This window comes from Paracoccus cavernae (assembly GCF_042430175.1).
Lineage (GTDB): Bacteria > Pseudomonadota > Alphaproteobacteria > Rhodobacterales > Rhodobacteraceae > Paracoccus > Paracoccus cavernae.
In genome coordinates this window covers 1-443543 of sequence record NZ_JBHMDZ010000001.1, presented here as the reverse complement: position 1 = coordinate 443543, position 443543 = coordinate 1, and the positions used below count along the sequence as shown (strand labels likewise).

The following is a 443543-nucleotide window of genomic DNA, read 5'->3' as shown; positions in this document are numbered from 1 at the left end:
GGGTGCGGGCAAGATCATCAATATCGCCAGCGTCATGACCAGCCTCGCACGGCCCGGCGTTGCGCCCTATACCGCGACCAAGGGCGCGGTCGGCAATCTGACCAAAGGCATGGCCGCCGATTGGGCGGGCAAGGGCCTGCAATGCAATGCCATCGCGCCGGGTTACTTCCGCACGCCGCTGAACAAGGCGCTGACCGAAAGCGCCGAGTTCAACGACTGGCTGACCCGTCGCACCCCTGCCGGTCGCTGGGGCGAAGTCGACGAATTGGCGGGGGCTTGCGTCTTCCTTGCCTCCGAGGCTTCGTCTTTCGTGAACGGCACCACCATTTACGTCGACGGTGGAATCACCGCGACTGTCTGACCGCTTTGAAAGGCCCCAATTCCATGACCAAGGTTCTCGCCATCGGGCAATATACCGACAACGACAGCGCTGCACTGACGGCAGAATTCGATGCCGTGGCGCTGGCCGGACCCGATGCGATTGCGGCCCTGCCCGAGGAGCAGCGCGCGGGCTTTACCGCTTTGGCCTATAAGGGCCATCCGCCGCTGACCGGCGCGCATATGGACCTGCTGCCCGCCTTGCGCGTGATCGCGAATTTTGGTGTGGGCTATGATGCGATCGAGGTTCCGGCGGCAACCGCGCGCGGGATTGTCGTGACCAATACGCCCGATGTGCTGAACGACGATGTGGCCGATCTCGCCGTCGCCATGCTGATCGCGCAGGCCCGCCAGATGCCGCGCGCGGAAAACTGGCTGCGCGAGGGCAATTGGCTGCACGGCAAGGACCTGCCGCTTGCCCGCAAAATGTCGGGCCGCCGCGTCGGCATTCTCGGCATGGGGCGCATCGGGCGCGAGATCGCCGACCGTCTGGCGGCCTTCAAATGCGAGATCCACTACCAGTCGCGCAGCGAGAAGCAGACCCCCGCCGGCTGGACCTATCACGCCGATCCCGTCAGCCTTGCCCAAGCGGTCGACGATATCGTCATCGCGATTGTCGGCGGGCCGGAAACCGAGGGTTTCGTCTCGGCCGAGGTGATCGCGGCGCTTGGCGCGGACGGGGTGATCGTGAACATCTCTCGCGGTTCGGTCATCGACGAGGATGCGCTGATCCAGGCGCTGGAAAAGGGCGTGATCCGAGGCGCGGCGCTGGATGTTTTCCGCAAGGAACCCGACCTCGACCGCCGCTTCCTTGCGCTGGAGAACGCGCTTTTGCTGCCCCATGTCGGCTCGGCCACGGTCGAGACCCGCGCCGAAATGGGCGCGCTCCAGCGGCGCAATCTTGCGGCGGTTCTGTCGGGCGCGGCTGCCGTGACCCCCGTGAACAAGGTTTGACGACATGGCCCCGCAGGACGATACGCTGGCCGAAAGCATAGCCTACGAGCTTCGCCGCGAGATCCTGCGCGGGAGCTTGCCGCCGGGCGCGCCGATCAAGGAGCGCGACAATGCCGAACGTCAGGGCGTCTCGCGCACGCCCATGCGCGAGGCGATCCGCATTCTCGCCAAAGAGGGGCTGGTGCAGCTGCGGCCGCTGCGCAGTCCGGTGGTGGCCGATCCCTCGCTGGACGAAATCGTGGACCAGATTCGCGTGCTCCATACGCTCGAACTTCTGTCGGGAGAACTTGCCTGCGAAAAGGCAACCGATCAGGATCTGGTGCGGATCTCCGCGCTCAAGGACCGGATCGAGCTGATCTACGGCGAGGCCGATACGCTCGATGTCTTCGAGCTCGACATGCAGTTTCACGCGGCCATCGTCGCCGCCTCGCATAACGGCGCTTTGGCCGAGACCCACGGCGCCTATATGGCGCGGCTGTGGCGCGCGCGGTACCTTTCGGCGCGGCGCAAGAAGTCGCGTGATCGCGTGATCCGCCAGCACGAGGCCATTCTGGACGCCCTGCGCGCCCGCGATCCCGTCCGCGTCAAGGCCGAGATCGACGCCCATCTCGCCGATATGGTGCTCAATATCCGCGACCATTTCCGCGAAGTCGGCGAGATGGGCGTGCCCTCGGACGATGATGCCGCAAACCCGTAAACCGCCACACCAGCAACTTGTGAAGCCAGACCGATGAACGACACGATCCGCCTCGACCCTTCCGACAATGTCGAAACCGCGCTCCGCGCCCTCGAGGCGGGCGAAAGCGGGGCGACCACACCCATCCCGCGCGGCCACAAGCTGGCTGTGCGCGATATCGCCAAAGGCGAGGCGGTGCTGAAATATGCGCAGATCATCGGCTGGGCTTCGCAGGACATTCCGGCGGGGGCACATGTCCACACCGACAACCTCGAATTCCGCAACATCAGCCATGATTACGACTTCGGCACCAATCTGCGCGAGGTTCCCGAACCGGCCCTGCGCGACACGTTCCGCGGTTATCGCCGTGCGAACGGCAAGGTCGGCACGCGCAATTTCATCGCGATCCTGACTTCGGTGAACTGCTCGGCCACCGCCGCGCGCAAGATCGCGGCGTATTTCACCGAGGAAAAGCTGGCCGCCTATCCCAATGTCGACGGCGTGGTGGCTTTTGTCCACGGCACCGGCTGCGGCATGGCCAGCAATGGCGAGGGGTTCGAGACGCTCCAGCGCGTGATGTGGGGCTATGCGCGCAACCCCAATGTCGGCGGCGTGCTGATGGCGGGGCTGGGCTGCGAGGCCAACCAGATCGACTGGCTGATCGAGGCTTTCGGCCTGACCCCCGGCCCGCTGTTCCAGACCATGAATATCCAGGATGTCGGCGGCCTGCGCAAAACCGTCGAGGCGGGTATCGCCAAGGTCGAGGCGATGCTGCCTCTCGTGAACGCTTTCGAGCGCAGCGAATGTCCGGTTTCCGAGCTGATGGTGGGTCTGCAATGCGGCGGCTCGGATGCGTGGTCGGGGATCACCGCGAACCCCGCTTTGGGCTATGCCTCGGACCTTCTGGTCCAGCAGGGCGGCACCAGCGTTCTGGCCGAAACCCCCGAGATCTACGGCGCCGAACATCTGCTGACCCGTCGCGCGATCAACGAGAAAGTCGGCACCAAACTGGTCGATCTGATCAGCTGGTGGGAGGATTACACCGCCCGCAACAACGGCAGCATGGACAACAACCCCAGCCCCGGCAACAAAAAGGGCGGGCTGACGACCATCCTTGAAAAGTCGCTGGGTGCGGCGGCCAAGGGCGGCACCTCGCCGCTGACCGGCGTCTACAAATACGCCGAGCCGGTGACCGCGCGCGGCTTCGTCTTCATGGACAGCCCCGGCTATGATCCGGCCAGCGTCACCGGCCAGATCGCTTCGGGCTGCAACCTGATCGCCTTTACCACGGGGCGCGGCTCTGCCTTTGGCGCCAAACCTTCGCCCTCGATCAAGATCGCGACCAACTCCGAGATGTACGGCCGCCTGACCGAGGACATGGATGTCAACGCTGGCTCGATCCTGACCGAAGGCAAGTCCGTCGAGGATGTCGGCCGCGAGATCTATGAGTTGCTGCTGCGTGTCGCCTCGGGCGAGCAGTCGAAATCCGAGGCGCAGGGCCTTGGCGATTACGAATTCGTGCCGTGGCAAATCGGCGCGGTGATGTAATCAGCTTCAAGAAATCCGCAGGCTGACGAGGCGGGACTTCTGCCCCCATTGATGCCAGATTGACACTATTGATGAGGAGAAACATATGAAATTGCTGCGTTACGGCCCCGTGGGTCAGGAAAAGCCGGGTCTTCTGGACGCCGAGGGCAAAATCCGCGACCTCTCGGCCCATGTCGCCGATATCGCCGATGATGCGCTGACCCCCGCCGGTCTGGCCAAACTCGCCGCGCTTGATCCCGCGAGCCTGCCGGAAGTCACCGGCAATCCGCGTCTGGGCGCCTGCGTCGGCAATGTGCGCAAGTTCATCGCGATCGGGTTGAACTATGCCGACCACGCCGCCGAAAGCGGCATGGCGGTTCCTGCCGAGCCGGTCGTTTTCAACAAATGGACCAGCTGCATCGTCGGCCCGAACGATGATGTGAAGATCCCGCAGGGCTCGACCAAGACCGACTGGGAAGTCGAGCTGGGCGTTGTCATCGGCAAGGGCGGCAGCAACCTGTCCGAAGCCGAGGCGATGGATGCCGTCGCGGGCTATTGCGTCGTCAACGACGTCTCCGAGCGCGAATGGCAGCTGGAGCGCGGCGCGACCTGGGACAAGGGCAAGGGTTTCGACACCTTCGGTCCGATCGGCCCCTGGGTTGTGACCAAGGACGAGATCACCGATCCGGGCAATCTGAAAATGTGGCTCGAGGTGGACGGCAAGCGCTATCAGGACGGCTCGACCAAGACGATGGTGTTCAACGTCGCGACCTTGGTGGCCTATTGCTCCAAGCTGATGACGCTGATGCCGGGTGACGTGATCACCACCGGCACGCCTCCGGGTGTGGGCATGGGCCAGAAGCCCGCGCCTGTTTACCTGAAAGGCGGCGAGGTCATGACGCTCGGGATCGAAGGCCTGGGCGACCAGACCCAGAAGGTCACCCGCGCCTGATGAGCGAGGAAGCGCGCCTGCGCGAGCAGATCTGTCTTTTGGCGCGGTCGATGTTCGACCGCGGCCTGACGGCGGGATCGACGGGGAACATCTCGGCCCGAACGCCGGACGGGGGGCTTCTGGTCTCGCCGACCGGCACCAGTTTCGGGCGGCTGGACCCCGCGCGGCTGGCGCGCTTCGACCCAAGCGGTCGCCAGATTGATGGCGACCGCCCGACCAAGGAAATGCCGCTTCACAGCGCGTTTTACGACACGCGGGCGCGGGCGGGGGCGGTGGTCCATCTCCATTCCTGTCATGCGGTCGCGCTTTCGGTTCTGCCCGATGCGGTGGCCGAAGATTTTCTGCCGCCGATCACGCCCTACGCTTTCATGCAGCTCGGGCGCGTGCGGCTGTTGCCCTATTTCCGCCCCGGCGATCCCGCGATCGGCGATGCGGTGCGCGGCCTTGCGGGCAAACGCTCGGCGGTGATGCTGGCCAATCACGGGCCGGTGGTCGCGGGCCGCGATGTCGAGGCCGCCTGCAACGCCATCGAGGAGCTCGAGGCGACCGCGCGGCTGGCGCTTTTGCTGCGCGGCCAGACGCCCAATATGCTGACGCCCGCTCAGGTCGACGAGCTGGTCAAGATCCACGACATCGCCTGGGGTGACGAATGACGACTTTTTCCGCCAATCTCGGCTTTCTCTGGGCCGATCTGCCGCTTCCCGATGCGATCCGCGCCGCCAAAGCCGCCGGTTTCGACGCGGTCGAATGCCATTGGCCCTATGACACCCCCGCCGAGCATGTCGCAGCCGCTTTGGCCGAGACCGGCCTGACCATGCTGGGCCTGAACACCCTGCGCGGCAAAGCGGGCGAGAACGGCTTGGCAGCCCTTCCCGACCGTGAGCCCGAGGCCCGTGCCGAGATCGACCGCGCTGTCGATTACGCCCGCCGCATCGGCTGCGGTTCGGTCCATGTCATGGCCGGTTTCGCCGAAGGAGATCAGGCGCATCAGACCTTTCTCGGCAATCTCGATTACGCCTGCCGCGCCGCGCGTCCGCACGGGATCACCATCCTGATCGAGCCGCTCAACCGCTATGACGCGCCCGGCTATTTCCTGAGGACCTCGGATCAGGCCGCATCAATCATTGCCGCGATCCCGCACGACAATCTGGCACTGATGTTCGATTGCTACCATCTCCAGATCATGGAGGGCGATCTGTCCCGCCGCCTTGCCGCCCATCGCGAGATCATCGGCCATGTCCAGATCGCCTCGGTCCCCGATCGCGGCACGCCCGATCACGGAGAGCTGGATTACCGCCATATCATGGCCGTGCTGCGCGATCTGGGTTGGGAGCGGCCCTTGGGGGCGGAATACAAACCCCAGCAACCGACGGATCAGACGCTGGGGTGGTTGCCGGTTCTGCGCAGCGTCTAAGCGGGGGGCAATGCCGCCAAAGCGTCGGCGAAAAAGCTTTCCGCGCCGAAATTGCCGGATTTGAGGGCAAGGGCCAGCGCGCCTTGGCTATCCTCGGCATAGGTCCAAGGCACGCCCGGCGCGATTTCCTTGCCGATCATCAGCCGCGTCACGCCAAGGGCGCGCGCGACCGCGCCCGAGGTCTCGCCGCCTGCCACGACAAAGCGCGCTCGCCCCGATGCGCGGGCATCGCGGGCGATTTGGGCCAAGGCTTCCTCGACGATGTCACCGGCGCGAGCGACCCCAAGCTCGGCCTGTGCGCGGCGCACCTCGTCGGGCTCGGCACTGGCATAGATCAGGACCGCCGCATCGGGGTCTTGGGCGGCGAACCAGTCCCGCGCGGCGGCAAAGCCGTCTTTGGCCAAGGCCAGCGGATCAAGCCGGTAATTGGGCGCCAACGGCTTGTAATGCGCGACCTGCGCCCGCGTCATGGCCGAACAGCTTCCCGACAGAACGACCGCGCCCTTCGGCAGGACCGGCGGCTGGAAGCCCGTGGCGGCACCGTCCAAAAGCCCCGCCTCGCGCCAGATCGCGGGCAGGGGACGCGCAAGCGCCGAGCCGCCGGTCAAAAGCGGCAGGTCGCTTGTCGCCCGCGCAATCACCTCGAGATCGGCATCCGAAACCGCATCGGTCACGACATGGCGGACGCCCTGCGCGGAAAGGTCCGCCAAGGCCTCGCGCACCGCATCCGCGCCTTTGGCCACCGTCGGCCAGTCGATCAGCCCGACCGGCGCGCCGCCAAGTTGCGGCGCAAGCAGCCGCGTCAGATCGCTGTCCTGCATCGGCGTCAGCGGGTGGTCCTTCATCGGGCTTTCCGCCAAGGGCTGGCGGCCCACGAAGAGATTGCCCATGAAGACCCGCCGCCCGTTTTCGGGGAATGCGGGGCAATAGATCGTCTGCGCGCCGCCAAGATCGGCCAAAAGCGCCTCGGCGACGGGGCCGATATTGCCGGTCGCGGTGCTGTCGAAGGTCGAGCAGTATTTCCAGTAGAACTGCCGCGCGCCCGAGGCCTGCAGCCAGTCCAGCGCCGCGCGGGTCTCGGTCACGGCGTCATCCACGGGGCTCATGCGCGATTTCAGCGCGACGACCTCGACATCGGCGATCCCGTCCGGCGCGCTTTCGGGCAGGCCGAGCCGCAACGAGACCGAGACGCCGCTCCGCGCCAAAAGTCCCGCCAGATCGGTCGCGCCGGTGAAATCATCCGCGATGCAGCCCAGTATCGTCATTCGCCCCTCCGGTCATGTCGCGGCGGAGGTTAGCTTCCGCCGCGGAATCGGCAAGCAGGTTAACGGCTTAGCTGCGACGGAAGTCGAGCAGGGTTTCCTGATGGTATTCCGTATCGGGCATCAGAAGCGCCGAGGGGAAGTCCGCATGGTTCGGCGCATCCGGCCACAGCTGCGATTCCAGCGCGATCCCCGCATTGGGCCCATAGGCGAAGCCGCCAAGCCCCGTGGCGCGCTCGTGCAGTTTCGCGCCGGCATAGGCCTGAAGACCCGGTTCGGTCGAGCGGATCTCCATCGTGATGCCCCCGCCGGAAAGCCGCGCGGCCAGCACCGGATGGGCGAGGCGGGCATCGGCGATGACGAAATTGTGGTCGAGCGTTTCGAGGACCTCGGGGTCGTCAAGCCGCACCGGATTGCGGAAATCGAAGATCGAGCCTGCCACGGGGGCGGTCTCGCCGGTCGGGATCGCATCCGCATCAACGACGGTATAGCCGCGCGCCAGAATCGTCAGCTCGTGGTTGCGGATATCGCCCGAGCCGTCGAGGTTGAAATAGCTGTGCTGGGCCAGATTGCACAATGTCGGCTTGTCGGTCTTGCCCGCGAAAACCATCTGCAGGCTGGGACCCGCAAGGATGCGGTAGGTCAGCGACAGATCGAGATTGCCGGGAAAGCCCATTTCTCCGTCGGGCAGGGACAGGGTTAGGGTCACGCTGTCGGGCGTGGTCGCCGAGACGGTCCAGTTCTTGGTCGCCGTGCCTTTGGCCCCGCCATGCAGCAGGTGTTTGCCCATGAAATTGCGGTCGAGCTGCACGGTCTCGCCGTTGATCGGGGCACGGCCCTGATTGATGCGGTTGGCAAAACGTCCGGCAATCGCGCCGAAATGCTTGCCCTCGGTCAGATAGGGCTCGAATTCGGGGAAACCCAGCACCAGCGAATGGGGCACGCCGTCAAGGCGCAGATCCTGCACCCGCGCGCCGAAGCTCACGATCGAGGCGGTCAGCCCGTGGCCCGAGATCACGGTTCTGGTGACGGTTTCGCCGTCGGGCATCGTGCCGAAGGTGCTGCTGCTCATCATGCGATCCTTACGCGAGGGGCGGGAAGGCCGCGCAATCCGGCCTGATCCACGGCCCATGTTTTGCCGTTCTCGGGGTTGTTGTCGCCGTGCAGGCCGACGGCGGCGCTGGTGACCATCAGCCGGTCGAGCGCCGCGCCGGTAAAGACGGGGCAGGTCGGTTGTTTGGCGGGCAGGGCGACCGATTGGATGCGCGCGCCGGTCGGGTCGAAACAGACAATCTGCGCCGATCCCCAAAGCGCGCACCACAGGTTTCCGGCGGCGTCAATGACGGCTCCGTCGGGATGAAGGCCTTCGGCAGACAGGTCCGCGAAAACCGCAGCCTCGCCCTTGGGCCATCCCTCGGCGTCAAGCGCTTGGCTCCAGATCAGGTGCCGCGCGGTATCGGCGTAATAGGCAAGGCTGCCGTCGGGCGCGAAACAGATCGCGTTCGGGATCGAGACCTTGTCCACGATTTTGCGCAGCGTGCCGTTGAAATAGCGGTAGATCGCGCCCGCGCCCTCGCTTGCATCCAGCGCCATCGTCCCGATCCAGAACCCGCCCTGCGGATCGGCGCGCCCGTCGTTGGAACGGTTGCCCGCCACATCCGCCTCGAGCGGGAGCAGATCCTGACGCGTGCCGGTCGCGAGATCAAAGACGAACAGCGCGTTTTGCGAGGCGATCAGCAGGCGGTCATGGTCGATCCAGCCCGCAGCCGAGACGAATTCGTTGAACTGCCATGTCCGCGGCTGGTCGCCATCAAGGCTGTGGAGGCGTCGGCCGAGGATGTCGAACCAGAAGGGCTGATTGCGCTCGGGGTGCCAAAAGGCCCCTTCGCCCAAGGTGCAGATCCGTTGATCGAAAACCGAGACCGACGCCGCCATGTTGTTAGCCCTTCAATGCCGCAACCAGCGCCGCCGCGCGTGTGCCGACGGTTTCGGCGCTGTCGCCGGGTTTATAAAGCGCCGAGCCGATGCCGAAACCATCCGCACCCGCCGCGAGCCATTGCCCGAAATTGCCGGCATCCGCGCCGCCGACCGCATAGAACGGCATGTCGCGGGGCAGGACGGCGCGCAGCGCTTTGACCGTGCCCGGACCGGCCTGATCGGCGGGGAAGAGCTTGAGCCCCGTCGCCCCCGCCTTGATCGCGGCAAAGCATTCGGTGGCGGTAAAGACCCCCGGCCAGCTCTCCATGCCGAGGCGGCGGGTTTCGGCGATGACCTCGGGGTCGGCATTGGGCGAGACGATCAGCTTGCCGCCGACCGCATGGACCGCATTCACATCCGCGACTGTCAGCACCGTGCCTGCGCCGATCAGGGCCGCGTCGCCATAGGCCTCGACCATCGCGCGGATGCTGTCGAGCGGTTGCGGCGAGTTCAGCGGCACCTCGATCTTGGTGATGCCGGCCTCGATCAGGGCTTTGGCGACGGGCAGGGCTTCGGGCGGGGTGATGCCGCGAAGAATGGCGATGAGAGGCAGGCTCATTGGGCGTCCTGTAGTTGACGGTAGGCGGAGGTGAGACCGGCAAGGACAAGTGCCCCGCCATCGGTCACGGCAGGCGTGCATCCGGCAAAGCCGAGGGCACGGGCATAAAGCGCGGTCAGCGCGGGGGCGGCGATCAGGGTGACGGGGCCGCTCTCCCAGAATTCGCGCGCGGCGGCGATTTCGGCGCCGATCAGCAGCCCCGAAAGGCGGCCCGCGATCTGTGATCCGGTCGCGCCTTCGAGCAGGGCCGAGGCGCGCAATCCGAACAGGCCTCGCATCGCCAGATGGGGGTCGGCGAGCACGGCTTCGGCGGCGGCGTCGAAAGCCTCGGCCGAGGGCTCGACCGCACCGATCGAGAGGCGCAGCACCGATTGCTGCGACATCAGCGCGAATTGCTCGCCGGTCATGAAGGTCTGGAAAGAAGTCACCGCACCGTCTTTGATGCGGACCCATTTGGAATGGGTGCCGGGCAGGCAAAGCGCGCCCTCATAGCCCGGATTTTCAGCGAGAAAGCCCGCGATCTGGGTTTCCTCGCCGCGCATGACGTCGGGCGGATTGGCTTGGGACAGGCCCGGCAGGATGCGTACCGACAGGCGCGGGTCGCGGACCTTGGGGCGGATGGCGCGATGCGGATCAAGCGGCGGGCAGGGGATGGCGCGGTAATCGGCCTCGATCCAGCCGGTGCGGGCACCGACCATGCCGCAGGCGATGATCTCGATCGCTTCGCTTTCGGGCAGCCAGTCCTCGATCAGGTTGAAGAGCGCGGGCTCGAATTCTTCGGGCGAAAGACCCGCCATGCCGCGATCCGCCGAACGGGCAGCGCGGGCACCCGTGTCGCCCATCGCCCAGACCCGCAGTCTTGTGGTGCCCCAATCGACCGCAATCCAATCGGGGCTCGTTTTTTCGTCAGTCACTATCTTACCATTCGAATGCGTCAGTTTTCCGGTGCCGGCCCAGCATCATCGCATCGGCAACATGGCGGAAGGGCGCAAGATCGACGTCGCTTTCCCCCTTGGCGATCAATTGGGCGAAGCGCGCATAGATGCGGTCGTATTCGCCGGCCAGCGCCCCTTCATCCGACAAAAGCGAGCCGCCTGCAACGATCTTGGCGCCGCCCTGCGACAGTTCCATATCGCCGTCGTCGGTGCGGATCAGCATGTCCCAGGTCTGGACGCCGGTCTCGCGGAAGTCGAAGTCGAGATCGACCGGCGCGCCCTCTTCGGTGAGCATTTTCAGCTGCGCGGCGATCGGCGTTTCGCGGTTTGCGGGAAACTCCAGCGTGCCCTCGGTGGTGTAAAGCGCAACGGGCAGGATCTCGGTCAGGACGGAATAGGCATTGATGCCGGGGTCGAAAACGCCGGTGCCGCCGGGCTGGAAGATCCAGTCCTGACCGGGATGCCAGCGCCGCACATCCTCGCGCCATGTCACGGTGATCGCGGTGACGCGGCGCGTGGACAGCCAGTCCTTCGCGCCCGGAATGCCCGGTGCGAACTGGCTGTGCCATGCGGTGAAGAGTGTGCGGCCTTGCTGGCGCGCGATCCGCTCCAGCGTCATGACCTCGCTGACTGTCGTGCCGGGGGGCTTTTCCAAAAGGACGTGGCGGCCTGCCAAAAGCGCCTCTCGGGCGACGGCGAAACGGACCTGCGGCGGGGTGCAAAGCGCGACCGCGCCGACATCGGGCATCTGGCGCAGGAAGGTGCCGATATCGGTGAAAGCGGGTGTATCCTCGCGCGACGAGACGGGATCCACCGTCGCCGCCAGATGGAAGGCGGGGCTGGCGGCCAGCGCGGGGACATGCTGTTCGCGCGCGATTTTGCCCAGCCCGATGATGGCGAGGCCGGAAGTATCAGTATCGGACATGGTTTCCCCTCAGCCCTTGCTTTTGTTCGAGACGTCGAAGATCACCGCGGCGAGAAGCACGAGACCCTTGATGATCTGCTGGGTGTCGATGCCGATCCCGAGGATCGACATGCCGTTGTTCATCACACCCATGATGAAGGCGCCGACGACCGCACCGATCACGGTACCGATCCCGCCCGCCATCGAGGCGCCGCCGATAAAGACGGCCGCGATCACGTCGAGCTCGAAGCCGACGCCCGCTTTGGGTGTTGCCGCGTTCAGACGCGCGGCGACGACGACACCGGCCAGCGCCGCCAGCATCCCCATGTTCACGAAGGTGAGGAAGACCACGCGCTCGGCGTTGATGCCCGAGAGCTTGGCGGCCTTGGCGTTGCCGCCGATCGCATAGATGCGGCGGCCGATCGTCGTGCGCTCGGAGATGAAGGCATAGACTGCGACCAGAACCGCCATGACGATGAAGACGTTGGGCAGGCCGCGGAAATTGGCCATCGTCCAGGTCATCCACGACAAAGCGAGAAAGATCAGCGCGTTCTTCACCGCGAAAAAGGCGAAGGGCTCGTCGACGGTGCCGGTGGCCTCTTCGCGTTTGCGGTTGCGGATCTGCAAAAGCAGGATCGCGATGGCCGCGCCCCAGCCCAGAACCAGCGACAGCACGTTGGGTTTGCCGACGCCGAAGATATCGGGAATGAAACCCGAAGAGATCAGCTGGAAATCCGCGCCGAGCGGGCTGATGTTCTGGCCCTGCAGCAAAAGCATGGTCAGGCCGCGAAACACCAGCATCCCCGCCAAAGTCACGATGAAGGAGGGGATCTTCCAATAGGCGATCCAATAGCCCTGAAGCCCGCCGATGATCGCGCCCGCCACAAGGCTGAGCAGGATAACCAGCGGGATCGGCAGGCCCATTTTGACCACCATATAGGCGGCAAGTGCTCCGACGAAAGCCGCGACGGAGCCGACCGAAAGGTCGATATGGCCTGCGACAATCACCAGAAGCATGCCGACGGCCATGATGACGATATGGCTGTTTTGCAGGAAAAGGTTGGTCAGGTTGACCGGCCGGAACAGGATGCCGCCGGTCAGGACCTGAAACAGCGCCATGATGATGACAAGCGCGAAGAGGATGCCGTATTCGCGGATATTGCGGCGGATGAAGCCGAATGTGCTGGCGCTTTTCGGGGTGGTGTCAGACATGCGGATTCTCTGCCTTCTGTTCTGCGACGGGCGTCTGGGCGGCCGTGATTGAGGGCGTGCCGGAGGCGGTGTTGGCAGCGCCATTGCCGGCCGAGCGGATGATCATCGCCATGATCTTTTCCTGGCTGGCTTCCTCGGAGGGAAGCTCGCCGACGAGACGGCCTTCGTTCATCACGAGGATGCGGTCGGTGACGCCCAGAAGCTCGGGCATTTCCGACGAGATCACGATCACCGATTTGCCGCTTTCCGCGAGATCGCGGATGATCGTGTAGATTTCGTATTTCGCGCCGACATCAATGCCGCGCGTCGGCTCGTCGAGGATCAGGATCTCGGGATTGGTGAACAGCCATTTCGACAGCACGACCTTTTGCTGGTTGCCGCCCGAAAGGTTCACGGTTTCCTGCTCGATCGAGGAAGAGCGGATGTTCAGCCTCTTGCGGAAATCGCGGCCGATATCGCCTTCCTGATGGCGGTCGATCACGCTGCGTTTGGCAATGCCGTCGAGATTGGCGAGCGGGATGTTGCGCCGGATCGTGTCGATCAGCACGAGGCCGAGCGATTTGCGGTCCTCGGTAACATAGGCCAGACCGGCCTCGATCGCCTTGGGCACGGTCGAGAGATCGCGGCGCTCGCCGTGGATCGTGACCTCGCCCGAGCGGAATTTGCCCATCGAGCGGCCGAAGAGGCTCATGGCAAGCTCGGTCCGGCCCGCGCCCATCAGGCCCGCAATCCCCAGAACCTCGCCCTGACGAAGCTCGAAATTCGCGCCTTTGACCAGCAGGCGCTGGCTGTTGACGGGATCTTCGATGGTCCAGTCGCGCACGGTCATGACCGTGCCGCCGATTTTGGGATCGCGCGGCGGGTAGCGGTCGTCCATCGAACGCCCGACCATATCCTTGATGATCTGCTCTTCGCTGACCAGCCGGTCGTGGTGGGCGACGGTCGCGCCGTCGCGCAGGACGGTGATGCTGTCGGCAACCTGCGAGATCTCGTTGAGTTTGTGCGAGATCAGGATCGCGGTCATGCCGTCTTCGCGGAAACCGGCGAGCAGCTCCAAAAGCGCGGCGCTGTCGTTCTCGTTGAGCGAGGAGGTCGGCTCGTCGAGGATCAGAAGCTCGACCTTCTTCGACAAGGCTTTGGCGATTTCGATCAGCTGCTGCTTGCCCATGCCCAGCTCGCCCACCTTTGTGGCGGGGTTCTCGTTGAGCCCGACCTTGGCCAGAAGCTCGACGGTGCGGCGGTTGGTCTCGCGGCGGTCGATGACGCCGTTTTTCGCGATCTCGTTGCCCAGAAAGATATTCTCGGCGATCGACATCTGGGGCACCAGGGCAAGCTCCTGATGGATGATGACGATGCCCTGCGCTTCGCTGTCGGGGATGCCGCGGAAGGCCATGGGTTTGCCGTGGTAAAGGATCTCGCCCTCGTAGCTGCCGTGGGGATAGACCCCCGACAGAACCTTCATCAGGGTGGATTTGCCTGCGCCGTTTTCGCCGACCAAAGCGCGGATTTCGCCGCGGCGGACCGAAAGATTGACGTTGTTCAGGGCTTTGACACCGGGGAATTCCTTGGTGATCCCCCGCATTTCAAGGATGCTGTCCATCGCTTGCCTCATGCTGTCGCCGGGGCAGGGCCATGCCCCGCCCCGGCCTGATTGGGTTCGCGATTATTTCAGCTGGTCTTCGGTGTAATAGCCCGATTTCACCAGAACATCCTCGATATTGGCGGCGGTGACCGGAACCGGCTGGAGCAGGTAGGACGGCACGACTTTGACACCGTTGTTGTAGGTGGTGGTGTCGTTGACCTCGGGCTCTTTGCCTTCGAGCATGGCGTTGACCATGCCGACGGTGACTTTCGCCAGCTCGCGGGTGTCCTTGAAGACGGTCGAATACTGCTCGCCGCCGCGGATCGATTTCACCGAGGGGATCTCGGCGTCCTGACCGGTCACGACCGGCATTTTCAGATCGCCCGAACCATAGGCCAGACCCTTGAGCGAGGAGATGATCCCGATCGAGAGCCCGTCATAGGGCGAGAGCACGCCGTTGACCTGCTTGTCGGTGTAATTGGCCGACAGAAGGTTATCCATGCGCGCCTGTGCGGTCGCCGGATCCCAGCGCAGCGTGCCGACCTTGTCCATGCCCATCTGGCCCGAGGGGATCACGATCGAGCCGTCGTCGATCAGCGGCTGGATCACCGACATCGCGCCGTCATAGAAGAAATAGGCGTTGTTGTCGTCCGGCGAGCCGCCGAAGAGCTCGACATTCCACGGCTTCACATCGGGGAAATTGGCCTTGAGGCCGTCAACCAGCGTGGTGGCCTGCTCGACGCCGACCTTGAAGTTGTCGAAGGTCGCGTAATAGTCGATATCGGGCGTGTCGCGGATCAGGCGGTCATAGGCGATGACCTTGATGTCGGCGGCTTTGGCATTGGCGAGCGCGCTCGACAGGGTGGTGCCGTCGATGGCCGCGATCACCAGAACGTTCACGCCCTTGGTGATCATGTTTTCGATCTGGGCCAGCTGGTTCGGGATATCGTCATCGGCATATTGCAGATCGGTCTGATAGCCGGCGTCCTGGAACTGCTTGACCATGTTGTTGCCGTCGTCGATCCAGCGCGCCGAGCTTTTCGTCGGCATCGAGATCCCGACAAGACCGTCGGCCGATGCAATGCCGGGCAGCGCGAAAGTCGCGACCGAGGCCAAGGCAATGGCGATTTTCTTGAAGCTTTTCATGTGTTCTCCCTGTCGATACACAAGCAGAGGATCCGGTGCCGCAGGCTTTTTTGCCCGCCCGACCCGTTCCTCTGTCCTCCCCCTTGTTGCAGACGCTTGCGCGTTGCCGGCGGACTGTGCCGCACAGGCGAAAGCTAGACAGGTTGCAACATAACCGTCAATTGTCGTTTTCTCAAAATGGTATGCCATTTTTGATAGAAGACGGAAATTCTATGGCCGAAAGGGATTTTGGACGGATATTCCGGAGGCAGAAACCGTTAGCGTTAGCACCCGCAACCAACTGGCAAAGCTAACGATTTTTTCGCAAAATTCCGGAAAAATCATGCTTCACCAAGGGATTCCGCCGTCGCAGGGTGGGCAGGGTCGGGCGTGAAACAACCGTTTCGGACAGCCCGTTTCGGCCGGTTTGGCGTCTTGCCGCAGCGTCCAGCGACCTCGGGCGCTCCGGCCGGACCAAGCTCTGATTTCGCGACCCCGCCGGAGCTTTTCGGGCGCGTCGCGTCGCCGGTCAAAGGTCTTTGCGCACATCCTCCCATTCGGGATGGCGCGCGAACTGGGCTTGGACATAGGTGCAAAGCGGCAAAATCCGGATCGATTCGTTGTGCGCATCCGAGACGAGTTGATGCACCATCGCCTCGGCGACGCCCTGGCCGCGCATCGTTTCGGGGACGAAAGTATGGTTGGCGGCGATGAGCGAGGGGCCGATGTCGAGCCAGGTCAGCTCTGCGGCCTCCTGATGACCGGGGAGGGTGACGAAATAGCGGCCCCCTTCGTCGTTCTTTTCCCGCTGCACTTTGAACTCGACCATGGCCAACCCTTTCCTGTGACAATGGTTAACGCCGAAAGCCGCGTTTTGGTGCCAAGGTGCCTGCGGCAAGGCGCAAAGCAAAAGGCCCGGAGCGCATCCGGGCCTTTCGATCTGTCGGGTCGGGGCGGGCCGCGATCAGGCGCGCTCGGAATATTCGAAGAGCTCGGTATTCACGACGATCTTTTCGTCGACGCTGACGAAAGGCGGGATCATGACGCGTACGCCGTTGTCGAGAATGGCCGGTTTGAAGCTTTTCGCGGCGGTCTGGCCGTTCAGGACCGGCTCGGTCTCGGCGACGGTGCAGATCACTTTTTGCGGGATGCGGACCAGAAGGGCCTCGTCGCCGTAATACTGGATCGTCGCGGTCATGCCGTCCTGCAGGAAGGGGCGGCGGTCGCCAAGAAGGTCGGCGTCCAGCTCCATCTGCTCGAAGGTCTCGTTGTCCATGAACACCAGTTTCCCGTCGGTTTCGTACAGGAATTGCTGGTCCTTGGTCTCGAGCGTGACGTTCTCGACCTTGTCTTCCGAGCGGAAACGCTCGTTCAGCTTGCGGCCGTCGCGCAGGTTCTTCAGCTCGACCTGGGCGAAAGCGCCGCCTTTGCCCGGTTTGACGTGGTTCACTTTGACGGCAGCCCAAAGCCCGCCGTCATGTTCGAGGACCGCGCCGGGCTTGATTTCATTGCCGTTGATTTTGGGCATGGTGTAAGGCCTTGATGATATTTAATGATTTTGGCCGGTTCAAAAGGTTGAACCCGGATTGCGCGAAGCTATATCTATTATGGTTAATTCTGGCAACCGAAACGCGTTTCGGGCGTTGTCAAGCGCGGGAATGGTTAAAAGACTGTCATAAAACTCTTGTGATAGCCCCATATTGCTTAACTTTGGCTCGGGTTGCGCGGGCTGCATGGCGGTCATGCGGCGGCGGGCGTACCGAATCAGCTCCACAAGGGCTATGCCCCGACTACCGCCTGAAAGGCTTTGATAAATACGGGGCAATTTATGCCCGCATCCGGCGCATGGCCGCCGGCAATGAACAGGATGAAAAAATGCGCGACTTCGTTGATGGTTCGGCTTTCAATTTCGAACAAGGGCAGCGTGCCCGCAAACTGTTTGCCGCCGTGGTGCTGGCAGCTTTGGATGATGCGATCGCCGACGACAAGAAATACGGCAATGGTCCTGACCAGATCGCCCGCTGGGCGCGTTCGCGCGACGGCCGCGAGGTCCTGTCCTGCGCGGGGATCGACCCCAACGAGCGCGTGGTGAAGGGCCTGATGGAATTTGTGGCGAAAGGTGTGCGCACCTCTGTCGCGCTGTCGCGCGAGGAAAGCGAGCGTCGCCACGCAGCTGAAGAGGCCGAGGCCGCATAAGCGACCGCGATCAATGGCGTTGCCGGGCCGTCCTTCGGGGCGGCCTTTTTTGTTGTGTTATCGACGCCTTACTGGAAAAGCCGCAGCACGAGCGGCGCGACGATCGCGGTCAGCACAGCGTTCAGTCCCATGCCCATACCGGCGAATGCGCCTGCGGTCTCGTTGACCTGAAGCGCGCGGGCGGTGCCGATCCCGTGGGCGGCAACGCCGACCGAAAAGCCGCGCGCGCGCCAGTCGCGGATGCGCAGCAGGTTCAAAAGCGGCGTCACCACGATCGCCCCGATGATCCCCGTGAGAATGACCAGAACCGCCGTGATCGTGGGCTCGCCGCCGAGGCTCTCCGAGATCCCGATCGCGACCGGAGCCGTCGTCGATTTCGGCGCGAGCGAGGCCATCATCACCGGCCCGAGATCGAAGAATTTCGCCAGCGCCAGCACCGAAACGATGGCCGTCAGCGATCCGGCGAGCAGCGCCGCAACCAGAGGCAGGACCGCATGTTTGAGCCGGTCGAGGTTGTCGTAAAGCGGCAGTCCAAGGCAGACCGTCGCCGGCCCGAGCATGAAATGGACGAATTGCGCGCCCTCGAAATAGGTTTTGTAGTCGGTCTTCGTCGCGCCAAGCAGCAAGGCGAGGATGGTGACCGCGATCAGAACCGGGTTCGCGACGCTGCGTCGTCCCGATTTGCGGAAGACGAAATCGCCGGTCGCATAGGCAAAAAGCGTCGCGCAGAGCCACAGCAGCGGCTCTTGCGAGAGATAGGTCCAGATTTGAGCGGCGTTGTTCATGCCCCGTCCCCTCCGGTATCGATCTGGTCGACCTCGGACTGGCCGGTCAGCTTGGCGACGCCGACAAAGGCCAGAGCCCCCACCGCGATAGCGAGCACCGTCGAGACGACGAGCGCCACCGAAATCCCCAAAGCGTTTTCGCGAAACTGCGCGAGATGGGTGATGATGCCGACGCCTGCGGGCACGAAAAACAGCGAAAGCTGGCTCAACAAGCCATTCGCGGCCGTGCGCAGGAAAGTGATCAGCTGCGGGCGAATGATCCCCGACAGCACCAGAAGCATCAGGCCGATCACCGGCCCCGGCAAAGGCAGCCCCAACCCGCGCGAGATTGTCTCGCCGATGAGCTGGAAACAAAGAATGGTCGCGAGCGCAAGTATCATGGTGCCATCCTAGCAGTCGGTCCGGACCGAGTTTATCCCTCAAATGTTGTGGAAACCTTAATACACTTCCCCCAGATTTAGCGCTATTGGTTGACGTGCCTGCGGGGGTGAAAGATTATCCGCCGATCATAACCTGATTCTATGGATAAGTTTTTGCGCTTCGACCGGCTGCGTCTCAATGGGTTCAAAAGTTTCGTGGACCCGACCGATCTGGTCATCCGCGAAGGTCTGACCGGTGTGGTCGGGCCGAATGGCTGTGGAAAATCCAACCTGCTCGAGGCCCTGCGCTGGGTCATGGGCGAAAACCGCCCGACCGCGATGCGCGGCGACGGGATGGAGGATGTGATTTTCGCGGGCACCACCCGCCGCGGAGCGCGCGCCCATGCCGAAGTCACGCTGACCATCGACAATAGCGACCACCTCGCGCCGGCGGCGCTCAACGAGGCGTCGACGCTCGATATTTCGCGCCGCATTACCCGCGATGCCGGCTCCGCCTACCGTATCAACGGCAAGGAAGTGCGGGCGCGCGATGTGCAGATGCTGTTCGCGGATGCCTCGACCGGCGCGCATTCGCCTGCGCTGGTGCGTCAGGGCCAGATTGCCGAGCTGATCAATGCCAAGCCGAAGGCTCGCCGCCGCATTCTCGAAGAAGCTGCCGGGATTTCAGGGCTTTACCAGCGCCGTCACGAGGCGGAGCTCAAGCTCAACGGCGCCGAGGCCAATCTGACGCGCGTGGACGATACGCTTGACCAGCTGACCTCGCAGGCGGCCTCTTTGGCGCGTCAGGCGCGTGCTGCCGCGAAATATCGCGAGATCGGCGCGGCTTTGCGCGTGGCCGAAGGCGTGCTGCTTTACCGGCGCTGGTCCGAGGCCGATGCCGCCCGCGCCAGTGCGGCGGGTGCCTTGCAGGAGGCGATCAAAGCGGCCTCTTTGGCGGAAACCGTCGCCCGTATCGCGATTGAAAACCGAGAGACCGCCGAAGCTGCTTTGCCGCCCCTGCGCGAAGAAGAGCAGATCGCGACCGCGATCCTGTCCCGCGCGACGGTCGAGCGCGAGGCCCTCGACGAAGCGGAAAACCGCGCCCGTCAGGCGATCGACACGCTGCTGTCGCGCATCGCCCAGCTTGAGCATGACCTCGAACGCGAAGGCGCGCTCAACCGCGATGCGGGCGAGGTGGTCGAGCGTCTGGTCTGGGAGCGCACCGAGATCGGCAAGGCGGCCGAAGGCCATGACGAGCGTCTCGAGGCGGCGGCGGATACCGCTTCGCAAGCCACCGAGGCCCTGCGCGAGGTCGAGGCGAGCCTTGCCGAATTGACCGACGAATCCGCGCGCCTTGCGGCGCGCTACCAATCGGCGGAACGTCTCGCCGCCGATCTGCGCGCCATGCTGGAACGTGCCGAGAAGGCGGCGACCGCCGCCGCCGAGGCGGTCGAACGCGCCGCTGCTTCCGGTCAGGAGGCCGAGGCCGCTTTGGCTGTGGCCGAAGAAGGTCAGGCGCAAGCGCGCGACGGGGCGGAGGCTGCCGAAGAGGCGTTGATCGACGCCGAGGCTGCCCGCGCCGAACTGGAAATCCGCGAAAGCGCCGCGCGCGCCCTTCGGGCCGAGGCCGAGGGCGAGTCTTCGGCGCTCGCCTCCGAAATGGCGGCGCTGCGCCGTTTGGTCGAACGCGGCGAGACCGGCGGCAAGGCGATCCTTGATGCGGTGCGCGTGGCCAAAGGCTTCGAAGCCGCTTTCGGCGCGGCTTTGGGCGATGATTTGAACGCGGGTCTGGCCGAGGATGGTCGATCGGGCTGGTATCTTCTGACCGGCTACGGTGCGGATGATGCGCTGCCGCAAGGCGCGTCGCCGCTCGCGCCCCATGTCGAGGGCCCCGAGGCTTTGGCGCGGCGGCTCTCGCAGGTCGGTCTGGTGGCCGATGCGCAAACCGGCGCGGCTTTGCAGCCCGCTCTGCGCCCCGGCCAGCGGCTGGTCACGCGCGAGGGCGATCTTTTCCGTTGGGACGGAATGCGGGTCAATGCGGGCGATGCCTCTTCGGCGGCGGCGCTGCATCTGCAAAAGGTCAACCAGCTCTCCGAAGTCTCCGAACAGGCCGAAGCCGCGCGCGAACGGGCCTCGGTTGCCGCCGAAAGCCATGCCGAGGCGCGCGCCGAACTCGATACCGCGACCAACGCCGAAAAGCGTGCGCGTGAATCGCGCCGCGAGGCCGAACGTGCCCTGTCCGAGGCCGTGCGTGCCGCGACCCGCGCCGAATCCGAGCTGGCTTTGGCCAACAGCCGCGCCGAATCCGCGCGCGCCGAACTTGCCCGCCACCGCGCTGATGCGGGTGACGCGGGCTCGCGTCTGGCGCAGGCGGAGCGGACATTGGCCGAGCTGCCCGACCGCGCGGCAGCAGCCGATGCGCTCGATTACGCCCGCACCGGCGTCGAGGCCGCGCGCATTGCCACCATGTCGCGCCGCTCCGCGCTGGAGGAAATCCGCCGCGACGGGTTGGCGCGCACCAAGCGCTTGCAGGAAATCACCAAAGAGGAATCGGGTTGGCGCCTGCGGCTCGAGCAGGCCGATGCCCGCGCCCGCGAACTGGCCGAACGTCGGGACGCCACGATGGAGGATCTCGAGGAGGCGCGCGCCCAGCCCGAGCTTCTCGCCGAGCGTCGCGTGATCCTGACCGAAGCCGAGGCTGCGGCCCGCGACCGTCTGGATCGCGCCCGCGCCGTTCTGACCGAAGCCGATGCCGATCTGCGCGCCAAAAGCGATGCCGAACGCGACAGCGCCCGCGCCGCATCCGATGCGCGCGAGCTCCGCGCCACCCGCGAGGCCCGCTCGGAGGCCGCCCGCGAAGGCGAGGAGGCAGCCCGCGCGCGCATCCTCGAAGAGACGGAAGGGTCGCCCGAGGCCCTGCTGGAAACGCTGGATCTCGATCCCGCCGTCATGGCCGATGCGGCCAAGCTTGAAGCCGAAATCGCGCGTTTGCGTCAGGCCCGCGATTCGCTTGGCGCGGTCAACCTGCGCGCCGATGACGACAAGCAGGCGCTGGAAACCGAACGCGACCGTTTGGCGGGCGAAAAGAACGATCTGACCGAGGCGATCCGCAAGCTGCGCGCCGGTATCGGCAGCCTCAACCGCGAGGGGCGAGAGCGCCTCTTGTCGGCTTTCGATACGGTCAACGCCAATTTCGTGACGCTTTTCACCCATCTTTTCGGTGGCGGAGAGGCGCGACTGGTTCTGGTCGAATCCGATGATCCGCTGGATGCCGGACTGGAGATCATGTGCCAGCCGCCGGGCAAGAAGCTGTCGACGCTCAGCCTTCTGTCGGGCGGCGAGCAGACGCTGACGGCAATGGCGCTGATCTTCGCGGTGTTTTTGGCCAATCCGGCCCCGATTTGCGTGCTCGACGAGGTTGACGCTCCGCTTGACGACGCGAACGTCACGCGGTTCTGCGATCTCATGGACGAGATGACGCGCCGGACGAGTACGCGGTTCCTGGTCATCACCCACCATGCCGTCACCATGGCGCGGATGGACCGGCTGTTCGGCGTCACCATGGTCGAGCAGGGCGTGAGCCAGCTGGTGAGCGTCGATCTCAAACGCGCCGAGGCTCTGGTCGCGTAAAGCGGCGGGCGGCCGGTGGCTGCCTGTCGCGGCCGGTGCGCCGCGGCACAATCGCGCCACTAGACCCCTTGCGCTGGGGCGGGCTGGCGGCGACAATCCCGTGAAATCTTTATCTGAGCCGAGGGACAGGCATGAGCATCGACAGCAAACTCGCAGAATTGGGCATCACGCTTCCGGCAGCGCCGGCACCTGCGGCGAATTATGTGCCCTATGTGCAGACCGGCAACCTGCTGTTCGTGTCGGGCCAGATCAGCTCGGGTCCGGGCGGTCTGATCACCGGCCGTCTGGGCGCGGATATGGCTGCCGAAGCCGGTGCTGAAGCCGCGCGGGCCTGCGGTCTGGCGCTTCTGGCGCAGGCGCGTGCGGCGCTGGGTTCGCTCGACCGCATCACCCGCGTCGTCAAGCTGAACGGCTTTGTGAACTCGACGCCGGAATTCACCGACCAGCCCGAAGTCATCAACGGCTGCTCGGATCTCATGGTCGAAGTCTTTGGCGACAAGGGCCGCCACGCCCGCGCAGCCGTCTCGGCCCCCGCGCTGCCGCGCGGCGTTGCTGTTGAAATCGAAGCGATTTTCGAGGTTGCATGATGGCTGCATTGCCCGCTGACTTCCTGACCATGCCGATCGCCCATCGCGGTTTGCATGGGCCGGGCGTGCCGGAGAACAGCCTCGCCGCTTTCCGTGCCGCGATCGAGGCGGGCTATGCCATCGAATGTGATATCCAGCGGTGCGTCGATGGCGCGCCGGTGGTTTTCCACGATTACGACCTGAGCCGGATGGCCGGCGACGAATCCTTTGTCGCCGATCTGACGCTCGAGGATCTGGCGGATTTCCGTCTGCTCAAGACCAACGAGGGCATCCCGACCCTGGGCGAAATGCTGCGCCTTGTCGCGGGGCAGGTGCCTTTGCTCATCGAGATCAAGGATCAGGACGGGCGTCTGGGCAGCAATATCGGCGATCTGCAAAAGCGCGTCGCCGACGAGCTCAAGACCTATGACGGGCCGGTGGCCGTCATGTCCTTCAACCCCGAAACCGTCGCGGCCTTCCATGCGGAGGCCCCCGAGATCGCGGTCGGGCTGACGACCTGCGCCTATGACGGGGAAGAATGGCCGATGCTGGATGCGGCAGAGCGCGCGCATCTGGGCGCGATTGCCGATTACGAGCGCACCGGCTCGGGCTTCATCTCGCATGACCATGTCGACCTCGCCAATCCGGCGGTGGGCAAGCTCAAAGCGGCGGGCGTGCCGGTCCTGTGCTGGACCATCCGCAACGAGACCGAAGAGGGCGCGGCCCGTCAGGTCGCCGACAACATCACCTTCGAGGATTACCGCGCCGCGAAGTAACCCCGCGCGGGTTGTGTATGCGCGGGATGGTTGGGGCGGGCGGTTCGGCCGCCTTGCCGCGCCAACCCTCAACCGCCCCTTGTGCTTGCGCGAATTCGGCCTAGCTTGCCTGATATGAGCGAATTGACTGTTTCCGTCCTCTCAGCGATTTCCGGTATTTCCGCGGCCGAATGGGACGGCTGCGGCGATGGCGGCAATCCTTTTGTCACCCACCGCTTTCTGGCCGCGCTCGAGGATTCGGGTTCGGTCGGCGAGGCTAACGGCTGGTTCCCGAGCCATCTGGTTGCGCGGCTCGACGGCGTTGTTGTCGGGGTAGCACCTTGTTATCTAAAGAATAACTCTCAGGGCGAATATATCTTCGATCACGGATGGGCCGAAGCCTATATGCGTGCGGGCGGGGATTATTACCCCAAGATGCAATGCGCCGTGCCCTTTACGCCGGTCACCGGCCCTCGTCTGCTCGCGCGCGATCCGCAGGTGCAGGCCGCGCTTTTGCAGGCCATGGCCGAGGTTGCGGGCCGCTCGGGCATGTCGAGCGCCCATGTCACCTTCTGCACCGAGGCCGAGGCGGCACTTGGCGAAAAGGTGGGCTTCTTGCCCCGCGTGACCCAGCAATATCACTGGCTCAACCACGGCTACGGCTCTTTCGAGGATTTTCTGGGCGAACTGTCCTCGCGCAAACGCAAGGCCATCCGCAAGGAGCGCGAGCGGGCGCAGGCTTTCGGCGGCGAGATCCGGCTTCTGACCGGCGAGGATCTGCGCCCCGAACATTGGGATGCCTTCTGGTCTTTTTATCAGGACACCGGCTCGCGCAAATGGGGCAGGCCCTATCTGACGCGGGCGTTTTTCGACCGGCTTCAAGAGACGATGCGCGACGACTGCTTGCTGGTTCTGGCCGAAATCGACGGCGAACCCATTGCGGGCGCGCTGAATTTTCTGGGCGGCGATACGATCTACGGGCGCTATTGGGGTTGCCTCGAGGATCACCGCTTCCTCCATTTCGAGCTGTGCTACCATCAGGCGATCAATTGGGCGATCGACCATGATCTCGCCCGCGTCGAGGCGGGTGCGCAGGGCGAGCACAAGCTTGCGCGCGGCTATCTTCCGGTCGAGACCCATTCACTCCACTGGATCGCCGACCCCGGTTTCCGAAATGCGGTCGCCGATTATCTGCGTCGCGAACGCGATGCGGTCGAAAACGATATCGAGATCCTGACCGAACTCGGCCCCTTCCGGCGCGGCGAGGTCACGGGGCATTAGGCCGGACGGCCAGGAGGCGGCGCATCTACTGGCGCTTGAAGCTGCGGAAGGCCGCAGAGGCCGCCCAGCCCGCGCCGACCGCGATCAGGAGCGACATCATCCCGTAAAGCAGCGGCTGTTCGAGCGAGAGACGATAGAGCCAACGCTCCAGCCCGACCTTCTGGACGATGATCGGCGCGCGATAGGTGTCGATCACCACGCCGTTGCGCAGCAGGAAGATGCGGGTCGAATAGGTGCCTTCGACGATGCTCGAGGGCAGTCGGACATCGGCACGAAACAGGGTTTGCTCGACCAGCCGCACCGCATGTTCGTCGAGGCGGTACTGGTCGCTTTCCTGCCGCAGCCGCACGAAGGCCTCGGTGAAGGGGACGGTATTCTCGACCGTGACCGGCCCTGCGAAAGCGCGGATCGCCTGCGGGATCGAGATGCGGTGGCTCGCATCCTGTTCGGGCAGAAGAATGCGGTCGAGCGGGCCCGTGGTCGCGATGACGTAAAAATCCGGTGCCGAGCCGATGCGCAGGCTTTCGGTGTTCATCCAGACGCCGAGATTGCGCTCTTTCTTGCGGATGGTGACCGATTGCGGCGGTCCCTCGACGGTGACGATCACATCGAGCGGCGGCCCGGGCGGGATTGCGCTTTCGCGTTTGATCGCGCCGTAGATGATGATCTCGGAGCCGTCGAAATTTGTCGTGATATCGACGTCGTTATGCGAAAGCCCCGCCACGACCTGTTCGGCCGGAACATGGGGGAAAGTCGCGACTCCGCGCGGCGGGCTTTGGGGGTCGCCGAAATTGGGATAGGTCGTATCCTGCGCCGTCGCGGCCCATGCGGTCGCGCAAAGCGCCAGAGCGGCCCAGAATCCGCCCCTCATCCGATCAGCCCCGGCGTGATCGAGTAAAGCTCTTCGGGGCGCAGAAAGAGATCGAGCGCCAGCCGCCCGCAGACCGCAAGCACCAAAAGCGCCATGAGGATGCGCAGCTGCTCGGCCCTGAGTTTCGCTCCGAGATTGGCGCCGATCTGTGCGCCGATCACCCCGCCCACGATCAGCAGGATCGCCAGCATGACATCGACGGTATTCGAGAAAACCGCATGCATCAGCGTAGTGTAGGCGGACAGGAAGGTGATCTGGAAAAGCGAGGTCCCGATCACGACTTTCGTCGGCATTCCAAGCAGATAGATCATGGCGGGCACCATGATGAAGCCGCCGCCGACCCCCATGATCGCGCCCAGAACCCCGACTGCGGCCCCGACCATCAGGGGCGGCCAGATGCTGATGTACAGCCCCGAGGCGCGGAATTTCACCTTCCACGGCCAGCGGTGGACCCAGACATGCTGGTTGCGGCGCGCGGGTTTGATCGGTCCGGCCTTGGCGCGGCGCAGCGCTCCGAGGCTTTCCTTGAACATCATCGTCCCGATCAGCCCGAGAAAGACGACGTAGCAAAGCTGCACCACCAGATCGACCTGCCCGAGTCTTTCGAGCATGTTGAAGATGATGACCCCCACGGACGATCCGACAAGCCCGCCTGCAAGTAGCACCCAGCCCATGCGGAAATCGACGGTCTTGCGTTTGAGGTGGGCGAGCACGCCGGAAAAGGACGAGGCCACCACCTGATTGGCGCCGGTCGCCACCGCAATCGCGGGGGGGATGCCGATGAAAAACAGCAGGGGCGTGATCAGGAAACCTCCGCCGACGCCGAACAGCCCGCTCATGACGCCCACGACGCCCCCCAGACCGATCAGGGTCAGCGCGTTGACCACGACCTCTGCGATGGGAAGATAGATCTGCATTTCGGTTCCGCAACAAAGGCCTGCGGCAATAGTGCCTGCGCGGCTCGGTAAGGTCAAATGAACAGGGCGGCATCTTTGTCAATTGGTGCTGGCCTTATCGGCTGCTTGTCGCCGACTCTCGTGACGGTTAATTGTATTGCCAAGCGGCGCAAAGCAGGAAGCGGGACAGAAGATGCGGATTCTCATCACCAATGACGACGGGATCAACGCCCCGGGCCTCGAGGCTTTGACCGAGATCGCTCAGGAGATCGCCGGGCCCTCTGGCGAGGTCTGGACCGTCGCCCCCGCTTTCGAGCAATCGGGCGTTGCCCATTGCATCAGCTATACCCACCCCACGATGATCGCGAAGCTCGGCGAGCGCCGCTATGCCGCCGAAGGCAGCCCCGCCGATTGCGTTCTGGCCGCGATCTCGGACGTGATGAAGGATTGTCCGCCCGATCTGGTGCTCTCGGGCGTGAACCGCGGCAACAACTCCGGCGAGAACGCGATGTACTCCGGCACGATCGGCGGCGCGATGGAGGCGGCGCTCCAGAACCTGCCCGCGATCGCCTTGTCGCAATATCTGGGCGCGGGCACGGCCGGTCTGGCCGACCCCTTCGAGGCGGCGCGCAAACATGCCCCCCGCATCATCCGCCAGCTTCTCGATCACGGAGATTGGCAATCGGATGTCGATTTCCGCCTGTTCTACAACGTGAACTTCCCCGCCTGTCCGGCCGCCGAGGTCAAAGGCACACGCGCCGCGCCGCAAGGCCGCCGCCGGGGCACCCGCTTCGAGGTCGAACCCTATATTTCGCCCACCGGACGGCGTTTTCTGTGGGTGGTCGGAGGGTCGCAAAATGTTGACGCGACGCCGGGCAGTGATGTTGATTTGAACATGGCGGGCTATATTTCGGTGACGCCGATGCGGCCGGATCTGACCTGCTACGACAGCCTGTCGCAATTGCGCGGAGTATTTGACCAGGGATGAGTGACCCCGATGACATCCCGGAACGCAAGATGCGCTTCCTCTTCCAGCTCCGCTCGCGCGGGGTGACGGATCCGCGTGTGCTCGAGGCGATGGAGCGGATCGACCGCGGCCCCTTCGTGCGCGGCCATTTCGAGGATCGCGCCTACGAGGATACGCCGCTGCCGATCCCTTGCGGCCAGACGATCAGCCAGCCCTCGGTTGTCGGGCTGATGACGCAGGCGCTCGAGGTCGGTCCGCGCGACAAGGTGCTCGAGGTCGGGACGGGATCGGGCTATCAGGCCGCGATCCTCGCGCTGCTGTGCCGGCGGGTCTATACCGTCGACCGCCACCGCAGGCTGGTGGTCGAGGCCGAAGAGATCTTCCAGCAATTCGGGCTGACGAATATCACCACCCGCGTGGCCGACGGCTCTTTCGGGTTGCCGGAACAGGCGCCCTTCGACCGCATTATTGTGACCGCCGCGGCCGAAGATCCGCCTGGCCCGCTCTTGGCGCAGTTGAAGATCGGCGGTATCATGGTGGTTCCGGTCGGCCAGTCCGATGCGGTGCAGACGCTGATCCGCGTGCGCCGCTCCGAGACGGGTTTCGACTATGACGAATTGCGGCAGGTGCGTTTCGTGCCGCTGGTCGAGGGGTTGGGACAGACATGACCCCCGACGCAAGCCGAGGCAAATAAGGACGGGCAAATGACGGGTTTCAGACTTTCCGCAGCGGGCGCATTGACCCTGTTGGCCTTGGCGTCATGCGGGCCGAATGGCGAATATACCGGCTTCGATCTCCGGAATTTCGATCCCGATCTGCGGACCGGCGGGCTGAAGACCAGCGATGCCGCCGCTGCCGCGCAACCGCGGCCGCAACCCGACCAGCGCGGCGTGATTTCTTATCCCGGCTATCAGGTCGCGGTTGCCCGCCAGGGCGATACGATCGCCTCGATCGCTTCGCGGTTGGGGCTGAATGCGGGGCAGGTCGCACAATATAACGCGCTTGACGCGAGCAGTGTGCTGAATGCCGGTGCGGTTGTGGCGCTGCCGACCCGCGTGGCGGGAGCCGCGCCGGCAATGGTGACGGTGCCGGTTTCCTCGACCGGTCAGGTCAGCGATCCCTTTGCCGGCCAAGGCGTGCGCAAGCCCAATGTGCCGACGCAAGAGGCGGCAGTCACCTCGAAAACCCTGTCGGGCAGCACCGCGAAAACCGTGCAGCAACCGGCGCCGCAGCCCAAACAGCATGTGGTTGTTTCGGGCGAAACCGGTTGGTCGATTGCCCGCAAATACGGCGTGACGGTCAATGATCTGGCAAGCTGGAACGGCTTGACCCCCGATATGGCGGTGCGTCCGGGCCAACGTCTGCTGATACCGGTGGCGGGTCAGGCTCCGGCGAAAACCGCAGAGGTGGTGAATGCGCCGGGGACCGCGAGCCCGACGCCGCGCCCGCCTTCGGCAGCCGAGCCGCTGCCAAACGAGAAAACCATCCCTGCCGCCACCAAGGTGGCCGCGCCGAACGCGCCCGATCTGGGCAAGACGCGGACGGCGGCCTCGGGTTCGGGCAAGTTCCGGATGCCCGCCAACGGCGCTATCGCGCGGACCTATAAAAAGGGCACGAACGAGGGTATCGACATCTCCGCTGCGCCCGGCTCGGCAGTGACGGCGGCAGGCAGCGGGACGGTCGCGGCGATCACGCGCGATGTCGACAACGTTCCGATCATCGTGGTGCGCCATGACGGCAATCTGATGACCGTTTACGCGGGGCTCGACAATGTCGCGGTGAACAAGGGCGACAAGGTCAGCACCGGCACCACGCTGGGTCGGGCCCGTAATCAGGGTATCGTCCACTTCGAAGTCCGCGACGGCTTTGAAAGCGTCGATCCCGAGAAATACCTCAACTGAGCGACGGGTTCGGCGCGCGCCGGGCCTCCTGCATCACATCTGTCGAGAACGGGGCACCAGCGTGCCCCGTTTTCTTTTGGGCGGTGGTCAGGCGCTTTTGCGGATCCGGCGCAGGGCGAGATCGATTTCCGAACGCACGAGGCGGCGGAGGTTGCGGCTGAACTGGCTGCCGAGCTCGCCCTGAAGCTCTTCGCGCACGGCGTCCCGGATCAGGTTGCGCAAAAGCCGGTCGGTCGTCATCTCGTCTTCGGGGGCGGCGAAAAGGTGCAGCTCCTCTTCGACGGAGGCGGGTGCGGGGGCAGTCTCCTCGACGCTCACGAAGGACAGTCCCTCGTCATCCCGCATGTCCCGATCCGGCTGCGGCAGTGCTGGGGGGGTTGCGGCAAAACCCTCGGGTTCAGGAAGGCGCGTCTCGTCGTACAGGGGCGCGGCTGCCTCGACAGACGCATCATCGCGCGGCGCCGTCGCATCACCAGCGAACCCGGCCATGTCGCCGGTGAGCGCGCGAGGGGCCGCCGGCGCGGTTTGTGCTCCGAGATCGGGCCGCATCTCGCGTTGCTGGAAGGGGCGCGGCTCCGGCATGGTCAGGTGCTCGGGGCGCAGCGTGGCCGGTTGCATCGGGGGCGGCGCGGGAAAGCGCCGCTCGGTCATGCGGTGGGGCGTTGCCGCCTGTTGGCCGTGCGAAAGCGGCGGTGGGGCGGTCGGGCCGCCCTCGGGCGCGATGCGGAGCGGTCGGGATTCATTCGCGGGACGCGGGCGCATCGGCGGCTTCGCATTGCCTTGCGGGGGGACCATATCCGGATCGCCGAGCATCAAGGGTGGCGATTGGGGCGCGTGGCGCGGCGCGGCCTGTGACGCTTGCACGGGCTGGTTCCGCGCGACCTCCGCCTGATCGATCGCGACCTGACGGAGGCGTTGGCCGGGGTCCGTCACGCTGCGGTTGGCCTCGTCCTGCGCGATCAGGCGACGGATCGAGGCAAGAACATCACCAATATTTTCGGAGATTTCGCTGGCGGAGGCGTTTTCACCAAGATCAGCCATGACGGGCACCCCGCCAGGCCGATTTGGCAGAAAGACATCCGGTCGGGTTATTCGCCCCGGCCGATTGCGCGCAGCACGCGGTCAAGGCTTTGGCCCTGGCTGCTGGTCGAAGGCGCGTTGCGCACCGCATTGTAATAGGCTGATGGGTCATAGGTCGGGATCCCGAGCTTCAGGTTTTCTACCGTCAGCAAACCCATAGCAGCCAAAAGTTGATAATGTGCTAACTGGAGATCGGCCTCGGCCGAAATCTTGCTTGCACGCGCCTCGAGGAGGCTTTGTTCGGCATCGAGCACGTCCAGGGTGGTCCGCGCCCCCAAAGTGGCCTCTTCGCGCACGCCGTCATAGGCCTGTTGCGCCGCGACGATCTGCTCGTCGATGGCGCGGATCTGGGCGCGGGCCACGTCGATCCCTGCCCAAGCGGTCCCGACCGCCTGGCTGACCTGACGCGAGGTGCCCAAAAGCTGCGCCCGCGCGGAATCGCGCTGCGCCATGGCCTTGCGGTGCTGCGCCGAGAGGCGGCCGCCCGAGTAAATCGTCTGCGACATCGACAAGGAGGCCGAGCCGGTATCGCGGGTATCGGCGTCGCGAATGCCCAGGGAGTTGCCGCGCTGGCTGGCGATGCCGACGCTGCCGGTGATGGTCGGACGACGTTCCGCCGCGGCAGCGGCCACACCGAGCTCGGATGCGGCTGCGGAATGTTGTGCCTGATGGATGCCCGGATGGGTGCGCTGCGCAATGCCGCGTGCCTGATCCAGCGAGGGGGGCAGCGTCGGCGTCGGCGGCGGGGCCGAAAGGTTGTTGGGCATGCGGCCGGTCACGGCGAGATAGGCTTCGCGCGCGACTTCGAGGCTGCCTTCGGCGGCGGCGTGGTTGGCGCGGGCCGCGGCAAGGGCGGCATCGGCCAGCGACACGTCGGTCAAAGTGATCTCGCCAACCTCGTAGCGGTCGGTTGCCGCCTGCTGTTCCTGCGACAGAACGCGCACCGAGTTTTGTTGGAGGTCAACCTGTTCGAGGGCCGAACGCACGTTCAGATAGGCCTCGACCGCGGACAAAAGCACGTCCTGTTCGACGCCGACCAGCGCCGAGCGCGTGGCAAGAACCGTTTCCTTGGCACCGTCGATGGCGACCTGGCTCCGGCCGAAATCATAGATCGTCATCTGCGCCTGCAGCGACAGGGCGGTCTGGCGGACGTCGAAACCTTCGATGTTTTGGTAGTTCTGCTCGAGGATCCAGCTCACGACCGGACGCAGCGCCGACATTGCCGTGGCGACATCTTCGTCGGCAGCACGCAAAACCGCGCGGTTCTGTTCGAGAAGCGACGAATGACGATAGGCCGCGACCATCGTATCGGCCAAGGTTTCGGCCATCGCGGGCAGGGCCGAGGCCCCTGCGATCAGCGCGGCGAAAAGCGGGCGACGCAGGGCCTTGAATGTACGTCCAATCATTAACGAGCCTTTCTGATGCAGTCAGAGCGCAAAGCTCGAAACACGTTTGAAACCTGGCAGGATCGGGGCAAAAGCGTTGAAGACGTTACGCCAGTTGATCTGGCCGTCGAGTTTGTGGCCCAGACGCACCGTGCCAAGCTGGCCTTCGACAAACAAGGCGACAATGCGGCCGCCCTCGCGAAGTTGATCGGCGATGGCTTGGGGCAGGGCCTCGATCGCGCCGCCGACCAGCATGGCGTCATAGGGCGCCTGACCGGGCCAGCCGGCGGTCAGATCGGCCTGCGTGACGGCGACGTTATAGATGTCTTGCGCGGCAAGGCGGCTTTGCGCCTCGGCAGCCATATCGGGGTTTTCCTCGGTCGCGACGACGGCCTCGGCAATGCGGGCCATCAGGGCGGTGGCATAGCCGTAGCCGCAGCCGACATGCAGCACGAGGTCGGAGGATTGCAGGTCGAGCGCCTCGAGCATGCGGCCGATGGTGCGCGGCTCCAGCTCGACGCGGTTGCGCGCGAGTTCGATGTTCTCGCCGGCATAGGCGACATTGCGCAGGGCGTCGGGGACGAATTGCTCACGCGGAACGGTCAGCATGGCGTCGATGACAGGGTAGCTTGTCACCTCGTTGGGTCGCACCTGAGTGTCGACCATCATGGTGCGGCGTTGCGCGAAATCGGTCATTTCCGGACCCTGCCCTCGGTTGCTTTCGCCATCTAATGCCACGAAAATTGGGCGCGGGCAACGGCGCTGGTTGCGTGAAATTCGTTAGCATAAGGCTAATTTGCCGGAGTTCGCCTATCCCCGCCCCCAACAGGAGACCACTGTGACCGATTATCTCTTCGCGCCGGCCGCGCCCCGATCAATCCCCGTGCTGGCCGAGACCGCCCGCTATCCGGTCAACCGCATCTTTTGCGTGGGGCGCAACTATGCCGCCCATGCCGCCGAAATGGGCAATGAGGTCGACCGCGAGGCGCCCTTCTATTTCACCAAGGCTCCGCATGCCGTGACCCAAAGCGGTGCGGTTCTGCCCTATCCGCCCGGCACCGAGGACTTCCACTACGAAATGGAGCTGGTCATCGCGATCGGTGCGCCCGCTTTCCGCATCGCCCCCGATCAGGTCGAGGGGGTGATCTTCGGCTATGGTTCGGGGCTCGACATGACGCGGCGCGACCTTCAGGCGCGCTCCAAGTCCAAGCGCCAGCCTTGGGACACATCCAAAGACGTCGAGGGCTCGGCGGTTCTCGGCGCGCTGACGCGGCGCGAGGCTTTAGGCGCGGTCGGCGCGCAGCGCATCCACTTGGCGCAGAACGGCACGGTCCGGCAGGATGCGCTGCTGTCCGACATGGTCTGGAGCGTCGCCGAGATCGTCTCGGATCTCTCGCATCTCTATCACCTCTCGCCGGGCGATCTGATCATGACCGGCACGCCTGCGGGCGTGGGCGCGGTGACGGCGGGCGACCGGCTGGAGGGCGGGATCGACGGGCTGGCCGGAGTGGTCCTCGAGGTCGGGCCCGCCGAATAGGCGCGGCAAGCGGGCAGGCGGGCGGAGGCGGGGCGCTTAGCCCCTGCCTTCTTCCCAGACCATGACCAGCTGGGTCTGGGTCACCACCGCCGCCAGTTTGCCGTCGCCGCGCGTGATCGAGGTCTGCCAGACCATCATCGTGCGCCCCTTGTGGAGCGGGATCGAGGTGGCGCGGGCGGTATCGCCGATGCGGATCGGGCGCAGGAAATTCGTCTTGCTTTCCACCGTCGTCGTTGTGGTGCCTTCGGGCAGGTTCATCATGGTCGCGGTGCCGCCGACATTGTCGGCAAAGCTCATGATCGCGCCGCCGTGCAGGACGCCGTTGCGGTTGCTCAGATCAAGGGTGACCGGCATTTCCGCGACCACCTCGTCGGGGCTGACCGAGAGGATCCTGATCCCCAGCAGCACCGAGAAAGGCGGCTGGTCCATGGCGATGTCTTCCATCCGTTCGCGCGCGTCCGTCATGGTCTCTCCTGTGCTCGTTCGGCCAAGAAGTGGCATGGCGCGCTTGCGGGGGCAATCACGCCGCTTGCGCGGGGCGGATGCGCGGGGCAGGATCGGAGCATGAAACCCACAGTCACCTTTCCATCCGGCGACAGCGTTCCGGCCCTCGGGCAGGGAACGTGGAAAATGGCCGAGAGCCCCTCGCTCCGCGCGGCCCAGATTGCGGCGCTGCGGTACGGGATCGAGCTGGGCATGACCCTGATCGACACCGCGGAAATGTATGCCGACGGCGAAGCGGAGACCCTTGTCGGCGAAGCGATATCGGGCCGTCGCGACGGGCTGTTTCTGGTCTCCAAGGCCTATCCGTGGAACGCCTCGGCCAGCGCGTTGCCCCGCGCCTGCGAGGCCAGCCTGCGCCGCCTCGGGACCGACCGGCTTGATCTCTACCTGCTGCATTGGCGCGGCGAGATCCCCTTGGCCGAGACGGTTTCCGCGATGGAGGCGCTTTGCGATCGCGGGCTGATCCGCAATTGGGGCGTGAGCAATTTCGATGCCGAAGACATGGAGGATCTGATCGCGGCGGGCGGTACGCGCTGCGCCACGAACCAGGTCCTCTACAATCTGACGCGGCGCGGTCCCGAATATGATCTGCTGCCGTGGATGGGCGGGCGCGCGATTCCGGCGATGGCCTATAGTCCGGTCGAGCAGGGGCGTTTGGCGGGCGATCGCCGCCTTGCCGGTCTGGCGGCGGGGCTTGGCGTGACGGCGGCGCAGCTGGCGCTGGCCTGGGTTCTCAACCGCGCCGGAACCATCGCCATTCCCAAAGCCGCGACCTTGGATCACGTCGCGCAAAACCATGCCGCCGCCGCGCTGGATCTGGTCGTGCACGAGGATGTCTTGCTCGCGCTCGACCGCATTTTCCCCGCGCCGGACGGGCCGCGCCCGCTCGAGATGATCTAGAACCGCCACCGCCCGCGCGCGTGCCCTTTGCCGCGCGCCGGCAAACAGGATGACGACCCGATGCTGAAACAGATTGATCCGCTGATCTCGCCCTCGCTTCTGCATGTGCTGGCCATGATGGGCCATGGCGACGAATTGGCGATCGTGGATACGAATTTCCCCGCTTATTCCATGGCCGAACACACCAGCTACGGGAGTGTCCTGACCATCGGCGCCAATCTCACGCGCTCGGTTCAGGCGGTGCTGACCTTGCTGCCGCTCGATACATTCGTGACTGCGGCCGCGACCACGATGCAGGTCGTGGGCGATGCCGCCATGATCCCCGATACCGTGGCCGAAATCACGCCGCTGATCGCCGCCGAAGGGGTCGGCCAGGATACGGTCGAGCGGTTCGCCTTTTACGAGCGCGCCCGCAACGCCTTTGCGATCCTGCACTGCCAGGAGGCGCGGATTTACGGCAATGTTCTGTTGCGCAAGGGAATTATCCCCGGCTGAGGCCCGCTTCTATTTCACAGCCAGATCGCGCGACAAAGCCTGAAGCCGCGCCAGAGTCGGGGCGACGGCATCCTCGGGGCCGCCCTCCGGATGGGCGATGAAGGCGCAGGTGATGACGGCAATCGCCTCGTTGAGGGGCGACAGGATCGGCACCGAAATGTCCTGAACCCCGACCAATTGCCGCGAATCGCCGATGCGGTGACCGGCGGCGCGGATGCGTGCCAGCTCGGGGGCCATTGCGGCCAGTCGGGCGTCGCGGGCAGGCTCGTCCCAAAGCGCACGGGTCGCCGCAAGCGATTCCGCGTCGCGAAAGGCCAGAAGCGTGATCCCCGAGCCGGTATCGAGCAAATCGAGCCGCGCACCGACACGCACGCGGAACTCCCATGTCGTGCCGGGGCTTGATTGCGCAGCCACCACCGCGGCCTCGTGGTCGGGCATCACCAGATGCAGCGATTGGCGGGTCTCGCGTGCGAAACGGTCCATCAGCGGCAGGGCCTGATGCACCAGACGGCGCAAAGGCGGATGGGCATTCGCCAGCACGAACAGCTTGAGCGAGAGCATGTAGCGATCGCCCGAGGCCAGCCGCGAGACATAGCCGCGCGCCACCAGACGTTCGAGCATCCGGTAGATTTCCGAGGGGCTGCGTCCCATGTCGCGCTGGATCTCGGCGCGGGTCAGCCCGTCGGGCTGCTTGGCCAGAAGCTCAATGATATCAAGGCCCTTGTCGAGGGCAGGGGCGCGGTAGCGCGCGGCGCCCGCGTCGCTTTCGGGCGGCTGATCGGTGGTTTCGGACATGGCGAAATCTCTGCTTGCCAGAAAAATTCATATGTGAATAGACTGTCCATATATGAACCACACGTCAAGGGAGGGACAGATGGCTCGGACGGGAAGGCTTGCGGGAAAACGGATCCTGATCACCGCCGCGGGGCAGGGGATCGGACGCGCCACGGCGATCGCCTGCGCGGCAGAGGGAGCCCATGTCATCGCAACCGACGTCAATCCCGCGCTGCTGGCCGGTCTGGACGGGATGGAGACGCGCGCTTTCGACGTTACCAGCCAGGAGGCGATCGACGCCCTTGCCGCAGAGGTCGGCGCGCTTGACGGTTTGTTCAACTGCGCGGGCGTGGTCCACAACGGCAATGTGCTCGAAATCGCGGACAAGGATTGGGATTTCGCTTTCGACCTGAACGTCAAGGCGATGATGCGCACCATCCGCGCGCTTTTGCCCGGGATGCTGGAACGCGCCAAGGAAACCGGCGCGGTTTCGGTGGTGAACATGGCCTCGATGGCCTCGTCGATCAAAGGTTTCGCCAACCGCACCGCTTACGGCGCGAGCAAGGCCGCGGTGATCGGCCTGACCAAGGCGATTGCCGCCGATTTCGTGAAACAGGGCCTGCGCTGCAATGCGGTTTGCCCGGGCACCGTCGATACGCCCAGCCTGCGCGGCCGCATCGCCTCGGCCGCCGACCCGGTTCAGGCGGAAAAGGACTTCATCGCGCGCCAGCCTATGGGGCGTCTCGCCACGGTCGAGGATATCGCGCCGATGGTCGTCTATCTGCTGTCCGACGACAGCCGCTTCGTTTCGGGGCAGGCTTTGTCGGTGGATGGCGGCGTCACGATCTGAGGGCGCAAACCGAACGATAAGGGCTGACAAGCGGTTGGGGAGGGCCGCGCGACATGACCGAGATCGACGCTCACTGCCACTTCTGGTCGCTCGCACGCGGCGATTACGGCTGGCTCGAGGGCGAGGGTGGCCCCCTTGCCCCGATCCGCCGCGATTTTGCCCCCTCCGACATGCCGGGGACGGCGCCGGTCATTGCGGTTTCGGCCGCGCCGAGCTCGGCCGAAACCGACTATCTCCTGCGCCTCAAACATCCGCGCCTTGCGGGTGTGGTGGGCTGGGTCGATCTGGCCGCGCCAAGCACCTGCGGCCAGATCTCGGATCTGGCGATCAATCCGCGCTTTCGCGGCATCCGCCCGATGCTGCAGGACATCCCCGAGACGGATTGGCTTTTGACCGCGCCGCGTGCCGATACTTTGGCGACTATGGCGCGGATGAACCTGACCTTCGACGCTTTGGTCACGCCGCGCCATCTGGGCGTGCTTGCGACATTCGCGGCCCAAAACCCCGACCTCGCCATTGTCATCGACCATGCCGCCAAGCCGCGTCTTGCGGTGGGGGGAGAGGACGAGGAATGGCTGGCGGGCATGGCCGCGCTGGCTGCTGATCCGCGCATCCATTGCAAGCTTTCCGGCCTTCTGACCGAGGTGTCGCCCGCCCAGCTTGCCGATCCTCTGGCGGTGTTGGGGCCGGTTGTCGGGCGCTTGCTCGACTGGTTCGGGCCGGAGCGGCTGATCTGGGGCAGCGATTGGCCGGTGCTGAACCTTGCCGGCGATTACGCGCTTTGGCGCAGCCTGACCGACCAGCTTCTCGCCGAGCTGACCGATGACGAGCGCGCCGCAATCATGGGCGGCAATGCCGCGCGATTTTACGGGATATCCCTATGAGCGATCTGGTCCGGATGAAGGCGATTTCGAAGAGCTTCCCGGGCGTCAAGGCGCTGGACGGGGTGTCCTTCGATCTGCACGGCGGCGAGGTTCATGCGCTGATGGGTGAAAACGGCGCGGGGAAATCCACGCTGATGAAGATCCTCTCGGGCGTTTATACCCCCGACAGCGGCACGATCGAGGTGGGCGGCGCGGCCGTGACCATCGACGGGCCGCGTCAGGCGCAGGCTTTGGGCATCGGGATCATCCATCAGGAGCTTGCCCTGATGAACGACCTCACGGCGGCGCAAAACATCATGATCGGCCACGAGCCGCGCCTGTCGTTCGGGCGGATCGACGAAAAGGCGCTGAATGCCCGCGCGGCCGAGCTGTTCAAGCGCATGAATATCGACATCGACCCCAAGGCGCGGGTCGGCGGGTTGACCATCGCGCGCCAGCAGATGATCGAGATCGCCAAGGCGCTGAACCTCAATTCGCGCGTCCTGATCATGGACGAGCCGACCGCCGCGCTCAATGATGCCGAGATTGCCGAGCTGTTCACCATCATCCGCCAGCTTCGTTCAGAAGGCGTGGGCATCGTCTATATCAGCCACAAGATGGACGAGATCCGCCGGATTTCCGACCGCGTGACGGTGATGCGCGACGGCAAGTATGTCGGCACGGTTCAGGCTGCCGAAACCCCGATCGAGACGATCATTTCGATGATGGTCGGGCGCGAACTGGGCGAGGACAGTACCGATTTTCCCGACACCTCCGCCAATCCGGTGATGCTGTCGGTGCGCGGCCTGTCGCGCGGCCGCGAGATCCGCGACGTGTCCTTTGATCTGCGCGCGGGCGAGATTTTGGGCTTTGCCGGTCTCATGGGCGCAGGCCGTACCGAGGTCGCGCGTGCGATCTTTGGCGCCGATCCGCTGGAGGCCGGAGAGATCGCGGTGAAGGGCGCCAAGCTGGCGATCCGCTCGCCCAAAGATGCCGTGCGCGCGGGGATCGGCTATCTGTCCGAGGACCGCAAACATTACGGCCTCGCGCTCGGGATGGATGTGCGTGCCAATATCGCGATGGCAAGCCTTGACGGCCATTCCGACCGGCTGGGCCGCATCGACGAAAAGGCCTTGGGCACCATCGCGCAGGATTACATCAAGCGTCTGGGCATCCGCACGCCGGGCGACCGCCAAGAGGTCCGGCTGCTTTCGGGCGGCAACCAGCAGAAGGTCGTCATCGCGAAATGGCTGCTGCGTGATTGCGACATCCTGATCTTCGACGAGCCGACGCGCGGCATCGACATCGGGGCGAAATCCGAAATCTACGCGCTTTTGAACCGGCTGGCCGCCGCCGGAAAAGCCATCATCGTCATCTCGAGCGAGCTGCCCGAGGTCCTGCGCCTGTCGCACCGCATCGCCGTGATGTGCGAGGGCCGTCTGACCGGCATTCTGCCCGCCCATTCCACCCAAGAGGCGATCATGGCCCTTGCCACCCGCCGCGACAGCATGACCAAAGAGGATGCCGCATGACCAGCAGCCCCCGCGCGTTTTTCACAGGCGGTGCACAGCAAAAGCTGCTGGCCTTCGCCAGCCTGATCGTCCTTCTGGTCGTCTTCAGCCTTGCCTCGCCGCAGTTCCTGCAAGTCACGAACATGATGTCGATCCTGCAGGCGACCTCGGTCAACGGGGTCTTGGCGGTGGCGGCGACCCTGGTGATCATCACAGGCGGCATCGACCTTTCGGTCGGCACTTTGATGACCTTTTGCGCGGTCATGACCGGCGTGGTGCTGACCTGGCTGGGGATGCCTTTGCTGGTCGGTGTTCTGGCCGCGATCCTGACGGGGGCGTTCTGCGGGCTTTGCTCGGGGACGTTCGTGGCCAAGATGAAGATCCCGCCCTTCATCGCGACTTTGGGCATGATGCTGATCCTCAAGGGCCTGTCCTTGGTGATTTCGGGCACGAAACCGATCTATTTCAACGACACGCCGGGCTTCACGCAGATCTCGCAGGGCTCGCTGATCGGAGCCGTCGTTCCGGGCCTGCCGGTCCCCAACGGCGTGCTGATCCTGTTCGTGGTCGCAGGCCTCGCGGCATGGATCCTGTCGCGCACGCTTTTGGGCCGCTACGCTTTCGCGCTGGGTTCCAACGAAGAGGCCGTGCGCCTGTCGGGCGTCAATACCGATGGTTGGAAAATGGCGATCTATGCGCTTGCCGGCGCGATCTGCGGCATCGCGGGTCTGCTGATTTCCAGCCGCCTGAACTCTGCCCAGCCCGCTTTGGGGCAGGGCTACGAGCTCGACGCGATTGCCGCGGTGGTCATCGGGGGAACCTCGCTTGCGGGGGGACGCGGGACGATCCTCGGGACGCTGATCGGGGCGCTGATCATGTCGGTGCTGACCAACGGCCTGCGCATCCTGTCGGTCGCGCCCGAATGGCAGACCGTCGTCACCGGCGCGATCATCATTATCGCCGTTTACGCGGACCAACTGCGACGCGGCAAACTCAAGTGAACCAGACCAGGGAGGCAATGATGTTCACAAAACGCATGCTGATGGGGGCCGCTGCTGCTGCCCTGATGCTCTCGACCGGCTTTGCTGCCGCGCAGGACAAGCCCTATGTGGCGCTGATCTCCAAGGGGTTCCAGCACCAGTTCTGGCAGGCCGTGAAGGCCGGAGCCGACAAGGCGGGCGAAGAATTCGGCGCGACCGTGACCTTCGAGGGGCCGGACAATGAGACACAGGTCGACCGCCAGATCGACATGCTGGCCGCCGCGCTTGCCAAGAAACCGACCGCGATCGGCTTTGCCGCGCTCGATAGCCAAGCGGCGATTCCGCTGCTGAAACAGGCGCAAGAGGCCAATATTCCGGTCGTGGCCTTCGACTCGGGCGTCGACAGCGACATTCCGGTGGCGACCGCCTCGACCGACAACCTCGCGGCCTCGGCGCTTGCGGCCGACAAGATGGCCGAGCTGATCGGCGGTTCGGGCAAGGTCGCGCTGGTCGTTCATGACCAGACCTCGCGCACGGGGATCGACCGTCGTGACGGCTTCCTCAACCAGATGAAGGAAAAGCACCCCGAGATCGAGATCGTCGCCACCGAATACGGCGACGGCGACCAGCTGAAATCGACCGAGATCACCAAAGCGATCCTTCAGGCCAACCCCGACCTCAAGGGGATTTTCGGCGCGAACGAAGGCTCGGCCATCGGTGTCGTCAACGGCGTGCGCGAGATGAACGCGAAAGTCGTCATCGTCGGCTACGATTCGGGCGCGGCGCAGAAACAGGCGATCCGCGACGGCTTGATGGCGGGCGCGATCACCCAGAACCCCGTCGGCATCGGCTATGAAACCGTCAAGGCGGCTCTGGCTGCAGCCAAGGGCGAGGCGGTCGAGAAGAACATCGATACCGGCTTCTTCTGGTACGACAAAACCAACATCGACAGCCCCGAAATCTCGGCTGTTCTCTACGATTGATCCAATCGGGGCCGGGGCGCGTTCGCCTCGGCCCGCTTTTCCTGCGGAGCCCCCCAATGACCACCCGTATTACCGGCCTGCGCACGGTTGATGTGCGATTCCCGACCTCGAAAGCGCTTGATGGGTCGGATGCGATGAACCCCGATCCCGATTACTCGGCGGCCTATGTCATCCTCGAGACCGACGGGCCGCATCAGGGCCACGGGCTGACCTTTACCATCGGGCGCGGCAACGAGATCTGCATCGCGGCGATCGAGGCTTTGCGCAATCTGGTCGTCGGCCTCGAGATGGATTGGGTCGCCGCCGATATGGGCCGCTTCTGGCGCTATGTGACCGGCGACAGCCAGCTGCGCTGGATCGGGCCGGACAAGGGCGCGATGCATCTGGCAGTGGGCGCGGTCGTCAACGCCGTCTGGGATCTTTGGGCCAAGATCGAGGGCAAGCCGGTCTGGCGTCTCGTCGCCGACATGACCCCCGAGGAATTCGTGCGCTGCATCGATTTCCGCTATCTCACCGATGTCATGACGCCCGAATGGGCGCTGGCGCATCTGACCAAGCAGGCCGCCGGCAAGTCCGCGCGGATCGAGACTTTGCTCCGTGAGGGCTATCCCTGCTACACGACCTCGGCCGGTTGGCTGGGCTATGACGACGCGAAACTGCGCCGCCTGTGCCGCGAGGCTGTCGATGCCGGTTTCAAATTCATCAAGATGAAGGTCGGCCGCGATCTGGATGACGACATCCGCCGCCTGACCATCGCCCGCGACGAGGTTGGTCCCGACATCAACCTGATGATCGACGCCAATCAGGTCTGGGAGGTCGATCAGGCGATTGATTGGGTCAAGAAATTGTCCTTCGTGAACCCGTGGTTCATCGAGGAACCGACCTCGCCCGACGATATCGCGGGGCACAAGAAAATCCGCGCGGGCGTCGCGCCGGTGCAGGTTGCGACCGGCGAGATGTGCCAGAACCGGATCATGTGGAAACAGTTCATCGCCGAGGGCGCGATCGACATCGTCCAGATCGACAGCTGCCGCATCGGCGGCGTGAACGAGATCATGGCCGTGCTGCTTCTGGCCGCGAAATACGATCTGAAAGTCTGCCCGCATGCCGGCGGCGTCGGGCTGTGCGAATATGTCCAGCATCTCTCGATGATCGACTACGTTTGTGTAGCGGGTACCCGCGAGGGCCGCGTGATCGAATATGTCGACCACCTGCACGAGCATTTCCTTGACCCCTGCGTGATCGAGAATGCCGCCTATATGCCGCCGACGGCGCCCGGCTATTCGATCCAGATGAAGCCCGAAAGCCTTGAAACCTACCGGATTCCCGACTGATGGACCTGCATCTCAAGGACAAGGTTGTCGTGGTCACGGGCGGAGGCTCGGGGATCGGGGCGGGGATCGTCGAGGTTCTCGCCGAAGAGGGCGCGGTTCCCGTGATCTTCGGCCGCACGCCGCCCGATCCCGACTGGCTGGCGCGCACCGGTGCCGATTTCATTCAGGTCGAACTGAGCAATGACGAGGCCTGCCGCCGCGCGGTCCAGACCCTGCGCGACCGCCATATCGTGGTTCACGGGCTGGTCAACAATGCCGGTGCGAATGACGGGGTCGGGCTGGATGCGGGGCCGGATGCCTTCCGCGCCAGCCTCGACCAGAATCTCGTACATTATTACACGATGGTTCATTTGCTGGCGGATGATCTGCGCGCGAGCCGTGGCGCGATCGTCAATATCAGCTCGAAAACGGCGGTGACGGGGCAGGGGGGAACCTCGGCCTATGTCGCGGCGAAAGCGGCAGAGCTGGGGCTGACGCGCGAATGGGCGGTCGAGTTTCTGCCCGACGGCGTGCGCGTCAATGCCATCGTCGTGGCCGAGGTGATGACGCCGCTTTACCGCCGCTGGCTGGATACGATGCCAGACCCCGAGGGCGCCTTGGCCGAGATCACGCGCCGCATTCCGATGGGCCAGCGCATGACCACGGCCCGAGAGATTGCCGATAGCTGCGCCTTCCTTTTGTCGGACCGCGCGAGCCATACGACGGGGCAATGGATCTTCCCCGACGGCGGTTACACGCATCTTGATCGCTCGATCGGGCGCTGAACGGGCTAGACGCGGGGGATATTGCTGGTCGCGGTTGCTTCCCCCGCCCAGTCCGCCTCGTCCGGAGTGATCGCGGCAGAGCCGAAAGCCTGATCCGCCTCGTCGAAGGGCGAGCGGGTGCTTTGCGCTTTGCGGATGATCTCGTAGACGCGGCGCGCGCCGTCGATGTCGCGAAACTCCGGCAGGCCGTTCACGAAAGCGGTAAAGCTCGGGCGGCCTGTGGCTTGCGATTCATGGCTGAAGCTGATGGTGCCGCTGCCTTTGCCGTCTTCGTCGAGGATCAGCGCAGGCAGGTTTTTCACGTCCAGACTTTTGACCGAGGATCCCATCCCCGTCGCGATCATGACGCGCTGGTTGGTGACGGCGTAACGGGTGCGGGCACGCTGCCGGCTGTCCCACCAAAGACGGCCGACCGTGATATAGGCCGCGATCACCAGAAACGGCAGGCCCCAAAGCCGGAAGAGAAGCGGCGCATCCGCGACCCAGACCCCGACATTCCACAAAACCGCGAATCCGGCCCAGAAGATGCTGAATGGCACGAAAAGCTTGTCTCTTTTGGTCAGGCGGATGCCGGTCGGCGGGCGGCCTTCCCACAAAAGGCGCTCGCCTTTGCCCAAGATGTTGCGGAAGTTGAACATGCGGACCCGATGTAGAGGAAAGGGAGCGGCCCCGCAGCGGGACCGCCGTTCGTGAGTGGCGGGGTCAGGAAACGGTGATGCCTGCCGCGCCTTCGCGGACCTCGCCGATGATCGCAGCCAAAGGATAGCCCGCCTCGCGGATCATTGCCAAGGTCGTTTCGGCGGCATCGGCCGCGACGGAAACCAGCAGACCGCCCGAGGTTTGCGGATCGGTCAGAAGATTGCGCTGCCACAGCGGCAGGCCCTCGGGCAGGGTCACGTCATGGCCGTAAGCCGCCCAGTTGCGCGTCGAGGCCCCCGTCAGCAGCCCGCTTTCGGCAAGCTCCGATGCCCGCGTCAACAGCGGCAGATCGAAGAGGTTCAGATCCAGATGGAGGCCCGCACCGCGTGCAAGCTCCAACCCGTGGCCAAGGATGCCGAAGCCCGTGACATCGGTGATCGCATGGACCTCGGGGCGTTTCGCGAGATCCGTGCCGATCTTGTTCAAAAGCGTGGTCGAGGCGACCATTTCCGCCTGACCCGCCTCATCGAGCAGGCCCTTTTTGATCGCTGCCGAATAGATGCCGACGCCGATCCCCTTGGTCAGGATCAGCTTGTCGCCCGCTTTCGCGCTGGCGTTGCGGCGCAGTTCGGAGGGATGGCACAAGCCGATGACGGCGAGGCCGTAGATCGGTTCCGGCGCGTCGATCGAATGGCCGCCCGCGACGGGAATACCTGCTTCGGCGCAGATCTCGCGGCCGCCGGCCAGAATGGCGCGGATATCGGCGGGGTCCATCTTGTCGATCGGCATGCCCAGAATGGCCAAAGCCATGATCGGCCGTCCGCCCATCGCATAGACGTCGGAGATGGCGTTGGTCGCGGCGATTCGCCCGAAATCGCGCGGATCATCGACCATCGGCATGAAGAAATCCGTGGTCGCGATCACGCAGGTATTGTCGTCGATCTGCCAGACGGCGGCGTCGTCGGCGGTCTCGGTCCCGACCAGAAGCTGCGGAAACATCTGGGCAATCGGTTGATCCGACAGAAGATCGCGCAACACCGAGGGTGCAAGCTTGCAACCGCAACCGCCGCCATGCGCCAGCGAGGTCAAACGCGGAGAGAGGTCGTTCATGCCGTCTTTTCCTTTTTCCTGCGCCACATCGTTACCTGACGGACGACGACATAAAAACCCGGGACCATGAAAATGCCAAGGAATGTCGCGGCGAGCATGCCTCCCATCACCCCGATCCCGATCGAGTTCTGCGCCGCAGCCCCCGCGCCGGTCGCAATCGCCAAAGGCAGAACGCCGAGGATGAAGGCGAGCGAGGTCATCAGGATCGGGCGCAGGCGCAGCTTGGCGGCCTCGATCGCCGAGGTGATCAGGGGCTTGCCGGATTCCTGCTCAAGCTCGCGCGCGAATTCGACGATGAGAATGGCGTTTTTCGCGGCGAGGCCGATTGTCGTCAGCAGCGCCACCTTGAAGTAGACGTCGTTCGACTGGCCGGTAACCAGAGCCGCGATGATCGCGCCCAGAACCCCTACCGGCACGGCCAGCATGACCGAGAAGGGGATCGACCAGCTCTCGTAAAGCGCGGCGAGCGAGAGGAAGACCACCAGCACCGCCAGCGCGTAGAGATAGGGGGCCTGACTGCCCGATTGACGCTCCTGATAGGCAAGGCCGGTCCATGCGGTGCCGTAGCCGCCGGGTACTTCGGCCACCAGCTCCTCCATCGCGATCATGGCGGTGCCGGAGCTCGCGATATCGCTTTCCTGACCCGTGACTTCGATGGCGTTGATGCCGTCGATACGGGCGAGGCTCGGCTCGACCGGCTCCCATTCGGTGGTCATGAAGGCTGTGAAGGGTACCATTTCGCCGGCGGTGTTGCGGGCGTACCATTTGTCGACATCGTCGGGCTGCATGCGGTTCGCGGCACTGCCTTGCACGATGACGGGGCGCAGCTGCGCACCGAGCGCGAAGTCGTTGACCTCGGTCCCCGCGAAGATCGTCGAGAGCATCGAGTTCACATCCGCGACCCTCACCCCGAAGCTTTCGGCCTTTTGCTGGTCGATATCGATGCGCAAGGCGGCCTCGTCATCGGTGCCGCGTCCCTCGACGTTTTGCAGGCGCGGATCGGCGGCCGCCAGCGTTTCCAGCGTATCCGAGGCTTGCCCCAAAGCATCGACGCCCGAGCTGGGCAGGTCGAGCAGATACATGCTGAAGCCCGAAGAGTTGCCCATGCCGGGAATGGCGGGCGGCTGCATGAAGGTGATGCGTCCCGCGCGGTTGTTGCCGAATTTGGCGGTCGCGCGCGAGGCAAGCGCCCGGGCGGTCTGCTCCTCGGTGGTGCGGTCGGCGAAATCGTGCAGGCGCACGAACATCATAGCGCGCGCCTGCGACGTGCCCGAAAAGCCGAAGCCCAGCACCGCGAAGACCGAGGCGACCGTGTCTTTTTCGTCCTCGAGCATGTAGTTTTCGATCTGCTCGACGACGGCGGCGGTCTGCTGCGAGGTGGTGCCCTCCGACAGGCTGATCTGGACCTGCAACACGCCTTGATCCTCGGTCGGAATGAAGCCAGAGGTCATGCGGCCAAGCAGGTCGACCACGCCGTAAGCCATTGCTCCCAGCACGAGCATGACGATGAGAGGGCGGCGCAAAGTGGCGCGGATGGTCGCGCCGTAGCCCTCGGTCATGCGGTCGAAGCAGCGGTTGAACCAGCGCGCGGGGGCAAAGCGGACCGGCCCGTGAGCGGGTTTGAGGATCGTCGCGCACATGGCGGGCGTCAGGATCAGCGCCACCGCCAGCGACAGGACCATCGCCGTGATGATCGTGACCGAGAATTGCCGGTAGATCACCCCGGTCGAGCCGGCCATGAAAGCCATCGGCAGAAACACCGCCGATAGAACGACCACGATGCCGACCAGCGCGCCAGAAATCTGCGACATGCTTTTCTCGGTGGCTTGCAGCGGGTCGAGTTTGTCCTCGACCATGACGCGTTCGACGTTCTCGACCACGACGATGGCGTCGTCGACCAGAAGGCCGATCGCCAGCACCATCGCGAACATCGTCAGCGTGTTGATCGAATAGCCCAGCACCGCGAGCACCCCGAATGTGCCCAGCAAGACGACCGGCACCGCGATGATCGGAATGAGCGTCGCGCGCCAATTCTGCAGGAACAGCAAGATCACGAGGAAGACCAGAACCACGGCCTCGATCAGCGTGTGGTAGACCTTCTCGATCGACATTTCGACGAAAGGCGCGGTGTCGTAGGCGGTGCGGAATTCGATGCCCTGCGGGAGCGCGGATTTGAGGTTTTCCAGCTCGGCGCGCACGGCCTCGGCGGTCGAAACGGCATTGGCGCCATTGGCAAGGTTCACGCCGAAACCGGATGCGCTCATGCGGTTGAACTGCGAATCCGAGCCGTAGCGTTCCTGCCCGATCTCGATATCGGCGACATCGCCAAGCGTGACCGTTGCCCCGTCCGACCCGGTTTTCAGCAAGATGTTGCGGAAATCATCGGTCGAGGTCAGCTGGCTTTGCGCGGTGATCGTCGCGGTGAACTGCTGGCCCGTCATGACCGGCTGCGTACCGAGCGAGCCGACCGAGACGGTCATGTTCTGCGCCCGCACCGCCGAGGTGATGTCCTCTGGCGTCAGCTGGAATTGCGCCAGTCGCAAGGGGTCGAGCCAGACCCGCATCGCATAGCCCGAGCCGAAGATATTGACCCCGCCCACGCCTTCGACGCGGCGGATCGGGCCTTCGACGACCTCTTCGAGCAGGTTGCCGAGCTCGATCCGGCTGGCCTGGTTGGTGGTGTCGACAATCGCGCCGACCATCAGGATCGACGAGGTCGAGCGCGTGACCGTGATCCCCGAGGTCTGCACCGGCGTCGGCATCCGGCTTTCGACCGAACGCACGTTCGATTGCACCTCGTTGAGCGCATCGATCGGGTCGACGGTATCGTCGAAGGTTAGGGTGATCGTCGCGCGTCCGGTCGAGGATGACGAAACGGTATAAAGCAGCCCCTCGATCCCCGTCAGCGCATCCTCGATCGGCGTGGTGACGGAGTTCTGGACGGCCTCGGCGGTGGCGCCGGAGTAGTTGGCGCTAATGCGCACCGTGGTCGGCGCGATATCGGGATATTGCGAGACCGGCAGCGTGAAGATCGAGAAACCGCCGGCAAGCATGGTCACGATTGCCAGAACCCATGCAAATACGGGGCGATGGATGAAGAAATGGGCCATGCGCGGTTACTCCGCCTGACTTGCGGGCGGGGTGGCGGGCGGGGTGGCGGGCGGAGTGGCGGGCTGTGCGGCGGTCGAGGGGCGCGCGGCAGGACGGGTTGCCGGTTCCGTTGTGGTTGCGCTTGTTTCTTCTGTGGGCGTGCCTTCTGCAGGTGCTGCACCGGCTGCGGTTGCGGCGGGGGCAGTTTCGGCTGGTGTCGCCTCGGCGGGAGCTTGGTGCTCTGCGACGGGTGCCGTCGCGGGAGCTTGCGCGGCGCCGCCTGCCGATGCGGCAGGGGTGGCGGCATTCGCGCTTTGATCCGAGGCAGGCAGGTTGCGCACGACGCCATTGGCGTCAAGCTCGACGGGAACCGGCTTGATCTCGGCCCCGGCGCGCAGGTTCTCGAGCCCGTCGAGAATGACCAGCTCGCCCTCGGTAATGCCCTGCGTCACGATCCACGAATTCTTGTAGCTTCCGGCCTCGGCCAAGGTCACCTGCTGGGCGGTGCCGTCACGCGCCACGAAAGCCGTCAGCGTGCCGTCCGAGGCACGCCGCGTCGCGCGTTGCGGGATCAGCACGGCGCGGGTGGTGCCGATGGTCATGTCGACGCGCAGGAACTGGCCCGGAAGGATGAGGCGCTGCGGATTGGGGAACTCCAGACGGATCGGCACGGTGCCGGTCGTCGGCGAGACGGTAACGCCCGGGCTGACCATGCGGCCGGTCCCGTTGAAGGGCTCGCCGGTTTCGAGGATCAGCCGCGCCGAGGTCTCGCCTCCGGCATTGGTCAACAGATTGCCCGCCTCGATTTTCTCGCGGTTGCGCAGGATGCGGGCGCTGGATTCGTTCACGTCGATATAGATCGGGTCGAGCTGCGTGATCGTGGTCATCGCTTCGCTCTGGTTCGCGGTCACCAGATCGCCGATCGAGACGGCGGCAACATCGGGCACGCCGTCGATCGGGCTGAGGATGGTGGTGCGGCGCAGGGCAAGCTCGGCGGTGTCGCGCGCGGCTTCGGCCGCCTTGAGATCGGCCTGCGCCTGCGCCAGAGCCACCTGTGCATCCGACAGATCGACCGAGCTGACGCTGGAGCGCTCCAGCTTGCGGTAGCGCTCGACCATGGCGGTGGCCGATGTCAGGCTGGCTTCGGCGCCCGCAACACCGGCCTCGGCTGCGGCGAGGGCCGCGGCAAGGGTCTCGGGGTCGAGGCGGAACAGCGTGTCGCCGGTTTTGATCGGCTGGCCCGGATTATAGACGATCTCGCGGACCTCGCCGCCGACCTGAGGCCGGATGGCGGTTTCCTGAACCGCGACGGCGCGACCGGGCAGGGTGACGACATAGGGTACGCTTTCCTGCGTGACGGGCATGACCCCGACCTCGCGCGGGCCCTGTGGCTGGCCGCGCCCGCCCGCTGCGCCCTGCGCGATGGTCTGGCCGGCGGAAAGCAGAACGACAAGCGCCGCACCAAGAGCCCAAGAAGTTGATTTGGTGCGTAGCATACTGCCTCGTTCCTCGTGTCTGCCGCCCTTTGGGGACGCGCGCATTTTCAATGCAATGTTCTACCGAGATACCCAATGGCAAGTAAACGAGCGTGACGGGCGCGGTCACGCTTTTGCGAGATTGTCGGGAAAAGCTGAAAAAACCGTTAGCGGGCGGGGCACGCCGCCTGTGTGCGCTGGCGAGGCGCGAGAGAAAGGGCACACGCAGAGAAAAGGCCCGCCGAAGCGGGCCTGTGTCTTGCGGCTTCCCGCCATTTGGCGGCAGCGGCGGCCTTTAGAAATCGACGGCGATTCCGCGGCGCTCGTAATCGCCGAAACGGATCGGTTCCGGCCCGTCGCGGCCGCCCAGCTCGACCGGCAGGTCCAGCGGCTTGGCGTTGCGGCGGCGCTCTTCGGCTTCGGCCAAGGCGCGCTGGGCGGCGGGGGGGATGTCTTTGGGGATCTCGCGGGGGGCGTCAGCGGCCATTTCGGCGGCGATTTCGCTCGCGGCAGCCTCGGGCGATGCCGCCGCCGTCACCTTGTCCGAATCTTCGGGCAGATCGGTTGCGGGCTTTGTATGGTCGGTCATGGCGGTTTCTTCCGCTTGGGGCTAGATACGCCCAATCTAGGCAAGGGGTGCGCTTTGGACAAGCAGCAGAAGGGCGGCGCCGAAGGCGGTCGCAATCAGGGACGTCATCACGCGGGCGGTCGCGGCAAAGGGCCGCGCGGCGGCAATCGCGACAACCGCGACAACCGTGCAGGCAAGCCGGCAGAGAGCCGCCCCGACAACCGGCCCGACCGTGCCCGCCTTGGTGCCTTGCGCCTGCTCGAAGCGGTCGAGGCAGGGGCGACGCTGGACGAGGCCGCCGTCCGGATCGAGCGTCTCGCGCCCGCCGATCGCGCCCGCGCCCGCCGCCTCGCTCTCGAGACGCTGCGCCGCGTGGCCCGCCTCGAGCCCATTCTCGACAAACATCTCGCCCGCCGTCCGCGCCCCGATGTGCTGATGCTCTTGCGGCTCGCCACCGTCGAGCTGCTGGCGTTGGACGAGGCCCCCCACGGTGTCGTCAACGCCGCCGTCGTCCTCTCGCGCAGCCTCGGGCCCAAGGGGGTTGCGGCTGCCGGTATGGTCAATGCGGTCCTGCGCAAGGTCGCGGGCGACCGCGAGGCATGGGAGGCGCTCGCGCCGCAGGAAATGCCCGACTGGCTGCGCGAACCCGTCGTCGCCGCATGGGGCGAAGAGGTCGCCCGCAAGATCGAGGCCGCCCATGAGGCCGGAGCCCCGCTGGATCTGACCGCGAAGCCCGCGCTTGTCGCACCCGGCGAGGCGCTGCCCACCGGCTCTTTCCGCCAGCCTTCCGGCACGCGCGTCACCACTTTGCCCGGCTTTGCCGAGGGCGATTGGTGGGTGCAGGACGCCGCCGCCGCGATTGCCGCCAAGGTGCTCGCGCCGAAAGCGGGCGAACGCATCGCCGATCTTTGCGCCGCGCCGGGGGGCAAGACCATGCAGCTTGCCGCGGCAGGGGCAAAGGTCACGGCGCTCGATATTTCCGAGGCACGTCTGGAGCGGATGGAGGAAAACCTCGCGCGCTGCGGTCTCACAGCCAAGATCGTCGCGGGTGATGCCTTGGCCTTCGCGCCCGACGAAGGCTTCGACGCGATCCTGCTCGACGCCCCCTGTTCGGCGACCGGAACGATCCGCCGCCATCCCGACCTGCCGCTGATCCGCGACGGCAGCGGCCTCGACGAGATCACCGCGCTTCAGGCGGCGATGATCGACCATGCGCTCGGCCTGCTCAAACCCGGCGGGCGGCTGGTTTACGCGACCTGCTCGCTTTTGCCGGCCGAGGGCGAGGAGCAGATTGCCGCGCTTTTGGCACGCAATCCGCGGATCCGCGTCGAGCCTCCGCAGGTCGCGGGGATCGAGGCCGGCTGGATCACCCCCGAGGGCGGTTTGCGTCTGCGGCCCGATTACTGGCCCGAAACCGGCGGGATGGACGGATTTTTCATTGCGTGCTTGCGGAATTCCGCTGACGCGACCTAAGCTTAGCGCATCTTACTCGACCGGGCGGCCATGAGCGAAATGCCTCCGAACCAGACAGCGGCACGCGGTTTTCTGCGCAGGCCGGACCCCAAGGCGATCGGCAATGTCGATCGCGGCGCCCAGATTTTGGGCGGTGAATTGCAGCTGGCCGGCCATGTGCTCAAGGGCGATCCCTTTGCAGGCGGGCCGCAGCCCGATGCGGTTGCGGCCGAGCTGCACGGCTTCGGCTGGCTCGACGATCTGGCTGCGCTCGGGACCCATCCGGCGCGCGGACTGGCGCAAAAGCGCGTCTTCGACTGGATCGCCGATCATCCGCATGCCGATGAAGGTGCGGTCGAATGGGCACCCGAGGTCACCGGCAAGCGGCTTTTGCGCTGGATCTTCCATTCGGGCCAGATCCTGCCCGGTTTGGACCGCGAGGGCAGCGCGCCCTATTTCGCGGCGCTGCAAACCCATGTGAACCACCTTGCCGCGCATTGGCACACCAGCCCCGACGGGCAGGCGCGGCTGGAAACGCTTGTCGGGCTGGCGGTGGCCGCGATGTCCTTGGCGGGGGCCGAGGGGCTGGTGATGCCCTCGCTCATCGCTTTGGCCGAAGAGGCCGAGGCCATGGGAACCGAACTGCTCTCGCGCCCGCGCTCGCCCGAATCGCTGCTGGAATCCTGCGCGCTTCTGGTCTGGACCGTCGAGGTCGCGACCGAGGCGGGGATCGAGGCGCCGCCGCAGCTGATGGCGATCGTCGGCGAGATCGCCCCAATGCTGCGCGCGATGCGTCATGCCGACGGGGCCTTGCCGCAGTTTCACGGTGGCGGCCGCGGCGCGCCGGGGCGGCTCGACCACTGCCTGCGCGCGACACCCGGTCCCGCGACCACCGCGCGCGGCATGGCCTTGGGCTTTGCGCGCATGGTGCGGGGGCGCACGACGGTGATCGTCGATGCCGCGCCGCCGCCCGCGCCCGATGTCGCGCCCGAGGCCGTGGCCAATGCCCATGCCTCGACCTTGGCCTTCGAGATGACGGTGGCACGCCAGCCGCTGATCGTCTCTTGCGGACCGGGGCAGGGCTTCGGGCCGATCTGGGCCCGCGCCAGCCGTGCCACGCCCTGCCATTCGGCGCTTTGCCTTGCAGGGCTGTCGTCTTCGCGGCTTGCACCCGGTGCGGGCGCGCCCGGAGATGCGCCCGATATCCTGACCGAGCGGCCCGAAAATGTCTGGGCCGGCGATTACGACGGCCACGGCCAGCTGGTCGCGCCCGATTTCGGCCTTCCCCATTCCGGCACCACCGCCCATATGCTTGCCGGCCACGACGGCTGGCTGCACAGCCACGGCCTGACCCATCTGCGCGAATTGTGGCTGGATCCCGACGGCTTCACGTTGGACGGCGAGGATTCGCTGGCGGCGCTCGACGAGGGTGCGCAGGACCGTCTGGCCGATGTGATCGGGCCGCCGGACGGGGGCGGGGGGATCGGTTTCGACATCCGCTTCCATCTCCATCCCGATGTTACCCCCTCGGTCGAGGCGGGTCAGGTCACGCTTTCGCTGCCCAATGGCGAGCGCTGGCTTTTCAGCCATGACGGCACTGCCGAGCTGCGAATCGAGCCCTCCTGTTGGCTGGATCCCGCCCAAGCAGGGCCGCTTCCGACGCGTCAGATCGTTTTGACGGCGGTTCTGGGCGGTCGGGCGATACAGATCGGCTGGACCTTGGCGCGTCTGGCGGTTAGGTGAACGCAACACAAATTGGAGGCCTGCCGATGAGTGACCGCGTCCCGATGCGCCGCGCGTTGATTTCCGTTTCTGACAAGACCGGTCTGGTCGAGTTTGCCCGAGACCTTTCGGCGCGGGGGATCGAGATCCTCTCGACCGGCGGCACCGCCAAGGCGCTGCGCGAGGCGGGTCTGACCGTGGTCGATGTCGCCGATGTCACCGGCTTCCCCGAGATGATGGACGGACGCGTCAAGACGCTCCATCCCGTCGTCCACGGCGGCCTTCTGGCCTTGCGCGACAATGACGCGCATATGGCCGCGGCCTCCGAGCATGATATCGGCATGATCGACCTGCTGGTCGTGAACCTCTATCCGTTCGAGGAAACCGTCGCCAAGGGCGCGCCCTATGACGAATGTATCGAAAACATCGATATCGGCGGTCCGGCGATGATCCGTGCCGCGTCCAAGAACCACGCTTTCGTCAGCGTCATCACCGATGTTCAGGACTACGCCGCGCTTCTGGCGGAACTGAATGCCAATGACGGTGCGACCTCTTACCCCTTCCGCCAGAAGCTTGCGCAGAACGCCTATGCCCGCACTGCGGCCTATGATGCGGCGGTCTCGGGCTGGATGGCCAAGGCGATCGGCGAGGAAACCCCGCGCCGCCGCAGCTTTGCCGGCACTTTGGCGCAGAGCCTGCGTTACGGCGAGAACCCGCATCAGGCGGCGGCCTTCTACACCGACGGCACCAACCGTCCGGGCGTGGCCACGGCCAAGCAGTGGCAGGGCAAAGAGCTGTCCTACAACAACATCAACGACACGGATGCCGCCTTTGAACTGGTGGCCGAATTCGGCGCGGACAAAGGTCCGGCGGTTGCGATCATCAAACATGCCAACCCCTGCGGCGTGGCGACCGGTGCCTCGGCCGAGGAAGCCTACCGCCGCGCCTTCGACTGCGACCGCACTTCGGCTTTCGGCGGCATCATCGCGCTGAACACGACGCTGGACGGCCAGACCGCGAAAGCGATCACCGAGATCTTCACCGAAGTCGTCATCGCCCCCGATGCGACCGACGAGGCGCGCGAAATCTTTGCCGCCAAAAAGAACCTCCGCCTTCTCACCACCGGCGGTCTTCCCGATCCGGCGGCTGCGGGCGACACCTTCCGTCAGGTTGCAGGCGGTTTTCTGGTGCAGGGCCGCGATAACGGCGTGATCCTTCCGGCCGATCTCAAGGTCGTGACCAAACGCCAGCCGACCGAGGCCGAGCTGCGCGATCTGCTCTTTGCCTGGACCGTGGCCAAACACGTCAAGTCGAATGCGATCGTTTACGCCAAGGATTTGGCGACCGTCGGTATCGGCGCAGGCCAGATGAGCCGGATCGATTCGACCCGCATCGGTCAGCGCAAGGCGCAGGACATGGCCGACGCTCTGGGTCTCGCCCAGCCGCTGACGACGGGTTCAGTCGTTGCCTCGGATGCGTTCTTCCCCTTCGCCGACGGCGTTCTGGCGCTGGCGGATGCGGGCGCGGTCGCGGTGATCCAGCCGGGCGGCTCGATGCGCGACGACGAGGTGATCGCGGCCGCCGATGAGCGCGGTCTGGCGATGGTCTTCACTGGTCAAAGGCATTTCAGGCACTGAATGAGCGACGAAGAGCCCAAACCCCGCAAGCCGCGTGCGAAAAAGGCCACCCTCCCCGCTGACGGGACGGTGGCCGAGGCCAATTCTGCCGCGACGCCCAAACCGCGCGCCCGCAAGGCGAGCCAAAGCGGTGCTCCGGTCGCGGGGGGCAAGACGCCCGCCGCCGCTGCCGTTGTCGCGGACGGTGCGCCGCGCGATTTGTCGATGCGGCTGGTGGTTTACGTCTCGCTCGCCATCATCTTGCTCGATCAGGCGCTGAAATATGTCGTGGTCCATGTCATGCGGCTCGACCGCGTGCGCGAGATCGACCTTCTCGACCCTTGGCTCAATCTGCGCATGGCGTGGAATCAGGGGGTGAATTTCGGACTGTTCTCCAGCGATGTGAACCTGATGCGTTGGGTGCTGATCGCGGTGGCGGCAGCGGTCTGCATCTGGGTATGGGTCTGGCTGCGCCGCACCGAGCATTCCAAATTCGCGCAGGTCGCTGCGGGTTTCCTGATCGGCGGCGCTTTGGGCAATGTCATTGACCGCATCGCTTACGGCGCGGTCGCCGACTTTCTCAACATGTCGCTGCCGAACTGGCAAAACCCTTATAGTTTCAACGTGGCCGATATCGCGATTTTCATCGGGGCCTTCGGTCTTTTCCTGCAACCGCCCGCCAAAAAAGAGGCGGTGGCAGAGCTTCGCACAGAGCCGGTCCGTCGCAAGAAGCCAAGCGACAAGACCCGTGACGAGGCGAACAAATGACGCTAGAAGGGCTCAAACGGGCGTAAGGGGATGAAAATGCGGCTGCGGGCAACTGTGCTGACAATGACCGTGCTGACGCTGGCTGCGTGCAGCACCGATCCGCATTTGATGAATATCGACAGTGGACAGAGAAGCCCTGACGAATTCGCCATTGTCCCGACCAAGGCGCTGCAGATGCCGCCGGATCTGAACATGCTTCCGACGCCCACACCGGGCGGCAGCAACATCACCGATCCGACGCCGAATGCCGATGCGATCGCCGCGCTTGGCGGCAACCCCGGCCATTTGGCGCAGCAAGGCGTCGGCGCGGCCGATGGCGCGCTGCTGGCCTATACCGCCCGACTGGGCCGCGACGGCAACATCCGTCAGGTCACCGCCAAGGAAGACGTCGAGTGGCGCAGCCGCCACTCGCGCCGCTTCCTCGAGATTCTGGCGGAAACGAACGTCTATTATCGCGCCTACGAGCCGATGACGCTGGACAGCTGGACCGAGGTCGAGCGCTGGCGCGCCACAGGCGCCCAGACGCCGGCCTCGCCGCCGCGCGGCTATAGCCCGACGGGCGTCTACAAACCGTCCAAGGCCAAAGAGCAGCCGGACCGGATGCACAATTAACCACGATTTCGGGCAAAGGGGCGCATCACCGCGCCCCTTTCCTTTTGCCACCGGTTTGTCTGCCGCCGCTTTGGCGTGCTGCACCCTTCGGTTCACGCTTTCATGACAGCCTATCCCCTTGCCCTGCCAGCACGGGCGCGGCAGGGTCGGGGAGCTTGTCCGAACCGGAGCCTCTTCATGCGTTATGCCGCTCTTGCCCTGATGCTCTCTGCCGCGCCCGTGCTGGCCGAGATGCCCAAAGGGATCAGCCACTTCACCCTCTCCAACGGCCTCGAAGCCGTCGTGATCGAGGATCACCGCGCGCCGGTTGTGGTCCAGATGGTGTGGTACAAGGTCGGTTCCGCCGACGAGGCGCCGGGCAAATCGGGGATCGCGCATTACCTCGAACATCTCATGTTCAAGGGCACCGAAAAGATGGCGCCGGGCGAGCTGTCCAAGACCGTCACGGCGAATGGCGGGATGGATAACGCCTTCACCAGCTATGACTACACCGCCTATTTCCAGCGCATCGCCAGCGACCGCCTGCCTTTGGTCATGGAGATGGAGGCCGACCGCATGGAAAACCTGCGCATCGGTCCCGACGACTGGCAGGCCGAGCGTCAGGTCGTTTTGGCCGAGCGCGCGCAGCGCACCGACAGCGACCCCTCGGCGCTCTTCGGCGAAGAGGTCAATGCGACCCAATATTACAACCATCCCTACGGCCGTCCGGTGATCGGCTGGCGTCAGGAGATGGAGGGGCTGACCCGCGACGACGCTTTGGCGTGGTACAGCAGCCATTACGCGCCCAATAACGCGGTTCTGATCGTCGCGGGGGATGTCACCGCCGACAAGGTCCGTCAGCTGGCCGAGAAATACTACGGCCCCATCCCCGCCCGCGAAGGCGCTTTGCGCAAGCCGCGCCCGCAAGAGCCCGAGCAGCATTCGCCGCGCTGGATGGAGCGCAGCGATGCGCGCGTGCCGCAGCCGGTCCTGAGCCGCTCGATCCTCTCGCCCGAACGCAATGCGGGCGAGCAGACCAAGGCCGCCGCGCTGACGGTTCTGGCCGAATTGCTCGGCGGCTCGGCCCAGACCTCGGTTCTCGGCAAAAAGCTCGTGCTGACCAACAAGGCGCTTTACGTCTATGCGGGCTATGACGGGCTTTCGGTCGATGCCACGACCTTCAACCTCTCGCTGATCCCCGCGCCGGGTGTCGCCAACGAGGATGCCGAAGCCGCTTTGGATCAGGCTTTGGCCGAATTCCTGACCGAAGGGCCGGATCCCGCGCAGCTCGAGCGTGTCAAAAGCCAGATCCATGCCGCGACAGTCTATAAACAGGATTCCGCCCATGGCCGGTCCTATGAATATGGGCAGGGGCTCTCGGTCGGGCTGACGGTCGAGGACGTGAACGCCTGGCCCGAGATCCTGTCGGCGGTGACGATCGACGATGTGAAGACCGCCGCCCAAGAGGTGCTGACCAGCAAGGCCAGCGTCACCGGCTGGCTTCTCCCCGAGGCTGCCGCCGCTGCCGCACCCGTGGCCGATCCGGCCGCCGCGACCGCTGAAGGCCTGCCCGAAACCGCACCCGAGGTCGTTCCGGATACGGCTTCCGCACCCGCCGAAGCCGCAACCGAAGCCTCAGAACCTGCTGCGGCGGATGCCAGTGCCGTTGGTGTCGCCGATCCTGCGGCCGAAGAAGGTGTCCTGACCGAATCGCCCCGTCCGCCGGTGGCCCCGAAACCCGCATCCGAAGAGGTCACCCAATGATCCGCCGCGCTTTTGCTTCCGTCGTCTTCGTGCTGCTCGCGGCTTTGCCCGCCCGTGCCATCGATATCCAGCAGATCACTTCACCGGGCGGGATCAATGCCTGGCTGGTCGAGGATCACTCGATCCCCTTCACCGCCGTCACCATGATGTTCAAGGGCGGCGCAAGTCTGGATCTGCCGGGCAAACGCGGCGCGATCAATCTGATGACGGCCACGCTCGAAGAGGGCGCGGGCGAGATGGACCAGACCCAATTCGCCGAGGCGCTCGAATCGCTCGGTGCCGCGCTCAGCTTCGACGTCAGCGATGATGCGCTGGTCGTCTCGACGCGGGCGCTGACCGAGAACCGCGACCAGCTGGCCGATCTGGCCAAGCTTTCCCTGACCGAGCCTCTCTTCCAGCAGGAAGCGCTGGACCGCGTGCGCGCGCAGGTGCTTTCGAACATCCGCGCGGGCGAAAGCGATCCGCAGACCATTGCCTCGAAAGAGATGGCCAAGCTGATGTGGGGGGACCACCCCTACGGCACTTCGACCAGCGGTACGGTCGAATCGGTCACTGCGCTGACGCGCGAGGATATGATCGATGCGAAAAATCTGGTGCTGGCGCGTGACCGCGTCGTGGTTGCCGCCTCTGGCGACATCACGGCGCAGGATCTCGGTCTGTTCCTTGACCGCGTGCTCGGCGATCTGCCCTCGGTGGGCTCCGCCCCGCTACCGCAACCCGCGATCTTCCAGCTGACCGGCGGCGATACCGTCATCGACTGGGACAGCCCGCAAACCGTCGTTTCCTTCGCGCAGGCCGGTCTGCCGATCGACGATCCCGATTTCTTCGCCGCTTTCGTCGCCAACCATATCCTCGGCGGCGGCGGTTTCTCGGCCCGTCTGATGGAGGAAATCCGCGAAAAGCGCGGCCTGACATATGGTGTGGGCACGGGGCTGTCCAACGGGCTTTACGGCGACAGCTGGATCGGCGGGATGGCTTCGGGCAACGACAAGGTTGCCGAAGCCGTGGGCCTCGTGCGCGAGCAATGGGCGCTGATGGCCCAAAGCGGCGTCACCGATCAGGAGCTGGCCAATGCCAAGACCTATCTGACGGGCGAATATCCGCTCCGCTTCGACGGCAACGGCCGCATCGCGAATATCCTCGCGGGGATGCAGCTCGCCGGATTCCCCGCCGATTACGTCAATACCCGCAACGCGAAGATCGAGGCCGTGACCGCGGCGGATGTCAAACGCGTCACCGCGCGGCTGCTTCATCCCGACCAGCTGCGCTTCGTCATGGTCGGCCGCCCCGAGGGGCTGGGGCCGGATGCCGAGACCGTCGCGGCCCCCGAATAAGGCAGGCCGGACCGTCCGGAAATGCAGAACGCCCGCAGGTTTCCTTGCGGGCGTTTTTCGTGATGCTGCAGGGGCTGCGGCTCAGGGCGTGTTCACCCGCACCGCGCCGGTGCCGCCAAGCGCCGCGCCGGCAACCGCGCCGACAGGGCCGGCCACAACCGCGCCCGTTGCCGCGCCGGTCGTGGCGCGGGTCGCGGTGTTGGGGCCGCAAGCGGCCAAAGTCAAAGTGAGACCGCAGATCAATGCGGTGACAGTACGGGCCATGGAATTTCTCCTTGAATAAGAACTGCCTGAAGCCTCAACCGCAAAGCCTCGGACATGGTTTCCCTCTTGGTGAAAATCAGCATGAAATCTTTTCCGCGGGCTGATCGGCTGCTATATCTGGGGGTATGATGACAGATCCCCTCAATATGCGCTCGGCCGGGATGCGTCCCGAGATCCGCCAGCTTGACGAAACCGCCGCCAACCGCATCGCGGCGGGCGAGGTCGTGGAGCGTCCCGCCTCGGCGGTCAAGGAACTGGTCGAGAATGCGCTGGATGCCGGTGCAAGCCGCATCGATGTCGCGATCGCGCAGGGCGGCAAAGCGTTGATCCGTGTCAGCGACGACGGCTGGGGCATGACGGCCCAAGACCTGCCGCTGGCGCTTTCGCGACATGCGACCTCGAAAATCGACGGATCGGATCTGCTCGACATCCGCAGCTTCGGCTTTCGCGGCGAGGCCCTGCCCAGTCTCGGTGCGGTCGGCCGCCTGACCATCACCAGCCGTGCCGAGGGTCACGAGGCCGCCTCGATCACCGTCTCGGCCGGACGCGCATCGCCGGTGAAACCGGCGGCGGGCAATCGCGGCACGGTGGTCGAATTGCGCGACCTGTTCTTCGCCACGCCCGCTCGGCTCAAATTCATGCGCAGCGAGCGCGCCGAGACCCAAGCCGTGGCCGAGGTCATCCGCCGCCTTGCGATGGCCGAGCCCTATGTCGGCTTTACCCTGACCGACGAGGACGAGGGCCGCGTTCTGTTTCGCGCCGATGCCGAACAGGGAGAACTGTTCGGCGCGCTGCAGACCCGTTTGTCGCGGGTGATGGGGCGCGAATTCATCGAGAACACCATCCCGATCGACGCGACCCGCGAGGGGATCACGCTGACCGGCTTTGCCGCGCTCCCGACCTATTCACGCGGAACGGCGGTTGCGCAGCATCTTTTCGTGAACGGCCGTCCGGTGCGCGACAAGCTTCTGACCGGCGCCTTGCGGGCGGGCTATATGGATGTGCTCGCGGGCGGGCGTCATCCGGCGGCGGTCCTGTTCATCACCTGCGATCCGCATCAGGTCGATGTGAACGTCCATCCCGCGAAAGCGGAGGTGCGTTTCCGCGAGCCCGACATCGCGCGCGGGCTGGTGGTCTCGACGTTGCGGCACGCTTTGGCGGGGGCGGGGCATCGTGCCTCGACCACGGGCGGCGCGGCGGTTCTGAATGCCGCGCGGGTCGAGCCTGCCGCATATCAACCGCTTCTGCGCCCCGCCTATCAGGCCGATTACGGCAGCGCGGGCCGGTCATGGACCCGGCCCCCGAGTCCCTCGGCCGAGGCTTTGGGCGCGGCGCATGACTGGCAGTCCCCGCTGGCGGATCCCGCCGGTTTCAGCGAATCCCCCCGCGACATCGGCCCGATGGGCATGACCAGCGCGCGGATCGAGGCCGAGCCCGCGATCCCCGTCCCCGAGGATGCGCCTTTGGGTGCGGCGCGCGCCCAGCTTCACGAGAACTGGATCATCGCCCAGACCAAGGACGGCTTCATCATCGTCGACCAGCATGCCGCGCACGAGCGTCTGGTCTACGAGCGTCTGAAGGCGCAGGCCGAGACCCGCAGCATCGCCTCGCAGGCGCTGCTGATCCCCGAAATCGTCGCGCTTTCCGAAGGCGATGCCGCGAGGCTCATGGCGATTGCCGATGATCTGGCCGCGCTCGGCCTCGTGATCGAGCCTTTCGGCGGCGGCGCGGTTGCCGTGCGCGAAGTGCCCGCGCTTTTGCGCAATGTCGATGCCAAGGGGCTATTGCGCGACATTGTTGACGACCTGAGCGACGAGGGCAGCTCCGACCGGCTCAAATCGCGGGTCGATGCGGTTCTGTCCTCGATGGCCTGCCACGGATCGGTCCGCTCGGGGCGGCGGATGAACGGCGACGAGATGAACGCGCTCTTGCGCGAGATGGAGCGCACACCGCGCTCCGGCCAATGCAACCACGGCCGCCCGACCTGGGTCGAGCTGAAGCTTGCGGATATCGAAAGGCTCTTCGGGCGTTGAGGCCCCGCCGTCACGCCGCTTGACGATTCGCCCCCGTGGCGCATCATATCGGCTGGGGGGATGGCGATGGACGAGATTACGACCGACAAAATTGCCTATGTCATTTTGCTCGCGCGCGAGATGGGGGCGGACCAGCCCTTGCGTTCGGCCCGCAGCGAGCTGCGCGAATTTCTCGAAGGGCTGGACGAGGACGAAAAGGCGGGGCTGATCGCGCTGATGTGGATCGGCCGCGAGACCTTTGCCCCCGAAGAGCTGCCCGAGGCCGTCCGGACGGCCCGCGCCGAACGCGGCGAGCGCCCCGACGATTATCTGATCGCGGAGCCCCAGCTGGCCGATTTCCTCGAAAGCGGGATGGAGGCTTTGGGCTTTTCCCCCGAGGACGAGACCGAGGCGATCCTGCGTCCGGTCTAAGCCGCAAATCCTGTCGCAGGCATGGAAAAACCGGCCCGAGGGGGCCGGTTTTCTTGTTGCGGACAGGCGGATTTACTTGCGCGTGACCTGATACAGGCCGCCGTTGTCTTCATCCGTCAGCAGATAGATCGAGCCGTCCGGCGCGACTTCGAGATCGCGGATCCGGCCGATTTCGTCCTGCAGATAGCGCTGCTCGCCCACGACTTTGTCGCCGTCCAGACGCAGTTGCACCAAGGCTTGACCGCGCAGGCCGCCGATCAGCAAGTCGCCCTTCATCTCGGGGAACATCGCGCCGTCATAGAAGCTCATGCCCGAAGGTGCGATGACCGGATCCCAGTAATAGAGCGGCTGCTCCATGCCGTCCTGCTGGGTCAGCCCTTCGCCGATCGGCGTGCCGGCATATTCCTCGCCATAGGTGATGGTGGGCCAGCCGTAGTTCTTGCCTGCTTCGGGGCGGTTCAGCTCGTCGCCGCCCTGCGGGCCGTGCTCGACCGTCCAGAGCCGGCCCTGCGCGTCAAGCGTCGCGCCCTGCAGGCTGCGATGGCCGTATGACCAGATCTCGGGCTTGGCCTCGACGCCGGTGAAGGTCGGGTTGCCGGGGGCCGCCGCGCCGGTCTGCGGGTCGATGCGAAGAAGTTTCCCCAGATGGGTGGTCAGATCCTGCGCCAGCGGGCGGGCCTCGACCTCCGAGCGCTCGCCGGTCGTCACAAACAGCATGCCGTCGCGGTCGAAGACCAGACGCGAGCCGAAATGCTTGGTCGAATCCCAGCTCGGCTGCTGGCTGAAGATGGTGCGGACGTTTTCGACGGCGCTGTTGTCGGCCGAGAGCGTGCCGGTTGCGACGGCGGTATTGTTGGTGCCGTCGGCCTGGGGTTCGGCAAAGCTCCACCAGATCTGGCGGTCGCTCGCGAAATTCGGGCCGATCGCCACGTCGAGAAGGCCGCCTTGTTCGCGGGCATCGACGGGCGGCAGGCCGGTAATCGGCGCGCCGAGCGTGCCGTCGGTGCCGATCAGGCGCAGCTGGCCGGGGCGTTCGGTGACAAGAACCGCACCATCGGGCAGGATCGCCATGCCCCAGGGGTGGCTCAGCCCGTCGACGCGTTTGGTGGCGGTCAGCTCGAATGCGGCCGGCAGGACCGGCGCGCGGGTCTGCCCTTCAAAAGCGGGTTTCTGCGAAGGCACGTTCGGGGGCGCATCGTTGAAATCGGCAAGGGCGGGCGTGGCAATCAAAGCTGCCAGTGCAAGACCGGTTGCGAGTTTCATCCTTTGATCCTCCTCGGGGAAAATGGGCTGAAAAAGAGAGATGAGCAGATATAACAGACAAAAGCCAGCCGCGATTTCCGAGGCAGATTGTCGCGGCTTGCGCGCCGGGGGCGAAATGCAAAAGACCCGGCGCGAACCGGGTCTTTTCATGATTGGCATCAATGCCTTGTTCTTACGGGAAGGCGGCGTGATCGGTGCGGTCGGGGCGGCGCGCGCCGAGAAAGGGGCCGTCGCCGCCCGCATCGATCCGCGCAATCGCCGTCTCGATATCCTCGATGATGACGCCCATGACGAAGGCCGTCGCATGGATCATCCGCCCGGCATCAAGCGCCATGGCGACGTGGCCCGGCCAGAACAGCAGATCGCCGCGCTGATAGGGGCCCTCGACCACGGGGAAGGTGTCGCGCTGCATGTCGCTGTCGCCGGGGCAGGCGATGCCCGCGCCGATCAGCGAGGCCTGCGCCAGCCCCGAGCAATCAATCCCCCAGCGGCTGTTTCCGCCCCAAAGATAGGGCGTCCCCATCAGGCTTTCGGCCAAAGCGCCAGGATCGCTTGCCGCATGGGTCGCAAGATGCATCGAGGGCACCCAGCCGCCGCTCGCGAGCCGCGAGAATTTGCCCTGCGTTTCCGTGACCGAGACCCGCGCCCCCATCGACAGCGAGCCGATCTCGCGCAGTTTCAGATTCGCTTCGGGGTAGATATGCGTCGCGGGGGTGCTGACGCGGTGGGTGATCGCGGGCAGGTCGCGGCCGAGAAAGCGGGACTCGATCCAGCCGCAATAGCCGTCGAGCGCGGCCTGCACAAAGGACCAGTCGCCACGCTCCTCGATCACGGTCAGATCGGCGCCGAAATTGGTCTGGCGGTCGCGTGCGCCGCCGATTTCGCGGCAAAGATCGGCCACGGCAACGCCCAGTCGTGCGGGCGTGCCCGCAGTATAGGCGGGTCGTTCGAGCAGGCCGCGCAGGCTTTCGAGCGCCACGCGATCTGTCGCGGGGGTCAGGCGGCGGTCGGTGGTGTTCACGGCAGGCGCAGTCATTTCAGCACCTCGGGCAGGGCCTCGAGCAGGGTACGCATCGCTTGGCCGGTGCCGCCTTTGGGACGTGCGGGCGCGCCTGCGGGCTGCCAGCCGTAGATGTCGAAATGCGCGTAATGGCGTGCCTTGCCTGCAAAGCGGCGCAGGAAAAGCGCGGCGGTGATCGCGCCCGCGAAGCCACCCGAAGGCGCATTGTCGAGATCGGCGATCTGCGGCTCGATCAGGTTTTCGTAGGGCTCCCAGAAGGGCATGCGCCACACAGGGTCATAGGCGCGCGCGCCGGCCGCCTGGATCGCGGCGGCAATGGCGTCGTCATCGCAGAAAAACGGCGGAAGATCGGGGCCGAGCGCCACACGCGCCGCGCCCGTCAGCGTTGCCATCGAGACGAGGAAATCGGGCGCCTCCTCTTCGGCGAGGGCGAGCGCATCGGCGAGGATCAGTCGGCCTTCGGCATCGGTATTGTTGATCTCGACCGTGAGGCCCTTGCGGCTGGTCAGGACGTCGCCCGGACGGAAGGCATTGCCGGCAATCGCGTTTTCCACCACCGGCAGCAGCACGCGCAGGCTGATGTTCGCGGTCAGGCCAAGGCGGGCCAGCATCTCGCTTAGTCCCATGGCCGAGGCCGCGCCGCCCATATCCTTCTTCATCAGCAACATCGACGAGGGCGGCTTGATATCCAGCCCGCCGGTGTCGAAACACACGCCCTTGCCGACCAGAGTGACCTTGGGGCCGGTGCCGGGGAAGCGCAGATCGAGCAGGCGCGGCGCTTGCGCACCGGCGCGGCCGACCGCATGGATCATCGGGAAATTCTGCGCCAGCAGATCATCGCCCGCGATGACCGAGATGCTCGCGCCGTGACGCATCGCCAAAGCGCGGGCGGCTGCCTCGAGATCGTCGGGCCCCATATCCGAGGTCGGCGTATTGATGAGATCGCGCGCCAGATATTCGCCGGCGATCATGGCAAGGACGCGCCCGGCATCCACGCCCTCGGGGCAAACGAGACGGGCGCGCGCGGGCGCAGCCGATTTGTAGCGGTCGAAACGATAGGCCGACAAAAGCCATGAAAATGCCGCCAGCGACAGATCGACGCCTTCGGGGGCATCGGCGATATGCCAATCGCCTGCGGGCAGACCATCGGCGGCACGGGCCAGAGGATAGCGTTCGCGCGCGGGGCGGGCCTGATCAATCGGACCAAGGCCGAAAAACGCGCCCTTGATGCTGCCATCCGCCGCAGGAAGAACCAGAATCTGGCCGGCTTTGGCCGTAAACCCGTTGGCTTTGCCCCAGATTGCGGCCTCGGCGGGGGTGGCCTGCGGGTAGAGCGGCCCGTCGCTGTCGCTGTGCACCAGCCAAAGCGGCAGGCTGGACGAAGAGGCGGGGGCAAATTCGGGTGTCATGGCAGACCTCGGTCAGATTTTTTCGAGAGCGACAGGGTAGCGCCACCATATCCGGCTGCAAGGGCAGAGAAGGGGCTGCCCGCGCATGTCCGGTCCCCGCCTGCTGCAAGGGCGGGCCTCAGACAGCCCTTGCGGCACCGGTTTGGCGGCAGCATGCCTTGCGGCCGGACCACTGCGGGACCCGCTCCTCCGCTTGCGCCGTCATGGTTCGAGATCGCTGTCCCATATCTCGGTCAGGGAACGGTTCGCCACGCGTTCGAGCCGCGCCAGAGTTGCCGAAAGTGCCTGCATGTCGCCGCTTTCCGAGCAACGCCCGACATCCACCGCCACCCCCGCCAAGGTCACCAATCCGATCTGCCAGGCGAGTTTGGAGAGCCGGTCGGCATGGGCCGCGATCTGCGCCTTGTCGTTTTGCGCCGCCGCCCGCAAGGCTTGCCGCAGGGCCAGCGAAAGCTGCTCCATCGCGGCGACGATCAGGTTGGATGCGGCCATTTCCCCCAGCTCGGCGACGATCTCTTTGACGCGCTGCTGATCAACCTGGATTTCCTCTTCGACTGCAAGATTTGCCACATGCGTAGTCAACTCATCACCGTTTTTCGTTCGCATTCACGGGCCAGAGATGACAGCAGAGCGTCAAGAAAACGTTATGTCTGCCCCAATAAAAGGCTCGAACTTTATCCATCCGGGGGCTATCAACATGGCAAAAGAAAGCGAGTCTGCCATGAAAGACGCACATCTGCTGCCGCATTACCTTGTCCAGCGCTACCACGGCTGGAAGGCGACCAGCTTCATGGAGAACAAGGCCTGGTTCCGACGTTTGGCAGAAGACGGACAGCGTCCGCGGGCCATGGTGATCGCCTGCTGCGACTCGCGCGTGCATGTGACCTCGATCTTCGGCGCTGAATCGGGCGAGTTTTTCATCCACCGCAATATCGCCAACCTCGTGCCTTCCTATGCGCCCGACGGGCTGCAGCACGGGACCTCGGCTGCGGTGGAATATGCGGTGACGGCGCTGAAGGTTGCGCATCTCGTGATCGTCGGCCACACCAATTGCGGCGGCGTCCAGGGCTGTCACGACATGTGCTCGGGTCGCGCGCCGGAGCTTGAGGAAAAGACCAGCTTCGTCGGCCGCTGGATGGATGTTCTGCGCCCCGGTTACGACCGCGTGGTCGATCTGCCCGAGGAACAGCAGATCCGCGCGCTCGAGCGTCAGGCGGTTCTGATCTCGCTGGAAAACCTGATGACCTTCCCCTTCGTGAAAGCGGCGGTCGAGGCGGGCGAGCTGTCGCTCCACGGCGTCCTGCACGAGATCGGCGATGGCGGTCTGTGGCAATATGACGGCGAAAAGGACGATTTCACCCTCGTCTGAAGGGGGCTGTCAAACAATACCCCAGGCAATCGGGGCCGCGCGGGAAAGCGCGGCCCTTTTGCGTTCAGCCCATCACCGAAAAGCTCGATTCCGTATTGATCGCGCGTTTGCGGCTATAGGTGCCGAGGCTGATCTCGCGGTCGATATGCTCGAGATGGAAGCGGACCGGATCGGCGTCGTGATCGTGGCCCGCCTCGCATTCGCCGATGATCTTGGCCATGATCTTGCCTGCAACCGGCGCGTTCTTGAACTGGTTCCCCGAGGATCCACAGGCCATGTAAAAGCCCGGCAGATCGGATTTGTCGTAGATCGGCAGCCAGTCGTCCGAGACGTCGTACATCGCGACCACACCGCTCGCCTGACCGGGGATGCGCAGTTCGGGAAGACGTTGCGCGGCGCGCATCACGATCGTGGTCCATTCGTCGGTGAAGCGCGTATCGACCTGATCGGGGTCGTCGACCCAGATGCGCTCGTCGCATTGCGGATCGGTCGAGCCGATGCAGATGCCGACGGGATCGGGGCGCAGATAGATCTCGGTATCGGCATCGGCGACGATGATGCCGTCCTTGCGGTAGTCCATATTCACCGGACCGGCGATATAGGCGACCTCCTGGCGGTTGGCGCGGGTATGGACGGTCATGCCTTCGGTGACGCCCGCCATGCGGTTCAGCCCCGCCGACCACGGCCCGCCGACGTTCACCACGACATCGCCCGCCAGAACCGTGCCGTCGTCCAGCCGCAGACCGCTGACGCGGCCGTTCGCGGTCTCGATCGCTTCGACCTTGGTGCGGAAACGGAAGGTTGCGCCATGGGCCTCGGCCGCCCATTGCAGGTTCTGCGCGGCAAGCTTGGGATCGTTGACATAGCCCGCCTGCGCGAAATGCACCGCGCCAGCGATCTCGCCGCCGGTCGGCTCGCAAAAACCGTCGTCTTCGGGGCGTTTGGCGGGGGCGTAGCGCTGGGGATCGGCGCCGGGCAGATAGGTCCCGAGATCGGCGGTCGCGACCTGCGTATAGGCGCAGCCGATCTGGTCCATCATCGCCATGACGTTTTCGAGATAGCCGTTGGAATCTGATTTGATCACCAGATTGCCGGTCTCGTGATAGATCGCGAGCGGGCGGCCCTCGTCGAGTTTGACGTAATCGGCCCAGTTGCTCCAGTAATTCCAGCCCTCATAGGCCAAAGCGCAGGATTCGTAGACCGAATAGTTGATGCGGATCACGGCCGAAGAGTTCGAGGTCGAGCCGTAGCCTGCCTCGGGCGCCTTGTCGACGACGGTGACCTGCCAGCCCGATTTCGCCAATTCATAGGCGGTTGCGCAGCCTATTACGCCCGCGCCGATAATGAGTGCATGTGCCATCAGTTGCTCTGGATAGGAAGGGCCCGGCCCCTTGCGCCGAAGCGTTTGCAGGGCGAACCGGATCGTTTGAATTTGAATATCACTAGACATATTCTCGCGAAGCTTTGCGCCGACGGCAAGCGGAGATTGCGGCCCGCCGCCCGAATTGCGACTGAAGGCTGAGGGCCCTGCGGCCCCTTGTCACAGGGTTTGGCCTGCTTTGCCCCTCAGAGGGCCGCTTCGATCTCGGCGGTGGGGCCCGCCGCGGAGCGGCCGGAGCGGGGCGGCGGGAAAGAGGAACCCGCAGCGGGGCGCGGGGAGGCCGGCGCCTCCGCCAGCATGGCCGAGAGCATGGCCGCCAGCATGGCACGGCATGGCGCGGTCATCGCGGCTTCCGAAAGGGCAAGGGCGGCGGGATTGGTGATTTCGGCCAGACAGTCGTGCGGCAGATCGATCGGGCGCGGCGCGATACGGCGGGTGGCGAACCAGTCTTCGACCGCGCGCCAGATCGCGTGGCGGTCGGCTCTGCGGCGGGGGCTGTCGTAACCCGTTTCGGGCGAGAGGGTCAGCGAGCCCGCGGTTTCGATTTTGGTGAGCAGCGGCTCTTCGATCACCCGCAGGATCTGGCCCGACATCAGCAGGCGGTTCCGCAGGTCACGGTCCTCTTCGACGCTGTCGGCATAGCCGCCCAGCTCGCGAAAGACTGCCGGCGCGAAAAGCCCCGAGTTGATATGGAGCCAATCGCCCGCCGCCGGTTCGGGCTGGGCATTGGGAAAGAGGTCGTCGACCATCGAGATCTCGCGCCGGATGGTACGCCGCGAGCCGTCGGGCAGGATGAGGTCGTGGTGGCAAAAGACCGCGCCGATTTGCAGCTCCGCTCCCGCCGCGCGACCGATCACCCCCCAATTCAGCCCCGCATCGCCGCGCAATCCGCGCAGGGCGAGCACGCGCGACTGGCGCAGCAGCTTGTCGGTGTGGGGGCGGTCGTCGGAATCGTGAAAGCTGATCGCGCGCCGCCCCGCCAAAGCAATCGCCACATTCTTGGCCCGACCTGTTCCGAGATTGCGGGCAAGCCGGATCAGCGCCACGCGGGGATGGGGGGCAAAGCGCCGCATCGCGGCCCAGGTCGCGCCCGCCGCACCGCCTTTTGATCCGTCATCGATGGCGATCACAAGACAATCGGGATGGGATTGCGCCAAGGCGGCCTCGATCGCGGGGCCGATCTGGGCGGGACGGTCGAGCACGGGAATCGCGATTGCGACGGGGGTGTCGTGGCTCATGATCTGTTCCGGATGCGGTGGGGCCGCAAAGGCGTGCCGGTTGCGGATGATGCGGCGTCCTGCCGCAGCAAATCACCGAGGCCCACGGTGGCCCCCGCCGGTTAAGGCATCGTTAACATGCGCAATCCGGTTAAACTGCGGTGAATTTCTCGCGAAATATGTTGCGGAAATGCCGCAGGTGGGGCCGCCTGACAGGGCGTTTGGAACCGGATCCAAGCGGCTGCAACGGCGAGGGAACTGCCCTAAGGCAGGGCGCGCGCTTGACCTTGCGCCTTGATTTGCCGCATGGGCTGGCGCAGTCTTACCCCTGCACCACAAGCGAAAGATCAGCCGTGACTGCTCCTGCTCCCCTCGCCAGCGAACGTTTCCTGATCGAGGGACGTGTGGATTCCGACAGGTTTCCCCCGTGGATTGAACGACATGCGCAGAAATTGGGCCTTTTGTGCCGGATCGAGGCACAGCGGGGCGACCGTCTCGAAGCGGTGATTTCCGGCCCGCCAGAGCTGCTTGACGCGATGGAAATGGCCTGCCTGTTGGGGCCGATTCAGGTCTGGGTCGACCAGATCGACCGCCTGCCGCTCAATAGCCGGCCCGAGGTTTAGGCCCTGTGCGCGCTCCGCTACGGGCGCGGGCGGCGCAAAAGGCCCGCGCCCTTTCTCTCGGGCAGTTTTTTCGGCGGGATGCTGATATACGAAACTGTCATCTTCAAATTCTCGCCCTTTCGACGTAGGGCAGAGCCTGAATAAGCTGGACGGAATTGAAATGCCTTCTACGGTCTGGACGCCCATCGCGCTCGCTTGCGATTTGCCACCTCGACTGGTGATCCCGGTCACCTGCAACGATCAGGATCTCGCCCTTTGGCGCAGTGAATCCGGCAAGGTGCAGGCATGGATCGACCGCTGCCCGCATCGCGGCATGCGCCTGTCGCACGGCTTCGTGCGCGGCGAATTGCTCAGCTGCATCTATCACGGCTGGCGCTATGACGGCGCGGGTATCTGCCGCAAGATCCCCGCCCATCCCGATCTCGAACCGCCTGCGACGATCCGCGCGACCGCCTGGCGCGCCATCGAGCAGGACGGCGTGATCTGGGTCGCGACGCAGGACGATGCCGAAGGCGCGGCCCTGCCGCCGGCTTTGGACGGACTTTCCGCGCTGCGCTCGGTGCCGGTTTCGGCGGCCCCTGCATGGATCGCCACGACCTGCGATCAGCCCGAGGCACAAATCCTGCGCCACAACGATCTGACCCTGCTGGTCCAGCCCGCGAAGGATCTGACCATGATCCACGCGCTGATCGCACAGGGCGCTACGGCCGCAGAGCGCATCCGCGCATCGCGCGATCTGGAAATCCTGCGCCTGCGTATCGAGGCCAATCCCGCAAGGAGTGCCGCATGATCACCGATCCCGTCATCCGCAACGAATGGTATCCGGTCGCGATCGCCGCCATGGTCGAGAAGGGCCAGGAGCGTCTGACGATGCTTCTGGGCGAGGACATCCGCGTTTTTCTTGGCCCCAACGGTTCGGCCGTCGAAAAGACCGACGGCACGGCTTTGGCGGTCAAGATCGCCTACGGCCATGTCTGGGCCTGCCTCGGCACGCCGGGCGAGCTGTTCGCGATTCCCGAGGCGGTTCAGGAAGGCCGTCGTCTGGTCGATGTCGGCTCGGTTCGGGTGAAGTGCTCGCCGCTGCGCGCGGTCGAGAATTTCCTTGATATTGCGCATTTCCCCTTCGTCCATACCGATATTTTGGGGGCCGAGCCCCATACCGAGGTCTATCGCTATCAGGTCGAGATCCGCGAGGATGTCGACGAGGTCTGGGCGACCAAGATCAGCTTCTACCAGCCGCAGGCCGCGAAATCGGCCGAGGGCGGGATCGATACCGATTACCAATACCGTGTGCCCGCGCCGACCTGCGCGGTGCTTTACAAGACCTGCCCGCCGCGTCCTTCCGAGATGGATGTGATCGGGATTTTCGTCCAGCCGCTGACCGAAGAGCTGTGCGACGCATGGCCGTGGATGGCTTTGTTCGACGATGAATCCTCGATGGCGGATATGATCCAGTTCCAGCAGATGATCTTCCTGCAGGACCGCTCGATTCTGGAAAACCAGCTGCCGCGCAAACTGCCGCTGGACCCCGGCCTCGAAATTCCGACCCGCGCCGACATGACCTCGATCGCCTATCGGCGCTGGCTCAAGAAACGCGGCTTTACCTATGGCGCGCAATTGGTGGCGGCATGATCCTTTATGACTACGTCCTGAGCCCGAACTGCTACAAAGCCCACCTGATGGCGGCGCTGAGCGGGCAGAAACTGCAATCGCAAGCGCTGGATATCTATCCGGGCGATGCGCATCGCCAGCCTGCGTTCCTTGCAATCAACCCCGCCGGAACCTTGCCGGTTCTGGTCGATGACGCGCTGACCCTGACCGATTCCGCCGCGATCCTCGTCTATCTCGCGAAACGCGCGGGCGGGGATTGGCTGGGCGACGAGACTGCGGCCGGCGCGGCGCGTCTGCAAAACTGGCTGGCCTTTGCCGCGCGGCTTTCCGAGAGCCTCGGGAAGGCGCGTCTGCACGACATGCTCAACGTGCCCCTCGATATCGAGGCGGCGCGCGCTGCGGGCATCATCTGCCTGCGCGAACTTGAGGCCGCGCTTTACGAGGCACGCCTTGCCGGCCACGCCTTCTTGCTGGGCGACAAGCCGAGCATCGCCGATATCGCCTGCTTCCCGCATGTCGCCCTCGCGGGGGACGGCGGAGTTCTGATCGACGCTTACCCCGCGATCCGGTTGTGGATGCGGGCCGTGCGCGCGCTGCCGGGCTTTGTCGAAATGCCCGGCATCCACCGTCTGCACGACCTGCATGCCGAGCCGGAGCCCAGCCACCACGGCGCGACATGACACGCTCCTGAAGTGATGTCCGGCCCCGCAAACCGCCGGACCGGACATCCCGCAAGGAAACTGCGACCCCATACAAAACCACCCGCTTCCCCCAGCCGAAAGCCGAGGACGGGTCCGACAGGAGAGACCGAAATGAACCTGAACCGCCGCGATTTTCTGGGCGCAGCTTCTGCCGTAGCGGCATTGGCTGGTCTGGGGCTAAGCCGCGCAAGCGCAGCCGAGCCGCTCAATGTCGCGCTGATCACGCCTTCGCCCATCGCCGATGTCGGCTGGTCGCGCTCGCTGGCGGCCTCGCTCGAAGAGCTCAATACCGAGCTGGGCGGGATCATGAAGATCACGATGGTCGACAAGATCAACGAAGGCCCCGATGCCGACCGCATCATGGAAAAGGCGGTCGCGGACGGCAACAAAGTCGTCATCGCGGGTTCGTTCGGCTATATGAACGGGGCGATGCAGCTTGCCCGCCGTCACCCCGATGTTTCGGTCCTGCATGCCTCGGGCTTCAAGACCATGCCGAATTTCTCGAACTTCACGGCGCGCAACTATGAGGGCACCTACCTCATGGGTATGGCTGCGGCGGCTGTCACGAAATCGAAGAAACTGGGCGTCGTCGGCGCTTTCCCGATCCCCGAATTGCTCGCCTCGAACAGCGCCTTCGCGCTGGGTGCGCGCGCGGTCGATCCCTCGATCGAGGTTTCGGTGATCTGGGTGAACTCGTGGTTCGATCCGGCCAAGGAACAAGACAGCGCGAAAGCGCTGATCTCGCAGGGCTGCGACGTGATCTTCTCGAATGCGCAGGACACCCCTTCGGTCGTCGCTTTGTGCGAAAAGGAAGGCGTCTATAGCTGCAACCTGAACTCGACGATGGTCAGCTACGCGCCGACGAAGTATCTGGGCAATGTCGGCACCGACTGGACCCCCTATTTCAAATCCGAGATCGAGGCCCATATCGCAGGCACCTTTACCGGCGCTTCGCATTGGCTGGGCATCAAGGACGGCGTCATCAAATGCTCGGATTGGAGCAAGGACATTCCGGCCGAGGCCATGGACAAGATCAAGGCCGCCGAAGCCGCGATGGCCGACGGCAGCCTCGCGCCTTTCGCGGGTCCGGTGGTCAAGGATGACGGCACCGAGCTGGCCGCCGCCGGCACCAATCTGACCGACGAGCAGATCTGGTCGATGGATTGGCAGGTTCAGGGCATCGTCACGCCGCTGCCGAAGTAATCCGCCATGACCACGCTGCTTCGCCTGCACGGCGTCTCGAAAAGTTACGGGACGGTCGCCGCCAACAAAGCCATCGACCTGACGGTCGGCGAGGCGTCGATCCATGCCGTGCTGGGCGAAAACGGCGCGGGAAAATCGACGCTGATGAAGCTGATCTACGGGGTCGAGCAACCCGATGCGGGGCGGATCGAATGGCAGGGCCAAGAGGTCCGCATCGACAGCCCCGCCGCGGCACGCCGCCTTGGAATCGGCATGGTATTCCAGCATTTCTCGCTGTTCGAGACGCTGAATGTCGTTGAAAACATTGCGCTTGTCGTCCCCGGCAAGCGCAGCGACCTCGCGCGCCGCATCCGTGAATTCGGCGCGCGCTTCGGGCTCGAGGTCGATCCTCTCGCATTGGTCCACTCGCTGTCGATGGGCGAGCGCCAGCGCGTCGAGATCATCCGTTGCCTGATGCTCAATCCCAAGCTTTTGATCCTCGACGAGCCGACCTCGGTCCTGCCGCCGCAAAGCGTGCTGCGCTTGTTCGAGACGCTGAAACTGCTGCGCGACGAGGGGGTCTCGATCCTTTTCATCTCGCATAAACTCGACGAGATCCGCGCGATCTGCGATGCGGCGACGGTGCTGCGTGCCGGACAGGTTGTGGGCGGGATCGACCCGCGCACGGCAAGTTCGGCCGATCTCGCGCGGATGATGATCGGGCGCGACATGATTGCGGCGACGCCCGGCGCGCCGCATGATCTGGGCGAGGAACGTCTGGTCATCGACGCGCTCGACCATGCGCCCGACGATCCTTACGGCGTGACGCTGAAAGGCGTCGGCCTGAACCTGCGTGCGGGCGAAATCCTCGGCATCGCGGGCATTTCCGGCAACGGCCAGAAAGAACTGGTGCGGCTGATTTCCGGCGAGACCCGCCTTTCGGGCACGGCCCGCGACAAGGTCCGCATGATGGGCCGGCCAGTCGGCCATCTCGGCGCGGCGGCGCGGCGGGCCTTGGGCTTTGCCTTCGTCCCCGAGGAACGTCTGGGCCGTGGTGCCGTGTCCGACATGTCCTTGGCCGACAATACGCTGCTGACCGCCCATTCGCGCGGCATGGTCCGCGGCGGGCTGATCAACCGCGCCCGAGAGCGCGACTATACCCGCCGCTGCATCGCGGATTTCGATGTCCGCACCGCCGGTCCCGATGTCGAGGCCGCCAATCTGTCGGGCGGGAACCTGCAGAAATTCATCATGGCGCGCGAGATCCTTTTGGGGCCGAAGCTTCTGGTCTGCTCGCAGCCGACCTGGGGCGTCGATATCGGTGCCGCGCTGGAGATCCGCCGCCGTCTGGTCGCGCTTCGCGATGCGGGGACCGCGATCCTGATCCTCTCGGACGAGCTGTCCGAGCTGTTCGAGATCTGCGACCGCCTTCAGGTGCTTTATCACGGCGAGCTGTCGCCCTCGCTGGAGACGGCGCGCACCAACTCGGCCGAAATCGGTGAATATATGCTGGGCCGCGCGTCCAAAGAGGCAGAGAATGTGGCTTGAACTGATCCGGCGAGAGCGCCCTTCGACGGCGCTGATGCTTTTGGTGCCGGTGATCGCGGTGGCTTTGGCCGCCATCGCCAGTGCGGGGCTTTTCGCGCTGACCGGCAAACCCGTAGGCGCGGCGCTTTACGCGCTGCTGGTCGAGCCCTTCACCTCGCGCTCGGCGATTTCCGAGGTCCTGCTGAAGATGGGCCCGCTGCTTTTGATCGCGCAGGGTCTGGCCATCGGGTTTCGCGCACAGATCTTCAACATCGGGGCAGAGGGGCAGTTCATTCTGGGCGCGATTTTCGCCTCGGCCTTGCCGGTCTACTTCCCCGAGAGCACCTCGATCTGGCTCTGGCCTGCGATGATGGTCATGGGCGCTGTCGGCGGCGGGCTATGGGCGGGGCTTGCGGCCTTCTGGCGCGTGCGCACCAATGCCAATGAAATCCTTGTCACGCTGATGCTCGGTTTCGTTGCGGTGCAGCTTTTGAACTATCTGCTGCTCGGGCCGTGGAAGGACCCGATGGGCTTCAATTTCCCGCAAAGCGTGATGTTCCAATACGAGGCGATGCTGCCGACGCTGATTTCGGGCACGCGGGTCAATGTCTCGTTCCTCTTCGCGATTGCCGCGACGCTGCTGGCTTGGGTCTATGTCAAACGCAGCTTCTCGGGTTATCAGCTGATGGTCGGCGGGCTGGCCCCCGATGCGGCGGGCTATGCCGGTTTCCGCGAGAGCCGCGCGGTCTGGATCTCGCTTGTCGTGGGTGGTCTGGCTGCCGGTCTGGCGGGCGCGGCCGAAGTCGCGGGGCCGGTCGGGCAGCTGCAACGCTCGATCTCGACGGGTTACGGCTTTGCCGCGATCATCGTGGCCTATCTGGGCGCGCTTCATCCGCTTGGCATGGTGTTCTCGGCCTTCCTGCTCGCGGTGATTTATATCGGCGGCGATAACGCCATGGTCTCGGCCGAGTTGCCGGTGGCCTCGGTGCGGGTGTTCCAGGGGTTGGTGCTCATCGCCTATCTCGCGGCGCTGACCTGGATCCGCTACCGCGTCGTCTGGCGCAAACGCGCGAAAGGGGCCAAGGCATGAGCGGCATCGAATTCATCCTGACGGGGATGCTGGCCGCCGCCACACCCTTCCTGCTCGCCGCTTTGGGAGAGCTGGTGGTCGAGAAATCGGGCGTCATGAACCTCGGGATCGAGGGGATCATGTCGCTGGCGGCGGTGGTGTCCTTCATCATCGTCTACCACGGCGCATCGCACGGTCTGGCTTTTGTCGGCGCTGGCTTTGCCGGAGTGGCGATTGCGCTGGTCTTCGGCGTGCTCGCGCTGGAGTTTCGCGCCGATCAGGTCGCGACGGGGCTTGCGATCGGGATCTTCGGGCAGGGATTGGCCGCGCTGATCGGCAAGCCCTACGAAAGCCTGATCACCACCGGCATCGACAAGATCCGCCTGCCTTTCCTGTCCGATCTGCCGATGGTCGGCGGGTTGTTCACCCAGGATATCGTGGTCTGGCTTACGCTGGCGGCGACCCTCGCGATTGCGCTGGTTCTGCGCCATTCGCGGCTGGGTCTGGTCATTCGCGCGGTGGGCGAGAACCCCCATGCCGCGCGCGCCATCGGTTATCCGGTGATCGCGATCCGCTATGGCGCGATTGCCTTTGGCGGCGCGATGGCGGGTTTCGCGGGGGCCTATGCCGCGACGGTCTATACGCCGATGTGGGCCGACGGCATGATCGCCGGTCGCGGCTGGATCGCGCTGGCGCTGGTCGTCTTCGGCACTTGGGTCACGGGTCGCGTTTTCGCGGGCGCGATCCTGTTCGGGGCGCTGTCCTTGGCAGAGCTTGCCGCACAGGCCAAGGGCGTCCATCTGCCCTCGCAGCTTTTGGCGGCGATGCCTTATCTGGTGACGATCATCATCCTCGGGATCATCTCGTCGAACAAGCTGCGGATGAAGCGCAACTCGGTCGCCTCGCTGGCCAAACCCTTCTGAGCAGGCGCGATCAGATGGCTCCGCCCATCCGGTCGCGCATCCACAGATCCACGGCCTCTGCCTCGGCGGCCGAGAGCTTCAGTCCCAGTTTCGAGCGACGCCAGAGCACGTCCTCGCTCGAGCGGGCGAATTCGTGTTCGATCATCCATTCCAGCTCGGCCTCGGTCAGGCCCGCGCCGAATTCGCGGCCCTGCGGTCGCGCGATGATATGGGCGGCATCGGTTCCATAGGCGCGGACGAGACGCAGTGCCCGATCGGTTGCAACGCCGAGTTTGCGTAGCGCCTTGATCTGGGCCTCGACCCCGTCCACCGGAAAGTCCCCGCCCGGCAGCGGCACGCCTGCCGTCCATGCCGCGCGCGCATCGGGAAAGAAGGGCGCGAGCTTTTCCAGCGCGTGTTCGGCCAGACGGCGATAGGTCGTGATCTTGCCGCCGAAGATATTGAGGCAGGGCGCGCCCTTGTCGTCGAGCGAGAGCACATAGTCCCGTGTCGCCGCCGTCGCCGATTTCGCGCCGTCGTCGTAAAGCGGGCGCACGCCGGAATAGGTCCAGACGATCTGCTCGCGCGTTACAGGCTTCGCGAAATAGCGGCTGGCGAAGGTACAGAGGTACTCTTCTTCCTCGGGGGTGCAGACCGGATTGTCGGGCGCTTCCTGATGGTCGATATCGGTGGTGCCCAGCACCGTGAAATCGCGCTGGTAGGGGATCGCGAAGATGATCCGCCCGTCGGGTCCCTGAAAGAAATAGGCCTTGTTGTGGTCGTAGAGCTTGGGCACGACGATATGGCTGCCGCGCACCAGCCGCACCGATTGTTTGGTATCCAGATGGATCACGTCATGGATCAGATGTCCGACCCAAGGCCCCGCCGCATTGACCAGCGCGCGGGCGTGATGGACCGAACCATCGGCCAGCGTCACGCGCCATAGATTTCCTTCCCGCCGTGCCTCGGTCACGGGCGCGCGGGTCATGATCACCGCGCCACGCTCGGCCGCATCGCGTGCGTTCAGCGCCACCAGCCGCGCATCGTCGACCCAGACATCGCTGTATTCATAGGCGCGCGTCAAACGGTTCTGCAACGGCTCGCCCTCGGGGGCGCGGGTCAGATCGAGCGCGCGGGTGCCGGGCAGGATCTTGCGCCCGCCGAGATGGTCGTAAAGAAACAGCCCCGCGCGGATCAGCAAGGCGGGGCGGCGGCCCTTTTCCCAAGGCATCAGCCGCGACAGCATCCGCGAGACCGGCGTGTCGGAATCAAAGCGCATCGCCGGATCGAGCGGCAGCACGAAGCGCATCGGCCGCGCGATATGGGGCATGGCGCGCAACAGGACCTCGCGCTCCTGCAAGGATTCGCGCACCAGCCGGATTTCCAGAAATTCGAGGTAACGCAGCCCGCCATGAAACAGCTTGGTCGATTTCGACGAGGTCGCCTGCGCCAGATCGCCCTGTTCGGCAAGGGTCACGGACAGGCCGCGTCCGACCGCGTCGCGGGCAATGCCGCAGCCGTTGATGCCGCCGCCGATGATGAAGAGATCCGAGGTCACGATCAGAACTTTCCCTATCCGGCAAAGATTTGCACCAGATCAGCACAGCGCGGGGCGAAACAAAACCCCGCCCGGAAGATTTCCGGACGGGGTGTGATTTCGGATCATGCGGCCCAAGCCGCCGAGGGCGCGATCAGACGATGGCCGGATCGGGGTCGGGGATCACGATCGTGGGCTTGTAGCGCCCCTCGGCCTTGATCTTGTCCCAGGCGCGGCGCACGCCCGAGCCGTAATCGGGGTGAACCTTGGTGAATTCCGAGATCGCGCGCTCGCAGATGACTTCGGGCACGGTTTCCCACATGCCTGCGATATTGCCGAACATGCGCTCTTTCTCGTCATCCTCGAGAACGCGGGTGAAGAGCTCGCGCACCTGCGTGTAATCGTCATAGCCGTTGCGGTGGTCATAGCGCGACACATCGCCCGAGACCTTGAGCGGCGGCTCTTGCGCACCCGCATCGGCCAGCGGCCCGCCGAAGGAGTTCGGCTCGTAATAGGCATCGGGATTGCCCGATTGCAGGCCGCCCATGACGTTCATCTGCCCGTCGCGGTGATAGTGGTGCACGGGGCATTTCGGCTGGTTGACGGGGATCTGCTCGTAATGCGTGCCCAGACGGTGGCGATGCGCATCGGCATAGCTGAAGAGGCGCGCCTGCAGCATGCGGTCGGGCGAATAAGAGATCCCCGGCACGATGTTCGAGGGCGAAAAGGCGGCCGTCTCGATCTCGGCAAAGTAGTTGTCGGGGTTCCGGTTCAGCTCGAAATAGCCGACCTCGATCGGCGGATAATCGGCATGCGGCCAGACCTTGGTCAGATCGAACGGGTTGTAGGGCGTCTTTTCGGCGTCCATCTCGGGCATGATCTGGACCTGAACCGTCCAGCGCGGGAAGCGGCCTTCCTCGATCGCGCCGAACAGGGCTTCCTGGAAGCCCTCGCGGGTGCGGGCGATGACCTGATCACCCTCGGCATTGGTGTAATGGGCATGGCCCTGCTGGGTCTTGAAGTGGAACTTGACCCAATAGCGCTCGCCGGCATCGTTCCAGAAGCTATAGGTGTGGCTGCCGTAGCCGTTCATATGCATCGGATCGATCGGCAGGCCGCGGTCGGACATCAGGATCGTGACCTGATGCAGCGACTCGGGCGAGAGCGACCAGAAATCCCACATCGCGGTGGTCGAGCGCATATGCGTGCGCGGGTGGCGCTTTTGCGTATGGATGAAATCGGGGAATTTCAGCGGGTCGCGGACGAAGAACACCGGCGTGTTGTTGCCCACGAGGTCCCAGTTGCCCTCGGAAGTGTAGAATTTCAGCGCGAAGCCGCGCACGTCGCGTTCATGGTCCGCCGCACCCATTTCGCCCGCAACGGTCGAGAAGCGCGCCAGCATCGGGGTCTCGGCACCTTGCTGCAAAGCGGCGGCCTTGGTGTATTTCGACAGATCGCCCGTGATCTTGAGCGAGCCATGCGCGCCCCAGCCTTTGGCGTGGACGGTGCGCTCGGGGATGCGCTCGCGGTTCTGGTGGGCGAGCTTTTCAAGCAGCTGGTAGTCCTGCAGCAGGACGGGGCCGCGCGGGCCGACGGTGACGCTGTCCTGATTGTTCGGCCAGGGGGCGCCTGCGGTGGTAGTCAGTTTCGGCCGGTCAGTCATATTCGGATCCTTCTGGGAAATTCCTGGAAGCTGTGCAGCAAGACTGGCCCTTAATTTTCCAAATGAAAAGTTGTTATTTATTCATGGGGTGATAAGTAGATGTTATGAGCTTTACCCTGCGCCAGATCACCTACTTCCTTGCCGTGAGCCGTTTCGGCAATTTCCGCCTTGCCGCCGAAAGCGTGAATGTCTCGCAGCCGGGCCTGTCGAGCCAGATCGCCCAGCTCGAGGACCGTTTGGGCGGGCAGCTGTTCCTGCGCTCGGCCGGAGCGGGCGGGGTGGTGCTGACCCAGCTCGGCCGCCAGCTTTTGCCCTTGGCGCAAGAGCTGATGGCTGCGGCGGGGCGGCTTGATCAGGCCGCGCGTGCGCCGCGCCTGCCGCTTTCGGGGCCGATCCGCCTCGGGATCATCCCGACCGTCGCGCCCTATCTGATTCCCGCCTTGATCCCCGCCTTGCGCCGCGCCCATCCCGATGCCGCGCTGGAGCTGCACGAGGCCACGACCGATGCGCTCATCGACGAGATCGAGATGCGCAGGCTGGATGCCGGTATCGTGGCCCTGCCGGTCGCGGCCCCCTGGCTGCGCGCCGAGCCGGTCCTGCGCGACGCTTTCCTGATTGCTCTGGCCGAGGACGACACGACCTATCTGGCCGGCCCCGCCCAGCCCGATGCGATCGAGGTCGAGCGGCTATTGCTGCTCGCCGACGGCCATTGCCTGCGCGATCAGGCGCTGGCGGTCTGCGGTCGCGGCGAGGCGCGGCGCAAGTTGAACCTCGAGGCGACCTCGATGGCGACCTTGATGCGGATGGTGGCGGCCGGCATGGGGATGACGCTGATCCCCAAGCTGGCGCTGGCCGATGAAAACCGCGACGGACGGCTGCGCATCGTGCCCTTTGCCGCGCCCGCGCCCGCCCGTGATCTGGCGATCATCTGGCGCAAGGACGGGGCTTCGGGCGCGGATGCGCAGGCCTTGGCGCGGATCCTGCGCGGCCTTGCCGATGTGCTGGGCGTCGAGGCTTTGGGCCCCGATGCCCGCGTCGTCGACGGCATTGCGGATGGCGTCGAGGTCGCGGCGGTTTCGCCGGATTGAGGCCGCGACTTAGCGCGAGGCCCTAGTCCTGTGCCCCCGTGACCTGATGCGCGGCGCGGCTGTCGGGCGGGGCCTGATCGCGGTCGGTCTTGCCGTAATCGCGCGCGACCTCGGCGATGCGCAGGCGGTAATCGGCAAAGACATGATCGCGCCCCGCCGCCTGCACGCGGCGATGTTCGGGCAGGTTGCGCCAAGCGGCAACCGCCGCCTCGTCGCGCCAGAACGACAGCGACAGGACCTTGCCAGGCTCCGAGAGGCTCTGGAACCGCTCGATCGAAAGGAAGCCGTCGATCTGCGCAAGCAGCGGCCGCAGCTCTGCCGCAAAGTCGAGATAATCGGCCTGCGCCTCGCCGGGGACCCAGGCCTCGAAAATGACCGCGATCATGCCCGTCCTCCGGAAAGTGTCGATGCCGGTTTGACGACGTGCCGGCTTGTGTTGCGGATCAATGCGCCGCTTCGGGCGGGGGTGCTGGTTTCAAGGCGGTCGCGCCGGTTCGGGGCGGTGTTTGGGGTTGTCACGCAGGTCCTCGTCGTCTTGGGCTTTTCCTCTGCCCGAAAGACTACATGATTGGAGGAGGCTTATGGTTCGGTTAGGATCGAACCATGACAGAGGGTCCGGACATCGCCCGCGTGGCCGCGCTTGTGGCCGATCCGGCGCGCAGCATGATGCTGATCGCGCTGATGGACGGGCGCGCCCTGACCGCGACCGAGCTGGCCGGAGCGGGCGGGATCACCAGACAAACCGCGAGCACGCATCTGGCCAAGCTGGTCGATGGCGGCATTCTGTCGCTCGAGGCGCAGGGGCGTCACCGCTATTTCCGTTTGGCGGGCAGCCATGTCGCGGGCCTGCTCGAGGCGATGATGGTCTTTTCCGCCGGTGCGGCGCCCGACCTGCGCGGGCGGCCAGGTCTGCGGACGGGGCCGCGCGATCCGGCTTTGCGCAAGGCGCGCATCTGCTACGACCATCTGGCCGGTGAAATGGGGGTCGCCCTTTTCGAGCGGATGCAGGCCGGCCAATGGCTGACCGAGGATCTGAGCGTCTCGGATCACGGCAAAGGCAAGCTTGCCGAGATCGGCCTGAGCCTCGACGCCTTGCCGCCCAGCAACCGCCCGCTGTGCCGTGCCTGCCTTGACTGGAGCCAGCGCCGCCAGCATCTCGCCGGTCGTCTGGGAAAAGCCGTGCTGGAGCGGGTTCTGGCGCAGAACTGGGCGCGGCGGATGCCCGATTCCCGCGTCATCAGCTTCACCCCCGAAGGCGAGCGGCGCTTCGAGATCTGGTTGGACTGAACCGTCGTTCGGGCCTTCGCACCGCTTGGACGGACTCAGGTCAGGTTCAGGCCGCCATCCGACAAAAGCACCTCGCCGGTGATGTAATCCGAGGCCAAAAGCGCCATGACCGCTTGCGCGATATCCTCGGGGCGCGCACCGCGTCTCATGGGCGATTGCGTTTGCCACAGGGCCTGCGCCTCGGTCCAATCCGCGGTGAGTGGCGTGTCGACAAGGCCGGGCGCTACCGCATTCACGCGGATCTCGGGGCCGAGCGTGCGGGCCAGCAGGCGGGTGACATGGTTCAGCGCGGCCTTGGTCGCCGCATAGGGGATCGAGCCGCCCTTGGGACGCACGCCGGCATGCGAGCTGATATTGATCACGCAAGCCCGCCCGCCGCGACCGGCCGAGGCGCGCAGGGCCTCTTCGGCCAAGCCGACAAGCTGGAAGGGGGCGATGACATTGACCTCGTAGAGGCTGCGCCAGATCTCGGGACTTGCCGCAGCAAGATCGCCGTGGGGGATCAGCCCGCTGATGCCGGCATTGTTGACCAGAACGTCCAGTCTGCCGGTCAGTGCCAGCGCATCGGCGATTAGCCGGAGCCGGTCGGCCTCGCAGGAAAGATCGGCCTGAAGATAGGCGGCATGGCCCAGCTTTTCCGCAAGCGCCGCACCGTCTTCCGTCGAGCCGCGCGAATGGAGGATCACGAAATAGCCCTCGTCGGCCAAACGGTGCGCGATTGCGGCCCCGATCCCCGAGGTCGATCCCGTCACCAAAGCAACCTCGCGTCCGGTCGCGGCATGGGTGTGCGGATGTGTCATGAGCCCTCCCGTCAGGCGGACAGCCAAACCCAAGCGCCCCGCCTTGTCAAACGGCGGCTTGGCTGGCGGCGCAGAAGAAAGCCGCCTTGCGCGGGGCAGGGCGGCTTCGTTCGTGTGTTCGGGTATGCGGCCGCTTAGTTGATCAGGACCGGCAGCACCAAGGTCTGCGACGTACCGGACGGGTGGGCCGGAAGGCGCGGCATCCGTCCGGCCTGCCGGTCGATCGCGCTGTCCATCGCGGGATTGCCGGTCGAGCTGGTCACGCGCATCCCCGTCACCTGTCCGCCGCCCGAGATGGTGAATTGCAGCGTGGCCTGAATCGCGCCGTGGCGGCCGTTCGGCAGGCGCGTGCGTTTCATGTGGCGCGCGACCGCGCCATTGACCTTGCTTTGCCAGCTCGCGACCTGACGCGGGCTGCTGGGCGAGCCCTGCTGCGCCCGAGGCGCGGCGGTCCGCTGGCCCTGCTGCGCATCCAGACGCGTGGTCCGGTTCGAGGCGGCAGCCGAAGCGGCGGGCTTCTTGCGCTCTTTGGGCTCTTCCTTTTTCGGCTCTTCGCGCTTGGCGATTTCGCGCTCGGGCTGCTTTTCCTTGACCTCGGGGCGTTCCGGCGGGCGCTCGGAGCGGTTGAGCACGACCGCGTCGTTCACGGCGACATTGGTGCTCAAATCGGGCAGCGGCTCGAGTTGGGGCAGCTCGGGCAGGGGAATCTCGGCCAACTCTTCAGGCTCGGATTCCGGCTCCGGCTCCGGCTCGGCTGCGGCCCCCGAAGCTTCCTTCTGGTCGATGGCCTCTTCTTCGGCCAGCGGGGCCGCGGCCTCGGGCATGGGGGCGAGTTCGACATAAACCGGATCGGGCAGCCCCGAAATCTGCGAGGCCTCCGCTTTCTGCATCAACCAGACGGCGCCGGTGACATGGGCCGCCAGAACCACGGCTCCTGCCGTGCCCCAGGCGAAGCTGTCGCGCAGCCAGCCGGCTTTGACGGTTGCGCTCTGCAGTCCAGCGGATTTCAGGCTCATGGCGTGGTTCCCTGTGCTGTTGGTGCGGCTACCGGCGCTGCTGCGGGAGCATCGGCGGGGGCGGCAGCGGCGGCAGCCGATTCAAGGCCGATCAGCGCGATCTTGAGATAGCCCGCGCGGCGCAGTTCGTTCATGGTTTCCATCAGGTCGCCGTAAGCCACGACCTTGTCGGCGCGTAGGAAGATGCGCTGCTCGCGGTCGCCGCCGGTCTGGGCATCAAGCGCCTGCTGCAACTGGTCGCGCGCGACCGGATCATTGCCGAGATTGACGGTCAGATCGGGCTGGATCGTCAGATAGATCGGCTGGTCGGGCCGCTGCACCGGCGTCGCATTCGAGACCGGCAGATCGACATTCACATCCACCGTGGCCAGCGGCGCGGCCACCATGAAGATGATGAGCAGGACCAGCATGACGTCGATGAAGGGCGTGACGTTGATCTCGTGGTTCTCGACCAGATCGTCGCCGCCGCTGCCATGCGATTCGCGGATGCCGCCAGCCATGTTCAGGCCTCCTTGCGGAAGTCGAGGTCGCGGCTCACCAGCCGCTGGACGCCGGCCGAAGCATTGGCGAGGCGCAGGCGGTAGCCGGTGATGGCGCGGGCGAAGACGTTGTAGATCACCACCGCGGGAATGGCCGCGACAAGGCCGATCGCAGTTGCTAGCAGCGCCTCGGCGATGCCCGGCGCCACGACCGCAAGGTTCGTCGTCTGCGATTCCGAGATCGAGATGAAGCTGTTCATGATGCCCCAGACCGTGCCGAACAGGCCGACGAAAGGCGCGGTCGAGCCGATGGTCGCCAGAACGCCGGTGCCGCGGCTGATGTTGCGGCTGGCATTGGCCTCGATCTGCGACAGCAGAGAGCCGACGCGGTCCTTGGTGCCCTCGTCTCCGGCGCGGTCGAGCGCGGGGGTCGAGCGCTCGACCTCGGCCATCGCCGATTTGATCATGCGCGACGCGGGATCGTTGCGCCGTCCGGTGGCTTCGACGGCTGCGGCGAGCGAGGCGGCATTTTCGATGCGGCGCGCGGCGGAACGGGCATTGCCCGAGGCGCGGCCGAGTTCGAGAAGCTTCATCACCAGCACCGTCCATGTCACGACCGAGGCGATCGCAAGGCCGATCATTACGGCTTTGACCACGATATCGGCGGCCATGAACATGCCGACGGGCGAGAGATCATGGGGCAGGTTCGGATCGCGCTGCCCGCTTTCCAGAACCGGCGCGATCATGCGCTGGATCGATTCGGGCAGCATGGAATCTGCATCGGGCTCGAAGGGAACCGGGGCGGGTGCTGGTTCGGTCGCGGAGACCTCGGCGGGCGTACCGTTCGCGGGTGCGGCGGGGGCTTGTGCGGTGTTCGGTGCAGGTGCCGGCGTGTCGGTCGAGGCTGCTGCCGGCGCTGCCGCTGCCGGCGCGGTGCCGTTTACGGCTTCTGCGGGGGCAGGCGCTTGCGTTGCAGGCGCGGTTTGTGCATCGCTGGCGGAGGGGGCTGCTGCCGCGGGGGCGGTCTCTGCCGGAGTTGCAGGGGCCGTTGCCGCCGGAGCCGTCGTTCCCGCAGCGGGTGCGGCAGGAGCATCCACGACAGGCGCATCCACGACTGGGGCAGGCGTCGCGGGAACAGGCGTAGCGGGGGCAGGGGTCGCCGGTGCAGTCTCTTGCGTTTCGATTTGGGCAGGGGCCGGAGTTTGCGTCGTGCTATCCTGGGCGAATGCCGGCGACATCATCAGACAGGCCAGGCTGAGGCTCGCAAGAGTCGGTGCGAGAACCTTGGCGCGTACAGGTGATTTCGGCAGGTCAGGCATGGTCTTCCTTTTCCTTGTGGCAGTCCCGAGACCCGAAAGCCCGGTGTCACCCCATTTTTCTGCAACGGGATTCGACCCGCGAAGGCGGCTTTTTGGTTCTATCGGCTGTCAGTGTAAAATTGTCAACTATTCTGGGTGACGGTTTTAGTCTGGAATTATTATCCCGTGGAAGATGGTGCTTTTCGGGCAATCAGCCGCCGGTCCGGTCGTCTCCGGTCGCGAGGGCGGCGGATCGAGGGCTCGGGTTGGCGCTCTGGTCGGGGCGGGAAACGCGGCCGCCACTGCGGCGGGCAGGGCGTTCGGCAGGGCTGTGGGGATCGCTCCAATAGGCCGAAAGATGCGTGGCCTTGCTGTCGATCCCCAACTCGTCGAGCAAGAGCCCGCGCAGCTGCGAGACCGCACCGCGCTCGGCCGCCATCCAGAAGAAACTGTCGTCGAACGGCCCTTGCGTCGCGGCGATAAGGCGCAGTGCCTGCAGCAAGGCGGGTGTGTCTTGCGGCAGGTGGCTCGTGGTGATTCCCTCGGCCTGCGGCATCGGATAATCGGCGCTTTTGCCCAATAGCCACAGATGGCCGCGCGCATCGGGGCGGGCCTCGATCATGCGGGCAAGGGCGGGGTAGGCGGTCTCGTCTCCGGCGAGAAAGAGGCGCGTGGCCTCGGGGATGCCGCTGCCGCCGGGTCCGGCTAGGCCGATGCGCTCGCCCGCTTTGGCGGCCAGAACCCAGTCGGTGATCCGTCCGCCTTCATGGAGGAAAATATCCGTATCGACCCAACCCGCCGCGAGATCGACCGCACGGGTCGTATAGGGCGGACGGTGGAGCGCCTGCCCGCCCGAGGGCCATTGCGTCTGCCCGTTCTCACCGATGCTGGGCCAGACGGGTTCGCTGGTGCCCGAAGGTTGCAGCACGAGCCGGAAATGGATCGAATCGTCGTGGGAGAGCCGCTCCAGCCCTTCGCTTTCCAGCCGTAGCCGGACGAAACTCTCGCCGATCCGCGTGACCGAATGCACGCGTGCCAGACTGAAGTTGGGCGGAAAGCGCCCCGCATCCAAACCCGAGGACCAAGCGGGCGCTTCTGCGCTCAGGGCCGCGATTTCGGATTGAAGCGCAGCCAGATCCTGCGCTCGATGGGCGCGGGCAAAAAGAAGCGTTCCCTCGCCGCGCTTTTTCGCGCCGAATTCGCCGACCGGCAGTTCGCACCAGATCGAGCGGCCATGACCTTCGTGCAGATCGAGCCCGCGCCGCGCCGCGAGATCGCGCAAGGCGGCCTCGATCGGGGGGAAAGGCGTGTCGGTCAGGGTGGCCTCGGCCTGGAATTCGGGTAGGGGGCTGGTGCGCATGGTCGGCTCCGCTGGAACAGGGGCTGTGCGGATGGTCCTGGAAAACGCGGCCGGTTCGGCGAAGGCGCCGTGGGCCGGTTCGGGTTCCAGAATAAATCCGCGCGTCCGGAAAAGAAAAGCGGGTAGCGGTGCGGATGCGGCTGCCGGATGAAAAGACCGCCCCGATGACGGGGCGGCCCGTGGATGGCAAGGGTGCCTCAGAAGTTGCGCGAGAGCGCCAGCTTGAAGTTGCGCCCCGGTGCCGGACCGGTCACCCAGGTCGCGGGCACATATTCGCGGTTCGTGACGTTATCGACGCCGAAATGCACCTCGATGCCTTTGGCGAAGCCCTCTTGCGGGGCGTAGGTCGCGAAGATGTCGTGGGTGCCGTAGCCGCCGCGACGCGATCCGTTGAGCTTGTCGCGGCCGACGGCCAGCGTCGAGCGGACGCCCAGTTTGAGCTCGTCCGTGGCGCGCCAGTTGGCCGACAGCGTGGCGCGGTTGTTGGGCAGCGAATCGAGGATGACGCCGTCCTGATCCTCGCCGTTCACCACCGAGAAGGCCGCGCCGAGTTCCCAAGCGCCGATCAGGTAATTGGCCTCGAGCTCGCCGCCGCGCAGATAGGCGCGGGCGATATTGATGAAGGGATCGTTCGGACCGCCGCCCGAGCGCGTGATCATGTCGTCGATATGGTTGCGGAAATAGGTGACCTTCGCGACTAGTTCGTCGCCATCCGCAATCAGCGATTCCGCGCGGTACGAGGCGCCGAATTCGACGTTCTTGCCCTTCTCGCTCTTGAGGTTCGGGTTGGCCGCACCGGCCATCGAACCGTCATAAAGCTCGTCGGCCGAAGGCATGCGGCTCACGAAGGCGACCGAACCGAAGACGGCCCATTGGTCGTTGAGGCGGTAGATCGCGGCAACCTGGGGCTCGGTCGCCTCGAAGCGGCGCTCGTTGGTCTGGAAGCCGAGCGAGTCCTTGGGCTGGCTGCGCTGCTTTTCGTAACGCAGGCCAGAATTGACCGTCAGGTTGCCCCAGGTGACTTCGGAAAGCGCATAGGCCGACCACGAGCGGGTCTTGGCTTCGGGATGCGAGGCCGAGGGGGCGGTCGAGGTGCGGTCCTGCTCGAAGACTTCGATGCCGGCGGTCAGGAAGTGGTCGTAACCCTCGCCCGACAGATCGGCGACGTTGTTGACCTTGAATTTCCACATGCCGTAGTCGCGCTTGCCCAAAAGCGAGGTCATGATCGGCTCGGACGGATCGTCGCCCTGACGGATGTCCTTGATGGTATTGGTATAAGACAGGGTCGCGGTCAGGTCGATGTAGCGGTTGTCGGCCGGCTTCCAGCCCCAGACCAGACGCGCGGTCTGGTCGCGCGTGGTGATGTCGCCGACGCCCCAGCCCGGGAAGCCCGGATAGAAGACGCCGACTTGCGCGCCCTCGATCTGGTTGAAGTCCTGATCGTCGCCCTTGGCTTCGAGATGCTGGTACGAGAAAGCGACATATTGGTCGCCAAAGGTCTTTTTCGCCTTGAGCAGCAGGTTCGGCGTATCGGTGTTCGAGCGCACGATGACATCGCCGTCGGCATCCTTGCTGTCACCAAGTTTGCGATAGGCGAAAGCGGCGAGGGCCTCGAAATCATCGGTCGGACGCCAGCCGTAGGCGATGCTGCCGAAAAGCGATTTCGCATTCGAGGCATAGCCGAGCTTCACCCGCCCGCCCGAGGTCGCGCCATCGGCCAGCAGGTCGTCGACTTCGATCGTCTCCATCGCGATCACGCCGCCGAGCGCGCCAGAGCCGTAAAGCGTGGACGAGCCGGGGCCGCGCAGGACTTCGACCTGACGCAGGAAGTCGGGTTCGACGAAAAGCGAGCCCTGACGGTAGGATTCGTAGTATTTCTTTTCGCCGTCGATCAGTTGGACAATGCCCGCTTCCGCACCGGCGGTCCCTGCGGCGGAAGCGCCGAAGCCGCGGATGTTGAAGCCCTGACCGAAGAAACTGCCCGAACCCGAGCCGGCAACGCCGGGCACCGTGGCCAGCACTTCGCCGATATGGGTCGGGTCGATGTCGTCGAGCTGTTCGCCGCCCACGACCGTGACCGATTGCGGCACATCCGAGGCGACTTTGGGTTTGCCCGCGCGGATCACGACCGGATCGAGGACGAAGGCGCCATGCGGCGCGGCCGGCGATGCAGTCTGTGGCGCGGTCTGATTGGCTGGGTCGAGAGCGTCTTGCGCAAGGGCGGGGCTCAGCGCCATGCCCGCAACGCTGGCCAGCAATGCCGTGCGTATCGTGGTGTGAATCATCATTCCCTGCTTGGCGAAAATTCGTGTTTCTGGCTGGCAAGGATGCTGGCGATCTTGCGTCGCATAAGAAACCTTAGTAAATCTGTCAAGCACAGCGCATCAGCCACAATCCCAGCCAGCGCCTGAAAAATGCCAATTGAGGGAATGACATGACGCGATATTCTGCAGCCGAACTTCGCCAGCTAAAAGCAGAAGACACTGGCCGCCCGTTTGATTTGGCGGGGAAACTTGATGTGCCCGAGGCGGCACTCGTTGCGGCCGAAGTGGGTCATGGCACCATCCGAATCGAGGCGGCTCCGGGGCGTTTGATCCCCGCGGTCCAGGCGCTTGGCGAAGTCATGGCACTGACGCGCAACCGTTCCTGCGTCATCGAAAAAGTCGGCACCTACAACAATTTCCACGACGGCGATCATGCCGCGATGACGCTGGATCCCGAAATCGACCTGCGCTTTTTCCCGAGCCAGATGGTCCATGCTTTCGCGGTCGAAGTGGCCGGCGACAAAGGCGTGCGCCGCTCGGTTCAGGTTTTCGACGCGGCGGGCGATGCCGTCCACAAGATCCACCTGCGCGAGACCTCCGATCTCGGCGCATGGGAGGCTCTCAAGCGTGATCTGGCGCTTGCCGATCAGGGCGACGAGATCGAATTTGCGGCCCGCAAGCCGGTCGAACCCGCGAAAGCCGCAGCCGACCAGGCCGCTGCCCTGCGCGAGGAATGGGCTGCGATGACCGATACGCACCAGTTCAACGGGTTGATGCGCCGCCTCAAGATGAACCGCCTCGGCGCATACCGCATTGCGGGCGCGCCCTGGGCCCAGCCTCTGGCCGTCGAGGCCGTTCCGCAGCTGTTCGAGCGCCTTCTGGCCGAGGGCGTGCAGGTCATGTTCTTCGTCGGCAATATGGGCTGCATCGAGATCCATTCCGGCCCGATCCATTCGGTCAAGCCGATGGGACCGTGGATCAACGTCATGGACCCGCGCTTCAACCTGCATCTGCGCGGTGACCACGTCGCCGAAGTCTGGCTGGTCGAAAAGCCCACCAAACGCGGCGCGGCCCTCTCGGTCGAGGCTTTCGACGCCGAAGGCATGCTGATCTTCCAATGCTTCGGCATGCGCGAGGAAAAAGGCGGCGATGCGGCGGCATGGGACGCGCTGGCGCGCAGCCTGCCGCAGTTGGTCGAGGTCGCGGCATGATCCGCGCGGCGCTCGCGGCCATGCTCATGGCCGCGCCCGCCGCGGTCATGGCTGAAAGCTATCCCGATGCGGGCAAAGTCCTGTCGATCGGCGGCTCGATCACCGAGATCATCTATGCTCTCGGCGAAGAGGGCCGTCTGGTCGGTCGCGACACCACCTCGAGCTTTCCGCCCGAGGCGACGGCTCTGCCCGATGTCGGCTATGTCCGCGCCCTCTCCCCCGAAGGCGTGCTTTCGGTCGGCCCCGATCTGATCATCGCCGACGAAGGCGCCGGACCGCCCGAGGCGATCTCGGTGCTGCAAGGCGCGAAGATCCCCTTCGTCGAGGTCCCCGAAGCCTATACCGCCGAAGGGATCGCAACCAAGATCACCACCGTCGCCGAAGCGCTTGGCGTGGCGGAAAAAGGGGCCGCGCTCTCCGAGAAGGTCAAGGCCGATCTCGCCGAAGTTTCGGGCTTTTCCGCCGGGGTCGAGACCCCCAAGAAAGTCCTGTTCATCCTGTCGCTGCAGGGCGGCCGGATCATGGCGGGCGGCGCGGGCACCTCGGCCGATGCGATCATCACGCTTGCCGGCGGCCAGAACGCGGTTTCCGGGATCGAGGGCTACAAACCCGTCACCGACGAGGCGATCATTGCCGCCCAGCCCGATGTCATCTTGATGATGGACCGCGGCGAGGCCTCGGCCGATGCGACCGCCAACGGCAGCGCCGATCACGGTGCCGCCAAAGAGGGCGCGCTGGCGATGCCGGTCATCCAGACCACGCCCGCAGGCAAGAACGGCGCGATCGTCTTTATGGACGGCCTGCTGCTTCTGGGCTTCGGCCCGCGCACGGGCGAGGCCGCCCGCCAGCTGCATGACGCGCTTTATGCGGTGAACTGATGGTGGCCATCAGTCCGGAGACGATCACGCGCCTCGAGGGCGACCGCACGCATCGCGCGCGGCTCGTCTGTTTCGTGCTGGTCGCGGTGCTTTGCGCTTCTTCGCTCCTTTCGCTCGGCTGGGGCGCGGCGGGGACATCGCTGTCGCGCTTTCTCGGCGATCTTCTGGCTGGGCGAGAGATTGCCCTGCAGGACCGGATCGTCATCCTCGATATCCGCCTGCCGCGGCTGATCATGGGCATTCTGGTCGGGGCTGCGCTCGCGGTGTCGGGCGCGGTGATGCAGGGGCTTTTCCGCAACCCGCTGGCCGATCCCGGTCTGGTGGGGGTCAGCGCGGGAGCTTCGCTCGGGGCGATCTCGGCGATCGTTCTGGCGGGGATGCTGCCTGCGGCGGTCTCGGGGTTTTTCGGCTGGTATCTGGTGCCGGTCGCGGCCTTTGTCGGCGGCTGGGTCTCGATGATGGTGCTTTACCGGATCGCGACGCGCAGCGGGCGGACCTCGATTGCGACCATGCTTCTGGCGGGGATCGTGCTCGGCGCGCTGACCGGCGCGATTTCGGGCGTGCTCGTTTATATCGCCGACGACAGCCAATTGCGCGATCTGACCTTCTGGGGTCTGGGCTCGCTGGCGGGGTCGAACTGGCTCAAGGTCATGGCGGCCGCGCCGGTGATCTGCGCGGCTTTGGCCTTTGCGCCGCTGCTGGCGCGCGGGCTCAACGGTCTGGCTTTGGGCGAGGCTGCCGCGGGCCATATCGGCATCCGCGTCCAGAAGGTCAAAAACCTGTCGATCCTGACGGTTGCCGCCTCGACGGGGGCGGCGGTTGCGGCCTCGGGCGGGATCGGTTTCGTGGGCATCGTCGTGCCGCATCTTCTGCGGCTTGCAACGGGGCCGGATCACCGCTGGCTGCTGATCAACTCGGGCCTTCTGGGCGCGACCATGCTGATCCTTGCCGATATCGTCAGCCGCACGATCATCGCGCCGGCCGAACTGCCGATCGGGATCATCACCGCGATTCTGGGCGGGCCGGTCTTCTTGTGGATCCTTCTGCACAACCGCGGGATTGTCGACCTATGAGCCTGATCGCCCAAACCATCCACCTCAGCCTCGGGCGCAAGGAAATCCTGCACGGTGCCGATTTCCGCGCCGAGGCGGGCCAGTTCACCGCCATCGTCGGGCCGAACGGCTCGGGCAAGACCACCTTGATGCGCGCGCTGACCGGCGAGCTGCCCTGCCGCGGCGAGGTCACGCTGAACGGCCACAAGATCGCCAAGACCCCGCCCGAAACCCTCGCGCGGATCAGGGGCGTTCTGCCGCAGGCGACGGCTTTGTCTTTTCCCTTCACCGTGGCCGAGGTCGTGCGTCTGGGCTCGCAGGCGCGCGGTCCCGAGGCGGATACGCTGATCCTTCGCGCGCTGGAGCGGGTCGATCTAGGCGGTTTCGCCGGTCGCTATTACCAGCAGCTTTCGGGCGGAGAGCAGCAGCGCGTCCAGCTTGCCCGCGTTCTGGTGCAGGTCTGGCAGCCTCTGGGCGAAGAGGGGCCGCGCTGGCTGTTTCTCGACGAGCCGGTCAGCAGCCTCGATATCGCGCATCAGCTTACGGTGATGCGGCTGGCCGCCGATTACGCCAGACGCGGCGGCGGGGTGGTCGCGGTCATGCATGACCTGAACCTGACCGCCATGTTTGCCGACCGTATCGCTTTGGTCACAGCGGGGCTGGTCGTAGCTCAGGGCACTCCCGCCGAAGTGCTGACCAACCAGCGCCTTTCCGAGGCCTACGGCTGCGCGCTGGCGGTCAATACCGTGCCGGCCGAGGGGATCTGGATCCTGCCCCACGCCGCCGCCTGAAGGCTTTGCTTCACGTGAAAACCGCAACGGGTCGCACCGCAAGGCGCGACCCGTCCGCATTTGCTTAATCGGCGAATGGGCTCAGGCGCGTTCGGCGATGACCCGCGCCGCGGCCTCGATCGCGCCCGCGCCATGCGGGATGGCAAGCGCGGTCATGCCCGCCTCCATCACGGCCAGCGTGCCGAGGATCTGGTGGGCGTTGGCATGGCCCATATGGGCGACGCGCAGCGCATTGGCGGCATCCTCCGCGCCCAGACCGAGGCCCAGCACCAGCCCCGCCTTCTGGTCGCACCATGCCCGTAGCTCATCGGCGCGCGGCAGGGTCGCCGCCGTGACCGAACGCGCCCGCTCGGACGGTTCCGCCACGGTCAAAGTGATCCCCGATCCGTCCTTGCCCCATGCCTCGAAAGCGGCCCAGACCGCGCGGGCGAGGCCCTCGTGGCGCGCCCAGACGGCGGGGAGGCTTTCCTCGTCGAGGATCATCGTCAGCGCCTCGTTCGCGGCATAGATCATCTGGACCGGCGCGGTGCCGTCCCAGAATTGCCACAACTCGGTCGCTTCGGCGCGGGCGTGCCAGTTCCAGTAAGGCGTGGCCATATCGCTTGGACCCATGGCTTTCGCGCGTTCCGAGAACCACACGAATGCCGCGCCGGGCGGAGACATCAGCCCTTTCTGGCTGGCCGAGACCAGCACATCGATTCCCCAATCATCCATACAGAGCTCTGCACATCCGAGCGAGGCGATCGCATCCACCGCAAACAGCGCGGGATGATCCCCGATCGCGGCTTTCAGCGCCATCAGATCGGCCTGAACCGAGGTTGCCGTGTCGATATGGCAGACCAGCACGGCCTTGATGAGATGGTCCTTGTCGGCAGCCAGCCTTTCCGCCAGTTGCGCGGGATCGGCGGCGCGGGCGGCGAAATCCATGATCTCGACCTCGACCCCCATCGCCTGCGCCGCGCGCGCCCAACCGTGGCCGAAATGGCCCGAGGTCAGGACCAGCGCTCGTTCGCCGCGGTGGAAGAGATTGGCAATCGCGGCCTCCCATCCGGCATGGCCGTTGCCGATATAGGCGGCGAGATGCGCCCGCGTGCCCGCCAAACGCTTGAGCCCCGCCATGAGCCGGAGGTTGAGCGCGGGCAATTCGCCCGAATAGATATCGGGCGAGGGCCGCGCCATCGCGCGCAAAACGCGGTCGGGCAGGGGCGAGGGGCCGGGAATGGCAAGCGTGGTTCGGCCGTTGGCAAAGGTCATCTGGGAGTCCCGAAGCGGAAAGGAGACAGGCGCGTGATCTCTGCGCCGCCCATCGATAGGGCGGCCCGAAAGCAGGGTCAATTCCCGCCTTCGGGTCGGCCCCCTTCGGGTTTGTTCTCGGCCTAGCCCTCCGGCCCTCTCTGCGGTCAGCTTTCGCGGTTTTGCGGCGCGGTCTCTTCGTCGGGCCAACGCTCGTGCAGGATGAGATCGTCCAGAACGCGGCGTTCGGCCCAGCCGCGCGCCTGCAACTCGGGCTGCTCGTACAACTCGGCGACATGGCCGAGGCAGAGATAGGCCACCGGCACGACATGGTGAGGCAGGTTCAGGATGCGGCGCAGATCGGCATCGTGAAAGATGCTGACCCAGCCGACGCCGATCCCCTCGGCCCGCGCTGCCAGCCACAGATTCTGGACCGCGCAGACCGTCGAATAAAGATCGGTGTCGCGGTTGTGGGTGCGCCCGAGAACGACCTTGCCGCCGCGATCGCGGTCGCAGGTGATGCACAGATTGACTGGCGCATCGGTGATGCCTTGCAGTTTCAGCTCGGAATAAAGCTGCCGTTTCCGGCCGTCGAACATGTCTTCGGCTTCGTGATTGGCGGTCTCGAAAGCGGCGCGGATCTGCTGGCGGACGGCGGTGCTTTCGATGATGAGGAAGTTCCACGGCTGCATCAGCCCGACCGAGGGCGCGGCATGGGCGGCTTCGAGCAGGCGGCGCAGGACCTCGGGGGCGATGGGGTCGGGCAGAAACTGGCTGCGCACGTCGCGCCGCTCGTTGATGGCGCGGTAGATCGCCGCGCGCTCGGCCTGCGAAAAGGGCCGCGCGGGTTCGGGATGGTCCGACGGGCTATGTGCCGTTTGGTCGGAATTCGCCGTGTTGTGACCCGAAGGGGGGCGGTTTGGTTGCATGACGTCCCTCGTCTGACAGACCTGCGAGCGCGCCATCGTCCGCATGGCGCAGTCTATGCCGTCTGGCCGGTCTTCTGACTTGGTTTCATCCGGTCGCGGCGCCTTCCCGGCTTGCGCCAGTGACCATGCCGCCCGTCCACCTTACAGCGTTGGGCACGTTGCGGATGTTCGCCGCATTCCCGATTCTCCCGGCCGATCGCGCGGGCACCAGACCCGCGAAACATAGCCCGAACGGCGCCTTTGGGTAAATCCCTTGCGCGGCCTCAGGAGAGGGGGCGTTGCCAATCGCGCGAGGGCGGGTTGCGGATGGCCGCCTGATGGGCCGGCTGCCAAACTGGCGTCATGGCCTTGTCCTGAGCGTAGTAATCGCGAAACCAGCCGACATAACGCGCCGCACCCTCGCGGATATCGGTGCGGTTCACCGTGCCGGTCAGATGCCCGAGCAAGGTGGTGTCGGCCCATGTCGCCTCGACGTCGCCGGGCTGCATCGGCAGCATCTCGAACAGGGCCTCGCGCCCCGAGGCCGCCTCGAGCGCGCGCACAAAGCCCATCAGCGGGACGGGCTGGCCGTTGCCGATATTGACCACGCGCCAGGGCGCGCAGGGCGAGAGGCTGTCGAATTCCGCGGCAGGCCCGCGGCTGGCCGCATTCGGCGCAGGCGGGACCGCATCCATCAGCGCGCGGATCGAGGCAACCAGATCGTCGACGAAGGTGAAATCGCGCATCATGTGACCGTGGTTGAACAGCTTGATCGCGCGCCCCTCGAACAGCGCCGAGGTAAAGAGATGCGGCGCCATATCCGGCCGCCCCCAAGGGCCGTAAACCGTGAAGAAGCGGAACATCGTGATCGGCAGCGCAAAGAGGCCGGCGTAGGAATGCGCCATCATCTCGTTGGACTTCTTGGTCGCGGCATAGAAGGACAGGGGCAGATCGGTCTTGTCGGTCTCGCGGTAGGGCATTTGGGCATTGCCGCCATAGACCGAGCTGCTTGATGCCATCAGCATATGGCGCGGGGGATGGGCGCGGGCCGCTTCAAGCAGCTCGTAGCTGCCTTGCAGGTTCGAGGCGAGATAGGTCTCGGGATGGGTGATCGAATGGCGCACGCCGGCCTGAGCCGCGAGATGGACGACCACATCGGGCTTGTTGGCCGCGAAAAGGTCGCGCAGCAGGCCGGGGGTTTCGATCTTGGCGCGGATCGAGAGATAATTCGGGCTGGCCAGAAGCTGCGCCTCGCGCGCGGCCTTGAGGGCGGGGTCGTAATAGGCGTTGTGATCGTCGACCCCGACCACTTCGCAGCCCTCGCGCAGCAAAAGCCGTGCGAGCGTCGCGCCGATGAAACCTGCCGCTCCGGTGATCAGAACTCTCACAGCGCGGCCTCCACGGTTGTGGATTGCCCGAAGGCGGGGTTGTGGCCGCTGGAGGCGGTGCTGCGCGCCGGCGCGTCTAGCCCCGCGGACATCGGCAGATCGCGCACGACCGGCAAGCGGCGGCGGCGCATCAGCCATGCCACGCCCAAAAGATCGACCGCACCCACCCGCGCGCGCTGGAAATTGTTGTAGTTCGAGCGCCCCGAGGCCCGTTCGGCATGGGTGACGGGTACGGTCACGACCGTCCACCCCTCGCGTTTGATCATGGCGGGCATGAAGCGGTGGATATGGTCGAAGAAGGCGAGATTCAGATAGACCTCGCGCGGGAATGCCTTGAGCCCGCAGCCGCTGTCGCTGACCCCGTCGCCCAAAAGCCCGCCGCGAATGCGGTTCGCGAGCTTCGAGGCCCATCGTTTCGAACGTGTATCCTTGCGCCCGACCCGCTGGCCCTGCACAAGCCCGATACGGTCGCCCGCGGGGGCATCGAGCAGGGGGCGCAGCAGGTCCGGCAGGTTCTCGGGCGGGTTTTGTCCGTCGGCATCCAAGGTTGCGATGATGCGGCCTTTGGCGGCCAGAATGCCGCTGCGGATCGCCGCCGATTGCCCGCAGGAGCTTTGGTGGCAGACCACCCGTAGCTGCGGCATCCGCCGTCTGAGCCGCGCAAGAACATCACGGGTCTGGTCGGTCGATGCATCATCCACGACGATGATTTCGTGATCGGCATCGGCCATGACGCGCGAGATGTCGAGAAGCAGGGCCTCGATATTGCCGGCCTCGTTTTTGGCGGGCAGGACGATGGAGATGTCGAAAGTCATGGTGTGACCTCGTTGGGTTGGAAGAGGGTGTAGGTGTCGCTGCGGTAGGGAAGGCGCGCGACCGGATGCAGGCCCGCGATCTGTGCGCCCGAAAGGTCGAGCAGGACGCCGCCGGGGTGGCTCGCGGCCCAGTCGGCGACGGCCTCGGGCGTGGTCGGACGGGCGACGGGATGGTCGAGCCGCGCGGCGAAGTTGAGCTGGGCGTGATAGGTGCCGTCGGTGATGGCGATGCCTGCATCACGGTAGGGCGCAAGCGCTGCGCCGAGCGGGGTCAGGTCGTAGCGCGCAAAGAGCAACGGGCTGGCCGCGAGATGCAGCGCGATCACGAAAGAAAGCGCCAATGCCCCCAGCCCGATCAGCCCAGAGCGCAGGCGCAAAAAGCCCCAGATGCCCGCTCCGAGGCACAAGAGCCCCAAGGCGGCCGCCCAGAGCGGCTGGCGGAAATCGAGCGCCTCGAGCGCAGGCACCAGACGCAGGCCCGCCGCCACCAGCCCGAGGGCAAGGCCCGCAAGCGGCAGTGCCAGCCACAGATCGCGGCTTGTCCATTGTCTTTGGGCGGGGCCGCGCGCGAGCAGCAGGGCCAGAGCGGGTATTTCGGGCAGCAGGTAATGGGTTTGTTTGCCGCTGATTGCCGAAAAGGCGATGAGCGCGCCGAGAAACCAGATGGTCAGGAAACGGGTCTCGGGTCGGGCGGCAAGGGCGCGCGGCGCCAGTGCGCCCAGCCCCGAGCGGGTCCAGCCGAAGGGCCAGATCAGCATCGGCAGCAAGGCCAGATAGAACCAGACCGGCCGTTGATGCGCAAAGCTCGACGCCATGCGCCCCGCACTTTGCCGCCAGAGGACCTCGATCTGGTAGGGCTCGCCGCCGATGACCAGCGCCGGAAGAAGCCACAGCGCGACCAGCACGATCGCCACGCCAAGGGCGAGCGCCAGCCCGCGAAACCATTTGCTCACAGGCGCTCTCGGCGCGGGGGCCCAAAGCGGCATGGTCAGCGCGACAGGCAGCACATGGAGAAAGATCACCGGCCCCTTGCCGTAGACGCCCAAAGCGATCGCCGCCCCCAGAAGCAGCCAGCTCCGGCGGCCCGACGCCGTGCCGCCCGCGAGGTCGGGCTCTTGCGCCGCTTGCCATAGCGCCAGCATCGCAAGCAGGGTCGAGACCGCCAGAATGGTGTCGAACATCGTGGTCGAGCCGAAGAACAAAAACACCGGCGAGCAGGCGAGGATCAGTGCCGCAATGCCCGCGCGCTCCGGCTCGCCCGGCCAGAGCCTGCGCGCCAGCAGCCCTGTCAGGGCGACGCCGCCGACGGCGAAAGCGGGCGCGACAAGGCGTGCGGCCAGACCGCTCGGGCCGGTGAAAAGCCAGACCAGATTGATCAGCCAGAACAGCAGGGGCGGTTTGTGCCCGTAAAGCTCGCCGTTGAGATGGGGCACGAAAAGCGAGCCGCCCTGATGCATCTCCCATGCGGCGGCGACATAGCGGGTCTCGTCGATGGGCATCAGCGGGCGCAGCAGCACCAGAACCAGCAGGCCGAGCGCGAACAGCAGCGTGGCGGAAAGAACGGACAGCCTCATGCGGCGCTTCCGTCGCCTGCCGCAAGCGCAGTGGTGCGGCCGGTTTGGCGGATCAGCATCAGATTGCGGATATAGACGAGCAGCCCGCTTGCTTGCCCGATGATGAAGACCGGATCGCGCCGCCAGACCGCATAGGCCAGAAGCGTCGCGCCACCCGCCAGCGACAGCCACCAGAAGGCGGTCGGCACAATGCTTTGGCGCACCCGTTCGCTGGCCAGCCATTGCACCAGAAAGCGGGCGCTGAACAGGGTCTGGCCCAAAAGGCCGATGCTGAGCCAGAAGGTCTGGTCGGACATGGGTGAACTTCCCTCGATCGGTGTCGTTGCCCCCCTCTTGATCACCCGATTCTTTCGCTAACCTTACAAAGGCCTTGTCCGCGTCACGCCGATGCCTCCGGCGCGTCCGCTACGGCGAAGGCCAGCCGGTAACGCCACAGTTGTCTCCGCCGGCCGGTGCGTGCATGAAGGAGGCGGACCAAACGGAGCCGAGCCATGCGCGTTCTGGTGATCGAGGACGAGGCCGATATTGCGGATGCGGTGCAGCGTTTCCTGCAGGCGCAGGGTCATGCGGTCGATCTCGCGCCGACTTTGGCCGATGCCGATGCCATCCTTGCCGTTGCCGAATTCGATGCGGTTCTGCTCGATCTCGCTTTGCCCGACGGGCTGGGGCTCGAGCTTTTGCGGCGCGAGCGGCGGCGCGGCAATCGCGTACCGGTGATCATCGCCACGGCGCGCGACCAGATCGCCGACCGTATCGCGGGGCTGGATGCGGGGGCCGATGACTACGTCGTCAAACCCTTTGATCTGGGCGAGCTCGAGGCCCGTCTGCGCGCTCACGGCCGCCGCGCGGGCGGCGATCCTTCGGCCGAGACCACTTTGGGCGAGTTGCGCATCGACCGCGCCGGCGCGCGGCTGTTTCGCGAGGATGCGGAGATCCGGCTGACCTCGCGCGAATGGGCGGTTTTCGATGCGCTTCTGGCGGCGCGGGGGCGGGTTTTGTCGCGACGCGTTCTCGAGGAACGGCTCTATGCTTTCGAGGATGAAATCGCGGGGAATGCGGTCGAGGTCTATATCTCGCGCCTGCGCGGAAAGCTGGGCGCGGATGTCATCCAGACCCGCCGCGGCTTGGGCTATCTCGTCGAATGAGCAGCACCTGGTCCCTGCGCAAACGTCTGCTGCGGCGCGTGCTTTTGGGGATCGCCCTGAGCTGGGCGATCGGGCTGGGGCTCGCGATCGGCGCGCTCAACCATGAAATGGGCGAGCTGGTCGATGAAAGCCTCAAGGGCTCGGCTCAGTTCGTTTTGTCGGCCTATCGCGAGAGCGGCGGGCTGAACCTGCCCGCGGAACTGGGCGATGTCCGCATCCGCATCATTGCGGACGGGCAGGAGGTTCTGCCCGCCGTCTGGCCCGTGCAAAGCACGAACGGCGGCCATGATCTGGCCGGATGGCGGGTGTATCGCCTTTCCGATCCGGACGGCTCGCTTAGCGTCGAGGTCGGTCAAAGCGATAAGTGGCGGCGCGAAGAGCTGGCCGAAAGCGTGGCATGGCTGGTCGCGATCATGCTGCCGGTGCTGCTGGTCGCGCTGTGGTCGGTAAGCCGCGTGGTCACCGCAACCCTGCGGCCTGCAAACCGCTTTGCGCAGGATCTGCAAAAGCGCAAGGCCAGCGATCTCAGCCCAAGCGGGCAGATGGATCTGCCGCAGGAACTTGCCCCTATCCGGGATGCGATGAATTTCTATCTCGAGCGCATCCGCGCCCATATCGAGGCCGAGGGCCAATTCGCCGTGCAGGCCGCCCACGAGCTGCGCACGCCGGTCGCGGCGGCCTCGGCGCAGGCGCAGGCGTTGATGGCGGGGGTGGCCGATCCCGCCGCGCCGCAACGGATTGCCGATTCCCTGCTGCGTCTGGGCGCGCTGGTCGACCGGCTCCTGCATCTGTCGCGCGCCGATGCGGCGGGGGCGGCGGGCGCGCAAAGCGATCTGGTGCAGGTCACGCGCATGGTGATCGCCGAGATGCGTGGCGATATCGTCTTTGACGACGGCGATGTCGAAAGCGCCTTTGTCGCGATCCATCCCGAGGCTTTGGCCCTGATCCTTGAAAACCTGCTCCGCAACGCGCGCGATCACGGCACCGGACGGGTGCGGGTCCTCCTCGAGGCGGGTCCCGTCCTGAGCATCCTCAACCCCGTCGCCGAGGGCGCCGCGTTCCGCCACGGCACATTCGAAAAATCGGCCCGCAGCGCAGGGACGGGACTGGGCCTCGGCATCGTGCAGAAAATCACGGGCAAAGAGGGAATCGGCCTGAGCTTCTCGATGGAAAACGGTTTGGCCAAGGTGGTGATGACCTTCACGGCCTGAGCGGCGATCTGCGCGCAAACGGCCGTATGCGGGGCAGGCGGTCCGCACAATCCGCCATCTTCAGGCAGGCGAAAATCCAGGTCCGAAGCAGGGCGAAAGCGCCTGTCGGTCTCGTCTTGCGTCAGTGTATTTGATTGTTTTTGCTGATTTTTCAGCGTTTGCTTGCAATCTGCCAAGCGGATAAAGATGGTGAGCCCAACAGGATTCGAACCTGTGACCCACTGATTAAAAGTCAGTTGCTCTACCAACTGAGCTATGGGCCCACATCTTGTGGCGGTGATTAGGTTTAGCGGCGGGCAGGGTCAAGCGCAAAACGACACTCTGGCGGAATCTTTTTCGCGGGATTATATCGCGGACATGGAAAACACGGAAAAAACGCGCCTCCCCTTCATGAAAATGCACGGGCTTGGCAATGATTTTGTGGTCATCGACCTGCGCGACGGGGGCGAGATGCCGTCGGCCGAGGTGGTGACGCGCATTGCCGACCGTCATCGCGGTGTCGGATTCGACCAGTTGGCGGTGATCCGCAAGGACGGCAATGCCGATGCGCGGCTGACCTTTTTCAACGCAGACGGCTCGCTTTCGGCGGCTTGCGGCAATGCCACGCGCTGCATCGCGCGCTATCTGATGGACGAGTCGGGCGCGACCGAGTTGCGGCTGGAAACCGATCATGCCGTGCTTTTGGCCGAGGATGCGGGGGGCGGGCTCACGCGGGTCAATATGGGACATCCGGTGCTCGATTGGCGCGCGATCCCGATTGCCGAGGATCTCGACACGCTGCACCTGCCGGTCGAGGGCGATCCGGTCGCGACCGGCATGGGCAATCCGCATATCACTTTCTTCGTGGACGACGCCGATGCCGTCGATCTCGAGAGCTTCGGTCCCCGTTTCGAACATCACCCGCTTTACCCGCAGCGCACCAATGTCGAGGTCGTGCAGGTTCTCTCGGACAGCGAGATCAAGCTGCGGATCTGGGAACGCGGGACGGGGCCGACCTTGGCTTCGGGCTCGTGCTCTTGTGCGGCGGCGGTGGCTGCGGCGCGGCGCGGTCTGACCGGACGGCGCGTCAAGGTGAACGTCCCCGAGGGCGGCTTTTTGGAAATCGACTGGCGCGAGGACGGGGTCTGGATGACCGGCCCGACCGCCCATGTCTTTGACGGAGTGTGGCGCGGATGAGCGCAAATCCCCCCATATTCGCGACGCTTGGCTGCCGGCTGAACGCCTATGAGACCGAAGCCATGCGCGAAATGGCGGAAGCGGCCGGCCTGCAAGGGGCGGTCGTGGTGAACACCTGCGCCGTTACGGCCGAGGCCGTGCGGAAAGCGCGGCAGGAAATCCGGCGTCTGGCACGGGAAAACCCCGGCGCTCCGGTGATCGTCACGGGTTGCGCGGCCCAAACCGAGCCCGAGACCTTCGCGGCCATGCCCGAAGTGACGAAAGTCATCGGCAATCACGAGAAAATGCAGCCCGCCATGTGGGAGCAGCTTCGCGCCCCGAACATGGCCCCCGACCTGATCGGCGAGACCGAGAAAATCCGCGTCGACGACATCATGTCGGTCAAGGAAACCGCCGGCCATCTGATCGACGGTTTTGGCCGTCACCGTGCCTATGTGCAGGTCCAGAACGGCTGTGACCACCGCTGCACCTTCTGCATCATCCCCTTTGGTCGCGGCAATTCGCGCTCGGTTCCGGCGGGCGTCGTGGTCGAGCAGATCAAGCGCCTGCGCGATCGCGGCTTCAACGAGGTCGTGCTGACCGGCGTCGATCTGACCTCCTGGGGGGCCGATCTGCCGGGCACGCCGCGTCTGGGCGATCTGGTCATGCGCATCCTGCGCCTGATCCCCGACCTGCCGCGCCTGCGCATCAGCTCGATCGATTCGATTGAGGCCGACGACAACCTGATGCTGGCGATTGCGACCGAGCCGCGCCTGATGCCGCATTTGCATCTGAGCTTGCAGGCGGGCGACGACATGATCCTCAAGCGGATGAAGCGCCGCCATCTGCGCGATGATGCGATCCGCTTTTGCGAAGATGCGCGCAAGCTGCGCCCCGATCTGGTTTTCGGTGCCGATATCATTGCCGGTTTCCCGACCGAGACCGAAGAGATGTTCGAAAACAGCCTCAAGCTGGTCGATGATTGCGGCCTGACCTTCCTGCATGTCTTCCCCTATTCCGCGCGCAAGGGCACGCCCGCCGCACGGATGCCCAAAGTGCAGGGCGCGGCGATCAAGGACCGCGCCGCGCGTCTGCGCGCCAAGGGCGATGCCGCGCTTCTGGCGCATCTGCAAAGCCAGACCGGCCGGACCCGCCTGATCCTGACCGAAGGCCCGCGCCTTGGCCGGACCGAGCAATTCACCGAGGTCTCCTTTGATCGCGACATGCCCGAGGGCACGCTGATGGAAGTCACCATCACAGGCCATGACGGGCACCGCCTGACCGCCTGACCGGCCCGTTGAGGGGCATTACCCTCAGCCCATCTGCGCGCTTGCCCAAAGGCGATCCGCCGGCCTAGCCTTTCGCGGCATATGGGCGGGCGGCTTGCCCTGCTTTGGGGCAAGGAGGGATGGGTGATGGGTGCATTCGTTGCGACGGGCTTTGGTCAAGGGGGCGGGCGATGACGCTGCTTTACACCCATGCTTCCGCCTTCGACCATGTCACCCCTGCGGGCCATCCCGAACAGATCGCGCGGATGAAAGCGGTGCTTGATGCGCTCGACGGCGTGCCGGTCACGCGGCTGACCGCGCCCGCCGCGACCGACGGCGATCTGTTGCGCTGTCATCCGCAAGCCTATCTCGACCGCATCCGTGCCGCGCTCCCCGATGAAGGCATCACCATGCTCGACGGCGATACCTATAGCTCGCATGGCGGTTTCGCGGCGGCCTCGCATGCGGTCGGCGGGGTCTGTGCGGCGGTCGATGCGGTGCTGGCGGGGCGGGCGCCCAATGCTTTCGTCGCCATGCGGCCCCCCGGCCATCATGCCGAACGCGAGACGCCGATGGGTTTTTGCATCCTCGGCTCTGTCGCGATTGCCGCGAAACGCGCGCTTGACCATCACGGGCTCGACCGTGTGGCGGTGCTCGATTTCGATGTCCATCACGGCAACGGCACGCAGGATCTCTTGTGGGACGACAAACGTGCCTTTTTCGCCTCGACCCAGCAGATGCCGCTGTTTCCGGGAACGGGGAAGGCGTCGGAAACGGGGGCGTTCGGGCAGGTGACGAACCTGCCGCTTGCGCCGCAAACCGGCGGGGTGGAGGCACGCGCGGCATGGCAAGCGATCTGCGCGCGTCTGGAAAACTGGCGTCCGCAACTGGTGATCGTATCGGCCGGTTTCGATTCCCATCGCGCCGACCCTCTGGCCAGTCTGGCTTGGGACGAAAGCGATTTTACCGCGATCACGCGGATGATTTGCGACACGGCGGCGGCCTGTTCGGCTCCGGTGGTATCCGCGCTCGAAGGCGGCTATGATCTGGACGCGCTGGGGCGCTCGGTACGCGCCCATGTCGATGTCCTGACCGAGGTAGCCTGATGACCGAAATCGAAACCATGTCCTTCGAAGAAGCGATGAAAGAGCTGGAGGCGACCGTGGGCAAGCTGGAACACGGCGATGCCACGCTCGAGGATTCGATCAAGCTTTACGAACGCGGCGCGAAGCTGCGGGCGCATTGCGAAAAGCGTCTGCGCGAGGCCGAGGAGCGGGTCGAAAAGATCACCCTCGCGGCCAACGGCCAGCCCGACGGTACGGTTCCGGTCGAGGGTCTCTGAATGCAACAGCGGATCGATGCGGTGAAGGCGCAGGTCGCGACTGCGCTGGACGGGGCTATCGCTGCCCATCCCGCCGGAGAGCTGCGCGACGCCATGCATTACGCCTGCAACGGCGGCAAGCGGCTGCGCGCCTATCTGGTGATGGAAAGCGCGCGGCTGCATGGCGTCGACGAAAGCGCCGCCCTGCCGGTCGCCTGCGCGGTCGAGGCGCTCCATGCCTATAGCCTCGTTCATGACGATCTGCCCGCGATGGACGACGACGATCTGCGCCGCGGCCAGCCCACGACCCATATCCGCTTCAACGAGGCCACCGCGATTCTTGCCGGTGACGCGCTGCAGAGCATGGCCTTCGGGCTGCTCTCCGATGCGGCGATCGGCTCTCCAGAGGTGCGCGTTTCTTTGATCGCGGCCTTTGCCGATGCGGTCGGTGCGCGCGGCATGGTCTATGGGCAGATGCTTGATATTGCTGCGGAAAGTGCGGATGTTCCGCTGACTTTGGCCGAAATCACCCGGCTGCAGGAGGGCAAGACCGGCGCGCTGATCGAGTTTTCCGCCAAGGCGGGCGCGATCCTTGCCAGGGCCGATACCGCGCCGATGGCGGATTATGCGCGCAATCTGGGTCTTGCCTTCCAGATCGCAGACGACATTCTGGATGTGACCGGCGACGAGGCCGAAACCGGCAAGCGCGTCGGCAAGGATGATGCGGCGGGCAAGGCGACCTTCGTGTCGCTTTTGGGTCTCGATGGTGCGCGCGCCATGACCCGCGAGCTTGTCGCCGCCAGCGATGCGGCGCTGACACGCTATGGTGATCGCGCGGGAAACTTGCGGGACCTTGCGCGTTTCGTTATCGAACGACACGCCTGAGCGGCGCCTCGACGCGCCAGATTTGCCACCCGGATGGGGAAGCCAATGACTGACGAAAGCCATCAGGACCGGCCCAAGACGCCGCTTCTTGACCGGGTGAACCTGCCCTCGGACCTCAAAGGGCTCGGCGATGCGCAATTGCGCCAGCTCGCCGACGAGCTGCGCGCCGAGACCATCAGCGCCGTCTCGGTAACGGGCGGCCATCTGGGCGCGGGGCTTGGCGTGGTCGAACTGACGGTGGCGCTGCATGCCGTGTTCGACACGCCGCGCGACAAGGTGATCTGGGACGTCGGCCACCAGTGCTATCCCCACAAGATCCTGACCGGCCGCCGCGACCGCATCCGCACCCTGCGGATGGAGGACGGGCTGTCGGGCTTCACCAAACGGTCGGAAAGCCCGTTCGACCCCTTCGGCGCGGGCCATAGCTCGACCTCGATCAGCGCGGGCATGGGCTTTGCCATGGCGCGCGAGCTGGGCGGGGATGCCGGCGATGCGGTGGCGGTGATCGGCGACGGCGCGATGTCGGCCGGCATGGCCTTCGAGGCGCTCAACCATGCGGGCGGCGTCGGGAAACGGCTGTTCGTGGTCCTCAACGACAACGAGATGTCGATTGCCCCGCCGGTCGGTGCATTGTCGCGCCATCTCACCAAACTTTACGCCGACGGGCCTTTTCACGAGCTGAAATCGGTCGCCAAGGGCGCGGTGGGCTTGCTGCCCTCGCCGCTGCAGGAGGGTGCGCGCCGTGCCAAGGAAATGCTCAAGGGCATGGCTGTCGGCGGGACCTTGTTCGAGGCTTTGGGCTTTTCCTATATCGGGCCGGTCGACGGCCATGATCTCGACCAGCTTCTGCCGCTGCTGCGCACGCTCAAGGCGCGCGCGACGGGGCCGGTGCTGATCCATGTCGTGACGAAAAAGGGCAAGGGCTACGCGCCTGCCGAAACCGCCGCCGACCGTGGCCATGCGACCGCGCGTTTCAACGTGCTGACCGGCGCGCAGGCCAAGGCGAAATCCAATGCGCCCAGCTATACGGCGGTTTTCGCGAAGGCACTGGTCGACGAGGCGAGCCGAGACGACAAGATCGTGGCCGTGACCGCCGCCATGCCCGACGGCACCGGCCTGAACCTTTTCGCCGAGCGTTTCCCGCGCCGCACCTTTGATGTCGGCATTGCCGAACAGCATGCCGTGACCTTCGCGGCGGGCATGGCTGCGGGCGGGATGCGGCCCTTCTGCGCGCTTTATTCGACCTTCCTGCAGCGCGGCTACGACCAGATCGTCCATGATGTCGCGATCCAGCGCCTGCCGGTCCGCTTCGCCATCGACCGCGCCGGTCTGGTCGGTGCCGACGGGGCTACCCATGCGGGCGCCTTCGACATCGCCTTCATGGCGAACCTTCCCGGCATGGTCGTCATGGCCGCCGCCGACGAGGCCGATCTGGTCCATATGGTCGCAACCGCTGCCGCCCATGACGACGGCCCGATCGCTTTCCGCTATCCGCGCGGCGAGGGCACGGGCGTCGACCTGCCCGAGCGCGGCATCCCGCTGGAAATCGGCAAGGGCCGCATGATCGCGCAAGGCGCACGCGTCGCGATCCTGTCCTTCGGCACCCGCCTCTCCGAGGTGATGAAGGCCCGCGAGGCGCTGATCGCCCGCGGGATCGAGCCGACGGTTGCCGATGCGCGTTTCGCCAAGCCTTTGGACCGCGACCTGATCCTGCGCCTCGCCCGCGACCACGAGGCTTTGATCACCATCGAAGAAGGCGCATTGGGCGGTTTCGGCAGCCATGTCGCGAACCTTCTGCTGGAGGAGGGTGCCTTGGACGGCGGCCTCAAATTCCGCCAGATGGTCCTGCCCGACACGTTCATCGACCATGCCGATGCCAAGGCGATGTACCGCGACGCCGGCATGAACGCCGCCGATATCGAGACCAAGGTTCTCGAGGTTCTCGGCGTGGCGCGGATCGGGGAAAAGCGGGCGTGAGCGGGGCGGATTTGCCCAGCTATCAAGATATGATGCTGCCGATCCTGACGTTGACTGCGGAGGGGAACACGACGATTGCGGACTGTTTGCCCGGACTGCAGCGGTACTTCTCGTTGAGCGAGGAGCAGATGGATCGCTTAGTGCCAAGCGGATCGAAAACCTACATCGCCAATCGTGCTCACTGGGCTCGAAGCTATATGAAGCATGCCGGGTTGGTTGCGTCGTTTGCGCGTGGCCGTTACAGGGTAACGGAGTTGGGGCAGGCTCTACTCCACAGGAAACCGGAGCGGATCAACAAGCATTTGCTCGAGACCTATCCTCTCTATCAAGCATGGCGATCCTTGGAAGCGCGCGAGACCTCCGTCGAGATTGACGGGGGGAGGGCGATGGTCGAGGTCGAAACTCCCGAGGAGCGGATCGAAACCGCGTATATGCAGCTCGATGGCGAGTTGGCCGATGATCTCCTCGAACTTATCCTTTCGCTCACCCCTGCTCGTTTCGAACAGCTCATCGTCGAGCTGCTGCTGGCGATGGGCTATGGCGACGGCCGCTCTGAGATGGGGCAGGCGATCGGCAAGTCGGGTGATGGCGGCATTGATGGGGTCGTGAACGAGGATAAGCTCGGGTTGGATGCGGTTTACATTCAGGCCAAGCGTTATGCCTTGGACAACACGGTTGGCCGTCCCGCGCTTCAGGCGTTTATCGGCTCCATGACTGGAGAAAGCGCCACTAAGGGCGTTTTCGTAACGACCTCGACCTTTTCGAAGGAGGCGCGCGAATACATCCGCCGCGTCCAACAGCGCGTTGTCCTGATCGACGGGAAGCGTCTTGCACGGCTGATGATTGATCACGGGGTCGGGGTAAAGGCCGACAAGACCTATGTGCTGCGTTCGATCGACGCGAACTTCTTCGACGTGGTTTAACTCCATGACCTTCACCCATCCCGAAGCCCATCCCCATGACCCCCATTACGTCAGCCGCTCGGGGTGGCTTCGGGCTGCGGTTTTGGGGGCGAATGACGGGATCGTTTCGGTCGGCTCTCTAATCGTCGGGGTGGCTTCGGTCGCGGCGGACCCCGAGGCGGTGCTGATGGCGGGGGTTGCGGGGCTGGTTGCCGGCGCGATGTCGATGGCGGCGGGGGAATATGTCTCGGTCAGTTCGCAGGCCGATATCGAACATGCCGACATCCGGCGCGAGCGACGTGCGCTCCATGCCGATCCCGAGATCGAACTGCAGGAGCTGACCGAAATCTATCTCGCGCGAGGGCTTGCCCCGGAAACCGCGCGGATCGTCGCGGTCGAACTGACCGAGCACGACGCTTTGGGCGCGCATCTGCGCGACGAGCTGGGCCTCTCGGAGATCCATTCGGTCAATCCCGTGGCGGCGGCGCTGGCCTCGGGCGTGACCTTTTCGGTCGCGGGGGCCGTGCCGTTGCTGGGCGCGGTGTTCGCGCCCGCCCAGCATGTCATTCCGGTCGTGCTGGTCATGACGCTTCTGGCTTTGGCGGCGCTTGGCGCGACCGGCGCGAAGGCCGGCGGTGCGCCGGTACGGCGCGCGCTGGTTCGTGTTCTCTTTTGGGGCGTGGCGGCCATGGCCATCACCGCTTTCATCAGCCGGATTTTCGGCGTTTCTGTCTGACAGGATTGGAGTTTCCATGTTGCGTTCCCTGCTCGTCGCTTCGGCGCTTATGATCGCCGCTCCGGCTTTTGCCACGCCCGAGGCGCTGCTGCCCGGCCTTGCCGATGTCGTGGATGTCGCGGCCAACGACACGCTGAACGTGCGCGCCGAGCCCAATGCCTCGGCCGCGGTCCGCGGCACTTTGGCCCCCGATGCCAAGGGGATCGAGATCATCGGTTTCGACAAGACCGGCGCTTGGGCAGAGATCAGCCGTGGCGAGACGACCGGCTGGGCCTCGGGGAAATTCCTGCGTTTGCGCAGCGATACCTGGAAAGCGGGCGAGCTGCCGGCGACGGTTTCGTGCTATGGCACCGAGCCGTTCTGGAACCTCAAGCGCACCCCCGAGGGGATGGAGTTTTCGACCCCCGACGGCGCGCCGCGCAAGCTGGAGCTGCGCCGCGTCATGGATCGCGGCCTGTCCGAGGATGCGACCCGCGCGCTGATCGCGGGCGACGGGGCGGGCCGCGTGACGGCGGTGATCCAGCCCGAGATCTGCTCGGACGGGATGTCGGACCGCAGCTTCGGCCTTTCGACGATCGTCATTCTGGACGGCGCGAACAGCCCGTCGCGGATGCTGTCGGGCTGCTGCTCGGTCGCGCAGCGATAAGGCCGGTTCGGGAGGCTGCTAAAGGCGTCCCTCGGCGCGGGCCAAGGCTTCCAGGCCCGCGCGATAGTCGCGATAGCGCAGGTTCACGCCCAGCTCCCCGTGCAGCCGCGCATTCGAGACACGCTTGCTTTCGGCATAGAAGGACCGCGCCATCGGCGTCATCTCGGCAGTGGCGAAATCCTCGGCCGGAGGCAGCTCCAGACCGAGAAGTCCGGCGGCATAGCCGATGACATCCTCGGGGGGCGCGGGCTCGTCGTCGCACAGATTATAGACCGCATGGGCGCGCGGGGCCTTGATCGATGCCAGCAACACCTGTGCGATATCCTCGACATGGATGCGCGAAAAGATCTGGTCCGGCTTGATGATGCGGCGGGCTGTCCCGTTGGCGAGCTTCGCGAACGGGCCGCGATCGGGTCCGTAGATCCCCGCCAGACGGAAGATGTGGAGCGGCAGGTCATGGGCGCGGGCCAAAGCCTGCCAATCGGCCTCTGCCTTGACGCGTTCGCGCCCGCGCTTGGTGCTGGGTACGAGCGTGCTGTCCTCGTCGACCCATCCGCCGCCGCGATCGCCGTAAACGCCGGTGGTCGAGAGATAGCCGATCCAGCGCGCTTTGGATGCCGCGATCCGATCGGCGAAAGCCGCAAGAACCGGATCGCCTTCGGCATCGGGCGCGGCCGAGATCAGGATCGCATCGGCCTGCGCGATGGCTGAGGCGAGGGCGTCATCCTCGCCCGGCCACAACAGCGCAATCGCGCCCGCCGCCGCGACCCGCCCGCGATCCGAACGGGTGGTCCCGATGACCTGCCAGCCCTCGGCCAGCAGGAGCGGGGTCAGATAACCCGCCGAATAGCCGTGGCCAAAGACCAGCATCCGGCCTTTGGGCGCGGCGGCCGGGGCCGCGCTCATGCCAGATCCTTCACGATTTCCGCGGCCATTTCAAACGAGCGGATGCGGGCCTCGGGGTCGTGGATGTTGCCGACAAGGATCAGCTCGTCGGGCTCGTAGATCTGGACGAGCTCGGCGAGTTTCTCGCGCACGCTGTCGCGCGAACCGATGGCGCTGACCGAGAGCGCCTGATCGACATTGCGCATGATCTGGGGCGGGATTTCGGTCGAAGCATCGGCGACCGGACGCGGCAGCAGGCCGGGATTGCCCAGACGGAGCCGCGCGAATTGCAGCTGTTGGCTGGTGCGCAGGTGATGGGCCTCGGCATCGGTCTCGGCAGCGATGACATTGACCGCAAGCATGAATTTCGGCTTGCTGCCGAATTCGGTCGGCTGGAAGCGCATGCGGTAGATGCGGATCGCCTCGTTCAGATCGCCCGGCGCGAAATGGCTTGCGAAGGAGTAGGGCAGACCAAGTGCCGCTGCGAGGCTCGCGCCGTAAAGCGAGGATCCGAGGATCCAGACGTCGATCTCGCTGCCTTGGCCGGGCCAGGCATTGACCGCGGCGCCGACGCGTTCGGGGCCGAAATAATGCAGCAGCTCGACCACATCATCGGGGAAGCTGTCGTTGCGGGCCATGCCGCGGCGGAGGGCCTGCATCACCGCGCCGTCACCGCCCGGCGCACGGCCCAGCCCGAGATCGATCCTCGGGCCGTGGATTGCGTAAAGCGTGCCGAATTGCTCGGCAATCGCCAAAGGCGCGTGGTTGGGCAGCATGATGCCGCCCGCGCCGACGCGGATCGATTTGGTCTGCGAGGCGACATGGCCGATCATCACCGAGGTCGCCGCCGAGGCGATGCCGCACATGTTGTGATGCTCGGCAAGCCAGTAGCGGTGGTATCCTGCGGCCTCGGCGGCCTGCGCCAGCCTGACGGCATTGCCCATCGCCTGACGGACATCGGAGCCCTCGCCGACGGGGGCGAGATCGAGAAGCGAAAATTTCATCTGTCACTTTCCTGTCTTTGACCAACAGATAAGGTGCGTGACCCCGGCTTGCCAGTTCCCCGAGCGGCTGGCACTGTCCGTGGAAAGCGAAGGAGCGAAAAATGCCCAATGATAGCCGTGTCCTGCCGATTGTGACACCCGAGCCCGCCAAGCGCGAGCTGTTCCATGATCCCGTTGCGGCCGTCGACCGTTTGACCGCGCTTTACGATCTCTCGACGAATTTCCTGCTCGACAATTTCATGGCCACGCTCAAGGGCGGCCGGCCGGTGGCGCGCTACCGCGCCTTCTACCCCGAGCTGCGCCTGACCACGACGCGCCACTCGGTCACGGATTCGCGCCTCGCTTTCGGCCATGTCGCGCTTCCGGGCAGCTATTCGACCTCGATCACGCGGCCCGACCTGTTTCGCGATTACCTGATCGAGCAGATCGGCCTTTTGATCAAGAACCACGGCGGCCCTGTCGCAGTCGAATTCAGCGACACGCCGATGCCGGTGCATTTCGCGGTGGCGATGAAGAGCGATCTGAATGTGCCGCAAGAAGGCGTGCTCGATTATTCGCTGCGCGATGTCTTCGACGTGCCGGACCTTGCCACGACCAATGACGATATCGTCAACGGCACGGCGACGACCTATCCCGACGGCAGCCATCCTCTGGCGCCCTTCACGGCGCAGCGCATCGACTATTCGCTGGCGCGGCTGTCGCATTACACCGCGACGCTGCCCGAGCATTTCCAGAATTTCGTGCTGTTCACGAACTACCAGTTCTATGTCGATGAATTCGAGGCCTTCGCGCGCAAGGCGCTGGCCGATCCGGATTCGGGCTATACCGCCTTTGTCGCGCCGGGCAACCAGGTGCTGGAACGTCCCGAGGATCTGATCGCGACCGGTGCCAAGACCCCGCAAATGCCGGCCTATCACCTCAAGCGGGCCGACCGCGGCGGGATCACCTTGGTCAATATCGGGGTGGGGCCGTCGAATGCCAAAACCGCGACCGACCATATCGCGGTGCTGCGTCCCCATTCCTGGCTGATGGTCGGCCATTGCGCGGGTCTGCGCAACAGCCAGCAACTCGGCGATTTCGTTCTCGCCCATGCCTATCTGCGCGAAGACCATGTTCTCGACGACGACCTGCCGGTCTGGGTCCCGATCCCGCCGCTGGCCGAAGTTCAGGTCGCGCTGCAGGAGGCCGTTGCCGAAGTCACCAAGCTCGAGGGCTACGAGCTCAAGCGCATCATGCGTACCGGCACCGTCGCCACGATCGACAACCGCAACTGGGAGTTGCGCGACAACTCCGGCCCCGTCCAACGGTTGTCGCAATCGCGTGCCGTCGCGCTGGATATGGAAAGCGCCACGATCGCCGCGAACGGCTTCCGCTTCCGCGTGCCTTACGGGACTTTGCTCTGTGTTTCGGACAAGCCGCTCCATGGCGAGCTGAAGCTTCCCGGCATGGCGACGGAGTTCTACCGCACCCAGGTTTCCAACCACTTGATGATCGGAATCAGGGCAATGGAGAAGCTGCGCGAGATGCCTTTAGACCGGATTCACTCGCGCAAGCTCCGTTCTTTCAACGAAACGGCATTCTTGTGAACATATCCGTGCGGGAAGCAGCGTAAAACCGCGCTTTTGCGCGCAATTCACTTGAAAAACCATTTAAAAACTTGTGTAGCGATAGGAGTGCCGCCAAGGTGGCGCCCGGAATTTCCCAACAGGGAACAACGAGGAGACAGAGAATGGCTCAGGCCACTACGAAACCGATGACGAAAACTCAGCTCGTCGCCACTCTGGCCGAGGAAATGGGTAGCGACAAGAAAACCGCGACCGCAGCTCTGGATGCGATTTCGGCCGTTGTTGCGCGCGTTGTCGCTGAAGGCGGTGCCGTGACCCTGCCGGGGATCGGTAAAGTTGCTTGCCGCGCACGCCCCGAGCGTCAGGTCCGCAACCCGCAGACCCAGGAAATGATGACGAAACCGGCAGATAAAGTCGTGAAAGTCACCATCGCGAAAGCGCTCAAAGACAGCGTCAACGCCTGATCGTTTCGTTTCGAGATGCGTGAGGGGCCGTGCAGCGATGCGCGGCCCTTTCGTTTTTGTCGCTTCCGCGCGGCGCTTCACGCCTTGACCTTTCCGCCCCGTGACGCGACCACATGTCGCACAAGAGACATTGGGGGAGTGACCGGATGGATATCCGCGCGATCGGTATGGGCGTGGCTTTCGCCTTTCTTTGGGCATCGGCCTTCACCACCACGCGGATGATCGTGACCGTCTCGCCGCCCTTGACGGCTTTGGTGATCCGCTTCGCCCTCTCCGCCGTAATCGCCATTCCGATCGCGCTGGCGCTTGGCCAGAGCTTCCGGCTGAGCCGCGCCGAATGGCGTACGGTGATCCTGTTCGGGATCTGCCAGAACGCGCTCTACCTCGGGTTGAACTGGATCGCGATGCAATGGGTCGAGGCTTCTGCCGCCGCGATCATCGCCTCGATGATGCCGCTGATCGTGGCCGTGATGGGCTGGGCCTTTCTCGGCGACCGGCTGAGGCCGATGGCCATTGTCGGGCTGGTCACGGGGATCGTAGGCGTCGCGATCATCATGGGCGTGCGGCTTCAGCACGGGCTCAACATTCCCGGTACGGTCCTGTGCCTGATCGCTGCCGTGGCGCTTGCCGCCGCGACGCTGAGCGCGCGCGGGGCGGGGGGAAGTTCGAACATGTTCATGATTGTCGGCCTGCAAATGGCGGTGGGGGCGGTCACGCTTCTGCCGGTCGCGCTGTTTCTCGAATGGGGCCAGCCGATCCATCTGAGCGGCAAGCTGGCCTTTGCCTTCATCTATACGGTGATCGCGCCGGGGATTCTCGCAACCTGGCTGTGGTTCATGCTGGTCCACCGCATCGGCGCGGTGCGTGCCGCGACCTATCACTTCCTGTCGCCCTTCTTTGGTGTGGCCATCGCCGCGATCATTCTGGGCGAGCGTTTCGGCGTGACCGATGTCGCAGGCGCGCTGATCGTCGCGGCAGGGATCCTGATGGTCCAGCGCAGCAAGCTGCCGGCCAGCGGAGCGTAAGGAGGGCCGAGGAGGGGCTTTGGCTGTCCCGCCCTGAGGCCATAGCGGGCAGAGGGCGGTTTGACGGCTGTGACGCGACCGTGCGGTGCGGCTCACGCGCTGGCGGCCAATGTCGCGGACTTTGCGCGTTCGCGGCGGGATCTTGCGGCAATCGTCTCGGCGAAACGGCGTTCGGCCAAAAGAAAAGGGCCGCCCCAAGGGCGGCCCGATTGTCGTCAACGCAGTCGCGATCAGAAGCGGAAGTTCAGACCGACTTTGACGTTGTTGTATTTCGCGGTTGCTTCGGTATCGAGACCGGTCGAGCTGGTCAGGGTCTCTTTGCCGAAGTTGGCATATTCGTACTGGCCGGTCAGCGAGACGCGGTCGGTCAGCTTTTTCTCGACGCCGAGACCGACGATATAGCCGGTACGGTTGAAGGTGTCTTCGATATCCGACGGGCCGTTGGCGCCGTCACCGGTGACCGAGTATTCGACTTTGCCGCGTGCAACACCGGCAACACCGTAAACCAGCATGTCGGGGCGAACCGAGTAACCGGTCACGAAGCGCAGAGCGACAACGTCTTTGATTTTCGAATGCGATTCGTAGCCGCCTTCGCTGACCGAATCTTCGATGTTGCCGGCTTCATAGCCGAGCTCGGGACCGAAGACCCATTTGTCTTTCTGCCAGCGGTAGCCGACGCGGACGCCTGCATTCGCGCCGCTCAGGTCGAGCTTGCCGTAGTTGTGCTGGTCGCCCGCAATGGTCGGGTTTTCCAGGCCGACGCGGTCTTCGCCGCTGAAGGCATAGCCCAGGGTCACACCGGCATAAGCACCAGCCCAATCACCGGCAGGGGTCACTTCGACGATCGGAGCAACCTCTGCTTCGACGATCGGTGCGATATAGCCACCTGCATTCGCAGCAAAGCCGCCAGCCAGCGCCAGCGGAGCCGAGAGAGCGAGCGTTTTGAGAATTTGGCCACGATTGGACATCGGTTGCCTCCGTTATTTCTGTTGAAGCATAAATAGGAGGGGTGCGGAAACGCATCAAGTTTTTCCGCACCCCGAACCGCTTTATACCGAACGGTCGCGGCATATGGGCAACATTACACCGCGAAACCATCACAATGCGGCGAGAAAGCGCCGCAGACAAAACGATTAAATATCGAGATTTTCGACACTTAGCGCGTTCTGCTGGATGAACTCGCGCCGCGGTTCAACGACATCGCCCATAAGTTTAGTAAAGATGTCGTCGGCATCGCTGAGGTCCTCGATCCGGACCTGAAGCAGGGTGCGCGCCTCGGGGTCGAGCGTGGTTTCCCACAGCTGTTCGGGGTTCATTTCGCCCAGACCCTTGTAGCGCTGGAGCGACAGACCCTTTTCCCCTTCGAGGAAAATCGCCTGCAACAGGCCGAGCGGGCCGTTGATCACCACATCGCGGTCCTTGCGGATGAGATGGGCGGTCTTGCCGTAAACCTCGAGCAGCTGCTCGGACATGGCACCAAGGCGGCGGCTTTCGCCGCTGCGCAGCATCGGCCCGTCGAGCAGGCGCGATTCCTCGACGCCGCGCAACATGCGGGTCAGCCGGATGCCGCCGTCCTGCGTCGGACGACCCTGCCAGCCGCGCTCGAATTCCTCGGCGATCATGTCGAGGCGAGCGGAGACGGCATCGGCCACGCCCTGCGCGTCGGCATCGACGCGACCCGGCAGAAGCGCTTGTGCGATGGCGGCCTGTTCGGTGATGCTGATCGGGTAGTTCGTCGGATAGGCGCGCAGGATGCGCCGCGCCAGACGGGCTTCGTCGACCACGCGGGCCAGATCGGCACCGCTGATTTCCTCGCCCGAGCCAAGGCGCAGGGTCGCGCCTTCGGTACCCTGCTGGATCAGGTAATCCTCGAGGGCGGCCTCGTCCTTGAGATAGACCTCGGAGCGGCCGCGCGCGACTTTGTACAGCGGCGGCTGGGCGATATAGAGATGTCCCGCCTCGATCAGCTGCGGCATTTGACGGAAGAAGAAGGTCAAAAGCAGCGTCCGGATATGGGCGCCGTCGACGTCCGCATCGGTCATGATGATGATCTTGTGGTAACGCAGCTTGTCGAGGTTGAACTCGTCGCGACCAATGCCGGTGCCAAGCGCGGTGATCAGCGTGCCGATCATTTCCGAGCTGAGCATCCGGTCGAAACGCGCGCGCTCGACGTTGAGGATTTTACCGCGAAGCGGCAGAACCGCTTGGTTCTTGCGCGAACGACCCTGTTTGGCCGAACCACCTGCGGAGTCACCCTCGACGATGAAGAGTTCGGAGAGCGCGGGGTCTTTTTCCTGACAATCGGCCAGTTTGCCCGGCAGCGAGGCGATATCCATCGCGGTCTTGCGGCGGGTCAGTTCGCGCGCTTTGCGGGCGGCTTCGCGGGCCAGAGCGGCCTCGATGATCTTGCCGACGATCTGCTTGGCCTGGCTCGGGTTTTCCTCGAACCATTCCGACAGCTTTTCGTTGACCAGCCCCTCGACCGCCGGACGCACCTCGGAGGAGACCAGCTTGTCCTTGGTCTGCGACGAGAACTTCGGGTCCGGCACCTTGACCGACAGCACGCAGGTCAGGCCTTCGCGGGCGTCGTCACCGGTAAATTCGACCTTTTCCTTCTTCGCGATCCCCGAGCTTTGCGCATAGGCGTTGATCACGCGCGTCAGCGCCCCTCGGAAACCCGCAAGGTGCGTGCCGCCGTCGCGCTGGGGGATGTTGTTGGTGAAGGGCAGGACGGTTTCGTGGTAGCTGTCGTTCCACCACAGGGCCACTTCGACGGTGATCCCGCCTTTTTCGCCGATGATGAAGATCGGATCGGCCATGACCGGCGTTTTCGAGCGGTCGATATAGCGCACGAATTCGCGCACGCCGCCGTCGTAATGCAGCTCGGTGCGCAGAGGCTCTGCGGGGCGTTCGTCCTCGAGGTAGATGCGCACGCCCGAGTTCAGGAAAGCGAGTTCGCGCAGGCGGTTTTCGAGGGTCTTGAAGACGTAGTCGCGGTTCGAGAAGGTCCCCTCGGCGCCGTCTTCCTTGCTGGAGGCAAGAAAGCGCACTTCGGTGCCGGTCTCGCCCTCGGGGGCGTCGCCGACCACGCGCAGGTGCTCGACCGTGTCGCCGTGTTCGAAGCGGACGTAATGCTCTTTGCCGTTGCGCCAGATGCGCAGCTCGAGCCAGTCGGAAAGCGCGTTCACGACCGAAACGCCGACGCCGTGCAGGCCGCCGGAAACCTTGTAGCTGTTCTGGTCGAATTTGCCGCCGGCATGGAGCTGGGTCATGATGACCTCGGCCGCCGAAACGCCTTCGCTGGCATGGATGTCGACCGGAATGCCGCGGCCGTTGTCGCGGACCGAAACACTGCCGTCGGCGTGGATTTTGACCTTCACATAATCCGCATGGCCGGCCAGAACCTCGTCGATGCCGTTATCAACGACCTCGTAGACCATGTGATGCAGGCCCGAGCCGTCATCGGTATCACCGATATACATGCCGGGCCGTTTGCGGACCGCCTCTAGGCCTTTGAGAACCTTGATGGAATCGGCGCCGTATTCGTTCGGCTGCTGCTCGTCTGCGCTCATGCGTATATCATCCTGTCTTGGACCCTCATCTTATAGGGGCTCGGGGCGGGAATGTCACGGGAAAGACCCAAGATATGGGGATTTAGCCCAGAAAATTCAATGTGTCGGCGGGGGGCGGGGGCGGTCGTGAAAGACGTCCTGCAAGGCGTCCCGAAAGAGGTTTCGAAGGGGGTGCCGAAAGCCGCGCCGAAACATGCGGAAGGTGGGGGCCAAACGCGGGCGGAGGGCGCCGCAAAGCGGCTAGGCCAGCCCCTCTTGGTCCAGAAGCGTGCGGCCCTCGCGGCTCTCGATCTCGATCACCCAGAGGTCGGGGTCATAGCCCGCCTGCTTTCGGATTGCCGCGTCGATTTCGGCCTCGGGACCGCTCTGCTGCAAAACCCAGGGGCGGCTGTCGCTGTCGAAATCCCATTCGCGCGACCAGAGTGCGGCCTGCCCGTCCAGGGTCGCACATTTGACCATGACAGCACCGGCGGTGGCGTCACCGCGCCGCGCGATATAGGCGGGGATATTGGCCAGCCCGAGGCGGGCGAGATAGGCCGAAACCCAGATCCCCGAGGCCAGACGCGCCTCGGTCAAGGCCGCGCCCGCTCGGTTCGGGGAAAGGGGGAGCGGCAGAGGTGCATGCCGCCTGCGTCAGGCATTGCCGTCTTTGAAGTCGAGGCCCATTTCGTTGTAGCGCTCGGCCTCGTCCTGCCAGTTCTCGCGGACCTTGACGGTCAGGAACAGATGCACGGGGCGACCCATGAATTCGGTCAGCTCCTGACGCGCGGCCTGACCCACGGCTTTGATCGTCTCGCCGCCTTTGCCCAGAACGATGCCTTTGTGACCGTCACGCGAGACATAGACGATCTGGTCGACGCGGGCCGAGCCGTCCTTTTTCTCTTCCCATTTCTCGGTCTCGACCGTGAGCTGGTAGGGGATTTCCTCGTGCAGGCGCAGCGTCAGCTTTTCACGGGTAATTTCGGCGGCGATCATGCGCATCGGCAGATCGGCGACCTGATCCTCGGGGTAAAGCCATTCGCTCTCGGGCAGGCTTTCGGCGAGCCAGCCCAGAAGATCGTCGCAGCCATAGCCCTTCTCGGCCGAGATCAGGAAGGTTCGCACGAAGGGGAAGGCTTCGTTCATCTTTTGCGTCAGCGCGAGCAGGGTCTCGGCCTTCACGCGGTCGATCTTGTTGATCGCCAGCGCGACCGGACGGCCGTCGCTGCGTTCCTTCAGCGCGTCGAGAATGGCCTGAGCGCCCTCGGTCAGGCCGCGATGGGCCTCGATCAGCATGACGACGATATCGGCATCGGCGGCCCCGCCCCAGGCGGCTGCGACCATCGAGCGGTCAAGGCGGCGGCGCGGGCGGAAAATGCCGGGCGTGTCGACGAAGACGATCTGGCTTTGATCCTTCATCGCGATGCCGCGGATGCGGGCGCGGGTCGTCTGGACCTTATGCGTCACGATCGAGACTTTCGCCCCGACCATCTGGTTCAGAAGCGTCGATTTGCCGGCATTCGGCTCGCCGATCAGGGCGACGAAACCGGCGCGTGTGGTGGTTTCTTCGGTCATGCTTTCGCCTCGATCTGTTCCAGCAAAGCCGCTGCGGCGGCCTGTTCGATGCTGCGTTTGGTTCCGGCGCCCTGCGCCTTGGCGGTGCGGCCGTCATCCAGCCGGACCGTGATTTCGAATTGCGGCGCGTGGTCGGGACCCGAGCGGCCGGTCTGAATGTATTGCGGCGGCTTCATGCCATGGGCCTGCGCCCATTCCTGAAGCGCGGTTTTGGCATCGCGGCTGTCGGCATCGACCGAGGCCAGACGGCTGGCCCAAAGGCGCAGGATCACGGCGCGGGCGGTCTCGAAACCGGCATCAAGGTAAACGGCGGCCAGCACGGCCTCCATCGCGTCGGCGAGAAGCGCCTCTTTGCGGCGACCGCCCGAAAGCATCTCCGACCGCCCGAGTTTGAGCACCGCGCCCAGCCCGATTTCCCGCGCGACATCGGCGCAGGTTTCGCCGCGCACCAGCGCGTTGTAGCGCGGCGCAAGCTGGCCTTCCGAGGCCTCGCGATCGGCGAAAACCAGTGCCTCGGCCACGGTCAGGCCAAGCACGCGGTCGCCCAGAAATTCCAGCCGCTGGTTGTCGGGCCGCGTCGGGCTGCCGACCGAACCATGGGTCAATGCACGAATGAGAAGCTCGGGCCGTGAAAAATCATGCCCGAGCTTGGCCGAGAAAGCGCGAATGTCTTCAGAGAGCTTCAATGTACCGCCTTGAGGAAGCGATCAGGCCGCCAGGTCCAGAAATAGAGCAGCGATTTGCCTGCCGCAGAGAACATGATCAGATCCGCGCGCCCGATGAGGTTCTCGGCGGGGACAAAGCCCAGACCGCCGGTTGCGGGCGAGAAACGCGAATCCTCGGAATTGTCGCGGTTGTCGCCCATGAAGAAATACTGTCCTTCGGGCACCGTGAATTCGGGGGTGTTGTCGACGATCCAGCCATCGGTGAGGTTGAGCACATCATGGCTGCGACCGTTGGGGAGGGTCTCGGTATAACGGTCGACGAGGCAATCGCCGCCCGGCGCAACCGGATCGTTCGAGCAGGTCGGCACAAGACCCTGCGGGCCCTGCGGTTCCTTTTTCTCGACGAATTGCGGCGCGGGCTGCTGGGGTGCCTCGACGCCGTTGATCCACAGAATGCCTTCCTTCATCTGGATGCGGTCACCCGGCAGGCCGATCAGCCGCTTGATGAAATCCACATCCTTGCTGGGGTGGCGAAAGACCACGACATCGCCGCGCTCGGGGTCGGAACCCAGAATGCGGCCCGAGATCGGGCAGGCCGAGAAGGGGCAGGAGACTGCGGAATAGCCATAGGCCATTTTGTTGACGAAGAGGAAGTCGCCGATCAGCAGCGTGTCCTTCATCGACCCCGACGGGATCCAGAAGGGCTGGAAAAACAGCGTGCGGAAAATTCCGGCAATGAGCAGCGCCCAGAAGATCGTCTTGACGGTTTCCCAGATCCCGCCTTCTTTGCGCGCTGTCTTGTCGGCCATGTTCCGCCATTCCTGTGTCGGGGTTGCTGGCTGTTCATGGTCCCCCGCGGGGGAAAAAGTCAAGCGCGGCGCAGCCTGCGCAAGAAGGCGTTACCGCGAAAGCGCAGGCGGGCCGGCCTCCGGCAGGGCCTCGATCACCACGAAAGCCTGTGCCCAGGGGTGGTCGTCGGTCAAAGTGACATGGACCACCGCGCGGTGACCTTCGGGGGTCATTTCGGCCAGACGCTCTGCCGCCCAGCCGGTCAGACCCATGGTCGGCTGGCCGCTGCGCAGGTTTGTTACCGCCATATCCTTCCACGAGATGCCCATGGCAAGGCCTGTGCCGAGCGCCTTGGAGCAGGCCTCCTTTGCGGCCCAACGCTTGGCGAGCGTGCCCGCCTCGTCCTTGCGCCGCGCGGCTTTGGCAAGTTCCGTCGGAGTGAAAACGCGGTTGCGGAAGCGGTCGCCGTGGCGTTCGAGAACGCCGGCGATCCGCTCGATATTGCAAAGATCGGTCCCGATCCCGAGGATCATTCCACAAGGCCCCGCGCGATATCCATGCGGCGGCGCATTTCGGCAATCGCATCGCCGAGCCCGAGGAAAAGCGCCTCGGAGATCAGGAAATGCCCGATGTTGAGCTCGGCAATTTGCGGCATCATCGCGATCGGGCCGACGGTGTCGAAGGTCAGGCCGTGACCGGCATGGACTTCGAGGCCCAGCTCGTGCGCCAGTTCCGCCCCGCGTTGGAGACCGACAAGCTCGGCGTCGCGTTCCTGAATGCGGCCTTCGGTGTCGAAGTCGCAATAGGCGCCGGTGTGCAACTCGACCACCGCGGCACCGATGCGGGCCGAGGCCTCGATTTGGCGCGGCTCGTGGCCGATGAACATGGAAACGCGGCAACCCGCTTCGCGCAAGGGCACGATGAAATCGGCCAGACGCGCTTCGTCGCGGGCGACATCAAGACCGCCCTCGGTCGTGCGCTCCTCGCGCTTTTCGGGGACGATGCAGACGGCATGCGGACGGTGGCGCAGCGCGATCGCCTGCATTTCGGCCGTCGCGGCCATCTCGAAATTGAGCGGTTTGCGCAAAGTTGCCATCAGCGCCTCGATATCGGCATCCGAGATGTGGCGGCGGTCTTCGCGCAGATGGGCGGTGATCCCGTCCGCGCCGGCATCCTCGGCGATTTTCGCGGCGCGCAGCGGGTCGGGCCAAGGCGTGCCCCGCGCGTTGCGGACGGTTGCGACGTGATCGATATTGACGCCAAGGCGAAGCATGATTTCCTCCGGAGATGTAAAGGACAGGCTAGCCCAAGGGGCGCGCGGGGGCGAGTCCCGACGCCACCACCCACCACTGCGGTCGGGCAAGGGCTTGTGCAGCCGCGCGGGCCGCTGCGGGATCCGCGAAAATCCCGAAGCAGGTCGCGCCCGAGCCCGACATCCGCGCCAAAAGCGCGCCGCTGTCGCGCAGCGCGTCAAGGCAGGTCGCGATCTCGGGCAGGAGCGAGATTGCGGGCGCCTCGAGATCGTTGCGGCAGGTTTGCAGGAAATCGACCAACGCCGCGGTATCGCGAAATTCGGGCAGATCCGGCATCGCGGGATTGTCGCGCCTGGTCATGGCACGAAAAACCGCGGGCGTCGAAAGCCCTTTGCCCGGATTGACCAGCACCAGCGCCAAGGGCGGCAGGGTCGGGACGGGATCGAGGATCTCGCCAAGACCGCGCATCCGCACCGGCCGGCCCGCGAGGCAGACCGGCACATCGGCCCCAAGGCTTTCGGGACGGGCGGGATTGGCTCCCAAGGCCCGCAAAACCGCGGCCGCATCGGCAGAGCCTCCGCCGATCCCCGAGGCGACGGGCAGGTTCTTTTCCAGCGCAATCGCGACCTCGACCCCCGCGAGACGGGCGGCGCGCAGGCACAAATTGTCCGCATCGGCCGCGAGGCCGGCCGCGAAAGGCCCGCTGATCGACAGCGACAGGGGGCCTTCGGAGAGGTGGACGACATCGCCCACATCGGCAAAAACCACCAGAGAATCAAGGAGGTGATAGCCGTCGTCGCGCCGTCCGGTCACATGGAGCGTCAGGTTGATCTTGGCGGGCGCGGCTTGGGTGACGGGCAGGGCTTTGCCCGTCGCCTGCAGCAGGTCGTCAGTCGGCATCGGTGTCGGCACCGGCTCCGTTATCGGCGGGGGCCGAGGGCGCGGGTGCGGGCGTGGCACCGGGCGTGGCACCGGGCGCAATGCCGCGCGCAGCCTCGTCGGTCAGAACCGCATCAAGGCCGCGTTCCAGCTTGGCACGGATGCGGGTCTCTTCTTCTGGGGTTTCCGGATCGAGGCTCAGCGCGCGGTTCCACTGGATTTCCGCTTCGCGATGGCGTCCGACCATCCAGTAAATGTCGCCCATATGGTCATTGACCAGCGGATCGTCCGACATCGAGGCGATCGAGCGTTCCATCGGCGCGACGGCCTCGTTGTAGCGGCCAAGGCGGTAATAGGCCCAAGCCAGCGAATCGAGGATGTAGCCGTCGTCGGGGCTCAGCTCGACCGCGCGCTGGATCATCTTGAGCGCCTCGTCGAGCTGGATGTTGCGGTCGACCAGCGAATAGCCGAGGTAGTTCAGCACAGGCGCGGAATCGGGCTGGATCTCCAGCGCGGCGCGCATATCGGCCTCGGCCTTGTCGAACTGGCCCGAGCGTTCCAGCGCAATGCCGCGTGCGTAAAGCGGGAACCAGCGGGCGCGGCCCGCGCCGTCGAGCAGGCTGAGCGCCTTGTCGTAAGCAGGCACGGCCTGCGCGAATTTCTCCTGTTGGCGCAGAAGGTCACCCAAGGCGATCCAGCTTTGCGCCAGTTCGGGATGGGCCGAGGTCAGCGCGAGCGCCGCCTTTTCGGCATCATCGAGACGTTCCGCACGGGCCAGTGCATCGATACGGGCAAGCTCGGCGATCGGGCGCATCTCGCCTTGCTCGCGCAGGGCGTCGAATTCCTGTTCTGCCAGATCGAATTGCCCGACCGATTGCAAAAGCTGCGCGGTCAGAAGACGCGCCTCGCCGAGATCGGGCGCGAGATATTCCGCGAAACGGGCCTGAATGAGCGAGAGCGGATCGGGCTCTTCGGTCGAGGCAAGGGCGGTGGCGAAGGTCAGGAAAACCTGCGCGATCCCGTCTGCCGAGGTCTTGATGGAATCGAAGGGCAGGGTCTCGCCGGCCGCCAGCCTGTCGCGCAGCGCCAGAAGCGTCGGCTCGTCGGCCAAACGCGGCAGCGCGTCGAGCATGGCCACGGCCTCGTCATTGCGTTCGAGCTGCGAGAGAACCTGCGCGCGGGCGATGATCCCGAGGATATGCCCGCCCGCCGCATCATCGGCGAGCAGGGTATTGGCGGCCTCGAAATCGCCGACCTTCGCTTTGGCCAGCGCGAGGTGATATTGTACGATCCCCTGCGCACCGGGAATGCGCGCGAGACGCTCGAATGCGGCGATCGCATCGCCGGCCTTGCCCGCGCCGAGCAGCGCCCAGGCGTGGATCATCCCGTCGAGAAGACGGCCCTCGCCGGTCGCATCGTCGTTGGGGCTGCCCTGCATCGCGGCTTCGCTGCGCGCCAGAAGGCCGTCCCAATCGCCGGTCCTTGCCATTTCGACTCGCAAAACCAGCTGCGACAGCTCGGTGCCGGTATCGGGATTTCCGTCCACGGTCGCCTGCTGCGCCAGATGGACCGCCTTGGCGATCTCGCCCGCCGAAATCATAGAGACAAGCGTGCTGTCGAGCAGGTAGGGATCGGTGCCGTTCTGGCCCAAAGCCAGCGCATAATAGCGCGAGGCCGCGACGAAATCGCTGTCCAGCGCCGCCTGACGCGCCGCGAGATAGGGGCCGGCATTGCTGAGGGTCAGCTCCACCTCGGGGTGATTCGCATCGGCTTCGGCCGTGGCTTCCGCCCCGCCGGTGCCGCTTTCGGGCACGTCGGGCTTGGGCGCAGGCGGTTCCTGCGCGTTCAGCGGCGAGGCAGCAAGCAGCGCCATCAGCGCCAGCGGGATCAGTCTTTTGGTCACGAAATCCAGCCCGATCAATCATGTCATTGCGCCGACCCTAACGAGCAGGCGGGTAATCGGCAACGGCGGGCGGCCGATCAGCCGCCCCTCCAAGTGCATAAAGTCGTGATCACATATTCGGGTAGTTCGGCCCGTCACCACCCTGCGGCGTCGTCCAGTTGATGTTCTGCGAGGGATCCTTGATGTCGCAGGTCTTGCAGTGGACGCAGTTCTGGAAGTTGATCTGGAAGCGCGGACCCTCGGGACCGTCGAGCACCTCGTAGACGCCGGCGGGGCAGTAACGCTGTGCCGGTTCGTCATATTCGGGCAGGTTGACCGCGATCGGGATGCTTGCATCCTTCAGCTTCAGGTGGCTCGGCTGGCTTTCCTCGTGGTTGGTAAAGGAAAACGCGACGTTGGTGAGCCGGTCGAAGGACAGTTTGCCGTCGGGGCGCGGATAGTCGATTTTCTTGTAATCCTTGGCCTTGCCGGTCGCTGCCGCATCGGTTTTGCCGTGTTTCCACGTCCCGAGCGGGTTCCAGCCGGTGATATTGGCCACCCACATGTCGAACCCGCCCAGCACGAGGCTGGAGGTCAGGCCGAGCTTGGACCAAAGCGGTTTGACGTTGCGCACCGGCTTGAGGTCGCGCGCGATCGGGCCCGAGCGGACCTCGGCCTCGTAGCTCACTAGCTCGTCGCCCTTGCGGCCTGCGGCGATTGCTTCGGCTGCGGCTTCGGCTGCGGCAATACCCGAAAGCATGGCGTTATGGTTGCCCTTGATGCGCGGCACGTTCACCAGTCCCGCCGAACAGCCCAGAAGCGCGCCGCCGGGGAAGGTCATTTTCGGGATCGACTGCCAGCCGCCCTCGGAAATCGCGCGCGCGCCGTAAGCGACGCGTTTGCCGCCTTCCAGCAGTTCGGCGACCAGCGGGTGATGCTTGAAACGCTGGAATTCCATATAGGGATAAAGATGCGGGTTGGCGTAGTTGAGGTGGACGACGAAGCCCACCAGCACCTGATTGCCCTCGAGGTGATAGACGAAAGAGCCGCCGCCCGCATTCTTGCCCAAGGGCCAGCCCATCGTATGGGTCACGGTGCCGGGTTTGGCTTTGGCGGGGTCGATCTCCCAGATCTCTTTCATGCCGAGGCCGAATTTTTGCGGCTCGTGCCCTTTGGAAAGGTCGTATTTCGCGATGACTTCTTTCGACAGCGATCCGCGTACGCCTTCGGCCAGCAGGACATATTTGCCGCGCAGCTCCATGCCGGGTTCGTATTGCGGACCCGGCGTTCCGTCGGCATTCAGGCCCATCTCGCCCGCGATGACGCCCGCAACGCGGTCGCCGTCCATGACGAGCGCCGAGCAGGACATGCCGGGGAAGATCTCGACCTCAAGCGCCTCGGCCTGTTCGGCCATCCAGCGGCAGACATTGCCCATCGAGACGATATACTTGCCGTGGTTCGACATCAGCGGCGGCATCGGCCAGTTCGGGACGCGGATCTGGCCTGCGGGGCCGAGCAGGTAGAAGTTGTCCTCGATCACCGGCGTATGGATCGGCGCGCCCTTGTCCTTCCAGTCGGGGATCAGCTGATCGAGACCCGAGGTGTCCAGCACCGCGCCCGACAGGATATGCGCCCCGATTTCGGAGCCCTTTTCCAGCACGACGACCGAAAGCTCGGGATTGATCTGTTTGAGGCGAATCGCGGCGGAAAGACCCGCAGGACCCCCGCCGACGATCACGACGTCATATTCCATCGACTCGCGGCTCACTTGATCCATGCTTGGTATCCCCCCTGGCGAATGTTTCGTGCGCGTGACTTTCGCGACAACACCTAGCGCGTATTATTATTGCTCGCAATCTTCACGCAGCGCAGCAATGCAACTGCGGCGTTGCGTTTCTTTCATCGGCCCTATGATCCGCCCTGCACGGGGTTCGGCCGCGCTATCGGGGGCGTCAATCCATCGGCAATGAAGCGCGCGGACAGGGCTTTGTCCTGCCATGCAGTCTTGCATGCGGCCTCAGAACGAGCCACGATACTGCTTGGTTTTACAGAGCGCCCCCAGCCTTCCGGTCGGGGGCGTTCGAATAGTATTCGCGCAAGGGCCGCGGAAAGGACTGGAATGGAGAAGATTCTGATTACCCGTGCGGGTTTCGATCAACTCGATGAAGAGTTGCGCGTGCTCCGCACCCAAGACCGCCCTGCCGTTATCCGCGAGATTGCGGAAGCCCGCGAACATGGCGACCTGTCCGAAAACGCCGAATACCACGCCGCCCGCGAAAAGCAGAGCCTTCTGGAGGGCCGCATCAAGGAACTCGAAGGCCTGATCTCGCGCGCCGATGTCATCGATTGCGCCAAGCTTTCCGGAAGCATCAAATTTGGTGCGACCGTGAAACTCGTGGACGAGGACACCGAGGAAGAGCGTACCTTCCAGATCGTCGGCGAGGCCGAAGCCGATCTCGAGCGCGGTCTTCTCAATATCCGCTCGCCGCTTGCCCGTGCCCTGATCGGCAAGGACGAAGGTGACAGCGTCGAAGTTGTGACCCCCGGCGGCGGCAAATCCTACGAGATCCTCTCGGTCGTATTCCAATAACTACCCCAATAAAAACAACAACGAGCCCGGGTCACATGAACGACATCCGCGAAAACCTTCGCCGCATCGCAGCCGAGCAATCTCGTGACCGGCTGGTGCTGATAGGGGGCGCGGCGACGGTCGTCTGGCTCGTGCTCGTTGTGCTGCTCAAGCTGTTCGGCGCGAGTGGCGATGCCGATGTCGAAACCAGCGCCGTCAGCAAATTGCTGTCTTTCGCGGGCCTCGTCACGCCGCTGGCGCTGATCTGGCTTGCGGTCGGGTTGGGCCGCGCGATCGCGGGCCTTCAGGCCGAAGCGATCGAACTGCGCGCCAGCCTTGCGCTGATCGGGCGCGATGACGTGCCGCAGGCCCCTGCGATCCGTCATGTCCCTGCAGCGCCCGCCCCGCGCGCGCAGGCGCAGGGCGCGCAAGCAGCCTCAGGGCAGGCGGGGGCACAGGCCGGGCAACAGGCCGCGCCCGAGGATGAAGGCGCGTTGGCGCTCGACGAATACGAGCTGATCGCCGCGATCAACTTTCCCGACGGGCCGGACGATCAGGAGGCGATCTCGGCTTTGCGCAAGGCCCTTGCCGATCCCGAGCTGGCCCGGCTGATCCGCGCCGCACAGGATGTGGTCACGCTTTTGTCCAAGCGCGGCGTCTATATGGAAGAGCTCTACACCCGCGAGCCCGATGCCGCCGGCTGGCGGCGCTTTGCCGAAGGGACGCGCGGGGCCTCGCTGCAGGGGCTGACGCTCGATGTGGATGCACAGTTTCTTGATACCGCATCCGACATGATGCGCTTCGACGAGGTTTTCCGCGACGTTGCCCAGCATTTTCTGCGCCGCTACGACAAGCTGATCGGCCGCGCCGCGCCCGAGCTGGACGACCGCCTGCTTTTGGCGATGACCTATACCCGTTCGGGCCGCGCCTTTACCTTGCTGGCGCAGGCGACGGGGATGATCGGGAACTACCAGCCGCAGGGCGAGCAAAACGCATGATCTCGGCCGGCCCGCTCCAGGGCCAGCCGATGCGCGCGCGGCCGACCGGCGCGAAGCCGAGCATCTTGTAAAGCGCGCGCGCCGCCTCGTTCGTGGCCGACAGCTCGACCCGCAAACCGGCATAGCCGCGCTCTTGCGCAAGCTCTGCCGCCGCTGCGACCAATGCCTGACCATAGCCGCGCCCGCGCAGTTCCGGCCGCACGATCAGCCCGTCGAGCACCATGTCGCTGGTGGCCGGCCCGCTGCGGTGGAGCCGGTTCGCCCAGAGCGCCATACGCCCGCGCAAAGGCCCGCAATGTTGGATCACTGCGGCGCGATCGGGCGCGAGAAAACCGCCCCCCGCATCGCGGATCCCCGCCATCGCCGCCAGCCCGCCATCGGGCGACAGCGCGACCAGCGCCATCGCGGGGCGCAGGCTGGCCGCGACCAGCGCCGCGCCGCGTGCATCGTCCAGTGCAAAGGGCAGGATCTCGCGGCCGAAGCCCTGCCAGTAAAGCCGCGCGGCCTCGGGGCGGTGTTCGGGGCGAAGCCCCAGCCCGACGGCGAAACGGGGCTGGAATGAGCCAGTCGTCAACATGGGGCGATCCCTTGTCTTGCCCGAGCGAAAGCGTCAAGCTGGGACATATCCCCCAGCCGAAAAGACCTTTCCCGCCTTGTCCCCGATTTCCCCCCTCTCTGCAAATGGTGCAGAGCCCGCCTTGACGCCTGCACAAGCGCGCGCGCTGGCCCGCACACCGGCGCAATGTTTCTGGCATGCGGTGGTGCAGTCGCTGCCCTTTCTGCTGGTTCTGGTGCCTTTCGGCCTGCTGTTCGGTGTCGTCTCGGTCGAGGCGGGTCTGGATCTGGTGCAGGTCGCGGGCTTTTCGGTCTTCGTGCTGGCGGGGGCTTCGCAATTCACCGCGGTGCAGCTGATGCTGGATCAGGCACCGATGATCGTGATCATCATCTCGGCTTTGGCGGTCAATCTGCGGCTCGCGATGTATTCCGCGGCGCTGGTGCCTTGGCTCGGAGGGGCCTCGGCGCGGCAAAGGGGCTGGATCGCCTATCTGCTGGTCGACCAGACCTACGGGCTTGCGGTCCAGCATTACGAGCGCAATCCGCGGCTGAGGCTGGACCAGAGGCTCGGCTATTTCCTCGGGGCATCGGTGGCGATGGGCGCGCCCTGGGTCGTGGTCAGCCTGATCGGCGCGCGGATCGGCAAGGCCATTCCCGAAAGCTGGGCGCTGGATTTCGCGGTGCCGATCACCTTTCTGGCGATGATCGCCCCGATGCTGCGCACGCCCGCCCATATTGCTGCGGTGCTGGTCTCGATCCTTGCCTCTCTGGTCTTTTCCTTCCTGCCCTCGGGGCTGGGACTGCTGATCGCCGCGCCTTTGGCGATGGCGACCGGCGCTTGGGTCGAGGTTTTGACCGAACGGCGCCGCGCGCGCCTTGGCGGAGTGTGAGCCATGGCGGATTGGCAGATCTGGACGATCATTCTGGCTTTGGGTCTGGGCACCTATGCCCTGCGCTGGTCGTTTCTGGGCGCGATCGGAGACCGTCCGATTCCGGTCTGGGCCGAGCGGCTCCTGCGCTACACCGCCGTGGGCGTCCTGCCCGCGCTGGTCGCGCCGATGGTCGCATGGCCGCCCGCGACCGGCGGTCAGACCGATCCGGCGCGGCTGACGGCAGCGATCGCAACGCTTGCGGTCGGGCTTTTGACCCGCAACACCCTCGCCGCGATTCTGGCCGGCGGTTTCACCATGTTCGGGATGCTCCAGATCCTCGGCTAGGGCGGCGCAAAGCGAAACGGCCCCGAACCAAGGTCCGGAGCCGTTTGCGGTCTTGTAATGTCCATGACGCCTTTGGCGCGCTTACTGGGCGTTCGCGTGAAGCTGGCCGTCCTTGCCGTAACCCGCGACGACGCCGTTCTTCTGGCGCAGCAGCACGTCATGGTTGTTGGCCGGATCGCCGTCCATATGCTTTCTCGAGGTCACGCCCGGCAGGGTGACGAACCAGTTGCGCAGCTTGAGCGGCGAGAAGCCCGAGGGGGCGCCTTCGAAACCGGGAATGCGACGCAGCACCTGTCCGGTCGAGACCGCGCAGAAGCTCTTGTTGGTCGCACCCTGCTGCTCGGCCGAGCGGATCGCGAGATCGGCGATTTCACGCGACACGAGCTTGGTGTCATCGGCGACCCAATAGGTCTCGCGCGCGTGGTAGTCGATGTAGAAGTTCTTGAAGTTCGGCGTGATCCCGTAAAGCACGTCGTGGCGCTCGGGGATCGAGGGATGTTCCCAGCTGCCGGCGGGGTCGAAGATGACGCGCTGGCTGCCGTTGATCATCAGGGCCGAATGCGCACCCTCGCCGCGCGGGATCCCCATCACGGTCAGAAGGGTGATCGCAGTCGGCTCGTTGGGATCGGAGTAACGCACGCGGCGCAGGCTCTCGTCGCTGGCCCATTTGTTATCGGCTCCACAAGCCGCCAGCACGGCCGGCAGCGTCAGCGCAAGAAAGGTCCGCCGTTGCATCAATCAGATCCCCCGCAGGTCGGCTCAGGCGTTGGTCAGCGCCATGAAAACAAGCGTGGCGATCGACAGGCCGCTGACCCAGATCGCGCCGCGGATGAAGCCCGCAAAGGTCTTTTCCTGCTCGCGGATATCCATTTTGCCCACAACATAGGGGGTGTTATCGTTCTGGTTGGCCATGTCCTGTCCCTCGGCGGTAGAGAATTTCAGCCCAAGCGTTACCCTATGACGGCGGGGCTGTCACGCCCCCCAAAGCACCGCGCCGGACCCTGTTGTGCCCACAGGCCACACTTTTGCGGCTTGCGAGAGGTGATTGATGTGGCCGACAGCCTCGGCGAGGGCCAGCCCGTAATTGCCGGCATCGATCTTGCGCCGGTAGAGAATGTCGAAACATCCCGCGACGGTGCGCGGCTCTTGCTGCAGGGCCGCGACGATTCGCCTCAGCGCGGACTGGTGGTTCTCGATCAGCTGGCCGAGCCGGTCGGGCAGGCCGGTGAAGGGCATGTTGTGGCCCGGCAGCACGAGCTGGTCGTCATGCGCATGAACCCGCATCGCGGCGCAGCTGTCGATCCAGTCGCCGACCGTATCGGCGAGGGGCTCGGTCGGATAGACCCCGAGATTGGGCGAGATCGAGGGCAAAAGCTGGTCGCCCCCGATCACGAGGTGGTCGTCTTGCGACCACAGGGTGACATGTTCGGGGGCATGGCCGTTGCCCATGCGGGCCGTCCAGTTGCGCCCGCCCGCGCGGATCACCGCGCCTTCGCTGATGCGGGTGAAACCCGGCGGCAGGGGATGGCACATGTCGGCCATGTTGAAGGGTCGCTCGGCCTCGCGCTGCCGGTAGGTTTCGGCGTCCATGCCCGCCTTGCGCCAGAAGGCCAGAGCCTCGGGGGTGGGGCGTTCCTGCACGTCCAAAAGCTGCATCCGCGCCATGAGCCAGGCGGTGCGGCTGGTCCAGAGCGCAGCGCCTCTGGACTGGAACCATCCCGCAAGCCCGATATGGTCGGCGTGGTGGTGGGTGGCGATGATGCGGCCGACGGGCTTTGCGGCCAGCGGGCCCTCCAGCAGCTCCTGCCAATGGGCGCGGCTTTTGCGGCTGTCGAAACCCGTGTCGACCACGGTCCAGCTGTCGCCTTCGTCGAGGATATAGACATTGACGTGGTCAAGCTTCATCGGCAGCGGCATGCGCGCCCAGAAAATCCCCTCGGCCACGGGCAGAACCGCCCCGGGTAGGGGCGGCTCCGGGTAGGGATATTCGATCATCAGGCGAAATGGCCCGAGAAGGCGGCATCGCCAAGCTGGGCCAGATCGGCGAAACCGGCCTGCGCCTCGGCCAGATCGGCGGCGAAATGCGGCAGGACACGCGTGATGTAGATGCGCGCCAAAGTGACCTGATCGGCCCCGCCCGCCATTGCGGCGCGCAGATGGTAATGCGCGCCCAGAACGCGGGCAAAAGCCGCAAGGAAGGGGACGGCGCCGGCAAAACGGTCGGTCATCTCCTGGGCCAGCACCTCGTGGAGCGCCTCGCGCAGGGTCTCGGCGGCCTGCCAGACCTGATTGGCGAGCTCGGCATGGGCCGCCTGCGCGGCTTTGGCATTGTCGAGGATCTCGTCGAGCAGCACCACGGCAACCGCGCCGTCATCGGCCATTTTGCGGCCGACGAGGTCCATCGCCTGAATGCCGTTGGTGCCTTCGTAGATGGGCGTGATGCGGACATCGCGCAGATATTGCGCCGCGCCGGTTTCCTCGATGAAGCCCATGCCGCCGTGGATCTGGACACCCGCATCGGCGACGCGGCAGCCGACATCGGTGCCGTGCGCTTTGGCGATGGGCGTCAGGAACGCGCCGCGCGCGGCCCAATCGGCGCTGCCGGTGGCGCGTGCCAGATCAAGCGCCGTGCTGCAGGCCAGACAGATCGCGCGGGCGGCAAAGATCTCGGCGCGGCTGGTGGCGAGCATGCGGCGCACGTCGGGGTGGTTGATGATTGCGCCCATCTGGTTGCGCTCCGCGGCATAGGCCGCCGCCTGCTGAAGCGCGGCCTCGGCAATGCCGACGCCCTGTGCGCCGACTGCAAGGCGGGCGCTGTTCATCATGGTGAACATCGCCGCCATGCCTTTATGCTCGGTGCCGACCAGCCAGCCCTTGGCCCCCTCGAAGCTCATGACGCAGGTCGGGCTGCCGTGGATGCCGAGCTTGTGCTCGAGGCTCACGACGCGCAGGCTGTTGGCCTCGCCAAGGTTGCCATCGGCATCGGGCAGGTATTTCGGCACCATGAAAAGGCTGATGCCGCGCGTTCCCGCACCGCCGTCGGGCAAGCGTGCCAGCACCAGATGGCAGACGTTTTGCGTGACGTCGCTGTCGCCCCAGGTGATGAAGATCTTCTGGCCGGTGATGCGGTAGGTGCCGTCCTCGGCGCGCTCCGCCCGCGAGGTCAGCGCGCCGACATCGGAGCCGGCCTGCGGTTCGGTCAGGTTCATCGTGCCCGACCATTCGCCGGAATTGAGCTTGGGCAGGTAGAGCGCCTTGATCGCGTCGCTGGCGTGATGCTCGAGCGCATCGATTTGGCCCTGCGTCAAAAGCGAGTTGAGCTGAAGCGCGAGGCAACCCGCAGACAGCATCTCGTTCACGGCGATATTGAGCGTGATCGGCAAGCCCATCCCGCCGTATTCGGGATCCGAGGCCAGACCGATCCAGCCGCCCTCAGCCAAGGCCGTGAACCCTTCGCCATAACCGGGCGAGGAGCGCAGGACGCCGTTCTCGAGCCGCGCGGGCTGAAGGTCGCCACCGCGGTTCAGGGGGGCATAGACCTCGGCGGCGATGCGCCCGCCCTCGGTCAGGACGGCGTTCACGGTCTCTTCGGTGGCCTCGGAGAAAAGCTCGGTGCGGCCGACTTCGGCAAAGTCCACGACCTCGTTCAGAATGAAACGGATCTGTTCGACCGGGGACTGATATGCCATAGTAGCTCTCTTTCTCTGGGTCACCGCCCGAAATAGGGCGGTCTGGGGAGTGAATTAGCAAAGTTTATCCGCATTCTGCAGAGCAGCAACACAGACCCGACGTCAAGAATGGATACGCAAATTCTGTCCGCAGATGCCGCCGGCATCAAGACCGCATGTGACTGGCTCGCGCAGGGCATGCCCGTCGCAGTGCCGACCGAAACCGTCTATGGCCTTGCCGCCGACGCGCGCAACAGCAAAGCGGTGGCGCGCATCTACGAAGCCAAGGGTCGGCCCTCCTTCAATCCGCTGATCGTCCACCTGCCCGATCTGGCCGAAGTCGCGAAGATCGCGACGCTCGGGCCGCAGGCGCGCGCATTGGCCGAGGCGTTCTGGCCGGGTCCGCTGACGATGGTTCTGCCGTTGCGCGCGCAATCGGGGATCGCCTCGATCACCACGGCGGGGCTGGATACGGTCGGGATCCGCGTGCCATCCCATGCGGGGATGCAACGGCTGATGCGGGCCTTCGGCGGGCCGCTGGCCGCGCCTTCGGCCAATCCGTCGGGGCGTGTGAGCGCGACTTCGGCCCAGCATGTCGCCGATATCGAAAGCGGGCTTGGCGGCCGCATTCCCGCCGTGCTCGACGACGGGGCCTCGCCGGTCGGGGTCGAATCGACGATCATCGGCTGGAGCGACGACGGCCAGCCCGCGCTGTTGCGTCCGGGCGGTCTGCCTGCCGAGGCGATCGAGGCGCTTTTGGGTGTCCGGCTTTTGCATCCCGAGAGCAATCACGATGCGCCGACCTCTCCGGGGCAATTGCTGAGCCATTACGCGCCAAGTGTCGGGCTGCGGATGGAGGTGCGCGATCCCGCGCCCCACGAGACCTATCTGGCCTTCGGGCCGAGCGATCATTCCCATGCGCTCAATCTGAGCGAAAGCGGGGATCTGACCGAGGCGGCGGCGCAGCTCTTCGATCTTTTGCGCCGCGCCGATCTGTTGGGTCGCGCGATTGCGGTCGCGCCGATCCCCGAGACGGGTCTGGGTGCCGCGATCAACGACCGGCTGCGCCGCGCCGCCGCGCCCCGTTAGGGCGGGGCGGCTTCGGCCCGCGCCTCCGGTCGTCCTCGCCTTGGTCCGACGATCTCAGGCGTGGCCCGCAGAGGGCGAAAGCAGCAGCGGATCGACCCCCATGCCGCGCAGGGCCGCGACCCATTTCTTGTCGTTGTCGGTGCCGAAGATGATCTCGTCGCGCGGCGCGGTCGAGCGGTCGGAGGTCAGCCAGCCATTGGCCAGAATTTCGTTGTCGAGCTGCCCCGGCCCCCAGCCGGCATAGCCCAGTGCCAGCATTGCGGGGCGCGGACCGCGGCCCATCGCGAAATCTTCAAGAATGTCGCGCGTGGTGGTCATCGCCAGATCCTCGCCGATCCGCATCGAGCCCTCGGCCGCGCTTTCGCCCTGCGCGACATGGTGGAGCACGAAGCCGCGGCCGGGCTCTACGGGACCGCCGAAACGCACCGGAATCTCGGTGGTGTCGAAATCGGTATCGATGCCGAGTTGGTTCAGCAATTGCCCGAAATCCACCTCGGGCAGGGCGCGGTTGACCACCAGCCCCATCGCCCCGTCATCGGAATGGGCACAGACCAGAATCACCGTGCGCTCGAAGCGGTGATCCTGCATGCCGGGCATAGCGATCAGGAATTTGCCCGTAAGGTTGCTGGACGGCTCCATGCTGCTCTCCTTTTTCTTCCCTTGAAGATCGACACTTTCACGAAGTTCCGCAAGGGATTGGCGAATTTTTGATTTCCCGCGAGCCGGAGAAGGGGGGTAGGAGGGGGTATGAAAAATCTTGTCCCCCTGTTTGCGATCTGCACCCTTGCCCTGCCTGCCTTCGCGCATGGCGAAACCCCGTTGCCGAGCGGCCTTTCCGCCGTCTCGGGGGCAATGTCCGGCAGCGCGGCCCCCTCAACCGAGCCCCCCTCACCCGAGACCCCGTCACCTGCGGCGCGCTTTTCGCTGGGCATCGGGGCCGAGCATCAGCCTGCGCTGGCCGGTGCCCTGCCGCCCGGTGTGGTGTCGGCGCGGTTGCTGGCGGGGTGGGAGCTGCCGAACGGCAGCCGGATGACGGCGCTCGATCTCGAATTGCAGCCCGGCTGGAAGACCTATTGGCGCAATCCCGGCGACGGCGGCATTCCGGCCGATTTCGACTGGGAGGGCTCGGAAAACCTTGAGGCGGTCCAGATCCATTGGCCCATGCCCGAGGTGATCGATTCCGGCGGGTTGCGCAGTCTGGGCTATCACGAGCGGCTGGTCCTGCCGCTGGAAATCACGCCACATGATCCCGATGCGCCGATCGCGGTGAATTTGCGCATGGATCTGGGCCTGTGCGAGACGATCTGCGTGCCCGGCCATCTGGTCCTGAGCGCGCCGCCGATCGGACAGGAGCCCGATCCGCTGATCGAGGCCGCGCTGGCTGCCGCGCCGCTCCCGGAAGGCGCGATCGGCGAATGCCGCGTCGACGAGATCCGCGACGGTTTGCGCCTGAGCGCGCAGGTGCCGGTCGCAAGCGAGCAGGAGGCCAGCGCCGCCGCTCTGGAATTCGACGGCGGCGGGGACAGCGGGGGGATCTGGGTCTCGGAGCCGGTCGTCCAGGTCGAGGGAGGCCGCCTGACCGCCTCGGCCGATTTCATCGACGAAAGCGGCAAGCCCTTCGCGCTGGACATGTCGCGCGTGCGGCTGACCCTGATCGGGACCAGCGAGGCATGGGAATTCGAGGGCTGTCCCTGACCGGCGGCAGGGGAGGTCCGGCGGGGCGCGGGTCCGAAGGGCGCGCGGGTTATGCCCCCGCTTTCGCCGCCATCCGCGCCTGAAGGGACAGAAGATCCGCCCAAGCCTCGCGCTTGGCCAGGGGCGTGCGCAGCAAATAGGCGGGATGGGTCATCGGCAGGGCGGGCTTGCCGAAGGCGGTTTGCCATTGGCCCCGCAGCCGCATGATGCCGGGGACCGCGCCGTCGCCCTGATCCAGAGCCGCCTGACTGGGCGTATTGCCCATCAGCACGATGAAATCGGGATCGACCAGCTCGACATGACGCTCGAGGAAGGGGCGCATCATGGCGATTTCCTCGGGCTGGGGCGTGCGGTTGCCGGTCGGATGCCACGGCAGCACATTGGTGATATAGATCGATTTTTCCGCATCGGGCGCGCTGCGCGTCAGCCCGATCGCTGCAAACATCTGGTCAAGCAGCTGGCCCGCGCGCCCGACAAAGGGTGTGCCCGCCAGATCTTCTTCATGGCCGGGCGCCTCGCCGATCACCATGACCCGTGCCTTGGGATTGCCGTCCGCAAAGCAGAAATTGCGCGCGCCCTTTTTCAGATCCATCCCGTCGAAGGCCTGCAATGCCTCGGAAAGATCGGCGAGCGATTGCGCGCCATGCGCGGCGCGGGCGGCGATTTCGGTGTAATCGGGGCCGGAGGGCGCGGCCGCAGGGCGCGGCGCGGTCGAGGTTGCGCCGGGAAAGCCGCCGGCCGCGCCGATATTGGCCTTGTTGGCCTTTTGCGCCTCGGCCAGCATCTGCGCGCGTGCGGCCTGTTCGGCGGCGCGGTTGGCGGCCTCGGCAATCGCTTCTTCGCAGCGGTCGATGGGATCGTCGAGACATGCCTCGTCCGCGCCCATCTCCGCTTGCCATTGCAGCAGAGCCAGCGCCGTTTCCGCGTCGAGCGCGAATCCCCGATAGCTAAGGTCGTTCATTCCCGCAAGCTAAGGCCGCGCAGGGTTGCGGGCAAGGCCGCGCGTTGCCCGAGGGCGGACATCGGGCGCTATTGCGACTGGGTCAAAGGCGTGGTGCCGCCGCCCATGCCCACCAGCTTTTCAATCAACGGCTTGGCTTTGGGGCCGACCCTGTCGCAGGCCTCGGGATCGTCGAGCAGCTTGAAGGCCGGCCCGTAATAGTTGCGGTCATAGGCCGAGGGATCAAGCTGCAGCCGGTCGGCCAGCCGGTCTCCGGTGCCGGTCAGTAGCGTCCATTCGCCGTTCGAGATCTCGTAGCCCGGACAATTGGCGGTGATGACATTGACCTCGGCCAGATCGGCGATCAGGGCTTTGGCCTCGTCTTCCGAGAGGCCCGCGACATCGGGCAGTTTCACGGTCATGCCGCCATCGGCTGCGGCCAGTCCTGCAATCACGCTTATGGCGAATGCGCCTGTTGCGACCCTCCAGCTTTGCATTCCGGGGCTCCTTCAATTTCGGCTGTGGCCCCCAAACGGCCTCATGGGCGGCACGGAAGCAACCAAAATAGCCGTGAGAAGGAGTGAGCGAGAAGTGAGCGGGCGCGCGTCAGGTCCCGATTTCCGTACCGGAATCATCGGCTTGTCGGGGTCTGCCTGCCGGCGGGCGCGCTTTGCCGCGTGACCCCCGTGCATGGCGCATATGCGAATTTGCGGCAGAAGGTGCGCGACCAATTGAACAAATGGGTGCGGCATGTCACCAAGCGCGAACATAATGATTTATTGAAAGAGGGATTAATCATGCGGGAATTCTTCATCCTCTGGATGGAACGCGCGGTGAACGTGATCATCGTATTGGGTGCGGTTGCGGTGCTTGCCGGTGCGGTCGTCATGCTGTTTGCGCCTCAGGGCGGGCTGCTTGCCGCGATAGGCGTGCTGCTCTTCGGCGCGCTCTATCTCGTGCTGCTGGGCGGTTCGATCTATCTCGGCCTCGGCATCTACAACAACACGCGGCGCACCGCGGAAGCGGTCGAGCAGCTGGCGCGCCGCTGATCCCCGCCCTTTTGCATCATGCGTGAAGCCCCGCCGCTTTGGGCGGGGTTTGACCCGATATGCCTGCCGCCCGCGCAGCTCTGCGGCCCCGTCGGGATGCAGGAAAAGCGCGGTTTCCTTTCCGATTTGAGAGCATGGTATGCCAGATAGGGGGCTCCACTTGACGATGCCGGATCGCGGCGATACGCGGGTTGCGACATATGCATGCGGAGGAAAATTGCGATGACGACCTATTCCTTGCTGATCCTGCCGGGCGACGGTATTGGCCCCGAGGTCATGACCGAGGTCCGCAAAGTCATCGGCTGGTTCGAGGCCAACAAGGGCCTGAAATTCGACGTCAGCGAAGATCTGGTCGGCGGTGCGGCCTATGACGTCCACGGCATCCCGCTGTCGGATGCGACCATGCAGAAGGCGCAAGAAGTCGATGCCGTCCTTCTCGGCGCGGTCGGCGGCCCGAAATACGACAATCTCGATTTCAGCGTGAAGCCCGAGCGCGGCCTGCTGCGTCTGCGCAAAGAGATGGACCTGTTCGCCAACCTGCGCCCCGCGCAGTGCTTTGACGCTTTGGCCGATTTCAGCTCGCTCAAGCGCGATGTGGTCGCGGGCCTTGATATCCTGATCGTGCGCGAGCTGACCTCGGGCGTTTACTTCGGCCAGCCGCGCGGCATTTCCGAAGACAACACCCCCGGCAACGAAGGTGGCCGCGTCGGCGTCAACACCCAGCGCTACACCAGCGGCGAGATCCGCCGCGTCGCGCGCGCCGCGTTCGAGCTGGCCCGCAAGCGCAACAACCGCGTCTGCTCGATGGAAAAAGCCAACGTTATGGAATCGGGCATTCTGTGGCGCGAGGAAGTCCAGTGGGTCCACGACAATGAATATGCCGATGTCGAGCTGACCCATATGTATGCCGATAACGGCGCGATGCAGCTGGTGCGCAACCCGCGCCAGTTCGACGTGATCGTGACCGACAACCTCTTCGGCGACATCCTGTCGGATGCGGCGGCGATGCTGACCGGCTCGCTCGGGATGCTGCCCTCGGCCAGCCTTGGCGCGCCGATGGCGAACGGCCGTCCGAAAGCCATGTACGAGCCCGTCCACGGTTCGGCTCCCGATATCGCGGGGCAGGGCAAGGCGAACCCGATCGCCTGTATCCTCAGCTTCGCGATGGCTCTGCGCTATTCCTACAACGAGGGCGACAATGCCGCCCTTTTGGAAAGCGCGATCGAGAAAGTGCTCGCCGACGGCGTGCGCACCGGCGACCTGATGGGCCCCGAAGGCGGCGTGCCGGTTTCGACCTCGGGCATGGGCGATGCGATCGTCGCGGCCCTCGCGGCGCTGAAATAAGCCATGCGGCAGGGCGGCAACCTTCGCGGAGCGTTGGTCGCCCTGGCCTCCATGGGCATTTATGCGACCCATGACGTGATCATCAAAATTCTGGGGGCGGATTATCCCGCCCTTCAGATCCTCTTCTTCTCCTCGCTTTTGTCCTTCCCCTTCATCGCCGCGCTTTTGCTGCGCGATCCGACGCACGGGACATTGAGACCCGCCAATCCGTTCTGGGTCGGCTTCCGCTCCGCCGCGATCGTGATCTCGGGCATGTGCGGCTTTTACGCCTTTTCCGTACTGCCGCTGGCGCAGGTCTATGCGATCCTCTTTGCCGCGCCTTTGTTCATCACCGTGCTCTCGATCCCCTTTCTGGGCGAAAAGGTCGGGCGGCATCGCTGGCTGGCCGTTCTGGTCGGGCTGGCGGGCGTGCTTGTCGTCCTGCGCCCCGGCCAGACCGAGCTCGCGCTTGGCCATCTCGCCGCGCTTGGCGGTGCGGTCTGTAGCGCGCTTGCGGCGATCTCCGTGCGCAAACTGGGCCGGTCCGAGCGCACGGTCATCCTGATCCTCTGGCCGATGCTGGGGAATTTCGTGCTGACGGGGGCCTCTCTGGGGCTCGACTACCAGCCGATGGCGCTGGGTGATCTGGCGTTGGCGGGGGTGATCGCCGTGCTGGGCCTTCTGGGCGGTTTTTTGTTGATCGTCGCCTATCAGACCGGCGAAGCGGCGGTCGTTGCACCGATGCAGTATTCCCAGATGCTTTGGGCCACCGCCTATGGCTGGTTTCTCTTTGGCGAAAAGCTGGATCTGGCGATGGGACTGGGTTCGGCTCTGATCATCGGCTCGGGACTTTACATTCTCGCACGCGAACGGCGCGGCCCTTCGGTCAACCAACCCGCCTCCGAGGCGCGTCTGCGTGCCGAAAGCGTGACGGCGCCGCGCTCGATCCTCTTGCGGCGCCTGCTGCGCGGCAAGGGCTGAAGACCGCGACGGCGGTCCCGGCCTCGATCAAGATCCAGCCAATGAAAATGCCCCCCACCGGCAAACCAATGGGGGGCGATCCTTTGAGTCATCGAGGACCGGCGATAAACAACCGGTCATATCGTTTCTGCTTCCTTGTCCGCGCGGATGGCGCAGCGGGCAAGATCTTACGCTTGATATCGGGCCGAAGCGCGCACCTGTCCAAAGCGTAACAGCCAGACACCGTAGATTTGGTTTGAACCTCCGGTCGGGAATGTTCCGGAGCTTCGAAATCTTGCAAAATTACTTAACGTGTGCCGAACCAGTTCCGGAACCAGATGCTCCGGCGGATCGGAAAAAATTCCTCACGCGCCGGCACATCCGAACCCGAAGGGCAAAGCCCTTACTCATTAACCCAAAGGAACAACCGCCGCCCGTCCCCAGGTAAAAGCCGGACGGTAGTTGGTAACATCTTGTTAACGGGTTATTTCACAAATGTTCTCATCGGTAAATTCGCAGCATTGCCTAGGCAGTTTTACCTATGCCCTGCGCTCAATCCGCCACATCCCTGCGGCAGAGCTGCAACAGCCCGTGCGATCTCACAGAAATTGCTGTGTCTTCCGCCCCAAGCTGTGTAAGGAGGCGTCGCAATCAACTGCCCCTTAAGAATGATGTCGTATCGTTGCGCCGGCGCATGCCGTGTGTCGCAACCGGAGAACGAACAGGATGAAGAAGTCGCTCGGCGTACTCCTGGCCTTCGGCCTTGCCGGACTGCAATTCGTTGCGGTTCTGGCGGTCGTGTTCTCGTCCTATGTCACCTCCGAACGTGCCTTGATCGAACATGCGCGCGACCTTTTGCGCGATGTCGGCATCAATACGATCGAGCATTCCAAAGGCTTCCTGAGCCCCGCGCAGGGCGCGGCGGAGCTGGCGGCGCGGCTCGCGCAGAACGAGGTCATCTCGAGCGACGATTCACAGCTGCTTGAAAAGCTTCTGTTCCAGCAGCTCCAGATCACGCCGCAATTCGCCGGCGTCTATTACGGCAACGAGGCCGGCAATTTCGTCATGGTGATGCGCAACATCGACGGCATCGCGAAGTTCCGCACCAAGATCATCACCAACGACGGTCTGGGCCGCACCACCGAGCTGATCTGGCGCAACGACGATTTCTCGGTCGCCAAACATGTCTTCGATCCCGCCGACAGCTACGATCCGCGCAACCGGCCGTGGTATCTCAAGGCCAAGGCCGAGCTGACGACGATCTGGACCGACCCCTATATCTTCTACTCCTCGAAGCAGCCGGGAATCACGCTTTCGGCGCCTGTCGCCAGCGGCGCCGACGGCTTTCGCGGCGCGGTCGGGGTGGATATCGAGATCAGCATGATCTCGGATTTCCTGTCGCGCCTCAATATCGGGGCGAACGGCAAGGCGCTGATCATCCACAGCAACGGCGACGTGATCGCGCACCCCAATGCCGCGCTGATCAAGACCCAAAGCGACGACGGCACCTTGCGCTTTGCCAATATCCGCGAGATCGACGATCCGATCGCGCGCGTGGCCTTTGGCGAGCTCGGCTACGAGGGCAAAGAGCGGATCACCAAGGAAACCCCTTCGGACTTCATCCATGCCGGTTCGCGCTATGTCTCGACCGTGATGCCGGTCATCAGCGAGCAGTTGCCCTGGACGATCGCAGTCTACGCCCCCGAGGATGACTTCACCGCGGTGATCAAGCGCAACCGCACCATGAACATCTGGCTGGCGGCTTTGGTGGCAATGGCGACCGGCGCGGTCGGGCTGGCTTTGGCCGATTACATCTACCGCCCCGTGCGCGCCTTTGCCGTGCGGACCGCGCTGGTCTCTCAGGGCGAACTTGATCCCGACGAGCCTCTGCCCAAAACCTATAAAGAGCTCGAAAGGGCCAATGCCGCGCTGGTCCAGCAGATCGTCGCTCGCCGCGAGGCCGAACACGAATACGGCCAGACCTTCAACATGGCCTCGCGCGGCATGGCCCAGACCTCGGCCGATACCGGCCTGATCATCCGCGCCAATGCCCGTTTCCGCGAGATCGCGGGCTATGACGCGGCGGATCTCGAGGGCAAGACCTTTGCGGATCTGCTCTGCCCCGAAGATGTGGCGCTGTGGCACAAGACCAGCGCGCCCGATTCCAGCGATTTCGGGCGCGTGCAGGAGCTGCGTCTGGTGCGCAAGGACGGGGTGATTCTCTGGATCAACGTCAACGCCTTCGTCATCCGCGATTCCCGCGGCAAGCCGCTCCATGCGGTGCTGACGGTCGACGACATCACCCAAAGCAAAAGCAGCGAAAGCCAGATCGAGCGTCTCAACAAGGACCTTTCGCATCTCGCGCGCGGCAATACGATGGGCCAGATGGCGGCGGGGCTTGCCCACGAGCTGAACCAGCCGCTGACCGCCATTGCCCAGAATGCCGATACCGCGCTTCTGGTGCTGGACCAGAACGCCCAGGACGACCGCGAATTGCGCGACATTCTGGCCGAGATCGAGCAGCAATCCCTGCGCGCCGGCGGGATCATCCGCGCCCTGCGCAGCTTTATCAAAAAGGACGAAGGCGCGCGTGTCGCCTTTGATTTCCCCGTGCTCCTGTCGCAGACCCTCCAGCTCTTGCAGGCCGAGGCGACCGATGCCCGCGTGACCATCGAAACCGAGATCGCGGGCGAGATTCCGAAGGTTCTGGGCAACCGCGTCCAGATCGCGCAGGTCATCGTCAATCTCTTGCGCAATGCCATCGAGGCGATTGCCGGTGCCGAGGCCGAAGAGCGCGATATCCGCATCCTCGTCCGTCGCGAGGGCGACAAGCTGCGCGTCTCGGTCGAGGATACCGGCCCGGGCGTCGATCCTTCGATCAACCTCTTTTCGCAATTCGAGACAACCAAACCGGCGGGCATGGGTCTCGGCCTTTCGATCTGCCGTTCGATCATCGAGGCCAATGGCGGCGAGCTCGGGAACGAGCCTCCGCAGGGCCGCGGCGCGGTCTTTTGGTTCACCCTTCCTGTTTACCAGTTTGCATGAGGTGGGGAACAAGATGACGTTTCGCGCACTTATTTGCGACAGCTTCGTTCCTGCGCACCGATGCAACCCGTGACCGTGACCTGCCAAATTGTTGAAGCAAGCCTGATGCCCAATTCACCGACAGATCCCTCCCTGACCGTTTTCGTGGTCGATGATGATGCCGATATCCGCACATCGCTCGTCCGCGGATTGAGCAAGAGGGGATATCTCGTCGAGGCATACGAATCCGCTACCGCCTTCCTCGCGGCCTATAGCGCCGAAAGGCTGGGGTGTCTGGTTCTGGATTACGGCATGCCGGATATGAACGGGCTCGAGCTCCAGCGCCATCTCAACGCCGAGAACCTTCCGATCCCGATCATCTTCATCACCGGCCACGGCGGGGTGCGGGAATCGGTGCAGGCGATCAAGGGCGGCGCGATCGACTTTCTCGAAAAGCCCTTCCGCCAGGCCGATCTGATCGAGCGGATCGAGATCGCCTTTGAAATGGCGCGGGCCCGCAATTCGCTCGATGCGCGATCCCAGCAGCAGCGCGCGCGTTTCGACCGTCTGACCGCGCGCGAACAAGAAATCGTCAACCGCATCATCGCGGCCCCCTCGGCCAGCTCCAGCAAGGAAATCGCGGCCTTTCTGGGGATCAGCCACCGCACGGTCGACCACCACCGCGCGCGCATCCTCGAAAAGCTCGGGGTCAAATCTCTGGCCGAACTGATCGCTCTCGCCAACGGCTGAGGGCGGGAGGAGAGACTCAGCCGCAGGCCGCGTGCATCGGCGGGCGGGCGGAAGGGAAGCGGCGTCAAGGTCACGCGGCGAGCGGTTGTCGTGGGGGCACGCAGGCTTGGCGGCTCTGGTTCCCCGCCTTACGCAGGATCCACACACTGCCGCAGCCTTTGCGGGAACACCTTGCCAAGGGAGGCCATCGTCGTGGTTGCGCCTGGGTTGCAAAGAATTTCCGCATCATCCCGAAGATTACCAAGTTTCACCACTTTTCCCCCTTGCATTCCCCCCCTCGCAAGCGGTATCTGCCCCTCACGGTCGGAGCGTAGCGCAGCCTGGTAGCGCACCTGCTTCGGGAGCAGGGGGTCGGAGGTTCGAATCCTCTCGCTCCGACCAATTTCCCGATGTGGCGTTTCAGAGAGTCTTGCCTTTTGTGTCAAAAGGCGACCCTCTGGTGAGGTCAAGAGCTTCGCGGCTGAGTTCGCCTGCCCGGCCCGCTTGCATGCAACTTTGCCGTGTAACCCCAGAGCCGATCGTCGGTCACGACCCATAGCCGACGTTCGCCTAGCTGGCCGCGCTGCGGCGCAGCTCCCCCTTTCCGGACATTCACCAGGCTGGCCATCGGTGCTCGCGTTTCCCAAGCAAGTCATCCGTAGCTTTGTGCTGCGATATAACCGAGCTGTTACCTCGGAACCCCGAGATGAATGTCTCAGAACAGCTGGGCGACAAGGCGGCTCAGCTATAGAATCTTCTGAAAATCCATAACATTACTGTTGCAACAAGGCCCTATATGCCTCGGAGTTTAGAGAAGCGTGCATGGGCCCTTGCCTCAAACAGCATTTCTCCCATTAATCGCACAGTTAGAGCAAAGGAGCATGGGGTTTACGCTTGACGATCTTAAGTGTTAGCGCATCGGAATATCTCGGAAGGACTGAGACCGGCAGGTCGCATCCGATGAAATGCATGTGCGAATGCGAAGACGGAAGCGAGAAGGAGGTCTATGTCAAATACAAGGACTTTCACGAAGACCTCGTCTTCGACCACCTTGTGGGCGAACTGGTCGCAAATCAGTTCGCACTAGATCTGGGCCTACCCGCAGCCACGCCTTGTCTCGTGTGCGTCGATCAAGATTTTCTGGCTGCTCTTCCACGTGACGAGGAGGGCGACGCACTCCGAGCAGCGTTCGACGCAATCGGCGGCATCGCGTTCGGCTCAGTAGCCTTTAGCGCGAACAGAAGATGGGCCCCCACCAACATCGTCCATAGGGGGCAGCTTCGCCAAGCGACCCAGCTCTACCTGTTCGATACCATCGTTGAGAACTCGGACAGGGGCGTTGGGAATACGAACCTTCTAGCCTTGGGCCACGATTTCAAGGTGATAGACTTCGGACACAGCTTTCAGCGCTGCCACGGTGGTTCGGACTACAATGCTGGGGCATTCCCCTGGCAGCATGGAGGTATCTTCAACCACTTCCCCGGAAACATGCAGCACGTGCTGCTGAGTGGCCTTAAAGATGTGACCGAGGAGATGATAGACGACTTCACGACGAACCTGTCAGGGCTGTCAGACAACGTTATCGAGGACTATGTTACCATAGTGCCTCCTGCGTGGGGGGATGAATGCGCGTGCAAGATCGTGGACTATCTGTTAGACGCGCGCGACAACGCGGATGGATTCTCAACTCGAGCGAAGGAGGTGCTACTGTGAAACGTAATTTCAAGTTCGACTACTGCCTCCTGCAGTACGAACATAACCCGTGGCTTAAGGAACGCCTCAATATCGGCGTGCTACTGTATAGCGAAGCAGCTAACTTTCTTCAGCTTGAAACTCGAAGCTGGGACGGTCGCATCCTGCAGTCCTACCCAAATATTGAAAAGGCGTCTTTCACAGAAGACCTTAATCAGATTGCGCGGAGCATTAAGATATTTCTGCGCACAGATTTCAAGCAGCCAAGTCTGCTCCCAAGCCTCAAGTCACTACCTTCAATCGATCAGAGCGAATATGGCGCATTGCGGATAGCTCAACTGCTGTCTCCCGATATGGATACTAGCTACCGATGGGAGGCTGGTGGAGTTGGAGTTTGCAGTTCGCCCTCAGAGAAGCTTGATCAGCTTTTCCATCGTTTCGTCACTTCTTATGACAAGCCTAGGAATGATACGAATCGCAGTGATAGCCAAGTCTGGTCAACTTTCAGCTCCAAATTATCAGAGCGCAAGTTGGATCGATTTATTGAAGTGGACAAGACCGTTACCACAGATCTAGGTCCTGTAAAGTTTCACGCGGGATATAGGAACGGAGCACTTCACGTTATTCAGCCCCTTTCCTTTGACCTTAAAGATGAGGAACAAATTGGATCAAAGGCTGCTAGGTGGGCAGGTTACGCACAAGCGGTGAAGAGCTACAGCCAAGGCAGCGTGCAATCTCATTTTGTACTTGGGCATCCCCGCAAACCTAATCTTGAAGATTCGTTCGATAGGGCGAAGAAATATTTGGAGAAGATCACCGGGGCCAGAAACGTTGTAACTGAAGAGAATTCGAGCGACTTTGCCGATATTATTGAAGGTCAGATGCAGGGGCACTGACCCATCTCACTGCAAGTCTTGCGCTTCATTGCCAAGCCATGCTCAGGATCCTCCCTGCCAAGAATCTTGCGAACGAAGGTCCGTTTCTGCGCGTGATAAAGACTGCCCATTTAGGTCCCGTCCCACCGTGCAGCTGCTTGGCGTGATGCTGCGGCGGGCACGGAGGTCAGCCTGGAAAACGTCTCTACCATTTCAGGCGCAGTTAGCAGATATCGCACGTTTCGCTTTATTCGAGGGACGCTACCGCCTCTCGGCGCTTGAGCTCCATATTATTTATAGCGGCTTCGAGGTCCGGCGATATAGGATTCTCTGGTCCTGGCAGCGGCAGGTCGGCCAGGAACCGCCAGCGGCGATCGAGCGCAGCAAGCGATACCTCATCGGTATGACCGCGCCGCGTTTGCCGATGGAATAAGCTTCTCAGCTCATTTGACACGGGCTTACCCTCGCGCATCCTCTTCGCTGTCCAAAGCGTAATATCGACAAGCTCGAGCCCAGCACTTTCATCGCCAGGTTTGTATTCAGGTGGAATTTCCGGGAGCTTCGAATAATCATACTCGGGCATGCCAGGTCCGAGACAAGAGTCATGGCCGCGAAGCTTCTGGTAAATTTCTGCCAACTCGGCTTGTGCTTTATTGAACTCAGTCTGACGGTCGACAGTAATTTTATGAACCTTCTGCCCCATGGCCGTTGCCTGCGTTCCGATTCCGTAAAGCACCGATTGGAAGCCGACCAAATTTGGAGAGATCTGCAACGAGGTATCGTAGTTGCCCACGCCGTAGCTTATCTCGTCGGGATTTGCACCTGCCCAGCGGATAGCACCATCAATGAGTTCCCGAGAACGGACATCAGGCAGCCTGTCGATGTTGGCAAGTAGCCGCCCGTGGACATCCTGGAGCATCTTGGCGCAGCGTGCAGGGTTTTTCTCCAGCCTCGCCTTCCACGCAGCTTTGGCGATGTCCTCATCGAAAAGGTGCGCAACTTTGAACAGCAAGGGGTAACGCAGTGGAGTCCAGTAATGATTCCACGCGACTGCGTCATTCAAGCCCGCATCGAAGACTTGGTCGAAATAGCTAATGATCGCATGATCTCTCTTGTCGACCGTGAAAATCGAAAACCGAAGGTCGTTTTTCTTGCTAAACTTCTCGATCCGCTCAGCTATTGTCGTCAACTTTGCAACGCCAAGCTCATTGGCGTGAATTCGCTTCACACCAAGCTCTTTTCAAGCGTCCGTAATAGTGGAGCGGAAATCACGTCCAGATTGGCGCGGGCTCCGAGAACCCCATAATAGAGTAGTGGTTGGGCAGGGTCGAATAGATGCAGCCCTGTGTTTCCGCTTTCATCGACATAATAATACATAATTTCCCCCGGCGAACCGAACACACTATGTGCCGGAGCATCTCACCGTCAACGCCCCGACAGCTGAGACCACATTGCACCCTTTGTGTAGATCACGCACGGCTCGACGGGATGATCCTTGCGGAATGTCCGCTTCGGTGGTGTGGAAAAGTTGCGTTAGCACGCGCCGCGAACTGCAGCTTTCCGCCCCTTACGTCATAGTTGGTCGAATGACCTCGAACTGCTCTGTTAGGAAATCCACTGTCGCTTCATCCCGTAGCTTGCAGACAATGTTCTGGTTCGCAAATGCTCCTTTGAAGCGCTTGGCCTGGGCAGGATCAACCGTTTTGCGCCATTCGATGCCGACGGCGTGCTCTGCGTTTTCTTGCGGTTCGCCAAGGCGCTTCATTCGGGGTTCGGACAGCGGTTGCTCGAAGAGTGGACCGTCAGGCGTCATAAACTCGGCCGCAGGACGGGCCTCGGCTGTCACGATACCATAACCGATGTAGCCGTTGCCCTTGTCATAGACGAAAACCTCATCACCCACGCTCAGTTGATATAGCCGTTTCGAGTAGAATTCGCCGCCTCCAGCCGAGATGAACCCATATCGCTTCATGTCTGCCCAGGAACGATGCTCGCCCAGACCCGCATTGACGAAGTAATACCCCGACCACGGCGCGCGGACCTTGCGTTCCGACCGCTCTTCCACCGCTTCCTGGTCCAGCAGAAAGTCGGTCGTCAGCCATTCTTGGCCATCGACCTCGAAGACGTTGAAGAAGACGGTATTGATCGCGACGCCATGTTCTTCAGACAGGTACTCAACGATCCGGCGAGAGGCTGGGTCGAGTTCGCTGGCGACGATCAGCATGGAGTGACTGGCGTTAAGCCGTTCGGGGATCGCCTCGCCAAAACGGTCTAGGAAAGCAGTGGCCAGGCGTGTTCCCAGGTATTTCTCGGCCCGGTCATAGATTTCGGGCGTCGTCAGGGTTCTGACCCATGAGGCGTAATCAAGCACCTGCGCGACGATTTCGCGCGGAGTTCGGTCTTTCTTCAACTCGATAATGACCAGCCCGCCGGTAGCGTCCATGGCCAGAAGGTCGATGAACTTGCCGTGGTCGGTCGGCACCTGTCGACCAATGATCATGGCGTCGATGCCGACAAGGCCAGGATTCGCGGCGACCCAGCCCTCGATCATCTCTTCCTTCGACAGCGCGCGGCGAATGGCGGGGCGCAATTGCCCATCGCGGATTTGATACAGTGAGGTCATGTGCGGGCCTTTCTGCCGCGTTTGGGTTTGGGCGTGGCGGCACGAGCTTCGCGGATGCGGGCGAGGAGGGCTTCGGCGGGTTCGTCGGTGGGGTCCTGCGGAACAAGCTCGCCTGCGAAGGCTTTCGCCAGAATGCGCTGGTCGAGGTGGCCGAGCAGTTTCAGGGCCTTTGCGGCTTCGGCGGCGAGGCGGTCGATCTTGGCGAAGGCGGTTTCGATTCGGTGGACGATTTCGCGTTGTTCGTCGACTGCGGGCAGTGGAAGCTCGATCTCTTTTAACTGGGTGGAGTTAACGTTGTTTACGCCGCTGGTCGATTTGGATGCCGCTTCGATGATGGCCCGCACTTCATCGCTTTCGAAGCAAAGGCGAACATACTCGGGCAGCGCCTCGGTTGCGGACAGGCGCAGCCGGATAAGGTATCCTGCGAAAAGGCAATCTGTCTCGTGCTCTGTCACAAGCGCGACGCGGCCAACGAGATCAGGACTGCCGTTTGATCGGATTACCAGTATGTCGCCAGCCCTCAATGCAAGTTGCTCGATTTCTTTCTTAGCGAAATGCGCGGTCTTAAGGTCAGACCGATCGATCCTCCGTGACTGAATGTTAGGAATGCGTAGAACCGGTGTGCCGGTTGGGTCATAACTACATTTGGCCGCTGTCCCATATCGGATGTCCGTCAGCACGTCCCTGAGCCGCTTCACCGGCATTTCATTTCGGAAAAGAGTTCGAGAAAGGACGGCCAGCTTGTACCGCTGCACCAGTTTTTCGATGGCGGTAAGGTGGGTGCGGGCGGTGGTGCTGCGGGCGCTGAGGGTGTCGAACTTGCGCACGATCCGCCGCTGTTCGGGGAGTGGCGGAAGGGGGATTTCGGCACCACTCATTCCGGCTTGCGTAAGCTTCAGGCGGGTCGATCCGGAAACGTACTGCATCCAATCGAGGCTGTTCAGCCACGATTTCAGAAAACTTGTTTCAATATCCCCACGCCCTGAAAGAATATGGGCGTGGTTGTTCACCCAGAACTGACCTTTTGCCTCATAAGCTACGCCGCGTGCTGGGTTGTCAAAGAAGCCGCCATCCTCGGCCAACAGAACGAATTCACCGTCGAACAGATAGTCATCAACGCTGTCCACCTGTCCATTGGCCCCGTAGTAAGGGTAAGGGCCCTTGCGCGACGCTCGTTCGGTTGCATTAAGAGGAATCCTGCGCGCGTCGTGCAACTCGATGATATCCATGAGTGGTGCCCTGACCCACCCCTGCGGCAGCCCCGTCATTCCGCCGCCTCGACCATCGGCGCTGCGTCCAATTCCTCGGCCAGCCCCTCGATCTCCTCCAGCGCGGCGCGCAGGTGTCCGATGATCGCGGCGGCGATCTCGTCCGGCTCGGTCATCTGGTCCTCGGGGTCACCGCTTTCATCGCGCAGCCAGGTCCAGTCAAGGTTGTCACCGCGCGCGGCGATCTGCTCGCGCGTCAACTTGTGCCAGCGGTTGGTCTCGCCACCCTCTTCCCGCGCGGAACCGCCAAGGGGATCGGGGCCGAACAGCGCATCGAACTCCTTGAAATGCGCGGCGGTCAGGGCGTTGGTCTTGCCGAAGGACGGCATGTTGGTGCGCAGGTCGTAGAACCAAACCGCCTCGGTCGCCTGTGTCGCGTGATCGGGCGGATAGATGCGGTCGGTGACACGGGTGAAGAACAGCACGTTGGTCTTGACACCCTGAGCATAGAAGATGCCGGTCGGCAGGCGCAGGATGGTATGCAGGTTGCAGTTCACCATCAGGAAGCGGCGCAGCGCGGTGCCGCTGCCGTCGCCGAACAGGATGTTGTCGGGCATGACGATCGCGCAGCGCCCGCCCGGCTTCAGCATACGGATCGCGTGTTCCAGGAAGGGCATCGGGCCGACCCGCTCACCCGCTGTCAGCGTGAAGTCCGGACGGTTGACGTTCGATGGCATCTTGTTGAAGGGCGGGTTTGTCAGGATCACATCAGCTCGGCCAAGGGCCTCACCCGCAGGTGCGCAGCTATCCTCGCAGCCGACAAGGCTTTCGATGCCGTGCAGCAGCATGTTCATCACGCAAAGGCGGTGGGTGTCGGGCACCCATTCGTGCCCCCGGAAAGCCTGCCGACGCTGAAAGTTGCCCTGGTCTTCGGAAAGCGTGAACAGGTCGTCGGTCGCGTCCTTGATGTAGCGGTCGGCGGCGATCAGGAAGCCGGCGGTGCCGGCGGCAGGGTCCTGGACGATCTCGCCCGGCTGTGGCTGGATCAGGCGGATGATGCTGTCGATCAGGGCACGCGGCGTGAAATACTGGCCCGCCTTGGACTTGCTGTCCGACATGACCTTTTGCATCAGGCCTTCATACATGTCGCCAAGGCCGTCCTCGCGCGCGCTGAACCAGTCGATCTTGTCGATATTGGTGGTCAGCGTTTTGAGGTCCTTGGGTTCACGTAGATGGGTGACGGCATCGGTGAAGATCGCCAGAACCATCACATTGTGGACAATTTCGGGGTCACCAAGATCAAGCAGCAGCTTCTTGTAATAACGAAGCTGGTCGCCACCCTCGGCCTTTGACAGCTCGGACCAGCTATAGGCGGCGGGGATGAGCGTGGTTTGCCCGGTTTCCTCCAGCATCTTGAGGAAGAGAAGGTAGGTCAGTTCGTTGACATAGTGCAGGATCGAGATGCCCGCGCCTTGCAGCGTCTTGGCCTCGCGCCATAGCTTGGCGACGATGTCATTGGTGTTCGGGCTCATGCGACTTTCCAGAGTTCTTCGTTGAAATCGTGCAAGATGGATTCCAACTGACCGTTAAAGACCTTGTTGAGGCGATTGAAGCCCCCATGGGCGGCGAAGTTGCCCTGGTCGATGCTGTCGCGATCAAGCACTATTTCCCGCGTGATCTGCTCAGCGATCCGGCGCAGCCACTGCTTTTGCGGTTCCGTCCATTTGCCCTTGGCAAGGATCGCGCGGGTCGCGGTCTGGACGCGGGTTTCGAACGGGATCAGCGGGTCGCCAAGTGCGGCCTGCCGGACATAGCCGATGATCGAGGCGGCAATGTCCTCATTCGAGGCGTCATTCCAAGCCCGGCGTAGGCTGGTTTCCGAAAAGCCCATCCTGTCGAGTTCGAGGCGCAAGCTGCGCAACTCGGCGCGCGTCAGATCGCGCGGGCGCTGAACGACGACCGAGAGCGCGGCAATCCGGTTCTGGTTGTTCTTCACGAAGGAGGTGAAGGTATCGAGGAAATCTTCGGGCTTCTCGTATTCGCCATAGCCCGTGGTAACGGCGTGCATGCTGTCTTCGTGATGCGATATCGGAATCCATATCGGCCCTTTGCCATCCGGGTTCCAGTCGAGAACCTTGCCAAGTTCGGGGAACTTCCGGACATGGGCGGCGGCCTCTGCCGGGGAGCCTTGCTTGAGGCGGTCGCGGAGGTGCTCGACCGTCTCGCCGGTCAGATCCTCGACGGCCTGTGCGACTTTGCTGGGCAACTTTCGCAGCCTGCGGTGCAGTTTGGCCAGCGCCTGATCGCGAACAAGTTCGCGCTGGTCATCCTCAGTTACGGTCGCCAACTCGTCGAAAAGCTGTTCGAAGGTCAGTTTCGGATTGCTGGCGACAGGTTTCATCTGCGTCAGGTCCTGCAACGTGGCATAAAGATCCACCGCGTCGAAGATCCGGAATACCTCCTTGCCGATCTCATCGCAGAGGCGCGTCGCCCGGCCCAGCATCTGTTCGTAGAGGATGCGACTGTTCACGCGGCGAATGAACACGAGATTTGTGATCTTGGGCACGTCGATGCCCGTGGTCAGCAGGTCAACTGTCACGGCAATCTGCGGAAAGGCATCGTTGCGAAACGACCGGATTAGTGTGCCGACCTTGTCCACGCTGCCGGTAATTTTGCGGATTGCGGCATCCTCGATTGAGCCATATTGCGCGGCAAACGCCTTCTTCAGTTCGTTCACGATGATATCGGCATGGGCATCCGTTGCCGCAAAGACCAGCGTCTTGCCTTCGAGACTCGGGTCAATATGCTTTGCCAGCTCTTCGGCGACGACCTGGTTGAAAGGCTGGGTAATCACCTTTCGATTGAAATCCTCTACCTTGAAGTTCAATTCGTCAGGGGCAACTGTATTCTGTACCTCGCCCGTATGGCTGTCCAACACCTCGACAGTATCGCCTACGTCGAAGGTGATTCCGGCCTTGGACAGCGCGGTTTGGAAGCGGATCGGTGGCTCGTGATCAATCAGCCAGCCGTCCACCACTGCCTCACGGTAGGTATAGGTATAGATCGGGTCACCAAAAATCTGCGCGGTATGCAACGCGGGCGTGGCCGTCAAGCCGATCTTGACCGCGTCGAAATACTCCAGAACCCGGCGGTATTTGGAGATATAGTCATCTTGCCCCCGAAAGCTCAGCTCGGCGTCCGACATTTCTCGGTCGAGCAGATAGCCGCGGTGGCATTCATCGATCACCATCAGATCATACTGGCCGATCGGAGGCACATCGGCAGGATCATTGTTGTAGAGAACCCGTTTTACCAGTCCTTGAATCGTGCAGATATGCACGCGAGTCTCGGGATCGGGTTTGATGTCCTCGAGCCCCTTGATGCCGAAAAGCTGGCCAAAGGTCTTCGGCCCCTCGATGGCCGTGCTCATGAATTCGTCGGTGGTTTGCGTCCCGAGGGCAGAACGGTCAACCACAAAACAGATGCGGCGGAACCGCTTGGTCGCCAGTAGTCGATAAAGCATGGCGATGGCGAGCTTGGTCTTGCCGGTGCCCGTCGCCATGGCCACCAGCATCTCGCGCTTTTCGGTCGCAAGCGTGTTCTCGACGGCCTCGATTGCAGCCTTCTGATATGGGCGCAGCTGGAAGCCAAAATCGAAAGAGCGCGCGGCCAGAGAGGCCTGTGCCTTTTCCTTGTCGACCTCCAGCATTGACAGCAGTTCGTCCGGACGGAACCAGCCCATCAGTGCGCGTCGCAAGTTACTGGGAAGTCGGGCATCACGAAACCAGATGCCGCTTTCGGTCTCCACCTGCTTCAAGTAGGGACGCCCGTTGGTGGCGAACACGAACGGAACGACAAACCCGTCATCCCATTGGTCGGCATTTGCGGCCGAGACAAAACCCTTTGAATACCGCTCTGCCTGATCGACAGCCGCAGAAACATTCTTGCGGTACCGTTTGGCCTCGACAATTCCGAGGCAGGTTTCCCCTACGAACAGGGCGTAATCGGCCGGGCCTGACGCTGTGGGCCACTCGGCGATCGCCATGTTCCGCCCTTTGACGGGCCGGGTTCCCTTACCATAGCGCAGATCGACGCTGTCCGTCTCCCAGCCACGGTCCCGCAATTGTTGATCAATCAGCGCGCGGGTCGCTTGCTCATCAAGGTCGATCGCACCTGCGGCATCATTGGCAGCCTGCACAAAGAGCGCCATGGTCGCCGGCACCTGCTTCTTCGCCTCGGTGATGAACTCCTGAAGCTGGCGATCGGCATCCTGCGCCAATGCTTCCCAGATTTGCCGTTCCTCGACCTCGCGCTGATGGCGCTCTTTCGCGCTCTCGGCATCCCGCATGGCCTGCCGTCGCGCTTCCTCTGCCTTCTGCGCAACTGTCAGCGCTGCGTCCCTGTCCGATCGCAGTCTTGACAGCTCATCTTGCAGTTCTTGGGTGGGGTTCGCCGGCGACCGTGGCGGAATGAAGGAGCCTACAGAGAAATTCCGATCGGCCGTGCTTGTCCGAATGTGCCAAACCCCCAACTGCACTGACATCTTGAGGCAGGCAAGCGCCTCACGATGATCACCACCGCTCTCGTGAACCGCCGTATTCCCGAGCTTGCGGATATGGTGGAGGACATCGAGTACGCGTTCCGGCACTGCACGCTCATACTTCAGGCGCCGCAAAATGTCGGATTGCGTGTCGTCAGGTTGAAATTCCACGCCAACGAGCGCAGCGTGACGACGCGTCAGGCGCTCGGCAAACTGCCTCAGCTTTATCAGGCTGGTGCTTGGGTCGTCCTGAAAATAGCTCTCGGCCAATCGCCCCAGATTGGCCAGCTCACCGTCCACGCGCTCCAGAAAATCAAAATTGCTTATCGACTGTCCCATGACCATGTTTTGGTAGCATCGTCTTGCAAAAGCAACGGAATATCCATCCAGTCCGATTGATGAAGCCATGACGGTAAGAGCCCGAAGCAGGCCATATCAGCAACTCTTCCCGACAAACTGCGGTTTACTCGGCCTTCAGTAGCGTCCAGCTTTCTACCCCAAACCCCTGAGCGACTCTATACAGATTGTCGATAGAGATGTTCTGCTCCGACCGTTCGACCGCACTCAGATAGGTCCGGTTCAACCCGCACTCATTCGCCAGATACTCTTGCGACCAGCCGCGTTCGGCACGAAGCCTGCGCATGTTGCGCGCTACGATGTCTCGCAGGGGGCTTCTGGGGGTCGTTTTCATGCACAATGCTATTGTGCGCCGACGTTTTTAACTCTACCTGTTTTAACATTCATTCGACATTCAGGAGCCTGATATGCCCCAACAATGTCCGCATTGCATGAGTGAGATTCACGCTGAAGCGACAACCTGCCCGAGCTGCGGCGCACAACGCGGCATCCTGAAGCCGGGCTGGTCGGCTGAACGATGGCGAGGTGCGGCGCAGATCATGTTCATCGGCGCAGGCCTCGCCGCGCTGATCGGCCTCGCTCTGGGCTATTCAGCGGCCACGAGCTCGTGGCAGGTAAACTGGGGCGTGGGCTTTTTCATGTTCATGCTGCTCAGCCCGTTCATGCTGCTTTTCGGCATTGCAGGGCTGGTGATGCACCGCTTCATTCCCCGGATGCAGGAAAGCTGGTTCCGATGAGCAGCCTGCGACGCAAACGGCAGATGGGCGGCCCCAAACGCACCTCGATCAGCCTCAGCCCTGAGGCGCATAAGTCTTTGCGTATCGAGGCCCTGCGGCGCGACATGACCATGAGCCAGCTGATCGCGCAGGCGCTGGCCGATGCAGGCGTCGATATCCCGGCCGAGGATCTGGAAGAATGAAGGCACATCTCGCCGCCCTCATGATGGCGCTCGCCAGCCCGGCTCTGGCCGATGGCTGGTATTTCGAGGCCTCGCTGGAGGGTGGGACCGAGTTCTGGACTTTCACCAACGAGACCGGCGATGTCAGCCCGCGCCGCCAGCGCGGCAACGAAATCTGGATCACCCGTACCGATGAGGTGAATGGGCTGGACGAAAATGGCACCTGCGATTCCAACAACTGCACGGTGACTGTCACGCTGGCTGGGCGCGGGCCTGCGGCCGGGGAGCAGGTCAGCATCCTGTTCTCGAACGGCGAGCGGCTGGATTTCGCGGCCAGCGGCAGCCAGGCGCTGATGAGTAATTACAGCACCGCCGGAATGGGGGCGACCAACCTGTTCGTCCACAATCTGCGCCGGGCAGCATGGGTCAAGATCGGGTTTGGCGGCATGCAGCACCGCTTCGATCTGGCAGGATCGGCGGCGGCACTGGATGCGATCAAGCCGTATCTGACGGGGAACGCGCAATAGCGGTCGGGCCCGAGCGCGAATTGCAAAAATCACCGGATTTCGGCACGCCACTCTATCTAAATACAATTCGTTTTCAATGACATAGCAATAATTACTGCTCGCCTAGTGATTCGTTGTGTGCAATGGTGATTCGCGAATCACCTGCAAAAAGGCTTCGCCATGAACGATTGCTGCCATGAGATGTTACGAGCTCGCCTGAGACTCGCAGGCTCAAGCTTCAGCGCAATCGCTCGTGAGTTGGGTATCACGCCTTCATCGGTCAGCCTTGTATCGCAAGGCCACAGGCGGTCTGAGAAAGTAGAAAGGGCCATAGCTAGTAAGCTTCAGACACAGCCTGAAATCATTTGGCCCGCCCGCTATACGAAGGAGAGAAAAGTGAAGCCTTAGAAAGCAAAAGGCCCCAGAGGCCGAGCCCCGGGACCTTGCTTAGGTTTGTCGATTTGGAATCCCGACACCCTGAGCATCCCAAACCTCGCATACGAAGTCAAGGATCGGCGCAGCCTGCGTCGACCAAAGTCTTCGTATTGCCTGCATCTATCGTGTTCGCCCGAATCCGCGGGCGGACACCTGTCAAAACTTTGCCAGGGATGTGACATGAACCCCTTCTTCCGTTTTCCCGTGCTGGCCGAGGCCAGCCGTATCGTTCCGGCGCGCTCAAAGGCGAGTGCGCGCGTACAGGTCGTTGATGTGCGATATTTTTTGCCCCGACCTGTCATCAGCAGGCTTGAATCTGGACTGGAAGCCCATTGCTGGGATCAGCTGGTTGCGAACCCCGACATTCGTGAGGTGCAGGCGCAACCCCCTGCCATCAGCTACGTCGACACGCGGGGCAAGCGCGTCAGTCATCATTTCGACTTCTTGGCGAAACATATCGATGGCACAGCGAGTGCCGTGGCCGTTCGTCCGTTGACCCGTGTCTGCAAGTACCGGTTCGAAGACACGCTGAGGCTCATCGCCGCGCAACTGCCCAGATCATTCGCGACACGGGTGCTGCTGTTCACCGATGCGGACGTGCCCCGACAGACAATCGTTCCGCACGCTCCGACGACACGTCTGATTGAGCGCGCCAAAGAGCTGGGCGCGCCCGCTGTTCCCCCTTTCTCCCACATGATGTTCGCTTGAGGGGGCCGCGATGAAACACAGCGATTTTAACCGCCTCGATCTTATCATCCTTGATGGTGCCGAATATCGAGTTTCTTCACATGATACTGACGGTATCGTCTTGGTCGGCATATCGGCACCGCAAATCACCCGCAGCATCACACACGGTGAATTAGAAGAGCTGCTCCGAAGTCCCCGCTTCCGTTATGTCGCAAAAGGAGCGTCACGCGCTGTCGCTGAGCGGGCGCTGATCGGGTTTCCAGAACATTTCCGTGACCTCCCGGAAGCCAAGCGCGACACAGCGCTGTGGAGGCAACTGTATGTGGAAGAACTGCTGCGATACGTCCACGCTGGTCTGAGCAAGCGCAGCGAACCATCCGTAAATGCCATTCTGCCCGCCATAATCGGGGCTGTGGAGATGGCGATCCGCAAACGCCGGCGTGGGCTTGTAAAGCGCGCGGGGCGCAAAGAGGCCCTGAACACACCGCCCTGCGCCAAAACGTTACTCACCTGGACACGAGACTACGTGAACAGCGATTTTAACATCATGGCTTTGGTTCCCAAAACGCATCGCTGCGGCAACAAACGTCACATGCTGCCCGGCGAACGCGGCGCCTTCGATGCGCTGATCGCTGAATATGCTTCTCCGCTTCGTCCGAGCATCGACGGCATCCACGAGAGGGCGACAAACCTTTATGCGGATTTCAATCGAGGACGTGCGGAACATCACCTTCCCAAACTGCAACCGCCATCCCGCTCCTCGGTCTATCGTGCGATCAGACGGATGGACCCCTACGAGATCTACCTTCAACGCCACGGCGTGGATGCCGCCAACAAGAAATTCGCCATCATCGAATACGGCGTTCAAGTGCTTCGGCCGATGGAGCGGGTCGAGATCGATGAGTGGGAGGTCGATCTCATGACTTTGATCTCTGATGCAGGTCTGCTTGACCAGCTGACGGCGCAGCAGGCCACCGCTCTCGAAGTGACGCGCCTGATCGTCTGCGTTGCCATCGACTGTGCAACGCGCTGCGTTGTTGGGCTCACCTTGTCCAGATCGACCAGTTCGCAAGCGGCTATCCGGACGCTGGAAATGGCGACGTCCGACAAAACTGCCATCGCGCTTAGCTTAGGCTGTCGGGCTGGCTGGCATCAGGGTGGACGCCCGGAGTCCATCGCCGCCGACATGGGCCCCGCATTCGTTAGCGATGATTTCAAGGTCACCACCGCTGGATTGCATGCCCGATTGATCAATCCGCCCGGAGGTGTCGCTAAACTCCGGCCTCGCATTGAGCGCTTGTTCAGCACGTTTTCGTCGCATTTCGTCAGCCGTTTTCGCGGGCGGACATTCTCAAACCCCGTGCAGCGGAGCGATTACAACGCAGAAGCCGAAGTGTCCCTCACCGATCAGGACCTGCTGGCGGCACTCGTGACCTATGTTGTCGACGTCTATCACCAACGCCCTCACGCCGGTCTTCAGGGCGAAACGCCGGCAGCTTGTTGGGACCGACTGGTCGACAAATATGGCCTGTCTATCCCGGTAGATGCGATGGATCGCCGGGCCATCTTCGGTGTGGAGCTTGAACGCACAATTTCTGGTCGCGGGGTTCGCGTGTTCGGTGCCGACTTCACCTGCGACGAGCTGCGCGATGCTTATAAGCATCGTCACCAGCGGAAAGTGCGCCTCCGGTTCGACCAAATGGATCTCGGCTGGATCGCCGTCGAAATCGACGGAACCTGGTATCCGGCTCATGATCTGTCCGGGGCGCTGGCGGGAATATCATTCTACCAATGGTCGGCTTTTGCCCAAACCGTCATGGAGCATAATCGTGAACGCGCTGCCGTTTCGGCGGAAATTTTACACGACGGATTGCGCCGTCTCGATCAGCTCTCGACCGATGCCGCCAACGCCGCGCAGCTTGGGCGGATGAAGTACTCCGCTGAGGAAATCGACAGGGCAGAGGAAAAGCTCGGCCTTGGACTGCACCTGTTACCCGCAGTCTCCACGGATCAACAGCCAAGCGGCTCGGGGTGGTTGCAAGGTGGGTTTGAGGTTGGAAGTGCCGATGCCGACAGTGCCGATGCACCTCCAGCACTGAAAGATCCTCCTGCTGATGGCCCCCCACCGTCGCGTAAGGGCTGGAGGTTCGAAGATGACGAGTGACCTACGAACAGCTCCAGAGCATATCGCGCGCGTCGCCGTATCCCTGCGCAAAAACTTCGTGGCCCATCCGGGCTACGAAACCGTCAGGCGGATTTTTGGTGAGGTCATGGATAAGCGACAGGCCGAACTGGACCTTGGCCTGACGGCTGAAGGTCGTGGAATCGCTGTGATCGGGGAATCCGGTAGCGGCAAAACCACGGCTATCCAGAGAATTCTGAGTCGGATTGACACCTCGGGCACCGAGCCCGGCGAATTTCGCTGGATCTCCATCCGGGTTCCAACGCCCGCCACCCAGAAGGACCTGGCTCGCGCGATCCTGCATGCGCTGGATTTCCAGCTGCTTCGCGACACCACAGCGTCGCGTATGTGGGAATTGGTCAATTTTCACCTGCAACTGAGGAAATGCTGGCTGATCCACCTTGATGAGGGGCAAGAGCTTGGAGGCCGGGGTTCAGACGCGGAGAAGGCGGGGGTGATCAACGCCCTGAAAAGCCTCATGCAGATTCCTTCTTGGCCGACCAATCTGGTTGTCAGCGGAACGCCAGAGCTCCATGAGCTGCTGACCCAAGACCCGCAGCTGTCACGCCGCTTTTTCATCACCCGCTTTCTTCCTGTGACCGAATTCGACGCCCGCGATGATGTTGCCGAGTTGGTAGCCGGGTATGCAGGACTTGCGGACCTGCCAATGGCGTCAGATCTCGCGGACGTGGAGTTCGTACCCCGTCTGCTCCATGCGGGGCGCGAACAGTTCGGCATCGTGGTCGAACTGATCATCGGTGCGATTACTTGCGCCCTGGCTGACGGACACCCAGCGGTCGGCATTCAGGATTTCGCACGGTTCTACGCCGAGCGCAGCGGTGAAGGTGCTCTCCGAAACCCCTTTCTTGTGTCGGACTTCCGGAGTGTAAACACCGGACGCGCACCGCTTGAACCCGCTGTTTCAGCAGGCTTGCAAGGGCGTCCACGAAAGCCAAGGGGGAAGCGGTGAGATGATCTTTCCTGCCCCGCACACCCGAGAAACCGTCGCTTCCTATGGATATCGCATCGCTCGCCTGTCAGGCCTCTCATCCCTTCCCGAGATGGCCTACTTATTCGATCTGGACCTCCGCGCCTTGCTGATGGGGGACAGGCACAGCGTCGAGCGTCTGGCCAGATACACGGGCTGTGACCCTGCCGCTCTCGGCAATGGGGCGCTCGACGCTAGCAATCCCCGACGGCTGCAACTCGGCGCCGATCCCCGGAACAAGGTCATGTGCGCCAAGGATCGCTTCCGATTTTGCCCGGCTTGTCTGGGTAACTTAGCAGATGGAAATCTAAGATCAGCTTGCCTTGCTCGCACGGATTGGCTGATCGATGCGAACCACGTTTGCGCTGAGCACGAGATCCGTCTGATGACGATAACCCCCCGCAAAGCTTCGCGCATCCAGCCGGATCTGTCGTCCTTGGTCTTGCAGTTGACGGCAGCACAGAAGGCGATGTGGCAACCTGATCGCCCAACCTCGATGGAGTGCTATATAGCAGAGCGGTTGGGCGGGATGCATGCAGGCCGATGGATCGACGATCTTCAGCTCGATGTCATCATCCACACGGCCGAGGTGTTTGGCGCGATGGCCTCGCGTGGCGCCAACGCAAGCTGGCAAGATATTTCCCCTGACGAGCGACGGCAACATGGATGTGTTGGAGCAGACGTTCTGACTAAGGGGCCAGCGGCCGTGAAGGATTTTCTGCACGATCAGATTGGTCGGGGCCGGCATGGCAACGATTATCGTAAGGCATTCGGAAAGGCATTTGATCAGTTTTATTTTCGAAAAGACCAGTCCGCTTACCGGCCGATATGCGAAGTCATGGCCGAATATGTCGGCGAGAATTTTCGTTTTACCGGGCAAGAGAAGGTTTTCGGCATTCTGACGCGTGGCATTCAACCGACAACGCTGCGCTCTCTCTGCAAGCAGCACGGCATTGGAACGAAGATCACGTCACTTGTGCTAAAAGCACAATACGACATTCGGGCCGGGGAAAGCCACGTTGTCGATCCAGCGCTGATCGCTGAGCTTGCACCAAAGCTCAAAGACCTCCTCAACGCTCAAGATGCCGGGCGTCACTTGGGCATATGTGTCGAGGTCTTGCGGACACTCATTGCGGACCAGCTTTTGCTGCCAGATTTCCGGTTCAACAATAGAATGATGGGGTTCAGGCCAGAGACTTTGGATGCATTCCTGGGCACCTGGATGGCTCCAACAAAAATTCGAAAGACACGGCGGAAAGTAGCTTGCAAACCGTTGACAATCTTCGCTCGCGCACACCGGACGCGAACATCGCATGTCCTGCTGGCGGCTGATGCCGCTGAGGTTAACTTCACATATGATCGCAGGAAACAGGGACTCGGCGCGTTGGGCATCGCGGAGAAGGACTCAGCTGCGGTATTGGAAAGGTTGCGCATTTTCCCCAGAAATAGGGCTGCGCTGGCGTCAACAGCCTCAACAGGACTGAAAAACCATGGCAAGATTCAGTAAAGGTCGCAGGTCCCAGCTTCCGTTTGGCGAGCTTTCCCGCCGCCGGCAGCGCGACGCCTTCGTTCAATTGCGGTGGCGGATCCTGTGCGATACGCCGCGCTATGGCGGTATATTCACCAGTCATCAAACGCTGGATGAGCCCGGACGACCCGATATCTATAATCAGTGGTTCGATTTCCTGTTTCTTAGCATGGATGGCCATACGATTTGGAATGCTGAGATCATCACGGGCCAGATGGCATTCTGGGACCAGATCAGCGAGCTGGCTTGGGAGCAAACCCAGTCCCTGCTGACAGAGGACGAATTTAGCGCAGAATTTGCTTGGAAAACCGTACCGGTGCCGTCGGTGCGTGGTCAGAAAATGCATCGGGTTATTTTTCCCGAACCGCGTCGCTATGTCTCCCTCGACGGCCTGACGGTACGAGAGCACCAGGAACGCACAGCATCGCAGATTCTGAAAGATTCCCCGCCAGATATCTATGAGTCCTTTGAAATTGATCGTTCGTACAGCTATGGGGTAGGACTGCATATGGTAGTGGATGCGCCGGTCATCGACCAAGGTATCATTGAGCGTGCTGTCCATACATTCCGAGAGCGTGGCGAGAACGAATGGGTCAGTACCGTCCCGATTCCGCGCAACCATCTGCCGAAGCAGACCGAAGCTAAGGCAATTGCTTCATACCGAGAGTAACACGTTGCCCTGTCAGCAGGTTGGACCGGTGGCATGCGGGCAATGACGAAGCGTTGCAATCGCATGGGCGACAAGCACTTGGGCGTGCCGGGATCCATCAGTGCTTTCTCGGCACGCCCACATCATATCGTGACTGACCACAAGCCGGTCACGCGGCCGGCGAAAACTCGAACCAGCCCGGTGGGCTCCGAACGGGTTCGCCGCCATCCCCACCACCGCACTCGATCCGCCCCACAGTGCGGCGTCTCCTGCGGTCCCCGCGCTTAATATGGGTCCGGGTCCCCGTCGGTCGTCGTGGCGTGGTCAGGCGGCGGCCTCGGGCGGAAGCGTGGATGTCATATCTGCAATTGTTTGAAACTCGGCCAGGAACTCGGGACGATTTTGCATCAGATAGCGCACCACCCGTGCGTTTCCGAGCAACTTTGCAAGGTAGCCCTTGATGATGGTCAGATGCAGGTGATCCTGACCGTAAGTCGCCTGGCTAGAGGTGATCGCCTCCTGAAGGCGCGCCAGTTCGTTTTCCATCCGGACCATTGCCTCGGGCGAAATGCCCTTTAGGCGCTTGGGCCTCGCGCCTTCCATCAGCTGTGCCTGAGGGGTTCCGGCTAGAATCGCAGAGGCATAAGCGGCCGAGTAATTATTGGCATTAACGAGCAGTTCGGCAGCTTCGACTTGGCGCAGTGGTTTCATCTTCCTGAGGGTTTCGAACACCACCATAGGACAGGCCTTGTTCTTCAGGATGGCAACCGCCTCGTCACAGATTCCGTTCAGCATGCGGAACTTGCGGCGGACGGTCTGGGGATTGACGTCCAGCGCTCTGGCGATTTTTTCTTCAGGAACCCCGCGCTCAATGGCGCGCCGGATCATTCTGTGTTCCTGGATCGACGATAACCGACTGATCCGCTTGTTATAGGTGAAGGCTTCGTCATCGGTGGAAATCAAGCATTCAACCGTTTCAATACCAAGGTCCTTCAGCACTTCGATACGAACATGCCCATCCAGCAGAAGGAAGGTGCCCGGATTTGACGGGGCGCGAGCGACCACAGGCGGTTCCACAAGACCGACCTCGCGGATCGAAGCGGCGATCTGTTGATATTTTCTGCTGGATTTTGTTGCGTTCCTGAGCGTCCGAACCGGCAAAAGCGCGTTGACGGGCAGCATCACGCAGGTATCCTCAAAGCTGTGGAGGACGGCGTCGCGGTTGGAGCGATCCTTTCGCGTCATGGGTTCGTCCTCGATTGCTCTGCCAGATATGTGGGCATAGCTTCGAGATTTTCCGCGCGCAGCAGCGTCAGGAAGTTCTCATCGCTCCGCAACGCACGGAACGCTTCCGCAACAAAGAGGATCCGGCTCTGGGCCAGTTCGGACTTCTTGATCATCACCTTTTGGCGGTCAGCTTCCTGCCGGTAGGCTCGCACGAGGGCATCACTGGTTAAAGGACGCTCGCTACGGTTAACCTTGCGGCCGAAAGGCGTTTCATCGATGCGCCGACCTTGCCGCTGGCGTCTCTCAAGCAGGCGCCGCACAGCCGTCAGCTTTTTCCCACGCAGCTTCTTCTCGGTATAGGCATCCATGAGGGCACGCTGAGCCCCTTCGTCATCAGTTTTGGAAATCTCGATCGCGAGATTTAATGGCATGATTCCGGTTTCGACTGCTGATACGAGGCGCTGCTCGCCGCGCTCCAGCAGTCCGGCGATCATGTTAACGTATTCGGAACTGACCCCGATTTTGTTGGCAATCTCGCGATCGCTATAGCCGCGTTGCCGAAGGGTGCCGATTTCCTGCATCAGATCGATCGCGCGATGCTGGCGCCTGGCGCAATTCTCGACGAGGCTCATGACTAAGCAATCGCTCTCGTCAGCATCGATCACGATGGCGGGGATGGCGTCCTGCTTCAGTTCAATGAAAGCTTCGAGCCGCCCCTGACCGCAGACAAGATCGTATTCTGCTGGCTCCGTGTCCGCGCGCCGGGTGACCGTGATCGGCCGCTTGAGGCCGATCCGCGCGATGCTCTCGACCATTTCCTCGAATGTTCGCCGGTTGCGCACACGCGGATTGAGGATCCGTATCATGTCGGTCGGTATGAGCGTCACATGCTTGTGGGCATCGGTTGGGATGTCGTCGGGCATCAGGCCACCTCCGCAAATCTGGCCCTACCGGCCATTGATAAGAAGAAATCGAGCGTGTCGAAACGATAGGCATCGAGAGACAGGCCGTTTTGCTCGGCCAATCGAAGTCGATCCGCGGTCATGTCGATGCTTGGGAGCAGGTAATAGTCGCGCGGCTCCGCGTTCAGCTCGTCCATGCGTATGGCGATGGTGATGTCAGGCAGGAGCCCCGTGTCGAGGCGGATCCGCCAGCGCAGCGAGCCAGCCGCAGTCTCGAAGCATCGCGATAGCACGACCGATACCGTGAACTCGCCGTTGACGGTCAGCAACTCGGTCAGGGGATCCTGAACGGCACTGCCACCGACGTTTTCGATGCCGGCAATGATTTCCGCGAGGATCTGGGGATGGGCCTCGCGGAGCTTGCGGTTGATCTCGATGTATCGGTAGTCACGGTCGGGCTGATATCCGACCATCTCATAGGCGCGCAGCAAGCTGCCGAACCGGGACCGGAACGCGCTCGATGATGGCGTGTCCTCGTGTTCGTCGATGACCAGTCCGGAAAGGAAGCCCTTGCTGGCAAGCAAGGCCCGTAGTCCGTCCAGCAGGTCTTGGTCGGAAAGATGGCGGCTACGCGCATCGACGATTTCCCGGGCGCGCAGGAACAGCGCCTCATCGACGATAGCGGGATAGGCGCCCTCGGCGCGGATCCACATCTCGCGGGGGTTCACCATCCGGCGTTGCTTCAGCTTGAAGGAGATCTTGTTGAAGACGTTGTTGCCGATGTATTTCTCACTGGTCAGAACATGATGGACCGTCGCCCGCGTCCAAGGCCGGCCGAGATCGGTGTGAAGTTCGCTGGCGTTCAGGATATCCGCGATTTCCCGCTCGGATCGGCCGTCTTCGACGAACATTCGATAGATGCGTCGAACAACCTGCTGTTCGTTCTCGGGACCGGGAACCAGAATGACCCTGTCGGTCTGGAGGCTCTTCTGCTCACCGCGCGACAGCTCGCCCTTAGGAACGCCATTCTCGTCGATCAGCACCCGGCGCAATCCGTATCCGGGCGCGCCGCCCTGGCGAAAACCGAGTTCGACGAGGCGGCACTGGCCCGCGAAGACCTTTACCGAGAGTTCGCGGCTGTATTCGCCCGCCATCACACGTTTTACGGTCTTCAGCAGGTTTGAGCCGATGCTGCCATCATTCTCGAACTGCTCGCCGCAGTAGTGGACGCGGATCCCGGCGCGCGAGCAGACATGCTCGTGATACGCGCCTTCGTCGGCATCCTGAAACCGGCCCCAGCGGCTGACGTCGTAGACGAGGATCGCCTTGAAATCGGCATGGCCCGTTTGAACCTCGGCCATAAGATTTTGCAGCGCCTCGCGACCGTCAAGGCGAAGGCCGCTCCGACCGGAATCCTCGAATACGCGCAGAATCTGTAGCCCGCGATCTGACGCATATTTGCGAATGACGTCGAGTTGATTTTCAGTCGAGTACTTCTGATGATCGGTCGACATCCGGACATAGGCAACCGCAGGCACATCCGTATCCGGAGGCGCGTCGCTCTTCGCGGAATTGATCGACGATCGACTGCTCAAGCGCCTGTTCCTCACTATTTCAAGCAAATTCATCCAATTCGCGCGAAACTTCGGTTGGATTCCCTCATCCATGTAACGCGAGGGAGGTCGGAATGTCGTTTCCGAAAAAGGGCAAGTTCTTTCCAAACGAAAACGGGTATGCTGAGGACGGCCAGGATTTGGCCGACAATTGGTTCGCAGATGAAATCGCATCAGCCTTGAAGCGATCTCTCGGAAGCAGTCGGGCGGGGGCAAAGGTCGTCGCCTCTTGGACGGGAGCAAATGAAAAGACAGTGAAAAACTGGTTCGCCGGCAGATACGGTCCCAGCGGAGAGCATCTGGTCGCCTTGGCAAGGCATTCAGATGAGGTGCTGGGAATGTTCCTCGTGATGGCCGGACGGCAGGGATTAATGGTGGGTTTGAAGCTCGCTGCCGCGGAACAGGCAATCGAGGAACTCCTCACGGCAGTTCGCCGGCTGCAGACCGGAGATCATATCAATCCATCGCATGACGAGACGGACTTTACAGCCCGCAAATAATGTTGAGAACCTCGGCGCCTGAGTGAGACAAACATGAAGCGATCCCACGCGAATGAAAACGCTGGGAGGTCGCAACTTTAAGGCGGTCTGAAAGATGCGCCAGCCAGACGCGTGCGGCGCGCTTAAAATGAAACAGAAGGTAGCCGGTAAAAAACATACTGGCCAAAGACGTTGGATTCGTACAAGATTCTTAGGAGAACAGAGCAAGACTTGGCGAAATTCCATACCCGATTTGGCGTTTCAGAAAGGTTTGCCTTTTGTTTCACTAGGCAGCCTGTCTCGTCAAGAAATCGCCCGGTTCGTTGCATGCTCATTTACAATGGCGCGCACCAAGCCAGAAGGCGATCAACCCTCCCGGAAACCCATAGACCACAGTCGTGATCGGCTGAGGTTGTGTCAAAACTGGCTGGCGAGGTCCGCCTGATCGCGGTTTTCCGAGGCGGTGGATCGCTTCAGCGTCAAGTTGGCCTGTTGCGCGCGCGGTTGTCAGGGCCGGATCTGGAGGCCCTGTAAAGCGAAGTGGAACGCAGGAGGTTGGGCTGAAAAGGCCTGATCAGACCGGAATGGCCTGCATCAGGCGCCGGATGCCGATCAAGGCGACCACCCTCTTGATATTGTAGGCCAGCACGTTGAGCGCACATCTCTGTGCGGACATTTTTCAGCCTTCGCGTCAGGAAGTGGGTATGCCCCATCCAAGCCTTGATCGTGCTGAAAGGGTGTTCGACCGTGCAGCGGCGCTGTGTCATGGGATCCGTGTCCCGGCTCAGCCTTTCGCGCATCGCGTCGATCAGATGCTCATGCTCCCATCGGGGGATCCGGCGCTCCGTACCGGTGGTGCATCGGCTTTTCAATGGGCAGCTCTGGCAGGCGTTGATCCAGTATCGCCTGACCTGAACACCGCGCTCCTCGGTGGTGTAGCGATAGATCAGCTCTTCCCCTGCCGGGCAGACATAGATGTCGCGCTCCGGATCAAAGGCGAAATCGGCCTTCACATACATGCCCTTGGCCGCATTGCCCGCGGTGGCCGGGCGCGGCATGGTCGTGGTGATCCCCACATCATGGCAGGCGAGGATCTCGGGGCCACTGAAATAGCCCTTGTCGGCAATGGCGTGGAGGTCATCGCGCTGCAGGGCGTCTTTGGCCGCAATCGCCATCGGGCTGAGCTGGTCGCGATCAAAGCCCTGGTTCGTGACCTCGTGGGTGACGATCAAATGGGTCTCGGTATCGACGACGGTCTGGACATTGTAGCCGACCAAACCGCTGTGGCGGGCGCTGGTCGCCATGGCGCGGGCGTCCGGATCGGTCAAGGAAATCTGTCCGTCGGGAACCTCGACCAGGGCTTTGTCCATTGCCTTCAGCCGATCAATCTCCTGTCGGATACGACCATAACGCCGAGCCAGATGCTGGACCTTCCGAGTATGTGCCTCGCCTTCCTCCTGCCGATCGATGCGCACCATCTCGTCGATATAGCGCTCCACATCAGCTTCGAGATGGGCAAGACGGCTGGCGATCTTGTTCTTCGTGAAGTTGCGGTCACGGTTGTTCACCGCCTTGAAATTGCTGCCGTCGATCGCAACGCAGTCGCCCTTCAGCACGCCAATCCGGCGGCACAGTTCGACGAACTGCGCGCAGGTCTTGCGGATGGCCAGGCCATTCGCGCGGCGGAACTCGGCGATGGTCTTGTGGTCCGGCACCAACCTGCCAATCAGCCACATCACCTCGACATTGCGCCCGGCCTCGCGTTCCAGCCTCCGGCTCGATGGGGTCCGGTTCAGATAGCCATAGATGAACAGCTTCAGCAGCACAGCGGGATGGTAGCAGGGACGACCAGTGCGGGCCGAGGTCGAGCGCACGAAACCAAGCTCTGCCAGATCAAGCTCATCGACGAACAGATCGACAACGCGAACAAGATCATCCTCGTCGATCCAGTCCTCCAGCCGATCCGGGAAAAGCACCGTCTGACTTCGCTGAACTCCTTCGATGAAACCCGCCATGCCACTCTCCCGCCATCGCGGAATCGTAGCATAGCAGCAGGTTTTGACACACCCTCGGCCCATAGCCGACGGTCGGGCTCGACCCATGCTGCGTTGCCGCAACTCCCNGCCTTCGCCCGTGCGTGGCGGGCAGACCGCCAGCGTGAACAACAAACGACGGGGCGCGGCAGTTTCGTGCCACTGAGCTTCCGAGCGGGTGAAGCCTTCCAGTTCGACTGGAGCGAAGACTACGCGGTTTTTGGCGGTGAGCGCACAAAGTTGCAGGTTGCGCATATCAAGCTGTCTCACAGCCGGGCGTTCCTCGTGCGGGCATATCTGCTTCAGACCCACGAGATGCTGTTCGATGCCCACTGGCACGGTTTCCGTGTTCTGGGCGGTGTGCCGGAACGTGGCATCTACGATAGTGAGGCGTGAGCCGCCACCGGTCCGAGGCCATGCCGAACGAAGACAGCGGTGGATCGGATCGGGCGCGGCAAGGAGCGACAGGTCAACATGCGCTTCCTCGCCATGGCCAACCATTATGTCTTCGAGCCGGAATTCTGCAATCCGGCCGCAGGTTGGGAGAAGGGTCAGGTCGAGAAGAACGTCCAGGATGCACGACCGCGGCTTTGGCAGCCGATGCCGGACTTTCCCGATCTCGCGGCGCTGAATGATTGGCTGGAACAGCGCTGCAAGGCGCTCTGGCAGGAGATCCCGCATGGCCGTCTGGCTGGGACTGTGGCCGATGCCTGGGCTGAGGAACAGGCCGCGTTGATGCCGGTGCCGCCGGCCTTCGATGGCTTCATCGAATGGAGCAAGCGCGTCTCTCCCACCTGTCTGATCAGCTTCGAGCGCACTCGCTACAGCGTGCCGGCGTCGTTCGCGAACCGCCCTGTCAGCCTCCGCGTCTATCCTGACCGGCTCGTCATCGCCGCAGAGGGCCAGATCCTATGCGAGCATGCACGGCGGATTGACCGCTCCCACCAACTACCGCCGCAAACGGTCTACGACTGGCGGCATTATTTGGCGGTCATCCAGCGCAAACCTGGCGCGCTCAGGAATGGCGCTCCGTTTGCCGAGCTGCCGCCAGGATTCAAGCAGTTGCAGGAACAGATGCTGCGACGTCCTGGTGGAGACCGTNTCATCGAATGGAGCAAGCGCGTCTCTCCCACCTGTCTGATCAGCTTCGAGCGCACTCGCTACAGCGTGCCGGCGTCGTTCGCGAGGCTTTGGTTTTGGCGCGGAGATAAGCCGAAGGTTGAAACATGTAGGTATCCGGTCCATGAAATGCCTTCGGCACTCCATCCCGGAGCACGGAAATCGAGATCGAGCATAGGCATGTCCCTGACAATCAAAGAAAAGATCATCCATTGGCTGGCTGTTGCCGGAGGGGCGGCTTTGGTGGCCTTTGCGGCGAAGACGCCGGTCACGATGCTCTTTTTCACGATTTTGCAGGTGACCGGAATGGCCGAGGCGACCGCGCTGCCGGTTCTTCTCGGGGCAATGGCTCTCTTGCTGATCGGGTTCGCGTTTTGGATGAACAAGCAAAGCGGGCCGCGCATGATCGCCGAATATTCCACGCTGACCGCCGGTCTGCTTTTCTGCTTTGCGGTCCTTTGCATCATCGGGGTCATGGCTTACGAATTCGCCCTCGACCAGCAAGCGACCGATCCGGGCGGTCCTGCGATGGCGGTCCTGTTGGTTGCCCTCTTTTCGGCTGTCTATCTCGTGCTGGCCGCAATCTGCTTCGGCATTGGCCTGACTTTGCGCCGACGCCGCCTTTCGGCGTGATCCGTCACCCAGCCGCCCCGAGCCTGCGGGGCTGCCAGCTAAATGGTCGCGGCCGCCGGTGAGGGCGGCACCCGTACCTACCCGCCGGCNGGTCGATATCCTTGCATTGGTCCTGCACCATGACGAGCAAGCTGTTCTGACCGCTGTGGAACTGGCTTTGGCCGAAGGGGTCGCGACCAAGACACATGTGCTGAATATTCTCCATCGCCTGATTGATGGCAAAACCAACGATGGGCCGCTCATCGATACGCCCCAAGCGCTCGCGCTGCGCCGCGAGCCTAAGGCAAATGTCGGGCGCTACGACGATCTGCGGGCCCATAACACCGGAGGCCGCCATGCGTCATGATCCCGCCAGCGGCGCCGTCATTATCATGCTTCGCAGCCTCAAGATGCATGGCATGGCGCAGGCCGTGACCGATTTGATTGAGCAAGGCGCGCCTGCATTCGAAGCGGCAGTTCCGATCCTAACCCAGCTGTTGAAGGCGGAGATGGCCGAACGAGAGGTCCGGTCGATTGCCTATCATATGAAAGCGGCACGCTTTCCGGCCTACAAAGACCTGTCGGGTNCTGCTCGAACAGCTTGAGGAGGGTCATGGTATCGCGATCGGCGGGGCACTCGTCGCTATGGAAAGCCTCGACCTCGGAAATGGTGACCGCAGGTAGATCAAGATCGATTTTGCCGTTCCAGCTATGAGCGCAAGGGGTGTCGCCTCCCACGTCACGCTCCGCGACTTCAAAGATGCCGAAGGTTGGAGGAGTCACGTATTCGATGTCACTCCGACCCTCGAAATCGGCAATCACCCAAGGCAGGGTGAAAAGCTCTTCGGTGAGCGGGACCGCCTCTTGCGCGAAGGCGGCGCTGCCAAGCAAAAATGCACAAGCGCCAGAGGCGGCCAGGTTCATGAGCCGGATCATTTTCTACCTATTCAATATCTTGCCGCGGGCAAACTAGACCGTGACGTCGACCGGGGCCAATGAAAAAGCGTGCCGCAATCGGGGCCGAGGTCGCTGGCGGGTCCGGTGGCATCAGGCCCGCCCAAACCGGAGTTGGCTGCCTGACGCCTCCTGCTGCGCCCCGTTAAACTGCAAAAAGTCACCCGCGGATCGGCTTGAGGGCAGATCCGCGGGTGTTGCTTTTAAGGGGCAGGGCTATGGCGCGGGCTTATTGTGCCGCTGCCGGAGCTTCCGCCGTTTCCTCGGTGATCTCGGCCGCGCGACGCGGGTCATAAACCCCTGCAACCTCGTTCCCGGGGGCTTCGCGGGCCGCGAGACTGTCCCGCACCGCCTTGACCTCTGCCGTCGTGATCGCTGGCGCGTTGTTGCCCCAGCTCGAGCGCATGAAGGTCATGAGATCGGCGATCTCGGCATCCGAATAGCGCCAGGCGAATCCCGGCATGCCGATCGGCGCGGGGCGGGTCGGCACCGAAGGGGCCGCCGCGCCCGCAAGCACCGCCCTGATCGCGGGAGTCGGTTCGGGCACGAGCAGGCTCGCATTGCCGGCAAGACGCGGGAAAGCATCCTTGGCTCCCTGACCGTTCGTCATATGGCAGGCCGCGCAGCTATCCATATAGATCTCTGCGCCGCGCCCCGTGATCGAGCCGTCGAGGAACGCATTCGCCGTCGTCTCGTTGGCGGCAAAGCTGGTCGAGGGGTTCGCCGAGGACGCGCCGAGCGACTTGAGGTAGGCCCCCATCGCCAGCAAATCCTCGTCGGTCATATGCTGCGTGCTGTGAAGGACAACCTCGGACATACCGCCCGGCAGGACAGCCGCATGTGGGTTGCGTGCGGTTTTCAGCGTCTCGGCGATGTCTTCCTTGCTCCAAAGCGCGAGCCCGTCGGCATCGCCGCGCAAGCTCGGCGCGGCCCCGCCGTTACCGGCAAGGAACAGGTCGCTTTGTTCGTTGAGCGCGACTTCGGCCATTGTGGTCTCGCTGCGCGGCGTGTGGCACGCCCCGCAATGCCCCGCGCCCTGCACGAGATAGGCGCCACGGGCGATTTCGGGGTCGCCATAGGCAGCCGCATCAAAGGTGACCTCGCCCGGCCCGAAGACCTTGCGCCAGATCGCGACCGGCCAGCGCATCGACATCGGGAAAGCGATGTCGGCGGCTTTGTTGGCCTGATCGACGGGCGCGATGCCCTTCATGAAGTAGACATACATGTCCGCAATGTCCTGATCGGACATGATCGCATAGGACGGATAGGTCATCGCCGGATAAAGCGAAGTCCCGTTCGGCGCGATCCCGTGACGCACGGCACGATCGAAGTCGTTCAGGCTGAAATTGCCGATGCCGGTAGCCTTGTCGGGTGTGATGTTGGTCGAATACATTGTCCCCACCGGCGAAGCGATGGGGAGCCCGCCCGCGAATGGCGTACCCTCCGGCGCGGTGTGGCAGGCCACACAATCGCTGGCGGTCGCGATGTAGCGGCCGCGTTCCAGCGCGGCAGGATCGTCGAGATCGACCTCAAGCGTGATCTCGCGCGTCGAGGTCGGCCAGAGCGCGAAGCCCAGGACCCCCGCTCCGCCGACAACGCCCAGACCAACGACGCCGAGAATGATTTTACCGATTTTCATAGCTCACCTCACGCATCGACCATCGGTTGACCCGGGTTCTTCAGGTAGATCTCGCGGATGGCATTGGCCGTCCAATAGGCGAGACCGCCGACAAGGCCCGTCGGGTTGTAGCCGTTGTTTTGCGGGAAGGCGTTCGCGCCCACCGCAAAGACGTTGGGCACGTCCCACGACTGGAGATAGCGGTTGATGGCAGAGGTCTCGGGGCTGTCGCCCATGATCGCGCCGCCCACCGCATGGGTGCTTTGGTATTGGGTGGTATTATACTGCGCACCCGGCTGCTTCGCCGAACCCGTGGTCGAAAGCGGGTTCAGGACGGATGCCAGCTGCTCGCCCTTTTCGAAGTAGAATTGCGAGCCGCGGATTTCGTTGTCGTGCCAGTTGAAGGTCATCCGCAGAAGCGGACGGCCGAAGGAGTCCTTATAGGTCGGGTCCAGATCGAGATAGGTGTCGCGATAGGACATGCAGGCGCCCTGAACTTCGAAATAGAAGTTGTGGCGGAAGCTGTCGGTAATCGCCTGTTTCCACTCGCTGCCCCAACCCGGCGTGCCCGAGGGAACCGGAATGCCGCGGATCGGACCCGCACCCGGCTGGCGTGCCCAGACGATACCGCCTCCGATGAAGCCCGTCTGCGAGGCATCGACCTGCTTGCCGTTGAAGTCGTCCATGGTCTGGCCGCTGCCGCCCGTCCCGACAAAGCCGTTCGCCTGAACATCCTTGCCGAAGAACATCGTGATGCGGCTGAGGTTCTGGTAGGAGTAGTTCTTGCCCACCACGCCCTGTCCCGTGCGCGGATCGTAAGGGCGGCCGATCCCCGACAGCAGCATCAGATGGACGTTGTAGAACGAGAAGGCGCAGAGCAGGACGATCCCCGCCGGCTGCACGGTCTCGCGGCCCTGCGCATCCATATAGGTGACGCCCGTGGCCTTCTTGCCGGTGTCGTCGAGATTGACCTTGAGCACCTGCGAATTCACCCGCAGCTCGAAATTCGGATCGATCCGCAGCGCCGGAATGATACAGGCACCGGGCGTCGATTTCGAATAGTTCAAGCAACCGTAATCGCTACAGAAACCGCAGAAGTTGCACGGCCCCATCTGCATCCCGTAGGGGTTCACATAGGAGGCCGAAAGGTTCGCCGAGGGGATCGGATAGGGGTTCCAGCCAAGCTCCTGCGCGCCTTTGCGGAACATTTCCGAGCCGAGGAATTCGCGCTGCGGACCCAAGGCGTAATCGCGCGACCGCGGCCCCTCGAAGGGGTTGCCGCCCTCCTGGATGACGCCGTTGATGTTGCCGGCCTTGCCCGAGATCCCCGCGACATATTCGAATTTGTCGAAATGGGGCTCCAGATCCTCGTAGGTGACGGGGAAATCCGCGATCGTCATGTCTTCGGGGATAAAGTTCTCGCCGAAACGGTCGGTCAGCATCGAGCGCAGTTTCAGGTCTTCCGGCAAGGGGCGGAAGTTGCAGCCCGACCAATGCTCGCCCGCGCCGCCGACACCCGTGCCCGGCTTGAACGAGCCCATCTGGCGGTAAGGCATCGCCAGATCGCCGACGCCGTGCCTGATTGTCAGCGTCTCTTGCGAGAGGCTTTGCAGATAGCGGCGGTGGACCGAGCCTTCCAGCTCGTCGACCACGCGCGGATAGGAAAAGTCGCGTTGCGCGTTGCGGTCGGCCCCGCGCTCGAGGGCGACGACCTTCAGCCCCGCCTCGAGCATTTCCTTGGCCATAATCGATCCGGTCCAGCCCATGCCGACGATGACGACATCGACTTCATCTTTCATGATCGCCATGATCTCAGCCCCTTCTGCCCATCAGATCGACAGGCCCGAACGGGTAGGGCTTGTCACGAACACCGACCCAGTCGGTGAAATCGGCACGCATGCCGGGGTAGCCGATCATCTTCCACGACCCCATGCCCTTGTTGCCGCCGTGGATAGGGTCGCTGAAATAGCCGTAGCGCGTCTCGGCCAGCAGATGCTGCCAGAAATAGCGCACCGGCACGTTGGGCAGCTCGATCTTGCGTTCCTGCAGCTCGGTCAGGATCGCTTCCTGTTCTTCGTGGCTCAGCTCGGCAAAGGTTTTTCCGTCGCGGTTGGCGCGGCACCAAGCATCGGTGTCGCCGATACCGGCGCGCAGGATTTCCTTGACGGTCAGGCGGCCCTGATAGCCGAAATTGGGGTCGTCGCTGTCCTGAAACGGCCCCGCCATGTACCAGATCGCACCACTGGCATAGGGCGTCTGCATATGGCGGTCGATGAATTCGACCGTACCCAGCTCGACCGCACCGGGGCCGACCTCGTCCGATGGGATCAGCCGGTCACAGGCCGCCGTCAGAAAGGCCCATTCGTCAGCGGTGAAAAAGACCGGCTGATAGGCCGGTTGGGCCTCTTGGGCGGGCGCCGGACCCGCATCGAGGGCAAGCGCACCCGATGCCGCCGCAAGCGGAAGCAGCGAGACCCCCTTCAGCAAACCTCTGCGGGAAGTGTCGGGCACATCCCTCTCGGGGCCCCCGCGGCCCTTGTCCCTACCTTGCATCTGCGTCTCCGTTAGCTTTCAAAGTCTTGGCTTGGATGATCTCGGGTCTGCCACTCGGAGCACACCTTTGACCGGAGCAAGCGCCACGGGCTGTGGAACTGCTGGGTATGTGGTTCGACTGATTGGGCAAGTCGCGCAGACCAAATAGACATATAAGGCATTTGGTCGTCAAGAGCCGGGCGGGGCGCAGCGACGTGACAAGCATGGCCGATTCCGCCGCCAGGTCGCTTGAGCGGCGGCCGGATCTTCGGCGCGGGGAAACGGGGGCGCGGCCCGCGATTCCCGCCGGCGGGAGCCATGCAGGGAAAGGCGCAAGCCGCGACCTCGGGCCGCTGGTCGCTAAATGTGGAAAAACTCGGGGATCAACGCGGAAAGCGCGGGATATCAGCCCAAAGGCTGCAATGCCTCTGCCGAAAGCCTCCGGTGGTCTTGCCCCCATTCCGCGAGCATGAACACCACTTGCTCCAGTTTCGCGCCCGATGGGGTCAGCATGTATTTTGCGCCATTGCCGCGCGATCCGGATCCGGTTCGCGTAATGGCGCCGTTGATCTCCAGCTCGCGCAAGTCGCGCGCAAGCATGCGCGGAGAGATCGTCGCCAGCAGCCGCTCTATGTCGGCGAATCCCTTGGGACCGCTGAGCAGGGTGCAGACGATCGCCAGCTTCCACTTGCCGCTGACCACGTTAAGCGCATCGCGAATGGCGAGCACGAAGGCCTTTTTGCAAAGGTCGTGCTCTTCGGGTTCCAGCTCCATCTGATGCACTATTCCGTCCCTCCTGCGGCGCCTGAAACAGGCGAGAAAACGCTATACAAGTTGATAGTTCCTAAACCATTCGTCGACACTATAGCGGGGCCATAGCATGTGGAGTGTGTCATGATCCTGATCGGCGGTTCAACCGGACAACTTGGTAAAGAGGTCATCGCCCAGTTGCTGCGCCGCAATGCGAAGGGACTGTTTGCCGTCCTCGCCCGCGATCCGGAAAAGGCCAAACCATACGCGGATCAGGGGATCGAGGTTCGCTACGGCGATTACGACCGTCCGTCGGAACTCGGTCCTGCCTTTGCCGGAATAGACCGCTTTTTGTTCATTTCTACCATGTCGCAAAACCGCGGCGAGCAGCAGCGCCATGTGGTGGATGCGGCAAGGGCGTCCGGTGTGAGGCATGTCGCCTATACCGGTCTCGCCATCCGCGACATCGCGACCTCGGGCGTTCGCGAGCTGATGGAGAGCCATTTCGAGACCGAAGACAGGATCCGCGCCTCCGGCATGAGATGGACCTTCCTGCGCAACACCATGTACGCCGAGGCGATTGCCCAGATCGCGGGGCCGAAAGCGCCGGCAGAGGGGGTCTTTCTGCCGGGAGGGACGGGCCGCGTCCCCTACGCCCTGCGACGCGAGATGGGCGAAGCCGCAGCCAACATGCTGTTGCAGGAGGGGCATGAGGGCAAGACCTACACCCTTACGGGCCCCAGCTCCTGGAGCTATGCCGATATCGTGGCGGCCCTTTCGCGGAGAGCCGGCCGTCCGCTTGTCTATCAGGACATTCCCGAGGCGGCGCTGGCAGATGGCCTGCGCGCCGCAGGGCTGCCGGAATTCGTGATCTGGCTGACGCTCGGCACGATCCGCGACATCCGCGATGGCCAGTATGACCTGCCCTCGCGTGATCTTGCGACGCTTCTCGGCAAAGAGCCGCAATCGCTCGACGAGATGCTCGGTGCAGTCTTCGCCTGAGCCGTTTCGCATAGTCCGAATTGTCAACGAGTATCGTGGTTTCCGGGTGGGAAACGTCGCTTTCCCACCCGTTTTTTCATCTGTTAAGCGTAAGAGGATATCATGACCCAGACCACCGCCCGGAAAATCGTCGACCAGATGTTCGCCGCCTTCAACGCGAAAGACCTGCCGGGGGCACTTGCCACGGTCTCGCAGGACACGCTCTGGATCCATCACGGTTCACAGAAAATGCCCTCGGTCCGGTTTGAAGGGAAAAGCGGCGCCGAGAAGTTCTTCGGCACCAGCTTTTCCGCGATGAAGATCGACTACTTCCGCCCGCTGACCTTTATCGAACAAGGCGACACGGTCGTGGTTCTGGGCGAGGAAAGCTATGTGATGGACGGAATTGACGGGAAGCTCTCCAACAAATGGGTTCAGGTCTATACCGTTACCAACGGCCTGATCAGCAAGATGGAAGAGTTTGCAACCTCGGCCGATCCGTCATCCTACATGGTCGTCGCCTGATCATTTCGGGCGCGCCGCGCTGTTGGCCATGCGCATCACTTGTGATCGCGTTCGGCAGATCCGGCGCGCCCGCCGTCCAGAATCGATGCTTGCACGACCGGCATCCCGCAACCGGCGCTTCATTCCGCCCTTGGGGCGCAGGCCTCTACGATGGGATCTTCATCATACGGGCCGCCGACGCCACGGTGTCGCTTGGGTCAATGAACCAAGAAAGCCGGCCAAGCGCCGGCCTTTTCATGGGCACGGGACTGGGTGGATCTTTGCGGTTTCCCCGCGCCGATGCAGGGCGGTTTCCGGCGTTGAAAGCGGTTGGTCCGCTTGTTGCAGGTACAGGTGCCGTCCGGCGTGCCGAAGAGGCATTCGACTTCGGTTATGCCCGGCCGGTCGGGCGCTTGGCGACGGAGATGACCGTCAGGAAAGGGAGTACCTTCCTAGACTCGCTTCTCCGCAAGGATCAAGGGTTCCATTCCGGCATGCGCAGGGTCTGCATGCGCAGGTCGAGCATTCCCGGAACGCCAGCCAGTTTTTCCCTCGCAGAGCGCCCGTCCTTCAAGGGGCTGCGACGGGCGATGGTTTTCAACGGCAGGCGGTTCGCGGTTCGCCAAACGACGCCATTCCTGATCGGGCGGCAGACCAATGCACGCGGCGAAGGCGCGGCCCTGCTACCGATGAATGAATCATCGGCATGTCGGCCGGAAAACCGCGCTGCGCCATTCGTCGACTGCCGTTAATCACGCCCCATCAGATAGTCCGCCACTGCCATATAGGCAGGCAGAGAGGTCGGATCGATCGCGCCGTTTGCCGCGGTCGGGAAGGATGCGAAACGCACGATGACCATCTCGGCGAGCGGGTCGACATAGATCGTCTGCCCGTGCACGCCGCGCGCGGCATAGGCGCCATGCGCGTTGTTGAAATTCCACCATTGGCTCGTATAGCTGCCGCCCGGGATAGTCGGATAGCCGCCGAATTTGGCCGGATCGCCACCTGCCGCGATCTTCTCGACCACGCTGGCGGGGAAGATCTGCCGGCCGTCGACCGCACCCTTGTCGATCATCAGCTGCCCGAGCCGCGCCAGATCGCGCAGGCCGAGGCTCAGCCCTCCGCCCGCGAAGGGCACGCCTTTGCCGTCGACGGTCTGATAGGCGTCCTGTTCGGCCCCCATCGGCTGCCAAAGGCGCTCGGAGGCAAGATCGGCGACAGATTTTTGCGCGACGCGGCTGATGATCCAGCCGAGCATGTCGGAGTTTACGGTCTTGTAATGAAAGGCCTCGCCGTGGCTGCCCTCGGGCTGGACCTGCGCGAGATATTCCCAATAGCCGTCCGGACCATCATAGCCTTCGGGCTTGGGGAGCGGGCTGGCAGCGGCCGAATAGGTCCAGATATCGGCCTCCGGATCCGCGTAATCCTCGGAAAACTTGATGCCCGTGGTCATATCCATGACCTGCCGGACCGTGGCGCTGCCGAAGGCGCCCGCTTCGACCTCGGGGATGATCTCGGCGACGCGGAGCGTATCATCCAGCTTTCCCTCGGCAACGAGGATCTCGGCCAGAAGCCCTGTCACCGATTTGGTCATCGACATGGCCGCATGCTTGCCCGTCTCGTCGAGGCAGCCGAAATAGCGTTCGTAGACGACCTGGCCTTTGTGCAGGATCAGGATGCCGTCGGTATAATTGGCGTAAAGCGAGGCCTCCCAGCTCATCTGTTCCGCGCCGCCCAGAGGCGTGAAGGTCAAGCCGTCGATCTCGTCGCGCAGATCCGCGAAAGCGGCCGGTTCGGGATAGACAAGCGGGACCGGCGCGCCAAGGCCGCGGCTGATGCCGGTAGTCGGCAGGAATTCCCGCAGATGGCAGACCGACCAGCGCAGCTTGGGAAAGCTGAAATAAACCGAATCCGGCTGGGTTATGATCTTGTCCGGCGGCGGCGGAAAGCCCTGCATCCAGCCCATGACGCGCGGGTCGGATTCCCGCGCCGAAAGCGGGGGCGTGTCAGCCATGGCCGGACCTCCGATGAATGCCAAAAGCAAGCTTGCGGCGACAAGCTTTGCGCGAACCGCTGGTGTTGCCAAAACGGATCCTCCCCAACGGATAAAGCAATATATTATCCCCGAATTGTGCGGGAAACCGGCCCGATTGGTCAATGGCCGCAATCAGGGCGAGCGTCGTCGCCGGAGGAAATTACCTATCGAATGCGGTCTTTGCCTGCGCCGACGTGTGCCGTTAGGGAAAGATCGACACCCCGCGCATATCATCTTCAGGTTGTGTCGCGAAGGGCACGGTTTGAAACCAGCCCCGCGCAGGGTTCTTGTCAAACCATTTGGGAACAACAGATTGACCAAGAGTTTTCCCCGTGCGGATTGCCTGAACGGCCCGGTTTTGTTTTTCCGCAAAGCTGCAATCTTTCTCGCCATTCAATTGCAAGCTGTGTAGCCTCAATTGCACGTCATTCAATCAACCTGAAAAACGGCGGGAGAAGATGAAGTCGACAGCGGTTCTCTGCGCCATTGACCTTGCGGGAATGGCGGCCGGTAGGGATGCCGGCGCCCAAGAGGCCGATAACGGAACGGACCCCACCAAATTGCGCCGTAGCGCATGGGCCAGTTGCGAGCATATGGACTTGGACAATGGTGTGAAGCGCGCCACGCTCAGGGCGGGCGCGAATTACGCGCTCTTTCTGGAAGAGGGGCGCATTTTCGTTCCCGCCATCAACCACAGCCAATCGATCGGCGACGACAACCAGATCCGCGAGACGGTTCCGCATTTCTACTATGTGCCGAAGCTGCCCGACCCCGCACAGAACATGACGAACGATCCGGCCGCGGTGAAAAGCTGGGAAGGCGATCGCCTTTACGGCAGCCTCGCCGTCACGGCGGGCACACCGGTGGGCAAGGCCGGCGACCGCTTGGCGCAGGTCTATGTCAAGTCCGGCATTTTGCCGGCAATGAACGGCCCGCGGATTGGGCCGCGGCGGTCGGATACCACGTCATCGGCTTTTGAGCCGTTGACCTTTTAGCATTAACATAATCAGTTACAGCAAATCTCGGGTCAGGAGCTACCATGAACCACCTCGCCAGACTTTCCTTTCAGGCCTTTTTGCTCGGCGCCTCGTCCCTCGGGCTCGCTGCGACCGCAATGGCCGAGCCGATCACGGTCAATGCGCAGAACTTCTCCCGCGCCGAAAGCGATCTGTATTTCTCGGCAGTGGTTGCGGCTCGCGGCATTGGTGTTCTTGGCCACGAGCGCGCGATGACGCCGATCGATGATCAGGCGATCATCCGGATGAACCGCGACACGCTGTATTCCTCGGCGGTCTATGATCTGGATGCGGGTCCGGTGACGATCACCCTTCCCGAAACCAACGGCCGCTTCATGTCGATGCAGATCATCGACGAGGATCAATATACTCATGGCGTCCAATACGAGCCGGGCGAGTATACCCTGACGCGCGAAGAAATCGGCACGCGCTATGTGCTGGTCGCCCTGCGCACGCTCGTGAACCCCGAAGATCCCGCCGATATGGATGCGGTCCACAAGCTGCAGGATCAGCTCAAATCCGAACAGCCGGGCGGACCGGGCGTGTTCGAGATCCCGGATTGGGATGCCGAAAGCCGCACCAAGACCCGCGCCAAGATCAACGCTCTGGCCGAGGATGTGCCGAACCCGACGCGGATGTTCGGCTCCAAAGCCGAGGTTGATCCGATCATGTTCCTCATCGGCTCGGCGATGGGCTGGGGCGGCAACCCCGACCGCGACGCCTTGTATCTGAACCGTTTTCCGGAAAACAACGACGGCAAGCAGGTCTACCGCCTGACCGTCAAGGACGTGCCGGTTCAGGCTTTCTGGTCGATCACGATCTATAATGCCGACGGCTTCATCGCGCCCAACGACCGCAATGTCTATACGCTGAACAACCTGACGGCCAAACCCGCCGAGGACGGCTCCTATCACCTGCAATTCGGCGGCTGCACCGACGAGACGGTGAACTGCCTACCGGTGCCGGAAAACTGGAACTGGATGGTCCGCCTGTATCGTCCCGAAGCCGCGATCCTCGACGGCAGCTGGACCTTCCCCGAGCTGGAGGCTGTCCAATGAACCGCCGCACCCTTTTGACGCTTTCGGCCGCAGCACTGGTTCTGCCCGCGCTGCCCTTGGCCGCCCAGACCGCAACCGCGACCGATGGTGCCGCCGCGATCCGCGAAGCCTATATCTACACCTATCCGATGGTGAAGAATTACCTCACCATGTATCAATATGCGGTGGAAAAGGACGGCTCCCAATACAAGGGGCCGTTCAACGAGATGGTCAGCATCGCGCGGGTCTATACGCCTGAAGATACCGCGATCATCACGCCGAACTCGGACACGCCCTATTCCTTCGTGGTCTTCGACCTGCGCGCCGAGCCGGTCGTCGTCACGCTGCCCGAGATCGAAAAAGAGCGCTATTATTCGCTTCAGCTGATCGATCTTTACACCAACAACGTCGACTACCCCGGCACGCGGGTTGACGGCAATGGCGGCGGCGATTTCCTGATCACCGGACCGGGCTGGAAAGGCGAGGTGCCGGAAGGCATCAAGCGCGTCATCGAAATGCCGACATGGCTGGCCATGGGCATCATGCGCACCCAGCTTTTCGCACCCGACGATCTGGACAAGGTCAAAGAGATTCAGGCGAAATACAAGGCCAGCCCGCTTTCCGCCTGGGCCGGCACGCCCGCGCCGGAGGCCGCTCCGGCCGTGGACTGGATGCCGATCTCGGACGAGCTGATGGTGTCGAATTTCTGGCAGCTGGCCGCGTTCCTGCTGCCCTTCGCTCCGGCATGGCCGGGTGACGAGGCGCAGCGCGAGGGGCTTGCGAAACTTGGCGTCGAAAGCGGCAAGGTCGTAAGCGCGACCCCCGAGATGGTTGCCGGAGCCGAGGCGACCTACAAGGAAATCTGGGACACCGCAGGCGCGCTGACCGATTCCTCGAAATATTTCGGCACGCCCGAGCAGATGCAGGGCCAATACATGTCCCGCGCTGCTGCGGCGCAGGGCGGGATTTACGGCAATAGCGCGCAAGAGGCGCTTTATGTGATCGAGGCGGTCGACGGCGACAAGCAGCCGCTGGACGGCAGCAAGGCGAATTACCGTCTGACCTTCGCGGCGGACAGCCTGCCGCCGGTCGATGCCTTCTGGTCGATCACCATGTATGACCGCCAAAGCCAGCTGCTGATCGACAACCCGATCAACCGCTATCTGATCAACTCGCCGATGCTGGACAGCCTCAAGCGCGACGAGGCGGGTAATGTCACGCTGTATATCCAGAAAGACAGCCCCGGCGCGGATCTGGAATCGAACTGGCTGCCGGCACCTGCCGCGACCTTCTACACGGTCATGCGGCTTTACCTGCCCAAGGCCGAGGCTTTGGAAGGCCGCTGGGTTTCGCCATCGGCAAAGATCGAAGAATGACGATGCCTGCAGGCAGCATGGCCTGTCCTTCGCGCTTCCCCGCCAAATCGGCGGGGGGGCGTTTCGCTTTGCGGCATGCCTTGGCCCTCGGCCTTGCGGGGTTGCTGCTTCAGGGCTGCAGCCCCCGTCCGAGCGCACTGAGCCTCGAGCCGGTGCCCTCGGCCGCGGCACGGGTGCAGACCCCCGACGGTGCGCAGTCCAAAGAGCAGCGTGTCTTTGTCGCGACGACGCGCGGGCTGATGCTGACCGAAGACGGCCGTCAGGCTTACGGCGATGCGCGCTCGATGGCGGGCAGCTATATGATCTATGATTTTTCGGTCCCGCCGGGCCATAAAGCCTCCGAGATCGAATGGCCCAAAGAGGGCAAGACCCCCGATCCCGCAACGGAATTCCTCGTGACCAAAGCGCAGGCCGCCGACAAGGCCGGTTTCCTGCGGGCGGTGCGGGGAGACGGGCGGCGGGGCCGTGATGTCAGCCTGTTTATCCACGGTTACAACACCTCGATGCCCGAAGCGGTCTTCCGCGCGGCGCAGATTGCGACCGATGCCAATGCCGGCGCGGCGTCGGTTTTGTTCGCATGGCCTTCTTCGGCCAAAGTCACCGCCTATGTCGCCGACCGCGATGCCGCGGATTTCTCGCGTCCGGCGCTGGCCAATCTGATCGCCGATCTCGAACAGGCCTCGGGCAACGGCCGCATCTTCGTCATCGGCCATTCCATGGGCGGCCGCCTGACGATGGAATCCCTGCTGCAACTGCGCCTGCAGGGGCGCAACGATATCCTCAACCGCGTCGAGGTGGTGCTCGCCGATCCCGATATCGATGTCGATCTCTTCTGGCAGCAGATGGCGCAGATCGGCAAACTGCCGGTCCCGATCACCGTGATGACCGCGACCGACGACAAGGCGCTTCTGGTCTCGCAGACACTTGCGGGCGGGCGCACGCGGATCGGCGCGATCAATGTCGCTGATCCTGCGGTCAAGGCCAGGGCCGAGGCCTACGGCGTGCGTCTGGTCGACGTCTCGGAGATGGAGACCGACATGATGGCCCATGGCCGCCTCATGCAGGTCGCGGCGCTTTACGACCATACTCCGGCCAGCCGACCGGGCGAGGGGCTGCGTCGTGCCGGCGCATTCATGATCGGAAGCTTTGGTCAGGGTATTATCGAAGTGGGCGACAGCTTTGCCCGCTGATCCTGCCGGCCCATCAATTCAGACAAGGACATTCAAGGAGAGATGGCTATGAAAACCACAAAACTGTGTCTGACCGCCGTCGGTCTTCTGGCGCTCGGCGCCTTGCCGGGCTTTGCGCAGGATGCGGCCCCTGCGGATGGCGGCCTGAGCTTTGGCCAAAGCGGCTGGGAATTCGAAGCCGCCGCCTATCTCTGGCTGCCCGAAAGCAAGACCGGCGTCTCGACGCCCTACGGCCGCGCGGTCACCTCGCTTTCGGCCGGCGATGCGGTCGACGCGCTGGATGTCGGGGTGATGTTCGCGGTCAATGCCCGTCAAGGCGACTGGGCTTTGGTCGGCGATGTCTTCTACCTCGACCTCACGCTCCAGGATTCCTCGCCTTTGGGGCTTTTCTATTCCGGTGGCGAGGCGCGCACCCGCCTGACCTCGATCGCGGGCTACGGGCTTTACAACTTCTACGAGGACGACAAGCTCCGCGTCGAGGCCGGCGGCGGTCTGCGCTATATGTCGAGCGAGATCGACGTCACCTTGCACGGCAATCTTGCTGCGGACCGCAAGACGTCGATCTCGGACGACTGGATTGATCCGGTCATCGCCTTCCGCACCACTGCAAAGCTGGGCGAGCGCTTGGACGGCGTGCTGTGGCTCGATGGCGGCGGCTTCGACCTCGGCGGTTCGACCTCGGACCGCAGCTGGCAGGTCTCGGCGATGCTGCACTGGAAAGCCAACGAGAAATGGACGATCGGCGGGGGCTACCGCACCCTTTACGTCGACCGCGAGAACGACGGCACGTCCTATGACCTGCGTATGTCGGGCCCGATTTTGGGTGCCTCGATGCGGTTCTGAGGCCGCAGAAAAGGCCCCGCAACCCGTCTGCCAGACGGCAACATCCGGAGACGGTTGTTGCCGTTTTGCGTTCTGGGGCGGGCCCCTTTGGAGGGCCGGATGCTTGGGTGGGGCGGGGAGACGCCGCACTTGCCTGAACTGACCTCATGCACGGTGATATTCTGGGGCGGAGCCGGAAGTCCGGTGCCAAGCGGCTCTGACCTTTCCCGTCGTTCGCGCGACGGTGCCCTGCTAAAAGGAGGGCCGTCGGTGGTCGCATTTATCCCGCGCGATATTTGCAATAAACACCACTCCCGCCTGCAATCACGCCGCCCCCACGGACGTCTTATGAGCGCTCCAACAGCCGCTCTCTTGACACTGGCACGGGGCATTGTTAGCTAACTAACGAATAAATTAGCAAGCTAACGATCATGCCGACCTCCCAGCATTCCGTATTCGAAAACTTCCTCACTTTGTCGCGTGTCATGCGCGGATTGTTTGACCAGCGCGCGCAAGAAATGGGGCTGACCTATGCGCGGGCGAGGCTGCTCGCGACGATTTCGCGCAATGAGGGCGCGACCCAGACCGAACTGGCGGCACTGCTGCAGATCGAGACGCCGACCCTCAAGCGCCAGCTCGATGCGCTCGAGGCGATGAAACTGGCCGAGCGGCGGCCCTCTCCGGTCGATGCGCGCAAATATACCATCTTTCTGACCGGCCCCGCGCGGCTCGTCAGCATTGTGCGTTTCCGCGAGGAGATCGAGGCGGAGATGTTTGAAGGCATCGACACCGCCGATATCGAGGCGACCCGCCGCGTTCTCGCCCGCATGGCCGAGAATGCCGAAAAGATCGCACGGCAATGACCGATACTGGCGCAGCAAAACCGCAAAGGGTTGCGCCGGAGGAGGGGCAAGGAACGGGCGCGGCAGTCCCGCCGCGGGCCGCGCGTGACGCTGGCGCGGCGCCTGCGGATCACGCGAGCGAGGCGGAAACCGGGGACGCTTCTTTGACCGACGGGCCCGAAGAATCCCGCGACCCGCAAGAGGATGCTGCGCGCGGAGCAGAGGCCGAGAAGGCGGGTGCCTCCCGACCCGAAACCGATGCTCCTCCGGCTGCAACCTCTGACCCCACTCCCCAAACCGCCGCGCCACCCGCTTTCGTCGCGCCGCCCTTGCCGGTGACGCTGGCCTATATGGGCGCGGCTGCGGTGATCTCGGTCACGCAAGGACTGGGGCAGGGGTTCGTCACCGCCAATATCCAGCAGATCGCCGGCGAGTTGGGCGCGACCACGACCGAGGCGAGCTGGCTCATGGCCGCTTACCTCATTCCGCGCGCCTCGCTGCCCCTGATGCTGACCAAGATGCGCATGCAGTATGGCCTGCGCCGCTTTGCCGAAATCGCGATCATCATCTATCTGGTGCTGGCTTTCGTCTCGTTGTGGATCGTCGATCTGCGCTCGGCGGTGATCGTGCAATTCTTCAACGGCATGGCGTCCGCGCCTTTGTCGACGCTGGCCTTCCTCTACATGATCGAGCCGCTCGCGCCGCAGTGGAAGCTGCGGATGGGCATGCCGATGGTCATGGCCTGTACGATGATGGGGCCATCCCTCGCGCGCGTGCTTTCGCCCAGCCTCTTCGGAGACGGCGGCTGGACGGATGTGCACCTGATGGGGCTCGGCCTCGCGGCGATCTCGCTCGCGCTGGTCTTTCTGCTCAAGCTCAAACCCGCGCCTAAGGCGAGGGTGCTGGCGCTGATGGATGTTGTCAGCTGGCTGTTCATCGCGGCGGGTTTCGGCGGGCTGACGGTGGCCTCGGTCATGGGCTCGATCCACTGGTGGACCGATACCGCCTGGATCGGCTGGGTGCTGGCGCTCGGCGTGGCCTGCCTCGCCATCGCGGTGATGATCGAGCTGAACCGCGCCTCGCCGCTGCTCGATATCCGCTGGCTCGCGAGCCCAGCCATCGTCCATCTGACGATCACGCTGCTGATCTTCCGGCTGATCCTGTCCGAGCAAAGCGCGGGCGCGCCGCGGATGTTTCAGGTCTTGGGCGTCACGCAAAACCAGCTCGTGCCTTTGTTCACCGTGATTGCGGCGGCGGGGATTTTGGGCGGTTTGGCCTGTATCCCGTTCATGACGCTCAAGCGCGTGCCGCTTTACCATCTGGTCGCGCTGGTCCTGATCGCGACGGGGGCATGGCTCGACAGCCATTCGACCGTCGATACCCGCCCCGAGCAGATGATGTTGAGCCAGGCGATGATCGCTTTCGCGGGCACGATCTTCATCGGACCGGCCCTGCTGCGCGGCCTGATGGCGGCTTTGTCGCGCGGGCCGAACTATATCCTGTCTTTCTTCGTGGTGTTTTTGTCGACGCAAAGCGTGGGCGGTTCGATCGGCTCGGGGATGTTCACGACGCTGATCAACCACCGACAGGCCTTTCACATGCAGGTCCTGCAAGAGGAGCTGCAGGCCACCAGCCCGATCACCACCGCAGCCATCGCCCAGGCGGGCCGCGCGCTTGCCCCGCAAGTCGCCGACCCCGCGATGCGCCAGCTTCAGGCCGTGTCGCGCATTGCGACCGAGACCAGCAACCAGGCCTATGTCATGGCCTATAACGACGCTTATTTCCTGACGTTCCTTCTGGCGATCGTGGCGCTTGCGGCACTGCTTCTGCACCTGCTGCGTGATTGGCTGGCCGAGAAGGGCGGGGGCCTGTGGCGCGGGCTTTTGCATCTTGGCCCGACAGGCACAAACCTCGCCGGAAATCCCGAAACCTCCCCTGCATCCACTCCCGCACCAACCCTCGTCGCGAAGCCACAATCATGAGCAAGAACCATCTGATCCCCACATTGATCGCTGCCGCCATCGGACTTGGCGGCGTGCTGCTGATCCTTTTCGCCTGGCATCTGCCGCCTTTCAAACCCTCGCAGCCGGTGACCGAAAACGCCTATATCCGCGCCCGCGTCACTGCGCTCGCGCCCCAGCTTTCGGGCTATCTTGCCGAGGTTTCGGTTGGCGATTTCGCGCGGGTGGAAAAGGGCCAGATCATTGCGCGTCTCGATGACCGCCAGTACCGCCAGAAGCTCGCGCAGGCCCAGGCCGCCGAGCAGGAGGCCGAGGCCGCGCTCAAGATCGCCGAGCAGAATGTGCGCACCGCCGAGGCGGGTGTAACCTCTGCCGAGGCCGCCCAAGGCGCGGCAGAGGCGACGCGCGACACCGCCAAACAGGATTGGGATCGCGCCCGCCAGCTGCAATCGCGCGGCGTGACGGCGCAAAGCTCGGCCGACCAGACCGCGCTCAGCCTGCGGCAAGCCGAGGCGGCCGTGACCCAAGCCCAAAGCCGGATCGCGGTTGCACGCGAGGCGGTCAATGGCGCGAAGGTCGGCCTCGGCGCGAAAGAGGCCGATATCGCGGCCGCCAAGGCGGCGGTCGAGCTGGCGGGGCTGGATCTCGAGAATACCGTGGTGCGCGCGCCGGTCGACGGCCAGCTCGGGCAGGTCGGGGCGCGGGTCGGGCAATATGTCACTGCGGGAACCGCGCTTGTCAGTCTGGTTGGCGACGAGATCTGGGTCATCGCGAATTTCAAGGAAACCGAGCTGCACGGCATGCGCATCGGCGATCCCGTCCGCTTCACGGTCGATGCGCTGCAAGGCCGCAGCTATCGCGGCCATGTCGAGGCTTTCTCGCCGGCGACGGCCTCGGAGTTCAGCCTGCTGGCCGGAACCAATGCGACCGGCAATTTCACCAAGGTCACCCAGCGTCTGCCGGTGCGGATCTCGATCGATGCCGGACAAGAGGCGGCGGATGATCTGGCGGCAGGCCTTTCCGTCGTGGCCCATGTCGAGACGAAACGCGCCTCCGGTGCGGATGCAAAGCCCGCGGGCTGAGAGCCGCAGGCACCGCCCCGAAGAGGGGAGGGGGGCCTTCAGGGTTCACGGCGCTTGGCGCAAAAGAAAAACGCCCGCAGCAAGTGCGGGCGTTTTCAACCAGCCTGAGTTGAACGGAGCAGGCTTGGAAACTCGGTGAAAGCGGCCGTGGCGGCCGGCTTTCGAAATTAGACTTCGGGGATCAGGACTTCGCGTTTGCCGACATGGTTTGCCGGGCTGACGACGCCTTGTTCTTCCATTTGTTCGACCAGACGCGCGGCCTTGTTGTAGCCGATCGCCAGTTTGCGCTGGATATAGCTGGTCGAGCATTTGCGGTCTTTGGCCACGATCGCGACAGCCATGTCGTAAAGCTCGGCATCGCCACCCTCGCCGGTCGACAGCCCCAGCACCATATCGATACCGTCGGCTTTGTCTTCGTCGGGGCCATCCACCACGCCCGACATATAGGTCGGAGGGCCGAAGCTTTTCAAGTGGCGGACGATCTCTTCGACCTCCTCGTCGCTGACGAAGGGGCCGTGAACGCGGGTGATTTTGGAGCCGCCCGCCATATAGAGCATGTCGCCCTGACCCAGCAGCTGCTCGGCACCCTGTTCGCCCAGAATGGTGCGGCTGTCGATCTTCGAGGTGACCTGGAACGAGATCCGCGTCGGGAAGTTCGCCTTGATCGTGCCGGTGATGACATCGACCGAGGGGCGCTGCGTCGCCATGATCAGGTGGATGCCGCTGGCGCGGGCCATCTGGGCCAGACGCTGGATGCAGGCCTCGATTTCCTTGCCCGCGACCATCATCAGGTCGGCCATCTCGTCCACGACGACGACGATATAGGGGAAGGCCTCGGGCTTGAACTCTTCGGTCTCGAAGACGGGTTCGCCGGTTTCCTCGTCAAAGCCGGTCTGGACGGTGCGTTTGAACAGCTCGTTCTTGGACAGGGCCTCGCGGACGCGGCCGTTGTAGCCCTCGATATTGCGCACGCCCATTTTCGACATGCGGCGGTAGCGCTCTTCCATTTCGCCGACGACCCATTTCAGCGCGACGACGGCCTTCTTGGGGTTGGTCACAACCGGCGAGAGCAGATGCGGAATGCCGTCATAGACGGAAAGCTCCAGCATCTTGGGGTCGATCATGATGACGCGGCATTCCTCGGGGGTGAGCTTGTAGAGCAGCGACAGGATCATCGTGTTGATCGCCACCGATTTCCCCGAGCCGGTGGTCCCCGCGATCAGCAGGTGCGGCATTTTCGCGAGGTTGGCGATGACCGGCCCGCCGCCGATATCCTTGCCGAGCGCCAGCGGCAGCGGTTGGCTGCCGTCGGTGAAGGCTTTGGCCGACAGGATTTCGCGCAGCACGACTTTCTCGCGGCGCACGTTCGGCAATTCGATCCCGATCACCGTGCGGCCCGGCACGGTCGAGACGCGGGCCGAGAGCGCCGACATCGAGCGCGCGATATCATCGGCCAGACCGATGACGCGGCTTGCCTTGAGGCCCGGCGCGGGCTCGAGTTCGTAAAGCGTGACGACGGGGCCGGGCCGGACCTCGGTGATCTGGCCCTTCACGCCGTAATCATCCAATACCGCCTCGAGGGTACGCGCGTTTTCCAACAGCTGCTCCGAGGAGAGCTGGTGGCGTTCGATCGTGTCCGGTGCGGACAGCAGCTCGAGCGGGGGATGCTCGTAGGGCGGACGCGCGGTCTCGTCGAAGTCATGGATGACGGGAGCGGCGCGGGGAGCTTTGGGCAGGGCGCTGCGCTCGGCCGGACGGGGCGCGAAAAGCGGTGCGCTTTGCGCGGCGGGCTCTTCGTGATCGTAAGCGTCGCTTTGGTCGAAACCATGCGGCGCATCGGTGAAATCGTCATCCTCTTCGGCGTCATCATCCGCCGCGAGGTCATAGCCCTCGTCGTTGCGCGCGCCGAAATTGATATGGGGCACGCCCTGTTCAAGCGGCGGCTCGATCCGCGCGGCGGGGGTGGCCGCCTTGCCCGTCAGGCGGGCGGTGACCGAAGCGATGACCGAAGGCTTCGCCTCGGGCTCGGGCTTTTCCGAGCGCTGGCGGATCGCATCGGTGATGCGCGCGCTGATTTGCGCGTTCGAGGGGGCCTCGGTTTCGTCCCAATTGCCCTGACGGTCGTAAAGCTCGGATTCTGGCAGTTGCTCGGCGGTCTCGGCAGGGGCACGGCGCAGGCGCGCCATCATGCCGCGCGGTGCGGGATCCTCGGCCAGAGCAGCGCCGAGATTGGTCGAACCGGCTTGCGCCACGCGCTCGCGGCGCGCGGCCGAGCGGTCGCGGATCTCGGAGGCGGCTTTGCCCGACAGGACCGCGAAACGGCCCGCGATGCGCAGGCCGATCACGCGCGCGGTCGCCAGACCTTCGCGCAGGAAGCCGGCAATGCGCAGGACTTCGGCCTTGCTGAAGCCGAAAACGAAGGCCGAAAAGGCCAGCGAACCCGCTGCCGCCAGAAGTGCGAGGAATTTGATCCCGATCGAGGCTTTGACCGGCATTGCCGAGAGCATCGCGCCCATCAGCATATCGCCCAGATGGCCGCCCAGACCGAAGCTTTGCCGCCAGCCCGCAGGCGGTGCCATCGAGGTCGCATAGACCGACACCAGCACCATTGCGAGCGGAAGGAAGATCCCCCGCATCAGCCGCTCTTCGCCGCGATGCAACAAAAGCCGCAGCCCCCAGACGATCGCGCCGATCGAGAGCATATAGGAGCCGTAGCCCGCGATCATGAAAAGCGCCGAGGCGACATAGGCCCCGAACCGTCCCAGAAGGTTGGTCGCGGGCTGGTCGGTCGCCGACATGATGCTGGGATCGTCGGGAGAATAGCTGACAAGCATCATGGCGATCAGGATGCCGAGGACGACGAGCCCCGCCCCCAGAAGCTCTTTGCCGCGCCGCTCGAGCGCGGCCTGCGTGCCTTGGTCAAACAACGGGTCGCGGTGTTTTGCCTGCCAGCTCGCCATGTTCAACCCCCTTGATACAAACAGTTTTTCAGGCGGTTCAGCGCCGCCTCGGTCTTTTGCGCATCATCGACCAGCGCGACGCGGATGAAATTCTTTCCCGGATTGCCGGCCTCGGTGTCGCGGGCCAGATAGCCGCCCGGCAGGACCTGAATGCCCGCCTCGGACCAGAGCTTCTTGGCGGCAGCCTCGCCGTCGCCGACTGCGGGAGGCACGGGCAGCCACAGAAAGAATCCGCCCTGCGGCGCGAAATAGCCTTCGATATTGCCGAAGATGCGGTCGGCGATGGCGTATTTCGCGAGGTAAAGCCTGCGGTTGTCCTCGGCATGGGAATCGTCGGACCAGGCCCGCGTCGAGACGCGCTGGACCGGAAGCGGCAAAGGCGCGCCGGAGTAGCTGCGCAGCAGACGGATCCGGCGGATGTTTTCGGCCCCGCCCGCGGCAAAGCCCGACCGCAACCCCGGCAGGTTCGAGCGTTTGGACAGCGAGTTGAACATCACCACGCGGTCGATCAGACCCATACGGCTCGCCACGGCCAAGGCGCTTGGCGGAGGGGTGTCGCGGTAGATCTCGGAATAGCACTCATCCGAGAAGATCAGGAAATCGTGGCGCTCGGCCAGCTCGATCAGATGTTCGAGGTAATCGACATCGGCCACCGCGCCCTGCGGATTGGCGGGCGAGCACAGATAGGCGATGGCGGTGCGGTCGAGCAATTCGGGCGCAAGGCCCGCGAAATCGGGCAAATGGCCGGTCGCGGCAGTGGCGGGCACGAAGACCGCATCGGCGTCGACGGCTGCGGCGGCGACGGCATAGACCTGATAGAAGGGGTTCGGCACCAGAATGGCGGGGCGCGCGCCGTTTTTGTCTTGCGGGCAAAGCGCCAGCGCCGCGTTGAACAGCCCTTCGCGGGAGCCGTTAAGCGTCGAGATCTGGGCGGGCGGCACAGCGATCGCATGGCGGCGTCCGATCCAGTCCGAGATCGCCTGAAGCAGCTCTGGCGCGCCTTCGTTCGGCGGATATTTCCCGAATTCGGCAATGCTTTGCGCCATGACGGGGGCGACGAAATCCGGCAGCGCGTGACGCGGCTCTCCGATGGTCATGACGACGGGATCACCGCCGGGCTCAAGGCCGGACAGGAGATTCCGCAGACGCGGGAATGCGTATTCGGGCAGGTTCGAGAACCGCTCGCTCTGTGCCATATCTGCCTCTCAGATCGGGGTCGTTGCGCCCCGTTTGCTTGCAGACTACTGACAAAGGCTGGTTTCGTCCAGTCACTCGGCGGGGCAATGGCGGGATTTGCCTAAGCTTTTCGCCTGCGGATCGGCGGTGTCTGCGGGCTGGCGGGAACCCTTCGGGGCGTCCGGGGGCGGGCCCTAGGGCCTCGCTCCCGAATTCCCGCCCCCGTAAATCTTGCGCGGGCCTCAGGCGGCCAGCGCGGCTTCGGCCTCGGCGGCGGTGACCAGCAGCGCGCGGTCGCCACCCGCACGGCCCATCAGCATGATGCCGCAGGCCGGCTGTCCGGTCGGCAGCGTGATCGCGGGCAGACCCATGAAGTTGCCGATGCGGGTATTGCGCAAAGCCAGCAGGTTCTCGGTTACGAAGAAATCCTCGTCGGCCAGCAGCTTTTCGGCATCGGGGGGCAGCAGCGGCGCGGTCGGCACGATCACCGCATCATAGCCCGCCACCGCCACCGCCCAATCGCGGCGCAGCTGTTCGAGCCGGATCCACGCCTGCACATAATCGGTCGCAAGCGTATCGCGGCCGCCGCGGAAGCGTTCGAGGATGAGCGGATACATCAGCTCGGGCGAGGCTTCGATCTGTTCGCGCCAGATGCCGTAGGCCTCGGGGGCAAAGACCGTGCCGGCGAGTTTGAAAACCTCGGCCACGGCCGGAACGGTGGCGCGGCTGATATGGGCCCCCGCTTTCTCCAGCCGTTTGACCGCATCCTCGAAAGCCGCGACGGGGGCTTCGCGCGCGCCGTCGAAGGGGATGCCCTCGAGCACCAGCAGGCGCAGCTTTCGGTTGGGGGTTTCCGAAAGATCGATTTCGGGGCCGCGGGTCAGCGCGGAAAAGAGCAGGGCGCAATCCTCGACCGTGCGCGCGATCGGGCCGGCAGTGTCGAAACGCAGGCACAAGGGCACGACGCCCTCGCCCGAGATCGCGCCATGGGTCGGTTTGAAGCCGACCAGCCCGTTCCACGCGGCGGGCAGGCGGATCGAGCCGCCGGTATCGGTGCCGATTGCCGCCGCAGCAAGGCCGAGCGCGACCGAAACCGCCGCCCCCGAGGACGAGCCGCCCGGTGCCAGCGCCGGATCATAGGCGTTGGGCGGCGTCGCGGTCATCGGGTTCAGCCCGAGGCCGGAAAAGGCGAGCTCGGTCATATGGGTCTTGCCCAGACAGACCAGCCCCGCGCCGGTGGCATGGGACAGGATCTCGGCATCGGCATCCGGCGTGCGGCCCTTGAGCAGTTGCGAGCCCGCCTCGGTGGGCGTGCCGGCGCTGTCGACATTGTCCTTCCAGCTGATCGCCACACCGTCGAGCAGGCTGCGGCGCAGACCGGATTTGACGCGGTCATGGGCGGCGACGGCCTCTTTGCGGGCGCGTTCGGGCGTCATGCGGGCATAGATGCGGCTGCCATAGGGATGTTTGGCGGCAGCATCGAGATAGGCCTCGGCCTGATCGATCGGGCTGATCAGCCCTGCCATAATGGCGCGCCCTTGTTCGGCAAGCGGTGCCCGCAACCAATCCATGTCTGTCTCCGTCGGAATTTGCGCCCTCAGGCTAACTTGGGGCGGGGTGCGCTTCAATGGCGCATGGCGGGGCGCAGGGCGGAAATCGCGGGCTTGGCGGGAGGCGTCCTGTCCTTCGGTCCGCGCGCCAAGGCGCATGGACAATCGCCGCGTCAAAGCGATACTGCGCGGCATGGAACATGAATTCGATGTCGTGATTGCAGGCGGAGGCCTGAACGGTCCCGCCCTTGCCCTTGCGCTGGCGGATGCCGGTCTGGGCGTGGCCGTGGTCGATGCGCGCCCTGCCGATCTGCGCGCAAGCGATGCTTTCGACGGGCGGGCCTATGCGCTGGCTTTGGCCTCGCAGCGGCTGCTGGCCGCGCTTGGTCTTTGGGGCGGGCTTGCCGCGCAGGCGCAGCCGATCAATCAGGTCCGCGCGAGCCAAGGCCATGCCGGCGAGGGCGCGGGGCATTTCCACCTCCATTTCGACAGCGCTGAGATCGAGGAGGGGCGTCTGGGCTATATGCTCGAGGACCGCTTTCTCTATCGCGCGCTTCTGGGCGCGATGGCCCTGCCGCGCGCGGGGCGCATTCTGCATCGTGCGGGAACCGTCGTCGTTTCCCAGACGACCGATGCGCGCGGCGTGAGCGTCGGGCTGAACGACGGCACGGTATTGCGCGCGCGGCTGCTGGTCGGCGCGGATGGTCGCGGCTCGGGCGTGGCGACCCGTGCGGGGATCAAACGGCGCGGCCACAGCTACGGCCAGATTGCGCTGGTGGCGGCGCTCGATCACGAACTGCCCCATAACGGCATCGCCCAGCAGTTGTTCCTGCCGAGCGGTCCTTTGGCCATCCTGCCCTTGCCGGGCAACCGCTCCTCGATCGTCTGGTCCGAGACCGAGGACCACGCCCGCGCCATCCTCGCTTTGCCCGACGAGGCGTTTCTGGATGTGCTGCGGCCGCGTTTCGGCGATTTTCTGGGCGCGATTTCACTGGCGGGGCCGCGATTCTCCTATCCTCTGGGGATGACGCTGGCCGATCACTATGCGGCCGAGAGGGTCGCGCTGATCGGCGATGCGGCGCATGGCGTCCATCCGATTGCGGGGCAGGGGCTCAACCTCGGACTGCGCGATGTGGCGTCTTTGGCCGAGGTGCTGGTTCTGGCCCATCGTCGCGGCGAGGATTTCGGCACGCTGGCGGTCCTGCGCCGATACGAGCAATGGCGGCGCGGCGATGCGACGCTGCTCGCTTACGGCATGGATACGGTGAATGCGGTCTTTTCCAACGACAATCCGCTGTTGCGGGCGGGGCGCGCGCTCGGCATGGGCCTCGTCGATGCGGTGCCGGCGCTGCGGCGCGGTTTCATGCGGCAGGCGGCGGGCTTGAGCCTTGATCCGATGCCGCGCCTGCTCACGGGGCGTTCACTGTGACGACAGCGGGGGAACGCTCACCAACCCGCGAGAGTTACGCCTGTGCACATCCGGCGAACGTGATGTGCAAGCCTTTGCAAAAACGGTCATAATCGGCTCATGAAAAAGCTTCTGTCTCTCGCGCTTGCGCCCGTCCTCGCCCTTGGTCTTGCCCTTCCGGCGATGGCCGAGAAAATCCCGTTGAACGAGATTTCGCGTTATCTCAACAGCATCCAGACCGCTCAGGCCGATTTCACTCAGGTGAACGGCGACGGCACGATGTCGACGGGGACGCTTTTCATGCACCGCCCGAACCGCGTGCGCTTCGAATACAAGGGCGACCGCACGCTGGTGCTGGCCTCGGCCGGTCAGGTTGCGGTGTTCGACGGCAAATCGAACGGCGGTCCGCAGCAATATCCGCTCTCGAAAACCCCGCTGTCGATCATCCTCGCGCCGAATGTGAACCTGTCGACCGCGCGGATGGTGACGGGTTATACCGAAAGCAAGAATGCGACCGTCGTGACCGCGCAGGATCCCCAGCATCCCGAATACGGCAATATCCAGATGGTGTTCACCGCCAATCCGACGCAGCTGCGCCAATGGGTCGTGACCAATGATGCCGGCGTCAAGACCACCGTCATTCTGGGCGAGATGAAGATGGGTGTGGGCATCCCCCCCTCGCGATTCGCCATCCAGAGCGAGATGGAGCGTCGCGGCCGTTAAGCCGCGCGTGATCGCGTGCGAGGGTTTGGGCGCCGGCTTCGGGCAAAAGCCTTGGGTCACGTGAAACAATAGGTCCGAATGGAACAAGGCCCCGCTGTTCGGCGGGGCCTTCGCATTGGTTCCGGTATGCTGCCTAGCGGCAGGAGGCCAGCTGCGCGCGATAGGTCTCGCCGCGCTGTGCGACATTGGCCGAGACATTCATCAGCCACGGCTTGCTGCGGTGCGAGCCGCGCGCAAAGCCCGAGCGGCCTTCGTGATAGGCCAGATATTGCGATTGCGTATCCCATTTCGAGATGCCGAGCCGCTTGGAGGTCCCGTCCATGTACCAACCCATGAAATCGGTCGCATCCTTGATATTGTCGCGGCGCGCGCGGCGGTTGCCGGTCTCTTTCTGGTATTCTTCCCAGGTCCCGTCGAGCGCCTGGCTATAGCCGTAGGCCGAGCTTTGGCGGCCGACCGGAATGATGCCCAGAACATATTGGTGCGGCGTGCGCGCATCGCCGATGAATTTCGATTCCTGATGGATCGAGGCCATCTGGACATGGATCGGAACACCCCAGCGGCGCTGGGTCGTCTGCATGGCCTTGAAATAGGCGGGACGCTCGGCCTTGATGGCGCAAGCATTGTCCAGATTGCGGGGAGCCTTGTAGTTTCCGCCGCCGCCACAGGATGCGACCAGCCCGACAATGGCCAGTTTGAGATACCTGTTCATTCTGCCCTCATGGTCTTTTTGCATGGACCATAATGAAAAACCGCGCTTTCGCCAATCATAAACCCGAGATCGGGCCTAGGATCGGACCATTGCCGCCGATTTGATGATCGCATGGCAGCTGCGGCCGGCGGAAAGCCCCAGCGTCGCCACCGAGCGGGGCGTGATCTGGGCAAGGATTTTCGCCGTGCCGAGGCGCAGCTCGACATAGCCGCCCTCGATCCGTTCGACCACGGCGGGCAGCACGTTGAGCGCGGAAATCCCCTGCGGCGCATCGAGCGAGAGGATCACCTCATGGGCAAGGATGCGCAGGCGGATTTCGGCGCCCAAAGCCTCGCCCTGATCGGGCAGAAGAAGGGGTCCGGCGGGGGTGGAAACGCGGCACATGCCGTCCGCCTCGCGGCTTTCGATGCGGCCCTGAAGCAATGCTCCGGCCTCGCGTGCGCCGAAGGCCGGACCAAGCCGCGCATCCGAAATCGCCTCGGCCAAGGGACCGGCATAGGTGACGCGGCCCGCATCCAGCATGACGAGGGTGGTGGCGAGACGCAGCACCTCGGCGGTCGAATGGCTGACATAGAGGATCGGCAGGTTCACCTCGTCGCGCAGCCGTTCGAGCCAGGGCATGATCTCGGATTTGCGCGCCTCGTCCAGCGCGGCCAAAGGCTCGTCCATGACCAGCAGCGCGGGGTCCGACAGCAGCGCGCGGCCGATGGCGGTGCGCTGCTTCTCCCCGCCCGAGAGGTGGCGCGGGTAGCGTTTGAGCAGCGGGCCGAGCGCGAGCATCTCGACGATCCGGTCGAAATCGCGGGCCGCGCCGCGCCGCCAGCGCCAGCTGTAGCGCAGGTTCGCGGCAACGCTGAGATGCGGGAAAAGCCGCGCATCCTGAAACACATAGCCGATGCGGCGCTTTTGCGTCGGCAGGTCGATGCCTTTCGCGCTGTCGTATAGCGGTTGCCCGTCCAGCGCGATATGCCCGCGATCGGGCCGCAACAACCCTGCCACCGCATTCACGGTCGAGGTCTTGCCGCAGCCCGAAGGCCCGAAAACCGCCGTGACGCCGGACGGGGCCTCGAAGGCGACATCGAGCTCCATGGCGGGAAAGCGTTTGTGGATCGAGAGCGACAAAACCATGAAAGCGGCCCTAATCGCGGATCTTGGCGCGGCGGGCGAGCGCCTCGGAAAGGATCACCGCCGCCATCGCGATCGCGACCGAGATGATGACCAGCCGCATGGCGCGGGCTTCGCCGCCCGGGGCCTGCAAAAGCGCATAGATCGCCGAAGGGATGGTCTGGGTCTGGCCGGGGATGTTCGAGACAAAGGTGATCGTCGCGCCGAACTCTCCCATCGCCTTGGCGAAACCGAGCGCGAGCCCCGCCAGAAGCGCGGGCCAGATGAGCGGCAGGGTGACGGTCAGGAAAACCGCGTAGCGCGGCGCGCCAAGCGTGGCCGCCGCCTGTTCAAGCCGCGGATCGACCGCCTCGAAACCCAGCCGGATCGCGCGCACCATCAGCGGGAACGCCATGACGGCCGCCGCAATCGCCGCGCCGGTCCAGCGGAAGGCAAAGACAATGCCGAACTCCTTGAGCACCGAGCCGATCGTGCCCTGCGTGCCGAAGGTCAGAAGCAGAAGATAGCCGGTCACCACCGGCGGCAGGATCAGCGGCAAATGGACGATGCCGCTGACGATGGAATGGCCCGCAAAGCGCTTGCGGGCCAAAAGCCAGGCCACTGCCACCGCGACCGGCAGGCTGCAGATCATCGCCACGACGGAGACCCGCAGCGACAAGAGAACCGCCTGCCATTCCTCGGGGCTCAGCCAGTCCATCGATCAGGGCAGAACCGTGAAACCCTGTCCCTCGAGGACCGATTTCGCAGGCTCTTGTTGCAGGCTCTCGAAGAAGGCGCCGACCTGGGTCGAGGTCGAACCGGCGACGAGTGCTGCGGGATAGATGATCGGATCATGGCTGTCGGCGGGGAAGGTCGCGGCAACGCTGACGCCTTTTTCGGCGACCGCATCGCTGCCGTAGACGATGCCGAAGGGCGCCTCGCCGGTCGCAACCAGAGTCAGCGCGGCGCGGACGTTATCGGCCTGCGCGACATGGCTTTCGACCCTGTCCCAAAGACCGAGCTTTTCCAGCGCCTGCTTGCCGTATTGGCCGGCCGGAACCGATTCCAGCAGGCCCATCGCCAGCTTTCCGTCGCCGAGCGCCTCGGGCAGCGTCGCGAGATCCAGCGTCTTGCCCTCGCCGTGGCCGACGAGAACCAGCGTATTGCCGAGCAGATCCTTGCGCGAGGAGGCGTCGATATGGCCCGATTTCTCGACCTCGTCCATCCAGTTGACCGCCGCCGAGATGAAGAGATCGGCCGGCGCGCCCTGCTGGATCTGCTTGGCCAGCTGGCCGCTGCCCGCATAGGAGATCGTCACCTTGTCGCCCGTGGTCTTCTCCCACTCGCCCGCAACCTCGTCGAGCGCGGTCTTCAGGCTGGCGGCGGCGAAGATGGTGAAATCTTCGGCGAAAGCGGGGCTCGCAATCGGGGTCGCGATCATTGCCGAAAGGGCAAGGGCGATAAAGGAAGAACGCATGGGGGTCTCCGCTCGTTGTGTCTGACCGGACATAACCAGACAGGTATCGGACGGGCAAGCGTTATTTCCCGCCGGACCGGACGCTTGGGCCTATCCTTTCGGCGGTTCGGGTTCCACGGTTGCGCGCAAGGCGCCGCAGAGCGCATCGAGATGGTCGGCACCTGCCTCGCGCAAAAGCGCCTCGAGCGCGCGGTAATGCGCCAGCACCTCGCGGCCCTTGTCGGTCAACGCGGCCCCGCCGCCGCCCGAGCCGCCGCGCGCGCTATCGACCAGAGGCTCGGCGAAGGTCGTGTTCATCTCCTCGACCAAGGCCCAGGCGCGGCGATAGCTCATGCGCATGCGCCGCCCCGCTGCCGAGATCGAGCCGTCGTCGCAGATCGCCTGCAGCAGATCGGCCTTGCCGCGACCAAAGGTCAGCCCCTGATCGAAATGGAGCCTCAGACTGAGGCGGGGGTTGGCAAGCGGATCGCCGGACGTGCTGAGTCGGATGTCTTGGGTCATGGCGCCAGCTTTGGCGGGATTTGCCACAGGCGCAACCCGCGATTGTAGCCCCATTGCGGCAAGTGGCACGCCGAGGTGACGGGCCTTGCGGAAATGCTTCCCTGCCGCAGCGCAGCAAGTTAAGCTCGCAGCGATTTCCAGGGGAGAGAACCAATGTCCGACAATGAAATCGTCATCCTGTCCGGCGCGCGCACCGCGATCGGCGGCTTTGGCGGCAGTCTCGCGGCTTTCGCGCCGATCGATCTGGCCACGACCGTGACCCGCGTCGCGCTTGAACGTGCGGGCGTCGCACCCGAGCAGATCGGCAATGTCGTCTTCGGCCATGTCCTCAATACCGAGCCGCGCGACATGTATCTCGGCCGCGTCGCCATGCTCGATGCGGGGATTCCGGACAAAGTGCCGGCGATGAACGTGAACCGCCTTTGCGGCTCGGGCGCGCAGGCCATCGTCTCGGCCGCGCAGGCTCTGGCATTGGGCGATGCCGATTTCGCCGTCGCGGGTGGTGCGGAATCAATGAGCCGTGCCCCCTATGCGGTGCCTGCCGCGCGTTTCGGCGCGAAAATGGGCGATATCAAGATGATCGACATGATGGTCGGTGCGCTGACCGATCCGATGGGCAATGGCTATATGGGCGTGACCGCCGAGAATGTCTCGGACGAGTTCAACATCTCGCGCGCCGAACAGGATGCTTTCGCGCTGGAAAGCCAGACCCGCGCCGCCAAAGCGATCGCCGAGGGCCGCTTCAAGGAGCAGATCGTTCCGGTCGAGATCAAGACCCGCAAGGGCACGGTCATGTTCGACACCGACGAGCATCCCAAGGCGACCGATCTCGACAAGCTGGCCGGTCTCAAGCCTGCCTTCAAGAAAGACGGCACGGTGACCGCGGGCAATGCCTCGGGCCTCAATGACGGCGCGGGCGCGATCGTTCTGGCGCGGGCGGATGCGGCGAAAGCGGCAGGACTCACCCCGAAGTTCCGCCTGCTCGGCTATGCGGTCGCGGGCGTGCGCCCCGAGGTCATGGGCATCGGCCCGATTCCCGCAGTCGAGCAATTGCTCGAGAAAACCGGCCTCAAAGCCTCGGATTTCGACGTGATCGAATCGAACGAGGCTTTCGCTGCGCAGGCTTTGGCGGTGAACAAGGGCCTCGGCCTTGATCCTGCCAAGGTCAACCCGAACGGCGGCGCGATCGCGCTTGGCCACCCGATCGGCGCGACCGGCGCGATCATCACCATCAAGGCGATGTACGAACTCGAGCGGATCTCGGGCGACAAGGCGCTGGTGACGATGTGCATCGGCGGCGGTCAGGGCATCGCTCTGGCGATCCAGCGCATCTGAGGCCACAGGTCAACCGGACGACAAAGGGCGGGGATTTCCCCGCCCTTTTCATGTCTTCGCGCTATTCGCCGCGCGGGAACCTTTTGGATTCCTCGAGGATATTGAGGTCCATATGGTTGCGCATATAGCGCTCCGAGGCATTCATCACCGGCTGGAAATCCCAGGATTGGTAATTGCCTTTGCGCAGCGCCTCGTAGGCGATCCAGCGTCGCGCCTGACTGTCGCGGACCTCGCGGTCATAGGCGGCCAGATCCCAACGCTCCGCCGCAAGGGCGCGCATCTTTTCGAGCTGCCCCGCCGCTGCAGGATCGGCGGCCAGATTGTGCCGCTCCTGCGGATCGTCGGCCAGATTGAACAGCATTTCGGGATCGGCGGGGCAGGCAATATATTTCCACGCCCCGTCGACCAGCCCGACCAGAGGCGTGATCGACCCCTCGGCGGCATATTCCATCGCGACCGGACCGCGATCCGCCGCTCCTTGGGCCAGTGATTTCCCGTCTGTCCAAGGGGTGATCTCCGTCACGGAAATACCCGCAAGCTCCGTCACCGTCGGCAAGACGTCGATGGTCGAGACCGGCTCCTCCACCAGACCCGGCGCCATCGAGGGAGCCGCGATCATCAGGGGCACCCGTGCCGATTGTTCGAAGAAGTTCATCTTGAACCACAACCCGCGCTCGCCCAGCATTTCGCCGTGATCGGACAGGAAGACGATGATCGCCTCCTGCCGCGTCCGCTCGAGCACGTCGAGGATCTCGCCGATCTTGTCGTCGACATAAGAGATATTGGCGAAATAGGCCTGACGCGAGCGGCGGATATCCTCGTCCGTCGCCTCGAGCGCGGTATAGTCGCAAGCATCCATCAGGCGCTGCGCATGGGGGTCCTGATCGGCATAGGCGATCGGGGCAGGCGGATCGAGCTCGGGGATGCCCTCGTACAGATCCCAGTATTTGCGCCGCGCCACGAAAGGATCGTGGGGATGGGTGAAGCTGACGGTCAGGCACCACGGCCGCTCGTCCGCACCGCGCGACAGGTCGTAGAGCTTGCGGCAGGCGTTATAGGCGACCTCGTCGTCATATTCGTATTGGTTGGTGATCTCGGCCACGCCCGCGCCGGTGACCGAGCCGAGGTTGTGATACCACCAATCGATGCGCTCGCCCGGTTTGCGGTAATCGGGGGTCCAGCCGAAATCGGCGGGATAGATGTCGGTGGTCAGGCGCTCTTCAAAGCCGTGCAGCTGGTCGGGGCCGACGAAATGCATCTTGCCCGAAAGCGCCGTCTGATAGCCCGCGCGACGCAAATGATGCGCATAGGTCGGAATGTCGGAGGCGAATTCGGCGGCATTGTCGTAAACACGGGTGCGGCGCGGCAATTGCCCCGCCATGAAGGCCGCTCGGCCCGGCGCACAAAGCGGGCTGGCGGTATAGGCATTCTGGTAGCGCGTCGAGCGCTCCGCCAGACGGCGCAGGTTCGGCACTTTCAGAAAATCGGCCGGGCCGTCGGGGAAAAGCACCCCCGACAGCTGGTCGACCATGAGGATCAGGATATTGGGACGCTCGGACACGACCATTTTCCGCTTACTGGACCGAAGCCATGACGGCCTCGAGGCCGGGCTGGCCGTCAAGCGTGGTCACGCCGTCGAGCCATTTCGCGGCAACCTCGGGATGGGCCGCGATCCAGCCCGATGCGGCCTTCGCCGGCTCCATCCCGTCGTCGAGGATATTGCCCATCAGGACGTTCTCCATATCGACGTCGAAAGTCAGCTGGGTGAAAAGCTTGGCAAGGTTCGGGCATTCGGCGACCCATGCCTTGCGTGCGATGGTATGGACCGAAGCACCGCCGAAATCGGGGCCGAATTCCGCATCGCCGCCCGCGAGATAGGTCACATCCAGCGCGACGTTCATCGGATGGGGCGCCCAGGCGAGGAAGACCGAAGGGGTCGAGGCCGCCTCGTTGCGCTGGACCTGTGCCAGCATGCCTTGCTCGCTCGATTCCACCAGTTCCCAATCGCCAAGGCCGAATTTGTCCTCGGCGATCATCTTGGCGATCGACTGGTTGGCGGGCGCGCCCGGCTCGATCCCGTAGATTTTCCCGCCGAAGGCATCGCGATGCGCGTCGAGATCCTTGAAGTCGGCGATGCCGAGATCCTTGGCGGCAGCCGTCACCGCAAGGGTGAATTTCGCGCCTTCGAGGTTCTGGACCAGCTCTTCGGTCTGGCCCGAAGCGTCGAGATCGTCGCGGAAGGATTTCTGCGCCGGCATCCAGTTGCCGAGGAACACATCGGTTTCGCCGGTCTTGAGCGCCTCGTAGCCGATCGGCACCGAAAGCGTGCGGATATCGGGCTTGTAGCCCAGACCCTTGAGCAGAGCCGTCGCCACGCCGTTGGTCGCGGTAATATCGGTCCAGCCGGGATCGGAGGAGCGCACGGTGGCGCAGCTTGCCGGATCATTGGCAAAGGCGGGGGCCGCCGCGCAAAAGGCGGCAAGCAGGGCGACAGAGAGGGGAGCGGTTCTCGACATGAGGTCCTCGCATCATTGGGGCCTTGGCCGCGCGACAAAGCGCATCAGGCTTTCGGCTGATGGCGTATCAAGACCCTTTGGGCCCGCAATTTTCAAGCCCTGATCGCTGGGGCGGCGACGCGGGGCGGCTGGCCGACGTTGTAATTGTCGATCATTTTCAAGGTGATGTCCCGTCCGACGCAGGAGGCGACAAGCGGCTCGAGCCTGCATGACGGCTCGTTTCGCGACAGTCGGGCGGATCAAGGAGCCCAATTGCTGCGCGACGACACGTTTACCGCTGCGGCCTGATTTCGGCGGCAGGCCATGCGTCGAAGCCTTCGGGCCATGATGGCGGGGCTGAAAATGCGGCTTGCCGAAACCCTGCCACGCCGAAAGGCCGCGCCTTGCCGAACGGCTTTGCCAAAGCCAAACCGGACGGACTTGCAAAATAGAACGGGTCGTCCTTTCGAACGACCCGCGAGATCTAAGGAAATGGTCCGGTTAGGGCTTGGAAAGCCTCCGCTCCCAGACAAGGATTGACAACCTAAGGGTTTGCCCTCAGGCCACGGCCTCCTTACCTGTCCCGACACCTCTCTCCACTATCACTCTCGACACTGGACCACCTCCTTTCAAAATGTTGCCGTTATAAGGAAGCGTGCCACAATAAATTGTTCTGTCAATTAGATTTCTGCGCGGCGGTCGATCAAATTGCCTACAATGATACGGAACGGGATCAGTGCGAAAATCGCCATTGCCATTTTCACCGACCAATCGGCGACCGCCAAGGACACCCAAAGCGGCAGGTTCGGGCCCTGACCCAGAAGCGGCACCAGCTCGTTGGCCCAGCTGATGTCGTCATGGGGAAAGACGCCGCTCAGGCCGGTCCAAAAGGCGATGCCGAAGAAGATCACCGTATCGAGGATGGAACCCGCGACCGTCGCGGCCAGAGGCGGCAGCCACCAGTTGCGTTGGCGCAGGCGGTTGAAGATCGCGATATCAAGCAGTTGCGCCGACAGGAAAGCCGCGCCCGAAGCGATGGCGATGCGAAGCGTTGTCTTGTCCAGACCGGCCGCCACGACCGAGCAGAGAACGCCGGTGAGAAAGCCCGCGAAGACCACTTTGCGCGCGGCTTGCGGCCCGTAGATGCGGTTCATGATATCGGTGACAAGGAAGGCTACCGGATAGGTCAGTGCCCCCCAGGTCAGCCAGTCGCCCAGAAGGTGCTGGACAAGGATGTTCGAGGCCACAACAACGATGGCCATGGCAAGAATGCCGGGAAGAATGCGGGACATGTCAGGTTCCGTTTTGACAAGGTAGCGGAGAACTCGGCCCGCCGATGCAGGCAAACGGGCGCATAAGCCTTCGGCCCGAGCGAGTCAATCCTGACGTGGCGCGGGCGAGGCGGGACCGGTCCGCCGCGCCTGCCTGCCTCAGAGCGCGGTCGCGTCGCGGATGTCGAGCGAGAACTGCCCCGACATGCCCTCGACTGCGGTATTGGTCAAAGCGAGGACGCTGCGTTTGCGCTCGGGATCGATGAACCAGCTATGGCCATAGATCCCGCCCCATGCCAGGCTGCCTTTCGACAGGCCCGCGCCCGATTGCTCGGGGTCGAGGTGGACCGCCCCCGCCCAGGCGTGGCCGTAGCCCGGACCACGCAGCGGATGGCCCTCGGCGCCGAAATGCGCGCGATCGGTCGCGGCTGCGGCGCGCAGCTCGGGGCCGAGGAAGGGGCCTGTGCGCAGGGTCTCGAGCAGGGTTATCGCGGCTTCTGCCGTGCCCGCCATCCCGCCGCCGCCCGAAGGGAAGGCCGCGAGATCGGTGATGCGTTCGGGGTCGAAGGCAAAAGCCTGACCCTCGGGCAAAAGCCCCTGAACGCGGGTCACGCCCTCCATCAGGCGCGGCTCGGGCAGGGCATCGGCATAGGCGGCGGCAAGGTTGTGTTTGCTCGGCAGCGAAAAGGCCGCATCGAGCGCCAGCGGGCCGGTCACGAGATCGGCCATCGCGAAGGGCAAAGCGCTGTCGGTCACGGCCTCGATCACCGCGCCCAGAACATCGGTGCCCATCGAATAACGCCAATCCTTGCCCGGCGTGATGTCGATCGGCACGCTGGCGATGCGGCGGAGGTTCTCGGCCAGGGAAATCTCGCGCTCCGAGATGCCGTCCGAGACGCCGGCAGCCGCATAGCTGCCGTCCGCCCTCTGGTTGAAGCCGTAATCCAGCCCCGCCATATGCGCCATGAGATCGCCGACCGTGATCGCGGCCGGACTGCCGTCAACGAGGTTCGGGGTGAATTCGGGCAGCCATTCCGCAACCGGATCATCGGGCGAGAGGCGTCCTTGCGCGATCAGGCGCAAGGCGGCGACGGTGGTGAAGGCTTTGGTGACCGAGGCATAGCGGAACCATGTCGCGGGCTGCATCGCGGCACCGGCTTCGCGATCGGCGAAACCGGCGGCACGGTGATAGGTGATCACGCCGTCCTCGGCCATGATGACGACGGTGCCGACGATGCGCTTTTCGGCCAAAGCACGGTCGATGGCGGCATCGAGCGCGGTGGTCACCGGACGGGGCGGCGCGGGCGCGGCGCGCTTGCCTTTGGCGGAGCTTTTGGCGGCTTTGCTCATGACGGTCATCCTTTTCTGCCCTTTTGTTCGCATGGAACGGCCTTGAGGCGGGCATGTAAAGCCGACTGTCCGGTTGAGGGGCGTTTTCGGCGGGATCGGGCCGCTTGCGTGCGCGCTTCAGTCCTGAACGCGGTATTCGACCAGTTCGGTGCGCTGGAAGAGGTTGAAATTGTCGTCCGAGATCATCGTCAGCCGGATGCCGAAATCGTCGCGCCAGACCGAGATCCCCTCGAGATTGTCGTATTGCAGCGGGCGGCTTTGCAGCAGGATCTGTTCGTTCACCAAGCCTTCGGGCGTCAGATCGAAACGGCGCACCCGCGACAGAAAGCCCAAGAGCCCCTTGAAGTCGCGCTCGAGCAGGTAGAACCGCCCGTCCGGCCCCATATCCGATCCGACCGGCAGCCAGTTTCCGCTGCGCGGCACGGCGAAGGGCTGGTCCCAAGTGCCGTCGCGGTAGCGCCAGACCGGAAAGGGCCGCTCGAGCGCGCCCGAGCGCTCGGGCATGGTCAAAAGCGTGCCGTCCTGCAGGATCGCCAGCGATTCCAGCGCGGAATTCTTCTGCATCTTGCGAAATTCCGGCGGGCCCTTGAGCACTTTTGCCGGACTGTCGGGCGTGTCGTAGCGCACGACGCGCACAAGGCCTTCGAAACTGACATAGATCTTGCCGTCCGCCCCGACCGCGAGCCCTTCGGAATCGCCCAGCAGCCCGGGTTTGAGCGGCTTGCCGTCGCTGTCGCGCAGCCGCGCATTGCCAGCCGATTCCATCGCGCGGATCCGGCCCGAGGCGTCACGCTCGATCCGGCCCCAGCGGATGGTGGCGCGGTCCGAAAGCGCGGTAAAGCCCAGACCGTCCTCCGAAACCTCGATGCCCGAATAGCCGCCGAAATCATCGGCGGATTCGCTCCAGACATAGGTCGCGATGTAATCGACCTTGGGTGCGGAGGCCTCTGCTGCGGTCTCCAGATCGTCGCCGGCGCGCGGATCGGCGGTCACGCCATGAGTCACCATTGCCGCCAGCACGAAGGCGGCGGCAACGGACGTCAGTACGGGACTGGGCAGAAGGCGTTTTACCGAGCGGTGGCTACGGTCTGGCATTGCGCGGGCATCTCGCTCAGGCGGAAACTACGGGGATGGCGATAGTTGGGATCAGGCGGCGTCGGTTTCACGCGGCTCGGATTGACGCGGTTCTCGATCCATTCCGCGGCCTCGGCGCAGCCGTCGCCTGCGGGCGGCGCGTCCTGCTGCTGGCAGACCGAACCGGCCGGACAGGCGAGGCGGACGTGGAAGTGGTAGTCGTGATTGTTGATCGGGCGGACCTTGCGCAGCCAGTTGCGGTTGCCGGTCTCCATATTGCACATCGCGACCTTGACCACCGGATCGACAAAGACCCGCTCGACGCGGCGGTCGCTGGCGGCGGCGCGGATGATCGACATATGGCCGGGGTTCCAGTAATTCGTCAGCTGCGTTCCGGCCTTGTTGACCACCGAAACCGACGAGAGGTTCTCGCGCTGTTGGCGCGAAAGCGTCAGGCTCGAGGGCGGCAGCATCCAGATATCGGCATCAAGCCCCATCTGGTGGCTGGCATGGCCCGTGACCATCGGCCCGCCGCGCGATTGCGAGATGTCGCCGATATAGAGCCCGCGCCAACCGGCCTTTTGCGCCGCGCCCGAAAGCCCGACGAGGAAATCGATCATCTGGGGATGGCCCCAGTTGCGGTTGCGCGAAAGGCGCATCGCCTGCCAGCTCGGGCCGGTTTCGGGCAGTTGCACCGCGCCCGAAACGCAGCCCTTGGAGTAAAATCCGATAGCGGCGGGGGCGCCTCCGGTCGGGCCGGGGGCCGCGCCGAAGACGTCTTTGGCCAGCGGATCGGCCTGTGCGGGGGCCAGCGAAAGCGGCAGCGCCAGCGCGGCGATCGCGCAGGCTGCGGACAGGAAACGGCGGATCACTGCTCGTGTTCTCCTTGTGGTTTGACCCAGATTAGCAGGATCAGCGCCAGAAGGAACATCATGATCAAGGGGGAAATCCCCAAGCGCTGATCCCCGCTGATCTGCGTCATCACCGCGATGGCAAGCGGTGCGAGGAATGCGGTGGCTTTGCCGGAAAGTGCATAAAGGCCAAAGGCTTCCGTCGCGCGCTCGGGTGTGGTGTGCAGCACCATCATGGTGCGGCTTGCCGATTGCAAAGCCCCGCCCGCGCCGCCGATCGCCACGCCGCAGGCGAAAAAGACCATATCCGGCAGGCGCGAATCCGCGGCCAGAGCGATGCCGAAAAAGCTGGTCCGGCTCATGCCGATCACGATCGCGCAGACCCCGATCAGCACCAACGTGGCTCCCCAGATCACCGGACGCGGCCCCCAGGCGCGGTCGGCGTGACCGCCGATCCAGGTGATCAGCGCTGCCGAGAGTGCCGAAACGACGCCGAAGACCCCCGCCAGAAAGACCGGCCAGCCCAGCACCGCTGCCGCATAGACCCCGCCGAACGAATAAAGCGCGTTCAGCGCATCGCGCGCGAACATCGACGACAACAGCCACGAGGCCAGTGAGCGGCGATGCCGCAGCCCCGCGATCAGCGTCCCGAGCCCTTTCAGCGCCGTTTTGACGCTTTGCGCGGGAGGGCCATAACGCGGCTCTTTCACCCAGAGCAGGAAGGGGATCATGAACACCGCATACCAGATCGCGACGAAAGGCCCCGCGGCGCGGGTACCTTGGCGGCTCTCGGGATCAAGGCCGAAGATCGGGCTGATGCCCAGCAGGGTGCGGCCGGTTTCGGTATTCTCGGCCAGCAGGAGCAGCATGAACGCCAAAGCGACGACGCCTCCGAGATAGCCGAAAGCATAGCCCGTACCCGAGATCCGGCCGATTTCTTCGCGTGCGGCAAGGCCGGGCAGCAGCGCATTGGTGAAGATCGTGGTGAATTCCATGCCCAAAAGGCCGAGGCCGAAACAGGCGATCGCGAAGACGAGATTGCTGCCGTCGGGCATAAGGAACCACAGCCCTGCCGCGCCCAGCATGTAGAACAGCGAAAAGATCCAGACCCAGACCAGTCTTTGCCCGCGCCCGTCGGCAATCGCGCCGAGGATCGGGGCAAGGCCCGCGATGATGATCCCCGTGATGGCGAGACCGTAGCCCCAAAGCGCTTGCGCGCTTGCGCCGGCCTCGGCCCCGCTTTGGCCAAGCGCCATGTAATGCGCGCGCGCCGCCTGCGTGTAATAGATCGGGAAGATGAAGGTCAGCAGCAAGGTGGCATAGGGCTGGCTGGCCCAATCGAAAAACCACCAGCCCCAGAGGCGTTTTTTATCGAGCAAAATGGTCTCCGTGGTCCCTGTCCGCCTCCGCGCGCCGGTTGCCGTCGCGAAATGCGCGCGCATTCGGGTCGCGAAACACGCGCCTGTTCGGGTCGCGCAAATCGCGGGCAGTAGGCCAGAATTCGGTCACCGAGGCAAATCGACTTTTGTGTCGCTGGCGGCAAGGGGCGGCAATTCGGGCGGCCAGGGTTTGAGCGCGTCGGCCTCGATCCAGGCATTGACCCATTCGGGCAGTTCGGGACTGTGTTCGCTGACGCCTGCGGCCTGCATCATCCGTGCGGGCGTCACGATGCCTTCGCTCGAGGTAATGGCGGCGCGCAACAACATGTGGTTGGCGCATTCGCCTTTGGACCACATCATCTGCTCCATATAGACGAAGCGGTTGTCCCAGCCCAGAACGTGGCTGACCATGGTGAAGCGCTGGAACGGCTTGATGCGGCGGCGGTAGCGCACCGAATTGCCGGCCACCGCAATGCCCCAGTTGTTGGCGCGCAGGGTCGAGATCATGCCGGTACGCACCGCCAGCGGCAGTCGCCCGAGATCGTAAAGCGTGAGCGTGCGGCCGTTGTTCAGCTCGATCCAGGGATCGATGTCCCAAGGCCAGCAGCGATGCACCGAGACATGGCTGCCGGTCGGGGGCAGGGGCGACATGCTGCGCGATTTCCACAGATCCTTGGCATAGCGCACGAGGGGATACATCGGCCTGCTCCTTGTTGTCTCGTGCCACGGGCTAACGGCGGCGGCAGCCAGCGTCAACGGGAGACCCGACGGCAAGCGCGCCCGTCATGCCGAGGATGCAGGCGGGAGGGGGAAAGCGCGACCCGAAGACACATCCGTCACGCGTGCCTTGCGTGGCGGCCCGTCGTGGCTTACCTGTCGCCTAGTCTTTCCCGAAAGGTTGCCATGACGACGCTGTTCCAAGCCCTGATGCTGATCCTCGACGTGATCTGGTTCATCATGATCGCGCATATCATCATGTCCTGGCTGATCAATTTTCAGGTGCTGAACCTGCGCCAGCCGATGGTCTGGCAGATCTGGAACGGTCTGTCGCGCCTGCTCGAGCCGATCTATGCGCCGGTGCGCCGCATTCTGCCCAATACCGGCGGGCTCGATCTCGCGCCGTTGGTCGTCTTCATCGCCATCATCATTCTCCAGCGGCTGCTGATCAATAACGCCGGCTGGTTCTACAGCTTCTGAGATGACGGCCGCGCCCCTTCTGCGGCAGGTCTTCGGCTTTGACGGTTTCCGCCCCGGTCAGCAGGAAATCGTCGACGCTGTTGCGGCTGGTCGCGACGTTCTGGCGATCATGCCGACGGGTGGCGGAAAATCACTGTGTTATCAATTGCCTGCGCTGATGCGCGAGGGTGTGACCGTGGTGATCTCGCCGCTGATCGCGCTGATCCGCGATCAGGTCAGGGCCCTGCGCGAGGCGGGCGTTGCGGCGGGCGCGCTGACCTCGGGCAATACAGAGGAAGAAACCGCGGCCGTCTATGACGCCCTGCGTGCGGGCGAGCTGAAGCTTTTGTACATGGCCCCCGAGCGTCTGGCATCGGGCGGAACGATCGCCATGCTGCGCCGTGCCAATGTCACCGCGATCGCCGTCGACGAGGCGCATTGCGTCAGCCAATGGGGCCATGACTTCCGCCCCGATTACCTGCGTATCGGCGAGTTGCGGGCGACGCTCGACGTGCCTTTGGCCGCCTTCACCGCGACAGCGGATGCCGAAACCCGCGAGGAAATCAACCGCAGGCTCTTTGCGGATGCGGCGCCTTTGGCCTTTCTGCGCGGCTTCGACCGCCCGAACATCCATCTCGCCTTCGCGCCCAAGGACGGGCCGCGTCGCCAGATCCTCGATTTCGCGCGTGCCCGCGACGGCCAGTCGGGCATCGTCTATTGCGGCACGCGCGCCAAAACCGAGACTCTGGCCCATGCCCTGACCGAAGCGGGTCTGCCCGCCGTCGCCTATCACGGCGGCATGGAGGCCGAGGCGCGCCGCGATGTCGAGGGCCGCTTCCAGCGCGAGGACGGGCTGATCGTGGTCGCGACCATCGCCTTCGGCATGGGGATCGACAAACCCGACATCCGCTGGGTGGCCCATGCCGACCTGCCGCGTTCGATCGAGGCCTATTATCAGGAAATCGGCCGCGCGGGTCGCGACGGCGGTCCTGCCGAGACGATGACGCTTTACGGTCCCGAGGACATCCGTCTGCGCCGCAGCCAGATCGACGAGGGGCTTGCCCCCAACGAACGCAAATCCGCCGATCACGCCCGCCTCAACGCGCTTTTGGGTCTGGCCGAGGCCGCGACCTGCCGCCGCCAGTATCTTCTGGCCTATTTCGGCGAGGAATCCGGCCCCTGCGGCCATTGCGATATCTGCGACAACCCGCCCGAAACCTTTGACGGCACCGAACCCGTGCGCAAGGCGCTGTCGGCGATCCTGCGCACCGGAGAGATGTTCGGCGCGGGCCATATCATCGATGTTCTGACCGGCAATGCGACCGACAAGGTGACCCAGCGCGGCCACGACAACCTGCCGACTTTCGGCTGCGGGCGCGATATCGGCAAAATTGCCTGGCAGGCGATCATCCGGCAGATGCTCGGCCGCGATCTGGTGCGCCCCGATCCCGAGCGCCACGGCGGCCTCGTGATCACCGAGACCGCCCATCCGGTGCTGCGCGGCGAAGTGCCGGTGATCCTGCGCCGCGATCTCATTGCGCGGGCGCGTGTGCAGCCCGTCGTGCGCGAGCAGGTCTCGGAGGAGGACGCGCCGCTCTTTGCCGCGCTCAAGGCCAAGCGCCGCGAGCTGGCCGAGGCGCAGCGCGTGCCGGCCTATGTGATTTTCCCCGACAAGACGTTGATCGAAATGGTCTCGATCCGGCCGATGACGCTGGACCAGATGGCGCGGGTCAGCGGGATCGGCGCGAAGAAGCTCGAAAGCTACGGCCGCCAGTTCCTCGAAGTGATCGCGGGCGAGGTCGCGCCAATGCATCCCGCGCGCCGCGCTTTGGCGGGGCGTGACGCGGGGGGCTTGTTCGACCGGCTTTTTGCGGCCCAGCAACGCTTGGGTCGCGGCGAAGAGGGCACGGAGAAGCCTTTGTCGGTGCCGACCTCGGCGCTCAAACGCATCGCCGAGGACCGCCCGCGCGATCTTGCGCGCTACCTCGATCCCGCGCGGCTCGACCGGTTCGGCGCGGCATTTCTGGCCGAAATCGACCGCCCCTCCGACTAGCACCGATCAGGCTGCAACGGGCCCGGATGGGTCTTTGGCGGGCGGCTTGACCCCGAAGACCGCGCAGTAAAGCGCGGGTACGAAGACCAGCGTGACCAGCGTTCCCGCAACGATACCGCCCATCATCGCAAAGGCCATCGGCCCCCAGAACACCTGCCGCGAAATCGGGATCAGCGCGAAAGAGGCCGCCGCCGCCGTCAGCAGGATCGGGCGCGCGCGGCTGTCCGAGGCGTGAAAGACCGCCTCCCAGCGCGTTTGTCCGGCAGCGAGAAGCACCTCGATTTCATGCACGAGGATGATCGAGTTGCGGATCAGAATGCCGATCAGCGCCAAGATCCCCAAGATCGCGACAAAACCCATCGGCACGCCGAAAGGCACCAGCGTCGCCACCACGCCGATCAGTCCGAGCGGAGCCGCCGCAAAGACGATGAGGCTGAGGCGGAAGCTCTGCATCTGGATCATCACGAGCGTCGCCATGACCAGAAGCATCACCGGAACCACGGCCGCGATCGGGGCTTGGCTATCGGCCGAGCTTTCGACCGAGCCGCCGACCGCGATCGAGACATCGGCGGGCAGACCGGCCTGATAGGCGGCGACGCGTCCGGCCAGCGCGGCGACCAGGGTCGCGGGCTGGTCGCTGCCTGCGACCCCCGCCATGACCGTGACCGTCGGCCGCCCGTCGCGCTGCATGATCAGCGGCTGCTCGGTCCCGTATTCCAGCGTGACCAGCGCCGCCAGCGGAATGGGCGAGCCGCTGGGCGTGGAAAGCTGGAGGTCGCGGATCGATTCCAGCGCGTGGCGATCGGTATCTTGCCCTCGCGCGGTGACATTGACGAGGAAGGTCCCGTCGCGGATCTGCGTGATCGTCACCCCCGAAAATACGGCGGCAAGCGCGCTCGAAATATCCTCGTTGGTGATGCCGAGCTGGCGTGCCTTGTCCATGTTCACGACCAGCCGGATCATGCGCGCGGGCTCGTTCCAATCCATCGCGACGCTGTCGAGTTTGGGCTCCGCGGCCAGAATCGCGGCGAGGCCGCGCGCGGCATCGCGCGCCTCGGGCACCGATTTCGCCGAGACGCGATATTGCACCGGACGCCCGACCGGCGGACCGAGCTCGAGGGTTTTGACATAGATGTCGGTCCCGATCATCTCGGTCTCGGCAAAGCCGCGCAACTTGGCCTGAAGCCGGTCGCGGGCGGCAAGGTCGCTGGTCTGGATCAGGATCTGGCCCATATGCGGCCCCGGCGTCGGCAGATCCAGCGCCAGAACAAAGCGCGGCGCGCCGCGTCCGATATAGCTCGTCCAGAAAACCGCCTCGTCATTGGCGGCGATGAAGGCCTCGAGCCGGTCGATATCGGCGGTTGTCTTGCCGATCGAGGCATTGGCGCGCTCGGTCACATCGACCAGAAGCTCGGTGCGGTCGGAGCTGGGGAAAAACTGCTGCTCGACAAAGCGCAGCCCCCAGACCGAGGTCGCGAACAATGCCATGGTCACGATGATCGTCGCCCATTTGAAGCGCATCGCATGCAGCAAAAGCCATTGGAACCCGCGCCGCAGCCGGCCGGGCGTTTCGCTGTGGCGCGCGATTTTCGTGGTCAGGAAGGTCACGCCCAGAAGCGGTGCAAACAGAACCGCCACCACCCAGCTGACCAAAAGCGAGACCGCGATGACGACGAAAAGCGAAAAGGTGAACTCGCCCGCCATCGAGGAGTTGAGTCCGATCGGAATGAAGCCCGCGACCGTCACCAACGTCCCCGAGAGCATCGGGAAAGCGATCGAGGACCAGGCGTAGCTGGCCGCGCGGCCAAGGCTGTCGCCCGCTTCAAGCCGGGCAATCATGGTCTCGATCGCGATCATGGCGTCGTCGACCAAGAGCCCCAGCGCGATGATCAGCGCCCCGAGCGAGATCCGCTGCAGCGTGATCCCGAGGTAATCCATGATGACGAAGGTGATCGCCAGCACGAGCGGAATGGTCAGCGTCACGACAAAGCCCGCGCGCAGGCCGAGGCTGACGAAGCTGACCAGAAGCACGATCGCCACCGCCTCGGCGAGGGCCTGCACGAAATGGCCGACCGCCTCTTTGACGACATGGGGCTGGTCGGCGAATTTGACCATGGTGATGCCGACCGGCAGATCGCGCGTGATCTTGTCCATCAGCGCGTCGACCTCTTGCCCGAAGGCCAGAATGTTGCCGCCCTGACGCATCCCGATCTGGAGCCCGATCGCCTCTTGTCCCTTGTAGCGGAAGACCTGCTCGGGCGGGTCCTGATAGCCGCGCCTTACACGCGCCACATCGGCGAGGTTGAAGAAGCGGTCTCCGACCCGCAGATTGACATCGGCAATGGCGGAGGCGTTGTAGAATTGCCCGCTGACCCGCACCAGCACCTGCTCGGCGCCGGTTTGGATGACGCCCGAGGGCGCGATGGCGTTCTGGGTGGCCAGCGACTGGATGACCTGGTTCTGGTTCAACCCGAGCGAGGCCAGCCGCGCGGTTGAAAACTCGAGATGGATTTCCTCTTTCTGGACCCCCAGAAGTACGGTTTTTCCGGCATCGGGCAGGGCCTGGACCTGCTTGCGGATATCCTCGACGCGGTCGTGCATCTCGCGTTTCGAAAAGCCGTCGGAAGTGAAGGCATAGATATTGCCGTAGACGTCGCCGAAATCGTCGTTGAAGGCGAAGCCTTGGAATTCGCGGGGAAATTCCGGACGGATGTCATTCATCATGAAGCGGAGGCGTTGCCATGTCTCGCCGACATCGTCGCCGCGCACGCTGTCTTCCAGCTCGACATAGACCACCGCGATCCCCGGCATGGTGACGGAGCGGGTGAATTTCAGCCGGTCGAGTTCCTCGAGCTTGGTCTCGACGCGTTTGGTGACCTGATTGAGCGTATCCTCGATCGTGGCGCCGGGCAGGGAGGCCGAGATCACCATGACCTTGATCGCGAAATTCGGATCCTCCTCGCGCCCGAGGCGCATATAGCTGAGCGTGCCGGCAATCATCGAAATGATCAGCAGGAACCAGACCAGAGAGCGGTGATGAAGCGCCCAATCGGAGAGATTGAAGCCGGAGGGAGTCTTGGGGGTCATGGGGCGACACTTCTTCCGACAGGCTGGCCTTCGGCAAGCGAATGGATGCCGCGGGTGACGATTTCTTCGCCCGCCTCGAGCCCCGAGGTGACGATGACGGGCTGGTTGGTGACGGGCTCCGCGGGGAACGGTTCGGTGATCAAGGGGTCGGCGACGGTGGATTCCCCGGTTCGGATGGCACGCAGCGAGACGAAGGCCTCCGCGGCTTCTGGTCGCGACACCACCCAGACATGGGGGACCGCGTCGCGCATCACGATCGCCTGTTCGGGAACGGTGAGGACCGGCGCGCGCGTGACTGCCGGGCGGGCGCGGATCAACGTGCCGATGCGAAGATCGTCCGAATGCGCCAGCGTGAGCCGGATGCGGCGGGTGCGGGTTACGGGATCGGCCACCGGCTCGATCACGCGGATCTCGGCCGTGAGCGTTTCTGCCGTCATGCCGTCCACCCAGACCTCGTAGGCATCGCCGACCTTCGCGGTTGCGCTCGAGGCTCCGGGCAGATCGATCATCGCCTCGAGCTCGGAATCGGCCGAGATCTTGAGAACCGGCGCACCGGGGGCGACGATGGCGCCGGTGTCTTCGTAGACGTCGCTGATCACGCCTGCAAAAGGCGCGTTGATTGTCGCGAAACTGCGGGCGTCGCGGGCGCGGACCAGCTCGGATCCGGCCTGTTCATAGGCGGCTTCGGCGGCGGTCAGCGCGGTTTCGGCCTGTTCGAGCACCGCGACCGAGGCGACATTGCGGCGCGCGAGCTCCCGCGTGCGGTCGGCGGTGGCGCGTGCGGTGCGAAGCTGCACCTCGGCCGCATCGAGCGCGGCGCGGGCGGCATCGACATTGCCCTGCAAATCCTCGGGGTTGAGCGCGGCGAGACTTTGCCCCGCGCTGACGACATCGCCGATATCGACGGGACGATCGACCAGACGGCCGAGGGTTTGAAAGCCGAGATCGACCTCGTAGCGCGCCGCAACCACACCGGGAACCGAACGCGCCTCGGGCGGCTGGTCACCGGTGATAATGCTGACGACGGGGTGGGGCGGCATGGCAACCTCGGGGCGGGATGCGCTTTGCCACGGCCAGTGGAATGCGAGAGCAGGCGTTGCAAAGACCAGCGCGACAAGCAGAAAGGCAGGTGCGGTGCGGCTTGGGCAGGGGCGAGTTTTCATGGCGCGACCTCCTCTGGGGCGACCTTGAGGCCGGGATAGACGAGATGCGAGCCGGTGCCGATTACGCGATCGCCCACGTTGACGCCCGAGGCGACGATGACGGAATCGGTGGTGAAGCGCGCAATGGTGATCGGCACCAGCCGCGCGGTCATATCCTCGCCGATGAGCCAGACCGCCGGCCCCGCGCTATCCGAGGTCAAAGCGGTCCAGGGCAAAGCGATGCCGCGTCCGACGGGAAAATGGACCGTCCCGCTCACCGCAGCGCCCAGCAAGGCCACGTCGGCGGGTGCGTTCTTGATCGTGGCGCGCACCGTGACCGCGCCGGTATGGGGATCGACGAGGGGCGAGATCTCGCGGATCGTGGCCTCCATCGCGGGCAGGCGGGTATCAAGGCCGCGCAGGGAGATCCTGAGCCCGATCGCATCCTTGAGATGGGGCAGATCGGGGGTCTGGAACACGGCCTCGATCCCTTCGGTGCGGGCAATCGCGATGACCGGCTGGGCCGCGCCGACAATTTGCCCGACTTCGCCCTTTCTGGATATGACGATGGCATCGGCCGGAGAGATCAGGGTCGTATCCGCCACGGCGCGCTCGGCCTGATCAAGCGCGGTGCGGGCTTGGGTCACCGCGCCTTCGGCGGCGGAAACCTGTTGGAGCGCGTTATCAAGGCTCGCGCGCGTGCCGACACCGGCTTCGAGCAGCCCCTCGGCCCGAGTCTGCGTCTGGCGCGCCTGATCGCGCTGGGCCGCAGCGGTGGCCAGCTTGGCGCGCGCCACCATCAGCGACTGCTCTTGCTGGGTGGGATCGGTGCGGGCAAGCTCTTGCCCCCGGGCGACCTTGTCGCCCTCTTTGACCGCGACCTCGATAATGCGGCCGCCCTGTTTGAAGCCGATATTGATCGTGTCGCGCGCTGCAATCGAGCCGGTCAGCGCCGTGTCGAAGGTCAGAACGGTTTCGGCAGCGGTGACGTATTCGACGGGCAAAGGCGTCTGGGCCAAGGCCGGTGCAGCCGCAAGGAAAGTAGAGAAAGCCAGGGGCAGCTTTTTTGACAAATGCATTCTGCCTTTCCTTGGCTGACGGCTTCGGGCCGGACGTTCGGACGGCCGATGCCGATTGTTCGCGCAGGGCCAGCGCGCGTTTCAGGGCGGACCGGAGGGGTTTGCCCTCACGGCACGAGCGAGTGCGTCAACCACCCGTTCGACCTCCGCGAGATTATTGTAAAGTGGGGCAAAGGCAATGCGCAGGATATTGGGCGGACAAAGACCGACAATGATATTCTCTGCCGCCAGCGCTTGGGCGATCGCGGCGGCGGAGGGATGGTTGAGGCTCACATGCGCGCCCCGTCGGCCCGCCTCGCGCGGGGTGGCGATCATCAGCTCGGGGCAATGTCGGGCCACCCCTTCGATCAGCGCGCCGGTCAGCGCCCCTCCCGCGCGGAAAAGCGTCGCCGGTTCAACCTCCTCCCAGACCGCCATTGCCGTATCAAGCGCGACCAGCCCGAGGAGCGAGGTCGCCCCGATACGCAGCCGCTCGATCCCTTTGTCGCGGTCCTGATGCTCCGGCGGGCCACAAGAGCCGTGCCGACCCATGCCGCCCTGCAACGCCGGAGTGATCCGCTCGGCGAAACGCGGCGCGACCCAGATGAAGGCGGGAGCGCCCGGCCCGCCGTTGAGGTATTTATGCGTGCCGCCGACGGCGAAATCCGCGCAGGCCGAGGTCAGATCGATCGGGCTTGCCCCTACGGAATGAGACAGATCCCAGACCGTCAGGGCCCCCGCGTCATGCGCGAGTCGCGTCAGGCAGGGCAGGTCGCGCCTTTTGCCGGTGCGGCGGTCGACTTCGGCCATTAAAAGCACCGCGACATCTTCGCCCAGAGCATAGCAAATCTGCTCGGGCTCGACCACGCGCAGGCTGCAGCCGAGCGTTCGGGCGTGTGCCTGAAGCACATGGAGGTCGGATTGCGCGATGCTGTTGTCGGTCAAAATGATCCTGCGCGGTGCCCCCGAACAGAGCGACAGCGCGGAAGACAGCGCCTGAAATACCTGAATCGACAGGGTTTCCCCGATCAGAACCTCTGATGGCGCGCCACCGATCAGCCGCGCGATCCTTGCGCTGATCCGGTCGGGCAGGGCGTGCCAGACCGTGTCGCAACGCAGATGGTTGGCGGCCCCCGACCACAGTTGCACCATCGCGGCCTGTACCTGTTCGGGCGCGTTCTTCGGCATCAGGCCGAAGGTGGCACCGTCGAGGTAGCATTGCCCGGGCGGTATCAGAAAGGCCGCGCGGGTCGAAGGAAATTCAGTCATCGTCAGGCTCTTGACCAAAGCGGCTTCTCTCTGAACCTTAGAGGCAAAAGGTGAAGAATGTCGGAATTGGACGAGGATTACGAAAATACGAGATATATTCCGCGTGGCGGGGAATATCCTGCCCTCTGGTCGCAAGCGGCCACGGCGTTTCGGCTGAAACACCCGCCGCTTGATGTGGACGGCAGCGATGTCTTTTTGCCCCCGGCACCGGCGAAAGGCTTGATGGTCTTCATTCACGGCGGCTACTGGATGGAGACGGGTCGAGCGGATTGGTCCCATCTCGCGCAGGGGGCGATTGCGCAGGGGTGGGCGGTGGCGGTGCCGTCCTATCGTCTCGCGCCAGCGGTCAGGATTTCGGAGATCACCGCAGAAGTCGGTCGCGCGATTTCACGGGTCGCGGCGCAGGTCGCGGGGCCGATTGCGCTCAGCGGGCATTCGGCGGGCGGGCATCTGGCAGTGCGGATGATCTGTCAGGACAGCCCCTTGCCGGCGCAGGTCCATGAGAGGATCACTGCCTGCGTGCCGATCTCGGGAATATTCGATCTGAGACCGCTCTTGCGCACCTCCATGCGCGAGGTGCTTCGCCTCGACGAGGCAGAGGCGCGGGCGGAATCCCCGATTCTTTCGCGGCCACGTCCGGATGTCGCGACAACCGTCTGGGTCGGAGCCGAAGAACGGCCCGAGTTCATTCGCCAAAGCCGTGCTTTTGTCGCGGCATGGCAGGAAACCGGCGCAAGGATCGCCCTTGAGCAAGAAGACGCGCGCCATCATTTCGACGTCATCGAGGCGCTGACCAATCCCCACCACCCCATCTGGCATCATCTGATCGGCGCATAGCCAAACGCGGGTCCGCTCGCGTGTCTGATCCGCGTCCGGTCACTGATAGCTGCGCACCAAAGCGCCCGCGATCATCTCCCAGCCGTCGACGACTACGAAAAAGGCCAGCTTGAACGGCAGCGACACGACCGCTGGCGGAACCATCATCATGCCCATCGACATCAGCACCGCCGACACAACGAGGTCGATGATGAGAAAGGGCAGGGCGATCAGAAAGCCGATCTCGAAAGCGCGCTGGATTTCGCTGATCATGAAGGACGGGATCAGGATCGACAGGCTGTCGGGATTGTCGATCCGAGCAGGCGCGATCTCGGAGAAATGCGCCAGAGTTTCGGGATTGGTCCGCAGCTCCATGAAGTGGCGGAAGGGCGGGATGCCGCGGGCAATGGCCTCCTCGAGGGTGATCTGCCCGTCGCGCAGGGGGACGGCAGCAACACGCCAGGCCTCGCTCAGGACCGGATCCATGATGAACCATGTCAGGAAGATCGACAGGCTGACGATGAGCATGTTTGGCGGCGATTGCTGCAGTCCGATCGATTGGCGCAGGATCGACAGAACCGTCACGATAAAGGGAAAGCAGGTCACGGTGATGGCAATGCCGGGGGCGAGTGATAGGGCCGTCAACAGCACCATCATCCCGATGGCGTTGCGGCCGATTCCGTTGGTGACCGCGTCCAGATCGGCCATATCCTGAGCGAAGCCCGAAGCGGGCAAAAGACTCAGGGCCGCGATTGCAAGGAGAATGCGGGTTTTCACGTTTCTTGCGCCGCCCCGAGGATGCGCACCGAGAGGCGGTCATCCTCGCCTTCGACCGCAGTCAGTTCGCCGCGCGCGATGACCTTGTCGCCGATGCAAAGCTCGACCCCCTCGGTCATGCTTTGGTTCAGCGTGACGATGTCGTCGGGCCGCAGCCGCGCGATTTCTGCGACGGACATTTTCGTTCCGCCGAGCCGGATGGTCACCTCGACCTGAATATGGTCCGTAGCGATAAGGCTTGCGTGGTCGTTCATGGCTCTGCTCCGCACAGTAGGTTTTCGATCATCGATTTGATCTTGTTGGTGGCGAAACGCGGGTCGAAGACGATGATGCCGCCGTCGACCGAGAGTTCGACGCCCTCGAAGTCGGGGCCGGATTCGATGCGCAGCATTTTTCCGTCGTAGCTTTCGGCATGGGCCTGGACGGTGTCTTCGAATTCGCTGTGGCACCGGATCGTACAGCGTTTGAGCGGCGCCGATTCCACCAGCCGTGCGAGCTCGGTCGTCAGCATCGCGCCAAGCTGGTCACGCGCACCGGCCGGTCCGAGCACGTCGATGATGCCGCCCAGAAGCGGGGTGATCGCGCCAAGGATATCGCGACGCCTGCGCAGATCGTCCTGCCGCTCCTGCTCAAGCTGCTCGCCCAACTGCCCGAGTTGGCGGGCAAGATTTTCTGCGATCAGGCTTTGGGCGGCCTCGAACCCTGTCGCGTAGCCCCGCTCGAATGCGGCCGCGCTATCGTCCGGCTCAGGCGGTTGGAGCTCGGGTTCGGGACGGGAGAAGCAATCCAGTTTCAGTGCGGCCGCGCTCAAAGGGCGTCCTCCTTCTTCTCGATCCAGCTCGAGAGGATTTTTAGGCTTTCTTCCTGTCGTGATTTCATCAGCTCACGCAGCCTCGCGACCGGATCCGGCGGAGGGCCTTCGATCGGGACGAAGTCGAATTCCGGGATCGCCATCGAGATGTCGGGCACGGAATCATCATCGAAACTCGTGGTGAATCCCACGCCTTCTGGCTCGGACGATGCAAGGGCAGCCGGCAGTGGAAGGCTGCTGTCCAGCGTTGCCGCGCCCCCCGCCAACCTTGCCTTGAGGATCGGGCGGAAAATGAAGAGGACCAGCGCCAGAGCGAAGATCCCGATCAAGGCGATCCGCGCGAGGGCGTTCACCTCAAGCCTTTCCACGAGGGTCGGGGCGACGGCGGTACCTTCGGAGCCGAAGCCTACGAAGTTAAGGGATTTGACCGTAATCTGGTCGCCCCTCGCTTCGTCGAAGCCGACCGCCGAGGCGACAAGCTCACGGATGGTGGCGAGCTCTGCCTCCGGACGCGGGACGATGGTGGTTTCGCCCGCTTCGCTGGTCTGGGTCGTGCCGTTAACCAGAACGGCAACGCTGAGGCGACGGATGTCTCCGGGCTGTTTGCGGACCTCGCGCGTAACGCGGCTGACCTCGAAATTCGAGCGCTGGCGGGTCTCGGCGCGTGAGGAACGGTTCTGGCTGTCGCTGTTGTTCTGGCCCTCGGGGAGGTTCGACGCGGCAGTTACCGGACCGGCCGCAGCATTCGAGCTTTCGTCCGTGCTCTCTTCGTTTTCTTCCGAGATGAGGGCGCGCTCTTGCGGATCAAAGCGCTGCTCGGTCAAAAGCTCCGCCTCGGTCACTGTATCGAGATGCAGCTCGACCACCGCATTTCCGGAACCGACATGCGCTTCGAGAATGCGTTCGACATTGCGCTTCATGTCGGTTTCCCGATTTTCGCTTGCCATTTCATCGCTCGAGGCGATCACGCCGCGCTCGCTGTCGATCACCGTGACCTGTTCATTCGACATGCCGGGGACGCCCGACGACACAAGGTAGCGTAGCGCACGCGCCTGCGTGGGCGTAATGGCGGCCCCATTCGTGGTTAACGTGACAGAGGCCGAGGCCTTTGCTTCCTGGCGATAGCCACGCCCGCCGGGTACCGCGAGATGGACGCGCGCCGTTTTCACATTCGGCAGGGCCAGAATGGTGCGCGACAGCTCGCCCTCTTTGGCGCGCCAATAGGCGGCGTCGAACATCTGGGAGGTGGTGCCGAAACCGGACATGCCGTCCAGAAGCTCGTAGCCGCTGCTGCCCGTCGAAGGCAGCCCTTGACCCGCAAGCGTCATCCTGAGCTCGTCGCGCCGCGGCTGTTCCACCCAGATCGAATCGCCGCGTATCTCGTAGATGGCGCCCGATTGCGAAATGGCATCGATCACCCCGCCGGACTGCGAAGGGTCCAGACCCGAATAAAGCAGTGCCATATTCGGGCGATTCGCGAACCAGGCGAATGCGAGTATGCCCATGAAGGTGACCAGGAATGCTCCGGCCATCGTAGCCTTTTGCCTCAAGGTCTGAGTACGCAAAAATTCCTGCAATTTTAGCAAACCGGGGCCTCTCGAATCGGTCGATTGTTCGTCGTTTAAGCAAGAATGCCCGATCGCGATTAATAATCGGTTAGCCGATCCCTGCTAAGCATGGCCCATCAAAAGGAGAATCATGATGAGCGATGTTGCGGATATGGATGGGGCCGGAGATGCGCCAAAGAAACGCGGGCGCCTTCTGATTCTCGTGGTGCCTCTTCTGGCCCTTTTTGCCGGAGTCTCGTTGGGTTTCTTCGGAGTGTTCTCGCCGCTTTCTCTAATGGAAAAAAAAGATCCCAAAGAAATCGCTTTCGTTTCCGACTATGTGTTCGTCGACCTTCCTCAAATAGCTCTGACCCTGTCGGGTCCGAAATCGCGCACTTTGGCTTTGGCGGTGAAAGTCGCGGCAAAGCCGGAAAATGTGGCGCAGATCGAATTTCTTCAGCCGCGTATTCTGGATGCGTTCAACGGGTTCTTGTCGGAGATTGACCCTTTGGCCTTCGAAAAGAAGGGGATCATCGATGTCGTGCGCAACGAACTCTCGACACGCCTGACCTTCATTTTGGGGGAGGGCGCATTCAATGACATTCTTATCACGGAGTTTCGAATTCAATGATGACCCTTCATTTTGTCGAGATTCTTCTTTTCGTCGCCTGCTTTCTGCTTTCCGGATTTTGCTTTTCCCTTACCCGAAAGCTTCGACGTCTGAACAACCTTGAAAGCGGAATTGGCGGTGCAATTGCGGTTTTGATCGGCGAGATCGCGCGCTTGGAGAAATCCATTCTCTCCGCGCGAAGCGAGGCCTTGAAGGCGACAGCCGGACTTTCCGAGGAAATCGAGCGCGCCAAGCAGGAAAAAGCCTATTGGGTGCTCCAACAGAAATTTGCTCCGCTACGCGAAGGCAAGCTTCTGACGACCAAGCGGCGCCGCATGCGGCAGACGGAGGGCAATGATGCGTAAACATATCCTTCCGGCGCTGGGTGGAAGCTTGCTTTTGCTTGCAGGCGCGCAGGCCGCAATCCTGGCTCTGGGCTCCGGCCGCCTGACTGCTTTCGCCGCTCCGGCCGAGCTGCTTAAAGGCTGCGATGATGTACCCGAGGCGGTGGTTCTTGCTCAGACATTGCAAGAGCGTTCGCTCCGGATCGAGCGCTATTTGCAAGATATCGAGAGCAAAAAAGCTGAAGTCGCGGCAGCAGAGGCAGAGCTGACCCAGCGTTTGGCCGAGATAAAGAAGTCCAAAGAGTTTTCGAAAAACAATGCGACCGACGCTTCGAAGGGCGTGACGGAAGATGTTGATCGTTTGATAGCGGTTTACGATCAAATGAAGCCGGATCAGGCGGCAACGGTTCTCTCGAATTTGCCGCCCGAGTTTGCGGCGGAAATCCTGATGCGCGTCCAACCTGAAAACGGGGCAAGAATAATCGCCTCTGTCGACCCGGCTCAGGCGGCGGTTTTAACGACATATATGGGTGCCCGACGTGCCCGAGAGAAATAGGATCCCGCAATGATTGGCGTCATCGGCATCGCTTTGACTTTTATTATGGTTTTTGGCGGATATATTCTGGCGGGCGGGAAGATGGGCGTCATCCTGCATTCGCTTCCCTTTGAAATGATGATGATTGGTGGAGCCGCCGCAGGGGCTTATGCATTGTCGAATGATGGCGGCACGATCAAACATACCGTTTCCGGTATCGGGCGGGTTTTCAAAGGCGGAAAGTGGACCGAGGCCGATTATCAGGATATTCTTTGCCTGCTGTTTCAACTTCTCCGGTTGGCGCGAAACAGTCCAGTCGAACTCGAAGAGCATATCGAGAACCCCGAAAGTTCCCCGATTTTTCAAGCCTATCCGCGCATCCTCGCCGATCACGAAGCGGTCGAGCTGGTCACGGATACCCTGCGCTCGGCCAGCCTGAATTACGACGACCCCTATCAGGTCGAAGAGATGCTTTCGCGCCGCATCGGTCTCATGAAGGAGGAGGCTTTGCACGTTCCCCACGCGCTGCAAAACCTCGCGGATGCCTTGCCGGCATTGGGCATTGTCGCCGCGGTTCTGGGGGTCGTGAAGACCATGGCTTCGATCGACCAGCCTCCGGAGGTTTTGGGCAAGATGATTGGCGGGGCGTTGGTCGGTACTTTTCTGGGCGTGTTTCTGGCTTACGGCCTGGTCGCGCCTTTGGCGCAGCGTTTGACCAGCGTGGTCAAACAGGACCAGTCCTTTCTTGATGTGATCAAGGCCGCCCTGATTGCGGCTCTTCATCAGCATGCCACCAACCTGTGTGTCGAAGTTGGTCGCCAAGCCACGCCGAGCCACCTCCGGCCTTCTTTCGTCAGCGTTGAAACCGCACTTCGCGAGATCAAGAGGGTGGGATGATCGCACTCATTTTCGCGCCGCTACTGGCCGCATCAACGGTGCAGGCCGAGGCGCCGTCCGCAAAGGAGGCCATTGTCCGCGATGCGCTCGACCGTTTGCGCGATGGCGCAGAGCTTGCGGCCGAAACCGAGCAGCGGATCAGGGATTTGCCGCCCGCCGACCGTTTGGAGGTGCTCATCATCCTGCGCCGTTCGGGGATGATGCGGGGCCCCGTCTGGCAGGCGGACCGAATTCTTGGACCTGCGACGGAGACTCAGGGAGCCCGCGATGAGTAGTGCCATGAGCGCCTTTGCCGGAATGCGGCCCCTGATCATCACCGCAGTGCTGGTGATGATCGTGATGTCCATGGTCGTACCGATGCCTGCTATTCTGCTCGATGCCGGTTTCGCCTTTTCAATCGCGACCGCGATGCTGATCCTCGTGGTGGCCTCGTTGGTGGAAAAGCCTACCGACTTTCAGGCCTTTCCCGTGCTTCTGCTCGTGTCCCTGCTCATCCGTCTGTCGCTGACCGTTTCTTCGACGCGGCTGATCCTGACCGAGGGCGACAAGGGCAAGGATGCGGCCGGCCATGTCATCAGCGGCTTTGCGCAATTCGTGGCGGGCGGGTCCTTGCTCATCGGCTTGACGGTTTTCGCCGTGATCTCCGTGGTGAACTTCATGGTGATCACCAAGGGTTCGGGCCGGATGGCCGAGGTTTCTGCGCGTTTTGCTCTGGATTCGCTGCCGGGCAAGCAGCTGGCGATTGACGGGGATCTCAACTCGGGCGCGATCGATCACGAGGAGGCCAAGCGGCGGCGTGTCAACGAGCAACGCGAGATCAGCTTTTACGGCTCGCTGGATGGTGCGTCGAAATTCGTCAAAGGCGATGCGATTGCCGGTCTGGTGATCACGATGATCAACCTGATTGTCGGTTTGGCCGTCGGGATTTTGGTACATGGCATGCCCGCCTCGGATGCTTTGTCGACCTATTCGCATCTGACGATTGGTGACGGGCTGGTCGCGCAGATTCCGGCGCTGATCACCTCGATGGCCGCGGCTTTGTTGCTGTCGCGCGGTGGTGCGGCCGGCAATACCGCCGATATGTTGTCGCAACAGGTCGGGCGAAACTGGCAGGCCTTGGCGATTGTGGGCCTCGGGCTTGCGGTCATGGCTCTTATCCCCGGCATGCCGGGCATGATTTTTCTGTTCCTTGCGGCGGTTCTGGGGGGGCGTTGCCTATTACGCACATGGAAAGTCGGGCGAATCCGAGCTCCAGTCCGGCGACGACGAGATCGAGCCGGAGTTGCCAAGTCGCGAAACCCATATCGGCGATGTGCTGGACATGGACGAAATCAGCGTCGAGATCAGCCCGCTTCTTGTTGCGAGTGCGCTCAGTGAAACGCGGGGGCTGGGGAGCAGGATTACCAATCTGCGGCTCCATATCGCGCGCAGTTTCGGGGTCATTCTGCCGGAGGTCCGCATCACCGACAGCAAGGAGTTTCTCGGCGGGGATTACGTTATTCGGGTGCATGGCGTGATCCGCGGGCGCGGCAGTTTGGTTGCGCAGGATGTGCTGGCCTTGGGCAGCGACGAGGTTCTGGCCGATTTGCCAGGCACCCAGATCACCGAGCCGGTTTACGGCACGCCCGCGAAATGGATCGATGAGGAGCTTCAGGACGAAGCCGCCGTGCTTGGTGCGACCGTTGTCACGCCGATGGAGGTGCTTTCGACCCATCTTCTCGAGATCGTCAAGAACAGCCTGCCCAATCTGTTGACGCTTTCCGGCCTGCAGCGCCTGATGCAGGAGCTGCGTCAGGTCTCGGACGAAAAGCGGGCGATGGTCAACCAGCGCTTTTTCGACAGCATGATCCCCGACAAGGTCTCGCCCGAGCTGCTGCTTTCGGTTTTGCGCGCCCTGCTCGCGGAGAAACACTCGATCCGCAACCTCATGTTGATCGTCGATGCGATCCAGGAGACGAAGGGGGCGGAAAACCCGACGATGATCTACGAAATGGTCCGCCGCAGGCTGCGCGGCCAGATCACCGAACAATATGCCAATTCAGAGGGGCAGCTCGACATCATCCAGCTGCATCCGCAATGGGAGGCTGAGTTCCTGCGCACCGAATCCGAGGCTGGCCGGCAGAGCCAATTGCCCGTCCTGCAGATGCAGCGCAGGCTCTCGGATGCGGTCAAGCTTGCGCTCGGCAGTGCCGGCTCGACTGCGGCGCCGGTTCTCGCTGTGGCCGATCACAGGCGGCGGTTGGTGCGCTCGATGCTGGAGACCTCGGATGTAACGGTGCCGGTGATGGGGCTCGACGAGATCGACCCGAGCGCCAATATCCGCGTTTTGGGAACCGTCGCCGCATGATCGACCTCACGGGGGCCCCCATAGTCACGGTTATTGCGGCGGCTCTGGTTTATTGCCGTGTGCAGGCCTGTCTGCTTGCCATGCCGGTTTTTGCCGAAAGGCTGATGCCGGCACGGCTGAAGATCGCCTTGGCGATGGGGCTCACCCCCTTGTTTCTGCCCGAGGTGCCGCCCGCCGGCTTGATCGGGGCGGAACCGGTCACATTGGCCCTTGCGGCGGGCGCCGAGGCGGTGACCGGCCTTGCCCTCGGGATGATTGTGCGGCTTGCGGCCTTGTCCCTGGACGTGGCCGCTTCGACAATTGCGACGACGGCATGCTTGTCGCAAATCATGGGGGTGACGAATGAATTCGCGCCCCATCCGATCGGAAACCTGCTGCATTTGGCGGGCGCCGCCTTGCTGATGGCTCTGGGCTTTCCGCTGCTGGTTTGCGACATTCTGGGCGACAGCTTTACTCTGCGCGGTCTGGGGGCATGGGCCGATAGTGCGGTCCTTCTTCCCGCGGTCGTCGCGATCATTCTTAAAAGCTTCGGGCTGGCGATGGTTCTGGCGGCGCCCTTCATCCTGGGCGGCCTACTCTTTCAGGCGCTCTCCGGCGTCATCAGCAAGGTCATGCCGGCCCTGCCGGTTGTCTTCATCGGTGCGCCGGCGGCCATCCTCATGGCGCTTGTTGCGTTGAGCCTGCTGGTTCCCGCGATCCTCTCGGTCTGGTCCGAGCATCTCATGAGCCTCATTCTGCCGGGGCTGTGATGGAGGAGGATAACGACGACAAGCAGTTCGACGCCACCGAGCAAAAGCTGCGCCAAGCGCGGGACGAGGGCGACGTTCCCCGATCGCTCGAGTTGAACTCCGCCTTGATGTATCTCGGCCTTTGGGGGGCGTTTGCCGCTCTGGGTGCGATTGCCGTTCCCTCTTGGGTGACCAAGGCCGCGCGGCTTTTAGGTGACGAGCCTTGGCCCGAGCAGGCGGGGCAGGATGTGCTGGATCAGGGGCGGGCGATTTTCCTGCATGCGACTTTGGCAACCTGCGCCGCGATTGCCTTGATGGGGCTTTGCGTTTTGCTGGGCCAGATCGCGCAGCGCTCGTTTACCTTTACACCGAAAAAAGTCGCCTTTGATTTCAAACGGCTCAACCCGATCAAGAATGCGGGGCAGAAGTTCTGGAAAAGCGGCCTCGTGAACTTTGCGATCTCTTTGGGCAAGGTCGCACTGGTGAGCGTCGGAGGCGTGCTTTTGTTCCGGTCGCTGATGGCAATGCTGCTCAATGCAAATTTCATGGCCGACTGGCAATGGGTCGAGGGCATGACCCTGATCCTGCAGCGCACCATCTATCTCGCTTTGGGGGTTTCCGTGGTTTTTGCGGGGGTCGATCTGTTCTGGAAGCACCTCGATTACCGCAAGCGCAACCGGATGTCGCGCAAGGAGATGGTGGACGAGCACAAGCACAGCGAGGGCGATCCCCATTTCAAAGCGGCGCGACGGCAGCGCGGCGTCGACATGATCATGAACCGGATGCTCGACGACGTACAAAAGGCCGATGTGGTGATCGTCAACCCGACCCATTACGCGGTCGCGCTGCAGTGGAAACGTGGATCGGGCGTGGCGCCGGTCTGTCTGGCCAAGGGGGTGGACGAGATCGCGCGACGCATCCGCGAGCGCGCGGCCGAACACAACGTCCCGCTTTGGTCGGACCCACCGGCGGCGCGCGCGCTGCATGCCACGGTCAAGATCGGCGAGGAGATCAACGTCGATCATTTTGCCGCCGTGGCCGCGGCGATCCGCTATTCCGAGCATGTCCGCCGCAAGGTGCGCGAGGGCTGGGGCAATGCGCCCCCGCCGAAGGGACGGAAGAAACCATGAGGCAGGATCGCGGGACGCTTGGAAAGCTCGGCCGTTTGGCGCAGCTGAAATCCGATCTCGAAATGCGGCGCTTTTCGGCATTCCGCGCCCATGTCGAGGCGAGCCGCAGCCGGATCGCCGTGATGGAGGAGCGCTTGCAGGCGCTTTATGACAACCCCGAGGCCTTTACCGTGGCTCAGGCGCGGCTGACCAATGCGATGACGGTGGCCCAGGTCGGAGCGCTCGATCAGGAAAAGGCGAGCCTGACGCAGATCCTGCCGCGGTTCGAGCAGGCGCGGCAGGCCGCCATACGCGAATTCGGGCGGGCCGAGGTGATCCGCCAGATCGGGCGCAACCAGCAACAAGAGGAGCGCCTCGAAGAATCGCGCCGTTCTTAGATCGGCAGGGCGGTCCGGCGGGAAAGCCAAGCGGTAGGGAGGCCGATGGCGCGGAGAAGCAAGGTGTATGTCCCTCCGGAAACGCTCTCTCGTGGATCAAGCGCCCTTAGCGACGCAGCGCGCGCCGTGAAAACGATGTGGCATGCTCGCCGAACGAGGTGACTTCTCTCTTGGGCCTTGGGCCGGATCGCCGGGTTCACCCGGCAGGGCATCGCTTGCCCGATCGACTCCCCGCTTTTCCCGATTTCCGGTGAGCGATTCGCGGATGGTTCGTTGAAACGGCGAAAATCGGGGTGAAACGGGGTGGCGTTGGTCTCTCTCCGCGCGCAATTTCCGTAGCGTCACCCCGAAGATGAGCGGCTTTACGCTCAAATTTTGCTGGTTTGGCGGACTTGCGGACGGGGGGTCGGCTTTGCCTCTCGAATACCGGACCGGAAGGAACCAAAAGGGGGCATTGTTTTATATGTCCATTTTATCTTCTTGCGCGGCTTTGTCCCGAACCAGCGTCCGCCGTGCTGCGGCGAGGCGGAGGATGCCCGTCCGAATTGGGGGATACGCATCCAATATGTCGATTTGTATGACTGCGGATCAGGGCAGATGGATTGTTTGAGTTTTTATTGAGCGGAGGTTGTTTTCGATGCCAAAGGTACTGCCGGTGACGCGCGGACGGAAATTTACGCAGGTTCTCAAAGGGGCGCGGACCGTGTTTTTACGCGATGGTTTCGAGGGGGCGAGCGTGGACGAGATCGCGCGCGAGGCGGGGGTCTCGAAGGCGACGCTCTATAGCTATTTCCCCGACAAACGCCTGATGTTCATCGAGGTCTTTCGCGCCGAGCTGGTTCATGACGCGACCGATACCAGCGCATTTCTTGAAGTTGATCTGCCGGTCGGGCAGGTCCTTCCGTTCATCGTCCAGAAGATCTCGGCCTATGTCGTCTCGGAGCTGGGCATCCGCGTCTACCGAGTCAGTATCGGCGAGGCGGAGCGCTTTCCGGCTCTGGCGCAGGAATATTACGAAGCGGGGCCGGGCCAGCTGCGCGCCCAGTTGAGCAGCTATTTCCGGCGCTGCGTCGCGCGCGGAGAGCTCGATATCACCGATTTCGAACTGGCTGCCGACCAGCTGATCGAACTGTCATGCGCCTCGATTCAGGACCGCGCCGCTTTGCTCGGGCCCGAGGCGGTCGACAAGGAGCATCTCCGGCGCGTCAATCAGGGCGCGGTGCAGATGTTTTTGTCGCGCTACGCCCCGCAGGGCACGCGCGAGATCGCCTGAAACGGGGAAGAACGGGCCTGCGCGGCCGGCGCTCGGGTCGCAGGCGCGCCTTGCCGGTTTTCGCGGAAATGCTGCGGTTATCCGGTCACAATGACGGGGCGTTGAAGGTCGGCAATGCATTGCGGGTTCTCAGCCCGATTGCGACATTCTATAAAAGGCGCAACTCACCCGTTCGCGAAATGGACAGTCCAGAATGAACAAATTTCTCATTGCATTGATGGCGGTTGCGCCGCTGGCAGCCTGCGCACCGGCTCCGCAGCAAATTGCCCCCGAAGTGATGGCGCCGACCCCGGTCCTCACGCCTGTCGCGGGGATCAGCGGCCTCGAATCGCGCGAGCCCGATGCCTGCCACGCCAAAGACTACACCTCGGCGCTGGGTCAGCCCGGCAGCGTCATTCCGACCCTCGGCGTGACCCGCAGCTTCCGCGTCGTCGAATATCGCGGCATCGAGCCGCAGGAATATGATCCGTTGCGCATCGTGTTCCGCCTCGATCAGGCCGGCAATATCTACAATATCGACTGCGGTTGATCGGGAGTGCGCGCGATGAAGCCTTGGATGGTTCTGGCCCCTGCTTTGGCGCTTGCCGCCTGCGTCCAGACGGATGTGCCTGCGGTAACGCCGCCTGCCGCTTCGGATGCATGCGGTGCGGCGAAGCTGCAGGGGCTGATCGGTCAGCCTGCCGCCGCGGTCGAGCGCATGAGCTTTGCCTCGGGCACGCGCATTCTGCGTCCGAACATGCCGGTGACGGCCGATTACCGCGTCGATCGCCTCAATATCGAGATCAACGCAAGCGGCAAGGTCGAGAAGGTCGCCTGCTACTGAGGCACGCGGCCTTCGCACGGGACGGATGGTTTGGGGCGGCTTAGGCCGCCCTTTCCTGTTGATTAGCTGCGTCGGGGCTGTCACCATTTGGTCATGTCGACCATGCAGAACCCCTCGTCCGATTTCGACCGCGTGGTTTTTGACCGCGGCGAATTGGGTGTGATCCTGTCGGTTTACGGCCGCATGGTCGCGGCGGGCGAGTGGCGCGATTACGGCATGTCGTTCCTGCGCGATGTCGCGATTTTCTCGATTTTCCGGCGGGCGACCGAACATCCGCTTTACCGCATCGAAAAGCGCCCCAAGCTTCGGGCGGCGCAGGGGATTTATGCGGTGATCGGGATGGATGGCCGCATCCTCAAACGCGGCCATGATTTGCGCGCGGTGCTTCGCGTGCTGGAACGCAAGCTGATCCGCGCGGTCGAATAGCGCCGCCTAGTCGGGCTTGACCTTGGCAGCGGTGCCTTTGGCGAAGGCGGCCAGACGCTCGCGCGCGGCCTCTTGCGTGTTCACCACCCCTGCGACCACCGATTCCGCATAGGATGCGTCAAGCGCCGACATGTTCTGCATATGCGAGATCGCCGAGCAGATCGCGAAATTCGACAGGGGCGGGTTCCGGGCCGCCGCGCGCGCCAGTTCGTAGGCTTTGGCCTCGGCATCCTTGACGCGGTATTGCGCCAGCCCGACCGAGACCGCCTCGTCTCCGCTATAAAGCCGCCCCGTCAGCATCATGTCGATCATCCGCGCCTTGCCGATCAGACCGGCCACGCGGATCGTCGCGCCGCCGCCGGTGAACAGGCCGCGCTGGCCTTCGGGCAGGCCGAAATAGGTGTCCTCGTCCATGATGCGGACATGGGCGGAGGAGGCGAGCTCGAGCCCGCCGCCCACGACCGCGCCCTTGAGCGCTGCGAAAATCGGGACGCCGCCATATTCCATTTTATTGAACGCCTCGTGCCAGCGCAGGCAGAGATGCATGAAATCGGCAGCGCTGCGGCCCTCGTTGTAATGCTCGACCAGATCGAGGCCGGCGCAGAAATGATCGCCGTTCGCGCGCAGCACGACGGCGCGGGCACCGGCGCGGGGGAGCAGCGAAAAGACCTCGATCAGCTCTTCGATCGTCGTGGAATCCAGCGCATTGCGCTTGGCGGGACGGTTGAGCGTGACGGTGGCAATGCCGTCGGCATCGACTTCGAGCAAAAGGTTCTCGAGCGCCAGATCCGAAAGTTTCTTCATGCTTTATCCTTGGGTGATCCAATGAATGACGGCGGGGATCGAGGCGATGCTGATCGCGGTCGAGATCAGGATCGCGGTCGAGACCCTCTGCACAGCGATCCCGAAATGCTGCGCCAGAATATAGACATTTCCGGCCACAGGCAGCGCGGCGGCCGAAATCATCACGCCTGCCGAAAAGGGATCGACCTTGAAGATCGCCAAGGCCGCGATGCCCACAGCCAGCGGATGCAGCACCAGTTTGGCGAAGCTCAGCCAGATCGCGGGGCCAAGCCGTTCGGCCGATTTTCCGGCAAGGCTCGCGCCGATGGCGAAAAGCGCGCCCGGGGTGGCGGCGGCACCCAACATGGCAAGAAATTCGTCGAGGGGGGCCGCGAAGGTCAGGCCGAATGCCGACCAGAGCAGCCCCGCAATCATTGCCGCGATCATCGGGTTGCGGATGATGCCCAGCAGCAGTTGCGGCACGATCGCCAGCGTTACCCGCCCGTGTTTGGCCGCCGTCACGATCAGGGTGACCAGCGTCGAATAGACGATCATGTCGATGGTCAGCAGCAGCATGATCGGCCCGATGGCGCGCTCGCCGAACAGGACCAGCAGCATCGGAATGCCGAGAAATCCGGTATTGCCGGTCATGCCCGCATGGGCCTCCATCGCGCATTCGGCGAGCGGGAGTTTGCGTGCGCGCGCGACGAAAAAGCCCGCCGCCCAAACCAGCGTCGAGCCCAGAAGATAGGCCAGAACGAGGCGCAAATCGAAGAGTTCGGCGATATGGAGCGAGCCTGCAAAGCGGAAAAGCATCGCGGGCAAAGCGAAGTAGAAGACGAATTTCGTGAGCCAGGCGGTGGCGTCCTGCGGGAAAAACCTGATCCGTCCGGCGAACCAGCCCAGCCCGATCAGCGCGAAGAACGGCAAGGTTTTGAGAAAAATCGCAAGCATCAGGCGGTCGGTTCTTTGCCGGCATCAGGATGGATCGGGGGTAATGCCGCGCTAGGTCGCGGCGCCGTTTCGGGGCCGCGCGCGACGGTATATTCGGTTGTGCCCCCCTCGAGCGGGCGGCTGCCGAGCAGCTGGTGGCCGCCTTCGCTGCAAAAATGCGGGACATCGATCACCGCGACGGGATCGGTCGCCAAAAGCCGCACCACGCCGCCTTCGGGCTGGGCGAGCAGCACTTTGCGCAACCGCAACACGGGCAGTGGGCATAGCAGGCCGCGTGCGTCGATCTCGATGCTCATGCCTGCGTGCTCATGCGGCTTTGCCGTCGAGCACCGCGGCGCACCAGGCACCGGCACCGGCATGATCGAGCTTTTCGGCGAAATCGCCGGCGAATTCGGTAAAGGCGGCCTCGTAGCCCTCGGGGACATAGGTCAGGACCGGCACGCCCTGTTCAAGCGCCGCGGCAATGACATCGCGAAAACCGCGCCCGAAGGCCTCTTGTTTGGCGAATTTGTTGAGGATGACCAGATCGGCCCCTGCGGCCAGCACGGATTGCACCCGCGCCACCGCCGTCTCCAGCGCGCCCGCATCGAGGCGGCAGCCTTCGGAACCCGATCCGAGATTTTGCGAGATCCGCACGGTCGGGCCGTGATCGCCCAGAATGCGCAGCTCCATCTCGCAGCTGCAATCGGGGCCGAGGTCGATATTGCTCTGCACCGCCCCCGCCAGCCGCACGCCGCGTTGGCCGAGATCCGCGGCAAGAGCGGTCAGCAGCATGTCGGCCTCGCCGGGGCTGCCGTTCATCGAGATGTAACCGAGCATATCCGGCCCCTTTTGCTGCTGTCGCCTCTGCGGCGGAATTCTTGTGCTGTCGTGTGGCGACAGAATAGGCCCTAGAGGGGCGAGTGCAACCGCGCGCCCTGCGGGGGAAGCTCGGCCAAAGGTCCGTAAAAGATCAGCGCGGGATGAGGGCTCGGCCCTTCGCGTTCCAAAAGTGCGGCCAGTTCCTCGACCGAGGTGCGGATCATGCGCTGATGGGGGTGGCCCACGGCCTCGGCCAGAAGGGCGGGGGTGGCGGCGCACAGGCCGCGCGCGACCAGTTCGCGGGCAAGGGCGGGGAAGTTGCGCTGGCCCATGAAGACCACCGTGGTCGCATGGGGATCGGTGAGCGCGGCCCAGTTCTGATCCTCGGGCAGGCCGCCGGTCACATCCGCGCCGGTGATGAACTGCAGGCGCCGCGCGGTCAGACGGCGCGTCAGCGGAATGCCCGCCGCCGCCGCCGCCGCCAGCGCCGAAGGCACGCCCGGCACGATCTCGAAGGGGATGCCGGCCTCCAAAAGCGCCGCGATTTCCTCTTCGAGGCGGCCGAAGATCCCCGCATCGCCCGATTTCAGCCGCACCACGCGCCGGCCGTTGCGGGCGTGTTCGACCAGAAGGGCGTTGACCTCCTCCTGCCTCGTCGAGGGACGTCCGGCGCGCTTGCCGACGCTGATCTGTTCGGCATTCGCGCCCGCGAGCTCAAGGATCGGACCGGCGGCCAAAGCGTCGTAGAGAACGACCTCGGCTGCTTCGAGGCGTTTGACGGCGCGCACGGTCAGAAGCTCGGGATCCGCCGGACCCGAGGATACGAACGAAACGAACCCCGTCGCGGGGGCGGATGCGGGCGCAGAAGTGGGCGCAGAGGGGGGCGTTGTGCTCATGCCAAATCCGTGATCGAAATGGCGCGGTGATGCAAGGCCCCTCGCGCCGGTACCCGATCAAGCGCGGGGGCAAGGGGCGGGACAAGGACGGGACCAGACGCGCGGCCCGCCTTGCAATGCGGGCAAGGAAGGCTTGCAGAACCGTCAGGACATGCCCGCCTGCCGCTTGCCCGCTCCGGCTGCATTTGCGATAGAGGAATGAACCGCACCGAGGGACCATTGCCATGTTTCGCGCCCGTCATCTTCTGGGGATCGAACCCCTCGCACCCGCAGAAATCACCACTTTGCTCGATCTGGCCGAGACTTATGTCGAGCTGAACCGGCGCACCATCAAACGCTCGGACGCGCTTGAGGGGATGACGCAGATCAACCTGTTCTTCGAGAACTCGACCCGCACCCAGTCCAGCTTCGAGCTGGCGGGCAAGCGTTTGGGCGCGGATGTGATGAATATGGATGTCGCCCATTCCAGCGTGAAAAAAGGCGAAACCCTGATCGACACCGCTTTGACCCTGAACGCGATGCATCCCGATCTGCTGGTCGTGCGCCATCCGCAATCGGGCGCGGTCGATCTTCTGGCTCAAAAGGTCAATTGCGCGGTCCTGAACGCGGGCGACGGGCGGCACGAGCACCCGACGCAGGCGCTTCTGGATGCGCTGACGATCCGCCGCGCCAAGGGCCGTCTGCACCGCCTGACCGTCGCGATTTGCGGCGACATCGCCCATAGCCGCGTCGCGCGTTCGAACATGCTGCTTCTGGGCAAGATGGAGGCGCGTCTGCGCCTTGTCGGCCCCGCCACCCTGATCCCTTCGGGCGCCCGCGAGCTGGGCGTCGAAGTCTACGAGGATATGCGCGAGGGGCTCAAGGGCGCCGATGTCGTGATGATGCTGCGCCTCCAGAAGGAACGGATGGACGGCGGATTCATCCCGTCGGAGCGTGAATACTACCACCGCTGGGGGCTGGATGCCGAAAAGCTGGCGCTGGCCGCGCCGGATGCGATCGTCATGCACCCCGGCCCGATGAACCGCGGTGTCGAGATCGACGGCACCATCGCCGACGACATCAACCATTCGGTCATCCGCGATCAGGTCGAAATGGGCGTTGCCGTCCGCATGGCCGCGATGGATCTTCTGGCCCGCAACCTGCGCGCCGAGCGCGGCCGCGCCGCCTCGGGCGGGGTCATGGTATGAGCCTGACGGCCGATCCCGAGACGATGGCCGCGCCGTCCCTTGCCGTGGGGGAGCGCATCCTCTGGCAGGGCCGGCCCGCCGCCGGTTTCGCGTTTCGGCGGGGCGATCTGCTGTCTTTCGCGATCGCGGGCTATTTTCTCTATACCGGCTTCGGCGGTGCCGAGCGTTCGGGCGGCATGGCGCGGGGGATCGGCCTTCTGGTCAGCCTTGCGCTTTTGGCCGAGGTTTTCCTGCTCCGGCCCTATCTGGCGCGCCGCACGCAATACGTCCTGACCGACCGGCGCGCGATCATTCTGCGCCCTTCGCTTTCGGGCCTGAGCCAGCAGGATTATCCTCTGGCGACGATGAAGCTCGTTTCGCTGACGAAGGGCGTGGGGCAGGGCACGGGCTCGATCGGCTTTGCCGAAACCGCGGGCTGGAGCAGCACCCGCCTCGTCCGCGTGATCGGTTTCGAGCATCTGCCCGATGCGGAGGCGGTCCATGCAAAGATGCTCGCCGCCAAGGAGGCGCTGGAGGCCGCCCCGACCCGCGAGGTGCATCATGGCTGATCTCTCCGGCTGGCAGGGCCTTCTGGACGAGGGCGAGACAATTCTCTGGCAGGGGCGCCCCGACAAGGGCATCCGCTGGTTCGACGGCGATTTCACCAGCACGATCATGGGCGTCGTCATGGTCTGTTTCGCGTTGTTCTGGATGTTCAAAGCCGCGCAGGCCGATACGCTGATGTGGGTCTTCGGCTTTCTGTTCCTGATCGTCGGTGCGCGCCAGACCATCGCGGGCAATATCGTACCCGCCTATATCCGCTCGCGCACCTGGTACACGCTGACCGATCGCCGCGCGATCATCGCCACCGATATTCCGGTGCGCGGCCGTCGCCTGACCACCGTGCCGATTACCCCCGAGACCGAGATCACCCTCGAGGCCGGGACCCCCGGCTCCATCCTCTTCGGCCCGCCGACCCGCGCCCTGCGTCGCGGCGAGGCCTTTCTGCTTATCCCCGAGGCGCAACAGGTCATGCGGCTGATCCGCCAGATCCAGACCGCTCCCTTGCCCCCAAAAGCAGCCTTCGGGGCTGCGACCCAACCGCTTGCGAAAGACGCGCCATGATCCAGCATTTCATCAATGCCCGCCTGATCGATCCTGAAAACCAGACTGATGAAACCGGCAGCCTGACGATCGAAAACGGCGTCATCACCGCCCGCGATGCCGAGGCCCCCGAGGGTGCGGACATCATCGACGCAGGCGGCAAATGCCTCGCTCCGGGGCTGGTCGATTGGGGCGTCAAGATCGGCGAGCCGGGCGAGCGCCACAAGGAAAGCTTCCGCTCGGCAGGGCTGGCGGCTGCGGCGGGTGGCGTCACCACCGTGATCGCGCGCCCCGATACCTTGCCGCCGATCGACGCGCCGGAATCGCTTGAATTCGCCGCCCGCCGCGCGGCCGATGCGCCGGTCAACATCCGCCATATGGCCAGCCTGACGCGCGGTCGTGCGGGCCGCGAGATGGTCGAGATGGGCTTTTTGCTCGATGGTGGCGCGGTGGCCTTTACCGATGGCGTGCGTGTTGTCGGCGATACGCGGCTTCTGTCGCGCTGCATGACCTATGCGCGTGGCCTCAAGGCGCTGATCATCGGCCATCCGCAAGAGCCTGGCCTGTCGCAGGGGGCTGTCGCGACCTCGGGCAAATTCGCCTCGCTCTACGGGCTTTCGGCGGTTTCGCCGCAGGCGGAGGTCATGGGGCTCGACCGCGACCTCGGCCTCGTGCGCATGACCGGCTGCCGCTGGCATGCCGACCAGATCACGGTGGCGGGCAGCCTGCCGGTGCTGCGCCGTGCCAAGGAAGAGGGGCTGGATGTGACGGCGGGCGTCTCGATCCACCACCTGACGCTGAACGAATACGACATCGGCGGCTACCGCAGCTTCTTCCGCTTCACCCCGCCGCTGCGCTCCGAAGATGACCGTCTGGCGATGATCGAGGCGGTGGGCGAGGGGCTGATCGACGTGATCGCGAGCTTCCACACCCCGCAGGACGAGGAATCCAAGCGCCTGCCCTTTGCCGAGGCCGCACCCGGCGCGGTCGGCCTGCAGACCCTGCTGCCGGCAGCAATGCGGCTTTACCATCAGGGCGGGCTCAGCCTACCGCAGCTGTGGCGGGCGATGTCGCTCAATCCGGCCAAGCGTCTGGGCCTGGATGCGGGTCGCCTTTCGGTCGGGGCGCCGGCGGATCTGGTGCTCTTCGATCCCGATGCACCTTTCATCCTCGACCGCTTCAAACTTTTGTCCAAGTCGAAGAATACCCCCTTTGACGGCGCGCGGATGGAGGGCAAGGTGCTCGGAACATGGGTCGCTGGCACCCGCGTATTCGGAGAGGCCGCATGACTGTGATCCTTTGGGCGCTGATCGGCTATCTGCTCGGCTCCGTCCCTTTCGGCATCGTGATCACCCGCGCTTTGGGTCTGGGCGATCTGCGCCAGATCGGCTCGGGCAATATCGGCGCGACCAATGTGCTGCGCACCGGCCATAAGGGCGCGGCACTGGCAACCTTGCTGCTCGACAGCGGCAAGGGCGCGATTGCGGTCCTGCTGGCGCGTTGGCTCGGCGGCGAGGATGCTGCCCTGATCGCGGGCGCGGCGGCCTTTCTCGGCCACCTCTATCCGGTCTGGCTGGGCTTCAAGGGCGGCAAAGGGGTCGCGACCTTTCTCGGCACGCTGCTCGCGCTTGATTGGCGGCTCGGTCTGACGGCTTGCGCGATCTGGCTGGTCATGGCGCTGGTCATGCGGATCTCGTCGCTCTCGGCACTGGTCGCCGCTGCGCTGAGCCCGTTCATCGCGCTCTGGCTCGACGGCTGGCCGCTCGCGCTGACCGCAGGCTTCATGGCGGTCCTGATCTTCATCCGCCACCGCGCCAATATCGAACGCATCATGGCGGGAACCGAACCGAAGATCGGCAAGAAGGGCTGAGCCTTCTTCATCACCCAAAAACCCCAAAAGAAAGGCGCGCCACTTGGGCGCGCCTTTTCCGTTTCGGGCGGTTTCGATTTCGGGCAGCTGGCGATCAGCGGGTCGGAACCGGCACTTCGCCTGCGTAATCGTAAAAGCCGCGGCCGGTCTTGCGGCCAAGCCAGCCGGCCTCGACATATTTCGTCAGAAGCGGGCAGGGACGGTATTTCGTATCGGCCAAACCCTCGTGCAGCACGTTCATGATCGCGAGGCAGGTGTCGAGGCCGATGAAATCGGCAAGCTCCAGCGGGCCCATCGGGTGGTTCGCGCCAAGCTTCATCGATTCGTCGATGGATTTGACCGAGCCCACGCCTTCGTAAAGCGTATAGACCGCCTCGTTGATCATCGGCATCAGGATCCGGTTGACGATGAAGGCGGGGAAATCCTCGGCGCTGGCGGCGGTCTTGCCGATCTTCTCGACGACGGCCAGCAGCTGCTGATAGGTGTCCTCGTCGGTGGCGATGCCGCGGATCAACTCGACCAGCTGCATGATCGGAACGGGGTTCATGAAGTGGAAGCCCATGAACTTGCCCGGACGGTCGGTGCGGCTCGCGAGGCGCGTGATCGAGATCGACGAGGTGTTCGAGGTCAGGATGGTTTCCGGCTTCAGATGCGGCACGAGGTCTTCGAAGATCGCCTGTTTGACGGTCTCGCGCTCGGTCGCAGCCTCGATCACCAGATCGCATTGTCCGAGATCGGACAGCTGCATCGTGGTCGAAATCCGCTGCATCGCGGCGTCCTTGTCGGCCTGCGAGATCTTCTCGCGGCTGACCTGACGGTCGAGGTTGCGCGAAATCAGCGCCACCGCCTTGTCGAGGGATTCGCGCGAAATATCCGTGATCAGCACGTCAAAGCCCGCGAGGGCAAAGACATGGGCAATGCCGTTGCCCATCTGGCCCGCGCCGATAATGCCCACTGATTGAATCGCCATCTTCCCATCCTTTCGTCGCTTGGCCGAGACGATGGCGCAAGGGCCTGCCGGTTTCAATGAGAAAACCGCCCGCCGGTGGGGCGGGCGGTCCAACTGGTCCGCTTGGGCGCCGAGGCGCCGTCTTCGGGTCCGCAAACCCCGCCACGGGTATTTTTCTGATGAAGAAAAACCGGCGGCGGGGCGGGAGATCAGAGTTTCTCGGTCAATTCCGGCACGATCTGGAAGAGATCGCCGACGAGGCCGAAATCCGCGATCTGGAAGATCGGGGCTTCTTCGTCCTTGTTGATCGCAACGATGACTTTCGAATCCTTCATGCCCGCGAGGTGCTGGATCGCCCCCGAGATGCCGACAGCGACGTAAAGCTCGGGTGCCACGACCTTGCCGGTCTGGCCGACCTGCCAGTCGTTCGGGGCATAGCCGCTGTCGACTGCCGCGCGCGATGCACCGACAGCCGCGCCGAGTTTGTCGGCGAGCTTTTCGATGATCGCGAAGTTTTCCTTCGAGCCGAGAGCGCGGCCGCCCGAGACGACTTTGCCGGCCGAGGTCAGCTCGGGGCGGTCGGATTTGGCGACCTCGTCCGAGACCCAAGCCGAGAGGCCCGGGTTTGCGGCTGCAGCGACGGCCTCGACCGCGGCAGAACCACCCTGACCGGCAGCATCGAAGCTGGCCGTGCGGACGGTGAAGACTTTCTTGCCGTCCGAGGATTTCACGGTCTGGATCGCGTTCCCCGCATAGATCGGACGCTCGAACGTGTCGGCGTCGACGATGGCCGAGACATCGGGAATGACCATGACATCAAGCAGCGCCGCGACGCGGGGCATGACGTTTTTCGCATCCGTGGTCGAGGGCGCGGCGATATGGCTGTAGCCATCCGCAAGGCTGACGATCAGCGCTGCGGTCGGTTCCGCCAGACGGTGGCCGTAGATCGCGTCTTCGGCGACCAGAACCTTTGCGACGCCCGCGATTTTCGCGGCCTCGTCGGCGGCGGCTTTCGCCGATGCGCCGGCGCAAAGCACGGTGACATCGCCCAGAGCCTTGACCGCATTCACCGCTTTGGCGGTCGCATCAACGCTGAGTTCGCCATTGGTGACTTCGCCGAGAAGAAGAACAGCCATCAGATCACCCCCGCTTCTTTGAGTTTGCCGACCAGCTCGTCGACCGAGCCGACCTTGATCCCCGCCTTGCGGCCTTCGGGTTCTTTGGTCGAAACCACGGTCAGGCGCGGGCTGACATCGACGCCGTAATCGGCGGCGGTCCTTTCATCCAAAGGCTTTTTCTTCGCCTTCATGATGTTGGGAAGCGAGGCATAGCGCGGCTCGTTCAGGCGCAGGTCGGCCGTGACGATCGCGGGCAACGAGACTTCGATGGTCTGGAGACCGCCGTCGACTTCACGCGTGACGCGGGCTTTTTCGCCGTCGATCTCGATTTTCGAGGCGAAAGCGGCCTGACCCCAGCCGAGCAGCGCCGAAAGCATCTGGCCGGTGGCGTTCATGTCGTTGTCGATCGCCTGTTTGCCGGCGATGACCAGTTTGGGCTGTTCCTGATCGACCACGGCCTTGAGCAGTTTGGCGACGGCCAGCGGCTCGATATCGGTGTGGACGTCATCGGCAGCCACGATCAGGATCGCGCGGTCGGCACCCATTGCAAGGGCGGTGCGCAGTGTTTCGGCGGCTTGTTTCACGCCGATCGAGACAACGACGACTTCCTCGGCGACGCCTTTTCCTTTCAGGCGAATCGCCTCTTCGACAGCGATTTCGTCGAAGGGGTTCATCGACATCTTCACATTCGCAAGATCGACACCAGAACCGTCAGCCTTCACACGGGCTTTGACGTTATAGTCGATCACGCGCTTCACTGGCACGAGAACCTTCATTGTTCCCTCTCCCTTGGTTGCGTCATGACGTTGGTGGAATTGGTAGCGGGCGTTTCTGCGGTTGCACAAGGCAAAAGCGACCAGATGACGTCGCGAACGGTGCTTTGCCCCATGTTCCCGCTAACGGCTTGCTCCGGGGATCCAGAGGATATCGTCCTGGCCGTCGTTGTTGGCGATGCGGCCTGCGACGAACATCCAGTCGGACAGGCGGTTGAGATATTTGATCGCCGCCGGATTGGCGTCCTCGTCGGCCGCCAGCGCGGTTGCGGCGCGTTCGGCGCGGCGCGCGACGGTGCGGCAAAGGTGCAGATGCGCGGCCAGGGTCGAGCCGCCCGGCAGAATGAAGCTGCGCAGCGGGGCAAGGCGCGCATTCATCGCGTCGATTTCGCTTTCGAGGCGGTCGACCTGCGTGTCGATGATGCGCAGGACCGGATAGGGCGCCTCGGCATCTTCTTCCATCCGCGGGCGCGAGAGATCGGCCCCGAGGTCGAAAAGATCGTTCTGGATCACGGCGATCTGCGCCGCCATCCCGCCATCCGCATGAAGCCGCGCGAGGCCGAGCGTTGCGTTCAGCTCGTCCACCGTGCCGTAGGCCTCGACCCGCAGGGCATGTTTCGCGACCCGTTCGCCGTTCGACAAAGCGGTTTCGCCCTTGTCGCCGGTGCGGGTGTAGATCTTGTTGAGAACGACCATCAGCCCCCCCGCGACCAGACGTAAGCGATGATGACCAGCAGCGCGACGGCCTGCGCCCCGATGCGCCAACGCATCAGGCGGTTGGCATTGCGGCTGTTGAACTTTCCGCCTTGGGCAAAGCCCAGAACCCCGATCACGAGGATCGCGAGGACGACAAGGCAGGCGAAGGCGGCAACATAGATGAAGGGATCGTTTTGCATGTCTCTGACTAGCTCCGGCGCGCGAACCAGTCCAGTGCGCGCGTGGACAGGATGCGCTTTCCGAAGCCCGAGAGATAGGTCGGAGTCGTCACGTAATAGCGACGGCGCGGATTGGCGCTCCCGAGCGCATGGGCGATTTTCGCGCTGACGGCGCTTGGCGGCAGCTCGTAGCGGTCCTTTTTCGCGGCGGGTTGGTAGAGCCGCTTGAGCAATGTGTCCTCGTATTGCCGGCGGCGCGGGCTGTTTTCCCAGTCGATCCAGCGCTCGAAATGCGGGATGGATTTGAGGCGGATCGCCGTGCCGATCGGGCCCGGCTCGATCAGGGAAATCCTGATCGGCGTATCGGCCATCTCGACGCGCAGCACATCCGTCAGCCCTTCGAGCGCGAATTTCGTCGCGACATAGGCCCCGCGCCACGGGATGCCCACGAGGCCCAGAACCGAGCTGATGGTGACGATGCGGCCCTCGCCATTGGCGCGGAAATGGGGAATCAGCTGGCGGGTGAGGTCATGGGTGCCGAACAGATTGGTCTCGAAGATCTGGCGCAGCCCGCCGCGCGGCAGATCCTCGACCGCGCCGGGAAGCGCGAAGGCACCATTGTTGACCAGAGCGTGAACCGGCCCGAGCGAGAGGGCACGGGCCACGCCCGCACTGACGCTTTCCTCGGAGGCGAGATCGAGCGCGAAGCTCTCGAAGCCTTCAGCGCGAAGGGTTTCGGCGTCTTCTTCCTTGCGGCAGGTGGCCAGCACGCGCCAGCCTTTCTCGGTCAGGTGGTGGGCGGCATCGCGGCCGATACCCGACGAGCATCCCGTCAGCAAAACAGTTTTCATCAATCGGTTACCATCAGGCGCGGCCTTCGTCCGGCGGCCGGGCGGCACGCGGAACGAGGCGGTCAGAGCTTATTGCTGCGCGGTGACCGGAATGGTCCGGAACGCATTGCCGCGAAGCTGATCCGAACTGCGCTGATAGGTCAAGTCTGACGCGCTTCGGGCATTGGAACCGGCGGCACGCGTATGACTGGAGGAGGCGGCATTGGTCCCGCCCCGAAACTCCGGCGCGCTGGCCAGAACGAAAACGACGAAAAGACCGGTGAGGGTCAAAATAACGACTCGATACATGTTGCGCGCTCCGGGCCGGCGTGATCCGCCTTTGGCCGTCTGTGCCGTGCTCTGCCCAGCACGATCTGTTCTTGTCCGCCTGCTCTGCCTTTGCAGCGTTAACCTTTAATGACGCCATTTGTTCCGGAAGGAACGTTGAACTTTAGGACAGGTGGTGTTGAACTGCCGCTCATGCGTAAAAACCGGCTGGACCGGGCGCGCGCTCAGACGTATTCACATTGCCATGTCAGATGATGTGAACCGCCCCGAGGGCGAGACCGAAAACACCACCTCCGAGCAGCTGTCGCGCGCCATCGGCGAGCGCTATCTGACCTATGCGCTCTCGACCATCATGAACCGGGCGCTGCCCGATGCGCGTGACGGGTTGAAGCCGGTGCACCGTCGCATCCTTTACGCGATGCGCGAACTCCGGCTGTCGGCGACCGGAGCTTTCCGCAAATCCGCCAAGATTTCGGGCGATGTGATGGGCAACTATCACCCCCACGGCGACGGCGCGATCTATGATGCGATGGCGCGTTTGGCGCAGCCTTTCGTCATGCGCTATCCGCTGGTCGACGGTCAGGGCAACTTCGGCAATATCGACGGCGACAACCCCGCCGCTTCGCGTTACACCGAGGCCCGCCTGACCGCCGCCGCCGAAGCCCTGATGGAGGGGCTGGCCGAGGATGCGGTCGACATGCGGCCCAACTACGACGGCACGCTCGAAGAGCCGGTCGTAATGCCCGCCGCCTATCCGAACCTGCTGGCCAACGGCTCTTCGGGGATCGCGGTCGGCATGGCCACGAACATTCCGCCCCACAACCTGCATGAAGTCATCGACGCCTGCCTGCATCTGATCAAGACGCCGGATGCGCGCGACGATACGCTGATCTCGATCATGCCGGGGCCGGACTTCCCGACCGGCGGCGTTCTGGTCGAAAGCCGCGACGTCATTGCCGAGGCCTACCGCACCGGACGCGGCAGCTTGCGCCTGCGGGCGCGTTGGGCGGTCGAGGATCTGGGCCGCGGCCAATGGCAGATCGTCGTCACCGAGATCCCCTATCAGGTCGCGAAATCCAAGCTGATCGAGCGTCTGGCCGAGATCATCCAGATCAAGAAAGTGCCGATTCTCGCCGATGTGCGCGACGAATCCGCCGAAGACATCCGCATCGTGCTCGAGCCCAAGACCCGCGCGGTCGATCCCGAGCAGCTGATGGCGGCTTTGTTCCGCACCTCGGATCTCGAAGTACGCTTCGGCCTGAACATGAACGTTCTGATCGACGGGCGCATGCCCAAGGTCTGCTCGCTGAAAGAAGTGATCCGCGCTTTCCTCGATCACCGCCGCGACGTGTTGGTGCGGCGCTCGAATTTCCGGCTGGCCAAGATCGCGGCGCGGCTCGAGGTGCTCGAAGGCTATATGATCGCCTTCCTCAACCTTGATCGCGTCATCGAGATCATCCGCTACGAGGATGATCCGAAAGCGGTTCTGGCGGCCGAATTCAAGCTGACCGAAGTTCAGGTCGAGGCCATCCTCAACATGCGCCTGCGCGCCTTGCGCCGGCTCGAGGAAATGGAGCTTCGCGCCGAACACAGCAAGCTTTTGGAAGAACGCGCCGCCCTCGAGGGCATGCTTGCCGATGAAGGCCAGCAATGGGCCCAGATTTCGGAGCAGCTGCGCGAGATGCGCAAGCTGTTCGGCAAATCCGCTCCCGGTGGCCAGCGCCGCACCGAGATCGCCGAGGCCGAGGAAATCGCCCCGATCGACATGGACAGCATGATCGAGCGCGAGCCGATCACCGTGATCTTGTCGAAAATGGGCTGGATCCGCGCGATGAAGGGGCATCAGGCTCTGGATGCCGAGATCAAGTTCAAGGACGGCGACGGCCCCTTCATGGCCTTCCACGCCGAGACCACCGACAAGCTGATGATCTATGGCGCGAACGGGCGTTTCTACACGCTTCTGGGCGCGAACCTGCCCGGCGGACGCGGCATGGGCGAGCCGTTGCGTCTGATGATCGACCTGCCCAACGATGTCGCCGTCATCGACATGTTCGCGTGGCGCGACGGCGTGAAATATCTCGTGGCCTCGAAAGCGGGCGATGGTTTCGTCGTCGCGGCGCAGGACATTCTGGCCCAGACCCGCAGCGGCAAACAGGTTCTGAACGGGGACGCGCTTTTGTGCCGCGTCGTCTCGGGCGATCATGTCGCGGTTGTGGGCGAGAACCGCAAGGTTCTGGTCTTCGCGCTGGACGAGCTGCCGGAAATGGCGCGCGGCAAGGGCGTGCGGCTCCAGAAGTTCAAGGACGGCGGACTGTCCGACGCGACCTTCATCACGCTGGCACAGGGCCTGTCGTGGAAAGATCCCGCCGGCCGCACCCGCCGCGAGGAAGACCTCTCCGAATGGCTGGGCAAGCGCGGCACCGCCGGCCGCATGGCCCCGCGCGGCTTCCCGCAGGACAACAAGTTCAACTGAGCCGCAGGCTCGGGCCAAAACCGAAAAGGCGCGGCGGGGAAACCCGCCGCGCCTTTCTGTTCCGGTCATGGCGCCCATGCACCCGCGCGGACATGCGCCGGCTCGGGCGGCTTTCCTTAGCCGGGCACGGCCACGCTCTGGGTACCCGAGGTCGTGGGCGCGGAGATCGAGCTTTGCTGCTGCGGGGCGGTTTTGCCGGCGCAGTCGCCGCCTGCGGCAAAAGCCGGAAGCGCCGAAGCGGCTGCGATGGCGAAGGCAACGGTGAGGGTCTTCATCTTCATGTCGAAAGCTCCTTAGGGTTGCTGGGGGGACCGGCGGCAGGGATCATCTCTGGTGGCGGAGCCGTGAACGGAGCGGATCGTCAGACCGTGGCCCTGTTCAAACTATGACGCGGCACCTCTATTCGATCAATTGGTCTGGCGAATATGTGACCGGCGCGTGAGGACTAGTCGCGACGCACGTCTTTCCAGCCGGTTATCATCGGCTTGACCAGATCCTCGCGCTTCCAGAGCCGGTAGTAGAGGATCATCGCCAGATGGAGCAGCACCAGAATCAGGATGACGGTGGCGCCGAAATGGTGCCAGCCGACCGCTTTTGTGCTGGCCGCACGGCTGACCGACGAGGCGAGGGGGCCGACATTGACGAAATCGTCGGGGTCCGCGATCAGGCCGGTCGAGACCTGCGCGACCAGCGCCGCGATCATGGCGATGACCGAAAGCCCGCCAAGCGGATTATGCCCCGGCCAATGGCTCGGCTCGCGCGAGGAAAGCCCGCGCATATAGCCCAAAGTCGCCGAAGGTCCGTGCAGGAAGCTGGAAAAGCGCGCGGAAGGGGGGCCGACAAAGCCCCAGACCAGCCGGAACGCCAAAAGCGCGATGACCATATAGCCGCACCAGAAGTGCAGCGTCATGATCAGCGGGCCGAACTGGCCCAGACACCATGCCGCCACCACGAAAAACGCCAGCAGCCAGTGGAACCCGCGCAAAAGCGGGTCCCACAGCTTTACCTTTTCGGGGCCGGAGGCGGCAGCCATCACTCGCTCTCGCGGTAGACGTCATGGCAGGCCTTGCAGGCCGCGCCGAGCTTTTGGACCACCGGCCCGACATTGGCCTGACCGCCTTTGACCGCCTCGGAAGCACCGGCCGCCGCTGTACCCAGAGCCGCAAATTTGCTGCCGAAATCGTCGAGATTGTTCCAGATGTCGGGCTTGGCGTTGCTGTCGTCGTAATCCGCGCTGGAGCTGCCGGCGATGAAATGGATCGGCAGGGTGTATTTGGTCAGCGTCTCGATATTGGCTGCGGCGGTCGCCGCTGCGGCTTCGTCGTAATCCATCTCGCCCTTCGCCATCCCCGCGAGCGGGCCCATATTGGCGGCGAGCATCTCGAAGAACCCCTGACGGGCCTTGACGTTGTCTTCTACCTTCTCGTCGGCAAGGGCCATGAACGGAAGGGCGATAAGAGCGGCGGCAGTGACGATAAGGCGCATCTTGGATCCTCTCTGTGTGGCGAATGGCTACATGGGGAAACGGTCGCACGGCGGCGAATGTGCTGCAATCATTCAATTTGATCACCAGCGCGACTGTGAAGAGCGTGACGGTTTCATGGCGCGGCTCCGAGGATGCGCGCGCAAATGCGCGCAGATGCGACCGGCCCGCCCAAGCGCGCATTGGACAAAAGGCGGGCAATTCGCGCCCGGGTGGCGCGCGATCGGGCAGCGCGGGGCTTTCGAGCCCGCGCTTTCGGGCCGACGGTTGCGGCGCGGTCGGGGGCACGACAGTCTGGGTTCAGGCCGTCCCCATCGCGCGGGGATAGTTCATGGCACTGCCGCCCTTCCCTTGCCGGTTCCTCCTCCATCGGCCGTCTCGGGAAGCGGCGGCATTTTTTTCACCCCGCCTTCCGGCCCGTTTTCCTCTTCGGTTCTCAGCTCGGTCGTCGGGGCGGTGGTTGGCGGCCAGTCGAGGTTGACCCAGACCAGACGGTGGCGCGACGCGGCCTCGACGGTTTTGGCGAAATCATCCTGCGGATCGGGCCAGAGGACGCCCGCATCGAGAATGCGCAGGCTCTGTGCGGGCAAGACGTAATCGACACGCATATTGCCCGGCCCGTCGGCTGCCGGCCAATTCGCGGTATCAAGCGCCGGATCACCCTTGTGTCGGCTGTTCGCGCCGTTTTGGGGATAGGCCTTGCCGCCCGCGCTTTGCGGCAGCGGATCCTGAAGCGTGGACAATAGCGCGGCCAAAGCCTCGGGGCGGCCCTCGCTGTCGTTGATGTCGAGATTGGCGTTGCCGAGCAGCACAAAGGGGGCCTCGGGCAGACGGTCCTGCCAAAAGGCAGTCTCGTCGTGGTTGCGCCTTCCGTTGCGGTCCTCGGGGCCGTCAAAGACAGGCGGGGTCGCGGAATAGGCCAGAAGATGCAGGCTCCGGCCCGCGATCTCGACCGGCAGATCCCAATGCGCGACCGAGGACAACCTTTGCGCGGCGGCGATCTCGGGCGGGGCGGGGGGCATCAGATTGCCCTCCAGATCGCGCCACAGAAACGCGCTGTAATCGGTAACCGGCCCGAGCGGATGGCGCGAGAGCACCGCCATTCCGTCCTGACCCGTGAAAAAGCCGAAGCCCTGCGCATCATCCGCAGTGCCGAGCCGGCCGTTCTGGTCGAGGTCCAGCCCCGAATCCATGCCGCTATTGGGGCGGCTTGCGTAGAGATGGGGATAACCGGCACCCGCAGCCGAGAGCTGTCGGGCGAGTTCTTTCAGGGCGAGATTGTCGTAATCCCAATCGATGCCGGTCAGCAGCAGCAGATCGGGGTCGGCGCGGGCGATTACCGCCACCACCGCCGCAATCTGGGCATCCTTGCCGCCCAACATGTCGCGGTACAAAAGGCCGGGCCCCCTGCGGCCGAGATCGGGGGAGAAGGTCGCGATGCGCAAAGGTTCGGCCGGAGCGGGCAAGGCGCAAAGCGGGAGGGAAAGAAGGCCGAGGGCCGCGGCGCGCGCCGCCCCCGACAGAGGGTGCAAAGGTGCGGAACGCAACCGCACGGGCCGGCTCAGACCCAGGGACGCGACTGGGCCATCTTGTCTTCGTAGCTGTCGATCTTCGAGGATTTCTCGAGGGTCAGGCCGATATCGTCGAGGCCGTTGATCATGCAATGCTTGCGGAACGCATCCACCTCGAAGGGGAAGCTCTGGCCGTCCGAGGTGGTGACCTGCTGGTTTTCGAGATCGATGGTGATGCGGGCATTGGCGCCTTTGCGGGCGTCCTCCATCAGCACGTCGACGACCTCTTGCGGCATCACGATCGGCAGGATGCCGTTCTTGAAGCAGTTGTTGAAGAAGATGTCGGCGAAGCTGGTCGAGATCACGGCGCGGATGCCGAAATCCAGCAGCGCCCAAGGGGCATGCTCGCGCGAGGAGCCGCAGCCGAAATTGTCGCCGGCGACGATGATCTGCGATTCGCGGTAGGCGGGCTGGTTGAGGATGAAATCGGGCAGCTCGTTGCCTTCGGCATCGTAGCGCATCTCGTCGAAGAGATTTTTACCAAGACCCGAACGGTGGATCGTTTTCAGGAATTGCTTGGGGATAATCATATCCGTGTCGATGTTCACCAGCGGCATCGGCGCCGCGATGCCGGTCATGGTCGTGAATTTGTCCATTTTGTCCTCGCAGTTTGACTTGCCGTTCAGCGTCTCGTTCGACAAGACTACAATTCAGGTGTAACGCGCAAATCGTGTGGTGTTTCAATGGTTGAGAGTGTGGGTTCTGTTTCGCTAAGGACGTGTGTCGCTCAGGATTGGAGCCCGCAAATCGGTGATCCCAACGTGACCGGATGGCTGACGGTGGTCTCGTATCTCGTCTGTTTCGGTCTGGCCTATATGGTGACCATGCGCCTTAAAGGGCAGCGCGGCCGCGGCTTGTGGGTCATCATTACGGGGCTGATGCTGTTTCTGGCCCTCAACAAGCAGCTCGATCTCCAGACCGCCCTGACCGCGACGGGGCGCTGCATGTCCCATATCCAGGGCTGGTACGAGGACCGCCAGACCATTCAGAAGCTGTTCATCGGCGGCATGATCATCGGCATTTCGACGGTCATCGCCCTGATGTTGGCCAAGATGCGCGGCAAGGTCCGCGAGAACGGTCTGGCCTTTGCGGGCCTCTTCGTTCTGGTGACCTTCGTCATGGTGCGCGCCGTGGGCTTCCATCACATGGACAGCCTGATCGGAGCGGAGATCGCCAGCATTTCGCTGAATTTCATCTTTGAAAACCTCGGCTTGCTCATGATCGCCCTGAACGCTTTGACCCATCTGCGGGTGACTGCGCCCGAAAGGCACAGCCAGCCCGCATAAGGATCAGACGGTTTCGCCCATCACGTCGCGCACGTCGGTCAGGTGACCGGCGATGCCCGCCGCCGCCGCCATGACCGGCGACATCAGATGGGTGCGGCCGCCACGGCCCATGCGGCCCTCGAAGTTGCGGTTCGAGGTCGCGGCGCAGCGCTCGCCCGGTGCCAGCTGGTCGGGGTTCATGCCCAGACACATCGAGCAGCCTGCCAGACGCCATTCAAAACCCGCATCGGTGAAGATCTTGTCCAGACCCTCTTCCTCGGCCTGAAGGCGCACAAGGCCCGAGCCCGGAACGATCATGCCGCGCACGCCGTCCGCCAGATGCTTGCCTTTCAGGATGCCGGCAGCGGCGCGCAGATCCTCGATCCGGCCGTTGGTGCACGAACCGATGAAGACCGCGTCGATCTTGATCTCGTTCAGCGGCGTGCCCGGCTTCAGGCCCATGTATTCCAGCGAACGGCGGGCCGCTTCGACCTTGCCGCCTTCGAAATCCTCGGGGGCGGGGACTTTGTCGGTGATCGCCAGAACGTCCTCGGGCGAGGTGCCCCAGGTCACGACGGGCGCGATGTCTTCGCCGCGGATGGTGACGACTTTGTCCCAATGCGCGCCTTCATCGCTGAACAGCGTCTTCCACCACGTCACCGCGGCTTCCCACGCTGCGCCCTTGGGCGCATGCGGGCGGCCCTGGCAATAGGCGAAGGTCGTTTCGTCGGGCGCGATCATGCCGGCACGGGCGCCGCCTTCGATCGCCATGTTGCAGACGGTCATGCGGCCTTCCATCGACAGGTCGCGGATCGCCTCGCCCATGTATTCGATGACATAGCCGGTGCCGCCGGCGGTGCCGGTCTTGCCGATCACCGCGAGGGTGATGTCTTTCGCGGTCACACCGGGGCGCAGCTTGCCGGTGATCTCGACCTTCATGTTCTTGGATTTCTTCTGGATCAGCGTCTGGGTCGCCAGAACATGCTCGACTTCCGAGGTGCCGATGCCGTGGGCCAGAGCGCCGAATGCGCCATGGGTCGCGGTATGGCTGTCGCCGCAAACGACGGTCATGCCGGGCAGGGTCCAGCCCTGCTCGGGGCCGACGATATGGACGATGCCTTGGCGGATATCGCTCATCGGGTAGTAGTTCAGCCCGAATTCGCGCGCGTTCTTGTCCAGCTCTGCGACCTGAATGCGGCCCTCGGGGTTTTCGATGCCGTTCACGCGGTCGGCGGTGGTCGGCACGTTATGGTCCGGCACGGCGATGGTGCGCTCGGGCGAATGGACCTTGCGGCCGGCCATGCGCAGACCCTCGAAGGCCTGGGGCGAGGTCACTTCGTGGACCAGATGGCGGTCGATATAGAGAACGGCGGTGCCGTCTTCCGCCAGATCCACCACATGGGCGTCGAAAATTTTGTCGTAGAGGGTACGGGGGCTGCCCGTATTGGTGTTGCCGGTCATGGCTGTCTCTTTCTTAAAGAGTAGCTTGGGAAACGTAAAAGCCGCAGCCCCGAAACGGCGGTCTGCGGAAAGGGCACGCGAAAGCGGCCCGCATTCCGATCAAAGTCGGGCGGTAACCGAAAGGCTTTCGCCATAGAACCGCCCGGGCAAACGGGCGCGGTCATGAATGTCGAAGTAGATGAATCCTCGCATGGAAGATTATTTAGGCCGGATCGCCTTATCGCGCAATATCCCAAGGCTCGGGCGCAGGGCCCGCGACCGTGATCGCACGATGGTGCGGCCATTGCGCCACCCTTGCCCGCAGGCTTGCCCATGACGCGCGGGAATGTTCAACTGCCCGCGCGCGGCGGAGGGGCCGCGAGTGCCCGCGAGGGCCTGCGGAGGGCCTATGGACCTGTTGTCACCCGATATCTCAGACGCGGCGGGCGCGCTGTGGTCGCAGATCGCGCTCTTCGGCAAGGGCATGCTGCTGCCGTGGCGGCTTTACCAGCTTCTGGCGATCCTCGGGCTGTTCGTTCTGGCGCACACCGCCGCGAAACCCTTGGGCCATTGGCTGACGTCATGGCTGCGCAGGCGGCAGGGCTGGCCGAAATGGAAGCTGCGTCTGGGGATCTTGTTCCAGCAAAGGCTGAGGGTGATTCTCTTTGCGCTTTTCGCCTGGATCACGGTCTGGATCCTGCGCGAGCTGACTTGGCCGTCGCGCAGCCAGATGATCGCGGTTGCCGCGATGATCGCGACGGCATGGGCGGCGGTGGGCTTTTTCGCGCGGGTGATCCGCAACCGTTTCTTGCGCCGCATCGTCAGCTGGGTCGCGTGGATCTGGGTGACGCTTTACTTTCTGGGCTTTCTGGAGCCTGCCTCGGACCTGCTCGACAGCATTTCGGTGACCTTCGGCAGCTTCCGGCTTTCGGCGCTGACGGTGCTCAAGGCGGTTCTGGTCACGGTGCTTCTGATCTCGCTGTCGCGCTCTTTCGGGCGGATCGTCTCGGGGCGGCTGGCGAGGAACGCCGATATTTCGCCCGCGATCCAGGTACTGATCGGCAAGATCCTTCAGGTCGTTCTGATCAGCCTTGCGGTGCTGATCGGGCTGAAGGCCGCCGGTTTCGACATGACAGGATTCACGGTTTTCACCGGCGCGCTTGGCGTGGGTCTCGGTTTCGGTCTGCAAAAGATCGTCTCGAACCTGATGTCGGGCGTCATCATTTTGATGGATAAATCGATCAAGCCCGGTGATGTCATCAGCATCGGCGATACGTTCGGCTGGATCGAGGATCTTGGCGCGCGCTATGTCAGCGTGGTGACCCGCGACGGGCGCGAATATCTGATTCCGAACGAGGATTTCGTTACGGGGCAGGTGGTCAACTGGTCCCATACCAATGATTACGTCCGCCTCGATCTGACTTTCGGCACCTCTTATCGCGACGATCCGCAGCTCGTGAGCAAGCTTGCCATCAATGCCTCCCTGACGGTCAAGCGCGTGCTGGCACAGCGCACGCCGGTATGCTGGATCACCAATTTCGGCGAGCGTTCGGTGGAATATGTGCTGCGTTTCTGGATTTCGGACCCGACCGCGGGGCTGATCAACGTCCGCGGTCAGGTCTTTCTCGCGCTGTGGGAGAGTTTCCAGAAGAACGGGATCTCGCTGCCCTATCCGCAGATGGAAGTACGCATGCTACAAGCGCCCGAGGACAGCCCGCCGCCTGCGATCATGACCCTCAACGATTAGGCATTCATCCTTTCTTAAGACCGTTCCTGCATGGTCGAAGGGTCGGCGCGGGGGTGATTCGACAAAGGACGGCAGAGCGGGCAGGCGGCTTTCGCGGCTTCGGGTCGGCGTTTCGGCATGGGGGCACGGGCGTGACGCGGGGGCGTTTTCGTCGCCATTCGGGCGGTTTGGCCGGCGCCGCGTCAAAGCTTCGGTCAGGGGGCATTGAGAAAAACCGAAATGATGCTATTTTATAAGGAACCCTGCGCCGGGGAGATCGGCGCGTTGTCCGGAGTATGACCCCTGTCCAGTATCGTCTCGCCGGCCGCACAGCCGGCAGCGACCGCCACACCGATTCAAGAACTGACCAGCGATCAGTTGCTTGAACGTGTCCTCGCCTCTCTTGACGATGATAAGGCCGAAGATGTCGTGACCATCGACCTCCGCGGTCGTTCGGCCATGGCCGATCACATGGTGATCGCCTCGGGCCGCTCGTCGCGTCAGGTCGCCTCGATCGCGGAAAAAATGGCCGAACGGCTCAAGCAGGAATGCGGCCGCCTCGTGCGGATCGAAGGTAAGGATACCGGTGACTGGGTGTTGATCGACACCGATGACGTCATCGTCCATATCTTCCGCCCTGAGGTGCGCGAGTTCTACCAGCTCGAGAAGATGTGGATGCCGGCGGATAGCCTGCGTGCCGCAACGCTCGATCTCGTCCGCGCCGAGCTTGCTCCCGAGCCGAAGTTCTAAGCCATGCGTCTTGTGCTCGCCGCGGTCGGTCGGCTGCGGAAAGGGCCCGAGGCCGATCTGGTTGCCGACTACCTGGCCCGCTTTGCCAAGACGGGCCGGGCGCTTGGTTTTCCCCCAGTCACCCTGACCGAGGTCGAGGACAAGCGCGGTGGCGGTATGGCCGCCGAGGCAGAACTTTTGAACCGCGCCATCCCCGATGGTGCGGTTTTGGTCATTCTGGACGAGCGCGGCCATATGCTCACCTCGCCGGAATTCGCCAGCCATCTCGGAGCCTGGCGCGATCAGGCCCGCGACATCTGTTTCGTGATTGGCGGCGCCGACGGAATCGACCCCTCCTTGCGCGCCCGCGCCGATCTTTCGATCAGCTTCGGCAAAATGGTCTGGCCGCATATGATGGTGCGCGTCATGCTGACCGAGCAGATATACCGCGCCGCAACCATCCTCGGCGGCGGACCGTATCACCGCGTCTAAGGCAGCCACCGCTCCGCACTTTCGCCGCCAGGGCAGTGCGAGGACCGGATGGCGGCAAGGCCATCGCGCAAGATCGGCAGCGCTTCTCCCAATAGCGGTTTTTCAGCTTCGCGGTGCGGAGCGCTGCTGAACGCATAGGCGGAATGGTCTGGTTTTCCCGCCGGCCGCTGCTTTGCGTATCGCCAAGCTGGGCTGGTGCAATGCCGATCCCTGCGTCAGGACGCGGTTGTCGATCTGGACGAGATGCTCGGATCGCTGCTCTTTGACCCATCGGTTCCACGGTCAGCGGCCTGAATTGCATCCCGTGGCCCTGTGCGAGCGGAGAGGCGATGAAGGGCGCGGCGGGCGTAGGCTTGTGTTTGTTCTCATGGAAAGCAGCGCTTGATCTCGCCGCCTTTCGCCTCCTCAATCGGCATCGAAACCACGTCACATCAACCAGCCCTACGAGGGTTTCCTTGAAGGATTTCCCGTTTGCTTCAGCCTTATGCTCAAAGAGCACTATGCCGAGCATGTCGGTTGGGGGCGCCGGTTTTACAAAGGGGATGACTTCCGTGTGTTCCAGCTTATTTGGCCCGATACATCGGGGCGCTGGCCATGGGATCCCGATGCCACCGAGAGTTACCGACAAGCAATGCCGCTTCTGTCTGAGCCAGCAGAGATAACCTGACGCCCAGCAGCAGGAGATCAGCTCTTTTGCCAAGTAACTCCCGCTTCGCTCCGTATTCGTTCACGCTTTGAAGCGCTGATCCGTCCGTAAAGCGTGTCTTGCGCACATAAGAAAACCGGCGGGACGAATTGCTCCGCCGGTTTTGGTTCTCGTCTCTCTCAGGCGCAGTCGTTGCTTTTCCAGCCGTCGATGATTGCGACGGCTTCTTCGGCAGTCTCGACAAAGCTGATCAGCTCGAGATCTTCGGGGCTGATCGTGCCGGCCTCCGCCAGAGCCTCCCAGTTGATGACCTTGTTCCAGAACTCGCGGCCAAAGAGGATGAAGGGGACCTTCTTCATCCGGCCGGTCTGGATCAGGGTCAGCGCCTCGAACATTTCATCGAGCGTCCCGAAACCGCCCGGGAAGACCGTGACGGCGCGGGCGCGCATCAGGAAATGCATCTTGCGGATCGCGAAATAGTGGAAGTTGAAGGACAGATCCGGCGTCACATAGCTGTTCGGAGCCTGCTCGTGCGGCAGCACGATCGATAGGCCGATCGACTGGCCACCCGCCTGATGGGCGCCCAGATTGCCTGCCTCCATCACGCCCGGCCCGCCGCCGGTGCAGATGACGAAATCGCGGCCATAGGTCTCCATGCTGCGCTGGGTCATGGCGCGGGCGAAAGTCACGGCCTCGGTGTAATAGCGCGACAGCTCGGCCAGGGCGGGGGTCTTGGCCGAAGCGACATTCTCGGGCGAGGGAATGCGCGCGCCGCCGAACATCACCACGGTCGTCGCGATGCCGCGTTCGTCCATGATCATCTGCGGCTTCAGCAATTCGAGCTGCAGGCGCACCGGCCGCAATTCCTCGCGCAGCATGAAGTCGTTGTCGACAAAGGCCAGCCGATAGGCCGGCGCGCGGGTTTGCGCGGTATCGGGGGTATTATGGACCGCCTTCACATCCTGCACACTGTCACGGAAGGAATGGCTGCGTTCTTCTTCTTCAGTCATCGAAACCTCTGACATGGGGCCGGGGCGCATTGCACCGGAGTACTCTCACGCTTATAGCCCGATGAACTCGTTTTCCACCCGTGAGAAAGGCCCGCCATGACCTACGCCGCGCTCGAGACCGCAATTGAAGCCGCATGGGAGACCCGCGACCAGATTACCCCCGCAACCAAGGGCGAGACCCGCGAGGCGATCGAGGCCACGCTCGAGGCCTTGGACAGCGGCACGCTGCGCGTTGCCGAAAAGCGCGGGGCTGACTGGCACGTCAATCAATGGGCCAAGAAAGCGGTCCTGCTGAGCTTCCGCCTCAAGGATATGGAGATCCTCGAGGGCGGCCCGCAAAACGCCGGCTGGTGGGACAAGGTCGACAGCAAGTTCAAAGGCTGGGACGAGGCGCGTTGGCGCGCGGCCGGCTTCCGCGCCGTTCCGGGCAGCATCGTCCGCAAATCGGCCTTTATCGGCAAGAACGTCGTGCTGATGCCGTCCTTCGTCAATATCGGCGCTTATGTCGACGAGGGCTCGATGGTTGACGGCTGGGCCACGGTCGGCTCTTGCGCGCAGATCGGCAAGAATGTCCACCTCTCGGGCGGCGTCGGCATCGGCGGCGTGCTGGAGCCCATGCAGGCCGGCCCGACCATCATCGAGGACAACTGCTTCATCGGCGCGCGCTCCGAAGTCGTCGAAGGCGTGATCGTGCGCGAGGGCTCGGTCCTCGGCATGGGCGTGTTCATCGGCCAGTCGACCAAGATCGTCGACCGCGAGACCGGCGAAGTCATGTATGGCGAAGTACCGGCCGGTTCGGTCGTGGTCGCGGGCTCGCTGCCCTCCAAGAACGGCGTGAACCTTTATGCCGCGGTCATCGTGAAGCGCGTTGACGAAAAGACGCGCTCGAAAACCTCGATCAACGAGCTGCTGCGCGACTGACCCGAGACAAAAATTTGGTTCACGCGGGACAACTGCGTGAACCAAATCGGCTTTTTCCGCGTTACTCCCTCGATTTGGGTTCCATATGAGGGAGTTTCCATCATGCAAGGACTGGGCTGGATTGCAGCAATCATCGTCGGCGGCTTGGCCGGATGGATCGCCAGCAACATTATGAAGGCCGATACCGGCATCATCACCAACGTCATCATCGGCATCGTCGGCGCAGTGCTGGCCAATGCGATTTTCGGCCTGTTCGGCATCAATGCCGCTGCCGGAAGCTGGATTGCGCAGGGGCTCGCCGGATTGGTGGGTGCGGTGATCCTGATCTGGCTTTATCGGGCGGTGGCGCGATAGGTGCCCAAGGTCTGATTGCACGCTAAGCGCGCCGAACGGTTGCGCGACAGGCGCGCAGATCGACGGAATAAAAAAAACCCGCGCTCCGGCGCGGGTTTTTCTTTGGCTCGGCAGATTGTCCGATCAGGCTTTGCTTTTTTTCAGCGTCTTGCCGTGAAGGGCGATCCAGTCCATCACCGCCAGAAGCACACCCGAGATCACGAAAACCAGATGGATAATGACCATCCACTTGATCTTCTCGGGCGTATATTTCCCGACATCCATGAAGACCTTGAGCAGATGGATCCCCGAAATCGCGACAATCGAGGCCACGAGTTTCAGCTTGAGGCCGGTGAAGTCGACCTCGCCCTGCCACGATGGGCGATCCTTGTGATCGGCGATATCCATACGGCTGATGAAATTCTCGTAGCCCGAGAAAATCACGATCAGCAGAAGGTTCGCGGCCAGGCTCAAATCGATCAGTGCCAGAACGCCGAGGACCGCATCATCGACCGTCATGGTCGGAATCGTCAGTCCGAAACGCCACAATTCCTGCAGAAAGACCCAGACAAGGATCCCGAGGGCTCCGGCAAGCCCGACATACATCGGGGCCATAAGCCAGCGGCTGGCGAATAGGCTGCGTTCGATCAAGCGTTCCATGGCATCTCCTGAATATGGAGAGGCGGGCCTAACCGGCGCGGCGGCCCCACCGCAAGCGAAAGCGGCGCACACAAGGGGGGCTGCGACAACATGTACAGGGTGTGAATGCCGCCGCTATGCGTCCACCCAAAGAAGCCTGTTCGCGGCGCGTGCCGCTCGATCTATGCGGTGAAGGCGGCCGGTTTCGCGCCGGTGACGCGCAACAGATCGGCGGGGGTGATCGCGAAGACATGGCGCGGCGTGCCGGCTGCGGCCCAGACCTGCGCGAAATCCTGAAGCCTCGGGTCGAAATAGGCGGTGATCGGCGTCAGATGCCCGACCGGAGAGACGCCGCCGATGGCAAATCCCGTCTCGGCGCGGATGAGATCGGCATCGGCCTTGCCGAGCTTCTGCCCCGCAACCTCGGTCGCCTTGGCCGGATCGACCTTGTTGCCGCCTGCCGTCAGGAACAAAACGACATGGCCGCTGTCCTCGCCGCGGAAGATGATCGATTTCGCGATCTGGTCGACCTCGCAGCCGACCGCACGGGCGGCATCCTCGGCGGTGCGGGTGCCTTCGGTCATTTCGCGGATTTCGACCGCAATTTTGGCGGTTTCCAGCGCGGCTTCCACCCGTTTCAGGCTCTTGCTCATTGTTTTTTGACCTCCCTCGCGGAATAAGCTTGGGCAACAAGGAAGGAAAAATCATGGCGGAACACAAGGTCTATACGCTGCTGGTCGAATTGGGGCGCTCGGAAGACGACGGCATGCCCAAGGATGCGACGGGCGGCGCGATGCTGGTCTATGCCTCGGGCAAGGACGAGGAAGAGGCCCTGCGCGAGACGGTCGCGATCATCAAGCAGGCGGGGCTCAATCCGATCGAAGTGACCGGTCACGGCTCGATCGAGGAACGTCTGGCCGACGGTCACGAGATCCCTGACGAAGAGCGCGCCCTGATGGAGCGTGCACTCGAGGAAAACTCGGTCATCGTCGCCCAGATCGAGCCGCTTTACGGCCCGTTGAACCCGCCCGAGGACGAGGATGACGACGAAGACGGCGCAGAAGACGACGCAGTTCCGCCGACGACCCCCAACGGGCGCAAGCGCATCCATTAAGCACGCCATTCTGTGCTATTCATGCCTAAAACCATCCGTTAAGCTTCGACAAAACGGCAAAAAGCAAACAGACAGGCAGTGACATGACGATTTTCCTCTCCCGCATGGCGGCTTCGGCGCTGGTGATCGGTGCCCTTTCGAGCTGCGGCGTTGCGGTGAACCGCGGCCCGAGCATGGCCAATCCCGGCCCGGTGGTCGTGGCTCCGATCCCGCAGGCGGCTGCCGGCGACGAGGCCGGTCTCCAGAACTTCGTGCGCAGCTTCCGTGCGCGCGCGTTGTCCTCGGGCGTCTCGGCGCAGACCTATGACCGCGCCATGCGCCTCGCGCGCTATAACCCCGAGGTCATTCGTCTCGACCGCCGTCAGGCCGAGTTCTCGCGTCCCGTCTGGCTTTATCTCGACAGCGCGGTTTCGGATGTGCGCGTGACCACCGGTCGCCAGAAAGCCGCACAGCTCAGCAGCACCTTGTCCTCGATCGAGGCGCGCTACGGCGTCCCGCGCGAGATCGTTCTGGCCGTCTGGGGGATGGAATCGAACTTCGGTGCGAACCGCGGCAAGATGCAGATCATCCCGTCGCTGGCCACTTTGGCCTATGACGGGCGTCGCGGTGCGATGTTCCAGAACCAGCTGATCGCGGCACTGCAGATCCTGCAGGCGGGCGATACCGATCCCGAGCATATGCTGGGTTCATGGGCGGGCGCGATGGGCCATACCCAGTTCATGCCGACCTCCTATCTGCAATTCGCGGTCGACTTCAACGGCGACGGCCGCCGCGACATCTGGTCCGAGGATCCGACGGATTCGCTGGCCTCGACCGCGGCCTATCTGGCGCGCAACGGCTGGCAGCGCGGTCAGGCATGGGGTGCCGAGGTCCAGCTGCCCTCGAACTTCAACATGGGCCAGGTCGGCAAAGGCAACCGCAAATCCAGCCGCGACTGGTCGGCGCAGGGCGTGCGGCGCATGGGTGGCGGCGCGCTGCCCTCGGGCACCGGCTCGATCATCATGCCGGCCGGCGCGCGTGGTCCGGCTTTCCTGATCCTCGACAACTTCCGCTCGATCCTGCGCTACAACAACTCGGACAACTACGCGCTTGGCGTGGCTTTCCTTGGCGAGCGTATCGCGGGCCGTCCGGGCATTCAGGGCGCATGGCCGCGCAACGACCGCACCCTTTCGACCGGCGAGCGCGAGGAAATCCAGCGTCGCCTGATGCAGAAGGGCTTCTATCAGGGCGAGATCGACGGTCTGTTCGGCTCGGCCACGATGGAATCGGTCTCGGCTTACCAGCGCTCGATCGGGGTGACGCCGGACGGCTATCCGACCTCGATCCTTCTGGATCAGCTGCGCCGCTAAGCCGCGCCGACGAGGGATCAAAAAAGGCGGCCTCGTGCCGCCTTTTTCTTTGCGATCAAAGGAGAAGTCATGACGATCACCGCAAAAGACGTGACCCTGCGCCCCTACGAGTCCTCCGATATCGCGGCGATGACCGTGCTGTTGAACATGCCCGCGGTGGTCGAGGGGACGCTGCAATTGCCGCTCCGTTCGCTGGCCGAGCGCGAGCGCAAGCGACAAGGGTTCGAGCCGATCGTCGATCTGGTCGCGGTCGTCGACGGGCTGGTCGTCGGTCATGGCGCGTTGCAACTGGCCGAGCAGCACCGCCGCCGTCACACCGGCACTGTCATGCTGGTCGTGCGCGACGATTTCCACCGGCAAGGCATCGGAGAGCGTCTGTTGCGGGCGCTTCTCGAGCAGGCCGATGACTGGCTGGGGCTGCGCCGTGTCGAGCTTTTGGTCCATGCCTCCAATACGGGCGCGATCGCGCTTTATGAAAAGCTGGGCTTCACGCGTGAAGGGGTGCTGCGCGATTACGTTCTGACGCGCGGCCACTATCGTGATGCGCTGATCATGGCGCGGCTGAACCGCTGAGCGGTCGGGCTCGCGAATGCAAAAGCGGCCCCCTCGGGCCGCTTTCGCCGTCTTGCGGATGCCGTCAGGCGCCGCGCATTTTCTTGACGATCAGGCCGACGACGATCTGCACCACCGCGCCTGCCGCACCGCCGCCGACGAGGTTGCCCGCGAGGGCCGCGAAATCGACGCCGCTTGCCGCCGCTGCAGTGCCCGAGCTCAGCAGCCCGCCCAGAAGCTGCCCGCCGCCAAGCCCGCCCAGAGCGCCGACGACGGCATTGCCGAGCCCGCCCATGTCGCCGTCCTTGACCGCTTTGCCGGTGGCCGTGCCGCCAAGCGCGCCGCCGATCACTTGTGCCAGTATCTGTTCCATCCCTTGCTCCTTTACCGTCTCGCGCGAAGACTTTTGCGCGATTAACAAAAGGCTAGGCGCGGCGGCATAAAGCACAAAGAGTTTTAAGCAACTTCAGCCTATTGCGACGAAAATCCTGCGCGGGGTGCGGGATTTAGATGCCAAACAATCACAGGTTGCCCCATTGCGGCAGTCGTTCGGGAAGCGGATTGCCCAAAAAACAGGCGGTGCGGGGCCTGAGACAGAACGAGCCGATAGCGAGGACATGCGACAGGATGGCTGGTGCTGGTACGGAGTTCGGGTCTATTCTTTGGGGCAAAGGAAAAGACGAGGGGCCGGAATGCCGGAGACAACAAGCCTGCTTGCTTTCGCGCTCATCGCGCTCGGGATGGTGCTCACGCCCGGTCCGAACATGGTCTACCTGATTTCCCGATCCATCAGCCAGGGCCGAACCGCGGGGCTGATTTCGCTGGGAGGAGTCGCCCTCGGGTTCGTCTTCTACATGATGTGCGCCGCATTGGGGATCACGGCAATCGTCATGGCCGTTCCCTTTGCCTATGACACATTGCGTTTCGCGGGCGCGCTCTATTTGCTTTATCTGGCATGGCAGGCGGTCAAGCCGGGCGGCCGATCGCCGTTTCAGGTGAAGGACCTCCCCAAGGACAGCCCCGGAAAGCTGTTCGCAATGGGGTTTCTGACCAATCTGCTCAACCCCAAGATTGCCGTCATGTATCTTTCGCTTCTGCCGCAATTCATCAGTCCCGAACACGGGAGCATTCTGGTGCAATCCGTGGTTCTCGGCATGGTGCAGATTGTCGTCAGCGTGAGCGTCAATGCCATGATCGCCGTCGCGGCCGGAAGCATTGCCGTTTTTCTCGCCGGTCGCCCGACATGGCTCATCGTGCAAAGATGGCTGATGGGTACGGTTCTGGCGGGTCTTGCTCTGCGAATGGCGACGGAAGCGCGCCGCTAGATCGCCCTGTCGCGCCATTTTCGGGATCCGCGATGGATCGGCCGTCCCGTGCATGTCTGGTCAACTTTACCGGCATCCGGCGGATGTGAAAACGGCGGCCTGCGCGATTGACGCGGGGACCGCCGTGTCGGCTTTGCGGGCAAGGGCCCTGACGGTTACGCCAGATGGCTGCGGAAATCGGCGATGATGGCGGCGTAGACATCGCGTTTGAAGGGCACGATCTTCTCCACCAGCTCGCTGGCCGAAGTCCATTGCCAGCGGTCGAATTCGGGGATCTCTGTCTCGATGCTGATGTCGCTGTCCCGACCCTTGAATCGCATCAGGAACCATTTCTGGCGCTGGCCGCCGTACTTGCCCTTCCAGATCTTGCCGACCAATTCGTCGGGCAGATCGTAGTACAGCCAGTCGGGGCTTTCGCCGATGACCTCGACCAAAGCGGCGGGGACGCCGGTTTCCTCGGTCAGCTCGCGTAGCGCGGCATCGTGCGGGGTCTCGCCCTTGTCGATCCCGCCCTGCGGCATTTGCCAGGCGTCCGAGGGATTGTCGATGCGGTGGCCGGCAAAGACCAGCCCTTCGTCATTGACCAGAACGACGCCGGCGCAGGGGCGGTAGGGCAGGCCTTGCGGCCCGACCCGTTCGTCATGCTTGCTCATTGTGCCGCAGCCCCTTCGCCGGCATCGGCGGTGTCGCCGCCGCTATTGGCGGGTGCCGCGGTCGAGCCGCCTTCGATCGCCGACAGACCTTTGAGGATATCGACCGCATAGGCGAGCTGGTAATCCTCGTCGCGCAGCTTGGCAGTGGCCTCGACCTGCTGGGCCTCTTCCTCCATCTGCTTGCGCTCTTCATCGGTGATCGCGTCGTTGTTGAGCGCCCCGCGCAGATCCGCTTCGGAATTCGAGAAGCTCGAGGCCGAACGCGGCGCATCGGCGTCGGCTTCTTCGGTCGTCGGGCGGCGCGGCTGTTCGACGATGATGTCGGGGTTGATGCCGAGCGCCTGGATCGAGCGGCCCGAAGGCGTGTAATAGCGCGCCGTGGTGAGGCGGATCGCGCTGTCCGAAGTCACCGGCATGACGGTCTGGACCGAGCCTTTGCCGAAGGATTTCGTGCCCACCACGATGGCGCGGCGGTGGTCCTGCAAGGCGCCGGTCACGATTTCCGAGGCCGAGGCGGAGCCGCCGTTGATCAGCACGACCATCGGCTTGCCCTCGGCCAGATCGCCGAGCTTGGCGTTCCAGCGCTCGCTGTCTTCGGCTTTGCGGCCGCGGGTCGAGACGATCTCGCCCTTGTCGAGGAAGCCGTCCGATACCTCGATCGCCTGGTTGAGCAGGCCGCCGGGGTTGTTGCGCAGGTCAAGGACAAAGCCCGTGACCTTGTCGATCCCGCCCGCCTCTTCGACGGCTTTGGCCAGTTCGGTTTTCAGCGTCGAGAAAGTCTCGTCGTTGAAGGTGGTGACGCGCAGCACGACCGCATGGCCGATGACGCGGGACTTCACCACGGTCAGTTTGATGGTGTCGCGCACGACTTTGAGGTCGAAAGGCTCTTTTTCGCCCTGACGCAGGATGGTGATGGTGATTTCCGACCCGATCGGGCCGCGCATCTTTTCGACGGCATCATCGAGATTCAGCCCCATCAGCGATTCGCCGTTCACATGGGTGATGAAATCGCCCGCCTTCACGCCCGCTTCCGCAGCAGGGGTGTCGTCGATCGGAGAGATGACCTTGACCAGCCCGTCTTCCTGCCCGACCTCGATTCCCAGACCGCCGAAGCTGCCGCGGGTCTGGGTCTGCATGTCCTCGTAATCCTTGGCGGCGAGGAAAGAGGAATGCGGATCCAGCGAGGTCAGCATGCCGTTGATCGCCGCTTCGATCAGTTTCTTGTCGTCGACTTTCTCGACGTAATCGGCGCGCACGCGCTCGAAGACATTGCCGAAAAGGTCGAGCTGCTCATAAACCGACACTTCCTTGCCGGCTTCCTGCGCGATCAAGGGCGCGGCCAGCTGCGTCGTCACGATAGCGCCAGCCAAAGTGCCGATCGCGCCTGCAAGAAGATAGTGTTTCATTCGGTCGTCCCGTCCTGACCTGTGTCACCAACAATCGGATTCATCACGAACCAATCCGCCGGGTCCAGTGTTTCCTTGCCCTTCCGCAGCTCAAGATAGAGCGTCTGCGTCAGGTCCGCATCATTTCCCGCAGCTGCGCCCTGCACGAATCCGATCCCGAATTCCTGTGCCGAGCCTTCCTTGCCGCCCATCAGCCCCACCGGCTCGCCTGCGGCCAGAACGTCGCCGACCTCGCCGAAGACCTGCGACATGCCGGCAGCCACCAGCAAATAGCCCTGTGCGGGTTCGAGTATGGTGACATTGCCGTAATCCAGCAATGGCCCACGATAACGGATTGTTGCCGGCCACGGGGTTGTGACCAATGCCGCCGGAGCGGTCGCAATCACAAGGCCGGGGCGGCTGACATTGGCGGCATCGGGCTGGTTGTAGCCGCGCAGCACGCGTCCGACGACCGGCAGCGGCAGGCTGCCCTCGGCCCCCTCGAAGTCGGCGAGGGGCGCGCCCACGTCCTTTTCCATGCTGATGATGCCGTCGGCAAAGGCAGAAAGCGTGTCGACCGATTGCACCAGAAGCTTCAGCTCTTCGGGGTCCTCGCCAAAGCGCACAGGCAGGTTCGAGCGGTCGGTGACGGCGCTGGCCAGCAGGCGGCGCGCCTCCTGCACTTCGCCCAAGCCCTGCGCCAGCGTATTGGCGGCGCTTTCCTCCAGCGCGCGCACGGTGCGGATTTCGCGCAGCTGTGCGCCCAGAAGATCGGCCTCGGCCTTGAGCGAAGGCGCGATCGAGGTCAGGATCATGCCCGAACGTGCGGTGGCCTCGGGTCCGGCGGGATGCAGCAACAGCGCGGTTTCGGGCGATTTCTCCATCGCCGTCATCACGCCCAGAACGCGGCCCAACCGGTCGCGGCGCGCGTCGAATTCCTCGAGGATCTGCTGCTCGCGCACACCGGCGCGGCGAAGGCCCGAGCGCAGGGCGGCAAGGCCCTTTTCATAGGCGCGGATCATCTCGGTCAGGGCCACGACCTGGTCGTTGGCGCTGAGCGCATTGTCGAGCTGCGCGGTTGCATTGCGCAGCTGCTCGGCGGCTGCGGCGGCCTCTTCCGAAGCCTGATTGACCGGCGAGGCGGCCAGAGCGGGGGCCTGAGCCACCGCCAGAGCAAGAACGAGCAGCGGGGCCAGATATCTCATGCGCGCACGATCAGGCTTTGGCCGGTCATCTCGGCAGGCTGGTCGACCCCCATCAGTTCGAGCACCGTCGGCGCGACATCGGCCAGACGCCCTGCGCGCAGGCTGATCCCCGCAGGCCCGCCGTGAACGATCACCGGCACCAGATTGACGGTATGGGCGGTATGGGGGCCGCCGGTCTCGGGGTCGATCGTGGTCTCGCAATTGCCGTGGTCGGCGATCACCACCGCGGCCCCGCCAACGCGGTCGAGCGCCTCGATCATCATGCCCAGACCCTTGTCGACCGCCTCGCAGGCCTTGATTGCGGCGGTCAGGCTGCCGGTATGGCCGACCATATCGGGGTTGGCGTAGTTCACCACGATCAGGTCGTAACCCGCCTCGATCGCGCCGACCAGACGCTCGGAGACCTCGGGTGCGGCCATTTCGGGCTGCAGGTCATAGGTCGCGACCTTGGGGCTCGCGGGCATGTAGCGGTCCTCGCCTTCCTCGGGGGTCTCTTTGCCGCCGTTGAGGAAGAAGGTGACATGGGGATATTTCTCGGTCTCGGCCAGACGGAACTGGCGAAGGCCCTTCTGTGCGACCCAGGCGCCAAGCGTATTGGCGACCTGCCGCTTGGGGAAAGCGGCGGTCATGAAGGTGTCGTGCAGGGTCGAGTAATCGACCATGCCGAGCATCGCCGCCCATTGCGGGCGTCGGCCGGTCTCGAAGGCGGAGAAATCGGGCTGAGCAAGCGCCGCAAGGATCTCGCGGGCGCGATCCGCGCGGAAGTTGAGGCAGAAAAAGCCGTCGCCGTCCTTGGCCCCGCCATAACCCGCGATGATCGTGGGCTGGATGAATTCGTCGGTCTCGGCGCGGGCATAGGCATCGACCACGGCCTGCGCCGCATCGGGTGCATGGAGCCCCTCGCCGGTGGTGATCGCGCCAAAAGCCCGCGCGACCCGCTCCCAGCGGTTGTCGCGGTCCAGCGCATAATAGCGCCCGATCACGGTGCCGATCTTCGCGCCGACCGGTAGGGTGCCCGCCAGCTCGGTCATGAACCCCATTGCCGATTGCGGCGGCACGTCGCGCCCGTCGGTGACGGCGTGAACCACAACCGGCACGCCCTTGTCGGTCAAAGCGCGAACCGTGGCCTGAAGATGCGCGATATGGCCGTGCACACCCCCATCCGAAACCACGCCCATCACATGGGCCGTCCCGCCGCTCGCGCGCAATTTGGCGATCAGATCGGTCAAGCCGGTATTGTCGTAGAAAGACCCGTCCTCGATCGCGAGATCGATCTGCCCCAGATCCATCGCCACGACCCGACCCGCGCCGATATTGGTATGGCCGACCTCGGAATTGCCCATCTGGCCGCGCGGCAAGCCGACGTCGGGGCCGAAGGTGATCAGCGTGCCATGGGGATCACGCCCCATCAACCGGTCGAAATTCGGCGTCTCTGCCTGATCGGGGGCGCTCTGTTCGGGACGGTCGGAAATCCCCCAACCATCGAGAATGCACAGAACTACGGGTTTGGGATTGCTCATCAGGGCCTCGATATGGGTCAAACGGTTTCTACGACGTGTGCCGCATATGGGCAAGGATTGCGCGGAAACTTCAAAGGAGCGTGATCCCCCCGCCTCTGGTTCCCGTTAACCGTGCAAGAAAAAAGCAGGGTGCCGTTTCGGCCCCTGCTTTCTTCATCATGAAAATACCCGATAAAACGGCGCCGCAACGGGCGGTCGGGGTTTAGCCGGCAGCTTCCGCCGCAATCTGGGCGGCATTCTTGCGGCCGCGCTCGGTCGCCGATTTCAGCTGGCCGCAAGCCGCCATGATGTCCTCGCCGCGCGGGGTGCGGATCGGGCTGGCATAACCGGCTTTGTAGATGATGTCGGCGAAGGCCTGAATGCGCTCCCAGCTCGAGCGTTTGTAGGGCGCGCCCGGCCATTCGTTGAAGGGGATCAGGTTGATCTTGGCCGGAATGCCGCGAATGAGCTTGATCAGGCGGCGCGCATCGGCATCGCTGTCGTTGACCCCGTCGAGCATGACATATTCAAAGGTGATGCGCTCGCTGTTGGACAGCCGCGGATAATCGCGCAGCGCGCCCAAAAGCTCTTCGATGTTCCATTTCTTGTTGATCGGAACCAGCTTGTCGCGGGTCTCGTCGGTTGTGGCATGGAAGCTGATCGCGAGCAGGCAGCCGATTTCCTCGGCCGTGCGCGCGATTTCGGGAACGACGCCCGAGGTCGACAGCGTAATGCGGCGGCGCGACAGGCTGATGCCCTCGCCATCCATCACCACGCGCATGGCGTTGCGCACGTTGTCGAAATTGTACAGCGGCTCGCCCATGCCCATCAGCACGATATTGGAGACAAGGCGGGTCTCGTCCTTGGGTGCGCCGGGCTGCGGCCATTCGCCCAGATCGTCGCGCGCGACCAGAACCTGCCCCACGATTTCGCCCGCCGTCAAGTTGCGCACCAGCTTCTGCGTGCCGGTATGGCAGAAGGAGCAGGTCAGCGTACAGCCGACCTGGCTCGAGATGCAGAGCGTGCCGCGATTGTCCTCGGGGATATAGACCGCCTCGACCTCGTGGCCGCCCGCGATGCGCAAGAGATACTTGCGCGTGCCGTCCTCGGAGACCTGGCGCGTCACGATCTCGGGGATCGCGATCTCGAAGTTGTGGGCGAGAAGGGCGCGGTAATCCTTGGCGAGGTTGGTCATCAGGGCGAAATCGCGCACGCCCCAGTGATAGACCCATTGCCAGATCTGGCCGACGCGCATCTTGGCCTGTTTCTCGGGCGTGCCGGCCTCGATCAAAGCCTGCTGCAATTCCTCGCGGGTCAGGCCCACGATATTTTTCAGCGCGGTTTCGGGAAGCTTGCGCGGGATGGTCAGAACATCCTGCGTGATCGGAGCGGCCTGCATCATGACAAAACCCAAGGGATAAGGAAGGTCAGCCCAATATGGGGTCTTTTGTCGTTTTTCAATGGAAAAAGCCCCGACCTTGCGGACGGGGCCTGAAATCGTGATCGCGAAAGACGATCCGCGCGGGCTTATTTGCAGTTGGCCTGCGCCGCATTGGTGGCTGCGGTGATGCCCGACAGCGAGAAAGTGTCGGCGGTCACGGTGCCGCGTGCCGAACGGCCGGTGACAACCGCGGACGAGCCGCCGCGCAGTGCCGAGACCAGACGGCCGTCTTCGGCAGGCGAGCCTGCCCAGGCGTTTTCACCCTCGGTGAAGAGGTTGAACTTGTTGCCGCCGATATTCACTTCGACGGTCGAATCGGGTGCGAAAGGATAGCCGCCCGAGAACGAAACCTCGCCGGCCGAGCCGCCGCGATAGGAGACGTAAAGGCGGATGTCGCCGCGGTTGACCTGTGCGGGCTTGCCGTCCTTGGTGTTCTGCGACGATTTCGGTGCCGAAACCGCCCAGCATTCCTTGGGGCTATTCGCGGCAAAAACGGTCCAGTCGCCTTCGGTTGCGACGACATTGGTCGAATCCTGAGCAAGAACCGGTGCGGAAGTTGCAGCGATTGCGATCAGGGTTACAGCCGCTGCGGTCCGCAGCGAGGGGATATTCATGCTCTGGCCTCCTGCCAATATCCGGTTTACCGGACTTGTTTCGGAATACGATGGTCTTTTCAACCGTCTGCCGACAGAATAATGCGAAACGCGAGCGCGGCAACAGCCCCGAGAGTGAGAAATCGCGCAAATGTCAGAGGAAATATGACTAGATCTGCTGCGGAACTGATCGAATTGTGGCGCGGCGGCCTGAAAGAGAGCACCCATCTCGGTCATGTCGTCATTGCCGATGCGCACGGGATCGTCGAGGCATGGGGCGATCCCACCGCCACGATCTTCCCGCGGTCCTCGTGCAAGATGCTGCAGGCGTTGCCGCTTTTGGAAAGCGGTGCGGCGGACAAGGTCGGGCTGTCCTCGCGGCAGCTGGCTCTGGCCTGCGCCAGCCATCAGGGTGCCGAAATCCATACCGGCGCGGTCTCGGCATGGCTCGATGCGATCGGTCTGGCCGAGGGCGATCTGCGTTGCGGCGCGCATATGCCCAATGATCCGGTGGAGAAAAAGCGTCTGACCTGTTCGGATGCCTCGCCCTGCCAGATCCACAACAATTGCTCGGGCAAACATGCGGGCTTTTTGACGCTGAACCAGCATTTGCGCGGCGGCAGCGAATATGTCGAGCTCGACCATCCCGTCCAGAAAGCCGTCCGCGCGAGTTTCGAGGAAGTGACCGGCGAAGAGGCGCGTGGTTGGGGCATCGACGGTTGCTCGGCTCCGAACTTCGCCTGTTCGGTCGAAGGCCTGGCCCGCGCCATGGCCGGTTTCGCCAAACCTGCGGCAGGGGTGCGCGGCAAGGCGCAGCAGCGCCTTTTCGAGGCGATGGTCGCCCATCCCGAACTGGTGGCCGGCGAAGGCCGTGCCTGCACGGAGCTGATGCGCGCCATGGCCGGTCGCGCCGCCGTCAAGACCGGTGCCGAGGCGGTTTTCGTGGCGATCGTGCCCGAACAGGGGCTGGGCGTCGCGCTCAAGGTCGTCGATGGCGGCACGCGCGGATCGGAGGCGGCGATCACCGCGCTGATGGTCCATCTCGGCCTGCTCGAAAAGGATCATCCGGTGGCGATGAAATATCTCTCCGGGCCTTTGACCAACTGGCGCGGCATGAAAACCGGCGAGCTGCGGCGCTCGCGCGGGTTTCCGTAGCAAGCGGGTGCTTGCGGCCCTTGGCGGGTATTTGACGTGATGAAGAAAGCCTTGGCCCTCATGCCAGCATCTGCCAGATGAGCCGCAAGGCGAGGGCGGTCGAGGTCACGACCAGCAAGGGTTTGATGACCTTGGCGCCGATCTTCATGGCAAGTCGCGAGCCGAGTGTCGCCCCCGCGATCTGCGCAACCGCCATCATCGCGCCGAGCAGCCAGAGCGGTTGGCCGACCAGCGCGAAGGCCGTGAGCCCGCCGAGGTTCGAGGCGAAGTTCAGCAGTTTGGTATGGGCCGTGGCCTTCAGGATGCCGTAGCCCGCCAGCATGACGAAGCCCAGCATGTAGAAAGCGCCCGCACCGGGCCCGAGCAGCCCGTCGTAAAAGCCGATGAAGGGCACGACGATCGCGGCGAAAAGGGCGGGGCGCATGCGTTCGGCGCGGTCCTGATCGTTCAGGCCGGGTTTGAGCGCGAAGAAGATCGCAATGCCGATCAGCAGGACGGGCAGGATGTAGCCGAGTGCCTGCGTCGGGATATAGCTCACCATCAGCGCGCCGCAGAGCCCCGCCGCAAAGGCGATCGCGGCCGAGCCCAGCTGTTTGCGCGGATCGACCAGCCCGCGTCTTGCATAGGTGATCGCGGCCGTTGCCGCGCCGAAGCCGCCCTGAACCTTGTTCGTGGCCAGTGCCTGCGCGGGCGGCAGGCCTGCAAGCAACAGGGCGGGGACCGTGATGAGGCCGCCTCCGCCCGCGATGGAATCGATGAAGCCCGCCGCGAAAGCCGCGACGACCAGCATGGCGATGAGGTCATAGGAAAGCTCGAGCATGGCGCCCCATTGCGCCGCGCCGCGCGGGAAGTAAAGCGGCGATTATGCGCGCGGGTGGGCGGCGCGATAGACCGCGAGCAAATGCGCATCATCGACGCCGGTATAGACCTGTGTCGTCGACAGGCTGGCATGGCCCAGCAATTCCTGAATGGTGCGCAGATCGCCCCCCGCCGCCAGCAGATGCGTGGCAAAGGAATGGCGCATCGCATGGGGGGTCGCGCTCGGCGGCAGGCCCAGCCTTTCGCGCGCAAGCCGCATCACGCCCGCCACCTGACCGGGGGAGAGCCTTGCTCCGCGGACGCCGCGAAAAAGCGCCTCCTCCGCGCTTGGCTGCCAGGGCGATAGCCGCAGGTAATCGCCCACGGCCTGACGCGCGACCGGCAGGACCGGCACTTGGCGTTCGCGCCCGCCCTTGCCGCGCACCAGAAGGCTTTCGCCGATCGGCCAGTCGCGACCATCAAGCGCGAGCGCCTCGGAGATGCGCAGGCCGCAGCCGTAAAGCAGTGTCAGCACCGCCAGATCGCGCGCCGCGACCCAAGGCGTCTCGTGGCCCGTTGCCGCCATGTCCAGCACGTCTTGCGCCTGATCGGGGGCCAGCGGGCGCGGCAGGGTGCGCGTATAGCGCGGCCCGCGTGTATTGAGGATCTTCGAGGCCTCGAAGCCTTCGCGGTCCGAGAGCCAGCGGATGAAGCTGCGCACCGCCGACAGCCTGCGCGCCAGAGACCGCGCGCCGAGGCCGCGGCCACGCTCGCTGGCCGCGAAGGCGCGCATATCGGTTTGCGTCAGATCGTGGAGGTTGGACGGCAAGGCGGGCGTGCCGCGATACTGGCCGATGAAGGCCAGAAAGGCCAGGAGATCGCCCTGATAGGCCGTGATCGTATGGTCCGAGCGGTCGCGCGTGCTGCGCTCGCCCTCGAGCCAGCGCGACAGGCTGTCCGACATGGCGGGCGCGAGGGCCAGTTGCGGCTCGGTGCTCACTCGCGCAGCCAGCCGATCAGTACGCGCTGGAAGGCCTGCGTGAAGAAACGCAGCAGGTCGGTGCCGTGGCTGGGCATGAAGCGGGTTGCCTCGGTCGAGCCCATGACCAGAAGCGCCGGCCAGCGCCCGAGGCCGAGGTCGATCGGCATCAGCGCCTCGGAGAGGATCGGGCTTTCGGTCTTGCCGTGGATCGCGGCGGTCGCGGGCAAGGCCGCGCGCAAGGTGATCACGTCGCGGCGCACGGGGCGCCCGCCCGCCTGCAGCAACCGTCCGATCATGCCCGCGGGCAGGACCTGCAGCGCGGCTTGCGTGGGTGCCTCGGCGGCGCTGCTGGTCTCGAAGACCAGACGCAGCGTGTCGATGCGCAGGATCGGCGCGATCGTGGTTTGCAGGCTGTCGAGGAAAGCAGGGAAATCGGCGGGCTCGAGCAGGGCCAGAACCGCGCGGTGGATGGTGTTCATCCCCGACTGGTTCTCGTAGGCGGTCGAGATCACGGTTTCATGCGTGACTTCGAGCCGCTCGAGCCGGTCTTCGAGGGCCGCCATCGCGCGGCCCCGGATATCGATGACATTCCCGCCGATCTCTTCTTCATGCGCGCCGATCAGGGCACGCATGAGGTCGCGGTCGGCGAGGATCAGTTCGGGGTTCGAAAGCAGCAGCTGCCGGAAGTCGTCGGCAAGCACGTTCTGGCTGTCGGCGGTAGGGGCAGGGCTTTCGAACTCTGCCATCAGACGATCTTCTGGCCGGTTTTGGCCCAGTCGGCGTTGAACTGCGCCAGACCCTTGTCGGTCAGCACATGGCTCGCCATTGCCTTGATGATCGCCGGCGGAGCGGTGATCACGTCGGCGCCGATACGGGCCGCGTCGGTGATGTGGTTGACCGAACGGATCGAGGCCGCGAGGATTTCCGTCTTGAAGTCGTAGTTGTCGTAGATTTCGCGGATCTGGGCGATCAGTTCCATCCCGTCGAGGTTGATGTCGTCCAGACGGCCGATGAAGGGGCTGATGAAGGTCGCGCCGGCTTTGGCGGCCAGAATGGCCTGAGCCGCGCTGAAGCACAGCGTGACGTTGAGCTTGTGGCCCTCACCCGAAAGGACTTTGCACGCCTTGAGGCCGTCCCAGGTCAGCGGCACCTTGATCGTGATGTTCGAAGCGATCTTCGCGAGGTGGCGGCCTTCGGTGATCATGCCTTCGGCGTCGTTGGCGACGACTTCGGCGCTGACGGGGCCTGCGACCATTTCGCAGATCTCGCGGGTGACCTCTTCGATATTGCGGCCCGATTTCGCGATGATGGACGGGTTGGTGGTCACACCATCGACCATGCCCAGATCGTTGAGTTCGCGGATCGCATCAACATCGGCGGTATCGACAAAGAATTTCATGGCGCAGGGCCCCTGTATTTTCGGAAATTTGCAGGAGGTTTAGCGCAGATTGCCCCGCGCGAAAAGACCGCGCTGGCTCCTAATCGTCCGATGGCCGCCCGCCGGACGTCGCGGCAGCGCGCGCAGGGCGGCATTTCGGGCGCATGGCTTGCGGTGGGGCGGGTGCTCGTGGCACAGTCGCTTGGGCTTGGCGGCCGGTGCGGCCGGATGCGCGCCCCATCCTATTCTGACCATGACGGAGAAGGCCCCATGGAAGCGGCAGCCGGCAGCATTTACGACATTCCGACGATGCTCGAGGCGGGGGCCGTGCTCGTCGCGGTCGTCATGCATACTTTCCCCGCGATCATCATGACGCAGTTTTTCGGTGTCCCTGCCGCTTTCCCGACCATGGGTTATTGACCCTTATCCCGCATCATGGCTGATCCCCTTTTCTTCTTCCCCCACGGCAGCCGCATCGCGGTCCTGACGCAGGAGCCGGTCGGGATTCTCGACTATCTTGCGCCCGAAGGTGGCGTGCGGTTGGGCCAGCTTGTGTTGGTGCCCTTGGGGCCGCGCCGCGTCATGGGCGCGGTTTGGGGCGAGGGGAAGGGCGGGTTCGACGCCTCGAAATTGCGTCCCGTCGCGCGGGTGATCGATGCCGAACCGCTCTCTGCCGAAATGATGGAATTCCTGACGCGGATGGGCGATTACACCCTGACGCCGATGCCTTTGATGCTGCGGATCGCGACGCGTGCGCCCGATCTCGACCAGCCGCCCGCGAACCGGCGCATCCTGCATCGCGCCGGTCCCGCCCCCGAGCGCATGACCGAGGCGCGCGAGGCCGTGTTGCGTGTCATCGAGGATCACGGCGGCGCGGGCTTCGCCCCTTCGGAACTTGCGCAGCTGGCCGGTGTCTCCGCCGGCGTCGTGAAGGGGCTGGTCGAGGCCGGTACTCTGGTCGAGACGTCGGCCCCCCGCGATCTGCCCTATCCGCGCCTTGATCCCGCGCTGCCCGGCAAACCGCTTGCGCCCAATCAGGCCAGCGCGGCGCAGACCATGCGCGAGGCTCTGGCGCGGCGAAGCTACGGCACGACGCTTTTGCGCGGCGTGACCGGCTCGGGCAAGACCGAGGTCTATCTGGAAGCGGTCGCGGAATGTCTGCGCCAAGGACGGCAGGCTTTGGTGCTTTTGCCCGAAATCGCGCTGTCTTCGGAGTTTCTCAACCGCGTCGAGGCGCGGTTCGGTGCGCGGCCAGGGGAATGGCATTCCGGCATCACCCGCTCCGAGCGCCGCCGCTTGTGGCAGATGGCGGGGCGGGGCGAGGTCCAGCTGGTCGTCGGTGCGCGTTCGGCGCTTTTTCTGCCCTATCGCGACCTCGGGCTGATCGTCGTCGACGAGGAACACGACAGCTCCTACAAACAGGATGACGGGGTTTTCTACAGCGCGCGCGACATGTCGGTGCTGCGCGCCTCGATTGCGGGGGCGCATGTGGTGCTGGCCTCTGCCACGCCCTCGATCGAGACATGGGTGAATGCGCAAAGCGGCAAATACGAGCGGATCGACCTGCGCTCGCGCTATGGCGGGGCCGAGTTGCCGGATATGGGCGCGATCGATTTGCGCGCGCAGGATCTGCCCTCGGGGCGCTGGATTTCCCCGAGCCTTGCCAAGGCGGTCGATGCGCGGCTGGAAAAGGGCGAGCAGTCGCTGTTGTTCCTCAACCGTCGCGGCTATGCGCCAGTCACGGTCTGCCGCGCCTGCGGCCAGCAGATCGGCTGCGACAATTGCGATGCGCGCATGGTCGAACACCGTTTCCAGAACCGCCTTGTCTGCCACCAATGCGGCGAGACGAAGCCCATCCCGCAGGCCTGCCCCTCCTGTCAGGTCGAGGGCAAGCTCGCAGCGGTCGGCCCAGGTGTCGAGCGTCTGGCCGAAGAGGTCGCCGAGCGTTTCCCCAACGCGCGGATGGCTGTGCTGTCCTCGGATTTGTTCAATTCGGCGCGGGCGCTGAAAGAGGCGATTGCCGAGATTTCCAACGGCCAGACCGATATCATCATCGGCACGCAGATCGTGGCCAAGGGGCACAACTTTCCGCGCCTGACGCTGGTGGGCGTGATCGACGCCGATCTGGGGCTTCAGGGCGCGGACATGCGCGCGGCCGAGCGCAGTTTCCAGTTGATGCGGCAGGTCGCGGGGCGGGCGGGGCGCGAGGGCGGCAGCGCGGCGGGCGTCGCGCTTTTGCAGACCCACCAGCCCGAGCATCCGGTGATCCGCGCGATCTTGTCGGGCGAGGACGAGGATTTCTGGGATGCAGAGGCCGAGAGCCGGCGCGGCGCGGGCATGCCGCCTTTCGGGCGTCTGGCGGGGATCATCCTGTCCCATCCCGACCAGCCCGTCGTCGAGGCCTTCGCCCGCGAGCTCGCCCGTCGCGCCGAGCCTTTGCGCGCCGCGGGGGCCGAGCTGTTCGGTCCCGCGCCCGCGCCGATCGCGCGCGTGCGCGGCCGTTTCCGCGTGCGCATGTTGATCCGCGCGCCCCGTCAGGCGCCTTTGCAGGCGGCGATCACCGACTGGCTGGCGCGCGCGCCGAAATATCCGCCGAACCTGCGCCTTTCCGTGGATATCGACCCGCAAAGCTTCTTCTGAAGGGACCGCGCAGGGGCTTTGCCGGTGGCGCGCGACCCATGCGCGGCAAGGTCGATTTCGGGGTTATTCGAAAGAATATGTCTGAATGATCTTGGCAATCTCGCAAAAATGTGACCCTTTCGCGCAAGACTGACGCGTTCACATTTGTTCATCACGAGGTTCCCATGGCGGATCGTTCCACGCCACGCCCGACATCGCTGTCGTTTCTTCTGCTGGTCTATATCGCCCTGCTGATCGGCGGCATCGCTTTGTTCTACATCATTGTCTATGCGGCAGAAGCCTTCTTTGGCCTCTCCTTCCCCGAGAGCAACTCGATGGGGCTCGTCATCATTCTGGTCGCGGCGAATTCGACGGGTACGATCTGGTTCAACCGCGAGCAGGTCGTCCCTTCGAGCGGCCGCAAATGGGCGCTGGCCGCGCTGATGTGCATCGCGACGACCGCCGTTCAGGGCGCGATGTTCTTTCTTTTGCTTTTCGGACTGGATGAGGTCGGGCAGTTCAAGCGCGAGTTCGCGGGCGACGACAGAATGCTGATCGTCGCGGCCTTGCTGACGGTCGTCTTCCTGCAGTTCCTGCTGCTGCGCGCCTCGCTGTGGTTCGGGATCCGTACGGCGGCCAAACGGCACGCGGCTTTGGCCGCCAAGGCCTGAGCACCGAGGATCGGGCCCAAATCGGGCACGGAAATGCACAGGGCCGGAGGATCGAACCTCCGGCCCTTTTTCATGTCGCGCGGCTCATTCGGCCCAGTCGACATCGGTGGTGAAGGCGATGGTCAGCCAGCGGTCGGGGCCCTCGTCGCCGATCTCGCGGCCGATTTCGTCGCGGATACGGTCCCATTCCTCGAGGCGGCGCGGCGGCAGGCCCTGCGGAACGATGAAGTAGAGCTCGATCTGGCGGCCGCGCCCGACGCGGGCGACATAGGCGCGATAGGTCACGAAGCCGTAGCGCGCGACGACCTTTTCGGCGATCTCGTCGATCTGGTGCTTCATATCGGCAGGGGTGACCAGCAGGATGTCCGAGAACGACTGCACCAGCGTCGAAATCGGCATCGGGATCACGAAAAGACAGACCACGGCCAGCACGGCGGGGTCGACATAGGGCACCATCCAGTCAAGCGTCGTGCCGCGAATGGCCCAGCCGAAAATGAAGGCCGCCAGCAGCGCGCCGGTCAGCGCCGCCGAGATGGTCCATGCCTTGGAGTCGAGCTCGATGAAGTTCGAGCCGATCTTGCGGTTGGCGCGGCGGGTATAGACGACCATGGTGACCGCCGCCGCCAGCTGGACCACGGCAAAGACCATCGCCTTGCCGAATTCGACCGGATGGCCCTCGTTCATCAGGCTGCTCAGCGCGCCGATCAGCGCGGTCAGTGCGGTGCCGATCAACAGAACGCCGCTTAGTGCCAGCACCATCGGTTCGAGATGCCAGAAGCCCATGGTGAAATGCTGCACCAGCTTGGTGCGCGTGCTTTCGGCCAAAGAGGCGGTGATCAGTTTCGAGACCAGCAGCGCGACCATGGTCATCGAGGCATCCATCAAGGAATAGATCCCGTCGAAAATGATCGAGCCCGAGCTGATCAGCAGGCCGTATATCACGCCGAAAGCCGCCAGCGCGAATGTCACCACGATCGAGAGGCGCAGGACGCTTTGTTCGGTTCTCATGCTCGTCTTCCTTCATCCGCTTCGGGCGCAGGACCGGCGTGCCTGTCCGCGCGCCGGGGCCGGAGGGGCCGTGGCGGGGGCGGCGATCCCGATCTTTGCCCGCTCCGGCCTGCGCTTTGGGCGCTTTCGGGGCTCGGGGCGACAAAGGGGCCGTCTGCGGCCGCACGGGAATGGTGTTGTCTCCGGCCGAAGCGGTCGCGGCCTTGGAGGCGGACCTTTCTTCGACCCGCCCGCGCCGCGACATCGGGATCGCGAACAGGCGTCGGACAAGCGGTTATGCGCTAAATTCCCGCGCTCTCTAGCAGAGCGGGCAGGACATCCGCAAGCTTGGCGGCCCAGAGCGCCTGACCTGCTGCGTCGCGGATCAGGTCGTTGCGGATCTCGATCAGCACATTCGGGCGGCCGTGGGCAAGCGCGTGCTGGTCGATGGAATCGCCTTCGAGGTGGCCCGAATAGGGCTCGTTGTCGCCGGTGATCCAGCCCTGGTCGCGGCTGATGCGGACCAGTTCCGGCCCCAGCCTCTCGTCGCGGTGCGAATAAAGGACGCCGACCTGCCACGGGCGCGGCGGTCGGCCGCGCAATTGTGGCGTAAAGCTGTGGATGGCGCAGATCGCCCGCGCCGGATGGGCGGCGGCCAGCGCGGCATAGGCATCGTGATAGGGGCGGTAGAGCCGCGCGATACGCTCGGCGCGGCCCGCTTCGTCGATGTCGCGGTTCGCCGGAATGACGGTGCCGTCGTAGATGCGCATGATCAGGGTCGGATCATCGGCGCCACGGTTGGGGTCGATCACGAGACGCGAGAAATCCGACAAAAGCGCCGGCGCATCGAGTTTCAAAGCCAGAGCTTCGGCCAGACCGGCGGCACCGACATCATAGGCGATGTGGCGTGCCATGTCTTCGGCCGCGATCCCGAGGCTGCCGCCGCCGATCCAGTCGGGCACATGGTTGGTCGCGTGATCGCAGGTCACAAGCCAGCGCGAAGGGCGGTCTTTGCCGAAGATTGTAAAGGGCTGTTTTGTCATGGTCCGGTCGCCGTTTTCGGTGCAAGCTTAGCGGGCATGAAATGGAAGTGCCAGTTGCCCGACCGCTTGCTCCATGGGGGGCAATGGGTCATAGATAGCGCGCTCGATAGCGCAAACATGAAAAGGAAGACGTGGATGAGACGGCATCGCAAGGTCAAAATCGTTGCAACTTTGGGCCCTGCATCGAGCGACCACGCGACGATCAAGGCATTGTTCGAAGCCGGCGCCGACGTTTTCCGCCTGAACATGAGCCACGGCACCCATGCCGAGCAAAAGGCGCGTTTCGACATCATCCGCCAGATCGAGGCCGAGACCGGCCGTCCGATCGCGGTTCTGGCCGATCTTCAGGGCCCCAAGCTGCGCGTCGGCGTTTTCGCCGATGGTGCGCATGACCTGCAGGTCGGTGATTCGTTCCGCTTCGACCTCGACGATGCGCCGGGCGACGCCACCCGCGTCCAGTTGCCCCATCCCGAGATTTTCGCGGCGCTCGAGGCCGGTTCGACCCTGCTGGTCAATGACGGCAAGATCCGCCTGCGCGTCGAGGATTTCGGTCCCGATTACGCCAATTGCCGCGTGACGGTCGGCGGGTCGATCTCGAACCGCAAGGGCGTGAACGTGCCCGACGTGGTCCTGCCTTTGGCCGCGCTTTCGGACAAGGACCGCGGGGATCTGGAATTCGCCTGCAGCATCGGCGTCGACTGGCTGGCTTTGTCCTTCGTCCAGCGCCCCGAAGACGTGATCGAGGCCCGCAATCTCGCCAAGGGGCGCGCCGCGATCCTGTCGAAGATCGAAAAGCCCGCCGCCGTGCGTGCCTTTGCCGAAATCCTCAAGGTCTCGGACGGGATCATGGTGGCGCGCGGCGATCTGGGCGTCGAACTGCCGGTCCATTCCGTGCCGCCGATCCAGAAGCGCCTTGTCCGTGCCTGCCGCTCGGCGGCAAAGCCGGTGATCGTTGCGACGCAGATGCTCGAATCGATGATCGAAAGCCCGATGCCGACCCGCGCCGAAGTCTCCGACGTCGCGACAGCGATCTACGAGGGCGCGGATGCCGTCATGCTCTCTGCCGAAAGCGCCGCCGGTGCATGGCCGGTCGAAGCCGTCTCCACAATGGATAGCGTTGCCCGCTCGGTCGAAAGCGATCCGACCTATCGCGAGGTCATCGAAAGCTCGCGCAGCGTCAGTCGCGAAAGTGTGGCGGATGCGATCGTCGGTGCCGCCCGCGAAGTCGCCGAGACCACCGATGTCGTCGCGATCTGCGCCTTTACCAAATCGGGCACCACGGTCAGCCTGACCGCCCGCGAGCGTCCGCGCGTGCCGATCATCGCCATGTGCTCCGAGGAAACCACCCTGCGCCGCTTGTGCCTGACCTGGGGCGCGCATTGCGTGCGCACGCCCGAGCTGGAGCGCTTCAAACAGGCCGTGGTCAATGCCGCCAAAGCCGCGCGCGAATTCGGTTTCGCCAACGAGACGCAGAACATCATCGTGGTCGCCGGCGTGCCCTTCAAGACCTCGGGGACGACGAACATCCTTCGTGTCGCACCCTGCGACGAGCGCTTGATCTATCGCACCGATCCGGAATAATCGCGCAGGGATGCGGTTTTCCAGCCATAGGGTGAGACGATGGTCGATCTTCTTTTGATAGCGGGCTCGGCCTTCGGCGTGCTCTCGGTCATCCTGGCGGTCATCGCCGTGATGCAGACGCGCGCGCCCCGCGGCGCGGCGATCGGGCTGATGCTGGCGATCATCTTCTTCGTGCTCGGAGCCAAGGTCGATCCCGCGGCGATCAATCCGATCCGTCTGGGCGAGGCATGGCAAAAGCTTTTTGCCGGCCAGATCTCCCTGCAGGAACCCGAAGGCGCGGGCGCCCTTCCCGATGCGGGGCAGGGCCACCAGTGACGTCCGGTTGCCCGAAGCACCGCGCGCTGCAACAGGCGCCGGATTCGGGCACCACCAGCACGCCGTAAGGGCTTGCGTTTTTCCGTGCCGCCCCATAAAGGCTGCATTCCACCCGCGCTTCCGGCCAATTGGCATTGCCGAGTCGCGCGTTCACTCTGACCGCAAGGAGAGTAAAATGCCGAAGATGAAGACCAAAGCGGCCGCTAAAAAGCGGTTCTCTTTCACTGCCTCGGGTAAGGTCAAAGCCGGCCCGGCTGGCAAGCGCCATGGCATGATCAAACGCTCGACGAAATTCATCCGCGACGTCACCGGGACCATGATCCTGTGCGAAGCGGACGCGAAAATCGTCAAGAAATACATGCCTTACAACCGCTAAGGAGAACCGGACATGGCACGAGTTAAATCGGGTAAAGTTACCCACGCCCGCCACAAGAAGGTTCTTGACGCGGCAAAAGGCTATTACGGCAACCGTTCGCGCAACTTCCGTACCGCGACCCAGGCTGTCGACAAAGCCAACCAATACGCGACCCGCGACCGCAAGAACCGCAAGCGCACCTTCCGCGCTCTGTGGATCCAGCGCATCAACGCTGCTGTCCGCGCGATCGATCCGGCGCTGACCTATTCGCGTTTCATCGCTGCTCTGGCGAAATCGGGCATCGAAGTCGACCGCAAAGTCCTGGCCGATCTGGCCGTGCACGAGCCGGAGGCTTTTGCCGCGATCGTCGACAAGGCACGCGCTGCAGCCTGATTTCAGGTGAACGTGACGAAATTGGAAACACCCGTGCATTGCGCGGGTGTTTTTTTTGCGTGATGGTCAGGCGAGATTGTCCGGAGCTTCCGGACGCATCCGGCAGAAGGCAGCGCATATGATCACCACCCATCGCACCGATTACTACAAGGCCTCCCCCCAGGCGATGAAGGCGATGATCGACCTCGAGACGGTGACGCGCCGCCTGTCGATCCCCCATGACCTGCAAGAGCTGATCAAGCTGCGGGTCTCGCAGATCAACGGCTGCGCCTTTTGCCTCGATGTCCATGCCCCCAAGGCGCGCAAGGCGGGCGTGAGCCAGCAAAAGCTCGATGTGTTGGCGGCATGGCGCGAAAGCACGGCCTTCAGCGCGCGCGAGCGGGCGGCGCTCGGCTGGGCCGACAGCCTGACGCGGATCGAGACGAGCGGCGCGGCCGATGCCGATTTCGCGCCGCTGGCAGAGCAGTTCAGCGAGCAGGAGCAGGTCGATCTGACGTTGGTCATCACCACGATGAACGCCTGGAACCGTTTTGCCGTGGGCTTCCGCGTCGTGCATCCCGCGCGCCCCGAAGGCGCTGATTAAGGGAACCCTCCGCGCGGGGGCGGGTTGGGCCGCTATGGATAAGACATTCGCCGCACAGAATTTTCCGCCCCGCGTCACACCGAACCGCAGACGCCTCGGGCCGATCGGCTCGGCGCTTGTCGCGCGGCGCAACGTCCTCGAACTGATCCCCGAGATCGCCTATCGCCAGCCGATGGTTTCGGGCAAGACCGGCAAGCGCTGGCATATGGTGATGGATCCGGCGGCGCTGCGGCGCGTGCTCAAGGAGAATGTCGCTGATTACCCGAAATCGCTGGTGACGCGGCTGATGCTGGAGCCGGCGGTCGGCCAGTCGATGTTCGTGGCCGAGGGCGCGCATTGGCGCTGGCAGCGTCTTGCCGCCGCGCCCGCTTTCGCGCAGCGCCATGTCGATGCCTTGGCCCCCGTCATGAGCGCCGCAGCCGAGGCCTCGATCCGCCGCATCGGCGCGGGTGTGGCGGAAGGGCAGGGCGGAATCGATATCTTCGCCGAAATGGTTGCCGCCACCTTTGAGGTGATCTCGGATGTGACCTTCTCGGACGGGGCGGGCTTTGATCGCGACGAGGTTCATACCGCCGTCGACCGCTATATCGCGGGCACGGCGCGGCTTTCGGTTCTGGATGTGCTGGGCGCTCCGGCATGGATCCCGCGTCCGGGGCGGCTGTTTCAGGGCGCGACGTTGCGGCGTCTCAAGGGCGTTGCCGACCGCTCGATCGCGGCGCGGCGCGCCTCGGGGCCGCGTCCGGTGCCCGATCTTCTCGACCTGCTTCAGGCGGGGGTCGACCCCGAGACCGGACGGCGCATGAGCGATGCCGATCTGCGCGACAATCTGGTGACCTTCATCGTCGCGGGCCACGAGACCACGGCTCTGACCTTGGCCTGGGCGCTTTATCTTTGCGCTTTCGATCCCGCCATTCAGGAGCGCGCCGCCGAAGAGGCGCAGGCGGTTCTGGGCGGGCGTGTGGCAGGCGCTGGCGATGTCGCCAATCTGCCCTATCTGCGCCAGATCGTCGAAGAGACCCTGCGCCTTTACCCGCCCGCCGCTTTCCTGTCGCGCACCGCCGCCGCGCCGGACGAGCTGGGCGGGCGCGAGATCCGGTCGGGCGATACGGTGATGCTGCCGATCTATGCGCTCCACCGCCACCAGCTGCTCTGGGACGATCCCGACCGCTTCGATCCCGACCGTTTTGCCGCCGGAACCCAGCGCGACCGCTTCGCCTTCCTGCCCTTCGGTGCGGGTCCGCGCATCTGCATCGGCGCGGGTTTCGCCATTCAGGAATCGGTCATCATTCTGGCCAGCCTGCTCGCACGGTTCCGCTTTGCCCTGACCGCACAACGCCCCGAGCCGCGCATGATCCTGACGCTGCGCCCGCATGGCGGGGTCTGGCTGGCGGTCTCGCCGCGCTAGGCTTTTGTCGCCATCCGCGCTAACACCGCAGCCAACAGGAGGCCTTGATGTTTGTCATTTACCACAATCCCAAATGCTCGACCTCGCGCAAGGTTCTGGACCAGATCCGCGCGGCGGGTCACGAGCCGGTCGTGATCGATTATCTCAAGGACGGCTGGACGCGCGGCCAGCTTTGGGGGCTTTTCGCTGCGGCCGGCCTGACGCCCGCTCAGGCGATGCGAACCAAAAATACCCCCGCCGAAGAACTGGGCCTGATTGGTGCCGATGACGAGGCGATCATCGCCGGCATGGTCGCCCATCCCGTGCTGGTCGAGCGTCCCTTCGTTGCAACGCCCAAAGGGGTGCGGTTGTGCAGGCCGGTGGAACGCCTCGCCGAAGTGCTGTAAGGCTTTTCCCCAAAGCCCGCGCGTGCTAATCCGCGCGGGCAATTCAGGAAAGCCGCCATGTCCGATATCGAAGCCCTCCGCTCCACCTACCTGACCCGCATCTTGGAAGCAGCCGATGCGCCCGCGCTGGAAGAGGTCCGCCTTGCCGCGCTTGGCAAGAAGGGCGAGATCAGCGGCAAGATGAAAGAGCTGGGCAAGATGAGCCCCGAGGAGCGTCAGACCACCGGCGCCGCCCTGAACCGTCTGCGCGACGAAATCGACACCGCGCTTCGTGCCCGCCGCGAGGGGATGGAGAATGCGGCGCTTGATGCCCGTCTCGCCGCCGAATGGCTGGATGTGACGCTTCCGGGCCGCCCGCGCCGCCAAGGCTCGATCCATCCGGTCAGTCAGGTGATCGAGGAAGTGACCGAGATTTTCGCCGATATGGGCTTTGCCGTGGCCGAGGGCCCGCAGGTCGAAAGCGACTGGTACAATTTCGACGCGCTGAATATCGCGCCCGAACATCCCGCGCGTCAGGAACACGACACGTTCTTCATGGCCCGTGCCGAAGGCGACGACCGCCCGCCGCATGTTTTGCGCACCCATACCTCGCCGGTGCAGGTCCGCGCGATGCTGGAGCAGGGCGCCCCGATCCGCGTCATCGCCCCCGGCCGCGTTTACCGCATGGATATGGACCAGACCCACACGCCGATGTTCCATCAGGTCGAGGGCATGGCGATCGGCAAAGACATCTCGATGGCGAACCTGAAATGGACGCTGGAGGAATTCTGCCGCGCCTTCTTCGAGGTCCCGAATGTCGAGCTGCGCTTCCGCGCCAGCCACTTCCCCTTCACCGAGCCGTCGGCCGAGGTCGATATCCGCTGCTCGTGGGAAGGCGGCAAACTGACCATCGGCGAGGGGGATTCGTGGCTGGAAATCCTCGGCTCGGGCATGATGCACCCCAAAGTCCTGCGCGCCGGCGGCATCGACCCCGACCAATGGCAGGGCTTCGCCTTCGGCATGGGCATCGACCGCATCGCCATGCTGAAATACGGTATCCCTGATCTGAGGGCATTCTTCGAAAGCGACCTGCGCTGGCTGCGTCATTACGGCTTTGCAGCGGGTGATGTGCCGAGCGTGAGTGGTGGGTTGTCGCGGTGAGTGAAGACTTAACGCTTGAAGGACAGTTTTTGGGCTGGATTGTTGACTTTGTTTCAGATCCGAGTGCGCCTTCCGGCGGAGCCGTTTATGATAAGCCGACCATACCGGATGAGTTAACGGGGTTGTTCAAAAAGCCTTATGCTGACGATCCGAATTTGGCGTGGCGTAAGTTTAGCCGCATCAAGAACGTTGCCATTGATCGCGGGTGGGTCGAAGATCAAACCCACAACGGTGGGTCCAGCGGAGAACTGCGATTGACGCCGGCGGGCTATGATCGTTGGGACTGGCACCAGACCAGAACTTTTTACAGTCGGCTAGCCAGTTTTGGTAAAACTGCGCTTGGCGCGGTGGTCGTGAACTTAGCCCTTCCCGCAGTAGTTGCATTTATAACGGTGGTTCTGACAAACCACCTTTCCCCGAAATGAGAGCCGATCCATGAAATTCACCCTCTCCTGGCTCAAAGAGCATCTTGAAACGACCGCCACCCTTGACGAGATCACCGAGGCGCTGACCGATCTCGGGCTCGAGGTCGAAGGGGTCTCGGACCCTGCGGCCAAGCTCAAGCCCTTTACCATCGCCAAGGTGCTCGAGGCCGAGCAGCATCCCGATGCCGACCGGCTGCGCGTGCTGAAAGTCGCGACCGACGAGGGCGAGAAGCAGATCGTGTGCGGTGCGCCGAATGCGCGGGCAGGGATCACGGTGGTTCTCGCGAAGCCCGGCGACTATGTTCCGGGTCTGGATGTGACGCTTGGCGTCGGCAAGATCCGCGGCATTGAAAGCCACGGGATGCTGGCCTCCGAGCGCGAGCTGGAGCTGTCGGAAGAGCATAACGGCATCATCGAGCTCCCCTCGGGCGAGGTCGGCGAGAAGTTCACCGACTGGCTGGCCGCGAACCGTGCGGGCAGCATTGATCCGGTCATCGAGATCAAGATCACCCCGAACCGCCCCGATGCGCTTGGCGTTCACGGCGTCGCGCGCGATCTGGCCGCTCGGGGGCTGGGCACGCTGAAAGCGGTGAACGCCGTCGAAATCGCGGGGAGCTTCCCTTCGCCGATCACGGTGACGATTGCCGAGGATGCCGCCAAAGGCGCGCCCTATTTCGCCGCCCGCCTGATCCGTGGCGTCAAGAACGGCCCCTCGCCGGAATGGCTGCAAAAGCGGCTGGTGGCGATCGGGCTGCGTCCGATCTCGACGCTGGTCGATATCACCAACTTCTTCACCTTCGACCTGAACCGTCCGCTGCATGTGTTCGACGCCGACAAGGTTGCGGGCAATCTGACCGTGCGCATGGCCCGCGCGGGCGAAGAGATTGTCGCGCTTGACGGCAAGACCTATCAGCTGCCCGAAAGCGTGATGGTGATTGCCGACGACAACGGCCCCGAAAGCATCGCCGGCATCATGGGCGGCGAGGCCTCGGGCTGCTCGGATGAGACGGTCAACGTCTTCGTCGAAAGCGCCTATTGGGATCCGATCACGGTTGCTGCTGCCGGTCGCAAGATGAAGATCTCGTCGGATGCGCGCTACCGCTTTGAACGCGGCGCGGATCCCGAATTCACTTTGCCCGGTCTGCATCTGGCCACGCAAATGGTGCTGGATCTTTGCGGCGGCGAAGTCTCCGAGGTCGTCACGGCAGGCGCGGTGCCCGATACGTCGCGCGCCTACAAGCTGGATGCGGCCCGCACCAAAAGCCTTGTCGGCATGGAAATCGACGAAGCCACGCAGCGCAAGACGCTGGAAGATCTGGGCTTTGTCATGCAGGGCGACATGGCCCAAGTGCCGAGCTGGCGTCCCGACGTTTTGGGCGAGGCCGATCTGGTCGAGGAAATCGCCCGTATCGCCAGCCTGACCAAGCTGGTCGGCCAGCCTTTGCCGCGCCCGCAAGCAGGTGTGCCGAAGCCGGTACTGACCACCCAGCAAGTGCGCGAGAAAGCCGCGCGCCGGATGGCTGCATCCTTGGGCTACAACGAGGCCGTGACCTATAGCTTCATCGACCAGCCTGCCGCGGAGTTCTTTGGCGGCGGCACCGAGGCCACGCGGATCGACAACCCGATTTCCTCGGAGATGACCCATCTGCGCCCCGATCTTCTACCGGGTCTTCTGGCGGCTGCGGCGCGCAATCAGGCGCGCGGTTTCGCCGATCTGGCGCTGTTTGAATGCGGCCCGATCTTCTCGGGTGGCGAACCGGGGGATCAGGCGGTCCAGATCACCGGCCTTCTGGTCGGCGCGACCTCGGCACGCGATCCCTTCGGCTCGCGTCGTGCGGTCGATGTCTATGACGCCAAAGCGGATGCCGAGGCGATCCTTGCCACGATCGGTGCACCGCAGAAGGTGCAGATCAGCCGCAAGCTGGACGCATGGTGGCATCCCGGCCGTTCGGGCGTGATGGGGTTGGGCCCGAACAAGCTCGCGACCTTCGGCGAGGTCCATCCCCGCGTGCTCAAGCATTTCGGCATCAAGGGCACGGCGGTTGCCTTTACCGTGAACCTGCAGAACGTGCCGCTGCCCAAGGTGAAAACGCCGGATCGTCCGGCGCTGGACATCTCGGACCTGCAAGCGGTCGAGCGCGACTTTGCCTTTGTGGTCGACGCACAAATCGAGGCGCTGACTTTGGTCAATGCCGCAGCCGGTGCCGACAAGGCGCTGATCGAGCGCGTGACGGTCTTCGACCAGTTCACCGGCCTCGAGGGCGGCAAGAAGTCGATCGCGATCACCGCGCGGCTCCAGCCCAAAGACAAGACCCTGACCGATGCCGATATCGAGGCGGTCAGCGCCAAGATCGTCGAGAAAGTCTCGAAGGCGACCGGCGGGACCCTGCGCGGCTAAGGCGCACGGGACGCAAACCAGCAAAGGCCGGTCCTGATTGGGCCGGCCTTTTGCCTTGAGGCGCAGACCTCGGAATGACGGAAAAGACGATGACGACGATGAAAACGGCCCAATCCTCCGCGCCGGACGGCGGCAGAAACTCCGGCCTCTTTGCCCGCTTCTGGCGCGCGCCCTACCTGCTGCTGGTCCTTGCCGTGCTGTTTTGGTCGGGCAACTTCATCGTGGGCCGCGTGACGATGGACCGGCTCAGCCCCGTGACCTTTGCTTTCTGGCGCTGGGTCGTGGCGCTGGCGGCGATCCTGCCGCTTTCTTGGCCGCATCTGCGCCGCGATCTGCGCCCCTTGCTGGCGCATTGGCCGATGGTTTTCGTGCTGGGGGCCTTGGGGATCGGGGCGTTCAACACGCTTGTCTATGCGGGGCTGCGCCAGACTACCGCGATCAACGGGCTCTTGCTGCAATCGACCATGCCGGTGATCATTCTGGGCGCGACCTTTCTGCTTTACGGGCAAAAATCCTCGGCGCGGCAAATTCTTGGCGTGCTGGTCTCGCTATTGGGGGTCGCGACGATTGCGCTGCGCGGCGATTGGTCGGGGCTTGCGGCGCTGGACGTGAACCGCGGCGATCTTTGGGTGCTGGTCGCGGTGCTGGCCTATGCGCTTTATTCGGCCTTGCTGCGCAAGAAACCGCAGGTCCATCCGCTCAGCTTCCTTGCGGCCAGTTTCGCGGTGGGGGTTTTGTGCCTTCTGCCGCTATACGCGCTGGAGCTGGCGCAGGGCGGGACAGGCCATTGGCGCGAGGGTTGGAGCGCGCCGTCGTTTCTGGCGCTGGCCTATGTCGCGCTTTTGCCCGGCGTGCTGTCCTATTTGTTCTTCAACCGTGGTGTCGAACTGGTCGGCGCGAATACCGCCGGCCATTTCATCCATCTGATGCCGATTTTCGGCAGTCTCATGGCGGTTTTCCTGCTGGGCGAGCACTTTCAAAGCTTTCACGCCACCGGAGCCGCCTTGATCGCGGCGGGGCTTGCGCTGGCGATGATCGGCCAGCGCAAATCCTGAGTTTCAGGCACCGATCTCGATGCCGCGCTGGACGGCGGGGCGGTCAAGGAAGCGGGCCAGATAGGCCTGCACATTGGCGAAGCCATCCATGCCGGTTTCCTTTTCCGCCTCGTAATTGACGCGGATGGTGCGCAGCCAGGGCGCGATTGCCATATCGGCGATGCTGTAATCGCCCGCGACCCAATCGCGGCCCTCGAGCTGGCGGTCGAGCACACCGAGCAGTCGGCGCGCCTCGGCGAGATAGCGCTGGAGCGGGCGCTTGTCCTCGATCTCGCGGCCCTTGTAGCGGTGGAAAAAGCCGACCTGACCGAACATCGGCCCCAGCCCGCCCATCTGCCACATCAGCCATTGCATGACCTCGTAGCGCGCGGCACCGGATGGAGGCAGGAACTTGCCGCTTTTGTCGCCGAGATAGATCAGGATCGCGCCGCTCTCGAACAGGCCCATCGGCTTGCCGTCCGGCCCGTTGGGGTCGAGCAGCGCGGGGATCTTGTTGTTGGGGTTGAGCGAGAGGAACTCGGGCGTCAGCTGGTCCTCGGGATTGGCGATGCTGATGCGGTGGAATTCGTAGTCCAGTCCGCTCTCCTCGAGCATGACCGAGGCCTTGATGCCGTTCGGCGTGTTGAGCGTATAGAGCTGGATGACGTCGGGGCGGGCCGGAGGCCAGCGTTTGGTGACCGGAAAGTCGGAAAGTGAAGATAAAGACGTCATTTCGGGAAACCCTTCGTACAGTTGCGGAATTGTGCATCTGTGCTAACCAAAGCGAAGAAAACACCGCGCGGAACAGGATGGAAGGTAGCAATATGATAAAAGAGTTCAAGGAATTCATTGCCCGTGGCAACGTCGTCGATCTTGCCGTGGGTATCATCATCGGCGCGGCCTTTACGGCCATCGTCAACTCGCTGGTCGCCGATCTGATCAACCCGATCATCGGTCTTCTGACCGGCGGCACCGATTTCAGCAGCCACTACGTCGTTCTCAAGGGCGAAGTGCCCCCGAACGCCAGCCTCGAAGTCGCCCGCAATACAGGCGCCTCGGTCTTCGCCTATGGCTCGTTCATCTCGGCCATCATCAACTTCCTGATCATCGCCTGGGCGGTGTTCCTGTTGGTCAAAGGCGTGAACAAGCTGCAAAACACCGTCGCCAAGAAGAAGGAAGAAGAGGCCGCAGCGGCTCCGGCCGGTCCGACCACCGAAGAGCTTCTGGCCCAGATCCGCGACGAGCTGCGCGCGACCCGCGCCTGACGTCGCGTCCCATTTGGGGATGGATGACCGAAACGAAAAACGGCGCCCTTTCGGGGCGCCGTTTCCTTTGGTCCAAAGGTCACGCGGCCTTAGCCGGCCAGCACCTGATCGGGTGTGATCGCGGGCAGACCCAGCGCCGCGCCGACCGGCGGCGAGGTCAGCCGGCCGTCATCGACCGCAAGCCCCGCGCGCAGATGCGCGTCATCGGCGATCGCCTGACGCCAGCCCTTGTCGGCCAAAGCGAGCAGGAAGGGCAGGGTGGCATTGCCGAGCGCGCGCGCCGAGGTCCGCGCCACGGCACCGGGCATATTGGCCACGCAGTAATGCAGGATGCCGTCGACCTCGTAGATCGGATCCTGATGGGTGGTCGGACGCGAAGTCTCGAAACAGCCGCCCTGATCGATGGCGACATCGACCAAAGCCGAGCCGGGCTTCATCGTCGAAAGCTGCGCGCGGGTCACGAGCTTGGGCGCAGCCGCTCCCGGCACCAGAACGGCACCCACCACCAGATCGGCACGGGTCAGCTGCTCGGCCACGGCCGCGGCGGTCGCATAGCGGGTCGTCAAACGGCCCATGAAAAGATCGTCGAGATAGGACAGGCGCGTCAGCGAACGGTCGAGCACCGTGACCGTCGCACCCATGCCGACCGCAACCCGCGCTGCAGCCGCTCCGACGACGCCGCCGCCGATGATCAGCACTTCGCCCGGGCTGACACCCGGCACGCCGCCAAGCAGGATGCCCGAGCCGCCATTGGCCTTCTGCAGCGTCCACGAGCCGACCTGCGGCGCCAGACGGCCCGCCACTTCGGACATGGGCGCGAGCAGCGGCAGGCCGCCGCGGCTGTCGGTCACGGTCTCGTAGGCGATGGCGGTGATGCCCGAGGCCAGAAGATCCTTGGTCTGTTCGGGATCGGGCGCGAGATGGAGATAGGCAAAGAGGATCTGGCCGCGGCGCAGCAGGGCGCGCTCTTGCGGCTGGGGTTCCTTGACCTTCACGATCAGCTCGGCCTCGCCGTACAGGCTGGCGGCATCGGCGATGAGGCGCGCACCGGCTGCGGTGTAATCGGCATCGGCAAAGCCCGAACCGATGCCCGCGCCCGATTCGACCAGAACCTCGTGGCCGTGCATGACCGCTTCGCGAACCGCATCCGGCGTCATCCCGACGCGAAATTCCTGAGGTTTGATTTCCTTGGGGCAACCGATCTTCATCGCCAATTCTCCTTGATCCGCGAGGGCCTGTGAACGCAGGCTTAGAGATCAGCTTTCGCCCAAATTCAACGAATAATCTTGCTAAACAATGGTCTGAAATGGTTGAAAATGGGACACAATTCGGCAATGATGCGTTCTGACGAAAGAAATGGTGACAAAATTGGAAATAGACGCAATCGATCGGCGCATTCTGGCTGCACTTCAAAAGGAAGGCCGGATCACCAATGCGGAGCTGGCGCAGAAAGTCAGCCTGTCGCCAAGCGCCTGCCATCGCCGCGTCCAGCGCCTCGAGGAAGAGGGAATCATCAGCGGCTATGTCGCCCTGCTCGACGCCCGCAAGATGGAGCGTCCCACCACCGTCTTCGTCGAGATCACGCTATCGGGTCAGGCCGACGAGCTGCTCGAAGCTTTCGAGCGGGCGGTGCGCACCATTCCCGATGTGCTCGAGTGCCATCTCATGGCGGGCTCGGCTGACTATCTGCTCAAGGTCGTGGCGCAGGATACCGACGATTTCGCGCGGATCCACCGCCAGCGCTTGGCAAAGCTTCCCGGCGTGGCACAGCTGCATTCGTCTTTCTCGTTGCGCCGCGTCGCCTTTACCACGGCACTGCCCTTCTGATTTCCTGCAACGGCTTGGCCGGAAAAAGAAAAACCCCCGACACGAAGGTCGGGGGTTTTGTCCAAAGGCTGCCATCCGGCAGACGGACGACTTACAGCGCGCCTTCGCGTTGCGCTTTTTTGCGTGCCAGCTTACGGGCACGGCGCACGGCCTCGGCCTTTTCACGGGCTTTCTTGACCGACGGTTTCTCGAAATGCTGCTTGAGCTTCATTTCACGAAAAACCCCCTCACGCTGAAGTTTCTTCTTCAGAGCGCGAAGTGCCTGTTCGACGTTATTGTCACGAACACTTACCTGCATGTGGTTGTCACCACCTTCCTAGGTTAGAGTTGAGCAGAATTGCAGGTCGCGGCCTGATAGCAGGGCAAATAGGCTTTGTCCAGAATTTGCTTCGGGCCGGGGCAGCAGCATAGTGGAGAGCTTGATGGCGATCAGGACCGATAAGGAAAAGCTCATCGAGGCCGCTTTGGGTCACGCGATCTTCGACGGCATGAACGACAAGGCGATCATGGCGGCGGCGCGCGATCTGGCGATGCCTCCCGATCTGGCGCGGGTCTATCTGCCGCAGGGCGGCGCCGATCTCGCGGCGGCCTATCACCGGCAGGGCGATGCCGCCTTGCGCGACTGGCTGGCGGACGGCGGCGCGACGGGGCGCTTTCGCGACAAGATCACGCAAGCGGTGATGTACCGCCTCGAGATCGCCGATCGCGAGCTGGTGCGCGGCGGCGCGGCGGTTCTGGCGCTGCCCCAACATGCGGCGCTCGGCGCGAAGCTGCTGTGGGAGACGGCGGATGCGGTCTGGGACGGTTTGGGCGACAGCTCGCAGGATGTGAACTGGTACTCCAAACGTGCGACGCTTTCGGCGGTTTACGGCGCGACCGCACTTTACTGGCTGGGCGACGACTCCCCCGATCTGGCGGGAACGCGCGCCTTTCTCGATCGCCGCATCGAGGGCGTAATGCGCTTCGAGGGCATCAAGAGCTTTGCGCGCAAGCTGCCCGGCGTTGCAATGCTTGGCGATCTCGCGACCGGATGGATCCGCAAACCGGCCGAGCGCATGCTGCCCGGCCGCATCCGGCCCGCCGACAAGGTCGAGCCCGCCGCCCAAGACAATGCAGGAGGGGCTTGATGCTTCCGATGATGATGAAAGCCGTCGAGATCTCGGGCCCGGGCGCGGCGGATGTGCTCAAGTTGGTCGAGCGGCCTGTGCCGGTCGCGGGCCATGGCCAGATCCTGATCCGTACCGCCTGGGCAGGGGTGAACCGCCCCGATGTGCTGCAACGCGCGGGGCATTACGCGCCTCCGGCAGGGGCCTCGGACCTGCCCGGTCTGGAGTGCTCGGGCCATGTCGTTGCGGTCGGGCCGGGCGTGACCCAGTGGCGCGAGGGCGATGCCGTCTGCGCCCTCCTGCCGGGCGGCGGCTATGCGGAATATGTTCTCTGCCCTGCCGATCACGCTTTGCCGATCCCGCATGGCCTCGGGCTGCGCGAGGCGGCGGGCCTGCCCGAGACCGCCTTTACCGTCTGGTCCAATGTGGTGATGCGCGGCGGGCTGAAGGCGGGCGAGCGGTTCTTGGTTCATGGCGGCACCTCGGGGATCGGCACGATGGCGATCCAGATTGCGCGCGCGCTTGGCGCGAGGGTCTGGGCCACGGCGGGGACCGTCCAGAAATGTGCGGCCTGCGAAAGGCTGGGCGCACAGGCGATCAACTACCGCAGCGAGGATTTCGTCGCGATCATGCGTCAGGCTGGCGGCGCCAATCTGATCCTCGATATGGTGGGAGGCAGCTATATTGCCCGCAATATCAAGGCGCTTGATGATGACGGCCGTCTGGTGATGATCGCCTTCCTCGGCGGCGCGAAGGCAGAGATGAACTTTGCCCCGATCATGATGCGGCGTCTGACGGTGACCGGCTCGACGCTGCGCCCGCAATCGGATGCGGCCAAAGCGGCGATCGCGCGCGAGCTTTTGCGCGACCTCTGGCCGCTCATCGAACATGGTCAGGTCCGGCCGCTGATCGACAGCGAATATGCGCTGGCGGACGCGGCCAAGGCCCATGCCCATATGGAGGAAGGCCAGCATATCGGAAAGATCATGCTCAAGGTCGCGGAGTAAAGCGGCGACCCGAGCGGCACCGCGCCGCGTGCCGGCGCGGCTCTTTGCCTCCGGCGGGGATATTTCGGCATGAAAGAGACCGAAAAACCTGCTGGCGTTAAGCGCGCGTCAACCTTTGTCCGCCATGGTGGGGCTACGGTACAGGCGGGGACGCCGATGGCCGTCATGGAAGATGCCACACCCTGGCCACGGCCCCCGGGCAGGGTGTGTGCTTCTTTGTGCCATGATCTTTCATGCCGAAATATCCCCGCCGGAGGCAAAGGAACGGGCGGCTCAGAGTGGCGGGGACATCAGCATGCTGCGGGTGCAATCACGCCGCGTATCGGGCGCGCAAGCGCGCGGTTCGAGATCCTTGGTCAGGCAGATCCTGACCTCCTGGATGTCGCGGCCCTGACAGGTCACGGTGATCCCGTTGCGCGTCAGATCGGGGTTTGCTTCGATAAAGGCATCCTCGAGCACTTTGGCCGGAAGCGAGACGTCGCGGTCGAGTTGCGCAAAAATCTCGGGGATGATGATGGCTGCGCGGGCCTGGCGGATGGTCTCGTAATACTGCGGCGCCGAAAGGCCGGAGCAGCTGCCGTGTTTGCGCCATTGGTACCATGCGAGGCCGGAGGAGCCCATGATATCGACCATCTCGCGGCTTTGTCTGCGGCTGGGGCCGGAGGCTGTTGTCGGGCAGTCTTTGGGCCAGCCCTGTTCGAACTGGGGCCAAAGTCCGTGGACGGTGAAGCCCGCCTTGCGGCCGCGATCGCAGGAATTGCTGTCGCGGGTATCGCGCGCATTGCGGCACCAGCTCGGGGCCCAGCTGAGCGCGAGCACATAGTAATCGAATTCTCCGGCGCGGTTTTGGCGGCGGTCTTGCGCTGTGGCGGGCAGGGCGAGCGCGAGGCAGGCGGTCGCGACAAGGGTGCGGATCAGGGCTTTCATATCGCGAACCTAGTCGCCGGCTTTGCTCTTGACCATGAGATTCGGGCTTTATCGGGCGCATGAAACTCAGTATATGTCATGTCAATTCCCCCACTGAAAATGGAATGGCGCCCGCCAAAAGCCGTTTTCCGGCCTAAAGAGTTATTGCGAAGGAGACACAGATGAGCAAGCCGCTGATGGCCAAGGCCACCGCAGTTTGGCTGGTCGACAATACGACGCTGAGCTTCAAGCAGATTGCGGATTTCGTCGGCATGCACGAGCTTGAGGTTCAGGGCATTGCCGATGGTGATGTTGCCGTCGGCGTGAAGGGCTTCGACCCGATCGCGTCGAACCAGCTTGACGAGAGCGAGATCGAGAAGGGCCAGAAAAGCCCGATCTACAAGCTTCGTCTCAAGCACAACCCCGCAGCCGAAGGCGAAGAAAAGCGCCGCGGCCCGCGTTACACGCCGTTGTCCAAGCGTCAGGACCGCCCCGCCGCGATCTTGTGGCTGGTCAAGTTCCACCCCGAGCTTGCGGATTCGCAGATCGCCAAACTGGTCGGTACGACCAAGCCGACGATCGCCTCGATCCGCGACCGGACCCATTGGAACATCCAGAACATCACCCCGATCGATCCGGTCGCTTTGGGTCTGTGCCGCCAGTCCGAACTGGATGCGGCCGTCCAGAAAGCCGCCAAGAAACATGCGGCCGCCGGTGATGTGATGACCGACGACGAGCGTCGCAAACTGGTCAGCACCGAGGCTTCGCTCGCCATGGGCGAAGAGCCGCGCCTGCCGTCCTCGATGGCCGGTCTCGAGACCTTCAGCCTCTCGCGCGACGAAGAGGACAAGCCCGAACCCGAGCTTGATGCCGACAGCTTCTTCAATCTGCCCGATGCGGATGACGAGGATGAAGACGAGGACGACCGCCGCTGATCGGCGGTCGGGGTCCCCTGAGGGCCCCAGACAATCTTTTGGGCGATCAGTCGCTGGTCGCCCAAAGCACGACACTTTGTCCGGCAAGGGCATGGCGTTGACCGGTGTGACGGTCAGGCCCGCCGCCCCTCGGGCCGGCAGAACGTCTTTCCCGTTTGCAGCAGAATGTTCCCGCCGGATGGCGTGCAGCCGGCGTTTGCGGTGATCGTTCCGTGGGGCGGGGCTGCTCCGATAGGTCATCGCCCCGAAAAGGGTCCGGTTCGGGGTCGCCGCCAGTCGCTTTGGCAACGATCCCGCATTGTCCGGCCTGACGCCTGTGGTCAGATCGACAGGCAGATGTATTTCATCTCGAGATAATCCTCGATCCCGTGGCGCGATCCCTCGCGGCCAAGCCCCGATTGCTTGACGCCGCCAAACGGCGCGACCTCGGTCGAAATCAGGCCGGTGTTCACGCCGACGATGCCGTATTCGAGGCCCTCTTGGACCCGCGTGATCCGTCCGATGTCGCGGGCGTAGAAGTAAGAGGCCAGCCCGAAGATCGTGGCATTGGCGCGCTCGATCGCTTCGGCCTCGGTCTCGAACTTGAACAAGGGCGCCAGCGGGCCGAAGGTTTCTTCGGTCGCGACCAGCATCGCATCCGTCACGCCGGTGATCACGGTCGGCTCGAAGAACAGGCCGCCCTTGGGCTTGCCGCCGGTCAGCACCTTTCCGCCCTTGCCGAGCGCATCCTCGATATGCTCCTCGACCTTTTCGACGGCGGCCTGATTGATCAGCGGGCCGGTGGTCACGCCCGCCTCCATCCCGTTGCCGACGCGCAGCTTTTCGACAGCCGCCGCGAGCTTGTCGGCGAAAGCGTCATAGACGCCCGACTGGACATAGATGCGGTTCGCGCAGACGCAGGTCTGGCCGTTGTTGCGGTATTTCGAGGCCATCGCGCCTTCGACCGCCGCATCAAGATCGGCGTCGTCGAAGACGATGAAAGGCGCGTTGCCGCCCAGCTCCATCGAGCATTTCAGCACTTGTTCGGCAGCTTGGCGCAGCAGGATGCGGCCTACTTCGGTCGAGCCGGTGAAGGTCAGCTTGCGCACCAGCGGGTTCTCGCAGAACTCCTTGCCGACCTCGGAGGAGCGCGACGAGGGCACCATGCTGAAGATCCCCGCTGGCAGGCCCGCGCGTTCGCCCAAAACCGCGATGGCCAAGGCCGAGAGCGGGGTTTCCGATGCGGGACGCCCGACAAAGCCGCAGCCCGCCGCCAAAGCGGGGCCGCATTTGCGGGTGATCATCGCATTGGGAAAGTTCCACGGCGTGATCGAGCCTACAACCCCGATCGGCTGGCGGATCACGCTGAGGCGTTTGTCCGAGGCGTGGCCGGGGATGGTCTCGCCGTAGATGCGCTTGGCCTCTTCGGCGAACCATTCGATGAAGCTTGCGCCGTAAGCGATCTCGCCCTTGGCTTCGGGCAGCGGCTTGCCCTGTTCGGCGGTCAGAATGCGGCCAAGATCGTCCTGGTTTGCCATCATCAGATCGAACCAGCGGCGCAGGATATTGGCGCGTTCCTTGGCGGGGCGGGCGGCCCAATCCTTCATCGCTACATGGGCGGCGGCAATCGCGCGGGTGACATCGGCGCGGGCCATATCGGCGACCTCGGCAATGGTCTCGCCGGTGGCGGGGTTGGTCACGGCAAAGGTCTTGCCGTCCGCCGCATCCACCCACTCACCCGCAACATAGGCGCGGGTTTCAAGCAGCGAGGGGTCTTTGAGCGAGGATCTCAACAGGTCGGCGGCAGTCATGCGGGCTTCCTTGGCGGCTGGATTTGCGCCAGCAGAGCAAAGTGGCGCGGGCTTGTCCAGTTTCACGCACGGGTCTGCCAGACGGGTTGCAGATCGCCCTCGCGGCTTTCGGCGGCATGGACGGCGCGTGCAATGGCGCGTGCGAGCGTCGTGGCGGCGGCATGGCCGATGCGGAAGGCCTCGGGCATGGGGTCGCCGAGCGCGCGTGCGCCGGTCGAGACCGCGAAGACCAGATCGCCGTCGATCGGCGTATGCGAGGGCACGATTGCGCGCGCCATGCCGTCCTGCGCCGCCGTCGCCATGCGCAAGAGCCCCGCTTTGTCGAGATCGGCATCGGTCGCGACGATGGCGATGGTCGTGGCCTCGCCCAGACGTTTGAGCGGTTGCGGCTCGTGTCCGGCATCAAAGGGTCCGCCGAGGCCCAGCCCGCCGAACTCCGAGCCGAGCTCCCAAGGGGCGGCCCAGAACTGCCCCGAGGGCGCGGTGACCGAACCCAGCGCATTGACGACGACCAAAGCGCCAACGGTCGTGCCGTCTTCGAGCACCGTCGAGGCCGAGCCGAGCCCGCCTTTCCAGTTGCCGGTCATCGCGCCGGTTCCGGCCCCCGCCGTGCCGATGGAAAACTCCGGTCGGGCGCCGTCGAAGGCGCGCCTTCCAAGCGCGGCATAGGGGCTCTCGTCCCAGCCCTTGTCGCCGCCGTTGAGCAGGTCGAAGACGATCGCGCCCGGTACGATCGGAACCTGCACCGGCCCGACGGCAAAGCCGCGCCCTTTGGCGCGCAGCCCCGCCATGACGCCCGAACAGGCGTCGAGGCCGAAGGCCGAGCCGCCCGAAAGGACCAAGGCGTCGATCTCCTGCACCAGCTTGTCGGGGGCGAGCAGGTCGGTTTCACGTGTTCCGGGCGAGCCGCCCATGATGCTGACGGCGGCGCGAAAGGGCCGCTCTGCGGTCAGGACGGTGCTGCCCGATTTCAGCGCGTGATCCTCGGCATTGCCGACCAGCAGGCCCGCGACATCGGTGATCAGGTTTCTCGGGCCTTGGCGCATCATATCCTCGCATTCCGCTTTTTCCGGTGCTTTGGCGCATGATCGGCGCGCATGAGGCGGGCCGCAAGGGGGGCCACGCAACCGGTTCGGCTCTTGGACGTTGTAGAAAGCCCGGCCAATCCTTACCTATTGGACAAGAGTTCCGACCCGATTGCCGCGCGGCCGGCGATGGCGACAGCAACCGCCACACCAACCGCCGCCCGCCCGCCTCGCCGGACCGACCGCTGAAAGGATATGTTCGACATGACAGCCCCGCTCCACCGCATTTTCGACAGACCGCTTGACGCTCCCGTTCCTCCGGGCTTTGACGAGCTCATTCTGGGGATGGGGTGCTATTGGGGTGTCGAGCGCCTGTTCTGGCAGCTCGACGGCGTTTACATGACCTCGGTCGGCTTCGACGGCGGCCATGTCGACCACCCGAGCTACCGCGAGGTCTGCGGCGGCGGCACCGGCCATGCCGAGGTCGTGCGTCTGGTTTACGACAGCTCGCGCATCTCGACCGAGCAGCTCCTGCGCATCTTCTGGGAAAACCACAACCCGACGCAGGGCAACCGGCAGGGCAATGATGTCGGCGACCAGTACCGTTCGGTGATCATGTATACCAACGATCACCAGCGCGCTTTGGCCGAAGCCTCGAAAATCGACTACGACAACCGCCTCGCCGTCGAGGGTTTCCCGAAAATCACCACAGAAATCGTTCCGGCCGGTCCGTATTGGCTGGCCGAGGACGATCATCAGCAATATCTGGACCGCTACCCGGATGGCTATTGCGGCCTGCGGGGGACTGGCGTGAGAGCGTCGCAAACCGAAGGACACGAGCAGAGCTGATGGCTACCTGGACCGCACTGACCTATACCAACGGCCGCGAGGCCGCCGAAGCTTTGGCCGAGCAGGCCGAGAACCTGACCCCCGAGCCCGTCGGCACCGGCGTTTTCGAGATCGAGGACGGATCGGATCGCTGGGAGGTCGGCGTCTACTTCACCGAGGAGCCCGACGGCATCGTCCTCGATCTTCTGGCGGCCGCTTTCGGTGCGAAGCCTTTCGTGCTCTCGGAAGTGCCCGATGTCGATTGGGTCGCCCATGTGAAGCGCGAGCTGACGCCGGTCGAAGCGGGCCGCTTTTTCGTCTACGGCAGCCATGATGCCGATCAGGTCCCCGAGGATGCCGAGGCGCTTTTGATCGAGGCCGCGATGGCCTTCGGTACCGGCCATCACAACACCACCAAGGGCTGCCTGCTGGCTCTCGACCGGTTGGTCAAGGAAGGCAAGAAGTTCGAGCGCATCGTCGATATCGGTGCGGGCACGGCGGTTCTGGCGATGGCTGCGGCGCGGGTCTATCCGGTCGTGGTTCTGGCGGGCGATATCGATCCGGTTGCGGTCGATACCGCCAAGGCCAACGTGATCGCCAACGGGCTCGACGGCCGCGTCGAATGCGTCGAGGCGGTGGGCTTCGACCATCCGCTGCTTGAACGCGCGGCCCCCTATGATCTGGTCTTTGCCAATATCCTCAAACAACCGCTGATCGATCTCGCGCCCGATATGGCGCGCTATATCGGCCATGGCGGCAAGGCGATCCTGTCGGGGATCCTGACGACGCAGGCCGAAGAGGTGATCGCCGCCTACGAGGCGCGCAACTTCACCCTCGATCAGCGTGACGACCATGCGGAATGGTCGGTGTTGGTGCTGACGCGCAAATAAGCGCGGCGCGGCTGCGGCAAGGAAAAAGGGCGGGGCCGCGAGGCTCTGCCCTTTTTTCGTGCAGTTTTTGCGCGGGCAGGGCGGTTCGCCCGAAACCTGGCCCGCAACCTGGCCCGAAAAAGAAAAAGGCCCCATCCGGTTTTGCCGGGGGGGCCGTTCTCGTAGGCGGTTTTGCTACGCTGGGATCAGCGGCGTGCCGCAACCCGGTCGATATCGCCGCGGACCAGACCGATATCGTCCAGTTCACGATCAGAAAGGCTGTTGAGCGACTTGCGCGTCACGCGTGCGTCGTTCCAATCCGAAATTGCAGCCACGAGTTTCGAAACAAAACCAGCCTGGCGCGTCCCGCCATGGACGCGGTTCGTGTCAATTGCCGACATCATCTCACCTATGTTTGTAAATTGCCCAATCATTGGGCCGTTGTTCGATGCTGGTGATATAGATCGGGCATATGACTAAGGCTAGGCCGCCAAAGGCAAGTCAGCTATGCGCGCCGCGCATAAGGTACCGATTTCATTAAACTTTTACATGATCGCGGTTTCGAGAGCAAGGCAATATTCTTGCGGAATTCTGCGCTGCGGCATTGGAATGTGTCTGTGACGTGGGGGCATTAGCCTTTCCAGTCACCCAAATGGCTCTGCCAGAGCGCGATTGCCGCAACCGCAGCGGTATCGGCGCGCAGGATGCGCGGACCAAGGCTGACGCGGGTCACGAAGGGAAGGGAGCCCAACTGTTGCCTTTCTGCATCGGACCAGCCGCCCTCGGGACCGATGAGAATGGCCCAAGGTCCCTCCGGCAGGCCCGAAAGGGTTTCGGCGGGGCCGGCAAGGGCCTCGTCGGCCCAAAGGATGCGGCGAATCGGGTCCCAGCCGGCCAGCAGCTTTTGCAGCGACACGAGATCGCCTACCGGCGGCACGAAGGTACCTCCGCATTGCTCGGCGGCCTCGACCGCATGGGCCTGCAGACGGTCCTGACGGATGCGCTCGGAGTTGGTGCGCTCGGTCTGGACGGGCAGAATGCGCGCGGCGCCCATCTCGGCGGCTTTCTCGACGATGAAATCGGTGCGCGCTTTCTTGATCGGCGCAAAGACCAGCCACAGATCGGGCGGATTGCGCTGCGACGCGCTTTGGGCCACGGCGACCAGCTCGCCGTTGCGCTTGCCGAGCCGCTCGATGCGGGCCAGCCATTCGCCGTCCTGGCCGTTGAAGACCAGAATTTCGTCACCCGGACCCTGCCGCATGACGCCGTGAAGATAATGGGCCTGATCGGAATCAAGGGCTATGCCTTGTCCTGCGCCAAGCGGGTGATCTATGAACAGCCTGATTTTTGCCATGGGGGCAACCTAATGCAGACGAGCGGGCAGATACCAGAGGCGGTCGCAGATGCGCCAAAGGACAATTGGGTCGATCTTTACGCCCCCGAGGCGTGGAGACCGTGGCTAAGGCTGTCGCGGGCCGACCGGCCGATCGGGACATGGCTGCTGTTGCTGCCGTGTTTCTTCGGGCTGGGGCTGGCGATGATGGCGACGGCTCCGCGCTGGTTCGATCTGTGGATCGTCATCGCCTGCACCATCGGCGCTTTCGTCATGCGCGGCGCGGGCTGCACATGGAACGACATCACCGACCGCCATATCGACGGCAGCGTCGCGCGCACCCGCTCGCGGCCGATCCCCTCGGGGCAGGTGACGGTGACGGGGGCGGTGGTCTGGATGATCGCGCAATGCCTGATCGGGCTGGTGATCCTGCTGACGCTCGGCAAGGCCGCGATCATTCTGGGCGTGGTCTCGCTGGTGCCGGTCGCGGTCTATCCTTTTGCCAAACGCTTCACATGGTGGCCGCAGGTCTTTCTGGGCGTGGCCTTCAACTGGGGCGCGCTTCTGGCCTGGGCGGCCCATACAGGCAATCTCGCGCCCGCGCCGGTGATCGCATGGATCGCGGGGATCTGCTGGACGGTCTTTTACGACACGATCTACGCCCATCAGGACGCCGAGGACGACGCGCTGATCGGGGTGAAATCGACCGCGCTTTTCTTTGGCGAGGATTCTCCGCGCTGGCTTTTGGGCTTTGCTATCGCAACTGTGATCCTGGTGGCTCTGGCTGTTCTCGCCGTCGGGCCGAGCGGGCTGTCGGCGGTGCTGGCATGGCTCGGACTCGCGGGATTTGCTGCACATCTGGGCTGGCAGCTCTTGCGGTTCGACCAATATGACGGGGCGCTTTGCCTGAAACTCTTCCGCTCCAACCGCGATGCGGGGCTGGTTTTGGCTGTCCTTTTCGGCCTTGCCGGACTGGCCTGATTGCGAAATCCGGGCCCAGGGTTTAAATCCGGCGGACCGGAAACAACCTTAGGTCCCCTCGCATGACCCAGCCGTTGCAGCCCAAAAGCCCCAAGAAACCGCAGCGCTCGCGCCTCGCGCGCGGTGCCGCGACTGTTCTGGCCTTGGCTGCTGCAGGCGGTTTGTCGGTCTTTGCCGCGACGGCCGCCGCCGATCTTCTCGAGGAACGTCTGGGCAACGAGGCCCGCGCGGCATTGTCGGAGGCGGGCTATGACTGGGCCAGCGTCGAGGTGCAGGGCTTGCAGGTCCGTCTTCAGGGCACCGCCCCGAACGAGGTCCAGCGCTTCCGCGCCATGCTGGTTGCCGAAGGCGCGGTCGATGCGGGCCGCGTGATCGACCAGTTCGAGGTCGCGCAAAGCACCGTCGCCAAGGCTCCCGATTTCGAGGTCGAGCTGCTGCGCAACGACGAGGGCATCTCGATCATCGGCCTCGTGCCGGCGGGGGTCGAGCGCGCCGATCTGACCAGCGATCTGAAGAAGGCTACCGGTGCGGCCAAAGTCACCGACCTGCTCGAGACCGCCGATTATCCCGTCCCCGAGGGCTGGGATGCGGCTTTCGGCTTCGGTCTTAAAGCCGCCGAACTGGCCCCCCGCGCCAAGATCTCGATCGCGCCCGCGCGCGTGACGGTCACTGCCATTACCGATTCGCGCGAGGAAAAGACCGCGCTCGAGGCGGCGCTCAAACGCGCCAAACCCGCCAATGTCGCGCTGAGCACCGATGTCACGGCACCGCGCCCGGTGATCTCGCCCTTCACGTTGCGCTTCGTCAAAGACGACGAGGGTGTGCGCTTCGATGCCTGCGCCGCCGATACCGAAGAGGCCCGCGACACGATTCTGGCCGCCGCGACCCGTGCGGGGCAAAAGGGCGATGCCGCCTGCCAGCTCGGCCTTGGCGCGCCCTCGCGCGATTGGGGTCGGGCAGCGGTCGCGGCGATCGATGCCGTCGAGGGGCTGGGCGGCGGGCAGGTCACGCTTTCGGGCACCGATCTCGCGCTTCAGGCACCGGCAGGCACCACACAGGCCAAGCTCGACGAGATCGTGGCGCGGCTGCAGGCGGCGCTGCCGCCGCTTTACAGCCCGACGGCCAGCATCGCGACCGGCGGGGCCGAGCAGGGGCCCGCGGAGTTCTCGGCGGTGGCGGCAGACAGCGGCAGTGTCGTTTTGCGCGGCCGCATCACCGATCAGCGCATGCGCGATGCGGTCGAAAGCTTTGCCCGCTCGCGTTTCGGCCAGATCGACAGCGCCTTGCGGCTTGATCCCGAGGTCCCCGCGGGCTGGACGGTGCGCGTGATCGCCGCGCTCGAGGCAATGGCGGGGCTCGAGAACGGCACCGTCCATGTCAGCCCCGAGCTGATCCGCATCACCGGCGTCTCGGGTAGCCAGACCGCCTCGGACAGCGCTGCGACCGCTTTGGCCGAACGTCTGGGCGCGGGCGCGAATTACGAGCTGGCCATCCGCTACAACCGCCGCCTCGATCCGCTGCTGGGCCTGCCTTCGGGCGCGGAATGTATCGAGCGGCTGAATGTGGTGATGCGCGAATCGCTCATTGGTTTCGAGCCGAACAAATCGGTGATCGCGGGCGATCCGACGCCGACGCTCGAGCAGATCAAGGCGGCGATGACCGATTGTCAGGAGTTCCGCATCGAGATCGGCGGCCATACCGATTCGCAGGGCTCGGACGGGTTCAATGCCGATCTGTCGCGCAAACGGGCGCAGGCGATCCTTGCGGCGATGACCGACAGCGGAATCGACACCAGCCTGATGACGGCGCGCGGCTATGGCGAGAGCCTGCCGATTGCCGATAACGAGACCGAAGAGGGCCGCGAGGCCAACCGCCGCATCGAATTCAAGCTGCTGGCCGAAGAGCCGGTGCAGGACAGCCCCTCCGCCGCGCCCGCAATGGTCAGCGGCGTGACCTCGGATCTGCCCGCGCCCGAGCTGGTGGGGCCGGTGCTGCCAGCGGACGGGCCAAGCGCTGCCGACGCCGCCGCAAACACGCCCGAGGGTGCCCCCGAGGCCGCGCAGGACCCGCAAGCCGCGCCTGTCGCGCAGGGGGCCGATGTGCCCGACGAACTGCGCGATTACGCCGAGATGATGTCGACGATCCTTGTCACCGAGCTGGTCCAGATGGGCCATGTCGACGGCAGCGGCCTGACCTTCGACGGCGAGCAGGAGCAAGCGGGCGAGGGTGAAGCCGCCCCTGATGACGAAACCGCACCCGAAGCGGCGGCGGACGCCGCTACTGCTGCCCCCGCCGCGCCCGAGGACGGCGCACAGGACGGGACGCAGGACGGGACGCAGGAAGGGGCAGCGAATGCGCCGGCGCGCGCCGAACCCCAAGCTGCACAGGCTGGCGGGGCCGCGCCGGCGGCGGCTGGCGCGACCGGCCCGCAAGCGCCGCTGACCCGCGTCTCCGGCCCCGATCCGGTCACCGCGACCGAGGCCGTTCTGGCGCCGCTGGTGCCCGAAACCGCGATTGCCGGAGCCTCGTCCGAGACTGCTTCCGACATCCCCGCAGCGACGCCTTCCGCAGAGACTACTCCCGCATCCGGCACCAGCGATCCGCTTTTCGCCAATGTCTTCGATCCGCTCGATCTGACGGCTTTGACGGCACAGGGCCTGCCCGATTGGACGCGGATCCGCGCGGCTATGGGGATTGCGCCGCTGGTCGGGGTTGGCCATTCGGTCAATCCGGCACAATCGGCCTCGACAGCGGGACTTGCGCCGCTGCAAGATCGCGCAGCGGACTATCCCGTCCAGACGCCCGACGAGACCACGCCGCGCCCGCAACCGCGCCCCGCAACCGCACCCTGAGCGGAACCGCAGTCCCGCCCTTCACGCCCGCCCCAAGCCGACGAGCATCATGAACCGTACCGAATTCATCATTGCGACCGCCATCATCCTGTTTGCGGTCTTCCTGTTGGGCTGGCTGGTGAATGCCCTGCTCAGCCGCTTCAGCCGCGTCGCGCCGTCGGAAATGGACGAGGTCGAGAAACTCTCGCAAAAGCTCCATGATGCCGAACAGGCCCGCGACCGCGCCATTCTCGATCTGGAAAACCGCGAGGCCGATCTGACCGCACGCCTGTCCCATACCTCGAGCGAACTCCGCTCGGCGATGGACGGGCTGCGCGAAAGCCGCGCCGAGATCGAAGAGCTGCGCGACTATATCGAACGCAAGCTGGCGCGCCGCTAAACCGCTCGCCCGCCCCTTGCCGCAATGAAAAAGGCCCGCGCGATGCGGGCCTTTTCTGTTCTGACCGGCTGGAAATCAGACGCCGGCTTCGATGATGGCGCGGGCGAGGATCGGCACGCTCTCGTCGTTCAGACCCGCGATATTGAGGCGCGAATCACCGACGAGATAGATCGCGAAATCATCCTTGATCTTCTTGACCTGCTCGGGAGAGGCACCCAGACGCGAGAACATGCCGCGGTGCTGCTCGACAAAGTCGAAACGGTTCGAGCCCGAGAGGGCACGCAGCTCGGAGGCCAGATTGGCGCGGATGCGCAGCATCCCGTTGCGGACTTCTTCCAGCTCGGCTTTCCAGTCGGCGGCAAGTTCCGCATCCGACAGGATGGTCGTGACGATGCGCGCGCCGTGATCGGGCGGGAAGGAGAAGGTCTGGCGGTTGAGGAAAGCCATCGCGCCCTGCGTCAGGTCACGCGATTTGGTGTCGGTCGCAATCGCGATCAGCACGCCCGAACGCTCGCGGTAGATGCCGAAGTTCTTGCTGCAGGACGCCGCGATCAGCACTTCGGGGAAGCTTTCCACGATGATGCGGGTGCCCTGCGCATCTTCTTCCAGACCGTCGCCGAAGCCCTGATAGGCCAGATCGATCATCGGCGTCGCGCCGGTTTTGGCGATGACGGCGGCGATTTCCTTCCACTGCGCGACGGTCAGGTTCGCGCCGGTCGGGTTGTGGCAGCAGCCGTGCAGCAAGACGACATCGCCCGCTTTGGCCTGCGCCAGATCGGCCTTCATGCCCTCGAAATCGACCCCGCGCGAGGCATTGTCGAAATAGCGGTAGGGGATCGTCTCGACGCCCATCCATTTCAGGATCGACAGGTGGTTCGGCCAGGTCGGGTCCGAATAGAAAACGCGCATCTCGGGGCTGCCCATGCGGGCAAGCTCGAAGCCCTGACGCAAGGCGCCGGTGCCGCCGACCGTGGCCAGAGTCGCGGTCAGCTCGGGCTTGTAGAGATCCGCGAGGATCATCTTGGCCATTGCCTCGCGATATGCGGGCTCGCCTGCCAGAACGGTGTAGCTTTTCGAGGTCTCGGTCTCGAGCAGGCGGGCCTCGGCGGCCTTGACGGCGCGCATGATCGGCGTGTGGCCGGTCGGATCCTTGTAGACGCCCACGCCAAGGTCGATTTTGCCCTGTCGGGGATCGGCCTTGAACTCGCCCATCAGGGCCAGAATTTTATCGGGATCTTGGGGGGTCAGATTCGACAGCATCACGCGTCTCCGGTTGCGATTTTAAGGTCGGGAAAACTGCCCCATTCGGCCCAGCTTCCGTCGTAAAGCGAATGGTTGCGGTGCCCGATGCGCTCGAGCGCCAGAAACAGCGTCGCCGCCGTCACGCCCGAGCCGCAGGTCGTGATCGCGGGCTTGGACAGATCGACACCGGCGGCTTCGAACGCGGCGGTCAGATCGGCCACGGATTTCATCGTGCCGTCTTTTTCGTAAAGCTGGCCGAAGGGCAGGTTCTTGGCACCGGGGATATGGCCCGAGCGCAGACCGGGGCGCGGCTCGGCAACCTCGCCGCGGAAACGCTCGGCGGCGCGGGCGTCGATGATCTCGTGATCGCCCAGCTTCGAGGCCGCGGCAACCTGCGTCACGTCGCGCACCAAAGCGGCCTGACGCTGGACGGTCATGTGGCGGTCACGCAGGATCGGAGGCATGTCCTCGACCGGACGGCCCTCGGCCTGCCACTTCGCGAAACCGCCGTCGAGCACCGCGACGTCGGTCTTGCCCATCAGGCGGAAGGTCCACCAGACGCGCGCGGCGCTATGGAGGGGCGAGTTGTCGTAGATCACGACCTGATGGCCGTCACCGATGCCCATGGCACGCATGCGGCTGACGAATTTCTCGACCGGCGGCGCCATATGCGGCAGGAGGCTGCGGTGGTCCGAGATCTCGTCGAGGTCGAAAAAGCGCGCGCCGGGGATATGGGCGGCCTGATATTCGGCCTGCGCATTGCGCGCCGGATCAAGATGCCAGCTGGCGTCGATGACGCGCAAATCAGGGTCGTTCAGATGAGCGGCCAACCATTCGGTCGAGACCAGCGTCTTCGGATCGTCGGACATGCGCATTCCCCCCGCAAAACAAGCCTTGCACGATGTAACCGGCAAGGGGCGGCGCTGCAATGCTTCGCTTAGTCTGAACTGCCTTGTTTCAGAAGGCGCTGTTTCTGGCGTCCCCAATCGCGTTTGGCGTCGGTTTCGCGCTTGTCGTGGTTCTTCTTGCCCTTGGCGATGCCGATCTTCAGCTTCACGATGCCGCGGTCGTTGAAATACATGACCAGAGGAATCAGCGTCATGCCCTCGCGGCCGATCGACTGCCAAAGCCGCGACAATTCCTTGCGCGAGACCAGCAGTTTGCGGCGGCGGCGCTCTTCGTGCCCGAAGACGCCAGCCTGTTTATAGGCCGCGATATAGGCGTTGATCAGCCACAATTCGCCCTGTTCGACCGAGGCATAGCTTTCGGCGATATTCGACTGCCCCGTCCGCAGGCTTTTCACCTCGGAGCCGGTCAGGATGATGCCGACCTCGAGATCGCTTTCGATGAAGTAATCGAAGCGGGCGCGGCGGTTCTCGGCGATGATCTTGTAATTGGGGTCTGATTTCGTGGCCATGAAAGCGAGATAGTGATCGCGCCCGCTTCTGTAAAGCCGCCCCGCAAAGCGCGTGCGCTGCCGTGGCGCATTTGCCCCGACCGCGAAGGGGGGAAAGCGGCGCGGCGACAGGCGGGCTTGCCGTCGCGCCATGCCTCGCACAGCATGGGACACAAGATATGGCGCGCAGGATGGCGGCGCAGGTCACGGGTGGAGGATGCGGAATGCGGCACGGCGGGCAAATTCTGGTCGAGGCGCTCAAGGCCAATCGCGTGAAGCGGGTGTTCTCGGTTCCGGGCGAGAGCTTTCTGGCGGTGCTCGACGGGCTCTACGAATCGGGGATCGAGAACATCGTCTGTCGTCACGAAGGCGGCGCCGCGATGATGGCCGAGGCTTACGGCAAGCTGACCACGACCCCCGGCATAGCCTTTGTGACCCGCGGGCCGGGCGCCACGAATGCCAGCGCGGGCATCCATGTCGCCATGCAGGATTCGACCCCGATGATCCTGTTCGTGGGTCAAATCGCGCGCGCCGACCGTGACCGCGATGCATTTCAGGAGGTGAATTACCGCGCGGTTTTCGGGGGACTCGCGAAATGGGTGGCCGAGATCGACCAGACCGCGCGCATCCCCGAATATCTGAGCCGCGCCTTCCAGATCGCCATGTCGGGCCGCCCCGGCCCTGTGGTTCTGGCGCTGCCCGAAGACATGCTGTCTGCCCGCGCCGAAGTCGCCGACCTGCCTGCCGCGCGCCCCCGCCTTGATGCCGTCGCGCCCGAGGCTGTCACCGCGATCCTTGAAGCCTTGGCAAGCGCCAAGCGCCCGCTGGTCATCGCGGGCGGCACGCTGTGGTCACAGCAGGCGGCCGATGATCTGGCGCGGTTTGCGTCGGCTTGGGGTCTTCCGGTCTCGGTCTCCTTTCGTCGTCAGGGCCATTTCGACAATGCCCGTCCCGAATATGCGGGCGACCTTGGCGTGGGAATGAACCCCGCCTTGGGCGAGGCACTGCAGCAATCCGATTGCATCCTGTCGCTCGGCTCGCGGCTGGGCGATACGCTGACGCGCGGCTACGAGCTGATGAATCCCGCGCGTCCCGACAAGCGTGTGATCCATATCCATCCTTCTCCCGACGAATTGGGCCGTCTCTGGCAGCCCGATCCGGGGCTTGCCGCCGATCCGCGCCGCGTGATCGCCGCCTTGGCCGAGCGCCCCGCGCCGCCCGAAAATGCCGCTTGGCGCGACTGGACCAAAGGGCTCCGTGCCGCTTACGAGGCATGGCAGCAGCCCAAACCCACTCCCGGCGCGGTCCGCATGGAAGAGGTCGTGGGCTGGCTTTCCGCCAACCTTCCCGCAGACGCGATCCTGACCAATGGCGCGGGCAATTACGCGGCCTTCCTGCACCGCTATTACCGCTTCCGCCGCTTCGGGACGCAGCTTGCGCCGACCTCGGGGTCGATGGGCTACGGCCTGCCCGCCGCGATTTCCGCCAAGATCGAGCATCCCGACCGCACCGTCGTATGCCTTGCGGGGGACGGCTGCCTTCAGATGACGGTGAACGAGCTGTCGACGGCGGCGCAATATGGCGCGGCGGTGATCGTGATCGTGGCCAATAACGGGCGCTACGGCACGATCCGCATGCATCAGGAGAAGACCTATCCCGGACGGGTCTCGGGCACGGATCTGGTCAATCCCGATTTCGCGGCTCTGGCGCGGGCCTATGGCGGCTATGGCGAGAGGGTCGAAAGCGGCGCGGATTTCGCGGGCGCTTTCGCGCGGGCGCAGGCCGCGGGGACTTTGGCGGTGATCGAGCTGCGGCTTGACCCTCAGGCGCTCACGACCGGCGCGACGCTCGATCAGACCCGCGCCGCCGGAGAGGCCGCACAAGAGGCTGGCCAGTCGCGCGCCTGACGCCCTCTCAGGCGATCAGCCACGCACAACCCGCAGCCAGTAGCGCCGAGGCGGGCACCGTGACCAGCCAGGCGCCGAAGATCGTGCGCATATGCGAGCGGCGCACGAGATGGCGGCGCTTGTGTTCCTCGTCGGGGAGGGGGGCGCGGTCGCGTTGGGCGCGCCGGTCCTCCCATTCGCGGTAAAAGCCCACGCCGAAGACGCCCCCGACCGCGACATGGGTGGTCGAGACCGGCAGACCGATGCTCGACGCGCCGATCACCGTGGCCGCGGTCGCGACCGAAACGCAAAAGGCCCTGCTGGCGTTCAGCCGCGTGATCCGGCTGCCGACCATATGGACCAGCCTGCGACCGAACAGCATGGCGCCGCCCGCGATCCCCAGACCGGCCAGCAAAGGCGACCAGGCCGCAATGCTGTCGACCGGCCCGTCGCTCGCCAACAGCACCGCCGAGAGCGGCGCAATGACATTGGCCGCATCGTTCGAGCCATGCGCAAAGCCCATGGCCAGCGCCGAAATCACCAGCGGCAAAGCGAAAATCGCCTTCATCGCGGCGCGCGGCGATTGCTCTCGCGCGAACTGGCGGTCAATGGCGGTGCCTGCATACCACCAGCCAAGCGCGCCGACACCAAGCGCGGCAAGCATCGAGGGCAAAGCCGCGAAACCCAGCGCCAGCTTGAAAAGATTGAGCGTGAACAGCACGCCGAGCATGCCGATCAGCCAGGGCAACCAGCGCCGCGCGGCCTTTTGGCGGTCCTGCTGCTCGTAGATCCGCTTGCGGAAAAAGGCGAGCAACAGCGCGGCGATCAGCCCCGACAGCAGCGGCGAGAGCACCCATCCGGTCGCGATCATCGCCATGCTGGGCCAGTTCACCGCCTGCCAGCCGTAAAGCGTGATCCCCGCGCCCGCGATGGCGCCGACGATGGAATGGGTTGTACTGACCGGCGCCGAGGCCCAGGTTGCAAGGCTGATCCATGTCGCGGCCGCCAAAAGTGCGGCCAGCATCATCCGCCCCGAGGTCTCGCCGTGGATCATCGGGATGACGATGCCGTCGCCAAGCCGGTTGGTGACCTCGCCTCCCGCGAAAACCGCGCCCGCGACCTGCATAACGCCCACCAGCACCAGCCCCGAGGTCATGCCGATCGCCCCCGCCCCCACCGCAGGCCCCAGCGAGTTCGAGACGTCGTTGGCACCGATCGACAGTGCCAGATAGGCCGAGACCGCGACTCCCGCCACGATGATGCCGAGGCCGGGGTGGCCGCCGAAAGCACCAAAGGAAATCAGGGCGGCCAAGGCGATGAACAGCACCGCAATCCCCAGCCGGATCATGGATTGGCCAAGCTGGACGCTTGCGCTTTCGGCATTGGAAACGCGGCTCAGATCCTTGTCGAGGATGCGGAAGTCATTGTTCGAATTGGCCATTCCGTGCGGCTATCTCACCCCTTCATAGGCGGGAAGACTGCGCAGCAAGGTCTTGAGACCGGATTCGTCGACGCGCTCGGCCGCTTCGGCAGGGGTGAACCATGCCCGCTCGCGCTCTTCGCTTTCGGGGAATTTCTCGCGCAGCTTTTCGACTTCGATGGCGAAAACGCGGACTTCGACCGGAATGGCGAAACCGCGATCCTGCTGCTTGTCGTAATAATAGCGCCCGCATTCCTTGTCGGAGAGCTTGCCGCGCACGCCGGCCTCTTCCCATGCCTCCTGCTCGGCGGCCTGACCAAGGCTTCGGCCTTCCATCGGCCAGCCTTTGGGAATGATCCAGCGGCCGGTCCCGCGCGAGGTGACCAGAAGCACCTTGCCGGTTTCGGGCTGCAGACACAAAGCGGCGACCTGAAGGGCGGCGGGGCGGCGTCCGAGAAGCCTGCCGAGCTTCTCGCGGAAAAGATCCATCATTCGGCGGCCTCGCTGTCCGAGACACGTCCGCGCAGGGTTTTCACCTGTCCGCGCTGGGTCTTGCCCGCCAGCCTGCGCTTTTGGCTGCCGAGCGTCGGGCGCGTGGCGATCCGGCGCTTGGGCGCGACGAGGGCCTCGCGGATCAGCTCCGCCAGTCTTTCGCGTGCCAGTTCACGGTTACGCAGTTGCGAGCGCGTTTCCTGTGCCAGAATGACGATTGCGCCATCCACCGTCCAGCGCCTGCCGGCCAGACGGCGCAGGCGGGTTTTCACGGCGGGGGTCAGGCCGGGCGAGCGCTCCGCCTCGAAGCGGAGTTCGACCGCGGTCTCGACCTTGTTCACGTTCTGGCCGCCCGGTCCCTGAGACCGGGTGAATTGCTCGGAGAGCTCCCATTCCTGGATTGCGATATGATCGTCGATGCGCAGCATGTCTTAAATATGTAAGGAAAATTGGCGAAGGAAAGGTTAATTGGTGCCGATGGCCGCAATTTGATCGACTAATGTAGCCGGATCGAGGCAGAGGCGGATGTTCCGTCGGCATCGATGACCGTCATGCGGGCAAAGCCGGGGCCCGGATTGGGGATCTCGGCGCTGGGTTGGGGCTGGGCGATCGCGACCGGCGCACCGTTCACGAGGAATGTATAGGGCGCGCGGCCACCGCGGGCTTTGGCGGTCAGCGGGCTTTTGGCGTCCATTTCCGCCCCGTCCGGCGGAAAGGTCAGGCGCAGGCTGTCGGGTGCCGCGGGACGGGCGGCGACGGCGCTGGCCTCTCCGGCGGGGGCAAAGCGGCGCAGCGGCAGCGGTAGCGCCGCATTCGGGACCGTCAGCGTTTGGGGCGGCGGCGGCGGCAGCGCGATATCGGGCAGGATGTCGAAAACATCGAACAGAAGCGGCGCTGCGAGATCGCCCCCGAAAGCGCCGGGGACGGGCGTGCCGTCCGGCCGCCCCATCCAGACCGCCACGACATAGCCGCCGTTATAACCCACCGCGAGCGCGTCGCGGTTGCCGTAGGAGGTGCCGGTTTTCCACGCGATCCGTCCCGAAGGACGGCCGGTCGGGGGCAGGGCCTGCGCCATGATATGGCCGACCTGCCAGGCGGCGACGGGGCCGAACATCGCGGTTTCGCGCGGCTCTGCGCCACCGGGCAGCGGCGAGAGGGTGATCCCCGTGCCGCCCCGCGCCAAAGCGGCATAGCCGTTCGCCAGTTCCTCGAGCGTGACGCCCGCGCCGCCAAGCGTGACCGCAAGCCCCGGTGCCGCCCCGCCCGAGAGCCGCAGGTTGATGCCGCCCCGCGCCAGGGTCTGGGCGATGCGGGTGGGGCCGGTGACTTCGGCAAGCTTGACCACGGGAATGTTCAGCGACCAGATCAGCGCCTGCCGCATCGAGACCGTGCCGCGGAACTTGTTGTCGAAATTCTGCGGCTGCCAATGGCCGAAAGCCGTCGGGCGATCCTCGATCAGGGTTTCGGGATGGGCGATACCGTCGTCAAAGGCCAGCCCGTAGACGAAGGGCTTGAGGGTCGATCCGGGCGAGCGCACGGCCTGCGTCATGTCGATGAAGCCCGAGGACGGGCCTGCCGCCCATTCGGCCGCGCCGACCTCGGCCAGAATCTCGCCGTTGCGGTGGTCGGCCAGAACCAGCGCTGCCGAGACCCGATGCCCCTGCGCCTTCGAGGCCCGCTCGATCAGGCTTTCGGCGCGGCGTTGCAGGCGCAGATCGATCGTCGTCCCGATCCGCGTCGCGCCGGGATGGCTGCGCGCAAGCCGGTCCGCCAGAAGCGGCGCGACGGCGGGAAAGGCGCGGCGTCGGGTCGGGACCGGCTCGGCCATCGCGGCCCGTGCATCGGCCTCCGAGATCAGCCCCGCCTCGGCGGCGCGGGCCAAAACGCGGTCGCGCGCGGTTTTGGCGGCCTGCGGGTGGCGGTCGGGGCGGCGGCGTTCGGGCGATTGCGGCAAAGCCACGAGCAGCGCGGCCTCGGCGGGGGTGAGGCGATGCGCCTCTTTGCCGAACCAGAGCAGCGAGGCGGCGCGCACCCCTTCGACATTGGCGCCATAGGGGGCGAGGCGCAGGTAGAGGTCGAGGATTTCGTCCTTGCTCAGGTTGCGCTCAAGCGCGAGCGCGAGCCGCATCTGGCGGATCTTGCCCTGCCATTCGCCGGTCGGACCTTCCTCGAGCAGCCGCGCCACCTGCATGGTCAGGGTCGAGGCACCCGAGACCACCCGCCCGTGCCTGAGCGATTGCCTCGCCGCGCGCAAAAGCGCCACCGGATCGACGCCGTTATGCTCGGCGAAGCGGCGGTCCTCCCATGTCGTCAGCATGGCGATCAGCAGGGGGTCGACCGGACCCGGAGCAAGCCGCCAGCGTCCGTCCGCAACCTGAAAGGCCCGCAAAAGCGCGCCGTCGCGGGCAAGGACCTCGGTGCCAACGGGGACTTCGAGAAGGGGCAGTTGGGTGCGCGCGACCCAGTCATCCAGCCGGTCGCGCAGCCCCGCGCCAAGCGCCAGCACCCCCGCGAGCGCAAAGACCGGCAGCGAAAGGGCGCGAGGATCACGCGCGGCGTGGGCCTTGCGCGGCCTGCCTTGGCGGTTCGAGAAGGGAAAGCGGATCATGACCGATCCATCCTAACCGCCGCGCGCCCCTTTGGACAGAGAGGCGGCCCGTGCCGCGAGGGTTGCTGTGCCTGGGCTTGCGACACGTCTTGTGCCCCGCACCGGAACAGGGGCCGGAGGGCAGACGGGCGTGACGGGGCACCAGACCGCAACTGCCGTCGCGGACGGGCGGGGGCTGTTCGGCCGGATCGCCTCATTCATCGGGGCGGCGGGCGCGGGTCGGGGCCTGTTCGTCCTCGCCGAAAAGCCCTTTGAGGCCGCGCGTGATCAGATTGCCGACGCGGGGGCGGCGCTGGTGGATGAAGGGCAGGGGCCGGCAGACCTCCATCGCGGCAATGCCGACGCGGGCGGTCAGCGCGCCGTTGACGACGCCCTCGCCGAAGCGCTTGCTGACCTTGGCCAAAAGCCCGCCGCCCGCAACCGTATGGATCAGATCATCGCCCGCCGCGACCGCGCCTGTCGCCACCAGATGGGCCATGACGGTTTTCGCCAGCCGCCAGCCGCCGACCGCGCCGGCGCGACCGCCGTAGATTTCGGCCATGCGGCGGATCATGCGCAGATTGGCGGCCAGTGCCGCGATGACATCGGCCAAAGCCAGCGGGATCAGCGCGGTTGCGGCGGCCACGGTGCGGGCGGCGGCCTCGATCTCGCGGCGGGCCTGCTGGTCGAGATCGGCCAGAAGCTGGGTCTCGGCCAAGGCGAGCAGGCTTTCGGCATCGAAGGTCTCGTTCCTGCGCTCGGCCAGATAGGCGCGTCCGCCCTGCAGTTCGGGACGCCCCGCGTAAAGCGTGGCCAGCTGGTCCGTGACCTTTTTCGCGGCCACCAGATCGCCGGTTTCGAGCGCCGACACCGCCTCGCGGTTGATCTGGTCGATCTTGGCGAAACGGTGCCATGCGCGGTACTCGCGCCATGCCATCAAGAGCGCGGCAATCGCGAAAAGCGCGAAAAGCGCGACGCCGATCCAGCCGAGCAGCGGATAGCTGACCAGCAGGTTCGAGATGAAGCGCATCGCCGCAACCGAGAGCAGGAAGGTGAAAAGCGCCGCACCCGTATTGATGAAGAACCGCGTCAGCCGCGAGGGTCTGCCGCCGATGATGCGCGAGACGAGGCGCATGGTGCGCGGTTGCGGCTGGCCATAGCCGCCGTCATCGATCAGCGGCGCATCGGCGGGCGAGGGCTGGGTCTCGAGCGGGGCGCCTTCGGGGCGGGGCGGGCGGCGGTGGCGGTCGTCGCCGAAATTGTCACCGAAGCCATTGCCGGAATCATCGCCGGTTGCGGCGGATTCGGGCCGGATTGCGGCGGGGCTTTCCGCGTCATGGTGGCGCAAAGCCGCGGCTTTCGGGGCCTGCGGCGGCGCGGGCTCGACCTCGATCATGACGGGGCCGCGGCGTTTGGGTGTCTCGTCGCTCATGGTGCTGCCCTCTCAGATCCGGTCGCCGATCAGGAATTCCGCCGCGCGGTCCAGACGGATATGGGGCGGCCCGTCGCCCGGCCGCAAGGTATTGGGCGCGGGCGCGAGATCCATGACCGCATAATCGCCGTCGAGCCAGTCGCTCGCGCCCTGCATGGCGGGATTGAGGATCTCGGCGGGATTGAGCGGCAGCTCGCCGGGGTAAAAGCTCGCCTGACGGCCGTCCATCAGGCGACCCCGCACCGCCGGAAGCTCTTCGCCATCCTGCGTGATGATGTCTTCGGTGGTGCAGCGCAGGGCGGCGATCGACATGGCCTCGGTTCGGGCACCCGCGAAGTCGGCGCGGTCGCGGGCCTCGCGCAGCATGGCCGAGACGATATTGGTCAGGCGCGGATGCTGGATATGGTGGAGATGGTCGGCCTTGGTCGCGGCGAAAAGGATGCGCTCGACGCGGCGCGTGCCCAAAAGCTGCGAGAGCCAACCCGCGCGGCCGGGGCGGAAGGCCGAGAGAATGTCGGCCATGGTGCGGCGCATGTCCTCGACCGCGGGGGGGCCTGCATGGATCGCGCCGAGGACATCCATCAAGACGACCTGCCGGTCGATCCGCGCGAAATGGTCGCGGAAGAAGGGCTGCACCACCCGTGTCTTGTAAGCCCCGTAGCGGCGCGCGAATTCGCGGTAAAGCGCGCTGCCCTCGAAGTCGCGCGGCAAGGGTGCGAATGTGAGCGCGGGCGATCCGGCCATCTCTCCGGGCATGAGGAGGCGCCCCGGCGTGCAATCGGACCAGCCCGCCGCCCGCGCGGCGCGCAGCTGGTCGGTATAGCCGGTAGCGAGGCGTTGGGCGATCTCTTCGGAAAAGGTCTCGGCCCCGTTTTGCGCGGGGTTATGGGCGGCAACCAGCGCGAAATAGTCGCTGTCGCGCGGGCGTCCGACCATCCGATCGAGCACCTCCGCCGACCAGTCGGCAAAGCTCTTGTCCATCAGCCGCAGATCCAGCAGCCATTCGCCCGGATAATCGATGATATCGAGATGCAGGTTCTGCTGCCCGCGCATCCCCGCAATCAGGCCGCGCGGCTGGAGGCGCAGCGACAGCCGCATCTCGCTGACATGGCGCGTGCCTTCGGGCCAATGGGGGTCTGCGCCGGTCATGTCGGCGAGGTGGCGCTCGAAGTCGAAGCGCGGAATGGTGTCGTCGGGCTGGGGTTGCAGCCAGGCCGCCTTGATCGTCCCGTCCGAGGCCGCGCGCAGGCCCGGCATCCGGCCGCGATCGAGCAGATTGGCGACCAGCGAGGTGATGAAGACCGTCTTGCCCGCCCGCGACAGACCGGTGACGCCGATCCGCAGGACGGGATCGCTGAGGCCCAAGCCCTGCATCAGATCATCGGCAATGCCCATTGCACCCTCTCCGCTGTTTCTTGCCAACAACTTAACCACAGAACGCGGTGCGCGACAGATGGTTCTGGCGGAGCAAAGATTTAGCGCCTGCGTCACGCCATTGTGGTGCGCCAAGGCGGGGGATATGCCGTGAGGGGGGAGGGATCGGCCGAACGGCCCTTGCAGCCGCTCTGGCGGGCGTTTCCCTCCTCATCGCCGGCAAGGCCGATGCGCGCCCCGTCCAATCCCGCGCGCCCTCTGCCGCACCCATCCGTTCCGCTCGCCCTCCGCCACAACCGTATTTTCGCGGGAATGCCCCGTTCGGTAGCGCTTTCCGCCGCGCGCGGGCTTTGCGATAAGGAGGGCATGAGCCAGAGCTTTCCCATTGATGCCGTCACCCCCGAACTTTGCGCCGCGATTGCCGCAGAGGGCCGCGCCGTCCTTGTCGCGCCTCCGGGGGCGGGCAAGACCACACGGGTGCCGTTGGCGCTGATGGGGCAGGTCGCGGGGCGTATCCTCATGCTCGAACCGCGCCGCCTTGCCGCCCGCGCCGCGGCCGAACGGCTGGCCGAGCAATTGGGCGAGGCTTTGGGCGAAAGCGTCGGCTACCGCATCCGCGGCGAATCCCTGCGCGGCGCGCGTATCGAGGTCGTGACCGAGGGCATTCTGACCCGAATGTTGCAGTCTGATCCTTCGCTGGACGGGATCGGCTGCGTGATCTTCGACGAATTCCACGAGCGCAGCCTCAATGCCGATCTCGGCCTCGCCCTCGTCTGGGAGGCGCGCGCCGCATTGCGCCCCGATCTGGCCGTGCTGGTGATGTCGGCGACGCTGGATGCGGAGCCGGTAGCGGCAATGCTCGACGACGCGCCGGTCATCCGCTCGGAAGGGCGCGCCTTTCCGGTCGAGACGCGCTGGCTTGATCGCCCCTTGCCCGCCGCCGCCCGCCTCGTCCCCGAGGCCGCCCGCCTGATCACCGAGGCCGAGGCCGCGACCCGCGAGGGGATCGGCGGCACGATTTTGGCCTTTCTGCCCGGCGAGGGAGAGATCCACCGCGTCGCCGCACTGCTCGGCGATCTTCCTGCCGAGATCGTCGCGCTTTACGGTGCGATGGACTTCAAGGCGCAGCGTGCGGCTTTGGCTCCGGCGCAGGGCAAGCGGCGCATCGTGCTCGCGACTTCGATCGCGGAAACCTCGCTGACCATTCCGGGGGTGACGGTGGTGGTGGATGCCGGACGCGCGCGCAGGGCACGGTTCGATCCCGCCTCCGGCATGTCGCGGCTGGTGACAGAGCGCGTCAGCCGTGCCGAGGCCGAGCAGCGTCGAGGCCGCGCGGGCCGCGTCGCGGAGGGGATTTGCTATCGTCTGTGGGCACGCGCCGAAGAGGGCGCGCTACCGGCCTTCGCCCCGCCGGAAATTGCCGTGGCCGATCTTTCTGGCCTCGCGCTCGAACTGGCGCTTTGGGGCTCGGACGGCAGCGATCTGGCCTTTCTGACGCCCCCGCCCGAAGCTGGCCTGACCGAGGCCCGCGCGCTTTTGCACGAGCTTGGCGCTCTGGATGCGGCGGGGCGCATCACCAGCCACGGACGGGCCTTGGCGGCGATTCCGCTGCATCCGCGGCTTGGCCACATGCTTCTGCGCGCCGGTCGCGATGCCGCCGATCTGGCGGCGCTTCTGGCCGAGCGCGACCCGCTCAAGGGCGCACCCGCCGATCTGGGCCTGCGCCTTGCCGCGATCCGCGATGCCAAGGCTTTCGCCGACCGCTACCCCCACGAGGTCAACCGCGCCGTGATCGCGCGCATCCGCGAAGAGGCCCGCCGCCTGCGCGCGATGGCGCCCGCAAAAGGTTCCGCCCAAGGTTCTGCAGGCGGGCTTTCGGCAGGATCGTTGTCGGCAGGTGCAATGGCCGCGCTGGCCTATCCCGACCGCATCGGCCTGCGCCGCAAGGGCGATCAGCCGCGCTACATCCTGTCGGGCGGCAAGGGGGCCTATTTCAACGATGGCGAGGTCTTGGGCCAGAACCGCCTGATCGTCGCGAGCGATCTGGACGGCGACATGCGCGAGACCCGCATCCGCATGGCGGCCCCCGTCGACGAGGCCGATCTGCGCGCGCTTTTCGCGGATCGCATCACGATGGTCGAAAGCGTGGAATGGTCGAAACGCGAGGGGCGCATCCTTGCCCGCGCGCAAGAGCGGCTCGGGGCTCTGGTCCTCACCGACCGCGCGCTCGACCAACCCTCGCCCGAGGCGCTGGCGCGGGCCGCGCTCGACGGGCTGCGCCAGAACGGCCTGTCATGGACGCCCGCCGCCGCGCGCATGCGGGCAAGAATCGCGCTATTGCCGGAGCTCGGTCCGGTCGACGATGCAACACTTCTGGCCGATGACGATTGGCTTTTGCCCTATCTGGGCAATAGCCGCAGCCTCGCCGCGCTTCGCGGCCTCGATCTGACCGAAGCGCTTAAGGCGCGCATTGGCTGGGAGGGGCAGCGCAGGCTGGACGAGGCCGTGCCCGCGCATTTCACCACCCCGCTCGGACGCAAGGTGCCGATCGATTACGACCATGAAACCCCGAGTATCGAGCTGCGCCTGCAAGAGCTGTTCGGCGTGACCCGCCACCCGATGGCGGGGGTGCGTCCCCTGCGGATCACCATGCTCTCGCCGGGGGGCAAGCCGATCGCGGTCACGACCGATCTGCCGGGGTTCTGGACGGGGGGCTATGGCGATGTCCGCCGCGATATGCGCGGCCGCTATCCGCGCCACCCCTGGCCGGAGGACCCGCGCGAGGCGGATCCGACCCTGCGCGCCAAGCCCCGCGGGACTTAGGGCGCACAGGACGAACGCGCGAAACGGATGCGTTCAGGCCGCCTTGTAGCCTTTGACGCGGAAGGCGAGAAGGATCATCACCACGCCGATCACGATGGCGAACAGCCCGAAGAGCCAGGTCAGGCTCAGGATGCCGGCGGCCGGCATGACGGCAAGGGCGAGACCCCAAAGCACCATCAAAAGCCCGCTCAGACCCAGCGCCCATTCACCCTCGATCTCGTTGCGCAGACGGATGGCCGCGATGATGCGCATGACGCCTGCAACCATGGCCCAGGCCGCGATCCAGATCACCAGTGCAAGCGCGGTGCTCTCGGTCCAGAACAGCGCCATGAGGCCGATGATGATCGAGAGCACCCCCTCGACGAGCCAGCTCCACCACCGATCGTCGTCCGATTTGCGGCGAAAGCCGGTGAAGATCGCGAAGACGCCGTCGACGATGGCGTAAATGCCGAAGGTCAGCAGCAGCGCATAGGCGGTCAAACCCGGCCATGCGAGGGCGATGACGCCGAAAATAACGGCGGCAATCCCGCGGATCAGCAGAACCCACCAATACTCCGAAAGCGCCCGAAGCGCCGGCTGTAGTCCAGTTCCCAATGCAGGATTTTCCATGCTCACACCTAGCCTCTGAAATGAAGACAATGGCTTAAGTCGTGGATGCTAACACGGGTTCCGCGATTAAACCAAGCAGTCCGGTAATGACAGGCCGCGCAGGACCTCGTCGGCGGGCATCGGGCGTTTGCCCTCGCGCTGGGCCTGCAGGACCTCGACCGCGCCTTCGCCGCAAGCGATGGTGAAGCCGCCCAGAACCGTGCCGGCCTTGCCTTGCCCTTCGGCGAGACGCGAGCGCAAGAGCTTGACCCGCTCGCCCGCGATCGTGGTCCATGCGCCGGGAAAGGGCGAGAGGCCGCGGATCTGGCGGTCGACCTCGACGGCGGGGCGCGACCAGTCGATGCGCGCTTCGGCCTTGTCGATCTTGGCGGCATAGGTCACGCCGTCTTCGGCCTGCACGGCGGGCGCAAGCTGTTCGCCTTGCGCCAGACGTGCCAGAACCGAGGCGATCAGCACGGCCCCCATCTGCGAGAGCCGGTCGTGCAGATCAGCGGTGGTTTCCTCGGCCCCGATCGGGGTGCGCGCCTCGGCCAGAACGGGGCCGGTATCGAGACCCGCCTCCATCTGCATGATCGCGACGCCGGTTTCCGTGTCGCCCGACAGGATCGCGCGATGGATCGGCGCGGCCCCGCGCCAACGCGGCAAAAGCGATGCGTGGATATTGAGACAGCCCAGACGCGGCGCGTCCAAGATGACCTGCGGCAGGATCAGCCCGTAGGCCACCACTACCGCGACATCGGCGTTCAGCGCCGCGAAACCGGCCTGATCTTCGGGCGATTTCAGCCGCTCGGGATGGCGCACCGGCAGACCCAGTTCCTCGGCAGCTTTCTGCACCGCCGAGGGGCGCGGCTTTTGCCCGCGACCGGCAGCGCGCGGCGGCTGGCTATAGACCGCGACGACCTCGTGCTCGGCGGCGATCGCCCGCAGGGCCGCAACCGAGAAATCCGGCGTTCCCATGAAAATCACGCGCATCGCTTGTCCTCGCTCTGATCCAAATACCTGATGCCTTGCGGGTTCAACCAACCCGGGGTTTCAGCGTTTCGCGAATTTCGCCGATTTCGCGACCAGCATCTTGCGGCGCAAAGGCGAGAGGTGGTCGACATAAAGCTTGCCGTCGAGATGGTCGATCTGGTGCTGGACGCTGGTGGCCCAAAGACCGACGAAATCGCGGTCCTCGATCTCGCCGTCGGCATTGAGGAAACGCACCGTGACGGCGCGGGGCCGCTCGATACGGGCAAAGACGCCGGGAAGATTCGGGCTCGCCTCGTCATGGGCGCGCATCTGGCCGCTGGCGTGAAGGACTTCGGGATTGGCCATGCGGATCGCCTGACCGCGCTTGTCCGAGGCATCGACCACCGCCAGACGCATCATGATCCCGATCTGCGGTGCGGCAAGGCCCACCCCCGGCATGGCATCCATCGTGTCGATCATGTCGTCCCAGACCATGCGGATGGTCTCGGTGATCGTCTCGACCGGCTCGACCGCACGGTGAAGGCGCGGATCGGTATAGGGGATGAAGGGACGAATGGTCATGCGCCTGCCTGTGGCTGGAAAACTCTGCGGGTTCGGTGTCGTCTTCGCGCCCTTGCGGCGCGGCCCTGTCCGCTAAGGCGCGGGCGGGGCGGAATGTCTTGGCCCAGGGCCGGATCCGCAGCGGGCGCAAGGCAAGATCGCCGCCGCGACAAGGGCCCGCGGCACGATCCGTGCAGGTTCAGCCCCGCGCGGTCTCGCGCTTGAGCTTGACCATTTTGCGCGTGATCATCTGGCGCTTCATCGCGCTGAGGTAGTCGATGAACAATTTGCCGTCGAGGTGGTCGATCTCGTGCTGCGCGCATGTCGCCCAAAGCCCGTCGAACTCGCGCTCGTGGGCCTTGCCGTCCAGACCCAGCCACGCGACGCGGACTTCGGCGGGGCGGGTCACTTCGGCATATTGGTCGGGGATCGAGAGGCAGCCTTCCTCGTAGACATTGAGCGCTTCGGACCGCCAGGTGATCTCGGGGTTGATCATGACGATCGGCTCGGGCTCGGCCTCGGGATCCTTGTTGCAATCCATGACGTAAAGCCGCGACAGCACGCCGACCTGCGGTGCCGCAAGTCCGACGCCCGGGGCATCATACATGGTCGCCAGCATATCCGCCGCGAGCGTTTCGATCTCGGGCGTAATGCGGGCAATCGGCTCACACGTCTTTTTGAGGCGCGGATCGGGATGGATGAGAATATTTCTGAGCGACATCCCACCCATTTAGGCGAAGGGTTGGATGGGCGCAACAAGCCGCTATTGTGGCGCCGCACGTTCAGGAGATGACGATGACCACAAACAGCCCTTCCTCCAGCGCCAAGCCGGCCGGAAAAACCGTAGCGAACTTTGACGAGGCGATCGACCGTGTCGGCACGATTTGCTCGAAATGGGACGATATGGAGGCGATTTACGGCGTTGATCCGCAGGACGGAATCTCGATGTGGGTCGCGGATATGGACTTCCGTCCGCCGCAGGCCGTCCAGAAGGCGGTCGAGGCCATGGCCGCCCATGGCGTCTACGGCTATCCGGGCGAGCACACGGCCTATCTCGATGCGATTCGCTGGTGGATGGACAACCGCCACGGCTGGACGGTCGAGCGCGACTGGATCATGAGCGTGCATGGTCTGGTCAACGGGACCGCGATCTGTGTCGATGCCTTCACCAACCCCGGTGACGGCGTGATCATCATGACGCCGGTCTACCACGCTTTCGCCCGCGTCATCCGAGCCGCAGGCCGCGAAGTCGTCGAATTGCCGCTGGCCGAGCGCGGCGGGCTTTACCATCTCGACTGGCTGAACTGGCAGGAGCTGCTCGACGGCAACGAGAAGATGCTGGTCCTGTGTTCGCCCCACAATCCCGGCGGCCGCGTCTGGAGCGCGCGCGAACTGCGCGAGATCGCGGATTTCTGCAAGAAGAACGACCTCATCCTCGTCTCGGACGAAATCCACCACGATCTCGTCATGCCCGAAAGCGAGCGCCATGTCGTGACGGCAAAGGCCGCCCCCGATCTGGCGGACCGGCTGGTCACGCTGACCTCGGCCACCAAGACCTTCAACATCGCCGGTGCCCATATCGGCAACATGATCGTTTCGGACCCCGCTTTGCGCGCCAAGCTCGCGGCGAAACTTGCGGCGGGCGGCATCTCGCCGGGGTTGTTCGGCCCCAATATGGTCGCGGCCGCCTATTCGCCCGAGGGTGCGCAATGGGTTGATGCTCTGGTCGAGTATCTCGACGGCAACCGCCGGATTTTCGACGAGGGGATCTCCGCGATCAAAGGTCTGCGCTCGATGCCCCTGCAGGCGACCTATCTCGCTTGGGTCGATTTCTCGGGCACCGGCATGGAGCCGGCCGAGATTGCCGCGCGCATCGCGAAGGATGCTGGGATCGCGGCCAATCACGGCGGCACTTTCGGGCAGGGCGGCGCGCATTTCATGCGCTTCAACCTTGCCACGACCCGCGCCAATGTCGTCGAGGCGGTCAAGCGTCTGCAGGCGGCTTTTTCCGACCTGCAGTAACGCGGGCCGGAAAAGGCGGGAATAAAACCGCGAGCGGGACGTAAAACCCGTGACGCCTGCCGCGCCGCAAACCTCAAACAGGTGGCGCGGCAGGTGCGTTCCAAGCGTGTTAACCAGATAACGGGTTCAAAGATGCGTCGTCTCGCAAAGCTCTTTTCGCTTCTTGCCATCGCCTTCCTGTTCGGCGCGGCATGGCTGGTCTGGCAAAAGGATCTGCCGCTTCCCGACGGACGGCCCGCCGCGCCGACGGCCACGACCGCGCCCGCAGCCACGGCAAGGCCGGGCTTCGGGATCGAGAGTGCCGCGCCCGAACTGCCCGATGCGGGCGAGGGCTACGCTCCCGCACGCGGCGCGCCGACGGCGGCCTTGCCCGCGCTGGTCTCGCCGGTCGAGCGCATCCTGATCGAGAAGGGGGCGCGGCGCATGACGGTCTATCAGAAAGAGGGCCCCGCGATGACCTACCGCATCGCTTTGGGCCGCACCCCCGAGGGCACCAAGACCCGTCAGGGCGACGGCCGTACGCCAGAGGGGGTCTTCAAGGTCGACCGGCTGAACGACAAGAGCCGCTTTCACCTCTCGCTCGGGCTGGATTATCCGCAAATGAAGCACCGCGAGGCCGCGCGCAAAGCGGGCGTCGATCCGGGCGGCGACATCATGATCCACGGCCAGCCCAACGAGATCGCACAGGGCTTTCGCGTCAAGGGCGACTGGACCGAGGGCTGTATCGCGATCGACGACCACGAGATCGAAGACATCTTCGCCATGACCCGCATCGGCACCGAGGTCGAAATCCGGCCCTGAGGCGGGGCGTCCGCACCTTGATGCGGCATGCGGATCGGCCGATGCCTCATGGGACCGGCCTGCCCGCTGTGCAGCGGAGGTGATCAGGCGGCAATGCGGGCGGGCCTGTCCCTGTCGCCACGCCCGCCCTGTTGCCCTTTTGACCGGAAGTTTTCAGACAGTTGCGGTCCCGCGTGGCGCGGCTTGCCGGAAGCTGCGGGCGGGGCTAAGCCTTGCTCATGTCGATATTCCGCTATGTCCCGCATCTTGTCGCCACTCTCGGATTGGCCCTGCCGCTTACCGGCTCGCATCTCGCACGTCAGGCGATCGGGGTGACCGATACGGTCATGGTCGGTTGGTACGGCGTCGATCCTCTGGCGGCGGTGGTTCTGGCGACCTCGTTCTTCTTCATTCTGTTCATGCTCGGCTCGGGTTACGGGATCGGGGTGATGGGGGTGATCGCGACCGCCAAGGCGCGGGGCGACCAGACCGAGGTGCGGCGCGCGACCCGCATGGCGCTTTGGCTTTCGGCGGTGCATTCGGTGATCGTGCTGCCGCTGATGTGGTTCTCGGGGGCGATCCTGCTCAAGCTCGGGCAGAAGCCCGAGATCGCAGCCTATGCGCAGGAGTATCTGCGCATCATGTGCTGGGCGATGGCGCCGGCGCTTTGGGGGCTGACGCTGAACTCGTTTCTGGCGGCGCTGGGGCGGGCGAACATCGTTTTGCTGATCACGATGGCGGGGATTCCGCTCAACATGCTGCTGAACTGGATGCTGATTTTCGGCAATCTCGGCGCGCCCGAGCTGGGTGTCGCCGGTTCGGCCATCGCGAGCCTTGTCGTCAATATCTTCCAGCTGGTCCTGATGGTGGTCTGCGCGATCACCCTGCGCGAGGCGCGGCCCTTCAACCTGCTGCGCCGGATGTGGCATCCCGATTGGGCGGCGTTCCGCACCATCGGTCTTCTGGGCCTGCCGGTGGGGCTGACGCTGGTGGCGGAATCGGGGATGTTTGTCGGGACCAACGTCATGATGGGGTGGCTCGGCTCGCATTATCTGGCCGCGCACGGGATCGCGTTGCAGCTGGCCTCGATCGCTTTCATGATCCATCTCGGCCTCTCGAATGCGGTGACGATCCGCGTCGGCACTTTCGCGGGGCAGGAGGATCGTTCGGGAATGCGCGATTCCGGGGTTGCGGCCATTGTGCTCTCGATCCTCTTTGCCGCGGTGACGATCACGATTTTCCTGACGCTCTCGCGCCAGATCGCGGCGCTTTATCTCGATGCGGGCGATCCGCTGACCCCCACGATCATCGCGCTGGTGGGCGGGCTGATGATCTATGCCGCGATGTTCCAGCTGGCCGACGGAATGCAGGTCATCGCGCTGGGCATGCTGAGGGGCGTGCAGGACACGCGGGTGCCGATGGTCATGGCGGTGATCAGCTATTGGGTTGTCGGCCTGCCGACGGGCTGGTTCCTCGCTTTCCGCGCCGGTTGGGGCGCGGGCGGGCTGTGGCTCGGGCTGCTGGCGGGGCTTTTCTGCGCGGCGGTCTTGCTGATGACGCGGTTTTGGCGCGGATTGGCGCGGGGCTGGACCATTGCCCGCGAGCCGCGCTAATCTGGCACCATCGAAGCAGAAAGGCTCGGCATGCGTCCCGTTTTCGTCCAGATCCGTTGCACTCCCGGCAAGACCTACGAGGTTGCCGATGCGATTTACGACCGCGAAGTGGTGAGCGAGCTTTACTCGACCTCGGGCGAATATGATCTGATGGCCAAGGTCTATGTCCCCGAGGATCAGGATGTCGGCCGCTATCTCGCCGAGAACCTTTTCGACATCACCGATATCAACCGCACCCTGACCACGATGACCTTCAAGGCCTTCTGAGGGCTGAAGGCTGCACGGGGGGGCGCTGGCCCCGCCGCGCAAGCGCGGCTCCCCCGGGATATTTCGACATGAAAGAGAGGTGCAGGCGCTTTGCGGGCCTGCGCTGAATTGTTGCATTTTCCCTTTGGATTTGCGCGACTAGGCTGCGGACAGGCAGGCCGGAGCGGATCGTGGCAGGGCGGATAAGCGGGCAGGACGGAATGACGCGGGCCGTGGATTTGCTCGGGCCCGAGCGTGCGGGCCTGCGCCGTGCGGCCCGGCTTGCGGTTGTCGCGGGGCTTTTGTGGCTGCCGATGGCCTGGCTCGCGGCGCAGGCTCTGGCGGGGATGATCCGCGGCGACATGCCTGCCGCGTGGCCGATTGCGGGCTTTGCGGTACTTTGGGGCTTGCAGGCGGCTTTGACCCATCTGGCCGATGCGCGGGCGCAGGATCTGGCTTTGGCCGCTTTGGGGCGGGTTCGCGGCGAGGTTCTCGCGCGCGCTCACCGGCAAGCCCGTCTGCCGTCTGCCGGCGGGTTCGCCTCCTTGATCGGCGATCAGCTCGAGATGCTGCGGCCCTTTGCGGCCCGCTTTCTCACGGTCGAGATGCGGGTGCGTGTGCTGCCTTTGGCGATTGTCGCGGCGGCTTTTTCGGTTTCCTGGGTGGCGGGTCTGGTTTTGCTGGTGACCGGACCGGTGATCCCCGTTTTCATGGCCCTGATCGGGCAGGCCGCCGAGCGGGTCTCGCGCGCGCAACTGCACGAGATGGGCACGATGAGTTCCGAGCTGGCCGAGCGGGTTGCGGCTTTGCCCGATATCCGGCTGCTGGGGACGCGTGCGGTTCTGGTCGCGGGTTTCGATGCGGCGGCGGGGCGATTGCGCCAGCGGACGATGCGGGTTTTGGGGATCGCCTTCCTGTCCTCGACCGTGCTCGAGCTCTTTGCGGCGATCGGGGTCGCGATGCTGGCGATCTATTGCGGGTTTTCGTTGCTGGGCGTGATCGGCTTCGGCATGTGGGGCGCGCCGATGACGCCGGAGCAGGGGTTGTTCCTGCTGCTCCTTGCGCCCGAGTTCTTCCAGCCGCTGCGTGATTTGGCGACGGTTTGGCATGCACGGGCCGCGGCCGACGCTTTGGCGCTCGGGCTTGAGGAAGACGCGCGGACCGGCGCGGCTTCGGGCGAGATCCTGGGGACTGGGGCGTGCATGGCTCCGCTCACGGGCGTTCTGGCTTTGCGCGGCGTGATGCGGCACGGGATCCTTTACCCCGATCTCGAAATCGCGCCGCATGAAAGCGTTGCGCTTTGCGGGCCGAGCGGGGCGGGCAAGACCACGCTGTTGCGGTTGATTGCGGGGCTCGAGCGGCCGGATCAGGGCGAGATCACGCTCGACGGGCATCCGCTTGACGGCGCGCTCGCCGATCATTGGCGCGCGGCTTTGGGCTGGATGCCGCAGGTGCCGCATTTTCTGGATGCGAGCCTCGAGGACAATCTGCGCATGGGGCGCGGGGGCGATCTGGCGGGGGCCTTGGCTGCGTCGGCCGCCGCGCCGCTGGTGGCGGCTCTGCCGCGAGGCTTGGCGCAGCATCTGGGCGAGAACGGTTCCGGCGTTTCGGGTGGCGAGGCGCGGCGGCTGACCTTGGCGCGCGCGCTTCATGGCGGCGCGCGGATCATTCTTGCCGACGAGCCGACCGCCGATCTGGATGCGCAAACGGCGGCTCAGGTCGGCTCGGGGCTGGTCGCCGCGCATCGGAAGGGGCGGGGGCTGATCATCGCGACCCATGATCCCGCACTGGCCGCTTTGATGGGGCGGCGGATCGAGATCGGAGGGCGGCATGATTAGGCGCATCTCACGATCGCCGCTGGCGCAGGTCTGGCGCATCATGGCGCAGGGTGCGGGGATGCGGCGGGCCTTTGTGCTCGCGGCGCTGGTCCTGATTGCGGGCGCGGGACTTCTGGCGCTTTCGGGCTGGTTCATTACGGCCGCCGCCGCTGCCGGTCTGGCGGGGCTCGGGGCGCGGTTCGACGTCTTCCGCCCCGGAGCCGCCGTGCGCGGGCTTGCTATCCTGCGGACCGCCGCGCGTTACGGCGAGCGCTGGTTCGGTCATGATGCGACGCTCCGCGGCATCGTGCGGTTGAGAAGCCATGTGCTTTCCGGCTTGGCCCGAGCGGATTGGCGCGGGCTTGCAGGTTTGCGGCGCGGGCCGGCGCTGGCGCGGGTGGTCTCGGATACCGAGGTGCTGGACGGGCTGCCCCTGCGTCTTGTCCAGCCCGTGATTGCGGGAGCGGCGGCGCTGGCTTGCGCCGCAGTTTTGCTCTTGTGGCTGACGAATTGGGAATTCGCGCTGTGGATCTGCGGGGCGCATGTGATCGGGGCGGCCGCGGCGGCGCTGTGGGCCTTGCCGCGCGCGGGACGGCTGGCGGCGCGACAGGTCGCGGCGGAGCAGGCCTTTCGTACGGCGGCGCTGGATCTGGTCGCGGCGCGCGATGATCTGGCGGTTTACGGCCGCCTTGCCCATGCCCGCCTCTGCATCGAGGAGGCCGAGGCCCGCGCCCGCGCCCTGACCGCCGCGATGGACCGGATCGAGCGTGCGACCGGCCTTGCACTTGATCTGACGCGCGGTGCGGCGGCGGCGGGGGCTTTGGGGCTTGGCAGCCTTGCGGTCTCGCTAGGCGCTTTCGACCAGTCGCTGGCGGCGATGGGGTTTTTCCTTGCGATTGCTTTGGGAGAGGTCACGGCCCCTTTGCGGCGCGCGGTCGCCGATTACGGCCGTATCCGCGATGCGGCGACCCGCGTGGCCGTGGTGCTCGAGCCCGCGCCGCAGGCGGGGCCGCCCGATACGGGCCTGCCGGCGTCAGCCCTGCCCTTGGCGTTCGGCGGGTTGCGGCTTGGGGCGGGCCAGATGCTTGCGGTTTCCGGGCCGAGCGGGATCGGGAAGTCCACGCTTCTGGCGCGGATCGCGGGCGTTCTGCCCGAAGACGAAGGGCAGCCGGCAATCACTTTGGGCGGGCTTGCCCCCGCGATTTGGCCCGAAGATGCCCTGCGCGCCGCCGTGACGCTGGTTTTGCAGCGTCCCGCGGTCATCGGGGGCAGCCTGCGCGACAATCTGGCGCTGGCAAAGCCGGATGCGGATGATGCCGCGATGACGGAAGCCCTGCGCATCTGCCGGCTCGATCATCTGCGTGGCGGGCTCGATCTCGTTCTGGGGGACGGCGGCAAGGGGCTGTCGGGCGGAGAGCGCCGCCGCCTTGCCCTCGCCCGTGCCGTTTTGCGCCGCCCCGCGCTTTTGCTACTCGACGAGCCGACCGAGGGGCTGGACGCGCAAACCGCCGCAGAAGTGCTGCGCAATCTGCGCGCGGCGCTGCCCCGATCGGCCGTCGTTATCGCGACCCATCGTCGCGGCGATATTTTAACGGCTGATTTTACACTGGATTTGGGTTAACCTGGTCCCGCGCCGTCAGGAGATTGCCATGGAATTCGGCATCGTCGAGCTATCGCGCCTGCAATTCGCAGCCACCGCGCTTTTCCACTTTCTGTTCGTTCCGCTGACCCTTGGTCTGTCGATCATCGTCGCGATCATGGAGACGGTCTATGTCATGACCGATCGCCCGATCTGGCGGCAGATGACGAAATTCTGGGGCAGCCTCTTCGGGATCAACTTCGCCCTTGGTGTCGCGACCGGCATCACGATGGAATTCCAGTTCGGCATGAACTGGGCCTATTATTCACATTACGTCGGCGACATTTTCGGCGCGCCGCTCGCCCTTGAAGGCATGATGGCCTTCTTCATGGAGGCGACCTTCGTCGGATTGTGGTTCTTCGGCTGGCAGAAGCTTTCGGCGCGGGCCCATCTGATCGTGGCATGGCTGGTGGCGATCGGCACGAATTTCTCGGCGCTCTGGATCCTGATCGCGAACGGCTGGATGCAATATCCGGTGGGTGCGGAATTCAACCCGATGACCATGCGCATGGAGCTGACGAGCTTTGCCGAGGTGATCTTCAACCCCGTCGCACAGGCGAAATTCGTCCATACCGTCAGCGCGGGCTATGTCGTGGCGGCGGTCTTCGTGCTGGGCGTCTCGGCGTGGTATCTGCTGAAAGGGCGCCATATCGAGCTGGCACGGCGTTCGATCGCGGTCGCCTCGGCCTTCGGTCTGGCGGCCGCGCTGTCGGTCGTGGTTCTGGGCGACGAATCGGGTTACGACACCGGCCAGAACCAGAAGATGAAAATGGCCGCGATCGAGGCGATGTGGCGGACCGAGCCCGCGCCCGCCAGCTTTACCCTTTTCGGCTTTCCCGACCGCGAAGCGCGCGAGACCCATTACGCGATCCATATTCCCTATGTCATGGGGCTGATCGGGACCCGCTCGCTCGACAAGGCCATTCCGGGCTTCGACGAGCTGGAAAAGGAATCCGAGCGCCGCATCCGCGACGGCATCACCGCCTATGATCTCCTGATGACCATTCAGGAGACCAAGCAGACCGGCGTCGATCCCGCCGTTCTGGCCGACTTCCGCAGCCGTAGCGCGGATCTGGGCTATGCGCTGCTGCTCAAGCGCTATGTCGACGACCCGCGACAGGCGAGCGAGGCGCAAATCCTTCAGGCCGCCAACGATACGATCCCGACGGTCTGGCCGGTCTTCTGGGCCTTCCGCATCATGGTCGGCCTCGGGATGGGCTTCATCGCGACCATGGCGTTTTTCTTCTGGCGCGCCTCGTTCCGGCAGATGGATTTCCCGCGCTGGTCGCTGTGGCTGGCGGTCTTCATGATCCCCGCGCCGTGGATCGCGGCGGAAATGGGCTGGATCGTCGCCGAATTCGGGCGTCAGCCCTGGACGGTGGACGGCGTGCTGCCGACCGCGCTTTCGGTCAGCCAGCTCGGCATCACCGAGGTTGCTTTGACGCTGGCGGGGTTCTGCATCTTCTATTCGGTCCTGTTCATCATCGAGATCAAACTCATGCTGAAATACATCCGCAAGGGACCGCAGGACGATATCGCCGCGACCGATGACTGGTTCGCCGACCACCGCGACCATCTTTCGGCCGGTCAATTCTCGCGGGAGGGCACGAAATGATCCTGCATGATCTGATTTCCTTCGAGATGCTGCGCCTGATCTGGTGGTTCCTGATGGGGGTCATGCTGATCGCCTTCGCCATGACCGACGGCTTCGACATGGGGGTAGGCGCGCTTTTGCCCTTCGCGGGCAAAACCGACCGCGAGCGGCGCGTGATCATCAATACCGTCGGCCCCGTCTGGGAGGGCAATCAGGTCTGGTTCATCCTCGGCGGCGCACTGATCTTTGCCGCTTGGCCGATGCTTTATGCGATCAGCTTCTCGGGGTTCTACTTCGCGATGTTCCTGATCCTTGCCGCACTGATCCTGCGGCCCGTTGCCTTCAAATACCGCAGCAAACGCGAGGATCCGGCTTGGCGGAGCCGCTGGGACTGGGCCCTGTTCATCGGCGGCGCGGCGCCCGCGCTTTTGTTCGGCGTGGCCGTGGGGAACGTCCTTTTGGGCCTGCCTTTCCACCTGACGCCCGATCTGGTCGCCATGCCGGATACGGGCCCGTTGATGCGTTTTCTCGGCCTGTTGAACCCGTTCTCGCTGCTCTGCGGCGTGGTTTCACTGGCGCTTCTGGTGGCGCATGGGGCGGGCTGGCTGGTGTTGAAAACCACCGGCGCGGTCCAAAGCCGCGCCCGTAAATTCGGCGAGCGCGCGGCGCTGGTCGCGCTGCTTGGCTATCTGTTGGCAGGGCTGTGGCTGGCCTTCGGGATCGAGGGTTTCCACTACGCCGCGCCGATCCTCCATGACGGCCCCTCGAACCCGCTGATCCATCCGGTCACGCGCTCGGCCTCGTGGCTTCTGGCCTATTCCGAGCGGCCCTGGATCACCATCGCGCCGGTTTTGGGGTTGGCAGGCTGCCTGATCTCGTGGCTTGCGCTGCGGTCGGGGCGCGAGCTTGCGCCGCTTCTGGGCACGAAACTGGCGATCTTCGGTATGATTTCCTCGGTCGGGCTGGTGATGTTTCCGGTCATTCTGCCCTCGGCCACCGATCCGGCATCGTCCTTGACGGTGTGGAACGCTTCAAGCTCGCATCTGTCCTTGTTCGTGATGCTGGTCGCAGCCTGCTTTTTCCTGCCGCTGATCATGATCTACACCGCATGGGTCTACCGCGTGCTTTGGGGCAAGGTCTCCGAGGACGACGTGGATGACCCCGAACTGCACAGCTATTAACGGAGGTTTGCAATGTGGTATTTCGCCTGGATGCTGGGCCTGCCGCTGGCGGCCGCCTTTGCGGTGATCAATGCGATGTGGCTTGAACTGCAGGAAGACCGTTCGCTTTTGAAGCAGCGCCCGCCGAAGACCGGCGAATAGCGGCGGGCCGGCTTGCGCATCCTCTTGCATGGTGGCCGCGATTGGGACAAATCTCGGCCATCATGACTGATCGCCTCCGCTTTGCCCCGCTTCCTGCCGCGCTTCCCGCGACGGTTCCCTTCACCGGCCCCGAAACGCTGGAGCTGCGCCGTGGCGCACCCTTCGCGGCGCGGCTGGGCGCCAACGAGAACGGCTTCGGACCCTCGCCGCGCGCGATTGCCGCCATGAGAAGCGCCGATGCCGAGATCTGGAAATACGGCGATCCCGACAACCGCGAATTGCGTCTGGCGCTCGCCGCCCATCACGGCGTCGCACCCGAAAACATCATGATCGGCGAGGGGATCGACGGGCTTTTGGGGCTGCTGGTCCGCCTGACTGTGGCCGAGGGCGATGTCGTGGTGACCTCGGAAGGGGGCTATCCGACCTTCAACTATCACGTCACGGGCTTTGGCGGGGTTCTGTCCAAGGTCCCCTATCGCAACGATGCCGAAGACCCCGATGCGCTGATCGCGCGCGCCGAGGAAACCGCCGCGCGTCTGATCTATTTCGCCAATCCCGACAACCCGATGGCAAGCTGGCATCCGGCCTCGCGGGTCGAGGCGATGATTGCGGCCGTCCCGAGCGGCAGCCTGCTGGTTCTTGACGAGGCCTATGCCGAATTCGCGCCGCAAGAAGCCATCCCCGAGGTCGATCCCGAAGACGAACGCGTCATCCGTTTCCGCACCTTTTCCAAGGCTTACGGCATGGCGGGGGCTCGGGTCGGCTACGCGATCGGACCCAAGCGCCTGATCGCGGGCTTCGACCGGATCCGCAACCATTTCGGGATGAACCGCTCGGCCCAGATCGGGGCATTGGCGGCGCTTGAGGATCAGGCCTGGCTACGCGAGACCGTCTCCAAGGTCCGGATCGCGCGTGACCAGATCGGGGCGATTGCGCGCAAACACGGGCTGGCGGCGCTGCCCTCCGCGACGAATTTCGTGGCGATCGACTGCGGCCGCGACGGAGATTTCGCCCGCCGCGTTCTGGCAGGGCTGGCGGAGCAGGGGATTTTCGCGCGGATGCCGGGCGTCGCGCCGCAAGACCGCTGCATCCGTGTGAGCTGCGGCCCGAAATCCGAGCTGGAGAGTTTCGACACGGCTTTGGGCGTGGTGCTCGCGGGGCTCGACTAGGCCCCGCGCGGCGGGCAGGCTTTCCGGTCGCACGCCTTTTGGCCGCGCCTCATGCCTCGTTCTGTATCCTGTACCTGAAGTGGAGCGGGGGCGCGCCTCCGGGCAAAACCTCGACGTTACTGCTGTTCGCCTGATACTGCGGATTGCCGGTGGAATGCAGCCGCGCCAGATATGCGTTGGCGGTGATGTCCGAAAGCTGCACGTTCGATGCGCCGGTCATCATGGCGTGACGGTTGCGGCGGTATTTGAAAAACCTGTAATCCACATCGATATACGATGCCACATAGCTGTGGAGGTCCAGCGGATCGGGGTTTTGCGCATAGCGCTCGGGAGAAACCGTCACCCTGTATCTGACACCGTAAAAATAGGGGAATTGCCGTTCTGCCGCACCCGCCGATTGCGTCACCGTCAGCGATTTGAAATCGTCCTCGATATGGGCGCAGGCTGTCAGCATCGCCTTGATATGGGTCTCGAAAACCTTGTGGGCACTGTTCGCGGCCGAGGTCAGCGGTGTCAGGTTTTGCGAAAGCGTGCCGTTGCCGCCCAGCTCTTCATTGAGAAGATGCCCCGCAATCCAGTTTTTCGACGAGGCGGCGCGCAGTTCCGGCATCAGGGCCGGAAGGCTTTGCGCGCTGGTCGTCGTGCCGCGCGCCCATAGATAGTCGGGACCAAGATGGGCGGTCATGCCGCTCCCGCCGATATCCCCGATCAGCCAGCCTTGGCGGCCCGTCAGCGCCGCCATCGTTGTCGGTGCGTCGAATTCGGTCGGAACCACATGTTGGATCCTGATCTCTTGAAATCGGGCGCGCCCGCTGCTCGTCGTCCGCTCGACAAACCAAACCATGAAAACCTCGAACATAGAAAATCCGGATGCAGGAACCGCCTGCCGCCGCTCAATATGTCCGTATTGTTCGCGCTCTGTGCGGGTGTCAATCAAGCCCCGCCGCCTCGGCCGTCCGCCGCTGGAGCCTGCCTGTTTTCGCGGCAGATCGGGCAGGGCCCTAGCCGATCAGGATTACGACCCATGCGAGGCCGCCCGCAATCGCGGTGACAGCCACTGCGGCGCTTGCGGCATCCTTGGCGCGGCCTGCGCGCGGGTCACGCTCGGTCGAGACGTAATCGACATTTTCCTCGATCGCGGTGTTGAACAGCTCGGCTACGAGGATCAGCAGCCCGAGCGCGATCAAAAGCGCGCGCTCGCCGCCGTCCAGATCGATCAGGCAGGCCAGAATGATCGAAATGAGGTTCACGACACCCCATTGACGCAGGGATTTCTCGTTGCGCCAAGTCGTAAGCCAGCCCTGCCACGACCAGGTGGCGGTATTCTTCAATCGGCCCAATTCGTGCTTGATCCAGTCCGGCATCATCCCTCGCGGCGTCAATCCTTGCGGTCGTGTCCGCAGATATCTGGCACGAGCGGATGGGCTTTGTCTATCGCAGGCAAAGCCCGTGTTCCACGCGGTGCAGGGGCCTTTAGTCGAGGGGCAGGGCGGTTGTGGCCTTGATCTCTTCCATCGACAAAAGCGCGGTGACGTTGTGGATGCGCACCTCGGAAATCAGCGCCTGATAGAAGCGGTCATAGGCGCGCGCATTGCGGACGCGGACCTTGAGGATGTAGTCGATATCGCCTGCCAGACGATGCGCCTCGAGAACTTCGGGGCGGCCGCGGACCGCCGAAAGGAAACGTTTCGCCCATTCGGGATCATGTTCGGCGGTGCGCACGAGGACGAAGAAACAGGCCTCGAGACCCAGCGAATCGGCATCGAGAATGGCGACCTCGGCACGGATGACACCGGCCTCGCGCAACTTGCGAATCCGGTTCCAGACAGGGGTCTTCGAAGCCCCGACCCGCGCCGCAACCTCGTCGAGCGACAGAGTCGCATCGACTTGCAGCAGGGACAGGATTTTACGGTCGATATCGTCCAGCCGGATCTGGGTCTGTTGTTCAGCGCTCATGGCGGATTTCTGTCCTTGTGCCTTCCGTGAGGTGGGATTGTGTCCTTATTTCCCACAGCTACTCGTCAAAATACAGAACTTTTTCCTATATTGGGAGAGGCAAACCGAAAGGCCCCCAGTCATGTCGAAATCATTCACTCCGTCGCCCGCAACTCCGGCAGTCATCACCGCCAACGACCTGCGCATGGGCCATTGCGTGTGGATGACGGAAGGCGGCTGGACGCCCGAACCCGCCAAGGCGCAGCTTTTCGAGGACGAGGCGATTGCCGATCTCGCGCTGCTCGAAGCCGAGGCGCAGGGCCACATCGTTGTCGGCCCCTATCTGGCCCAGGCCAAGCGGGGCGAGAACGGTCCCGAAGCGACCCATTTCCGCGAGGAATTCCGCCGTCGCGGCCCGTCGAACTATTTCCACGGCATCCAAGCCGAAACCGTTTCCGCCTGAGCGATGAGGCCAGCCATGTTTGATGCCCGCCCGACGATGAGCGCCGCCAATATCGACTATTACCGCCACCGCGCGGCCCAGTTCCGCTCGCAGGTGGAACGTCGCCTTGACGGCAGCCTGACCGAGGAGGAATTCCGCCCCCTGCGTCTGATGAACGGGGTCTATCTGCAGTTGCATGCCTATATGCTGCGGGTCGCGATCCCCTACGGCACGCTCAGCCCCGACCAGATGCGCACCCTCGCGCTGCTTGCCCGGAAATGGGACAAGGGCTACGGCCATTTCACCACGCGCCAGAACATCCAGTACAACTGGCCCAAACTGGTCGATATTCCCGATATGCTGGACGCTCTGGCCGAGGCCGGCCTGCATGCGATCCAGACCTCGGGGAACACGATCCGCAACGTGACGACCGATGCTTTCGCCGGTGCCGCCGCCGACGAGATCACCGATCCGCGCCCCTATGCGGAACTGCTGCGTCTGTGGTCGACCGACCACGGCGAGTTCCAGTTCCTGCCGCGCAAATTCAAGATCGCCATTTCGGCGGGCAAGCACGAGCGTGCGGTCATCGCCGCCCATGACATCGGCCTTCGCGTTGTCCGCAATGCCGCCGGCGAGACCGGTTTCGAGGTCTGGATCGGTGGCGGTCTGGGACGCACGCCGCTTTTGGGTCAGGTCGTTCGCGACTTTCTCCCCGAGGCGGATCTGCTGCCTTATGTCGAAGCGATCCTGATGACCTACAACCTCGCAGGGCGTCGCGACAACAAATACAAGGCGCGCATCAAGATCACCGTCGCCGAGCGCGGTCTGGATGTCATGCGCGAGGAGATCGAGGCGGAGTTCCTCAACCGTCGCGCGGTTTTCACCGGCGTCGACCAAGCGCTGCTGAACGATCTCAAGCGCCAGTATGCCGCCCCCGATTTCCGCATCGAAGGCACCGGCGATTACGATGTCGAGCGCGCGCGTTCGGCGGGTTTCCGCAGCTGGACCGATACCAACCTCTCAGAGCACCGCATCGAAGGTTACGCCAGCGCCACGTTGACGCTCAAGGCACCGGGCGTGACGCCGGGCGATGCGACGGATGCGCAGATGTCGCTGGTCGCCGATCTGGCCGAGCGTTACGGCCACAGCGATATCCGCATCGCGCATGACCAGAACATCGTGCTGCCGCATGTCCATAAATCGGACCTGCCCGCGCTTTACCGCGAGTTGCTGGCCGCGGGTCTGGCTACGGCCAATGCCGGCCAGATCAGCGATATCATCGCTTGCCCCGGCATGGACTACTGCTCGCTGGCGACGGCGCGCTCGATCCCGATCGCGCAGGAGATCGCGGACCATTTCCGCGCGCTGGATCTGGAAGACGAGATCGGCCAGTTCAACATCCGAATCTCGGGCTGCATCAACGCCTGCGGTCACCACCATCTGGGCCATATCGGCATTCTCGGGCTGGATCGGGCAGGGGTCGAGAACTACCAGATCACGCTTGGCGGCGACGGCTACGAGATCCCCGCGATCGGCCAGCGTGCCGGTGCCGGTTTCCCCGCCGAGGAGGTCGTCCCCGCGATCGACCGCGTGGTCAAAGCCTATCTCGATTTGCGCGAAAACGCCGAGGAACGGTTCATTGACGCCTATCGCCGCTTGGGGGCCGCGCCCTTCAAAGCGGCCCTGTATCCGGAAGCGGCCCATGCTTGATGGAACCCTTGACGATAGAGCTGAAAGGCTGAACCAACGCTATAAACACCATGCCGCCATCGAGGTCCTGCGCCGCGCCCTGAACGATCCCGATCTGGGCAAGGTCGCGCTGGTTTCATCCTTCGGATCGGAATCCGTCGTGCTTTTGCACATGGTTTCGGTCGTGGCACCCGGAACGCCGGTGCTGTTCATCGACACGCAGATGCTGTTTCAGGAGACGCTCGACTACCAGCTCGAGGTCAGCCGGAAACTTCAGCTGACAGATGTTCGCACCATCCGCGCCACCGACCGCGAGGTCGCGCTGAACGATCCCGACGGGACCCTGCACCAGTTCAACACCGATGCCTGCTGCGATTTCCGCAAGACCGTTCCGCTGGAGCGCGCGCTTTCGGAATTCGACGGCTGGATCACCGGCCGCAAGCGCTTTCAGGGCGGTCAGCGTCAGGAGCTCGAATTCTTCGAGCCCGAGCCGCCCAGCCGCCTGCGGGTCAATCCGCTGGCGCATTGGCGGGCCTCGGACGTGCAGGAATATATGGCCGAGAACAAACTGCCGCGTCACCCTTTGGTTGCCAAAGGCTATGCCTCGATCGGCTGCGCGCCTTGCACCTCGCCGATCAAACCGGGCGAAGATCCCCGCGCCGGTCGCTGGCGCGGGAGCCAGAAAACCGAATGCGGTATCCATTTCATCGGCGGACAGGCCGTCCGTGCAGGAGCAAATCCATGAGCGCTTCCACCAGCGAATTCTTTCTTGTCCGTGACGACGGCTTCCATGCGCATGACGGGGCGGAACCGGTGGTTCTGGCTTCGGATACCAGCATCGAAGAGCTGGTCGACCACCTCCACCGCGAGCTGATCGCGGTGGACTTTCCGGCCATGACCGACGGGCGCGGCTTTTCCCTTGCCCGCCGTCTGCGCGAGCTGGGCTACGAGGGCCGTCTGCGCGCCGTCGGCAAGCTGATTGCCGACCAATATGCGATGGCGCGCCGCGTGGGCTTCGACGAGGTCCAGATCAGCGCCGAGCTGGCCCGCCGCCAGCCCGAGGATCAATGGCTGTTCCGCGCCGATTGGCAGGATTGGGACCACCGCTCGAAACTGGCGGGCTGAACTTTTGCCCCGCGGGGGCGCTTTCACGATCCCTGCGCTCTTGGGGCGCAGGGGGCGGGGGTTCCAAAGATCCCGCCAATCGACTAGATAACTCAGGAATTTCGAAATGACTCTGGATCTTCCCGTGGCCGATACCGCTGCACCTTCCGCGAAAACCCTGCCCGATGCCCAGAAAGTCACCTCGGTGAAACACTGGTCGGACAATCTGTTTTCCTTCCGCGTCACCCGTCCGGCAAGCCTGCGCTTCCGTTCGGGCGAATTCGTGATGATCGGCCTGATGGGCGACAACGGAAAGCCCTTGCTGCGGGCCTATTCGATCGCCTCGCCCAACTGGGACGACGAGCTGGAATTCTATTCGATCAAGGTGCCGGACGGGCCGCTGACCTCCAAGCTCCAGCACATCAAGCCGGGCGACGAGATCATCCTGCGCCCCAAGCCGGTCGGAACTCTGGTCCTCGACGCGCTGCTTCCGGGCAAGCGGATGTGGTTCCTCGCGACCGGCACGGGCTTTGCGCCCTTCGCCTCGCTGATGCGCGACCCCGAGACCTTTGAGCGCTACGAGCAGGTCGTGATGATGCATACCTGCCGCACCGCCGAGGAGCTGAACTACGGCCGCGAGCTGGTCGAGAACCTGCGCCATGATCCGCTGCTGACCGAGATCTACGGCGAGGATTTCGCCAAGCGTCTGCTGTATTATCCGACCACGACGCGTGAAGAGAGCCCGCTGATGGGCCGCATTACCGACAACATGATCTCGGGCAAGGTGTTTGCCGATTTGGGCCTTCCGCCGATCGATCCGGCGACCGACCGCGCCATGATCTGCGGCAGCCTGGCCTTCAACGTCGATGTGAAGGCGGTTCTCGAAGGTTTCGGCCTGCGCGAGGGTGCCAACAGCGATCCCAAGGAATTCGTTGTCGAAAAAGCCTTTGTCGGCGACGGTATCTGACGGCTTCCCCATCGCCCGCGGGCCATGCTATCCACGAGCAACGCGAGATGCGGCGGGGGCTTCGCGCCCCCGTACCCCCGCGGGATATTGTTACATGAAAGACGGGCAGCGTTGACAGTTGCCGGTCGCGTGCCCATTTTCGCAGGCCGAATCATCTCGAAGGAATTTTCATGCCCGTCGTCGTCGTAGAATCTCCGGCAAAGGCCAAGACGATCAACAAATATCTGGGTGATGATTATACCGTTCTCGCCTCTTTCGGCCATGTGCGTGACCTTCCGCCCAAGGACGGCAGCGTCGATCCCGATGATGATTTCGCCATGAAGTGGGAGGTGGCTGCCGACAGCCGCAAACATCTCAAGGCGATCAAGGACGCGCTTGCGGGCGACCAGAACCTGATCCTCGCCACCGACCCCGATCGCGAGGGCGAGGCGATTTCGTGGCATTTGCTCGAGGCTCTGGCACCGGCGCTCAAGAAGGGTGCCGAGGTCAACCGCGTGACCTTCAACGCCATCACCAAGAATGCCGTGACCGAGGCAATGGCCAATCCGCGCCGGATCGACCAGCCCTTGGTCGATGCCTATCTCGCACGACGGGCGCTGGATTATCTGGTGGGCTTCAAGCTTTCGCCGGTGCTGTGGCGCAAATTGCCCGGCGCGAAATCGGCGGGCCGCGTCCAGTCGGTCGCCTTGCGCATCATTGTCGACCGCGAGATGGAGATCGAGGCGTTCAAACCGCGCGAATACTGGTCGGTCCATGCCCGCCTCGCGACGCCGCGCGGCGACGAGTTCGATGCGCAGATGGTGGTTTTCGGCGGGCAGAAGCTCGAGCGTTTCGATCTGGCCAATGCCGAACAGGCCCAGCTGGCGGTCGCTGCCTTGTCCTCGCGCGATTTGCGGGTCTCGAGCGTGGCGGCAAAGCCCGCGAGCCGCAATCCCTGGCCGCCCTTCATGACCTCGACGCTCCAGCAGGAGGCGAGCCGCAAGCTCGGCCTTGGCGCGCGGGCCTGCATGTCGGCGGCGCAGCGTTTGTACGAGGCCGGGCTCATCACCTATATGCGGACCGACGGCATCGATATGGCCCCAGAGGCCGTGATGGCGGCGCGCGATGCGATCAAGGCGCGGTTCGGCGAGAATTACGTCCCCAAATCGCCGCGCATGTACAAGAACAAGGCCAAGAATGCGCAGGAAGCGCATGAATGTATCCGTCCGACCGATATGATGCTGTCGCCCGACAAGCTGCGGATCTCGGAAAAGGACCAGAAGGCGCTTTACGATCTGATCTGGAAGCGCACGCTGGCGAGCCAGATGGAAGCCGCCCGCATGGAGCGCACGACCGTCGAGATCGGCTCGGCCGACGGGCAGGTCGGTCTGCGCGCCAATGGTCAGGTCATGCTCTTTGACGGCTTCCTCAAGGTCTATGACCAGGGGCTCGACGACGACGAGGGCGAAGACAGCGCCCGTCTGCCCCAGATCGCCGAGGGCGAGGCCACGGCCAAGCGCTCGGTCACGCCCGAGCAGCATTTCACCCAAGCCCCCCCGCGCTATACCGAGGCCACGCTGGTCAAGCGCATGGAGGAATTGGGGATTGGACGCCCGTCCACCTATGCCTCGATCGTGACGACGATTCAGGACCGCGACTATGTGCGCAAGGACAAGAACCGCCTGATCCCTGAGGACAAGGGGCGGCTGGTCACGGTTTTCCTCAAGACCTATTTCCCGCGCTATGTGAGCTATGATTTCACTGCGGATCTCGAAGGCGAGCTCGACGAGATCAGCGCCGGCGATATGGCCTACCGCGATGTGTTGCGCCGGTTCTGGCGCGATTTCTCGGCGGCGCTCGAAGATACCAGCGAGCTGCGCATCTCCGAGGTGTTGACTGCGATCGACGAGGCTTTGGCGCCTGCGCTTTATCCTCCGCGTGCGGATGGCGGTGATCCGCGCGAATGCCCGCTGTGCCATGTCGGCAAGCTGCATCTCAAGACCGCGCGTTCGGGCGGGGCCTTTGTCGGCTGCACCAACTATCCCGCCTGCCGCTTCACCCGTCCGATCGGCGGGCCGGAGGGCGAGGTCGTCGGCGATCTGATCCTCGGCTACGACAACGACGAGGCGATCAGTCTGAAGAACGGTCGTTTCGGCCCCTATGTCCAGCGCGGCGAGGCCACCGAAGACGTGCCGAAACCGCCGCGTGCCTCGGTTCCCAAAAGCTGGGAGCTCTCTTCGGTCGATCTGCAGCGCGCGCTGGATCTGCTCGCGTTGCCGCGCGAAATCGGGCCGCATCCCGAGGATGGCGAGCCGGTTCTGGCGGGGATCGGGCGCTTCGGGCCCTTCGTCAAACACGGCACGAAATATGCCAACCTGCCCGATGTCGACGAGGTTTTCATCGTCGGCATGAACCGCGCGGTCGAGGTTCTGGCCTCCAAACAGGTGCGTGGCCGCGCTGCTGCTGCGGCACCGTTGAAAGAGTTGGGCGAGCATCCCGAAGGCGGGCCGATCCAGGTCATGGCGGGACGCTACGGACCCTATGTCAAATGGGGCAAGGTCAATGCGACCTTGCCGCGTGATGTGGAGCCTGCCGATCTCGGTCTGGAACAGGCTTTGGAGCTGATCGCGGCCAAGGCGTCGAAGGGCGGCAAGAAGACGGCGGCGAAAAAGCCTGCCGCCAAGAAGGCCGCGACCGGCAAGCCTGCGGCGAAGAAGGCCGCGGCCAAGACCACGACCAAAACGGCGGCCAAGAAGCCTGCGGCAAAGAAAACCGCGGCCAAGGCGGATGCCGAAGCGGTTGACGGGGCGGTCGAGGGGGCCGAGGCCAAGCCTGCGAAAAAGCCCGCCGCGAAAAAGCCTGCGGCCAAGAAGGCTCCGGCCAAGAAAGCCGCCGCGCCAGCCGGTGATGCCGACGCGTAATCGCGGACAATCGAGACAAAGCGGAAGGGTCGGGGCAATGCTCCGGCCCTTTTTCGTTTTCGGGTATTTAAGTGATGAAGAAAGCGGGCGCTCAGCCCGCTTCGAGGTTGAGCAGCGCGCGGACCAGCTCGGGGCCGTTTCTGACCTCCATCTTGCGCATCATATTGGCGCGGTGAACCTCGATCGTGCGGGGCGAGCGGCCGAGGGCCTGCGCGATTTCCTTGCTGGTCATGCCGTTGACCAGATAGGTCGCGATGAGCTTTTCGGTCGCGGTCAGCATCGCTCCGAAAGAGGGCGCGGGCGGCGAGGGGCTTTCGAGCGGCGCATAGCTCCAGACCGCGAGCCGGAAGGGATCGCTGCGGTCGAGCGTATGGCCGCGGCCCTCCATCCAGACGATCTGGCCGTTCTTGCGCCGCATCAGCCGCTCGTCGCGGCACAGGCTGTCTTGCGCGAAGGCCTGAAGCGCGCGCTCGCCGATCTGTTCGAAATCGGTCTGGCCGGGGTAGAGCAGGCGGATCGACTTGCCCTCGATCTCGGACGGGTGCCAGCCGAAGACGCGCTCGACCATCGCGCTGGCACGCATCACGATCCGGTTCGACAGAACCAGCGTCGCCACGGGGGCATGAAGAAAGCCCAGGCTTTCGGCGTCGCCGGCGGGCATCGGGGAAGGGGGCGGCATCGGGCCAATCCGTTACTTAGGCAGTTAAGTATTCCTACGTATGGTGCGGCGGCTTGCAACCCTGCAAAGTTAACCATTGGCGGGTGGGGAGACCCGCAATGGGGATTTCAGCAAAGAGTGGGGTCGATGGGTAAGAAGGTCTATGGCAGCGCCGAAGAAGCGCTAGAGGGTCTTGTGCATGACGGGATGCTGATCGCGGCCGGTGGCTTCGGTCTTTCGGGCATTCCCGAGCTTCTGATTGCGGCTTTGTGCAAATCGGGCGTGAAGGGGCTGACGGTCGCCTCGAACAACGCGGGCGTCGACGATTTCGGTTTGGGCCTGCTCTTGCAGACGCGCCAGATCAAGAAGATGATTTCGTCCTATGTCGGCGAAAACGCGGAATTCATGCGCCAGTATCTGTCGGGCGAGCTGGAACTGGAGTTCAACCCGCAGGGCACTTTGGCCGAGCGTCTGCGTGCAGGCGGAGCAGGCATTCCGGGCTTTTATACCAAGACCGGCGTCGGTACCGTGATCGCCGAGGGTAAAGAGCACAAGGATTTCGACGGCGAGACCTATATCCTCGAACGCGGCATCGTCGCCGATCTCGCCATCGTCAAGGGCTGGAAAGCCGACGAATCGGGGAACGTGATTTTCCGCAAGACCGCGCGCAACTTCAACGTGCCCGCCGCGAAAAGCGGTCGCGTCTGCGTCTGCGAGGTCGAAGAGATCGTCCCGACCGGCTCGCTCGATCCCGATGCGATCCACCTGCCGGGGATCTATGTCCACCGCCTGATCCAGGGTCCGCATGAAAAGCGCATCGAACAGCGCACGACCCGCAAGAAGGAGACCGCGTAATGTCCGATGTCATCAAGGGCTGGGACCGCAACCAGATGGCCGCCCGCGCCGCGCAGGAGCTGCAGGACGGCTGGTACGTGAACCTCGGGATCGGCATTCCGACGCTGGTCGCGAACTATATTCCCGATGGCGTCGAAGTGACGCTGCAATCGGAAAACGGCATGCTCGGGATCGGGCCCTTCCCCTATGAGGGCGAGGAAGACCCCGACCTGATCAACGCGGGCAAGCAGACCGTGACCGAGCTGCCCCAGACCGCCTATTTCGACAGCGCCGAAAGCTTTGCCATGATCCGTGGCGGCAAGATTGCCATGGCGATCCTCGGCGCGATGGAAGTGGCGGAAAACGGCGATCTCGCGAACTGGATGATCCCGAAAAAGCTGGTCAAGGGCATGGGCGGCGCGATGGATCTCGTCGCGGGGGTCAAGCGCGTGGTCGTGGTCATGGACCACACCAACAAGGCGGGCGAATCCAAGGTCCTCAAGGCCTGCACCCTGCCGCTGACCGGCAAGGCGGTGGTGAACCGCATCGTGACCAACCTTGGTGTGCTCGATGTGGTCGAGGGTGGTCTCAAGATCGTCCAGATCGCCGATGGCGTGACCGAGGCCGAGCTGCGCGCCGCCACCGAAGCCACCATCGTCGGCTGAGCCGGAACGCGAAAGGGGCCGCGCCGGGGCGCAAACATCGCTCTCCGGGGGCAGGGCAAAGGGGAGCTGACGCTCCCCTTTCGTCTTTCGCGGCTTCCACCCGCTGCCGATTTTGTGCATGACAGGCGCGCAAAACAGGATATCGACGTGATGACACTCGAAGAAATCGCCGCGCTTTTCACCCGTGACGGCCAGTATTTCTGCGCCAAATGGGCCCGCCCCGTTGCTCCGGTGGTCTTTGGTCTGGCCGACGAAAGCCTCGTGATCTTTCGCGATGTGGTCTCGGCGGTCCTGCGCGACATCCGTCAGCCCATGATGGAAACCGACCCCGAGATGGGTGCGAATTTCATGGTCTTTTTCCTGCGCGACTGGGCCGAGATGGATGCGGTCCCCGACCTCGTCGAGCTGACGGGGCAAAGCGATCTCGGCGCGCGCCTCGCCGCGCGACAGGCCGAGGAATACCGCCTCTTCCGCTTCGACGCCGACGGCTCGATCCGCTCCTGCCTGACCTTCCTCAATATGGGCACGCGTCTGGCCCAAGCACATCCCGCGCAGCTGGCCGAAACCGTGGCCGTGCGCGCGCTGCTGACCTTCGCGACCGAGGTGAATGCGACCCCCGCTCTCGCCGCCTTGTTGCGCGCGGCCTATGATCCGGCGCTTCCCGTCGTCGCCAGGGATCCCTCGCATGCCTTGCGGCTGGCGGCGCGGCTCTAACCTTCTCTTTCATGGGGGAAATATCCTCCGGGGGAGGCCGCCGTTCAGGTGGCCGGGGGTGGAAAACCCCCGCTGCGACCGCCAAGCTGCTGTGCAAAGCAATGCCTCGATTGCCGATGACGAAAGGAAATCCGCCATGCATCTCTTCGAGACCCGCGTCTATTACGAAGACACCGACCTTGCCCGCATTGTCTATTACGCAAATTACCTGAAATTCATCGAGCGCGGTCGGTCGGAATGGCTGCGCGATCTCGGGCTGGATCAGGCGGCGCTCAAACGCGAGGGCACGGCTTTCGCCGTCCGCCATCTCGAGGCCGATTACATCAGCCCCGCGCGCTACGACGATCTTTTGTCGGTCGAGACGCGCCTTGCCGGCATGACGCCCGCGCGGCTCACCGTCGAGCAAGAGGTCAAACGCGGCGGGCAGCTGCTTTTCAGCGCCAAAGTGACGCTTGTTTGCATCAATGACGCCGGTCGTCCGGTCCGCCTGCCGCAGGCGCTTGTCGCGCGCGTTGCGGCGACGTAACTGCACAACCGACGCGGGCAAGATCACCCCGGGATCAAGGCATTGTGTAAGGCAGGGCGGCTGACCCTCTGGTAAAGCCCTGTTAACAAGCCGAGCAACGGCAACTTATGAGCCAAATACAGGCAGGCAGTGATATGGACCCCATTCTCGGCGCAGCGCAGCCGCTCGATTTCTCGCTGATCGCGCTTTTCAGCAACGCCTCTCCGACCGTCAAAATCGTCATGCTGATGCTGATCGTGGCCTCGTTCTGGGCCTGGGCGATCATCATCCAGAAATTCATCACCTTTGCTGCCGCCAAGCGCGATGCGGACAAATTCGACCGGGCCTTCTGGTCGGGGCAACCGCTCGACGATCTTTTCGACCGCATCGGCGACAATCCCAAAGGCGCTTCGGAGCGCATCTTTTCGGCAGGCATGCTCGAATGGCGCCGCAGCCACCGCGATGACGGCGGGCTGATCGCGGGCGCCTCATCGCGCATCGACCGCGCCATGAGCGTGGCGATCGGGCGCGAAAGCGACCGGCTGACCCGCGGCCTCAGCTACCTTGCCACCGTCGGCTCGACCGCGCCCTTCATCGGGCTTTTCGGCACCGTCTGGGGCATCAAGATCGCCTTCGAGGAAATCGCGCTGTCGCAGAATACCAGTCTCGCCGTTGTGGCGCCCGGTATTGCCGAAGCGCTGATCGCGACCGCGCTCGGCCTTTTGGCGGCGATTCCTGCGGTGGTTTTCTACAACAAGCTCTCGACCGATTCCGACCGCATCATCGGCAATTACGAAAGCTTCGCCGACGAATTCTCGACCATCCTCTCGCGTCAGTTGAACGAGGAATAAGATGGGCGGCGGCGTCATGAAAAAATCGGGTAGACGCGGATCGCGGCGGCGCAGCCAGCCGATGGCCGAGATCAACGTCACGCCTTTCGTCGATGTCATGCTGGTGTTGCTGATCGTCTTCATGGTCGCGGCACCGATGCTGACGGTGGGCGTGCCGCTCGAGCTGCCGCGCACTGCGGCGCAAGCCGTGCCTGCCGAACAGGAAGAGCCGCTGACCGTTTCGATCACGACCGATGGCCCGCTGATGATGATGACGAGCGAGGTTCCCGAAGAAGAACTCATCACCCGCCTGCGCGCGGTTGCCGAGGAACGCCAGAGCGACAAGATCTATCTGCGTGCCGATGGGGCGATTCCCTATGCCCGCGTGATGGAGGTCATGGGCGCGCTCAATGCCGGCGGCTTCCACAATATCGTTCTGGTCACCGAAACGGGTGGCCCGCGGATGGACGGCTAGATCATGGATCGTTCGGATCGCATCGGCGCTTGGATCTCGGGGGTCGCCCATGTCAGTCTGATCGGCTGGGCGGCGATCGGGGGCGCGTTTTTCCGTCCCCAGCCGCTCGAGGCGATCCAGATGACCGAGGTCTCGACCATGTCCGAGGCCGAGTTCCAGGCGATTGCAGCCGCTGCAGCAGGGGCGGGTCCGGTCGGGGCCAGTGCCGCGAGCACGCCGGCGCAGCCGCGACCGCCCTCGGAGGAATCCGTTCTTGGTGCCCCCGAGGCCGAATCCGCGCCTTCGCCGGCGCCCGAGGCCACGACCTTGCCCTCGCCGGTCGATAGCGCCGAGGCCCGTCCCGATCTGAGCGATCTGGCGCAAAGCGCGCGGCCGCAAAGCCTTGCGACCGTCGCGCCCCAGCCGCAGCAGCCCGAGCAATCGACCGAGATGGCCGCGCTGCCGCAGACCTCCGAGCGGCCCAATACCGCCAACCGCCCCGAGGCCGTCCAGCCGCCGCGCTCGAGCTTGGCACCGACGGATTCCGCGCGTCCGCATGCGCGCCCCGAGGGTCTGGCCGAGGCTGCCCGCGCCCGCCGTCAGGCCGCTGCCGCTGCGGCTGCCGCCGCTCAGGCGGAGCGTGAACAGGTTCTGGCCCGCGAGGCCGAAGCCGCCGCCGAAGCCCGCGCCAGCGCCAACCGCGAACAGGCTGCCGCCGCCGAGCGTGCCGATCGCGAGGAAGAGGCCAAACGCGCCGCCGCTGCCGAACGGGCCGCCGAAGAACGCGCGGCAGAACGCGCCGCCGAACGGGCCGAGCAGGCTGCCGCCGACAAGGCCGCCGCCGCGAAAGACGCCGAGAAGGCAGCCGAGAGAGCCGCAGAAAAGGCCGAAGCCGACAAAGCGGCCGCAGATCGTGCCGCCGCTGCCGAACGCCGCGCCGCCGCTGCCGCCGAGGCCGAAAAGGCCGAGAAGGCCGCTGCCGAAAAAGCGGCCGCAGCAGAAAAGGCCGCAGCCGAGAAGGCCGAGGCCGAAGCCAAGGCCAAACGCGAGGCCGAGGCAAAGGCTGCTGCAGAAAAAGAAGCGGCCGAAAAGCGCGAAGCCGAGGCCAAGGCCAAGAAAGAGGCCGAACAGGCCGCAGCCGAAGCCAAAGCCCGCGAAGAGGCCGCTGCCGAGCGCAAGGCCAAGGAAGCCGCCGAAGCCAAGGCCGCCAAGGAAGCCGCCGAGAAACAGGCCGCCGGATCGGGCGGCTCGGGCGGAGGTGGCGCTGCCGCGAACGGCCCGCCGCTCAGCCAGGGCGAGAAGGACGGCTTCCGCGTCGCCGTCGAGGCCTGCTGGAACCGCGGATCGCTCTCGACCGAAGCCAGCGAAACCAAAGTCTCGATCGCCTTCTCGATGGGGCAGGACGGCAAGGTCGACAAAGGCTCCCTGCGCATGCACAGCCATTCGGGCGGCTCTGATGCCGCAGCGAAACAAGCCTATGAGGCTGGACGTCGTGCTATCCTCATGTGCGAAAAAGGCGGCTATAATCTGCCGTCCGAAAAATATAATCGCTGGAAAGACGTCATCATCGACTTCAACCCTTCCGGTTCCGCTCGGATCCAGTAAGGGCATGACGGTGACCACCCAGAACCAGTATCCTGTGACCAAGACCGCAAAAGAGACGTTTCATGTTTCGTAAACTGCTTGTATCGACTGCCGTTTCCGTTATCGCGGCTCTGACCGCGCTGCCTGCCGTGGTGCAGGCGCAGGACGGGCCGCTCCGTATCGAGATCACCGATGGCGTGATCGAGCCGATGCCGATCGCCATCGCGCCCTTCCAGGATGAAGGCGGTGCGGGTCAATATCTCGATCAGGTTCAAAAGCTGATCGCGGCCGATCTGACCGGCACCGGGCTTTTCCGCGAAATTCCGGCAAGCGCGCATATCTCGCGTCCGGCAAGCTTCGATGCGCCCATCGCCTATGACGACTGGAAGGCGATCAACGCTCAGGCGCTGGTCACCGGAGCGGTCAGCGTGCAGGGCGGCAAGGTCGTGGTGAAATTCCGCCTCTTCGACGTCTTCTCGGGTCAGCCTCTCGGCGACGGGATGCAGTTCGATGCCGGCACCGGCAACTGGCGTCGCGCGGCCCATAAGGCGGCCGATCAGGTCTATGCCCGCCTGACCGGCGAAAAGCCCTATTTCGACAGCCGCGTGACTTTCGTCTCCGAGACCGGCCCGAAAAACGCCCGCCTCAAGCGCATCGGCATCATGGATTACGACGGGGCGAACCCGCGCTGGATGACCGATGATTCCGCGCTGGTGCTGGCGCCGCGCTTCTCGCCGGACGGCAACCGCATCCTTTACACCTCTTATGCCTCGGGCTTCCCGAAGGTCATGGTGATGGATGTCAACAGCCTCGCCTCGCGCTCGCTCGGCGAACAGCAGGGCACGATGAGCTTCTCGCCGCGCTTCTCGCCCGACGGGCGCTGGATCGTCTATTCGCTCGAGCAGAACGGCAATACCGACATCTACCAGATGGATGCCTCGAGCGGCGCGCAGCGCGCGCTGACCAACGCGCCCTCGATCGAAACCTCGCCGAGCTTCAGCCCCGACGGCAAGCAGATCGTCTTTGAAAGCGACCGTTCGGGCTCGCCCCAGCTCTATATCATGGGCGCGAACGGCGGCGAGCCGCGCCGGATCAGCTTTGGCGACGGCCGTTACGGCACGCCGGTCTGGTCGCCGCGCGGCGATCTGATCGCCTTCACGCGCCAGGTCGGAGGCCGTTTCCATATCGGCGTCATGCGCACCGACGGCTCGCAAGAGAAAATGCTGACTGAATCGTTCCTTGACGAGGGCCCGACTTGGGCCCCCAATGGCCGCGTCGTGATGTTCACGCGGTCCAGCTCGGGCGATTCCGGCCAGTCGACGCTGCATTCCGTAGACATCACCGGGCGCAATATGCGACCCGTTCAATTCAATGGCGCGGCCTCGGACCCGAACTGGGGGCCGCTGCTGCCGTAAAAGGTTCGCGATGGATATGTCGATGAAGAAAATCACCAAACTCGCCGTGGTCTGCATGGTTCTGGGCCTTGCCGCCTGCTCCAAGCCGCAGGGCGCGATGGTCAACGACCCCTATGCCGGAGGCGCCGGCGGCGCCGGTGCGGGCGGGGTCGGGACCGGCGTGCTGGGCGGGCCGAACAGCCCCGAATATTTCCGCACGACCGTTGGCGATACCGTCAACTTCATGCTCGACCAGTCGACCCTGACCCCCGAGGCGCGCACGACCCTTGCCGGTCAGGCGCAATGGCTGGGGCAGAACCCCTCCTATACCGCGGTTATCGAGGGTCACGCTGACGAGCAGGGCACGCGCGAATACAACATCGCCCTCGGCGCGCGCCGCGCCAGCTCGGTTCAGGAATACCTGATCTCGCAAGGCGTGCAGGCCGGACGTCTGCGCACGGTCAGCTACGGCAAAGAGCGCCCGCTGGCGATCTGCTCGACCGAGGATTGCTACACCAAGAACCGTCGTGCCGTGACCGCGCTGAGCGCGGGGGCAGGCAGCTGATGCGCAGCCTTCTGCTCGCGGCAGGACTGGCGCTTTTCGGCTTCTCCGCTTCGGCGCAGGATGCCGGATCGCTGGCCGATATCCGCACGGAACTGGGGCAGCTGACCAGCGATCTGCAATCGCTGCGCGCCGAGCTGGTCGCTTCGGGTCCGGCGGGCTTTCAGGCGGCGGGTGGCGATAGCGCCATCGACCGCATGAATGCGATGGAGGCGCGTCTGGCGCAGCTCACCGGCCAGACCGAACAGCTCCAGAACCGCATCGACCGCGTGGTCCGCGACGGGACCACCCGCATCGGCGACATCGAGTTCCGCCTGTGCGAAATGGAGGAGGGCTGCGATCTCGGCTCTCTGACCACGCCGACGCTTGGCGACCAGAACGGAGGGGCGGCGCTGCCCCCCTCCAACCAGTCGGGCATGTTGACCGGAGGGGCGGCCACCCGCCCCGCCACCCCTGCGGCAGGGGCTGCAACCAAAGCAGAGCAAGCCGATTTCGACCGGGCCCGGGAGGTGCTCGGTCAAGGTGACTTTCGTCTTGCTGCGGACCTCTTCGCGGCCGTCGCCAAAACCCATGCAGGCGGTCCGCTAACCGCCGAAGCCCTGTTCCTGCGCGGCGCGGCACTTGATAGCGCGGGCGATCTCGAAGGTGCGGGCGCGGCATGGCTGGAAAGCTTCGCCGCCAATCCGAACGGGCCTCAGGCCCCTGACGCGCTTTTGGGCCTGTCGCGGGCCGAAGCCACCACGGGTGATGCCAAGAACGGCTGCCCCTTCCTTCTCGAAATTTCCGTCCGTTTCCCCGATGCACCGCAAGCGTCCGAGGCTGCAAAGCGCCTTGAAGCGGTCGGCTGCGAGGTCTTTGATCCCGCCGATATCGTCATCGACGACAGCATGACCGATCCCGCCGCAACCGGCACCGACATGCAGGCCGAGGACATGACCGATCCCGAGGCCGCCTTCGACGAAGCCGATATGCTGGACTTCGGCGATTCCGTGCAAGACCACCCCCCCGTCGAATGAGCGATCTCCTGCGCGCGCGGGTCGAGGCCGAACTGGACCGGCTCGCCGGTGATTTCGGCCGTATCGGCATCGCCTTTTCGGGTGGTGGCGATTCTGCGGCGCTTCTGCATCTCGCCGCGCGATGGCGTCAGGGCCGCGTGGTCATGGCCGCGACCGTCGATCACGGCCTGCGCCCCGATTCGCTTGCCGAGGCGGAGGCGGCGGGCGACACGGCCCGCACATTGGGCCTGTCCCACAGCATTCTGCATTGGCAGCGCGGGCCGGAAGACCGCGCCAATCTCATGGCTGCGGCCCGCGATGCGCGGCTGCGCCTTTTGGCGGATTGGGCGCGCGAACATGCGCTCGAGGCCGTTTTGCTCGGCCATACGCTCGATGATCAGGCCGAGACATTCCTGATGCGGCTCGCACGCGGGGCGGGGGTCGATGGTCTCTCGGCCATGGCCGACCACCGCGAAAGCGAAGGCATGGTCTGGCTGCGCCCGTTGACGGGCTGCGGACGGCAGGAGCTGCGCGACTGGCTCGCGCGGCAGGGCATCGGCTGGGTCGACGATCCCTCGAACGACAATACCGCTTTCGAGCGGGTGCGGATGCGCAAGGCCTTGGAAATGCTCGGGATCGCGCCGGAAAGTTTTGCCACCAGCGCCCGCAACCTCGCCTCGGCCCGTCAGGCACTGCAAGAGATCGCGGTCCGGACCGCCGCAGGGGCGGAGGTGGCCTCGGGCAGCCTCGCCCTGCCGCTCCAGCCATTTCTGGCCGCCCCCTCCGAGATCCGCCGCCGTCTTCTGGTCGCGGCGTTGCGCTGGATGAACGGGCAGGAATACCCTGCGCGCCGCGACAAGATCGCCCATGCGCTCGATGCGGTGGGCATGGGACGCAAGGTGACGCTGGAGGGGTCGATCCTTATGCCCGATGCGCAGTGGCTGCGCCTGATCCGCGAGCCCGCCGCCGCCGCCCGCGCGCCGGCCGCGCCGCTGGATGCGCAGGGCCGCGCGGAATGGGACGGGCGCTGGAGCGTCGAGGTCGCGGCACCGGATGCGGGGCAGGAACTGCGCGCCTTGGGTCACGACGCCCTCAATGCGTTCGACTGGCGCGCGGCCGGTTTGGGCTTTGACGAGGCCGCCTCTTTGCCCGCGCTTTGGCAGGGCCAGCGGCTGATTGCCGCACCGATCGCGCAAAAGGAGCGCCCGTCGGGGCCGCCAAACCCGCCGGATGTGCATTTTCGCCCCCTGCGCGGGCCTTTGCATTTGCGTGGTTTGCTCTTCTCTCATTGAACCCCGCGCCGGAATCCCTATTTTCAGAGACAAGCAATCATTCCCGCGGAGGATATGCCTTTGGGCAATGCGCGTAATATCGCCTTCTGGGTGGTCCTGTTCTTGATGATCCTGGCGCTGTTCAATCTGTTCAGCGACGGCGGCAGCCAGATGAGCAGCCGGCAGATCAGCTATTCCGACTTCATTCAACGCGTGGATAACGACCAGATTTCCAATGTCATCATCGACGGGGAACGGATCGGTCTGACGACGAAAGACGGCTCGCAATTCACCACCATCCGTCCGCAGGGCGAAGAGGTGGCCGACCGCCTGATCGGCAAGGGGGTCGATGTCCGCGTCGAGGCGCAGCAGCAATCGGGCTTCATGTCGATGCTCGGCGTCTGGCTGCCCTTCATCCTGCTGATCGGCGTCTGGATCTTCTTCATGAACCGCATGCAGGGCGGCGGCAAAGGCGGCGCGATGGGCTTTGGCAAATCGCGCGCCAAGCTGCTGACCGAAAAGCACGGCCGCGTGACCTTCGATGATGTCGCAGGCATCGACGAGGCCAAGGAAGAGCTGGAAGAGATCGTCGAATTCCTGCGCAACCCGCAGAAATTCAGCCGTCTTGGCGGCAAGATCCCCAAAGGCGCGCTGCTGGTCGGCCCTCCGGGTACCGGTAAGACCCTGCTTGCCCGCGCCATCGCCGGCGAGGCGGGCGTGCCCTTCTTCACCATCTCGGGCTCGGATTTCGTCGAGATGTTCGTGGGCGTCGGCGCCAGCCGCGTGCGCGACATGTTCGAGCAGGCCAAGAAATCGGCCCCTTGCATCGTCTTCATCGACGAGATCGACGCCGTGGGCCGCGCCCGTGGTGTCGGCATCGGCGGCGGCAATGACGAGCGCGAGCAGACGCTGAACCAGCTTCTGGTCGAGATGGACGGTTTCGAAGCCAATGAAGGCATCATCATCGTCGCCGCGACCAACCGCAAAGACGTGCTTGATCCCGCGCTGCTGCGTCCGGGCCGTTTCGACCGCCAGATCTATGTCGGCAATCCCGATATCAAGGGCCGCGAAAAGATCCTCAACGTCCATGCCCGCAAGGTTCCGCTGGGGCCGGATGTCGATCTGCGCATCATCGCGCGCGGCACGCCCGGTTTCTCGGGTGCGGATCTGATGAACCTTGTCAACGAGGCCGCGCTGATGGCCGCCCGTATCGGTCGCCGCTTTGTCGCGATGGACGATTTCGAGAATGCCAAGGACAAGGTCATGCTGGGGGTCGAGCGCCGCTCGATGGTGCTGACGCCCGAGCAGAAGGAAAAGACCGCCTATCACGAGGCCGGCCATGCCGTTGTCGGTCTGGCTTTGCCGAAATGCGATCCGGTCTACAAGGCCACGATCATTCCGCGCGGCGGTGCCCTTGGCATGGTCGTCAGCTTGCCCGAGATGGACAAGCTGAACTACCACAAGGACGAGGCCAAGCAGAAGATCGCCATGACAATGGCCGGCAAGGCCGCCGAAATCCTCAAATACGGCGAGGAGGGCGTCTCGAACGGTCCGGCGGGCGATATCCAGCAGGCATCGGCTCTGGCACGCGCCATGGTGATGCGTTGGGGCATGTCCGACAAGGTCGGCGCCATCGACTATGCCGAGGCGCATGAGGGCTATTCGGGCAATACGGCGGGCTTCTCGGTCAGTGCCTCCACCAAGGAGCTGATCGAGCAGGAAGTGCGTGACCTGATCGAAAACGGCTATCAGGAAGCACGCCGCATCCTGATCGAACGCGAGGTCGAATTCGAGCGCATGGCCAAGGGGCTTCTGGAATACGAAACCCTGACCGGCGACGAAATCGCCAAAGTTCTGCGTGGCGAGGCTCTGGGCGGCGACGACGATACGCCCAGCTCGTCGATCCCCTCGGTCGGCTCGACCCCCAAGGTCGACGCGACGCGCGGCGGGGTTGCTCCCGATGCCGCGGCCCAGCCGCAAGGCTGAGCAGGGCGCGCGACAAACAAGAACCCCGGCCATTGGCCGGGGTTTTTCTTTGGCCCCCAAGCAGTCGGGGCCGGATGTGGGTCGGCATCTAAAGCACCAGCAAAAGCGCCGCGCCCAGAACCAGACCAAGGCCGAAGCCCAACGAGATCACAATGCCTGCTGCGTTCATCCTCTTTCCTCCTGATCCGGCAGCCCTGACCTCCCCCATGACACCAATTGGTTAGCGAATCGTTAGTGCAAGCCAGCACTTTCGCGGGCGCGGCCTTTGGCGGCGGCGGGTTGCGGCGGAATTGATACAGCGGGTTTCGCTGCCTCAGGGCTTGCTCCGGCCCTTGCGACGGTGCATCTGATAGGCATGAGCACCGATCCGATCCTCCCCGCCTCCTCGCGCATGCATGATCTGCGTGCACGCATCGACGCGCTGGACGTGCGTCTCGTCGCGCTTTTGGCCGAGCGTTCGCAGCTGATCGACGAGGCTGCCCAGATCAAGTTGCGCGAAGTTCTGCCCGCACGCATCCATTCCCGCGTCGAGGAAGTCGCGATGAATGCGCGCCGCAACGCCGAGGCCGGAGGGTTCGACCCCGATCTCGCAGAGAAACTCTGGCGCGTGATGATGGAGCATTTCATCGCGCAGGAGGACCGCGTCCTTCTGGGCAAGGACGACTAGGGCCGATCCGCCGCGAAGCGTCTGGCTGAAGCTGCTCCCGCTTCCTGATCAGACCGGAATCATCGTCCCCTGCAGCATGGCGACATGTTTGCGCCCGCTTGCGGTTTCGGCCCAGACATCGGCGGCGACCACCATGATGCGTCGCCCCGGGCGGATGACGCGGCCCTCGGCCACCAGACGGTCGCCGACCGCAGGCGACATCAGGTTGATCTTCATCTCGACCGTCATGACCTCGGCCCCCTCGGGCATCAGCGTCAGCGCGGCATAGCCCGCAGCACTGTCGCCAAGCGAGAAGGCCAGCCCCGCATGGGCCGCGCCCTGCTGTTGCAGGACGGTGGGCAGGATCGGCGCGGTGATCACGCAGCGCCCCGCCCCGACCTCGGCCATCGAGGCGCCCAAGGTCTCCATCATGGTCTGGCGGCCGAAGCTGTCGCGGATGCGGGCTATGGTCGCGGGGCTGGTGGTCTGGTCACTCATCGAACAAGGTCTCCTGCTGGCTGCGCGGCGCCTCGATGCCGAGGTGACGCCAGCCCTTATGCGCCAGCATCCGCCCGCGCGGGGTGCGTGCGACGATGCCCTGCTGCAACAGATAGGGCTCGATCACTTCCTCGATCGCATCGCGGCTTTCGGACATGGCGGCGGCGAGGGTCTCGACGCCCACCGGCCCGCCGCCGTAATTCTCGGCCATCAGCGACATGTAGCGCCGGTCGGCCCCGTCGAGACCGAGATCGTCGACACCGAGACGCGTCAGCGCCAGATCGGCGATTTCGCGCGTCAGATGACCGTTGCCTTCGACCAGAGCGAAATCGACGACGCGGCGCAACAGGCGGCCCGCGATGCGCGGCGTGCCGCGGGCGCGGCGGGCGATTTCCATCGTGCCGTCGGGATCGGCCTCGATCTGCATCAGCCGCGCGCCGCGGCGCACGATCAGGTCAAGCTCGGGGATGGTGTAGAACTGGAGCCGCGTCGGAATGCCGAAACGGTCGCGCAAGGGCGTGGTGAGCATACCCAGACGCGTGGTCGCACCGACCAGCGTGAAGGGTTGCAGCTCGATGCGGACGGTGCGGGCGGCAGGGCCTTCGCCGATCAGAAGGTCCAGCTCGAAATCCTCCATCGCGGGATAGAGCACCTCTTCGACCGCGGGGTTCATGCGGTGGATCTCGTCGATGAACAAAACGTCGCGCGCTTCGAGATTGGTCAGGATCGCCGCGAGATCGCCCGCCCGCGCCAGAACCGGCCCCGAAGTCATCTTGAAATTCACCCCAAGCTCGCGCGCCATGATCTGGGCCAGCGTGGTCTTGCCGAGACCGGGCGGGCCGTGGAACAAAGTGTGGTCCATCGCCTTGCCGCGGATGCGCGCACTTTCGATGAAGACGCGCAGATTGGCGCGGGCTTCGGCCTGACCGACGAAATCTTCAAGCTTCTGCGGACGCAGGGCGCGATCCTCGTGATCGCCTTCCATCGGCTCGGGGCGCAGGGTCGGGTCGGGCTGGCTCATCGCGCCATCGCCTGCAATCTGGCGATCCGGTCTTCGGTCGCGGGATGGGTCGCGAACAGCTTGTCGGCGCGCAAGGCATGAAGCGGGTTGATGATGAACATGGCCGAGGAGGCGGGATTGCGCTCGGCCGGAACATTGACGGTGCGCCCCGCCATGGTCGCGATTTTCGCAAGCGCCGAAGCCAGCGCCAAGGGCTTGCCCGAGATCAGCGCGCCCTCGCGGTCGGCCTCGTATTCGCGGGTGCGCGAGACCGCCATCTGGACCAGACCCGCCACGATCGGGGCAAGGATCATCGCGATAATCCCGCCGAAGGCGCTGCCCTGATTGTCGCGATTGCCGCCGCTCATGCCCGAAAACATCAGCATATTACCCAGCATCGAAATCGCGCCCGCCATTGTCGCGGTGACGGTCATGGTCAGCGTGTCGCGGTTCTTGATATGGGCCAGCTCATGCGCGATCACCCCCGCCAATTCGTCGCGGTTGAGGGTTTGCAGCAGCCCTTGGGTCACGGCGACGGCGGCATTGTTCGGATCGCGGCCGGTCGCGAAAGCATTGGGCTGGTCGGTTTGCAGGATGTAAAGCGCGGGCATCGGCAGGCGGGCGTTCTGCGCAAGACGGGCGGTCATGTCGAACAGCTCGGGTGCCTGCGGGCGGGTGATCAGCACGGCGTCCTGTTGGCGCAGGATCGCCTTGTCGCTGTTCCACCATGCCCAGAGGTTACCCGCTCCGGCAAAGACCAGCGCCAGAACCATGCCGCCGGTGCCGCCGATCAGATGGCCAAGCCCCATCAGCAGCGCCGTCATCACGGCCATCAGGATGAATGTGCGGATATTGCCTTGCATGTTTCCCTCTATTCCTTGGGCGCAAGTGCCCGCAATGCGGCGCGGATCAGGGTCGAGGTTGTGGCGGCGGGCTCCGCCCCCGAGGCCTGCGCGACGGCAGCGGCAGCCTCGGCCGGCGCATAGCCGAGGTTCGACAATGCCGAAAGCGCCTCGGCCGCGGCCATGGCGGCCTGCGCCTGTGCCGCTTGTTCAGCCGAGGGGGCCGCGCGCGATTTGGCGGGCTTTGCGGCGGGGGCGGCATCCGCCTCGATCACCACGGGGCCGGTATCGACGGTCAGGCTGGCCCCCATCGCCATGATCGAGGGCGCTTTGTCCTTGAGTTCCAGGACGATACGCTGTGCGAGCTTCGGGCCGACCCCCGGCGATTTGCGCACCGCCGCCGAATCGCCAAGCGCGATCGAGCGCCCGATCCCCTCGGGGCCGAGCGTGCCGAGAATGGCCATCGAGACCTTCGCGCCTACCCCTTGGACCGAGGTCAGCAGCTTGTGCCATTCCTTTTCGAGCATGGTGGTAAAGCCGAAAAGCTGAAGCAGATCCTCGCGCACCACCAGCTCGGTATAAAGTGCCGCCGCCTCGCCCACGGGGGGCAGGCTTGCGGCCGTGCGTTCGCTGACATGGACGATATAGCCCACGCCGCGCACGTCGATCAGGACATGATCCATCCCGCGATGGATGATGATTCCCGCAATTCTTCCAATCATGACGCTACCTTGATCCGGATGGACCGTCCTTGGATATGATGGGCGTGGCATATTGCCACGGCAAGGGCATCGGCGGCATCGGGTCCGGCAAGGACCACGCCGGGCAGCTGGAAGCGGACCATATGCTGGACCTGCTCTTTCGCGGCATGGCCGACGCCGACCACGGTTTTCTTGACCGCATTGGGGGCATATTCGCCGATCGGCAGGCCGGCTTCGGCAGGCGCGAGCAAAGCGATCCCGCGTGCCTGACCAAGTTTCAGCGTGCCCACCGCATCCTTGTTTACAAAGGTTTGCTCGACCGCCGCAGCGGTGGGGGCATGTTCGGCGATGACCGCGCGCAGCCCGCGATAGAGCACGACCAGCCTCTGCGCGAGATCCCCTTGATCGGAATGGATGATTCCATTGGCGATATGGCGCAGACGGGGGCCGTCGACGGAAATCACACCCCAACCCATATTGCGCAGTCCCGGATCGATCCCGAGGATGATCATGCCTCTATCCTTTTTGCTCAGGGCTAGCACGAAAGGCGAACATCGCCTAGCGCCTTTTCTGTTTTGGTTGACAAGCAGGCCCCCCCCTTGGAAAACCCCAAGCAATCGAAAGAGGTGACATGTCTCCAGCCCTGATTGCATTGCTTCCGTTTTTCGGCGCGCTCCTGCCGGGATTGTTGATCCGTTCGGGTCGAGACGTTGCGGCTTTGGCCTGCGGAGCGGTGACGCTGACGGCGCTGATCGGGCTTTGCGTCCAGATCCCCGCGGTGCTGGCGGGCGGCGTGGTCGAAACGCGGCTGGACTGGATCCCGAGCCTTGGGCTGAACGCCAATTTCCGCATTGACGGGCTGGGGCTTTTGTTCGGGATCCTCATCCTCGGGATCGGGCTTTTGATCATCACCTATGCGCGCTTTTACCTCTCGCGCAAGGATCCGGTCGGGCAGTTCTACACCTATCTGATGCTGTTCCAGGGCGCGATGATGGGGATTGTCCTTTCCGACAACATCCTGCTTTTGCTGGTCTTCTGGGAGCTGACCTCGCTTTCCTCCTTCCTGCTCATCGGCTATTGGAAGCACCTGCCCGAGGGGCGTCAGGGCGCGCGCATGGCCCTGACCGTGACCGGCCTCGGCGGGCTGGCGATGATCGGGGGGATGATGATCCTCGGGAGTATCGCGGGCAGCTACGACATTTCGCAGATCCTGACCCAGCGCGAGGCCATTCAGGCGAGCCCGCTTTACACGCCCGCGCTGATCCTGATCCTTCTGGGCGCTTTCACCAAATCGGCGCAATTCCCTTTCCATTTCTGGCTGCCGCGCGCCATGGCCGCGCCCACGCCGGTCTCGGCCTATCTGCATTCGGCGACGATGGTGAAGGCGGGGATTTTCCTGCTCGCGCGGCTCTGGCCGGTGCTGTCGGGGACGGATCTGTGGTTCTGGCTGGTTGGCGGTGCGGGGCTGATCACGATGGTGATCGGCGCTTTCATCGCGATTTTCCGCGACGATCTGAAATCGCTTCTGGCCTATTCGACCGTCTCGCATCTCGGCCTGATCACCATGCTTTTGGGCATGGGCACGATCGACGGGGTGACGGCGGCGATTTTGCACATCATCAACCACGCGACCTTCAAGGCGGCCCTGTTCATGGTCGCGGGCATTGTCGATCACGAGACCGGCACGCGCAGCATCAAACGCCTCGGCGGGCTGGCGCGACTGATGCCGGTGACCTTCGTCATGGCGCTGATTGCGGGGCTGTCGATGGCGGGGTTCCCGCCGCTCAACGGCTTCCTGTCGAAAGAGCTGATGCTGGAAGAGGCCGTCTCGACCAGCCCGTCGGTCATGTGGATCGCGACGCTCGGCGCGCTGTTCTCGGTCTGCTATTCGCTGCGGCTGATCTGGGCGACCTTCATGGGCCCCGAGCGTCACGATTACCCCCAACATCCCCATGATCCGGGCATCGGCCTTTGGGGTCCGCCCGCGCTTTTGGTGGTGCTGGTGGTGCTGATCGGGCTGCTCTCGAACACGATGATCGGCTGGCTGCTCGAGGCCAGCGCCTCGGCCACCGCCGGCGAGGCGCTCCATCCCCATCTCGCGCTCTGGCACGGTTTCACCACTGCGTTCAAACTGTCGCTGCTGGCGATTGCGGGCGGGGCGGTTCTGGTCGTCCTTTATCGCCCCTTCGCGGCCTTCCATCGCGCCATGCCCCATCCCGATGCCAAAGCGATGTTTGATGCGGTCTTCAAGGGTGCATCGGTCGCGGCCAATCTGGTCACGGACCGCCTCACCAACGGCTCGATGGGGCGCGCTTTGGCCGCTTTCCTGCTGACGGTGCTGGCCTGTGGCGCCTATGCCTGGTCGAGCGGCAATCCGGGGCAGGGCATGCGTCCGATGCTGCCGGTCCAGCCGGTCGCGCTGACCGGTTGGTTCCTGCTCGTCGCGGGCAGCCTTGCGCTTGGCTGGCTCCACCACCGCCGGCTGCTGGCTTTGGTCGTGATCTCGATCGTCGGGCTGATCGCCTCGGGGGCCTTCATCTATCTTTCCGCGCCCGATCTCGCGCTGACCCAGATCTCGGTCGAGGTCGTCACGGTGATCTTGATGGTGCTGGCGCTGAACTTCCTGCCCAAGACCACGCCGGCCGAGACCTCGCAGCGCAAGCGCGGCTTCGATGCCTTCCTTGCCGTGCTGGTGGGGCTTGGTTTCGGCGGGCTGGCCTATGCGATCATGCGTCGCGATTTCGCCTTCCCGACCATCGCCGACTACATGCTCGAGAACAGCTACAAACTCGGCGGCGGCACCAATGTCGTCAACGTCATCCTCGTGGACTTCCGCGGTTATGATACCTTCGGCGAGATCACCGTGCTGGGTATCGCGGCGCTTGCGATTTTTGCTTTGACCGAAACCCTGATGCGCGGCGAAGGCGCCCGCCGCATGCGTGCGCGTCTGCCCGATGCGGGCCGTTCTGGCGATATCCATCCGCTGCTTCTGACGGTGCTGACGCGGATGATCCTGCCGCTGACGCTGGTCGTGGCGCTTTACATGTTCCTGCGCGGCCACAACTCGCCGGGCGGCGGCTTTGTCGCCGCACTGATCACCTCGGTCGCGCTGGTGATGCAGTACATGGCCTCGGGCTACACTTGGGCGCAGGAGCGCCAGAAGATCCCCTATCACACGCTGATCGGTCTGGGCGTCGCCTCGGCCGCGATCACGGGGATCGGGGCGTGGTTCGTGGGCATGCCCTTCCTGACCTCGGCCTACGGCTATGTGAAACTGCCCTTCATCGAGGAATTCGAGCTGGCGACTGCAATGGGCTTCGACCTCGGCGTCTATCTTTGCGTCGTGGGCGCGGTGATGCTGGCGCTGAACTCGCTCAGCCGCATCGCGCGGATGTCGGCGGGCGTCAGGGTCCCCAGCACCGAACAGCCGAAAGCCAAGCCGGAGGGCCAGCACTGATGGAAATCCTTGTCGCAACCGCGATCGGCGTGATGTCCGCCGTGGGCACCTATCTGATCCTGCGCCGCCGTGCTTTTCCGGTCATCCTCGGGATGACGATGTTCAGCTATTCGATCAACCTGTTCCTGTTCTCGACCGGCAGGCTGGTGGTGAATGCGCCGCCGATCCTGACCAAAGGCGTCGAGACCTATACCGACCCGCTGCCGCAAGCGCTGGTTCTGACCGCGATCGTGATTTCCTTCGGGATGACGGCCGTCACCGTGATGATGTCGCTTGGCGCGTTCATCACCGGCGGAGACGACCGCATCGACATGCCCGCATCCGATCTGCGCCCCGAGCCGAAAGCCGTAGCCCGAGCCGGGAAGAAGGGGGATCAGGCATGAGCGATCTCGTGAACCATCTGCTGATCGCCCCCGTGGTTCTGCCGGCCTGTCTTGGTGCGGTGATCCTGCTCGCCATGCGCACCGATCTGGTGTTGCAGCGCATCTTTTCGATCGCGGGTACGCTGGCGCTTGTCGGCGTCGCGCTTTACCTCAACTGGCTGGCCGCCGACGGCACGATCTCGGTCTATCGCTTGGGCAATTGGGCCGCGCCTTTCGGCATCGTCCTGATGCTCGACCGGCTGGCCGCGCTGATGCTGTTGCTGACGGCGGTGCTGGCGCTCGCGGTCCAGCTTTACGCTTTGGGTTCGGGCTGGGACCGCAAGGGCTGGCATTTCCACGCGCTTTGGCAGTTCCAGCTGATGGGGGTCTGCGGGGCTTTTCTGACCGGAGACGCCTTCAACCTCTTTGTCTTTTTCGAGGTCCTGCTGATCGCCTCCTACGGGCTGATGATCCACGGCGGCGGCGCGATGCGGCTGCGGGCAGGGGTGCAATATGTCGTCTACAACCTCGCGGGATCGACGCTGTTCCTGATCGCGCTCGGGACGCTTTATTCGGTGACGGGCACGCTCAATATGGCCGATATGGCGGCGCGGGTGGCCGAGCTGCCGGCCGACCAGACCGCCGTCCTGCGCGCCGGAGCGATCCTGCTGATGCTGGTCTTTGCGGTCAAAGCCGCGCTGGTGCCGCTGCATTTCTGGCTGCCCGCGACCTATGCCAATGCGCCGGGGCCGGTGGCCGCGCTGTTTGCGATCATGAGCAAGGTCGGCGTCTATGCCATCCTGCGCTTCTTCACGCTGGTTTTCCCGCCCGACGGCACGACCGAGCGCATCGCGATGGAGCTGTTGCTTCCCGCCGCGCTCTTTACCTTGGCGCTTGGCCAGATCGGCGTTCTGGGCGCGAAAAGCCTGAGCCGGATGGCGGCCTTCGCGGCGATCGGCTCTATCGGGACGCTGGTTGTCTCCATGGCGCAATTCACGCCCGAAGGTGTCTCGGCCGCGATCTATTACATGATCCATTCGACGCTGGCGGCAGGGGCCTTGTTCCTTGTCGTCGACCTGATCGGCGCGCGCCGCCGCGACCTGTGGCTGATCCCCGAGCCCCCCATCGCCCATGCCGGCCTGATCGGCGTGCTGTTCTTTGCCGCGGCGGTTGCCGTGACGGGGATGCCGCCGCTGTCGGGGTTCGTCGGCAAGCTTCTGGTCCTTCAGGCCACCGCCGGCTCGCCGCAATGGGTGGTGATCTGGGCCGTGGTGCTGGTCACTTCGCTGATCGCCATTGCGGGGATGATGCGCGCGGGCTCGCTGGTCTTCTGGAAAGCGACCGAGGTGGGCGCGGCCCCCGCAAGATCCACCGCAGCAGGAGCTCAGGGCGGGCGCATCAAACTCGAACCCGACGAGCAGGTGCAGGATGTGGGCGATGCGCCCTCGCACGGGCTGGCCTTGGTATCGGTCGGCGCGCTTTTGGGCGGGCTGGTGCTGCTGACGGTTTTCGCGGGCCCGGTAACGGAATACGCGCAAGGGGTCGCGGCGCAATTGCTAGATCCGGCGGCCTATATCGATGCGGTACTGATCCGGCAGGAGGGCGTGCGATGATGCGCAGGATTTTTCCCCATCCGGTGCTGTCCCTGATGATTCTGGTCGTCTGGATGATGCTGGTTAACCGCTTCGCCTGGGGCTCGCTGGTCTTTGCCGCGATTCTGGCGGTGCTGGTGCCGGTTGCGACCGCGCCCTATTGGCCGGGCGTGACGCGCTACCGCAACCTGCTCGGATTGCCGGGCTTCGCCTGGGTGGTCTTTGTCGATATCATCAAGGCCAATATCGCGGTCGCGAAGATCGTGCTGTTCATGCCGAAATCGCAGCTCCGCCCCGCTTGGGTCGTGGTCCCGCTCGAGATCCGCCAACCCGAGGCCATCGCCATGCTGGCCAGCGCCATCACTTTGACGCCGGGTACGCTGTCTTGCGATCTGTCGCAGGGCAAAGACGCGCTTTTGGTCCATTGCCTGCACGCCCCCGATCCCGAGGCCGTGCTGGAGGAGATCAAAACCCGCTACGAAGCCCGTCTCAAGGAGATCTATCCATGATCCTCTATGCGCTCTGGTTCGCCTTCGGCTGCTTCGGTCTGGCGCTGCTGTGCTGTCTTTACCGCGTGGTGATCGCGCCGGGGGTGACGGACAGGCTGCTCGCGCTCGATACAATGACGATCAACGTGATCGCGCTGCTGACGCTGTTCGGCATCCTACACGGCACCACCGCCTATTTCGAGGCGACGCTGATTTTCGCCATGTTCGGCTTTGTCTCGACCGTGGCTTTCGCAAAATTCGTCCTGCGCGGCGATATCATCGAATGAGGGGGCTGTGATGCTGGTTGCGGAAATCATCGTGGCCTTCCTGCTGGTGGCGGGCGGCTTTTTCGGACTCGTGGGCTCCTTGGCGCTGATCCGGCTGCCCGATCTGATGACGCGGCTGCACGGGCCGGGGATGGCGACGACCTTGGGTGTCGGGCTGATCCTGATCGCGGCGCTGATCTGGTTTCCGGTCTTCGGCGGACATTGGAGCTGGCACGAACTGCTCATCACCGTCTTCCTGCTCGCGACAGCGCCGATCACCGGCCATTTCATCGCCAAGGCCGACATGCATCTGCGCCAGCGCGGCGCGGGGATCCCCAAGCCGCCCAAGGGCGAGTGGGCGACCTTTTCGGACCCCTCGGCACCCACCGACAGGCCGGAGTGAGGCGCGGGCCTTGCCGCCCTGCCAAAACCCGAACGACCCAAAGAAAACGCCGCCCCTCGGGGCGGCGTTTTCTTTGCCAGGGCAGGAGAGGGCCGCTTACAGCAGGCCCGCATGCTCCAGCGCCGCATCGATCTTGTCGCGGGTCTGGTCGGTCAGCGCCACCAGCGGCAGGCGCACACGCTCGTTGCACAGGCCCAGACGCGACATCGCGTATTTCGCACCCGCAACCCCCGGTTCGAGGAAGATCGCGATATGGAGCGGCATCAGCTTGTCCTGATACTCCAAGGCTTTGGCGTAATCGCCCGCAAGCGTCGCATTCTGGAATTCCGCGCAAAGACGCGGCGCGACATTGGCCGTGACCGAGATGCAGCCCGTACCGCCATGGGCGTTGAAGCCCAGAGCCGTCGCGTCCTCGCCCGAAAGCTGGACGAAATCCGCACCGCAGGTCATGCGCTGCATCGAGACGCGCTCGAGCTTGCCGGTCGCGTCCTTGACGCCGATGATGCGCGGCAGTTTCGCCAGTTCGCCCATTGTCTCGGGCGACATGTCGACGACCGAGCGGCCGGGGATGTTGTAGATAATGATCGGCAGGTTCGAGGCGTCATGGAGCGCCGCGAAATGGGCGATCATGCCTTCCTGCGTCGGCTTGTTGTAATAGGGCGTCACGATCAGCGCGGCATCCGCGCCCGATTCCTGCGCGTTCTGGATCAGGTTGATCCCTTCGCGGGTCGAGTTGGAACCGGCACCGGCCACGACCGGCACGCGGCCTGCGGCGACGCGGACGACTTCGCGCACGACCAGATTATGCTCGTCATGGCTCAGCGTGGGGCTTTCGCCGGTGGTGCCGACCGGAACCAGCCCGTGGCTGCCCTCCGCGATATGCCACTCGACCAGCTTCTCGAGCGTCGCGAGATCGACCTCGCCGTCATGGGTGAACGGGGTGACAAGCGCTGGCATCGAGCCTTTGAACATGACTGCTTCCTGTAGAAGTGGTTTCTTTGCCCTTACTACCCGAAGCCGCCCTTGCCAAGGATGTGAGTTGCACCGCGCCCCGCAGCCGGTCACAACTATGGCATGTTGTATCCTCTGCGTGACAGAATTCTGGGTCTGGTATTTGCCTGTCTGGCGGCAACGCCGTCTTTGGCCGAAAACCGGACCGATATGGGTGGCGCTTTGGCCGCCGCCGGAAGGCGTGACTGGGTCGCGGCCGAGGCTGCCGCGGCGCGCTCGGGGCCGGTCGCGCAAAGCCTGATCGCCTGGCAAAAGCTGCGGGCGGGGCAGGGGAGCTGGCCCGAATACCGCGATTTCGCCGCCGCCCATCCCGATTTTCCGGGGATGGAGCTGTTCTACACCCGTGGCGATGCGGTGCTGAACCCGACCCTTCCCGCCGCCGAGATCCTGACATGGTTCGCCACGCGCCGCCCCGCGACTTTGGGGGCCGAGCGCGCCTATCTCGCGGCACTGGGGACGGATCAGGCGGCGGTTCGCGCCGAAGTCACGCGTTTCTGGACCGAGGTCGTCCTGAGCGATGCCGAAGAGGCGGCTTTCCTCATGGATTACGGCACAGCGGTCGAGGAGGCCGATGACGCGCGGCTGTCGCTGCTGCTTGATCGCGGCGAATGGATGGCGGCCGAACGGATGCTGCCGCGGGCAAGCGCGGATGCGCAGGCCCTCGCGCGGGCGCGGATCGCTATGCAGGCGGGGCGGACGGGCGTCGATACGCTGATCCTCGCGCTGCCTGCCGCACAGCAAGCCGATGCGGGTCTCGCGCTCGACCGCTTCCGCTGGCGCGTGAAGAACAAGATGGGCGATCTGGCGCGCGACTTGATGCTCGAACGCTCGACCAGCGCCGAGGCTTTGCGCGATCCAGCGCTGTGGGCGGGCCTTCGCGCCGACTACTCGCGTGCGGCCATGCGCGCCGGCGATTGGGTGAAGGCCGAGGCCTTCGCCGCCAACCATTTCCTGCCCGAGGATCACAAGGATTACACCGATCTCGAATGGCTTGCGGGCTATGCCGCGCTGAAATCGGGCAAGCCCGAACAGGCGTTGCGCCATTTCCGCCATCTCGAGGGTATCGGCGCGACGCCGATCACGCTGTCGCGCTCGCTGTATTGGCAGGGGCGCGCCCATGAGGCGCTCGGGCGCAAGGCCGAGGCGCAGGCGGCTTACGGCAAAGCGGCGCTGCATCAGACCGCCTATTACGGGCAGCTGGCCTCCGAGAAGGTCGGTGCGGTCATGGCTCCGGCGCTGGCGGTGCAGGGTGCCGCCATCGACAGTCTGCCCGAATGGCGCGGCGCGGCGATCACCGAAAGCCCTTTGTGGCAGGCGGGGGTCTGGCTGGTTGCGGCGGGCTATCCCGAGCAGGGCCAACGGTTCTTCCTGCAATTGGCCGAAAGCGCCGAGCCCGACGACATCGCCCGCATGTCGCGGCTGATGCTGGAATTGCGTATGCCCTGGCACGCTTTGCGGCTGGCCAAGGCTGCCGCCGCCAAGGGCGCGATCTACCCCGCCGCCTATTTTCCGCTGACCGGTCTCGAGGAGGGCTATCACGGCCTGCCGCCCGAGCTGGTGCTGGCGATCGCGCGGCGCGAAAGCGAATTCAACCATGCCGCCAATTCCCATGCCGGAGCCAAGGGGCTGATGCAGGTCATGCCGGGCACGGCGCAGGATATGGCGCGGCTTTTGGGCGAGCCCTATGACTTCGCCCGCCTGACCACCGATGCCGATTACAATGCACGGCTTGGCGCGGCCTATCTGCGCGGGCTCCAGACCCGTTTCGGTACCTCGATCGCGCTCGTTTCCTCGGGTTATAACGCGGGGCCGGGGCGTCCGGCGCGCTGGCTCGGCGATTTCGGCGACCTGCGCCGCCATGCCGATCCGGTCGATTGGGTCGAGCTGATCCCGCTCGACGAGACGCGCAACTATGTCATGCGCGTGGCCGAATCCCTGCCCGTCTACCGCGCGCGGATCATGGGCAAACCCGCTCCGATCGTGCCGAGCTTCGATCTGACGGGGGGCGGTCTCATGCCCGTGCCGCCGCAACCGCCGGTCCGTCTCGCTTTTTCGCCGCGCCCGCCGGTCTCGCAGCGCGCGATCGTGGCGCTGATTGGTGGCGGCGCGAGCGTCCGCGTGCTGACGCAGCCCGCGCTTCCTGCGGCCGCGCCCGACACGGGTACCGATACACCGGCCGTCACCGCCGCCGCCGAGGAAACACCCGCGCCGCAGACGGCCACGCCCTAAGCCCCGCGCCATCCGCCCGAGATTGCATCCGCGCCGCAATCGTCCTTACTGGAGGCCGGAGCATTCGCGGCCCCCAGACCTTGTCTCGAGGCCTGCCCCCAATTGCCGCCCCAAGGAGGAATGCGCATGACCGATCCAAATCCCGCCGCTGCCGGCCGCTTTACCTTCCCCGGTACCGAGATCACCGTGAACCGCATGGGTTTTGGCGCGATGCAGCTTGCCGGTCCCCATGTTTTCGGCGAGCCCGCCGATCCCGCCGAGGCCCGCGCCGTCCTGCGCGAAGCGGTCGCTTTGGGCATCAACCATATCGACACCAGCGACTTCTACGGTCCCTATGTCACCAACCGCCTGATCCGCGAGGCACTTGCGCCCTATCCGGCGGATCTGACGCTGGTCAGCAAGATCGGCGCCTACCGCAACGATCACGGCGAATGGCTGTTGAGCCTCGATACCGATTTCCTGCGCCGCTCGGTGATGGAAAACCTCGAGCGGCTGGGCCTCGAGCAGGTGCCGATCATCAACCTGCGCATCGGCGGGCCGGGGGATGATGTCGTGGCCCCGATGCGCGCGATGCGGGCTTTTCAGGACGAAGGGCTGATCGGCCATATCGGCATCAGCACGGTGACGCCCGACCAGTTGGCGCGGGCGCGCGATGTGGCACCGGTGGTATGCGTGCAGAACATGTACAACATTGTCCAGCGCGGCGACGACGCGATGATCGACGCTCTGGCCGAAGACGGGATCGCCTATGTACCCTATTTCCCGCTCGGCGGTTTCAGCCCGCTGCAGTCGGAGGGGCTGAACGGGGTCGCGACTCGGCTCGGGACCAGCGCGCAACAGGTGGCTTTGGCCTGGCTCTTGCAGCGCAGCCCCAACATCCTGCCGATCCCCGGCACTTCGCGCCGCAGCCATTTGCGCCAGAATATCGCGGCGGCAAGCCTGGTGCTTCCGACCGAAGAGCTGCGTTTGCTGAACGGTCTGGCCGGCGCGCGCTAGCTCTGGTGGTTGTTGCGTCAGGCGGTCGTCTCAGCCCGCCTGACGCGCCTTTTGCAGGGTGCGCCACCAGGTAAAGAGGCCCGCGGCCACCACGATCGCCCCGCCAAGCGCCACATTCGGCGCGAGCCTTTCGTCAAAGAACAAGACCCCGATGATCGAGACCCAGACCAGCTGCGTATAGGCGAAGGGCTGGAGGCTGGAGGCCTCGGCCATCTCGTAGGCGCGGATCAGCAGGAAATGCGAGATCGCGGCACCGGCGCAAAGAATGAGCAGCAAGGGCACATCCGGCAGATCGACCGGCTGCAGCCAGAAGATCCCAAGCACGGTCGCGGTGATCGCGCCGACGATGCTGGTCCAGAAAAAGCTGACGGTTGCGGAATCGTCGCGACCGACCATGCGCGTGAGCAGCCCGTAGATCGCGAACATCACCGCGCCCAGGAAGGGCAGGGCCGAATCCCACGACAAAACCCCGCCCGAAGGGTTGAGCACGATCAGGATCCCCATAAATCCCACGCCGACCGCGACCCAGCGCCGCCAGCCGATCTTTTCGCCAAGGATCGGCCCCGACAAAGCCACCACCAAAAGCGGCGTACAGGCGAAAATCGCATGGGTGTCGATCAGGCCGAGGCGGACGAAAGCCTCGATCGTGACAAGGATCTCGAGCACCAGAAGAACGCCGCGAATCACCTGTAGAACCGGCCGTTTGGAATGCACCGCCGCACGGATCCCGCCCGGCGCGCGCATGGCCAGCACGACAACGAAAACCGCCATGAACCAGAAGCGCAGCATGATGATGAACATCGGCGAGTATTTCCCGCCGAGATAACGCGAGAACCCGTCCTGCATCCCGAAGGTGAAACACACGAGGCACATCAACAAGATCGCCTTGCCCTGACGGCTGCGGGCGATCTCCGCCGCGGATTTCTCGGCCGGCGTTTGCGCCACCGGAGGTTCGGCCGGCGCCGCATTGGCCGAAGAGGCGAGGGGCTCGGCGGAAAGGGCTGTCGCAACCGGTGTGGCGACAGGGCCGGATTTCGGCGCTTGGTGATCCATGATGGCACTCGCGGCTGATAGCATCAGACCTGCGCCGCCAAAACCGTAAGGTCAAGTCGCAATAAGGGTTTAGGCGATGCAAATGAAAGGGGGCCGCGCAAACGGCGCGGCCCTCGAAGCTGTGTGGAGAGGGTGCGGGCGGGCGCTCAGGGGCGCTCGCGCACGATCCCCGAGAAGGTGTCGAACAGCGGCGCGTTGCAGGCGACGATATTGCCCGAATAGATCGGGCTCTGGTCGGCGCGGATCGATTCGACGAAACCGCCGGCCTCTTTGACCAGCAAGATCCCCGCTGCGACATCCCAGGAATTGATGCCGCGCTCCCAATAGCCCTCGTAGCGGCCGGCCGCGACATAAGCGAGATCGAGCGCCGCGGCCCCCCAGCGGCGCACGCCCGCCGTGACCGGCATCAGACGCGCGAGATCGGCCAGAGTGGCCGGAAGCGTGCCGCGTCCGCCGAAGGGGACGCCCGTGGCAAAGATCGACTCGATCATCTGCTTGCGGCCCGAAACGCGGATGCGCTGGTTGTTCATGAAAGCGCCATCGCCTTTTTCGGCGGTGAACATCTCGTCCTTGGCGGCGTCATAGACCACGGCGGCGACGATCTCGCCCTTGTGCTCCAGCGCGATCGAGATCGCCCAATGCGGCAGGCCGTGCAGGAAGTTGGTGGTGCCGTCCAGCGGGTCGACGATCCAGCGGCGGGTCGGATCCTCGCCTGCTTCCTCGCCGGTTTCCTCGCCGATCCAGCCGTAGTTCGGGCGGGCGCCGCGCAACTCTTCCTTGATGATGCGCTCGGCCTCTTTATCGGCGCGGCTGACGAAGTCGCCCGCACCTTTCACCGAGACCTGCAGGTTCTCGACTTCGCGGAAATCCTTGACCAAGGAACGGGCGGCCTTGCGCGCGGCCTTGATCATGACGTTGAGGTTGGCGCTGGCCATTTGAGATGTCCTTATCGGGGGTCAGGCACGCGTCATAATGCCATGAACGCGCAAAGTGAAGGCTTGCGTCGCTTTTCCACCGTTCCGTCACGCGATTCGATGCGTTTTAGCGCAGGAACCGCAGCGGCTCGGTCCGCGCGAGGCGCAAGACATAGGCCATATAGGGCTGGGCGAGGTCCTCTTGGCGCATCGCGGCGTAGAGGCGGCGCAGCGTGCCGCCCTTGCCCAGAGGCAGGGTGGCAAGCTCCGGATTGCCGGCATGTTCGCGCAAAACCCAGTCGGGCATGACCGAAACCCCGCGCCCCGAAGCGACGAGCATCAAGGCGACGCTGGTCTGTTCGACCTGCCGGACATGCGCGGGCTCGACGCCCGCCGGATCGAGGAATTGCGAAAAGACGTCGAGCCGCGCGCGCTCCATCGGATAGGTGATCAAAGTCTCGGCACGCAGATCCTCGGGCTCGGCATAGCCTTTGGCGACCAGCGGATGATCTGCGGGAACGACCATGGTCGGCGCATAGTCGAAGAGCGGCTGGAAGGTAATGCCCGCCAGCTCTTCGGGATCCGAGGAAATCACCAGATCGACCTGCCCCTTTTGCAGCGCGGGCAGGGCCTTGAGCGACAGGCTCGAGCGGATGTCGAGATCGACCTCGGGCCAGACGCGGCGGAACCGGTCGAGCACCGGCAAAAGCCACGCATAGCAATGGTGGCACTCCATCGCGACATGAAGCCTGCCTGCGCGGCCTTGTTCGACGGCGCGGAAATCGGCCTCGGCGGCCTCGATCAGGGGCAGGACCTGTTCGGCCGTGCGCAAAAGCCGCATCCCCGCCGCCGAGAGCCGCAAGGGTTTGGTGCGGCGCAGGAAAAGCTCGATCCCTGTCTGCTCCTCCAGGGCTTTGATCTGATGCGACAAAGCCGATTGCGTCAGGTTCAGGATATCGGCAGCCCGCGCCAGCCCGCCCTGTTCATGGATGGCGCGCAGCAGGCGGAGGTGGCGGAGTTCGAGATACATCTTGAGCGGGGTTCATAACAATGTTGCGGATTATGAATTTGTCTCACGACGCGGCCCATGCGACAAGCCCCCTACGAAAAAGGAATGAGACCATGTCCCAGACGCCCGCAAAAACGCCTGCTGTCAGCTTTGAATTCTTCCCGCCGCGGAACCTCGACCAGTCGTTCCGGCTGTGGGAGACGGCGCGTGCGCTGGCACCGCTCGGGCCGGATTTCGTCTCGGTGACCTATGGCGCGGGCGGGACGACCCGCCAGCTGACCCACGAGGCGGTGACCGCGCTTTCCAGCCACTACGGCCTCAATGTCGCGGCGCATCTGACCTGTGTGGACGCGACGCGTGAAGAAACGATGAAGATCGTCGCGGATTATGCGGCCGCAGGTGTTCGCGAGATAGTGGCTCTGCGCGGTGATGCGCCGCAGGGGCAGGACACATTCACCCCCCATCCCGATGGTTTCGCAAGCTCGGTCGAGCTGATCGAGGCGATTGCGGAACGCGGTGATTTCACCATCCGCGTCGGCGCCTACCCCGAGCCCCATCCCGAAAGCCCCGACACTGCCGCCGATGTCGCCTGGCTCAAGCGCAAGATCGACGCGGGCGCGACCTCGTCGATGACGCAGTTCTTCTTTTCGCCCGACACCTATTTCCGCTTCCGCGACCAATGCGTTGCAGCGGGGATTGCCGCGCCGATCATTCCGGGCATCCTGCCGATTCAGGGCTGGGCGGGCACCAAGCGCTTCGCCGCGCGCTGCGGCACCACCGTTCCGCAATGGGCCGACGAGGCTTTCGCCCGCGCCGGTAAAGAAGGCGAGGCGTCGCTGGCCTTGGATCTCTGCATCGATCTGAGCGAAAAGCTGATCGCGGGCGGCGTTGACCGGCTGCATTTCTACACGCTCAACAAGCCCGATCTGACCACGAAAGTCTGCGCTGCTTTGGGGATCGTGCCGAACCCGGGCCTCAACAAAGTCGCCTGATCGCGGTTCTTTCGCCGCCTTCCGCCTTCCGCGGACCAAGGCATGTCATCCGTCCCTGACATCCACCGTCGGGGACGGATTTTTCTTTGCGGGGGCGGCTTTCTTTCGTCCTGGTTTCTTCCCCCCTGCGACGGGAGGTTCCGCCGTGCCGCCCGCCTGTTTCATGGCGGAATTGGCGGCGGCATCTTTGTCGGCTCCCATCCCGGGGCTCTTGGCGAGCGGGCGCCGCAAACGCAGGCGGTCGCGGGCGAAATCGCCAAGGCGGCCGACCAAAAGCGCAGGTCCTGGGTAGGGGCGGGGCACGGTCTCGTGCAGGCTTTCGCTGGGGTCATGACCGGCCACGCGCGGCGCGCGGGCCAGAAAAGCCTTGCCCCAATGCCGCCACGAGCCGACCGAGGGCGCGGTTGCATCGCGGGGCAGCCGCTCGCGCCAGCCCTCGGGCAATGGAAGCCCTGCCTCTTCGGCCTGCTCCATCATCCAGACCAGCGGAATATTGGCGAGCGGGCGGGCATATTCGGCCCCGCTCAGCTGCCCGCCGATATCGGGATGGACGCCGCGAAACCACATCTGCCGGATTCTCGGATCGCCCTGTGATGCCGCCATGTCGTCCTGCCCGCCGCTGCTCCAGAGCAGGGGGGCGAAGGCCGCGCGGGTTTCGTCCAGTGCGAGTGCCTGAGCGGCATGTTCGACATGGGGGCCGAGCTCGTGGTCGTGAAAGCGGAAGCGCGGCTCTGCCAACATCCACAAAAGGGGCAGACGGATCCCCAAAGCGACGACCGTATCGAAAGCGCCGATCATCCGGATCGGGACGTGATCATGACAATGGGCGCGGCGAAAACCCGCAAGATCGTCTTCCCTGCAGCCCTGACTATAGAGCTGCCAGACGCGGGCGAGCGTATGGTCCGAAACCGCGTTTGGGTGCAGCAACCCGATCCGTCCGATCATTCCGGCTAGCGAGCGGATGGCAAAAGCGCCGCGCGAATAGCCGAAGAGAAACAGCGGATCGCCGGGCCGCCAGTGCTGCGCGATCCAGGCATAGGCCCCCAGAATTCGGCTTTCGAGCTCCGATCCCGCCGCGAGGCGCGAGATCGTGCGCCATGTCTCCCATTGCTGGCCCGGCTCGTAACGCACCTTCATCGGTGCGTCGACCGGCCCCCACCAACCCGAAAGCGCGGCATAAAGCCTGCCGATCGAACTGCGGTGATCGGGGTCGAGCGAAGCGAAGGTACCGTCAATCAGAACGACCAGATGCTGGGGCGGGCGAGTTGATTCCATGCCGCGAGGCTAACATGAACCGCGCCGCCTTCCGCGCGCTTTCCACAAACGCGGTTATCACGAGGTTAAGAGCAGCGGTTTGGGCCGGCGGGCACGGCCTTTATCGAAAAGGGTGGAAATTGGCATCAATTTGGTTATTTTGATCGTTTAACGGACGAAATGACGGAGGCCGCTTTGGACGATCTGGATCGCGGAATACTCGCGCAGCTGGCGCAGGATGCGCGGATGTCGGTGGCTGTGCTGGCGCGCAGGCTGAAAGTTGCGCGCTCGACGGTTCAGGCGCGGCTGGAGCGGTTGGAAAGCACGGGTGCGATTGCGGGCTATACTCTGCGACTTGGCGAGGCCGCCAAGGAGGGACGCATCCGCGCGACCTGTCTTTTGACGATCGAGCCGCGCTCGCAGGCCGCGATCGTGTCCCGTCTGCGGACCCTCTCGGAAGTCGAGCGGATCCACACGACCAGCGGCCGCGTCGATCTTTTGCTTCAGGTTTCCGCCGAATCGACGAGCAGATTGGATGATGCTCTGGATCAGATCGGCAGTTTGACCGGCGTTAAATCCAGCGAAAGTCTGATCCACCTGTCGACAAAGCTTGACCGCGCAATTTAATCGCGTTCTTTCAATCGATTGACGCTATTCCGGCTGGCGCAGCAAAGTGACGAATGTATCGCCATAACGGCGACGGTCAATCTGCGTCAGACCGGCCGGAAGCGCGGGCGGGCGGCCTTCCTCCCAGATGATCATGGCCTTGGGGGCCAGCCAATTGCCCTTGAGAAGGGCCGCTATGGCCTTTTCTCCCAGCGCCTTGCCATAGGGCGGGTCGAGGAAAACAACGTTGAACGGGGCCGCGGTATTCGGCCCGAGCGCGGTGGCATCGCTGCGCAGATGCTCGGTCAGTTCGGCTGCACGCGCCTTGTCGATATTGGCGCGCAATAGCTTTTGCGCCGCCTTGCCGTCGTCGACGAAAGTGGCATGGGCCGCGCCGCGCGAAAGCGCCTCGAGACCGAGCGCGCCGGTGCCGGCAAAAAGGTCGAGGACGCGGGCATCGGGCAGGGGATTGCCGTGGGTGCCGTTGATCAGCAGGTTGAAGATCGACTCGCGCACCCGATCCGAGGTCGGGCGGAGATGGGCGGCTGCGTCGCCCTCGCCGACGTCGGCCAGTTTGAGGCCGCGCAGCCTGCCGCCGACGATCCTCATGCGCGCGGGGGGGCTGTCCGCCCCCCATCCTCTGCGAGGATTCCCCCCGAAGGTATTTCGGTCAGTGCGTGGCTCATTTCAGAAGCGCCTTGAGATCGGTGGCGCTGGCAACGGCCTCGGGCGCGGGCGAGCGGCCGGCGTCGACAAGACGTTTGCCGACCATATAGGCACGGGCGTCGTTGAGCGCGTCGACGGCCAGAAGCTGCGCGCCGCGGTAGTACCAGACGCTGCCGGAATGGGCGGTCTCGCCCTGCCGCAGGATGGTGCGGTCGTAGCCGGAATTGAGGCCCGCGATTTGCAGTTTCGCCTCGAACTGGTCCGACCAGAACCAGGGTTTCGGTTGGTAGGCTTGGGTCGCGCCGAGCATGTTGACTGCGACGTTTTCGGCCATGTCGATGGCATTTCCGACGCTTTCGAGACGCAGCCGGTCGCCCTCGAGCGGGAAGCTCGCGCAATCGCCCGCGGCCCAGATCGCGGGGTCCGAGGTCTGGCCGAAGGCATTGGTCGCGATGCCGTTGTCGATGCTCAGGCCGGCGTCAGCCGCAAGCTGGCTGTCGGGCGTGACGCCGATGCCGCAGATCACCAGATCGGCCGGGATCACGCGTCCGTCCACCAGCTCGACGCCGGTGGCGCGGCCGGTTCCGGTGATGCGGGCAAGGCCCGTGCCTTCGATGACGGTCACGCCATGGGCATGGTGGAGATCGCGGATCATCGACGCGGTTTCCTCGGCGGCGACGCGGCCGAGAATGCGGGGCGCGGCTTCGACCAAGGTCACCTCGAGCCCGATTTTGCGCGCGACGGCTGCGGCCTCGAGGCCGATATAGCCGCCGCCGATGACCACGAGTTTGCGGCCCGGGGTCAGCTCGTCCACGAGGTGGTCGACATCGGCGAGATTGCGGATGGTGAAGGTGCCTTGCAGCTCGCCGCCGATATCGGCAGGCAGACGGCGGGGCGTCGCACCGAGCGTCAGGGCAAGCATGTCATAGGCGATTTCGCCCTTCGACGTCGTGACGATTTTGCGGGCCGGATCGATCGCCCGCGCTTTCTCGCCCAAACGGAGCGTGATCCTTTGTTCGTCCCACCAGTCGGAGCCGCGAAGCGTCAGGCGGTCGAGCGCCATATCGCCCAGGAGATAGGCTTTGCTCAGCGGCGGACGCTGATAGGGCGGCGCGGTTTCCTCGCCCACGATCGTGATCGGGCCGTCATGACCCGATGCCCGCAGTTTCGCCGCCATCGAGGCAGCTGCCTGCCCCGCTCCCAGGATTACGATTTCCATTTTGCCTCGCTGGCCCATATGCGCGGCAGACCCTATAGTCGCGGCGCAGGCGATGCAATTCACGGAGAAACAGCATGGCAATCACTACCGGAGACAAGCTTCCCGCGGGCGAGCTGATCAAATTGGGCGGAAACGGCCCCGAAAAGATCGCCGTCAGCGCAATCGGCGCGGGTCATGTCGCGATTTTCGCGGTGCCGGGCGCTTTCACCCCGACCTGCTCGCAAGCCCATATGCCGAGCTTCGTGCGCACGGCGGATGCCTTCCGCGCCAAGGGCGTGAGCCGGATTTACTGCATCACCGTCAATGACCCCTTTGTTGCCGATGCCTGGGCCAAAGCGACCGGCGCCGACAAAGCGGGGATCGAGGTTCTTGCCGATGCCGACGGTTCCTTCACCAAGGCGATCGGCATGGATTTCGATGCGGCTGCCGCGGGTCTTTTGGGCCGTTCCAAGCGCTATGCCATGCTGGTCAAAGACGGCGTGGTCGAGGTTCTCCATCTCGAGGAAAGCCCCGGCGCCTGCGAGATCTCTGGTGGCGAATCGCTGCTGGAAGCGGTCTGAGCTCCGGCCGGACAGGTCGAATAACCACCAACCGGCTGCGCGGCACGAGGACGCCGCGCAGCTTTACTCCGCCGAGACCAGCGAGCCCGGGTCGTTTTGCGGCAGCTTCGGATCATCGCCGAAATTGTTGATGCCGGCCGTACCTCTGGTGAGGGACCAGACCAGCAAGACGATCGGGCCGATCAGCGGCAAAATCACCAGCAAAAGCCACCATCCGCTGCGGTCGATGTCATGGAGCCGGCGCACCGAGACCGCGAGTGTCGGAAGCAGAGTAACGAGGCTGAAGACGCCAGAAAGCGTTTCGCTCACGGCTGCGAGAATTGAGGCGGCGAGCACGTTGAACAGGAAGAACCACCAGTATTCCGCCCGCCGTGCCCGGCCCGAAAAGGTCGCAAATTGTGAAAAGCACGCGCTGACAGCCTGAAACATATTCATCGGATGATCCCCGTTGGAAGCACCCCTGTGATAGTCGCGCGGAGTTAAGGAAGGGTTAACCCGCGCCGCCTTTTCATCATGCGGGCTTGGCCTTTGCGGTGGTTTTCGCTATTTCATCCGCAAGTTTTACGGGTGATTGACCGATGAGCATGGACAAAAGTTTCGACGCCACGACCGCCGAGGCGCGGATCGCGACAGAGTGGGAAGAGCGCAAGGCCTTTGCGGCCGGCGCCAATGCCAAGCCGGGGGCCGAGACGTTTTCGGTCGTCATCCCGCCGCCAAACGTGACCGGTAGCCTCCATATCGGCCACGCCTTGAACAATACGCTGCAGGATATTCTGGTGCGCTGGCACCGGATGCGCGGCTTCGACACGCTTTGGCAGCCGGGGCAGGATCATGCCGGCATCGCGACCCAGATGGTGGTCGAGCGCCAGATGGCCGAGCGTCAGGAACCGAACCGCCGCGAGATCGGGCGCGAGGCCTTTGTCGAGAAGATCTGGGCCTGGAAGCAGGAATCCGGCGGCACGATCATCAATCAGCTCAAACGCCTTGGCGCGTCCTGCGACTGGTCGCGCAATGCTTTCACCATGTCCGGCGCGCCGGGTGCGCCTGCGGGCGAAGAGGGCAATTTCCATGACGCCGTGATCAAGGTCTTCGTCGACATGTACGACAAGGGCCTGATCTATCGCGGCAAGCGTCTGGTCAACTGGGACCCCCATTTCGAAACCGCGATTTCGGATCTCGAGGTCGAGAACCGCGAAGTGCCCGGCCATATGTGGCACTTCAAATACCCGCTCGCGGGCGGTGCGACCTATGAATATATCGAGCGCGACGAGGACGGAAACGTCACCCTGCGCGAGACGCGCGACTACATCTCGATCGCAACGACCCGTCCTGAAACCATGCTGGGCGACGGCGCGGTTGCGGTGCATCCGGGTGATGCGCGTTATGCGCCGATCGTCGGCAAACTGGTCGAAATTCCGGTCGGGCCCAAGGAAATGCGCCGCCTGATCCCGATCATCACCGACGAATATCCCGATCCCGATTTCGGCTCGGGCGCGGTGAAGATCACCGGCGCGCATGACTTCAACGACTATGGCGTTGCGCAGCGCAACAATATCCCGCTTTACGCGCTGCTCGACACCAAAGGCGCGATGCGCACGGATGGTCTGAGCTATGCCGAAAGCGCAGAAGTGGCGAGCCGCGCGGCGCGTGGCGAGGATGTGGGTGACGTCTCCAGCGTGAACCTCGTTCCCGAAGAGCTGCGCGGCCTTGACCGTTACGAGGCCCGCGAACGGGTGATCGAGGCAATCACCGCCGAGGGTCTCGCGGTCACCTATCTGCACAAGGAGATCGAAAAGGAGACGGGCGCCGAGCATCTCGAGCGTCGTCCTCTGGTCGAAGCCAAGCCGATCATGCAGCCCTTCGGTGATCGTTCGGGCGTGGTGATCGAGCCGATGCTGACCGACCAGTGGTTCGTCGATACCGCGAAAATCGTGGGTCCGGCACTGGATGCCGTGCGCTCGGGCGAGACGAAAATCCTGCCCGAACAGCACGAAAAGGTCTATTTCCACTGGCTCGAGAACATCGAGCCCTGGACGATCTCGCGCCAGCTGTGGTGGGGCCACCAGATTCCGGTCTGGTACGGTTTCGACATGAGCGCCGCCGGCTTCAAGGATGACGAAGGCGATGATGCGCTGGACGAAGTCGAGATCTTCGAGCTTCTGGCCGACGGTCTGGTTCAGGGCGGAGAGCGGCACCACGCGGCGGCCGGTTTCGCCGATGTGGTCGCGAAATTCCGCGACGATATTGCGGGTCTTCCCCATCCGCTGCAAATCGCCCGCGTGATCGAGGTGGCCGACCGCGAAGCGGCCGAGGATGCTTTCTCGGCAGGTCTCGCCCAGTACAATCTGACGCAGGACCCGACCCAGCTGGTCTATCCGGTCTGGCGCGATCCCGACGTTCTCGACACCTGGTTCAGCTCGGGTCTCTGGCCGATCGGCACGCTTGGCTGGCCCGAGGATACCGAAGAGCTGCGCAAATATTTCCCGACCGACGTGCTGGTCACAGGTTTCGACATCATCTTCTTCTGGGTCGCCCGCATGATGATGATGCAGCTGGCGGTCGTGGGCGAAGTGCCCTTCCATACCGTCTATGTCCACGGTCTGGTGCGCGATGAAAAAGGCGCGAAAATGTCGAAGTCGAAAGGCAACGTCATCGACCCGCTGACCCTGATCGACGATTTCGGCGCGGATGCTTTGCGCTTCACGCTGACCTCGATGGCGGCGATGGGGCGCGATCCCAAGCTCGGCCCGAAACATGTCGAGGCCAACCGCAACTTCGTGACCAAGATCTGGAACGCGACCCGTTTTGCCGAGATGAACGGCGTGCGTGGCGGTGGTGCCAAGCCCGATCCCGCGCATACGGTCAACCGCTGGATCGTGGGCGAGGTCGCCCGCACCCGTCTGGCCTTTGACGAGGCTTTGTCGAGCTACCGTTTCAACGATACCGCCCAGATCCTTTACGCTTTCGTCTGGGGCAAGGTCTGCGACTGGTATGTCGAATTCGCCAAGCCGCTGTTCGACGGTGAGCATGCCGAGGAAACCCGCGCCACGATGGGCTGGGTTCTGGATCAATGCTTCACCATGCTGCATCCGATCATGCCCTTCGTCACCGAAGAGCTTTGGTCGCTGACCGGCGAGCGTTCGGGCATGCTGGTTCATGGCGCTTGGCCCGAAATCGGTGCCGAAGCGATCGATGCCGAGGCTGATCGCCAGATGAACTGGGTGATTTCGCTGATCGAAGCGATCCGCTCGGTCCGTGCCCAGATCGGCGTTCCGGCCGGTGCGAAACTGGCTCTGGTCGTGACCGAGGCCGACGAGGCCGCGCGTCAGGCTCTGGCGGCCAACGGCCCGTTGATCGAACGCATGGCGCGGATCGAGACGATTGCCGATGGCGCGATGGCGCAGGGCATGATTTCGGTCGGCGTGCAGGGCGCAAGCTTCGCGCTGCCGGTTGGCGATGTGATTGATGTGAAAGCGGAAATCGCGCGTCTCGAAAAGGCTGTCGGCAAAGTCGAGAAGGATGCCAATGGTCTGCGCAACCGTCTCGGCAACCCCAAATTTGTCGAGAATGCCGAAGCCGAAGTGATCGAGGAAACCCGCGAGAAGCTCGCGGCGCTTGATGACGACATTAACCGCACCCGCGCGGCTTTGGCGCAGCTTGCAGCGATGTAAGCCGCGACGGTTTTGACGAAAAGAAAGGCCCGCAGCGACAATGCTGCGGGCCTTTCTTTTTGTTGTCGCTTGCCGCGGCCGCATCCGTGAACGCGCACCGCGGTGGCGAGCGGTTACCCCTCGCGGAAGGCGCGGGTGAAGTAGTCGCTCAGCGGTTTGAGCAGATAGGCCAGCGGACTGCGCTCTCCGGTCTGGATATAGACCTCGACCGGCATGCCGGGCACGAGGCTCTGCTCGCCGAGCTTCTTGATCTGCTCCGGCGGGATCGTGACTTCGGCGTGGTAATAGGGCGCACGGGTGGCTTCGTCGATCAGGATATCGGGCGAAATGCGGCTCAGGATCCCGTCGATTTCCGGCGTGGTACGCGACGAGAAGGCCGAGAAGCGCAGAACGACTTCCTGACCCGGCACGATTTCGTCGATGTTGATCGTGGCGACTTTGGCGCTGATCACCAACGGGCGATCCTGCGGGATGATATAAAGGATCGGCTCGGCAGGGCGGATCACCGAGCGTGGCGTGGTTACAACCAGTTCCTGAATGATGCCGGAAACCGGTGCACGGATATCGAGACGCGAGATCTGCTCCTGCAAGCCGCGGCGGCGTTCGACCAGCTCCAGTTCGCGGTAGCCGATGTCGCGAAGTTCGGTTTCGGCGGTCTGGCGACGCTCGGCAGTACGTTCAAGGGCAAGCAGGTCGATTTCGGTCAGCTTGGTGACCGATTGCGCGCGCGAGGCGGTGATCTCGCCCATCTGGCCGTTCAGTCTTGCGGTTTCACGTTCGAGCGCAAGGACCCGCGAGGCCTGCGCCAGCCCCTTGTCCAGGAGCGAGCGCTGGTTGCCCAGCTCTTCCTGAATGAAGCCCGCCTGTGTTTTCAGCGCCTCCATCTGGGCGTCAATGCCGGAGATTTGCGAGGTGACCTGCTCGGATTGCTTGGTGAGCTGGCCTAAGGTCTGGGTCAGCGTATCTTTGCGGGCGCGGAACAGGTTTTCCTGTCCGGCCATCAGCGTAGCCAGAACAGCGTTGGTTTTGGCACTTTCGACCAGTTCGGGGGGGAAGGTAATCACGTCGAGATCGGCGCGCTCCGCCTCGAGCCTGCCGCGACGGGCGAGCATTTCGAAATACTGCCCCTCGACGATGGCCAGTTCGGTTTCGGCCATGGTGCCGTCGAGCAGGATCAACGGTTGTCCCGCGGTGACGGTCTCTCCCTCGCTCACGAGGATTTCGGCCACGACGCCGCCATCGGGATGCTGGACGACCTGACGGCGCTGCTCGACCTCGACCTGACCCGAGGCCACGACGGCGCCCGCGATGCGTGCGCTCCAGGCCCAGACGCCGAAGCCGCCGAACAAGAGCGCCAGACAGACGAAGCCGGTGATGATCGCGCCACGCGCCGACCAGCGATCCTCGGGGGCGCGGCGGGGCGGCAGGGACGGGGGCGCATCATCCGCGACGCGCTGTGCGCGCAGTCCCTTTTCGGCCAGCGCGCGGTTGCCGGTCAGCGTCGGCAGCTTTTCGACCGGCGCAATGCCGGTTTGGTTGGGGTCGTTGCTCATGCCACGCCTCCGCCTTTTCCTTGGGCCTGGCTGATTTGCTCGGCATTTTTGACCATGGAGCGCAGGACCTCGTCACGCGGGCCGAACGCGCGGCGCATGCCCTGCTCGACGACCAGCAAAAGTTCGCATTCGGCGATGGCGGCGGGGCGGTGGGCCATGATGATGACGGCACCACCACGGGCCTTGATGGTGCGGATGGCGATGTTGAGCGCCTCGGAGCCCTCGTTGTCGAGGTTCGAGTTCGGCTCGTCGAGAACGAAGAGCACCGGATCGTCGTAAAGCGCGCGGGCGAGGCCGATGCGCTGGATCTGGCCGCCGGAAAGGCGGCCTCCGGCTTGGGCGACCGGCGTGTCGTAGCCCTGCGGCAGATCGAGGATCATCTGGTGCGCCGCCGCCGCCTGCGCCGCCGCAACCACACGTTTGGGATCGGGCGTCGGCGAAAGGCGCGCGATGTTCTCGGCGATCGTGCCGTCGAACAGGGTGACCTGCTGCGGCAGATAGCCGATGAGCTTGCCCAGCACATCCGGCTCGTATTGATCGAGCGTCGCGCCGCCGAGCCGGATCGAGCCGCTGGCCGCCTGCCAAGCCCCGATTACGGCGCGGGCGAGCGTCGACTTGCCCGAGCCGGAGGGGCCGATTACGCCAAGCGCCTGACCGGGGTTCATCGCAAAGCTGACGCCGCGCAGGGTCGGAACGTTCTGGCCCGGCGGGACGACGGAGAGCTGGTTTACCTCGAGCCGCGCCTCGGGGCGGGGCAGGGGCGTGCGCGGCAGGGTCGGCGGCCGGCGCGTCAACAGGCCGGTCAGCCGCTTCCAGCCGTCCTGTGCGCGCTGGACCATCGGCCATCCGCCGACGACCTGTTCGATCGGGGAAAGGGCGCGGCCCATCAGGATCGACGAGGCGATCATGGCCCCCGGCGTCACCTCCTGGCGCAGGACCAGCCATGCGCCGGCGGCAAGCAGCGCGCTTTGCAAAAACAGCCGGAAGGTGCGCGAGAAGACCGAGAAGGTCGAGGCGCGGTCGTTGCCGATCATCGTGGCTTCGGTGGCGACATCGCGCGCCTCCTGCCAGCGGTAGAAGGCCGCGCCGCGCATGCCGAGAGCGCCGATGATCTCGCCCTCCTGGCGGAACATGTCCGACATCCGCTCGGAGACCTGCGAGGCCACGTTGGAGTTCTGGAGCGGGGCTTTGCTCATCACCTGGTTAAGGAGCGTCGCGACGATCAGCACGAAAAGCCCGAAAGAGGCGACCGCGCCGAGCAGCGGGTGAAACAGGAAAACCGCCGCGAGAAAGAAGGGAGCCCAAGGAAGATCGAAGAGCGCCATCAGGACCGGCGAGCTGATCAGGCGCTGCACCGAATCGAGGTCGCGCATGCCGCCGCGCGTCGCCGCGTCATTGCCGATTACCGCGCCGTCCTGCAGGGCGGCTGCGAAAACCCGTCCCTCCATCCGCTCCTGAAAGCGGGCGGCGACGCGCGACATGATGCGGCTGCGCACCAGATCAAGGACGCCCATCAGCACGAAAAGGAAGATGACCAGAATGAACAGTGCCGTCAGCGTCTCGACCGAGCGGCTGGCGAGGACGCGGTCATAGACCTGCAGCATGAACAGCGGACCCGTCAGCATCAGCAGATTGACCGCTGCCGAGAAAAGCCCGACGAAAAGAAAAAGGTGCCAGGTCAAGCCGCGCGCGTCGCGCAGTTCCTGATTACCGTCGAAACGCATAGGCGGCGTAGCCATGCCGATCTGCCCCTTACCCACCATGGGCAGCCTTGCCCAGAATTGCCCATAGCTCTATCCCATAGCCGAATTGGGCAACAGCCTGTTTTATGTGTGATTCGCACGCGACTTCCTTCATTCTAGCAACCGGAGGTTAGCAAATCCTTGCGCCACACCATTTTTGCGGTTCTCGCCCTTTCTGCCTGCTCCGGCGCCCCGGGGCCCGACGCGATCAACGACCCCTATGAGGGGATGAACCGGCGTTTCCATGCGTTCAACGCGGGTCTCGATTCCAATGTCGTCAAGCCGGTGACCTCGGGTTTCGGCAGCGAAAAGCCAGCGAAATCCCCAGATGACAAGCCAGGGATTGGAAGCCTCGCCTTGCAGGGCGTCGGCAATTTCGGCTCGAACCTGTCGCTGCCGGGCAAGGTCGTGAACCATCTTTTGCAGGGAAAGCCCGAGCCCGCGATCAAGAATACCTTCCGTTTCTTCGTGAATACGACCCTTGGTCTGGGCGGTTTCCTTGATCCGGCGACCGCGGATTTCGCCTTGCCCGAAAACGACACCGACTTCGGCGAGACGCTCGCGGTCTGGGGCGTCCCCGAAGGCGCCTATCTGGAGCTGCCGCTGATCGGTCCTTCGACCGAGCGCGACGCTTTCGGCAAGATGGTCGATCTCGGGATCGATCCGATGCGGCAGTGGCTCAACCGCGACGAATATCTGATCGATCTTGGTGCCCGCGCCGCATCAAAAGTCGGTCAACGGGCGCGTTTCGGCGATACTGTCGATTCCGTTCTTTACGGAAGTGCTGATAGTTATGCGCAGACCCGGCTGATCTATTTGCAGCACCGCCGGCACGAACTTGGAGAAGAGGGAGAGGCAATTGACCCTTATGCCGAATGAGACCCGTCGCGGTTTTCTCGGGCTGGTTGGCGCGGCCACGCTGGTCGCACTCAGCCCGCTCGCGGCGCGACCCGCCCTTGCGCTGAGTGCCGATCAGGCGCAGGCGATGATCCAGACCTCGGTCGACGAGGTCTATACCGTGATCAATTCGGGCAAGCCGTTGCCTCAGATGCTCGCCGAATTCGAGGTGATTTTCGCGCGCTACGCCGATGTCGACGTGATCGCGCGCTCGGCGCTCGGTCCGGCGGCACGTCAGGTCGGGGCGCAGGAATTCGCCGCCTACAAGACCGCGTTCCAAGGCTATATCGGCCGCAAATACGGCAAGCGCTTCCGCGAATTCATCGGCTCGAAAATCGAGGTGCAGGGCGCGAAAGCGGTCAAAAGCTTCTATGCGGTCAATTCGGTCGCCTATCTCAACGGCCGCGCGCCGATGCAGGTCGAATGGCATGTCTCGGACAAGTCCGGCTCGGTGCGCTATTTCAACATCATCATCGAGGGCATCAATATGCTCGCGACCGAGCGGACCGAGATCGCTGCGATGCTGGCGCGCCGCAAAGGCGATATCGCGGCTTTGACGGCGGATCTGCAGCAGGCCGGCTGACGCGCCCCGTTCGGCGCAATCACGGTTCAGGAATGAAAAAGGCGGGCCAAGCGTGAATGCTGGCCCGCCTTTTTCATTCTTTGCCGGGGAGGGGGCCTAATAGACGCCCTCGATCCCGCGAAGCGCGCGACTGAGCGCATCGTCTTCGGGTGGCGCGCCCATCTGTTCGCCGCCGCCATTGTCGGCGAAGCCTTCGGGCGTCATTTCCAGATCCGCACCGTTTCCGGCCTCGCCAAAGCCCGCACCCTGATCAAAGGGCGCTTCGGAGGAAATGGTACTGCCCTCGAAGCGCGGGGCCATGCCCTCGCCCTCTTGCGGGATCTCGTTCGGAACGGTGCCGATATCCGAGGTGCCAGTTCTTTCGCTGCCTGCCGAGGGATTGGGCTGGCCGAGCGCCTCGGAAAGGGCGGCAGCCAGCGGATCGGCGCTGCCGTCCGAGCCGCCCGCATTGATCACCTGCGGCACGGCACGGTCAGTGTCGGGGGCCCAGCCGCCAAGCGGTTCGGCCGGAAGACCGTCGTGGATCTCGGTCATGACGGCCTGCCAGATCTCGGCCGGAAGACCGCCACCGGTCACGCCCTTGAGCGGGGTGTTGTCGTCATAGCCCATCCAGACGCCGGTCACATATTGCTCGGTGAAGCCGATGAACCAGGCATCGCGGTAGCTCGAGGTGGTGCCGGTCTTGCCGGCAGCCTCGCGGCCCGCAAGCTTGGCGCGCCCGCCGGTGCCGTTCTGGATCACGGCCTTCATCATCTCGATCAGCTCGCCCGCCGAGTTCTGCGAGATCACGCGGGTGCCGATGCCCCCCGCCTGACCGATCAGCGGCTGGTCGTCGCCCTTGATGCGCAGCTCGATCAGGCCGTAGGGGCGCACGGCCGAACCGCCGTTGCGGATGCCCGCATAGGCGCCCGTAACCTCAAGCAGCGTCGATTCCGACACGCCCAGACCCAGCGACGGGCCGCTGGCCAGCGTGCTTGCAATCCCGAAATCCTCGGCCACGCGGCGCACGGCATCGCGGCCGGCGATCTCCTGCAGGCGGATGGTCGCGGTGTTGAGCGATTGGGCCAGCGCCGTCGTCAGGGTCACTTCGCCGCGGTATTTGCGGGTGTAGTTCTGCGGCGACCACGGGCCCGATCCGCGCACATTGATCGTCAGCGGCGCATCGAGAACCATGTCGTTGGGGCGGTAACCCTGATCAAGCGCGGCAGCAAAGACGAAGGGCTTGAAGCTCGATCCGGTCTGACGTTTGGCTTGGGTCGCGCGGTTGAAAACGCCCGACACACCGCCTTCGCGGCCGCCGATCATGGCACGGACCGCACCATCTGCCGACATCACCACCACGGCGGCCTGCACCTTGGAGCCTTTGGCGACCTTTTCGTCGAGGATCCGGTTCAGTGCCCGCTCGGCCGCGCGCTGCACGCGCTGGTCGAAGGTGGTCTGGATGGTGACATCCTCGGTCGTTTCCGAGGTCAGGAAGCCCGGCCCCGATTCCATCACCCAATCGGCGAAATAGCCGCCCGCACGGGCCGAGGCCGCGCGCGACAGAACCGCCGGATTTGCTTTGGCCTGCTGATAGGCCGCATCGTCGAGATATTTCTGCTCGTGCATCAGATCGAGAATCACCGAAGCGCGATCCTGCGAGCGTTGCAGGTCGGCGGTGGGGGCGAAATAGCTCGGCGCCTTGAGCAGACCGGCCAGCATCGCCGCCTCGGAGGGGGTGACGTCTTTGGCGGGCTTGTCGAAATAGCGCTGGCTGGCGGCCTCGAAACCGCGCGCGCCCGCACCAAGATAGGAGCGGTTCATATAGATGTTGAGGATCTCGTCCTTGGAGTATTTCGCCTCCATCGCGAGCGAATAGGGCACTTCCTTGATCTTGCGCCAGATCGAGGATTTGCGGCATTCCGCCTCGTATTCGGTTTCCGATTTCCACTTGATCGGATCGAAGGATTCGCCAAGGCAGAGCAGCTTCGAGACCTGTTGCGTGATGGTCGAGCCGCCGTTGCCCGAAAGCGCGCCGCGTCCCTGCGCGAGGTTGATCTTGATCGCGCTGGCGATACCCTGCGGGTCGACGCCGAGATGCATGTAGAAACGCTTGTCCTCGGTCGCGACCACGGCGTTCTTCAGCGCGGGTGCGATCTGGTCCGCGCTGACCATGCCGAAGGTCTCGCCGCGCCAGGCATAGACGCGTCCGTCGGTGTCGAGCATCGTGACGGAGCCGCGCGCGCGGCCGTCAAACAGCGCCGAAGCCTCGGGCAGGGTCGAGTAGAAATAGAAGGTCGCGGCCAAAAGGATGAGCGCGACGGTCAGGCCCAAACGCCAGATCGAGCCCCAGATCACCCGCCAGACCAGCGAGATCAGCCCGACGATGCCGCCCGAAACCGCACTGCCGACACCGCCGCCTTTACGCCGCGATTTCTTCGGCTTGCGGGGGGGCTTTTGTTTGGGCGCTTGCTCGGGGAATTGGCGCTTGTCCGCAACAATGCGGTTGTTGCCGGTCGGTTTCTTCATGCCTGCTTTCCTGCATGGCCGCGTGGATCCGGCCTTTGGAAAGGACATTACAGCAAGACGGGCAGGTTGAGAACCTGCCTGACCGAGAGGTGATGAACAGGTGATGAATGCGCGCGAAAATCGGCGGAGCCTTGCCGTTCGCGGGCTTTTCCCCGTGCAATCAGCGCCTTGCCTTGCGCGCCGAGGGCGTGGCCTGCGCCGAAACTGTCCGGATCAGGCGACGCGGGCAGTCACGAAATCGGCAAGATCGCTCAACATGTCGCGCAATTGGCTTTGCGGCAGCGCTTCGAGAGCGGCGCGGGCGCGGGCCGACCATGCCAGAGCATCCTTGCGGGCGTCTTCCAGAGCGGCGTGACGGTTCATGATGCGCATCGCCTCGTCGAGATCGCCGTCGCGCTGGTCGCCCTTTTCGATGGTACGCGTCCAGAAGGCGCGTTCGGCCTCGTCCGATTTCGCCACGGCCTTGATCACCGGCAGCGTCAGCTTGCGCTCGCGGAAATCATCGCCGGTATTCTTGCCGATCGTCTCGGACGCGCCGGTGTAATCGAGCAGGTCGTCGACGATCTGGAACGCGATGCCGAGCGCGTCGCCGTAATCGAAGAGCGCCTTGATCTGCTCTTCCGAGGCACCCGCGATCACCGCGCCGACCTCGGTCGCGGCCGAGAACAGCGCCGCGGTCTTGCCGCGCACGACTTGAAGATAGATGTCCTCGTTGGTGGCCAGATCCTGCGCCGCCGTCAGCTGGAGAACCTCGCCCTCGGCGATCGTGGCGCTGGCATTGGCGAGAATGCTCATGACGCGCATATTGTCGGTCTCGACCATCAGCTGGAAGCTGCGGCTGAAAAGGTAATCGCCGACCAGAACGCTGGATTTGTTGTCCCAGAGCAGGTTCGCGGTCGGGCGGTTGCGGCGCTGTTTGCTTTCGTCGACCACATCGTCATGCAGAAGCGTCGCGGTATGGATGAATTCGACCGTCGCGGCCAAAAGCTGGTGATGCGTGCCCTGATAGTCGAACAGGCGCGCCGCCGCCACCGTCAGAAGCGGGCGCAGACGCTTGCCGCCGGCGCCGATCAGATGCGCTGTGACCTGGGGAATGCGCGGGGCATGACGGCTCGACATCCGTTCGCTCAAAAGCGTACCGACCGCGTTCATATCGTCTGCCAACAGCTCCAGAAGCTGATCCAGCGGCTTTGCGACGTTTTCGTTCATACCCATCTGCGACCCCTTTCGCAGCCAGCAATTGCCACGGCATGGACAGTTTCGCAACCTCCGCTTAGTCTTTTGTCACGATGAAGGAAGTTCTGCGAACCACCAACCCCCTGCTTGTGACCCGCGCGGCCGATCTTTTGGCCTCGGAGGGGATCACGGCTTTTCCGCTCGACGAGCATATGAGCGTGCTCGAAGGCTCGATCGGGATCCTGCCGCGACGCCTGATGGTGGCCGATCGCGACCACTTCATGGCCTCCGCGATTTTGCGCGATCATGATATCCTCTGACGGTTTGGACACAGGCCTGACCGGCGGCGTGTCGGGCGGCCCTGAAGATCCGGCAGGCGAGGGCGCGACCCTGCGCTATGACGGCTTTCTGGGCGGGCGTTTGCGGATCGCGCAGCCCGTGGGCGGCTATCTGGCGGGAGCCGATCCAGTCATGCTGGCGGCCTCCTGTCCAGCACAACCGGGCGAAAGCGTGTTGGAGCTCGGCTGCGGCGCGGGCGTGGCGCTGCTGTGTCTGGGTTGGCGGGTGAAGGGGCTGGCGCTGTCGGGACTGGAGCTTCAGGAAAATTATGCCGATCTGGCGCGGCAGAATGCCCAAGCCAACGGGCTGAGCGCCGAGATCGTCACCGGCGATCTGGCGGATATGCCTTTGGTGCTGCGCCAGCGCAGTTTCGACCATGTTATCGCCAACCCTCCCTATTTTCTGGGCGGCACACCGGCCCCCGATCTTGGTCGCGGCACTGCGCGCCACGAGGCGACCGCGCTTGACCTGTGGATCTCGACCGCGCTCAAGCGGCTCAAGCCCAAAGGATGGCTGACCTTGATCCAGCGCGCGGACCGCTTGTCGGAGGTTCTCTGCGCGCTCTCGCCTCATGCGGGGGCGGTTACCGTTCTGCCGGTCGCGGCCCGCCACGGGCGCGATGCCGGTCGCATCATTGTGACCGCGCGGAAGGGCGCGCGCACTCCGCTGCGGTTGCTTGCTCCTTTCGTGATGCACGAAAAAAGCGAGCATTTACAGGATGGTGAGGACCTTTCCGCCGAGGCGCAGGCTGTGCTGCGCGAAGGGGCGGCGCTCGTTCACCCCGATGCTTAAATCCGGTGACAGAATCATGAAACTATGGTGAACTGATGAGGTTCGACTGGTTTTATGAAGGAGGACGACATGTCGGTTGCTTCCCATGTGGAGGAACTTCGCCGTAAACATCAATCGCTGGCGCTGGCCGTTGAGGCCGCGGAACGCTCTCCCAGCACTGATAACCTGAACATTTCGCAAATGAAGAAGGAAAAGATGCGGCTGAAGGAGGAAATCACCCGTCTGTCGCACTGATTACCGGCGACATTTGCACCAGATTTCAAACGCAAGATGTGAAGAGCCCGAATGTGAATGGCCCGCAGATTGCTGCGGGCCATTCTTGTTTCTGTCGGGCTTTTGTGCCCGGGGCACGGTGCCTTATGCGAAGAACTGCCCGCCGTTGGCCGAAATGGTCGATCCGGTGATGAAGCCGGCATCATCGGCGGCGAGGAAGACCACGGCGCGCGCGATTTCTTCGGGTTCGCCGAGGCGCCCGACGGGGATCTGCGGGATGATGCGCTCGTTGAGCACTTTTTCATCAATCGCGCGGACCATTTCGGTGCCGATATAGCCCGGCGCGATCGCGTTCACGGTGATGCCCGCACGCGCACCTTCCTGCGCCAGAGCGCGGGTAAAGCCGATATCGCCCGCTTTGGCGGCCGAATAGTTGACCTGACCGGCCTGACCCTTCTGGCCGTTGATCGAGCTGATATTGATGATGCGGCCGAATTTGCGGTCGCGCATCCCCGTCCAGACCGGCTGGGTCATGTTGAACAGCCCGCTCAGGTTGGTGTCGATGACCTCTTTCCACTGCTGGACGCTCATTTTGTGGAACATCGTGTCGCGCGTGATACCGGCATTGTTGACCAGAACGGCGACCGGCCCCAGCTCTTCCTCGACCTGTTTGATGCCCGCAACACAGGCGTCGTAATCGGCGACCGACCATTTATAGGTCTTGATGCCGGTTTCCGCGGTGAACGCGCGTGCGGCATCGTCATTGCCCGCGTAATTGGCCGCTACCGTATATCCCGCAGCATGCAATGCCTTCGAAATGGCAGCACCGATTCCGCGAGATCCCCCCGTAACGATTGCGACTTTGCTCATTATTTCCCCCTCCTAGAAAGATCAGCTCAGTAATTCAATTATCAAACAGGCCTCCCGCGCGCAACATAGTTGCGCACGGGATTATTCAAACTTAAGGGCGCTCGAGGCACATGGCGACGCCCATGCCGCCGCCGATGCAGAGCGTGGCGAGCCCTTTTTTTGCTTCGCGGCGCTTCATTTCGAACAAAAGCGTGTTCAGGATACGCGCACCCGACGCACCGATCGGGTGGCCGATGGCGATGGCGCCGCCGTTGACGTTCACGATCGACGGATCCCAGCCCATGTCGTTGTTGACCGCGCAGGCCTGTGCGGCAAAAGCCTCGTTCGCCTCGACCAGATCGAGATCGCCGACCGACCAGCCCGCTTTGGCCAGCGCCTTGCGGCTGGCGGGAATCGGGCCGGTGCCCATGATCGAGGGATCGACGCCCACCGTAGCGAAGGAGGCGATGCGGGCCAGCGGCGTCAGATTGCGGCGCGCGGCCTCGTCTTCGGTCATCACGAGCACCGCGGCCGCGCCGTCGTTGAGACCGGAGGCATTGCCCGCCGTGACCGAGCCGTCCTTGACGAAGGCCGGACGCAGCTTTTCCATGGCCTCGTAGGTCGCGCCGTGGCGGATATATTCGTCGGCGTTGATCTCGACCTCGGCCTTCTTGGATTTGACGATATAGGGGGCGATCTCGTCCACGAAGCTGCCGGCTTTCTGTGCGGCTTCGGCTTTGTTTTGCGAGGCGACGGCAAAGCGGTCCTGCTCTTCGCGCGAGATATTCCACTGTTTGGCGACGTTTTCCGCCGTCTGGCCCATGTGGTAATTGTGGAACGCGTCCCACAGCCCGTCGAAGATCATCGTATCGGTCATCTTCATGTCGCCCATCTTCTGGCCGGCGCGCAGATAGGCCGAGTGATGCGCGAGCGACATCGATTCCTGACCGCCCGCCGCGACGATCGTGGCATCACCAAGCAGCACCTGCTGGGCCGCGAGCGCAACGCTGCGCAGGCCCGAGCCGCAGACCTGGTTGATCAGCCATGCCGCCGATTCCTTGGGGAAGCCGGCGTTGATATGGGCCTGACGGGCAGGGTTCTGGCCATGGCCTGCGGTCAGCACCTGACCGAGGATCGTCTCGCTGACTTCGGCGGGATCGATGCCGGCGCGTTCGACGACGGCACGCAGGACGGCAGCGCCAAGATCATGAGCGGGGACATGTGCAAAAGCGCCCATGAAGCTTCCTACTGGCGTGCGCGCAGCAGAGACGATGACGGCCTTGGTCATGGATGGATCTCCTGTTTCTTGAAGGCCGATTGTCCGGCCATTGAAAGCAAGTGACCCTTATTGATGGCGCAACGTCAAGATCACGGCTCGCACCAAAGGCTGATTTGCCGAAATTGTCCCTGCTTGATCGTGCCGAAGGGCAGAGCGCGGCCCTATGGGGCGGCTGCACAGCGCACAGGATTTCACGTGAAGCCGTGCGTGAGCGCTCGAGATCTACCGGCTTCGGGCCACTCAGGAGCGGCGGGCGGAGGCTTCCGGAGAGCGCCAGGGCGGCACGATCGTCGGAGCGCCGAAATAGAAGCCCTGCATGCAGTCTATACCCATATCAATGAGATAGGCGGCATCTTCTGCGGTCTCGACCGATTCCGCGACGGTGAACATGTCGAAGTGATGGGCAATGCTTTGCAGCGCGCGCGTCAGGACCTGATTGTCGGGATGTTCGGAGATTTCGCGAATAAAGCGGCCGTCGATCTTGATCATGTCGAAGGTGAAATCGCGCAGATAGCGGAACGAGGTATAGCCCGCACCGAAATCGTCCAGCGCGAAACTGACGCCGTGGTCCTGCAACTCCGTCATGAAACGGTTCACGACATTGGGCATGTCCATCGCCGAGCTTTCGGTGATTTCGAGAATCATCCGCTCGGAGATTCGCGGATCCTGCGCCACGCCTTCGCGCAGGGTCTTGATCCACTCCGGATAGCCGATCGAGCGCGCCGACATGTTGATCGAGAGGCGCAACGCGGGTTCCTCGGCCAGAGCTTTCAGGCCGAGCGCGAGCGAGAGGCAGTCGATCTGGCGTCCGAGTTCGATGGTTTCGGCCTGCGGCATGAAATCCTTGAGCGGGATGAAACGGCCGGTTTCATCCATCACGCGGATCAGCCCTTCGTAGAAAGCGGGGCGGTTGGGACGTTCCGACTGCACCACCGGCTGAAAAGCCAGTACGGCATCGCGCCGCAAGACCGCGCGCTGGACCATTTCCATCGTTTTGCGCGCCTGCTGGTCCATTGCGAAATCCAGCGGAGAACTGCGCCCACCCGGCGGCGTGAGATTAATCGACATGACGGGACTCCTTACCAACTTCACGCAGACTGGAGGATGTTCCCTTAAAAGGCGTAAATGCGCAGAGCCTATCTGGATTCGAGGTTAACCCGATATGACGAAACGCTGCGACTGGTGCGGGACCGACCCGCTCTACACCGACTATCACGACACCGAATGGGGCGTGCCCGAATACGACAGCCGCAGCCTGTGGGAAAAGCTGATTCTCGACGGATTTCAAGCGGGTCTGAGCTGGATCACCATCCTGCGCAAACGCGATAATTTCCGCGAGGTTTTCGAGGGTTTCGACCCCGAACGGGTCGCGAACTGGGGCACCGCCGAGGTAGAGGCCGCGTTAAGCAATCCCGGAATCATTCGCCATCGCGGCAAGATCGAGGGCGCGGTCAGCAATGCGCGCGCCTATCTCGAGATCGAATCACGCGAGGGATTCTCGCCCTATTTGTGGGGATTCGTGGGCGGCAGTCCGATCCAGAACAGTTTCGCGACCATCGGCGAGGTGCCCGCCAAGACCGCAGAATCCGAAGCCATGTCGAAATCGCTCAAGAAAAACGGCTTCAAATTCTGCGGACCGGTGATCTGCTATGCCTTCATGCAGGCCTGCGGATTGGTCAACGACCACCTCACGACCTGCGATTGCCACGCGCCGGTCAGGGGGCTTGCAGCTCGCGGATGACCTGTTTGGCGGCCTCGCTCGACCAGTCGGCGCCGCCGATCAGACGGGCGCGCTCGTTGCCCTCGCGGTCGATGAGCACGGTCACGGGCATGCCCATGACCCCCATCGGGCGGGCGATCTGCTGCTTGGGATCAAGCAGGATCGGCAGATTGGAGACGCCGGTCTCTTCGAAGAATTTCTCGATGCCGGGCAAAGGGTTGCGGCCGGTGGCCAAGGCGACGACCACGAAATCGTCGCCGCCCATTTCCGCCTGAACCGCGTCGAGCGAGGGCATTTCCTCGCGGCAGGGCGCGCACCATGTCGCCCAGAAGTTCAGCATCACGACCTTTCCCGCATAATCCTGAAGCTGGTGCTCGCCGCCTTCGGGATCGTAAAAGACCGCATCGGTGACAGGGGTCGCCTCGGTCGCGGTCAGTTTGGATAGACCGTTGGCATGGGCGGCATCGAAGTCGATCTCTCCGGCCGTTGCGGCATTTGCACCGATAACCAGCGCCGTATAAAGCAGAAGAGAACGAAGCATGTGACCTCCGAAGGGTAGAATATGACCGAGCAGTCCGACAACTCCGCCAACGCCATGTGGGGCGGCCGTTTCGCCGCAGGTCCCGACGCGATCATGGAGGCGATCAACGCCTCGATCGGGTTCGACAAGCGGCTCTACGCGCAGGACATCCGCGGCAGTCGGGCCCATGCCGCCATGCTGGCTGCACAAGGCATCATTAGCCCTAACGACGAGAAGGCGATCGGGGAAGGCCTGCTCACGGTCTTGTCAGAGATCGAGGCCGGCGATTTCCCGTTCAAAACCGCGTTGGAAGACATCCACATGAACGTGGAATCGCGCCTCAAAGAGATCATCGGAGAGCCCGCAGGCCGCCTGCACACGGCGCGTTCGCGCAATGATCAGGTCGCGACGGACTTTCGTCTGTGGGTGCGCGATCAGGCGGATGCCGTGATCGCGGGTCTCGAGCAGCTCATCCGCGCCGCTTTGTCGCAGGCCGAAAAGGGCGCCGATTGGGTGATGCCGGGCTTTACCCATCTGCAAACCGCGCAGCCGGTGACCTGGGGCCACCATATGATGGCCTATGTCGAGATGTTCGGCCGCGACAAATCGCGTTTCGAGGATGCCCGCAAGCGCATGAACGAATCACCCTTGGGTGCGGCGGCTCTGGCAGGGACAAGTTTCCCGATCGACCGTCATGCCACCGCCGAGGCGCTGGGCTTTGACCGTCCGATGGCCAATAGCCTTGATGCGGTCTCGGATCGCGATTTCGCGCTGGAGTTCCTGTCCTCGGCTGCGATCTGCGCGGTCCATCTGTCGCGTCTGGCCGAAGAGCTGGTGATCTGGTCCTCGGCGCAATTCCGTTTCGTCACGCTGTCGGACCGCTTCTCGACCGGCTCTTCGATCATGCCGCAGAAGAAAAACCCCGATGCGGCCGAGCTGATCCGTGCCAAGATTGGCCGCATCCTTGGCGCGGCGGTCGCTTTGTTCGTCGTGATGAAGGGCCTGCCCTTGGCCTATTCCAAGGATATGCAGGAAGACAAAGAGCAGGTCTTTGACGCCGCCGACAACCTGATGCTGGCCTTGGCCGCCATGTCGGGGATGCTGACCGATCTGACCGCGAACCGCGACAAGCTGGAAGCGGCGGCGGGCTCGGGCTTCTCGACCGCGACCGATCTGGCCGATTGGCTGGTGCGCGAGGCGGGGCTGCCGTTCCGCGACGCCCACCATGTCACGGGCACTTTGGTCGCCATGGCCGAAAAGCAGGGGATCGACCTGCCGGATCTGACGCTCGACGAGATGCAATCGGTCAACCCCGCCATCACGCAGGATATCTTTACCGTTCTGGGCGTGCATAATTCGGTTGCCTCGCGTCAAAGCTATGGCGGCACCGCCCCCGATCAGGTGCGCAAACAGATCGCCCGCTGGAAGGACATCCTCGCATGAAGCTTCTGCCCTTGATCGCGCTTCTGGCGCTGGCCGCTTGCGGCGTCGACGGGCCTCCGATCTCTCCCTCGACCCACGAGACGCCGCCTCCGGGCATAGCGGTCAGCGGCGAGGCGCGGATCGGTGTCGTCTCTTCGCTCTGATCTGACGCCGCTCCGGCTGGTCTGGCTCGGGCTTGCGATTGCCGGTGCGGTGCTGGGGCTTTGGGCTTCGGGACCGCAGCCGGTGTCGGTGCGGCCAACCGAATGGCTGGCTATGGGCACTCTGGCCTTGTGGTGCCTGATCGAAACCTCGATACGGCGCAACTGGGCGGCGCTGTTCGCCTTGCCGGCCCTGTGGCTCGGCATCGGTTGCGCGCTGCCTCTCTATCTTTTCATCCGTTCTCGCAGGATCGCCTGATGGACCATTTCAACTATATCGACGGCGTCCTTTGCGCCGAGGACGTGCCGCTCACCAAGATCGCCGAAGCGGTCGGAACGCCGGTCTATGTCTATTCGACCGCCACGCTGACGCGCCATTTCCAGCAGCTCCAGAAGGCGCTGGACTGGACGGATCACCTGATCTGCTTTGCGGTGAAGTCGAATTCCAACGTCGCCGTCCTGAAGGTTCTGGCCGATCTCGGCGCGGGGATGGATGTGGTCTCGGGCGGCGAATATGCCCGTGCGAAAGCCGCAGGCGTTCCGGGCGAGCGCATCGTTTTTTCGGGCGTGGGCAAAACCGAAGAGGAAATGCGTCAGGCGCTTTCGGGCGGCATCCGCCAGTTCAACGTCGAATCCGAGCCCGAGCTGGACCGCCTGTCGCGCGTTGCGACCGATATGGGCCTCAGCGCCCCGATCGCGCTGCGCGTCAATCCCGATGTCGATGCCCATACCCACGAGAAAATCGCGACCGGCAAATCGGAGAACAAATTCGGCATTCCGATCGCCAAGGCGCGCGCCGTCTATGCCTATGCCGCGACGCTTCCGGGGATCAAGGTCGTCGGCGTCGACATGCATATCGGCAGCCAGCTCACCGATCTGCAGCCCTTCCGCGAGGCCTATACAAAAATGGCCCAGCTCACCCGTGATCTGCGCGCGGACGGCCACGAGATCATCCGCCTCGATATGGGCGGCGGCTTGGGCATTCCTTACCGCCGCGACAACAACGCGCCGCCTTTGCCGATCGAATACGGTCAAGTCATCCGCGAGACGGTTGGTGACCTCGGCTGCGAGATCGAGATCGAACCGGGCCGCAACATCTCGGGCAATGCGGGAATCCTGCTGTCTTCGGTCGTCTATCTCAAGGAAGGCGAGGGCCGCGATTTCCTGATCCTCGACGCGGCGATGAACGATCTGATGCGTCCGGCGATGTATGGCGCGCATCACGACATCGTGCCGGTGCTCGAACCTGCCGTTGCCGCCGAAGTGTCGGCTTTCGACGTGGTCGGCCCCGTCTGCGAGACCGGCGACACTTTCGAGAAGGGGATGGAGTTGAACCGCCTGTCCGAGGGCGATCTGGTCGCCTTCCGCTCGGCCGGTGCTTACGGCGCGGTCATGGCTTCCGAATACAACACGCGGCCTCTGGTCCCCGAGGTTCTGGTTTCGGGCGATCAATTCGCCGTCATCCGCGCCCGTCCCTCGGTCGAGGAAATCATTGCGCGTGATAGCATTCCCGCGTGGATGGCCGGATAAGGCCGGTTTTGCGGTGCTCTGGCCAAAGCTCCGGCCAAGGTCAGGGCCGCGGCAAGGCGGGGGCGGGCGCGGATAGCCGCGCTTGTTCCCCGCCCGAGGCCGTGGAATAGTCGCCGCAGACGTAAAAGGGGAATGCGCCGGGCATGAACGCTCCCGAGGATCACGCGAAAAGCCGCAATGCGGCGGCAGCCGACAGCCGCCGTGTCGCGACGGCGATCACGCTGACGCGGGCGGGGATGATCTGGGAAGAGCTTGCCCGCGCCTTCTGGCCGCTGCTGGTGGTGGTGGGGCTTGGGCTTGCCGCTTTGGCCTTCGGCCTGACCTCAGGACTTTCGCGCAATGCTTTGCTGGCGGGCCTCGTGTTCGCGGGGCTCGCGCTTGCTGCCAGCGCCGGTTGGGGTCTGTGGCGCTTTCGCCGCCCGAGCCGCGAGGCCGCCCGCGCCCGCGTCGATGCCACCCTCGAGGGGCGTCCGCTTTCGGCCCTGCGCGACCGTCAGGCCTTGGGCGGCGAGGATGCGGGCTCGCTCGAACTGTGGCAGGCCCATCAGGCGCGGATGCGCGCGGGCGCAGAGCAAGCCAGCCCCATTCCCCCCGATCCCCAGCTTGCACGGCGCGATCCTTTCGGGCTGCGTCTGGTCGGGCTGACGGCGTTGGCCATGGTCATGGTCTTCGCGCCTTCGGGCCAGATCGGTCAGGGAATTGCGGCGCTCGGCGCGACTTTCCGGCCCTTACCGCAACAGGCCCCCACCGTCGAAAGCGGCCCCGGTTGGGAAGGCTGGGCCCAGCCGCCCGCCTATACCCGCCGCCCGACGATCTATCTCAATGCCCTGCCTGTGGAGGATACCCTCGTCCTGCCCAAAGGCAGTACGATCAGCTTCCGCCTTTACGGCGATGATGCGGCCGTTTCGCAAGATATCGGGCCCGCGCTCGCTCAGGACAAACCCGATCCGATGGCGCCCGCCTTCGTTGCGGAACAGGATGGGGTGATCACCGTCTCGGGGCGGCGCTTTGCCGTTACCGTCCAGCCCGACGCCTTGCCGGTTGTCTCGGCCGGAGCACAGCCGACTCGGCGCGCGGACGGGCGTCTGGTGCAGGAATTCACCGCCAGCGACGACAACGGTATCGCGGCGGGCAAGGCACTGATTTCGCTGGATCTCGGCGCGGTTGACCGCCGCTTCGGTCTGGCGGTCGATCCCGAGCAGCGCGAGGAGATCGCGCTTGATCTGCCCCTGCCTGCGACCGGCACGCGCAAGGATCTGCGCGGGCAGCTGGTCGCCGATCTCTCGCGGCACCCGTGGGCGAACCTGCCCGTGGTTGTGCGGTTGCAGGTCCTCGACGGGATCGATCAGGAGGGCCAATCCGAGCCGATGCATACGATCCTGCCGGGGCGGCGTTTCTTTGACCCGCTTGCCGCCGCGCTGATCGAGATGCGGCGCGACCTGATGTGGTCGCGCGAAAACCGCATCCGCGGCGCCGAGGTTCTGCGCGCGGTGACATGGCAGCCCGAGGGCGCGATGGACGAGACCCTTGTCATGGGTCTGCGCGGCGCGATTTCGACCCTCGAGGCGGGGCCGCTCGACGACAAGGCGCGCGATGCAATGGCGCAGATGCTGTGGGATGCGGCGATCGCGCTGGAGGATGGCGGGCTATCGGATGCTCTGGCGCGGATGAAACAGGCACAGGAACGTCTCTCGGAGGCGATCCGCAACGGCGCGAGCCCCGACGAGGTCCAGCGCCTGATGGAAGAGCTGCGCGCGGCCACCGACGCCTATACCGAGATGCTCGCGCAGCAGGGACAGGATCCCTCGCAACGCTTCGACCGCTCGCCGCAGCAAAACCGCCAGCAGGTCACCGGCGACCAGATCCAGCAGATGATGGACGAGATCCAGCGCCTGATGAACGAAGGCCGCATGTCCGAGGCGCAGGAGTTGCTCGAACAGTTCAACCGCATGATGGAAAACCTCCAGATCTCGGAATCCGAGGATGCGAACGGGGTGGGGCGTCGTCCGATGAACCGTCTTGCGGAAAGCCTGCGCGACCAGCAGCGTCTTTCGGACGAGATCATGCGCGATCTTCAGAACCAGTTCATGCAGGACCCCTTCGGCCAGCAGCAGAACGGCGAGCAGCAGGGCGGGGAACAGCAGGGCAGCGAGGGCCAGCAGGGCCAGCCGCAGCAGGGCCAACAGGGTCAATCCGGCCAGCAAGGACAGCCGGGCCAGCAAGGACAGCCGGGCGGCGAGGGCAGCTTTGCCGACCGCCAGCGCCGTCTGCGCGAGGCTTTGGGTCGCCAGCGCGGGCTGTTGCCGGGGCAGGGCACCGAACAGGGCGATCAGGCCGGACGCCAGCTCGATCAGGCCGGTCGCGCGATGGAAGAGGCCGAGCAGGCCCTGCGCGACGGCGATGCGGTCGGCGCGATGGAGCGGCAGGCCGAGGCCGTGCAAGCCATGCGCGAAGGCATGCGCGCTTTGGGCGATATGATGGCCGAGCAGCAGGGTCAGCAGGGCCAACAGCAACAGGGCCAGCAAAGCGGTCAGGCTCAGGACGGCCCCGAAGGCCAGAACGGCGATCCGCAGGGCCAGCGCGGTCTTGCGCTGCCCTATTCGCGCCAGCCGGGTACCGATCCTCTGGGCCGCCAGCGCTCGGGTCAGGGCAACAATATCATCGGCGACGGGGCTCTGCCCGAAGGGCTCGATCCGCAGCAACAGGCGCGCGGCGTGCTCGACGAGATCCGCCGCCGTCTGGGCGATCGCGAGCGCAGCGAGGACGAGCGCGACTATCTCGGGCGGCTGCTGGAGAAGTTCTGAGCGCGGAAAAGGGGGCAGTCAGAGCCGCCCGCCGAGCGGAGCGCGTTTCGGGCGACCCGTATCAGGCCGCGCCGAAGAGGCCCGCGATCTGGTCGCGCAGCCAGAAGCGCGCCTGATCGATCATCTGGTGCCATTCCATCATCCGCGCGCCGAATTCGCCCTGACCGGCGAGGCGGGGGGCGAGGAAGTAAAAGGTCACCGCCAAAAGCATCAGCATGACCGCAATCGCAAAGCCGGTCCGGTAGCCGGCGGCACCTGCGGGAATGTCGTCCTCGGTGACGGTCGCGGGCAGGAAGTGGCGCGGGCCGTGGGCGGGCGGCTCTTCGGTCGGGGCCTGCGGCGCGGGAGCTGCTACTGGTGCGGCGTTCGCGCTTGCGGCGGTCGTATCGGGCAAGGCTGCCGCAGAGGGTTTGGTGTCGGCGCCTGCGCCAATTTCCATGTATGGCTGGTCGGGCGGCAGATCGACGGGTTCGCTCGGCGCGAACAGGTCGCGGTCGCCGACCTCTTCCTCGGTATCGCCGGGCAAGGACCAAGTGTCGTCATGGGATGCGCCGCCAGAGCGGTGCACGACTTTATCCGCCAGCCTTTCGGCTTCTGCCGGCTCCGGAGCGGGCGCGGGCTGGCTTGGCGCATGAAGCGTCGCCGCGAGCTTTTCGGCATCGGGCAGGACCAGCGGCGGGACGTGATAGGCGGGCGCTTGGGGTTGGGGGTGGTCCTGCGGTTGCGGCGCGGCCAGTTCGGGGCCGGTCACGGTCGTTGCCGGCCAGTCGACCAGCGGGAAATCGAAGGCTTCGCCCGCATCTTTGTCATCCGCGGCCGTGCGGTCCTCGGGCTGGTCGCGCTCTTGGGGGCCGGCAGCGGCGCGGGGCGTGCCCTCGCGGTCGGCCTCGCGGGCGCGGCGCTCGAAATCGACCTCGTCTTGCAGGATCGAAAGGACCGAGGCGCTCAGCTGCCGGTTCAGCGGACGGGCCTGTTGGTCGGCGGCGGCATCCTGCGCTGCGCCTGATCGGGAATCCGGCTGGAAACTGGGTTGAAAGCTGGGCTGGAACGCGGCGGGCGGGCTGCTGGGTTGGAAGCTCGGCTGGAATGCGGCTTGCGCGCCGGGCTGGAACCAGACCTGTCCGCAGGCCGAACATTCGACATCCCGTCCCTGAGGCGGCACCAGCGCATCGTCGATTTCATATTGCGCGTCGCAGTTCGGGCAGGTCAGCCGCATCGGTCTCTTTCCGTTTCTCGAATCGGCGCGTGATTCCGCAGAGTTGATTTCACTGGCGTCTCGCCTTCGCCGCCAAGCTGTTCTATCAAGCGACATCCCCCGCGCCAAGAAGCACGGGGAAAAGGAGGTGATCGTGATCGAAATGCAGGGTGTGTCATTTGGGTATCACGGCGGAGGCGAGTTGCTGACGGATATGTCGCTCAGCCTTCAACCGGGATCGTTCTATTTCCTGACCGGGCCCTCCGGTTCGGGAAAGACCACATTCATGCGCCTGTGCTTTGCCGATCTGCTGCCGACCAAGGGCGTGCTGACGGCCTTCGATCAGGATGTGACCACGCTTGGCCGCGACGGGATTGCCGCTTTGCGCCGCCGTGTCGGGGTTGTCCATCAGGACCCGCAATTTCTCGATCACCTGCCGGTTGCCGAAAACGTCGCGCTGCCTTTGACTGTTTCGGGCCAGCCCATCGACATGGACGAGCTGCGCCAGTTGCTGGTCTGGGTGCAGATGACCAGCCATGCCCGCGCCATGCCGCCCGAACTGTCGGGGGGCGAGCGCCAGCGCGCGGCTTTGGCCCGCGCCGTCATCCTGTCGCCCGATCTGATTTTGGCCGACGAGCCGACCGGCAACCTCGACTGGGACATGTCGATGCGGCTGTTGCAGCTGCTGGTCGAGCTGAACCGCTCGGGCAAATCGGTGCTGATCGCCACCCATGACCTCAACCTGATCCGCGCCGCCAAGACGATGGTTTCGGCGCGCGTGCTGCGGATCGCGGGCAAATCGCTGCAACTGGCAGGAGCGGATCTGTGAAGAAACCCGATCTGAAATCGCTGGATCTCGCGGCTCTGTGGCGCAGCCTGATGCGCTCGGACGGCGGCATTGCCGACCGTGTCGTGCCGCCGACGGGTTTCACCGCGCAATTGACGCTTTTCTCGGCGGCCGCAATGGCCTTTCTGGCGGTTTTCGCGCTGGCTCTGGCGCTGGCCACCGGCCGTCTGGCCGAGCGCTGGTCGGAATCTCTGGCCCAGACCGTGACGATCCGCGTTTCGGCCCCCGCCGCCGAAATGGAGCAGCAGACCTCTGCCGTGCTCAATGTGCTGAAATCGACCCCCGGCGTCACGGCTACTGCCGTGGTCAGCGACGAAGAGGTCGAGAAGCTGCTCGAACCGTGGTTCGGTCCCGATGTGCCGGTCGATGCTTTGCCGGTGCCCAAGCTGATCGAAGTGACCCAAACCGCCGATTTCGATTCCGAGGCGCTGCAGCTGCGTCTTCAGGCAGAAGCACCCGGTGCGGTGGTCGATGACCATACCCGCTGGCGCCAGCCGCTGGTCAGCGCTGCCGGCCGTTTGAAACTGCTGGGTATTTTCTCGCTCTTGCTGATTGTTGCGACCTCGGGCGCGATGATCACCCTTGCCGCCAAAGCGGCATTGGCCGCCAACGGGCAGGTCATCCGTGTGCTGCGCCAGATCGGTGCGCGCGACATTACCATCGCGACCGCCTTTGTGCGCCGCTTTACCCGCCGCGCGGCGACGGGGGCGGCAATCGGAACGGCTGTCGCCATGCTCGCTATGCTGCTTTTGCCGGGGATGGATCAGGCCGGCAGCTTCCTCACGGGGCTCGGCTTCCAGGGCTGGAGCTGGCTTTTGCCGTTGCTCATTCCGGTGATCTGGGCTGGGATCGGCTTTCTGGCCACCCGTTGGGCCGCGCTGAAAATCCTGCGCGAGGTGCGGTAATGGCCGCGCCCGACCGACCGGATCAAAAGCGCCGGATCGCCGACCACCGTGACCGTTACCATCCGCGCCAACACGGCATCCTTGCCTGGCCGCGCGCGATCCTTTTCTACATCTGGATCGCGCTGGTAACCTTGGTCATGGGGATCTTGTGGTTTCCGGTCGTGATGCTGACCCAGATGGGCGCGCATCGTCTGGGCGTCGCCTGGTCGGGGCAATTGTTGCTGGCGGCGCGCGTCATCCTCGGCATCCGTGTCGAAGTTCGCGGCACGCCGCCCAAAGGCGAATGCATCGTCGCCGCCAAGCACCAGAGCTTTCTCGACATTCTCGCCATCGCCAATTCCGTGCCGCAATGCGCCTTCATCATGAAGCGCGTGCTGCTTTATGTGCCGATCATGGGCTATTTCGCGCGCAAGGCAGGCTGCATCCCGATCGACCGCTCGCGCGGTTCGGATGCGATGAAGCAGATCGGCGCGGAGATCCGCATCGCGCAGGCCCGTCCCGAAGGGCTCGGCCAGCTCGTGATCTATCCCGAGGGCACCCGCACCCAGCCCGGCGAGAAGCGCAAATACAAACACGGCGTAGCAGTGGTGCGCGGCGATACCGGCCTGAATGTGGTGCCGGTCGCGGTCAATTGCGGGGTCTTCTGGCCGAAAAAGGGATTTCCCTTCCGCTCGGGGGTCTCGATCATCGAATTTCTCCCCGAAATCGGACCCGAGAGCGATCATGCAACCTTCATGTCCGAGCTATATACCACCATCGAAACCGCAAGCGATGCGTTGCTTGCCGAAGCAGGGGGCGTGACGCGATCATGAAATGGCTGACCGGCGAGGATCTGTCGGGGATTTACGGAAACCCGGGGGCTGCGGCGCTGGATAAGGTCACGGATCACATCACCCCCGATTACCGCACCATGCTCGAGGCCTCGCGTTTTTGCGTGCTGGCGACCTTCGGCCCGCGCGAGGTCGATGCCAGCCCGCGCGGCGACGATGGTCCGGTGGCGCGGGTGCTCGATCCCAAACATGTCGCCATCCCCGATTGGCGCGGCAACGACCGCATCGACAGCCTGCGCAATATCGCGGCCGACGGGCGCGCGAGCGTGATGTTCATGATCCGAGGCTCGAACAATGTGCTGCGTGTGCGCGGCATGGCGCGGGTGACCGATGATGCCGAGCTTTGCGGCAGCTTCGCGCGTCAGGGCAAGGCCCCGCGCACGGTCGTCGTCCTTAGGGTCGCCGAGGCTTATTTCCAATGCGCCCGCGCGGTGATGCGGGCGGGGCTTTGGGCGGGGATCAGCGATGCGGAGGGCCAGCCGAGCGCCGGCGCGATCCTCGACCGGCTGAGCGGGGGCGCGTTCGACGGGGCGCGTTACGATCAGGACTGGCCCGAACGCGCCGCGAAAACCATGTGGTGACGGGCAGGGCGCTTTGCCTGCCTTCGCGGCGCAGATCTGCCGCGCGGACCACAGTCATTGGCAACCCTTTAGAGGTTTGTCTTGCCCCGATGCTTTGGTAACGCTATCTGATCTGCCCCGAGAGGCGCCGCATGCCGCTTTGGCCCCAGCCCGTCAGGAACGGTTATGGGGCGGGCGAAGATGGCCTGCGGCAAAGCCTCGGACGCGAGGCAAGGAAGGAAGTCCCATGACCCCGATTGTCGAAGTCGATCACCTGAGCAAGCGTTACGGCAGCGGCACCTTTGCGCTGAACGACGTGAGCCTGAACATCAACGAAGGCGAGATCCTCGCCTTGCTCGGCCCCAATGGCGCGGGCAAGACGACGCTGATCTCGACGATTTGCGGGCTGGTCTCGCCCAGTTCGGGCACGGTGCGGGTCGGCGGCCACGACATCCGCAAGGATTGGCGCGCCGCACGCCGCCTGATCGGTCTGGTGCCGCAGGAAATCGCGCTCGAGCCTTTCGAGAAGGTCATCGATTGCGTCCGCTTCACCCGCGGCCTTTACGGGGAGGCCCCCGACGACGCCTATCTCGAAGAGGTGCTGCGCAGTCTGGCGCTATGGGACAAGCGCGACGCCCGCACCCGCGAGCTGTCGGGCGGGATGAAGCGGCGCGTGCTGATCGCCAAGGCGCTGTCGCACCGCCCGAAGGTCCTGTTTCTCGACGAGCCGACGGCGGGGGTCGATGTCGCCTTGCGCCGCGAGATGTGGCTGGTCGTCGACGAATTGCGCAAGCGCGGCGTCACCATCATCCTGACCACGCATTACCTTGAAGAGGCCGAGGAAATGGCCGACCGCATCGGGGTGATCAACAAGGGCCAGCTGATGCTGGTCAAACCCACTGCCGAGCTGATGGGCGAATTCGGCAAGAAGCAACTTACGGTCGATCTTTATGAGCCGCTGAGCGCCCTGCCTGCCGATCTCGATCCCGAGGTCGCCGAGGCGCTGGTGCTGTCGGCGGACGGGCTCCATATCACCTATTCCTACGACACCCGCGCCGAGCGCACCGGCATCGCGCGCCTTCTGGCGGGCCTGAGCGCGCGCGGTGTGGCAGTGCGCGATGTCGGCACCAAGGAATCCTCTCTCGAAGAGGTCTTCATGTCGCTTCTGGAGGGCGCAGAATGAACTGGCTCGCGGTTCGCGCAATCTATGCGCATGAAATGAACAGGTTTTTCCGAACGATCTGGCAATCGGTGGCCTCGCCGGTCCTGTCGACCGTGCTTTACTTCGTGGTCTTCGGCGCGGCGATCGGCGGGCGGATCCAGACGGTCGACGATGTGCCTTACGGCGCCTTCATCGTGCCGGGTCTGATGATGCTGACGGTTTTGCAGCAATCGGTCTCGAATGCGAGTTTCGGCATCTACTTCCCGAAATTCTCGGGCACGATCTACGAATATCTCGTCTCGCCCGCCGGCTGGATCGAGGTCACCGCAGGTTTCGTCGGTGCCGCCGCCAGCAAGGCAATCCTGATCGCGGTCATCATCTTGCTCACCAGCTTCTGGTTCAACGGCGTCCATATCGCCCATCCGGTCTGGATGCTGGTCTTTCTGGTCCTGACCGCCGTCAGTTTCTCGCTTCTGGGCTTCATCATCGGGCTTTGGGCGAAGAATTTCGAGCAGCTCCAGATCGTGCCGATGATGGTGATCATGCCGCTGACCTTCCTTGGCGGGGCCTTCTATTCGGCCTCGATGCTGCCGCCCTTCTGGGAAAGCGTCGCCAAGCTCAATCCGGTGCTTTATCTCGTTTCGGGGTTCCGCTGGTCGTTCTTCGATATGGCGGATGTGCCGGTGATGTCGTCGCTGGTTGCGGTGACGATCATGCTGCTGATCTGCCTTGCGGTGATCCGCTGGATTTTTGCCACGGGCTGGCGGCTGCGCGAATAAAAGCACCCGCTTTTCCGGCGGCATGAAAAAGGCCCGCGCTTCTTTCGAGGCGCGGGCCTTGTCTTGGGAAAAGGCTGCGGGAAAGACCGCCTGCAGATCCGGTGGCCGCCGCGTGCCTAGCGGCAAAGCTTGGTTTGGGGGTCAAGCCGGACATATTCCTTGGCGGTGATCTTCTTGATCTCGAGCGAGCGCTTCCATGTCTCGTTCCAGCGCGCCAGAATGCCGTTGCGGTAGTAAAGCGCCATGATCTCGTCGACGCCGGGCGGGATATAGGTCGTGTTGGGAATGCGCGGCGCATGGAAGCCCACCACTGCCCCCGGACCAAGACAGGCATTGGGCAAAGTGATGAAAAGCGTGCAGGCCGAGCCGCAATAGCCGCGGACCTCGACCCGCCCGCCCCAGCGTTCCAGCTCGTTGCGGCGCTTGATCGCGCGCATGACATTGCCGCCGCGGTTGTCGCGGATGACGACGACTTCGTTGCGCGACTGCGGCACGAAGAGCATCGTGAAATTCGGATCATGAGCGGGCGTCGCCGGCGGTTTTCGGGCCGTGCTCCCCCCGTCCGGAACGCAGCCGGTCAGGGTGGTCAGGGCCAGAAGGACGATCAGTCCGGCGGTGCGAAGCGGGTGCAGGTTAACTTTCATCAAGTCAGCATGCCGCGACTTTTTTGACTTGGGAAGGCACTATCGTGCGAGCAACGCCACGCTTTGTCTTGTCACGACTTCCGGCTGCGTTATATGCGCGAATATGAGCGCCAATCCCAATCCTCCGAATCTCCGTCCCGATCTAGCCAATGCCGCCATCCCCGATGTGCGGCGCGAGGGTCAGCCGACTATCGGCATGGTCTCGCTGGGTTGCCCGAAAGCCCTTGTCGACAGCGAGCGCATCCTGACGCGCCTTCGCGCCGAGGGCTATGCGATCAGCGCCGATTACAAAGGCGCCGAAGCCGTGATCGTGAACACCTGCGGCTTCCTCGACAGCGCGAAGGCCGAAAGCCTCGAAGCGATTGGCGAAGCTCTGGCCGAGAACGGCAAGGTCATCGTCACGGGCTGTCTGGGCGCAGAGCCCGAGTTCATCACGGGCGCGCATCCTTCGGTTCTGGCGGTCACCGGACCCCAGCAATACGAGCAGGTTCTGGACGCCGTTCACGGTGCCGTGCCGCCCGCGCCCGATCCGTTCATCGACCTGCTGCCGGCCACGAGCGTGTCGCTGACGCCGCGCCATTACAGCTATCTCAAGATTTCCGAGGGCTGCAACCACGCCTGCAAATTCTGCATCATCCCCGATATGCGCGGCAAGCTGGTCAGCCGTCCGGCCCATGCCGTCGTACGCGAGGCCGAAAAGCTGGTGCAGGCGGGCGTCAAGGAATTGCTGGTCATCTCGCAAGACACCTCGGCTTACGGGCTCGACCTGAAATACGCCGAGGATCGCGGCCACCGCGCCCATATCACCGATCTCGCCCGCGATCTGGGTAGCCTCGGCGCCTGGGTGCGTCTGCACTACGTCTATCCCTATCCGCATGTGCGCGATCTGGTGCCGCTGATGGCCGACGGGCTGATCCTGCCCTATCTGGACATCCCCTTCCAGCACGCGCATCGCGACGTGCTCAAGCGCATGGCGCGGCCTGCGGCTTCGGCGAAAACGCTGGATGAAATCGCCGCATGGCGCGATAACTGCCCCGATATCACCCTGCGTTCGACCTTCATCGTCGGCTATCCGGGCGAGACCGACGAAGAATTCCAATATCTGCTCGACTGGCTCGACGAGGCGCAGCTCGACCGCGTGGGATGTTTCCAATACGAAAACGTCAAAGGCGCGCGCGCGAACCTGCTGCCCGACCATGTTCCGGCCGAGGTGAAGCAGGAGCGTTTCGAGCGTTTCATGGAAAAGGCGCAGGCGATTTCCGAAGCGAAACTGGCCGCGAAAGTCGGCTCGCGCATCGAGGTTATCGTCGACAGCGTTGACGACGAAGGCGCGACCTGCCGCACCAAGGCCGATGCGCCCGAGATCGACGGCAACCTGTTCATCGACGAGGGTTTCGAGCATCTGACCCCCGGCGATATCGTCGAGGTCACGGTGGACGAAGCCGGCGAATACGATCTCTGGGGCAAGCTTTAAGCCAATCCCAGAACCCGGAAACGAAAAGGCCGCACCCCGAAAGGTGCGGCCTTTCTTTTGGCTCTGTGCCCCGCCTATTGGCAGGAGGCGAGAAGGCGCGTGATCTCGGCCGCCTGACGGCGGAAGTTGGTCATGTTGCGGTCGAAAGCCGCCTTGACCAAGGCGCGGCTGTTTTGGTTGCTGGTATAGGTCTCGAGGCGGCGGTCGAAGACACCCTCGACCTCGCGGTTGTAGCTCGCGATCGAGCGGCTCAGCTGGGCGACGGCGCCGACCCTTTGCGCGGTCACGTTGCCGCCGGCCGTGCCTTTGTCGAGCGTATCCGCCGCACGCTGGATCACTTGGGCCACGCTGTCGACGCTGGCTTCGGCAAGGCGGGCATTGCGCGCATCGGTCGATTGGGCGCCGGTGATATTGTCGATATTGCTCCAGCCGGTCAGGCCGATATCCGCGGTCCCTTTGGCAAAAGCCCCGCCCGCGCCGCGCGGCGACACATGGGTCAGGGCGCGGCCCATCATGGTGCGCGCGGTGTCCTTGGTCGAGAGCTCCTGCCCGAAGAGGTATTTGCTCGAAAGCGCGCCTGCGACATCGCTGCCCGTCTGGCCGATATCGGCTACAACGCGGGCGCGATCGCCCGCAGGTCCGGCGGCGATCTGCAGCAGGCTTGCCGCCATATCAAGGCTCGCCATCGAGGTTTTGTGGATGAAATCCACCACCAGCCAGCCGCGACCTTTCCAGTTTTCCGTGTTCAGATCCGACAGGGTCCGGCGGTATTCATTCTCCGCCGCGGCGATCAGCCGGTTGATGTTGTCGAGCTGCATGCGCGAATTGGTGCACATCTGGTTCGGCATGATGCGGTGCTGGCGCTCCGCCTGCGAGATGGTCAGGTGGTTCTTGTGGGCTTCGGCACTGTAGGGATTGGCGGTGGTGCCTCTTTGCGGGGCGGAACTCGTCATGAAACACTCCTGTCGGCGGCGCGGTTCAAATCAAACAGCTCAAATCGGGAAGCGCCGCGAATGCAGGCAATTTAGACATTTTTGTCGACTTCTGTCCACACGCCAAGGCCTGCGGCATCGGGCTTTTGACAGAGTTCGCCCTTTCGCCAAGCCGGTCTTTTGCCTAGACAGTTTGTCAGAAAGTCTTTGATCGGGGTCGGTATGAAGTGGGATAGCGAGGGCAAGCCGAAAAAGCCGGCGATCATCGGCATCGGCGCGCAAAAGGCCGGCACCACCTGGCTAAGCCAGATGCTGGGCCAGCACCCAAAGGTCTGGAGCTCTCCCTTCAAGGAGGTCCAGTTCTTCAACTACCTCTATATCGAAGAGCATCGCAAATGGCTGCCGTGGCATTTCCGCATGAGCCGGACCAGCATCGAAAAGCGCCATGCCGCGCGCGGTCAGGATGTCCCCGCCGAGGTCCAGGCCTATCTCGAGCGGATTACCCGCGGCAAAATGTTCACCAACCAATGGTATAAGCAGGTCTTCGCCCCCGCGCCCGAAGGCATGTTGCCGATGGATGTGACGCCCGAATATTCGACCCTGCCCGAAGAAGGCGTCGAATTCGTCACGAGATTCCTGCCCCATGCCAAATTCATCTATCTGGTGCGCCATCCGGTCGATCGCGCGATCTCCCAGCTCAAGATGAACATCACGCGTGCCAAGCGCAAACCCGCGACGCTGGCGGACTGGATGACCGAGATCGAGGATCCGGTCCTGCTCGACCGCGGCAATTACGTCGAATTCATGCCGCGCTGGAACGCCAAGCTCGGTCCGCAGCGGCTGCTCTACCTGCCCTTCGGCGCGATCAGCCGCACGCCGCTCGACGTTATGCGCAGGGTCGAGAGCTTTCTGGGGCTGCCGCCGCATGAATACAACAACCTGCGCGACAAGGTCTTTGCCGGCAATGCGCAGCTTTCGGTCCCCGACGAGGCCCGCGCCGCTTTGCGGGCCAAGCTCGAACCGCAGTTCGAATTTCTCGAAGCGGCCTTCGACAAAAGCTTCAACGATCTGTTGCGCTAAGGCGTGGCAGGGGCGCCTTTCGGGCGTGCTTTCCTCATGCTTCGGGCGGGCTTGTACTGCGGCCCGCCTTTCCCTTTGGGCCGCTATGGCCTAAATAACGGTCCACATTTGTCACAAGAGGATGGGTCATGGCCTCATACCAGTTTGTTTACTATATGGACGGGGTGTCCAAGGCCTATGCCGGCGGCAAAAAGGTCTTTGAAAACATCCGTCTGAACTTCCTTCCGGGGGTGAAGATCGGCGTGGTCGGCGTCAACGGCGCCGGTAAATCGTCGCTGCTGCGCATCATGGCGGGCATCGACAAGGACTTCACCGGCGAAGCTTGGGCCGCGAAAGGCGCGACCGTCGGCTATCTGCCGCAGGAGCCGCAGCTTGATCCAGCGCTGAACGTGCGCGGCAACGTCATGGAAGGCGTCAAGGCCAAGCAGGCCAAGCTCGACCGCTACAACGAGCTGGCGATGAACTACTCGGACGAGACCGCCGAGGAAATGGCCAAGCTGCAGGACGAGATCGACGCCGAGAACCTCTGGGATCTCGACAGCCAGATCGACGTCGCGATGGAAGCGCTCCGCTGCCCGCCCGACGACGCCGATGTCGAAAGCCTGTCGGGCGGTGAACGCCGCCGCGTCGCGCTTTGCAAGCTGCTGCTCGAGCAACCCGACATGCTGCTGCTCGACGAACCGACCAACCACCTCGATGCCGAAACCATCGCCTGGCTGCAAAAGCACCTGATCGAATATCCCGGCACGATCCTGACGGTCACCCACGACCGTTACTTCCTCGACGAGATCACCAGCTGGATCCTCGAGCTCGATCGCGGTCGCGGCATCCCCTACGAGGGCAACTATTCGGCTTGGCTCGAGCAGAAGGCGAAACGCCTCGAGCAGGAAGCCCGCGAGGACAAGGCCAAGCAAAAGACCCTCGAGCGCGAGCTTGAGTGGATCCGCGCCGGCGCGAAAGCCCGTCAGGCCAAGCAGAAAGCGCGTATCAACGCCTATAACGAGCTCGCCGGCCAGTCCGAGCGCGAGAAGCTGGCGCGTGCCCAGATCATCATCCCGAACGGCGAACGTCTGGGCAACAAGGTGATCGAGGTCGAGGGCCTGAAAAAGGCGATGGGCGACAAGCTTCTGATCGAAGACCTGACCTTCAGCCTGCCGCCGGGCGGCATCGTCGGTGTCATCGGCCCGAACGGCGCCGGTAAATCGACGCTCTTCAAGATGCTGACCGGCAACGAGGAACCCGATGCCGGTACCGTCAGCTATGGCGATACCGTGCAGCTGTCCTATGTCGACCAGTCGCGCGACGCGCTTGATCCCAACAAAACCGTCTGGGAAGAGATCTCGGGCGGGGCGGAACTGATCGAGCTGGGTGACGCGCAGGTCAACAGTCGGGCTTATTGCTCGTCCTTCAACTTCAAGGGCGGCGACCAGCAGAAGAAAGTCGGCGTCCTCTCGGGCGGCGAGCGCAACCGCGTCCATATGGCGAAGCTGCTCAAAGCGGGCGGAAACGTCCTGCTGCTCGACGAACCGACCAACGACCTCGACGTGGAAACGCTGCAGGCGCTGGAAGCCGCGCTGGAAGATTTCGCCGGCTGCGCGGTCATCATCTCGCACGACCGCTTCTTCCTCGACCGCCTGTGTACCCATATCCTGGCCTTCGAGGGCGATGCCCATGTCGAATGGTTCGAGGGCAACTTCGAGGCCTACGAGGCCGACAAGGTCCGTCGCCTCGGCGCCGACTCGATCGAACCCAAGCGGGTCAAATATAAAAAATTCACGCGCTAAGCGGCGTTTGAATTGAATGAAGCGGGGCGGGGGTAACACCTCGCCCCTTTTCTTTGATCTGGATCAAGTTTTGAAAATTAATCGATCAAGATAATGTTATTGATTTGGCCGGATATGACAAATTCATGACGGGAAGATAACGTTTCATTGCGTTCACAATGCAAAAAGCCGCCCCGTTTTATGGGCGGCTGTAGTGGTTCTTATGCGGGATCGATCTAAATAATTCCGATCGGACGGCAGATCATTCACCGCCCGATCGGAGTCTTAACTGGTTAACAAGAAAGCGATTAACGAAACATTATGCTCTGTACACGAGCACCAATAATTAACTTTCATGACCAAGTACACCTGACTAAATCGTAGCAAAAGGTCATTTATGCTGACCCATTTGTCTGCCACTTAGGTTTGGGTCGTTCCCTTATATTTATGCGTATTCCGGGAGTTATTCGGGTAACGCGAACGGCTTGCATATTAAATGATCATAAAATATCGGTGTTAATAATGTATTGCCCATACATGCTGGCGGAGTGCCGATTTGGAGCATAACCTTTGTCAGGTTGGACTTTTTAGTCTAATCGAACGATTTTTTTGTTTCTGTTTCGCCGTCCAGAACGGTTTATTCTTTCGGTTAAATATTCTTGAAGTTCGTTTCGGGGAATCGAATGAAAGCCGATTAATGCATCCGGTTTAACAGCCTGATGAAATGATTGGCTTTCATTCTTCTGTCTTAGCGAAAGAACGGGCCAAAACTGCTCGGTATGCAGCGATTGGCGGTATCGTCCAGCCTGCGTCCGCCCGAACGCTCTCCACGGGCGAGGCGGATGCCGCCGTCGAGACCGAGGTCGTGGCGCAGGTTTTCGGGAATCGCGTGCAACGATTCGCGCGACAGCTTCCCGGCCTTCCGGCTCCGCCATTGCAGGAGCCATTGCACCAGCCGCGAGGCCGTGCGGTGGTCGTGGTTGCAGGCAGCTTTGGTGAGTGCGGTCATGGCGGGGCTCCTCGAGGGCTCTAAGGCCGTTGATCTGGGCTGCGACCATGCTAGCTTCCGCCTCGGGTGACCAACCAATCCTCGGATGCGACACATAAGGAGAGCTTATGGAAATGCCCCCGCTGGCGGCGATTCGCGTCTTCGAATCGGCTGCAAGACATCTCAGCTTCACCCGTGCCGCCGTCGAGCTCGGCATGACGCAGGCCGGTGTCAGCTATCAGATCAAGATCCTCGAGGAGCGCTTGGGGGGCGCGCTGTTCCAACGCCTGCCGCGCGAGCTGAAGCTGACCCGTTTGGGCGCGCGGCTCGCGGGGCCGACCAACGAAGCTTTCGAGCTTTTGCGCACGACCTATACGCCGCCCGAGGGCAGGCGGGGGACATTGGCGATCTCGTCGATGATCAGCCTTGCGGGAAACTGGCTCTCGCAGAGGCTTGGGCATTTCCAGATGGCCCATCCACAGTTGGCGGTACGGCTGGAAAGCTCGGACAGCATCGTCGATTTCATGCATGACGATATCGATGTGGCGATCAGGACCGGCGATGGCGACTGGCCCAGCCTCACCTCCGATTTCGTGATGCCCTATACATTCGCGCCGCTTTTGTCGCCCCGACTGATGGAGAGCATCGATCTGCGCCACCCCGAGGATCTGCTGAAGTTGCCGATTCTCGATCCGCAAGATCCCAATTGGGCGTGCTGGATGGCGGATGCGGGGGTGGCCTTCGATCCAGTCGCGCAGAAGGCATGGCCGGCCTTGGGCGCGCAGGTCAACGAGGCACGGGTGGCGCTGGCGGGGCGGGGGGTGGCGTTGCTGACGCCACGCTTCTTCCGTTTCGAGCTGGCGACCGGAGCGCTGGTGCAGCCCTTCCCGCATGTCGGCAAGGCGCGCAAATCGGTCTGGCTGGTCTATCCGAGCTGGTCGCGCAATCGTCCGGCCATCCGCGACTTCCGGCAATTCCTGCTCGACGAGGTTGCGCGCGAAGATGCCGAAATGGCCGCGTTCAGCGCATCAACGCGAACCACTCCCTGAGTGCGGCGAGCGATTCGGGCTCGTCGAGGAAGGGAATATGGGCGCGGTCGGGGATCTCGGCAAAGATCATGTCGGGACGGCGGCGGCGCATCTCGGCGGCGGTTTCGCGCGAGAGCAGATCCGAATTCGCCCCGCGCAGCAGCGCGAGCGGCAAGTCTCGGGTCGCGTCGAAGATGGGCCATGCGTCGATCACGGGGCCGGACATCGCCTCGATGAAGGCCTCGCGCAGCGCCGGATCATAGGTGATTTTCATGCCGCCCGGCGTCTGGTGGTAATGCAGCCGCGCCTCGGAAAGCCAGCGGCCCGGCGCGACATTGGCGAAACCGGCCATGACTTTGGGCATTTTGGCGGCGATATCCTCGGGGGATTTGCCGACCGGATTGCGGCCGATATAGTCGAAAATCTTGTCGAGGCCCGCCTTTTCCAGCACAGGCCCGACATCATTGAGGCAAAGTCCCGTCATGCGGTCCTTGGCAACGGCGGCCAGATACATTCCGATCAAACCGCCGCGCGAGGTCCCGAGGATCGCGGCTTTCGCGACGCCCAGATGGTCGAGCAGCGCGAGCGCATCCGCGCCTTCCTGCGCAACGCTATAGCTGGCCGCACCCGTCCAGTCCGACTCTCCGCGCCCGCGGTAATCGGGGCGGATCAGCCGGATGCCGGTCAGATGCGGCGCAAGATAGTCGAAATCCCGACCCGTGCGGGTCAGGCCGGAAAGCGCCAGTACCGGCAGCCCGTCACCCTCGTCGCGATAAGCGAGGCGGGCTCCGTCGGCTGCGCGGTAAAAGCGCGCCTCCATCAGAGGTTTTCCGACTGCGGCATGCCCAGAACGTGGTAGCCGCCATCGACAAGGATCGTCTCGCCGGTGGTGCAGGCGCCCCAATCCGAGCAAAGCCAGACCGCCGTGCCGCCGATCGCTTCCAGCGTGGCATTGGCGCGCAAGGGCGCGTTTGCCTCGGTGTGGCGATAGGTCTTGCGCGCGCCGCCGATCGCGGCACCGGCAAGGGTTTTCATCGGGCCGGGGCTGATCGCATTGACGCGGATCCCCTCGGGGCCGAGATCATTCGCCAGATAGCGGACCGAGGATTCCAGCGCCGCTTTCGCGACCCCCATGACGTTGTAGTAAGGCGTCACGCGGTTCGAGCCGGCATAGGTCAGCGTGATGATCGATCCGCCCTCGTTCATCAGCGCATGGGCGCGCCGCGCCACGTCGATCAGCGAGAAGCACGAGATCGTCAGCGAGGTTTTGAAATTCTCGCGCGTGGTGTTGATGAAACGGCCGGTCAGCTCGTTCTTGTCGGAAAACGCGATGGCATGGACGAGAATGTCGAACTTGCCCCAGCGCTTCTCGATCTCGGCGAAGCCCGCATCCAGCGAGGCGTCGTCCTGAACATCGAGGTCCAACAGGAAGTCGGACCCCAATGATTTCGCCAGCGGCTCGACACGCTTGCCGAAAGCATCGCCCTGATAGGAGAAAGCCAGCTCGGCACCTGCCTCGTGCAGGGCCTTGGCGATTCCCCAAGCGATCGAGCGATCATTCGCGACACCCATGACAAGCGCGCGTTTACCTTTCAGCAATTCGGTCATTGCCCAACCTTCTTCCAGATCAATCTTTATAGACAGACATCGCAAGGGTGGCATTGGTTCCACCGAAGCCGAAGCTATTCGACAAGACTGTGTCAAAATCGACATTGTCGATGCGTTCCAGCGCGATCTCGTCGGGATGGATACGGGGGTCCAGCTCGACGATATTGGCCGATGCCGCGATGAAGCGGTTCTGCATCATCAGCAGCGAATAGATCGCCTCGTGAACGCCGGTCGCACCAAGCGAATGGCCGGTCAGCGATTTGGTCGAAGCGATTTTCGGCATATTGCCTTCGCCGAAGACGCGGCGCGCGGCCTCGATCTCGCCGACATCGCCGACGGGGGTCGAGGTGCCGTGCGCGTTGATGTAGTTGACCTTGCGACCCTCGCCGATGGTCGAAAGCGCCAGACGCATCGAGCGCTCGCCGCCTTCGCCCGAGGGGGCAACCATGTCGTAGCCGTCCGAAGTCGCGCCGTAGCCGGTGACTTCGGCATAGATTTTGGCACCGCGCGCCAGCGCATGGCCCAGCTCTTCGAGCACGACCACACCGCCGCCGCCCGCGATGACGAAACCGTCGCGGCTGACGTCATAGGGACGCGAGGCGGTTTCGGGCGTGTCGTTGTATTTCGACGACATCGCGCCCATCGCGTCGAACAGGCACGACAGCGTCCAGTCGAGTTCCTCGCCGCCGCCGGCAAAGACGATATCCTGCTTGCCCAGCTGGATCTGTTCGACGCCGTTGCCGATGCAATGCGCCGAGGTCGAGCAGGCCGAGGTGATCGAATAGTTCACGCCCTTGATCTTGAACGGCGTCGCAAGGCAGGCCGAATTGGTCGAGGACATGCCGCGCGTGACCATGAACGGCCCCATCTTTTTCGGCGCGCCCTTTTCCAGCGTGATCTTATGGGCCTCGAACAGGTTCGAGGTCGACGGACCGCCCGAGCCCATGATCAGGCCGGTGCGCTCGTTCGAGACGTCTTTCTCCTCGAGGCCGGAATCGGCGATCGCCTGCTCCATGGCGATGAAGTTATAGGCCGCGCCCGGACCCATGAAGCGCAGGTTACGCTTGTCGATATGCTCCTCGACATTGATCTTGGGCATGCCGTGAACCTGGCTGCGGAAACCCAGTTCCGCATAGCCCGGAGCGGTCGAGAGACCCGATTTCCCCAGCCGCAAGCTCTCGGTGACCTCGGAGGCGTTGTTGCCGATGGGCGAGACGATCCCCAGCCCGGTAATGACCACGCGACGCATGGTGTCCTCCTTCATCTGAAAGGTCAGTTTGCCGAAAGGGCGACCTTCATGTCTTTGACTTCATAGATGGTCTCGCCATCCGCTTCGACACGGCCGTCCGCCACGCCCATGGTCAGGCGGCGCGTCTGGATCGCTTTGGTGAAATCCACGAAATAGGTCAGTTTCTTGCGGTCGGGGCGGACCATGCCGGTCAGCTTGACCTCGCCCACGCCGAGCGCATAGCCGCGACCCAGCCAGCCGCGCCAGCCGAGGTTGAAGCCCGTCAGCTGCCACAGCCCGTCAAGGCCGAGACAGCCCGGCATGATCGGGTTGTTGAGGAAGTGGCACTCGAAGAACCACAGATCCGGGTTGATATCGAATTCGGCAACGACATGGCCTTTGCCATGCAGGCCGGCATCGCCCGAAATATCGGTGATGCGGTCCATCATCAGCATCGGCGGCAGGGGAAGCTGCGCATTACCGGGCCCGAAAAGTTCCCCACGCGCGCAGGCGAGCAGGTCTTCCTTGTCGAAACTGGTCCGGGTCATTGTCATATTTTGCCTGCCTGTTGTGCTGGGCGGGAGCTATGCCCCCAGGTCATGAATGACGTTCCGTCTATCATCGTGCAGGACTAGCGTGCAAGTCTGACGACGGCGTTACCATAGTCCGAAAGGGCGCCGCTCCGAAGCGGTTTGGGCCTTTGCCCCCTGCAAAAGTCGCATCTTCCGCCCGATCGGGGGCCATGCTTGCCCCCGCGTCAGTGTGTAGCGCTCAGAACCACTGGCCAGGCTCCATCAGCCCCAAATCCATCAACTGCTGGGCATTCCAGCGGAACGGCACCGAGTTGCGCCAGTTGAAATCGCGGATTTCGGCCCGCGAGCCGGGGTTTTGGGCCAGCGCCTTGGCCACGCGGAACGAGGTGATCGTCGCGGTCAGATTATGGTGCCACGGGCAGGAATAAGTGTTGTATTCCTCGATGTCGAACCGGTGGTCGGCCTGAAGTTTCAGTCCTTTGGTGGAGCGGAACAGCGCGATCCGGTCGATGCGGCGGCGATCGGCGGGCAGATGTTCCTCGAAACGCCAGCGCAGCCCGCCGAAGAAGTCGAGCTGGCGCTCGTGGAAGCCGCCCTCGCGATTCCGGCGGCCGAGCGCGTAATAGCCGGTCTGGTCGAAGCGCGCTTCGGACAGGCTGACCGCATCGGGGAAGCGCGCCAGATCGGGGGCATAGAGATCGACCACATAGGTCAGCATGGCACGGCGGCGTTCCTCGGCGTGGAAGGCCAGCATCTCGCCGACCGAGCGCGATTCCGAGAAGGGGAAGAACAGGAATTCGCTGTTGTAGCAGTAGTAAAGCCAGGTCCCCTCGGGCACGGCGTCGATCACCATGTTCACCGCATCGACATGGGCCTGATGATGGCGGGTGTTGAACTGGAGGTTGACGACGCGGCTGTCGGGACGGGGCGCGGCCCCGTCGCTTGCCGCCGGATGCGCCGCGAGCGGCAGCATCGCCTCGGGCAGGGGGTTCGACGAGAGCGCAATGATCTGGCGAAAGCCCAGCTTGAGGTGATGCGACAGCGTTGTGGCAATCGCGGCATCATCCTCGATCAGGATCACGGCGATCGGGCCTTTGGCCTTCTTCAAACCGTTGTTCGCAATAAAGGTCTTGAGGTCGCGAAAGCCGCTCATTTCAGGATGGCCCGCACCTGATTGAGCGCGGCCTTGAACAGGTCGGGGTTGGACGAGGCGCTGTCGAGCAGCGATTTCAGCGTGGTTTTCTGGTCGTCGCCGATGGTCGAAGCATCGATCAGCGCCGCAACGCGGGCCTTGTCGTAGCCTTCGGGGGTCAGAAGGCGGGCGATCTCGGCCCCGTCGGCGGCGGCTTGCGAGGCGGCGGAGCCTGCTTCGGCGGCAGCGGAGGCGGCCTCCTGGGTCGCTTCGGCTGCGACGCCTGCGGCCGCTGCGGGATCGGCGCTGGAGGTGGCCTCGACAGCGGCATTGGCAGCGCGGTCGGCGGCCTCGATCGCGGTTTCGGCAGCAGCCTCGGCCTCTTGCGCGGCAGGGCTGGTCGGCGCGGCCTCGACCGCTTCGGCCGCGGCATCGGTCGCGGTCGCTGCCGCATCGGCGGCCGCATCGGCGGCATTGCCTGCGGCATCGGCCGCAGCTTCATCCGTCACGACGGGAGCGGCTGCCGGAGCGGCGGGAACCTCGGGCGTGGTGGCTACGGGGGCTGCCGGAGCGGGTTCCGGTTCGGCGGGCGTTTCTGCCGGCGCTGCAGCTGCGGGTGCCTCGGGGGCGGTCGGAGTGCCGCCGGTCAGCGCCTCGATTTGCGAGGTGACGCGCGAAAGATCTCCGCCCGACCACAGCCAGACGCCACCGCCGGCAAGAACAAGGATCACGACAAGCGACAGGATACGCGCCATTGAGGGACTCCGGCATGAGGCCGCGGCAAAGCGGCGAAGGTGGCAGAAAATGCTTGGCCCCTCTATGACATGCCCGACGGGGTGCGGGAAGTGCGTGGGACGGCCCATCGGGACTTTTCGCGCAGAGCAAGGACGCGGCAGGGCAGGGGCCGTGCGCCCGCAAGCGGCAAAAAGCCGTGCGGTTTCCGCCAATCTCTTGAGGAAGATAAGGGTTTTTCCGGTCTTTGCGCCGGTTTCGCGGGGAGTCGGGACTTTTCCCGCCGGTCCTTCGCGAGATGCGGAGGGCGCAACCGGAGCCGCCCCGCATGGGCCGCGCGGGCCCTCGCGGTGTACCCGTCGCGCTCCGTCCGGCCCCCGTTTGTCCACCCTTGGCCCCTTGTGCGACCCGCGGGAGATCGCGCCGGCGGCTTTGCTGCGACTGCGGCGCGCAGGCCCTTGTGGCTGCGGCCCCGACAATCCCCCGAGGCGGACGAAACAGGTTGAAAGGCCGCGCCTTCATGGCTATCTAAAGCCCACAGATTCCCAACAATTGAAGGAAGACTACCATAGCTCGCAGACCGCATAACGCACCGCCCGTCCGTGACACTGGCCCGCGCGTCAATGATCGTATCCGTGTCGCTGAAATTCGCCTGATCGGCGCGGAAGGTGAGAACATCGGGGTCGTGACCCCGGCCAAAGGGATCGAGCTGGCTCAGGCCGTCGGGCTCGATCTGGTCGAGATCTCGCCCAATGCCGTTCCGCCGGTCTGCAAGATCATGGACCTCGGCAAGTTCAAATATGAACAGCAAAAACGCGAAGCCGAGGCGCGCAAGAAGCAGAAGGTCATCGAGGTCAAGGAGATCAAGTTCCGTCCGGGAACCGATACCCACGACTACGAAGTCAAAATGCGCAGCGTGATGAAATTCCTGGGCGAAGGCGACAAGGTGAAAATCACCTTGCGCTTCCGTGGCCGCGAAATGGCGCACCAGCAGCTGGGCCTCGAATTGCTGCACCGCGTTGCAGCCGAGGTCGGCGAGGCCGGCAAGGTCGAGTCGATGCCCAAGCTCGAAGGCCGCCAGATGGTGATGATGATCGCGCCCAAATAAGGGCGTGATCTTAACGATAAGGAAGGCGCATGATGCCGGATATTCGGATTTTGGTCATGCGCGACGAAGGGGCGGATCCCGCCCTTCCGCTTCCCGACTATCAGACGGCCGGTGCGGCCGGCGCCGATTTGCGCGCCGACCTCGCCGGTCGCGATCTGACCCTCGAGCCGGGCGATGTGAAGCTGGTGCCGACGGGTCTTCGGGTCGAAATCCCCCATGGATTCGAGATGCAGGTGCGGCCACGTTCGGGCCTCGCGCTCAAATATGGCGTGACGGTGGCCAATGCGCCCGGCACGGTCGACAGCGATTATCGCGGGCCTTTGGGCGTCATTTTGGTCAATCTCGGCCGCGAACCCTTCGTGATCGCCCATGGCGAGCGGATCGCGCAGGCCGTGATCGCGCCGGTGGTTCAGGCCCGCTATGTCATGGCCGAGACCCTCTCGGAGAGTGATCGCGCCTCGGGCGGCTTCGGCTCGACCGGCCGGTCCTGACGGGAGGGGCGATGTTCGTCCTTCTCCTGATCCTCGTCATTCTGCTCAGCTGGCGCTTTGCCCGCATTCCGGGCCGCTATACGGCGGCAATGGTGCTGGGCGTCTGGATCGCCTCGATGCCGGTCCTCGCGCTTTGGCCGCAATCGGCGCTGGCGCGTCTGATTGGCGGAGGGCCGCAGCAATGGGCGCTGGCGGGCGGCTTCGTGTTGTTGGTGATCGGCTACCGCAAGGTGATCGGCTATCTCAAGCGCAATGCCGTTGCCGCGCGCAATGGGGCGACCGAAGGCGCGATGCCGGTTGCCGTCGAAGCGGCTGCCCCGCTTGCGCCGCCCGTCATCGGAGCGGACGGCAAGCCTGCGCCGATGTCAGATGCCGAGCTCGACCGCTATGCCCGCCATATCGTTTTGCGCGAGGTCGGCGGCGCGGGGCAAAACCGTCTGCGCGGCGCGAAGGTGCTGGTCGTGGGCGCGGGTGCGCTTGGTTCGCCGGTCGCGCTTTATCTGGCGGCGGCGGGGGTCGGGCGGATGACGCTGGCCGATGACGATGTCGTCAGCCTCTCTAACCTGCAACGTCAGGTGATCTTCCACAGCAGCGATAACGGCCGCGCCAAGGTCGAGGCCGCGGCCGAGGCCATCGCCGCGCTCAACCCCCATGTCGGGGTCACCGCGCTGGCCCGCCGCATCACCGCCGATGACGCAGAGCTTGTTGCGGGCTTCGATCTGGTGCTGGACGGCACCGACAGTTTCGCCTCGCGCTTTGCGGTCAATCGGGCCTGTGTCGCGGCGGGCGTGCCGCTGGTCGCGGGCTCGATCGCGCAATGGGAGGGCCAGTTGACCATCTGGGACCCCGCCCGCAACGCGCCCTGCCTCGCCTGCCTGTTCCCCGAGCCGCCCGCCCAAGGGCTTGCACCGTCATGCGCCGAGGCGGGGGTGGTGGGCGCGCTTCCGGGGGTCGTCGGCTCGATGATGGCGCTCGAGGCGATCAAGCTCCTGACCCGTGCCGGCGCGCCTTTGCGGGGGCGGATGCTCATTTTCGACGGGCTTTGGGGCGAAAGCCGCGTGATCTCGATGCGCAGGCGCGAAGGCTGCGCGATCTGCGGCGGCATCCATCCGGCAAGCCCTTCGGCGCAATGATCGGGCGGCGGCCTTGTCAAAGGGCGGCTGCGGGTTAAATCCTTGATCATACGGGTGGCGCGGTTGCGCCGCCGCCGTCACGCAAGGAGATCCGCGATGAATCCCGAAATCACGCATTGGTCCGGTCCGCATGGCCTGCCGCGCTTCGACCTGATCCGCGACGAGGATTTCCCCCCCGCATTCGATCACTGTCTGGCCGAGGCCGCCGCCGCTGTCGAGGCGATCGCCGCCAATCCCGAGCCCGCGACTTTCGCCAATACGGTCGCCGCCCTCGAAAGCGCCGAAGACAGCCTGAACCGTCTGGCCTCTGTTTTCTACAATCTCACCGGCGTCGATTCGAACCCCTCGCGCGAGAAGATCCAGCGCGAAGTCGCGCCGCGTCTGGCGGCTCACGGCTCGAAAACCGGCATGGACCCGCGTCTTTTCGCCCGTGTCGAGACCGTGGCTGCGACGGCCGACAGCCTCGCCCCCGAAGACCGCCGCCTGACCGAACTGACCCTGCGCGGCCTGCGTCGCGCCGGTGCCGCGCTGGACGGCGCGGCCCGCGAGCGCATGGCCGCGATCCGCGAACGTCTGGCTGTCCTGACGACGGAATTCTCGCAAAACGTGCTGACGGATGAACGCGACTACGTCCAGCAGATCCCCGACGACCGTCTGGCCGGTCTGCCGGACTGGTTGGTCCGCGCCATGCGTGCCGCCGCCAAAGAGCGCGGGTTCGACGGCCAGATCGTGACGCTGAACCGCTCGCTGATCGTGCCATTCCTCGAATATAGCGAAGACCGTGCCCTGCGCGAGATTGCCTTTCGGGCATGGACCGCACGCGGTTCGGGGCAGGGGGCGGGAGGCGAGGCCACCGACAACCTGCCGGTCATCACCGAGATCCTCGCCCTGCGCCACGAGCGCGCGCAGCTTTTGGGCTATGCCGATTTCGCGGCGTATAAACTCGAGCCCGAAATGGCGCGCAATGCCGCCACGGTCGAAGAGTTGCTGATGCAGGTCTGGGAACCCGCCGTCGCCCGCGCCCATCTTGACGCCGAGGCCTTCACCCGCGCGCTCCATGCCGATGGCGTCAATGGCGCGCTCGAACCTTGGGACTGGCGTTTCTACGCCGAGCGCCGCCGCCGCGCCGAACATGATATCGACGAGGCCGAGGTCAAACCCTACCTGACGCTGGATGCGATGATCGGCGCGGTCTTCGACACGGCAAACCGGCTGTTCGGCCTTGAAATGCGTGAATTCGAGGCTCCGCTCTGGGCGCCCGAGGCCCGCGCTTGGGAGGTCACGCGCGGCGGCAAGCTGATGGCGATCTTCGTGGGCGATTTCTTCGCGCGGCCCTCGAAACGCTCGGGGGCGTGGTGCTCGTCCTTGCAGCAGCAGGACAAGATCGGCGCGGGCCAGCGCGCGATCGTCACGAATATCTGCAACTTTACCCCGCCCGAGACCGCAGGCGCGCCCGCCTATCTGTCTTGGGACGACGCGCATACGCTGTTTCACGAATTCGGCCATGCCCTGCACCATATCCTGTCGGATGTGACATGGCCCTCGATGTCGGGCACCTCGGTTGCGCGCGACTTCGTGGAGCTGCCGAGCCAGCTTTACGAACATTGGCTCGAACAGCCCGAAGTGCTCGACCGTCATGCCCGTCATGCCGAAACCGGCGCGCCGCTGCCTGCCGATCTGCGTGACCGCATCATCGCTGCGGGCAATGCCGATCAGGGTTTCGCCACGACCGAATATCTCGAAAGCGCGCTGGTCGATATCGCCTTCCACCAAGGCAGCCCGAGCGCCGATCCGATGGCCAAACAGGCAGAGGTGCTCGACCGTCTCGGCGCGCCCGCCGCGATCCCGATGCGCCATGCGACGCCGCATTTCAGCCATGTCTTCTCGGGAGACGGCTATTCCTCGGGCTATTACAGCTACATGTGGTCCGAAGTCATGGATGCCGACGCTTTCGAGGCCTTCCGCGAGACCGGCGATGTTTTCGACCCCGCAACCGCGGCACGGCTTGAGGAATGGATCCTGTCCAAGGGCGATTCCCGACCGGCCGACGAACTTTGGCTGAAATTCAGGGAACGAAAACCGGGGGTTCACGCTTTGTTGAATGGACGTGGCCTTCTGGCTGCAGAGTCCGCAACGCCGCGCGACTGAACTCTGACCGGCTTATGACCGGCAAAGGCATTGGCCGCGCGCTGACAGATGGGAGACGTCGAAGATGATGACCAAGACACTCGCCCTGCCACTCGCGGCCATTGCTTTGGCCGGATTTGTTGCCGCCTGCGAGAAAACCGCCCCACCCGTGCCCGACCAGACACCGGGTCCGGTTGCCGCCTCGAATGCGCTCAACGGCAGCTACAACCTGCGTGCGAGCGATTGCGGCAATGAGCAAAGCGCGACCCGAATGGTGATCGACGGCAACCGCTTCCTCGTGGCCGGCTCGACCTGTACGGTCGTCGATTCCAACGTGCAGGTGAACCGTACCGAGGTCACGCTGTCCTGCGAGGGTGGCGAATTGAACGGCAACCGCGTCCTCTACCTGCAATCGCGCCCCGATGTCTTGCGGGTCACGCGCGACCAGACGACGCTGACCTATTTCCAATGCGCCCGTGCAGCCGCCTCGAGCGATGTGACCGGCGGGGCGTGAGCACCAAAGACTGCGCCACGGGCGATGCCCGATGGATGAAAACAAGCCGCGCGCCCGACCCGAGGTCCGGCGCGCGTCGCTTTTCTATCGTCTCGTCGGGACAGACGGGCGGCGTCCTGCCCCCGTTTGGGCCCTTGAACGGCGCCGTTAGTCGCGGATCTCGTCGGGATCGACACCCCAAAGCGTGGTCTTGAGGACCCAGCCCTTCTCGCCCCCGCCCGAGATCCGGCACCAATCCTTGTTGCATTCATGCAGCCGCACGATCGCACCGGATTCGGCGCGGGCGACCACGCTGGAATTCTGGTCGGGACGCGACATCAGCTCCAGCATGTCCTGCTGGACGATCGCGGTGCGCACGCCCGAGAGCAGCGCGTAATGGACCCAGCCGCCCGCGCCGTCCTGATCGATCACGCGGCGCCAATGGCCAAATTCGGCGACCACGCGCAGGGGCATGCCGGGGTGGCGAAAGACCCAGTCGATACGGTGCGACAGGCTCGGCCCGCGCCGCGCATTGCCTTCGCCGCCCTTGAGGCTGACAAAGCGCGGCACAGGCAGATTGGTGACCGCGCCGCGATTGGGATCGCGCTCTTCGTTCTGGTGGCGGCTGATCTCGGCATCGGCCGAAACATTGGGGGCCGCGCCTTGCACCTCGGCCTGACCTTCGATGGCTTCGACGATCTGCGAGGGGGAGCCGGTCTGGGCATGGGCGGGAATCACGAAGGGAATCAGCGCAAGCGCCGGCAAAGCCCCTGCCAGCCATGCTTTAATTGGTCTCATATGCCAGTCCTGCCTTGTTCGAGGTCTTGTCACTGCCCCGCATCATGGGCAGTTTGCCAAAAGCGGACCGGCATTGGAAGACAGGAGCAGCGATGACCATGACATATGCGAACAATCCCTCTCGGACGCGCCTGAAGGTTTCGGTAACGCGCAAACTGCCCGAAGTCGTGGAAACCCGCATGTCGGAGCTGTTCGACGTGGTCCTGCGCGAGGATGACCGCCGCATGACCCGAGACGAGATCGTGGCCGCGATGCGCTCCAGCGACGTTCTGGTCCCGACCGTCACCGATACGATCGACGCATCGATGATGGCGCAGGCGGGCGAGCGGCTCAAGCTGATCGCGAATTACGGTGCGGGGATCGACCATATCGATGTCCATTCGGCGCGCCAGCGCGGCGTGCTGGTCACGAATACCCCGGGCGTGGTGACCGACGACACCGCCGATATGACGCTTGCGCTGATCCTTGCCGTGACGCGCCGCCTGCCCGAAGGCATGGCCGAGATGCAGGCCGGCCACTGGCAGGGCTGGGCGCCGACACTGCACCTTGGCGGCCGCGTTGGAGGCCGGCGTCTGGGCATTCTCGGCATGGGCCGCATCGGTCAGGCCGTGGCGCGGCGTGCCAATGCCTTCGGGATGCAGGTCCATTACCACAACCGCCGCCGCCTTCGCCCCGAAGTCGAGGCCGAGTTGCAGGCGACCTATTGGGAAAGCCTCGACCAGATGGTGAGCCGCATGGACATCATCTCGATCAACGCGCCGCATACGCCCTCGACCTTCCATCTGATGAACGCCCGCCGCCTCAAGCTGATGAAGCCTTCGGCGGTGATCGTGAACACCTCGCGCGGAGAGGTTATCGACGAGAATGCCCTGACGCGGATGCTGCGGGCGGGCGAGATCGCGGGGGCGGGGCTCGATGTCTTCGAGCATGGCCACGAGATCAACCCGCGCCTGCGTGAACTCCCCAATGTCGTCCTGCTGCCGCATATGGGCTCGGCCACGGTCGAGGGCCGCGCGGAAATGGGCGAGAAGGTCATCATCAACATCAAGACTTTCGCCGACGGCCACCGCCCGACCGATCTGGTCTTGCCGGGCCAATATTGACCGCAAAAGACGGGTATTTTCATGATGAAGAAAGCAAAGGCCCTTCTTCATCACGGAAATACCCGAATGCTGCCGTCGTCACAGGCGGCGCAAACAAAAAGGCCGGTCCCGAAGGACCGGCCTTTTTGTTTTGGAGCGGGCGATGAGATTCGAACTCACGACCCTAACCTTGGCAAGGTTATGCTCTACCCCTGAGCTACGCCCGCACTCCGTCCCGACAGCATCTCTGCCTCGGTGAGGGTGATTTATGGGATCGTGCCGGAAGTCGCAAGAGGGAATTTTCAAGAAATTTCCAAACAAAAAGGCCGGTCCCGAAGGACCGGCCTTTTTGTTTTTGGAGCGGGCGATGAGATTCGAACTCACGACCCTAACCTTGGCAAGGTTATGCTCTACCCCTGAGCTACGCCCGCACTCCGTCCCAGCAGTTCCCTGCCGGTGAGCGGTGATTTAGGTCAGGGCGCGGGGGGGTGCAAGGGGAAAATGCCGCCGATCGGCCGAAAGCGCGAAAAAACCGTGCTGCGATGCGGAAAGTTTCGGAAAAACGCGGGGTTGGCGCGGCTGCGCGAGTTGAAACCCGCGCGCTTTCGCGGTCTGATTGACGCTATCGCGGCCGGATGGCCGATCGCAGGGGGAGAATCATGCGCGCCAGTGATCACTTGAGCGACTTTGTCCGCGAGGCTTTGCTTCGGGGGCGCGATCCCGAAGCGATCCGCGCCGCTTTGGCCGAGGCGGGCTGGAGCGAGAACGAGACCCGCGATGCGATGGCGGGCTGGCTTTACATGCCGGACCTTCCGCCTATCCCGCGTCCCCGTCCCTATGTCTCGGCGCGCGAGGCGCTGCTTTACGGGCTGCTGTTCCTTTCGCTTGGCGCCATTGCCTGGCATGTGGGTTCGATGGGGTTTGATCTGATCGACCGTCTTTTGCCGCGGAACGGCATCACGCCGGGTTACGGCAGCGATAGCGGCATGCGCTGGTCGGCAGCGGCGCTTTTGACTTTCGGGCCGCTGTTTTACTTTCTCAATGCGCGGGCCGCCAAGGCAACGCGGGGCGATCCCGGGTTGAGGCGCTCTTTGGTGCGCAAATGGTTCGCTTCGGTGACGCTGCTGATAGCGGCACTGGTGCTGCTCGGGGATCTGGTGCTCGCGATCTATACGATGCTCGACGGCTCCCTGAGCGTGAACTACCTGAGCAAAGCCCTGCTGGTGGCGGCGCTCGGTGTCTTGGTCAGCCTTTATTATCGGGACGAGATCGATGCGTGACGGCAAGAAAGCGGCCAGCTGGGCGATTTTGGGATTGGCTGCGGTGATGGTGGCGGCCGCGCTTTGGGTTGCGGGCGGGCCGCTGACCGCGCGAGCGCAGAACCGCGACTTCGTGCGGATGTCGGATCTCAGAAGCCTGTGGTGGCATGCCAATTGTCAGGGCGTGGCCAATGGCAACAACCTGCCCGAAACCCCTTCGGCACAGGCCGGTTGCGGCGAGCTGCCGCGTATGGCGGATCCCGCCACCGGCGAGGCCTACCGCTACGAGCGTCTCGGGCCGCAATCGTTGCGCCTTTGCGCCAAGCTCGAGCTCCCGACCGAGCGCCAGCGTGACGCCGCCAACCCCGCTGTCGCGGTCGAGGGGCAGCCCGGCTGTTTCGATTTCGCGATGAACATTCCGGCCCCGCCACCCTCTGCCGCGGAGGAGCAGAGCGTGCCCGCCGATCCCGGGCCTGCGGTCGAATAGGGTGGGCGCGCACCCCGTCACCAACAGGCCGGCAATGAAGAAGGGCGCCCGAGGGCGCCCTTTCGCATCATTCGATCTCGATCATCAGATCCTTGGCGTCGACCTGACTGCCCGCCGAGACATGCAGCGCTTTGACCACGCCGTCGCGGTCGGCATGGATGCCGGTTTCCATCTTCATCGCCTCGATGGTCAGCAGCAGGTCGCCGGTTTTGACCTTCTGGCCAAGCGCCGCCGTCACGCTGGCGATCACGCCGGGCATCGGTGCCCCGATATGGGCGGGATTGGCAGGGTCGGCCTTGGGGCGCGCCTTGGTCTGGGCCTTGATGGCGCGGTTCGGGACGCGGATCACGCGCGGCTGGCCGTTCAGCTCGAAAAACACCTTCACATCGCCGTTTTCGTCGGTCTCTCCGATGGTCTGGAACAGGATCTCGAGGTTTTTGCCCGGATCGATTTCGGCGGTGATCGCCTCGCCCGGCTCCATCCCGTAGAAGAACGTATGCGTCGGCAGGGCGCGCACGGGGCCGTAGCTGCGCCGCCGCCCCATATAGTCGAGCAAGACCTTGGGATACATCAGATAGGCATTCAGATGCTCGTCGTCGATCTCCATCCCGTCGAGTTCCTGCGACAGTTTCGCGCGAACCGCTTCCAGATCGACCGGCGCCATCGAGGCGCCAGGCCGTGTGGTCAGCGCGGGCTCGCCCTTGAGGATCTTGGCCTGCAGGGCCACGGGCCATCCCCCCGGAGGTTGCCCGAGATTGCCCTTCATCATGTCGACAACCGAATCGGGGAAGGCGACATCGGTCGCGGGATCTTCGACCTGCGTGCGGTTCAGCCCTTGGGCCACCATCATCAGCGCCATATCGCCCACGACCTTGGAGGAGGGCGTCACCTTCACGATATCGCCGAACATCTGGTTCACATCGGCATAGGTCTGGGCGATCTCGCCCCAGCGCTCTTCGAGCCCCATCGAGCGCGCCTGCGCCTTGAGGTTGGTGAACTGGCCGCCGGGCATTTCATGCAGATAGACCTCGGAGGCGGGGGCCTGAATGCCCGATTCGAAGGCGGCATATTGCTCGCGCACCGCCTCCCAGTAGTTGGAGATCGCGCGGACCGCGCCGATATCAAGGCCGGTGTCGCGGTCGGAGTTGCGCAAGGCCTCGACAATCGACCCCAGCGCGGGCTGCGAGGTGCCGCCCGAGAAGGCATCCATCGCCGAATCGACGGCGTCGACGCCCGCTTCGGCCGCGGCAAGGATCGAGGCCCCCGCGATGCCGCTGGTGTCATGGGTGTGGAAATGGACGGGCAGGCCGACCTCTTCCTTCAGCGCGCGCACCAGAACCCGCGCGGCTCCCGGTTTCAGCAGACCGGCCATATCCTTGAGGCCGAGGACATGGGCGCCTGCATCGCGCAGCTGTTTACCCATATCGACATAGTATTTCAGGTCGTATTTCGCCCGCGCCGGATCGAGGATGTCGCCGGTATAGCAGACGGTGCCTTCGCAGATCTTGCCGGTCTCGATCACCGCATCCATCGCGACGCGCATGTTTTCGACCCAGTTGAGGCTGTCGAAAACGCGGAAGATGTCGATGCCGGACCCCGCCGCCTGACGCACGAAGCTTTGCACGACATTGTCGGGGTAGTTGGTATAGCCGACCCCGTTCGAGGCGCGCAAAAGCATCTGGGTCATCAGGTTTGGCATGCGCTCGCGCAGATCGCGCAGGCGCTGCCACGGGCTTTCCTGCAAGAAGCGGTAGGCCACATCAAAGGTCGCGCCGCCCCAGCATTCGACCGAGAACAGATCGGGCAGGTTGGCCGCATAGCTCGGCGCGACCTTGATCATGTCGAGCGAGCGCATCCGCGTCGCCAGCAGCGACTGGTGGCCGTCGCGCATCGTGGTGTCGGTGATCAGCAGGCGCTTTTGCGCCAGCATCCAATCGGCCACGGCCTTCGCGCCCTGCCGTTCGAGCATCTGGCGCGTGCCGGATGCGGGCTCGACCTTGGGGGCCGGCGGCACGGGTTTGCGCGCATCGGCGGGCGGCTGGGCGCGGCCTGCCGTCTCGGGGTGACCGTTCACCGAAATATCCGCGATATAGATCAACAGCTTCGTCGCACGGTCGCGGCGCTTGCGGAAATGGAAGAGATCCTCGGTCGTATCGATGAATTTGGTCGTATAGCTGTCGTCGAGGAAGGTCGGGTGCTTCAGCAGGTTGATGACGAACTCGATATTCGTCGCCACCCCGCGCACACGGAATTCGCGCAAGGCGCGGTCCATCCGCGCGATCGCCTTTTCCGGCGTCTGGGCATGGGCCGTGACCTTGACCAGCAGCGAATCGTAATAGCGCGTGATCACGCCGCCCGAATAGGCGGTGCCGCCGTCCAGACGGATGCCGTTGCCGGTGGCCGAGCGATAGGCGGTGATGCGGCCGTAATCGGGGATGAAATTGTTCAGCGGATCTTCGGTCGTCACGCGGCATTGCAGCGCATGGCCCTGAAGCTGGACGCCCGCCTGATCGGCAATGCCGGTGGCATCGGCCAGGGTCGCGCCCTCGGCGATCTGGATCTGGGATTGGACGATGTCGATGCCGGTGACCTCTTCGGTCACGGTATGCTCGACCTGAACGCGCGGGTTCACCTCGATGAAATAGAAGCGCTGGCTGTCCATATCCATCAGGAATTCGACCGTGCCGGCATTCTGGTAGCCGACCGCGCGCCCGATCTTGAGCGCAAGCTCGCAGACTTCGGTGCGTTGGGCATCGGTCAGATAGGGGGCGGGGGCGCGCTCGACGACCTTCTGGTTGCGGCGCTGGACGGTGCAGTCACGCTCGAACAGGTGGTAAAGGCCGCCGTGGCTGTCGCCCAGAAGCTGGACCTCGACGTGGCGGGCCCGCAGGATCATCTTTTCCAGATAGCCCTCGCCATTGCCGAAGGCGGCCTCGGCTTCGCGACGGCCCTCGCGGACTTTCTCGACCAGCTCGGATTCGGCGTTGATCGGACGCATGCCGCGCCCGCCGCCGCCCCAGCTGGCCTTCAGCATCAGGGGGTAGCCGACTTCGGCGGCCTCGCGCTTGATCGCGTCGAAGTCGTCGCCCAGCACATCGGTCGCGGGAATGACCGGAACACCCGCCTTGATCGCGACCTGTCGCGCGCTGGCCTTGTCGCCGAGTGCGCGCATCGTATCGGCCGAAGGACCGATGAAGGTGATTCCCGCCTGAACGCAGGCATCGACGAATTCGGGGTTTTCCGACAGGAGCCCGTAGCCCGGATGGATCGCATCCGCGCCCGATTCCTTCGCGACGCGAATGATTTCGGGGATGCTCAGATAGGCCGCGACCGGACCCAGCCCTTCGCCGATTCGGTAGGCTTCGTCGGCCTTGAAGCGGTGCAGGCCCAGCTTGTCCTCTTCGGCATAGACCGCGACGGTCTTCTTCCCGAGCTCGTTCGCCGCACGCATGACGCGAATGGCGATTTCTCCACGGTTGGCGACAAGGATTTTCCTGAACACGCGCGTTCTCCCCTAAGGCTGAGTGCGGGTATCTTTTATCATGCTGCGATGCAGCGCAAGCGCGGCGAAAGGTGGACGCGAAATTTTCTTAGCAGAAATGTGTCAGCGGCGTTGCGAAAAGAAGCTTTGAAGCAAGTCCTTGGATTCGCCCGACGAAATGCCGCCATAAACCGTAGGGACATGGTGGCATTGCGGGTGGGAGAAGACCCGCGCCCCATGTGCGACCCCGCCCATCCTTGCGTCATCGGCACCGTAGTAAAGCGTCGCGATCCGCGCGGCGGAGATGGCGGCGGCGCACATCGGGCAGGGCTCGAGCGTGACCCAAAGCGTGGCGCCGGGCAGCCGTTCCGAGCCCAAAGCCGCGCAGGCGGTCCTGATCGCGAGGATCTCGGCATGGGCGGTCGGGTCGGAAAGCTCGCGGGTGCGGTTGCCCGCCCGCGCCAGTTCGCGCCCGTCCGGACCCAGCAAAACCGCGCCCACCGGCACTTCGCCTCGCGCGGCGGCGGCGCGGGCCTCGGCAAGGGCTGCGGGCATATGGCTGTGGAAGGGCGGCTGGGTCATAGCAGCTATTCACTCCGGATTCGCTTTTGGCGCAAGAACCGCTTTGCACTTTCGCGCGTTGGGTATAGAGCGACGACTTTGCCACCGCAGAGATGCGCAGGAGAGTGAAATGTCCCAAGAAAATACCACGCCGGAATCCGGCACGAATTCTGGTCCCGAAACCGAGGCGACCACCCCGGCCCAAACCGAGATCACCGCAGAAGTTGACGCGCAAGCCGTCCTTGATGCTGCCGAGGCAGAGGCCGACCAATCCGACGACATCGACGATGAGGAAGACGGCGATATCGACGTCGACGGCGATGATGACGACGATGATGACGACGACGATGATGACGCCGACGATGAAGACGACGACGAAGACGACGAAGACGAAGACGACGATGACGAGGATGCTCCCGTCGCGGCCCGCGGCAACGCCCCCGCCGCCGCGCCCGTAGAAGCCGCCGAAGCCCCCGAGGGCGAGCGGATCGCGAAAGTCATGGCCCGCGTCGGTGTCGCTTCGCGCCGCGAGGCCGAGCGCATGATCATCGAAGGCCGCGTCACCGTGAACGGCCGCAAGATCGAGAGCCCCGCGCTCGACGTTCTGCCCACCGACAAGATCAAGGTCGACGGCAAGCAGCTCGACGAGCCGCAGGAAACCCGCCTTTGGCTGTACTACAAGCCCAACGGTCTGGTGACTTCGGCTTCGGACGAAAAGGGCCGTCAGACGGTTTTCGACGCTTTGCCGCGCGATCTGCCGCGGGTGATGACGGTCGGCCGGCTCGACCTCAACTCCGAAGGCCTGCTGCTTTTGACCAATGACGGCGAGCTCAAGCGCCGGTTGGAACTGCCCGCGACCGGCTGGCTGCGCCGCTACCGCGTGCGCGTGAACGGCCAGCCCACCGATCTGACCTTTGATCCGCTGCGCCGCGGTCCGACCATCGATGGCGAAGATTTCAAGCCGATGGAGATCCGTCTCGACAGCCAGCAGGGCGCCAACGCCTGGCTGACCGTCGGCATCCGCGAGGGCCGCAACCGCGAGATACGTCGTGCGATGCAGCATGTCGGCCTGACCGTGAACCGCCTCATCCGCATCAGCTACGGCCCGTTCAAGCTGACCGGCATGGAGGAAAACGAGGTTCGCGAAGTCAAACGCCGCTCGTTGCGCGACCAGCTCGGCGGCCTACTGACCGGCGATGTCGAGGAACGTCCGCGCGAATTCCGCAGCCGTGGTGCCGATCGCGGCGAGAGCGGCGAAGGTCGCGACAGCCGTGACGGCCGCGAGAACCGTGGCGGCTTCTCGCGCTCCGAAGGCGGCGAGCGCCGCAGCTTTGGCGGGCGTCGCGAAGACGGCGACCGCAAGCCTTGGGCGAAGCGCGAGGACGGTGACCGTCCGAGCTTCAACCGTCGCGAAGATGGTGACCGCAAGCCCTACGCCCCGCGTGATGGCGAGCGCAAACCCTACGGTGCGCGTCAGGATGGCGACCGCAAGCCTTGGGCGAAGCGCGAAGACGGCGATCGTCCGAGCTTCAACCGCCGCGAAGATGGTGACCGCAAGCCCTACGCCCCTCGTGACGGCGAGCGTAAACCTTGGGCCCCGCGTGATGGCGGCGACCGCAAGCCTTGGGCGAAGCGCGAAGACGGCGACCGTCCGAGCTTCAACCGTCGCGAAGATGGTGACCGCAAGCCCTA

432 protein-coding genes, 4 tRNA genes, 5 pseudogenes and 1 riboswitch (1 of these 442 running past the window's edge) are annotated in these 443543 nt (G+C 64.2%); of the genes and pseudogenes, 238 read left to right on the top strand and 203 right to left on the bottom strand.

Going from position 1 to position 443543, the window contains the following annotated elements:
• The 7 genes from ACFFUC_RS02205 to ACFFUC_RS02175 all read left to right on the top strand — a co-directional run.
• A protein-coding gene (locus ACFFUC_RS02205) for an SDR family oxidoreductase (protein ID WP_377683094.1) crosses the window boundary here: on the top strand, positions 1-361 show its end. The gene continues 401 nt to the left of window position 1, outside the view; the window shows 361 of its 762 coding nt (coding positions 402-762); its start codon lies off the left edge, out of view; its stop codon occupies positions 359-361.
• A 23-nt stretch (positions 362-384) separates the two neighbouring features.
• Entirely contained in the window at positions 385-1332 is a 948-nt protein-coding gene (locus ACFFUC_RS02200) for a 2-hydroxyacid dehydrogenase (RefSeq protein WP_377683093.1), read from the top strand.
• Between the two features lie 4 nt (positions 1333-1336).
• Positions 1337-2029: a GntR family transcriptional regulator gene (locus ACFFUC_RS02195; RefSeq protein WP_377683091.1), complete on the top strand. Its 693-nt coding sequence runs from the start codon at positions 1337-1339 to the stop codon at positions 2027-2029.
• A 33-nt stretch (positions 2030-2062) separates the two neighbouring features.
• Positions 2063-3556, top strand: coding sequence for a D-arabinonate dehydratase (locus tag ACFFUC_RS02190; RefSeq protein WP_377683089.1), 1494 nt, complete (start codon positions 2063-2065; stop codon positions 3554-3556).
• Positions 3557-3641: 85 nt separating this feature from the next.
• Positions 3642-4487, top strand: coding sequence for an ureidoglycolate lyase (locus ACFFUC_RS02185; RefSeq protein WP_377683088.1), 846 nt, complete (start codon positions 3642-3644; stop codon positions 4485-4487).
• Entirely contained in the window at positions 4487-5140 is a 654-nt protein-coding gene (gene otnC, locus ACFFUC_RS02180; protein ID WP_377683086.1) for a 3-oxo-tetronate 4-phosphate decarboxylase, read from the top strand. The genes ACFFUC_RS02185 and otnC overlap by 1 nt, the downstream gene beginning before the upstream one ends.
• Complete coding sequence (locus ACFFUC_RS02175) at positions 5137-5901, top strand: hydroxypyruvate isomerase family protein (RefSeq protein ID WP_377683085.1); 765 nt, start codon at positions 5137-5139, stop codon at positions 5899-5901. The genes otnC and ACFFUC_RS02175 overlap by 4 nt, the downstream gene beginning before the upstream one ends.
• Here ACFFUC_RS02175 and otnK read toward each other — a convergent pair.
• From otnK to efp, 11 genes are all read right to left on the bottom strand, one after another.
• Positions 5898-7166 (bottom strand): 3-oxo-tetronate kinase, encoded by a 1269-nt coding sequence (gene otnK, locus ACFFUC_RS02170; RefSeq protein ID WP_377683083.1) that lies wholly within the window; start codon positions 7164-7166, stop codon positions 5898-5900. The two genes, ACFFUC_RS02175 and otnK, sit on opposite strands and share 4 nt — an antisense overlap.
• 67 nt (positions 7167-7233) lie before the next feature.
• On the bottom strand, positions 7234-8235 hold the full coding sequence (locus ACFFUC_RS02165) for an aldose epimerase family protein (RefSeq protein ID WP_377683081.1): 1002 nt from the start codon (positions 8233-8235) through the stop codon (positions 7234-7236).
• The gene (locus ACFFUC_RS02160) at positions 8235-9098 is read right to left on the bottom strand and encodes an SMP-30/gluconolactonase/LRE family protein (protein ID WP_377683079.1); all 864 of its coding nucleotides are present in this window, start codon (positions 9096-9098) and stop codon (positions 8235-8237) included. The genes ACFFUC_RS02165 and ACFFUC_RS02160 overlap by 1 nt, the downstream gene beginning before the upstream one ends.
• A 4-nt stretch (positions 9099-9102) precedes the next feature.
• Entirely contained in the window at positions 9103-9699 is a 597-nt protein-coding gene (locus tag ACFFUC_RS02155) for a 2-dehydro-3-deoxy-6-phosphogalactonate aldolase (protein WP_377683077.1), read from the bottom strand.
• Positions 9696-10613: a 2-dehydro-3-deoxygalactonokinase gene (locus ACFFUC_RS02150; RefSeq protein WP_377683075.1), complete on the bottom strand. Its 918-nt coding sequence runs from the start codon at positions 10611-10613 to the stop codon at positions 9696-9698. The genes ACFFUC_RS02155 and ACFFUC_RS02150 overlap by 4 nt, the downstream gene beginning before the upstream one ends.
• Positions 10614-10617: 4 nt before the next feature.
• The gene (locus ACFFUC_RS02145; RefSeq protein WP_377683073.1) at positions 10618-11559 is read right to left on the bottom strand and encodes a Gfo/Idh/MocA family protein; all 942 of its coding nucleotides are present in this window, start codon (positions 11557-11559) and stop codon (positions 10618-10620) included.
• 9 nt (positions 11560-11568) lie between these two features.
• Positions 11569-12750, bottom strand: a complete 1182-nt coding sequence (gene mmsB / locus ACFFUC_RS02140; RefSeq protein WP_377683071.1) for a multiple monosaccharide ABC transporter permease — start codon at positions 12748-12750, stop codon at positions 11569-11571.
• Positions 12743-14350: a multiple monosaccharide ABC transporter ATP-binding protein gene (gene mmsA / locus ACFFUC_RS02135; RefSeq protein ID WP_377683069.1), complete on the bottom strand. Its 1608-nt coding sequence runs from the start codon at positions 14348-14350 to the stop codon at positions 12743-12745. The genes mmsB and mmsA overlap by 8 nt, the downstream gene beginning before the upstream one ends.
• Before the next feature lie 63 nt (positions 14351-14413).
• Positions 14414-15478, bottom strand: coding sequence for a multiple monosaccharide ABC transporter substrate-binding protein (gene chvE, locus ACFFUC_RS02130; RefSeq protein WP_377683067.1), 1065 nt, complete (start codon positions 15476-15478; stop codon positions 14414-14416).
• A 508-nt stretch (positions 15479-15986) separates the two neighbouring features.
• Positions 15987-16286: a GNAT family N-acetyltransferase gene (locus ACFFUC_RS02125; protein ID WP_377683065.1), complete on the bottom strand. Its 300-nt coding sequence runs from the start codon at positions 16284-16286 to the stop codon at positions 15987-15989.
• Between the two features lie 135 nt (positions 16287-16421).
• Positions 16422-16985: an elongation factor P gene (gene efp, locus ACFFUC_RS02120; RefSeq protein ID WP_377683063.1), complete on the bottom strand. Its 564-nt coding sequence runs from the start codon at positions 16983-16985 to the stop codon at positions 16422-16424.
• A 347-nt stretch (positions 16986-17332) separates the two neighbouring features.
• On the opposite strand from efp, the gene ACFFUC_RS02115 reads away from it, so the two are divergent.
• Positions 17333-17653: a DUF6280 family protein gene (locus ACFFUC_RS02115; protein ID WP_020951971.1), complete on the top strand. Its 321-nt coding sequence runs from the start codon at positions 17333-17335 to the stop codon at positions 17651-17653.
• 68 nt (positions 17654-17721) lie between these two features.
• Here the strand turns inward: ACFFUC_RS02115 and ACFFUC_RS02110 are convergent, their stop codons facing one another.
• Positions 17722-18438: an LrgB family protein gene (locus tag ACFFUC_RS02110; RefSeq protein WP_377683061.1), complete on the bottom strand. Its 717-nt coding sequence runs from the start codon at positions 18436-18438 to the stop codon at positions 17722-17724.
• Complete coding sequence (locus ACFFUC_RS02105; protein ID WP_377683060.1) at positions 18435-18818, bottom strand: CidA/LrgA family protein; 384 nt, start codon at positions 18816-18818, stop codon at positions 18435-18437. Before ACFFUC_RS02105 ends, ACFFUC_RS02110 begins: the two co-directional genes overlap by 4 nt.
• A gap of 141 nt (positions 18819-18959) precedes the next feature.
• Between ACFFUC_RS02105 and ACFFUC_RS02100 the strand changes: the two genes are divergently transcribed.
• From ACFFUC_RS02100 to ACFFUC_RS02085, 4 genes are all read left to right on the top strand, one after another.
• On the top strand, positions 18960-22427 hold the full coding sequence (locus tag ACFFUC_RS02100; RefSeq protein ID WP_377683058.1) for a chromosome segregation SMC family protein: 3468 nt from the start codon (positions 18960-18962) through the stop codon (positions 22425-22427).
• A gap of 131 nt (positions 22428-22558) precedes the next feature.
• On the top strand, positions 22559-23014 hold the full coding sequence (locus tag ACFFUC_RS02095; RefSeq protein ID WP_377683056.1) for a RidA family protein: 456 nt from the start codon (positions 22559-22561) through the stop codon (positions 23012-23014).
• A complete protein-coding gene (locus tag ACFFUC_RS02090) occupies positions 23014-23769 on the top strand; it encodes a glycerophosphodiester phosphodiesterase family protein (RefSeq protein ID WP_377683054.1) in 756 nt (251 codons plus the stop codon). The genes ACFFUC_RS02095 and ACFFUC_RS02090 overlap by 1 nt, the downstream gene beginning before the upstream one ends.
• Before the next feature lie 114 nt (positions 23770-23883).
• On the top strand, positions 23884-25029 hold the full coding sequence (locus tag ACFFUC_RS02085; RefSeq protein ID WP_377683052.1) for a GNAT family N-acetyltransferase: 1146 nt from the start codon (positions 23884-23886) through the stop codon (positions 25027-25029).
• A gap of 25 nt (positions 25030-25054) precedes the next feature.
• Here ACFFUC_RS02085 and ACFFUC_RS02080 read toward each other — a convergent pair whose 3' ends face one another.
• Entirely contained in the window at positions 25055-25900 is an 846-nt protein-coding gene (locus tag ACFFUC_RS02080; protein ID WP_377683050.1) for a TIGR02186 family protein, read from the bottom strand.
• Entirely contained in the window at positions 25897-26817 is a 921-nt protein-coding gene (locus tag ACFFUC_RS02075) for a sulfite exporter TauE/SafE family protein (RefSeq protein ID WP_377683048.1), read from the bottom strand. The genes ACFFUC_RS02080 and ACFFUC_RS02075 overlap by 4 nt, the downstream gene beginning before the upstream one ends.
• 172 nt (positions 26818-26989) lie before the next feature.
• On the opposite strand from ACFFUC_RS02075, the gene surE reads away from it, so the two are divergent.
• The 3 genes from surE to ACFFUC_RS02060 are packed head-to-tail and all read left to right on the top strand — an operon-like array spanning position 26990 to position 29664.
• Positions 26990-27784: a 5'/3'-nucleotidase SurE gene (surE, locus tag ACFFUC_RS02070; RefSeq protein ID WP_377683046.1), complete on the top strand. Its 795-nt coding sequence runs from the start codon at positions 26990-26992 to the stop codon at positions 27782-27784.
• Positions 27781-28431 carry a protein-L-isoaspartate(D-aspartate) O-methyltransferase gene (locus ACFFUC_RS02065; protein WP_377683044.1) on the top strand — a complete coding sequence of 217 codons (651 nt, stop codon included), beginning with the start codon at positions 27781-27783 and terminating at the stop codon, positions 28429-28431. Before surE ends, ACFFUC_RS02065 begins: the two co-directional genes overlap by 4 nt.
• A gap of 36 nt (positions 28432-28467) precedes the next feature.
• The gene (locus ACFFUC_RS02060; protein ID WP_377683042.1) at positions 28468-29664 is read left to right on the top strand and encodes a LysM peptidoglycan-binding domain-containing protein; all 1197 of its coding nucleotides are present in this window, start codon (positions 28468-28470) and stop codon (positions 29662-29664) included.
• Between the two features lie 87 nt (positions 29665-29751).
• Here the strand turns inward: ACFFUC_RS02060 and ACFFUC_RS02055 are convergent, their stop codons facing one another.
• The 3 genes from ACFFUC_RS02055 to ACFFUC_RS02045 are packed head-to-tail and all read right to left on the bottom strand — an operon-like array spanning position 29752 to position 32825.
• Positions 29752-30705, bottom strand: coding sequence for a hypothetical protein (locus ACFFUC_RS02055; protein WP_377683040.1), 954 nt, complete (start codon positions 30703-30705; stop codon positions 29752-29754).
• A gap of 47 nt (positions 30706-30752) precedes the next feature.
• A complete protein-coding gene (locus tag ACFFUC_RS02050) occupies positions 30753-32150 on the bottom strand; it encodes a TolC family outer membrane protein (RefSeq protein ID WP_377683038.1) in 1398 nt (465 codons plus the stop codon).
• A gap of 21 nt (positions 32151-32171) precedes the next feature.
• The gene (locus tag ACFFUC_RS02045; protein WP_377683037.1) at positions 32172-32825 is read right to left on the bottom strand and encodes a protein-L-isoaspartate O-methyltransferase family protein; all 654 of its coding nucleotides are present in this window, start codon (positions 32823-32825) and stop codon (positions 32172-32174) included.
• A gap of 142 nt (positions 32826-32967) precedes the next feature.
• Here ACFFUC_RS02045 and ACFFUC_RS02040 point away from each other — a divergent pair, with 142 nt between their 5' ends.
• Positions 32968-33666 (top strand): fumarylacetoacetate hydrolase family protein, encoded by a 699-nt coding sequence (locus ACFFUC_RS02040; protein ID WP_377683035.1) that lies wholly within the window; start codon positions 32968-32970, stop codon positions 33664-33666.
• Between the two features lie 36 nt (positions 33667-33702).
• Here ACFFUC_RS02040 and ACFFUC_RS02035 read toward each other — a convergent pair whose 3' ends face one another.
• Positions 33703-34131 carry a PaaI family thioesterase gene (locus ACFFUC_RS02035; protein WP_377683033.1) on the bottom strand — a complete coding sequence of 143 codons (429 nt, stop codon included), beginning with the start codon at positions 34129-34131 and terminating at the stop codon, positions 33703-33705.
• A gap of 99 nt (positions 34132-34230) precedes the next feature.
• Between ACFFUC_RS02035 and ACFFUC_RS02030 the strand changes: the two genes are divergently transcribed.
• Together ACFFUC_RS02030 and ACFFUC_RS02025 are read left to right on the top strand one after the other, a co-directional pair.
• The gene (locus ACFFUC_RS02030; protein ID WP_377683032.1) at positions 34231-35070 is read left to right on the top strand and encodes an aldo/keto reductase; all 840 of its coding nucleotides are present in this window, start codon (positions 34231-34233) and stop codon (positions 35068-35070) included.
• 60 nt (positions 35071-35130) lie between these two features.
• Positions 35131-35565 (top strand): RbsD/FucU family protein, encoded by a 435-nt coding sequence (locus tag ACFFUC_RS02025; protein WP_377683030.1) that lies wholly within the window; start codon positions 35131-35133, stop codon positions 35563-35565.
• Positions 35566-35574: 9 nt separating this feature from the next.
• On the opposite strand, the gene ACFFUC_RS02020 is transcribed toward ACFFUC_RS02025, so the two are convergent.
• Positions 35575-36360, bottom strand: coding sequence for an IclR family transcriptional regulator (locus ACFFUC_RS02020; protein WP_377683029.1), 786 nt, complete (start codon positions 36358-36360; stop codon positions 35575-35577).
• A 79-nt stretch (positions 36361-36439) separates the two neighbouring features.
• On the opposite strand from ACFFUC_RS02020, the gene ACFFUC_RS02015 reads away from it, so the two are divergent.
• The 7 genes from ACFFUC_RS02015 to ACFFUC_RS01985 are packed head-to-tail and all read left to right on the top strand — an operon-like array spanning position 36440 to position 43624.
• Positions 36440-37189: an SDR family oxidoreductase gene (locus ACFFUC_RS02015; RefSeq protein WP_377683028.1), complete on the top strand. Its 750-nt coding sequence runs from the start codon at positions 36440-36442 to the stop codon at positions 37187-37189.
• A 53-nt stretch (positions 37190-37242) separates the two neighbouring features.
• Positions 37243-38073 carry an amidohydrolase family protein gene (locus ACFFUC_RS02010; protein ID WP_377683026.1) on the top strand — a complete coding sequence of 277 codons (831 nt, stop codon included), beginning with the start codon at positions 37243-37245 and terminating at the stop codon, positions 38071-38073.
• A complete protein-coding gene (locus tag ACFFUC_RS02005) occupies positions 38070-39584 on the top strand; it encodes a sugar ABC transporter ATP-binding protein (protein ID WP_377683025.1) in 1515 nt (504 codons plus the stop codon). The genes ACFFUC_RS02010 and ACFFUC_RS02005 overlap by 4 nt, the downstream gene beginning before the upstream one ends.
• Complete coding sequence (locus ACFFUC_RS02000) at positions 39581-40564, top strand: ABC transporter permease (RefSeq protein ID WP_377683023.1); 984 nt, start codon at positions 39581-39583, stop codon at positions 40562-40564. The genes ACFFUC_RS02005 and ACFFUC_RS02000 overlap by 4 nt, the downstream gene beginning before the upstream one ends.
• Positions 40565-40584: 20 nt before the next feature.
• Positions 40585-41526 carry an ABC transporter substrate-binding protein gene (locus tag ACFFUC_RS01995; protein ID WP_377683021.1) on the top strand — a complete coding sequence of 314 codons (942 nt, stop codon included), beginning with the start codon at positions 40585-40587 and terminating at the stop codon, positions 41524-41526.
• Between the two features lie 56 nt (positions 41527-41582).
• A complete protein-coding gene (locus tag ACFFUC_RS01990) occupies positions 41583-42860 on the top strand; it encodes an L-fuconate dehydratase (RefSeq protein WP_377683019.1) in 1278 nt (425 codons plus the stop codon).
• On the top strand, positions 42860-43624 hold the full coding sequence (locus ACFFUC_RS01985; RefSeq protein WP_377683018.1) for an L-fucose dehydrogenase: 765 nt from the start codon (positions 42860-42862) through the stop codon (positions 43622-43624). Before ACFFUC_RS01990 ends, ACFFUC_RS01985 begins: the two co-directional genes overlap by 1 nt.
• Positions 43625-43629: 5 nt before the next feature.
• Here ACFFUC_RS01985 and ACFFUC_RS01980 read toward each other — a convergent pair whose 3' ends face one another.
• The 5 genes from ACFFUC_RS01980 to ACFFUC_RS01960 all read right to left on the bottom strand — a co-directional run bounded on the left by ACFFUC_RS01980 (position 43630) and on the right by ACFFUC_RS01960 (position 50425).
• Positions 43630-44262 carry a hypothetical protein gene (locus ACFFUC_RS01980; protein WP_377683016.1) on the bottom strand — a complete coding sequence of 211 codons (633 nt, stop codon included), beginning with the start codon at positions 44260-44262 and terminating at the stop codon, positions 43630-43632.
• A 64-nt stretch (positions 44263-44326) separates the two neighbouring features.
• Entirely contained in the window at positions 44327-45373 is a 1047-nt protein-coding gene (gene selD / locus ACFFUC_RS01975; RefSeq protein ID WP_377683014.1) for a selenide, water dikinase SelD, read from the bottom strand.
• On the bottom strand, positions 45370-48483 hold the full coding sequence (locus ACFFUC_RS01970; RefSeq protein ID WP_377683012.1) for an efflux RND transporter permease subunit: 3114 nt from the start codon (positions 48481-48483) through the stop codon (positions 45370-45372). The genes selD and ACFFUC_RS01970 overlap by 4 nt, the downstream gene beginning before the upstream one ends.
• 6 nt (positions 48484-48489) lie before the next feature.
• Positions 48490-49959: an efflux RND transporter periplasmic adaptor subunit gene (locus ACFFUC_RS01965; RefSeq protein WP_377683010.1), complete on the bottom strand. Its 1470-nt coding sequence runs from the start codon at positions 49957-49959 to the stop codon at positions 48490-48492.
• 274 nt (positions 49960-50233) lie between these two features.
• Entirely contained in the window at positions 50234-50425 is a 192-nt protein-coding gene (locus ACFFUC_RS01960) for a DUF1674 domain-containing protein (RefSeq protein WP_377683604.1), read from the bottom strand.
• 156 nt (positions 50426-50581) lie between these two features.
• Between ACFFUC_RS01960 and ACFFUC_RS01955 the strand changes: the two genes are divergently transcribed.
• The 7 genes from ACFFUC_RS01955 (at position 50582) to ACFFUC_RS01925 (ending at position 59753) form a co-directional block, all read left to right on the top strand.
• Positions 50582-51979 carry an RsmB/NOP family class I SAM-dependent RNA methyltransferase gene (locus tag ACFFUC_RS01955; protein WP_377683008.1) on the top strand — a complete coding sequence of 466 codons (1398 nt, stop codon included), beginning with the start codon at positions 50582-50584 and terminating at the stop codon, positions 51977-51979.
• A 30-nt stretch (positions 51980-52009) separates the two neighbouring features.
• On the top strand, positions 52010-53701 hold the full coding sequence (locus tag ACFFUC_RS01950) for a heparinase II/III family protein (protein WP_377683006.1): 1692 nt from the start codon (positions 52010-52012) through the stop codon (positions 53699-53701).
• Positions 53702-53727: 26 nt separating this feature from the next.
• Positions 53728-55317 carry a bifunctional phosphoribosylaminoimidazolecarboxamide formyltransferase/IMP cyclohydrolase gene (purH, locus tag ACFFUC_RS01945; RefSeq protein ID WP_377683004.1) on the top strand — a complete coding sequence of 530 codons (1590 nt, stop codon included), beginning with the start codon at positions 53728-53730 and terminating at the stop codon, positions 55315-55317.
• Positions 55318-56064 (top strand): signal peptidase II, encoded by a 747-nt coding sequence (gene lspA / locus ACFFUC_RS01940; protein ID WP_377683002.1) that lies wholly within the window; start codon positions 55318-55320, stop codon positions 56062-56064.
• 36 nt (positions 56065-56100) lie between these two features.
• Entirely contained in the window at positions 56101-56676 is a 576-nt protein-coding gene (locus ACFFUC_RS01935) for a DUF3035 domain-containing protein (protein WP_377683001.1), read from the top strand.
• Between the two features lie 177 nt (positions 56677-56853).
• On the top strand, positions 56854-58419 hold the full coding sequence (locus ACFFUC_RS01930) for a M16 family metallopeptidase (protein ID WP_377682999.1): 1566 nt from the start codon (positions 56854-56856) through the stop codon (positions 58417-58419).
• On the top strand, positions 58416-59753 hold the full coding sequence (locus tag ACFFUC_RS01925) for a M16 family metallopeptidase (RefSeq protein WP_377682997.1): 1338 nt from the start codon (positions 58416-58418) through the stop codon (positions 59751-59753). Before ACFFUC_RS01930 ends, ACFFUC_RS01925 begins: the two co-directional genes overlap by 4 nt.
• A gap of 81 nt (positions 59754-59834) precedes the next feature.
• Here ACFFUC_RS01925 and ACFFUC_RS01920 read toward each other — a convergent pair whose 3' ends face one another.
• Positions 59835-60017: a hypothetical protein gene (locus ACFFUC_RS01920; RefSeq protein WP_377682995.1), complete on the bottom strand. Its 183-nt coding sequence runs from the start codon at positions 60015-60017 to the stop codon at positions 59835-59837.
• A gap of 128 nt (positions 60018-60145) precedes the next feature.
• Between ACFFUC_RS01920 and mutL the strand changes: the two genes are divergently transcribed.
• Together mutL and ACFFUC_RS01910 are read left to right on the top strand one after the other, a co-directional pair.
• The gene (gene mutL, locus ACFFUC_RS01915; RefSeq protein WP_377682993.1) at positions 60146-62050 is read left to right on the top strand and encodes a DNA mismatch repair endonuclease MutL; all 1905 of its coding nucleotides are present in this window, start codon (positions 60146-60148) and stop codon (positions 62048-62050) included.
• Between the two features lie 66 nt (positions 62051-62116).
• Entirely contained in the window at positions 62117-62461 is a 345-nt protein-coding gene (locus tag ACFFUC_RS01910; RefSeq protein ID WP_377682992.1) for a DUF3775 domain-containing protein, read from the top strand.
• Positions 62462-62533: 72 nt separating this feature from the next.
• Here ACFFUC_RS01910 and ACFFUC_RS01905 read toward each other — a convergent pair whose 3' ends face one another.
• From ACFFUC_RS01905 to ACFFUC_RS01890, 4 genes are all read right to left on the bottom strand, one after another.
• Positions 62534-63724, bottom strand: a complete 1191-nt coding sequence (locus tag ACFFUC_RS01905) for a PQQ-dependent sugar dehydrogenase (protein WP_377682990.1) — start codon at positions 63722-63724, stop codon at positions 62534-62536.
• Positions 63725-63896: 172 nt separating this feature from the next.
• A complete protein-coding gene (locus tag ACFFUC_RS01900) occupies positions 63897-64760 on the bottom strand; it encodes a C40 family peptidase (RefSeq protein WP_377682988.1) in 864 nt (287 codons plus the stop codon).
• Positions 64757-66154, bottom strand: coding sequence for a leucyl aminopeptidase family protein (locus tag ACFFUC_RS01895; RefSeq protein ID WP_377682986.1), 1398 nt, complete (start codon positions 66152-66154; stop codon positions 64757-64759). Before ACFFUC_RS01895 ends, ACFFUC_RS01900 begins: the two co-directional genes overlap by 4 nt.
• A gap of 201 nt (positions 66155-66355) precedes the next feature.
• On the bottom strand, positions 66356-66724 hold the full coding sequence (locus tag ACFFUC_RS01890) for a hypothetical protein (protein ID WP_377682985.1): 369 nt from the start codon (positions 66722-66724) through the stop codon (positions 66356-66358).
• A gap of 151 nt (positions 66725-66875) precedes the next feature.
• Here ACFFUC_RS01890 and ACFFUC_RS01885 point away from each other — a divergent pair, with 151 nt between their 5' ends.
• On the top strand, positions 66876-67523 hold the full coding sequence (locus ACFFUC_RS01885) for a carbonic anhydrase (protein WP_377682984.1): 648 nt from the start codon (positions 66876-66878) through the stop codon (positions 67521-67523).
• Positions 67524-67587: 64 nt separating this feature from the next.
• On the opposite strand, the gene ACFFUC_RS01880 is transcribed toward ACFFUC_RS01885, so the two are convergent.
• The gene (locus tag ACFFUC_RS01880) at positions 67588-68883 is read right to left on the bottom strand and encodes an NAD(P)/FAD-dependent oxidoreductase (protein WP_377682982.1); all 1296 of its coding nucleotides are present in this window, start codon (positions 68881-68883) and stop codon (positions 67588-67590) included.
• Between the two features lie 206 nt (positions 68884-69089).
• Positions 69090-70142, bottom strand: coding sequence for a glycosyltransferase family 2 protein (locus tag ACFFUC_RS01875; protein WP_377682980.1), 1053 nt, complete (start codon positions 70140-70142; stop codon positions 69090-69092).
• Between the two features lie 332 nt (positions 70143-70474).
• Here ACFFUC_RS01875 and ACFFUC_RS01870 point away from each other — a divergent pair, with 332 nt between their 5' ends.
• From ACFFUC_RS01870 to ACFFUC_RS01835, 8 genes are all read left to right on the top strand, one after another.
• Positions 70475-70744 carry an acylphosphatase gene (locus ACFFUC_RS01870; RefSeq protein WP_377682979.1) on the top strand — a complete coding sequence of 90 codons (270 nt, stop codon included), beginning with the start codon at positions 70475-70477 and terminating at the stop codon, positions 70742-70744.
• 160 nt (positions 70745-70904) lie between these two features.
• The gene (locus tag ACFFUC_RS01865; RefSeq protein WP_377682977.1) at positions 70905-71534 is read left to right on the top strand and encodes a Rieske 2Fe-2S domain-containing protein; all 630 of its coding nucleotides are present in this window, start codon (positions 70905-70907) and stop codon (positions 71532-71534) included.
• Complete coding sequence (locus ACFFUC_RS01860; protein ID WP_377682975.1) at positions 71531-72376, top strand: aromatic ring-hydroxylating dioxygenase subunit alpha; 846 nt, start codon at positions 71531-71533, stop codon at positions 72374-72376. The genes ACFFUC_RS01865 and ACFFUC_RS01860 overlap by 4 nt, the downstream gene beginning before the upstream one ends.
• Complete coding sequence (locus tag ACFFUC_RS01855; protein WP_377682973.1) at positions 72373-73035, top strand: glutathione S-transferase family protein; 663 nt, start codon at positions 72373-72375, stop codon at positions 73033-73035. Before ACFFUC_RS01860 ends, ACFFUC_RS01855 begins: the two co-directional genes overlap by 4 nt.
• A 132-nt stretch (positions 73036-73167) precedes the next feature.
• Positions 73168-74259, top strand: coding sequence for a BMP family ABC transporter substrate-binding protein (locus tag ACFFUC_RS01850; RefSeq protein ID WP_377682971.1), 1092 nt, complete (start codon positions 73168-73170; stop codon positions 74257-74259).
• Positions 74260-74265: 6 nt separating this feature from the next.
• Entirely contained in the window at positions 74266-75786 is a 1521-nt protein-coding gene (locus ACFFUC_RS01845; protein ID WP_377682969.1) for an ABC transporter ATP-binding protein, read from the top strand.
• On the top strand, positions 75776-76855 hold the full coding sequence (locus tag ACFFUC_RS01840; protein WP_377682967.1) for an ABC transporter permease: 1080 nt from the start codon (positions 75776-75778) through the stop codon (positions 76853-76855). The genes ACFFUC_RS01845 and ACFFUC_RS01840 overlap by 11 nt, the downstream gene beginning before the upstream one ends.
• Positions 76852-77757 carry an ABC transporter permease gene (locus tag ACFFUC_RS01835; protein ID WP_377682965.1) on the top strand — a complete coding sequence of 302 codons (906 nt, stop codon included), beginning with the start codon at positions 76852-76854 and terminating at the stop codon, positions 77755-77757. The genes ACFFUC_RS01840 and ACFFUC_RS01835 overlap by 4 nt, the downstream gene beginning before the upstream one ends.
• A 10-nt stretch (positions 77758-77767) precedes the next feature.
• Here ACFFUC_RS01835 and glpD read toward each other — a convergent pair whose 3' ends face one another.
• Positions 77768-79294, bottom strand: a complete 1527-nt coding sequence (glpD, locus tag ACFFUC_RS01830) for a glycerol-3-phosphate dehydrogenase (RefSeq protein WP_377682963.1) — start codon at positions 79292-79294, stop codon at positions 77768-77770.
• A 133-nt stretch (positions 79295-79427) separates the two neighbouring features.
• Positions 79428-80936, bottom strand: a complete 1509-nt coding sequence (locus tag ACFFUC_RS01825; protein WP_377682961.1) for a catalase — start codon at positions 80934-80936, stop codon at positions 79428-79430.
• Positions 80937-81040: 104 nt separating this feature from the next.
• On the opposite strand from ACFFUC_RS01825, the gene ACFFUC_RS01820 reads away from it, so the two are divergent.
• A complete protein-coding gene (locus ACFFUC_RS01820) occupies positions 81041-82024 on the top strand; it encodes a hydrogen peroxide-inducible genes activator (protein WP_377682959.1) in 984 nt (327 codons plus the stop codon).
• Between the two features lie 22 nt (positions 82025-82046).
• On the opposite strand, the gene ACFFUC_RS01815 is transcribed toward ACFFUC_RS01820, so the two are convergent.
• Complete coding sequence (locus ACFFUC_RS01815) at positions 82047-82409, bottom strand: antibiotic biosynthesis monooxygenase family protein (RefSeq protein ID WP_377682957.1); 363 nt, start codon at positions 82407-82409, stop codon at positions 82047-82049.
• Positions 82410-82627: 218 nt separating this feature from the next.
• On the opposite strand from ACFFUC_RS01815, the gene ACFFUC_RS01810 reads away from it, so the two are divergent.
• Positions 82628-83311: an ArsR/SmtB family transcription factor gene (locus tag ACFFUC_RS01810; RefSeq protein WP_377682955.1), complete on the top strand. Its 684-nt coding sequence runs from the start codon at positions 82628-82630 to the stop codon at positions 83309-83311.
• Positions 83312-83346: 35 nt separating this feature from the next.
• Here ACFFUC_RS01810 and ACFFUC_RS01805 read toward each other — a convergent pair whose 3' ends face one another.
• From ACFFUC_RS01805 to ACFFUC_RS01780, 6 genes are all read right to left on the bottom strand, one after another.
• Positions 83347-84111, bottom strand: coding sequence for an SDR family NAD(P)-dependent oxidoreductase (locus ACFFUC_RS01805; protein WP_377682953.1), 765 nt, complete (start codon positions 84109-84111; stop codon positions 83347-83349).
• Between the two features lie 134 nt (positions 84112-84245).
• On the bottom strand, positions 84246-85127 hold the full coding sequence (locus ACFFUC_RS01800) for a TonB family protein (RefSeq protein WP_377682952.1): 882 nt from the start codon (positions 85125-85127) through the stop codon (positions 84246-84248).
• On the bottom strand, positions 85124-85627 hold the full coding sequence (gene exbD, locus ACFFUC_RS01795; RefSeq protein ID WP_377682950.1) for a TonB system transport protein ExbD: 504 nt from the start codon (positions 85625-85627) through the stop codon (positions 85124-85126). The genes ACFFUC_RS01800 and exbD overlap by 4 nt, the downstream gene beginning before the upstream one ends.
• A gap of 2 nt (positions 85628-85629) precedes the next feature.
• Complete coding sequence (gene exbB, locus ACFFUC_RS01790; RefSeq protein WP_377682948.1) at positions 85630-86925, bottom strand: tonB-system energizer ExbB; 1296 nt, start codon at positions 86923-86925, stop codon at positions 85630-85632.
• A 190-nt stretch (positions 86926-87115) separates the two neighbouring features.
• Complete coding sequence (locus ACFFUC_RS01785; RefSeq protein ID WP_377682947.1) at positions 87116-88264, bottom strand: siderophore-interacting protein; 1149 nt, start codon at positions 88262-88264, stop codon at positions 87116-87118.
• A 197-nt stretch (positions 88265-88461) separates the two neighbouring features.
• The gene (locus ACFFUC_RS01780) at positions 88462-90552 is read right to left on the bottom strand and encodes a TonB-dependent receptor domain-containing protein (protein WP_377682945.1); all 2091 of its coding nucleotides are present in this window, start codon (positions 90550-90552) and stop codon (positions 88462-88464) included.
• Between the two features lie 146 nt (positions 90553-90698).
• On the opposite strand from ACFFUC_RS01780, the gene ACFFUC_RS01775 reads away from it, so the two are divergent.
• The 4 genes from ACFFUC_RS01775 to ACFFUC_RS01760 are packed head-to-tail and all read left to right on the top strand — an operon-like array spanning position 90699 to position 94460.
• Positions 90699-91739 (top strand): hemin-degrading factor, encoded by a 1041-nt coding sequence (locus tag ACFFUC_RS01775; RefSeq protein WP_377682943.1) that lies wholly within the window; start codon positions 90699-90701, stop codon positions 91737-91739.
• On the top strand, positions 91736-92617 hold the full coding sequence (locus tag ACFFUC_RS01770) for a heme/hemin ABC transporter substrate-binding protein (RefSeq protein WP_377682940.1): 882 nt from the start codon (positions 91736-91738) through the stop codon (positions 92615-92617). The genes ACFFUC_RS01775 and ACFFUC_RS01770 overlap by 4 nt, the downstream gene beginning before the upstream one ends.
• The gene (locus ACFFUC_RS01765; RefSeq protein WP_377682938.1) at positions 92617-93690 is read left to right on the top strand and encodes a FecCD family ABC transporter permease; all 1074 of its coding nucleotides are present in this window, start codon (positions 92617-92619) and stop codon (positions 93688-93690) included. The genes ACFFUC_RS01770 and ACFFUC_RS01765 overlap by 1 nt, the downstream gene beginning before the upstream one ends.
• Positions 93687-94460, top strand: a complete 774-nt coding sequence (locus ACFFUC_RS01760) for a heme ABC transporter ATP-binding protein (RefSeq protein ID WP_377682936.1) — start codon at positions 93687-93689, stop codon at positions 94458-94460. The genes ACFFUC_RS01765 and ACFFUC_RS01760 overlap by 4 nt, the downstream gene beginning before the upstream one ends.
• An 81-nt stretch (positions 94461-94541) precedes the next feature.
• Here ACFFUC_RS01760 and ACFFUC_RS01755 read toward each other — a convergent pair whose 3' ends face one another.
• The 6 genes from ACFFUC_RS01755 to ACFFUC_RS01730 all read right to left on the bottom strand — a co-directional run bounded on the left by ACFFUC_RS01755 (position 94542) and on the right by ACFFUC_RS01730 (position 100674).
• Positions 94542-95714: a pyridoxal-phosphate-dependent aminotransferase family protein gene (locus ACFFUC_RS01755; RefSeq protein WP_377682935.1), complete on the bottom strand. Its 1173-nt coding sequence runs from the start codon at positions 95712-95714 to the stop codon at positions 94542-94544.
• 146 nt (positions 95715-95860) lie between these two features.
• A complete protein-coding gene (gene bluB / locus ACFFUC_RS01750) occupies positions 95861-96622 on the bottom strand; it encodes a 5,6-dimethylbenzimidazole synthase (RefSeq protein WP_377682933.1) in 762 nt (253 codons plus the stop codon).
• A gap of 47 nt (positions 96623-96669) precedes the next feature.
• Positions 96670-96849, bottom strand: a riboswitch (cobalamin riboswitch).
• Positions 96850-96885: 36 nt separating this feature from the next.
• Positions 96886-97989, bottom strand: a complete 1104-nt coding sequence (locus ACFFUC_RS01745) for an NAD-dependent epimerase/dehydratase family protein (protein ID WP_377682932.1) — start codon at positions 97987-97989, stop codon at positions 96886-96888.
• Positions 97986-98804, bottom strand: a complete 819-nt coding sequence (locus ACFFUC_RS01740; protein ID WP_377682931.1) for a glycosyltransferase family 2 protein — start codon at positions 98802-98804, stop codon at positions 97986-97988. Before ACFFUC_RS01740 ends, ACFFUC_RS01745 begins: the two co-directional genes overlap by 4 nt.
• Entirely contained in the window at positions 98801-100378 is a 1578-nt protein-coding gene (locus ACFFUC_RS01735; RefSeq protein ID WP_377682929.1) for an ArnT family glycosyltransferase, read from the bottom strand. Before ACFFUC_RS01735 ends, ACFFUC_RS01740 begins: the two co-directional genes overlap by 4 nt.
• A complete protein-coding gene (locus tag ACFFUC_RS01730) occupies positions 100375-100674 on the bottom strand; it encodes a lipid-A-disaccharide synthase N-terminal domain-containing protein (RefSeq protein WP_377682927.1) in 300 nt (99 codons plus the stop codon). The genes ACFFUC_RS01735 and ACFFUC_RS01730 overlap by 4 nt, the downstream gene beginning before the upstream one ends.
• 195 nt (positions 100675-100869) lie before the next feature.
• Between ACFFUC_RS01730 and ACFFUC_RS01725 the strand changes: the two genes are divergently transcribed.
• Both ACFFUC_RS01725 and ACFFUC_RS01720 read left to right on the top strand, forming a co-directional pair.
• A complete protein-coding gene (locus ACFFUC_RS01725) occupies positions 100870-101523 on the top strand; it encodes a response regulator transcription factor (protein WP_377682925.1) in 654 nt (217 codons plus the stop codon).
• Positions 101520-102734 (top strand): histidine kinase dimerization/phospho-acceptor domain-containing protein, encoded by a 1215-nt coding sequence (locus tag ACFFUC_RS01720; RefSeq protein WP_377682923.1) that lies wholly within the window; start codon positions 101520-101522, stop codon positions 102732-102734. The genes ACFFUC_RS01725 and ACFFUC_RS01720 overlap by 4 nt, the downstream gene beginning before the upstream one ends.
• A gap of 187 nt (positions 102735-102921) precedes the next feature.
• On the opposite strand, the gene ACFFUC_RS01715 is transcribed toward ACFFUC_RS01720, so the two are convergent.
• Positions 102922-102997: transfer RNA gene (locus ACFFUC_RS01715), tRNA-Lys, on the bottom strand.
• A gap of 94 nt (positions 102998-103091) precedes the next feature.
• On the opposite strand from ACFFUC_RS01715, the gene dapF reads away from it, so the two are divergent.
• From dapF to ACFFUC_RS01670, 9 genes are all read left to right on the top strand, one after another.
• On the top strand, positions 103092-103910 hold the full coding sequence (gene dapF / locus ACFFUC_RS01710) for a diaminopimelate epimerase (protein ID WP_377682921.1): 819 nt from the start codon (positions 103092-103094) through the stop codon (positions 103908-103910).
• A complete protein-coding gene (gene mtaB, locus ACFFUC_RS01705; RefSeq protein WP_377682920.1) occupies positions 103907-105178 on the top strand; it encodes a tRNA (N(6)-L-threonylcarbamoyladenosine(37)-C(2))-methylthiotransferase MtaB in 1272 nt (423 codons plus the stop codon). The genes dapF and mtaB overlap by 4 nt, the downstream gene beginning before the upstream one ends.
• Positions 105179-105348: 170 nt before the next feature.
• Positions 105349-106263, top strand: a complete 915-nt coding sequence (locus ACFFUC_RS01700) for a histone deacetylase family protein (RefSeq protein WP_377682918.1) — start codon at positions 105349-105351, stop codon at positions 106261-106263.
• Positions 106263-106499 carry an exodeoxyribonuclease VII small subunit gene (locus tag ACFFUC_RS01695; protein ID WP_377682917.1) on the top strand — a complete coding sequence of 79 codons (237 nt, stop codon included), beginning with the start codon at positions 106263-106265 and terminating at the stop codon, positions 106497-106499. The genes ACFFUC_RS01700 and ACFFUC_RS01695 overlap by 1 nt, the downstream gene beginning before the upstream one ends.
• Positions 106500-107363 carry a polyprenyl synthetase family protein gene (locus ACFFUC_RS01690; RefSeq protein WP_377682915.1) on the top strand — a complete coding sequence of 288 codons (864 nt, stop codon included), beginning with the start codon at positions 106500-106502 and terminating at the stop codon, positions 107361-107363.
• 45 nt (positions 107364-107408) lie between these two features.
• Positions 107409-109340 carry a 1-deoxy-D-xylulose-5-phosphate synthase gene (gene dxs, locus ACFFUC_RS01685; protein WP_377682914.1) on the top strand — a complete coding sequence of 644 codons (1932 nt, stop codon included), beginning with the start codon at positions 107409-107411 and terminating at the stop codon, positions 109338-109340.
• Entirely contained in the window at positions 109337-110263 is a 927-nt protein-coding gene (locus ACFFUC_RS01680; RefSeq protein WP_377682912.1) for a restriction endonuclease, read from the top strand. The genes dxs and ACFFUC_RS01680 overlap by 4 nt, the downstream gene beginning before the upstream one ends.
• A gap of 4 nt (positions 110264-110267) precedes the next feature.
• Entirely contained in the window at positions 110268-110978 is a 711-nt protein-coding gene (locus ACFFUC_RS01675) for a VIT1/CCC1 transporter family protein (RefSeq protein ID WP_377682911.1), read from the top strand.
• Positions 110979-110994: 16 nt separating this feature from the next.
• A complete protein-coding gene (locus tag ACFFUC_RS01670; RefSeq protein ID WP_377682909.1) occupies positions 110995-111624 on the top strand; it encodes a COG3650 family protein in 630 nt (209 codons plus the stop codon).
• Between the two features lie 18 nt (positions 111625-111642).
• Here the strand turns inward: ACFFUC_RS01670 and ACFFUC_RS01665 are convergent, their stop codons facing one another.
• On the bottom strand, positions 111643-112530 hold the full coding sequence (locus ACFFUC_RS01665) for an SDR family oxidoreductase (protein WP_377682907.1): 888 nt from the start codon (positions 112528-112530) through the stop codon (positions 111643-111645).
• Positions 112527-113513: an LLM class flavin-dependent oxidoreductase gene (locus ACFFUC_RS01660; protein ID WP_377682905.1), complete on the bottom strand. Its 987-nt coding sequence runs from the start codon at positions 113511-113513 to the stop codon at positions 112527-112529. The genes ACFFUC_RS01665 and ACFFUC_RS01660 overlap by 4 nt, the downstream gene beginning before the upstream one ends.
• A 101-nt stretch (positions 113514-113614) precedes the next feature.
• Between ACFFUC_RS01660 and ACFFUC_RS01655 the strand changes: the two genes are divergently transcribed.
• From ACFFUC_RS01655 to ACFFUC_RS01645, 3 genes are all read left to right on the top strand, one after another.
• Positions 113615-115099 carry an AMP nucleosidase gene (locus ACFFUC_RS01655; protein WP_377682903.1) on the top strand — a complete coding sequence of 495 codons (1485 nt, stop codon included), beginning with the start codon at positions 113615-113617 and terminating at the stop codon, positions 115097-115099.
• Between the two features lie 143 nt (positions 115100-115242).
• Positions 115243-115542, top strand: a complete 300-nt coding sequence (locus ACFFUC_RS01650; protein ID WP_312530797.1) for an HU family DNA-binding protein — start codon at positions 115243-115245, stop codon at positions 115540-115542.
• Positions 115543-115688: 146 nt separating this feature from the next.
• Entirely contained in the window at positions 115689-116567 is an 879-nt protein-coding gene (locus ACFFUC_RS01645; RefSeq protein ID WP_377682900.1) for a DMT family transporter, read from the top strand.
• A 230-nt stretch (positions 116568-116797) separates the two neighbouring features.
• Here ACFFUC_RS01645 and ACFFUC_RS01640 read toward each other — a convergent pair whose 3' ends face one another.
• The 11 genes from ACFFUC_RS01640 to ACFFUC_RS01590 all read right to left on the bottom strand — a co-directional run bounded on the left by ACFFUC_RS01640 (position 116798) and on the right by ACFFUC_RS01590 (position 128938).
• The gene (locus ACFFUC_RS01640) at positions 116798-117535 is read right to left on the bottom strand and encodes an outer membrane protein (RefSeq protein WP_377682898.1); all 738 of its coding nucleotides are present in this window, start codon (positions 117533-117535) and stop codon (positions 116798-116800) included.
• A gap of 165 nt (positions 117536-117700) precedes the next feature.
• Complete coding sequence (gene gyrB / locus ACFFUC_RS01635; RefSeq protein WP_377682896.1) at positions 117701-120139, bottom strand: DNA topoisomerase (ATP-hydrolyzing) subunit B; 2439 nt, start codon at positions 120137-120139, stop codon at positions 117701-117703.
• A 240-nt stretch (positions 120140-120379) separates the two neighbouring features.
• Positions 120380-120715 carry a DUF1491 family protein gene (locus ACFFUC_RS01630; RefSeq protein WP_377682894.1) on the bottom strand — a complete coding sequence of 112 codons (336 nt, stop codon included), beginning with the start codon at positions 120713-120715 and terminating at the stop codon, positions 120380-120382.
• Positions 120716-120772: 57 nt separating this feature from the next.
• The gene (gene era / locus ACFFUC_RS01625; protein WP_377682892.1) at positions 120773-121693 is read right to left on the bottom strand and encodes a GTPase Era; all 921 of its coding nucleotides are present in this window, start codon (positions 121691-121693) and stop codon (positions 120773-120775) included.
• On the bottom strand, positions 121690-122379 hold the full coding sequence (gene rnc, locus ACFFUC_RS01620) for a ribonuclease III (protein WP_377682891.1): 690 nt from the start codon (positions 122377-122379) through the stop codon (positions 121690-121692). Before rnc ends, era begins: the two co-directional genes overlap by 4 nt.
• Positions 122376-123167, bottom strand: a complete 792-nt coding sequence (lepB, locus tag ACFFUC_RS01615) for a signal peptidase I (RefSeq protein WP_377682889.1) — start codon at positions 123165-123167, stop codon at positions 122376-122378. The genes rnc and lepB overlap by 4 nt, the downstream gene beginning before the upstream one ends.
• A 90-nt stretch (positions 123168-123257) precedes the next feature.
• A complete protein-coding gene (gene acpS / locus ACFFUC_RS01610; RefSeq protein WP_377682887.1) occupies positions 123258-123680 on the bottom strand; it encodes a holo-ACP synthase in 423 nt (140 codons plus the stop codon).
• The gene (locus ACFFUC_RS01605; protein WP_377682885.1) at positions 123677-124420 is read right to left on the bottom strand and encodes a pyridoxine 5'-phosphate synthase; all 744 of its coding nucleotides are present in this window, start codon (positions 124418-124420) and stop codon (positions 123677-123679) included. The genes acpS and ACFFUC_RS01605 overlap by 4 nt, the downstream gene beginning before the upstream one ends.
• A gap of 28 nt (positions 124421-124448) precedes the next feature.
• A complete protein-coding gene (locus ACFFUC_RS01600; RefSeq protein WP_377682884.1) occupies positions 124449-125300 on the bottom strand; it encodes a 4-(cytidine 5'-diphospho)-2-C-methyl-D-erythritol kinase in 852 nt (283 codons plus the stop codon).
• On the bottom strand, positions 125290-126411 hold the full coding sequence (locus tag ACFFUC_RS01595) for a tetratricopeptide repeat protein (protein ID WP_377683603.1): 1122 nt from the start codon (positions 126409-126411) through the stop codon (positions 125290-125292). Before ACFFUC_RS01595 ends, ACFFUC_RS01600 begins: the two co-directional genes overlap by 11 nt.
• A gap of 880 nt (positions 126412-127291) precedes the next feature.
• Positions 127292-128938 (bottom strand): electron transfer flavoprotein-ubiquinone oxidoreductase, encoded by a 1647-nt coding sequence (locus ACFFUC_RS01590; protein WP_377682882.1) that lies wholly within the window; start codon positions 128936-128938, stop codon positions 127292-127294.
• 342 nt (positions 128939-129280) lie between these two features.
• Between ACFFUC_RS01590 and greA the strand changes: the two genes are divergently transcribed.
• Both greA and ACFFUC_RS01580 read left to right on the top strand, forming a co-directional pair.
• Complete coding sequence (greA, locus tag ACFFUC_RS01585; RefSeq protein WP_377682880.1) at positions 129281-129751, top strand: transcription elongation factor GreA; 471 nt, start codon at positions 129281-129283, stop codon at positions 129749-129751.
• A gap of 35 nt (positions 129752-129786) precedes the next feature.
• The gene (locus tag ACFFUC_RS01580; protein WP_377682879.1) at positions 129787-130728 is read left to right on the top strand and encodes a hypothetical protein; all 942 of its coding nucleotides are present in this window, start codon (positions 129787-129789) and stop codon (positions 130726-130728) included.
• Here ACFFUC_RS01580 and ACFFUC_RS01575 read toward each other — a convergent pair.
• A complete protein-coding gene (locus tag ACFFUC_RS01575; RefSeq protein WP_377682877.1) occupies positions 130661-131305 on the bottom strand; it encodes a GNAT family N-acetyltransferase in 645 nt (214 codons plus the stop codon). The two genes, ACFFUC_RS01580 and ACFFUC_RS01575, sit on opposite strands and share 68 nt — an antisense overlap.
• A 145-nt stretch (positions 131306-131450) precedes the next feature.
• Here ACFFUC_RS01575 and ACFFUC_RS01570 point away from each other — a divergent pair, with 145 nt between their 5' ends.
• Both ACFFUC_RS01570 and ACFFUC_RS01565 read left to right on the top strand, forming a co-directional pair.
• Positions 131451-132173: an AzlC family ABC transporter permease gene (locus ACFFUC_RS01570; protein ID WP_377683602.1), complete on the top strand. Its 723-nt coding sequence runs from the start codon at positions 131451-131453 to the stop codon at positions 132171-132173.
• Positions 132174-132176: 3 nt separating this feature from the next.
• On the top strand, positions 132177-132500 hold the full coding sequence (locus ACFFUC_RS01565) for a branched-chain amino acid transport AzlD family protein (protein ID WP_377682875.1): 324 nt from the start codon (positions 132177-132179) through the stop codon (positions 132498-132500).
• A gap of 81 nt (positions 132501-132581) precedes the next feature.
• Here ACFFUC_RS01565 and ACFFUC_RS01560 read toward each other — a convergent pair whose 3' ends face one another.
• From ACFFUC_RS01560 to ACFFUC_RS01545, 4 genes are read right to left on the bottom strand one after another with little or no spacing between them, the layout of a single operon-like run.
• Entirely contained in the window at positions 132582-133235 is a 654-nt protein-coding gene (locus tag ACFFUC_RS01560) for a prenyltransferase/squalene oxidase repeat-containing protein (protein ID WP_377682873.1), read from the bottom strand.
• 24 nt (positions 133236-133259) lie between these two features.
• The gene (locus ACFFUC_RS01555; protein ID WP_377682871.1) at positions 133260-133412 is read right to left on the bottom strand and encodes an aa3-type cytochrome c oxidase subunit IV; all 153 of its coding nucleotides are present in this window, start codon (positions 133410-133412) and stop codon (positions 133260-133262) included.
• A gap of 60 nt (positions 133413-133472) precedes the next feature.
• A complete protein-coding gene (locus tag ACFFUC_RS01550) occupies positions 133473-134495 on the bottom strand; it encodes an MBL fold metallo-hydrolase (RefSeq protein ID WP_377682869.1) in 1023 nt (340 codons plus the stop codon).
• The gene (locus ACFFUC_RS01545) at positions 134495-136189 is read right to left on the bottom strand and encodes an acyl-CoA dehydrogenase (RefSeq protein WP_377682867.1); all 1695 of its coding nucleotides are present in this window, start codon (positions 136187-136189) and stop codon (positions 134495-134497) included. The genes ACFFUC_RS01550 and ACFFUC_RS01545 overlap by 1 nt, the downstream gene beginning before the upstream one ends.
• A 108-nt stretch (positions 136190-136297) precedes the next feature.
• Here ACFFUC_RS01545 and ACFFUC_RS01540 point away from each other — a divergent pair, with 108 nt between their 5' ends.
• On the top strand, positions 136298-137257 hold the full coding sequence (locus ACFFUC_RS01540; RefSeq protein ID WP_377682865.1) for an L-threonylcarbamoyladenylate synthase: 960 nt from the start codon (positions 136298-136300) through the stop codon (positions 137255-137257).
• Between the two features lie 54 nt (positions 137258-137311).
• Here the strand turns inward: ACFFUC_RS01540 and ACFFUC_RS01535 are convergent, their stop codons facing one another.
• Positions 137312-137896: a YqgE/AlgH family protein gene (locus ACFFUC_RS01535; protein ID WP_377682863.1), complete on the bottom strand. Its 585-nt coding sequence runs from the start codon at positions 137894-137896 to the stop codon at positions 137312-137314.
• A 108-nt stretch (positions 137897-138004) separates the two neighbouring features.
• Here ACFFUC_RS01535 and ACFFUC_RS01530 point away from each other — a divergent pair, with 108 nt between their 5' ends.
• The gene (locus ACFFUC_RS01530; RefSeq protein WP_377682862.1) at positions 138005-138952 is read left to right on the top strand and encodes a protein-disulfide reductase DsbD domain-containing protein; all 948 of its coding nucleotides are present in this window, start codon (positions 138005-138007) and stop codon (positions 138950-138952) included.
• A gap of 49 nt (positions 138953-139001) precedes the next feature.
• Here the strand turns inward: ACFFUC_RS01530 and ACFFUC_RS01525 are convergent, their stop codons facing one another.
• Positions 139002-139913: a uracil-DNA glycosylase gene (locus ACFFUC_RS01525; protein ID WP_377682860.1), complete on the bottom strand. Its 912-nt coding sequence runs from the start codon at positions 139911-139913 to the stop codon at positions 139002-139004.
• Between the two features lie 68 nt (positions 139914-139981).
• Positions 139982-140389: a hypothetical protein gene (locus tag ACFFUC_RS01520; protein ID WP_377682858.1), complete on the bottom strand. Its 408-nt coding sequence runs from the start codon at positions 140387-140389 to the stop codon at positions 139982-139984.
• A 300-nt stretch (positions 140390-140689) separates the two neighbouring features.
• Here ACFFUC_RS01520 and ACFFUC_RS01515 point away from each other — a divergent pair, with 300 nt between their 5' ends.
• From ACFFUC_RS01515 to ACFFUC_RS01480, 8 genes are all read left to right on the top strand, one after another.
• A complete protein-coding gene (locus ACFFUC_RS01515) occupies positions 140690-140941 on the top strand; it encodes a hypothetical protein (protein WP_377682856.1) in 252 nt (83 codons plus the stop codon).
• A gap of 222 nt (positions 140942-141163) precedes the next feature.
• On the top strand, positions 141164-142285 hold the full coding sequence (gene leuB / locus ACFFUC_RS01510; protein WP_377682855.1) for a 3-isopropylmalate dehydrogenase: 1122 nt from the start codon (positions 141164-141166) through the stop codon (positions 142283-142285).
• Positions 142286-142288: 3 nt separating this feature from the next.
• Positions 142289-143245: a DMT family transporter gene (locus ACFFUC_RS01505; protein ID WP_377682853.1), complete on the top strand. Its 957-nt coding sequence runs from the start codon at positions 142289-142291 to the stop codon at positions 143243-143245.
• Between the two features lie 705 nt (positions 143246-143950).
• A complete protein-coding gene (locus ACFFUC_RS01500; RefSeq protein ID WP_377682851.1) occupies positions 143951-146269 on the top strand; it encodes an ATP-binding protein in 2319 nt (772 codons plus the stop codon).
• Positions 146270-146374: 105 nt separating this feature from the next.
• Positions 146375-146998, top strand: a complete 624-nt coding sequence (locus ACFFUC_RS01495; RefSeq protein WP_377682849.1) for a response regulator transcription factor — start codon at positions 146375-146377, stop codon at positions 146996-146998.
• A 304-nt stretch (positions 146999-147302) separates the two neighbouring features.
• Positions 147303-147379, top strand: a tRNA-Pro gene (locus tag ACFFUC_RS01490).
• Between the two features lie 492 nt (positions 147380-147871).
• Positions 147872-148690 (top strand): HipA family kinase, encoded by an 819-nt coding sequence (locus ACFFUC_RS01485; protein WP_377682848.1) that lies wholly within the window; start codon positions 147872-147874, stop codon positions 148688-148690.
• Complete coding sequence (locus ACFFUC_RS01480; protein ID WP_377682846.1) at positions 148687-149565, top strand: DUF3037 domain-containing protein; 879 nt, start codon at positions 148687-148689, stop codon at positions 149563-149565. The genes ACFFUC_RS01485 and ACFFUC_RS01480 overlap by 4 nt, the downstream gene beginning before the upstream one ends.
• 226 nt (positions 149566-149791) lie before the next feature.
• Here ACFFUC_RS01480 and ACFFUC_RS01475 read toward each other — a convergent pair whose 3' ends face one another.
• The 6 genes from ACFFUC_RS01475 to ACFFUC_RS01450 all read right to left on the bottom strand — a co-directional run bounded on the left by ACFFUC_RS01475 (position 149792) and on the right by ACFFUC_RS01450 (position 158558).
• Positions 149792-150772, bottom strand: a complete 981-nt coding sequence (locus tag ACFFUC_RS01475) for a hypothetical protein (RefSeq protein WP_377682844.1) — start codon at positions 150770-150772, stop codon at positions 149792-149794.
• Positions 150773-151111: 339 nt separating this feature from the next.
• The gene (locus tag ACFFUC_RS01470; protein ID WP_377682842.1) at positions 151112-152167 is read right to left on the bottom strand and encodes a DUF8606 domain-containing protein; all 1056 of its coding nucleotides are present in this window, start codon (positions 152165-152167) and stop codon (positions 151112-151114) included.
• Positions 152164-153435, bottom strand: coding sequence for a restriction endonuclease subunit S (locus tag ACFFUC_RS01465; RefSeq protein ID WP_377682841.1), 1272 nt, complete (start codon positions 153433-153435; stop codon positions 152164-152166). The genes ACFFUC_RS01470 and ACFFUC_RS01465 overlap by 4 nt, the downstream gene beginning before the upstream one ends.
• Positions 153432-154907, bottom strand: a complete 1476-nt coding sequence (locus tag ACFFUC_RS01460) for an HsdM family class I SAM-dependent methyltransferase (RefSeq protein ID WP_377682839.1) — start codon at positions 154905-154907, stop codon at positions 153432-153434. The genes ACFFUC_RS01465 and ACFFUC_RS01460 overlap by 4 nt, the downstream gene beginning before the upstream one ends.
• A complete protein-coding gene (gene hsdR / locus ACFFUC_RS01455; protein WP_377682837.1) occupies positions 154904-158254 on the bottom strand; it encodes a type I restriction-modification system endonuclease in 3351 nt (1116 codons plus the stop codon). The genes ACFFUC_RS01460 and hsdR overlap by 4 nt, the downstream gene beginning before the upstream one ends.
• Positions 158255-158378: 124 nt before the next feature.
• Positions 158379-158558, bottom strand: a complete 180-nt coding sequence (locus ACFFUC_RS01450; RefSeq protein WP_240200150.1) for a helix-turn-helix domain-containing protein — start codon at positions 158556-158558, stop codon at positions 158379-158381.
• Positions 158559-158703: 145 nt separating this feature from the next.
• Between ACFFUC_RS01450 and ACFFUC_RS01445 the strand changes: the two genes are divergently transcribed.
• The 9 genes from ACFFUC_RS01445 to ACFFUC_RS01405 all read left to right on the top strand — a co-directional run bounded on the left by ACFFUC_RS01445 (position 158704) and on the right by ACFFUC_RS01405 (position 166166).
• Positions 158704-159009 carry a zinc ribbon domain-containing protein gene (locus ACFFUC_RS01445; protein WP_240200149.1) on the top strand — a complete coding sequence of 102 codons (306 nt, stop codon included), beginning with the start codon at positions 158704-158706 and terminating at the stop codon, positions 159007-159009.
• Positions 159006-159191, top strand: a complete 186-nt coding sequence (locus ACFFUC_RS01440) for a hypothetical protein (RefSeq protein ID WP_323009600.1) — start codon at positions 159006-159008, stop codon at positions 159189-159191. The genes ACFFUC_RS01445 and ACFFUC_RS01440 overlap by 4 nt, the downstream gene beginning before the upstream one ends.
• Complete coding sequence (locus ACFFUC_RS01435) at positions 159188-159697, top strand: hypothetical protein (RefSeq protein ID WP_377682835.1); 510 nt, start codon at positions 159188-159190, stop codon at positions 159695-159697. Before ACFFUC_RS01440 ends, ACFFUC_RS01435 begins: the two co-directional genes overlap by 4 nt.
• 159 nt (positions 159698-159856) lie before the next feature.
• Positions 159857-160084 carry a helix-turn-helix domain-containing protein gene (locus ACFFUC_RS01430; RefSeq protein ID WP_377682833.1) on the top strand — a complete coding sequence of 76 codons (228 nt, stop codon included), beginning with the start codon at positions 159857-159859 and terminating at the stop codon, positions 160082-160084.
• 207 nt (positions 160085-160291) lie between these two features.
• Positions 160292-160819 (top strand): hypothetical protein, encoded by a 528-nt coding sequence (locus ACFFUC_RS01425; RefSeq protein ID WP_377682831.1) that lies wholly within the window; start codon positions 160292-160294, stop codon positions 160817-160819.
• A 10-nt stretch (positions 160820-160829) separates the two neighbouring features.
• On the top strand, positions 160830-162962 hold the full coding sequence (locus ACFFUC_RS01420; protein ID WP_377682829.1) for a TnsB C-terminal domain-containing protein: 2133 nt from the start codon (positions 160830-160832) through the stop codon (positions 162960-162962).
• Positions 162952-163950, top strand: coding sequence for an AAA family ATPase (locus ACFFUC_RS01415; protein WP_377682827.1), 999 nt, complete (start codon positions 162952-162954; stop codon positions 163948-163950). Before ACFFUC_RS01420 ends, ACFFUC_RS01415 begins: the two co-directional genes overlap by 11 nt.
• 1 nt (position 163951) lies before the next feature.
• Entirely contained in the window at positions 163952-165475 is a 1524-nt protein-coding gene (locus ACFFUC_RS01410; RefSeq protein ID WP_377682825.1) for a TniQ family protein, read from the top strand.
• Positions 165459-166166 carry a hypothetical protein gene (locus ACFFUC_RS01405; protein WP_377682824.1) on the top strand — a complete coding sequence of 236 codons (708 nt, stop codon included), beginning with the start codon at positions 165459-165461 and terminating at the stop codon, positions 166164-166166. The genes ACFFUC_RS01410 and ACFFUC_RS01405 overlap by 17 nt, the downstream gene beginning before the upstream one ends.
• Before the next feature lie 303 nt (positions 166167-166469).
• Here the strand turns inward: ACFFUC_RS01405 and ACFFUC_RS01400 are convergent, their stop codons facing one another.
• From ACFFUC_RS01400 to ACFFUC_RS01390, 3 genes are read right to left on the bottom strand one after another with little or no spacing between them, the layout of a single operon-like run.
• Positions 166470-167390, bottom strand: coding sequence for a plasmid partitioning protein RepB C-terminal domain-containing protein (locus ACFFUC_RS01400; protein ID WP_377682822.1), 921 nt, complete (start codon positions 167388-167390; stop codon positions 166470-166472).
• A complete protein-coding gene (locus tag ACFFUC_RS01395; RefSeq protein WP_377682821.1) occupies positions 167387-168295 on the bottom strand; it encodes a plasmid partitioning protein RepB C-terminal domain-containing protein in 909 nt (302 codons plus the stop codon). Before ACFFUC_RS01395 ends, ACFFUC_RS01400 begins: the two co-directional genes overlap by 4 nt.
• Positions 168295-169812 (bottom strand): recombinase family protein, encoded by a 1518-nt coding sequence (locus ACFFUC_RS01390; protein WP_377683600.1) that lies wholly within the window; start codon positions 169810-169812, stop codon positions 168295-168297. The genes ACFFUC_RS01395 and ACFFUC_RS01390 overlap by 1 nt, the downstream gene beginning before the upstream one ends.
• 149 nt (positions 169813-169961) lie before the next feature.
• Between ACFFUC_RS01390 and ACFFUC_RS01385 the strand changes: the two genes are divergently transcribed.
• Entirely contained in the window at positions 169962-170387 is a 426-nt protein-coding gene (locus ACFFUC_RS01385) for a hypothetical protein (protein WP_377682819.1), read from the top strand.
• Positions 170388-170940: 553 nt separating this feature from the next.
• Here the strand turns inward: ACFFUC_RS01385 and ACFFUC_RS01380 are convergent.
• Positions 170941-172381, bottom strand: a pseudogene (locus ACFFUC_RS01380) (IS1182 family transposase).
• 99 nt (positions 172382-172480) lie between these two features.
• Here ACFFUC_RS01380 and istA point away from each other — a divergent pair.
• The 3 pseudogenes from istA to ACFFUC_RS01365 all read left to right on the top strand — a co-directional run.
• Positions 172481-173500 (top strand): annotated as a pseudogene (gene istA, locus ACFFUC_RS01375) (IS21 family transposase); the annotation flags it as partial.
• 733 nt (positions 173501-174233) lie between these two features.
• Positions 174234-174497: pseudogene (locus ACFFUC_RS01370) on the top strand (IS21 family transposase); the annotation flags it as partial.
• Positions 174487-174717 (top strand): annotated as a pseudogene (locus ACFFUC_RS01365) (ATP-binding protein); the annotation flags it as partial. The pseudogenes ACFFUC_RS01370 and ACFFUC_RS01365, both read left to right, overlap by 11 nt.
• Positions 174718-175313: 596 nt before the next feature.
• On the opposite strand, the gene ACFFUC_RS01360 reads toward ACFFUC_RS01365, so the two are convergent.
• From ACFFUC_RS01360 to ACFFUC_RS01345, 4 genes are all read right to left on the bottom strand, one after another.
• On the bottom strand, positions 175314-176723 hold the full coding sequence (locus tag ACFFUC_RS01360) for a c-type cytochrome (RefSeq protein ID WP_377682817.1): 1410 nt from the start codon (positions 176721-176723) through the stop codon (positions 175314-175316).
• An 8-nt stretch (positions 176724-176731) separates the two neighbouring features.
• Entirely contained in the window at positions 176732-178510 is a 1779-nt protein-coding gene (locus tag ACFFUC_RS01355; protein ID WP_377682815.1) for a GMC family oxidoreductase, read from the bottom strand.
• 4 nt (positions 178511-178514) lie between these two features.
• Positions 178515-179213 carry a gluconate 2-dehydrogenase subunit 3 family protein gene (locus ACFFUC_RS01350; RefSeq protein ID WP_377682813.1) on the bottom strand — a complete coding sequence of 233 codons (699 nt, stop codon included), beginning with the start codon at positions 179211-179213 and terminating at the stop codon, positions 178515-178517.
• A gap of 426 nt (positions 179214-179639) precedes the next feature.
• Entirely contained in the window at positions 179640-180008 is a 369-nt protein-coding gene (locus tag ACFFUC_RS01345; protein ID WP_377682811.1) for a winged helix-turn-helix transcriptional regulator, read from the bottom strand.
• A gap of 120 nt (positions 180009-180128) precedes the next feature.
• Between ACFFUC_RS01345 and ACFFUC_RS01340 the strand changes: the two genes are divergently transcribed.
• The 3 genes from ACFFUC_RS01340 (at position 180129) to ACFFUC_RS01330 (ending at position 182221) form a co-directional block, all read left to right on the top strand.
• Entirely contained in the window at positions 180129-180986 is an 858-nt protein-coding gene (locus ACFFUC_RS01340; protein WP_377682809.1) for an SDR family oxidoreductase, read from the top strand.
• Positions 180987-181088: 102 nt separating this feature from the next.
• The gene (locus tag ACFFUC_RS01335) at positions 181089-181490 is read left to right on the top strand and encodes a nuclear transport factor 2 family protein (RefSeq protein ID WP_377682808.1); all 402 of its coding nucleotides are present in this window, start codon (positions 181089-181091) and stop codon (positions 181488-181490) included.
• Between the two features lie 200 nt (positions 181491-181690).
• The gene (locus ACFFUC_RS01330; RefSeq protein WP_377682806.1) at positions 181691-182221 is read left to right on the top strand and encodes a hypothetical protein; all 531 of its coding nucleotides are present in this window, start codon (positions 181691-181693) and stop codon (positions 182219-182221) included.
• On the opposite strand, the gene ACFFUC_RS01325 is transcribed toward ACFFUC_RS01330, so the two are convergent.
• A complete protein-coding gene (locus ACFFUC_RS01325; protein WP_377682804.1) occupies positions 182218-183483 on the bottom strand; it encodes a serine hydrolase domain-containing protein in 1266 nt (421 codons plus the stop codon). The genes ACFFUC_RS01330 and ACFFUC_RS01325 overlap by 4 nt on opposite strands.
• A gap of 13 nt (positions 183484-183496) precedes the next feature.
• Here ACFFUC_RS01325 and ACFFUC_RS01320 point away from each other — a divergent pair, with 13 nt between their 5' ends.
• From ACFFUC_RS01320 to ACFFUC_RS01280, 9 genes are all read left to right on the top strand, one after another.
• Positions 183497-183916, top strand: coding sequence for a hypothetical protein (locus tag ACFFUC_RS01320; protein WP_377682802.1), 420 nt, complete (start codon positions 183497-183499; stop codon positions 183914-183916).
• A gap of 46 nt (positions 183917-183962) precedes the next feature.
• Entirely contained in the window at positions 183963-184499 is a 537-nt protein-coding gene (locus ACFFUC_RS01315; RefSeq protein ID WP_377682800.1) for a hypothetical protein, read from the top strand.
• A 44-nt stretch (positions 184500-184543) separates the two neighbouring features.
• Positions 184544-185578: a DUF1254 domain-containing protein gene (locus ACFFUC_RS01310; RefSeq protein WP_377682798.1), complete on the top strand. Its 1035-nt coding sequence runs from the start codon at positions 184544-184546 to the stop codon at positions 185576-185578.
• Positions 185575-186933 carry a DUF1254 domain-containing protein gene (locus tag ACFFUC_RS01305; protein ID WP_377682796.1) on the top strand — a complete coding sequence of 453 codons (1359 nt, stop codon included), beginning with the start codon at positions 185575-185577 and terminating at the stop codon, positions 186931-186933. The genes ACFFUC_RS01310 and ACFFUC_RS01305 overlap by 4 nt, the downstream gene beginning before the upstream one ends.
• Positions 186930-188123 (top strand): alpha/beta hydrolase, encoded by a 1194-nt coding sequence (locus tag ACFFUC_RS01300; protein ID WP_377682794.1) that lies wholly within the window; start codon positions 186930-186932, stop codon positions 188121-188123. Before ACFFUC_RS01305 ends, ACFFUC_RS01300 begins: the two co-directional genes overlap by 4 nt.
• Positions 188124-188171: 48 nt before the next feature.
• Positions 188172-188966 carry a hypothetical protein gene (locus tag ACFFUC_RS01295; RefSeq protein ID WP_377682792.1) on the top strand — a complete coding sequence of 265 codons (795 nt, stop codon included), beginning with the start codon at positions 188172-188174 and terminating at the stop codon, positions 188964-188966.
• 410 nt (positions 188967-189376) lie between these two features.
• The gene (locus ACFFUC_RS01290; protein WP_377682790.1) at positions 189377-189808 is read left to right on the top strand and encodes a MarR family winged helix-turn-helix transcriptional regulator; all 432 of its coding nucleotides are present in this window, start codon (positions 189377-189379) and stop codon (positions 189806-189808) included.
• Between the two features lie 329 nt (positions 189809-190137).
• The gene (locus ACFFUC_RS01285; RefSeq protein WP_377683599.1) at positions 190138-191769 is read left to right on the top strand and encodes an efflux MFS transporter permease; all 1632 of its coding nucleotides are present in this window, start codon (positions 190138-190140) and stop codon (positions 191767-191769) included.
• Entirely contained in the window at positions 191766-192830 is a 1065-nt protein-coding gene (locus ACFFUC_RS01280) for an HlyD family secretion protein (protein ID WP_377682788.1), read from the top strand. Before ACFFUC_RS01285 ends, ACFFUC_RS01280 begins: the two co-directional genes overlap by 4 nt.
• Positions 192831-192997: 167 nt before the next feature.
• Here the strand turns inward: ACFFUC_RS01280 and ACFFUC_RS01275 are convergent, their stop codons facing one another.
• The 3 genes from ACFFUC_RS01275 to ACFFUC_RS01265 form a co-directional block, all read right to left on the bottom strand.
• The gene (locus tag ACFFUC_RS01275; RefSeq protein ID WP_377682786.1) at positions 192998-195790 is read right to left on the bottom strand and encodes a DNA translocase FtsK; all 2793 of its coding nucleotides are present in this window, start codon (positions 195788-195790) and stop codon (positions 192998-193000) included.
• A 2-nt stretch (positions 195791-195792) separates the two neighbouring features.
• Positions 195793-196986, bottom strand: a complete 1194-nt coding sequence (locus ACFFUC_RS01270; RefSeq protein WP_377682785.1) for an aminotransferase class I/II-fold pyridoxal phosphate-dependent enzyme — start codon at positions 196984-196986, stop codon at positions 195793-195795.
• A 222-nt stretch (positions 196987-197208) separates the two neighbouring features.
• Positions 197209-198537 carry an amidase gene (locus tag ACFFUC_RS01265; RefSeq protein ID WP_377682784.1) on the bottom strand — a complete coding sequence of 443 codons (1329 nt, stop codon included), beginning with the start codon at positions 198535-198537 and terminating at the stop codon, positions 197209-197211.
• Positions 198538-198709: 172 nt separating this feature from the next.
• Between ACFFUC_RS01265 and ACFFUC_RS01260 the strand changes: the two genes are divergently transcribed.
• Positions 198710-199945 carry a UbiH/UbiF/VisC/COQ6 family ubiquinone biosynthesis hydroxylase gene (locus ACFFUC_RS01260; protein ID WP_377683597.1) on the top strand — a complete coding sequence of 412 codons (1236 nt, stop codon included), beginning with the start codon at positions 198710-198712 and terminating at the stop codon, positions 199943-199945.
• A 99-nt stretch (positions 199946-200044) separates the two neighbouring features.
• A complete protein-coding gene (locus tag ACFFUC_RS01255) occupies positions 200045-200647 on the top strand; it encodes a LolA family protein (protein WP_377682783.1) in 603 nt (200 codons plus the stop codon).
• Positions 200648-200780: 133 nt separating this feature from the next.
• Here the strand turns inward: ACFFUC_RS01255 and ACFFUC_RS01250 are convergent, their stop codons facing one another.
• From ACFFUC_RS01250 to ACFFUC_RS01230, 5 genes are all read right to left on the bottom strand, one after another.
• Positions 200781-201359: a transglycosylase SLT domain-containing protein gene (locus ACFFUC_RS01250; protein ID WP_377682781.1), complete on the bottom strand. Its 579-nt coding sequence runs from the start codon at positions 201357-201359 to the stop codon at positions 200781-200783.
• Positions 201360-201434: 75 nt separating this feature from the next.
• Entirely contained in the window at positions 201435-202487 is a 1053-nt protein-coding gene (modC, locus tag ACFFUC_RS01245; RefSeq protein ID WP_377682779.1) for a molybdenum ABC transporter ATP-binding protein, read from the bottom strand.
• 10 nt (positions 202488-202497) lie between these two features.
• Positions 202498-203181: a molybdate ABC transporter permease subunit gene (gene modB, locus ACFFUC_RS01240; RefSeq protein WP_377682777.1), complete on the bottom strand. Its 684-nt coding sequence runs from the start codon at positions 203179-203181 to the stop codon at positions 202498-202500.
• Between the two features lie 3 nt (positions 203182-203184).
• Positions 203185-203940: a molybdate ABC transporter substrate-binding protein gene (modA, locus tag ACFFUC_RS01235; protein WP_377682776.1), complete on the bottom strand. Its 756-nt coding sequence runs from the start codon at positions 203938-203940 to the stop codon at positions 203185-203187.
• Positions 203941-204030: 90 nt separating this feature from the next.
• Positions 204031-204441, bottom strand: coding sequence for a winged helix-turn-helix domain-containing protein (locus ACFFUC_RS01230; RefSeq protein ID WP_377682774.1), 411 nt, complete (start codon positions 204439-204441; stop codon positions 204031-204033).
• A gap of 153 nt (positions 204442-204594) precedes the next feature.
• On the opposite strand from ACFFUC_RS01230, the gene ACFFUC_RS01225 reads away from it, so the two are divergent.
• The gene (locus tag ACFFUC_RS01225) at positions 204595-205776 is read left to right on the top strand and encodes an acetyl-CoA C-acyltransferase family protein (protein WP_377682773.1); all 1182 of its coding nucleotides are present in this window, start codon (positions 204595-204597) and stop codon (positions 205774-205776) included.
• Positions 205777-205837: 61 nt separating this feature from the next.
• Here ACFFUC_RS01225 and betC read toward each other — a convergent pair whose 3' ends face one another.
• Both betC and choX read right to left on the bottom strand, forming a co-directional pair.
• Positions 205838-207343 (bottom strand): choline-sulfatase, encoded by a 1506-nt coding sequence (betC, locus tag ACFFUC_RS01220; protein ID WP_377682772.1) that lies wholly within the window; start codon positions 207341-207343, stop codon positions 205838-205840.
• Between the two features lie 7 nt (positions 207344-207350).
• Positions 207351-208292, bottom strand: a complete 942-nt coding sequence (gene choX, locus ACFFUC_RS01215) for a choline ABC transporter substrate-binding protein (RefSeq protein WP_377682771.1) — start codon at positions 208290-208292, stop codon at positions 207351-207353.
• 165 nt (positions 208293-208457) lie between these two features.
• Here choX and ACFFUC_RS01210 point away from each other — a divergent pair, with 165 nt between their 5' ends.
• The gene (locus ACFFUC_RS01210; protein WP_377682770.1) at positions 208458-208580 is read left to right on the top strand and encodes a hypothetical protein; all 123 of its coding nucleotides are present in this window, start codon (positions 208458-208460) and stop codon (positions 208578-208580) included.
• Positions 208581-208951: 371 nt separating this feature from the next.
• On the opposite strand, the gene ACFFUC_RS01205 is transcribed toward ACFFUC_RS01210, so the two are convergent.
• From ACFFUC_RS01205 to ACFFUC_RS01180, 6 genes are all read right to left on the bottom strand, one after another.
• The gene (locus ACFFUC_RS01205; protein WP_377682769.1) at positions 208952-209563 is read right to left on the bottom strand and encodes a queuosine precursor transporter; all 612 of its coding nucleotides are present in this window, start codon (positions 209561-209563) and stop codon (positions 208952-208954) included.
• A gap of 138 nt (positions 209564-209701) precedes the next feature.
• On the bottom strand, positions 209702-210892 hold the full coding sequence (locus tag ACFFUC_RS01200; RefSeq protein WP_377682768.1) for a serine hydrolase domain-containing protein: 1191 nt from the start codon (positions 210890-210892) through the stop codon (positions 209702-209704).
• A gap of 117 nt (positions 210893-211009) precedes the next feature.
• A complete protein-coding gene (locus ACFFUC_RS01195) occupies positions 211010-211987 on the bottom strand; it encodes an esterase-like activity of phytase family protein (protein ID WP_377682766.1) in 978 nt (325 codons plus the stop codon).
• Positions 211960-212838, bottom strand: coding sequence for a penicillin-insensitive murein endopeptidase (gene mepA / locus ACFFUC_RS01190; RefSeq protein WP_377682764.1), 879 nt, complete (start codon positions 212836-212838; stop codon positions 211960-211962). The genes ACFFUC_RS01195 and mepA overlap by 28 nt, the downstream gene beginning before the upstream one ends.
• A complete protein-coding gene (locus ACFFUC_RS01185) occupies positions 212835-214199 on the bottom strand; it encodes an MFS transporter (protein WP_377683595.1) in 1365 nt (454 codons plus the stop codon). The genes mepA and ACFFUC_RS01185 overlap by 4 nt, the downstream gene beginning before the upstream one ends.
• Positions 214200-214322: 123 nt before the next feature.
• Positions 214323-214895, bottom strand: a complete 573-nt coding sequence (locus ACFFUC_RS01180; protein WP_377682762.1) for an acyl-CoA thioesterase — start codon at positions 214893-214895, stop codon at positions 214323-214325.
• Positions 214896-215099: 204 nt separating this feature from the next.
• On the opposite strand from ACFFUC_RS01180, the gene ACFFUC_RS01175 reads away from it, so the two are divergent.
• Both ACFFUC_RS01175 and recQ read left to right on the top strand, forming a co-directional pair.
• Positions 215100-215393, top strand: coding sequence for a YggT family protein (locus ACFFUC_RS01175; protein ID WP_377682760.1), 294 nt, complete (start codon positions 215100-215102; stop codon positions 215391-215393).
• A gap of 1 nt (position 215394) precedes the next feature.
• A complete protein-coding gene (recQ, locus tag ACFFUC_RS01170) occupies positions 215395-217425 on the top strand; it encodes a DNA helicase RecQ (protein ID WP_377682758.1) in 2031 nt (676 codons plus the stop codon).
• Between the two features lie 6 nt (positions 217426-217431).
• Here recQ and ACFFUC_RS01165 read toward each other — a convergent pair whose 3' ends face one another.
• The 4 genes from ACFFUC_RS01165 to ACFFUC_RS01150 all read right to left on the bottom strand — a co-directional run bounded on the left by ACFFUC_RS01165 (position 217432) and on the right by ACFFUC_RS01150 (position 223981).
• A complete protein-coding gene (locus ACFFUC_RS01165) occupies positions 217432-220512 on the bottom strand; it encodes an efflux RND transporter permease subunit (RefSeq protein WP_377682756.1) in 3081 nt (1026 codons plus the stop codon).
• Positions 220509-221675, bottom strand: a complete 1167-nt coding sequence (locus tag ACFFUC_RS01160) for an efflux RND transporter periplasmic adaptor subunit (RefSeq protein WP_377682754.1) — start codon at positions 221673-221675, stop codon at positions 220509-220511. Before ACFFUC_RS01160 ends, ACFFUC_RS01165 begins: the two co-directional genes overlap by 4 nt.
• Positions 221672-222733, bottom strand: a complete 1062-nt coding sequence (locus ACFFUC_RS01155) for an efflux RND transporter periplasmic adaptor subunit (protein WP_377682752.1) — start codon at positions 222731-222733, stop codon at positions 221672-221674. Before ACFFUC_RS01155 ends, ACFFUC_RS01160 begins: the two co-directional genes overlap by 4 nt.
• Positions 222734-222814: 81 nt before the next feature.
• Positions 222815-223981: an aminotransferase class V-fold PLP-dependent enzyme gene (locus ACFFUC_RS01150; RefSeq protein ID WP_377682750.1), complete on the bottom strand. Its 1167-nt coding sequence runs from the start codon at positions 223979-223981 to the stop codon at positions 222815-222817.
• Positions 223982-224038: 57 nt separating this feature from the next.
• On the opposite strand from ACFFUC_RS01150, the gene ACFFUC_RS01145 reads away from it, so the two are divergent.
• Positions 224039-224818 carry a hormone-sensitive lipase gene (locus tag ACFFUC_RS01145; protein ID WP_377682747.1) on the top strand — a complete coding sequence of 260 codons (780 nt, stop codon included), beginning with the start codon at positions 224039-224041 and terminating at the stop codon, positions 224816-224818.
• Positions 224819-224857: 39 nt separating this feature from the next.
• Here ACFFUC_RS01145 and fliP read toward each other — a convergent pair whose 3' ends face one another.
• The 4 genes from fliP to fliF form a co-directional block, all read right to left on the bottom strand.
• On the bottom strand, positions 224858-225505 hold the full coding sequence (fliP, locus tag ACFFUC_RS01140; protein WP_377682745.1) for a flagellar type III secretion system pore protein FliP: 648 nt from the start codon (positions 225503-225505) through the stop codon (positions 224858-224860).
• A gap of 65 nt (positions 225506-225570) precedes the next feature.
• A complete protein-coding gene (locus ACFFUC_RS01135; protein WP_377682743.1) occupies positions 225571-225828 on the bottom strand; it encodes a FliM/FliN family flagellar motor switch protein in 258 nt (85 codons plus the stop codon).
• Positions 225825-226385, bottom strand: a complete 561-nt coding sequence (locus tag ACFFUC_RS01130; RefSeq protein ID WP_377682741.1) for a hypothetical protein — start codon at positions 226383-226385, stop codon at positions 225825-225827. The genes ACFFUC_RS01135 and ACFFUC_RS01130 overlap by 4 nt, the downstream gene beginning before the upstream one ends.
• The gene (fliF, locus tag ACFFUC_RS01125) at positions 226382-227950 is read right to left on the bottom strand and encodes a flagellar basal-body MS-ring/collar protein FliF (RefSeq protein WP_377682739.1); all 1569 of its coding nucleotides are present in this window, start codon (positions 227948-227950) and stop codon (positions 226382-226384) included. Before fliF ends, ACFFUC_RS01130 begins: the two co-directional genes overlap by 4 nt.
• Before the next feature lie 133 nt (positions 227951-228083).
• Here fliF and ACFFUC_RS01120 point away from each other — a divergent pair, with 133 nt between their 5' ends.
• The 14 genes from ACFFUC_RS01120 (at position 228084) to ACFFUC_RS01055 (ending at position 237422) form a co-directional block, all read left to right on the top strand.
• Complete coding sequence (locus ACFFUC_RS01120; RefSeq protein ID WP_377682737.1) at positions 228084-228563, top strand: flagellar basal body-associated FliL family protein; 480 nt, start codon at positions 228084-228086, stop codon at positions 228561-228563.
• A complete protein-coding gene (locus ACFFUC_RS01115; RefSeq protein ID WP_377682735.1) occupies positions 228560-228907 on the top strand; it encodes a hypothetical protein in 348 nt (115 codons plus the stop codon). Before ACFFUC_RS01120 ends, ACFFUC_RS01115 begins: the two co-directional genes overlap by 4 nt.
• The gene (locus ACFFUC_RS01110) at positions 228900-229442 is read left to right on the top strand and encodes a MotE family protein (RefSeq protein ID WP_377682734.1); all 543 of its coding nucleotides are present in this window, start codon (positions 228900-228902) and stop codon (positions 229440-229442) included. The genes ACFFUC_RS01115 and ACFFUC_RS01110 overlap by 8 nt, the downstream gene beginning before the upstream one ends.
• A gap of 9 nt (positions 229443-229451) precedes the next feature.
• On the top strand, positions 229452-230318 hold the full coding sequence (motA, locus tag ACFFUC_RS01105) for a flagellar motor stator protein MotA (protein ID WP_377682732.1): 867 nt from the start codon (positions 229452-229454) through the stop codon (positions 230316-230318).
• Positions 230315-230593, top strand: coding sequence for a hypothetical protein (locus ACFFUC_RS01100; protein ID WP_377682730.1), 279 nt, complete (start codon positions 230315-230317; stop codon positions 230591-230593). Before motA ends, ACFFUC_RS01100 begins: the two co-directional genes overlap by 4 nt.
• Positions 230586-231695, top strand: a complete 1110-nt coding sequence (locus ACFFUC_RS01095) for an FHIPEP family type III secretion protein (protein WP_377682728.1) — start codon at positions 230586-230588, stop codon at positions 231693-231695. Before ACFFUC_RS01100 ends, ACFFUC_RS01095 begins: the two co-directional genes overlap by 8 nt.
• Positions 231601-232665: an FHIPEP family type III secretion protein gene (locus ACFFUC_RS01090; protein ID WP_377682725.1), complete on the top strand. Its 1065-nt coding sequence runs from the start codon at positions 231601-231603 to the stop codon at positions 232663-232665. The genes ACFFUC_RS01095 and ACFFUC_RS01090 overlap by 95 nt, the downstream gene beginning before the upstream one ends.
• Positions 232662-233414 (top strand): flagellar biosynthetic protein FliR, encoded by a 753-nt coding sequence (locus ACFFUC_RS01085; protein WP_377682723.1) that lies wholly within the window; start codon positions 232662-232664, stop codon positions 233412-233414. The genes ACFFUC_RS01090 and ACFFUC_RS01085 overlap by 4 nt, the downstream gene beginning before the upstream one ends.
• A complete protein-coding gene (gene flhB / locus ACFFUC_RS01080; RefSeq protein ID WP_377682721.1) occupies positions 233414-234523 on the top strand; it encodes a flagellar type III secretion system protein FlhB in 1110 nt (369 codons plus the stop codon). Before ACFFUC_RS01085 ends, flhB begins: the two co-directional genes overlap by 1 nt.
• A complete protein-coding gene (locus tag ACFFUC_RS01075; RefSeq protein ID WP_377682720.1) occupies positions 234520-234900 on the top strand; it encodes a hypothetical protein in 381 nt (126 codons plus the stop codon). The genes flhB and ACFFUC_RS01075 overlap by 4 nt, the downstream gene beginning before the upstream one ends.
• 637 nt (positions 234901-235537) lie before the next feature.
• A complete protein-coding gene (locus tag ACFFUC_RS01070) occupies positions 235538-236173 on the top strand; it encodes a TetR/AcrR family transcriptional regulator (RefSeq protein ID WP_377682718.1) in 636 nt (211 codons plus the stop codon).
• Between the two features lie 193 nt (positions 236174-236366).
• Positions 236367-236702, top strand: a complete 336-nt coding sequence (locus ACFFUC_RS01065; protein ID WP_377682717.1) for an I78 family peptidase inhibitor — start codon at positions 236367-236369, stop codon at positions 236700-236702.
• Between the two features lie 15 nt (positions 236703-236717).
• Complete coding sequence (locus ACFFUC_RS01060) at positions 236718-236996, top strand: I78 family peptidase inhibitor (protein ID WP_377682715.1); 279 nt, start codon at positions 236718-236720, stop codon at positions 236994-236996.
• Between the two features lie 93 nt (positions 236997-237089).
• A complete protein-coding gene (locus tag ACFFUC_RS01055; protein ID WP_377682713.1) occupies positions 237090-237422 on the top strand; it encodes a DUF2794 domain-containing protein in 333 nt (110 codons plus the stop codon).
• A gap of 6 nt (positions 237423-237428) precedes the next feature.
• On the opposite strand, the gene ACFFUC_RS01050 is transcribed toward ACFFUC_RS01055, so the two are convergent.
• From ACFFUC_RS01050 to cobA, 5 genes are all read right to left on the bottom strand, one after another.
• A complete protein-coding gene (locus ACFFUC_RS01050; RefSeq protein WP_377682711.1) occupies positions 237429-238226 on the bottom strand; it encodes a crotonase/enoyl-CoA hydratase family protein in 798 nt (265 codons plus the stop codon).
• A 3-nt stretch (positions 238227-238229) separates the two neighbouring features.
• Positions 238230-239159: an AEC family transporter gene (locus ACFFUC_RS01045; protein WP_377682709.1), complete on the bottom strand. Its 930-nt coding sequence runs from the start codon at positions 239157-239159 to the stop codon at positions 238230-238232.
• Positions 239159-239455 carry a sulfurtransferase TusA family protein gene (locus tag ACFFUC_RS01040; protein ID WP_377682707.1) on the bottom strand — a complete coding sequence of 99 codons (297 nt, stop codon included), beginning with the start codon at positions 239453-239455 and terminating at the stop codon, positions 239159-239161. Before ACFFUC_RS01040 ends, ACFFUC_RS01045 begins: the two co-directional genes overlap by 1 nt.
• A gap of 10 nt (positions 239456-239465) precedes the next feature.
• A complete protein-coding gene (locus tag ACFFUC_RS01035) occupies positions 239466-239978 on the bottom strand; it encodes a DUF2478 domain-containing protein (protein ID WP_377682705.1) in 513 nt (170 codons plus the stop codon).
• A gap of 71 nt (positions 239979-240049) precedes the next feature.
• On the bottom strand, positions 240050-240856 hold the full coding sequence (gene cobA / locus ACFFUC_RS01030; RefSeq protein ID WP_377682704.1) for a uroporphyrinogen-III C-methyltransferase: 807 nt from the start codon (positions 240854-240856) through the stop codon (positions 240050-240052).
• A gap of 224 nt (positions 240857-241080) precedes the next feature.
• Between cobA and ACFFUC_RS01025 the strand changes: the two genes are divergently transcribed.
• From ACFFUC_RS01025 to plsY, 5 genes are read left to right on the top strand one after another with little or no spacing between them, the layout of a single operon-like run.
• On the top strand, positions 241081-242043 hold the full coding sequence (locus tag ACFFUC_RS01025) for an aspartate carbamoyltransferase catalytic subunit (protein ID WP_377682702.1): 963 nt from the start codon (positions 241081-241083) through the stop codon (positions 242041-242043).
• A complete protein-coding gene (locus tag ACFFUC_RS01020; RefSeq protein WP_377682700.1) occupies positions 242040-242591 on the top strand; it encodes a hypothetical protein in 552 nt (183 codons plus the stop codon). The genes ACFFUC_RS01025 and ACFFUC_RS01020 overlap by 4 nt, the downstream gene beginning before the upstream one ends.
• On the top strand, positions 242584-243147 hold the full coding sequence (locus ACFFUC_RS01015) for a hypothetical protein (protein WP_377682698.1): 564 nt from the start codon (positions 242584-242586) through the stop codon (positions 243145-243147). The genes ACFFUC_RS01020 and ACFFUC_RS01015 overlap by 8 nt, the downstream gene beginning before the upstream one ends.
• Complete coding sequence (gene pyrC, locus ACFFUC_RS01010; protein ID WP_377682697.1) at positions 243144-244415, top strand: dihydroorotase; 1272 nt, start codon at positions 243144-243146, stop codon at positions 244413-244415. Before ACFFUC_RS01015 ends, pyrC begins: the two co-directional genes overlap by 4 nt.
• Positions 244412-244996 carry a glycerol-3-phosphate 1-O-acyltransferase PlsY gene (plsY, locus tag ACFFUC_RS01005; RefSeq protein WP_377682695.1) on the top strand — a complete coding sequence of 195 codons (585 nt, stop codon included), beginning with the start codon at positions 244412-244414 and terminating at the stop codon, positions 244994-244996. The genes pyrC and plsY overlap by 4 nt, the downstream gene beginning before the upstream one ends.
• A 94-nt stretch (positions 244997-245090) precedes the next feature.
• Here the strand turns inward: plsY and ACFFUC_RS01000 are convergent, their stop codons facing one another.
• The 7 genes from ACFFUC_RS01000 to ACFFUC_RS00970 form a co-directional block, all read right to left on the bottom strand.
• Positions 245091-245966, bottom strand: coding sequence for a 3-hydroxybutyryl-CoA dehydrogenase (locus ACFFUC_RS01000; RefSeq protein ID WP_377682693.1), 876 nt, complete (start codon positions 245964-245966; stop codon positions 245091-245093).
• Between the two features lie 188 nt (positions 245967-246154).
• Positions 246155-247081 carry an electron transfer flavoprotein subunit alpha/FixB family protein gene (locus ACFFUC_RS00995; RefSeq protein ID WP_377682691.1) on the bottom strand — a complete coding sequence of 309 codons (927 nt, stop codon included), beginning with the start codon at positions 247079-247081 and terminating at the stop codon, positions 246155-246157.
• The gene (locus ACFFUC_RS00990; RefSeq protein WP_377682689.1) at positions 247081-247839 is read right to left on the bottom strand and encodes an electron transfer flavoprotein subunit beta/FixA family protein; all 759 of its coding nucleotides are present in this window, start codon (positions 247837-247839) and stop codon (positions 247081-247083) included. Before ACFFUC_RS00990 ends, ACFFUC_RS00995 begins: the two co-directional genes overlap by 1 nt.
• Before the next feature lie 120 nt (positions 247840-247959).
• The gene (locus tag ACFFUC_RS00985) at positions 247960-248532 is read right to left on the bottom strand and encodes a cob(I)yrinic acid a,c-diamide adenosyltransferase (RefSeq protein ID WP_377682688.1); all 573 of its coding nucleotides are present in this window, start codon (positions 248530-248532) and stop codon (positions 247960-247962) included.
• Positions 248532-248732: a twin transmembrane helix small protein gene (locus ACFFUC_RS00980; protein WP_377682686.1), complete on the bottom strand. Its 201-nt coding sequence runs from the start codon at positions 248730-248732 to the stop codon at positions 248532-248534. The genes ACFFUC_RS00985 and ACFFUC_RS00980 overlap by 1 nt, the downstream gene beginning before the upstream one ends.
• 8 nt (positions 248733-248740) lie before the next feature.
• Positions 248741-249562, bottom strand: a complete 822-nt coding sequence (locus ACFFUC_RS00975) for an SDR family NAD(P)-dependent oxidoreductase (protein ID WP_377682684.1) — start codon at positions 249560-249562, stop codon at positions 248741-248743.
• Between the two features lie 69 nt (positions 249563-249631).
• Positions 249632-249850: a hypothetical protein gene (locus tag ACFFUC_RS00970; RefSeq protein WP_377682682.1), complete on the bottom strand. Its 219-nt coding sequence runs from the start codon at positions 249848-249850 to the stop codon at positions 249632-249634.
• A 223-nt stretch (positions 249851-250073) separates the two neighbouring features.
• Here ACFFUC_RS00970 and parC point away from each other — a divergent pair, with 223 nt between their 5' ends.
• Positions 250074-252302 (top strand): DNA topoisomerase IV subunit A, encoded by a 2229-nt coding sequence (gene parC, locus ACFFUC_RS00965; protein WP_377682680.1) that lies wholly within the window; start codon positions 250074-250076, stop codon positions 252300-252302.
• A gap of 116 nt (positions 252303-252418) precedes the next feature.
• Here the strand turns inward: parC and ACFFUC_RS00960 are convergent, their stop codons facing one another.
• The 5 genes from ACFFUC_RS00960 to leuD form a co-directional block, all read right to left on the bottom strand.
• Entirely contained in the window at positions 252419-252583 is a 165-nt protein-coding gene (locus ACFFUC_RS00960; RefSeq protein ID WP_377682678.1) for a hypothetical protein, read from the bottom strand.
• Positions 252584-252747: 164 nt separating this feature from the next.
• On the bottom strand, positions 252748-253335 hold the full coding sequence (locus ACFFUC_RS00955) for a cytochrome b/b6 domain-containing protein (RefSeq protein WP_377682676.1): 588 nt from the start codon (positions 253333-253335) through the stop codon (positions 252748-252750).
• Positions 253335-253787, bottom strand: coding sequence for a c-type cytochrome (locus ACFFUC_RS00950; protein ID WP_377682675.1), 453 nt, complete (start codon positions 253785-253787; stop codon positions 253335-253337). The genes ACFFUC_RS00955 and ACFFUC_RS00950 overlap by 1 nt, the downstream gene beginning before the upstream one ends.
• 327 nt (positions 253788-254114) lie before the next feature.
• A complete protein-coding gene (locus tag ACFFUC_RS00945) occupies positions 254115-255338 on the bottom strand; it encodes an endonuclease/exonuclease/phosphatase family protein (RefSeq protein ID WP_377682673.1) in 1224 nt (407 codons plus the stop codon).
• An 8-nt stretch (positions 255339-255346) separates the two neighbouring features.
• A complete protein-coding gene (gene leuD / locus ACFFUC_RS00940) occupies positions 255347-255952 on the bottom strand; it encodes a 3-isopropylmalate dehydratase small subunit (RefSeq protein WP_377682671.1) in 606 nt (201 codons plus the stop codon).
• A gap of 165 nt (positions 255953-256117) precedes the next feature.
• Between leuD and ACFFUC_RS00935 the strand changes: the two genes are divergently transcribed.
• Positions 256118-256642 carry a hypothetical protein gene (locus ACFFUC_RS00935; protein WP_377682670.1) on the top strand — a complete coding sequence of 175 codons (525 nt, stop codon included), beginning with the start codon at positions 256118-256120 and terminating at the stop codon, positions 256640-256642.
• Positions 256643-256645: 3 nt separating this feature from the next.
• On the opposite strand, the gene leuC is transcribed toward ACFFUC_RS00935, so the two are convergent.
• Positions 256646-258082, bottom strand: a complete 1437-nt coding sequence (gene leuC, locus ACFFUC_RS00930; RefSeq protein ID WP_377682668.1) for a 3-isopropylmalate dehydratase large subunit — start codon at positions 258080-258082, stop codon at positions 256646-256648.
• A 388-nt stretch (positions 258083-258470) separates the two neighbouring features.
• Here leuC and ACFFUC_RS00925 point away from each other — a divergent pair, with 388 nt between their 5' ends.
• From ACFFUC_RS00925 to ACFFUC_RS00910, 4 genes and pseudogenes are all read left to right on the top strand, one after another.
• Positions 258471-259808 (top strand): mechanosensitive ion channel family protein, encoded by a 1338-nt coding sequence (locus ACFFUC_RS00925; protein ID WP_377682666.1) that lies wholly within the window; start codon positions 258471-258473, stop codon positions 259806-259808.
• A 291-nt stretch (positions 259809-260099) separates the two neighbouring features.
• Entirely contained in the window at positions 260100-260537 is a 438-nt protein-coding gene (gene rsfS / locus ACFFUC_RS00920) for a ribosome silencing factor (RefSeq protein ID WP_377683594.1), read from the top strand.
• A gap of 3 nt (positions 260538-260540) precedes the next feature.
• Positions 260541-261008 (top strand): 23S rRNA (pseudouridine(1915)-N(3))-methyltransferase RlmH, encoded by a 468-nt coding sequence (gene rlmH, locus ACFFUC_RS00915; protein WP_377682664.1) that lies wholly within the window; start codon positions 260541-260543, stop codon positions 261006-261008.
• 427 nt (positions 261009-261435) lie between these two features.
• Positions 261436-261675, top strand: a pseudogene (locus tag ACFFUC_RS00910) (DUF4262 domain-containing protein); the annotation flags it as partial.
• Positions 261676-261833: 158 nt separating this feature from the next.
• Here ACFFUC_RS00910 and ACFFUC_RS00905 read toward each other — a convergent pair.
• The gene (locus tag ACFFUC_RS00905) at positions 261834-262664 is read right to left on the bottom strand and encodes an LOG family protein (protein WP_377682663.1); all 831 of its coding nucleotides are present in this window, start codon (positions 262662-262664) and stop codon (positions 261834-261836) included.
• Positions 262665-262760: 96 nt separating this feature from the next.
• Here ACFFUC_RS00905 and dapD point away from each other — a divergent pair, with 96 nt between their 5' ends.
• Both dapD and ACFFUC_RS00895 read left to right on the top strand, forming a co-directional pair.
• The gene (gene dapD / locus ACFFUC_RS00900) at positions 262761-263585 is read left to right on the top strand and encodes a 2,3,4,5-tetrahydropyridine-2,6-dicarboxylate N-succinyltransferase (protein ID WP_377682661.1); all 825 of its coding nucleotides are present in this window, start codon (positions 262761-262763) and stop codon (positions 263583-263585) included.
• 102 nt (positions 263586-263687) lie between these two features.
• Positions 263688-263939 carry a GlsB/YeaQ/YmgE family stress response membrane protein gene (locus tag ACFFUC_RS00895; protein ID WP_377683592.1) on the top strand — a complete coding sequence of 84 codons (252 nt, stop codon included), beginning with the start codon at positions 263688-263690 and terminating at the stop codon, positions 263937-263939.
• A 123-nt stretch (positions 263940-264062) separates the two neighbouring features.
• On the opposite strand, the gene ACFFUC_RS00890 is transcribed toward ACFFUC_RS00895, so the two are convergent.
• Positions 264063-264578, bottom strand: a complete 516-nt coding sequence (locus ACFFUC_RS00890) for a TIGR00645 family protein (RefSeq protein ID WP_377682659.1) — start codon at positions 264576-264578, stop codon at positions 264063-264065.
• A gap of 161 nt (positions 264579-264739) precedes the next feature.
• Positions 264740-265210, bottom strand: coding sequence for a YbaK/EbsC family protein (locus ACFFUC_RS00885; RefSeq protein ID WP_377682658.1), 471 nt, complete (start codon positions 265208-265210; stop codon positions 264740-264742).
• 53 nt (positions 265211-265263) lie between these two features.
• Between ACFFUC_RS00885 and ACFFUC_RS00880 the strand changes: the two genes are divergently transcribed.
• From ACFFUC_RS00880 to ACFFUC_RS00870, 3 genes are all read left to right on the top strand, one after another.
• Positions 265264-265671 carry a DUF8846 family protein gene (locus ACFFUC_RS00880; RefSeq protein WP_377682656.1) on the top strand — a complete coding sequence of 136 codons (408 nt, stop codon included), beginning with the start codon at positions 265264-265266 and terminating at the stop codon, positions 265669-265671.
• A gap of 83 nt (positions 265672-265754) precedes the next feature.
• Positions 265755-267020 carry a lytic murein transglycosylase gene (locus ACFFUC_RS00875; protein WP_377682655.1) on the top strand — a complete coding sequence of 422 codons (1266 nt, stop codon included), beginning with the start codon at positions 265755-265757 and terminating at the stop codon, positions 267018-267020.
• 69 nt (positions 267021-267089) lie between these two features.
• Complete coding sequence (locus ACFFUC_RS00870; protein WP_377682653.1) at positions 267090-267593, top strand: GNAT family N-acetyltransferase; 504 nt, start codon at positions 267090-267092, stop codon at positions 267591-267593.
• A 64-nt stretch (positions 267594-267657) separates the two neighbouring features.
• Here ACFFUC_RS00870 and ACFFUC_RS00865 read toward each other — a convergent pair whose 3' ends face one another.
• A complete protein-coding gene (locus tag ACFFUC_RS00865) occupies positions 267658-267945 on the bottom strand; it encodes a hypothetical protein (RefSeq protein ID WP_377682651.1) in 288 nt (95 codons plus the stop codon).
• A 319-nt stretch (positions 267946-268264) separates the two neighbouring features.
• On the opposite strand from ACFFUC_RS00865, the gene ACFFUC_RS00860 reads away from it, so the two are divergent.
• Positions 268265-268897: a LysE family translocator gene (locus ACFFUC_RS00860; protein WP_377682649.1), complete on the top strand. Its 633-nt coding sequence runs from the start codon at positions 268265-268267 to the stop codon at positions 268895-268897.
• A gap of 155 nt (positions 268898-269052) precedes the next feature.
• Here the strand turns inward: ACFFUC_RS00860 and ACFFUC_RS00855 are convergent, their stop codons facing one another.
• The 6 genes from ACFFUC_RS00855 to ACFFUC_RS00830 form a co-directional block, all read right to left on the bottom strand.
• Positions 269053-269550, bottom strand: a complete 498-nt coding sequence (locus ACFFUC_RS00855) for an RNA pyrophosphohydrolase (protein WP_377682647.1) — start codon at positions 269548-269550, stop codon at positions 269053-269055.
• On the bottom strand, positions 269547-270956 hold the full coding sequence (locus ACFFUC_RS00850; protein WP_377682645.1) for a S41 family peptidase: 1410 nt from the start codon (positions 270954-270956) through the stop codon (positions 269547-269549). Before ACFFUC_RS00850 ends, ACFFUC_RS00855 begins: the two co-directional genes overlap by 4 nt.
• On the bottom strand, positions 270953-272140 hold the full coding sequence (locus tag ACFFUC_RS00845; protein ID WP_377682643.1) for a murein hydrolase activator EnvC family protein: 1188 nt from the start codon (positions 272138-272140) through the stop codon (positions 270953-270955). Before ACFFUC_RS00845 ends, ACFFUC_RS00850 begins: the two co-directional genes overlap by 4 nt.
• Complete coding sequence (gene gpmI, locus ACFFUC_RS00840; RefSeq protein WP_377682642.1) at positions 272137-273660, bottom strand: 2,3-bisphosphoglycerate-independent phosphoglycerate mutase; 1524 nt, start codon at positions 273658-273660, stop codon at positions 272137-272139. Before gpmI ends, ACFFUC_RS00845 begins: the two co-directional genes overlap by 4 nt.
• 202 nt (positions 273661-273862) lie before the next feature.
• Positions 273863-275041: a dual-specificity RNA methyltransferase RlmN gene (rlmN, locus tag ACFFUC_RS00835; protein ID WP_377682640.1), complete on the bottom strand. Its 1179-nt coding sequence runs from the start codon at positions 275039-275041 to the stop codon at positions 273863-273865.
• Positions 275042-275166: 125 nt separating this feature from the next.
• A complete protein-coding gene (locus tag ACFFUC_RS00830; RefSeq protein ID WP_377682639.1) occupies positions 275167-275694 on the bottom strand; it encodes an invasion associated locus B family protein in 528 nt (175 codons plus the stop codon).
• A gap of 144 nt (positions 275695-275838) precedes the next feature.
• Between ACFFUC_RS00830 and ACFFUC_RS00825 the strand changes: the two genes are divergently transcribed.
• Positions 275839-276828 carry an asparaginase gene (locus ACFFUC_RS00825; RefSeq protein ID WP_377682637.1) on the top strand — a complete coding sequence of 330 codons (990 nt, stop codon included), beginning with the start codon at positions 275839-275841 and terminating at the stop codon, positions 276826-276828.
• 58 nt (positions 276829-276886) lie between these two features.
• On the opposite strand, the gene ACFFUC_RS00820 is transcribed toward ACFFUC_RS00825, so the two are convergent.
• Genes ACFFUC_RS00820 through fsa form a run of 4 tightly spaced genes read right to left on the bottom strand, consistent with a single transcriptional unit; the run spans position 276887 to position 280007 of the window.
• A complete protein-coding gene (locus ACFFUC_RS00820) occupies positions 276887-277648 on the bottom strand; it encodes a TSUP family transporter (protein WP_377682636.1) in 762 nt (253 codons plus the stop codon).
• 42 nt (positions 277649-277690) lie between these two features.
• A complete protein-coding gene (locus ACFFUC_RS00815; protein WP_377683590.1) occupies positions 277691-278590 on the bottom strand; it encodes a tyrosine recombinase XerC in 900 nt (299 codons plus the stop codon).
• A 32-nt stretch (positions 278591-278622) separates the two neighbouring features.
• Entirely contained in the window at positions 278623-279354 is a 732-nt protein-coding gene (locus ACFFUC_RS00810) for a DUF484 family protein (protein ID WP_377682634.1), read from the bottom strand.
• Positions 279354-280007, bottom strand: a complete 654-nt coding sequence (fsa, locus tag ACFFUC_RS00805; RefSeq protein WP_377682632.1) for a fructose-6-phosphate aldolase — start codon at positions 280005-280007, stop codon at positions 279354-279356. The genes ACFFUC_RS00810 and fsa overlap by 1 nt, the downstream gene beginning before the upstream one ends.
• A gap of 249 nt (positions 280008-280256) precedes the next feature.
• Here fsa and ACFFUC_RS00800 point away from each other — a divergent pair, with 249 nt between their 5' ends.
• The 3 genes from ACFFUC_RS00800 to ACFFUC_RS00790 all read left to right on the top strand — a co-directional run bounded on the left by ACFFUC_RS00800 (position 280257) and on the right by ACFFUC_RS00790 (position 283276).
• A complete protein-coding gene (locus ACFFUC_RS00800) occupies positions 280257-280406 on the top strand; it encodes a hypothetical protein (RefSeq protein WP_377682631.1) in 150 nt (49 codons plus the stop codon).
• Positions 280407-280421: 15 nt separating this feature from the next.
• Positions 280422-282626, top strand: coding sequence for a primosomal protein N' (locus ACFFUC_RS00795; protein WP_377682629.1), 2205 nt, complete (start codon positions 280422-280424; stop codon positions 282624-282626).
• 164 nt (positions 282627-282790) lie between these two features.
• A complete protein-coding gene (locus ACFFUC_RS00790; RefSeq protein ID WP_377682628.1) occupies positions 282791-283276 on the top strand; it encodes an ABZJ_00895 family protein in 486 nt (161 codons plus the stop codon).
• An 84-nt stretch (positions 283277-283360) separates the two neighbouring features.
• Here the strand turns inward: ACFFUC_RS00790 and ACFFUC_RS00785 are convergent, their stop codons facing one another.
• Both ACFFUC_RS00785 and ACFFUC_RS00780 read right to left on the bottom strand, forming a co-directional pair.
• A complete protein-coding gene (locus ACFFUC_RS00785; protein ID WP_377682627.1) occupies positions 283361-284284 on the bottom strand; it encodes a cation diffusion facilitator family transporter in 924 nt (307 codons plus the stop codon).
• Between the two features lie 281 nt (positions 284285-284565).
• Positions 284566-285306: an N-formylglutamate amidohydrolase gene (locus tag ACFFUC_RS00780; RefSeq protein ID WP_377682625.1), complete on the bottom strand. Its 741-nt coding sequence runs from the start codon at positions 285304-285306 to the stop codon at positions 284566-284568.
• A gap of 135 nt (positions 285307-285441) precedes the next feature.
• On the opposite strand from ACFFUC_RS00780, the gene pyk reads away from it, so the two are divergent.
• The 11 genes from pyk to ACFFUC_RS00725 all read left to right on the top strand — a co-directional run bounded on the left by pyk (position 285442) and on the right by ACFFUC_RS00725 (position 295342).
• Positions 285442-286887: a pyruvate kinase gene (pyk, locus tag ACFFUC_RS00775; RefSeq protein ID WP_377682623.1), complete on the top strand. Its 1446-nt coding sequence runs from the start codon at positions 285442-285444 to the stop codon at positions 286885-286887.
• Between the two features lie 39 nt (positions 286888-286926).
• Positions 286927-287202 (top strand): hypothetical protein, encoded by a 276-nt coding sequence (locus ACFFUC_RS00770; RefSeq protein ID WP_377682621.1) that lies wholly within the window; start codon positions 286927-286929, stop codon positions 287200-287202.
• A gap of 175 nt (positions 287203-287377) precedes the next feature.
• Positions 287378-287578: a 50S ribosomal protein L35 gene (gene rpmI / locus ACFFUC_RS00765; protein WP_377682619.1), complete on the top strand. Its 201-nt coding sequence runs from the start codon at positions 287378-287380 to the stop codon at positions 287576-287578.
• A 12-nt stretch (positions 287579-287590) separates the two neighbouring features.
• Complete coding sequence (gene rplT / locus ACFFUC_RS00760) at positions 287591-287950, top strand: 50S ribosomal protein L20 (protein ID WP_377682616.1); 360 nt, start codon at positions 287591-287593, stop codon at positions 287948-287950.
• A 118-nt stretch (positions 287951-288068) separates the two neighbouring features.
• Positions 288069-288533 (top strand): carboxymuconolactone decarboxylase family protein, encoded by a 465-nt coding sequence (locus tag ACFFUC_RS00755; RefSeq protein WP_377682614.1) that lies wholly within the window; start codon positions 288069-288071, stop codon positions 288531-288533.
• A 34-nt stretch (positions 288534-288567) separates the two neighbouring features.
• On the top strand, positions 288568-289938 hold the full coding sequence (locus ACFFUC_RS00750) for a cytochrome P450 (RefSeq protein ID WP_377682612.1): 1371 nt from the start codon (positions 288568-288570) through the stop codon (positions 289936-289938).
• Positions 289939-289985: 47 nt separating this feature from the next.
• Entirely contained in the window at positions 289986-290324 is a 339-nt protein-coding gene (locus tag ACFFUC_RS00745; protein ID WP_377682611.1) for an arsenate reductase family protein, read from the top strand.
• Positions 290325-290381: 57 nt separating this feature from the next.
• Complete coding sequence (gene pheS, locus ACFFUC_RS00740; protein ID WP_377682609.1) at positions 290382-291464, top strand: phenylalanine--tRNA ligase subunit alpha; 1083 nt, start codon at positions 290382-290384, stop codon at positions 291462-291464.
• A complete protein-coding gene (locus ACFFUC_RS00735; RefSeq protein WP_377682608.1) occupies positions 291461-291889 on the top strand; it encodes a hypothetical protein in 429 nt (142 codons plus the stop codon). The genes pheS and ACFFUC_RS00735 overlap by 4 nt, the downstream gene beginning before the upstream one ends.
• 10 nt (positions 291890-291899) lie before the next feature.
• Positions 291900-294287 (top strand): phenylalanine--tRNA ligase subunit beta, encoded by a 2388-nt coding sequence (pheT, locus tag ACFFUC_RS00730; protein ID WP_377682606.1) that lies wholly within the window; start codon positions 291900-291902, stop codon positions 294285-294287.
• 89 nt (positions 294288-294376) lie between these two features.
• A complete protein-coding gene (locus ACFFUC_RS00725; protein ID WP_377682604.1) occupies positions 294377-295342 on the top strand; it encodes a DMT family transporter in 966 nt (321 codons plus the stop codon).
• 3 nt (positions 295343-295345) lie between these two features.
• Here the strand turns inward: ACFFUC_RS00725 and ACFFUC_RS00720 are convergent, their stop codons facing one another.
• The gene (locus tag ACFFUC_RS00720) at positions 295346-296053 is read right to left on the bottom strand and encodes a glutathione S-transferase N-terminal domain-containing protein (RefSeq protein WP_377682603.1); all 708 of its coding nucleotides are present in this window, start codon (positions 296051-296053) and stop codon (positions 295346-295348) included.
• A 92-nt stretch (positions 296054-296145) separates the two neighbouring features.
• Between ACFFUC_RS00720 and mscL the strand changes: the two genes are divergently transcribed.
• A complete protein-coding gene (gene mscL / locus ACFFUC_RS00715) occupies positions 296146-296586 on the top strand; it encodes a large conductance mechanosensitive channel protein MscL (protein WP_377682601.1) in 441 nt (146 codons plus the stop codon).
• Between the two features lie 89 nt (positions 296587-296675).
• Here the strand turns inward: mscL and ald are convergent, their stop codons facing one another.
• Complete coding sequence (gene ald / locus ACFFUC_RS00710; protein ID WP_377682600.1) at positions 296676-297794, bottom strand: alanine dehydrogenase; 1119 nt, start codon at positions 297792-297794, stop codon at positions 296676-296678.
• A gap of 160 nt (positions 297795-297954) precedes the next feature.
• Between ald and ACFFUC_RS00705 the strand changes: the two genes are divergently transcribed.
• Positions 297955-298413, top strand: coding sequence for an Lrp/AsnC family transcriptional regulator (locus ACFFUC_RS00705; protein ID WP_377682598.1), 459 nt, complete (start codon positions 297955-297957; stop codon positions 298411-298413).
• A 91-nt stretch (positions 298414-298504) separates the two neighbouring features.
• Here the strand turns inward: ACFFUC_RS00705 and rpsU are convergent, their stop codons facing one another.
• Positions 298505-298711 carry a 30S ribosomal protein S21 gene (gene rpsU / locus ACFFUC_RS00700; protein ID WP_011748553.1) on the bottom strand — a complete coding sequence of 69 codons (207 nt, stop codon included), beginning with the start codon at positions 298709-298711 and terminating at the stop codon, positions 298505-298507.
• A 124-nt stretch (positions 298712-298835) separates the two neighbouring features.
• Here rpsU and ACFFUC_RS00695 point away from each other — a divergent pair, with 124 nt between their 5' ends.
• Both ACFFUC_RS00695 and ACFFUC_RS00690 read left to right on the top strand, forming a co-directional pair.
• Entirely contained in the window at positions 298836-299540 is a 705-nt protein-coding gene (locus tag ACFFUC_RS00695) for a COQ9 family protein (protein ID WP_377682593.1), read from the top strand.
• On the top strand, positions 299540-300526 hold the full coding sequence (locus ACFFUC_RS00690) for an NAD(P)H-quinone oxidoreductase (protein WP_377682591.1): 987 nt from the start codon (positions 299540-299542) through the stop codon (positions 300524-300526). The genes ACFFUC_RS00695 and ACFFUC_RS00690 overlap by 1 nt, the downstream gene beginning before the upstream one ends.
• Positions 300527-300799: 273 nt before the next feature.
• On the opposite strand, the gene ACFFUC_RS00685 is transcribed toward ACFFUC_RS00690, so the two are convergent.
• Positions 300800-301453, bottom strand: a complete 654-nt coding sequence (locus ACFFUC_RS00685; protein WP_377682590.1) for a ribonuclease T2 family protein — start codon at positions 301451-301453, stop codon at positions 300800-300802.
• Positions 301454-301614: 161 nt separating this feature from the next.
• On the opposite strand from ACFFUC_RS00685, the gene ACFFUC_RS00680 reads away from it, so the two are divergent.
• A complete protein-coding gene (locus tag ACFFUC_RS00680; RefSeq protein WP_377682588.1) occupies positions 301615-302367 on the top strand; it encodes a DUF1013 domain-containing protein in 753 nt (250 codons plus the stop codon).
• 320 nt (positions 302368-302687) lie between these two features.
• Here the strand turns inward: ACFFUC_RS00680 and ACFFUC_RS00675 are convergent, their stop codons facing one another.
• Both ACFFUC_RS00675 and ACFFUC_RS00670 read right to left on the bottom strand, forming a co-directional pair.
• Positions 302688-304157 (bottom strand): NAD-dependent succinate-semialdehyde dehydrogenase, encoded by a 1470-nt coding sequence (locus ACFFUC_RS00675; RefSeq protein ID WP_377682586.1) that lies wholly within the window; start codon positions 304155-304157, stop codon positions 302688-302690.
• A gap of 62 nt (positions 304158-304219) precedes the next feature.
• Positions 304220-305203 carry a P1 family peptidase gene (locus ACFFUC_RS00670; protein WP_377683589.1) on the bottom strand — a complete coding sequence of 328 codons (984 nt, stop codon included), beginning with the start codon at positions 305201-305203 and terminating at the stop codon, positions 304220-304222.
• A gap of 243 nt (positions 305204-305446) precedes the next feature.
• Between ACFFUC_RS00670 and msrA the strand changes: the two genes are divergently transcribed.
• Positions 305447-306031, top strand: a complete 585-nt coding sequence (gene msrA, locus ACFFUC_RS00665) for a peptide-methionine (S)-S-oxide reductase MsrA (protein ID WP_377682584.1) — start codon at positions 305447-305449, stop codon at positions 306029-306031.
• Positions 306031-306900 carry a 50S ribosomal protein L11 methyltransferase gene (locus ACFFUC_RS00660; protein WP_377682582.1) on the top strand — a complete coding sequence of 290 codons (870 nt, stop codon included), beginning with the start codon at positions 306031-306033 and terminating at the stop codon, positions 306898-306900. The genes msrA and ACFFUC_RS00660 overlap by 1 nt, the downstream gene beginning before the upstream one ends.
• 185 nt (positions 306901-307085) lie before the next feature.
• Here ACFFUC_RS00660 and ACFFUC_RS00655 read toward each other — a convergent pair whose 3' ends face one another.
• Both ACFFUC_RS00655 and ACFFUC_RS00650 read right to left on the bottom strand, forming a co-directional pair.
• Complete coding sequence (locus tag ACFFUC_RS00655) at positions 307086-307280, bottom strand: DUF1127 domain-containing protein (protein WP_377682580.1); 195 nt, start codon at positions 307278-307280, stop codon at positions 307086-307088.
• A gap of 230 nt (positions 307281-307510) precedes the next feature.
• A complete protein-coding gene (locus tag ACFFUC_RS00650; protein WP_377682579.1) occupies positions 307511-308233 on the bottom strand; it encodes a 16S rRNA (uracil(1498)-N(3))-methyltransferase in 723 nt (240 codons plus the stop codon).
• A gap of 12 nt (positions 308234-308245) precedes the next feature.
• Here ACFFUC_RS00650 and ubiA point away from each other — a divergent pair, with 12 nt between their 5' ends.
• The 3 genes from ubiA to ACFFUC_RS00635 all read left to right on the top strand — a co-directional run bounded on the left by ubiA (position 308246) and on the right by ACFFUC_RS00635 (position 312424).
• Entirely contained in the window at positions 308246-309193 is a 948-nt protein-coding gene (gene ubiA, locus ACFFUC_RS00645) for a 4-hydroxybenzoate octaprenyltransferase (protein WP_377682578.1), read from the top strand.
• A gap of 62 nt (positions 309194-309255) precedes the next feature.
• Positions 309256-312045: an OmpA family protein gene (locus tag ACFFUC_RS00640; protein ID WP_377682576.1), complete on the top strand. Its 2790-nt coding sequence runs from the start codon at positions 309256-309258 to the stop codon at positions 312043-312045.
• Between the two features lie 49 nt (positions 312046-312094).
• The gene (locus ACFFUC_RS00635; RefSeq protein WP_377682574.1) at positions 312095-312424 is read left to right on the top strand and encodes a hypothetical protein; all 330 of its coding nucleotides are present in this window, start codon (positions 312095-312097) and stop codon (positions 312422-312424) included.
• Positions 312425-312499: 75 nt separating this feature from the next.
• Here the strand turns inward: ACFFUC_RS00635 and ACFFUC_RS00630 are convergent, their stop codons facing one another.
• From ACFFUC_RS00630 to smpB, 3 genes are all read right to left on the bottom strand, one after another.
• A complete protein-coding gene (locus ACFFUC_RS00630; RefSeq protein WP_377682573.1) occupies positions 312500-313684 on the bottom strand; it encodes an amino acid aminotransferase in 1185 nt (394 codons plus the stop codon).
• On the bottom strand, positions 313684-314535 hold the full coding sequence (sseA, locus tag ACFFUC_RS00625) for a 3-mercaptopyruvate sulfurtransferase (RefSeq protein ID WP_377682572.1): 852 nt from the start codon (positions 314533-314535) through the stop codon (positions 313684-313686). Before sseA ends, ACFFUC_RS00630 begins: the two co-directional genes overlap by 1 nt.
• A gap of 68 nt (positions 314536-314603) precedes the next feature.
• Positions 314604-315083, bottom strand: a complete 480-nt coding sequence (smpB, locus tag ACFFUC_RS00620) for an SsrA-binding protein SmpB (RefSeq protein ID WP_377683587.1) — start codon at positions 315081-315083, stop codon at positions 314604-314606.
• Positions 315084-315286: 203 nt separating this feature from the next.
• Between smpB and ACFFUC_RS00615 the strand changes: the two genes are divergently transcribed.
• Positions 315287-316969, top strand: coding sequence for a thiamine pyrophosphate-binding protein (locus ACFFUC_RS00615; RefSeq protein WP_377682571.1), 1683 nt, complete (start codon positions 315287-315289; stop codon positions 316967-316969).
• Positions 316970-316976: 7 nt separating this feature from the next.
• Here the strand turns inward: ACFFUC_RS00615 and ACFFUC_RS00610 are convergent, their stop codons facing one another.
• The 6 genes from ACFFUC_RS00610 to ACFFUC_RS00585 form a co-directional block, all read right to left on the bottom strand.
• Positions 316977-318389, bottom strand: a complete 1413-nt coding sequence (locus tag ACFFUC_RS00610; RefSeq protein WP_377682569.1) for an inorganic phosphate transporter — start codon at positions 318387-318389, stop codon at positions 316977-316979.
• 9 nt (positions 318390-318398) lie between these two features.
• A complete protein-coding gene (locus ACFFUC_RS00605; protein WP_377682568.1) occupies positions 318399-318860 on the bottom strand; it encodes an NUDIX hydrolase in 462 nt (153 codons plus the stop codon).
• Positions 318857-319288 (bottom strand): alternative ribosome rescue aminoacyl-tRNA hydrolase ArfB, encoded by a 432-nt coding sequence (gene arfB / locus ACFFUC_RS00600; RefSeq protein ID WP_377682566.1) that lies wholly within the window; start codon positions 319286-319288, stop codon positions 318857-318859. The genes ACFFUC_RS00605 and arfB overlap by 4 nt, the downstream gene beginning before the upstream one ends.
• 68 nt (positions 319289-319356) lie before the next feature.
• Complete coding sequence (gene pbpC, locus ACFFUC_RS00595; RefSeq protein ID WP_377682564.1) at positions 319357-321468, bottom strand: penicillin-binding protein 1C; 2112 nt, start codon at positions 321466-321468, stop codon at positions 319357-319359.
• Positions 321469-321661: 193 nt separating this feature from the next.
• Positions 321662-322879 carry a YcjF family protein gene (locus ACFFUC_RS00590; RefSeq protein WP_377682563.1) on the bottom strand — a complete coding sequence of 406 codons (1218 nt, stop codon included), beginning with the start codon at positions 322877-322879 and terminating at the stop codon, positions 321662-321664.
• A gap of 12 nt (positions 322880-322891) precedes the next feature.
• Entirely contained in the window at positions 322892-324274 is a 1383-nt protein-coding gene (locus ACFFUC_RS00585) for a YcjX family GTP-binding protein (protein ID WP_377682561.1), read from the bottom strand.
• Positions 324275-324619: 345 nt separating this feature from the next.
• Between ACFFUC_RS00585 and hrpB the strand changes: the two genes are divergently transcribed.
• Complete coding sequence (gene hrpB / locus ACFFUC_RS00580) at positions 324620-327076, top strand: ATP-dependent helicase HrpB (protein WP_377682559.1); 2457 nt, start codon at positions 324620-324622, stop codon at positions 327074-327076.
• A gap of 33 nt (positions 327077-327109) precedes the next feature.
• Here hrpB and ACFFUC_RS00575 read toward each other — a convergent pair whose 3' ends face one another.
• The 4 genes from ACFFUC_RS00575 to def (ACFFUC_RS00560) form a co-directional block, all read right to left on the bottom strand.
• A complete protein-coding gene (locus ACFFUC_RS00575) occupies positions 327110-327685 on the bottom strand; it encodes an HdeD family acid-resistance protein (protein ID WP_377682557.1) in 576 nt (191 codons plus the stop codon).
• A 66-nt stretch (positions 327686-327751) separates the two neighbouring features.
• Positions 327752-328657 carry a methionyl-tRNA formyltransferase gene (fmt, locus tag ACFFUC_RS00570; RefSeq protein WP_377682555.1) on the bottom strand — a complete coding sequence of 302 codons (906 nt, stop codon included), beginning with the start codon at positions 328655-328657 and terminating at the stop codon, positions 327752-327754.
• Between the two features lie 60 nt (positions 328658-328717).
• On the bottom strand, positions 328718-329218 hold the full coding sequence (gene def / locus ACFFUC_RS00565) for a peptide deformylase (protein WP_377682553.1): 501 nt from the start codon (positions 329216-329218) through the stop codon (positions 328718-328720).
• Between the two features lie 178 nt (positions 329219-329396).
• A complete protein-coding gene (gene def, locus ACFFUC_RS00560) occupies positions 329397-329918 on the bottom strand; it encodes a peptide deformylase (protein ID WP_377682551.1) in 522 nt (173 codons plus the stop codon).
• Positions 329919-329992: 74 nt separating this feature from the next.
• On the opposite strand from def (ACFFUC_RS00560), the gene ACFFUC_RS00555 reads away from it, so the two are divergent.
• The 10 genes from ACFFUC_RS00555 to ACFFUC_RS00510 all read left to right on the top strand — a co-directional run bounded on the left by ACFFUC_RS00555 (position 329993) and on the right by ACFFUC_RS00510 (position 341399).
• On the top strand, positions 329993-331219 hold the full coding sequence (locus ACFFUC_RS00555) for a MalY/PatB family protein (RefSeq protein ID WP_377682549.1): 1227 nt from the start codon (positions 329993-329995) through the stop codon (positions 331217-331219).
• A 132-nt stretch (positions 331220-331351) separates the two neighbouring features.
• On the top strand, positions 331352-332020 hold the full coding sequence (locus ACFFUC_RS00550; RefSeq protein WP_377682548.1) for a L,D-transpeptidase family protein: 669 nt from the start codon (positions 331352-331354) through the stop codon (positions 332018-332020).
• Between the two features lie 218 nt (positions 332021-332238).
• A complete protein-coding gene (locus tag ACFFUC_RS00545) occupies positions 332239-333612 on the top strand; it encodes an MATE family efflux transporter (RefSeq protein WP_377682547.1) in 1374 nt (457 codons plus the stop codon).
• A gap of 30 nt (positions 333613-333642) precedes the next feature.
• On the top strand, positions 333643-333879 hold the full coding sequence (locus tag ACFFUC_RS00540) for an Lrp/AsnC family transcriptional regulator (RefSeq protein WP_377682545.1): 237 nt from the start codon (positions 333643-333645) through the stop codon (positions 333877-333879).
• 200 nt (positions 333880-334079) lie between these two features.
• Entirely contained in the window at positions 334080-335696 is a 1617-nt protein-coding gene (locus ACFFUC_RS00535; RefSeq protein WP_377682543.1) for an ABC transporter ATP-binding protein/permease, read from the top strand.
• Entirely contained in the window at positions 335689-337296 is a 1608-nt protein-coding gene (locus ACFFUC_RS00530; RefSeq protein WP_377682542.1) for an amino acid ABC transporter ATP-binding/permease protein, read from the top strand. Before ACFFUC_RS00535 ends, ACFFUC_RS00530 begins: the two co-directional genes overlap by 8 nt.
• A gap of 28 nt (positions 337297-337324) precedes the next feature.
• Positions 337325-338929 (top strand): cytochrome ubiquinol oxidase subunit I, encoded by a 1605-nt coding sequence (locus tag ACFFUC_RS00525; RefSeq protein ID WP_377682540.1) that lies wholly within the window; start codon positions 337325-337327, stop codon positions 338927-338929.
• On the top strand, positions 338926-340089 hold the full coding sequence (gene cydB, locus ACFFUC_RS00520) for a cytochrome d ubiquinol oxidase subunit II (protein WP_377682538.1): 1164 nt from the start codon (positions 338926-338928) through the stop codon (positions 340087-340089). Before ACFFUC_RS00525 ends, cydB begins: the two co-directional genes overlap by 4 nt.
• 12 nt (positions 340090-340101) lie before the next feature.
• Positions 340102-340230, top strand: coding sequence for a cytochrome bd-I oxidase subunit CydX (gene cydX, locus ACFFUC_RS00515; protein ID WP_377682536.1), 129 nt, complete (start codon positions 340102-340104; stop codon positions 340228-340230).
• A 62-nt stretch (positions 340231-340292) separates the two neighbouring features.
• A complete protein-coding gene (locus tag ACFFUC_RS00510; protein WP_377682534.1) occupies positions 340293-341399 on the top strand; it encodes a pyridoxal phosphate-dependent aminotransferase in 1107 nt (368 codons plus the stop codon).
• 49 nt (positions 341400-341448) lie between these two features.
• Here ACFFUC_RS00510 and ACFFUC_RS00505 read toward each other — a convergent pair whose 3' ends face one another.
• From ACFFUC_RS00505 to ACFFUC_RS00495, 3 genes are all read right to left on the bottom strand, one after another.
• A complete protein-coding gene (locus ACFFUC_RS00505) occupies positions 341449-342174 on the bottom strand; it encodes a hypothetical protein (RefSeq protein ID WP_377682532.1) in 726 nt (241 codons plus the stop codon).
• Between the two features lie 226 nt (positions 342175-342400).
• On the bottom strand, positions 342401-342766 hold the full coding sequence (locus tag ACFFUC_RS00500; RefSeq protein ID WP_377682530.1) for a diacylglycerol kinase: 366 nt from the start codon (positions 342764-342766) through the stop codon (positions 342401-342403).
• Positions 342767-342872: 106 nt separating this feature from the next.
• Positions 342873-343355, bottom strand: coding sequence for an Lrp/AsnC family transcriptional regulator (locus tag ACFFUC_RS00495; RefSeq protein ID WP_377682528.1), 483 nt, complete (start codon positions 343353-343355; stop codon positions 342873-342875).
• Positions 343356-343476: 121 nt separating this feature from the next.
• Between ACFFUC_RS00495 and ACFFUC_RS00490 the strand changes: the two genes are divergently transcribed.
• The 6 genes from ACFFUC_RS00490 (at position 343477) to topA (ending at position 350436) form a co-directional block, all read left to right on the top strand.
• On the top strand, positions 343477-343797 hold the full coding sequence (locus tag ACFFUC_RS00490) for a DUF2849 domain-containing protein (RefSeq protein ID WP_377682526.1): 321 nt from the start codon (positions 343477-343479) through the stop codon (positions 343795-343797).
• A gap of 15 nt (positions 343798-343812) precedes the next feature.
• Positions 343813-345486, top strand: a complete 1674-nt coding sequence (locus ACFFUC_RS00485; RefSeq protein ID WP_377682525.1) for a nitrite/sulfite reductase — start codon at positions 343813-343815, stop codon at positions 345484-345486.
• A complete protein-coding gene (locus tag ACFFUC_RS00480) occupies positions 345479-346210 on the top strand; it encodes a phosphoadenylyl-sulfate reductase (protein WP_377682523.1) in 732 nt (243 codons plus the stop codon). Before ACFFUC_RS00485 ends, ACFFUC_RS00480 begins: the two co-directional genes overlap by 8 nt.
• On the top strand, positions 346207-346590 hold the full coding sequence (locus tag ACFFUC_RS00475) for a DUF934 domain-containing protein (RefSeq protein WP_377682521.1): 384 nt from the start codon (positions 346207-346209) through the stop codon (positions 346588-346590). The genes ACFFUC_RS00480 and ACFFUC_RS00475 overlap by 4 nt, the downstream gene beginning before the upstream one ends.
• Positions 346591-346696: 106 nt before the next feature.
• On the top strand, positions 346697-347536 hold the full coding sequence (locus tag ACFFUC_RS00470) for a ferredoxin--NADP reductase (RefSeq protein ID WP_377682518.1): 840 nt from the start codon (positions 346697-346699) through the stop codon (positions 347534-347536).
• A 170-nt stretch (positions 347537-347706) separates the two neighbouring features.
• The gene (topA, locus tag ACFFUC_RS00465; RefSeq protein WP_377682516.1) at positions 347707-350436 is read left to right on the top strand and encodes a type I DNA topoisomerase; all 2730 of its coding nucleotides are present in this window, start codon (positions 347707-347709) and stop codon (positions 350434-350436) included.
• Positions 350437-350527: 91 nt separating this feature from the next.
• Here topA and ACFFUC_RS00460 read toward each other — a convergent pair whose 3' ends face one another.
• Positions 350528-351115, bottom strand: coding sequence for a LuxR C-terminal-related transcriptional regulator (locus ACFFUC_RS00460; protein WP_377682514.1), 588 nt, complete (start codon positions 351113-351115; stop codon positions 350528-350530).
• 126 nt (positions 351116-351241) lie between these two features.
• Here ACFFUC_RS00460 and ACFFUC_RS00455 point away from each other — a divergent pair, with 126 nt between their 5' ends.
• The 13 genes from ACFFUC_RS00455 to ACFFUC_RS00395 all read left to right on the top strand — a co-directional run bounded on the left by ACFFUC_RS00455 (position 351242) and on the right by ACFFUC_RS00395 (position 363555).
• Positions 351242-351949: a CoA transferase subunit A gene (locus ACFFUC_RS00455; RefSeq protein ID WP_377682512.1), complete on the top strand. Its 708-nt coding sequence runs from the start codon at positions 351242-351244 to the stop codon at positions 351947-351949.
• Positions 351949-352593, top strand: coding sequence for a 3-oxoacid CoA-transferase subunit B (locus ACFFUC_RS00450; protein ID WP_377682510.1), 645 nt, complete (start codon positions 351949-351951; stop codon positions 352591-352593). Before ACFFUC_RS00455 ends, ACFFUC_RS00450 begins: the two co-directional genes overlap by 1 nt.
• Positions 352594-352743: 150 nt before the next feature.
• Positions 352744-353307 carry a hypothetical protein gene (locus ACFFUC_RS00445; RefSeq protein WP_377683585.1) on the top strand — a complete coding sequence of 188 codons (564 nt, stop codon included), beginning with the start codon at positions 352744-352746 and terminating at the stop codon, positions 353305-353307.
• A 136-nt stretch (positions 353308-353443) separates the two neighbouring features.
• Positions 353444-353833 carry a tol-pal system-associated acyl-CoA thioesterase gene (gene ybgC, locus ACFFUC_RS00440; protein ID WP_377683583.1) on the top strand — a complete coding sequence of 130 codons (390 nt, stop codon included), beginning with the start codon at positions 353444-353446 and terminating at the stop codon, positions 353831-353833.
• Between the two features lie 134 nt (positions 353834-353967).
• The gene (gene tolQ, locus ACFFUC_RS00435) at positions 353968-354663 is read left to right on the top strand and encodes a protein TolQ (RefSeq protein WP_377682508.1); all 696 of its coding nucleotides are present in this window, start codon (positions 353968-353970) and stop codon (positions 354661-354663) included.
• 1 nt (position 354664) lies between these two features.
• Positions 354665-355117: an ExbD/TolR family protein gene (locus tag ACFFUC_RS00430; protein WP_377682506.1), complete on the top strand. Its 453-nt coding sequence runs from the start codon at positions 354665-354667 to the stop codon at positions 355115-355117.
• Between the two features lie 3 nt (positions 355118-355120).
• Positions 355121-356701, top strand: a complete 1581-nt coding sequence (tolA, locus tag ACFFUC_RS00425) for a cell envelope integrity protein TolA (protein ID WP_377682504.1) — start codon at positions 355121-355123, stop codon at positions 356699-356701.
• A 62-nt stretch (positions 356702-356763) separates the two neighbouring features.
• Positions 356764-358095, top strand: a complete 1332-nt coding sequence (gene tolB, locus ACFFUC_RS00420) for a Tol-Pal system beta propeller repeat protein TolB (protein WP_377682503.1) — start codon at positions 356764-356766, stop codon at positions 358093-358095.
• A 22-nt stretch (positions 358096-358117) separates the two neighbouring features.
• Positions 358118-358639 (top strand): peptidoglycan-associated lipoprotein Pal, encoded by a 522-nt coding sequence (gene pal / locus ACFFUC_RS00415; RefSeq protein ID WP_377682501.1) that lies wholly within the window; start codon positions 358118-358120, stop codon positions 358637-358639.
• A complete protein-coding gene (locus ACFFUC_RS00410; protein ID WP_377682499.1) occupies positions 358639-359652 on the top strand; it encodes a tetratricopeptide repeat protein in 1014 nt (337 codons plus the stop codon). Before pal ends, ACFFUC_RS00410 begins: the two co-directional genes overlap by 1 nt.
• Positions 359649-360923: a tRNA lysidine(34) synthetase TilS gene (gene tilS, locus ACFFUC_RS00405; protein ID WP_377682497.1), complete on the top strand. Its 1275-nt coding sequence runs from the start codon at positions 359649-359651 to the stop codon at positions 360921-360923. The genes ACFFUC_RS00410 and tilS overlap by 4 nt, the downstream gene beginning before the upstream one ends.
• Positions 360924-360983: 60 nt before the next feature.
• Entirely contained in the window at positions 360984-362888 is a 1905-nt protein-coding gene (gene ftsH / locus ACFFUC_RS00400; RefSeq protein WP_377682495.1) for an ATP-dependent zinc metalloprotease FtsH, read from the top strand.
• Positions 362889-363243: 355 nt separating this feature from the next.
• Positions 363244-363555 carry a chorismate mutase gene (locus tag ACFFUC_RS00395; protein WP_377682493.1) on the top strand — a complete coding sequence of 104 codons (312 nt, stop codon included), beginning with the start codon at positions 363244-363246 and terminating at the stop codon, positions 363553-363555.
• Positions 363556-363603: 48 nt separating this feature from the next.
• Here the strand turns inward: ACFFUC_RS00395 and ACFFUC_RS00390 are convergent, their stop codons facing one another.
• From ACFFUC_RS00390 to ruvC, 5 genes are read right to left on the bottom strand one after another with little or no spacing between them, the layout of a single operon-like run.
• Positions 363604-364032 carry a PaaI family thioesterase gene (locus ACFFUC_RS00390; protein WP_377682492.1) on the bottom strand — a complete coding sequence of 143 codons (429 nt, stop codon included), beginning with the start codon at positions 364030-364032 and terminating at the stop codon, positions 363604-363606.
• Positions 364025-365053 (bottom strand): Holliday junction branch migration DNA helicase RuvB, encoded by a 1029-nt coding sequence (gene ruvB / locus ACFFUC_RS00385; RefSeq protein ID WP_377682490.1) that lies wholly within the window; start codon positions 365051-365053, stop codon positions 364025-364027. Before ruvB ends, ACFFUC_RS00390 begins: the two co-directional genes overlap by 8 nt.
• Positions 365050-365895: a M48 family metalloprotease gene (locus ACFFUC_RS00380; protein WP_377682488.1), complete on the bottom strand. Its 846-nt coding sequence runs from the start codon at positions 365893-365895 to the stop codon at positions 365050-365052. Before ACFFUC_RS00380 ends, ruvB begins: the two co-directional genes overlap by 4 nt.
• An 8-nt stretch (positions 365896-365903) precedes the next feature.
• The gene (gene ruvA / locus ACFFUC_RS00375) at positions 365904-366596 is read right to left on the bottom strand and encodes a Holliday junction branch migration protein RuvA (RefSeq protein WP_377682486.1); all 693 of its coding nucleotides are present in this window, start codon (positions 366594-366596) and stop codon (positions 365904-365906) included.
• Entirely contained in the window at positions 366593-367087 is a 495-nt protein-coding gene (ruvC, locus tag ACFFUC_RS00370; protein WP_377682484.1) for a crossover junction endodeoxyribonuclease RuvC, read from the bottom strand. Before ruvC ends, ruvA begins: the two co-directional genes overlap by 4 nt.
• Before the next feature lie 119 nt (positions 367088-367206).
• Here ruvC and ACFFUC_RS00365 point away from each other — a divergent pair, with 119 nt between their 5' ends.
• Genes ACFFUC_RS00365 through ACFFUC_RS00340 form a run of 6 tightly spaced genes read left to right on the top strand, consistent with a single transcriptional unit; the run spans position 367207 to position 373143 of the window.
• Entirely contained in the window at positions 367207-370032 is a 2826-nt protein-coding gene (locus tag ACFFUC_RS00365; RefSeq protein ID WP_377682482.1) for a monovalent cation/H+ antiporter subunit A, read from the top strand.
• Entirely contained in the window at positions 370032-370415 is a 384-nt protein-coding gene (locus tag ACFFUC_RS00360) for a Na+/H+ antiporter subunit C (RefSeq protein ID WP_377682481.1), read from the top strand. Before ACFFUC_RS00365 ends, ACFFUC_RS00360 begins: the two co-directional genes overlap by 1 nt.
• An 8-nt stretch (positions 370416-370423) precedes the next feature.
• Positions 370424-372007, top strand: a complete 1584-nt coding sequence (locus ACFFUC_RS00355) for a monovalent cation/H+ antiporter subunit D (protein WP_377683581.1) — start codon at positions 370424-370426, stop codon at positions 372005-372007.
• Positions 372004-372495 carry a Na+/H+ antiporter subunit E gene (locus tag ACFFUC_RS00350; RefSeq protein ID WP_377682479.1) on the top strand — a complete coding sequence of 164 codons (492 nt, stop codon included), beginning with the start codon at positions 372004-372006 and terminating at the stop codon, positions 372493-372495. Before ACFFUC_RS00355 ends, ACFFUC_RS00350 begins: the two co-directional genes overlap by 4 nt.
• A complete protein-coding gene (locus tag ACFFUC_RS00345) occupies positions 372492-372761 on the top strand; it encodes a K+/H+ antiporter subunit F (protein ID WP_377682477.1) in 270 nt (89 codons plus the stop codon). The genes ACFFUC_RS00350 and ACFFUC_RS00345 overlap by 4 nt, the downstream gene beginning before the upstream one ends.
• A 10-nt stretch (positions 372762-372771) precedes the next feature.
• On the top strand, positions 372772-373143 hold the full coding sequence (locus tag ACFFUC_RS00340; RefSeq protein ID WP_377682475.1) for a Na+/H+ antiporter subunit G: 372 nt from the start codon (positions 372772-372774) through the stop codon (positions 373141-373143).
• Positions 373144-373239: 96 nt separating this feature from the next.
• Here ACFFUC_RS00340 and dapA read toward each other — a convergent pair whose 3' ends face one another.
• A complete protein-coding gene (gene dapA, locus ACFFUC_RS00335) occupies positions 373240-374115 on the bottom strand; it encodes a 4-hydroxy-tetrahydrodipicolinate synthase (protein ID WP_377682474.1) in 876 nt (291 codons plus the stop codon).
• A 102-nt stretch (positions 374116-374217) separates the two neighbouring features.
• On the opposite strand from dapA, the gene ACFFUC_RS00330 reads away from it, so the two are divergent.
• Together ACFFUC_RS00330 and ACFFUC_RS00325 are read left to right on the top strand one after the other, a co-directional pair.
• A complete protein-coding gene (locus ACFFUC_RS00330; protein ID WP_377682472.1) occupies positions 374218-376383 on the top strand; it encodes a transglycosylase SLT domain-containing protein in 2166 nt (721 codons plus the stop codon).
• A gap of 126 nt (positions 376384-376509) precedes the next feature.
• Positions 376510-377379 carry an oxidoreductase gene (locus tag ACFFUC_RS00325; protein ID WP_377682470.1) on the top strand — a complete coding sequence of 290 codons (870 nt, stop codon included), beginning with the start codon at positions 376510-376512 and terminating at the stop codon, positions 377377-377379.
• A gap of 30 nt (positions 377380-377409) precedes the next feature.
• On the opposite strand, the gene ACFFUC_RS00320 is transcribed toward ACFFUC_RS00325, so the two are convergent.
• From ACFFUC_RS00320 to ACFFUC_RS00310, 3 genes are all read right to left on the bottom strand, one after another.
• Entirely contained in the window at positions 377410-378432 is a 1023-nt protein-coding gene (locus ACFFUC_RS00320; RefSeq protein WP_377682468.1) for a DMT family transporter, read from the bottom strand.
• A 146-nt stretch (positions 378433-378578) separates the two neighbouring features.
• Positions 378579-379367 (bottom strand): inositol monophosphatase family protein, encoded by a 789-nt coding sequence (locus ACFFUC_RS00315; RefSeq protein ID WP_377682466.1) that lies wholly within the window; start codon positions 379365-379367, stop codon positions 378579-378581.
• A 106-nt stretch (positions 379368-379473) separates the two neighbouring features.
• The gene (locus ACFFUC_RS00310; protein ID WP_377682464.1) at positions 379474-380376 is read right to left on the bottom strand and encodes a LysR family transcriptional regulator; all 903 of its coding nucleotides are present in this window, start codon (positions 380374-380376) and stop codon (positions 379474-379476) included.
• Positions 380377-380468: 92 nt separating this feature from the next.
• Here ACFFUC_RS00310 and metF point away from each other — a divergent pair, with 92 nt between their 5' ends.
• Positions 380469-381347, top strand: coding sequence for a methylenetetrahydrofolate reductase [NAD(P)H] (gene metF, locus ACFFUC_RS00305; protein WP_377682462.1), 879 nt, complete (start codon positions 380469-380471; stop codon positions 381345-381347).
• Positions 381348-381392: 45 nt separating this feature from the next.
• On the opposite strand, the gene ACFFUC_RS00300 is transcribed toward metF, so the two are convergent.
• The gene (locus tag ACFFUC_RS00300; protein ID WP_377682460.1) at positions 381393-382622 is read right to left on the bottom strand and encodes a T6SS phospholipase effector Tle1-like catalytic domain-containing protein; all 1230 of its coding nucleotides are present in this window, start codon (positions 382620-382622) and stop codon (positions 381393-381395) included.
• Positions 382623-382796: 174 nt separating this feature from the next.
• Between ACFFUC_RS00300 and ACFFUC_RS00295 the strand changes: the two genes are divergently transcribed.
• On the top strand, positions 382797-383228 hold the full coding sequence (locus ACFFUC_RS00295; RefSeq protein WP_377682458.1) for an Lrp/AsnC family transcriptional regulator: 432 nt from the start codon (positions 382797-382799) through the stop codon (positions 383226-383228).
• A gap of 24 nt (positions 383229-383252) precedes the next feature.
• On the opposite strand, the gene rsmD is transcribed toward ACFFUC_RS00295, so the two are convergent.
• Both rsmD and ACFFUC_RS00285 read right to left on the bottom strand, forming a co-directional pair.
• A complete protein-coding gene (gene rsmD / locus ACFFUC_RS00290) occupies positions 383253-383816 on the bottom strand; it encodes a 16S rRNA (guanine(966)-N(2))-methyltransferase RsmD (protein ID WP_377682456.1) in 564 nt (187 codons plus the stop codon).
• A gap of 73 nt (positions 383817-383889) precedes the next feature.
• Positions 383890-385092, bottom strand: a complete 1203-nt coding sequence (locus ACFFUC_RS00285; protein WP_377682455.1) for an NAD(P)/FAD-dependent oxidoreductase — start codon at positions 385090-385092, stop codon at positions 383890-383892.
• Positions 385093-385166: 74 nt separating this feature from the next.
• Between ACFFUC_RS00285 and ACFFUC_RS00280 the strand changes: the two genes are divergently transcribed.
• Positions 385167-385652, top strand: coding sequence for a peroxiredoxin (locus ACFFUC_RS00280; RefSeq protein WP_377682453.1), 486 nt, complete (start codon positions 385167-385169; stop codon positions 385650-385652).
• A gap of 63 nt (positions 385653-385715) precedes the next feature.
• Here the strand turns inward: ACFFUC_RS00280 and ACFFUC_RS00275 are convergent, their stop codons facing one another.
• Positions 385716-386087, bottom strand: a complete 372-nt coding sequence (locus tag ACFFUC_RS00275; protein ID WP_377682451.1) for a DUF805 domain-containing protein — start codon at positions 386085-386087, stop codon at positions 385716-385718.
• Positions 386088-386230: 143 nt separating this feature from the next.
• On the opposite strand from ACFFUC_RS00275, the gene ACFFUC_RS00270 reads away from it, so the two are divergent.
• Positions 386231-389323 carry a valine--tRNA ligase gene (locus tag ACFFUC_RS00270; protein WP_377682449.1) on the top strand — a complete coding sequence of 1031 codons (3093 nt, stop codon included), beginning with the start codon at positions 386231-386233 and terminating at the stop codon, positions 389321-389323.
• Between the two features lie 113 nt (positions 389324-389436).
• Here ACFFUC_RS00270 and ACFFUC_RS00265 read toward each other — a convergent pair whose 3' ends face one another.
• The gene (locus tag ACFFUC_RS00265) at positions 389437-390876 is read right to left on the bottom strand and encodes an HlyD family type I secretion periplasmic adaptor subunit (RefSeq protein WP_377682447.1); all 1440 of its coding nucleotides are present in this window, start codon (positions 390874-390876) and stop codon (positions 389437-389439) included.
• The gene (locus ACFFUC_RS00260) at positions 390873-392615 is read right to left on the bottom strand and encodes a type I secretion system permease/ATPase (protein ID WP_377682445.1); all 1743 of its coding nucleotides are present in this window, start codon (positions 392613-392615) and stop codon (positions 390873-390875) included. Before ACFFUC_RS00260 ends, ACFFUC_RS00265 begins: the two co-directional genes overlap by 4 nt.
• Before the next feature lie 144 nt (positions 392616-392759).
• On the opposite strand from ACFFUC_RS00260, the gene ACFFUC_RS00255 reads away from it, so the two are divergent.
• Together ACFFUC_RS00255 and ACFFUC_RS00250 are read left to right on the top strand one after the other, a co-directional pair.
• The gene (locus ACFFUC_RS00255) at positions 392760-393497 is read left to right on the top strand and encodes an MlaA family lipoprotein (protein ID WP_377682443.1); all 738 of its coding nucleotides are present in this window, start codon (positions 392760-392762) and stop codon (positions 393495-393497) included.
• Positions 393487-394098 (top strand): MlaC/ttg2D family ABC transporter substrate-binding protein, encoded by a 612-nt coding sequence (locus tag ACFFUC_RS00250; protein ID WP_377683579.1) that lies wholly within the window; start codon positions 393487-393489, stop codon positions 394096-394098. The genes ACFFUC_RS00255 and ACFFUC_RS00250 overlap by 11 nt, the downstream gene beginning before the upstream one ends.
• 96 nt (positions 394099-394194) lie before the next feature.
• Here the strand turns inward: ACFFUC_RS00250 and ACFFUC_RS00245 are convergent, their stop codons facing one another.
• Together ACFFUC_RS00245 and ACFFUC_RS00240 are read right to left on the bottom strand one after the other, a co-directional pair.
• The gene (locus ACFFUC_RS00245; protein ID WP_377682441.1) at positions 394195-396606 is read right to left on the bottom strand and encodes a transglycosylase domain-containing protein; all 2412 of its coding nucleotides are present in this window, start codon (positions 396604-396606) and stop codon (positions 394195-394197) included.
• A 213-nt stretch (positions 396607-396819) separates the two neighbouring features.
• Entirely contained in the window at positions 396820-397821 is a 1002-nt protein-coding gene (locus ACFFUC_RS00240) for a polyprenyl synthetase family protein (RefSeq protein WP_377682439.1), read from the bottom strand.
• Positions 397822-397895: 74 nt separating this feature from the next.
• Between ACFFUC_RS00240 and ACFFUC_RS00235 the strand changes: the two genes are divergently transcribed.
• The 3 genes from ACFFUC_RS00235 (at position 397896) to ACFFUC_RS00225 (ending at position 399147) form a co-directional block, all read left to right on the top strand.
• Complete coding sequence (locus tag ACFFUC_RS00235) at positions 397896-398102, top strand: putative signal transducing protein (protein WP_377682438.1); 207 nt, start codon at positions 397896-397898, stop codon at positions 398100-398102.
• A 70-nt stretch (positions 398103-398172) separates the two neighbouring features.
• On the top strand, positions 398173-398913 hold the full coding sequence (locus ACFFUC_RS00230; protein WP_377683578.1) for a tRNA1(Val) (adenine(37)-N6)-methyltransferase: 741 nt from the start codon (positions 398173-398175) through the stop codon (positions 398911-398913).
• A 69-nt stretch (positions 398914-398982) separates the two neighbouring features.
• The gene (locus ACFFUC_RS00225; protein ID WP_377682436.1) at positions 398983-399147 is read left to right on the top strand and encodes a YdcH family protein; all 165 of its coding nucleotides are present in this window, start codon (positions 398983-398985) and stop codon (positions 399145-399147) included.
• A gap of 123 nt (positions 399148-399270) precedes the next feature.
• Here the strand turns inward: ACFFUC_RS00225 and phbB are convergent, their stop codons facing one another.
• From phbB to ACFFUC_RS00210, 3 genes are all read right to left on the bottom strand, one after another.
• Positions 399271-399996 carry an acetoacetyl-CoA reductase gene (phbB, locus tag ACFFUC_RS00220; protein WP_377682435.1) on the bottom strand — a complete coding sequence of 242 codons (726 nt, stop codon included), beginning with the start codon at positions 399994-399996 and terminating at the stop codon, positions 399271-399273.
• Positions 399997-400087: 91 nt separating this feature from the next.
• Positions 400088-401263 (bottom strand): acetyl-CoA C-acetyltransferase, encoded by a 1176-nt coding sequence (locus ACFFUC_RS00215; RefSeq protein ID WP_377682433.1) that lies wholly within the window; start codon positions 401261-401263, stop codon positions 400088-400090.
• Positions 401264-401494: 231 nt separating this feature from the next.
• Complete coding sequence (locus tag ACFFUC_RS00210) at positions 401495-402322, bottom strand: EAL domain-containing protein (RefSeq protein WP_377682431.1); 828 nt, start codon at positions 402320-402322, stop codon at positions 401495-401497.
• Between the two features lie 94 nt (positions 402323-402416).
• Here ACFFUC_RS00210 and ACFFUC_RS00205 point away from each other — a divergent pair, with 94 nt between their 5' ends.
• Positions 402417-402995 (top strand): DNA-3-methyladenine glycosylase I, encoded by a 579-nt coding sequence (locus ACFFUC_RS00205; RefSeq protein ID WP_377682430.1) that lies wholly within the window; start codon positions 402417-402419, stop codon positions 402993-402995.
• Here the strand turns inward: ACFFUC_RS00205 and ACFFUC_RS00200 are convergent.
• Positions 402970-403515 (bottom strand): TlpA disulfide reductase family protein, encoded by a 546-nt coding sequence (locus ACFFUC_RS00200; protein ID WP_377682428.1) that lies wholly within the window; start codon positions 403513-403515, stop codon positions 402970-402972. The two genes, ACFFUC_RS00205 and ACFFUC_RS00200, sit on opposite strands and share 26 nt — an antisense overlap.
• 21 nt (positions 403516-403536) lie before the next feature.
• On the opposite strand from ACFFUC_RS00200, the gene argH reads away from it, so the two are divergent.
• The 5 genes from argH to ACFFUC_RS00175 all read left to right on the top strand — a co-directional run bounded on the left by argH (position 403537) and on the right by ACFFUC_RS00175 (position 409411).
• Complete coding sequence (gene argH / locus ACFFUC_RS00195; RefSeq protein ID WP_377682427.1) at positions 403537-404937, top strand: argininosuccinate lyase; 1401 nt, start codon at positions 403537-403539, stop codon at positions 404935-404937.
• Positions 404934-405080 carry an argininosuccinate lyase gene (locus ACFFUC_RS00190; RefSeq protein ID WP_377682425.1) on the top strand — a complete coding sequence of 49 codons (147 nt, stop codon included), beginning with the start codon at positions 404934-404936 and terminating at the stop codon, positions 405078-405080. The genes argH and ACFFUC_RS00190 overlap by 4 nt, the downstream gene beginning before the upstream one ends.
• Positions 405061-405336, top strand: coding sequence for a DUF2834 domain-containing protein (locus ACFFUC_RS00185; protein ID WP_377682423.1), 276 nt, complete (start codon positions 405061-405063; stop codon positions 405334-405336). Before ACFFUC_RS00190 ends, ACFFUC_RS00185 begins: the two co-directional genes overlap by 20 nt.
• Positions 405336-406607 carry a diaminopimelate decarboxylase gene (lysA, locus tag ACFFUC_RS00180; protein ID WP_377682421.1) on the top strand — a complete coding sequence of 424 codons (1272 nt, stop codon included), beginning with the start codon at positions 405336-405338 and terminating at the stop codon, positions 406605-406607. The genes ACFFUC_RS00185 and lysA overlap by 1 nt, the downstream gene beginning before the upstream one ends.
• A 143-nt stretch (positions 406608-406750) precedes the next feature.
• The gene (locus tag ACFFUC_RS00175; RefSeq protein ID WP_377682420.1) at positions 406751-409411 is read left to right on the top strand and encodes a DUF4175 domain-containing protein; all 2661 of its coding nucleotides are present in this window, start codon (positions 406751-406753) and stop codon (positions 409409-409411) included.
• A gap of 61 nt (positions 409412-409472) precedes the next feature.
• On the opposite strand, the gene ACFFUC_RS00170 is transcribed toward ACFFUC_RS00175, so the two are convergent.
• The gene (locus tag ACFFUC_RS00170) at positions 409473-410627 is read right to left on the bottom strand and encodes a zinc-ribbon domain-containing protein (RefSeq protein ID WP_377682418.1); all 1155 of its coding nucleotides are present in this window, start codon (positions 410625-410627) and stop codon (positions 409473-409475) included.
• A 133-nt stretch (positions 410628-410760) separates the two neighbouring features.
• On the opposite strand from ACFFUC_RS00170, the gene ACFFUC_RS00165 reads away from it, so the two are divergent.
• The 6 genes from ACFFUC_RS00165 to ACFFUC_RS00140 all read left to right on the top strand — a co-directional run bounded on the left by ACFFUC_RS00165 (position 410761) and on the right by ACFFUC_RS00140 (position 415689).
• Entirely contained in the window at positions 410761-411435 is a 675-nt protein-coding gene (locus tag ACFFUC_RS00165; protein ID WP_377682417.1) for a cell division ATP-binding protein FtsE, read from the top strand.
• Positions 411432-412358, top strand: a complete 927-nt coding sequence (locus ACFFUC_RS00160) for a cell division protein FtsX (protein ID WP_377682415.1) — start codon at positions 411432-411434, stop codon at positions 412356-412358. Before ACFFUC_RS00165 ends, ACFFUC_RS00160 begins: the two co-directional genes overlap by 4 nt.
• On the top strand, positions 412358-413170 hold the full coding sequence (locus tag ACFFUC_RS00155; protein ID WP_377682413.1) for a lysophospholipid acyltransferase family protein: 813 nt from the start codon (positions 412358-412360) through the stop codon (positions 413168-413170). The genes ACFFUC_RS00160 and ACFFUC_RS00155 overlap by 1 nt, the downstream gene beginning before the upstream one ends.
• Positions 413167-413769, top strand: a complete 603-nt coding sequence (locus ACFFUC_RS00150; protein ID WP_377682411.1) for an MSMEG_1061 family FMN-dependent PPOX-type flavoprotein — start codon at positions 413167-413169, stop codon at positions 413767-413769. The genes ACFFUC_RS00155 and ACFFUC_RS00150 overlap by 4 nt, the downstream gene beginning before the upstream one ends.
• Positions 413770-413995: 226 nt before the next feature.
• A complete protein-coding gene (locus ACFFUC_RS00145) occupies positions 413996-414931 on the top strand; it encodes an ABC transporter ATP-binding protein (protein WP_377682409.1) in 936 nt (311 codons plus the stop codon).
• A complete protein-coding gene (locus ACFFUC_RS00140) occupies positions 414928-415689 on the top strand; it encodes an ABC transporter permease (RefSeq protein WP_377682407.1) in 762 nt (253 codons plus the stop codon). Before ACFFUC_RS00145 ends, ACFFUC_RS00140 begins: the two co-directional genes overlap by 4 nt.
• Before the next feature lie 116 nt (positions 415690-415805).
• Here ACFFUC_RS00140 and ACFFUC_RS00135 read toward each other — a convergent pair whose 3' ends face one another.
• Positions 415806-416333 (bottom strand): hypothetical protein, encoded by a 528-nt coding sequence (locus ACFFUC_RS00135; protein WP_377682405.1) that lies wholly within the window; start codon positions 416331-416333, stop codon positions 415806-415808.
• Between the two features lie 103 nt (positions 416334-416436).
• Between ACFFUC_RS00135 and rimO the strand changes: the two genes are divergently transcribed.
• Positions 416437-417807, top strand: a complete 1371-nt coding sequence (gene rimO / locus ACFFUC_RS00130; protein ID WP_377682403.1) for a 30S ribosomal protein S12 methylthiotransferase RimO — start codon at positions 416437-416439, stop codon at positions 417805-417807.
• A gap of 74 nt (positions 417808-417881) precedes the next feature.
• On the opposite strand, the gene ACFFUC_RS00125 is transcribed toward rimO, so the two are convergent.
• A complete protein-coding gene (locus tag ACFFUC_RS00125; RefSeq protein WP_377682401.1) occupies positions 417882-418760 on the bottom strand; it encodes a hypothetical protein in 879 nt (292 codons plus the stop codon).
• 201 nt (positions 418761-418961) lie between these two features.
• Here ACFFUC_RS00125 and ACFFUC_RS00120 point away from each other — a divergent pair, with 201 nt between their 5' ends.
• Positions 418962-419819 (top strand): sulfotransferase family protein, encoded by an 858-nt coding sequence (locus tag ACFFUC_RS00120; protein ID WP_377682399.1) that lies wholly within the window; start codon positions 418962-418964, stop codon positions 419817-419819.
• A gap of 128 nt (positions 419820-419947) precedes the next feature.
• Positions 419948-421603: an energy-dependent translational throttle protein EttA gene (gene ettA / locus ACFFUC_RS00115; RefSeq protein WP_377682397.1), complete on the top strand. Its 1656-nt coding sequence runs from the start codon at positions 419948-419950 to the stop codon at positions 421601-421603.
• Between the two features lie 727 nt (positions 421604-422330).
• Here ettA and ACFFUC_RS00110 read toward each other — a convergent pair.
• Complete coding sequence (locus ACFFUC_RS00110) at positions 422331-422591, bottom strand: hypothetical protein (protein WP_377682394.1); 261 nt, start codon at positions 422589-422591, stop codon at positions 422331-422333.
• 107 nt (positions 422592-422698) lie between these two features.
• Between ACFFUC_RS00110 and ACFFUC_RS00105 the strand changes: the two genes are divergently transcribed.
• A complete protein-coding gene (locus ACFFUC_RS00105) occupies positions 422699-423619 on the top strand; it encodes a LysR substrate-binding domain-containing protein (RefSeq protein ID WP_377682392.1) in 921 nt (306 codons plus the stop codon).
• Here the strand turns inward: ACFFUC_RS00105 and ACFFUC_RS00100 are convergent.
• The 6 genes from ACFFUC_RS00100 to ACFFUC_RS00075 form a co-directional block, all read right to left on the bottom strand.
• Positions 423591-424418 (bottom strand): alpha/beta fold hydrolase, encoded by an 828-nt coding sequence (locus ACFFUC_RS00100; protein WP_377682390.1) that lies wholly within the window; start codon positions 424416-424418, stop codon positions 423591-423593. The genes ACFFUC_RS00105 and ACFFUC_RS00100 overlap by 29 nt on opposite strands.
• Positions 424418-425206 (bottom strand): enoyl-ACP reductase FabI, encoded by a 789-nt coding sequence (locus ACFFUC_RS00095; protein ID WP_377682388.1) that lies wholly within the window; start codon positions 425204-425206, stop codon positions 424418-424420. The genes ACFFUC_RS00100 and ACFFUC_RS00095 overlap by 1 nt, the downstream gene beginning before the upstream one ends.
• 19 nt (positions 425207-425225) lie before the next feature.
• Positions 425226-426455 (bottom strand): beta-ketoacyl-ACP synthase I, encoded by a 1230-nt coding sequence (gene fabB, locus ACFFUC_RS00090; protein ID WP_377682386.1) that lies wholly within the window; start codon positions 426453-426455, stop codon positions 425226-425228.
• A gap of 23 nt (positions 426456-426478) precedes the next feature.
• On the bottom strand, positions 426479-426988 hold the full coding sequence (gene fabA / locus ACFFUC_RS00085) for a bifunctional 3-hydroxydecanoyl-ACP dehydratase/trans-2-decenoyl-ACP isomerase (protein ID WP_377682384.1): 510 nt from the start codon (positions 426986-426988) through the stop codon (positions 426479-426481).
• Between the two features lie 217 nt (positions 426989-427205).
• Entirely contained in the window at positions 427206-428120 is a 915-nt protein-coding gene (locus ACFFUC_RS00080) for a glycosyltransferase family protein (RefSeq protein ID WP_377682382.1), read from the bottom strand.
• Positions 428117-428854 (bottom strand): hypothetical protein, encoded by a 738-nt coding sequence (locus ACFFUC_RS00075; protein WP_377682380.1) that lies wholly within the window; start codon positions 428852-428854, stop codon positions 428117-428119. The genes ACFFUC_RS00080 and ACFFUC_RS00075 overlap by 4 nt, the downstream gene beginning before the upstream one ends.
• A 545-nt stretch (positions 428855-429399) precedes the next feature.
• On the opposite strand from ACFFUC_RS00075, the gene infC reads away from it, so the two are divergent.
• The 5 genes from infC to ACFFUC_RS00050 all read left to right on the top strand — a co-directional run bounded on the left by infC (position 429400) and on the right by ACFFUC_RS00050 (position 434204).
• A complete protein-coding gene (gene infC / locus ACFFUC_RS00070; RefSeq protein WP_377683577.1) occupies positions 429400-429939 on the top strand; it encodes a translation initiation factor IF-3 in 540 nt (179 codons plus the stop codon).
• 32 nt (positions 429940-429971) lie between these two features.
• Positions 429972-430430 carry a dUTP diphosphatase gene (gene dut / locus ACFFUC_RS00065; protein WP_377683575.1) on the top strand — a complete coding sequence of 153 codons (459 nt, stop codon included), beginning with the start codon at positions 429972-429974 and terminating at the stop codon, positions 430428-430430.
• Positions 430431-430441: 11 nt separating this feature from the next.
• The gene (locus ACFFUC_RS00060; protein WP_377682378.1) at positions 430442-431563 is read left to right on the top strand and encodes a HesA/MoeB/ThiF family protein; all 1122 of its coding nucleotides are present in this window, start codon (positions 430442-430444) and stop codon (positions 431561-431563) included.
• Between the two features lie 96 nt (positions 431564-431659).
• Positions 431660-433711: a M3 family metallopeptidase gene (locus ACFFUC_RS00055; RefSeq protein WP_377682376.1), complete on the top strand. Its 2052-nt coding sequence runs from the start codon at positions 431660-431662 to the stop codon at positions 433709-433711.
• Positions 433712-433775: 64 nt separating this feature from the next.
• On the top strand, positions 433776-434204 hold the full coding sequence (locus ACFFUC_RS00050) for a hypothetical protein (RefSeq protein ID WP_377682374.1): 429 nt from the start codon (positions 433776-433778) through the stop codon (positions 434202-434204).
• A gap of 147 nt (positions 434205-434351) precedes the next feature.
• On the opposite strand, the gene ACFFUC_RS00045 is transcribed toward ACFFUC_RS00050, so the two are convergent.
• Entirely contained in the window at positions 434352-434981 is a 630-nt protein-coding gene (locus ACFFUC_RS00045; protein WP_377682372.1) for an SH3 domain-containing protein, read from the bottom strand.
• A 92-nt stretch (positions 434982-435073) separates the two neighbouring features.
• On the opposite strand from ACFFUC_RS00045, the gene ACFFUC_RS00040 reads away from it, so the two are divergent.
• Entirely contained in the window at positions 435074-436084 is a 1011-nt protein-coding gene (locus tag ACFFUC_RS00040) for a 2-hydroxyacid dehydrogenase (RefSeq protein ID WP_377682369.1), read from the top strand.
• A 131-nt stretch (positions 436085-436215) separates the two neighbouring features.
• Here the strand turns inward: ACFFUC_RS00040 and ACFFUC_RS00035 are convergent.
• Both ACFFUC_RS00035 and ACFFUC_RS00030 read right to left on the bottom strand, forming a co-directional pair.
• A tRNA-Gly gene (locus ACFFUC_RS00035) sits at positions 436216-436290 on the bottom strand.
• A 129-nt stretch (positions 436291-436419) separates the two neighbouring features.
• Positions 436420-436494 (bottom strand) — tRNA-Gly (locus ACFFUC_RS00030).
• A gap of 228 nt (positions 436495-436722) precedes the next feature.
• Between ACFFUC_RS00030 and ACFFUC_RS00025 the strand changes: the two genes are divergently transcribed.
• The gene (locus ACFFUC_RS00025; RefSeq protein ID WP_377682367.1) at positions 436723-437343 is read left to right on the top strand and encodes a DUF5671 domain-containing protein; all 621 of its coding nucleotides are present in this window, start codon (positions 436723-436725) and stop codon (positions 437341-437343) included.
• Positions 437336-437809, top strand: coding sequence for a hypothetical protein (locus ACFFUC_RS00020; protein ID WP_377682365.1), 474 nt, complete (start codon positions 437336-437338; stop codon positions 437807-437809). Before ACFFUC_RS00025 ends, ACFFUC_RS00020 begins: the two co-directional genes overlap by 8 nt.
• 67 nt (positions 437810-437876) lie before the next feature.
• Here the strand turns inward: ACFFUC_RS00020 and ACFFUC_RS00015 are convergent, their stop codons facing one another.
• Both ACFFUC_RS00015 and ACFFUC_RS00010 read right to left on the bottom strand, forming a co-directional pair.
• Positions 437877-441311, bottom strand: a complete 3435-nt coding sequence (locus ACFFUC_RS00015) for a pyruvate carboxylase (RefSeq protein ID WP_377682363.1) — start codon at positions 441309-441311, stop codon at positions 437877-437879.
• Between the two features lie 102 nt (positions 441312-441413).
• The gene (locus ACFFUC_RS00010; RefSeq protein WP_377682361.1) at positions 441414-441872 is read right to left on the bottom strand and encodes a nucleoside deaminase; all 459 of its coding nucleotides are present in this window, start codon (positions 441870-441872) and stop codon (positions 441414-441416) included.
• Positions 441873-441981: 109 nt separating this feature from the next.
• On the opposite strand from ACFFUC_RS00010, the gene ACFFUC_RS00005 reads away from it, so the two are divergent.
• Positions 441982-443543, top strand: a 1562-nt coding sequence (locus ACFFUC_RS00005) for a pseudouridine synthase (protein ID WP_377682358.1), incomplete at its 3' end; no start/stop codon positions are given.

What these genes read in the sequence shown, in the direction of transcription:
- ACFFUC_RS01035 (WP_377682705.1), bottom strand. Translation starts at nt 239,978, where the DNA reads ATGCTCGGTTACATCTCGATGAACGGCAGCCCCGGCGAGGCCGACATG.
- ACFFUC_RS01925 (WP_377682997.1), top strand. Translation starts at nt 58,416, where the DNA reads ATGATCCGCCGCGCTTTTGCTTCCGTCGTCTTCGTGCTGCTCGCGGCT.
- ACFFUC_RS01645 (WP_377682900.1), top strand. Translation starts at nt 115,689, where the DNA reads ATGGATATCCGCGCGATCGGTATGGGCGTGGCTTTCGCCTTTCTTTGG.
- ACFFUC_RS00430 (WP_377682506.1), top strand. Translation starts at nt 354,665, where the DNA reads ATGGGCGGCGGCGTCATGAAAAAATCGGGTAGACGCGGATCGCGGCGG.
- ACFFUC_RS01875 (WP_377682980.1), bottom strand. Translation starts at nt 70,142, where the DNA reads ATGAGCCACGACACCCCCGTCGCAATCGCGATTCCCGTGCTCGACCGT.
- lepB (WP_377682889.1), bottom strand. Translation starts at nt 123,167, where the DNA reads ATGGCCGACAAGACAGCGCGCAAAGAAGGCGGGATCTGGGAAACCGTC.
- ACFFUC_RS01085 (WP_377682723.1), top strand. Translation starts at nt 232,662, where the DNA reads ATGATCGACCTCACGGGGGCCCCCATAGTCACGGTTATTGCGGCGGCT.
- ACFFUC_RS01865 (WP_377682977.1), top strand. Translation starts at nt 70,905, where the DNA reads ATGCCTTCTACGGTCTGGACGCCCATCGCGCTCGCTTGCGATTTGCCA.
- arfB (WP_377682566.1), bottom strand. Translation starts at nt 319,288, where the DNA reads ATGCTGCGCATCGACGATCATATCGCAATCCAGGAATGGGAGCTCTCC.
- ACFFUC_RS00955 (WP_377682676.1), bottom strand. Translation starts at nt 253,335, where the DNA reads ATGGCTGCCGCCTCCGGCCCCGAAAAGGTAAAGCTGTGGGACCCGCTT.
- ACFFUC_RS01845 (WP_377682969.1), top strand. Translation starts at nt 74,266, where the DNA reads ATGACCACGCTGCTTCGCCTGCACGGCGTCTCGAAAAGTTACGGGACG.
- ACFFUC_RS00745 (WP_377682611.1), top strand. Translation starts at nt 289,986, where the DNA reads ATGTTTGTCATTTACCACAATCCCAAATGCTCGACCTCGCGCAAGGTT.
- ACFFUC_RS01155 (WP_377682752.1), bottom strand. Translation starts at nt 222,733, where the DNA reads ATGCATTTGTCAAAAAAGCTGCCCCTGGCTTTCTCTACTTTCCTTGCG.
- ACFFUC_RS00810 (WP_377682634.1), bottom strand. Translation starts at nt 279,354, where the DNA reads ATGGCAGAGTTCGAAAGCCCTGCCCCTACCGCCGACAGCCAGAACGTG.
- ACFFUC_RS00460 (WP_377682514.1), bottom strand. Translation starts at nt 351,115, where the DNA reads ATGCCGCCCCCTTCCCCGATGCCCGCCGGCGACGCCGAAAGCCTGGGC.
- ACFFUC_RS02005 (WP_377683025.1), top strand. Translation starts at nt 38,070, where the DNA reads ATGAGCGATCTGGTCCGGATGAAGGCGATTTCGAAGAGCTTCCCGGGC.
- ACFFUC_RS00720 (WP_377682603.1), bottom strand. Translation starts at nt 296,053, where the DNA reads ATGACGTCTTTATCTTCACTTTCCGACTTTCCGGTCACCAAACGCTGG.
- tolQ (WP_377682508.1), top strand. Translation starts at nt 353,968, where the DNA reads ATGGACCCCATTCTCGGCGCAGCGCAGCCGCTCGATTTCTCGCTGATC.
- modC (WP_377682779.1), bottom strand. Translation starts at nt 202,487, where the DNA reads ATGGTTTTGTCGCTCTCGATCCACAAACGCTTTCCCGCCATGGAGCTC.
- ACFFUC_RS00795 (WP_377682629.1), top strand. Translation starts at nt 280,422, where the DNA reads ATGGCTGATCCCCTTTTCTTCTTCCCCCACGGCAGCCGCATCGCGGTC.
- argH (WP_377682427.1), top strand. Translation starts at nt 403,537, where the DNA reads ATGACCGAGCAGTCCGACAACTCCGCCAACGCCATGTGGGGCGGCCGT.
- bluB (WP_377682933.1), bottom strand. Translation starts at nt 96,622, where the DNA reads ATGCAACCAAACCGCCCCCCTTCGGGTCACAACACGGCGAATTCCGAC.
- ACFFUC_RS01650 (WP_312530797.1), top strand. Translation starts at nt 115,243, where the DNA reads ATGGCTCAGGCCACTACGAAACCGATGACGAAAACTCAGCTCGTCGCC.
- chvE (WP_377683067.1), bottom strand. Translation starts at nt 15,478, where the DNA reads ATGAAAAGCTTCAAGAAAATCGCCATTGCCTTGGCCTCGGTCGCGACT.
- ACFFUC_RS01820 (WP_377682959.1), top strand. Translation starts at nt 81,041, where the DNA reads ATGAGCTTTACCCTGCGCCAGATCACCTACTTCCTTGCCGTGAGCCGT.
- ACFFUC_RS00450 (WP_377682510.1), top strand. Translation starts at nt 351,949, where the DNA reads ATGTCCGATGTCATCAAGGGCTGGGACCGCAACCAGATGGCCGCCCGC.
- ACFFUC_RS01275 (WP_377682786.1), bottom strand. Translation starts at nt 195,790, where the DNA reads ATGGCGAGCTGGCAGGCAAAACACCGCGACCCGTTGTTTGACCAAGGC.
- ACFFUC_RS01590 (WP_377682882.1), bottom strand. Translation starts at nt 128,938, where the DNA reads ATGGATCAAGTGAGCCGCGAGTCGATGGAATATGACGTCGTGATCGTC.
- ACFFUC_RS00145 (WP_377682409.1), top strand. Translation starts at nt 413,996, where the DNA reads ATGACCCCGATTGTCGAAGTCGATCACCTGAGCAAGCGTTACGGCAGC.
- ACFFUC_RS01960 (WP_377683604.1), bottom strand. Translation starts at nt 50,425, where the DNA reads ATGGCCGCTGACGCCCCCCGCGAGATCCCCAAAGACATCCCCCCCGCC.
- ACFFUC_RS00300 (WP_377682460.1), bottom strand. Translation starts at nt 382,622, where the DNA reads ATGGAATCAACTCGCCCGCCCCAGCATCTGGTCGTTCTGATTGACGGT.
- ACFFUC_RS01950 (WP_377683006.1), top strand. Translation starts at nt 52,010, where the DNA reads ATGAGCGAAATGCCTCCGAACCAGACAGCGGCACGCGGTTTTCTGCGC.
- smpB (WP_377683587.1), bottom strand. Translation starts at nt 315,083, where the DNA reads ATGGCCACGAAATCAGACCCCAATTACAAGATCATCGCCGAGAACCGC.
- ACFFUC_RS01260 (WP_377683597.1), top strand. Translation starts at nt 198,710, where the DNA reads ATGGAACATGAATTCGATGTCGTGATTGCAGGCGGAGGCCTGAACGGT.
- ettA (WP_377682397.1), top strand. Translation starts at nt 419,948, where the DNA reads ATGGCCTCATACCAGTTTGTTTACTATATGGACGGGGTGTCCAAGGCC.
- ACFFUC_RS01410 (WP_377682825.1), top strand. Translation starts at nt 163,952, where the DNA reads ATGATCTTTCCTGCCCCGCACACCCGAGAAACCGTCGCTTCCTATGGA.
- ACFFUC_RS01440 (WP_323009600.1), top strand. Translation starts at nt 159,006, where the DNA reads ATGAGCAGCCTGCGACGCAAACGGCAGATGGGCGGCCCCAAACGCACC.
- ACFFUC_RS00960 (WP_377682678.1), bottom strand. Translation starts at nt 252,583, where the DNA reads ATGAAGATGAAGACCCTCACCGTTGCCTTCGCCATCGCAGCCGCTTCG.
- rpmI (WP_377682619.1), top strand. Translation starts at nt 287,378, where the DNA reads ATGCCGAAGATGAAGACCAAAGCGGCCGCTAAAAAGCGGTTCTCTTTC.
- cobA (WP_377682704.1), bottom strand. Translation starts at nt 240,856, where the DNA reads ATGAGCACAACGCCCCCCTCTGCGCCCACTTCTGCGCCCGCATCCGCC.
- ACFFUC_RS01550 (WP_377682869.1), bottom strand. Translation starts at nt 134,495, where the DNA reads ATGATCGAATATCCCTACCCGGAGCCGCCCCTACCCGGGGCGGTTCTG.
- rlmH (WP_377682664.1), top strand. Translation starts at nt 260,541, where the DNA reads ATGCGTCTTGTGCTCGCCGCGGTCGGTCGGCTGCGGAAAGGGCCCGAG.
- ACFFUC_RS01905 (WP_377682990.1), bottom strand. Translation starts at nt 63,724, where the DNA reads ATGAAACTCGCAACCGGTCTTGCACTGGCAGCTTTGATTGCCACGCCC.
- ACFFUC_RS01880 (WP_377682982.1), bottom strand. Translation starts at nt 68,883, where the DNA reads ATGGCACATGCACTCATTATCGGCGCGGGCGTAATAGGCTGCGCAACC.
- ACFFUC_RS02090 (WP_377683054.1), top strand. Translation starts at nt 23,014, where the DNA reads ATGGCTGCATTGCCCGCTGACTTCCTGACCATGCCGATCGCCCATCGC.
- ACFFUC_RS00315 (WP_377682466.1), bottom strand. Translation starts at nt 379,367, where the DNA reads ATGGCCAGCGCCAACCTCAACGTCATGATCAAGGCCGCGCGCAAGGCC.
- ACFFUC_RS00260 (WP_377682445.1), bottom strand. Translation starts at nt 392,615, where the DNA reads ATGGCTACGCCGCCTATGCGTTTCGACGGTAATCAGGAACTGCGCGAC.
- ACFFUC_RS00650 (WP_377682579.1), bottom strand. Translation starts at nt 308,233, where the DNA reads ATGGCAAAAATCAGGCTGTTCATAGATCACCCGCTTGGCGCAGGACAA.
- ACFFUC_RS01015 (WP_377682698.1), top strand. Translation starts at nt 242,584, where the DNA reads ATGGCTGATCTCTCCGGCTGGCAGGGCCTTCTGGACGAGGGCGAGACA.
- ACFFUC_RS00280 (WP_377682453.1), top strand. Translation starts at nt 385,167, where the DNA reads ATGGCAATCACTACCGGAGACAAGCTTCCCGCGGGCGAGCTGATCAAA.
- ACFFUC_RS00755 (WP_377682614.1), top strand. Translation starts at nt 288,069, where the DNA reads ATGATCACCACCCATCGCACCGATTACTACAAGGCCTCCCCCCAGGCG.
- ACFFUC_RS00605 (WP_377682568.1), bottom strand. Translation starts at nt 318,860, where the DNA reads ATGATGGATCTTTTCCGCGAGAAGCTCGGCAGGCTTCTCGGACGCCGC.
- ACFFUC_RS00530 (WP_377682542.1), top strand. Translation starts at nt 335,689, where the DNA reads ATGATTAGGCGCATCTCACGATCGCCGCTGGCGCAGGTCTGGCGCATC.
- ACFFUC_RS00340 (WP_377682475.1), top strand. Translation starts at nt 372,772, where the DNA reads ATGCTGGTTGCGGAAATCATCGTGGCCTTCCTGCTGGTGGCGGGCGGC.
- flhB (WP_377682721.1), top strand. Translation starts at nt 233,414, where the DNA reads ATGGAGGAGGATAACGACGACAAGCAGTTCGACGCCACCGAGCAAAAG.
- ACFFUC_RS00685 (WP_377682590.1), bottom strand. Translation starts at nt 301,453, where the DNA reads ATGAAAGCCCTGATCCGCACCCTTGTCGCGACCGCCTGCCTCGCGCTC.
- ACFFUC_RS00445 (WP_377683585.1), top strand. Translation starts at nt 352,744, where the DNA reads ATGACACTCGAAGAAATCGCCGCGCTTTTCACCCGTGACGGCCAGTAT.
- ACFFUC_RS01120 (WP_377682737.1), top strand. Translation starts at nt 228,084, where the DNA reads ATGATGAGCGATGTTGCGGATATGGATGGGGCCGGAGATGCGCCAAAG.
- surE (WP_377683046.1), top strand. Translation starts at nt 26,990, where the DNA reads ATGCGGATTCTCATCACCAATGACGACGGGATCAACGCCCCGGGCCTC.
- ACFFUC_RS00925 (WP_377682666.1), top strand. Translation starts at nt 258,471, where the DNA reads ATGGACCTGTTGTCACCCGATATCTCAGACGCGGCGGGCGCGCTGTGG.
- ACFFUC_RS01400 (WP_377682822.1), bottom strand. Translation starts at nt 167,390, where the DNA reads ATGACGCGAAAGGATCGCTCCAACCGCGACGCCGTCCTCCACAGCTTT.
- ACFFUC_RS00875 (WP_377682655.1), top strand. Translation starts at nt 265,755, where the DNA reads ATGACGATTTTCCTCTCCCGCATGGCGGCTTCGGCGCTGGTGATCGGT.
- ACFFUC_RS01315 (WP_377682800.1), top strand. Translation starts at nt 183,963, where the DNA reads ATGAAGTCGACAGCGGTTCTCTGCGCCATTGACCTTGCGGGAATGGCG.
- ACFFUC_RS00985 (WP_377682688.1), bottom strand. Translation starts at nt 248,532, where the DNA reads ATGGTCGTTCTCAACAAGATCTACACCCGCACCGGCGACAAGGGCGAA.
- ACFFUC_RS00155 (WP_377682413.1), top strand. Translation starts at nt 412,358, where the DNA reads ATGGCCGCGCCCGACCGACCGGATCAAAAGCGCCGGATCGCCGACCAC.
- ACFFUC_RS01470 (WP_377682842.1), bottom strand. Translation starts at nt 152,167, where the DNA reads ATGACCTCACTGTATCAAATCCGCGATGGGCAATTGCGCCCCGCCATT.
- ACFFUC_RS00395 (WP_377682493.1), top strand. Translation starts at nt 363,244, where the DNA reads ATGAGCACCGATCCGATCCTCCCCGCCTCCTCGCGCATGCATGATCTG.
- ACFFUC_RS01250 (WP_377682781.1), bottom strand. Translation starts at nt 201,359, where the DNA reads ATGAACAGGTATCTCAAACTGGCCATTGTCGGGCTGGTCGCATCCTGT.
- ACFFUC_RS01050 (WP_377682711.1), bottom strand. Translation starts at nt 238,226, where the DNA reads ATGAAGAAACTTTCGGATCTGGCGCTCGAGAACCTTTTGCTCGAAGTC.
- ACFFUC_RS00390 (WP_377682492.1), bottom strand. Translation starts at nt 364,032, where the DNA reads ATGAGTGACCAGACCACCAGCCCCGCGACCATAGCCCGCATCCGCGAC.
- ACFFUC_RS02175 (WP_377683085.1), top strand. Translation starts at nt 5,137, where the DNA reads ATGACGACTTTTTCCGCCAATCTCGGCTTTCTCTGGGCCGATCTGCCG.
- ACFFUC_RS02110 (WP_377683061.1), bottom strand. Translation starts at nt 18,438, where the DNA reads ATGAACAACGCCGCTCAAATCTGGACCTATCTCTCGCAAGAGCCGCTG.
- ACFFUC_RS00675 (WP_377682586.1), bottom strand. Translation starts at nt 304,157, where the DNA reads ATGACTGCCGCCGACCTGTTGAGATCCTCGCTCAAAGACCCCTCGCTG.
- choX (WP_377682771.1), bottom strand. Translation starts at nt 208,292, where the DNA reads ATGTCGAGAACCGCTCCCCTCTCTGTCGCCCTGCTTGCCGCCTTTTGC.
- ACFFUC_RS01270 (WP_377682785.1), bottom strand. Translation starts at nt 196,986, where the DNA reads ATGGCACAGAGCGAGCGGTTCTCGAACCTGCCCGAATACGCATTCCCG.
- ACFFUC_RS00680 (WP_377682588.1), top strand. Translation starts at nt 301,615, where the DNA reads ATGAGCAAGCCGCTGATGGCCAAGGCCACCGCAGTTTGGCTGGTCGAC.
- ACFFUC_RS02045 (WP_377683037.1), bottom strand. Translation starts at nt 32,825, where the DNA reads ATGACCGATTTCGCGCAACGCCGCACCATGATGGTCGACACTCAGGTG.
- ACFFUC_RS00470 (WP_377682518.1), top strand. Translation starts at nt 346,697, where the DNA reads ATGACTCTGGATCTTCCCGTGGCCGATACCGCTGCACCTTCCGCGAAA.
- ACFFUC_RS01075 (WP_377682720.1), top strand. Translation starts at nt 234,520, where the DNA reads ATGAGGCAGGATCGCGGGACGCTTGGAAAGCTCGGCCGTTTGGCGCAG.
- lspA (WP_377683002.1), top strand. Translation starts at nt 55,318, where the DNA reads ATGAGCGACGAAGAGCCCAAACCCCGCAAGCCGCGTGCGAAAAAGGCC.
- ACFFUC_RS01970 (WP_377683012.1), bottom strand. Translation starts at nt 48,483, where the DNA reads ATGGCCCATTTCTTCATCCATCGCCCCGTATTTGCATGGGTTCTGGCA.
- ACFFUC_RS01525 (WP_377682860.1), bottom strand. Translation starts at nt 139,913, where the DNA reads ATGAACGACCTTAGCTATCGGGGATTCGCGCTCGACGCGGAAACGGCG.
- ACFFUC_RS01775 (WP_377682943.1), top strand. Translation starts at nt 90,699, where the DNA reads ATGACGCGATATTCTGCAGCCGAACTTCGCCAGCTAAAAGCAGAAGAC.
- ACFFUC_RS01520 (WP_377682858.1), bottom strand. Translation starts at nt 140,389, where the DNA reads ATGCAAAGCTGGAGGGTCGCAACAGGCGCATTCGCCATAAGCGTGATT.
- modA (WP_377682776.1), bottom strand. Translation starts at nt 203,940, where the DNA reads ATGCGTTCTTCCTTTATCGCCCTTGCCCTTTCGGCAATGATCGCGACC.
- phbB (WP_377682435.1), bottom strand. Translation starts at nt 399,996, where the DNA reads ATGAGCAAAGTCGCAATCGTTACGGGGGGATCTCGCGGAATCGGTGCT.
- ACFFUC_RS01860 (WP_377682975.1), top strand. Translation starts at nt 71,531, where the DNA reads ATGATCACCGATCCCGTCATCCGCAACGAATGGTATCCGGTCGCGATC.
- ACFFUC_RS01760 (WP_377682936.1), top strand. Translation starts at nt 93,687, where the DNA reads ATGAGCCTGATCGCCCAAACCATCCACCTCAGCCTCGGGCGCAAGGAA.
- ACFFUC_RS00205 (WP_377682430.1), top strand. Translation starts at nt 402,417, where the DNA reads ATGACGAAACGCTGCGACTGGTGCGGGACCGACCCGCTCTACACCGAC.
- ACFFUC_RS01495 (WP_377682849.1), top strand. Translation starts at nt 146,375, where the DNA reads ATGCCCAATTCACCGACAGATCCCTCCCTGACCGTTTTCGTGGTCGAT.
- ACFFUC_RS01735 (WP_377682929.1), bottom strand. Translation starts at nt 100,378, where the DNA reads ATGAGGCTGTCCGTTCTTTCCGCCACGCTGCTGTTCGCGCTCGGCCTG.
- ACFFUC_RS00770 (WP_377682621.1), top strand. Translation starts at nt 286,927, where the DNA reads ATGGTCGATCTTCTTTTGATAGCGGGCTCGGCCTTCGGCGTGCTCTCG.
- ACFFUC_RS00010 (WP_377682361.1), bottom strand. Translation starts at nt 441,872, where the DNA reads ATGACCCAGCCGCCCTTCCACAGCCATATGCCCGCAGCCCTTGCCGAG.
- ACFFUC_RS00265 (WP_377682447.1), bottom strand. Translation starts at nt 390,876, where the DNA reads ATGAGCAACGACCCCAACCAAACCGGCATTGCGCCGGTCGAAAAGCTG.
- plsY (WP_377682695.1), top strand. Translation starts at nt 244,412, where the DNA reads ATGACTGTGATCCTTTGGGCGCTGATCGGCTATCTGCTCGGCTCCGTC.
- rplT (WP_377682616.1), top strand. Translation starts at nt 287,591, where the DNA reads ATGGCACGAGTTAAATCGGGTAAAGTTACCCACGCCCGCCACAAGAAG.
- ACFFUC_RS01385 (WP_377682819.1), top strand. Translation starts at nt 169,962, where the DNA reads ATGTCGTTTCCGAAAAAGGGCAAGTTCTTTCCAAACGAAAACGGGTAT.
- ACFFUC_RS00995 (WP_377682691.1), bottom strand. Translation starts at nt 247,081, where the DNA reads ATGGCTGTTCTTCTTCTCGGCGAAGTCACCAATGGCGAACTCAGCGTT.
- ACFFUC_RS02025 (WP_377683030.1), top strand. Translation starts at nt 35,131, where the DNA reads ATGCTGAAACAGATTGATCCGCTGATCTCGCCCTCGCTTCTGCATGTG.
- ACFFUC_RS00345 (WP_377682477.1), top strand. Translation starts at nt 372,492, where the DNA reads ATGATCCTCTATGCGCTCTGGTTCGCCTTCGGCTGCTTCGGTCTGGCG.
- ACFFUC_RS01150 (WP_377682750.1), bottom strand. Translation starts at nt 223,981, where the DNA reads ATGACTGAATTTCCTTCGACCCGCGCGGCCTTTCTGATACCGCCCGGG.
- ACFFUC_RS01730 (WP_377682927.1), bottom strand. Translation starts at nt 100,674, where the DNA reads ATGTCCGACCAGACCTTCTGGCTCAGCATCGGCCTTTTGGGCCAGACC.
- ACFFUC_RS01780 (WP_377682945.1), bottom strand. Translation starts at nt 90,552, where the DNA reads ATGATGATTCACACCACGATACGCACGGCATTGCTGGCCAGCGTTGCG.
- ACFFUC_RS02000 (WP_377683023.1), top strand. Translation starts at nt 39,581, where the DNA reads ATGACCAGCAGCCCCCGCGCGTTTTTCACAGGCGGTGCACAGCAAAAG.
- ACFFUC_RS01345 (WP_377682811.1), bottom strand. Translation starts at nt 180,008, where the DNA reads ATGGAGCTGGAACCCGAAGAGCACGACCTTTGCAAAAAGGCCTTCGTG.
- tolA (WP_377682504.1), top strand. Translation starts at nt 355,121, where the DNA reads ATGGATCGTTCGGATCGCATCGGCGCTTGGATCTCGGGGGTCGCCCAT.
- ACFFUC_RS01810 (WP_377682955.1), top strand. Translation starts at nt 82,628, where the DNA reads ATGACAGAGGGTCCGGACATCGCCCGCGTGGCCGCGCTTGTGGCCGAT.
- ACFFUC_RS00475 (WP_377682521.1), top strand. Translation starts at nt 346,207, where the DNA reads ATGAGCGCTTCCACCAGCGAATTCTTTCTTGTCCGTGACGACGGCTTC.
- ACFFUC_RS01740 (WP_377682931.1), bottom strand. Translation starts at nt 98,804, where the DNA reads ATGACTTTCGACATCTCCATCGTCCTGCCCGCCAAAAACGAGGCCGGC.
- ACFFUC_RS01395 (WP_377682821.1), bottom strand. Translation starts at nt 168,295, where the DNA reads ATGCCCGACGACATCCCAACCGATGCCCACAAGCATGTGACGCTCATA.
- ACFFUC_RS00990 (WP_377682689.1), bottom strand. Translation starts at nt 247,839, where the DNA reads ATGAAGGTTCTCGTGCCAGTGAAGCGCGTGATCGACTATAACGTCAAA.
- ACFFUC_RS01325 (WP_377682804.1), bottom strand. Translation starts at nt 183,483, where the DNA reads ATGGCTGACACGCCCCCGCTTTCGGCGCGGGAATCCGACCCGCGCGTC.
- ACFFUC_RS00330 (WP_377682472.1), top strand. Translation starts at nt 374,218, where the DNA reads ATGTTGTATCCTCTGCGTGACAGAATTCTGGGTCTGGTATTTGCCTGT.
- sseA (WP_377682572.1), bottom strand. Translation starts at nt 314,535, where the DNA reads ATGTCCGACGATCCGAAGACGCTGGTCTCGACCGAATGGTTGGCCGCT.
- ACFFUC_RS01310 (WP_377682798.1), top strand. Translation starts at nt 184,544, where the DNA reads ATGAACCACCTCGCCAGACTTTCCTTTCAGGCCTTTTTGCTCGGCGCC.
- exbD (WP_377682950.1), bottom strand. Translation starts at nt 85,627, where the DNA reads ATGGCTGGCGGCATCCGCGAATCGCATGGCAGCGGCGGCGACGATCTG.
- ACFFUC_RS01500 (WP_377682851.1), top strand. Translation starts at nt 143,951, where the DNA reads ATGAAGAAGTCGCTCGGCGTACTCCTGGCCTTCGGCCTTGCCGGACTG.
- ACFFUC_RS01800 (WP_377682952.1), bottom strand. Translation starts at nt 85,127, where the DNA reads ATGAGCCTGAAATCCGCTGGACTGCAGAGCGCAACCGTCAAAGCCGGC.
- ACFFUC_RS00020 (WP_377682365.1), top strand. Translation starts at nt 437,336, where the DNA reads ATGCGTGACGGCAAGAAAGCGGCCAGCTGGGCGATTTTGGGATTGGCT.
- ACFFUC_RS01920 (WP_377682995.1), bottom strand. Translation starts at nt 60,017, where the DNA reads ATGGCCCGTACTGTCACCGCATTGATCTGCGGTCTCACTTTGACTTTG.
- ACFFUC_RS00050 (WP_377682374.1), top strand. Translation starts at nt 433,776, where the DNA reads ATGATGACCAAGACACTCGCCCTGCCACTCGCGGCCATTGCTTTGGCC.
- ACFFUC_RS00865 (WP_377682651.1), bottom strand. Translation starts at nt 267,945, where the DNA reads ATGGAACAGATACTGGCACAAGTGATCGGCGGCGCGCTTGGCGGCACG.
- ACFFUC_RS01560 (WP_377682873.1), bottom strand. Translation starts at nt 133,235, where the DNA reads ATGCAACGGCGGACCTTTCTTGCGCTGACGCTGCCGGCCGTGCTGGCG.
- ACFFUC_RS01515 (WP_377682856.1), top strand. Translation starts at nt 140,690, where the DNA reads ATGCGGGAATTCTTCATCCTCTGGATGGAACGCGCGGTGAACGTGATC.
- acpS (WP_377682887.1), bottom strand. Translation starts at nt 123,680, where the DNA reads ATGATCCTCGGGATCGGGACCGATCTTTGCAATATCGAGCGGATCGCC.
- ACFFUC_RS00655 (WP_377682580.1), bottom strand. Translation starts at nt 307,280, where the DNA reads ATGTCGGCAATTGACACGAACCGCGTCCATGGCGGGACGCGCCAGGCT.
- ACFFUC_RS00140 (WP_377682407.1), top strand. Translation starts at nt 414,928, where the DNA reads ATGAACTGGCTCGCGGTTCGCGCAATCTATGCGCATGAAATGAACAGG.
- ACFFUC_RS00135 (WP_377682405.1), bottom strand. Translation starts at nt 416,333, where the DNA reads ATGAAAGTTAACCTGCACCCGCTTCGCACCGCCGGACTGATCGTCCTT.
- ACFFUC_RS01420 (WP_377682829.1), top strand. Translation starts at nt 160,830, where the DNA reads ATGAAACACAGCGATTTTAACCGCCTCGATCTTATCATCCTTGATGGT.
- ACFFUC_RS01405 (WP_377682824.1), top strand. Translation starts at nt 165,459, where the DNA reads ATGGCAAGATTCAGTAAAGGTCGCAGGTCCCAGCTTCCGTTTGGCGAG.
- ACFFUC_RS00120 (WP_377682399.1), top strand. Translation starts at nt 418,962, where the DNA reads ATGAAGTGGGATAGCGAGGGCAAGCCGAAAAAGCCGGCGATCATCGGC.
- ACFFUC_RS00880 (WP_377682656.1), top strand. Translation starts at nt 265,264, where the DNA reads ATGGCGGAACACAAGGTCTATACGCTGCTGGTCGAATTGGGGCGCTCG.
- ACFFUC_RS00495 (WP_377682528.1), bottom strand. Translation starts at nt 343,355, where the DNA reads ATGAGCGCTGAACAACAGACCCAGATCCGGCTGGACGATATCGACCGT.
- ACFFUC_RS01460 (WP_377682839.1), bottom strand. Translation starts at nt 154,907, where the DNA reads ATGAGCCCGAACACCAATGACATCGTCGCCAAGCTATGGCGCGAGGCC.
- ACFFUC_RS00480 (WP_377682523.1), top strand. Translation starts at nt 345,479, where the DNA reads ATGCTTGATGGAACCCTTGACGATAGAGCTGAAAGGCTGAACCAACGC.
- ACFFUC_RS02195 (WP_377683091.1), top strand. Translation starts at nt 1,337, where the DNA reads ATGGCCCCGCAGGACGATACGCTGGCCGAAAGCATAGCCTACGAGCTT.
- ACFFUC_RS01180 (WP_377682762.1), bottom strand. Translation starts at nt 214,895, where the DNA reads ATGTATCCCCTCGTGCGCTATGCCAAGGATCTGTGGAAATCGCGCAGC.
- ACFFUC_RS02050 (WP_377683038.1), bottom strand. Translation starts at nt 32,150, where the DNA reads ATGATTGGACGTACATTCAAGGCCCTGCGTCGCCCGCTTTTCGCCGCG.
- ACFFUC_RS00125 (WP_377682401.1), bottom strand. Translation starts at nt 418,760, where the DNA reads ATGACGAGTTCCGCCCCGCAAAGAGGCACCACCGCCAATCCCTACAGT.
- ACFFUC_RS02185 (WP_377683088.1), top strand. Translation starts at nt 3,642, where the DNA reads ATGAAATTGCTGCGTTACGGCCCCGTGGGTCAGGAAAAGCCGGGTCTT.
- ACFFUC_RS01895 (WP_377682986.1), bottom strand. Translation starts at nt 66,154, where the DNA reads ATGACACCCGAATTTGCCCCCGCCTCTTCGTCCAGCCTGCCGCTTTGG.
- ACFFUC_RS00490 (WP_377682526.1), top strand. Translation starts at nt 343,477, where the DNA reads ATGTCGAAATCATTCACTCCGTCGCCCGCAACTCCGGCAGTCATCACC.
- ACFFUC_RS01285 (WP_377683599.1), top strand. Translation starts at nt 190,138, where the DNA reads ATGGGCGCGGCTGCGGTGATCTCGGTCACGCAAGGACTGGGGCAGGGG.
- ACFFUC_RS00870 (WP_377682653.1), top strand. Translation starts at nt 267,090, where the DNA reads ATGACGATCACCGCAAAAGACGTGACCCTGCGCCCCTACGAGTCCTCC.
- ACFFUC_RS00245 (WP_377682441.1), bottom strand. Translation starts at nt 396,606, where the DNA reads ATGAAGAAACCGACCGGCAACAACCGCATTGTTGCGGACAAGCGCCAA.
- ACFFUC_RS00240 (WP_377682439.1), bottom strand. Translation starts at nt 397,821, where the DNA reads ATGGGTATGAACGAAAACGTCGCAAAGCCGCTGGATCAGCTTCTGGAG.
- ACFFUC_RS01980 (WP_377683016.1), bottom strand. Translation starts at nt 44,262, where the DNA reads ATGTTCAACTTCCGCAACATCTTGGGCAAAGGCGAGCGCCTTTTGTGG.
- recQ (WP_377682758.1), top strand. Translation starts at nt 215,395, where the DNA reads ATGACGGCCGCGCCCCTTCTGCGGCAGGTCTTCGGCTTTGACGGTTTC.
- cydX (WP_377682536.1), top strand. Translation starts at nt 340,102, where the DNA reads ATGTGGTATTTCGCCTGGATGCTGGGCCTGCCGCTGGCGGCCGCCTTT.
- ACFFUC_RS01575 (WP_377682877.1), bottom strand. Translation starts at nt 131,305, where the DNA reads ATGTTGACGACTGGCTCATTCCAGCCCCGTTTCGCCGTCGGGCTGGGG.
- ACFFUC_RS01265 (WP_377682784.1), bottom strand. Translation starts at nt 198,537, where the DNA reads ATGGATTGGTTGCGGGCACCGCTTGCCGAACAAGGGCGCGCCATTATG.
- ACFFUC_RS00190 (WP_377682425.1), top strand. Translation starts at nt 404,934, where the DNA reads ATGAAGCTTCTGCCCTTGATCGCGCTTCTGGCGCTGGCCGCTTGCGGC.
- ACFFUC_RS00310 (WP_377682464.1), bottom strand. Translation starts at nt 380,376, where the DNA reads ATGTATCTCGAACTCCGCCACCTCCGCCTGCTGCGCGCCATCCATGAA.
- ACFFUC_RS01935 (WP_377683001.1), top strand. Translation starts at nt 56,101, where the DNA reads ATGCGGCTGCGGGCAACTGTGCTGACAATGACCGTGCTGACGCTGGCT.
- ACFFUC_RS00095 (WP_377682388.1), bottom strand. Translation starts at nt 425,206, where the DNA reads ATGACCGAATTGCTGAAAGGTAAACGCGCGCTTGTCATGGGTGTCGCG.
- ACFFUC_RS00970 (WP_377682682.1), bottom strand. Translation starts at nt 249,850, where the DNA reads ATGTATCGAGTCGTTATTTTGACCCTCACCGGTCTTTTCGTCGTTTTC.
- ACFFUC_RS01885 (WP_377682984.1), top strand. Translation starts at nt 66,876, where the DNA reads ATGAAAGACGCACATCTGCTGCCGCATTACCTTGTCCAGCGCTACCAC.
- ACFFUC_RS01505 (WP_377682853.1), top strand. Translation starts at nt 142,289, where the DNA reads ATGCGGCAGGGCGGCAACCTTCGCGGAGCGTTGGTCGCCCTGGCCTCC.
- ACFFUC_RS00825 (WP_377682637.1), top strand. Translation starts at nt 275,839, where the DNA reads ATGACTAGATCTGCTGCGGAACTGATCGAATTGTGGCGCGGCGGCCTG.
- fliP (WP_377682745.1), bottom strand. Translation starts at nt 225,505, where the DNA reads ATGGCCGATCTGGACGCGGTCACCAACGGAATCGGCCGCAACGCCATC.
- ACFFUC_RS00380 (WP_377682488.1), bottom strand. Translation starts at nt 365,895, where the DNA reads ATGCAAGGCAATATCCGCACATTCATCCTGATGGCCGTGATGACGGCG.
- ACFFUC_RS00845 (WP_377682643.1), bottom strand. Translation starts at nt 272,140, where the DNA reads ATGAGATATCTGGCCCCGCTGCTCGTTCTTGCTCTGGCGGTGGCTCAG.
- ACFFUC_RS00365 (WP_377682482.1), top strand. Translation starts at nt 367,207, where the DNA reads ATGTCTCCAGCCCTGATTGCATTGCTTCCGTTTTTCGGCGCGCTCCTG.
- ACFFUC_RS00610 (WP_377682569.1), bottom strand. Translation starts at nt 318,389, where the DNA reads ATGGCCAATTCGAACAATGACTTCCGCATCCTCGACAAGGATCTGAGC.
- ACFFUC_RS01255 (WP_377682783.1), top strand. Translation starts at nt 200,045, where the DNA reads ATGAAAAAGCTTCTGTCTCTCGCGCTTGCGCCCGTCCTCGCCCTTGGT.
- ACFFUC_RS00640 (WP_377682576.1), top strand. Translation starts at nt 309,256, where the DNA reads ATGACCCAGCCGTTGCAGCCCAAAAGCCCCAAGAAACCGCAGCGCTCG.
- dapA (WP_377682474.1), bottom strand. Translation starts at nt 374,115, where the DNA reads ATGTTCAAAGGCTCGATGCCAGCGCTTGTCACCCCGTTCACCCATGAC.
- motA (WP_377682732.1), top strand. Translation starts at nt 229,452, where the DNA reads ATGATTGGCGTCATCGGCATCGCTTTGACTTTTATTATGGTTTTTGGC.
- ACFFUC_RS01675 (WP_377682911.1), top strand. Translation starts at nt 110,268, where the DNA reads ATGACCTTCACCCATCCCGAAGCCCATCCCCATGACCCCCATTACGTC.
- ACFFUC_RS00200 (WP_377682428.1), bottom strand. Translation starts at nt 403,515, where the DNA reads ATGCTTCGTTCTCTTCTGCTTTATACGGCGCTGGTTATCGGTGCAAAT.
- ACFFUC_RS00785 (WP_377682627.1), bottom strand. Translation starts at nt 284,284, where the DNA reads ATGAGAACCGAACAAAGCGTCCTGCGCCTCTCGATCGTGGTGACATTC.
- ACFFUC_RS01690 (WP_377682915.1), top strand. Translation starts at nt 106,500, where the DNA reads ATGCAACAGCGGATCGATGCGGTGAAGGCGCAGGTCGCGACTGCGCTG.
- ruvA (WP_377682486.1), bottom strand. Translation starts at nt 366,596, where the DNA reads ATGATTGGAAGAATTGCGGGAATCATCATCCATCGCGGGATGGATCAT.
- ACFFUC_RS01330 (WP_377682806.1), top strand. Translation starts at nt 181,691, where the DNA reads ATGAACCAAGAAAGCCGGCCAAGCGCCGGCCTTTTCATGGGCACGGGA.
- ACFFUC_RS01855 (WP_377682973.1), top strand. Translation starts at nt 72,373, where the DNA reads ATGATCCTTTATGACTACGTCCTGAGCCCGAACTGCTACAAAGCCCAC.
- selD (WP_377683014.1), bottom strand. Translation starts at nt 45,373, where the DNA reads ATGAACGACCTCTCTCCGCGTTTGACCTCGCTGGCGCATGGCGGCGGT.
- fmt (WP_377682555.1), bottom strand. Translation starts at nt 328,657, where the DNA reads ATGCGCGTGATTTTCATGGGAACGCCGGATTTCTCGGTTGCGGCCCTG.
- fabA (WP_377682384.1), bottom strand. Translation starts at nt 426,988, where the DNA reads ATGACAATGACCCGGACCAGTTTCGACAAGGAAGACCTGCTCGCCTGC.
- ACFFUC_RS01995 (WP_377683021.1), top strand. Translation starts at nt 40,585, where the DNA reads ATGTTCACAAAACGCATGCTGATGGGGGCCGCTGCTGCTGCCCTGATG.
- ACFFUC_RS01725 (WP_377682925.1), top strand. Translation starts at nt 100,870, where the DNA reads ATGCGCGTTCTGGTGATCGAGGACGAGGCCGATATTGCGGATGCGGTG.
- ACFFUC_RS02010 (WP_377683026.1), top strand. Translation starts at nt 37,243, where the DNA reads ATGACCGAGATCGACGCTCACTGCCACTTCTGGTCGCTCGCACGCGGC.
- ACFFUC_RS00630 (WP_377682573.1), bottom strand. Translation starts at nt 313,684, where the DNA reads ATGCTGTCGAATCTGACCCCCCAAGATCCCGATAAAATTCTGGCCCTG.
- ACFFUC_RS00850 (WP_377682645.1), bottom strand. Translation starts at nt 270,956, where the DNA reads ATGAAACACTATCTTCTTGCAGGCGCGATCGGCACTTTGGCTGGCGCT.
- ACFFUC_RS01540 (WP_377682865.1), top strand. Translation starts at nt 136,298, where the DNA reads ATGGATACGCAAATTCTGTCCGCAGATGCCGCCGGCATCAAGACCGCA.
- ACFFUC_RS02065 (WP_377683044.1), top strand. Translation starts at nt 27,781, where the DNA reads ATGAGTGACCCCGATGACATCCCGGAACGCAAGATGCGCTTCCTCTTC.
- ACFFUC_RS00250 (WP_377683579.1), top strand. Translation starts at nt 393,487, where the DNA reads ATGCCGAATGAGACCCGTCGCGGTTTTCTCGGGCTGGTTGGCGCGGCC.
- ACFFUC_RS01695 (WP_377682917.1), top strand. Translation starts at nt 106,263, where the DNA reads ATGACCGAAATCGAAACCATGTCCTTCGAAGAAGCGATGAAAGAGCTG.
- ACFFUC_RS02160 (WP_377683079.1), bottom strand. Translation starts at nt 9,098, where the DNA reads ATGGCGGCGTCGGTCTCGGTTTTCGATCAACGGATCTGCACCTTGGGC.
- ACFFUC_RS00075 (WP_377682380.1), bottom strand. Translation starts at nt 428,854, where the DNA reads ATGGCGCGTATCCTGTCGCTTGTCGTGATCCTTGTTCTTGCCGGCGGT.
- ACFFUC_RS00790 (WP_377682628.1), top strand. Translation starts at nt 282,791, where the DNA reads ATGGCGGATCGTTCCACGCCACGCCCGACATCGCTGTCGTTTCTTCTG.
- def (WP_377682551.1), bottom strand. Translation starts at nt 329,918, where the DNA reads ATGTCGCTCAGAAATATTCTCATCCATCCCGATCCGCGCCTCAAAAAG.
- ACFFUC_RS02060 (WP_377683042.1), top strand. Translation starts at nt 28,468, where the DNA reads ATGACGGGTTTCAGACTTTCCGCAGCGGGCGCATTGACCCTGTTGGCC.
- ACFFUC_RS00360 (WP_377682481.1), top strand. Translation starts at nt 370,032, where the DNA reads ATGGAAATCCTTGTCGCAACCGCGATCGGCGTGATGTCCGCCGTGGGC.
- def (WP_377682553.1), bottom strand. Translation starts at nt 329,218, where the DNA reads ATGACCATTCGTCCCTTCATCCCCTATACCGATCCGCGCCTTCACCGT.
- ACFFUC_RS01545 (WP_377682867.1), bottom strand. Translation starts at nt 136,189, where the DNA reads ATGGCATATCAGTCCCCGGTCGAACAGATCCGTTTCATTCTGAACGAG.
- ACFFUC_RS01000 (WP_377682693.1), bottom strand. Translation starts at nt 245,966, where the DNA reads ATGGCGATTCAATCAGTGGGCATTATCGGCGCGGGCCAGATGGGCAAC.
- ACFFUC_RS01305 (WP_377682796.1), top strand. Translation starts at nt 185,575, where the DNA reads ATGAACCGCCGCACCCTTTTGACGCTTTCGGCCGCAGCACTGGTTCTG.
- ACFFUC_RS00950 (WP_377682675.1), bottom strand. Translation starts at nt 253,787, where the DNA reads ATGCGCCTTATCGTCACTGCCGCCGCTCTTATCGCCCTTCCGTTCATG.
- ACFFUC_RS01805 (WP_377682953.1), bottom strand. Translation starts at nt 84,111, where the DNA reads ATGACACATCCGCACACCCATGCCGCGACCGGACGCGAGGTTGCTTTG.
- ald (WP_377682600.1), bottom strand. Translation starts at nt 297,794, where the DNA reads ATGAAGATCGGTTGCCCCAAGGAAATCAAACCTCAGGAATTTCGCGTC.
- ACFFUC_RS00025 (WP_377682367.1), top strand. Translation starts at nt 436,723, where the DNA reads ATGCGCGCCAGTGATCACTTGAGCGACTTTGTCCGCGAGGCTTTGCTT.
- gpmI (WP_377682642.1), bottom strand. Translation starts at nt 273,660, where the DNA reads ATGAGCAATCCCAAACCCGTAGTTCTGTGCATTCTCGATGGTTGGGGG.
- msrA (WP_377682584.1), top strand. Translation starts at nt 305,447, where the DNA reads ATGACAGCCCCGCTCCACCGCATTTTCGACAGACCGCTTGACGCTCCC.
- ACFFUC_RS01205 (WP_377682769.1), bottom strand. Translation starts at nt 209,563, where the DNA reads ATGTCCCGCATTCTTCCCGGCATTCTTGCCATGGCCATCGTTGTTGTG.
- ACFFUC_RS02020 (WP_377683029.1), bottom strand. Translation starts at nt 36,360, where the DNA reads ATGTCCGAAACCACCGATCAGCCGCCCGAAAGCGACGCGGGCGCCGCG.
- ACFFUC_RS00055 (WP_377682376.1), top strand. Translation starts at nt 431,660, where the DNA reads ATGAATCCCGAAATCACGCATTGGTCCGGTCCGCATGGCCTGCCGCGC.
- ACFFUC_RS00525 (WP_377682540.1), top strand. Translation starts at nt 337,325, where the DNA reads ATGGAATTCGGCATCGTCGAGCTATCGCGCCTGCAATTCGCAGCCACC.
- cydB (WP_377682538.1), top strand. Translation starts at nt 338,926, where the DNA reads ATGATCCTGCATGATCTGATTTCCTTCGAGATGCTGCGCCTGATCTGG.
- ACFFUC_RS01850 (WP_377682971.1), top strand. Translation starts at nt 73,168, where the DNA reads ATGAACCTGAACCGCCGCGATTTTCTGGGCGCAGCTTCTGCCGTAGCG.
- ACFFUC_RS00535 (WP_377682543.1), top strand. Translation starts at nt 334,080, where the DNA reads ATGACGCGGGCCGTGGATTTGCTCGGGCCCGAGCGTGCGGGCCTGCGC.
- ACFFUC_RS01430 (WP_377682833.1), top strand. Translation starts at nt 159,857, where the DNA reads ATGAACGATTGCTGCCATGAGATGTTACGAGCTCGCCTGAGACTCGCA.
- ACFFUC_RS01135 (WP_377682743.1), bottom strand. Translation starts at nt 225,828, where the DNA reads ATGAACGACCACGCAAGCCTTATCGCTACGGACCATATTCAGGTCGAG.
- mmsB (WP_377683071.1), bottom strand. Translation starts at nt 12,750, where the DNA reads ATGTCTGACACCACCCCGAAAAGCGCCAGCACATTCGGCTTCATCCGC.
- ACFFUC_RS01765 (WP_377682938.1), top strand. Translation starts at nt 92,617, where the DNA reads ATGGTGGCCATCAGTCCGGAGACGATCACGCGCCTCGAGGGCGACCGC.
- rlmN (WP_377682640.1), bottom strand. Translation starts at nt 275,041, where the DNA reads ATGATGCAGGCCGCTCCGATCACGCAGGATGTTCTGACCATCCCGCGC.
- ACFFUC_RS01785 (WP_377682947.1), bottom strand. Translation starts at nt 88,264, where the DNA reads ATGCGCACCAGCCCCCTACCCGAATTCCAGGCCGAGGCCACCCTGACC.
- ACFFUC_RS00235 (WP_377682438.1), top strand. Translation starts at nt 397,896, where the DNA reads ATGAAGGAAGTTCTGCGAACCACCAACCCCCTGCTTGTGACCCGCGCG.
- ACFFUC_RS01605 (WP_377682885.1), bottom strand. Translation starts at nt 124,420, where the DNA reads ATGCTTCGCCTTGGCGTCAATATCGATCACGTCGCAACCGTCCGCAAC.
- ACFFUC_RS00080 (WP_377682382.1), bottom strand. Translation starts at nt 428,120, where the DNA reads ATGAGCGGCTTTCGCGACCTCAAGACCTTTATTGCGAACAACGGTTTG.
- ACFFUC_RS01335 (WP_377682808.1), top strand. Translation starts at nt 181,089, where the DNA reads ATGACCCAGACCACCGCCCGGAAAATCGTCGACCAGATGTTCGCCGCC.
- ACFFUC_RS02035 (WP_377683033.1), bottom strand. Translation starts at nt 34,131, where the DNA reads ATGACGGACGCGCGCGAACGGATGGAAGACATCGCCATGGACCAGCCG.
- pbpC (WP_377682564.1), bottom strand. Translation starts at nt 321,468, where the DNA reads ATGATCCGCTTTCCCTTCTCGAACCGCCAAGGCAGGCCGCGCAAGGCC.
- ACFFUC_RS01755 (WP_377682935.1), bottom strand. Translation starts at nt 95,714, where the DNA reads ATGACCTTTGCCAACGGCCGAACCACGCTTGCCATTCCCGGCCCCTCG.
- ACFFUC_RS01530 (WP_377682862.1), top strand. Translation starts at nt 138,005, where the DNA reads ATGAAAAATCTTGTCCCCCTGTTTGCGATCTGCACCCTTGCCCTGCCT.
- ACFFUC_RS00820 (WP_377682636.1), bottom strand. Translation starts at nt 277,648, where the DNA reads ATGCTCGAGCTTTCCTATGACCTCATCGCCATGCTGGTCGTCGCGGCT.
- parC (WP_377682680.1), top strand. Translation starts at nt 250,074, where the DNA reads ATGTCAGATGATGTGAACCGCCCCGAGGGCGAGACCGAAAACACCACC.
- leuC (WP_377682668.1), bottom strand. Translation starts at nt 258,082, where the DNA reads ATGACCGGCAACACCAATACGGGCAGCCCCCGTACCCTCTACGACAAA.
- ACFFUC_RS00210 (WP_377682431.1), bottom strand. Translation starts at nt 402,322, where the DNA reads ATGTCGATTAATCTCACGCCGCCGGGTGGGCGCAGTTCTCCGCTGGAT.
- ACFFUC_RS01990 (WP_377683019.1), top strand. Translation starts at nt 41,583, where the DNA reads ATGACCACCCGTATTACCGGCCTGCGCACGGTTGATGTGCGATTCCCG.
- efp (WP_377683063.1), bottom strand. Translation starts at nt 16,985, where the DNA reads ATGCCCAAAATCAACGGCAATGAAATCAAGCCCGGCGCGGTCCTCGAA.
- ACFFUC_RS00575 (WP_377682557.1), bottom strand. Translation starts at nt 327,685, where the DNA reads ATGGAAAATCCTGCATTGGGAACTGGACTACAGCCGGCGCTTCGGGCG.
- exbB (WP_377682948.1), bottom strand. Translation starts at nt 86,925, where the DNA reads ATGCCTGACCTGCCGAAATCACCTGTACGCGCCAAGGTTCTCGCACCG.
- ACFFUC_RS00895 (WP_377683592.1), top strand. Translation starts at nt 263,688, where the DNA reads ATGCAAGGACTGGGCTGGATTGCAGCAATCATCGTCGGCGGCTTGGCC.
- hsdR (WP_377682837.1), bottom strand. Translation starts at nt 158,254, where the DNA reads ATGGGACAGTCGATAAGCAATTTTGATTTTCTGGAGCGCGTGGACGGT.
- ACFFUC_RS01225 (WP_377682773.1), top strand. Translation starts at nt 204,595, where the DNA reads ATGTCCGACAATGAAATCGTCATCCTGTCCGGCGCGCGCACCGCGATC.
- ACFFUC_RS00150 (WP_377682411.1), top strand. Translation starts at nt 413,167, where the DNA reads ATGAAATGGCTGACCGGCGAGGATCTGTCGGGGATTTACGGAAACCCG.
- ACFFUC_RS01210 (WP_377682770.1), top strand. Translation starts at nt 208,458, where the DNA reads ATGTCCCGTCCGACGCAGGAGGCGACAAGCGGCTCGAGCCTGCATGAC.
- pal (WP_377682501.1), top strand. Translation starts at nt 358,118, where the DNA reads ATGAAGAAAATCACCAAACTCGCCGTGGTCTGCATGGTTCTGGGCCTT.
- ACFFUC_RS01660 (WP_377682905.1), bottom strand. Translation starts at nt 113,513, where the DNA reads ATGAAATTTTCGCTTCTCGATCTCGCCCCCGTCGGCGAGGGCTCCGAT.
- ACFFUC_RS00510 (WP_377682534.1), top strand. Translation starts at nt 340,293, where the DNA reads ATGACTGATCGCCTCCGCTTTGCCCCGCTTCCTGCCGCGCTTCCCGCG.
- purH (WP_377683004.1), top strand. Translation starts at nt 53,728, where the DNA reads ATGAGTGACCGCGTCCCGATGCGCCGCGCGTTGATTTCCGTTTCTGAC.
- ACFFUC_RS00890 (WP_377682659.1), bottom strand. Translation starts at nt 264,578, where the DNA reads ATGGAACGCTTGATCGAACGCAGCCTATTCGCCAGCCGCTGGCTTATG.
- ubiA (WP_377682578.1), top strand. Translation starts at nt 308,246, where the DNA reads ATGCAGACGAGCGGGCAGATACCAGAGGCGGTCGCAGATGCGCCAAAG.
- ACFFUC_RS02030 (WP_377683032.1), top strand. Translation starts at nt 34,231, where the DNA reads ATGAAACCCACAGTCACCTTTCCATCCGGCGACAGCGTTCCGGCCCTC.
- ACFFUC_RS02125 (WP_377683065.1), bottom strand. Translation starts at nt 16,286, where the DNA reads ATGGTCGAGTTCAAAGTGCAGCGGGAAAAGAACGACGAAGGGGGCCGC.
- ACFFUC_RS01640 (WP_377682898.1), bottom strand. Translation starts at nt 117,535, where the DNA reads ATGTCCAATCGTGGCCAAATTCTCAAAACGCTCGCTCTCTCGGCTCCG.
- ACFFUC_RS00780 (WP_377682625.1), bottom strand. Translation starts at nt 285,306, where the DNA reads ATGACAAAACAGCCCTTTACAATCTTCGGCAAAGACCGCCCTTCGCGC.
- ACFFUC_RS00975 (WP_377682684.1), bottom strand. Translation starts at nt 249,562, where the DNA reads ATGAAAACTGTTTTGCTGACGGGATGCTCGTCGGGTATCGGCCGCGAT.
- ACFFUC_RS02055 (WP_377683040.1), bottom strand. Translation starts at nt 30,705, where the DNA reads ATGGCTGATCTTGGTGAAAACGCCTCCGCCAGCGAAATCTCCGAAAAT.
- ACFFUC_RS00815 (WP_377683590.1), bottom strand. Translation starts at nt 278,590, where the DNA reads ATGTCGGACAGCCTGTCGCGCTGGCTCGAGGGCGAGCGCAGCACGCGC.
- rimO (WP_377682403.1), top strand. Translation starts at nt 416,437, where the DNA reads ATGAGCGCCAATCCCAATCCTCCGAATCTCCGTCCCGATCTAGCCAAT.
- ybgC (WP_377683583.1), top strand. Translation starts at nt 353,444, where the DNA reads ATGCATCTCTTCGAGACCCGCGTCTATTACGAAGACACCGACCTTGCC.
- ACFFUC_RS00855 (WP_377682647.1), bottom strand. Translation starts at nt 269,550, where the DNA reads ATGAGCAAGCATGACGAACGGGTCGGGCCGCAAGGCCTGCCCTACCGC.
- greA (WP_377682880.1), top strand. Translation starts at nt 129,281, where the DNA reads ATGGAGAAGATTCTGATTACCCGTGCGGGTTTCGATCAACTCGATGAA.
- ACFFUC_RS00350 (WP_377682479.1), top strand. Translation starts at nt 372,004, where the DNA reads ATGATGCGCAGGATTTTTCCCCATCCGGTGCTGTCCCTGATGATTCTG.
- rsmD (WP_377682456.1), bottom strand. Translation starts at nt 383,816, where the DNA reads ATGAGGATCGTCGGCGGCAGGCTGCGCGGCCTCAAACTGGCCGACGTC.
- ACFFUC_RS01165 (WP_377682756.1), bottom strand. Translation starts at nt 220,512, where the DNA reads ATGACCCCCAAGACTCCCTCCGGCTTCAATCTCTCCGATTGGGCGCTT.
- ACFFUC_RS00750 (WP_377682612.1), top strand. Translation starts at nt 288,568, where the DNA reads ATGGATAAGACATTCGCCGCACAGAATTTTCCGCCCCGCGTCACACCG.
- dxs (WP_377682914.1), top strand. Translation starts at nt 107,409, where the DNA reads ATGACTGACGAAAGCCATCAGGACCGGCCCAAGACGCCGCTTCTTGAC.
- ACFFUC_RS01095 (WP_377682728.1), top strand. Translation starts at nt 230,586, where the DNA reads ATGAGTAGTGCCATGAGCGCCTTTGCCGGAATGCGGCCCCTGATCATC.
- ACFFUC_RS01200 (WP_377682768.1), bottom strand. Translation starts at nt 210,892, where the DNA reads ATGAGCAAAGCCGCCAAAAGCTCCGCCAAAGGCAAGCGCGCCGCGCCC.
- ACFFUC_RS02165 (WP_377683081.1), bottom strand. Translation starts at nt 8,235, where the DNA reads ATGAGCAGCAGCACCTTCGGCACGATGCCCGACGGCGAAACCGTCACC.
- dapF (WP_377682921.1), top strand. Translation starts at nt 103,092, where the DNA reads ATGGAAAACACGGAAAAAACGCGCCTCCCCTTCATGAAAATGCACGGG.
- fsa (WP_377682632.1), bottom strand. Translation starts at nt 280,007, where the DNA reads ATGAAATTCTTTGTCGATACCGCCGATGTTGATGCGATCCGCGAACTC.
- ACFFUC_RS02155 (WP_377683077.1), bottom strand. Translation starts at nt 9,699, where the DNA reads ATGAGCCTGCCTCTCATCGCCATTCTTCGCGGCATCACCCCGCCCGAA.
- ACFFUC_RS00980 (WP_377682686.1), bottom strand. Translation starts at nt 248,732, where the DNA reads ATGCAAAACGATCCCTTCATCTATGTTGCCGCCTTCGCCTGCCTTGTC.
- ACFFUC_RS00040 (WP_377682369.1), top strand. Translation starts at nt 435,074, where the DNA reads ATGACCATGACATATGCGAACAATCCCTCTCGGACGCGCCTGAAGGTT.
- ACFFUC_RS01770 (WP_377682940.1), top strand. Translation starts at nt 91,736, where the DNA reads ATGATCCGCGCGGCGCTCGCGGCCATGCTCATGGCCGCGCCCGCCGCG.
- ACFFUC_RS01415 (WP_377682827.1), top strand. Translation starts at nt 162,952, where the DNA reads ATGACGAGTGACCTACGAACAGCTCCAGAGCATATCGCGCGCGTCGCC.
- hrpB (WP_377682559.1), top strand. Translation starts at nt 324,620, where the DNA reads ATGAGCCAGAGCTTTCCCATTGATGCCGTCACCCCCGAACTTTGCGCC.
- ACFFUC_RS02085 (WP_377683052.1), top strand. Translation starts at nt 23,884, where the DNA reads ATGAGCGAATTGACTGTTTCCGTCCTCTCAGCGATTTCCGGTATTTCC.
- ACFFUC_RS00670 (WP_377683589.1), bottom strand. Translation starts at nt 305,203, where the DNA reads ATGCGCCAAGGCCCGAGAAACCTGATCACCGATGTCGCGGGCCTGCTG.
- ACFFUC_RS01580 (WP_377682879.1), top strand. Translation starts at nt 129,787, where the DNA reads ATGAACGACATCCGCGAAAACCTTCGCCGCATCGCAGCCGAGCAATCT.
- ACFFUC_RS01195 (WP_377682766.1), bottom strand. Translation starts at nt 211,987, where the DNA reads ATGCCAGACCGTAGCCACCGCTCGGTAAAACGCCTTCTGCCCAGTCCC.
- ACFFUC_RS01065 (WP_377682717.1), top strand. Translation starts at nt 236,367, where the DNA reads ATGAACAAATTTCTCATTGCATTGATGGCGGTTGCGCCGCTGGCAGCC.
- ACFFUC_RS01355 (WP_377682815.1), bottom strand. Translation starts at nt 178,510, where the DNA reads ATGGCGATCATGAAAGATGAAGTCGATGTCGTCATCGTCGGCATGGGC.
- ACFFUC_RS01565 (WP_377682875.1), top strand. Translation starts at nt 132,177, where the DNA reads ATGGCGGATTGGCAGATCTGGACGATCATTCTGGCTTTGGGTCTGGGC.
- gyrB (WP_377682896.1), bottom strand. Translation starts at nt 120,139, where the DNA reads ATGAGCGCAGACGAGCAGCAGCCGAACGAATACGGCGCCGATTCCATC.
- ACFFUC_RS01600 (WP_377682884.1), bottom strand. Translation starts at nt 125,300, where the DNA reads ATGCCGACTGACGACCTGCTGCAGGCGACGGGCAAAGCCCTGCCCGTC.
- ACFFUC_RS01910 (WP_377682992.1), top strand. Translation starts at nt 62,117, where the DNA reads ATGGACGAGATTACGACCGACAAAATTGCCTATGTCATTTTGCTCGCG.
- mtaB (WP_377682920.1), top strand. Translation starts at nt 103,907, where the DNA reads ATGAGCGCAAATCCCCCCATATTCGCGACGCTTGGCTGCCGGCTGAAC.
- ACFFUC_RS00540 (WP_377682545.1), top strand. Translation starts at nt 333,643, where the DNA reads ATGCGTCCCGTTTTCGTCCAGATCCGTTGCACTCCCGGCAAGACCTAC.
- ACFFUC_RS02100 (WP_377683058.1), top strand. Translation starts at nt 18,960, where the DNA reads ATGGATAAGTTTTTGCGCTTCGACCGGCTGCGTCTCAATGGGTTCAAA.
- ACFFUC_RS00695 (WP_377682593.1), top strand. Translation starts at nt 298,836, where the DNA reads ATGGCGATCAGGACCGATAAGGAAAAGCTCATCGAGGCCGCTTTGGGT.
- fabB (WP_377682386.1), bottom strand. Translation starts at nt 426,455, where the DNA reads ATGCGTCGCGTGGTCATTACCGGGCTGGGGATCGTCTCGCCCATCGGC.
- ACFFUC_RS01930 (WP_377682999.1), top strand. Translation starts at nt 56,854, where the DNA reads ATGCGTTATGCCGCTCTTGCCCTGATGCTCTCTGCCGCGCCCGTGCTG.
- ACFFUC_RS00060 (WP_377682378.1), top strand. Translation starts at nt 430,442, where the DNA reads ATGTTCGTCCTTCTCCTGATCCTCGTCATTCTGCTCAGCTGGCGCTTT.
- tilS (WP_377682497.1), top strand. Translation starts at nt 359,649, where the DNA reads ATGAGCGATCTCCTGCGCGCGCGGGTCGAGGCCGAACTGGACCGGCTC.
- ACFFUC_RS00325 (WP_377682470.1), top strand. Translation starts at nt 376,510, where the DNA reads ATGACCGATCCAAATCCCGCCGCTGCCGGCCGCTTTACCTTCCCCGGT.
- ACFFUC_RS01425 (WP_377682831.1), top strand. Translation starts at nt 160,292, where the DNA reads ATGAACCCCTTCTTCCGTTTTCCCGTGCTGGCCGAGGCCAGCCGTATC.
- ACFFUC_RS01320 (WP_377682802.1), top strand. Translation starts at nt 183,497, where the DNA reads ATGAATGCCAAAAGCAAGCTTGCGGCGACAAGCTTTGCGCGAACCGCT.
- ACFFUC_RS00800 (WP_377682631.1), top strand. Translation starts at nt 280,257, where the DNA reads ATGGAAGCGGCAGCCGGCAGCATTTACGACATTCCGACGATGCTCGAG.
- ACFFUC_RS00555 (WP_377682549.1), top strand. Translation starts at nt 329,993, where the DNA reads ATGACCACAAACAGCCCTTCCTCCAGCGCCAAGCCGGCCGGAAAAACC.
- pheT (WP_377682606.1), top strand. Translation starts at nt 291,900, where the DNA reads ATGAAATTCACCCTCTCCTGGCTCAAAGAGCATCTTGAAACGACCGCC.
- ACFFUC_RS01815 (WP_377682957.1), bottom strand. Translation starts at nt 82,409, where the DNA reads ATGATCGCGGTCATTTTCGAGGCCTGGGTCCCCGGCGAGGCGCAGGCC.
- ACFFUC_RS02095 (WP_377683056.1), top strand. Translation starts at nt 22,559, where the DNA reads ATGAGCATCGACAGCAAACTCGCAGAATTGGGCATCACGCTTCCGGCA.
- betC (WP_377682772.1), bottom strand. Translation starts at nt 207,343, where the DNA reads ATGGTCGTGTCCGAGCGTCCCAATATCCTGATCCTCATGGTCGACCAG.
- ACFFUC_RS00215 (WP_377682433.1), bottom strand. Translation starts at nt 401,263, where the DNA reads ATGACCAAGGCCGTCATCGTCTCTGCTGCGCGCACGCCAGTAGGAAGC.
- ACFFUC_RS01160 (WP_377682754.1), bottom strand. Translation starts at nt 221,675, where the DNA reads ATGAAAACTCGCCCCTGCCCAAGCCGCACCGCACCTGCCTTTCTGCTT.
- ACFFUC_RS01985 (WP_377683018.1), top strand. Translation starts at nt 42,860, where the DNA reads ATGGACCTGCATCTCAAGGACAAGGTTGTCGTGGTCACGGGCGGAGGC.
- ACFFUC_RS01175 (WP_377682760.1), top strand. Translation starts at nt 215,100, where the DNA reads ATGACGACGCTGTTCCAAGCCCTGATGCTGATCCTCGACGTGATCTGG.
- ACFFUC_RS01665 (WP_377682907.1), bottom strand. Translation starts at nt 112,530, where the DNA reads ATGAGCGCGGCCCCGGCCGCCGCGCCCAAAGGCCGGATGCTGGTCTTT.
- ACFFUC_RS00545 (WP_377682547.1), top strand. Translation starts at nt 332,239, where the DNA reads ATGTCGATATTCCGCTATGTCCCGCATCTTGTCGCCACTCTCGGATTG.
- ACFFUC_RS01535 (WP_377682863.1), bottom strand. Translation starts at nt 137,896, where the DNA reads ATGGAGCCGTCCAGCAACCTTACGGGCAAATTCCTGATCGCTATGCCC.
- ACFFUC_RS01655 (WP_377682903.1), top strand. Translation starts at nt 113,615, where the DNA reads ATGCCCAATGATAGCCGTGTCCTGCCGATTGTGACACCCGAGCCCGCC.
- dut (WP_377683575.1), top strand. Translation starts at nt 429,972, where the DNA reads ATGCCGGATATTCGGATTTTGGTCATGCGCGACGAAGGGGCGGATCCC.
- ACFFUC_RS00590 (WP_377682563.1), bottom strand. Translation starts at nt 322,879, where the DNA reads ATGAGCGACGAGACACCCAAACGCCGCGGCCCCGTCATGATCGAGGTC.
- ruvC (WP_377682484.1), bottom strand. Translation starts at nt 367,087, where the DNA reads ATGATCATCCTCGGGATCGATCCGGGACTGCGCAATATGGGTTGGGGT.
- ACFFUC_RS02015 (WP_377683028.1), top strand. Translation starts at nt 36,440, where the DNA reads ATGGCTCGGACGGGAAGGCTTGCGGGAAAACGGATCCTGATCACCGCC.
- ACFFUC_RS01115 (WP_377682735.1), top strand. Translation starts at nt 228,560, where the DNA reads ATGATGACCCTTCATTTTGTCGAGATTCTTCTTTTCGTCGCCTGCTTT.
- ACFFUC_RS00270 (WP_377682449.1), top strand. Translation starts at nt 386,231, where the DNA reads ATGAGCATGGACAAAAGTTTCGACGCCACGACCGCCGAGGCGCGGATC.
- ACFFUC_RS01445 (WP_240200149.1), top strand. Translation starts at nt 158,704, where the DNA reads ATGAGTGAGATTCACGCTGAAGCGACAACCTGCCCGAGCTGCGGCGCA.
- pheS (WP_377682609.1), top strand. Translation starts at nt 290,382, where the DNA reads ATGTCCGATATCGAAGCCCTCCGCTCCACCTACCTGACCCGCATCTTG.
- ACFFUC_RS01055 (WP_377682713.1), top strand. Translation starts at nt 237,090, where the DNA reads ATGTCGACCATGCAGAACCCCTCGTCCGATTTCGACCGCGTGGTTTTT.
- ACFFUC_RS01230 (WP_377682774.1), bottom strand. Translation starts at nt 204,441, where the DNA reads ATGACCCAAGACATCCGACTCAGCACGTCCGGCGATCCGCTTGCCAAC.
- ACFFUC_RS01965 (WP_377683010.1), bottom strand. Translation starts at nt 49,959, where the DNA reads ATGCTACGCACCAAATCAACTTCTTGGGCTCTTGGTGCGGCGCTTGTC.
- ACFFUC_RS00455 (WP_377682512.1), top strand. Translation starts at nt 351,242, where the DNA reads ATGGGTAAGAAGGTCTATGGCAGCGCCGAAGAAGCGCTAGAGGGTCTT.
- ACFFUC_RS01450 (WP_240200150.1), bottom strand. Translation starts at nt 158,558, where the DNA reads ATGCGCAGGCTTCGTGCCGAACGCGGCTGGTCGCAAGAGTATCTGGCG.
- ACFFUC_RS00045 (WP_377682372.1), bottom strand. Translation starts at nt 434,981, where the DNA reads ATGAGACCAATTAAAGCATGGCTGGCAGGGGCTTTGCCGGCGCTTGCG.
- ACFFUC_RS00585 (WP_377682561.1), bottom strand. Translation starts at nt 324,274, where the DNA reads ATGGGCATTGCCGATGATCTGATGCAGGGCTTGGGCCTCAGCGATCCC.
- ACFFUC_RS00660 (WP_377682582.1), top strand. Translation starts at nt 306,031, where the DNA reads ATGGCTACCTGGACCGCACTGACCTATACCAACGGCCGCGAGGCCGCC.
- ACFFUC_RS00485 (WP_377682525.1), top strand. Translation starts at nt 343,813, where the DNA reads ATGTTTGATGCCCGCCCGACGATGAGCGCCGCCAATATCGACTATTAC.
- ACFFUC_RS01825 (WP_377682961.1), bottom strand. Translation starts at nt 80,936, where the DNA reads ATGACTGACCGGCCGAAACTGACTACCACCGCAGGCGCCCCCTGGCCG.
- metF (WP_377682462.1), top strand. Translation starts at nt 380,469, where the DNA reads ATGTCCCAGACGCCCGCAAAAACGCCTGCTGTCAGCTTTGAATTCTTC.
- pyk (WP_377682623.1), top strand. Translation starts at nt 285,442, where the DNA reads ATGAGACGGCATCGCAAGGTCAAAATCGTTGCAACTTTGGGCCCTGCA.
- ACFFUC_RS01720 (WP_377682923.1), top strand. Translation starts at nt 101,520, where the DNA reads ATGAGCAGCACCTGGTCCCTGCGCAAACGTCTGCTGCGGCGCGTGCTT.
- ACFFUC_RS01070 (WP_377682718.1), top strand. Translation starts at nt 235,538, where the DNA reads ATGCCAAAGGTACTGCCGGTGACGCGCGGACGGAAATTTACGCAGGTT.
- ACFFUC_RS00225 (WP_377682436.1), top strand. Translation starts at nt 398,983, where the DNA reads ATGTCGGTTGCTTCCCATGTGGAGGAACTTCGCCGTAAACATCAATCG.
- ACFFUC_RS01060 (WP_377682715.1), top strand. Translation starts at nt 236,718, where the DNA reads ATGAAGCCTTGGATGGTTCTGGCCCCTGCTTTGGCGCTTGCCGCCTGC.
- pyrC (WP_377682697.1), top strand. Translation starts at nt 243,144, where the DNA reads ATGATCCAGCATTTCATCAATGCCCGCCTGATCGATCCTGAAAACCAG.
- ACFFUC_RS00285 (WP_377682455.1), bottom strand. Translation starts at nt 385,092, where the DNA reads ATGGAAATCGTAATCCTGGGAGCGGGGCAGGCAGCTGCCTCGATGGCG.
- tolB (WP_377682503.1), top strand. Translation starts at nt 356,764, where the DNA reads ATGTTTCGTAAACTGCTTGTATCGACTGCCGTTTCCGTTATCGCGGCT.
- ACFFUC_RS01040 (WP_377682707.1), bottom strand. Translation starts at nt 239,455, where the DNA reads ATGAGCATCGAGATCGACGCACGCGGCCTGCTATGCCCACTGCCCGTG.
- mutL (WP_377682993.1), top strand. Translation starts at nt 60,146, where the DNA reads ATGACAGATCCCCTCAATATGCGCTCGGCCGGGATGCGTCCCGAGATC.
- ACFFUC_RS01025 (WP_377682702.1), top strand. Translation starts at nt 241,081, where the DNA reads ATGTTTCGCGCCCGTCATCTTCTGGGGATCGAACCCCTCGCACCCGCA.
- leuD (WP_377682671.1), bottom strand. Translation starts at nt 255,952, where the DNA reads ATGGACAAATTCACGACCATGACCGGCATCGCGGCGCCGATGCCGCTG.
- ACFFUC_RS02190 (WP_377683089.1), top strand. Translation starts at nt 2,063, where the DNA reads ATGAACGACACGATCCGCCTCGACCCTTCCGACAATGTCGAAACCGCG.
- ACFFUC_RS02105 (WP_377683060.1), bottom strand. Translation starts at nt 18,818, where the DNA reads ATGATACTTGCGCTCGCGACCATTCTTTGTTTCCAGCTCATCGGCGAG.
- ACFFUC_RS01595 (WP_377683603.1), bottom strand. Translation starts at nt 126,411, where the DNA reads ATGCTCGACGCGCTGCCGCGTTTGGCCGACGAGCCGACGCTTCTGGCG.
- ACFFUC_RS00275 (WP_377682451.1), bottom strand. Translation starts at nt 386,087, where the DNA reads ATGAATATGTTTCAGGCTGTCAGCGCGTGCTTTTCACAATTTGCGACC.
- ACFFUC_RS00635 (WP_377682574.1), top strand. Translation starts at nt 312,095, where the DNA reads ATGAACCGTACCGAATTCATCATTGCGACCGCCATCATCCTGTTTGCG.
- ACFFUC_RS02075 (WP_377683048.1), bottom strand. Translation starts at nt 26,817, where the DNA reads ATGCAGATCTATCTTCCCATCGCAGAGGTCGTGGTCAACGCGCTGACC.
- ACFFUC_RS01145 (WP_377682747.1), top strand. Translation starts at nt 224,039, where the DNA reads ATGTCGGAATTGGACGAGGATTACGAAAATACGAGATATATTCCGCGT.
- ACFFUC_RS00410 (WP_377682499.1), top strand. Translation starts at nt 358,639, where the DNA reads ATGCGCAGCCTTCTGCTCGCGGCAGGACTGGCGCTTTTCGGCTTCTCC.
- ACFFUC_RS00320 (WP_377682468.1), bottom strand. Translation starts at nt 378,432, where the DNA reads ATGGATCACCAAGCGCCGAAATCCGGCCCTGTCGCCACACCGGTTGCG.
- ACFFUC_RS01340 (WP_377682809.1), top strand. Translation starts at nt 180,129, where the DNA reads ATGATCCTGATCGGCGGTTCAACCGGACAACTTGGTAAAGAGGTCATC.
- dapD (WP_377682661.1), top strand. Translation starts at nt 262,761, where the DNA reads ATGACCTACGCCGCGCTCGAGACCGCAATTGAAGCCGCATGGGAGACC.
- ACFFUC_RS00100 (WP_377682390.1), bottom strand. Translation starts at nt 424,418, where the DNA reads ATGGAGGCGCGCTTTTACCGCGCAGCCGACGGAGCCCGCCTCGCTTAT.
- ACFFUC_RS00500 (WP_377682530.1), bottom strand. Translation starts at nt 342,766, where the DNA reads ATGATGCCGGACTGGATCAAGCACGAATTGGGCCGATTGAAGAATACC.
- ACFFUC_RS00615 (WP_377682571.1), top strand. Translation starts at nt 315,287, where the DNA reads ATGCGGCACGGCGGGCAAATTCTGGTCGAGGCGCTCAAGGCCAATCGC.
- ACFFUC_RS00860 (WP_377682649.1), top strand. Translation starts at nt 268,265, where the DNA reads ATGCCGGAGACAACAAGCCTGCTTGCTTTCGCGCTCATCGCGCTCGGG.
- mscL (WP_377682601.1), top strand. Translation starts at nt 296,146, where the DNA reads ATGATAAAAGAGTTCAAGGAATTCATTGCCCGTGGCAACGTCGTCGAT.
- ACFFUC_RS01435 (WP_377682835.1), top strand. Translation starts at nt 159,188, where the DNA reads ATGAAGGCACATCTCGCCGCCCTCATGATGGCGCTCGCCAGCCCGGCT.
- ACFFUC_RS01100 (WP_377682730.1), top strand. Translation starts at nt 230,315, where the DNA reads ATGATCGCACTCATTTTCGCGCCGCTACTGGCCGCATCAACGGTGCAG.
- ACFFUC_RS01670 (WP_377682909.1), top strand. Translation starts at nt 110,995, where the DNA reads ATGTTGCGTTCCCTGCTCGTCGCTTCGGCGCTTATGATCGCCGCTCCG.
- ACFFUC_RS00175 (WP_377682420.1), top strand. Translation starts at nt 406,751, where the DNA reads ATGAACGCTCCCGAGGATCACGCGAAAAGCCGCAATGCGGCGGCAGCC.
- topA (WP_377682516.1), top strand. Translation starts at nt 347,707, where the DNA reads ATGCCCGTCGTCGTCGTAGAATCTCCGGCAAAGGCCAAGACGATCAAC.
- ACFFUC_RS01465 (WP_377682841.1), bottom strand. Translation starts at nt 153,435, where the DNA reads ATGACGGGGCTGCCGCAGGGGTGGGTCAGGGCACCACTCATGGATATC.
- mmsA (WP_377683069.1), bottom strand. Translation starts at nt 14,350, where the DNA reads ATGGACAGCATCCTTGAAATGCGGGGGATCACCAAGGAATTCCCCGGT.
- ACFFUC_RS01360 (WP_377682817.1), bottom strand. Translation starts at nt 176,723, where the DNA reads ATGAAAATCGGTAAAATCATTCTCGGCGTCGTTGGTCTGGGCGTTGTC.
- ACFFUC_RS01840 (WP_377682967.1), top strand. Translation starts at nt 75,776, where the DNA reads ATGTGGCTTGAACTGATCCGGCGAGAGCGCCCTTCGACGGCGCTGATG.
- ACFFUC_RS02080 (WP_377683050.1), bottom strand. Translation starts at nt 25,900, where the DNA reads ATGAGGGGCGGATTCTGGGCCGCTCTGGCGCTTTGCGCGACCGCATGG.
- ACFFUC_RS00550 (WP_377682548.1), top strand. Translation starts at nt 331,352, where the DNA reads ATGCGTCGTCTCGCAAAGCTCTTTTCGCTTCTTGCCATCGCCTTCCTG.
- ACFFUC_RS00830 (WP_377682639.1), bottom strand. Translation starts at nt 275,694, where the DNA reads ATGAATATCCCCTCGCTGCGGACCGCAGCGGCTGTAACCCTGATCGCA.
- ACFFUC_RS01700 (WP_377682918.1), top strand. Translation starts at nt 105,349, where the DNA reads ATGACGCTGCTTTACACCCATGCTTCCGCCTTCGACCATGTCACCCCT.
- era (WP_377682892.1), bottom strand. Translation starts at nt 121,693, where the DNA reads ATGACCGAAGAAACCACCACACGCGCCGGTTTCGTCGCCCTGATCGGC.
- modB (WP_377682777.1), bottom strand. Translation starts at nt 203,181, where the DNA reads ATGGACTGGCTGAGCCCCGAGGAATGGCAGGCGGTTCTCTTGTCGCTG.
- otnK (WP_377683083.1), bottom strand. Translation starts at nt 7,166, where the DNA reads ATGACGATACTGGGCTGCATCGCGGATGATTTCACCGGCGCGACCGAT.
- ACFFUC_RS00110 (WP_377682394.1), bottom strand. Translation starts at nt 422,591, where the DNA reads ATGACCGCACTCACCAAAGCTGCCTGCAACCACGACCACCGCACGGCC.
- ruvB (WP_377682490.1), bottom strand. Translation starts at nt 365,053, where the DNA reads ATGAGCCAGCCCGACCCGACCCTGCGCCCCGAGCCGATGGAAGGCGAT.
- ACFFUC_RS01835 (WP_377682965.1), top strand. Translation starts at nt 76,852, where the DNA reads ATGAGCGGCATCGAATTCATCCTGACGGGGATGCTGGCCGCCGCCACA.
- ACFFUC_RS01295 (WP_377682792.1), top strand. Translation starts at nt 188,172, where the DNA reads ATGAAAACCACAAAACTGTGTCTGACCGCCGTCGGTCTTCTGGCGCTC.
- ACFFUC_RS02115 (WP_020951971.1), top strand. Translation starts at nt 17,333, where the DNA reads ATGCGCGACTTCGTTGATGGTTCGGCTTTCAATTTCGAACAAGGGCAG.
- ACFFUC_RS02145 (WP_377683073.1), bottom strand. Translation starts at nt 11,559, where the DNA reads ATGTCCGATACTGATACTTCCGGCCTCGCCATCATCGGGCTGGGCAAA.
- ACFFUC_RS00725 (WP_377682604.1), top strand. Translation starts at nt 294,377, where the DNA reads ATGACGACGATGAAAACGGCCCAATCCTCCGCGCCGGACGGCGGCAGA.
- ACFFUC_RS01555 (WP_377682871.1), bottom strand. Translation starts at nt 133,412, where the DNA reads ATGGCCAACCAGAACGATAACACCCCCTATGTTGTGGGCAAAATGGAT.
- leuB (WP_377682855.1), top strand. Translation starts at nt 141,164, where the DNA reads ATGACGACCTATTCCTTGCTGATCCTGCCGGGCGACGGTATTGGCCCC.
- ACFFUC_RS01300 (WP_377682794.1), top strand. Translation starts at nt 186,930, where the DNA reads ATGACGATGCCTGCAGGCAGCATGGCCTGTCCTTCGCGCTTCCCCGCC.
- rpsU (WP_011748553.1), bottom strand. Translation starts at nt 298,711, where the DNA reads ATGCAGGTAAGTGTTCGTGACAATAACGTCGAACAGGCACTTCGCGCT.
- lysA (WP_377682421.1), top strand. Translation starts at nt 405,336, where the DNA reads ATGGACCATTTCAACTATATCGACGGCGTCCTTTGCGCCGAGGACGTG.
- ACFFUC_RS01110 (WP_377682734.1), top strand. Translation starts at nt 228,900, where the DNA reads ATGCGTAAACATATCCTTCCGGCGCTGGGTGGAAGCTTGCTTTTGCTT.
- ACFFUC_RS01045 (WP_377682709.1), bottom strand. Translation starts at nt 239,159, where the DNA reads ATGCTTGCGATTTTTCTCAAAACCTTGCCGTTCTTCGCGCTGATCGGG.
- ACFFUC_RS00690 (WP_377682591.1), top strand. Translation starts at nt 299,540, where the DNA reads ATGCTTCCGATGATGATGAAAGCCGTCGAGATCTCGGGCCCGGGCGCG.
- ACFFUC_RS00170 (WP_377682418.1), bottom strand. Translation starts at nt 410,627, where the DNA reads ATGCGGCTGACCTGCCCGAACTGCGACGCGCAATATGAAATCGACGAT.
- ACFFUC_RS01290 (WP_377682790.1), top strand. Translation starts at nt 189,377, where the DNA reads ATGCCGACCTCCCAGCATTCCGTATTCGAAAACTTCCTCACTTTGTCG.
- ACFFUC_RS02200 (WP_377683093.1), top strand. Translation starts at nt 385, where the DNA reads ATGACCAAGGTTCTCGCCATCGGGCAATATACCGACAACGACAGCGCT.
- ACFFUC_RS00905 (WP_377682663.1), bottom strand. Translation starts at nt 262,664, where the DNA reads ATGACTGAAGAAGAAGAACGCAGCCATTCCTTCCGTGACAGTGTGCAG.
- ACFFUC_RS01280 (WP_377682788.1), top strand. Translation starts at nt 191,766, where the DNA reads ATGAGCAAGAACCATCTGATCCCCACATTGATCGCTGCCGCCATCGGA.
- ACFFUC_RS00105 (WP_377682392.1), top strand. Translation starts at nt 422,699, where the DNA reads ATGGAAATGCCCCCGCTGGCGGCGATTCGCGTCTTCGAATCGGCTGCA.
- ACFFUC_RS01020 (WP_377682700.1), top strand. Translation starts at nt 242,040, where the DNA reads ATGAGCCTGACGGCCGATCCCGAGACGATGGCCGCGCCGTCCCTTGCC.
- ACFFUC_RS01900 (WP_377682988.1), bottom strand. Translation starts at nt 64,760, where the DNA reads ATGACTGCGCCTGCCGTGAACACCACCGACCGCCGCCTGACCCCCGCG.
- ACFFUC_RS00885 (WP_377682658.1), bottom strand. Translation starts at nt 265,210, where the DNA reads ATGAGCAAGAGCCTGAAACGGGTGGAAGCCGCGCTGGAAACCGCCAAA.
- otnC (WP_377683086.1), top strand. Translation starts at nt 4,487, where the DNA reads ATGAGCGAGGAAGCGCGCCTGCGCGAGCAGATCTGTCTTTTGGCGCGG.